Origin of the sequence: Kribbella sp. CCNWLW201 (genome assembly GCF_037203805.1) — a bacterium.
Classification (GTDB): Bacteria; Actinomycetota; Actinomycetes; order Propionibacteriales; family Kribbellaceae; genus Kribbella.
Genome location: NZ_JBBCBQ010000002.1, coordinates 1 through 398,413 on the forward strand (window position 1 = coordinate 1; position 398,413 = coordinate 398,413).

Consider the following 398,413-nt stretch of genomic DNA (forward strand, 5'->3'; position numbering starts at 1 on the left):
ATTGGCCGGTTAGGCGGGCGTTTTCGGCCATGCGGTCGAGGCGTTCGCGGCGGCCTGGGGGGAAGGTGATGATGGTGATGATCAGGGCGAAGGCGGCGGCGCCGATGAGGATCCAGCGGAGGTTGTGGCTCTTCGCCGGCTCGGTGCTCGACTCGGCGCCGGTGGCCGGCTTCGGCGTCGCGGAGGCGGCGGGCGGGGTGGCCGCGGCCCGCTTGGCCGGGACCGGGACCTGGTAGACGGCGGCGTCCGAGCTGCCGACCAGCACCGTGTCGTTTGCCTGACCGACGGCGATCGATTCGCCCTGCGCCGAAGACACGTTGGCGCTCGCGGCCAGGGTCGGGGTCTCGCCCCAGGCGATGGTGGAGACGCCGGTGTGCGTCCGCAGCACCACTCGCTGACCGTCCGGGAGGAACGTGCCGTCGGTGAAGTTGCCGGGTGGGGCGGCGGCGAGCTTGGTGAGCTTGTTCGTGCCCTCGCGGGACGGGGACGGCGGTGCCGCGTAGATCGCGCCGCCCTTCGTGGACTTCGTCACGATGAACAGCTGGTTGGTCTCGGGCTCCACCAGCAGCGTCTCGGCGTCGTGGGCGCCGTCCGGATAGGTGAAGTCGTACCGGTGGTAGGGCACGTTGTCCGCGTCGCCGAGCTGGTCGGGCTCCGGGATCGTGTAGATCTCGATCATGTCCCGGGTGGCCTTGTTGTCACCGATGTCGGCGATGTAGATCGTTCCATCGCGGTCCACGGCGATCGCCTCGATATCGCGGACCTCCGCCTTGAAGCTGAGCGCCATCCTGACCTTGCCGGTCGTGTCGACGCCGAAGACGCGAGGGTTCGCACCGGAGTCGTTCACCGTCCAGTAGATGCCCTCGTACTTGTAGGCCTTGGCCATCCCGAAGGACTGGTCAACCCGGTCGTCGCGGATCGTGAACAGCTTCTTCACCGCCGGCGTCGGATCCGCCATCGGCACCTGCACAGCGGCCTGCGATGCCGCAGGGACGGACTGCGCCGCGGGGGCCGACGCACCGGCCGGGAGCGCCGTACCGGCCAAGCTGAAGAATCCGGCCGCTGCCAGGGCGAGACCAGCCTGAAGCCGCATCACGAGACCGCCTCGTGGCTGTCCGTCAGGAGGAGCTGGGCGAGGCGGGGAGTGACGTGCCAGTCGTTGATCAGCGTCCGGTACTCGGTCTGGAGATCGGGGCTGGGCGGGGCGCCGGTCCGGGCGGCGCGGAGCAGGAGGTTGCGCGGAGTGTGCTGACTGTCCACGAACTGCACGACCTCCACCCGGTATCCGACCTGTCGCAGTACCGCCGCCCGGAGAGTATCGGTCAGGACGTCGGCGAACCGCTCACGAACGATGCCATATCTGGTCATCAGCGCATAAGGCGCCGGTGGTGTGACGCTCTTGAGCTGCTTTTGGATGTCGTGATGACAGCACGGCGCTGCGAGCACGAGCGGAGCCGCCCAGCCGACCGCCCGGGCGAGCGCGTCGTCGGTCGCGGTGTCGCAGGCGTGCAATGCGAGTACGACGTCCGGCTGGACGTCGAGCTCCGCCGCCTGGATGGTCGCGTCGACGAACCGCAGGTGGTCCTGCCAGCCGAGCGCCGCCACCACCCGGGTGTTGCGCTTGCGGGCCGCGGGGTTGTGGTCGATGCCGGTCATGCGCACGTCGTGCCCGGCCGCGGTCAGGAGGTGGTAGGCGGCGAGGGTCAGGTAAGCGTTCCCGCAACCTAGGTCGACCACCTGGAGCGGCCTGCCGGTCGCGATCCGGCCCGCCGCGATCGCCTCGTCCAGGGCCGGGGCGAGCAGTTTGCAGAACTCCTCGATCTGCTTGTACTTCGCCTGCCGGGACGGCTTCACCCGGCCGTGGTGGTCACTGATCCCGAGCTCGCTCAGGAACGGCGCGGCCGGGTCGAGCACGCGCTGCTTCACCCGGTCGTGGCTGGTCTCCTGCTCCCGGCTGTCCGCCTGCCGGTGGAGCAGCTCCTTGCCCTTCTTCGTGTAGCGCAGCCGCAGCGTCTCGGTCGTCGTCTCGACGTGCCACGTCCCGTACGGCAGGTCGAGCAGTTCGTCGACCGCTTTCTCCACCTCCGGGACGGCGACATTGCGGGTGTGGGCCTGGCGTTCGTCGTACTCGGTGATCTGCAGGTGACGGACGTCCTTGAGGTCGATGTACCGGAGGTCGACGCGCTGGTAGTGCGGTGGTTCGAAACCGCGGCGGCGGCCGGAAGCGACCGCGCGGACGAGGCTGGTCGGGTCCAGCAGAGCTGCCCGGATCACGTCGCTCGCTCCGGACTCCGCGCCGGAACCTGCGCCCGGCTCGCCGGAACTCCGCTCCGGACCCACGTCTGCCTGCATCGCGCCATTGTCTCCCTCCCCTCATCCCGATCACAAAACGGTCTCGCCCAACCCCGCACAGCACTCACCCAACCCCACCCATCACCCGCCAACACAACCCGTCCGAAACCGGCTGTTCCAAACCACAGGTTGGCCGGGGGTGTGCGGTGGGTCATTCGAGTTTTTCGTCTTCTTTGAGGAGGCCCAGGGAGCGGAGGCGGGTGGCGATACCGCCTGGTTGGCGGCCCAAGGCCTCGACGAGCTCGTCCTTGGTGGCGCCGTTGCGATAGAGGTCGGTGAGGGTCTGCTGCTCCTCCGGGGACCAGATCCGGAAGGCGTTGGGGTGGTTCTTGCGGGCGGCCTTGATCTTGCGGGTCATCGAGCGGGTGTCCAGCAGCTCCAGCGACCGGATCCGCGCCTGGCGGTGCCGGCCGACCTCTTCGCCCTCGCGCCAGAACACCACCGCCTCCTCCTCGAACGTCATCAGGTCGGCTGGGACGTCGCAGTAGTCGGCGTCCTCGAGCATCACTCGCAACATGGGTCGTTCTCTCCGTTTCGTCGTACGGTCCGCGGCCACGGCGGCCCTGTCCGGTCCCGTTCTCGACAGAGAAGATGCCGCGATCCCGCCCCTCGCCGAGCACCGATTCGCAGGCTGTGGACAGCCGACTGCAGAATCTGTTTGCAAACTCTCTTTGCAAACAGCCTTTGCAGTTCTAGGCTCAGAGGCATGAGCGATGACACGCCCGATGCGCCGACCACGCCCGACGCACCCGTCGAGAGTGAATCGATCGGCGGGAAGACGGTTCAGCTGGATCGGCATCTGCTGCGGGCACTGGCGCATCCGATGCGGAACCGGATGCTCGGGTTGCTGCGGATGTACGGGCCGCAGACGGCTACCACCCTGGCCGGCCGGCTGGGGGTGAACACCGGCGCCACCAGCTACCACCTGAGGCAGTTGGCCGACGCAGGACTGGTCCTGGAGGACGACACGCGTGGGAACGCGCGGGACCGGTGGTGGAAGTCGGCCCACCAGGGGACGGAGTTCAACACCGCCGAGATGCTCGACCAGGAGCCGGAGCTGGCCATGGGCTTCCTGCACGGGATCGGGCAGACGTACGCGGAGAACATGTTCGGCTTCATCGACTCGATGGAGACGCTGCCGCCGGAGTGGCGGGACGCGAGCATGCTGTCGGACTTCATCTTCCACCTCAGGCCGGAGGAGCTGGCGACGATGTTGGCGGAGGTCATGGCGGTGCTGGAGAAGTACATGGCGCCGGACCTCACTGCTCCCCTTCCCGAGGGTGCCGAGCAGGTGTCGGTCCAGATCCAGGCATATCCGCGCGAGACGCGCTAAGCCGAGGTACGGCGCTTGGGGCAGGAGCCCTCGGTGCGCGGGGAGGCATGAGCTCCCAGTGGGCGGGGCGAAGGGCAAGCGGTCGAGGAGGCAGGACGGGCGGCAAGCGGACGGGCGGCGGGGCAGGCGGGCGGGCAGGTGTGGGTCGGTGGGGTGTGAGAGGTGAGGCGGGTGGGTGAGGTGGGTACGGCGGTGAGGGGTGAGCGGGGGCCGTTGGTGGCGTTTTTGGTGGCCAATGTGGTTTCGATTTGTGGGACTCGGGTTAGTGCCATCGCGATCCCGTGGTTTGTGCTGATGACGACTGGGTCGCCGTTCAAGACAGGTGTGGTGGCGCTCGCGGAGATGGCGCCACTTGTGGTCGTCAAGGCAGTCGGGGGGCCGCTGATCGACCGTGTTGGGCCACGTCGGATCAGTGTGCTTGCCGACACCGCCAGCACTGGTGTGGTCGCGCTGATCCCCTTGCTGCACACCCTCAACGCTCTGTCTTTCCCGATGCTGCTGGCGCTGGTCGCAATCGCCGGAGCACTCCGCGGACCGGGCGACGCGGCCAAGGGCACGCTCATCCCCGACATCGCGAAGGCCGCCAACGTCCCGCTGGAACGCGTGACTGGCCTGGAGAGCACTACCGAGCGACTGGCCGGGTTCATCGCGTTCGCCATCGCCGGCGCGCTCATCACCCTCGTCGGCGAGGTCAACGCGCTGTGGGTCGACGCGGCATCGTTCGGTGTCTGCGCGGTCCTCATCGCACGCTGGATCCCCAAGCAGCACCAGAAGACGCAGGAGCCTGACGAAGGGAGCTACAAGGAGCGCTTGCTCGACGGGTGGCGATTCCTCCGCAAGGACAAGCTGATGATGCCGCTCGTCATGATGATCGCGGTGACGAACCTGCTCGACGCGGCCATCGGCGCCGTACTGCTGCCTGTCTGGATCAAGGACCACGGCTTCGGCCCTGGACACACCAGCCTGATCCTCACGTCGTTCGGGGTGACCGCCACGCTGTTCGCGCTGGTCGCGTCGGCCGTCGGTGACCGCATCCCGCGGAAGCTGGTCTTCACTCTCGCGTTCCTGATCTGTGGTGCGCCGCGCTTCGTGGTGATGGCGTTCGACGCACCCGTCTGGGCTGTGATGGCTGTGTACGCCGCCGGAGGCATCGGAGCCGGGTTCATCAACCCCGTCCTGGGTGCCCTGTTCATCGAACGGATCCCCCGCCACCTGCTCGGCCGGGTCAACTCGTTGGCCGACGCGGTCTGCTGGACCGGCGTACCGCTCGGTGGAGTCGTGGCCGGTGCCGCGATCGCAGGGATCGGCTTGGCACCCGCACTGCTCGCAGCCGGCGCGGTCTACTTCGTCGCGACCATGTCACCGCTGCTGATCGGGCGCCACGAGAACTGGAAGGTCACACCGGATCCGACGGGTCCTCGGGGAACGGCGGCCGGTTCGGATCCGGTGGCAGCCCCCACGTCTTAGCCTTCGTCGCCTCGGTCTCCTTGCGGATCATCCGATCCCGCTCCGCACTCAGGAGTCCCAGCAGCACCAGGTCGAGCAGCATCCCGAACACCGCCGCGAACTGCGTACCGGCGAACTGGAAGACCTGCGTGACCAGCAACGACACGAGCACCGCCAGCTCGAACAACCGGACCGCACGAGCCCTGTTCTTCTTCCGCAACTGCAACCCGCCGCGCAGCGTGAACGATGCCGACAGCAAGCTCCCGGCAGCCACCCCGAGCACCGGGAAGTCCGCGACCAACCCGTCGTCGAACCGGATCCCGGCCGCGATGGCGGGCGCACCGATCGCTTGGATGACCAGTACGGCGACCGCGACCCGAGGCGCGAGTGGATGCGTGGCCAGCCGGTCGAACCCTCGCCGCATGGCCCGCCACGCGGCGTCCACCGGAGCGGCTAGCTCCACCTCATCAGCCGGGCAGGCGGCCAGCAGTTCGCGGGTCTCGTGCCGGGCGGGCACCTCGATGCTCACCTGGCGAAGCTGTTCCGACGCCTGCGCGAGCCGCCGGCGTGACAGCCCGCCCGCGACTCCTTCGACGGCATGGTCGACCACGTTGGCTAGTTGCTCGCGCGGATCGATCGGCCGACGGGTGGTGAGGAACCGGGTGGCGAGCACGATCAGCACGAAGACGACGTACACGATCGCCGCGGTCGGTTGGTAGAAGTAGTTGTTGTCCGAGGTGACGAACTTGCCGACCTCGTCGATGAACAGCCCGAACCCGACGCCGCCGATCAGTGCGGCCGCGGGTCGGACGACCGGGCCGACGTACGCGAGGAGCAGGGAGATCGCGACCAGCATCAGCAGGCCGCCGGGGAGGACGTGGGCGATGTGCAGGCCCTTGCCGCCGATCTGCGGATAGCCGCTCAGCCCGAGGAACAGGCGGGTGATCAGGACCGTCGCCACACCGGACACCACGAATGTGGTCAGGTGTTCGGCGGAGCGGACGTTGCGGACCAGACCCGCTCGCATTAGGTAGGGCGACCGTGCTCCTGCGGTTGTGGTCATGGCGCAGAACGTTAGTCGCCGGAGTGTCAGCGGACGAGGGCGGCGATGACGACCATGGCAACGAGTGCGGCCAATACGAGCGAGGTCACGAGTCGCCGGGTGCGGGGGTCCACTGGATCAGGCTAGTGGACCCCAACTCCCCCGAATCACCCCAGTGGGTAGTTGCCCACCAGGACGCCCAGCGGGTCGATCCGCTGCTTGATCTCCCGCAGTCGCGCGAGGTCCGGCTCCGTGAAGCTCTCCTGCAGCGTGCTCCAGGACGACAGGCCCGACGGCGGCAGCTCCCCCGCGTGCCACGGCGCCACAGCCTCCTTCAACGCGGTCAGAGCCTGTTCGGCCGACTGCTGCAGCTCTGGCACCGGCACGATCGACGCTGCCAGCAGCATGTACTGCGCAGACGGGTCAGCAGCCGCAACACCAGGGTGTCTGACCTCATCACTCGCCCGGAGATGCCGTAACTGCACCTGGGAGATCAGCGACGGCTGACCGGCGTACTTGAGCAGTGTGTCGATCAACTCCGGCGTTACCTCGTCGAACGTGCTGGTGACCAGCGCGAGTGCCTGTGGGGCGACAATCTCTCCAGGTACGTCGCTAGGCACCAGCGGACGGATGTTGTCGGCAATCGCCGTACCTGCCGCCCGGATCGGTTCCAGCGCGACGTCCAGAGCTTCCGGTGCGTACGGCGTCATCGCATCGACCATGCAGAAGGACTGGCCACGGATCGCGTCCGGCAGGGACGGCGCGTGCGGGTAGTGGACCAGATACGCCCACAGCGTCACCTGGTCCGCCGCCCTACAGGTGGCCCTCCCGTACGCCGTGAGGACGGCCTCGGCCTGGTCGATCGGGAACATCAGCCGTCCGCCGGTCAGTGCGGGAGCCTGATGCAGATCCACCTCGACCGACGTGATCACCGCGAAGTTGCCGCCACCACCACGCAGTGCCCACATCAACTCCGGGTCCGTGGAGTCGTCGATCCACCGACGGGCACCGGCGGCGTCGACGATCTCCGCCGCACGCAGACTGCCCGCACCAGACCCGTACGGCCGCGCGAACCACGACATGCCGCCAGCGACGCAGTACCCAACCACGGACAGGTCGCTGCCCGAGCCCGGGAGTCCAGTCAAGCCAGTGCCGTCCAGTGCGGACTGCAGAGTCCCCCAGCGGACCCCAGCACCCACCCGCGCGATGCGGGCGTGTGAGTCGACCCACACGTCGTCCAGCGCGTTCGTACGCAGGACGATCGTGTCGTCGAGTGCGCGGGTGGCGCCGTGCCCGCCGGCCTGAGCAGCCACCTTAAGGCCGTGTGCGGCGGCGTACCTGACAGTGTGCTCGACATCGGTCGGCCCTACGGCCTCAACGACTGCAAGCGGTCGCTGCTCGACGGACAGGTTCCAGGCAGGTCGGACCTGCTCCCAGTCCGGGTCGGCCGGCGTCAATAGCCGGCCGCGGAGTGTGTCGCCTAGTTGCGAGAGGTCAGAGTGCACGGTAAGCGCCGGCAGCCGTGGCTGGATCAGGTGAGATCGTCATGCCGTCCACGATGGCCCGATCAGGCACGGTCCGGTATCCCACCAGGCAGGGGTCTTCCGTTCCCAGATTTCTGGGATGCCGCCTGCACCTCCCCGAGGTCACACTGAGTTCGTGAAGACTTACCACGCGGAGTCCGCGCGCGCGGGGCTCGAGGCCGCGGCGGATGCCGGGCTGGCGTGGGACGACTTCTGCCGGGTTACGGCCGAGCTGCTCGAGCGAGCCATCCCGCACGACTCCATCTGCATCGGTACGGCGGATCCCGCAACCAATCTGCTCACCGGGGCAGTGCTGCTCGACATGGAGCACGCGGATGAGAACGAGTTCGTCCAGTACGAGTACGGCGTACCGGACTTCAACCACTACATCGACCTGGCTCGCCGGCCCGTGTCCGTGAGCATCCTGGCCGAGGCGACCGAGGGCAGACCGGACCGGAGCCGGCGGTACCGGGAGTACCTGTCGAAGGTGGACCTCCCGCACGAGATGCGCGGGGTGATCCGGAGCGGGGACCGGATGTGGGGCGTCTGCACCCTCTACCGGACCTCCGGGCGGACCGGCTTCTCACCAGCCGAGGCCGACTTCGTGAACCGGCTCGAACCGATCCTGGCCCGTGGTCTGCGACGCGGACTGATCGCCGGTGAGGTCAGGCAGAAACAGCAGCGGGCGGCGACCGCCGTACTCATCCTCGACGGCGCGGACCGGGTGATCTCGGCGACCGAGGCGGCCGAGGAGCGGATCAAGGAGCTGGGCGGTGAGCTGTGGTCCCGGCTCCCGTTGCCGGTGGCAACGGTCGTGGCGGCCGCGCGGAGAGTGCCGGCGCTGGCCGACCGGCTACCGGAGATGCGGATCCGCACCCGGAACGGCGAATGGCTCACCGTGAACGCGGCACCGGTGCGCGGCCGGGACGGGCTCACGACCGACATCGCGGTGACCATCGAGACCGCCGGAGCGGCCGACATCATTCCGCTGGTGGTGGCGGCGTACGGGCTGACCGATCGCGAACGGACCGTTGTCCAACAGGTGCTGGGCGGTGCCAGTACGACGGAAATCGCCCAGCGACTGCACTTGTCGCCGTACACGATCCAAGACCATCTGAAGGCGATCTTCGAGAAGGTCGGGGTGTCCAGCCGACGGGAACTGTCCTCGCGGATCTTCTTCGGCCACTATGCCGGTCGCCTCGGTCAGGACCTCGACGCCAACGGCTGGTTCAGCGAAGACTGACCAGCGGCTCGGGCCGGTGCACGCCGCGCGGCCGGTACCCGACCGCGTCGGACAGACCCAGGTAGTCGGAGAGCAGCCAGATGATGCTCAGCCACATCTCGGTCCCTTGCAGGCCGGGGATGGACCGATCGTCGGCACCGTCCGGCGCGAAGGCGAAGCCCTCTCCGTCGACCCAGCGGTCCAGGATCCGGCTGAGCTGATCCTCGGCCCACTGAGTGCCGTCGGCCCGGCCCACGTCGGTCTGTTTGCCGGCCAGCCAGAGCGGATGGATCACGTCCAGCACGTTGCACGCGTTGTAGCCGTCGCCACTGAACATCCGCTTGTCGTTGCTGTGAGCAAGCACCGTCTTGACGGCCTGTTCCGGATACGGCAGTGGCAAACCGAATTGCGCGTAAGTGCCACGAGTCAGCCGGTAGAAACCGTTGACGACCTGCAACCACCCGTCATCCGGATGCGGCTGGCCCCACATGCCCGACGCGGAGTCGGCGCGAGTCACGAGCCAGCCCATCAGCGTCTCCAGCGGGCCGGATTCCCTGTGATCTTTGAGGTTCCGGGCCAGAGCGGTGCCGAGGGCATCGATTCCGGAACCGGCCGACCACGCGTGCCTTGCCCAAGGCAAGTTGTCGAGCTGACGCTCGAGCTCACCCGGAGCGAAGTCGGTCCGGATCGGATGCTCGAAGCAACTGTCCAGGACCTGGAGGGCATAGCCGACACAGAGGATGTGATAGCTGGCCGGTCCTTCCAGCACGGACAGCTTGTCAGTCGCCGGCACATCCAGACCGACGTCGGCGAGGTCTCCCGGTGAGACCAGTCCGGTCTCGGGATCCTGGCGATAACGAAGCCGACGGACGAGGTCGTCACGGGTGTGACCCTCAGGGGTACGACGAAGCAGTACGTCCGCGATCTCGACGGCGTCGCACCACGGGCGGATGGCCGGTTCGTGATCGAGTCCGGGGCGGTCGACGAATCGCTCGCCGTCCCAGCATCGACGCAGTACGTCGTCCGCCTGCTCCCGGGCCTTGGCGGTGAATGCAGCGAGGCGCTGGGACAGATCGCCAACCGGGCGGGCTGAGGAGCGCGACCTCAGGACCCGCGCCGGATTGCCGGCGGCAATGCTGTCGGCCGGAACATCCTTGGTGACCACGGCGCCGGCGCCGATGATCGAGTGCGGACCGATGGTCACGCCGTCCAGGACGGTCACGTTCGAGCCGATCCAGACGTCGTCGCCGATGGTGATACCCAGCGACGTGTGCCGCTGGCGGAAGATCGGCTCACCGGGCGCGGTCCCGTGGTTGAACGCGAGCAACGACGTGTGCGCGCCGATCCGGACCCCGTCGCCGATGGCGACCCGCCCGCGGACCGCCGAGAACGGGTTGATCGTCGTGTCCGACCCGAGCGTGATGTGCCCGGTCACGTACGCGTGCGCCGCGATGTAGGACCGCTCCCCCATCCGCAGCTCGTCGCAGTACACGGCCGCCGACTCAGCGACGTACACATCATCCGCCAGGGACAGCGACCCGCCGAGCCGCTGCTGCCGTTGGATCTGGCGCTCACGCTCCTCGTCGGACGCGACGCGCGCGTACTCCCACGGCAGGAAATCCAGTCTCAACGGTTCACCAGGCGTCATGGGAAAACGCTATCCAAACCATCGGGCAGGCGCTACCCCCGAAAACTCGCTGCTACTCTCTCGGCTGTGCGGGGTACCAGGCAGACATGACGACACCCGGATCCTTGGCCGGCGGGGACAGCCCCGACGACGGTCCGGCGAGCGGTGGCGGCCGCCGGCGAGTCACGATCAGCGATCTCGCACGCCATCTGCACATCTCCAAGGCCTCGGTGTCGTATGCACTGAACGGCCGGGCCGGGGTCAGCGAGGAGACCCGGCAGCGGGTCCTCGACCTGGCCGAGGAACTCGGCTTCCACCCGAACTCGGCCGCCGTCGCACTCTCGGCCAGCCGGACCCGCACGATCGGCATCGTGATCGCCCGCGACCCCGCGCTGATCTCGACCGAAGCGTTCTACATGCGCACCCTGGTCGGCATCGAGCAGTACCTGAACGAGGTCGACTCGTCACTGCTGCTGCGGCTGACCGGCGAGCACGGCGAGGATCTCGACGTACTGCGGCGATGGTCCCGGCAGGGGCGGGTCGACGGGTTCATCCTGTTCGACGAGCACGACGACGACCCGCGGATCACGCTGCTCAACGAGCTCGGGATGCCGTGCGTGGTGGTCAGCTCCAACGACCCCGACGACCACGTCGGCCGGCTGATCAGCTCGCCGGTCGAGACGGTGACGCTGCTGCTCGACCACCTGGCCGAGCTCGGGCACCGCGACATCGCCCACATCAGCGGGCCGTTCACCTTCGTCCACGAGCAGCTGCGGGTGCGGATGCTGGCCGAGGGAGCCGCCCAGCGCGGGATGACCGTCCGGCACAGCGAGGGCAGCTACCGGTACGACGACGGCGCCGAACTGACCCGCCGACTCCTGACCGACCCGAACCCGCCGACCGCGATCGTGCTCGGCAACGACCTGATGGCGGTGGCCGCGCTCCGGGTCGCGATGGACCACGGCACCGCCGTACCCGACGAGGTGTCGATCCTCGCCTGGGACGACTCGCCGCTGTGCGAGCTGGCCCGCCCGGGGATCACCGCCATCGACCAGAAGACGATGGAACGCGGCCGGGCCGCGGCCGACCTGCTGCTGCGCGTCGCGGGCGGCGAGACCGACCTGCACGAGGAAGCCCCGGCCGGCGAGCTGCACGCCCGGGAGTCGTCGGGACCCGCACCCAAACGCTGAAAACCCCGATCCGCTCGAGACGGACGCTGGAGAGGCGCTCCGTCAGAACTCTGTGAAATCGACTGATTCCGGAGTGTGTCGGATTGCGCTTGCCTGACCGCCGGTGAAGGTTGGGGACATCACGAGGCAATAACGAACCAGTGCCTACTGAACCGGTTAGGGTTTCGAAACTTAACCGGTTAGGTCAGTATGGGGCCGATCCGCCTCCGCAGGTCCGCGGAGGCTCGACGGGACGAGGGAGTCCGACGTGAGACTGCGTTCGCTTGTAGCCGCAGCAGCGGTGTCCGCCCTGGGAATCAGCCTGGCCGCCTGCGGTGGCAGCGACTCGGGCGATTCCTCCGGCGGTAGCTCGGGTGGAGACCAGACGCTGACCTACTGGGCCAGCAACCAGGGCACCAGCCTGGACAACGACAAGGAGGTGCTGACGCCGGTCCTGCAGAAGTTCACCCAGGAAACCGGCATCAAGGTCAACCTCGAGGTGATCGGCTGGAACGACCTGCAGACCAGGATCCAGACCGCGATCACCTCCGGCCAGGCGCCGGACGTGGTCAACATCGGCAACACCTGGGCCGCGTCGCTGCAGGCGACCGACGCGTTCCTGCCGTTCGACGGTGACGCGATGACCGCGATCGGCGGCAAGGACAAGTTCGTGCCGACGGCTCTGGCGACCGGCGGCAAGGAAGGCACCGACCCGACCTCGGTCCCGCTCTACGGCCTGGCGTACGGGATGTACTACAACAAGGCGATGTTCGCCGCGGCCGGGCTGCAGCCGCCGAAGACCTGGGAAGAGATGGTCGCCGCGGCCAAGAAGCTGACCAACCCGGCGAAGAACCAGTACGGGATGGCACTCGCGGCCGGCAGCTACACCGAGAACGTGCACTTCGCGTTCATCAACGCCGCGCAGAACGGCGCCGACTGGTTCGACAAGGACGGCAAGCCGACCTTCACCGGTGACGGCAACGTGCAGGGAGTCCTGCGGTACCTCGACCTGATGCAGAAGGACAAGGTCGCCAACCCGTCGAACGCGCAGTACGACAACGGCACCAAGTCGGTGAACGACTTCGCCACCAAGAAGGTCGCGATGATCATCAACCAGAACAACGCCGACTCCTCCATCGCCGCCAACGGGATGAAGAGCAGCGAGTACGGCGTGGTGCCGTTCCCCGCACCGCAGGGCGCGGCCAACCAGACCGCGAGCCACGTGGCCGGGATCAACCTGTCGGTCTTCAAGAACACCAAGAACAAGGACGCGGCGCTGAAGTTCGTGAAGTACATGACGGACGCGACCACGCAGACGACGCTGGGCAAGCCGTTCGCCTCGCTGCCGGTGCTGAAAGACGCCAAGCCGGTCTTCACCGACAACGCCGAAGAGGCCGCGACGTTCTCCGACATCTACAACACCAAGTCCAAGCCGCTGCCCCTGGTGCCGGCCGAGGACCAGTTCGAGAGCACCGTGGGCAAGGCGATGAACACGATGTTCGCCAAGATCGCCACCGGCGGGACGGTCACCGCCGAGGACGTGAAGACGGCCCTCAAGACGGCCGAGGATCAAGTGGCCGCGAGTAGCTGACGCAAGCAGCTCTTGCGTCCGAAGATGTGTGGGCTATAGGCCACACATCTTCGGACGCAACGCTCGTGTCAGCCGACCACTGCGATCCGAAGACAGGAGGCGACCCACAGGATGTCCGTCGCCACGAACGAGGCCTCGACGGAAGCCATGGCGAAGCCGGCCAAGGCCAAGCGCGGCCCGGAGCATCGGCCCGGTCTGAGCCGGTGGCTCCCGTACCTGCTGCTGGCTCCGGCAGTGCTGCTGGAACTGCTCATCCACATCATCCCGATGCTGGTCGGGATCTGGATGAGCTTCGTGAAACTGACCAAGTTCTACATCGCGAACTGGTCCGCCGCACCCTGGGCCGGGTTCGGCAACTACAAGGTGGCGGTCGACTTCGACAACGCCGTCGGCGAGGGGCTGCTGAAGTCCTTCGGCGTCACCATCGCCTTCTCACTGATCACGGTCGCGCTCTCCTGGGCGCTCGGGATGGCCGCCGCGGTCGCGTTGCAGCCGCCGTTCCGCGGCCGCAGCTGGGTCCGGACGCTGTTCCTGGTGCCTTACGCGCTACCGGCGTACGCGGGGATCCTGACCTGGAACTTCATGCTGCAGCGCGACACCGGCGTCGTGAACCACATCCTGGTCGACAACCTCGGGCTCGCCTCGGACCGGCCGTTCTGGCTGATCGGCGGGAACGCGCTGGTGTCGCTGATCACGGTCGCGGTGTGGAAGCTGTGGACGTTCGCGTTCCTCACCCTGATGGCCGGGCTGCAGAGCATCCCGCGCGACGTCTACGAGGCCGCCTCGGTGGACGGCGCCGGCAACCTGCGCCAGTGGCGCAACATCACGCTGCCGTCGCTGCGGCCGGTCAACCTGGTGCTCGTACTGGTGCTGTTCCTGTGGACGTTCAGCGACTTCAACACGCCGTACGTCCTGTTCGGTACGGCGCAGCCGCCGGCGGGTGACCTGATCACCTTCCACATCTACAACGCGTCGTTCCTGACCTGGAACTTCGGCTCCGGTGCGGCGATGTCCGTGCTGTTGCTGATCTTCCTGATGATCGTCACCGGCATCTACCTGTTCGTCACCGGAAGGAGGTCGCGTCGTGCGTGAGACCAGGGGCTTCAAGATCTACCGGGGCGTCGTACTGGCCGTGCTCGGCCTGTTCGTGCTGGTCCCGCTGTACGTGATGATCACGTCGTCGCTGAAACCGCTGAAGGACGTGCAGGGCGCGTTCACCTGGTGGCCGTCGAACCTGACGCTGGCGCCGTTCTTCGACATGTGGAAGACGGTGCCGCTGGCCCGGTACTTCGTGAACAGCACGATCGTCTCGGTGGTCGCGACGGTGTTCTCGGTCGCGATCGCGATCCTGGCCGCGTTCGCGGTGTCGCGGTTCCGGTTCCGCGGCCGGACGGTGTTCACCACCACGGTGCTGTCGACGCAGATGTTCCCCGGGGTGCTGTTCCTGCTGCCGTTGTTCCTGATCTTCGTGAACATCAACAACTCGATCGGGGTGCAGCTGGTCGGGACGCGGCTGGGGTTGATCATCACCTATCTGACGTTCAGCCTGCCGTTCTCGATCTGGATGCTGGCCGGGTACTTCGACAGCATCCCGCGGGAGCTGGACGAGGCCGCGCTGGTGGACGGGTGCGGACCGATGGGCGCGCTGGCCCGGGTGGTGCTGCCCGCCGCCAGGCCGGGTGTCATCGCGGTCGCGATCTACTCGTTCATGACCGCGTGGGGTGAGGTGCTGTTCGCATCGGTGATGACAACGGAGGCGAACCGGACGCTATCGGTCGGCCTGCGCCAGTACTCGACCCAGACCAACGTGTACTGGAACCAGATCATGGCCGCCGCGCTGGTGGTCAGCATCCCGGTGGTCATCGGCTTCCTGCTGGCCCAACGCCACTTCGTCGCCGGCGTCACCGCAGGCGCCGTCAAGTAAGACCGCACGACCAAAAGGGCCCTCCAATCGGAGGGCCCTTTTGTGTTGCCATCCTCACGTTGCGCCTCCAGTGCCCACTTACATACATTCATGTACGTAGGTTTCCGAAGGAGGATGGATGCGTACGACGCAAGCCGAGCGACGAGCGCGGACCCGGGCAGCCATCCTCGAGTCCGCCGCCCGGGGACTGTCCCGCTACGGCTACGGCAACCTCGCCCTGGAGCAGGTCGCCACGGACGCCGGCTACACCCGCGGCGCGCTCTATCACCTGTTCAAGAACAAGGAGGACCTCACGCTGGCGGTCCGCGAGTGGGTCATCGAGACCTGGGACCAAGAGGTCGGCGAAGCGATCCGCCAGGAGTCCGACCCTGTGCAGGCCCTGTTGACGCTGGCCCGTCGGCACGCCGTGTTCTGCCGGCGCGACATCGCCCGGGTGGCGGTCGCTCTGCGGCTGGAGTTCTCCGGTCAGGACCACCCGGTCGGCAATCAGATCGAAGAGAACTACGAGCAGTTGGTCACCTTGGTCGCCGGGTTGGTCAAGGCCGGCCGCCGTACCGGAGCAATCAGTTCCGGAGCGCCGGCCAAGGTCGTTGCGAGTGCCTTTGTCGGGGCGCTCGAAGGCACTGTGATCGCCCTGGCTGGGCAGACGCCGCATGACGAGCGCTATGCCGTTCGGGCGGTTGCCGGTGTGCTTGGGCTTACGGAAGGAAAGCAATGAAGCTACCGAATTCCGCTTACACGGACCCACCCTGGCGGATCCACGAGATCGCTCAGGACTTCACTGTGGAGGATGTCTGGGCCTTGCCGACTCCCGGCGGTCCGGATGACTTCCCGAAACTCGTGCGGATGGTGTCGGGCGGTGATACCAGCGAGAACCCGTCGTGGATCGCTAGGACCCTGTTCGCGATCCGCTGGAAACTCGGCGAACTGCTCGGCTGGGACAGCCCCGACTCGAAGGTCGGCAAGCGGGTCGCCACGTTGCGCGACCGCTTGCCCGACGACCTCCGTGAAGGCCCGGCCGGCCCGACGTTCGACCGCCTTCCGTTCAGCTCGGTCTTCCTGACCAAGGACGAGTTCGCGGCCGAGATGTCGAACAAGACCTGTCACGCCGTCATGCACCTGACCTGGGTCCAGGACGGCACCGGCGGCTACCGCGGTCAGATGGCCGTCCTGGTCAAACCCAATGGCCTGCTCGGCCGGCTCTACATGGCCGCGATCCTGCCGTTCCGCTATGTCTTCGTCTATCCCCCACTACTCAAAGGCATAGGCAAGGAGTGGGAGGCTCAGTACGCCGACGGCCCGTAGATGTTGACCGACGTGGAGTAACTGGAGGCGCTCTTGCCGCCCTTGCCGACGGTGGCTCCGGACACCCCGTGACAGGAGAGCCGGTAGTTTCCGGCCTTGCCATCTCTCACTGTGCTGGGCCCGTTGTCCGCGTGACCGGCGTTCCTGGCGGTGAACGTGACGATCTGCTGCCGGATCGACGCGTCGGCGATGAAGATCGGCAGCACACCCGGTAGGCCGGCGTTCAGCGTCGCGAACGCCTCTCGCGGGCCCTGGGGGTAGTCCCCCTTGCCGCCCGCCCGTCCGCCCACGTCGATGTTCTCGATGTAGTTCTTCAGGGTGTAGTCACGGTCGATGCCGACTTCCAGCTTGCCCTTGACGCACTCGATCCCGAGAACCCGGTCCTCCTTGCAGGCGAAGCCCTTAGCCTTGAGCTGCCGGAGGGCGCCGTTCACCGTGATGCCGGGGAAGCAGCCGTTGCACGGCGCGGGCGGCGGCGCTGACGGGTTGGCCGGCCGGCTCGGCGGTGCGCTGGGACTGCCACCGGTGCTCGGCGGTTGCGTCGGAGCCTGGGTCGCCGGCTCGACTGCCACCGGCGTGCTCGCACCGCCTGCAGTGTCGTCCGAGCCGCCGCTGAACCGGCTGACCACGAAGATCCCGCTGCCGATGACGACCAGCGCGACCACCAAGCAGAAGACGATCAGTCCGGCCTTGCTCTTCCGCGGCGGCGGAGGAGGCGGGTAACCCCCGAACTGCGGACCGTACTGCGGCTGACCGTAGGGCTGTTGGTTGCTCACCGCCACAATGTAGTCAACCGGCGGTTCAGGCGAACAACTTCTCGCCCCAGTAGGAGCCGGCGGTGACGCCGGCGGGGCAGGCGAAGATGCCGGAACCGACGTGGACGATGTACTCGTTCAGTACGTCGGACTTCGCCAGCTGGTTCTGGATCGGGATGAACTGCTTGCGCGGATCCCGCTGGTAGGCAAGGAAGAACAGGCCCGCGTCGAGGCGGCCGAGGCCGTCCGAGCCGTCGACGAAGTTGTAGCCGCGGCGGAGCAGTTCGGCGCCGTTGTTGAACGACGGATGCGCCAGCCGGATGTGGGCTTCGGTCGGGATCTTCAACTCACCGTCGGAGCTCTTCGCCTCGAAGTCGATCGCGTCGAACTCGTCCGCCTTGCCCAGCGGCGCCCCGGTGCCCTTGCCCCGGCCGATGATGGTTTCCTGTTCGCCGAGCGACGTACGGTCCCAGATCTCGATGTTCATCCGGATCCGCCGGGACACCAGATAGGAGCCGCCGACCATCCAGTCCGGGCCGTCTTCGGGCTGCACCCAGAGCTGCTGCTCGAGTTTGGCCGTGTCCTCGAGCTTCAGGTTGTTCGTGCCGTCCTTGAAGCCGAACAGGTTCCGCGGTGTCGTCTGCGCCTTCGACGTGGACGACGTACGCCCGAAGCCGAGCTGGGAGTAGCGGACCGCGACCCGGCCGAAGCCGATCCGGGCCAGGTTGCGGATCGCGTGCACGGCGACCTGCGGGTCGTCCGAGCAGGCCTGTACGGCGATGTCGCCGCCGGACCGGTTCGGGTCCAGGTCGTCGGCGATGAAGTGCGGCAGATCCACCAGGGCCTTGGGCCGGCGCCCAGCCAGGCCGAAGCGCTTGTCGAACAGCGATGGACCGAACCCGATGGTCAGCGTCAGCCGGGCCGGCGGCAGGCCGACCGCTTCACCGGTGTCCTCCGGCGGCGCTTCGCCCGGTCCGTTGACCGCGCCGTACTGGCCGATGTCGCGGCCCGCGGTGAGAAGGGCCGCGGCCGCGGTCCACTCCTTCAGCAGCGCGACGAGGTCGGCACGTTTCGTCGTGGTGACGTCGAACGCGGCGAAGTGCAGCCGGTCCTGGACCGGGGTGATGATCCCGGCCTGGTGCTCACCGTGGAACTCGACCGGACCGGTCGTGTCGGCCGCCTGCGACTCCTCGCCGGCCAACACCGAATGAGCGGCGTACCCCGCGACGCCCGTGGCCACAGCCGCGCCGGCGGCCCCGAACAGGCCGCGGCGGGAGATTCCCCTACGCTCGCTCATTTCTTCGCGATCACTCCGGCAACCTTGCTGACCGGCTCGGCCAGACCGTCCACGACCCGGCCGAGTTCCTTCTTCTCGGCCTCGGTCACCACGTAGGGCTTGAAGCCGTCGCCGACGCGGTACTTGTCCAGCGCGGCGAAGACTGCCTTGAAGTTCGTGTCCAGCGTGGTGACGAGGGCGGCGTCACGCTTCTGCAGGGCCGGGCGAAGGGCCTGGATCGCGGCCTGCGAGCCTTCGACGTTGGCGTCGAAGTCGTACAGGTCGGTGTGCGAGTAGCGGTCCTCCTCACCGGTGATCTTGCCGGTGGCAACCTCGTCGAGGAGTTCCTTGGCGCCGTTGGCGAGCTGGAGCGGGTTGAGCTTCACCACCTTGGCCTTGGCCACGACCGTCTTCACGTCGACCAGCAGCTGGTCGGCGTACTTGTCCATGCCCACGGTGCTGTTCGAGACCCAGAGGGCCTTCTCGATCCGGTGGTAGCCGGTCCACTCGGTGCCCGGCTCGACGTCGTTCTCGCGGGCGTCGATCTTCGGGTCCAGGTCGCCGAACGACTCCGCGACCGGCTCGATCCGCTCCCAGTACGTCCGCGACACCGGGAACAGCGCCTTGGCCTTGGCCACGTCACCGGCCTTGACCGCGGCGACGAACTCGGTGGTCTTCTGCTCCAGCGCGACCGCCTGCGAGTTCACGTATCGCTGGTAGCTCTCGGTGGCCTGCTTGAGCAGAGTGTCCTCGTCGACCTGCGCGGGCGCGTCGCCGGTGACGGTCAGGTCGCCGCGGATGCCGTCACCGACCATGCCGGGCTTGCAGACCGCCTGGTACTTGCCGGTCGGCAGCTCCACGATCAGGTCGCGCTTCAGGCCGGGGCCGATGTTCTCGACCTCACCCATCACCCGGTCGCCCTCGGCGTACACGTAGAACTCGGTGACCTTGCTGCCGCCGTTGGAGACGGAGAACGTACTGGTGCCGGACTTCACGTCCCGGCGGCTGAGGTCGCACTCCGAGTCGGTCGCCTTGACGGACACCGGGCCGGTGCCGTCGTCGGTGGCGGCCGGTGTGTCGTCGGCACAAGCGGTGAGCGTGGCGAGCCCGAGTACTGCGCCGATGACGGTGACCCGTCGGGCCGTGGACGTGAACATGGTTCTCCTGGACGGGTGAGAGTGGTGGATCAGGCCGCTTCTTCAGCGGTCTTGGCTGGTACGGCGGGTGGCGGTGTGCTGCTCTTCAGCGGGCGGAAGTAGAGCACCAGCACGGGGACGAGATACGCCACCCAGGCGATCGCCTCGATGACGGTCGGGGCCGGGTTGAAGTTGAAGATTCCCTTCAGCAACACGCCGTACCAGCTGTCCGGCGCGATGACGTGGGAGATGTCGAAGGCGAGGGTCTGCAGTCCGGGCAGGATGTTCGCCTCCTGCAGGTCGTGGAAGCCGTAGGCGAAGATGCCGGCCGCGACCAGGATCAGCAGCGCGCCGGTCCACTTGAAGAAGACGGCGAGGTTGATCTTCACCGCGCCCTGGTAGATCGCGAACCCGAGCAGCACCGAGGTCGCCAGGCCGAGCAGTACGCCGATGAACGGGGTCGCCGTGGTCGCGGTGGCGGCCGACGCGTAGACGATGAACGCGGTCTCGATGCCCTCCCGGAAGACCGCCAGGAAGGCCAGTACGACGACCGCCCGCGGACCGACCTCGAGCGCCTGGCCCATCCGCTCGCGCAATTCCTTGGCGATACTGCGCGACGCCTTGCGCATCCAGAAGATCATCCAGGTGACGAAGCCGACCGCGAGGATCGACATCACCCCGCCGATGGTCTCCTGGGTGGTGAAGGACTTGGCCGTCAGCGCGGTGATGAACTGCAGCAGCGCCCAACCCGCCACCGCGGTCGCGACCGCGGCGCCGACTCCGATCCAGACCAGTTTGAGCCGATCCCGGTGCCCTGATTTGACCAGGAAGGTGGCGAGGATGCTGACGACCAGCGATGCCTCGAGGCCTTCCCGGAGTCCGATCAAGTAGTTCGCGAGCATAGCGGGACTCCAGCGGGAATGTTAGGTACGGCTAACCTTCCTGAGGTTAACCTAAGAACTCCCATTCGCCCACTGTGGCGTAGGCCGCACTGTGGCCAGGCCCCTCGCCGAGCCGGGACTCGATCAGTTGCAGGCTGCCGGCGGTCCAGGACGGACCGTCGTACACGTCGAAGATCCGCACCCACCTGGTCGCATCGATCGGCCGGCGCAGCCGGGCCAGGGTCAGATGCGGGGTGAACTTCCTGCCTTCCACGGTCACGCCGGCGCGATTCGCTGCCGCCTTCGTGGTCATCGAAAGGTGCTTGAGGGACTCGGTGTCGTCGCGCACCCCGGCGTACAGCACCCGCGCGTCGGGGACGCCGGGGAAGGCTCCCGCTCCCCTGAGTTGCAACTCGAACGGCTTCTGCCGCTTGGCGGCCCGCTCCAGCCGCTCCCCCAACTCCTCGGTCTTCCAGTCCGGCACCTCGCCCAGGAACGCCAGCGTGATGTGCCAATGCTCGTCCGCGGCCCACCGGATGTCCTCATCCGGATGCTCCCGCCGCGGTTCCACGAACTCGCTCAGATCCTCCACTACGTCAATCGGTGGCACTACCGCCACGAACAATCGCATCCCAAAATCCTATCGGTGGGCGAAACTGCTTTTGTGGATGAGCTGAAACTGCCGTCGCCGTGTGTGGTGATCCTGGTGGGGCCGGGAGCCTCGGGGAAGTCGACGTGGGCGGCGGAGCGGTTCGCTGCGGACCTGATCGTGTCGAGTGACCGGCTGCGGGCGCTGGTGGGGACCGGAGAGGACGATCTGGCCGCCAGCACGGATGCGTTCGCGTTGCTGGAAGAGGTGGTGCGGCAACGAATCGGTCGGCGGCTGACCACGGTGATCGACACACTCGGGCTCGATCGGGACCGGCGGTTGCGCTGGCTGGGGCTGGCCCGAGACGCCGGAATGCCTTGTGTCGCGGTCGGTTTCGACACGCCGGCCGCGGAATGCCGGCAGCGGAATCGTTCGCGGGTCAAGCGGATCCCGGCCGACGCGCTGACGTCGCAACTGCGGTCGTGGACCGCAGTGAAGAAGGAGCTGCCACTCGACGGGTACGACGACGTACTCGAGCCGGCCGTGGTTCGCGTCGTACCCTCGGCGTTCGTGGATGCCGGTGCGGCGGCGGCCCGGCAGTCGCAGATGCCGACGGGTTTGCGGTTCGGGTTGCAGTTGAGCAGCTATACCCACAAGGCCGGGCGGGCGGAGACGGCGAGCTGGATCCGGGAGGTCGCCGGACGCGCGGAGGCAGCCGGGTTCGACGCGATCTACGTGATGGACCACTTCCGGCAGATCCCGCAGGTCGGCCGCGCGTGGGACGACTTCCTGGAGAGCTGGACGACGCTGGGATATCTGGCCGCTTGTACGTCGCGGGTCCGGCTGGGGACTCTGGTCTCCGGGATCACCTATCGCAACGTCGCGCATCTGGGGAAGATCGCCGCGACTCTCGACGTACTCAGTGGTGGGCGTGCCGTCTGCGGCGTCGGGCTCGCGTGGTTCGAGGCGGAGCACAAGGCGTACGGGTGGACGTTTCCGCCGGTCGCGGAGCGGTACGCGTTGCTGGCGGACGCGTTGCAACTGCTCCCGGTTTTATGGGGACCAGGCAACAAACCGTTCCACGGCGCGGTGCTCGACGTACCGGACACGACGTGCTACCCGCGGCCGCTGCAGGAGCGTTTGCCCTTGCTGGTCGGGGGAAGCGGTCGGCGGACACTGCGATTGGCATCGCGGTACGCCGACGCCGTGAACGTCTTCGGGGACGTCGCGACCGTGCGCAAGCATGCCGACTATGTCCGCGAACTGGGTCGCCCGGTCGAGCTCACGCATCTGTCCACCACCCTGGTGGGCAAGGATCACCGGGACGTGGACGAGCTGGTCTCCCGCTTGCGCCCACGCAACCAGGACCCGGCCCGTTACGCCGCGTCCGTCAACGCCGGCACGATCGCCGACCAGATCGGCCGCTTCCGCGAACTGTCCGAGGCCGGTGTCGCCGAGGTGATGATCAGCCTGCCTTCGCTCGACACCTTGGAGAGTGCCGGCGAGGTGATCTCAGCCTTTCGGGTCTAGTTCTAGCTTGAGCAGGGCGTTCTCGATCAGCTCGGACATGGCCGGGTGGATCCAGTACTGGTCGCGGGCCATCGAGTAGGCGTCGAGTCCGAAGCTCATCGCCTGGATGACCGGCTGGATCACCGACGACGCCTGCGGGCCGATGATGTGGCAGCCGATGATCTGGCCGGTCTCCGGGTCGGCCAGGATCTTCGCGAAGCCGGTGGTGTCCTCCATCGCCCAGCCGTACGCGATGTCGGCGTACTGCTGACGCCCAACGACATAAGGGATCCCGCGTTCCTTGGCCTGCTCCTCGGTGAGGCCGACGGCGGCGATCTGCGGTGAGCTGAAGACGGCGTGCGGGACGAAGCGGTGGTCGGACTTGATCCGGTCGGTGGGGTTGAGCAGGTTGTGCTTCACCACCCGCGCCTCGTGGTTCGCGACGTGCTTCAGCTGGTGGGGTGAGGTGACGTCGCCCAGCGCGTAGATGCCTTCGACGGTGGTCTGCTGGTATTCGTCGACGACCACGCGGCCCTCGTCGTCGACCTCGACCCCGGTGGCCTCCAGGTTCATCGTGTCCGAGTTCGGCGTCCGGCCAACGGCGACCAGGACCTCGTCGACCACGAGCTCGTCCACACCCTCCGGGCTGAGCATCTCGAGCGCGATCGAGCCGTCCTCGCGCCGGACCGCTCTGACGGTGTCGTGATCCAGGCGTACGTCGTACTTCGCCTGAGCGATCTCGGTGAAGCGCTGGGCGATGTCAGTGTCCTCGTGCCGCATCAGCAGCCCGGACCGCGCGATCAGCGTGACCTCGACGCCGAACGACGAGAAGACGTGCGCGAACTCGGCCGCCACGAACCCGCTGCCGATGATGCCGAGCCTTCGCGGCAGCTCCTCGAGTCGCATGATCGTGTTCGAGGTGTGGTACCCGACCTCGTCGAGACCGGGGATGAACGGCTCGATCGGCCGGCTGCCGGTCGCGAGGACGAACTGATCGCCGGTGAGCACGCTGGTCGTGCCGTCCTTGCCGTCGACGGTCAGCTCCTTGGTCGCGGTGAACCGGCCAGTGCCGTCATACACGGTCACGTTGGCGTTGTCCGCGTGATGATGCCGGTACTCCGAGCCACTCGCGGCGATCGGGTCGATCCGGCCGAAGATCCGGTCCCGGACGGCCTGCCAGCGGACCCCGGTCAGCTCCTCGTCGACGCCGTACCGGGAACTGATCGACGGGGTCGCGGCCAGGTCGGCGGTGTGCACGAACATCTTGGTCGGGATGCAGCCCACGTTCAGGCAGGTGCCGCCGAAGGTGCCGCGCTCGACGATCGCCACCTTCTGGTCGGCGAACCGCCGGTTCACGATCGTGTTCCCAGAGCCGGTCCCGATGATCACCACGTCGTAATGAGTCACACCCCATTGTGCGCGTGACCCACAAGGACGGTCAGGCGACCCGTGGCCCGCGGTCCTGCGCCGGGCCCGGGGCCGGCTCCACGGCGACGACCTCAGCGCGCGCGACGTCGGTGCGTGGAGCGGCATCGACCGCGGCCTTCTCACCCAGGAGCTCCGTTTGAGGGAGGACCTCCAGGCGCGGGCGGGGCAGCAGTCGCGGGCGGATCGACAGGCCGCGGCGGCGGGAGAAGTACAGCACCGAGCCGACCGTGCCGAGGATCGTCAGCGCACCGCCGGCGATCAGCGACCAGCGGGCACCGAAGGACTGCCCGACCCAGCCGATCAGCGGCGACCCGATCGGCGTACCGCCCATCAGGACCGTCATGTACAGCGCCATCACGCGGCCGCGCATGGTCGGCTCGATGCTCAGCTGCATGGTCGCGTTCGCCGCGGTCAGCATGGTCAGCGAGGACAGGCCGACCAGCGGCAGCACCATCGCGTAGGTCAGGTACGTCGGCATCAGTCCGCTGACCAACGCCATCACACCGAACGCCAGGGCCGCGCCGATCACCAGGCGAGCGCGGATCCGGACCCGCCGGGCGGCCAGCAGTGCACCGGACAGCGAGCCGATCGCCAGGATCGAGCCGAGGATGCCGTACTCCCCCGCGCCCTTCTGGAACACCTCGGTCGCCATCAGCGCGGACGTCATCTGGAAGTTCAGCCCGAACGTCCCGGCGAAGAACACCGTGACCAGCACCATCATCAGATCGGGCCGGCGCCACAGGTAGCGCATCCCGTCGCGAATCATCCCCTTGTCCCGGGCCGCGACCTTCGGCGTGTGCAGCTCACCGACGCGCATCAGCCGCAGCGACAGGATGACCGCGGCGTAGGTGAGACCGTTGATCATGATCACCGGCCCGGTGCCGATCCAGTGGATCAGCAGACCGGCCAGCGCCGGACCGAGCAGCCGGGCGGCGTTGAAGGACGCCGAGTTCAGCCCGACCGCGTTGGCCAGCTCGTCCCGGCCGACCATCTCGACCACGAAGGCCTGCCGGGCCGGGGCGTCGAAGGCGGTGCCGACACCGAACAGCAGAGCCAGCAGGTACACATGCCAGGGCTCGACCATTCCGCTGACAGTGAGGCCGCCGAGCACCAGGGCGACGGTCGCCATCGCGATCTGGGTGCACGTCAGCACCCGGCGCTTCGGGAAGCGGTCGGCGACGAGTCCGGCGTACGGACCGAGTACAAGGGCCGGCAGGAATTGGAGTCCGGTGACGATACCGAGCGCCGTACCGGAGTGGGTCAGCTCCAGGACCAGCCAGTCCTGGGCGACGCGCTGCATCCAGGTACCGACGTTCGAGACGATCGCACCGGATGCGTAGAGACGGAAGTTGCGAACCTTGAACGCGGCGAAGGTCGGACTCATGTGGCCGCCAGGCGTTCGAGAACAGGTGCTGCCTTGCGCAGAATGTCGCGCTCCTCGGGGGTCAGTTGCTTCAGTTTGGTCTGCAGCCACTCGTCGCGGCGCCGGCGGTTGGCCAGGATCAGCTCGTCGGCGGCGCCGGTCAGCTCGACCATGATCTGGCGCTTGTCGGTCGGGTGGGGCCGGCGGGCGACCAGGCCCGCCTCCTCCATGTTCGACACGATCCGCGTCATCGACGGCGGCTTGACCTGCTCGTGTGCGGCCAGCTCGCCGATCGTCATCGCGTCGTGCTTGGCCAGCGCGCCGAGCACGCTGAGCTGGTTGGCGGTGAGGTCGTGACCGGGCTCACGCTGTCGCCGGATCTGCCGGGACAGCCGGAGCGTGGACGACCTCAGGGCACTCGCCAGCCCGACGTCACTCTTCACCTGCTGGGCTACGACTTCGGGCATATCGTTAGCTTAACTCATTACCTTTGCTAAAGAAAACGGCTGACCACCCGGTGGTATTCCCGGTCAGGCAGGTACGACGTACTAGGGTTCGCCCTCATGGGGACACCTGCTGAGCTGGAGCGGTACGAGCAGCGGTTCCGGCGGGCCGGGCTGCCGCTGCTGATCGAGGACTTCTCGCCGACGCACGACATCTTCACCAGGGCGACCCCGCTGCTGGTGCTGGTGTTCCTGGCCGAAATGCTCGGCGCCACCCAGCTGAACTGGCCGATCTGGAAGAACGTCCTCGCCGCGCTCATCGCGCTGGCGGTCCTGGTCGGCGGCTTCGGGCTGCTGAACGGACTCCGCGGCCGCCCATTCTGGTCCTTGCCGACCCGCTTCGGCATCCCGGAACTGGCCGTCTTCGTCCTACTCCCGGCCCTCCTGCCGGTCGCCCAGGGCCAGTTCACGCAGTTCTTCGGGGTTGCCTTCAGCAACCTGGTGCTCGTCGGTGTGGTGTACGTCGTCGTCGGTTACGGCTTGATCGCCACGACGTACTGGAGCCTGCGCCGACTGGCCGGGGATCTGGCCGCATCGATCACCAGCATGGTTCGAGCACTACCACTCCTGCTGGTGTTCTCACTGGTCCTGTTCATCAACACCGAGATGTGGCAGGTCTTCACCGGGATGCCGGTCGAGTTCATCCTGTTCTCGGTGGCCGTCTTCACCCTGCTCAGCACGCTGTTCCTGATGGTGCGACTGCCGAAGGAGCTCGACGCGATCGAGCGGGACGCCGACTCGGGCCCGCCCCTGCGCCGGCTCCAGCGGCTGAACCTCAGCGTCAGCCTGGTGATCCGGCAGTGGGTGCAGACCTTGGTGGTGAGTAGCGGCGTCGGCCTGTTCTTCATTGCCTTCGGCATGCTCTCGGTCACCCGTCACATCTACGAGAGCTGGGGCGTCGACCCCGGCGGCTGGTCGTACGACGTGCACCTGCTCGGTCACCCGATGGTGATCAGCGCCGGCCTGGTGAAGGTCGCCGTCGGCATCGCGAACTTCACCGGCCTCTACTACTCGATTGCGCTGCTCACCGACTCGTCGTACCGCGAAGAGTTCCTCGACACCATCACCGCCGAACTCCGCGACCTCTTCACCGCCCGGGCGGAGTACCTGGAACTCCGCCGTACATCGACGTCCTCCTAGACCTCGGCGCCGAAGAGCTCGTTGATCCGGACGGCCCAGTCCGGGTACTGCTCCGTCTTGCGGACATGCAGGTCGTAGACGGCCTTGCCGACCTCCGGATCGCCGTCGTCGCTGAACCGGACCGCACTCAGCTTCGCGAGCTTGTCCAGGATCAGGTCGTCACCGGCGAGGTGCACCGGGTCGTGCATGTACCGCTCGAGCGCCGGCAGATCCGGGATCGCCGCCAGGTACGCATGCGTGAACCCGTCCGCCGGATCACCGAAGTCGGCGCCGACGGCACCGAACGCGACCGACTCCAGCGAGGCCGTCCGGCGCATCACCGCCAGCACCCCCTCCTGCTCCTCGACACTCACACCGTCCGCGAACCGGATCCGCAACAGGTTGACGATCATCCGCACTCCTCGGTTGATTTGCACTGGCGAGTGCAGTTTAGCGTACGGCGACGTGCGGCAAGCTACCCTGATCCGGTGACGACGACCAGAGGGCGGATCGACAAGCGGCAGGCGATCCTGGACGCGGCGTTCACGGTCTTCGCCCGAGAGGGCTACCGGCAGGCGAGCCTGGACACAGTCGCGGCGACGGCGGGAGTCGCCAAACACACCATCTACAACCACTTCGGCGACAAGGAGTCCCTGTTCCGGGCCGCCGTCGCCGCACTGGCGGACCAAGCGCTGGCCCGCAACCTCGCCGCGATCGACCTCCTCCGCCTCCCGGCCGAGGGCAGGACGTTGCGTCAGGTTCTGGAGGAGGTCGGGCTGCGGTTGGCCGAGTGCTACTGCGATGAGCGGTCCTGGGCGCTCCGGCGGCTGCTGCCGGCGGAGATCCAGAACCTGCCCGACCTGCAGGAGATCGTGCGGGATCGGGCCAGCGACCGGGTGAACGAAGCGCTCGCGGACCGGTTCGCCCGGCTGGCGCTGGCCGGACAGCTGACCATCACCGATCCTGCCGTCGCCGCCGAGCAGTTCGGGGCGTTGCTGACGGCACCGTTGGAGACACGTTCACACCTCGGCACCCGGAAGCTGAGCACCGCGGAACTGGCCGAGGTCACGCAGAACGCCGTACAGACGTTTCTGCGTGCCTTCGGCAACGAGTGATCAGGTGAGCCAGTCGCCGAGCGGGCCGATGGCGAAGTAGATGACGAAGAGGATCGAGACGACCCACATCAGCGGGTGGACCTGGCGGGCCTTGCCGCGGACCAGCTTCAGGATGACGTAGGACACGAAACCGGCACCGATACCGGCCGTGATCGAGTACGTGAACGGCATCAGGATGATGGTCAGGAACGCCGGGAACGCGACCTCGAGGTCGTCGAAGTCGATCCCCTTCACCTGCGTCATCATCAGGAACCCGACCAGGATCAGCGCCGGCGTCGCCGCCTCGTACGGGACCAGCGTGACCAGCGGAGCGACCACCATCGAGATCAGGAAGCAGACCCCGGTCACCACACTCGCCAACCCGGTCCGGGCACCCTCGCCGACACCCGACGCGGATTCGATGTACGACGTGTTGCTCGACACCGACGCGGCACCACCGGCTGCGGCCGCGACCGAGTCGACGATCAGGATCCGCTGCGCGTGCGGCGGGTTGCCGTCCTTGTCGAGCAGCCCGGCCTCCGCGCCGATCGCGGTCATCGTGCCCATCGTGTCGAAGAAGTCGGCCAGCATCAGGGTGAAGATCAGCAGCAGCGCGGTCACCACGCCGACCTTCTCGAACGACCCGAACAGGCTGAACTCACCGATGGTGTCCAGGTTGGGCTTGCTGAACCAGTCGTCCGGCAGCTTCGGCACACTCAGACCCCAGCCGCCCGGGTTGTCGGCAGTCCGCGCGCCGACCGAGGCGATCGACTCGACCACGATCGCCAGCACGGTCGCGGCCAGGATGCCGATCAGGATGGCGCCCTTCACCCGGAGCGCGTACAGCGTCATGATCAGGATCAGGCCGATCACGAACACCAGCACCGGCCAGCCGCGAAGGTTGCCGGCGACACCGAGTTCGACCGGCGGTCCACCGGCCGCGGCCGGACGCCGTACGAAGCCCGCGTCCACGACGCCGATGAAGGCGATGAACAGGCCGATACCGACGCTGATCGCCACCTTCAACTGCACCGGGACCGCCTCGAACACGGCTTTTCGGAACCCGGTCAGCACCAGCAGGAAGATGATGACGCCTTCCAGCACCACCAGGCCCATCGCGTCGGCCCAGGTCATCTTGGTCGCGATCGAGAACGCGACGAACGCGTTCAGGCCCAGACCGGTCGCCAGCGCGAGCGGGAAGTTCGCGAACACGCCCATGAAGATGGTGACCACACCGGCCACCAGCGCGGTGGCGACGGCGATCTTGGCGATCGACGCAACCGGGTCCGTGCCGCCACCGACGTACTGGCCGGTGCCGTCCTTGACCGTGCCGATGATGAGCGGGTTCAGCACCACGATGTAGGCCATCGTGAAGAACGTGACCAGGCCGCCGCGGATCTCCCGGCTGACGGTGGACCCACGCTGGCTGATCTTGAAGAACGAGTCCAGGAAGCTGGACCGGTCCCGGGCGACGGTGGCTTGGGGCGAACTCATGGCGGAATGGTGCCAGTTCCTACCCACAAGTTGCGAGCACTGATCGAAAACAGCATGGACTCGACAGCTAAGGTGGAGCCGTGGCAGACGAGCAGCCCGCACCGAAGAAGCGGAACGACCCGACCAGCCAGCTGGCCCGGGGCGAACTGGTCCACGCCGAGGTCAAGCCGCTGGACCTGTCCGGCATCCCCAGCGTGATCGCCGGCATCATCGCCTGGGCGGTCGCGTTCGTCGTCGTCCTGATCTTCCGCGACGAACTCAAGAAGGACGGCCTCGAGTGGTGGCTCTGGGTCACCGTCGCCGGCTTCGGCCTAGGCCTGATCGGCCTCGTCTACTGCCACCGCCGCTGGACCGCCATCCAAGCCGGCCACCGCACCGCCCTAGAAGACTGAACAAACACCGCTGCCGGTGGTGCGCCTGGTCTGCTGACGACACGGATTCGGCTCTTGCCTGCTTCCTCGAGCGCATCCGCGTGATCAGTCGAGGATGTACCAGTTGACCACCATGATCAGGCCTCCGATCAGTGCGAGGACGGAGAACATCGCACCGAACACGGCCAGCAGTTGACCACTGCGACGTCCGCGCAGCCCGATGATCGCGAGCACGAACCCGGGGATCGCGAACGGGAACCAGAGACACGGCCTGAGCCCCTCCAGCGAGGCCAACGCCGCGCCGTAGGTCGGCAGCAGCGGCACGACGCAGGCGAGAGCGCCGAGGATCAGAGAGCCAATGGCCGGCAGCGGCCCCTTCCGCACTTCGGGCGTAGGTCCACCGCCTGGCGATCCGTAATACCCGGGCTGCTGGTGTGGGTACGGCCCCTGCGCCTGCTGGTGTGGGTACGGCCCCTGCGCCTGCTGCTGCGGATAGGGCCCGTGCTGCGGTGGTCCCTGCGGATCGGACGGCTGACCGTAGGACATACGACTCCCTTGCTATCAAGTCTGGTACGCCCGTACATACCAGGTGACACGGTCCACCCGCGGTCCGAGCCGAGCACAACGCCAAGGCCTCCGCCGGCTCCAAACTCCTCACGTTTGCAGAGTCGCACCCGGAGACCTCCGCAAGACGTCAAACTGTCCAGGTGGCGTCAGAGGAGGCGAGGATGGGTGGATCGGCTGGTTCGCCGATGGGGAAGACGTATCTGTCGACCGGGGTGACGGAGGATGGCCGTCCCAAGGAGTTGGTCGCGAAGACGCGGGTGCGGCTGGAGTTCGCGGTGGTGCCCAACGAGAACGACGAGGGTCCGCGGGTGTACGACGTACTCAGGGTGTTCGCCGGTTGTAACAGGCTCGGTGCAGCAGTCGCGACCGGTGAGTTGCTGGCCGACGGCAAGTTGTGGATCGACGGATTCGGCGGCACCGCGAGAGGCTGCGACCCGCCACTGCAGGCCCAGGACGAATGGCTGACCGGGTTCCTGATCAGCCGACCCAGCTGGCAAGTGAACGGCGACGAGCTCACCCTCACATCAGCCGGTACGACGATCACGCTGCTGGACCGGAAGATCGCCGAACCCGACTTCCCGCTCGACGGGATCCGATGGAAGCTCGTCACCACCATCACGAACGGCGACCTGTTCCACTACCACCATCGCGCCGAGGAGGCGTGGGTCACCTTTGACGGCGACCGTCTGACCGGCTGGACCGGTTGCAACGAACTCTCCGGCACCGTCACCCGCTCCACATCAGAGCTGACCTTCACCGACGTAGTCACCACTGACCGCGCGCCCATCGGGCAAACTGCCGAGGTGGAGACCGCGATCCTGACCACCCTCAGTGCCAACGTCACCTACGCCATCGACCACAACCGTCTGACCCTGATCGCCCCCACCGGGATCGGCCTCGACCTCACCGCCGTCCGCTGAGCCACCCCCCCAAGTTCCCCGGCGCGGGATTGAGGGGGTTATCCCTCACGCGCGGGGGGTGGGCCTGCCGCGAGGGTTGTCTTATCGCCGCCGGAGGGGCGGATGAGGGGACAACTGGGGAGTCGGGATGAAGAAGTGGATCGTGGTTGGCGCGGCGGTGGCGGCGTTCACGCTCGCGGGGACGGGGATGGCGGCAGCCAACCTTGGGACGCCGACGGTGGAGGTGGATACGGCCAAGGTCGCGCAGAGCCTGGAGGCTGCGCTGGGCGGTGAGAACTCGGTCGGCTTCGCATATGCCATCACCAAGAACGGCCAGCTGGCCGCGGCGGATGCGGACGGCAAGGCGCGAGTGGGTGAGGACATCGACTTCACGCCGTACACGCGTCTCGACATCATGAGCGCGACGAAGAACGTGGTCGCCGCGGCGCTGCTCAAGGCCGCCGAGTCCGCTGGGGTGACGCCCGAGCACCAGATCTGGCCGTACCTGCCGCCGGACCTGCGTGCGGATGCGGACCCGTCGTGGCAGCGGATCAGGATCAGGGACATCCTCGGCCACACCTCCGGCCTCGGCCAGGTCCCGACCGACCCCAACATGACCCCGTTCTACCCGGGCATCAAGTACACGCTGACCAAGGCAGTCGGGGCCGGTTCGGCCTACAAGTACGCGAACATGAACTACGCCATCGCGCGGGTGGTCCTGCCCAGGCTGTGGCACCTGGCCGAGCCCGAGCGCGGTCTGCCGGAGTGGATCGGGCCGAACTCCATCCCGTGGACGCTGCACTACGTCAACGAGAAGCTGTTCGCCCCGGCGGGCATCTCCTGGGTCACCTGCCTCGCGTCGAACCAGAACACCGCCGCGCTCGCCTACAAGCTCACGGACCCCGGCGCGGGCGGCTCGCTGTTCCAGCTGTCGGGAGACAAGTTCGAGGCCTGCCCGAGCTACCGCGGCCTGCACATGTCCGCGATCGACATGGTCCGCTGGCAGGCGCATCTGCGGTACGGCGCCATCGTGTCGCCGACCGTGCGTCAGTGGATGGACTCGCTGGACCTGGGGTGGCGTCCGCACACGGTCTACACCTTCCTGCCCGCGGGTGCGGAGGCCCACGGTGGCGGCTACACCTCGGGCGGCCGCTCGATCAACACCTGCCACGGGAAGTTCCCCGGCAACGTGGAGGTGTCCGTGGTCGTCAACAGCCAGATCAAGAGCGGCATCCACCCGTGCTCCATCGTCGCCAGCGCGGTGAAGAGCGGCAGCTGACCTCCTGAAGGCGCCCCGCGCGGAACACCGCGCGGGGCGCTCTCACGCGCCGGGTCAGGTCAGACGTGGGCGGTCCGCTGCGCGACGAGCACCAGCGAGGGGACACCGGCCACGCTCTCGGTCAGCCGCAGTTCGGCCACCGGGTCGAGGCCGGCCGCAGCCAGATGGGCCCAGAGGTCGTCGGGCTGCCATAGGTGAGTGGTCCACGTGACCGGCACAGCGCCGTACGCCTCGCTTCGTTCGATCTCGCCGTCACCCATGTGGGTTCCGATGATGAGGTGGCCGCCCGGAACCAACGCTCGGGCGAAGGATTGGAGGACCTGGGGAAGGATGTGCCGGGGCAAGTTGAACAGGGACCACCAGCCGAGAATGCCGCCGAGCGACGAGTCCGCCAGATTCAGGTCGGTTGCCGAGGCAACGGCAAACCGGAGGTGGGGGTATAGCCGCTGCGCGTGCTCGATCATCCGTGCCGACAGGTCAACCCCGGAGACATCGAGGCCGCGCTCCGCCAGGTACGCGGTCACGGATCCAGGGCCGCATCCGACGTCCAGAACCGGGCCGAGACCGTGCACCGCGGCCGCGAAGCCATCGATTGCCGTCCGCAACCAGGGGTACGACGTGATGTCGCCGAGGTTCATCTCGACATAGTTGTCGGCGACGCGGTCGTAAGAGGTCCGTACGACGTCAAGATCGGCAGGCTGCTCGACACGGGAAGCATTCATAGCGGCGGATGCTAGAACAACCGAAGCCCCTCACAGGACCGACCCACTCGCCGTCGGAGGCGGTGTCCCTTCCGCGGCGTGGGCCATGGCGCTGGGCGAGAGGCGGCCGACGATCGCGGGCGCCTCTTGGATGAGGGTGTCGTCGGTGAGTGCCGCCACCATGAACAGCGCGAAGTCCACGCGCCGCGTCAGGTTGCTCGCAAGTACTGCGTCGCCGACATGACGGCTCCACACGGGCAGGCCCTGGCTCTCGCCCTCTTCGAGGTCGCTCCCACGGACGACGGTCCAGCGCCGATCGCTCGCGAAGATCCGCCGGCACGCCTCCACCTGATCATCGATCTCGACGGCGCGCACGAGGCCGGCCAGCGGGGTCATGATCCGGATGGCCGCTCTGAATCGCCAGGAGTACCGGTCCTTGCCGTCCCGGGAGATGTGCCAGCCGCACGAGAACACCAGTCGCGCGTCCGGGTCGGCGTGGTCGAGCACCGCCTGCGCCGTACCTGATGAGTACTGCTGCACACCCCAGGGAACCAGCACGGTCAGTACGCCGTCGCAGCCGGCGACCGCCTGCCGGATCACCTCGCGATCGTTCGTGGGCCCGGGAACGATCGTGATCCGGTCCGCGAACTCGGCGAGTTTCGGGACGCTGCGTTCGCGACACACTCCGACGACCTCGTAGCCGCGGTCGAGCGCCTGCCGAACCATGTACTGCCCGAGCTTTCCGGACGCGCCGACGATGCAGACCTTCCGCACCTGATCCGTCGTCATATCTCCCACCCCTTGTCTTTCGAACTTACGGTGTAAGTCACGGTAGGCTTACACCGTAAGCCAGTCAAGGAGGAAGTCCATGGGCGAGCGCAGCACCGGCCGGCGGGCGAGAACGGAGCGGGTGCCTCTCAGTCGGGAGCGGATCGTCAAGGCCGCGATAGCGCTGGCCGACGAGAAGGGTGCCGCCGGGGTGACCATGCGGGCGATCGCCGCCGAGCTGAGTGTCGAGGCGATGTCGCTGTACAACCACGTGGCGGGCCGGGAGGACATCCTCGGCGGCATGGTCGACGCGGTGTACGGCGAGATCGACCTTCCGACGTCGACCACCGACTGGAAGGGTGCGATGCGAGACCGCGCCGACTCCGCGCGCACGGCACTGAAGCGCCACCCCTGGGCCGTCGGCCTGCTGGACTCCCGTCGCCGACCCGGTCCAGCGACCCTGCGCCACCACGACGCCGTCCTGGGCGCCCTGCGAGCAGGGGGCTTCTCGATCGGCATGGCCGCGCACGCCGTCTCAGTGATCGACAGCTACCTGTACGGCTTCGTCCTACAGGAACTGACCCTGCCGTTCGCCACCCCCACCGAACTCGACGAGGTCGCGGCCGACATCCTGCACGACCTACCACCCGACACCTACCCACACCTCACGGAGCTCATCACCAAGCAAGCTGCGGGGTCGGCCTACGACTACACCGCCGAGTTCGACTCCGGCCTCTTTCTGATCCTCAACGCACTACACCCCGACGAGCTGTAGAGCAGCCTGCTCGCTGCCGCCGGAGGCGGTGTCCGTTCGGCGGGGTCAGGTCGACTGGTCTTCGACCTCGTCGTCGGATTCGGGTTCGGCGGCGGCTTCGACCTCGGACTGTACGGCGTCTGCTTCGGCGACCTGGTCGGCCAGCTCGAGGTTGTCGTAGCCGGTGGTGTCGAATGCGTGCCCGGCGATGGGTTGGTCCTGCAGGTCGATGACCGCGTCGGAGTGCGCACCACAGCCGTAGTCGTAGGACACGACCCGGCCCTCGCCCGGGGCCATCTCGTTCGAGCAGACGCCGAACGCCTGTCCGAGGCTGTCGGCCAGGCGGATCCAATAGCCGCACGCGTTGCACTTGTACGGAACGGCCTGCGCGATCGCGGCGGACGGACCGAACTCACCGCCGTACCAGCGATCCGATGCCTCTTCTCGCCCGTACTGCGACAGCACGCGCTCACGACCGAGTCCGAGCTCCTCGACGACCGTCAGCACGTCCTCGGGCGCACCGGTGTCGGTGAAGCCCGGCTCGAGCCGGGGGTCGTCCGGGTGGGTCGGGAACAGGTCGCCGGGCCGCAGGTCGCCGGGCTGGACCCGGTCCGACCACGGCACCCACTCCGGCGCGACGATCGCCTCGTCGCCGGGGAGCATGACGACCTCGTTGACGGTGACCGTCTTCGCGCGCGAGGCGCGGGTCAGCGTGACCGCCCACCGCCAGCCGCGGTACCCGGCGTGGGTGGAGGCGAAGTAGTGCGTGACGAGGCGCTCACCCTCGACCAGATGACCGAGGTGTTCCCCGACCTGCGCGGCGCCGGCCTCGGCGATCGCGGCCTCGCGGGCGGGTTCGACTGCCGCGACACAGATGGTGTCGGGCTTGGCGCGCACCGGTTCCGGAGTTTTGACGGGAGTCACAATCGCCCATTCTCGCACGGCCTCGACTGTGTTCCGAACGCGCCGTGACTACGGTCTGTCCCCCGCAGGAGGCAGGATGGTTCCATGCACAGCCCAGACCCCGCGGACCAGAAGGCGACACCTGGTTCATCCGGCGCGAACGCGGCCGGCGGGACACCTGGTGACAAGCCCGGTGAGACGCCCACCGGCAAGCCCGGAGCGAAGAGCACCGGCGAGCGACTCAGCGGTGCCCGGGAGAAGCTCGGGACCGCGAGCAAGAAGGTCGGTCAGGCATCCAAGGTCGGGGCCAGCGGGGTCGCGTCGGCGTCGAAGAAGACGGCCGTGGTCAGCGGGAAGGTCGGCCGCGCTACCGGTCGGCGGATCCGCGGGCTGACCAGCGCCCAGGGCGCCGGTGAATCCGGTCTGTCGCGGCTGATCGAGCTGGGCGCCGTGAACGCGGCCGGTGACACCGCGTTCGCCGTGTCGCTGGCCGGGACGGTGTTCTTCGCCGTACCGAGTGAGCAGGCGCGCGACCGGGTCGCCCTGTTTCTGCTGCTGACGATGGCGCCGTTCGCGTTGATGGCGCCGCTGATCGGACCGATCCTGGACCGGTTCCGACACGGCCGCCGATGGGCGATCGGTGCGACGCTCGGTCTGCGCGGGTTCCTGGTCTGGAGCCTCGCCGCCTCGATGACGGGCAGCAGTTCACAGTGGCTCTACCCGGCCGCGCTGGGTTGCCTGGTGGCTTCCAAGGCGTACGGCGTGACGCGGGCATCCGCCGTACCTCGGCTGCTCCCGAAGGAGATCACCCTCGTCACGGCGAACTCGCGGATCTCGCTGGCCGGTGTCGCGGGTGCGACCATCGGCGCCGGTATCGCGGGCGCGTTCGCGGCGATCGGGCCGGAGTGGTCGCTGCGCTGGGCCGCACTCGTCTACACGATCGGTCTGGTGCTGGCGATCCGGCTGCCCAACAAGGTCGACTCGCCGGCCGGCGAAGAGATGACCGGTACGGCGGGACGCGACGCACGCCGGCGCGCGATCACGGCGGCGGTGGCGCGCGGGATCCGGTGCAACCTCGGGCTGCGGTTCGTGTCCGGGTTCCTGACCATGTACCTGGCGTTTCTGCTGCGGGACAAGCCGCTCAGCGGGATCGACGGCGCGCTCGCGGCGGGTGCCGTGATCGCGGCCGCGGGTCTCGGCAACAGTCTCGGCACCCTGACCGGATCGTTGCTCAAGGCCCGAAAACCCGAGGCCGTCGTACTCGTCGTACTGCTCGCGGACGCGACGGTCGCGATCCTGGTGGCGGTGTTCTACGGCTTCCCGATCCTGATCGCACTCGGCCTGGTCGCCGGGTTGTGCAGCTCACTCGGCAAGCTGTCCCTGGACGCGATGATCCAGCGCGACGTGCCGGAGACCGTGCGTACGTCGGTCTTCGCCCGCTCGGAGACCGTGCTGCAACTGTCCTGGGTGATCGGCGGCGGCTGCGGCATCGTCCTGCCCTTGATCCCCCGCCTCGGCTTCGGCTTCCTCGCCGCCGTACTCCTGGTCGTCGTCTTCCTCGTCGTACGCATGAAGCCGTCCAGCAAACCCACCGCCGGCCCCCTCAAGCCAGGGGGACTCGGCGGCCCTCGCGGCGGTGGGCACCACACCGACCGCGAGGCCGAGCGGCCCACGAGCACGAGCCGGACGATCCTGACGACCAGCGTCGCCGAGCAACGCGCCAACCGGCCCCGACGGCCCGATCAGCGGTACGACGAACCAACCGTGGAACTCAAGCTCGACGGCCAGCAGCCACCCACCGCACAACCATCGCGCCCGGACCAGCCAATCGGCCGCTGGTGGAGCGGCCAACCGGACGAAGACGACGAGGACACCGTCGAAGACCAACCCCCCTGGTCCGAAGAACCCACAGTCGAACGCAACCGCACCCCCTCCAACCGCCGCCACCCCGGCCCCCACCCACCCCGCTAACCCCAGCCAACCTGAACTCGCCGTGGAGCTGGGTTGCGGGCGCGGCATGTGTACCGAAGAACGGGTAGTGGTGGGCTTCGGCCCTGGATTGGCGGGTTGCCAAAGCGGGATCGAACAGGGCGGAACCGACTACCACCCGTTCTTCGGTACGGGCTACCCCATCGGACGGGGGGCGCGGCTAGGCGGTGAGGGCGGGCTGCTCGTCGAGGGCCTCGTCGGCTGGCGCCGGAGTCGTGCCGCGGAGGGTGAGGGTGGCGGCCACGGCTGTGGTTAGGAGTAGGAGGGTGCCTACTAGGGCCACGGTGTTGAAGCTGTGGGTGAAGGCGTGGCGGGCTGTGGTGAGGACGGTTTCGGCTAGTTCGGGTGGTAGGTGGGCGGCTGCGGCGGAGGCGGCGGGGAGGCCTTCGCGGACCGGGGCAGCCACGTCGTCGGGGAGGTCTGCGCGGTAGGCCGCCGTACCGATGGAGCCGAGGATGGCGATGCCCAGGGCGCCGCCGAATTCGCTGCAGGTCTCCATCACCGCCGAGGCCGAGCCGGCCCGCTCCGGGGCGACCGATCCGACGATGGCCTCGGTGACCAGGGACATCACCATGACGAGTCCCGCTGCGAGGAGTCCGGAGCCGACCAGGACCACCGCGAGCGGGCCGGCTTGCGTCAGGACGCCGTACCCGGAGGCCGCCAGTACGAAGGCGCCGCCGATCACATAGGCGCGGTCCACCCGACGGGCGAGGGAGGTCGCGAGCGGCGCGGCGCCGCCGACGATGACGGACGGGGCGAGTGACCACAGCGCGGCCTTGAACGGGCTCATCCCGAGCACGAGTTGCAGGTACTGCGTCATGAAGACCGCGTTCCCGACGAGCGCCAGCATGCCGATCGTGTTGGCCGCGAGCGAACCGCTGAACGCCCGGTTGCGGAACATCGAGAGGTCGATCATCGGGTACGACGCCGTCCGCTGCCGCTGCACGAACACGACTCCGAACACCAGGCCGGCCACGATCGCCACCACCGGCAGCATCGACAGCCCGTGCGCGGCCAACTCCTTGATCCCCCAGATCGCCGGCAGTACGGCGGCCAGCGACAGCAGCGACCCGATCAGGTCGAACCGGCCCGCGTCCGGCGCCTTGAACTCGGGCAGCAGCATCGGCGCGAGCACCAGCAGCAACAGCATCGCCGGCGTGTTGATCAGGAACACCGAACCCCACCAGAAGTGCTCCAGCAGGAACCCGCCGAGCACCGGCCCGAGCGAGATCCCGCCCATCATCACCGCGCTCCAGAACGCGATCGCCTTCGACCGCTGGGCCGGGTCGTGGAACATGTTCCGGATCAGCGCCAGCGTCGACGGCATCAGCGTCGCACCGCCGATGCCGAGGACCGCGCGGGCGGCGATCAGCTGCTCCGGGTTCTGCGCGTAGGCCGCCGCGATCGACGCCAGCCCGAACGCGACCGCACCGAACAGCAGCAGCCGGCGGCGCCCGATCCGGTCGCCGAGCGAGCCCATCGTGATCAGCAGGCCGGCCAGCACGAACCCGTAGATGTCGAAGATCCACAGCTGCTCGGTCGCCGACACCCCGAGGTCCGCGCTGATGAACGGGACCGCGAAGTACAGCACCGAGACGTCCATCGAGACCAGCAGCAGCGGCAGCGCGAGCACGCCGAGCGCGATCCATTCCTTCCGCCCTGCACGTTCAGTCGTACTCATGACTACCCCTCAGATTATCTGTGTACGACGCACACTGTGTGCGCCATACACAGACCATAGCCGCATCTGTCTATGATGTAAACAGATAGACTTCGGGGCAGCCGAGAGGAGAGGTCGACGATGAGCGACGAGACGCCGGTGGAGCTGCCGCGGGTGCTGGAGCAGCTGTGGGGGATCGAGGGACGCCAGCGGCCGGGACCGCGGCCGGCGTTCCACATCAGCGATATCGGCCGGGCCGCGATCAAGCTGGCCGACGCGGGCGGGCTGGCGGCGGTCTCGATGAGCAAGGTGGCGGCCGAGCTCGGCTTCACAACGATGTCGCTCTACCGGTACGTCGACTCCAAGGACGACCTGTACGTCGTGATGCTGGATGAGGCGTTCGGCGAAGCCCCGGAGCCGGATCCCGGTCAGGACTGGCGCAGCCGCATCACCGCGTGGGCAGAGGCGTTCCGCGACGGCCTGCGGAAGCACCCGTGGATCCTGCAGGTCCCGTTGACCGAGCCGCCGCTGTCACCCAACCAGCTGACCTGGATGGAGGCGGCGCTGCACGCGTTCGACGGCACGCCGCTGACACCGCGCGACAAGCTGTCGGCGATGCTGCTGGTGAACATCTACGTCCGCGGCACGGTCCAGCTGACCCTGAACATGCTGACCCGTTCCGCCGAGGAGGCCGCGGCCGCGGACCTGCTGTACAACCAGCGGTTGCGACTGCTCGCGACCGAGGACCGCTTCCCCGCCATTGCGGCCGGCGTACAACAGCCGAACTCGGCCGAGGAGCTCGACCTGGACTTCGAGGCGGAGGGTTTCCGCGACGGCCTGGACACCGTCCTCGACGGCATCCAGGCCCGGATCGTGCGCAAATCCACCTGACCCACCCCGCGGGGATATCCCCGGGCGGCGTGGGTTCTCCCCTCGGGTACGAGCAGAGAACCCCCGGTTCGAGGGGATATCCCCTCGAACCGGGGGCGGCGGCTGCGGGTGGTCAGATGTCGAGTTTGTCGGCTACTCCGCGCAGGACGGTGGCCACCTGGCGGGCGGCCTTGCCGTCGGGCTGGCGGCCGCGGCGGTAACCCTCGCCGAGGTTGTCGAGGAGCTTGATCAGGTCCTCGATGACGAGCTGCATCTCCTCCGGCTTCGGCCGCATCGCCTTCGCCACCGACGGCGGCGGGTCGATCAGCCGGACCTGGAGGGCCTGTTCACCCCTGCGTCCCTCGACGACACCGAACTCGACCTTCTGGCCCGGCTTGAGGTTCGTCACTCCGGCGGGCAGGGCGTCGGAGCGGACGTAGACGTCCCCGCCCTCCTCTTTGCTGAGGAAACCGAACCCCTTCTCGGAGTCATACCACTTGACCTTGCCAACGGGCACGAGAACCTCTTGTTGTCAATCGTCGGAACAGGACGGGCGGGCTGCCCGATCGGCTACCCAGCGTACGTGAACCAGCGCTGCCGCGCCTCAGGAAAAATTATCGGCCAGGTGCCTCGTCACCGGTACTTCTCCGGGTCCTTCAACCGTTCGTTCATCGACCCGGAACGGAACCCGCGCGGATCGACCTGGGCGGCCGGGAATCCTTCCGCCACGACCGCGTCGACGAGCGCCTGCCGGTCCACCTGATCCAGCAGCCGCGCGTCGATCTCGATACTCGCGGTGTCCCCGACGTCGCGGACCCGGACGTTCTCGACGCCGTACGGCGTGAGCAGTGCACGGACCGTTTGTTCGGCCCGGTCGACCCGGGCCAGCAGGTTCGGCGTGATCCGGATGCCGTACGCGATCCGGCTCGACAGACACGCGGCCGCCGGCTTGTCCGACGTGTCCAGACCCCAGCTCCGGGAGGCCTCGCGGATCTGCGCCTTGGTCAGCCGCGCGTCCTTCAGCGGCGTGATCGCACCCCGCTCGAACGCGGCCCGGATGCCCGGCCGGAATCCGGCGATCGCGTCGTCGGCGTTGGTCCCGGTCGCGATCGCGGTGATCCCGAACTCGTCCGCGATCGGCTGCAGCGTCTCCACCAGCTCGGCCTTGCAGAAGTAGCACCGGTCCCCCGCGTTGGCCTGGTACCCCTCGCGCTCCATCTCGTGCGTGTGCGGGGTGACATGCCGTACGCCGATACCGTCCGCGAACCGTGCGGCCGGCTCCAGCTCCGCCACCGGCAGACTCGGCGACACCGCGGTCGCCGCGATCACGTTCGCCGGGCCGATCGCCCGGGCCGCGGCCGCCAGCAGGAACGCCGAGTCGGCACCGCCGCTGAACGCGACGACCATGTTCTTGTAGCCCGACAGCCGCCGCATCAACGCTTCCAGCCGCTGCTCGAGCACATACGCGTCCAGCCAGGCCGGGAACTCGGTCAAATCGTTCAGCACGACGTCAGCGCCGTACGCCCGGAGTTCGTCAGCGGTGAACGGCCCAGTGGCCACGCTCACCGCGACCGCGCCGGCAGCACGCGCACCGTCGATGTCGGCCGTGTGGTCGCCGACGTAGATCGTCGCCTGGTGCTCCCGCAGCGCGATGCCCTTCTCGGCACCGTGCAGATCGCCGACCGGCTCGTCGACGTCCAGCCCGAGGTGCTCCAGGTGCAGCACCACGGACGGCGTGTACTTCGCCGACACCACCATGGTCTTACCGCGCAACGCCCGTACGGCGGCCAATGACTCGACCACACCGGGCAGCGGGAGGCTCCCGGTGATCGCGTGCGACGGGTAGTGCTCGCGGTAGCGGGAGACCATCGCGTCGACCTGCTCCGGCGGGAACCAGTTCGCCATCTCCCAGGTCAGCGGCGGCCCGAGCCGACTCACCACCAGGTCGGTGTCGATCGGTACGCCGGTCTCCGCGGCGAGCAGATCCCACACTGCCTGGATCCCCGGCCGGGAGTCGATCAGCGTCATGTCCAGGTCGAACCCGACCACGAGTTCCGGCACGTCGAACGTCGCGGCGGTGGGCTGGATCTCGGCGGTTGACACGTCCCCAACCCTACGTGCTCCCCGCCCGCGCCCGGTCTCGCATCCCGAAACAGCGTCTATGTCTACTAAATCAGTAGGAAAATACATATTAACCAACCCCCGAGGGAGCCACCCATGACCACCCAGCTGGAAGCACCCGAGATCACCGTCACCAAGGCCGGCGGCGCGATCGGTGCCGTGATCGGCAACGTCCGCCTCGGCGGCGACCTGAACCCCGAGACCGTGGCCGCGATCCGGCAGGCGCTGCTGGACCACAAAGTCATCTTCTTCCGCGAGCAGCACGACCTCGACGACGCCGGCCAGCTCGCCTTCGCCAAGCTGCTCGGTACGCCGACGCTCGCGCACCCGACCTCGAAGAGCCTCGAGGGCTCCGAGCACGTGCTGCCGATCGACTCCGACTACGGCAAGGCGAACAGCTGGCACACCGACGTCACGTTCGTCGACCGGATCCCCGCGATCAGCCTGCTTCGCGCCGTCACGTTGCCCGCGTACGGCGGCGCGACCACGTGGGCCAATACCGTTACGGCGTACGCGAATCTGCCCGTCGCACTGCAGGCCCTGGTGGACCGGCTGTGGGCCGTGCACAGCAACGTCTACGACTACGCCGGCCGGGTCGACGAGACCCGGATCGGCGGGGTGGACGTGAAGGTCGAGGAGCACCGCAAACAGTTCGTCTCGAAGCTGTTCGAGACCGAGCACCCGGTCGTCCGCATCCACCCCGAGACCGGCGAGCGCTCGCTGGTGCTGGGTCATTTCGTACGGCGCTTCGTCGGCTTCACGTCAGCCGAGACGACCGCGTTGTTCCAGCTGCTGCAGAACCGGATCACGAACCTCGACAACACCGTCCGCTGGCAGTGGCAGCCCGGAGACCTGGCGATCTGGGACAACCGGGCGACCCAGCACTACGGCGTCGCGGACTACGACGACCAGCCGCGGCGGCTGCACCGGATCACCCTGGCGGGCGACATCCCGATCAGCATCGACGGAGTCCGCAGTACTCCTCGGACCGGTGATGCGGAGCACTTCTCTTCACTTGACAATTGATCGCGATCTGTTCGCTAACTTGACATTCGCGGTGATTTTGTAAACCCTTGTCGGCATGGACTCCTTCGCCGACCGCACCAGACGTCGCCTGCGCGACGAGTTGCTGGACGCCGCGCAGGATGCGATCGAGACGGGCGGGTACGACGGGCTCCGGATGGCCGATGTGGCTCGTCGTACCGGGGTTTCGCGGCAGACCGTCTACAACGAGTTCGGCGACAAGTGGAGCCTGCTGGCGGCGGTCGCGGCGCGCGAAACGGAGCGGTTCCTGCTGGAGGTGAACGCTGCGCTCGCCGAGCAGTCCGATCCGATCGACGGTTTGCGGGTCGCGGTCGAGCGGGCGCTCACCCTGGCCGGGGACAACCCGCTGGTGAAGGCCGCGCTCAGCCAGCCGGGGTCCGACCAGGCCAGTCAACTGCTGACCACACGGGGGCAGCAGGTGCTGGAGCTGGCCCACCTCCGGCTGGATGCCCATGTCAGGGAGCACTGGCCGGAGGTCCCAGCCGAGGACGCGACCAGCTGCGTCGACGTCGCCTTGCGCGTCGTCCTCAGCCACATCGTCACGCCGGGCCCTCCCCCGGCGGCTGTGGCGGCGCAGCTGGCCCGCGTCCTCAGTCCATTTCTGAGCGCTAGCAGGAGGTCGCGATGACTAATCCCCTTCACAGGCAGGGTTTCAGCTCACTGCGGTCTGGCGGCCTGAACTGGGAGGCGCTGCCGCTGCGGCTGTTCGACAAGGGCAATCGCAAGTTCTGGAATCCGCGTGACATCGACTTCAGCCAGGACGCGAAGGACTGGCAGGAGCTCAGCGACAACGACAAGGACAACGCGTTGCTGCTGTGCTCCCAGTTCATCGCCGGTGAGGAGGCGGTGACCGAAGACCTCCAGCCGTTCCTCCAGGCGATGGCGGCCGAGGGGCGGTTCGGCGACGAGATGTACCTGACCCAGTTCTGTTTCGAGGAGGCCAAGCACACCGCGGTCTTCCGGCTCTGGCTGGACGCGGTCGGCGTCACCGAGGATCTGCACCACTACGTCGAGAACAACCCCGGCTACCGCGCGATCTTCTACGAGGCCCTGCCGGTCGCCCTCAAGTCACTGGCCGACGACCCGTCCCCCGCCAACCAGGTCCGAGCGAGTGTCACCTACAACCACGTGGTGGAAGGGACTCTGGCACTGACCGGGTACCACGCGTGGAACCTGCTCTGTACGTCGCGCGGCGTCCTGCCCGGCATGCAGGAACTGATCCGCCGGATCGGCGACGACGAACGCCGGCACATGGCCTGGGGCACCTTCACCTGTCGCCGCCACGTCGCCGCCGACGCATCCAACTGGCAGGTCGTCACCGACACGATGGAGGAACTTCTCCCGCACGCGCTGACCCAGATCCAGTGGGCGATGGACAACTCCCCCGAGCTCCCGCCGGAGATCAACCCGACCGCGCTGATGACGTACGCCGGCGATCGCGCCACCCGCCGACTCGGCGCGATCGAGTCGGCGGTCGGCGCGGACGTCGCCGGGATCGATCTCGACTACTCCCCCGAGAAACTCGAGGACGACTTCGGCGACGAGGACTCAGCCGCGCTGGCGGCGGTTCGTTAGTACGACGATCAGGGCCGCAGTCGCCAACAAAGCGGGCAGCCACGTGACTGTCGTCGTACCGACGTGGTCGGCGACCTGGCCGCCGGTGAAGGCACCGAGTGCGATCGAACCGTTGTACACCCCCACGAGTACGGCGGACGAGGCTTCGGGGGCGCTGGGTGCCGCGGCGTGACCCCAGGCCTGGGTGCTCACACTCGTTCCGCCGTACGCGAGACCCCAGACCAGTAACAGGATCAGGGCTCCGGTGAGCGTCGTACCCAGGAACGGCATCACCAGGCTTGCGGCTGCGACACCGGCGGCGATGAACGTCATGGCGCGGACCGGACGCATCGAGCCGGTGAGGAAGTTGCCGAGTACGCCGGCCACGCCGTACGCGAGGAGCAGGCTGCCGATCAGCGCGGGGCTGATACCGGCGAGCTTCTCCAGCAACGGACGGACGTAGGTGTACGCCGAGAAGTGGCCGGTGACGATCAACGCGACCAGGAGCAGACCGACGCGGACCTGCTTGATCTTGAGGACCGCCAGCACGTCTCCGATCCGGACTGCGGCAGCCGCGGGAAGTGGCGGCAGCAGGAAGGCGAGGGCGACGGCGAGTACGACGGAGAGCAGGCCGACGGCTGCGAAGGCCCAGCGCCAACCGATCAGCTCACCGACGTACGCACCGGCCGGAATGCCAAGCACAGAAGCGATTCCGATCCCGCTGAAGATGAGCGAGGTCGCCGGTCCGACGGCGTGCGGCGGGACGATCCGCGGCGCGAGGCCGACTGTGAGCAGCCAGACTCCGCCGAGCGAGATCCCCATCAGCACCCTGGCGACGGCCAGCACGCCGAACCCGGGGGCGACTGCCGCGAGCAGCCCGGCCGCACCCAGGAGTGCCATCAGAGCAACCAGGACTGTCCGGCGGTCGACCTTGCCGAGCAAGAGCGGCAGCACGGGGGACGCGAGCGCCGAGACCGCACCCGTCACCGTCAGGGTCAGGCCGGCCGTTCCTTCGCTGACGTGCAGCGCGGAACCGATCGGCGTGAGCAGGCCGACCGGCATCAGTTCGGCCGTCACGACGGTGAACACGGTGGCCGCCATCGCCACGGGAGCACCCCAGCCCTGTGTCCTGGGTGCTACCTGGTCGGCGCAGATCGTTGTCATACTTCAAGACTTCGGGAGTCCGGAGGTGCGGAACAACGGCGATGTGGTCATGCTTGTATTAGCTGAGCTAATCGATCGGGAGGTCGCCCGGTGGCTGTGGAGATCCGCGAACTGGAGTGCTTCCTCGTGCTGGCCGACGAGCTGCACTTCGGCCGTACGGCGGAACGCCTCTACCTGTCCCAGAGTCGCGTCAGCCAATTGCTGCAATCGCTGGAACGCCGGATCGGCGGACCGCTGTTCGAGCGGACCAGCCGCCGGGTCGCGCTGACTCCGCTCGGCAAGGAGTTCCTCACCTCACTGCGACCGGCGTACGTCGCGCTGGAACGGGTGGTCGAGAACGCCCGGGACTTCGCCAATTGCGTGAAGGGCAAGCTCCGGATCGGCTTCCAGGGAACGGCGAACGACATCATCCTGGCCGCCGTGTCGGTGTTCCAGTCGCAGAATCCGAACTGCCTGATCGAGACCTGCGAGCTGCCGCTGAACGACCCGTTCGGCGCGCTGCGACGCGGTGAGGTCGACGCGGCGGTCGTCATGATGCCCGTCGCCGAGGATGACCTCGTGCTGGGCCCGGTCTTCTCGCGGCAGCAGCAGACCCTGACGGTCTCGACCCGGCACCCCCTGGCCGATCGTGAACACCTCGACGTCGAGGACCTCGCAGGCTCCGAGCTCATCGCTGTCTCCGGCCCCGCACCCGCCTATTGGCGGCAAGCCCAAGCGCCGACCCAAACCCCGGCAGGCGCCTTGATCCATCGCGGCCCGGAGTACCGCACTTTGCAGGAAGGCCTGTCGCTGATCGCCGCCGACCGGGGCGGCATGCTGCTGTGCCGGCGCAGCGCCGAACAGAACCGTCGTGCCGACATCGTCAACATCCCGATCACCGGCGTCCCCGAGTCGGCGCTGGGCCTGGTCTGGCGCCGCGACGAAGACACTCCGTCGCTCCAGGCCTTCGCCGCTCACCTGAAGGGCGACTGACGCGCACCGAAGCGGTTGCCCCTCTCACAGCCCGAGTAGCTCCACCGACTTCGCGCGCATCTCGACCTTGCGGATCTTGCCGGTCACCGTCATCGGGAAGTCGTCCACGAGCAGGACGTACTTCGGGATCTTGAAGTGGGCCAGTTTGCCGGTGGCGAACTCCTTGATCGCGGCCGCGTCGAGCGGGTCGGCGCCGGGTTTGAGCTTGATCCAGGCGCAGAGTTCCTCGCCGTACCTGGCATCCGGTACGCCGACGACCTGCACGTCGGCGATGTTCGGGTGGGTGTAGAGGAACTCCTCGATCTCACGCGGGTACACGTTCTCGCCGCCGCGGATCACCATGTCCTTGATCCGGCCGACGATGTTCACGTACCCGTCCTCGCGCATCACCGCGAGATCCCCGGTGTGCATCCAGCGGGCCTGGTCGATCGCCTCCGCGGTCTTGTCCGGCTCCTCCCAGTAGCCGAGCATCACCGAGTACCCACGGGTGCACAGCTCCCCGGGCTCGCCTCGCGGTACGACCAGGTTCGTGGCCGGATCGACCAGCTTCACCTCGACGTGCGGCATCACTTTTCCGACGGTCGACGTACGACGGTCGAGGTCGTCGTCGCGACGGGTCTGGGTCGACACCGGCGACGTCTCGGTCATGCCGTAACAGATGGCCACCTCGGCCATGTGCATGTCCGCGACGCATCGCTTCATCACCTCGATCGGGCACGGCGATCCGGCCATGATCCCGGTCCGCAGACTGGTCAGGTCGTAGTCGGCGAAGTCCGGCAGCCCGAGCTCGGCGATGAACATGGTCGGCACGCCGTACAGGCCGGTGCAGCGCTCGTCCTGGACCGCCTTCAGCGTCGCCGCGGGATCGAACGCCGGCCCGGGAATCACCATGCAGGCGCCGTGCGTCGTACAGCCGAGGTTGCCCATCACCATGCCGAAGCAATGATAAAAGGGGACTGGCAGACACAGCCGGTCCTCTTCGGTGAACGCGATCGTCTCGGTGACGAAGAAGCCGTTGTTGAGGATGTTGTGGTGGCTGAGCGTGGCGCCCTTCGGGAAGCCGGTGGTGCCGCTGGTGTACTGGATGTTGATCGGGTCGTCGAAGGCCAACTCGGCTTCCCTGGCGTGCAGTTCGTCCACGGTGACGCGGCCGGACGCCGCCCGGAGCTCGTCCCAGTCGCCGGTGCCGATGTAGACGGTCTCCTCCAGCGCCGGGCAGTCCTTGCGGACCTCGTCGATCATCGCGCGATAGTCGCTGGTCTTGAACTCGGTCGCCGACACCAGCAGCCTGACGCCGGACTGGTTCAGTGCGTAGGCCAGTTCGTGCGTCCGGTACGCCGGGTTGATGTTGACCAGAATCGCGCCGATCATCGCGGTCGCGTACTGCGTGATCGTCCACTCGGCGCAGTTCGGGGCCCAGATGCCGACCCGGTCGCTCTTCGCGATCCCGTGTGCCAGCAGGCCGCGCGCGACCACCTCCACCTCGGCGCCGAACTCGTCGTACGTCCATCGCCTTCCGGTCTGGACCTCCACCAGCGCGTCGCGATCGCCGTACCTGCTGACCGTGCGTCTGAGATTGGCTCCGATCGTTTCACCCAGCAACGGAACCTCGGACACCCCGGACGCGTACGAAGGCAGGCTCATGCCGGTCATCGTCACGCGCGGTGCGTGCGCGAGCAAGTGCACGTGCGGCAGGAAACAGGGGGTGGACGGCAAGCAATGTCCTTACCAACTCTCCGTCATATCGGTCGCGCAGCGTGGTTAACCGGTTACATTGATGGGGAGAGGTGTGAGGCATGGGCCGTTCCTTGGAGGGTCAGGCCCGCAGCGACCGGCCGCCGGGACGCACCGCGGAGGCGGCACAGCGAACCGCTGCGGTGGTCGAGCGTGTCCGGGCCCTGGGCAACGTGCTCGCCGACGCCCTCGCGATCGATGTCGACGGCACCGATCTGCAGACGCTGAAACGGGCCCCGCGGCGGGCACCGCCGACGGTGTTCCCGGCTGATCTCGAGCCACATCCGGGCCCGGTCTGGGCGGCGTTCGTGCCGCACCCGCCGGGTCGCTTCCGCTGGTGGGGCGCGGAACGGCGGTACGCGCGCCGGCTGGCCGCCGCCGAGGACCGGTTCGCCGAGGCGATCGAGCGGCACCGGGCCGGTGAGGAGAACCGGCGTGAGCGAGTGGCTCGCGCTGTGCGGGACCAGGTCGAGCAACAGCGCCGGCTCGACGAGGCGACCGCGGAGCAGCATGCCCGGATCGACGCCTATCAACGGGCGGTCGAGAACCGGGACCGCGCGGCGGTCAGCAAGTACTTCCAGAAGGCGCTGGACCGGGTGGCCGAGCCGCTCGACTTCCCCCGTCGGCGACGGGTCGGGTACGTCCCCGAGTCCACCTTGCTCGCGGTCGAATGGGAGTTGCCGGGGGTGGACGTCGTACCTGCGCAGGCGTCGTTCGTGTATGACCGCGCGCTGGATGCGGTCGTGGAGGTGCCGCGGCCGTCGCAGGAGGTGCGGCTGCTTTATCAGCAACTCGTTGCCCAGTTGGCGTTGCGGGCCTTGCACCTGGTGTTCGGCAGTGACCGGTACGGCGTGGTGGACACGGTGGTGTTCAACGGGATGGTCGAGTCGGTGGACCTGCCGACCGGGCAGACCGTCCGGCCGTGCCTGATCACGTTGCGCGCGACGCGGGAGCAGTTCAAGGCGTTGGTGCTGGACCAGTTGGACCCGGTCGCGTGTGTGCGGCACTACTTCTCCGCCGAGGTGTCACGGCATCCGGAGGAGTTGCAGCCGGTGGAGCCGGTGCTGGAGTTCGACCTGGCGGATCCACGGACGATCGAGCCGGTCGACGTACTCAGCGAGATCGACAGCCGGCCGAACCTGCTCGAGTTGAGTCCCGAGTCCTTCGAGCACCTGGTGCAGAACCTGCTCACCCGGATGGGCCTGGAGACACGGCTGTTCCGCCGGGGTCACGACGGCGGGATCGACTGTGTCGCCTACGACCCACGGCCGATCACCGGCGGCAAGTTCGTCGTACAGGCCAAACTCTGGACCCGCACCGTCCCACCGTCCGCCGTCCGCGACCTGTTCGGCACCGTCGTCGACGCCGGCGCCACCAAAGGCATCCTCATCACCACCAGCGGCTTCGGCCCCTCCAGCTACCAGTTCGCCACCGGCAAACCCCTCCAACTCATCGACGGCACCGCCCTCCTCTCCCTCTGCCACCACCACAACATCCCCGCCCGAATAATCCCCCGCGCTAGTTGACTATGTCCTGAAAAGTGGCATATGCCCGAAATAGTGGGCATCCCGCGCTAGTGCTGCGTCAAGGAACGTTGGGGTCGTTATCCGCGGCTGGCCTGCAGTTCGACAGGATGTATGCGGCCACTGCCGCCGACGCACGCCTGACCAGACCGGTAACACGGCTCGATCGCCCGACACCTCCTGTCGAACTGCACAAGCCAGCCCGTCTCACCCGTGAACGCCGGAACCGTGGACAGCAGTCGGGGTGGTGTCCGAAGGGCCGCGCAGGCATCCACCACGTCTCCGCTCACTCACGTGTCAGACTGCCTGCATGGACACTGGGGTGAGCGTTGTCGGGTCGGGGCAGGTCAGTGCGGCGCCGGATGTACTGCGGGTGTCGTTCAGCGTCGAGCATGTCGCGCCGGATGTGGCCGCGGCCGTCGCGCGGGTGGGGGAACAGACCGACGCGGTCATCGCAGCGTTGCGCGGGCAGGGCATCGAGGCGGCCGACATCGCGACCACCACGGTGAACGTCTACCAGGAATACCGCGAGCACGGCAGCGCACCGGGATACCGCGGCTCGCACATGCTGACCGTGACCACGAAGGACCTGACCGGATTCGGCCGGCTGCTCAACGCGGCAGTGGATGCCGGTGGCAACAGTCTCGGCCTGCAGGGGCTCCAGTTCGACATCGAGGACAAGGCCGAACTGCTGACCCGCGCCCGCGAACTCGCGTTCCGGCAGGCCCGGGCCAAGGCCGAGGAACTCGCCGCCCTGGCCGGCTACTCGCTCGGCTCGGTCACATCCATCTCCGAGACCCACGGCCATGTCCCCTGGGTGGAGCAGAGCAAGAGCGCCGCCGCCTTCGACGCCGCCATCAACATCACCCCGGGAGACACCTCCATCGACGTCTCCCTCAACGTCCATTTCTCCTGGGCCTGATACCGGTCTGGTGCTGTATCCTGCCCCGGTGCGCCGCGTGTCTGGACGGCGAATCGTTCCCTGGGGAGGGTCCACACATGTCGTTGCAGCGCCCCCTTGTCGCGACCGTACTCGCGGTGGGCCTCACATTGACCGCCGTCGCCTGCGGAGGCGACTCCAAGCCGGAAAGCGCCTCAACACCTTCGGCCACGCCCACGCCGACGCCGACCGCGACCAGCAGTACGCCGTCCGTCGTACCGACGACTCCGGCCGCGCCGGCGCCGCGGACCAAGGCGGCGCTGACCAAGGCCCTGCTGGCGTTGGAGGATCTGCCGGCCGGGTTCGCGGTCGAACCGGACACCGGCGGCGATGACGGCGGCGAACTGTCGTCCACGAACTCCAACTGCAAGAAGCTGCTCCAACTGTTCAACGCCGACGTGTCGCCCGGGGCGAAGGTCACCGTGGAGCGGGGCTTCTCCGGCGGTCAGAACGGACCGTTCGTCGGCGAGCGGCTCGAGGCGATGCCGTCGGCCAAGGCGACCACGGCTCTGCTCGCCGCGACCAGGGCGGCGGTGAAGTCCTGCACCAAGGCCAAGCTCACCATCGACGGCGTCGGGACCTCGGCAGTGTCGATCACCGAGGTGGCCGCTCCCAAGGCGGGCACGTCCCCGATCGCGGTCCGGGTCGCCGCGCAGAGTGGGGCGTTGGAGGGTCTCGAGGTGACCTTCGTGTTCGCCGGGCTCGACGACGTACTGCTGAGCATGAACTTCGACGACAGCTCGGACATCGAGGAGCCGACGCTCGCGGCGGCGGAGAAGGCGACCAAGATCCTCGGCACCGCCAAGACCGGCACCTGACCCCTCTGCGGTTGCGCGGTCGGGGAGACTTCTCTCATGTATGCGCCGGCGCCGCTGAGGCGGCAGTTGAACCGGTCCGGGCTGTTGCTGCTCGGACCGGCCTTCGTGGCGGCGGTCGCGTATGTGGATCCGGGCAACTTCGCGACCAACATCGCGGCCGGGGCGACGTACGGCTATCTGCTCTGCTGGGTGGTGGTCGGGGCGAATCTGATGGCCGTCCTGGTGCAGTATCTGGCCGCCAAAGCGAGTATCGCGACCGGCCGGACACTCCCCCAGCTGTGCCGTGACCACTTCACGCGGTCCACGTCGACCGGGCTCTGGGCGCAGGCCGAGCTGGTGGCGATCGCGACCGACCTGGCCGAGGTGGTCGGCGGTGCGATCGCGCTGAACCTGTTGTTCGGAATCCCGCTGCTGCTCGGTGGGGTGATCACCGGCGCCGTGTCGTTCGGGTTGCTGATCTATCAGTCGAAGCGCGGGCAGCGGCCGTTCGAGGCGGCGATCATCGGACTGCTGGCCGTCGTACTGCTCGGATTCGTGGTGTCGACGGTCCAATCGGAGCCGTCCGCGGCCGGTGTGATCGGCGGCCTCGTACCGCGGCTGGACGGGACCGCGTCACTGGTCCTGGCGGCCGGGATGCTCGGCGCGACCGTGATGCCGCACGCGATCTGGTTGCACGGTGCCCTCGTCACCGACCGGCACTGGAAGACGCTGGGCTCGGCTGAGGGCAAGGCCCGGGTACTACGAGCCACTCGGCTGGATGTGGCTGTCGCGATGGCGCTGGCCGGTGCGGTGAACCTGGCGATGGTGGTCGTCGCCGCGGCGGCGCTGGACGGGACCGGCGCTGATTCGCTCGATGCCGCGCACAGTGCGATCGGGGTCAGGCTCGGCGAAGTGCCGGCTCTGCTGTTCGCGCTTGCCCTGCTGGCCAGTGGGTTCGCGTCGTCGTCGGTCGGCACGTACGCGGGTTCGGTGATCCTGGAGGGTTTCTGGCGGCGCCACGTTCCGCTCGCGGTCCGGCGGCTGGTCACGCTGCTGCCCGCGCTGCTGATCCTTGCGATCGGCATCGATCCCAGCCGGGCGCTGGTGATCTCGCAGGTGGTGCTGAGCTTCGGCATCCCGTGTGCGCTCTGGCCGTTGGTCAGATTGACCGCGTCCCGGCGCGTCATGGGTGACTTCGTCAACCGGTGGGCGACTACTCTCGCCGCATGCCTGGTCGCGACCGCCGTTTCGGTGCTCAACGTCGTACTGATCGTGCTCACCTTCCGGGGATGACATGACCGCTGTGTACGCCGTGAGCGACATCCACGGTCACCCCGAGAAACTCCAGGCGTCGCTGCAGGCCGCCGGGCTGACCGATGCCGATGGCAACTGGTCCGGGAAGGACGCCCGGCTGTGGTTCCTCGGCGACTTCTTCGACCGGGGTCCGGACGGGATCGGCGTACTGCGTCTCGTCCGCAAGCTGATCGACCAGGCGCCGGCCGGGGACATCCGGGTGCTGCTCGGCAACCACGAGATCCTCGCGCTCGGGATGCACAAGTTCGGCGGCATGTTCGTCCCGCACGAGGGGATCACCTCCCGCAGCTTCGAACGGTCCTGGGCACTGAACGGCGGCCAGGACCGCGACCAGGAGCTGCTCACCGACGACGATGTCGCCTGGCTGCTCGACCAACCGATGCTCGGGCTGGACGCGGGTCACCTGCTGATGCACTCCGACACCGCGGAGTACGTCGAGTGGGGTGACACGATCGACCAGATCAATGCTGCGGCGAGCGCCGAGCTGCACAGTGACGACATCGTGGTCTGGTGGGAGATCTGGCGGCGGATGACCCAGCGGTACGCCTTCCGCGGCCCGAGCGGAGCCCGGGTCGCGTCGATCATGCTCGAACACCTCGGCGGTCACCGGATCGTGCACGGCCACAGCATCGTCGCCGACCAGCTCGGCATCGACCCGGCGTACCTGACCGAACCGCTCCTGTACGCCGACGGCCTCGTCCTCGGCATCGACGGCGGCGCCTTCGACGGCGGCCCCTGCCTAGTGGTCGAACTCGAACCGCTGTAGCGGGAATGCCTCAGCAACGTCTCCGGTTGTTGAAATGTTGACGGCGAACCACGCCCCCTTGGGAGACGTTGATGGCGGAGAAGAAGATTCCTGGTCCGGACCACCCGATCACGGTCGCGAAGAACCCGGATCGGGTGGTGGTGAAGGCCGGCGACCAGGTCATCGCGGACACCCGGGACGCGTTGTCGCTGCAGGAGGCGAGCTACCCCGCGGTCCAGTACATCCCGCGCGACGACGTCGACCTGACGCTGCTCGAGCGCACCGATCACCACACCTACTGCCCGTACAAGGGCGACGCGTCGTACTACAGCGTCATCCCCGCCGGCCCGGACGGTGTGAACGCGGTATGGACCTACGAGCAGCCGTACGACGCGGTCGCCGACATCCGCGACCACGTCGCCTTCTACCCGGACAAGGTGTCGATCGAGATCATCGCCGACTGAGGAACTCACGCAGCACCGGAGCGAGAACCTCCGGCGGTACGACGTGATCCTGGTCGGCCAGCTCGGACAGTGACGCGGCCGGCAGTTCCTTCACGATCCGGTGCGCCGCGTCGACCATGAACGGCGGCGACGCGGTCCCGGCCACGACGAGGGTTGGCTGCGCGATGCTGCCGAGCAGGTCGACCGGCACCCGCCCACCGGGTGCGGCGTGGTCCATCACGGCGAAGTCGTACGCGAGGGTGTGCGCGAGGTCCGCAACACCGGATGCGGCCGCGGTCTCCAGAGCCGCCTCCTTCGGCATCCCCGCGAGCATCAGGAACACCTCGACGGCTTCGCGACGCCGGTCGGCGGCCAGCAACTCGAGCACCTGCGCGCCCTCGTCTTCCGTGTCGACGTCGTCCGGCCCGTACGGCGGCTCGTGCAACACCACTTGCGTGAACGGCAGCCCGGTCCCGGCCGCCACCGCGACGAGTCCCGCGCCAGACGAGTGGCCGTACACCGCCGCCGTGCCGCCGACAGCGGTGAGCAGCGCGCCGATGTCATCCACCTCGCGCAGTACGGCGTACGTCGTACTGTCGCCGCTGTCACCGCGGCCGCGCCGGTCGTAGGTCACCACGTCGAAGTCGCCGGCCAGCTCGTCCGCCAACGGTCGCAGCGCACCGCGATCGCACAACGCGCCCGCGACCAAAATCAGCCGTGGGCCGCTGCCCTGGCGTTCGTACGCGATCGTCGTACCGTCCGCGGAAGTCACCGTCTGCATGTCGTCCTCCTGTGTCGTCGTCGCTGACGACCGGAACGTCGGAGCCGGGCTGCGAACTTCGACATAATCCCTGGCGCCGGTCGCGCCGGGGTGATTCACTGCGTCCCGATGATCAGCAGAGTCGACGATTACCTGCACGCGGTCCCGCTCTCCGGCTCGGTGGCCGAGCAGATCGGTCCGTTCACGCTCTTCCGCAGTACGACGGTCTGGCCGTACTACGCCCGTCCGGTGCCAGGCGCCGGTCACACCATCACGCCTGACGATGTCGACGCTGTGCGGTCGCGCTGCCAGGAGCTCGGCATCCCGCTGAGTTTCGAGTGGATCATCGAGACCTGCCCGTCGCTGGGTCCCGCGGCCGCGGCGGCCGGGCTCACGTTGGTCGAGCATCCGTTGCTCATCCTCGAGCGCGACGACTTCCGACCGGCGTCCGCGGATGCGCGCTGCGAGATCCTTCCCGCGGATGACGCCGTACTGCGGCAGGCCCGGGCGGTCGCGTCACTCGCGTTCGGCGACCCTGGTACGGCGGTCGGCGAGGCCGGGCCGAAGGAGCGCGACGACAAGGCGGCCGACGTACCCGCCGACCTGATCGAAGCGGTCCTGGATCGCGTCCGGCGGGGCGTGACGGTTGGTGCGGGCGCGTTCACCGACGAGGGCATGGTCGCCAGCGGGCAACACCAGCCGGTCGACACCACCACCGAGATCGTCGGCGTCGGCACGCTCCCCGCGATGCGCCGCCGCGGCCTGGCCGCCGCCGTCACCAGCGTCCTGGCCGAGCACGCCTTCGCCAACGGCGTCGACCTCATCCTGTTGTCCGCCGAAACCAAGGCCGTCGCCGCCGTCTACGAACGCGTCGGCTTCCACCGCATCGGCACCGCGGGGGCCGCCGAGTAGTGGTGGGTAGGCAGAGGGCCGTACCGTTGTAGGGATGAGCGAAACCGAGCGGAGCCGCCCACGTACCCTCGCTGAGGCACTACGTACCTGGGACGACGCTGCCCTCGGTGAGCTCTTGCAACGGCGTCCGGACCTGGCGATGCCGATCCCGGCCGACACCGGTCAGCTGGCGGCACGGGCGACGACCAATGCGTCGGCCGCGCGGGCGATCAACCGTTTGGACGAGTTCGGCGTCGACCTGCTGGAGTCGTTGTCGGCCTTGCCGGAGCCGGTGGATCTGGCCGCTTTGGCAGCCGGTGTCGCACAACCTGTCGAGGTGGTCCGGCCGCGGGTCGCCGCGTTGCTCGACCTGGCGCTGGTGTGGGGTACCGAGGACGACCTCCGGCCCATCCGCGCGGTCCACGAGCTGCTCGGGCCGACACCGGCCGGGCTCGGTCCGGTCACCACCAGGCATTTCGGTGATCTGGACAAGCTGATCGAAGAGGCCGGTCCGGATGCCCGTGAGGTGCTGGACAAGCTGACCTGGGGTCCGCCGACCGGTTCGGTCGAGAAGGCCGAGCGCCCGGTCACGATCGCGTCGGCCCGTACGCCGGTCGAGCGGTTGCTCGCGCGTGGTCTCGTCGTACCGAAGGATGCCAACACTGTCGTGCTGCCGCGGCAGATCGGGCTGCACTTGCGTGGTGGCCGAGTGCTTGCGTCGACACGGCCTGTGCCGCCTCCGTTGGACGGCAAGAAGGTGTCGGCAGCGATAGCAGACCGGGCGGCAGCAGGTGCGGCGCTCGACCTCGTGCGGCAGGTTGACCGCGCTCTGGAGCAGCTGGGCACAGAGCCGCCTCCAGTACTGCGCACTGGCGGCATCGGTGTGCGTGAACTGCGCAACCTGGCCGGCAAGATCGGTGCGGAGGAGCCGACAGCTGCTGCAGTGCTGGAGATCGCGTACGCCGCTGGACTCGTTGCAGCCGTGGAGGTCGGCACCAGCGAGTTCTGGCTGCCGACTAGCTCGTACGACGACTGGCTGGAGCTGGACCTCGCACACCGATGGGCGCAGCTCGTCATGGCGTGGTTCACCGGGCTCAGAGCGATCGGACTGATCGGCCGGCGCGACAGCGGCGGTGCGACAGCTGCAGCTCGCGAGCGACTCATCAACGCGCTGGCACCCGACCTCGAGCGGCTGCTGGCCCCAGAGGTCCGAGTACTCGCGCTACAAGCCTTGGCAGAAGCAGGAGCCGGTACGGCGCCTGCCACCGAGTCAGTGGTCACCTGGGTCGCCTGGCACCGGCCGCGACGTGGTGGGCAGTTCCGAGACGAGCTGGTCGAGTGGACCATCACTGAGGCCGCACTACTCGGTCTGACTGGTCTGGGCGCTATGGCGAAGCACGCACTACCGCTGCTGGAGTCAGAGCCCACGTCTGAAGACCTGGCCGACGCAATCCGCCCACTGGTCCCTGAGCCGGTGTCAGAAGTGCTGCTGCAAGCAGACCTCACCGCAGTCGCCCCTGGTCCACTGGTCCGGGTAGTGCAGGACGAGCTGTCCGCCATGGCTGACGTGGAATCGCACGGCGGTGCAGCGGTCTACAGGTTCAGTGAGAGCTCGGTACGACGTGCCTTCGACCTTGGACGGACTGCGGACCAGCTGCACAAGTGGCTGGCCGAGCACTCGCGTACACCGGTCCCCCAGCCGCTGACCTACCTCATCGACGACGTTGCCCGGCGTCACGGCGTACTCCGGCTTGGTACGGCGTCGACGTACCTGCGCTGTGATGACGAGGACGTGCTCACCCACCTGCTCAGCTCGAACCTGCCGGGCATCCGGTTCCGTCGACTGGCTCCGACCGTGGTGGTGTCGCCGTCGCCACCGGACATGGTGCTGAGCCGGTTGCGGGAGGCTGGTCTCGCACCGCTCGCGGAGACGTTCGACGGGGTCGTGCACGTGACGGGTGCGGCTACGCGTCGTGGTGACGCGCCACGTCGTCGTACCAGCCGGGACTTCGTCGACAGCCCACTCGACCTCACCGACGACCAGGTGAAGGCCGTGATCGAGAAGGTCCGGGCCGGCGACCGCATCGCCGCCGAACGCCCGGCCGACAACGGTCTGGTCGAGCCAACCGCCCCGGCCGAGACGATCGGCGTACTGGCCAACGCAGCCGAGGCCCACACCCGCACCTGGATCTCGTACGTCGACCACAACGGCACCGCCTCCGAACGCATCGTGGAGCCAGTCCGCGTGGCCGACGGCTGGCTCACCGCGTACGACGAAGGCGCCGACCAACCCCGCACCTACGCCCTCCACCGCATCTCCACCGCCAGGCCTGTCGTTTGACCTCCTGAGGCACAATGGAAGGTCGGACATCGGTGAATGGGAGATGCAGTGACAGACGGTCCTCTGATCGTGCAGTCGGACAAGACGCTTCTGCTCGAGACTGCACATCCGGACGCAACCGACTGCCGGAAGGCGATCGCGCCATTCGCTGAGCTGGAGCGCGCCCCGGAGCACGTGCACACCTACCGGCTGACACCACTCGGCCTGTGGAACGCACGGGCTGCCGGGCATGACGCGGAGCAAGTGATTGATGTTCTGCTGCGCTACAGCCGCTACCCGGTCCCGCACTCGCTGCTGGTCGATATCGCCGAGACGCTGGACCGCTACGGACGTCTACGGCTCGAGAAGCATCCACAGCACGGTCTGGTGCTCGTCACCACCGACCGGCCCGTGCTGGAGGAAGTACTGCGCAGCGCCAAGGTCAAGCCGATGCTCGGTGCGCGGATCGACGACGACACCGTGCTGGTGCACCCGTCGGAGCGCGGTCACCTCAAGCAGACCCTGCTCAAGCTCGGCTGGCCCGCTGAGGACCTGGCCGGGTACGTCGACGGTGAGACGCACAAGATCGAGCTCGCCCTGGACGGCTGGCACATGCGCCCGTACCAGCAGCAGGCGGTGGACTCGTTCTGGCACGGCGGCTCGGGTGTCGTCGTACTGCCGTGTGGTGCCGGTAAGACGATCGTTGGCGCGGCCGCGATGGCACAGGCGTCCGCGACCACGCTGATCCTGGTGACGAACACGGTGTCCGCGCGGCAGTGGAAGGACGAGCTGCTGAAGCGCACCAGCCTGACCGAGGAGGAGATCGGCGAGTACTCCGGTGCCCGCAAGGAGATCCGCCCGGTGACGATAGCGACGTACCAGGTGATGACCACGCGCCGGAAGGGTGTGTACACGCACCTGGAGCTGTTCGACGCGCGCGACTGGGGCCTGATCGTGTACGACGAGGTGCACCTGCTGCCGGCGCCGATCTTCCGGATGACCGCCGACCTGCAGACCCGGCGGCGGATCGGCCTGACCGCGACCCTGGTCCGCGAGGACGGCCGCGAGGGCGACGTGTTCTCGCTGATCGGCCCGAAGCGGTACGACGCACCCTGGAAGGACATCGAGGCGCAGGGCTGGATCGCGCCGGCCGACTGCATCGAGGTGCGGGTCGACCTAGAGCAGACCGAGCGGTTCGTGTACGCGACCGCGGAGCCCGAGGACCGCTACCGGCTGGCCGCGTCGACCCCGGCGAAGTCGAGGCTGGTACGGCGGATCGCCGAGCATCACGAGGGCGAGCCGCTACTCGTGATCGGGCAGTACATCGACCAGCTGGACGAGCTCGGTGAACGGCTGGAATGCCCGGTGATCAAGGGCGAGACGACGGTCCGCGAACGCCAGCGGCTGTTCGAGGCGTTCCGCCAGGGCGAGATCAACCGGTTGGTGGTCAGCAAGGTCGCCAACTTCTCCATCGACCTGCCCGAGGCGTCCGTCGCCATCCAGGTCTCCGGCACCTTCGGCTCCCGCCAGGAGGAGGCCCAACGCCTGGGCCGCGTCCTCCGCCCCAAGGGCGACGGCCGCACCGCTCGCTTCTACTCCATCGTCGCCCGCGACACCGTAGACGCCGAATTCGCCGCCCACCGCCAACGCTTCCTAGCCGAACAGGGCTATGCGTACACGATCGTCGACGCGGAAAACCTCTTCGCCTAGACCGACCTGCAGGTCGACAGGAGGTGTCGGGGGTCTGCGCGTCATCGCCACGCTCAGCCTTGGAAGCACCGTTGTTCCTGATGAGGACACCTCCTGTCGATTTGCACTCCGTCAACCCGCGAGTCGCTGAACCAGGGCCGCTCGAACCATGGCGACGACCCAGGCCGGATCGCCGATCACCTGCTCGTACGTGAGCCGGAGCACGAGCCATCCCGCTGCAACCAGTTCGTCATAGCGGTGACAGTCTGCGGCGAAGTCCCGCCGGGACCCATGGAACTCGAATCCGTCCGCCTCCAGCGCCAGCCTGGCGCGCCGATGACCCAGATCAACCCGGGCACGGAACCAGCCGTTGGTCACCAGGACCTGCGGTTCGAAGCCATCGATGCCCTCGCTGATGAGGAGAGCCCGGAGCATGGACTCGAGGAAGCTGCCGGAATGGCGGGTCGCGGCTGCGGCCACTGTGCGAGCGTTCGGGCAGCCGGGACCGCGCATCGCGGCAGTGGCGGCAAGGAGCTCGTCGTGGCTGAAGTGTCCGGTGGCGAGGGCTGCGTCCGCGACGGCCAGTGCCTCGGCGAACGGGAGGACACGGGAACAGTCGACGACGGTCCGCAGCGGGGACGTGATCCGGTTCCGTCGTTCGTCGGAATCGGTGGCGGCCCAGTGCAGGACGGCGGGTGGCCCCGGACGTGGGCGGCGCTTGGGCGGGACCGTGACATGCGGCTTCTCCGCTGCCACCAGAAGTGGAAGATCCAACGCCGCCGCCGCACTCAGATGCGAGAGGACACCGTCGTAGGCCAGCGCCGCCACTGTGTCGGCCGGGAGTCCTGGAACCGCGTAGAGGCCATGCCCGATCCGCTGCACCTCCCCCCGTGCGAGCGCAGCCGCGACGGGGGGAAGTCGTCGCGATCAGCTCGGCATAGGAGGCCCACCCACCCATGCGCGCGAGGACCTCGCTGACCGATTCCATCCAAGGATGGTGCCCGACGTCGATCGATTCGCGGCCTGGCTTATCCACAGGGTGCAGATCGACAGGAGGTGTCCCAGTCTGACCAGGCGACCCACGCTCAGGTGCTGTCCGTCACCGTCTCAGTGGGGTATACGTCCTGTCGGTCTGCAGTCATTCGCCTAGGCGTGTGTGGATGCCGTGGAAGTGCTTCTTCATTGAGTGGGCGAAGGCGTCGGCATCGCCCGTCTGCAAGGTGTTGAGTAGGTCCCGATGCCATGCGGCGGCGTCGGCCGGTGAGTAGCGGGCCCCCGGCAGACGGGCGTCCACCTGGGAGAAGGTGCGCCAGAAGACGGACAGCAGGTCGATGACGAGGGCGTTGCCGAGTGGCTCGTACAGGGCCTGGTGGAAGGCCCAGTCCTCGTCGGGGAAATACTCGCCGGCGTCGGCCTTGGCTTCCATTCGCTGGACGATCACCTCGAGGTCGTCGTACCCGTGCTCCTTGAAGTGGCCGACCACGTCCTCCGCCAGGCCGACCTCGATGGCCTGGCGGACCTCGAGGACGTTCTGGACGTCGCGGAGGTCGCCGGCCATCGACTGGGACATCCGGAAGGCGAGCCCGTCCTCCAGCGACTGCAGGGAGACCTCGCCGACGTACGTCCCGTAGCCGTGCCGGATCTCGATGATGCCGACCGCCTGCAGCGCCTTCATCGCCTCGCGCAGCGGATGCCGCCCGACGCCGAGCTGGGCCATCAGCTCCTGCTCGTTGGGCAGCGGATCACCCGCCTTCAGCCCGCGCTCCAGGATGTACGACTTCATCTGGTCGCGGATGAAGGACTGATTCCCGGCCGCACCCCGTGCCCGGCTGAGCCCACCCGTTGTCACTGCCGGCCTCCTCGTTCTAGGAACCGTTCAGTGTAATCCGGCTCGGTCCAGCAGCGGACGGATCGCCGCGATCTCGGCCTCGTCGAGTGGGATCGACGGGTACGCCGTCACCGGGCAGGCGATCACACCGAGCAGATACAGCCCGGCCTTGAACGCACCCAGGGCCGCCGAACTCGCGCCCATTCGCGAACGGTCCGCGACATCGATGATCTCGAACAGCCGGATCAACCGGTCCTGCTCGGCCCGCGCCGTACGAAGGTCCCCGGCTGCCACCGCGTCGTACAACCGCACGTACCCGGCCGGATCCACGTTCCCCAGCCCTGGTACGACGCCATCGACGCCGAAGGCCAGCGACGAGTCGACGGTCACCTCCGACCCGGTCATGATCGCGAACCCGGACAGCCCGGCATCCCGCCGATCCAGCACCAGCCGACGCAGACTCGCCTCCTGCCCGCTGGAGTCCTTCACCCCGGCGATGACACCGCGCCGACCCAGCTCGATCATCAGCGACGCCGGCAGCTTCACCCCGGCCCGCGGTGGGATGTCGTACGCGTACAGCGGTGTGTCCCCGGCCAGTGACGCCAGCCGCACGAAGTGCCGCTCCATCTCGGCCGGATGCGTGGCGGCGTAGAACGGCGCGGTCGCGACCAGACCGTCCACACCGGCCTTCAACGCGGCCGACAGATGCGCACCGGCCCGGGCGGTCGCCGTGTCGATGACACCGGCCAGCACCGGCACCTGACCTGACACCTCCGCCACGGTGGTCTCCAGCACGACCTGCCGCTGTTCGTCGGTCAGAAACGTGCCTTCACCGGAGGTGCCGAGTACGAAGACCCCGTCCACACCGCCGGTCAGCTGATGATCGATCAACCGGGCCAGCGATGCGGTGTCGACGTCGTACTCGGGTGTGAGCGGGGTGACGAGCGGCGGTACGACGCCGGTCAGGCGGGCGGCGGAGTCGGTCAAGGGGTCTCCCAACGTCAAAGGGCGAATGTGGCGAAGCGGAGGTTTGCGAACGAGGACGTCTCACCGGCCTCGTAGAAGATCCCGACTCGACCGTCGGGAAGCAGAACCAGATCGGAATACCCGGCCATCCCTGGGTGCACGACCAACCCGGGCCGCCAGCTCTGCCCGGAGTCCTCGCTGACGAACACGGTCAGCTCCCGGCGGCTCGACGGATTCACCGGCGTCGACAACAGCAGCCGACCGTCGGGCAGCGCGAGCACACTCCCCTGGATCCCCGGCGCCGTGATCTCCGGAATCCCGGTGTACGGCGCGTCAAGCGTCGTACCGCCGTCCGAAGACCATGCGTGCACCCGTGCCGGCCCGGTTCCCTGGTGGTTGCGGGCGTTGAAGTACAGCCGACCGTCGGGCAGCTCGGCCACGGCGGTCTCGTTGGCGTTGATCTCCGGCCCGTCGTTGCGATCGACGAACCCGACCGACCAAGTGACACCACCGTCGTCGCTCACGATGCAGTGCCCGCCGTTCAACCGGATCAGGTCGTCAACGGGTTCAGCGGGCACGAACGAGTGGTTCGCCGGTACGACGAGACGCCCGGTCGTCAGCGCGATCCCGTGACACGGCCCGGTCGCATACCAACCCCAGTCGGCCGGCTTGACCTGCGCAGTGATCTCCATCGTCGGACTCCACGTCGCGCCGTCGTCGGCCGAGCGCTGGACGAAGACCCGGCGACCCTCCGAGGGGTCGGCACCGCGGGCCAACGACAGCTCCACCGCGTCAGCGCCGTTCTGCACAGTCACCAGCACGATGTCGCCACTCACAGGGTCGATCACCGGCACCGGGTTGCCGCAGGTCTTGCCCGGAACCGCGGACACCACCTGCAGCGGCAGCCAGGTCCGCCCGCCGTCGAGTGAGCGGCGCAGTACGACCTCGATCTCGCCCGCGTCGCCCGCCCCGTGCAGCCGCCCCTCGCAGAAGGCGAGCACCAACTCGCCCCGCGCCAGGACGGACGGAATCCGGAACGTGTGGTAACCGCTCTGGACCGGATCGAAGACGACCGAAGAGGCGATTTCCACGGCGCCGACTCTTGAAGACATAGGACGTACTATGTCATGGTGTGGCCCTCCGATGGAAGTGAGGCCTCATGCCAGTCAGCAGAAGAACATTCCTCGGCGGCGGCCTGGCCGCCGCCGCTGTCGCGGTCACCGGTACGCCGCTGCTGGCGGGGTGTGCTTCGGACAAGAAGAACTCGACCGCCGCCAACCTGGCGGTGAAGCTGCCGACGTACACCAAGTACGGCGAGATCAAGCCCGACCTGCCCGGGACCGACGTCGTCCTGGACGGCTTCCTGAAGTACCCGGCGAACCCGGTCCGGGCGATCACCGAAGCGCCGGGTGACGGCAAGCCGATCACCTTCATGACCAACATCCCCGGCGCGATCCCGCCGGCGGTGGACAAGAACCAGTTCTGGCAGGCGCTGAACGACCGGATCGGCTCCGAGCTGCAGATCAGCATGGCGTCGAACGACGAGTACAAGGACAAGTTCGCCACCCGGATCGCCGGCGGCGACCTGCCCGACATCCTCAACATCCCGGTCGACACCGTGCAGATCCCCGGCCTGGTGAAGGCCAAGTGCATGGACCTGACCGAGCAGCTGTCCGGTGACGCGGCCAAGAAGTACCCCTTCCTGGCGAACATCCCGACCGAGTACTGGAAGGGCTGTGTCTTCAACGGCGCCATCTACGGCGTCCCGGTGCCGCGCGGGATGTCCCGGACCTCGCTGCCGCTGTACCGCGCGGACCTGCTGGCCGCGAAGGGCATCAAGGACCCGGCGCCGAAGAACTTCCAGGAGTTCTTCGACCTGGCCAAGGAGATGACCGCGGCCAAGCAGAACAAGTGGGCCTGGACCCGGGTCCCGCTGTCGACCATCCGGCAGATGCTCGCGATCCCGAACGTCTGGAAGGAGGAAGGCGGCAAGTTCACCTCGATGTACGAGCACGAGTCGCAGCTCGAGGCCCTCGAGGCCGGCCGCAAGATGGTCGCCGCCGGGGTGATCAACCCGGACGCGTTCAACGACAAGGCAAGCGCCCGCAAGCAGTGGTTCAACGGCGGCATCGCGGCCTTCGACTACGACAGCTTCGTCGCCTGGAACCAGTACTACTCCGACAACACCGCTGGTGAGGCGTTCTCGGTGAACATGCTCGACGTCCCCGGTTTCGACAGCGGCGAGGGCGCCCCCTGGATGGGCTCGGCACTGAACAACATCACCTCGTTCAGCAAGGACAGCAAGCACTCGGTCGACACACTGCTGAAGATCGCCAACTGGATGGCCGCGCCGTTCGGCACCGAGGAGTACCTGTTCCGCAAGTACGGCGTCGCCGGCCGCCACTACACGTTGAAGGGCACGGACCCGGTGCCGACCAAGACCGGCGTGGTGGAGACCGGCATCGGCCTGCAGTACATCAGCGACTCCGCGCTGGCGCTCTACTGGGCGGGCAAGCCCGACGTACCGCAGAAGCAGCACGCCATCCAGGAGAAGGTCGCATCGCGGCTCACGTACGACGCGTCGTACGGGCTCTACTCCGACACCCAGTCGAAGAAGCAGACCCAGCTGGCCAAGACGATGACCGACCTGGAGAACCAGATCGTGCAGGGCAAGAAGCCGGTGTCCGACTGGACGGCGGCGGTCCAGACCTGGAAGTCCTCGGGCGGCGACAAGATGCGCACCGAGCTCGAGCAGGCCTTCTCCGAGGCGGCAGGGAAGTAGATGCTCCAGCGATCCAAAACGCGACCGCAGCAGCAGCTGAGCCTGGGGCAGCGACTGCTCCGGGACAAGGTGCTGCTGCTGTTCGCACTACCCGGGACCGCGCTGATCATCGCGTTCCACTACGTGCCGTTGCTGGGGAACGTGATCGCGTTCAAGGACTACCAGCCGTTCCTCGGCATCGGCGGCAGCGACTGGTCCGGCTGGGCGAATTTCTCGGTGATCTTCAACGGCGACCCGGCTTTCCTGCGGGCGCTGAAGAACACCCTGATCCTGACCAGCCTGCAGTCGGTGTTCGTGTTCCCGGCGCCGATCCTGCTCGCCCTGCTGCTGAACTCACTGTTCTCCGAGCGGATCAAACGGATCGCGCAGAGCATCCTCTACCTGCCGCACTTCATGTCCTGGGTGATCGTGGTCGCGCTGTTCCAGCAGATGCTGGGCGGCAGCGGGTTGCTGAACAACTACCTGCGGTCGCATGACCTGTCCACGATCAACATCATCGGGAACTCCGAGTTGTTCCACGTGCTGCTGACGTCGCAGATCATCTGGAAGGACACCGGCTGGGCGACGATCCTGTTCCTGGCCGCGCTGAGCCAGATCGACTCCCAGCTGTACGAGGCCGCCAGTGTGGACGGCGCGAGCCGGATGCGGCAGCTGTGGCACGTCACCCTGCCGGGGCTGCGCGGGATCATCATCCTGCTGTTCATCCTGCGGCTCGGCGACTCGCTGACCGTCGGCTTCGAGCAGATCATCCTGCAGCAACAAGCGGTCGGCCGCGACATCAGCGAAGTGCTGGACACCTACGTCTACAACAACGGCGTGATCGGTGGCGCCTGGGGCGTGGCCGCCGCGGTCGGACTGGTGAAGGGTCTCGTCGGCGTCGCATTGGTGCTCGCGGCGAACAAGGTCGCGCACATCTTCGGCGAGCAGGGGGTGTACCAGCGATGAGTCGCAAGATCGTGAACGGCGTACCGATGCCGTCCTGGCCGATGCGCGCCTTCAAGGGGCTCGTCCTGCTGGTCTTCTGCGCGGTCGTGATCATCCCGTTCGTCGGAGTGATCTCGACCAGCGTGGCGCCGAACAAGCAGATCAACGAGTCCGGCGGGCTGGTCTTGTTCCCGGAGTCGGTCAGCTTCGCCGCCTACCAGTCGCTGTTCGCCGGCGGCGTGGTGACCCAGGCACTGTTCGTCAGCGTGTTCGTCACAGTGGTCGGTACGGCGCTGAGCCTCGCCGTCTCCTGCTTGCTCGCATACGCGCTGTCCCGGCCGTCGTTCACGGCCGGGCGGCCGATCCTGCTGGTGATCCTGTTCAGCATGCTGTTCTCCCCCGGGATCATCCCGACCTACCTGGTGGTCAAGGGGGTCGGGCTGCTGGACAGCATCTGGGCGCTGATCGTGCCGACGATGGTCAGCGCGTTCAACGTGATCGTGCTGCGCGCGTTCTTCATGAACCTGCCGAACGAGATCACCGAGAGCGCCCGGATCGACGGCGCGGGTGAGCTGAAGACGTTCGGCTACATCGTGCTGCCGCTGTCGAAGGCGGTCCTGTCGGTGATCGGGTTGTTCTACGCGGTGGCGTACTGGAACGCGTTCTTCAGTGCCCTGCTGTACTTGAACGACAGCAAGCTGTGGCCATTGCAGCTGGTACTGCGGACATACGTCATCAACGACACCCAGTTGGGCAGCGCCGAGCTCGGCACCGAACTGCTCCCGCCGCAGGCGTCGATCCAGATGGCGATCCTGGTCGTCTCGATCGTGCCGATCCTGATCATCTATCCGTTCCTGCAGCGGCACTTCGCCAAGGGCGTGCTGACCGGTGCCGTGAAGGGCTGACCACCCCGTCAAGAGCTGATCGCAACGGCGTGACGGACGTGTCACGAACGGTGCCCCTGAGCGTGCCCAGGGGTTGCCCAGGGCAACGCCAGGGTTGCGCCTGGGCGAATCCTGAGGGAACGCCAGGTACCGTCGAAAAGCATGGGGCTACAGGCGCTGGAGCGGGTGGGGATCGGCGGGGACGGCGAAGGGCGGGACGCGAAGTCCGGCCCGATCGTCTGGCGGGTGGTACGGGAAGCGGTCCTGTTGGCCACCCTGTTTCTTGTCTACACCGCGGGCCGGCAGATCGCCGCGAAGCACACCGGCTCCGCGTTCGACCACGCCCGCGAGATCCTCGCCCTGCAGAACTGGCTGCACCTGCCGAACGAGGCCTCGATCCAGCACGCGGCACTGAAGATTCCTCAGCTGGTCGAAGGAGCAAACCTCTACTACGCCAGTGTCCACGCACCGCTGACCGCCGCGGTCCTGCTCTGGCTGAGCATCTGGCGGCCGAGGGCCTACACCCACGTCCGCTGGACGATCGTGTCGGTCACCGGGCTGGCGCTGATCGGGCACATCGCGTTCCCGCTCGCCCCGCCGCGGATGATGCCGGGCTTCGTCGACACCGGCCTGCAGTTCGGCCAGTCGGTGTACGGCGTAGAGCGCTCCGGCGGGGTGGCGAACCAATTCGCCGCGATGCCCAGCCTGCATGTCGGCTGGGCCGCCCTGATCGCGCTCTCGATGATCCTGATCACCCGGTCGAAGTGGCGCTGGCTGTGGCTGGCCCACCCGATCATCACGTTCGCGGTGGTCGTCGTGACGGCGAACCACTACTGGCTGGACGGGATCGTGGCCCTGCTCCTGCTCGCGATCAGCCTGCCCCTGCTGCTCCGCCCCGGCCTGCACGAGGACCGGCTGCGCACGCGTAATTCGGTTTCGCTCCGCCAAGTGCTCAAGTAACGTGGCTGGGCTTCCCCCACCCTTTGCCGGAGGTTCGCTGTGCCCGCTGATACGTCCGACATCCTCCAGGCCGAGAAGGACTACCTGAAGACGTCGCGCGCCGCGCTCGCGGTGATGCGGGAGAAGACCGGCGCGCTGGAGATCCACAGCGCGGACCGGGTCAACCAGGAGTTCCTGAAGGCCGCGATCTGGCGGCGGATGAAGGAACTCGAGGACGACCCCGACGTGCCGCTGTTCTTCGGCCGGCTGGACTACCTCGAGCCGACGGACGAGACGTTCCACATCGGCCGCCGGCACGTGAACGACGCGCTCGGCGAGCCGCTGGTGGTGGACTGGCGGGCAGATATCTCGGTGCCGTTCTACCGGGCCAGCCGGACCGAGCCGATGGGTGTGGGGGTACGGCGAAGGTTCGGCTTCACGCACGGCGAGATGACCGCCTTCGAGGACGAGGACCTGACCTCAGCGGCCGCGCCCGACGAGCACAGCGACATCCTGGACGCGGAGATCGAGCGTCCACGTTCTGGCCCGATGCGTGACATCGTCGCGACCATCCAGCCCGAGCAGGACGTGATCGTCCGGGCCGGTGTCGACGACACCATCTGCGTCCAGGGAGCACCCGGGACCGGGAAGACCGCGGTCGGTCTGCACAGGGCGGCGTACCTGCTCTATGCCTATCGGGACCAGCTCAGCCGGGCCGGGGTGCTCGTGGTCGGGCCGAACGCCAGCTTCCTCCGGTACATCGGTGACGTGCTCCCCGCGCTGGGTGAGATCGAGGCGAAGCAGACGACCGTCGAGGAGCTGGTCGCCCGGGTGCGCGTCGCCGGGCCGGGGGCTGCGGCGGTCGACGTACTGAAGGGTGATGCCCGGATGGCGGAGGTGCTGCACCGGGCCGTGTGGTCGCAGGTGCAGTTGCCGAAGGAGGCGCTGGTGGTGCCGCGCGGATCGCATCGCTGGCGGGTTCCGGCGTACCAGGCAGAGGAGCTGGTCAACGAGCTGCGGACCCGTGGCGTCCGGTACGGCGCGGGTCGGTCGATGTTGCCGCAGCGGCTGGCGCACGCCGTACTGCTGCGGATGGAGGCGGCCGGTGACTCCCCGGATGACCGGGTGCAGGACGCAGTGGCGCGGAGTCGTCCGGTGAAGCAGTACGCCGAGGCGCTCTGGCCGGCGGTGGAGCCGGCGAAGCTGGTGTTCCGGCTGTTCACCGATCCGGAGCTGCTGGCCGAGCACGCCGACGGGATCCTGACTGACGAGGAGCAGGCCCTGCTGCTCTGGGACAAGGCACCCCGGTCGGCCGGTGCCGCGAAGTGGTCCGTGGCTGATGCCACTCTGATCGATGAGGTCGCCGATCTGGTCGACCGTACGCCGTCACTCGGGCACGTGGTCCTGGACGAGGCCCAGGACCTGTCAGCGATGCAGTTGCGCGCAGTGGGGCGTCGGTGCTCGACCGGCTCGATGACAGTCCTCGGTGACATCGCACAGGGCACCACACCGTGGGCGACACCGTCCTGGGACGAGGCACTCAAGCACTTGGGTAAGACCGGCGCCCACACCGAGGAGCTGACCGCAGGCTTCCGAGTGCCCGGCCAGGTGATCGAGTACGCCGCCCGCCTCCTACCGTCGATCGCACCGCACCTCACGCCTCCCACTGCGGTACGACGAGCGCGCGGTGAGCTCACCATCACCCGCGTACCGGACAGCCTCGCCGCGGCCGTGACCACGGTCGAGGAGGTGTCATCGCGCCTCGGCTCCATCGGACTGATCGTCCCTGACGCACTCGTGACGGCGACCCGGAAGGCCTTGCAGGACAAGGGGATCGTGTTCTCGGTCCTCGGCGACGAGGACGACGTCGACGCGCATCTGGACGTCGTACCGGCCTCACTGGCCAAGGGTCTCGAGTTCGACCACGTGGTCCTGGTCGAGCCGGCCGACATCGTCGCGGGTGAGGCCGACGAGCGCACCGGCCTCCGCCGCCTCTACGTCTGCCTCACCCGTGCGGTCACCTCACTGGCAGTCCTGCACAGTCAGGACCTGCCGCTGGTGCTAGAAACCGCGGGAGCCGCCTGAACGCCGTGACGAGCGGCGGGACGAGCCTCCACCGCTGGAGCGGGTGCGCGACGACCAGGAGCGTCTGCTGGAGCTGCTGCCACTCGACCAGCCGTCGTCGTCCGAGCTGTCGTAGCCACTCGAGGACGACGACCAGCTACTGACCGAGGTGCCCACGTCGGAGCTCCAGCGCCTGAACCGGGCACCCGGCCGACGCGACTGCCAGCGAGTCCGCATGTTGTCCGCGGCACGGCGGGCGTCGTCGTCCGGGAACCACCAGCGGCGGCCGTCACCCTGCGACCAGTAGCCGTCGATGTACGCGGCCATGTCCTCGCCGAGCGTCCAGTACGGCCGCGGGCTGTCCCACCGCTTCACCATCCTGATCTCCGGCTGCTGCCCGGCCAGGTCCCGCTCCTTACACGCCGCACAGACGTCGACCTCGCGGGTGCTTCCCCGCTCCGGTTGCCACTCGACTCTCGCCGTACTAGGCCCGTGGCGGGGGTCGAAGAAGCACGGCGCGGTCGGCTCCGGCATCGGCTGCCCGGCCCGTACCGCGTCCAGGCACAGCAGGCCGTACCGCGCTGAGCCGAGCAGCGTGGTCACTGCCTCGATGTCCTCGTCGCCCCTGGCCTCGTCCAGCCGGCGCCGAGCCTTCTCGACCGCGTCGAGGATGTCCTTGGACAGCTTGGACTGCTGCGGGTCGGACGTCGTCGGCAATGCGGAGACCTGCTGCGACAACGCGATGACCTCCTCGTTCAGCAGCGGCCGGGTGAGGTCGAGGTGCTCCTGCTCGTCCTTCCGACGCGTCCGCCGGGCGCCCAGCGCGGTGACGCCGTACCAGAGCCCGACCAGACCGGCCACACCACCGGCGTACGGCGCTGCGTCAACGTAGAACGGCTTGTTCACCTCCTGCGCGCGCTGGATGAACCTGGCCAGCATGTCCTCGTAGTCCGGCGCACAGCAGTCCACCGCCTGGTCCACCGCGTCTTCCACGTGGTACGTCGGCCCGTGGTCAGCCCGCTGGACGGCATGGAACCCACGGCCCTTGGACTCCGACGTCGCGTCGACCAGTACGGCGTACACGCCCTCGACACCGACCCGGTCGTACAGCTGGTCGGCGATCTCCTCGCCCTCCCAGGCGGGGGACGAGTAGTACTTGGACTCGGCGTTGCTGATCTTCGCGACCGGGATCACCGCGATCCGCATCGGCGCCCCGGCCGACTTGGCAGCGCGATCCAGCTTTGCGGCCTCCGACGCGGTCAGCTCGTCCACCTCCGGGTCCACCCAGACACCGGGGTCACCGAGGTGTGCGGCCACGGTGTTCATGTAGGCGTCCGGGTCGTCGGCCGCATGGGCGGGCGCGGCCGGCAGGACGCTGGCCGCGACCAGTGCGAGCGCTCCGAGCAGTCGTTTCATCGTGTCCCTCCCGAGAGCCGGTCCTGACAGGCTGCGCAGACCGGGACCTCACGGGACCGTCCGCCGGGTGGCCGGTACATCCAGTCCGTCACAGAGGTCCCGTGCGCGGGGTTGAAGAAGCAGAGCGCCCGCCACTGTGGTGCGGGCTTGCCCGCGATCCGCGCCTGTGCGCTGGCCAGCCGCCAGCGGCCGTACCCGACCGTCGCCCGCACGCCACGCAACTGCTCGTCGTCGGGCTCACCGTCGACTACCCGACCCGCGTCGGCGTACGCATCCATCGCCGCTTGCACGTCCGCCTTCGTATCCACGCCGTCCAGACGCACGTCCGCGGTATCCAGTTCCTCACCGAACCGCGTGACATCCTCCCGGGCCAGCGCCCGCCGCTCCTCCAGCGTGTCCGCCTCGTCCGGCAGTACGTCGTACGACGGCCGGTAGAGCGCCGGCCCGCCGTCAGGCCGGGACCTCCACCAGCGCAGCCCCAGGCCGCCGCCTATCAGCAGGACCAGGACGATGAGCATCAGCCAGAGCCAGACGGGCAGACCACTCGACGCCTCTGGTACGTCGAGCTGGTCCAGCACCCCGTTGAGCGTGCCGACCGCGTCGGACCGGCTGTGCTTGGCCAGCTCGTCAGTCAGGATGTCCTTGATCGGAGCGTCGACCCCTACCGCGCTCCCCCACGTGACCGCACCGCCGAACACGACCAGGTAGATCCCGTCCGCCGCCTGCTTGTCGACGGCGGAGTCCACGTACGCCCGGGCGGAGTCCTGCCGGTCCCGCCGCCCGTCGTTGAGTGCTTCGGCCGGAACCACCGCGATCCGGATCGCCGGCTCGTGGTCCTCCACTCGATCGGCCAGCTCCTTGGCGGCCTCGTCCGGGACGAGTGAGCGCTGCGTCGGATCGACGTACACCGGTGACGTCTTCCAGCCCTCGATGACCGGCGTGGGGTCGTTGGGACCGGTCACCGTGGACGTGACGAGCAGCAGCGCGGCCAGAAGACGCATGGCCGCTAGGGTACGTTTCTCAATTCCCTGCAGTAGCGAGCAGGTGCTCGGCGGAGTGCAGCGCAAGGCGGAGGGCGAGGCTCGGAGTGGGTTTCTCCGTGCCTCGTCCTCCAACGCCGCGATGTGCCTGCCGAGTGCCGCGCAGCACGCAGGGAATTGAGAGACGTGCCCTAGGCCTGCCCTAAGCACGGTCCTAGTCAGAAAACAGACACTGTTGCCAGTCTCACCTTCGACCTGGACTGGGTGATCCGTACGCGGAGCTCGGCGGTGGTCGCCGGGCTCTCCAGGGTCAGGATGCGTCGCTGCCCGATCGCTCCGAAGGTGGCCACCTGCTGCCAGCCGTCGTCCGTCCGCACCTCGACCACACCGCTCTCGATCTGCTGGCCGTACCGGATGTCCTCACCGAGTGACACCCTGCTCACCGTTGCCGCCTTCGGCAGGGTGAGGGTCAGCGTGCCGGTGCCTGGGTTCCGCCAGGACGTGTCCGGGTTTCCGTCGATCGCGGCCCGCGGGCTCACGCCGTCACCGGTCGCCTCGGCCTCCAGGGCCAGGTCGCGAGGCATGTCCGCGGCCAGTCGGGCCCGCCACTCGGCCAGTCGGGTCACGTCACGATCGTCGAACCGGCCCTGGCGGTCGGGTGGGATGTTGAGCAGCAGTACCGAGTTCCGGCCGACTGACTTGTAGTAGATGTCGGTCAGCTGATCCACCGACCGCGGTTCCTGCTCCGGGTGGTGGAACCAGCCTTCACGGATCGACACATCCGACTCAGCCGGCCACCAGGCCAGCTCGGTCGCACCCGCGTCCCGCCCGGCCAGCAACGCCTTCCGGCTGCCCTGGTCGGCGGCGGCGTACCCGAGTGCGTAGTCCGGTGAGCCGTTCGGCTTCGTGATGGTCGGTACGACGCTGAACTCGTCCGGCCGGGCCAGACCGGATTCGTTGCCGACCCAGCGCACATCCGGACCGCTGACCGCGATCGTGGCCTGCGGCGCGAGTGCACGGATCAGCGTGTACCAGCTGGGGAAGTCGTACGTCTCCACCTTGTCCGGTGGGATCCGGCCCTGCGCACCGTCGAACCACACCTCGTCCACCGGCCCGTACTCGGTCAGCAGCTCGTACAGCTGGTTGAGCATGTAGGCGCCGTAGTCCGACGCGGTGAGCGTGTACTGCGGAAGGTCACGTCCCTCGCGGTCGTCGCCCGGCACCAGGGTCGGGATGGTCCGTGGTGTGTGCGCACTGCCGTTGGCGTAGACGCCGTCGAGGTACTGGTTCTCGTCCGCGGGTGACAGGTAGAGCCCGACCTTCAGGCCGTACTTGCGCATCGAGGTGACGAACGCCCGCACCACGTCACCCTTGCCCTCCTCCCACGAGCTGGAGGCCACGCTGTGCTTGCTGTAGCGGGACGGGTAAAGCAGGAAGCCGTCATGGTGCTTCACCGTCAGGATGGCCAGCTTGAAGCCGGAGTCTCGCAGGGTCCGGGCCCACTGGTCGGTGTCCAGACCAGTCGGCTGGAAAAGGTTCGGGTCCTCGTCGCCATGACCCCACTCCAGCCCGGTGAAGGTGTTCACGCCGAAGTGCAGAAACGCTGTCTGCTCCATCCGCTGCCATGCGACCTGCCGAGCGTCCGGCCGGATCGCCGACGCCTTGGCCACTAGGGAGGTGACACACTCCCCCTCGGCCACCGGCTGCGTGCGCCCGGGCTCCAGCTTGCCGACAACACACGGCAACGCGGTGAGGCCCTTGGCCTCCGCGGGCGGCTTGCCAAGGAACGTACTGACACCGATGCCGTACGCCGTCCCACGCGCCCCGCCCAGCCACCGCACCTGTCCGTTGGACCTTGCGTCGGGGACAGTACGTCGTACGGCGGTCGCACTGGTGAGCGCGGTGACGGTGTCGCCGTTCTCGATCGCCAGACCGAGGTAGTAGTACCGCACGCCCTCCTTGACCGCGGGAGCCGGCAGCTCAACCGGAATGGTCTGGCCGCCTGCCTTGAGCTCGACGTCGTGAGTGCCGACGACGAGCTGGGCAACACCGAGCAGGTCGATCAACTGGACGCCTGGGCGAAGCACATCCGGGGACACGATGGTCTCCGCCAAGACTCCGCTATCGGCCGGCAGCCCGGAGGCATCCCAGCTGACCCCCGCGGCGCCGGAGAGCCGTAGCCGACCGGGCTCCGGGACAGTGCCGCCGCTGATCGATGGCACCGGATCGGCCCGCTCGCCGAGCGCGGGCTGGTAGTTGCCGTCAGCACCGATCGCGCCTTCGAACCCGACACTGACCTTCGCGGTCGAGACCACCGGCCGGGCCAACTTCAGATCAGCCGGATTGAAGGCGCCGCTGAAGGTCGCCAACCGCACCTGCCGGATCGAGCCCGTCAGCCCACGCTGCAACGCCGACGGATGCACCTCGTTGCCGAACCCGAGGTCCGCACCGGCGTCCGGATGCCAGGTCGCCGCGCCCTCCGTGCTGACCGCGGCCGGCAACTGCTGCCCGTCCAGGAAGGCGTGCAGCGTCGCGCCGCCACCGCCGACCTCATAGGCAAGCGCAAGCACGTGCTGCTCACCCGCCGACGGCACTGGGACGCTCTGAACGACGTCCCGCCACTCACCGCCGCTCTCGACGCTGAAGCCGTACTGCAAGTTGCTGCCGTTGTAGCGACCGAAGATCGCGCCGCCGACCGCAGTGATCGTGGCGAGGTTTCCTTGGGTCGCGTCCGGTGTGTACGCCGTCTCGATCAGGAACGACCGCTGGACGTCGCCACCGCTCAGCGCCGTACTCGGTTGGAACCGGACGCCATCGACGCCACCGCCGAGGACGACACCACGGGCCGGGTCGAGCGACTCGGCACCCGACCGGCGCGTGACCGTGCCACCCATCACCTCACCGGTCGCGGCCGTGTAGGTGTTGCCACTCGAGAACGAACCACCGAACGAGACGTTGAGTACGTCGGGATCGGCTGCGTGGGCGGCCTGGACACTGGTCAACGCACTCGCCGCCAGAGCAGCGGCGAGCAGGACGGCTGTGGCTCGCATGACGTCGTCCTCACTTGGCGTCGACAGTGATCTCGGCGGCGGTGCCGAACGGGTTCCCGCTCGCTTCGGACAGTTGGACCAGCCGCAGGTAGCGCGCGGTCGTCGCGGCGATCGGCACCCACTTCGCGTCCGGGCTGTTCCCGAACGTGCCCTTGGCCACCGGCTCACCCCAGTTCGTGCCGTCGGTGCTCAGGTAGATCTCGTAGTCCGCGATCCGCCCGTTCGTCGCGTTCAGCCGGGTCTGGTACGTCACCGCGCAGACCGACTTCGTCGCACCCAGATCGAGCTGGATCTCGTGCGGCGGCGGGGGCTGACTGGCGGACCACTCGGTGTGCCAGAACGTCGCCGGGTTCCCGTCGATCGCGTTCACCGCCCGACCGTCCTCCCCGGCCGTCTCTTCGCTGTCGACGTACGTGACCGCCACCGGACTACTTGCCGCCGGCACACAACTCAGTCGTACGCCGGCCGTCGACGCAAACTCGTGCGTCGTAGTTTCTTGCGTGTACGACGTGACCGCGCCGAGAGCGACCGTGGACGCGGCGGCATCCGCGGGTGGGGTCGCGGTGAAGGAGAACTCCTTCGTGGCAGCCGGGGCAAGGGTGGCGACGGATTGATTGCTGGGGGCAATGGTCCAGCCGGCCGGGGCGGATGGCGTGACGGTGATACCAGTCGCGGTCGTCTTGGTCGTGTTGGTGATGGTGACCGTCAGGGTGGCCGCAGTACCTGGGGTGACCGTCTGACGGTCGACGGCGGCTGTGGACCGGACCACGGGCGTGAGGGTGAGCGGGGCCGGGCTGTGGCCGTCCGGGATCTGCTGGACCAGGCCATTGCCGTCGAAGGTGGCCACCATTCGAGTGATCGCGTTGACCAACGTGATGCGGTCGCCGGACTTCGCCAGTTGCCAGCGTTGCAGGCGGTTGGTCGTGTCGCAGGTTTGCGCGGTGATCGCCGTACCCGGCTCGAGCGGTGTGTTGAGATAGCGGGTTCCGAGGCGGGACTCGGCGCAGCTGCCGGAGGCCAGGTTGGTCAGGGTGTAGTAGCCGTCGGTGGTCGGCGTGACGTCCCAGGCGGACTCGGTCGCACTCAAAGTGAGCTGCGCGCCTTCGGTGTTGTCTTTGGGGCCGAGGAACTTACCGCCGGTAGCTAGCGAGTAGGTGCCTGCGGCAACCGGCGTACGGTTGACGTTGTCGAAGCCGGGCGCACGGCCGACCGCGTCCGCGCGAGCGGTGAAGGTGGCGTAGTCCGGGTCGGGCTGCGGCGAGCCCCAGGTCGCCTGCGCGATGAAGCGCAACGGCATCCGGACCTCGACCTCGATCTCGTTCTCGGTGTTGCCGGAGCCGTTGTCCGGCCACAGCGTGATCTTGGCGCCGGCGATGCCGTTGCGATCGGCAACCGTCTCGCCGTCGAACTTCAGCGGCGTCCACCCCGACGTGTAGAGCTGCTGGGCGTTCATCTTGAACCCGCCGCGCACGTTGTAGAGCGCGTACGCCGCGTTCATCACCTTCCGGCCCTCGGCGAGCAGCGCACTCGGCTTCACCCCGCTGCCGAGCCAGTGCTCGACGATGATGTCGCGATCCAGCGGAACCGTGGCAGCGGTGGTGATGCCGTCGTTCCAGATCCGCAGCGTCTTGCCCTTCGACTTCACGTGCGCATTGATCCGGTTGATGAAGTCGACGAACGCATCCTGCGGTACGGCGTTCGGCCCGAACTTCTCCCGGGCGTACGCGAGCAGTTGCGGATAGCGGGCGTAGTCGGAGCCGAGCATGTACTCGTCGGCTCCCATGTGCCAGTACGGCGTACGGAACACACTCAGGTTCTCGTCGATGATGTCGGTCAGGAACTCGAACGCCTCGGGCTTGGTGATGTCGAGCCGGCTGACCTGCTTCTGGCCGGCGCTGTCGGTCAGCTGCAGGTCCGGCCGGTTGCGGATCCACGGCTCGATGTGACCGGGCGAGTTCACCTCCGGCACGATCGTCACGTGGTAGCGGTCCGCTAGTCGTTGCAGAGCGACGATCTGGGGCTTGGTGTAGTAACCCCACTCGACCGACTCGGGATGCGTGTCGCTCTTGACCTTGAGCTCGACCCACAACTGATTGAGCTTCAGGTACGCCGCGTCCTTCACCAACCGCTCGAACCACGCCGTCGATACGTTGATCAAGCACGCGCACACCCCGACACCACGCTCGGCATACGCCGGTACGTCGACCACTCGGCCGGCGGGGATCGTCGTACCTTTGAGCAACTGGAGCACCGTGCGCGTGCCGTAGAACGCGCCCGCGTCGGTCTTTGCCGTGATCGCCATGGTCTTGCCGACGGTCAGTTCATAACCCTCAGCCCCGAGATCCGCACGGGCCGGGTCGAGCCGCATCACCACATCCCCTGCACGTCCAGACGCCGTACTGCGGATAACGGGCAGCTGGCGTCCGGTCGACTCCCTCGCGTCAGTCGCGAAGGTGGCCGCGTCATCGTGCACTGCCGGCTGGTTGGGATCGACCAGGATGCGGCTCTCGCGGGTGAGCTGGAAGGTGCCGGCGGCGGACTGCCAACCGGTCAGAGCCGGGATCGTCTTGGGCGTGGCGGCTTGGGCTGCGGCCGGTGTGCTCACCAGTCCCGCTGCTATCAATGCGGTGAGCAACACAGGAATGAGGCGGGGCTTCATCGTCGGTCTCCTCGGTGGCGGCGAGTGCGGACGGAGTGTTTGGTTCGGATGTCTTCGGTGAGGTCGATCGCGGCACCGGCACGGTCCGAGGTCAGCTGGGCGACCCGGATGTAGAGGCAGTCGGTGACGACCAGTTGGGAGTGCCGCGCGGCCAGACCGCCGCTGCGGAACGAGGTCTCGAGGACCGCGGTGGTCAGCACTTCGTCGACCACACCGGCCAGTGGCGACCGCGGATCGCTGGTGATGCCGATCGTGGTCGCGCCGCGATCGCCGGCGAGCTCGACGGGTTCGAGGACTTCGGCCGTCGTACCGGAGTGGGAGATCGCGACCACGGCGTCCGCGTCGGTGAGCAACGCGGCGGAGGTGGCCGCGCCGTGGATCTCGGGCCAGGCCCGGACCTGCGCGCCGATCCGGAACAACCGCATCTCGAGTTCGGCGGCGATGGTCGAGCTGCCGCCCACGCCGTACACGTCGATCCGGCCGGCGGAGGCGAGTGCGTGCGCGGCTCGGTCGAGGGCCTTGAGGTCGAGCTGGTCGACGGTCTGGGTGATGGCTCGGATGTCGGCGTTGGCCACCACGGTCGCGACGCGGCTGAGCGTGTCGTCGTCGGTGATGACCGGGCCGAGGTCGGTGCTCCAGCCGGGGACAGTCGCGCGGCCGAGCTGGGTCGCCACCGCGATCCGGAGCTGCTGGTAGCTCGCCAGCCCGATCGCCTGCGCGAACCGGGTGACACTCGCCTGCGACACCCCGGCCCGCTCCGCCAGCGCCGCGGTGGACAGCTCGGCCACGATCTCCGGCTCCGCGAGCACGGTGTCGGCGACCAGCCGCAGCGCACCGGTCAGCCGCGGCAGCGTCGCGCGGACCCGGTCCGCGATATCCGTCGGCGGCTGCGGCGGGGCGGGCTTCGGCACGTGAATCATCCATTCACCGATCGGGAGGATCGGTGAAACACTGCGTCAGAGCCGCGACAGTGTCAAGGGCTAACTGCGAGGACTTCCGCTTCCTCGTCCAGGTGTTCGACCCGCTGCAGGGCCGGGTCGCGGCGCAGGGTGACGAGCAGGCCGAGCACGGCTACGTCGAGTACTGCGGCAACCAGAGGCAGATAGGTGATTCCAGCGAGCTGAATGACCAGACCGCCGACCACTGCGGACAGTCCGGCGCCCAGGTAGATCGCGGACGCGTTCAGCGAGATCAGCAGGCCACCACCGAGCTCCAGCAGCAGGTTCTGGATCGGCGGATTGAAGGCCCACGTGAACATGCCCCAGAGGAACAGTGCGACACCAGCACCGACCACCGTCGTCGCGGACACGTCGAGAGTCGACACCATCACGATGCTGCCGAGCAGGACGCCGTACAGGGTCCGCAGACTGCCGAAGCGGTCAGTCGCCCGGCCGCCGAGCAGGTTGCCGACAACGGCACCCAGTCCGTAGACGAGCAGCAGGATCCCCACAGCGCTGCCGCCGAGGTGCACGGTCTCCTTGAGCAGCGGCACGATGTAGATGTAGACGCTGAAGGCGGCGAGGACTCCGAGTACGGACATCGCCAGCACGGTCTGCACCCGGCGGTCGGTCACACCCGCGAACCGCTCCCGCAGACTGACCGCAGGTGGCGCATCCACCTTCGGCAACGCGGCGCGCTCGGCAATGGCAACCAGTACGGCGACAACGGTGATGAGGGCGAAGACGCCCTTGTAGCCGAGTGTGGGGCCTAGCAGGGTGCCGGCCGGTACGCCGAGCACCAGGGCAAAGGTGAGACCGCCGAACACGATCGCGACGGCTCTACCGCGCTCTTCCGCTGGCAGCAGAGCTGTGGCGAACAGAGTGGCCGCAGGTGTGTACATCGCGGCTCCCAAAGCCGCCACGACCCGACCGGCGATCAGCACGGGGTAGTTGGTTGCGACGGCGGCGATGAGGTTGCCCAGCGCGGCCAGGACGAGTGCCGCGATCAGGAGGGTACGGCGCTCCCACCGGCCGGTCAGCGTGGACAGGATCGGCGCACCGATGGCGTACGAGAGGGAGAACGCGGTGGCGAGCTGGCCGGCGGCCGTCAGCGAGACGTGGAGCTCGGAGCTGACGTCGGGCAGTACGCCGGACACGACGTACGCGCTGGTGCCGACCGCGAACGCGCCGGCGCCGAGCAGGTAGATCCGTGCGGACATCGGGGACCTTCCGGGTGAGATTGGTAAGTTCGATGAAGATCGTACTACGAAGTTCATCGAACTTCGACCGGCATCGTATGATGGACCCATGAACGAGCGAAGCGAGTTCATCGTCAAGCACAGCCCAGCTCGTGCCTCATCGGCGCCCGGAGCGAAGCGAGGACGACGATGAGTAAGAAGGCTTTGCCGCAGCCGGCGCGGGACGAGATCCGTGTCGAGGCGGTTCTGCAGGCCCTCGGTGAGCCGGTCCGGCTGCAGATCATCCGGGCCCTGGCGGACGCGCCCCAGGGCATCGCGTGCGGCGAGATCGAACTCCCCGTCACCGCCTCCACCCGGGCCCATCACCTCCGCATCCTGCGCGAGGCCGGCGTCCTCACCACCCACACCGAAGGCACCCGCCGGATCAGCTCACTCCGCCGCGAAGACCTCGAAACCCTCTACCCCGGCCTCCTCACCGGCATCCTCACGGCCCGCCAGTAGGCCGGCCGCTGAGGTGGGCTTGGGCGGCAACCGCAAGGTCTCGGTGGGGAGATCGAGCGTTTGCTGTGGGGGTGCGGCTGGCAAACTGTTGCGGTGGTGGAGCTGCGGGTGAGGTGGGACGGGCTGGTGCCCGGCTCGGCGCGGCTTGCGGACGAACTGGTCGCCCGGTACGTCGACCGCAACCGGCGCGCATACCGCGACTACTACCTCGACATCGTCCTCACCGCGCTCGACTCTCTCATCCAGCTCTCCACCGACCCCACCTCCGTGCGCCTGGCCGCGTGGTTCCACCGGGCCGTGCACGAGCCCGGCGGCACTCCGGCCGAAGACGCCGAGGCCTCCGCCCGGCTGGCCGAGGAGCTCCTCCCGCAGTACGGCGTACCGCCCATCCGCATCGCCGAGGTCGCCCGTCTGATCCGCCTCACCGGCGACCTGGCCGCACCACCACCCGATGCCTACGCACCACCCCGGCGCGACGCGAACGGCGACGTACTCCTCGACGCCGTCAACGCCATCCTCGCCGCCGACCCCAGCCGGTACGCCATCCACACATCCGAGGTACGCCGTGACGCCACCGACCGGAAGTCAGCACTAGAGCACCGGTATGACGAGGTCCGCGAACTGCTCGACGGCCACCTCTACCGGACCCAGCTGGCCCGGCAACGCCTCAGCCCAGTCGCACGCGTCAACCTCGAGACAGAGCTCGCCGGACTGGACAGTGAGCTGCCAGCACCCTGGCGTGGTTGGCAACAGGCCGCACTCACCGCCACAGCCACCTTCAGCGCGATCGCGGCCGCAGTCGTCGCCATCGCCGCGTCCGGCGCCTCCTGGGAGGTCCCGGCTGCCGAAGACGAGGTCGGCTGGCCTCCCGTCATCTTGGCCGTGGTTGCGTTCCTCAGCGCCGTCGTACTGTTCCGCTGCGCCCGCAGCGCCAGCCAGCGCTCACGACTCATCGCAGGCACCGTAGTAGCGGTTGCAGTGACCGGACTGCTCGTGGCGTGGGCTCGAGTGCCCAGAATCAACCCAGCCTTGGGCGTAGGCCTCAGAGTGCCTCTGCTCATCTCAGCCCTGCTCCTACTCCTCCTGGCCGGCACAGCAGCGCTGGTCGCCTCACTCCTCCGCATCAGGGCTGCCCGCTTCCTCCCGTCCAGGAACCTCGGCCAGCAACTCGCCTGGCTGGCAGTGCCGGCAGTGGTGGCACTCGTCCTCCTGCTGATCGTCCAGCCGCTGGCACGCAACTACGTACTCAGTTCCAATGAGCGGGTCGAAGACGCCCGTCGCCCAGCCGGGAAGGCCTCAGCCTCCACCCTGGACGGCAACGTCGCGTGGGTCAGCAAGTCAGTGCGGGGGTCGGGCGCCGAGGAGGCGATCGGCACCCGATACGGCATCGCCATCCCACGACAGTCCGGCGCGATCGAGGTGCTCGACGCGGCGACCGGCGTACTGCGGTGGCGCTACAGCCGGTCCGACTCGGACGAGAAACCAGACATCGTGGCAACCGGCGATGGCGACTACGTGCTCGCAGAGTTCGCCGACATCGGCTTTCTGCTGCTCGACGCCAACACCGGCGAGCGCAAGGCGGCCTGGCCGGGCCGTACTCGCGACCACCTCATCCAGCAGGCCGAACCGCTGCTGACCGGCGAACGCGTCGCCCGCGGCTCCGACAAGCTCCGCGGTGTCGACCCGGACGGCCACGACCGGTGGACGTTCGAGCCGGGCCGCTGCACGAGTATCGGTGCTGTCGGGACCACCGACACCGTGGTCACCTTCCTCAGCCGGAGCTGCGGTGACGAGCGCGACGAGATGGTCGGCCTCGACCTGAAGTCCGGCAAGAAGCTGTGGACCAAGGAGTCGAGCGACAACTACCGCCGGCCGGTCGTCGTGGCCGGTCTGGTCGTCGTGGCCGAGCCCGGCGGGGACAGCGACGTACCTGCTGCTCTCACCGCGATCGACCCGCGGACCGGCGAGACGAAGTGGCGGTGGCCGGTGCCGGGCGGTTGGGCGTGCCGGACCCTGCTCAACGCGGCCGGCAGATACCTGATCGTGGTGGACTGCCCGGCCGCGAGGAAACTCGAGAACGGCACGACCCTGGTCACCGCGATCGACGCCACCACCGGTCAGACGGCCTGGCAGACGAGCGCACCGGTCAGCCCGCGGATGAAGGTCACCATCACCGCCGACGGCCGGGTGGTCTCACTCAGCCGCAGCTCGGACGCCTGCTGGGCCAACGTGATCAGTCAGACCGGCTTCCGCCAGGTCCGTCTCCCCACCGGCATCTCCTGCAGCCGCGACGCCCGAGCCATCGGCAACCTGGTCCTGGTCTCAGGCCCCGACACCATCATCGCCCTGCGTTGAGCTGCTCCTCGGCGGAAGCGAGTAGTTCGACTACGCGGGTGCCGAAGGCTACGTCGACCGGGTGTGACTCGCCGGACTCGGCTGCGGCGACCAGCTCCTCGACGGCCAGCTGGAACGAGTCCACATAGGGGGTTTCGCTCTCCGGCAGGATCGCCGTACCGGACTCGCCCCAGACGCCGGTCTCGAAGTTGCTGCCCTCGGGTGGGGCGAACAGCGAGAGGCTCGCCGTACTGGTCGCGCCCGACTCGTGCCGTACGACGAGGTGCACCAGGTCACCTTCGCCGCCGACGGCCGTCAGCTCGGTGATCGGGCCGAGCATCGCGGTCAGGTTGGACAGCGCGTGCGGTCCGACGTCCCAGAGCGCGCCGCGCTGCTCCCGCCGCCAGGGCGAGTTCGTGAACGGGTTGCCCGGGGCATCGAGTGCGGCGAGCATCCGGGACCAGCCGCCCTTCCACCCACCCCTCGACTGCACCTCGGCGAAGAACTTCCGCATCGGCGGCTCGAACCGGTGGGTGAAGAAGACCACCGACGCGATCCCCTCGTTCGCGACCTCGTCGGCCAGCGCCCGGGCGTCGTCGAGCGAGTCGGCGACCGGCTTGTCGAGCAGGAGATGCTTGCCGATGGCGGCGGCCTCGAGCGCCATCGACGCCTGCACCTTCGGCGGTACCGCGAACGCGACCGCGTCGACCGATTCCAGTAACTCCGCGTAGTCGCCGTACGGCGAGACCTCCAGGGCGGCCGCGATCGCGGCGGTTTTCCCGGCGTCCCGGCCCCAGACACCGACCAGTTCCGCGTCCGCGGCGGCGCGCAGACCGGGGCCGTGCGTCAGGTTCGCCCACGGTCCCGTGCCGACCAAGCCGAATCGCATCGAACCTCCAGATCCTTGTCACCTCGTCCCACAAGGCCAGATCAGTGTGATCTGGACCGCAATTGCATCGGTGGGATTCGATGCCGGACGCACCCATCGCGCCGGTCAGGTGACGAGCCGATATCGCTTTGGCCACGAGACTATCCGGGAGCCCCGGATCGGTCGGTCCAGGCTCCCACCGGGTGCGAGACTCCCAGCCATGGACCTGCGCGACCAGTGGAATCGCCTGCTGCCGCACGCGCAGCCGTTGGGCGATGATCTGCTGGCTCGTTACGCAGAGCAACATCGCCACTATCACGATCAGCGGCACCTGACCGAGGTGCTGGAGACCATCGACGCGTTGGCCGACTCCGCCGGCGACGCCGACACGGTCCGGCTGGCCGCCTGGTTCCACGACGCGATCTACGACCCGCAGGCCGACCCCGGCGAGAACGAGGAGGTCTCGGCCCAGCTGGCCGAGCTCGAACTGGCCGCGTACGGCGTCGACGCCGAGCGGGTCGAGGAGATCGGCCGGCTGGTCCGGCTGACCGCGAAACACGACTGCGACCCCGACGACGCGAACGGCGCGGTCCTGTGCGACGCCGACCTGCGCATCCTCAGCCTGTCCCCCGAGCGGTACGACGAGTACGCCGAGGGGATCCGGCAGGAATACGCGCACATCAGCGACCGCGACTTCGCCCGCGGCCGGATCTCGTTCCTGCGGGGCCTGGCCGACACCAGGTTGTACGCCACCGCGAGCGGCCACGACGACTGGGAACAGGCGGCCCGGGACAACATCTCCCGGGAGATCGAGTCGCTGGGCCCTAAGGCGGCCCGGCCGATCGGCGGGCTGGTCCCGGTCGTGTACTTCGGTGCCGCCCTCGGTGCGGTCGTGGCTGCCTCGGTCCTGCTCGGACGTGGTCTCGGTGCGGCCCCGAAGTGGCCCGCCGACCCGGACCAGATCAGCGGCTTCCCGGTCTGGGCACCCATCGCGGGTACGGCGTTGTCCGCCGGACTGGCGTGTGCGTGGTTTCGCCGTGCGCAGCCGCGACTGGTGACCGTACCCGCTCTGGGCTTCGCTGTGGTCGGACTGATCGCGGTCGGCCTGTGCTGGTGGCGCTGGCCGGCGGCACAACCCGGTGCGGCGATGTCCGAGCGGTGGCCGTACCTCCTGCTCGCGTCTGTGGCCCTGGTGCTCGCCGGCGCGCTGCTGGCCCTGGCACGACGGCTGCGACTCGCACCGGCGTACGCGCAAGCTCCACCCCGTCTGCTGAGTCTCGGGCTGACCGTGGTGTGCGGATCACTGCTTGCCTGGATCGTGGTGTCCGCCGGCGAGCCGTTCGTCCAGGCCCGTCTGGAGACTGCCAACACGGTCAGCACCACCACAACCACCAAGCCCGAACAACAGCCGGTCCAACTCGACGGAGCCCTCGCCTGGAGTCGCGAGGTGCCCGCCTCCGGCGCCATCGCCGGTACGGCGGGTGGAGTCGCCGAACTGCGGCCGGACGGCGTCGTCATGTCCGACGCGAACACCGGTCAGATCCGGTGGCGGTACTCCCGGGCCGACGTCGAGGACGCGGCCGACAGCGGTTCCAGGGGCCTCTTGGTCTCCAGTGACGGCCGCACTCTTGCAGCCCACCTGCCATACGCCGGAACCCGTGCACCGAGTGGCATCGACCTTCCGACGTACGCCGTACTGGACGCAATGAGCGGGAAGGTTCTCACCGAGGTCCACACGGACGGCACGGCTCTCGCGGTCGACGCGAACCAACTGCTGGTGGCAGAGGACAACTACGTCGTCGCGCACGGCGTGAGCAGTCCGACGCATTGGCGGACCCAACTGCGCTGCAACGTGACGCAGGGCGAGCTCATGGGTGACCAGGCTGTCGTCGTCGACGCGTGTGGTGGCAACGGCGCCTTCGTACGCGGCCTGGACATGAAGAACGGCGACCAGCGGTGGGAGGTCGACCTGAGCAACCGGTTCGACCTCAGTGCCGAACTGGACCCGGCCACGTGGGTCGGTGACCTGGTCGCCGTACCTGACACTCGTGAGGTCGCCGGCCTCATCTGGACCGGTGCAGCCGGTGGCACGCTCTACCAGTGGGCTGTCGACGTCGGCGAGGGCCGCGTCAGCTGGACGACGCCGGTGCCGGGCACACCACGCCCACGACTCGGGTCGTCGTCGTGTGACGCGCAACTCGCCGCCACGCACGCCTCACTGGTGATGGTCACGTGCCGGAACGCCACTGATCCCGGTCAGCCGCAGACGTACGACGTCTCAGCGGTCAGCCCGGCGGACGGGACACCGCAGTGGCACCACCTGTTGCAGGTGCCGCCGAAGCTGCAGCAGCCTGAGTACCCGCGGGACGGGTTCGGCCTACTGCCCGACGGTCGTGTGGTCACCCTGATGCCCCAGACCAACGGCAGTTGCTCGCCGGTGATGATCGGCACCACCGGCATCCAGCCCCGGCCCATCCTGGCCGGCCCGACCGCCGAATCGGTCGCCCAGTCCGAAGAGGTCACCTGCAACAAGCCGGCCGTCACCGTCGCCGGCGCCCGCCCCGTCTTCTCCGACGGCACGCGCCTCTTCGCCCTCAACTGACCCCGGTCCCTCCGAGGCACAGCGTCGTATCCCATCGGGAATTCCGTTGCCCCGGGCAGCGTTACTGCCTACCGTGATGCACATGTTCCGCGTGGTTTTCGAGCACGACCTGTCAGGCACCGGCCTGACGGGCGCTCCCACGTGGGCGACGTCAGCTGATTCAGCAACCTTCACCGGCGCGCGACGCTGACCCTCCTCCTGCTGAGCAGGACCCGCGGAGGAGGGTGGACCGCTCACCGGCCCCCTCCCGTGCGGTGACAGCGCTGCGGAAGAGAGCCGGGGGTCCTGGCTCGATCGAATCTTCTGACACGCAAAGGAAATAGACAGTCATGGCCAAGAGCCAGTTCGTGCGGACCAAGCCGCACCTCAACATCGGCACGATGGGTCACGTCGACCACGGCAAGACCACCCTCACCGCCGCGATCACCAAGGTGCTCGCCGAGCGCGACCCGGGCGTCAACCGGTTCGTCGCGTTCGACGGGATCGACCGGGCGCCGGAGGAGGTCGCACGCGGGATCACCATCAACATCTCGCACGTCGAGTACGAGACCGCCACCCGGCACTACGCGCACGTCGACATGCCCGGACACGCCGACTACGTCAAGAACATGATCACCGGCGCCGCCCAGGTGGACGCCGCGATCCTGGTCGTCTCCGCACAGGACGGCGCGATGCCGCAGACGCGTGAGCACGTACTGCTCGCGCGCCGGGTGGGCGTGCCGTACCTGGTGGTCGCGCTGAACAAGGCGGACACCGTCGACGACCCCGAACTGCTCGACCTGGTCGAGCTGGAGGTCCGTGAACTCCTGACGGAGTACGGCTTCCCGGGCGACGACGTCCCCGTCGTCCGCGTCTCCGGCCTGCGGGCGCTCGAGGGCGACCCGGACTGGAGCGCCGCGATCGGGGAACTGCTGGACGCGGTCGACAGCTACGTGCCGACCCCGGACCGCGAGCTGGGCGAGCCGTTCCTGATGCCGATCGAGAACGTCCTCACCATCAGCGGCCGCGGCACCGTGGTCACCGGTGCGGTCGAGCGTGGTTCGCTGAAGCTCGGCGACACGGTCGAGGTGGTCGGGCTCGGTCCGACGGTCACCAGTACGGCGATCGGCATGGAGACGTTCGGGAAGTCGCTGGAGTCCGCGGAGGCGGGCGACAACGCGGCCGTGCTACTGCGTGGCGTCAAGCGCGACGAGGTCCGTCGCGGCCAGGTGGTGGCGTTGCCGGGCAGCGTGCAACCGCACCGGAAGTTCCGGGCGCAACTGCACGCCCTGTCCACCGCCGAAGGCGGCCGTCACAGCCCCTTCGGCCCGGACTACCGCCCGCAGTTCTACTTCCGTACGACGGACGTGTCCGGCGGCATCGACCTCGGTGACATCACCCTGGTCATGCCCGGCGACACGATCGACCTCACAGTAGAACTCGAGAAGCCCATCGCCATGAACCAAGGCCTAGGCTTCGCCGTCCGCGAAGGCGGCCACACGGTCGCCGCCGGCACAGTGACAGAACTGCTCGACTAACCCAAGCGCCCGGATCCCCAAGGATCCGGGCGCTTTTCAATGTCCGCCGTTCCGCACGGCGTGCACACATCTACACTCCAGATTCATCCGACGGGCTGGCTGGATCGAATCTGGCGAAGATGTCAACGGCTTGGCTCAGGATCTCCCCGATATCGGCAAGCTGGGTCTCTGGCAGCCGTGTGAACCGGATACGTTCTATGTCGTTGACGAGAGCCGCCAGCGCCCGCTCATCTGACGCCACACCGCGCGGCAGACTGAGCGTCAGTCGCTCGAACGCCGACCCAATGTCGTCTACGCCCACGTCACCAGACAAGAACGCCCGCCGAAGCGCCTCAAGCTCCGCTGCAACCTCAGCATTGCTCAATTCGTCATCACTGTCACGACACGCCCCTCCGGGCTCAAGATGACCTGGAGGCCACCTGCATTATGGATGATATTCCCATTCTCTTGCACAACTCCGGGCGTTCGCCGAATCGCGTCTTCCACGAAATTGGGGGACACACTGCGGCCGTAGTCACCGCCGGCCTGCACGATCTGTGGCACGCCGCCGGTCCGTCCACCTTCCCCCGGACCAGGTTTGGCTGAGTATCGCAGCCCACTCGGTTGCATACGATCGACGGCGTGCCTCGAGTAGAGGCGACTTCCAATCCTGGCGTACTCCTGGCCGTCTGCGACGACCTTCGGATAGTTCTGCGAACTGGTCCAGAGAACCCTCTCTCCACCGGTCGCGGCTACTTCGGCCGGGACTCGAGACTTGCTGAATACGAAGCCGAAGCGTTCGACGGTGGCTAGTCTGCAGGCGACGCCAGCGCCGCCGCCTACGGGGATGAGGGCGGGGACTACGGCGGAGGCGATTTGGGAGGTGGTGGAGGTGCCGTCGATGCCGTAGTGCTTGTCGGTGAAGTGGTAGTACCACTCGGCTTGGCTTTTGCCGGTGCCTAGGCGGTAGAGCATGTCGACTGGCTGGCCGAGGGGCATCATCGCGCCGGTCTCGATGATGCCGCCGTAGGCGCCGACCAGGCCTTCTTGGAGCCAGCCGGGGAGGTCGGGGATGAGACCGCTCGGGTCCGTAAGCAGGGTGGGTTGCTGGTTGGCGTAGGCGTAGGGCGTGATGTAGGGGTCGGTGATGGCTGGAGTGAGGGGGTCTGGGGAGAGGAAGGTGCCCCAGGGGTGGAGGTCTCGGGCGCGGAGGTGGTAGTTGCCGGTGGATTCGCGGTAGGCGCCGGTGAAGCCGAGGGCTGGGTCTTCGGCGATGGTGTTGAGTTTCTCGTTGGTTCGTTTGGCGCCGAAGGGTTCGTAGCCGTAGCGCCAGCGGGCGCCGCCGGCTTGGTCGAGTACGTCGGTGACGCTGCCGATCGCGTCTGGGAACAGCAGTGAGCGTGGGTAGGACTTGCCAGGGTGCTCGACGTCGACCGCTGATCCGTCAGGTGCGTAGCGGTGACGCCAAAGACTGCCGTCGGTGCGGGTTTCCACGCCGAGCATCGGCAGTGGGTTGTTGATGTCCCACGAAAGCTTCTTCGTCCCCGCGGTACGACGGAGGTCCATTGCGTCGTAGGTGAACGTCGTGGTCTGGGAACCGGTCGTTTCCTCGGTGATCCGGCCAAGGACATCCCACTTCCGGTTGCCCTCGAGTTGACCGTCTGCGTTGTAGGTCAAGGGGACGACCGAACCGTCAACATTGGTTCGGTTGATCATCTGGTTCGCGGCGTCGTAGGTGTAGCTGATGGTTCCCGGTGTGGTCGTGCCGACGCGTTGCTCGGTGAGGCGGTTGCCGTTGTTGTCGTAGCTGTAGTTGACGTACTGCGTCGCCGACGTGCACACCGTCACGGCAACGCAGTTGCGAGTGATGCGGTTGGCGGCGTCGTACTCGAAGGCCTCGTTGTAGATCGTCGTCCCGCGGGTGCGCTTGATCGACGTCGGGTTGTCGGCGGCGTCGCGAACGTAGTCGTAGCGGCTCAGCGGCGTGGTGACACCGGACTTCTGGTTCACGATGGCTGACACAGCGCCGGACCGGTCGTAGGTCCGGGTTTGGGTGTAGCCGCTGGTAGCCGGATACACCACCGAGGTCAGGTGACTGTCGGCGTCGTATCCGAACTTGGTCGTCTGCGCGTCGGCGACCATCGTGATCGGACGACCATCGGTGTCGTGGGTGTATGTCGCGGTGACCGACCCCGGCTGGACCCGCGTCGCTACAGCCCCATAAGGCGTGTAGGTGTAGGAGTAATTGCCCTGCGGATGCGCGACACCCTTGAGTTGTCCGACCGCATCCACCGTCAGCGTCGTCGTACCCGTGACGTCGCTGAACGAGGTCATGTGACCATCCGCGTTGTAGCCATACGTCGCATTCGCCGCCGCGGACGCAGTGGTCCGCGAGATGCGAAGACCGCGCTGGTCGTAGGCCTGTTTGATCGTGTACGTCGGCAGATCGCCGGACGCGTACCCCCGGGCCTTGATGATCTCGGTGACGTTGCCCTCGAGGTCGTACCCGTACGTCTGCTTGCGGTCCAGCGGATCCGTGACCGAGATCAGCTCGGCGCGAGCGTTGTAGCCGTACTTCGTCACCCCGCCCCGAGCGTCCCTGCGCTCGACGAGGTTGCCGACCAGGTCATAGCTGTACGACGTGGTCGCTGGACCGGCCGGCGACGTCACCGAGGTCAGCCGATGCAAAGCGTCGTACGTCGACGTGGTCGTGGATCCGCGTGCGTCACGCTCGCTCACCATGTTGTTCGACGGGTCGTAGGTGCGCGTCGTGATGCGTCCGAGCTTGTCGGTCTGGGTGGTCAGATTCCCGGCGGCGTCGTACCCGAACTTCGTCGTGTGATCCGCCGGTACGCCCCCGGTGACGTTGCCACGCGGGTCGGTCTGGGTGAGCTGGCGACCGTCGGCGTCGTACGTCCAGGTCGTCAACGAACCGCCACTCGGCGACTTCATCGACAGCCGGTGACCGTCCAGGTCGTAGGTGAATGTCGTCGGCTGCAACGACGGCAGCGCGGAGCTCTGTAGACGACCGACCGCGTCATAGGTGTTCGTGGTGATCTGGCCGAGGGCGTCCTTTGACGTCAAGACATTGCCTGCGCCATCGTACGTGGTCGTCGTGACCGCACCGGCCGGCGAAGTGGTCGTGCTGACCCGATTGAGCGCGTCAAAGGTTTGACTCGTCTTGCGGCCGGCGCCATCCGTCTTCGTGAGCGGGTTGCCGTTGGCATCGTAGGTGTACGACCAGGTGTACGCGGCGGGATCGGCTCCGGTCTCGTGACCGCGCGGCGTCGTCGTCGTGGCCACACGGTTCATCGAGTCATAGGTGTACGTCGTCTTCGCGCCGATCGCGTCCGTGGACTCGATGCGATTGCCGCGCGAGTCGTACTTCGACGTCGCGGTCACGCCAGCGGCGTCGGAGACCTCGACCACGCGACCGGCCGCGTCGTACTTGTACCCGGCCTTCGACAGGACCTTCCCGGCAGAGTCCTGCGTCGTTGTGCCGGCCAGCTTTCCGACCTCGTCGTAGACGTTGCTGGACACGCTGTCGTCCGGGTTCGTGACCGTCAGGACGTTGCCGGCGGCATCGTAGGTGTAGTGGGTGGTGTAGTCCTCGGGTGCGTTACCGGCCACGCTGCCGCGCGGATCACGGCTCGAGATCACCCGGCCCGCGGCGTCGTACTCGAACCCAGTCAGCGTCGGCCCCGTGAACCTCACGTCCCCAGCCACGAGCGGCGCCGTACGAGAATCAACGCCTACGCATCGTCATGTCAAGAGCACTAACGGTCATCGCAGCTTGCTGCAAACGATTGCCCTGCTTCGTTGGGGCCGGGGATTAGGTTCCCTTGCGGCGGCGGAGGCCGGCGGTGGTTAGGCGGTGGACTAGTTCTCGGCTGGAGACGGGGATGGCGCCGGCGGCTATGAGGTCGTCGTAGCGGTCGGAGGGGACGTCGTAGTGGTCGCGGTCAAAGCCGCGGGCGGGGATGCCGGCGGCTTGGGCGAAGGCGTGGAGTTCGTCGTACGACTCGTCGCTGACCAGGTGGGACCAGACTCTGTTCCACGCGGGCCAGGCCGGTGGGTCGATCAGGATCACGCGTCAGAGTCCCGGCTGTCCTGGGCGTCGAGCAGGTTGCGCCAGGCCCGGACGAAGCGCGAGTTCACGTACGCCTTCGTCCACGAGCCGTCCTGGCGGACCGACGAGCCGACGTGGAAGCGCCGTACGCCGCTCTGGTACAGCCAAGGCACGTGCTCCGGTTGCAGCGAACCGCCCACCATCATCACCTTCGCCACCGCCGGATCGTCCTTGGCCAGCTTGCACAGATCATCCAACCCGGTCCCGACCCCGAGCGACGACCCGGCCGTCAATACACAGTCCAGCCCGGGCAGCGTCCGCAGTGCACGCCAAGCAGGACGCTGCTCCAGTACGGCGTCTATCGCACGGTGGAACGTCCACGGCGTACTGGCGAACGTGCTGGCCAGTGCGGCCGTCGACTCGACGTCCACCTCGTTGTCCGGTGTCAGGAAGCCGAACACGAACCCATCCGCACCGGCAGACAAATAGGACTGCGCCATCGCGGTCAGCCGGTTGAGCTCGGCGCCGTTGGTGGTGAAGGAGTCGGACAAGCGCAGCATCACCCGGAGCGGCAGGTCGGTCGAGCGCCGGATCGCACTCACCGTCGACACCGACGGCGACAGCCCGTCCGCCTCCATCGACGCGCACAACTCCAGCCGGTCCGCCCCACCCTCTTGTGCCGCCTCCGCATCCGCCGGATGCAGCGCGATGACCTCCAGCAACGACCCCATGCCGCCCATCATCCCGCACAGACCCCGGAGCCGTACCGACCGACGGGTAGTAGTCGCCCTCAGCCCCGACGTCCCAACCAGCCCCCGCGTGAGCCCTCCCGGTCGAGCCGATCACTACCCGTTCGTCGGTACGCCCCCTCCATCCCGCCCGGCCGAAAATAGGTGTTGCACCCCCGGAGAGTCTTCTGTATCGTTTTTCTAGAACGATCTAGAAGATCGATACAGAAGACCAGTTCAGGGAGAGGATGACGAGAGATGGCGGGAGTCACGCTCAAGACCGTGGCGCAGGCCGTCGGGGTGTCCCCGTCGACCGTCTCCAACGCCTACAACAAGCCCGACCAGCTCTCCGCCGCGCTGCGCGAGCGGATTCTGGCCACCGCCCACGAGCTCGGGTACGCCGGACCGGACGCGTCGGCGCGAGCCCTGCGCAGCGGAAAGGCCGGTGCGATCGGGGTGCTGTTCACCGACAAGCTGGCCTACGCGTTCTCCGATCCGTACGCGGTCGGCTTCCTGGCCGGACTGGCTGAGGTCGCCGAGGAGTTCCGCACCAGCCTGCTGCTGATGCCGCTCAGCTCGGCCGACATCGTCGGCGGCAGCAACGCGGTCCAGCAGGCGGCCATCGACGCGGCAGCGATCTTCTGCGTCCCGGGCGGCCACCCCGCGGTGGACATTCTCACCGCACGCGGCATCCCGGCCGTGTCGACCGACCGCGGTGACCACGCGGACCTGTCCTGGGTCGCGATCGACGAGGTCGAGGCGGCCGCGAAACTGGGCGAGCACCTGGCCCGGCTCGGTCACCGCGACATCGTCGTACTGGTCGACGACAAGGGCGAGCAGGCCGTCGACTCCGCGGTGGACGTGGACTTCGACGAGATCGGCTGCACCGACTGCGAGGCGCGGATCCAGGGCCTGCAGAAGAAGCTGCCGGACGCGCGACTGCGGCTGGTCTCCGGCGGTCACAACGCCTTCAACTCCGGTCTCAAGGGAGCCGAGTACGTGCTCGACTCGCAGGACCGGCCGACCGCGATCGTCGGACTGAGCGACGTCCAGGCACTCGGTGCGATGGAGGCGATGAAGGTCCGCGGACTGATCCCCGGACGGGATCTGACCGTGGCCGGATTCGACGACATCCCGGCGGCCGAGCCGGCCGGGCTGACCACGATCCGCCAGCCGATCAAGGACAAGGGCCGCCTCGTCGGCCGGATCCTGCTCGACCCGGCGACCACGGACCGCCAGGTCCTGCTGCCGACCCAGCTCGTCGTCCGCTCCAGCAGCGGACCCGCACCTCGCAGGTAACAACCACACAGAACACCTAGGACCCAGCTCCGGGTTCCTGGGCTGCTCAACCACGACCTCCGACGGCCGCCCGGTCGCCGGCCGACCGAACACGCTCTCAGGAAGGGAGCAGAACCATGACGTACTTCATCGCAGGCAACACCGCAGTCGAGAACGCTCGCAACCTGGCGCAGTCGGCTCTTCCGAACGCTCCGCAGCAGCCGTACGACGAGCCGGCCCCGCGCCGCACCCTCGCGATCCGCGCCCGGATCAGCGCCGTACTGCGCACTGCCGCCGAACGCGAGCTCCGCCTCGCCGACCGCATCGACTCGACGTCCACCTGCACCGCCAACTGACGGTTGCCCCCTCGGCACGGGGTTGCCCCCTCGGCACGGGGGTTGCCCTCTCAGGACGGGGGTTGCCCCCTCGGATTCCGAGCGGGCAACCCTCAACCTCAGGAGGCAACCTCTGCCCACGGGCGCCGGCCACGGCCTGCCCCACGCCACGCGACTCCGCGGGGCGTGGGGTTTTGTCGGTACGGCGTGGCACTCTGAAGGGCGATGAACGAGCCCGGGGTGTTACTGACCGCCCGAGCCATGGTGCTGCACGACCTGGCTGCGCGGGGATTCGACGATGCGGTGATGGTGTCGGTACTCGAGGACGCGGTGGCCGGCCGGCAGTGGTGGCTGGACCAGTGGCCGGACGGCGCGGAGCACATCGCCGGGCTGGTCGCGCAGGACGTGCAGGACCGGCTGGTCGACTCCGGCGTCCGCTGGCCGCGCTGTACGGCGTGCGACGACCTCAACGACCACGAACTCCGGATCGAGCCCGAGCTCGGCCCCGACCCGCACTGGGTCTGCGAGCGCGCCGGCATCAGCGTCGCGCCGCTCGGCCACCTCACCTGAAGCCTGAGCACCCCCCGAAGCCTCACCACAAACCGGCTACACCCAAGGGCAGCCTGATCACCCCCGAGGGCGGGCCTGAGCGCGCCCAGGGCGATACCTGATTGCTCTACATGTAGCCTGGCTACTATTGTCTGTCTACATGAAGTCTCTTGCCGCCCTCCGGCTGGTCGCCGCGACTCATGCGATCGCGATCTGCCTGCAACCCGTCCTCGCCGGTGTCTACCTGAACGGCTCCGGCGGTGCGCTCCGGATCCACGAGCCGATCGGGATGGCGGTCGCCACGATCGCGCTCGTCCAGTTGCTGGCAGCAACGATCTGGTGGCGGTCCGGCGGCCGGTTCGCGGCGCCGCTGGTGTCGCTGCTGGTGCTGATCGGCGAGAGCGTCCAGATCGGTATGGGTTACAGCCGCGACCTGGCCCTGCACATCCCACTCGGCATCGCCTTGGTCGGCGCCGTGGTCACGTTCGCCTTCTGGACCCGCCGCCAAGGACAGGTGATGGCATGACAGTACGACGACCACGCGCGTCATTGTGGATGCTGCGCATCATCCTGCTGCTGCACGCCGGCCTGGTGGTGGCACAACCGATCCTGGCCGGGTACTTCCTGTCCGGCGAAGCCGACGCGATGGACGTGCACAGCCCGATCGGCTCGACGCTGTGGATGCTGTCGATGATCCAGTTCGTCGTCGCGGCCGTCTATTGGCTGGCCGGCGGCGGCCGCGTGTGGCCGGCACTGCTCACGGTCGTCCTGTTCTTCGCCGAGTTCGTCCAGCTCGTCTTCGGCTCCCTGCAGAACTTCGCCGTCCATGTCCCTCTCGGTACGGCGATCGTCGTCACCGTCGTCTGGATGACCGTCTGGTCGTTCCGCCCCGCCGCCCGCCAAAGTCGCAAGGAGCCGAAGCAATGAAGATGTCCCGCCGAGGTTTCCTGGCCGTTGCCGGCGGCACCGGTGCCGCCCTGACCCTGACCAACTGCGGCCTCGACCCGTCGCCGTCGCAGGCCGGAGAGCTCCTGCGCAGCCAGGCCCCGCTCCCCGAGCCGTTCAAGGTCCCACTCCCCATCCCACCAGTGAAGAAGCCGGTCCGCACCGAAGGCGGATCCGACTACTACCGCGTCGTACAACGGAAGGTGCGCCTCGAGATCCTCCCCGGCCTCAAGACCGAGGTCCTCGGGTACGACGGCCTTTTGCCCGGCCCCACCTTCGACGTACGGAGTGGGCGAACCACCGTGATCGAGCAGGTCAACCAGCTCGACGTACCGACCGCCGTACACCTGCATGGCGGCCACACCCCGGCCGCAAGTGACGGCTGGCCACTGGACCTGCTCATGCCACCTGGCGATCACCAGGGGCACGGCGGCCACCACAACATGACCGGAGGCGACGTGAAGACGGGCAACCGCGTGTACACGTACCCGAACACACAGCGGGCCGCCACACTCTGGTACCACGACCACCGGATGGACTACACCGCTCCACAGGTCTACCGCGGCCTCTTCGGATTCCACATCATCCGCGACGACGAAGAGGACCGTTTGCCCTTGCCAGCAGGCGATCGTGAGATCCCGCTCGTCATCGCGGACCGCGCGTTCGCCGAGGACGGCTCGTTCTTGTATCCGGCCGCGAAGGACCGGCCTGGTGTCGAGTCGGCGTACATGGAAGGTGTCGTCGCCGACGTGACGCTCGTCAACGGCGCGCCGTGGCCGGTGCATGAGGTGGACGCGGTCCGCTATCGGCTCCGGATCCTCAACGCCGCCAACGCCCGCCGGTACGAGCTCGCGTTCGACAAGGGTCCGGCGAAGTTCGTCCAGATCGGCAGCGACGGGGGACTGCTCGACGCACCGACCGAGCACGACACGTTAGTGATCGCGCCGGCTGAACGCTTCGACGTGATCGTGGACTTCTCGCAGTACCAGCCCGGCGACGAGGTCACGCTGGTCAACAAGCTGGACGGAAACGCCAACGTCATGCGTTTCAAGGTCGCCCGGAAGGCCACCGACGACAGCCACATCCCGGCCAAGCTCTCGTCGTACGCCGTGCTGCCGAAGCCGGCCAACGCCGTACGGCGGAAGTGGAAATTCAGCCGTGGTGACGCCGGCGGCCACAAAGGCTGGACCATCAACGGGAAGGCATTCGATCCGGTGGTGATGCAGGCCCAGGTGAAGCTGGATCAGGAGGAGATCTGGACCTTCGTCACCGACGTCCACCACCCGGTCCACGTCCACCTCGCGCCGTTCCAGGTGCTGAGCCGCCGCGGCAAGGGCGCCGGCGCGTACGACGCGGGCTGGAAGGACACCGTGGACATCCGGCCCGCGGAGGTGGTCGAGGTGCTGGTCAAGTTCACCGCCCACAAGGGCAAATACCTGATCCACTGCCACAACCTCGAGCACGAGGACATGGCGATGATGGCGGGGTTCGAGACGATCTAGGTACGGCAGATGCGGAGGGCCAGCGTGAACATCCAGGCCCAGCCGATCGTCACGGCCAGTCGCTGGAAGAGGCCGGCGACGTCGACCAGCGATGCCGCCTGATCGAATCCGGAACTGGCGAGCAGGAAGCACGCTACGAAAGCTGTTGCACTGAGCAATGAATAGGTGAGCCACTTCCAGCCTTGGCCGCGGGACAGGACGACCTGTGCCGCGGCCAGGGCGAGGAAGGCGGGTAGTGAGAATCCGTCATGCAGTGCGCCGATCGTGGTGTAGTCGATGGCGGCCGGCGTACCGACCGGGAACCCGCTCACCGGATCCGTCACGAACAGCCCGGCGCCAACCAGGCCGACGCCCCACACGCCGATCAGCACCGCGCCGGCACGCACCCCCGAACGCCAGAGACCGACAGCGAACGCGACCGTCAGCACACCGCAGAGCAGGAAGTTGACCGTCTGCACCCAGCCGTGATTACCGAGCGCCAGTGAGCTGACCGGGTGGCGCAGAGCGTCGTAGCCCGATCCCTTGAGAGCACCCTGGATCAGGAAGGCGGTGACGAAAACCGGGCCGGCGAGCAAGCCGCACGAGACGAGGCGGCTGGTGGTCCAACGCGAGCCGGCAGCCGGGCCGGCGGAGGCCCGCGGAGGCGACGAGCCGGATCCCCGTGGACGCTCCGGGCCGGGCATCAGCGGGTGCCTTGCATTAGGACCTCGGTGGCGCGGGTGCGGAGGGCGGCTCGGTCTACGCCGGCGGTTTGTAGGGCTCGGGCGACTCGGCCGCGGTCGGTGTCGAGGATGCCGACCAGGATGCGGACCGAGCCGATCCGGGTCCCGCTGACTTTGGGAGGGGCGTCGATTGCCCGCTTGAGCAGCAGCCGGACGGATTCGCCGATGTGCGGATCGTGGCTGTGGTCAGGTGTTGCCTGGGGCAACAGTCCGATCCGGACCGCGATCCCGGCGATCGCCAGGCTCTGCTCCCATTCGCGATCCAGCGCCGCCCGGATCGTGTCCTCGGTCAACCCGGCATCGGCCAGCAACCGCGCGGCCGGATTGCCTTCCATCCCGGCCAGAGCGAGCAGCACGTGCTCGGCCTCGACCGTCCGGGACCCGTCGCGGCGGGCAACCTCTCGCGCATCGCGCACCAGAATCGTGCGAACGTCCTTCGCATCGGACGACATCAGCGCCTCCTCAGGGCGACACCCGCGGCGATCAGCCGCTTGGCGTGTTTCTTGTGAACGGCCTGCCGGGTGACCCCCAGCACCTCGGCGACGTCGGACCAGCTCCAGCCGGCCCGCATCGCCTGCTCCACCTGGCTGTCCTCCAGCCGGTCGGCCAGCCGGCGCAGCGCCACGACCGCGGCCAGCCCGGCCGCCGGGTCCTCGGGATCCACCAACTCACTCATATAAGCAACTTAGGTTGACAAACGAGCCATGTCAACCAGAGTTGCTTAAACCGTCCTCTTGACACCCCGCCGGCCGTCTTCCTATAGTCAACGCATCGGTTGATCAACAGGATGGTTGATAAAGATGGCAGTTGACGACGAGCAGCTCGATCGGGCCTTCACCGCACTCGGTGACCCGGTCCGGCGAGCGATGATCGCGCGGCTGTCGCGCGGTCCGGCCACCGTCAACGAACTGGCCGAGTTGTTCCCGATCACCAAGCAGGCGGTGTCGCGGCACATCCAGGTGCTCGAGGCCGCCGGGCTGATCTCCCGGACCCGGGACGGCCAGCGCCGCCCGTGCCACCTGGAACCGGCCGTGCTCGAAGCGCTGACCAGCTGGATCGACGAGTACCGGCTGGAGACCGAACGCCGCTTCCGCCGGATGGACGCAGTACTCAAGACCGTGCAAGGGCAAGAGAAGTGAGCAGGACAAGTGAAGGAGCAGGAGAAATGAACGCCACCGTCATCAACACCCCCGCCGGCACCCCGTTCGTCGAGGTGACCCGCGAGTTCGACGCGACCCCGGCCCAGCTGTTCAGGGTCATGACCGACCCGGAGTTGGTCTCCCAGTGGCTCGGTCCGCGCGACCTCGACGCGACGATCGAGAAGTACGACGTACGCCCCGGCGGCAGCTATCGCTACGTCCACCGCGACGACTCCGGTGAGTACGCGTTCCGCGGTGTCTTCCACACCGTCGAGCAGGACAAGATGGTCATCCAGACCTTCGAGTGGGAGGGCGCTCCGGGTGAGGTCTGCATCGAGAAGATGACCCTCGACCCCACCGAGACCGGCGTCCGGCTGAATCAGCGCTCGGTGTTTCCGTCGGTCGAGGCCCGCGACCAGTCGATCGAGTACGGCATGAACGACGGCATCAACGACTCGATGGACCGGCTGGCCGAACTGCTCGCGAAGGAGAGCTGACCGATGACCCAGGTCATCGTCGACATCTCGGTATCCCTGGACGGCTACGTCACCGGGCCCAATGTCGGTCTCGACAACGGGCTCGGCGACGGCGGCGAGGCCCTGCACGAGTGGGTCTTCAACGGCACCGCCGAGGACCGCGAAGTACTGGACGAGGCCTTCGAGGCCACCGGCGCGGTCATCCAGGGCCGGAACCTGTTCGACATCATCGACGCTCCGGACGGCTGGAACGACGAGATGGGGTACGGCGCCAAGCCGACCGGCGAGGTGAATCCGCCGATCTTCGTCGTCACCCACTCGGCGCCGGCGCAGACCCGCCTCGGCGACCGCTTCCGGTTCGTCACCGATGGCGTGGAGAGCGCGGTCGCGCAGGCTCGCGAAGCGGCCGGGGACAAGGACGTCTTCGTGATGGGTGGCGGGCAGATCTGCCACCAGGTGCTCGCGGCCGGACTGGCCGACATCGTCCAGTTGCATGTCGCACCCGTCGTACTCGGTGACGGGACCCGGCTGTTCCCGGCCGATGCGGCACCGACGTACTCGCTGGATCTGGTCAGGTCGATCTCGACCCCGGCCGCCCAGCACCTCACCTATCGAGTCAGGAAGGAGAAGTGACGATGGGGAATGTCATTGCCTCTGCTGTGGTCTCGCTGGACGGCTTCGTTGCGGACACCGAGGACGGGGTCGGGCCGTTGTTCGACTGGTACTACAACGGCCCGGTCGAGGTGTACGGCAGCGACCCGGGACGTCCGTTCCAGGTCAGCCAGGCGAGTGCCGACTACATGAACGCGACCTGGCCGAACATCCGCTCCTGCGTGATCGGGCGGCGCCTGTTCGACATCACCAACGGCTGGAACGGCGTCCCCGCGGTCGGCGACCACGTCTTCGTGGTCACCCACGAGGCCCCGACCGACTGGCCCTTCCCGGACGCGCCGTTCACCTTCGTCAACGGGATCGAGGACGCGATCGCGCAGGCCAAGGCGCACGCCGGCGACGGCGACGTCGCGGTCACCGGCGGCAACCTGACCGGCCAGGCGCTCGCGGCCGGCCTGGTCGACGAGATCGCGTACAACCTCGCACCGGTCGTGTTCGGCACCGGCATCCGCTTCTTCGGCGACTACGCCGGCGAGCACGTCCTGCTGGACAACCCGAAGGTCGTCGAGGGCGACCGGGTCACCCACATGCACTACCGCGTCAGCAAGGGATGAGCCGCGATGACGGTACGCGAGCCCGGTGCCACCTCGGTGAAGCCGGCGTCCTGGACCACCGGCAGACCACTTGTCAGCAGCTCGTTCCAGTGCCGAGGGGTGGCGGTGCGCACCGCCAAGGCGAAGTCCGCCGCGACCCACTCCTTCCGGCCCGCCGCTGACAGCGCGAGCCAGGCGAGATGCGCCGCATGGCCGCACTGCGCCATCGCCTTCCCACTGGACATCGTCAGTCCCGGATTGATCCACAAGACCGGCTCGTCCGCGGCAACGCTGGGCAACTCTGCTGGATCCTCGAAGTCCGTGCCCGTCACCTGCAACTTGGCGAGATCCTTCGGTACGGCGTCCAGCGGCACGGGCGGGAACACCCGGACCTCGGCCGCCGACCCCGTCACCGTGATCCCCGGCAACGCCTCGGCTCGTCGCCACTCGGCACCGCGCGCCCGTCGTACCACCTTCCGGATCCTCGCGTCCTGCCAGGCCCGCATCGCCTCGGCCCACTCCCCCTCGCCGGCCGACCGCTCGTCCGCCAGGATCGCGAGCACCGCCCGCGCCGCCGTCTCCAACGCATCCGTCTGACCCGGCCGCGCACTCTTCTCGACCCGCACCACCAAGGTCAGCACGAACTCGTCCACGGATGTGAGTCTTTCAGGCCGGACCGCCAGGCCATCACAATGGCCGACCTCGCGCCGCCGCGAGCGTGGGCGCGCCGAGCGTCGGCCGCTTGTGATGGCCTGGCGGTCCGCAGGATTGTCGCCGGTCGGTGTTAGCTTGGCCGCATGCAGCAGTACCTGGATCTCCTTCGGCATGTGCTGGACCACGGGGTGCAGAAGGGGGACCGAACCGGGACTGGCACGCTGAGTGTGTTCGGCCACCAGTCGCGGTACGACCTCCGCGCGGGCTTCCCCGCAGTGACCACCAAGAAGCTCCAGTTGCGCTCCGTGGTGGGTGAGCTGATCTGGTTCCTCAGCGGCTCCACCAACGTGAAGTGGCTGCACGAGAACAACATCGGCATCTGGGACGAGTGGGCCGACGCCGACGGTGAGCTCGGACCGGTGTACGGCTACCAGTGGCGGTCCTGGCCGACTCCGGACGGCCGGCACGTGGACCAGATCGCGAACGTGATCGAGTCGATCAAGAACAACCCCGACTCCCGCCGGCACATCGTCAACGCGTGGAACGTCGCGGATGTGGACAACATGGCGTTGCCGCCCTGCCACACGATGTTCCAGTTCTACGTCGCCGAGGGACGGCTGTCGTGCCAGCTCTACCAGCGGTCCGCCGACATCTTCCTCGGGGTGCCCTTCAACATCGCGTCGTACGCGCTGCTGACGCACATGGTGGCGCAGCAGACCGGGCTGGAGGTCGGCGACTTCGTCCACACGCTCGGCGACGCGCACCTGTACGTGAACCACCTGGAGCAGGCCCAGTTGCAGCTCACCCGGGAGCCCCGGCCGCTGCCGACACTGGAACTGACCCCGCGCGACGCGATCGACGGCTACGAGATCGCGGACGTCAAGCTGGTCGGCTACGACCCGCATCCCTGGATCAAGGCGCCCATCGCCGTATGACCGTGATCCTGATCGCCGCGGTCGGCGCGAACGGTGTGATCGGGCGGGACAACGACCTGCCGTGGCGGATCCGCGAGGACCTGCAGCACTTCAAGCAGCTCACGCTCGGCCACACGTTGGTGATGGGCCGCAAGACGTACGACTCGATCGGCCGCCCGCTGCCCGGCCGCCGTACCGTCGTCGTCACCCGCCAGGCCGACTGGTCCGCCGAGGGCGTCGAGGTCGTCCACACTCTTGAGGAAGCCCTCAAGTACGACGGTGACCTCTACGTAGCCGGCGGCGGCGAGATCTACCGCCAGGCCCTCCCGTACGCCGACCGCCTCGAGCTCACCGAGGTTGCCCAGTCCCCCGCGGGCGACGTCACCTTCCCGGACCTGGACCCGGCCGCCTGGACCGAAACTGCCCGCGAGCCGCACGAGGGCTTCTGCTTCGTCAGCTTCCGGCGCAGCTAACAACGAGTAGGCAACGGGGCAGCCAGGAAGACCTGGAACCGCGTAGATTGTGTGCGCGTCACGGAGGTGACAGCGCGCGGGCGAGGGGACGCCTCGCGGAGGCCACCGGAGGGGAACGACGATGACCGAAGCAGACAACACAGCAGGCGCGGCGGGTGCTGCCGCGCAGCCGGCGATGGCGCCGTTGCAGCCGCCGACGGCGACCGCTCCAGGCCTGATACTGACCGCGCCGCCGCCGTCACAGCCTGTTGCCGCGACGGCGGCTCCGAGTCTGGCACCGGCGGTCGACCCGGCCGCGCTGCACGGGCTGGACTCCAAGGTGGACACCTTCCTGGCGGCGCTGATGACGGCCGAGCCGCGGTCGCCGGAGTTCGCCGCCAAGGCCAGTGACGTCCGGAGCATGGGCGACGTCGACATCCGGGCCGCCGCGGACAGCTCGAACCGGCTGCTCAAGTCGCCGGTCCGCGCGCTGCAGGAAGGCGGCCTGTCCGAGGGTTCGACGGTCGGCAAGACGCTGCTGGAGCTTCGCCGTACGGTCGAGGACCTGGACCCGAAGGAAGCGACCGGCCCGAAGAAGCTGCTCGGGATGATCCCGTTCGGGGACAAGATCGAGGACTACTTCCGCAAGTACCAGAGCGCGCAGAGCCACCTCGAGGGCATCCTGCACGCGCTCCGCAACGGGCAGGACGAGCTCGGCAAGGACAACGCCGCGCTGAACCTGGAGAAGCAGCAGCTCTGGGACGCGATGGGCCGGCTGAACCAGTACGTGTACGTCGCCGAGCGGCTCGACGCCCGCCTGTCCGCGGCCATCGCCGAACTGGAAGCGACCAACCCGGACAAGGCGAAGGCGTTCCGCGAGGATGTGCTGTTCTACGTCCGGCAGAAGCACCAGGACCTGCTCACCCAACTGGCCGTGTCGATCCAGAACTACCTGGCCATCGACATCGTGATCAAGAACAACATCGAGCTGATCAAGGGCGTCGACCGCGCGTCGACGACGACTGTCTCGGCCCTGCGTACGGCGGTCATCGTGGCGCAGGCCCTGGGCAACCAGAAGCTGGTGCTGGACCAGATCACCGCGCTGAACACGACCACCAGCGGGATGATCGAGCGGACCTCGCAGATGCTGCGGGACAACTCGGTGGCGATCCAGCAGCAGGCCGCGTCGGCGACGATCGGGCTGCCGCAACTGCAGGCCGCGTTCGCGAACATCTACGCGACCATGGACGCGATCGACACGTTCAAGGTGGAGGCGCTGGACAACATGGCGGCCACCATCGGGACGCTGGAGGGCGAGGTGTCCAAGTCCCGCGCGTACCTGGACCGGGTCGCGCAGCAGGACCAGCGGGTCGTCCACGGCAGCCTCGACCTCGACCTCGGTCGCTGAATCAGAAAGCTAGCTGGGGGACGGGGGTTGCATGGCGCTCGGTGACTTCTTCGCGCGGCTGACCGGCCGCAAGGCGGAGCCCGAGCCTGCGCCGGTCCCCCGTCCACCGACGACCGACGATCTGCTCGCGTCCCTGACTCGCGTCGAGCAGTTGGTTGCCGACGGCGCCGTACCGGCTGTGGTCGCGTCACGGGTCGGGCGGGTGGTCCGGATCGTGCGGGAGACGATCCCGCGGCTGGGCAACCTCGGTGGCAACGCGCAGGCGTACTCGGTAATGGCGACGGCGACCGACTATCTGCCGGAGGCGATCGGCGGGTATCTGCGGCTCCCGCGGCAGTGGGCGGACACGCGGCCGGTCGACAAGGGCAAGACGTCGCTGATGATCCTGATCGATCAGTTGGACCTCTTGGGCGCCACGATGGACAAGGTGTTCGACGCGGTGAACCGGGCCGACGCGGCGGCGCTGATCGCCCACGGCCGGTTCCTGCAGGAGAAGTTCGGCACCGGATCGACCGGCGGCGGCCTCGCCCTGGGCCCGACCTCGTCGACACCACCACCGGACACAGGACCACTGCAACCACCAGCCGGACGAGGAGGAGCATGAGCGGCGAGGGGGGTAAGTCACTCCAGCAAGCGGTCACCGCGCTGCTGGCTGTAGCTGCTCGTGCCGGAGTCCCGGAGGACAAGGCTCGTACGGAGGCGCTGACGTTGGCAGCTGCCTTGGCGGAGTCTGCTCCGGGCGCGTCTGCCGACTGGGCGAAGGTCAGTCCCGGCGCAACGACCCAGGACTTCTTCGACGCCGCCGTCCGCGGACGGCGGTGGCGTGGGGCGCCGACCGCTGTGCTTACCGAGCTGGTGACCACGGGTTCGTCCGAGAAGGTTGCCTACGCCGAGGCCCTGGCCGAGGTTGCTTCGGCGGCCTGCACCCTGGGTGAGCCCACGATGCGGGTTGTCGGCAACGCCTCGGTGGCCGCGGCCGCGCAACTGCAGGCCGCAGGCGCTCGCCCATTGCAGGTCGGTACGACGCCAACCGTGCAGGCCAAGCCTGATGCCGCGGTTGCCGAACAGCCCGAGAAGCCTGAAGAGCCCGCGAAGACAGTCGAAGAGCTGCTGGCCGAGCTGGACGAGTTGACCGGGCTGGCCAAGGTGAAGCGGGAGGTTCACCGGCAGGTCGCCGTACTGCGGGTGGAGAAGCTGCGGACCGAGGCGGGGCTGAAGAGTCCGACGATCACCAGGCACCTGGTGTTCGTGGGCAATCCAGGGACTGGCAAGACGACCGTGGCCCGGTTGGTGAGCGGGATCTACAAGGCGCTCGGGCTGTTGTCCAAGGGGCAGCTCGTCGAGGTGGACCGCTCCGAGCTGGTCGCCGGGTACCTCGGCCAGACCGCGACGAAGACCGCCGATGTGGTCGCGTCCGCGGTGGGCGGGGTGCTGTTCATCGACGAGGCCTACAGCCTGACCGCGGGGACGTTCGGCGCCGACCAGTACGGCCGGGAGGCGGTCGACACGCTGGTCAAGGAGATGGAGGACCGGCGCGACGACCTGGTCGTGATCGTGGCCGGTTATCCGGAGCCGATGGCGGCATTCATCGCGGCGAACCCGGGGCTGGCCAGCCGGTTCCGGACCACGATCGGGTTCGAGGACTACAGCGACGACGAGCTGACCGACATCCTCACCGGGCTGGCCGAGGGCGCCGACTACGAGCTGACCGCGGAGGCGCTGACGAAGTTCCGGGAGATCCTCGCGGGGACTCCGCGGGACCGGTCGTTCGGCAACGGCCGGTTCGCCCGGAACGTGCTGGAGGCCGCGATCGGCCGGCACGCCTGGCGACTCCGCGACGTCACGGCACCCACCAAGGACCAACTGCGTCAGATCCTCGCCGAAGACCTCACCGACGAGCCCGAGCACGCAGTCGAACCTTTTGCGTCCGAAGATCCGAGGTCTACAGACCACGTTTCTTCGGACGCAACGGAACAGCAGCAGCAGGATGGAGAACAGGCGTGACCCAGACCCAGAGTGCGCCGCCGCCCGCGGCCTGGTCGCCGCCGGCCCAGCAGGCGGTCCCGCCCGCGGCGCAGCAACCAGGCGCCCCGGCGCCCAGCCGGCGGAGCCCGATCGCCGCGTGGTTCGACGGGACGCCGGGCCGGATGCGCGCGTTCCTGATCGTGGCCGCGGCAATGAGCGTCGTCTTCGGCCTGGCCGCCGCACAAGGCTTCCGGCAGTCCGACGGCGCGCTCACCCGCGCCGAGGCCAACGCCGCCCAGCTGGTCCGGATCCAGGCGATCCACACCAACCTGGTCAGCGCGAACGCCGACGCCACCAACGCCTTCCTGGTCGGCGGTCTCGAGCCGCCCGGACAGCGTCAGCACTTCGTCGACTCGATGGCTGAGGCTGCGCGCCTCATCGCCGAGGCCGCGACCGCGCAGCCGGCCGACAAGGACGCGCTCGGCGCGCTCAACCAGACGCTGATCACGTACGACGGCCTGATCGAGCAGGCTCGGGCCAACAACCGCCAGGGGTTGCCGATCGGATCGCAGTACCTGAGGGACGCGAACGCCGTACTGCAGAGCGACTCGCTGCCGTTGGTGAAGGCGCTGGTGCAGGCCAATGAGCAGCGGGTCGACACCGAGTTCGACGGCATCGGGCAGGGCAACATCTGGGTCCTGGTCGGCGGCCTGCTGACGCTGGTCGTCCTCGCTGTCACGCTGCGCTGGCTGGCCCGTCGTACCCACCGCTATGTCAACCTGCCGATCGCCGCCGGTGCGCTACTCGTCCTGCTCACCACGCTGATCGGTGGCGTCTCCCTGTCCAGCGCATCCAGTGCCGCCTCGGACACCCGGTCGGACGCGTACTCCAACGCGCTCGCCGTGTCACGCGCCCGGATCGCCGCGTACGACGCCCGCTCGAACGAAAGCCTCACCCTGATCGCCCGTGGTTCCGGCGACGCGTTCGACAAGGCGTACAACGACTCGGCCGCCGTCGTGGTGGACCAGTTGGACAACGTCGACAACGGCGGCACCTTGCGATCGCAGTGGAACAACTACAACGAGGTGCACAAGTCGGTCCGCGCCCTCGACACGAAGGGCCAGTGGGACAACGCCGTCGCGCTGGCCGTCGGCAAGCAGCAGGGCTTGAACTCCGTGAGCGCGTTCACCACGTTCGACAAGAGCTCGGCCGACCGGCTGAAGACGACGAGCGAGGCGGTCCGGACCGAGCTGACCGACGCCCGGGACGGCCTGCCGCCGATCGGCTGGCTGGGCTTGCCGATCGGGATCGCGGCCGCTCTGCTGGTCGCCTGGGGTATGTCGCAGCGACTGGAGGAGTACCGATGAAGAAGCTGCTCGCCCCGGTCGCGGCCTCGCTCGCGATCCTGCTCGCCGCCACCGCCTGCGGATCCGGTGAGTACACCGCAACGCAGATCCCGCCGAAGGAGCAGCCCGCCGAGGCGACGCCCGCACCACCGGCCGCCCAGCCGAACTGCGGCAACCCGGTGGCGTCGTACACACCCGAGGGGACCCTCCCGCCGCCCGGCGCGATGCCGCCCGCCACGTACATGGACACGATCAAGAAACGCGGCCGGCTGATCGCCGGGGTGTCCGCGGACAGCCTCAACCTCGGCTCGCGTAACCCGATCAGCGGGCAGATCGAGGGTTTCGACATCGACATGATCAAGGCCGTCGCGCGGGCGATCTTCGGCACCGACCAGGGCACGGTCGAGCTGCGGGTGATCTCCAGCCCGCAGCGGATCCCGGTGTTGCAGAAGGAACAGGTCGACATCGTCGCGCGGAACATGACGATCAACTGCTCGCGCTGGCAGCAGATCGCGTTCTCCGCCGAGTACTACCGCTCGGGGCAGAAGACGCTGGTGCCGATCGACTCGACGGCGAAAACCATCGGAGACCTGAACGGCAAGACCATCTGCGCCCCGGCCGGTTCGACCAGCCTGGACAACCTGAAGCGGAAGAACCCCAAGGCAGTGCCGATCACCGCCGACACCGACACCGGCTGCCTGGCCCTGTTCCAGTCGGGCAAGGCGTACGGCATCACCGGTGACGACACAGTGCTGGCCGGCGACGTCGTCCAGGACCCGTACGCGAAGGTGCTCCCGGAGAGGTTCAGCGACGAGCCGTACGGTCTCGGCATGTCGCTGAAGCATCCGGAGTTCGTGCGGTTCGTGAACCAGGTGCTCGACCAGATGAAGGCCGGCCCCGAATGGATGACGTCGTACAACAGGTGGCTCAAGCCCGCGCTCGGTGAGCTGACGTCCCCACCGCCGTCCGTCTATGGCCGGATCCCGGGGCAATGACCGTTCGTACGCCGACAGCCACGGCGCCGGCGCCGCCGGGGAGGATGGGGAGCAGCATTCCGGCGACGGAGCTGCTGTCGTTCCTCGACGCACTGGGGACGTGGCGGGACCGGCGGAAGGCCGAGCTGGACGAGTTGGACCAGGCCGCGCTGCACTCCCCCGAGGCGGATGCGCTGAGTGCTGACGTCGTACTCAGCATGGCGGTGTGGAAGGCGGTGTCGGACCGGTACGAGCTGATCCTGGTCACCTGGGACTCCGGGCGGGTCGGGCAGACCGAGACCGAGCGGATCTCCACCCTGATCTGGGGCGGCCTGGACACCGGCGGCGCCGGTGGGTCACTCGCCGTTTCGTTGCCTGAGGCATGCAAGTTGTCGGACGCGCTCGCGTCCAGCCTGCGGGCCAAGCTCGCACTGGAGCCGGGAGACGCCGACCTGGCAGCGCGATTGCGCCAACTGCGTGCGGGGGTCGAGCGGATCAACGACCTGGTCGCGCTCGAGCCGGCCAACACCCGCAACGCGGCGATCGCCCAGCACCACGATCTCGATCGCCGGGTCACCGACCTTGCCGAGCGCAACAAGCGCGGCGCGGACATCGGCGGGTTGATCGGTCCACTGGAGATCGACGCGGCCCGGACCGAACGCGACCTGATCGTCGGTGCCGCGACCCGCAAAGAGCGTGCGGCCGATGTCGCCCGGGCCCGGTCGCTGCGCAGTGAGCTGGAGGCGCAGGGCATCGCAGTACGGGCGCTCGCCGACCGAGCCGTTGCCGCGATCACGCCGGCCCCGCGTCTCGCCGTACCAGATGTGACTGCGATCGGGCCGGTGCCGAACACCCCGGCCGAGCTGGAGAAGTACCTGACCCGGCTGGACGCCGTACGACGTGCGCTCAGTCAGGCCCAGTCGGCGTACGGCTCCGCGATGGACCGGCGTGACGAACTGGCTGCCCGGCTGGACGCGTATCAGGTGAAGGCATCCAGCGTTGCACCAGGCAACGAGGATCTTGCTGAGTTGTACCGGCGTGGACGTGCAGTGATCGAGTCGGTGCCAGTGGACCTGGCCAGGCTCGGCGCGCTCGTCACGGCGTACCAGGCTTACCTGGAGAGCACCGGAGGGACCAGATGACCACGACCATCGCCTGCACGCAGCCTGGCTGCACGGGCACGATCCAGGACGGGTACTGCGACGTCTGCGGGTCACCCGCAGCATCCGGTACGGCGAGCGCGAGCCCGGCCCCGGCAACCGGTGCCTGCACGCAGCCCGGCTGCACCGGGACCTACGTCGACGGGTACTGCGACGTCTGCGGCTCACCCGCGCCCGACGGCTCCACGGCTCCGGACCCGATCAGCAGCCCGTCGACGGTCTCCCGCGCGTCCAACCGGCTCGCCTCGACACCACTCGGCTCTGCCCGCGCGCAAGCGGCCGGCTCGAAGCTGACCCGCCGGCTCGGTACGTCGTCCACGCGGCTGCGCGGTGCACGCCTCGGTGCAGGCCTGACGCACGTACCGACGATCCCCGCGATCGACGCGAGCAAGGCGATCCTGGCCAAGCCGATGGTCCCGGAGGACCGCCGGAACTGCCCCAACTGCGGCAACCCGGTCGGCCGCTCCCGTGGCGACCAGCCGGGCCGCACCGACGGGTTCTGCCCCAAGTGCCGCAGCCCGTTCTCGTTCTCGCCCAAGCTGCACCCGGGTGACCTGGTCGGCGGCCAGTACGAGGTGGCCGGCTGCCTGGCCCACGGTGGTTTCGGCTGGATCTACATGGCCCGGGACAAGAACGTGTCCGACCGCTGGGTGGTGCTGAAGGGCCTGCTCAACTCGGAGGACCCGGACGCCGTCGCGGCCGCGATCGCCGAGCAGCAGTTCCTGGCCCGGGTCGAGCACCCGCTGATCGTGGAGATCTACAACTTCGTCACCCACGAGGGCGCCGGCTACATCGTGATGGAGTACGTCGGCGGCACCTCGCTGAAGACGTTGCTCAAGCAGCGGATGGCGGCGAAAAAGGGCGAGTACGACGCGCTGCCGATCGACCAGGCGATCGCGTACATCCTGGAGATCCTGCCGGCCTTCTCGTACCTGCACGACCTCGGCCTGGTGTACTGCGACTTCAAGCCGGACAACATCATCCAGGTCGGTGACGCGGTCAAGCTGATCGACCTCGGCGGTGTCCGGCGGATCGACGACATGGACTCCGCGATCTACGGAACGGTCGGTTTCCAGGCGCCCGAGGTGGCCGAGGTCGGGCCGTCCGTTGCCTCCGACATCTACACGCTCGGCCGGACGTTGTGCGTGCTGGCGATGGAGTTCCGCGGCTACCAGTCCCGGTTCGTCACGTCGTTGCCGCCGGTGGCCGACGTACCGCTGTTCCAAAAGTACGACTCGGTCTACCGGCTGCTCCTGAAGGCCTGTGCGAAGGACCCGGCGGACCGGTTCCAGACCGCTGACGAGTTCCGGGTGCAGCTGCTCGGCGTACTGCGCGAGGTCGTTGCCGACAAGCAGGGCAACAAGGCGGCCCAGCACTCGGCGTCGTCGCTGCTTTTCGAGACCTCGGGCGACCGGGGAGTCGGGTCGGACAACGAAGCGACCTCGTGGCGTCAACTGCCGGCGCTGGCGCCGGACGACGGCGACAAGATGGCCGGTTGGCTGAAGACAGTGAGCGTGCCCGACCCCGCCAAGCGGCTGGAAGTGCTCGTCGATGCGCCCGAGTCGTCGCCGCAGGTCCTGTTGGAGATCGCCGAGACCGCACTCGAAGTGGGCGAGTATCGCTACGACATGGTCGACACAGCGGTCTCCGACCTGCTCGCCGCGGACCCATGGGAGTGGCGGGCTGTCTGGATGGCCGGACTGGTCGCGCTAGCCCGTGGCGACGCGCCCGGGGCACAGTCCGCGTTCAACGCCGTCTACGGCCAGGTGCCGGGTGAGCTCGCACCGAAGCTCGCCCTGGCGATCGCCTGTGAGCTCAGCGGCGAACACCACGTCGCGGAGGGGTTGTACCTCACCTGCGCGCGCACCGACGCGAACTACATCGCACCGTCGGCCTTCGGACTGGCGCAGATCCGTTCCAACCGGGGTGACCTCGACGGAGCCATCGCCGCACTCGACCTGGTCCCGCGGACCAGCGGCGCGTACATCCGGGCTCGTCGCCAGCGAGCCGGTCTACTGGCAGGATCAGGGCGTGGCCTGCCCGCGCTGGCCGAGGCGATGAACAGCATCAACGCGCTGACCATCGACCCGGTCGACCGGGCCAACCTGGCCGCGGACGTGTTCCGGACCGCGCTGGCAGAGGTTCAGCAGTCCGGTCCGCAGGAAGGGCTGCGGATCGACGGACAGGAGGCGACCGAGCCGGCCCTGCGGGACGGGCTCGAGGCCACCTACCGTCAGCTGGCGAACCATGCGAAGAGCCGGCCGGAACGGATCGCCCTGGTCGACCTGGCCAACGAGGTTCGAGGATGGACGTTGCGATGACGAGTACGACCCAGACGGTCTGCCCCAGCTGTGGTGGCCCGGTGTCCGAGGCGGATCGCTTCTGCGAGGCCTGTGGCGCCGAGCTCCAGCCGACCGCGCCGACCACACCGGCGCTGGACACGGACACCGAGCCGACGGTCGAGATCAACACGACCCCGGTCAGTCCGTGCCAGTCCTGTGGCGGTGTGGTCGGTACGGACGGCTACTGCGAGACCTGCGGTACCAAGGCCGCCAAGCCACGCGACCACTTCGACGAGCAGCCCGCACCGTGGGTCGGCGGGGTGTGCGACCGAGGCATCCGGCACAGCCGGAACGAGGACGCCATGGCTATCGCGGCCGACCCCGAGCCGGGCAGCAGGGCTCTGCTGGTCGTCTGCGACGGGGTCAGCTCGTCACTCGACTCGGATGTCGCCAGTCTGGCCGCGGCCCGGGCCGCTCGCGAGGTACTCGAGGCCGGCCACGCGCAGGGCATCGGCACCGTGTCGTCCCGCAGCGGTGCGATCGCGGCCCGGCTCAAGGCGGCTGCCGATGCGGCCAATGACGCCGTACTGGAGAACACGAGTCCGGACAGTCCGAACCCGGCGTCGTGCACGTTCGTGGCGACCGTTCTGGAGGACGGGCTGCTGGTGGCCGGTGTGGTCGGGGACAGCCGCGCGTACTGGTTCCCGGACGACGCCGAGGCCGTCGCACTGACCGTGGACGACTCCTGGGCCGCCGAGCTCATCGCGACCGGTATCCCGCGCGCGGAGGCCGAGTCCGGTCCGCACGCACACGCGATCACCCGGTGGCTGGGCAAGGACGCCCCGGACCACACACCCCGTACGACGACCGTCCAGGTGACCGGGCCGGGATGGATCGTGGTCTGCTCGGACGGGCTGTGGAACTACTGCTCCGAGGCGGCACCGCTGGCCGACCTCGTACGTCAGACCGCAGCGGCGCACGGTGGCGAGCCCTTGGCCACCGCGTCCGCCCTGGTCGACTGGGCCAACGCCCAGGGCGGTCAGGACAACATCACCGTCGCCCTGGCGCGGCTCTAGTCTTCGAAAGGACGCCCCAGATGGCCGAGTTCTCCGCTTCCGTCTACCAGAACGAGTTTCTGCCCGATGGTGGAACCGACGTGCACGCCATCGTCACGGTGGACTGCAACGGCGCCGGTGCCGCCGGGCAGTCCGGCAGCGGTGACGCGGGCGAGATCATCATCGTCGACACGTCCGGCTCGATGGGCGCCGACGGTGTCCGGGCCGCCGCGTACGCCGCGCAGACCGCGCTCGACCAGATCCTGGACGGCGTCTGGTTCGCGGTGATCTCCGGTAACGACCGCGCCCAGCTGGCGTTCCCGCCGTCACCGGAGCCGGTGATGGTGAAGATGGACCAGTTCACCCGGCAGGCGGCCAAGGAAGCGGTGTCCCGGTTCTACGCCGACGGCGGGACCGCGATGGGCACCTGGCTGCGGCTGGCCTCCCGGGTGTTCGCGACCGTGCCGTCGCTGTCCCAGAAGCACGCCATCCTGCTCACCGACGGCGAGAACCAGCACGAGACGCCCGAGGTGCTGACCCAGACGATCGAGGCGGTCACCGGCCAGTTCCAGTGCGACTGCCGCGGTGTCGGGGTCGCCTGGCAGGTCGACGAGGTACGGCGGATCGCGACCGCACTGCTCGGCACCGTCGATATCATCCCGGCGCCGGACCAGCTGGCGGCCGAGTTCTCCAGGCTGATCCAGAACGCGATGAGCCGCGGTGTCGCGAAGGCCGATCTGCGCGTCTGGGCTCCGCAGGGCGCGCAGGTGCTGTTCGTCCGCCAGGTCGCTCCCACGGTCGAGGACCTGACCTCACGCCGTACGGCGATCAATCCGCTGACCGGCTCGTATCCGACCGGCTCGTGGGGTGACGAGTCGCGTGACTACCACGTGGCGATCCGCCTGGCCGCCAAGGCGATCGGGCAGGAGCAGCTCGCCGCCCGGGTGCAACTCGTGCTCGGCGACGACGTGGTCGCGCAGGGCCTGGTCAAGGCGCTGTGGTCCGCGGACGAGGCGCTGACCACGCGGATCAGCCCCGAGGTCGCGCACTACACCGGGCAGACCGAGCTGGCCGAGGCGATCCAGGAAGGCCTGGCTGCGAAGGCGGCTGGCGACACCGCGACCGCGACCACCAAGCTCGGCCGTGCGGTCCAGCTGGCCGCCCAGACCGGCAACGAGGAGGCGACCACCCGGCTCCGTAAGGTGGTCGACATCGAGGACCAGGACACCGGCACCGTGCGACTCAAGCGCACCGTCGAGAAGGCCGACGAGATGGCGCTCGACACCGCGTCCACCAAGACGACCCGGGTGAAGAAATGACGACAGTCAGCTGTCCGAGCGGGCACCCGTCCGTCTCGACCGACTACTGCGACGTCTGTGGCCTGCCGATCGACGCCGCGGCCACCCCGGCCGCGGCGTCGGTCCCGGCACCGGCCGTCGCCGCACCGGCCCCGGCTGCGGCGCCCGCGACCCAGACGTGCCCGAACTGCTCGGAGTCGGCCGCCGCGGACGCCTTGTTCTGCGAGAGCTGCGGCTACGACTTCACCACCGGCACGATGCCGCGTCCGGCGTCGTCGCTCGACCTCGGGGCGCCGCCCACGGTGCCGCCGGCACCCGTCGCGACCGCTGACTGGGTCGTCGAGCGCTGGGTCGATCCCGACTGGTACGAGGTACAGCAGAGCGACGACCCGTGTCCGTCGCCCGGCCTGCCGGTGGTGATCCCGCTGACCGAGAAGAGCGTGCTGATCGGCCGCCCGTCCAAGAGCCGCGGTATCAACCCCGAGATCGACTGCGGTGACGACACCGGCGTCAGCCGCCGCCAGGCCCAACTCACCACCGACGGCACCCGCTGGTGGGTCGAGGATCTCCGGTCCTCCAACGGCACCTACGTGGCCCCGGCCTCCGGTCCGCTCCCCGAGGACCCGATCGTCCCGGGCCAGCGCCGCGAACTGAACTCCGACGACCGCGTCTACGTCGGCGCCTGGACCCGCCTCGTCGTCCGCAAATCCACCCCAGAAGAAAAAGCCGGCCAAGCCTGAGTTATTGCGGAAGGAAGCTCGCCGCAATGGTTCATAGCTTGGGGGCATGACGACGAACACAGACATCAGGCCCTTCCGGATCGAGATTCCGCAGGCTGAGGTGGACGACCTCAAGGCGCGGCTGGCCGGCGCACGCTGGCCGGCCACGCCATCGGTGGACGACTGGAGCCGTGGCGTTCCGGTCGGTTACCTGAAGGAGCTGGCGGCGTACTGGGCCGACGGCTACGACTGGCGTGCCGCCGAGGCGGCGTTGAACGAGATCCCGCAGTTCGTCACCGAGATCAACGGGCAGCGGATCCACTTCTTCCACCAGCGGTCGGCGTCGCCGGATGCGTTGCCGCTGATCCTGACCCACGGGTGGCCGGGGTCGCCGGTGGAGTTCCAGCAGATGATCGGCCGGCTGACCGATCCGGTGGCGTACGGCGGTGACGCGGCCGACGCGTTCCATGTCGTCGTACCGTCGCTACCCGGGTACGGGTTCTCGACGCCTCTCGGGCCGGGTGGGTTCAACCTGTTCGGGGTGGCGCAGATGTGGGCGGAGCTGATGAGCCGGCTCGGGTACGAGCGGTACGCCGCCCATGGGACGGACGCGGGCTCCGGGGTCGCGGGGATGCTGCCGATGGTGGATCCGGCTCGCGTGGTCGGCGTACATCTGGCCGGGGTGAGTGCGGGAGCGCCGTTCGGGGATCCGCTGCCGCTCGAGGGGTTGTCGGAGTCGGACCGGGCGCGGGCCGAGCGGTTCAACGAGATGATGGATGAGGGGTTCGGGTACCTCGTGTTGCAGTCGACGCGGCCGCAGACCTTGGCCTACTCGCTGAACGACTCGCCGATCGGGCAGCTCGCGTGGATCGTGGAGAAGTTCGCCGAGTGGACCGACCCGATCCACAAGCTGCCCGAGGAGGCCGTCGACCGGGACCAGCTGCTCACGAACGTCAGCCTGTACTGGTTCACCGGGTCAGGGGCATCGTCGGCGCATGCGGTGTACGAAGGGATGCAGGCCTGGAAGGCGTACGCCGCTCAGCAGGCGGCAGGTGGATCCGAGGGCTGGGGCGACGTGGCCGGACCGCCGACCGGGGTTGCAGTGTTCGGGGCCGAGACGGCGATCAAGAGCCTGGCGGATCCGGCCGGGAAGATGAGCCACTGGAAGGAGTACGACCGCGGCGGTCACTTCGCCGCGATGGAGGTGCCGGACCTGCTCGCCGCCGACCTCCGGTTGTTCTTCGGTCCGCTGCGCTGAGGACTACTTGCCGGGCTGGACCTCGCGGGTCCAGCCCGGCATCGGCTTGAAGCACATCCACTCGATGATCGCCGAGCCGACGATGAGCGGGATCACCCAGCTCCACGGCTGCCGGGGTGCGCTGACCACCAGAATCGCTGTCCACAAGGCGATCCAGCCACCGCCGTACCCGCGCAGCACCCCGCGGTACCAGAGCCCGCCGGGAGCTTCGGCGGCGCGTTGACCGAGATAGACGAACAGGTACGACGCGAGCGAGATCGGCCAGAAGAACCAGAGCCGGCCCCAGTCGTACGGGACCATCACGAGCGCGGTCAGGCAGACGATCGCGATCGTCCAGTGGTAGATCTCGCCGGCCCAGTTCAGCCCTCGGCGGCGCAAGGTGAGCACGATCGCCAGCGGGCCGAACAGCACCGCCAGCACTCCCGCGGCGACATGCAGGATGAGCGCGATGTCACGCATCGCCGGTCCTCCCCGTACCCCAGCACAGGCCGGAGCTCTCTGACATGTCAGGGAGCATAGGGCTCACAGCCGCCGGCGTCTCCCCCTCGGCGCGCCCAGTGCGGCGCGCCGAGGGAGCCGGGATCAGCTCGCCGGGAAGGACAACACCAAACGGACCGCGAAGTTCCGGTAGTTGAGGCGTTCGAAGCTCCGGGCCATCGGCACGTTGCCGAAGTCGGTGTCCGCCCTGATGTGCTCGGCACCAAGCTCCGCGAGTAGGTGCGTGATCTCGGCCAGCAGGTCGTCGCTGTACCGGTGACCGCGATGCTCGGACAGTACGCCGAGGTAGCCGACCGTCGGCCCGGCCTGGTTCGCCGACGGGATCGCGAACCCGATCAGCTTGCCGTCGGCGTCGTACGCAAGCCTCCACCAGGCCCGTTCGCCCGGCATCGACTTGTACAGCTCCAGTTCCTCGCGGGCCGCGCCGTCGACGCCGAGCCGGGCGATCTCTCGCGCGGTGGCGGCGTCGAGGCTACCCTCGGTCACCTTGCGGAACACGTCCACGAAGGCTTCGTCATCGGCCGGCTCGAACCGCAGCCGGGTGGACCGCGGCGGCAGACCGTACTCCGGCTTCCACTCGTACCGCAGCCGCTCGGTGACCCCGGTCAGCCCGGCCGCTTCGGCCGCCTGCCGGCGCGGCGCGAGCTCCGCGACCACATCCGGCTGGTCTTTCCAGTCAGCGGACAGGAAGAAGTGGTACTCCGGCGGCTCGGAGTCGGCCGGGCGGCTCTTCATGGCGTGCTCGATCAGCGCCGTCCAGACCGGCACCGGATCGCCGTCGCCGGCGTAGTACAGGCCGTCGATGCTGTACGGGTGCTCGTGCTCGGGCAGGCCCCACCAGATGGCCAGCGCCTGGATCTTGCCGTCCTCCTCGACGACCCAGGTCCAGTCGTCCCGGTAGGTGCGGTCGGCAACGAAATCGCGGTAGCGCTCGAGCGTGACGGTGTTGACCGACTGCTGCTCGATCAGGGCAAGGATGGTGTCGAGGTCGGCCTCGACAGTGGTACGGATGTTCACGAATCCTCCAACAGGAGGCGCGACTGCTCCGCTCAGTGCGAGCTGTGCGAGCGGACCGGGCGCGCCGGGAAACAAGTCAGTGTCTTCATCGGTCGCTCCTTCCACTCAGGATCGTTCTCGCCGGGCCAGACATTAGACCCTGGCCGGGGTCATAGTCCAACGGTTATTCACAGCTGGGATGTACCGGCGCTGTGTGTGCCGGGAAGCCTCCCGGACATGAGAACCCTCATCGCCGCCCTCACCCTCGTCACCGCCACCACACTGGGCTCCACGGCGTACGCCGTACCTGCTGCCGAGCCCGCGTACGACGTCCAGTCCGCCGGCCGGACGTACGTCGTACCGACAACGACCGCTCTGCCGACCTGCGCACTCAGCTCGTTGCCCTCGCAGGCCTCCGACACGCTCGACCTCATCCACTCCGGTGGGCCGTTCCCGTATCCGCAGGACGGGACCGTCTTCCAGAACCGGGAGGGCATCCTGCCGGACGAGTCGAGCGGCTATTACCACGAGTACACCGTGAAGACGCCCGGCTCGGACGACCGCGGCGCCCGCCGGCTGGTCGGCGGTGGCGCGAAGACGACGCCGGAGTTCGTCTACTACACCGACGACCACTACTCGTCGTTCTGCGCGATGGACGAAAACAGTTAACAGTCTCGACTCAATCGCGGTTAGATCTTTTCAAACGATCGCCTAACCGGTTAACGTCCCGGGGTAACGTCGTCGACACGTTGAGTAGCCACCACCGCCCCTCACGGAAGGACCTACCCCGATGTCCACCCTGCGCAAGGCCACCCTCGGCCTGCTCACTGTCGGGCTGTTCACCCTCGGCGGCCAGCCTATGCCCGGGCTGGCGGCCGAACCCCGATCTGCCGGCGGCGCGCCCACCGCGGTCGCCGGCAACCCGGTCCAGCTCACGAACGGCTTCTACGTCGACCCGAACTCCAACCCGGCCGCCTACGTGAAGCAGCACCCGGGCGAGACCGAGATCAAGACCAAGATCGCCGACAAGGCCGGCGGTCGCTGGTTCGGCAACTGGAGCGGTGACATCAAGGCGGCGGTCACGTCGTACACCACCGCCGCGGACCGGGCCGACAAGCTGCCGATCCTGGTCGCCTACAACATCCCCGGCCGCGACTGCGGTGGTCACTCCGGTGGCGGTGCCGGTTCGCCGGCGGCGTACCGGGACTGGATCGCCAAGTTTGCCGACGGAATCGGCAACCGGCCGGCCGTGGTCGTGATCGAGCCGGACGCGCTGGCCCAGCTCGACTGCATGCCGGAGAACCAGCGGCAGGTCCGGATCGACCTGCTGAAGTACGCCGCCAACCAGTTCGCGACCAAGAACCCGAACACCTGGGCCTACATGGACGGCGGCAACACCAACTGGATCGAGGCCGGTGAGATGGCCCGGCGGCTGCGACTGGTGGACGTCGGCAAGATCCGCGGCTTCGCGCTGAACGTGTCGAACTACTACACCACCGCCCAATCGGTGACCAAGGGCAACGCGATCAAGAGCGCGCTCGGCGGCGGCAGCCAGTTCGTCGTCGACACCAGCCGGAACGGCAACGGCTCGAACGGAGAGTGGTGCAACCCGGCCGGCCGCAAGCTCGGCGTCCCGTCCCAGGTCGGCGGCGGCGCGGATCTGCTGCTCTGGCTCAAGGTCCCCGGCGACTCCGACGGCGACTGCGGGATCGGCAAGGGCATCCCGGCCGGCACCTTCTCGGCCACCCTGGCCAAGCGCCTCATCTCCGGAACGTGATGCTGTTACGTCCGAAGAACTGTGGCCCATAGCCCTCATTTCTTCGGACGTAAGCGCGAGGGACAGCAAGAAAGCGGCCCCGGGCGAGTGCCCGGGGCCGCTTTGTACCGCTGTGTGCTGTCGGACCTCAGATCAGAAGTCCATGCCGCCCATGTCGGGCGCGCCACCCGGAGCGGCCGCGGCCTTCTCCGGCTTGTCGGCGATGACGGCCTCGGTGGTGAGGAACAGAGCCGCGATCGAGGCTGCGTTCTGCAGCGCCGAGCGGGTCACCTTCGCCGGGTCGATGATGCCGGTGGCGATCAGGTCGACGTACTCGCCGGTGGCGGCGTTGAGGCCCCAGCCCGGCTCGAGGTTGCGAACCTTCTCCACCACGACGCCACCCTCGAGGCCGGCGTTCACGGCGATCTGCTTCAACGGCGCCTCGACCGCGGACCGCACGATGGCGGCACCGGTGGCCTCGTCACCCTCGAGGTCCAGCTTCTCGAACGCGATCACACTGGCCTGGAGCAGGGCCACGCCGCCGCCGGCGACGATGCCCTCCTCGACGGCCGCCTTCGCGTTGCGAACGGCGTCCTCGATCCGGTGCTTGCGCTCCTTCAGCTCGACCTCGGTGGCCGCGCCGACCTTGATCACCGCAACGCCACCGGCCAGCTTGGCCAGCCGCTCCTGCAGCTTCTCGCGGTCGTAGTCGGAGTCCGACTTCTCGATCTCGGCGCGGATCTGGTTCACCCGGCCGGAGATCTGGTCCGCGTCGCCCTCGCCCTCGACGATGGTCGTCTCGTCCTTGGTGACGACGATCTTGCGGGCCTGGCCGAGCAGCTCCAGGTCGACGGTGTCGAGCTTGAGGCCGACCTCCTCGGAGATCACCTCGCCGCCGGTGAGGACGGCGATGTCGACCAGCATGGCCTTGCGGCGGTCACCGAAGCCCGGCGCCTTGACGGCGACGGCCTTGAAGGTGCCCTTGATCTTGTTGACGACCAGGGTGGCCAGCGCCTCGCCCTCGATGTCCTCGGCGATGATGGCCAGCGGCTTGCCGGTCTGCATCACCTTCTCCAGCACCGGGACCAGGTCCTTGATGCTGGAGATCTTGCTGTTCACGATCAGGATGTACGGGTCGTCGAGGACCGCTTCCATCCGCTCCGTGTCAGTGACGAAGTACGGCGAGATGTAGCCCTTGTCGAAGCGCATACCCTCGGTGAGCTCGAGCTCGAGGCCGAAGGTGTTGCTCTCCTCGACGGTGATGACGCCTTCCTTGCCGACCTTGTCCATCGCCTCGGCGATGATCTGGCCGACCTGGTTGTCGGCGGCCGAGATCGAGGCCGTGGAAGCGATCTGCTCCCGGGTCTCGACGTCCTTGGCCAGCGCGAGCAGCTGCTCGCTGACCGCCTCGGTCGCCTTCTCGATGCCCTTCTTCAGGCTCATCGGGTTGGCGCCGGCCGCGACGTTGCGCAGACCCTCGCGGACGAGAGCCTGAGCCAGCACGGTGGCGGTGGTGGTGCCGTCACCCGCGACGTCGTCGGTCTTCTTCGCAACTTCCTTGACGAGCTCGGCCCCGATCTTCTCGTACGGGTCCTCGAGCTCGATCTCCTTGGCGATGGAGACACCGTCGTTGGTGATGGTGGGGGCGCCCCACTTCTTCTCCAGGACGACGTTGCGGCCCTTCGGGCCAAGCGTCACCTTGACGGCGTCGGCGAGGGTGTTCATACCCCGCTCGAGGCCGCGGCGCGCCTCTTCGTTGAAAGCAATCAGCTTGGGCATTCTCCGCGAGTCCTCCCGCGTCGAGTCATTGTGGTTCAGCCGGCCCGGATGCCCGCGACGGACGGCGCCGGCACCGTCGCGGTCACGTCCCGCCACGTTTCCAGCACCTCATCGAGGCCGTCTTCTTGCACACTCCGCAGGCGCGAGACTTATCACTCTCACCCATGGAGTGCTAACCAAGTATTAGCACTCGCCCCAAGTGAGTGCAAGCCAGCCTCTCGCTACCGTAGGCCCATGGTGGAGGTGCGAGCAGCCGGTCCGGAGGCCTGGCAGGACGTGGCAACCGTGATGGGCACGCGCGGCGACCCGGCGCGGTGCTTCTGTCAGTACTTCCGCCTGCGCGGAAAGCAATGGGCCGCCGGGACCCGCGAGAGCAACCGGCGCGACCTGCGCAACCAGGTCTGCAAGGGCGACGTCCCACCTGGGGTACTCGCGTACGACGGTGACACGCCGATCGGCTGGTGCGCAGTCGCCCCGCGGACGTCGTACCCCCGGGTCGTCGCCTCACCCAACTGGCGCACCGACCACCCGGACGCGTGGGTGATCACCTGCTTCGTCGTACCGGTCGGCCACCGCCGCCAGGGCATCGCCGGCGAGCTCGCCCTCGGCGCGGTCGACTTCGCCCAGTCGTACGGCGCTCACACCGTCGAGGCCTGCGCGGTCGACACCACGCAGGCCGACAACGTCTCCTCGGCGGACCTCTACCGCGGCCCGCTGTCTGTCTTCCTCGACGCCGGCTTCACCGAGGTCAGCCGCACCAACCCCCGCTGGGTCCTCGTCCGCCGGACTCTCTAGTCCTGCAGCTGGGCGATCAGGTACTTCGGGGCGGTCAGGTGCCAGGCTTCGGTTACGAGTTCGCGGAGTTCAACCTCGTCTGCGGCGGCGATGTCGACGTTGAGCCACGCGAAGCGGCCGGATGCCCACGACGGTGAGTACACGTCTGGGTCCTCGGCGACCAGGGCCTCCTGCTCCTCGCGCAGCGCCTTGAGCTGCAGCCTGGTGCCGTCCTCGGACATGTAGGCGAAGCTCTTGTTCCGCACCTTGAAGACCGGCTGCCCCGCCCAGCCCTCGTCTTCCTCCACCCCCGGCAACCCGAGCACGACCTTCGTCAGCACGTCGACGTCCATCCCTCGACGGTAGAGCGTGGCACCGACACTTCTATGTGACCACGGTGACGGTGACCGTCGCTCCGGGCGTCAGCAGAGTCCCCGGCCGCGGCGAAACCCCGAAGATCTCGCCCACTCGGTAGCTCTGCGACGTCCTGGTCAGGAACTTGGCCTTCAAGCCCAGCTGTTCGAGCGCCTTCGCATACGCCGCGCCAGTCGGCCGCGTGGCCTGCGACTGATAGCTGGGCACTCCGACCTGGTCCTTCACGATCTCGATCCGGGTCAGGGTCCGGTCCACCTCTTCCGCACTCGTGGACGACTCGGCGCGGAACCATACCTGGAGGGATGGGATGCCCACCGCACCCCAACACGTCCCGCCCTCCTGGCAGTCCGTCCGCTGGCGCTCCGCCCGTACTCCGTCGATGGTGAGCGCCTCGTCGGCGTGGAAGCCGATCGTCGGGGAGCTGCTGAGCTCCACACTGTCGACCTTCGTGGGGCGTTGCCTCCGGCAGTCCGACGCCCCGCTCGGGTCGTCGATCAGGACAGTGTCCTTGCGCGGAGTACCGCAGCGGCTGAGGTTCGTACCCCAGACCTTCGGCACGGAGATCGCGGCATGGCCGAAGCCGACCAGTCGCATCGCAACCGGCTCCGGCTCCGGACCGGGGATCGTCACAGACCCCGACGTACCGCTGGAGGTCAGGACGTTGGTAGTGCCGATGACAGTCAGCACGGTGGTCACGGCTGCCACCGACGCCAGCACCGCGCGGAGTCGACGACGGCGGGTCGCACCTTCGCGGACGGCGTTCGGCCGCAGTTCTGCCGGGTGGTGGTCCTGCGTCCCCATGCGCATACAGACAGAGTGATGGGTGGATCGGGTCGACGAAAGTCGTCAGGGGGTGGGTCTCAGGGTCCCAGGGGTGCGATCAGGGGTGGGTCGGTACCGATCCGGATGTGGTGGGAGGCCCTCAGGCAGGAGAGTGGAGCCATGACGAACTCCAACGCACCGTTCTCCAACCTGTCCGGCAAGGTCCTCCGTCGTTCCCGCGACCAGCGGATGCTCACGGGTGTCTCCGGCGGCATCGCGGAGTACCTGAACATCGACGTGACGCTGGTCCGCCTCGGCATCGTCGGCCTGACCCTGATCACCGGCGGCACCGCCCTGATCGGCTACGTGGTCGCCTGGGTCGTGATCCCGGAAGCCGACGGCAAGGCCGTCTGGCAAAACGTCCAGCAGTCGGTCAACCAGCCCCCGAGCCCGGAAGCCGACATCGCCTCCCGCATCTACGACGACACCACCACCAACAACAAGCCCCCGGCGGCGTGACCGACAAAGCAGCAGGGTGACTCGCTCCCACAAGCCGTCACCCTGCTGCCCGGTGCTGGCACACTTCTCGCGTGCAGGGCACCGACGAAGTGACCAACTGCCCCGACTGTGGGCACCAGATCCGAGTCGACCGGCGCTACGTCACCTGGTGCGACAAGTGCGACTGGAACCTCGACCCGGCTCCGCTGAACGACCCGACACCCGCGTGGCGGCTCAAACTCGAGCATCGCCTCGCTGAGTCGCTGTACCGCGAACTGGAAAGCGGCGCCGTCCACCGGCCCGGCTGGGACGGGGCCCGGGTGGCAGCCCACCTGCTGTCTGCCCTGATCCTGCTGATCCCCCTGGTCGGCTTCCTGACCGGGATCGCCCTGCTCGCCTTCTACCGACCGCTCTGGTTCAGCATCCTGCTGTCCCTGCTCGCCTTCGCCATGGCCTTCGCGTTCCGTCCCCGCGCGGCCGACCTGCCCGAGAACGTTCACCTGGTCCACCGCGACGAGGCACCCACGCTGTACGCCGTACTGGACGAATTGGCGACCGCAGTCGGCACGAGGAAGGTGGCAGCCGTCGCTGTCAGCGCGGAAGCCAACGTCTGGTACCAGCAGATCGGCTGGCGTTTCCGCCCGGTCATCGGCATCGGCCTCCCGCTGTGGGCCGGCCTGCGACCGCAGGAACGGATCGCCCTCCTCGCCCACGAGCTGGGGCACGGCCGTCACGGCGACGCCAGGAGTGGCTGGCTGGTGGGCAGCGCGTGGTCCGTGCTGGAGGGGTTGCGGGAGACGTTCTCCGAGCAAGACTTCGACCGGGTCAAACGGGAGGACGGGTACGACGACTTCACCGGAGCCACCCTGTTCAGCCGGATGCTCAACTCCACCGTCGGCGTCCTGGTGCGTGGAGTCGCCTGGCTGCTTGAGCGGCTGCGACTGCGGAGCGACCAACGGGCCGAGTACCTGGCCGATCGAAAGGCAGGGGAGATCGCCGGGTCGGAGGCGGCTGTGCACGCGTTGGAACGGTCGCTGCTGGCTGATGCGTCGTTCCGCGCCATGGAGCGTTCGCTGCGCTTCCCGACCGAGGTCGAACCGCTGGAGGCGGTCAGGCGGGCGGTGACCGAAGTGCCGGCACGGGAGATCGAACGCCACGTGCGCGCCAGCCGGATCCGCGAGACGCGGACAGACTCCACTCACCCGCCGACGTACCTACGCGCCCGGCTGCTACGCACCAGACCCGCCACGACCGCACAGGTCGTACTGAGCACCGACAAGAGTCGCGCGATCGACCGCGAGCTCGCACCAGCTGCGCAGAAGGTGCTGGACGAGTTGCGCGCCGAGCTCTAGACGTTCAGAGCCGTCTTTCGGACTGCTGCTACTGCTTGGTCGGGGTGGTCGGTGAAGAGGGCTTGGATGCCTAAGCGGGTGTAACTGGTTAGTTCGGTGGGGAAGTCGGTGTCGGTGGGGAGGAAGCGGCGTTCGGCGCGGAAGGTCCAGACTTGGACGGCGAGGCCGGCGCGGTGGGCCTGGTCGACGAGGCGGGTCGGCTCGCCCAGGGAGCCGTCGGACCGGCGTGGGATGACCAGGTCCTTGTGTGGTGCCAGTACTTGCGCGTACGTCGATACCTCGCGCAGACCGGCCGGGTCGATCAGGTCCGCGAAGGTGCGGCCGTCTCCGGTACGCAGGAAGTCGTTCGGGGCGCTCTCGGAGTCCACCAGCTGCACCAGCGGCACCCGGGTCATGACCGACAGCCGACGCAGACTGGTCGGCTCGAACGACTGCACCATGATCTCGTCGTTCCGCAGCCCCAGAGTCAGGATCCGCTCGGTCAGCAGCTCCTCCAGCGGCAGTCCGACCCGCCGGAAGTACGCCGGGTGCTTGATCTCCGGCAGTACGCCGATCGGTCGCCCGAGCCGCTGTGATTCCTGCCGGGCCAGTGCCACCACCTCGTCGAAGGTGGGGATCGTCTCCAGCCCGTCGTACGCGGTGTTGCCGGCCCGTAGCGCGGGCATCCGTTCCCGCGCCCGCAGGGTCCGGAGTTCGGCGTAGGTGAAGTCCTCGACGAACCAGCCGGTCATGGCGGTCCCGTCGACGATCTTGGTGATCTTCCGGTCCGCGAACACCGGGTGGTCCGCGACGTCCGTCGTACCGGAGATCTCGTTCTCGTGCCGGCAGACCAGGACGCCGTCGAGGGTGGCGACCAGATCCGGTTCCAGGTAGTCGGCTCCTTGTGCCGCAGCCAGGCGGTACGCCGCCGGCGTGTGTTCCGGGCGGTAGCCACTCGCTCCCCGATGCGCGATCACCAGCATGGTTCCAGGACAGGCGGCCGACATGGCGCGGCGGGAACTCGTTGCCCAACGCAAGATGAAGCTCTTTTGATGCGCGGGGAGACACCGCGGCGCCACCCACCGTCACAGTCGACCCATCGGCAGCGGCCGGCCAGACGCGATTAATTCGCATGCGGCTGTCGGTGGCGGCACCTAGCCTGAGAAGGCCATGAAACAGCTTCCACTCGCCGATCCCGGCGTCCCCGATCACCGCTCGCCGACCCGCTATCTGCTCTGGGTCGCGCGCGGTCAGTCGCGCACGCTCGCCGGCGGGATGGCGTTCGGCATCCTGTGGATGGGCTCCCAGGCGTTCATCCCGGCGATCCTCGGCAAGGCGATCGACGAGGGCATCGCCGCACGCGACGGCGACCGGCTGCTGCAGTGGACCGCGGCGCTGTTCGCGGTCGGGGTGGTGCAGGCGTTGGCCGGCATCATGCGGCACCGGTTAGCGGTGACGAACTGGCTGACCGCCGCCTACCGCACCGTCCAGGTGGTGACCCGGAAGTCGGCCGACCTCGGCGCGACCCTGCCGAAGAACCTGGCCACCGGTGAGGTGGTCAGCATCGGCGCCGGCGACCTGGCCTACATCGGCAATCTGATGGAGATCTCGGCCCGGTTCACCGGCTCGATCGTGGCGTTCGTTGTGGTCGCGTCGATCCTGCTCTCCACCTCGACTCCGCTCGGTCTGGTCGTGCTGATCGGCGTACCGGTGATGCTGTTCTGTCTCGGTCCGATGCTGCGGCCGCTGCACAAGCGACAGTCGGCTCAGCGAGAGGCGGTTGGCGAGCTGAACTCGCTCGGCTCCGACATCGTGGCCGGTCTGCGGGTGCTGCGCGGCATCGGTGGCGAGGAGTCGTTCTCCCGCCGGTACCGCGGTGAGTCACAGCAGGTCCGGCAGGCCGGTGTCCGGGTCGCGCGGATCCAGTCCGTGCTGGACGCCGCCCAGGTGCTGCTGCCTGGCGTCTTCGTGGTGCTGGTCGTCGGTCTCGGTGCGCACTTCGCGCTACGCGGTGACCTGAGCGCGGGTTCGCTCGTCGCCTTCTACGGCTACGCGACTTTCCTGGTGCTGCCACTGCGGACGGCCACCGAGTTCGCCAACCAGTTGATGCGCGGTCTGGTCGCCGCACGCCGGGTGATCCACGTGCTGGCGCTGAAGCCCGACATCACTGACCCGGTGACGCCAGTGCGGCTGCCGGACGGCGGCGACCTGGTCGACCCGGTCTCCGGCATCCGCGCCCGCGACGGACAGCTCACTGCGATCGTCTCGGCCGAGCCGGACACCTACAGCGAGCTGGCGGACCGCCTGGGTCGGTACGACGACAGCAGCGAGGTCCGGTACGGCGGAGTGACGCTGGCCAGCGCGACCCGGGAGGACGTGCGTGCGCGGATCCTGGTGAGCGACACGGGTTCCCAGCTGTTCACCGGCACCCTGCGCCAGGAGCTCGACCCGGACAACCGCCGTACCGATGAAGAACTGATGGCAGCGATGCGTACGGCGTCCGCGGAGGACGTGCTCGTCGCACTGTCGGACGGGCTCGACTCCGAGGTGGAGGAGAAGGGCCGGTCGTTCTCCGGCGGGCAGCGACAGCGGCTGGTGCTGGTCCGTGCATTGCTGGCGGACCCGTCCGTGCTCGTGCTGGTCGAGCCGACCTCCGCGGTCGACGCCCACACCGAGGCGCGGATCGCGGACCGGTTGCGCGACCACCGGGCCGGGCGCACCACCGTCGTACTGAGTGCGAGCCCGCTGCTGCTGGACCGGGTCGACGAGGTGATCTTCGTCGCCGCCGGCCGGGTGGTTGCCACCGGCAAGCACCGCACACTGCTCGAGAACGACCCTTACTACCGCAAGACCGTGACCCGTGCGACGGAAGAGGAGGAGGTGCTCACATGAGGCAGATCCTGCCTGTTGCGGGCCCTGCCGAGATCCGTCGGCACGCGCGCCGGCTGGCCCGGCGGCATCCGCGCACGTTGCTCGTCGCGCTGCTGCTGCACGGGCTGGCCGCGATCACCGGTCTGGCCGCGCCGCGGCTGATCGGCGGTCTGGTCGAGGACGTCCAGCGGGGCACGACCGTGGCCAAGGTCAACCAGGTGATCCTGGTGATCGCGGTGTTCATCGTGGTGCAGTCGCTGCTGACCCGGTGGGCCCGATTCAAGTCGTTCGCACTCGGCGAGCAGGTGCTGGCCGAGCTGCGGGAGGACTTCGTCGACAACGCTCTCGCGCTGCCGATCGGTACCGTCGAGCGGGCCGGCACCGGCGACCTGTTGTCGCGGACCTCGCGGGATGTCGACACCCTGTCGCGGACGGTGCGGTTCGCCGTACCGGAGACGATCATCGCGTTCGTCACCGTGCTGTTCACGGTTGCCGCGACGATGCTCGTCGGTGTCTGGGTGCTGGTGCCGCTGCTAGCGATGACCCCGCTGCTCTGGATCAGCACGAAGTGGTACCTGCGTCGCGCGAAGGACGGGTACCTCCGCGAGAACGCGGCGTACGCGCAGATGACGAGCTCGCTCGCCGAGACGGTCGAGGGTGCCCGGACGGTCGAGGCGCTGCGCCGGTACGACGACCGCGTCCGCCGGGGCGACGCCGACATCCGCGGCTCCTACCTGGCCGAGCGGTACACGCTGTTCCTCCGGACCATGTACTTCCCCGTCGCGGAGGTCAGTTACCTCGTGCCGGTGGTGGGGACGCTGCTGTTCGGCGGCTGGCTGCACATCAACGGGCATGTGTCACTCGGTGCGGTCACGGCTGCCGTGCTGTACGTCAACCAGCTGATCGACCCGGTCGACCGGTTGCTCTCCTGGCTGGACGAGCTGCAGTCCGGTGGTGCCGCGTTCGCACGGTTGCTGGGCATCAGCGACGTACAGGACGATCGGACACCATCCGGGCGTGCGCCTTCGGGTGAGCTCGTCGAGGCCAAGGACGTGCGGTTCTCGTACGTCGACGGTCGCGACGTACTGCACGGCGTCGATCTGACCATCCAGCCGGGTGAGCGGGTCGCGATGGTCGGCCCGTCCGGCGCGGGCAAGTCGACACTCGGCCGGCTGGTCGCGGGGATCCATCCACCACGGACTGGTTCGGTGACGGTCGGCGGGGTCGGGATGACCGAGTTGCCGCTGGACGAGCTGCGCGAGCAGGTCGCGCTGGTGACGCAGGAGCATCACGTGTTCGTCGGCACCTTGCGGGACAACCTGTCGATGGCTCGACCTTCAGCGTCCGACGAGGAACTGCTCGAGGCGCTCGCCGCGGTTGATGCACGCGAGTGGACCGAGGCGTTGCCGGACGGTCTGGAGACGCGTGTCGGGTCGGGGCAGTTGGCGTTGTCGCCGGGGCAGGCGCAGCAGTTGGCGCTGGCGCGACTGGTGCTGGCTGACCCGCACACGCTGGTGCTGGACGAGGCGACGTCGCTGATCGACCCGCGAGCAGCGCGTCACATGGAGCGCTCGCTGGCCGCCGTACTGGAGGGCCGGACGGTGATCGCGATCGCCCACCGCCTCTACACCGCTCACGACGCCGATCGGGTCGCGGTGGTGGAGGACGGCCGCATCACCGAGCTGGGCAGCCACGACGAGCTGGTCGCCCGTCAAGGCTCGTACGCCGCGCTCTGGACGTCCTGGCACGGCTGAGACAGTCAGAACCCCCGACCACCTGGCCGGGGGTTCTGCTCTTTCTACCGTTTGCGCAGTACGAGTACTGCTGAATCGACATGGGGCGGTGGGGTGAAAGCCTTACGGGGAAGGCGAAGACCGATCGACAGGTCGTAGTGGTGGAACCACCGGTTCGCCCCTGGTGCGTCACCGCGAGACCACCGGTTCGCCACCGCCCGCTGCAGCACGAGATCCGCTGACACCAGGCGAGAACCCGGTGCCAGCAAGCGCTTCAGCAAAGCGGTGGAGACGTTGTACGGCGGACTCGACACCACCCGGAACGGTCGTGACGGCAACCGCAGATCGGCGGCATCGGCACGGACCACCGTCACCGGCGCATCCGCGAACCGCCGACGCAATCGGTCGGCACGACCAGGGTGGAGCTCGACGGCGACCACCTGGGCTCCGGCCCGGACCAGTGGCGCGGTCAGCGCACCGAGTCCGGCTCCGACATCGAGGACGAGCTCACCGGGTCTGACCCCGGCTGCGTCCACGACACGTTGGGCCCAACGACTATCGAGCGGATGCCATCCCCAGGCACCCCTCGCCTGCCCGGAGGCGGGCACGACGGACCATCACAAAGTACGTACTCATGCGGCCGACCCTAGACCGCCGTACCCGCTGGCCTCAAAGGGTTTTCGGTCTCACAGGACCTTCGGGGCAGCACCGAGTGATCGAACGGTGGCCGTCGTACGGCGTTCTGCCCGTTCCAGCCGGGTACGGCGAGCCGCTGCCAGGCCGGTCTTGGCGAGTTCACGCCGTACGTCGAGAACGCGGACGGGCAGCGCGTCCGTCATCAGCAGGGGTGCGTACTCGGCCTCCGATGTGGTCCACCGGTCGCCGGATCGCTTGAAGGTGAAGCGGACCAGGAGGCCTTCGGCCTTGGGGCTGCTGGGTTCGCGATGCGCGGCGATCAGATTGCCGAGACCGTACGCGACCCACTTGCCGTTGTGCTGCTCCATCGGCTGGACCACGTGGGCGTGGTGCCCGAGCAGCAGGTCGATGTTGCTGTCGGCAAGCAGTTGCGGAGCCACCTCGCGCTGCTGGTCGTTGAGCTTGCTCGAGTACTCGGTCCCCCAGTGACAACTGACCACCACGATCTCGGCGCCAAGGTCGCGCGCCTTCTTCGCCATCGCCTTGATCGCGGGTACGTCGATCTTGCCCGCGCGCCAGGTGTCTCCGTCGGGATACGGCAGGCCGTTGAAACCGTAGGTGTAGCTGAGCAGCGCGATCTTCACACCGCGAACGTCAACGATCGTTGGCGTTTCGGCCTCGGCCGGCGTGCGGGCCGTACCCGCGTGACGGAGTCCGGCTCGCTCGAGCGTCTTGAGAGTCCGGTCGACGCCGGCCGCACCACCGTCGAAGCTGTGATTGCTCGCCGTGGTGCACACGTCGTACCCGGTCTGCTTGAGCGCGGCTGCGATCTGCGGCGGGCCCTGGAACATCGGGTAGCCACGGTACGGGCCACCAATCGGAGCCAGCGGGGTCTCAAGGTGACACACCGCGAGGTCTGCCCCTTGGACGAGCGGCTTCACGCTGCTCATCACCGGCGCGAAATCCCAGTCGCCGTTACGCCCGTCGCGCTTCGCGGTGGTCCAGAGGCGTTCATGCAGAAGTACGTCGCCTGTTGCGACCAGGCTGATCCGGTCGACCTTGCCAGGCGTGGGCTTCCGGGTCGGGCCGGTCGTGGTGTCGCCCGGACCGGTGCCCACCCCGGAACCAGGCCCGTCGGCCAGATCCGCGCAACCCGCCGTCGCCGTCACCCCGGCTCCCGCGAGGAGCGCACCCAGCACAGTCCGCCGTCGTACCACCATCCCAAGCCCCCGAGCGTCGTCCAACCCACTTGCTCAGGAGACGCCCCAGTACCCGAGTTGGTTGGGGCGGTAACCCGATCGTGTCCGTTACCGCTAAGCGATCAGGTTGGAGTCGTCCTGAGTGGTCGGGTTGTCCTGGCAGGCTTCGACCAAGGTGTCGAGGGAGATGTCGAGGGTCGCGGCGACGGCGGCGACGGTGAACAGGGCCGGGGTCGGGATGCGGCCGGTCTCGATCTTGCGGAGGGTGTCGACGGAGACCCCGCAGGCCGCCGCCACGTCGACCATGCTGCGCTCACCACGAGCCTCCCGGAGCAGCCGGCCGAGTTGCCGGCCCCGCTCGCGGTCCCAACTGGACAGAGGTGGTCGCACCATGACCGTGATTATAGTACCGGTATAGTTATCCGGGAACGTGTCGACGTCGAGGAGTGGGCATGGTCGAGTTGAAGACTCCGGCGGAGATCGAGCAGATGCGGGCGGCCGGCCGGGCCGTCGGCGGCGCGCTGGCCGCGGTGAAGAAGGAGGCCGCGGTCGGGATGACCCTGCGCGAGCTCGACGGCGTGGCCCGCGAGGTACTGCGGTCGGCCGGTGCGGTGTCGCTGTTCGAGGGATACCAGCCGGGATTCGCGACCAGCCCGTTCAGCGGCGTCATCTGTACGTCGGTGAACGACGCCGTACTGCACGGCCTGCCCGGAGACCTGAAACTGCAGGACGGCGACCTGCTGAACGTCGACTGCGGCGCCTCGATCGACGGCTGGTGCGCGGACTCCGCGATCAGCTTCTGCGTCGGTACGCCGCGAGCCGAGGATCTCGGGTTGATCGCCACCACCGAGCAGGCGCTGGCCGCCGGCATCGCCCAGGCAGTCGCGGGCAACCGGCTCGGCGACATCGGCGCCGCGATCGGCCGGATCGGCAAGGACGCCGGCGTCGGCACCAACCTCGACTTCGGCGGCCACGGCATCGGCCGGCGCATGCACGAGGACCCGCACATCCCCAACGGCGGCCGCCCCGGCCGCGGCCTCAAGCTCCGCGCGGGTCACGTGTTCGCCATCGAACCCTGGTTCTGGAGCGGCCCCGGCACCACCTACGTCATCGACGACGACGGCTGGACCCTCCGCTCCGCCGACGGCACCCGAGGCGCCCACGCCGAACACACAGTCGCCATCACCGACCAGGGCCCAGAAATCCTCACCCTCCCGTAAACCACCCACGCGCCGCTACGCGCGCTCCTTCGTCACAAGCTCGCCGCCGCTCCCGCCCACCCTCCTGCGCGCGGCTACCGCCGCTCATCCAACCGCAACCTGATCCCACCAACCGTGACCACTCCACTCCGCCGCTACGCACACTCCTACGTCGCACACTCCGCGGCTTGCTGCACCCAGCGTGAGTGAGATGCCGTGGACTGAGGGTCGACGCGACCATCGCGGACAGCCCGCGGTCGGCGACGACGTTCGCAGTTGTCGCGGGGGAAGACGTTTGGGCCTGACGACGAACTGTTTCCCCAGAGCCCGGCTTCGAGGCTCCACGGTCGCCGCGACCACGCAGCGGTCGACTGAAGCGGTGGCAGCCGCGCAAATGGGAGCGGTCGGCGAGCACGCGACGTAAGGAGCACGCGTAGCGGGGCGCGTGGGGTCGACCACAGCAAGTCAGAAGAGGGTTTGTTGGTTGATGTCGGGGGTGGCGTGTGGGACTGGGGCGGTGCGGCGGCGAGGTGTGAGGATGCGGGCGACGGGCGTGGGGGACTCCGAGCCGCTGATGGGGTCTGAGCGGTGGCGGGAGCCTCGGCCGAAGCCGTGTTTGTCCAGGAGTGGGCGGACTTTCTCCTCGAAGGCGTTGTGGTAGCTGGGGGCGGCGTTGATGCCTCGGGAGTAGAGGGATTCGTAGCGGGTGACGAGGTCTGGGCGCTCGTGGGCCAGCCAGGTCATGAACCATTCCTTGACCCCTGGGCGTAGGTGGAGCACGAGGGTCGTGACACCGGTGGCGCCGGCTTTGGCCAGCTCTCCGAAGAGGAAGTCGAGTTGCTCGGCCGAGTCGGTGAGCCATGGGAGGACCGGCGCGACCATGACGCCGCAGGGCAGGCCGGCTTCGCGGATGGAGCGGATCAGGTCAAGGCGCCCGCGGACCGACGGCACACCAGGCTCGACCAGCTTGCGGAGCTCCTCGTCCGCCAGCGCGAGTGAGACAGCGATCCCGACCGAGACCTCAGAGGCAGCCGATGACAGCAGCTCCAGATCGCGCCGGAGCAGCGTCCCCTTGGTCAGCACGGACAGCGGCGTACCCGAACCCGCCAGCGCCTCGATGATCCCCGGCATCAGCCGGTACCGTCCCTCGGCCCGCTGGTAAGGATCGGTATTGGTGCCCAAGGCAACCTGTTCGCCGGACCAGGACGGCCGGGCCAGCTCGCGGCGCAGCACCTCGACCACGTTCGTCTTCACCACGATCTGCTGATCGAAGTCCGCTCCCTGATCCAATTCGAGGTAGCGGTGTGACGGCCGGGCGAAGCAGTAGCGGCAGGCGTGCGTGCAGCCGCGATACGGATTGATCGTCCAGTTGAACGGCAGCGACGTCCCCGGCACTGAGTTCAACGCGGAGCGCGCCAGCACCTCGTGGAAGGTGATGCCGCGAAACTCCGGCGTGGTCACCGACCGGATCAGGCCCGCGATCGACCCGAGCCCCGGCAACGTCCCCGGGGTCTCCGCGTCGACCTGCTGACCAGCCCATCTCATGCACCACAGTCGAACATATGTTCCCCCGATCTTCAAGTCGGCCAGGTGCACACAGCTCAATTCCCGTATACCATACGAGAATCAATCAGAACAGGGAGGGGACCCCATGACGATCCTCGTGACGGGCGCGACCGCGAGCGTGGGACGACTGCTCGTCGACGAACTCGTAGCGGCGAACGCACCGGTCCGGGCACTCACGAACAACCCGAAGAAGGCCGCGCTCCCCGACCACGTCGAGGTCGCGAAGGGCTACCTCGGCAAACCCGAGACGCTCCCCGCGGCACTCCACGGAGTCGACACGGTCTACCTCGCGCCACTTCCGGCGTACGTCGACGACTTCGTGCGGTGTGCGCAAGAGGCCGGCGTGCGGCGGGTCGTCGTACTGTCCGGTGAACCCGCGGAGTACGAAGCGCAAGGGGATCCGGCGGAGTGGCACTACTACAAGATCGAGCGCGCGATCGAGGCGGCCGGGTTCGAGTGGACGCATCTGCGGCCGGGTCAGTTCATGAACAACACGCTGGACTGGGCCACGTCGATCAAGGCGGAGAACGTCGTACGCGCGCCGTACCCCGCAGCCGTCCAGACACCGATCGACCTGGCCGACATCGCCGCAGTGGCCCGAGTGGTGATCCTCAGAGAGCAATACACCGGGCAGAAGCTCACGATGAGCGGCCCAGAGGGGCTGACCGCTCCACAGCAGGTCGAGATGATCGCTCAGGCGATCGGTCGCGAGCTCAAGTTCGAGGAGCTGTCACCCGAGCAGTACATGGCGATCTGGACGCCGATCGTCGGTACTGAGACCGCGCAGTGGCTGCTCGACGGCTTCCGGATGATGGCCGAGCACCCGATGACCCCAGAGCCGACAGTTGAAGCGCTCACCGGCCGTCCGGCAACGACGTACCGCGAGTGGGCGACTGCCAACGCCGACGCCTTCCGCTGATGCATGGGACGCTGTGCACTGTGACAGTGCGGCACAGCGGTGAAGGTCAGCCCGAGCGCACCCTCGCGCTGCTCTGGCGCAACAGGAAGCCAGCGGCTGAGCAGGTACGACGCACTGCGGGCAGACGACCGTCCTTGGACGTCGACGGACTGGTGCGAGCCGGCATCCAACTGGCTGACGAGCGTGGACTCGACGCAGCCTCCATGGGTGGAGTGGCCAAGGCGCTGGGCGTAGGCACCATGACGCTCTACACCTATGTCCCCTCCAAAGAGGAGCTACTCGACCTCATGGTCGACGAGATCCTGGCCGAGCGGCAGCTACCCGGCCCCGGCGAACCCAGACCGGCTGACTGGCGCGAGCAGGTCGAGCTGTACTCCGAACAGACCCGTGCGATGTTCCAGCGCCACCCCTGGCTCGCCCGCGTCTCCACCGTGCGCCCGCCGGTCGGCCCCGGCATGCTGGCCGGCCGCGAGTACCTGCTCTCCACCCTCCTCCCCCTCGACCTGAGCCCTCGCGACACGAACACGGCCGCCCTCGCGATCACGACGTACGTCGACTCTGCCGCCGGACTGGAGGCGGAGAGCCAACTGGTCGAGCGCACGACCGGGCAGAGCCATGAGGCCTGGTGGCACGAACGCAACGACCTCTGGGAGACATACTTCGACGTCGAAAGACATCCTGCGATGACGGCGATCTGGAACGCCAATGGCTACCAGGACACCGTCCACGAGGCCGCCACCGACTCCTACCGCTACGGCCTCGACCGCCTCCTCGACGGGATCCAAGCGCAGGCTGCTCGCCACCATGCGTCACCATCAGGAAGCGAACAGTCGCCGACACCGTGATGCCGTAGGTTGCCGGGGTGAGCGAGAACTTCCAGGTCGATCTGCAAGGGATCGTCGACCTGCTCAGCAACCACCTGTACAGCAGCCCACGCGTGTATCTGCGGGAGTTGCTGCAGAACGCCGTCGACGCGATCACCGCGCGGCAGGGCCAGGACCCGGAGGCGCCGCGGCGGATCGACGTACGCACGGCCGACGACGTCCTGAGCATCGCGGACACCGGGATCGGGCTGCGGCCGGACGAGGTCCGGGAGTTGCTGGCGACGATCGGGCGGAGCTCGAAGCGGGACGAGATCGGGTTCGCCCGGACCGACTTCCTCGGCCAGTTCGGCATCGGCCTGTTGTCCGCGTTCATGGTCGCCGACGAGATCGAGGTCGTCACCCAGCCGGCCGGCGGCCCCGCGACCCGCTGGATCGGTACGGCGGACGGCCGCTACACGATCGCGGAGACGGCGGACCGCTCCGAGGTCGGTACGACGGTCACGCTCAAGGCTCGGCGTGGAGCGGAGCAGTGGTACAAGCAGGCCACGGTCGTCGAACTGATCCGGCTGTTCGGTGCGCTGCTGCCGATCGAGATCCGCGTCGACGGCGAGCGGGTCACCGACGGCAAGGCGCCCTGGGAAGGCACCGGCGGCATCCAGCGTGCGGACCTGGTCGGCTATGCCCAGGACAAGCTCGGGTTCACGCCGTTCGACGTGATCCACCTGAACAATCCGGCCGCCGGGCTCACCGGTGTCGCGTTCGTCCTGCCGTTCGCGGCCAACCCGGCCGAGCGCGCGACCCATCGCGTCTACCTGAAGCGGATGCTGCTCGCGGAGAACGTCGAAGGGCTGCTGCCCGACTGGGCGTTCTTCGTCCGCGCAGTCATCGACACCTCCGAACTGCGGCCGACCGCGAGCCGTGAGGCACTCTTCGACGACGGCAATCTCGAGGCCACCCGGGACGCGCTCGGTGCGCAGTTGCGCGGCTGGCTGGTCCGGCTCGGCAGCACGGACCCGGCCAAACTCGACAAGTTCCTCGGCATTCACCAGCTCGGTGTGAAGGCCCTTGCGCTGCACGACGACGAGATGCTGCGGCTGGTGCACCGCTGGCTCCGGTTCGAGACGAACCACGGCCGGATGACGGCCGCTGAGCTGCAGGAGCGCGCCGGTGAGATCCGGTACGTCGCCACGATCGAAGAGTTCCGTCAGCTCGCCGCAGTCGCCGCCGCACAGCAGATCACCGTGGTGAACGGCGGCTACACCTACGACAGCGAGCTGCTCGAGCGACTGCCCGACGTGGTCCCCGGCCTAGTGACGACCAGGTTCGACCCGACCGAGCTGAGCACCAGCTTCGACAGTCTGGACCCGGACACCGAGCTGCAGCTTCGCCCGTTCGTCCAGCTGGCACAGGACGCACTGGACTCGGTCGGCTGCGAGGTAGTGGTCCGTGCCTTCGAGCCGGCCAGTCTGCCCGCGCTCTACCTCGTCGACCGTTCCGCACAGTTCGGCAGTGAGCTCAGAGCCACCAAGGACCGTGCAGACGCGCTCTGGTCGGAGGTGCTCGGTGCACTCGACACTCACGACGACAGTCGCCCACAGCTGGTTCTGAACCACCGCAGTCCCCTTGTACGGCGGATGGCGTCGCTAGGCGACCGTGAGCTCGTACAGCTCGCAGTAGAAGGCTTGTACGGGCATGCGTTGATGCTCGGCTACCACCCGATCAGCCCGGCCGACTCCGCGCTGGTGAACCGCTCCTTCCTCGGTCTGCTCGATCAGGCTGTCCCCACCCAGGAGGACCCGACCCGATGAACCAGGAACTGGTCGACCGGCTGCAGCGCGCCGAGAGTGCGCCGTACGGGAAAGCACGGTCCGCTTTGCTGGAGGACGTCGTACGGCGGGCTGATGCGGCCGGTGAGGACGATCTGGCGTTCTACAGTCGGCTGGCGCTCGTCACGGCGTACGTGATGGGTGGCGAGCCGCGGAAGTCGCTGGTGCCGTTCGCACGATGTGTGGCGGACTGGGACGCGGAGCCGGGCAAGTACCAGGAGTACTCGCACCTGTTCCACTGGTGCTTCAAGTACGCGCCCAGCACGCTGACCAAGTTCCCTGAGGTCCCGCTGGACCGGGCGTACGCCGTACTGGACGACATGGAGCGGCGTTGGCGGCTCAGCGGCCACAGCATGCATGCCGTCCATCAGCATCGCTGGCTAGTCGCGCACCACATCGGTGACGCGGAGGCCGCCGCGGAACAGTTCCGGCTGTGGTCGACCGCACCGCGCGACGACCTGTCCGACTGTGTCGGCTGCGACCCCACGTCGAAGGTGCACCACCTGACCACAGTCGGACGTACGGCGGACGCAGTCGCGCTGGCCGTGAGCGTGCTGGACGGGCAACTGACCTGCAACGAGCAACCACAGCAGATGCTGACCGCGTTGCTGCCGGCGTACGTTGCCGAGGGCATGTATTCCGAGGCGGTCGACGCGCATCGGAAGGGCTACCGGCTGCTACGTAGCCGGGTTGGCGAGCTGAGCGAGCACGCGGATCACGTGGTGTTCCTGGCCCGCACGGGCAACGAGCTGAAGGCCGTGGAGTTGATCGAGCGGCACTTGACCGAGTTCGACGACCCGCCGTCGCCGTACGCGGAGATGACGTTCGCCGCGGCGGCTGCGCATGCGCTTGGTCGGGTGGACGGTCTGACGATTCGGCTGCCGAAGGCCGAGGCAGTGCCGGCGGCGGAGCTGAGTGAGTTGTTGGCTGGGCGTGCGCTGGAGCTGGCTGCGCAGTTCGACGCCCGCAACGGGACAAAGCACCGCAGCGAAGAGATCCAGGCGATGCTGACCGCAGAGCCGTGGGTGGAGTACCTGCCGCTGTCGGAGACTGCGCGGCGTGCGCAGGTTCGGAAGCAGACACCACTCCCGGTGGAGCCGGTAGCTGATGAGCAGCCTGTGCCGTCTGGGCGTGGCTGGCTCGACCGGGCCGAGGAAGCGTGGCAGGGTGCGCGGCCCGAAGAGGCGGCGGCAGCGTGGCAGGCCTTCGAGCAGGAGGTGCCGGAGAGCGAGTGGACGGCGGTCGACCGGGCCCGTGTGCTGGACGGCCGCGGTCTGGTGGCGCACGACCAGCCAGAGGTCGCACTGGAGGCTTGGCGCGAGGCGCTCGCGTTGTACGCCGAGGCGGGCGAGGAGGTCCGGGTACTGCGCGACCGCGGACGCATCGGCCGGTTGCTGTGTGAGAGCGGTCAGATCGACGAAGGACTCGCTACAGCTGAAGAGCCGGTGCGCTGGCTCATCGCCAACGACGAACCACGGCGCCGTGGCCACTGGCAGTACTCGCTGGCGGCCATGTACACGCAGGCCGACCGGCCCGATGACGCCGTACGGGAGCTTGCTGAGCTTCGCGAACGCTCTGACATCGACGACGACCTCCGCGCCGGTGCAGCGCTGATGCAGGGCGATCTGCTCGCTCGAATGGGACGTTTCGAGGAGGCGGAGGAGGCTTCGACGGTTGCAGTGGGTGTCGCGACCGACCTCATTCGATCCTTTGCGTACAAGCAACGTGGGCGCATCCGCCTCGAGCTGGAGCGTCCCGCTGAGGCAGCCGAGGACCTGGCCGAGGCGGTTGCCGACATCGCCGGTGCGCCCGGTCTGCAGGTCCCGCTCGCGCTCTGCCAACTGGAGTTGTCGCGCGCGTACCTGCTCAGCGGACGCCCGCTGGAGGCGGCCGAGACTGGCGAGGAAGCGCTGCCGGTGCTGGGGAGTAGCGCTGACTTCGCCGATCCGCTGGCCGACCTGCGCGGCGTACTCATCGATGCGTACAAGGCTCTGGGGGAGCTGGAGTCCGCGCTGACGAAGGTGCACGAGCTACTGGGCTCCGCGCCGGCCGACGCACACCCCGCCTGGCTGGGCATGGTCCGGCAGGACGAGGGTCTGCTGCTGGAACAGCTCAACCGCGACGAGGACGCGATCGAGGCGTTCCTTGCGGCTGCGTCGTACCTCGAGACCGCCGAGCAGCCTGTTGAACAGGTGCAGGCCATCCGGCTGGCAGCACAGTCAGCCCGGTACGCCGGCGACTTCGGGCAAGCGGTGGAGCTGGTCGAGCGCACCCGCCCGATCCTCGACGCACTCCCCTCGGCCGACCCGCGCGTCCTCTTCCAGACCGCCGGCACCCACTGGGACCTGGCCCTGATCGCCCTCCAGCAAGGCCAAACGGACACCGCCGTACAGCAGGCAGAGCAGGCCGCGGATCACTACGCACGAGGCGGCTACGACGACCAGCACACCAACGCCCGCCTCCTCGTCGCCGAGCACGGCACCACCGACTCGACCCTGCTCGAGGAGATCTTCCCCACCCTCCCCACCGGCCACGACCTCTGGTACCGCGCCGGCTGGCTCCTGGTAGACCGCCTCCGCACCCAGGGCAGAACCCAAGAAGCCACAACCTTGGAGGCCCGCCTCAGCGAGTGACTACTCCCACTCGATGGTTCCTGGGGGTTTGCTGGTGATGTCGAGGGTGACTCGGTTGATTTCGTCGACCTCGTTGGTGATTCGGGTGGAGATGCGCTCCAGGACGTCGTACGGGAGGCGGGCCCAGTCGGCGGTCATGGCGTCCTCGCTGGTGACCGGACGCAGTACGACGGGGTGACCGTAGGTCCGGCCGTCGCCCTGGACGCCGACCGAGCGGACGTCGGCGAGCAGGACCACCGGGAACTGCCAGATGTCGCGGTCCAGGCCGGCCGCGGTCAGCTCGGTCCGGGCGATCAGGTCGGCCTGGCGGAGGATGTCCAGCCGCTCCTTGGTGACCTCACCGATGATCCGGATGCTCAGGCCGGGGCCGGGGAACGGGTGCCGGTAGACCATGGTCTCCGGTAGGCCGACGGCCAGCCCCAGCTCGCGGACCTCGTCCTTGAACAGGGTCCGCAGCGGCTCGATCAGGCTGAACTGCAGGTCGTCGGGCAGACCGCCGACGTTGTGGTGGGACTTGATGTTCGCGGCCCCGGCGCCCCCGCCGGACTCGACCACGTCCGGGTACAGCGTGCCCTGGACCAGGAACTCGATGTGCCGCTCGGAGTCCACCTTGCGGGCGGTCGCCTCGAAGGTCCGGATGAACTCGCGGCCGACGATCTTCCGCTTCTGCTCCGGATCCGTGACGCCGGCCAGCGCACCGAGGAACTGCTCCTCCGCGTCGACCACCTCGAGCCGGATCCCGGTCGCGGCCACGAAGTCCTTCTCGATCTGGTCCGACTCGCCGGCCCGCTGCAGGCCGTGGTCGACATACACACAAGTCAGCTGGTCGCCGATCGCCTTGTGCACCAGGGCTGCCGCGACCGCGGAGTCGACACCGCCGGACAGCGCACACAGCACCTGCTTGTCGCCAACCTGCTGGCGGATGAGCTCGACCTGCTCCTCCACGACGTTCGTGGTGGTCCAGTCGCCCTTGCAGCCGGCGATGTCGTAGAGGAAGTGCTCGAGCACGGCCTGTCCGGCCTGCGAGTGCAGCACCTCCGGGTGCCACTGCACACCGGCCAGCCGCCGGTCCAGGTCCTCGAACGCCGCGACCGGCGCACCCTCAGAAGCAGCCAGTACGGCGAAGCCGGCGGGCGGCGCCTGGACCGCGTCACCGTGTGACATCCACACGTTGAGGTCCTCGGGGATCCCAGCCAGCAGCGTGCCCGCCGAGCTCACCGTCACCGGCGTCCGGCCGAACTCGCGCAGCCCGGTCCGACGGACCTCGCCGCCGAGCGTCAGCGCCATCGCCTGGAACCCGTAGCAGATCCCGAACGCGGGCACCCCGGCCTCGAACAGCCCGGACTCGACCCGCGGAGCGCCCTCGGCGTACACCGACTGCGGCCCGCCGGACAGGATGATCGCCTTCGGGTTCCGGGCCAGCATCTCCTCGACCGGCATCGAGTGCGGCACGATCTCGGAGTACACCTTGGCCTCGCGGACCCGGCGCGCGATCAGCTGCGCATACTGCGCCCCGAAGTCGACGACCAGAACCAACTCATGCTCAGTCACCCGCAAAGCCTATCGGTGCAGGTCATGAGGGCTGTAATCCGCAGTCCGCAGCGGACCCGAGGAGATGCTGAGGGCCCGCCGGCGTGCACCGACGGGCCCTCAGGGCGATCTTGTAACGGAGAGACCTGCCTCCGCCTTCGCACCGGAGTCTAAACGCTTGCTTGACTCCGGTCCGGCATGGTTCACCCAACCGTAGGGTCTGGCGGCTCAGGCGTGGTGTAGGTCTGCCTGGGGGTTATCGGCTGTGCGGAGGGGGTGGTTGGTGATGTCCAGGCCGGGGAAGCGGCGGCGCATGGCGGCCTCGTGGCGGGCGGCGGAGGCGGGGTCGCCGATGTAGTCCGCGATCAGGTGCCGGCCGAACCACAGCCGCACTCGGCGGCGGGGTGGGAAGCTCACCCGGCGGACGTTATCCGTCGGAGTTGTCGGAGATGTTACTCCGCGTTACGACTCGGAGTCGTTGCGGTGCGCGGAAGGACAGCAGGTCGATCATCGGGGGTTCTTCGACCAGGCGTACGGCGCTCAGCAGGTCGGCAGCACATTCGAGGGCTACCCGGGCTTCCAGTCGGGCCAGTGCGGCGCCCAGGCAGCGGTGGATCCCGATGCCGAACGCCAGGTCCGCCGGGCCGCCGTGGCCCGTCAGGCCGAGCAGGACGGGAGCGCCGGCAGGCAGCTCGACCTGGCCAACGACGGCCGGTCCGGCGGTGACCCGGCGCCAGGTAGGAACCGAGGACGCCTCCCGCAACACCTCCTCCACGATCGCCGCGGATGCGCAGGCCCCGCGCCCACCCTCCGCGGAAGCGGGGAGTCCACCGACCGAAGACGTGCCCTCTTCTCCACCGCCCGGAGGGCGGAGTGTGCGGTGGAAAGCGGTGGAGATTAGTTGGGTGGTGGTTTCCTGGCCGGCGATCAGGAGGAAGTAGCCGACGGCGCAGACTTCCTCGTCGGTGAGGCCGAGGGCGATCAGGACGCTGAAGAGGTCGTCGCCCGGGTCGCGGCGCGCGGTCGTCGTACGGGATCGGAGCCAGTCGTAGAACTCGGCCGCGCTGTACGCGAGCTCCAGCTGCCGATCCTCGTCCGGCCAGCCCCAGAACAGCTCCAACGACTCCCGGCTCCACGCCTTCAACGCCGGTACGTCGACCTCGTGCAGACCGAGCATGTCGAGTACGACGAGCGCCGGCGGCTCCGCTGCGATCGCCTCCACCATGTCGACCTGCCCACCGGCAGCGAGGACAGCCGAAGCCTCAGCCACCCGCGACTCCGTCAACGACCGGGTCAGCGGCTCGACCGCAGCGACCCGGGCCGGACTGAAAAACCGTGCGACCGCCGCCCGGATCGGCCGGTGCGACTCCCCCGCGTTGTTCGCCAGCGTCGGCGGCAATGCGAACCCGACCGACGACAACACCCGCAACGCCTTCACCGACAACGGCGTGTGCGCCAGTACGGCGTTGTCCGGCCGAAACGTCTCCGGATCCAGCAACACCTCACGAGCCAGCGCGGGATCGTCGACAACCCAGTACCCGAGCTCCTCGTCGTACCGGGCAGGGCAACCGGTCATGCAAACCAGCCAGGCGCGGCGCCGGTGAAGGCGGCCTGATCGAGCTGGCCCGCGTCGGCCGGGATCCGGGCTATCACCGGGACTCCGGTGGTCGCGGGGAGGTCCTCGAGGTTGCACCGCTCGGCCAGATCGGGCTCTGCCGGCCACGAGCCGATGACCAGGCCGTCGACGGGTAGCCCCCGGGCGCGCAGGGCCTCGATCGTCAGGCCGGTGTGGTTGAGGGTGCCGAGGCCGGATCGGGTCACCACGACGAACGCGAACGGTGTGTTCAACGCGGCGGCCAGCTCGGCAAGCCCTCGGCCGTCCTCGTCCAGGCCGACCAGGAGGCCGCCGGCGCCCTCGACCAGGACGGTGTCCCGGGTGGCGGCGAGGTCGTCGATGAACTTGGCATGCGACTCGATCGACGGGAGCGCGACACCTTCCCGGCGGCCGGCTGTGGTCGCGGCGAGCGGGTCGCGGAGGCGGACGCCTTCGTGCAGGTCGGTCAGACCGGTCAGCCGCCGAACCTCGGCAAGATCCCCCGCCTCATCCGGCGTCACCCCGGTCTGAGCCGGCTTCACCACCGCGACCGAGCCGATGGCTGCCGCTCGTACGGCGAGGGCGGCGGTGGCGATGGTTTTGCCCACACCGGTGTCGGTGCCGGTAACGACGAGGACCCTGGTCACGAGACTTCCTGGATGGCGTGGGTGATGACGTCGCAGGCGTGGACGAGGTCAGCCGAGGTCAGCCCGGCATTCGCGGTCAACCGCAACCGGCTGATCCCGTCCGGGACCGAGGGCGGACGGAAGCTGCCGACCCGGACGCCGGCGGCGAGACAGATCTCGGCGGCTCGCACGGTCTCGCGCGGGCCAGGCATGGGCACCGAGACAACGGGCCCCGAGGACGGCGGAACGCCGCACGCCGACGCAAGCCGGGCCGCGGCCGAGTGAATGGCTTCCGGCCGGCGTGGCTCGTCCTTCAACACCTGAAGGGCCGCGAGAGCCGCAGCGCAGGCGGCCGGGTTCAGGCCGGTGTCGTAGATGAACGAGCGGGCCCGATTGACCAGGTGCTCACGCAACACCGACGGACCCAGTACGACGCCACCCTGCGAAGCCATTGCCTTGGACAACGTCATGGTGACGATCACGTGATCGAGCCCGGCAAGACCGGCGGCGTGGACGGAGCCGTGGCCGCCGCCGGTGACGCCCAGGCCGTGGGCCTCATCGACCACGAGTACGGCGTCCTGCGCACGAGCGACGGCTGACAGGTCGACCAGTGGCGCCTCGTCACTGAGGACGCTGAAGACGGACTCGGTCAGCACCAGCGCGTGCGGTTCGTTGCGCTCGGCAAGGACTTTCTCGACGGCGTCGACGTCGTTGTGGGGGACGACCTCGACCCGTGACCGGGACAGGCGGCAGGCGTCGACCAGCGAGGCGTGCACATGCTCGTCGGACACCAGGAGGGTGCCAGGACCGCCGAGGGCGGTGACGATGCCGAGGTTGGCGAGGTAGCCGGACGAGAACACCAGGCCCGACTCCTGACCGACGTAGGCGGCCAAGGCGCACTCGAGTTCGTCATGGAGAGCTGTGGTGCCGACGACGAGGCGGGAGGCGGTCGAGCCGGTTCCCCAGGTCCGCAGGGCCTCGGCGGCGGCGGAGATGACTCGCGGGTCGCGGGAGAGACCGAGATAGTCGTTGCCGGCCAGGTCGATCAGCCGCTCATCGGCCGCGCGGGCCCGGAGCCGTCGGGTCAGTCCACGCGACTCCAACGCCGCGGCCTTCGGGGCGAGCCAGTCCTCGAGCATCAGCCGACCTCCTCGACAGCACCGGTGATAGCGGCGCCGATGGTCGCGATCTCGGCGTCGGTGCAGATGTACGGCGGCATCGTGTAGACCAAATCGCGGAACGGCCGGACCCACACGCCCCGCCGCAGTACCGCCTCCGTCATCCGCTTCATCTCGACCGGACCACCCAGTTGTACGACGCCGACCGCACCGATCACGCGGACGTCCTTGACCCCGGGCATCGACGCCGCCGGCGCCAGACCGGCCGACAGCCCCGCCGAGAGCTGCGCGATCCGGCCGGCCCAGTCCTGGGACAGCAGCAGGTCGATCGACGCGAGCGCGACCGCGCAGGCCAGCGGGTTCGCCATGAAGGTCGGGCCGTGCATGAGTGCGCCACCCGGACCGTTCGAGACTGTGTGCGCGACGTCCGTCGTACACAAGGTGGCGGCCATCGACAGGTAGCCGCCGGTCAGTGCCTTGCCGATGCAGAGGATGTCGGGGTCGATGCCCGCGTGCTCGGAGGCGAACATCGTCCCGGTCCGGCCGAAGCCGGTCGCGATCTCGTCGAGGATCAGCAGGAAGCCGTGACGGTCGGCGAGTTCGCGCAGTACCCGCAGGCAGGCCGGGCTGTACGGATACATCCCGCCCGCGCCTTGCAGGATCGGCTCGACGATGATCCCAGCGATCGCCCCAGCCTGCCGCTCGGCGATCTCAGCCATCGCCGCCGCCCAGGAGAGGAACTCCGGATCGTCGTCCGGCCGATCGAAGCCGGCCGGCGGCTGCGGGCCGAACACCTGCTCCTTCAGCGCACCGGTGAACAGCGAGTGCATCCCGTTCACCGGGTCGCACACACTCATCGGCGCGAACGTGTCACCGTGGTACCCGCCACGGACGGTGAGCATCCGGGTCCGGCCACTGTTGCCCCGGGCAACTTGGTACTGCAGGGCGAGTTTGATCGCGACCTCGACCGAGACCGAGCCCGAGTCACAGAAGAACACGTGCTCCAGCGGCGCCGGGGTGATCTCGACCAGCCGCTCGGCGAGCCGGATCGCGGGCTCGTGCGTCAGCCCGCCGAACATCACGTGGCTGACGTCGTCCACCTGGCTCTTCACGGCCGCGTCCAGCACCGGGTGGCGATAGCCGTGGATCATGCACCACCAGGACGCCATCGCATCGATCGCCTCAACCGAGCCGCTTTCCCCGTCGTCCAACTGCAGCCGGACGCCGGAGGCACCACGCACCAGCCGGGCCGGCGACGGCTCGCTCAGCGAGGAGTACGGATGCCAGAGACGCTCCGAATCTCGCTGTAGCCACCCACTGACCGACTCTGCCACCGCTGCCGCCTCCATCCTGAGGACCCACACGGTAATCGCTGATCGGAGGGTGCGGAGGTGCGGGTGGCCGCGATGTGGGCCACCTCTCGTAACCCCTTCTCATTCCGTGTTCGCCGCCTTACATTGGGCGAAGCATTTGTTACCGGCCCGTAACCCCGCGTCCGCCTGACGCCTGCGGCCGGGGCCCGCCGCCCAGTGAGGAGAACAACATGCGCAGATCCAGACCCCTGATCGCCGCCGCCGCAGCCTGTCTGCTGGCCGCGACCATCACCGCGCCGGCCCAAGCGGCCTCGGCCCCGATCCAGCCGTTCCTGAGCCGCCAGCTCGACCAACTCGGATCACTGCCGCTGCTGCAGCAACGCACCACGGTCCTGGTCCACGGCACGGATCTCCCGGCCGCGCGCAACGCGGTCAAAGCCAGTGGCCTGCGGCAATTGACGTCGTACGACAGGATCGGCGTGGTGGTTGCGGAGGGCACCAAGTCGCAGATTCTTGCCGCGCGCACCCGGCCCGGCGTCACCTACCTCGAGGGCAACCAGCCGATCGCCCTGCGGACGCAGACCTCGCATCTCGCCACCCGCGGCGCGGAGGCCGCGGCCACCCGGACCGGCGCGGACGGCAAGCCGCTGGACGGCCGTGGTGTCAGTGTCGCGGTGATCGACAGCGGCGTGGACCCGACGCACCCGTTCTTCAAGAACGCCAACGGATCCTCAGCGGTGGTGAAGAACCTCAAGATCGTCTGCGACCCACTGCTCGAGACGCTCTGCCTGCCGGTCGACGCGGGTTCGCTCGACACCGATCTGCTGTCGGGCGGCGGCCACGGCACGCACGTGAACGGGATCGTTGCCGGACGCAAGGTCACCCTCGCGGACGGCACCAAGCTGCAGGGCGCGGCTCCCGGCGCATCCCTGGTCTCCATCTCGACCGGCGCCGTACTGCTCATCGTCGGCGCGGACGCGGCGCTCAACTGGGTGCTGGAGAACCACGAGGCACCGTGCGGCGCCGGCGTACCGGCGAGCACGTGCCCGCCGATCAAGGTCACCAACAACTCCTACGGACCGACCGGCGGTGGCGCGTTCGACCCGAACTCGGCCACGGTCAAACTGCAGCGCGCCCTCGCGGCCGAAGGCGTCGTCACGGTCTGGGCCGCGGGCAACGACGGCGGCGACGGCAGTACGTCGCTGACCAACCCGCCCGGCCAGGACCCGACCGGCGGCATCCTGTCCGTTGCCTCGTACAACGACCTCGGTACCGGTACCCGGGACGGCCAGGTCTCCGAGTTCTCCTCCCGCGGGAAGAACGGCACGGTCTCGACCTACCCGGACATCTCCGCACCGGGCGAGAACATCACCTCGTCCTGCCGGATCTACCTGCCGATCTGCACGACCGGACTGGCCCCGCTGGACGGCGGCAACTACAACACCATCAGCGGTACGTCGATGGCCGCGCCACACATCGCCGGGATCGTCGCCCAGCTGTTCCAGGCGAACCCGTCCGCCACCCCGGCGCAGATCGAGAACGCACTCATCTCGACCGCACACCAGTACGCCAACGGTGCCGCATACCAGCCGGATCCGCGCGGCGGGAGTACGTCGTACGACAAGGGACACGGCCTGGTCGACGTAGTGGCGGCCTCGGACGCCGTCGGCTAGTCAGACAGCGAACCGTGGACCGAACAGCGCGCTGACCAGCCCATCGGATGGACCTGGACGACCATCCGGCGCCGGCACTCGGCGCAGTAGCGGGGCGGCTCCAGCGCCAGGGCCCGACGGCAGTCCTCGTGACTGCCGTCGGCCAGCTCCCTGCCGCAGTGGCCGCAGTACAGCTCGCTCATAGCGTTTTCTGGAGTTCCTTCACCGGCATCTTGAGCTCGGCCAGCAGGTCGAGGTCGGCGGTCGCCGGGCGGCCGAGCGTGGTCAGGTAGTTGCCGACGATGACGGCGTTGATACCGCCGAGCAGGCCCTCGCGGGTGCCCAGGTCACCCAGGGTCAGCTCGCGGCCGCCGGCGTACCGGAGCACCGTCCGCGGCATCGCGAGCCGGAACGCGGCGATGGTCCGCAGCGCGTCCTTGCCGGCCATGATCTCCATGTCGCCGAACGGCGTACCGGGGCGCGGGTTGAGGAAGTTGAGCGGCACCTCGTGCGGGTCCAGCTCGGCCAGCTGCGCGGCCAGCTCGGCGCGCTGCTCGAGGGTCTCCCCCATGCCGACCAGGCCGCCGCAGCACAGCTCCATGCCGGACTCCTTGACCATCAGACAGGTGTCCCAGCGCTCTTCGAAGGAGTGCGTGGTGACCACGTCACCGAAGTACGAACGGGCCGACTCGAGGTTGTGGTTGTAGCGATGCACCCCCATCGCCTTGAGCTCGTCCACCTGCTCCTGGGTGAGCATGCCGAGCGAGCAGGCGATGTTGATGTCAACCTCGGCGTTGATCGCCTCGATGCCGGCCTTCACCTGGGACATCAGCCGCTGGTCCGGGCCACGGACGGCGGCGACGATGCAGAACTCGGTCGCGCCGGTCTTCGCGGTCTCCTTCGCCGCCTCGACCAGCTCGGGGATGTTCAGCCAGACCGAGCGGACCGGCGAGGTGAACTGACCGGACTGGGAGCAGAAGTGGCAGTCCTCCGGACAGCCGCCGGTCTTCAGCGAGATGATCCCCTCGACCTCGACCTCCTCACCGCACCACTTGACCCGGACGTCGTGCGCAAGCGCCAGCAGGTCGGCCAACTGGTCGTCGGGCGATTGCAGCACCTCGACAAGCTGCTCCTGGGAAAGGCCGATGCCCTGCTCCAGAACCTGTTGCCGGGCCACCTCGAGGATGTCGCTCATCGTTCTCCTGCCTCATCTGACGGTCGGCCCACAGTAAGACAGCCAGGCCCGTTCTCTCTGCGAGGGGCGTCACGTGGAACACCCGGGCCCCACCTGCTTCAGCCACTCTCCGCGCTGCCCGCAAAACTTTCTGGATTTTTCTGGAGAACCTCGTAACCCCCTGTGTAGGGGCTCGTTGATGTGTGCAGAGGCGGTCACCGCAAGGAAGACCGCCACTCGGTTACAAGGAGCTACGAAAAGCCGATCATTACGATCAGCACGCAGAGTGGTCACAACCACTTGCAAAGGCTCGAAACTCCTTGGATCGGATGTAAAGTGGGGTACCAAGAGCTCGGGTCGCCAGCTGTGGTTGGTGACCCGATCCCAAAGCGCCGGGCGCCTCACCCCGGCTTGAGTGGGTCCCTCGGGAAACGATTTGGGCGGAAACGTTCCCGAGGGACCTGCTCCCTTTTACGGCACTAATCGCTAAACCCCACAAACCTCAGCAGCCACACCAGCGCTGAGGTTTTTTCATTTCCCTGCTGACGGCGCGAAAGTATTGTCGTTGTGTTACGGCTTCGTCACAGGCTGTTTGTGAGTGATTTCGACCACCGGCAACCGCAGCGCCCCGGGCGCATCGGCCGGTACGACGGGATGCGCCGGCTTCACCGGTTGCACCCGCTGGTAACCGGCTCCGACCGCCGGCCGGACGTCGTCCTGACCCTTGTTCGGCCAGAACGCCAGCGCCCGTTCCGCCTGGGCGGTGATCGTCAGCGACGGGTTGACGCCGAGGTTGGCCGAGATGGTCGACCCGTCCAGGATGTGCAGGCCGTCGTACCCGTAGACCCGGTGGTACGGGTCCACCACGCCGGTCTCGGGTGAGTCGCCGATCGCGCAGCCGCCGATGAAGTGGGCCGTCATCGGCACGTTGAACGGCTCGCCGATGGTGCCGCCCGGGGTCCCGTTCATCAGCTTCGCCATCCGCCGGACCACCTGGTTCGCGACCGGGATCCAGGACGGGTTCGGCGCACCGTGGCCCTGCTTGGACGTCAGCCGCCAGCGGCCGAACCGGTCCCGCTTGCCGAACGTGGTGATCGAGTTGTCCGCGGTCTGCATCACCAGCGCGATCACGGTCCGCTCGGACCAGTGCTTCAGGTCGTACAGCCGGCGGATGTTCTTCCGCTGGACGCCGAGCTCGCGCAACCAGATCCGCCACCGCGGCCGGTCGCCGTCGCCGTCGGTCAGCACGGTCTGCAGCAGCGACATCGCGTTGCTGCCCTTGCCGTACCGGACCGGCTCGATGTGGGTGATGTCGTCGGGATGGAACGACGAGGTGATCGCGACGCCGCGGCTGTAGTCGACGTCCCGGTCCCTGGCGATTGCCCCGAGCAACGATTCCGAGTTGGTCCGGGTCAGCACGCCGAGGCGGTCGGACAGCTTCGGCAGTTTGCCCTCGTCCCGGAGCCGGTGCAGCAGTTTCGCCGTACCCAGGGCCGAGGCGGCGAACACCACTTGCTGGGCGGTGAACCGGCGCGTGCTCTTGCGATTGGAGGTACGCCGGGTGTCCACGGCGTACCCGCCGTCCGGCAGCGGCTCGACCGAGGTCACGGTGGTCATCGAGTAGACCTCAGCGCCGGCCTTCTCGGCCAGGTAGAGGTAGTTCTTGGTCAGCGTGTTCTTCGCGTTGTGCCGGCAGCCCGTCATGCACTCGCCGCAGTCGATACAGCCGGTACGACGCGGTCCGGCGCCCCCGAAGTACGGGTCGTCGACCTCGACACCCGGCTCACCGAAGAAGACGCCCACCGGGGTCGGGTGGAACGTGTCTCCCACCCCCATGTCGTCGGCGACCTGCTTCATCACCTCGTCGGCCGGGGTGAAGCCCGGGTACTCCGTCACGCCGAGCATCCGCTTGGCCTGGTCGTAGTACGGAGCGAGCTCGGCCTTCCAGTCGGTGATGTGGGCCCACTGGCGGTCGGTGTAGAACGCGGGCAGCGGCTCGTAGAGGGTGTTCGCGTAGACCAGGCTGCCGCCGCCGACGCCGGCTCCGGACAGGATGATCACGTCCCGCAGCGCGCTGATCCGCTGGATGCCGTACCAGCCGAGCTTCGGCGCGAACAGAAACTTGCTCTTGTCCCACGAGTTCTTCGCGAACCCGGCGTCGTCGAACCGCGCCCCGGCCTCGAGGACGCCGACCTTGTATCCCTTCTCGGTCAACCGCAACGCACTGACACTCCCCCCGAACCCGGACCCAATGATCAGTACGTCGTAGTCGAACGTCGTCATGGGCGGCCCAGCTTCTTGAGCACCCGGAGGGCTCCGGTCATCAGTTCGGCGTACGTTTCGTCGGAGAGCCCGTGCGAGGCGGCGATCGGGAGGACCCGCTGGGTGGCGATCGCCTGCGGGTCGACGTAGCGGCGGATGCCCTCGACACCCTGCCGGCGGCCGAGCCCGGAAGACCGCATTCCGCCCATCGGGGTGTCGATCGAGCCGAAGGTCGCGCCGTACGCCTCGTTCACGTTGACCGTGCCGGCTACCAGTTGCGCCGCGACCGCCCGGCCGCGCCGGCCGTCCCGGGTCCAGACACTGGCGTTCAGCCCGTATTCGCCCTCGTTCGCGCGCTGGATCGCCTCGGACTCGTCGGAGAACCGGTAGATCGACACCACCGGCCCGAACGTCTCGTTGTCGAAGCACTCCATCTCCGGCGTCACGCCGGACAGCACGGTCGGCTCGTAGAACAGCGGGCCGATATCCGGCCGCGCCTTGCCACCCACCAGTACGACGGCGCCCTTCGACCGGGCATCCTCGACGTGACGGCTCACAATCTCCAGCTGCGCCTTCGAGATCAGCGAGCCCATGTCGACATCCCAGCCGGTGCCCGCGGACAGCCGGAGCTTCTTCACCCGGTCGATGAACGCGGTGACGAATGCGTCGTACACCTGGTCGGCGACGTAGAGGCGCTCCATCGAGACGCACAACTGACCGGCACTCGAGAAGCACGCACGGACGGCGCCTTCCGCGGCACGGTTCAGGTCGGCGTCGCGCAGTACCAGCATCGGGTTCTTGCCGCCGAGCTCGAGGCTGCAGCCGATCAACCGCTCGCCGGCCTGCTTGGCGACCAGCCGGCCGGTCCGGGTCGAGCCGGTGAAGCAGATGTAGTCGGTGTTCTGGATGATCGCGCCGCCGACGGTCGGACCCTCGCCGTTCACCGGCTGCCAGGCCTCGCGCGGCAGGCCGGCGTCGTACAGCAGCTCGATCGCCCGGAGCGCGGTCAGCGGCGTCTGGCTGTCCGGCTTGTGTACGACGGTGTTCCCGGCGAGCACGGCCGGGAGACCGTCGGCCATCGCCATGCTGAGCGGGTAGTTCCACGGCGAGATGACACCGACGACCCCCTTCGGCACGAACCGCTGCTCGGCCCGGGTGAGGATCGGGAACATGCCCAGCTTGCGCTGCGGCTCGAGCAGCTCGGCGGCCTTGCGCCCGTAGTACCTGGCGGTGAGGGCGACGTGTGCGACCTCCTCGAACGCCTGCTTGCGCGCCTTGCCCGACTCGAGGATCACCAGGTCCACGAGCTCGTGCCGGTGGTCCAGGACCAGGTCGTGGTACCGCAGCAGGATCGCGGCGCGCTCAGCCAGCGGCACCCGCTTCCAGGTCTGCTGGGTCCGCCGCGCCGACCGGACGGCCGCGACCACGTCGTCCGGGCTGGACACGGGTAGCGTCGCGATCGGCTGCCCGGTCGCCGGCGCGTAGGAGGTCTTGGCGCCGGCCGAGGCGCGGAGCAGCCCCGACAGGCGGCGAACGACCGACTGATCGGTCGCGTACGACGCAGTCGGGTCGAGCTCGGGGTCCGCAGGAATCGACGTCTGCTCGCTCATGCCTCCACCTCGCTGGCGCTCGGCTCCGGCATGAGCGAGAACGCTGCTCTGCTCATGGTTCGCTCGCTTCGCTCGCTCATCTGCCCAGGCTACCTGCCGGTAATAGCCATGTCAGTACCGGAAATCGCACGTGTCAGCCCTAAGGGTTCCGCCCCATAGACCACTAAGCTGATCGGCTGAACCTGCGAAGGGGTGGAACGTCGAGATGGTGGACAGCGGGGGGCTTTGGACGCCTCCTGAGGACGAGCTCGCTGAGGCTCTGCAGACAGCTCAGGTACTGATCGAAGAAGGTCGTGCCGACGAGGCCGGGCCGTATCAGCAACGTGTCATCGAGCTGGCCCGGGAACGCGCCGAGGGGCACCCGGATCACTACGAGGCCAAGCATCTGATGGCCGCGACGCAGTACGAGCTGGCCGGCTCCCTGAACGCGTCGGGCCGGCACGAGGAAGCGCTTGCCGCGTTGCACGAGGCCCAACTCGGCTACACCGAGCTCAGCGACGCCGGCGTTCTCGACGCGACCTCGTTCCTGGCCGACGTCCGGGCCCGGCGGGCGATGACCCAGGCTCATCGCGGTCACGGCGCGACCGCCGTACTGGAGATGGACGGGGCGGTCATTGCGTACGGGCAGCTCGTCGGCGGCGAGGAAGGGCTGAAGCACCAGCCGGACTTCGCCCGGGTGCTGGCGATGAACGCGCTCATCCTGCGGCGGTACGGCGACCCAGCCCTGGCCGTGGCATCAGCCGACGCGGCGACCCAGCTCTTCCTGCAACTGGCCGACCAGATCAACGAGAGCCCGCAATCGCTGTCGTACGCGCGCTACCTCTGTACGGCGACCGCCGTATCGGCCGACGTACATGCTGCCGAAGGTCGTCTCGACCTCGCGCTGGAGGCGGACGAGATCGGGCTGACCACCGCTGACACCCTGGCGGACTCGGAGTCGGCCACCGACCTCCGCACGCTGGTCGCCGCACTCACCCGGAAGGGCAAGCACCTCGGCATCGTCGGCCGGATCATGGAAGGCGAGGCCTGCCTGCGTACGGCGTTCGACACCGACGCGGAGACGGCCGCACGGGTCACCGAGGAGCTGGACCGTGGACTGCCGCTGACTCTGGTCGCGGCGCTGGAGAACGCAGAGATCAAGCTCGGGCCGTACGAGCAGTTCCACCGGCTGCTGGCGCTGAGCGAGCCCGCGCCGGGGATGACGCTGGCGACGGTCTCGGGCCGGACCGACCCCGAGTCGGCCGCGGTCCGGGCGACCGAGCTGGCCGAGTTGGTCAAGCCGCTGTTGCTGCAGGACGTGGACACCGCGCTCACGCTGGGGCTGGAGGCGCACTACCTGTTCGCGATCTCGTCCGAGCGGGAGTCGCAGCGGATGCGGTACGAGACGAGCACCTACGCGCCGATCTGGGCGCAACTGCTGCTCGACATCTCCGAGGCGTACTACCAGGCCGGACGGACCGAGATCGCGCTCGACCTGGGCGGTTGGTGCGCCGAGGTCGCGACCGCGCTGATCCCGTTCACCGACGACGACTCGGTGATGAAGGATCTGGCCGGCTCCTGCTACCGGCACCACGGCGACCTGCTCGCCGCCACCGGCGACATGATGGCGTCCCAGCACGCCCACGAGGCCGCCCAACAGCTCCAGCTGGGCCGGTAACCCCCAGGTAATTGACGCCTCCTCTCGCCGGGCGGACGCTGACCCTGAGAGGGACTCTGCGGCTAGAGGGGGAAAGTCATGGACGTGGTGGAGCTGCACAACCGGACGGTCGGCAATTTCGCGCAGTTGGTCAACGAGGTCGGGCCCGACCAGTGGACGGCTCCGACGCCCTGCACGGACTGGAATGTTCGTGAACTGGTGAATCACGTCGTCGGTGAGGAGCGCTGGGTCGTACCGCTGATGGAGGGCAAGACCATCGCGGACGTCGGCGACTCCCTGGACGGCGACCTGCTCGGTGACGACCCCGTGACCGCCGCGTTCGCCGCGGCCCGCGCTGCCCAGGAGGCGGCCGGCGCGTCGATCGACAAGGTGCACCTTTCGTACGGCGACGAGGACCCGCCGGAGTACCTCCGGCAACTGGCCGCCGACCACCTGGTCCACGGCTGGGACCTGGCCGCAGCGATCGGCGCCGAGGCTCGGCTCGACCCCGAGGTGGTGGACGAAGTCGCGACCTGGTTCGCCGAGCGGGAGGACATGTACCGCGCCGGCGGCGTCATCGCCGACCGGGTCGAGGGTTTCAGCGACCCGGCGGATGTGCTGCTCGGAGCGTTCGGCCGCGACCCGCACTGGTCCACCGCGACTGCCGTTGTCGCCCGCTTCGGCACGGCCTTCGACCGGCAGGACATCGAGGCGGTGATGGCGCTCGTCACCGACGACTGTGTCTTCGAGTCCACCTCACCCGCGCCGGACGGAGTTCGGTTCGAGGGGGCGGCCGACGTACGGGCGGAGTGGGAGAAGCTCTTCGCGAACACCGACGAGCCGCGGTTCGAGACCGAGGAGACAGTGGTCCTCGGTGATCGGGCCGTGGTGCGCTGGCAGTACTCGTGGCGTGAGCCGTCCGGCGACCGCGGTCACGTCCGCGGGGTCGACGTACTGCGGCTGCGCGACGGCAAGATCGCGGAGAAACTCTCCTACGTGAAGGGTTAGCTACGAGTCCTGCAGGTCCGGCCTGAGTGCGCCGACGAACAGGCCGGCCTCGACCTCGGTCATGCCCGTCTCGGACACGACCAGTGCAGTGGCCTGGTGCAGTTCGCCCTGGGCCTTGAGGGCACGGGTGCGCTCGGCCAGGTTCGTCCCGGGCCGGCGGACGATCGGGGTGTCGGTGACCGGCGCGACGTACCGGCCGAGCCGGATGTCGTCGACGAGTCCCTTCGCGTGCTTCAGGTCCAGGCCGGTCCGGTCGCGGATCAGCTTGACCGCGTGCACCGTCTTCTTGGTGGTGATCAGGAACCGCACCTGATCGACGTCATCGGCGGAGAGTCTCGCCCGCGCGGCGGCGAGGGCAACGTTGTCGGCGTCCTGGCTGCTTCGTCGGCTGAACAATCCCATGCCGCCATCCTTCCAGAACGACTCAACCCGTGAGGACTCGACGCACGTCGCCCCAGGCCAGTGCGCCGAGCTCCCGATCCGCGTCCTCGGTGCCGCCGCGCGCCATCCGCTGACCACCGGTCTTCGGCGTCTCACCGGGGAAGATCACCCGGTGACCGGCGCGCGCCGCGACCACTGTGCGGGTGAGCAAACCCATCCGCGCAAAGGTGATCCGGTCCGCGAACTCGACCGACGGCCAGACCTGGTCATCACCGCCGGCGATCATCAGCAGCTCGCCTTGGAACCGCTCGGCCGGGATCCGCGCATCATCGGACCCGTGCTTCTTCAGGCTCTGCCGGTACCACCCGGTGAAGCTCGGTGGGTCGGTGTCCGGCTGCCAGTCGAGGTCGAGCGGCACGAACGGGAGTGGTTCGCCACGCCAGGTCCAGGCGGACGTCTGCTGCCCGCCTTCGTTCCAACCCCAGACGTACGCAGTCGGCGCCAGCGCGATCACGGCGTCGATCCGCTCGTCGAGTGTGCCGAGCAGCAGGGCCGCCTCCGCGCCACGGGACAGGCCCATCACCACGAGCCGGTCGTTGCGGGCGGCCAGCTCGTCCAGCGGGAACGACTCGAGCGGGATCTCGCTGATCCGTCGGTCGAACCACTGTGGCGCGAGTACGTCGTACCCCTCGGCCTCGAGGATCCGCGCCCGCTCCAGGTCCGGCGTACCGCTGGAACCATGCAGGAGCAGGACGCCCGTCGTCACCCGACGACGACCTCGACCCGCTGGAACTCCTTGAGCTCCGTGTAGCCGGTGGTGGCCATCGCGCGCTTCAGGGCGCCGACCAGGTTCATGGTGCCGTCCGGCACCCAGGACGGGCCGAACAGGATCTGCTCCAGCGTCCCGGTGACGCCGACCTCGACCCGCTCACCGCGGGGCAGATCGGCGTGCCACGCCTCGGCACCCCAGTGGTACCCGCCGCCCGGGGCGTCGCTCGCCCGGGCCAGCGGCGAACCGACCATCACCGCGTCCGCGCCGCAGGCGATCGCCTTCGCCACGTCCCCGGACCGCCCGACCGAGCCGTCCGCGATCACGTGCACGTACCGGCCGCCGGACTCGTCCATGTAGTCCCGGCGAGCCGCGGCCACGTCGGCCACGGCGGACGCCATCGGCACCGCGACACCGAGCACCTTGCGGGTGGTGTGCGCCGCACCGCCGCCGAATCCGACCAGTACGCCGGCCGCCCCGGTCCGCATCAGGTGCAGCGCGGCCTGGTGCGTCGCGCACCCGCCGACGATCACCGGTACGTCGAGGTCGTAGATGAACTGCTTGAGGTTGAGCGGCTCGGCCTGACCCGAGACGTGCTCCGCGGAGACCGTCGTACCGCGGATGACGAACAGGTCGACGCCCGAGTCCACGACGTGCTTGGCGAACTGCTTGGTCCGCTGCGGCGAGAGCGCCCCGGCCACGGTGACACCGGAGTCGCGGATCTCCTGGACCCGCTGCGAGATCAGCTCGGGCTTGATCGGCGCGGAGTAGATCTCCTGCAGCCGGTGCGTCGCCTGCTCCCGGCTGATGGAGGTGATCTCCTCCAGCAGGTTCGTCGGGTCCTCGTACCGGGTCCAGAGACCCTCGAGGTTGAGTACGCCGAGACCGCCGGCCTTGCCGATCGCGATCGCGGTGGCCGGCGACATCACCGAGTCCATCGGCGCGGCCAGGATCGGCAACTCGAACCGGTACGCGTCGATCTGCCAGGCGACCGAGACCTCCTCAGGGTCCCGCGTCCGCCGCGACGGGACGATCGCGATGTCGTCGAACGCGAACGCCTGCCGCCCCCGCTTCGCGCGGCCGATCTCAATCTCGTTCATGCCGACAGGCTACCGATCTCCCCCGCTTGTCCCGACATCGAGTCCAACCGGCGGCACACGACCGAATTCGATGTCAGCCCTCCGGCGGCGGTTCAGACCAATTGCACTGCCTATCAAGCTCCGCTCTGAGCTTGGGACCCAGCAACTGCTCGATCTCACTGCCCTCCTCGCCCGGCTCCGGCAGCATCTCGATGAACGACACATCGATCACGTTGTCGACGTCATCGTCCACGCCGTACTCCAACTCCAGGAAATCAACCAGCGGCCGCACCACCTGCCCCCGCAACGCCGGAACCGCCACACCAAGCCGCCGAAGAAAGTCAACAGTCGACGCAGGCACCGCTGCCTCATCCTCAGCCTCCTGCCGCTCCCTGGCCGCCCGCAGCTTAGGCCCCAGCAACCCGACCATCGCTTCGGAAGCGTCACCCGGCTCCGGGAGATATGCGGCGACCCCGGTCTCGATCAACTCGTCGATCTCGGGATCAGCACCAAGTTCGGACTCGAAGAACCCCAGCAGCGCGTCAAGCCGTGCGGCAAGCGCTGGATCCCGAGAGTGGAACCACAGCGCGCTCTGCTCGGCAAGCAGCAGGAACACACCCAGGTTGGGCGGTTCCAGCCCCGCCGCCGCGTTCCCCTGATGCGACTCGAGATACTTCTCCCACTCCCGCCGCAGCGCAGGCACCGCCCTGAACAACCTGTCCGCAAATGCATCGGCCATATCAACGTCCAACTGTGGTGCCATCGCAGGTACGTGCCTTGTGCAGGCTGGGAACGAAACAACCCCCGCGGGTGGCGGGGGTTGTTTTCGCTTGGGTCAGCGGCCGGAGTAGTTGGGGGCTTCTACGGTCATTTGGATGTCGTGGGGGTGGGATTCTTGGAGGCCGGCTGAGGTGATGCGGACGAAGCGGCCGTTGTCCTGGAGTTCGGGGACGGTGCGGGCGCCGCAGTACCACATGGACTGGCGGAGGCCGCCGATCAACTGGTGGGCGACGGCCGACAGCGGGCCGCGGTACGGGACCTGGCCTTCGACGCCCTCGGCGATCAGCTTCTCGTCGGTGCCGACGTCGCTCTGGAAGTAGCGGTCCTTGGAGTACGACTTGCGCAGGCCGCCGGCTGACGACATCGCACCGAGCGAGCCCATCCCGCGGTAGGCCTTGAACTGCTTGCCGTTGATGAACACCAGGTCGCCCGGCGACTCCTCGCAACCGGCCAGCAGCGAGCCCAGCATGACCGTGTCCGCACCGGCCACGAGCGCCTTCGCGATGTCACCGGAGTACTGCAGGCCACCGTCGCCGATGACCGGGACACCGGCCGGCTTGCACGCCAGCGACGCCTCGTAGATCGCGGTGACCTGCGGTACGCCGACGCCGGACACGACCCGCGTCGTACAGATGGAGCCCGGTCCGACGCCGACCTTGACGCCGTCCGCGCCGGCGTCGACCAGCGCCTGGGCGCCCTCGCGGGTCCCGACGTTGCCGCCGACGATGTCCACGCCACGCGCCGCAGGGTCGGCCTTGAGCTTGCTGATGATCTCGATCTGGGCCTTCGAGTGACCGTGCGCGGTGTCCACCACGAGGACGTCGACACCCGCCTCGACCAGCGTCATCGCCCGCTTGTACGCCTCGCCGAAGAAGCCGATCGCGGCACCGACCATCAGCCGGCCGCCGGCGTCCTTGGTGGACAGCGGGAACTTGTCGCGCTTGACGAAGTCCTTCAGCGTGATCAGGCCGGTCAGCTTGCCGGCCTCGTCGACCAGCGGCAGCTTCTCCACCTTGTGCCGGCTGAGCAGCGCCATCGCGTCGTCGGCGGAGATGCCCTGCTTGCCGGTGATCAGCGGCTGCTTGGTCATCACCTCGCGGACCGGGCGGGACAGGTCGGTTTCGAACCGCATGTCCCGGTTCGTCACGATGCCGACCAGGACGCCGGCGTTGTCGACCACCGGTACGCCGGAGATCCGGTACTGCCCGCAGAGCGCGTCGGCCTCGCCGATGGTGGCGTCCGGGCCGATGGTGATCGGCTGCGCGATCATGCCGGACTCGGACCGCTTGACCAGGTCGACCTGCTGGGCCTGGTCCTCGATCGAGAGGTTGCGGTGCAGGACGCCGAGGCCGCCCTGGCGGGCCATGGCGATCGCCATCCGGGCCTCGGTGACGGTGTCCATCGCGCTGGACAGCAGCGGGATGTTCACCTCGATGTTGCGGCTCACCCGGGTCCGGGTGCTGACCTCGGACGGGATGACGTCGGACTCGTTGGGCTGCAGCAGTACGTCGTCGAAGGTGAGGCCGAGGACGGCGAACTTGTCGGGAACTCCAGCGGGTGTGATGTCCATGGGGAAAGCGAGCACCTTTACACGGCGAGAACGGGACACCATCCTATGCCGCCCGCGCCGGACTCCCCGCATCGCCCGTCCACAAGGGGCTGTTCCGGCGCACCACGACGTACCCGCTCGGTGGCAACCGGGCGGGTACGCAGGGTGATCAGCTCAACGGCTTGTTGACCACGCCGAGGATCGTCAGGACGTTCGTCGAGTCCGTCGAGCCGTGCGTGCGGGCGATGGCCGCGTGCTTGCCCTCGACGTACTGGCCGGTGGAGTGCTTGCCCTTGGCGTAGGTCTCCTTGACCGAACCGGTCACCACCTGGCCGCTGGAGTGCCTGCCCTCCGGCTTCACACCGCTGCCGGAGAGGTGCTCCGCGCTGGACGCCTCGACCGAGGCGGTCGGCGTCGGCAGCACCGGCTCGAGGACCTTCTCCACCAGGTCGACCAGACCGTCCAGCGGCGACGCGGCCGGCGGCTGCGGCTTGTCTTCGGCCGGCGGCGTCTTCTGGTCGGTGCCGGCGGGCGGCTGCGCCGTGTCGTCGACGACCGGCGGCTTCGGCGCCTCGGGCAACTCGGCGGACTGGTCGTCCCCCGACTCACTCGGTTTCGACCCGTTGTCGTTGCTCGGCAACGTCGTCGGGGTCGGGTCGGTACCCGTCTCGCCGGTCTCACCGTTGTTCGTCGGCGTGGTCGGCGTCGTGGTGGTCGGGTCCGGCGTCGGCTCCGACGTGGCCGGCGGCTCCGTCGGCTCGGTGGTCGGCGGCGGTGTCGTAGCCGGCGGCTCCGTCGGAGTGGTCGTCGGCTCGTCCGTCGGGGCCGTGGTCGGCTCGTCGGCCGGCGTCTGTTCCGGTGCCGTGGTCTGCTCGGGAGCGACCGGGGCGAGCGGCTTCTCGATCGCCATCGGCTTCTCTTCCACCGGCGGACGCAGCAGCGGCGGCGGTGGCGCGACCATGACCTGCGGCGGGAAGGCCTCGGTCTGAGCCTTCTTCTCCTGCTCGACCTTGCGCTCTTCCTGCTTCTTCTGGAAGTCCTTGGCGACCTTGACGATCTTCGTCTTGTCGACCACCGGCATTCCGTCGAGCTGTTCCTTCGGGAAGCTGGTCTGCGGGCGGACCGCATCGACCATCTTCTCGATGACCTTCTCGTACGGCGAGAGCGGATCACCCGTCACGGCCGCGGCCACCCCGGAGACCGACAGCGCGGCCACCGCGGCGACACCGAGTGCCAGACCACGCGTCGCCACCTTGCGGGCGAACGGGTCCGTCACCGGGTTGAGCGCCGCGCAGCGCGCCAGGAAGCTCTCCGGGTCGTCGATCGTCTCGACCGGTAGTTCATCCTCGACTTCCACGGCGAGCCGCAGATCGGCCAGCAGCTTCACGGCCGGGTCATGCTCGCCCGCGGTTCGCGCGGACTCCCCACCAGCGGCCAGCAGGTCGAGTAAAGCGTCATCAGCGTCGATCGCGTCGAGGTCGAAACGGTCAGCCATGATGCCCCTCCCCTGCTCCTCGTTCCAGCTGTGCCTCATGCCCCACAAACCCCCTGAGCGTGTTCAACGCCCGATGCTGTGCGACCCTCACCGCCCCCGGTGTCATCCCCAGTGCCCGGCCGGTCTCCTCGGCTGACATCCCCGCTACCACCCGGAGCCGCAGGATCTCCCGCAACTTCTCCGGCAACTTGTCCAGCAGGCCCATGATGTGCTGGACCTCCGAATGCCGGACCGCGTGCTCCTCCGGCGTCGGTGACTCGTCCGCGCCGTCCGGCAGGTCCGGCGTCGAAACGTCGGCCACCGCGAACGCACGCTGGGCATCGGCGACCTTGCGGGCCGCGATGCCATAGACGAAGGCCTCGAAAGGTCTCCCCTCATCACGGTACCGGCTCAGCGCGCCGAACACCGCGACACATACTTCCTGTGCGACGTCGTCGACCATGTCGGCGCCGCCGGGATACGTCCAGAGCCTCGACCGCACGTAGCGGTGGGCAACGGCACGCACCCTGGTGAGCAGGTCATTGAGAGCTGTCCGGTCGCCTTCGCTCGCAAGCGCGGCAAGATCCCTGAGCTCGACCCGGTCGTGGGTGTGCGGTACTTGGACCTCGGTCACCCCTCGCCCCCTCGTGTTGGACCGGTCAGCCTGCAAGATAGTACGGCGCTCACCTTCTCTTGCCTAGTGGCAATTCGTGATCACCAGAACTTTTTGGTCACGATCTGTCACTACCCGCCCGTACGGTTGCCGCCCGCCTGGCTCACCCCTGATTCGCTGGCTGGCGGGAGACCGGTCGCACTCCGATCGACTGGGGTGCGACGTGGCCCGCCACCCGGCCGTCGTCGGTCGTGATCACCCAGGCGCCGAGTATCCCCGGCGGCGTGAGCCAGGCTTGCGGATCCGCGGGCCAGTTCACCGGATACCCGGCGAGCTCGTGCACGTCCCGAAGGAAGCCGGCACAGCTGTCCAGGTCGCTCTCGCCCCGTTCCCGAATCACGCCCCAACCCAATCACGGTCCGGCAAAGGAACACCGCCCGGCTGGTCCGAGGACCGGCCGGGCGGTGTGGGTGTTGCTCGTGACCTGAGGATCAGTGGCCGTGACCGTGGCCGTGACCGGCCGCGGCGGGCTCCTCTTCCTCGGGCTTGTCGACCACCAGGGTCTCGGTGGTCAGCAGCAGCGCGGCGATCGAGCCGGCGTTGGCGAGCGCGGACCGGGTCACCTTGACCGGGTCCAGCACGCCCTGGGCCAGCAGGTCGCCGTACTCGCCGGTGGCGGCGTTGAAACCGCTGCCCAGCTCCAGCTCGGCGACCTTGGCGGTCACCACGTAGCCCTCGTAACCGCCGTTCTCGGCGATCCAGCGCAGCGGCTCGACGATCGCCTTGCGAACGATCCGGACCCCGGCGAGCTCGTCACCCTCCAGGTCCAGGCCGCCCTCGAGCACAGTGGCCGCGTGCACCAGGGCGGAGCCGCCGCCGGCGACGATGCCCTCCTCGATCGCGGCCCGGGTCGCGGACACAGCGTCCTCGATCCGGTGCTTCTTCTCCTTCAGCTCGACCTCGGTGGCCGCGCCGACCTTGATCACGCAGACGCCGCCGGCCAGCTTGGCCAGCCGCTCCTGCAGCTTCTCCCGGTCCCAGTCGGAATCGGTGCGCTCGATCTCGGCCTTGATCTGGTTCACCCGGGCCTCGATGTCGTCGGCCTTGCCGGCGCCCTCGACCACGGTGGTGTTGTCCTTGCTGACCACGATGCGGCGAGCGGTGCCCAGCACCTCCAGCCCGACCTGGTCCAGCTTCAGGCCGACCTCGGGGGCGATGACCTGCGCGCCGGTGAGGGCGGCCAGGTCCTCCAGCATCGCCTTGCGGCGGTCACCGAAGCCCGGCGCCTTGACGGCGACGGAGGTGAAGTTGCCGCGGATCTTGTTCACCACCAGGGTGGACAGCGCCTCGGCCTCGACGTCCTCGGCGATGATCAGCAGCGTCTTGCCGGACTGCACGACCTTCTCCAGCAGCGGCAGCAGGTCCGCGATGGCGGAGATCTTGCCCTGGTGGATCAGGATGTACGGGTCCTCCAGCACCGCTTCGCCGGCCTCGGCGTCGGTGATGAAGTACGGCGAGATGAAGCCCTTGTCGAACTGCATGCCCTCGGTGAACTCGAGCTCGGTCCCGAAGGTGTTCGACTCCTCGACGGTGATCACACCGTCCTTGCCGACCTTGTCGAACGCGTCCGCGATCAGGGTGCCGATCTCGGCGTCCCGGGCGGAGATGGTGGCGACGTGGGCCATGTCGCCCTTGTCGTCCACCGGTCGCGCGGTCTCGACCAGCCGCGCCGACACGGCCTCGACGGCCGCCTCGATGCCCTTCTTCAGGCCCATCGGGTTGACCCCGGCGGCGACGGCCCGCAGGCCCTCGTGCACCAGCGCCTGCGCCAGCACCGTCGCGGTGGTGGTGCCGTCACCGGCGATGTCGTTGGTCTTGGTGGCGACCTCCTTGGTCAGCTGCGCACCAAGGTTCTCGAACGGGTCGTCCAGCTCGACCTCACGGGCGACGGTGACACCGTCGTTGGTGATGGTCGGGGCGCCCCACTTCTTGTCCAGGACGACGTAGCGGCCCTTCGGCCCCAGCGTCACCTTCACCGTGTTCGCGAGCTTGTCGACGCCGCGCTCCAGCGCGCGCCGGGCGTTCTCGTCGAACTCGAGGATCTTCGGCATGGAAAAACCAGTCCCTCTCTGAATTCTCTTCTCGTTGCGCTCAGCCGGTTCCGGACCACACACGGCTCCGGACCGACTCCGCCCCGGCGCCGGTGATCGGCACCAGGGCGGTGTCAGTCAGGAACAGCGGGCGATCGTCACTTGCTGACGACTGCGAGGATGTCGCGGGCGCCCAGGATCAGGTAGTCCTGGCCGTCGTACTTGACCTCGGTGCCGCCGTACTTGGAGTAAATGACCTTGTCGCCGACTGCGACGTCCAGCGGGACGCGGTTGCCGTTGTCGTCGATCCGGCCCGGACCGACGGCGAGGATCTCGCCCTCCTGCGGCTTCTCCTTGGCGGTGTCCGGGATCACCAGGCCGGACTTCGTGGTCTGCTCGGCTTCGAGCGGCGCGACGAGGACACGGTCCTCGAGCGGCTTGATCGTGACCGACACTTGCTGACCTCCACGGTCGATTCGCTTGTCTGTGGTTCAGGGTGGTCGCGCTCCCCTGCCGTCGCGGGGGTCAGAGGCCGGACCGCTGGCACCCTCCACCGGAGAGTGCCAACACCGAATCTAGGCCGCGATTAGCACTCGGTCAACTCGAGTGCCAGGATTTCGCCGCCAAGGAGATCTGGACCAGCTGCTGCCACGAACTCCCCAGACCCGCGCAGGGTGATCGGGCAGGTGCGGATTGTGGTCGAACGCTGGGCCTGGGCGGGGTCGGCATGGGACCGTTCTGTCTGTACGGCGTCCCGGCCGCTCCGGGACCGGGTGCCCGAGGAGAGACCATGGCCCTCAGCTTTCCCTCTCTGCCCAAACTGTCCGGCCGCACTGTCGCGGTTGTCGCCGCGGCCGGTGCGCTCGCCGTAGGAGCAATTGCCGCTGGCGCCTCGAAGGACCAGCCCGCCACCGCTCCCAGCACGGACGCACCGGCCGCAGCACCTCCGCAGGCGGCGCCTGCCGCGGACACCGAAAGCCTCCGCGCAGCTGCCGCAACCGCGCTCCCGCAGTGCCGGTCCGCCAGGCTCGTCCCGGTCAACCGCAGCTGGGGTATCCCGATGCCGTCCGTCTACGGCAGCGAGAGCACGTACTGCAACCTGATGTTCGGCGACGACCCACACCGAGGCTCCACTGTGTTCGGTGACCCGGACACCGCCATCCGCGTCCTACAGCGCAACCTGAACTTCTGCTACGGCACCAAGCTCGCTGTCGACGGCATCTACGGCAGCAACACCCGCGCCGTGGTCAAGGCCGTCCAGCGCAGGCACAAGCTCGTCGCGGACGGCATCTACGGACCGAAGACCCGCTCAGCCATGAATTGGCGCCTCTACTCGATGGCCACCCGAAGCTGGAGCAGAGGCTGCTCGAGCCCCCTCTAAAGTGGCGGGGTGACAGTCACCGGCTTGCTGGACGGCCCCGGCGCCGAACTCCTCGCCGATGCCTGTGCGAGCTACCAGCCCGGCCACGAGCTCCAACTGGTCGAGAAGCTGCGCCGCCAGTACGACGCCACACTCGTGACAGCTGCGGTCACACAGGCCTCACTGCGCCACCGGGCCGTCGCCAAGTTCGGCCCGGACGCGGCCCGCATGTACTTCACCCCAGACGGCCTGGAACAGGCGACACGAACCACTGTCGGCACTCACAGAGCACAGCGCATCGCGGCAACACTGCCGGGCAGCAGCGTGGTCGACCTGGGCTGCGGCATCGGCGGCGACCTCATCAGCGCTGCACGAGCCGGACTGCGAGTCACCGGCGTCGAACGCGACCCAGCCGCTGCTGACGCGGCCCGCGCCAACCTGGCCGCGCTAGACCTGCCCGGTGAGGTCGTAGTCGGCGACGCCGAGTCCTTCGACCTCACGCCGTACGACGTGGTGTTCGCAGACCCGGCTCGGCGGGCGGACGGCCGGCGCGTGTTCGATCACAACGCCTACTCACCGCCGTGGTCCTTCGTGACCGATCTCCTGAGCCGCACTGCCTGTGTGAAGGTCGCACCGGGCATACCGCACGACGCCGTACCGGACGGGGTGGAGGCTGAGTGGATCAGCGACGCAGGTGAAGTGAAGGAGGCCGCACTGTGGTCTGGCCGGTTGTATGCCGGTACTGCGCGACGGGCGACTCTTCTGCCCAGTGGCGCTTCGGTGACCGACGCGCCGGAGGCTGAGAGTGGTCCGGTGGGTCCGTACATCTACGAGCCCGACGGTGCCGTGGTGCGGGCCGGTCTGGTGACCGCGGTCGCCGCTGCGGTCGACGGGTGGTTGCTGGATCACCGGATCGCGTATGTCACCGCAGCGAAGCTGGTGCCGACTGCACTCGCCTCGACGTACGAGGTGGTGGAGGAGCTGCCGTACAAGGAGAAGGCGCTGCGCTCCTGGGTACGCACGCACGGCATCGGCACACTCGAGATCAAGAAGCGCGGGGTCGACCTGGACCCGGCGCAACTGCGGAAGAAGCTCGCCCCCAAGGGCTCCGCGAGCGCCACGCTGATCATCACCCGCATCGGCCGGGACGCGGTCGCGTACTCGTGCCGCCGAGTCTCCGGATGAACTTGCATTCTGAGAACAGTCGAACATATGATCGATATCGCGTGCGGGTCTCCGGGAGACTTGCCGGTGGGCGAGGTGCTGCGTCTGCTGCCGCACTCTCCCGGGGATCCGCCACTAAGTCGACGTACGGGCTGAGGAGCCGTACGTCGACTGACGGTCACGCGGCCGAAGTCAGGCGTTCATCTGGCTGCGGCAGTGTGCGGGACAGAACCGGTCTGCCGCTGGCCGTTCACCTGGGGATCTAGCGGCGGTACCAGCCCCCAGGTCTCTGCCCGCTGCCGCGCCCTTCCCCGCGCTGCAGTGCAGTCCCGCGCTGCAGTGCAGTCCCGCGCTGCAGTGCGTCCCGCGCTGCAGTGCAGTTCCCGCGGTGCGGTGCAGTCCCGCGGTGCGGTGCAGTCCCGGTTGCAGTGCAGTCCCACGCTGCGACTAACTGGCGCCGTACAACTCGGCCGGGTCCTTGCGGATGATCATCGTCCGGCTCGGGTCCTCGACTTCGGTGAAGCCGTAGCTGCGGTAGAGCTCGTGCGCATCCGAGGTCCCCAGCATGAACCGGCGGATCCCCTTCAGCTCCGGGTGCTCCATCAACGTGGACACGACGAACCGGCCCAGCCCGAGCCCGCGATGCGTCTCCAGCACGAAGACGTCGGACAGCCAGCCGAAGGTCGCCCGGTCCGTCACCATCCGGGCGAACGCGACCATCGACCCGTCCGCCGCGTACACCCCCAGGTTCAGGCTGCCCGCAATCGACCGCGCCACGATCTCCCGCGGAATCCCGGTCGCCCAGTACGACGTACTGAGAAAGCCGTGCACCACATCGACATCGATGCGTTCGACCGAGTCATCCGCCTCGAACCCGTCCGGTCCCGTCCACCTCACTTGTTCAGCACCTCCGTGATCGGCATCGACGAATCCGCCGGCAACCCCAACGGCGACGGCGCCTTCCCGGCCCGGACCAGTTCCGACCCGAGCGCCGCCACCATCGCGCCGTTGTCCGTGCACAACCCGGGCCGCGGCACGCGTACGGCGATGCCGGCCTCAGTGCACCGTTCTTCCGCCATCGCGCGCAGCCGTGAGTTCGCCGCGACCCCGCCACCGATCAGCAGGTGCTCGAACCCGCGGTCCTTGCACGCGTCGATCGCCTTCCGGGTGAGGACGTCGCACACCGCCTCCTGGAAGGCCGCGGCCACGTGGTTCACCGGCACGTCCTCCCCGTCGCGGCGGCGGGCCTCGACCCACCGAGCCACGGCGGTCTTCAGACCCGAGAAGGAGAAGTCGAACCGGTGCCGCTCGAGATCCCGCTGCGAGGTCAGCCCGCGCGGGAACGTCACGTAGAGCCGGTCGCCACCGTCCCGCGCCGCTTTGTCGACATATGGACCGCCGGGGAACGGCAGCCCCAGCACGCGCGCGACCTTGTCGAATGCCTCCCCCGCGGCGTCGTCGATGGTGCTCCCCATCGGCTGCACGCCTTCGGTGATGTCCTCGACCGCGAGCAGCGACGAGTGCCCGCCCGAGACCAGCATCGCAACACAGCCCTTCGGCAGATCGCCGTGCTCCAACGTGTCGACGGCGACGTGGGCCGCCAGGTGGTTCACGCCGTACAAGGGCTTGTCGAGCGACAGCGCGAGCCCTTTGGCCGCGGCGACACCCACCAGTAGCGCGCCGGCCAGACCGGGCCCGCTGGTGACGGCGACCGCGTCGACGTCGGTCGGCTTGATCCCCGCGGTCTCGCACGCGCGCCGGATCGTCGGGACCATCGCCTCCAGGTGGGCGCGACTGGCGACCTCCGGTACGACGCCGCCGAACCGGGCGTGCTCCTCGACACTGGACGCGATCGCGTCGGCGAGCAGTGTCTGCCCGCGGACGATCCCGACCCCGGTCTCGTCACACGACGTCTCGATCCCCAGGATCAGGGGCTCCACCACTGTCACTCTTCCTCCCGCCACCGCATGATCACCGCATCCTCGCCGCCGGCGTAGTACCCGCGCCGCCGGCTGATCTCCGCAAACCCGAAGGCCCGGTACAGACCGATGGCCGACTCGTTGCCCGCAGCAACCTCCAGCAGCACCGTCCGGCCGGCGCACTTCGACAGCGCCGCCGTCATCAACTGTCCGCCGATCCCGGTACGGCGCTCGGCCGGCGTCACCGCGATCCGCAACAACTCGACCACGTCCAACGAGACCGGCGGCACCAGGAGTACGACGTACCCGACGACCGCACCTTCGTCCGCGACCAGGATCACCCGGTCCTCGGACAGCCGCTCGAACTCAGCCGACCACGAGACCGTACTCCACGCGTCCGACCCGAAGCAGACCTCGTCCAACGCGACCAACGCGGGCAGGTCGTCCGCGGTCCCCGGTCGAATGGCAGGTCTCACTTCGGGAGCACGCTCTTCGGTCCGCCGGACAGGGTCACGTCGGGCCGGCGCAGGTACAGCGGGTCGGGCGCGACGATCTCGAGCGTCCCGGTCGCCACCCCCGTCGCCAGCACCTCGGCCGACGGGTACTCGATGACATCAGCGTCCGCCACCCCGAGCGCATCCGCGTACAGCACAGCACCGCGCCCGATCACCGGCAGACCGGAAAGGACGTGGGCCACCTCAGCCGGCTTGTCCACCGCCGGACCCTCGAGCCGACGACGGCTGCCGTCCGCGGCCGGACCGTCGTACAAGGCCCAGTAGATCTCCTTGCGCCGCGCGTCCGTCGCGACGGCAACGGGCAGCGACAACGAGGATTGCCGGGCCAGCACATCCAGGCTGCACACGCCGGCGACCTCGATCCCGAGTACGTCGGCCATCGTCCGCGCGGTCACCAGTCCGACCCGCAGCCCGGTGAACGGACCCGGTCCGACTCCGACCGCGATCCGGGTGAGATCGCGCGGCGTGACCCCCGCGGTCTCAAGCGCCGCGGCGATCGCGGGCGCGAGCAACTCACCGTGTCGCAGTGCGTCGACGGTCGTGGACGACGCCAGGATCTCGCCGCTGACCGGATCAGCCAGTGCAACGGTGACCGCGGCACTCGAGGTGTCGAAAGCAAGCAGCATCAGTTCGTCTCCAGTACGGACACACGTACGCCGGATGCCGCCCAGCGCGGACCCACCGGCGTGATCCGGATCTCGCGGGTCTCGTCCGTGTCGTCGTCGCCGCGGGTCACCACGATGTCGAGCCGGTCCGGTGCCAGCGACTCGGCCAGCCCGTGACCCCATTCGACCACCGTGACCGCGTCGTCCAGACTCGCGTCCAGATCGAGATCGTCCAGCTCCGCGATCCCGCCGATCCGGTACGCGTCCACGTGGACCAGCGCCGGACCGCCCGCGAGCGACGGGTGCACCCGCGAGATCACGAACGTCGGCGACGTGATGTCACCCCGCACCTTCAGCCCGGCACCGAGTCCTTGGGTGAACGTCGTCTTGCCGGCGCCGAGATCACCCGACAGCACGAGTACGTCGCCCGCCCGCAACTGACCCGCGAGCTCCTCACCGATCGCCCGCATATCGTCGGCCGTCGGCACGGTGAGCTCGATCGGCATCGCCTTGGCGTAGATCAGGTTGTGGTCCTGCTGCTCGACGACGGAGTACCCACGTCGCCGCCAGAACTCCACGGTGTCCGGCAACTCCACCCGCGCGACCAGTCGCACCCGGCTCAGTCCCCGCCGTACGGCGACCTCCTCGGCGCAACCGACCATCGCCGACGCGACGCCGCGCGCCTGGTGCCGCGGATCCACCGAGACCCGGCGCAGGTTGAGGACGTCACCCGACTCCTCGAACAGCACCGCACCGGCCGGAGCTCCGTTCACCCGGACCAGCAGACCGCCGTGCTTGGTGATCGCGTCGGTCACCGTCGTCGCGTTCTCGGACAAGGCCGTGGACGGCGGATCGAGCACCCGCCGCGCAGAGAACGCGTGGTGGATCACCCCGACGATCTCGTTGGCGTGTTCGGCGGTGGCATCCACTACATGAAGGTCGGTCACGTGTGTCCTAGTGATTGTTCGGCTCGCTCGATCATGCCAAGGAGCGCTGCCGTGAACTCACGGTGGTGCTCGATCAGGCCCAGATGGCCGCAGTTCTTCACCTCGACCAGCTCGGCCCCGGGCACGTGCCGGACGATCTCCTCGGCGTGCTCGAACGGGGTCAGGTGGTCCTTGTCACCGCCGATCACCACGCACTCCACCTTCTGCAGCGGCTCCAGAGCCTCGTACCTGTCGTGCAGCGCGAAGATCGGGTAGAACTCCGCGATCACCGAGATCGGCGTCGCCGCGATCATCTCGTTGACGAACTCGGTGAAGGCCGGCGGCACCTCGGAGCCGAACGAGTACTTCCGGGTCAGCAGGTAGCTGATGTCCGTACCGGCCTTGCGACTGCGCTCCACCACGTCGGGAATCCGCGACAGTGCCGCGACGGTCGGGGTCGCGAGCGCCCGGGCCAGCATGCCCACCTTGCCCGGGAACACGATCGGAACGTTGTCCAGCCCACCGGCACTGGTCGAGCACAGGCCGACACCGATGATCCGGTCACCGAAGAGCTCAGGGTGCTGCTCGGCCAGCGCCATGATCGACATGCCGCCCATCGAGTGCCCGATCAGGATCACCGGACCGGTCGGCGCGAACTCATCCAGGATCCCGTAGAGGTCGCGGCCGAGCTGGTCGATGCTGACGTTCTCCTTCGGCGACCGGCCGGACCGTCCGTGCGAGCGCTGGTCGTAGAACACCATCGTGCCGATCCCGGCCAGGTCGCGGCGCTCGAAGTGCCAGCAGTCCATGTTCAGGCCGTAGCCGTGCGCGAAGATCAGGGTCAGGTCTTCCGGCGGGAGCGGCAGCTTCTTGCCGAATCTCCGCTTCGGCGGGGGCGCGGGCCGGCGGGACCGCTTCAGCTCGTCCACCTCGACGTACAACTCGACGCCGTCGTCGGCGGTGAACACGTACGGCGTACCGCGCAGCGAACCGAACGGCTCCGCCTCGAGCTGCGCGCGCTGACCCGATCGACGGCCGATGACCTGCCGCTCGACCGCGACGCCGGCCGCCGCTCCGGCAGCCAGCACCCCGACCGCGGCCCCGATCAGACCGGCGGTCCGCCCTGCTTTGGACATGCCGGTCTACCTCTCGACTGGGGCGGTGGGGCGGGCAAGGTGTTCAGCACTGTCGACGTACCGACGCGGGATTCTTGGCCCCAGCCGGGTGACGATCTCGTAGTTGATGGTCCGTGCCGCATCAGCCCAGTCGTCCGCCGTCGGCTCGCCGTCGGTGCCCGGGCCGAACAACACCACCTCGTCTCCCGCGGCAGCATCGCTGTCCTCGAGGTTGACCACGCACTGGTCCATACAGATCCGGCCGACGATGGTACGACGTTCACCACCGGCCTGGACCGGGGCACCGTTCGACGCGTGCCGCGGCAGGCCGTCGCCGTACCCGAGCGGGATCAGCCCGAGGGTCGACGGCCGCGGCGCGGTCCAGGTCAGCCCGTAGGAGACACCAGCGCCGGCCGGGACCCGTTTCACCATCGCGAGCCGGGCCTTCAACGTCATCGCCGGGATCAACCCCAGCTCGGCCGACGGCAGCGCGTGCCCAAACGGCGAGAGCCCGTACGTCGCCACACCGGGCCGGACCAGGTTGAAGTGGGTCTCCGGCAACGCGAGCGTGGCGCCGGAGTTCGCCAGGTGCTTGAACTCGGCGTCGATACCGAACGAGGCGGCCACATCAATGGCCTCGGTGAAGGTCGCCAACTGCGCGTCGTTCGCATCGCTCTTCGGCTCGTCCGAGGAGGACAGGTGCGACCAGATGCCCTTGATCTCGATCCGGCCGGTCTGCTGCTCGCGCAGCGCGGCCCGGATCAGCGCCGGCCACTCCTCCGGTACGGCGCCGCCGCGGCTCATGCCGGTGTCGATCTTCAGGTGGACCCGGGCCGGCCGGTCGGTCACCCCGGCGGCGAGCTCGTCGATCTCCCACGGCGCTCCCGCGGACAGATCGATGCCAGCGGCAATCGCGTCCTCCAGCGGCTCGCCGGGAGTGGTCAGCCAGCAGAAGATCGGCCCGGTGTCACCGGCCTCGCGCAGCGCCAGCGCCTCCTCGAGCACGGCGGCGCCGATCCAGTCGGCACCGGCCTCGCGGGCCGCCCGGGCGACCGGGATCATGCCGTGGCCGTAGCCGTCGGCCTTGACCACGGTCATCAGCTGCGCACCCTCGGCACGGGCACGCAGCGTCGCGACATTGTGACGAATCGCGGCCAGATCGACGACCGCTTCGGCGCGGTGCGGTCGATCACCGCGAGGTGACTGGTGGGTAGACATAGCCCCTCCAGTGTCTCAGGCTCCGCGGATCAGTTCCGTCAGGGCGGCCATGTCGTGGAAAACCACGTCCGCCGAGGACAGCTTCGCGGGGTCCGTCATCCCGGCGTACCCGAACACCTTCATGCCGGCCGCGTTGGCCGCGGCGACGCCGAGCGGGCTGTCCTCGACGACCAGGCAGTCGACCGGTTTGACGCCCATCGAGCTCGCCGCGTGCAGGAACAGATCGGGTGCGGGCTTGCCGTGGGCAACGTCCTCCGCACTGAAGATCCTGCCCTCGAACCGATCCAGGAAACCCACCGCGGTCAGCGCGGCGTGGATCCGGCGATGGGTGCCGGACGACGCCAGGCAGTAGGTGGTCCCGTCGGCGTCCAGGTGATCGAGCACCGCCTCGACACCTTCGATCGCCCGCAGGTTGGCGAACCCGTCGAACAGGCGCTGGTGGTAGCGGTCCTCCAGGTCGGTGGGCAACGGCCGGCCGAGCTGTGCCTCGGCCTTCTGCCGCATGGACGCCATACTCCCGCCCATGAAGTCGCGCACCGCTTCCTCGAAGGAGTAAGGCAACCCGGCCTCGGTCAGCAGCTCGGCCAGGATCGTGTTGGCCAACCGCTCCGAGTCCACCAGTACGCCGTCGTTGTCGAAGATCACCAGTCCGCTCACGGCAGAACCCTATGCGGCCGCCGCAACACGTGGTTGCGGCGGCCGCCGGGGTTCGCGAGAGAGCGCGGGGGTCAGTTCTCCTGGATGGAGAAGTCGTTGAAGACGAAGCGCTGCTTGGTGTTACCGGTGGACACGACCTCGACGCCGTAGTCGACCTGCCACGTCGTGGCCTGCGGGGCCCAGCCACGCTTGACCATGTCGTTGAAGAAGCTGGCCAGCGGCATGGTGCCGGACTTCTGCGTCACCTGGGACACGTATGCGGTGTAGCCGGAGCGGTGCCAGACGTCGTACGTGAACCCGCCGAACGTCACGGTGCCCACCTTGCTGCCGCCCGGGACCTGGCCCTTGTTGTCGGTCCAGATCATCAGCTCGTTGTTCAGCCCGTCACCGATCCACGCGTCGAACGCGACGTTGTAGATGCAGGCGCTGCAGTTGGCCGGCGTCGTCGCGGCGAACTTGGCCGACTGGATCTTGGACAGCGGGACGTCGTTGTAGTCCTTGTGCACGTTCGGGTACGCCTGGACGCCCTTGTCGCCCGGGAGCGGCTGGGTGACATCGACGTACCAGTTGTCGTAGTTGCAGGCAGCCAGCGAGTACGTGCCGTTGTGGTTGTTCCACATGTTGTTGTGGACGTAGTACGCGCCGAACGTCCGGCCCTCACCCTGGTTGCCGGTCGCCGTGGTGGTGAACGACGGGTTGGTGCAGGACTTCACCGGGCTGCTGGTCGACGTGGGGGTCGAGGTCGCGGTCGGTGTGGACGTGGCAGTGGGAGTCGACGTCGCCGTCGGTGTCGCGGTCGGCGACTGGGTCGGGGTGGAGGTCGCCGTCGGTGTCGGTGTCGGGGACGGCGACGGGGTCGGGGTCGACGTGGCCGTCGGGGTCGGTGTGGTGGGCTGTGGCGGGGCGGCCGCGAAGTCGTAGTGCACCGTGTAGCGGATCCGCGTGCCGGCGCGGTACTTCTCGCCGTCCTTGCGCAGCGCCCGGAGGCGGTAGGTCTTGTCGGTGGTGAGGCTTGGGTCGATCGACACGATCGACGACCCGGCGGAGGTCGCCACGATGGCGGTCGGCTTCACGCCGAAGCCGTGGATCACGGTGCAACCGGAGTAGGCGTCCAGCACGCATCGTTCGACGCGTCCGACGCTCGGGAGGGTCGAAGCCGTGCTGTCCGTCGCGGTCGCGGTCACAGCGGTGGGGGTGTCCTTGGCCGCCTGGACGGCGATCGGTGCGGCGATGAGCGCACCGACAGCAAGGAATCCCGCTGTGATGATCACGCGGCTTCGGGCAGTTCGGATGGGGGGCATGCGAAACATTCCTCTGCTCGACGGGCCGCAACTGCATTGCCCCAGCACTCCAGCGCGGCCCACAACTGTTCTGTTTGGTCCCCAGAGAGGCCAGGACAGTCGACGCCCCCGAAGCGCCGAACCGATCCGGGCAGACCGGGCGATACGGGCTCGCCGGCCATGTCCTTCTCGTTCGCTCTCGCGCGTACGGCGCCGTACGTTATCCAACCGTGATCTGAAAAGCCAACTCGGGGTGCCGGTTTCACTGTCGGTGATCGCGGTTCGGGGTGCAACAGACTGGGCTGCCGGCGCGTCCGTAGGGTGTGAGAACGCGGATGATCGCCGTCGTCGGCGCCGGCCTGCTGCTGGCGCTGACCGGGTGCGGGACCGAGCTGGGTGCGGGCGGGTCGCTGAAGGGCAAGGTGTACCTGTCCACGGCGGTGACAGAGGACGGGAAACCGAAGCAACTCGTGCCCAACAGCCGGGTCCGGTTGACGTTCAGCGACGACGGCCGGCTGATCGCCGACGCGGGCTGCAACTCGATGCAGTCACCGGTGGACACCGGCGGCGGCAAGCTGTCGCTGGACGACAACCTGGCGACGACCGCGATGGGTTGTGACGCCCCACGGCACGCGCAGGACGACTGGCTGTCGAAGATCCTGCTGTCCGAGCCGACTTGGAAACTGGAGGGTGACAAGCTCACCGTCACCTCAGGCGGTACGACGATCTCGCTGACCGACCGTCAGACCGCCGAACCCGACCTCGCCCTCGACGGCACCAAGTGGTCGCTCGAGACCGTGATCAGCGGCGAGGTCGCCTCTCACCAGGCCGGTTCCGAGAAGGTCTGGATCACCCTCAACGGCGACCGCGTCACCGGCTCGACCGGCTGCAACGACCTCCAGGGCAAGGTCGCGCGCGACACCGGCAAACTCAGCTTCGGCGAGATCGCCACCACCCGCCGAGCCTGCCCCGGCGACGCCGGCAAACTCGAACAAACCCTCCTCACCACCCTCAAGGGCGACCTCACCTACGAAATCGACTCCAACCGCCTCAAACTACGAGCCAGCAGCAACGGCCTCGACTTCACCGGCCCCCGCTGAGCCGCACGTCGAAGGCTTGGACCTTGTTCTGCGGGGTTTCGTAGGACAGGAGTAGGCGGCCGTCGGCGGCCAGCGTGGCGCGTTGGGCTGGGGTGAGGGGGATGGACCAGCGGGTGGTGCCGCGGGTGATTTGTTGGGTGGATTGTTTGACTACGTGGCCGCTCATGTCGGGGGACCAGGGTGGGGTGGCGCCGTCGGTGACTGCGCACGGGGTCAGGCCGTAGTCGGGTGGTGGGTTGGCGGCTGGTGAGCAGCTGGTTGTCCAGACCGGGATGGCGTCGATCTCGCCGGTGGTGAGGAAGGCCCGGGCGGTGCCGGTACCGGCGGAGCTTGTGTAGATGTCCACGGTCGATCGGCCGAGAGCGGCGGACAGGATCTGGAGGTCGGTGGTCGGGACGCGGCCGGAGATCGGTACGCCGTTGCGTGCGGACTGGGCGATCGTCTGCGGGGAGAGCGCGCCGTTGAGGTTCGGGTTGGACACGTTCGGCGGTGCCGGCGTGGTCGGGCGGTCCGCGGGTGGCGTGTAACCGGGCAACGTCGCGAGTCCCCATCGATAGGGATCCGACTGCACCGAGCCGAGCGCCGACCAGCCCAGTCGCGTGCTCTGGTCGATGTGCCGCAGCGTCGTCGTACCGGCTGCCGAGGTGTCGTCGTTGTCGTACGGCGTGATGTTGAGACCCAGCCTGGTCGGGTCAACGGCCGCGGGCAGCGTGGCGAGCGGGATCTTCACCTCGAGGTCGTAACCGCCACCGGCGTATGCGTGCGGCACCGTCGTCTCGTTGCTCCCGACCCACTGTGCCGTCGACGCGATCTGCACGCCGGGCGCGTTGCCAGTGTCGGGCTCGCCACTCGAGTACCCCTGGTGGTTGTCCGCATCCCTCGACCAGCAAGGCCCTCCGCTCTGGCTGAACGGGAAGATGCCGAGCTTGAACGTGTTGGCGGTGTCCATCAGCGCCTGCGACGCGGTCCCGCGCGGGTCGAGCAGGATCTCCACCGAGTCGGCCTGCCAGTGACCGACACATTCGGCCGGCGTCACGGCGTACGACTGGTAGTCGTCGCGCACATGGATGAAGAAGTACAGCGCATCGTCCGACCAGCTCACCTTGGCCGTATTGCCTTCACCCGTTGACGAAACGCCGCAGTCGTCAACGCCGGCGCAGTTCGCCGCACCCTGCCAGATCCGGCCGAGATCGAGCGTCGGCCCCGGGTACTCACCCGGCTCCGCCTCCCCGTCCACAACCGGCTGCGCCTGCGGAATGGTTGTCGTCGGCACCAAAGTTAGCGTCAGCGTCTCGCTCCCTGTGGCGGTCCGGATCGGGATGGAGACGTTCTGGGTCGCTGGCAGAGCGGTGTCGGTGTTGGTCAGCTTGAAGGTGACCGTGGCGTCAGCGCCGGGTTGCAGCACGTAGGGCTTGGACGGTGCGTCCACGGTGAAGTTCGAGGGCAGTTCCAGCGACACCGCACCACTCTGTGGCTGCGCCGACCAGTTGTGCACGACGACAGGTACGTCGATCGTGCTGCCGACCCCCATCGACTGGATCGCCTGGGAGCGGCCGAGACGGTTGGCCTGTGGGGCGGTCGTCGCGAGCCATTGGTCGTACTCCTGCCAATTGCCCCACCGCTGGAACCTGCCTTCGACAGCCGACACAATCCGTACGACGTTGTCGGTGTAGCCGGATGCTGTTGCGGTGGTGTAGGTCGCGGCGATCTTCGCGTTCTGGTCAACCGTCGCGGTCGCGGCCGGGGTGACGGTGAAGGTCACATCGGCTTTGGCCTGCGCCGGGACCGACTTCGGCCCGTCGACGGACCAGCCGGGCGGGACGGTCAGCTGCACGTTGCCTGGGGCAAGCTTTCCGCGGGGCGCCTGGAGGTGCACGGTCGCCTGGAACGGCTCGCCGGCGACGTTGTAGAACCGGCTGAACGTCAGGTACTGCAGCGTTCCCAGCGGCAGTCCACCGGGATCGGGCTTGGTGGCGCCGAACAGGATCGCCTCGTCCAGCCCGGCCTGCGGACTGCTGTTCGGCTGGAACGGGACGAACGACTGCGTCATCGCGAACCGCGGGCAGGCCGGCGTCGACGTTCCCTTGAACATGACCCGGCTCTGGGTCGGGTACGCCGCCCGGCCCTCGTCCGCGACCTGCTGCCAGATCTTCGCCGAACCGGCCGGCTGACCCTGCAGGTTCCCGGCCGGCCACCTGTACGGCGAGTCATACCCGGTCCACACGCCCGCGACGGTGTCGAGACCGCTGGGCGTGAAGCCGGTGGTGCAGTTCGCGGCGGTCGTCGTACCGCCGGTGCCTGCCGTACTGCCGCCGGAGAAGACCTTCTTCACCTGCCAGGGGCTGAGCGCGTGCGGACCTTTGAGCTGCTCGGGGAACCTGGTCGGGTCGGCGGCCGCGAGTACGCCCTCCCAGATCAGCCGGCCCGCCTGCTGGTGGTTGCCGTGACCGGCCGCGAGCGTCGGCGTGAACCCGATGTAGATCTCCGGCTGCGTCTCCCGGATCACCCGCGTGACCCGGCGCAGCGTCTCCTCCTCATCCCAGAAGTACTGCGTCAGCGGCGCGCTCTGGTTGTAGAAGAAGTCGATCCGGTCCAGGTTGAAGATGTCGACGGTCCCGGACCGGTAGTGCGCCACCCGGTCCTCGTTCTCGCGCCGCAGCCCCAAGTCCGGGCCGAGCTCGTTCCCGACCGCGTTGCCGCCGCCCTCACCCCGCGTCACCATGATCACGCCGCACTTCACGCCGTACCGCTGATGCCACACGCCGCACGGCCCGATGATGCTCGTGTCGTCATCCGGATGGGCCCACTCCCCCATCACGTGAATCTTCGTCTCCGGATCAGCCACATAGGCCTTGTCCGCGGCCTGAGCGGTAGGCAACGGCAACGCGGCAACCAGAGCAAGGGCAACGAGTACGGCGAGACGCTTCATGTGCACACTCCAAGGGCGGCGGAGGCACCAGCACCCTCAGTCCTATCCGCCGCATCCGGACCGCGCAACCGCTTACCGCGCGCCTCAGCCCAGGATTTGGCGGGTGGCTTCTGGGAGGGCTCCGGCCACGGAGAGGGCGGTGATGGGGCCGGAGGCTGAGGCCAGATTGGCTGCGGCGGCGTGGAGGTAGGCGCCGACGCTGGCCGCGTCCAGGGCGGCGAGTCCTGCTGCCAAGAGTGCGCCGCAGAGGCCGGCCAGCACGTCGCCTGCACCGGCAGTGGCCAGCCAAGGGGTCGCGTTGGTGTTGACGCGGACGTGTCCGTCGGGGGCCGCGATGACCGTGGTTGCGCCCTTCAGCAGGACTGTGGCGTCGAAGCGTTCGGCAGCCAGGCGGGCGTGCTCGAGTCGTTGGGCCTCGACGGTGGAGCGATCGACTCCGAGCAGGCGGGCCAGCTCGCCCGCGTGCGGTGTCGCCAGTACGCCGGTGTGGTCGCCCGAGTCCTCGAGCGCCCGGAGACCATCCGCATCCAGGACGATCGGCTCCTCGGCGTCGAGCAGGTCGCGAACCCGGCTGGTATCGAGGTCATCACCGAGGCCGGACCCCACCGCCCACGCCTGCACGCGTCCCTCGCCGGCAACGATCTCCGGGTGGGCCGCGCGGACTTCGGCCGCCACCGCGTCCGGACCGACGTACCGGACCATGCCCAGCGGACCGCCGAGCGCACCGGCCGTGGCGATGACGGCGGCACCCGGGTACTGCGCTGAGCCGGCCATCAGCCCGAGTACGCCACGGGAGTACTTGTCGGACTCGCCATGCGGGACGGGGTACAGCTCGCGTACGTCGGATGCCTGCAGCGACTCGACCGCGGCGGGCGGCAGATCAAGACCGATGTCGACCAGGTGGACCGAGCCGCACGCGGTGGCGGCGGGGTCAATGAGGTGGCAGATCTTGTGCGTACCGAAGGTGACGGTCAGGGCGGCGCGGACGTGCGGCTCCGGGGTCTCGCCCGTGTCGACGTCCACGCCCGACGGGGTGTCGACAGCGACGATCGGTACGCCGTACTGGGTCGCCAACTCGACAGCGGCAAGAGCGTCAGGACGGAGACCGGGGCGGCCGCCGATGCCGACGATCCCGTCCACCACGACGTCGGCGCCGGCGATGTCGCCGGTGGATCCGACGCGTCCGCCGACGGCCAGCAACGCCTCCAGCCCGGCGGCGTGCGCTTTGTCGGACAACAGTACGGCGGTCACGAGCGCACCGCGCCGGGCCAGGCGGACCCCGGCGTACAGGGCGTCGCCGCCGTTGTCGCCGGAACCGATCAGCAGGACGACGCGGGCGCCGTACGTGTGACCGAGAAAGTTGCTGATGGCAACCGCGAGGCCGGTGGCGGCGCGTTGCATCAAGGTCCCCTCGGGGAGCCGCGCCATCAGGTCGGCCTCGGCTGCGCGGACCTGCTCGACGGTGTGCGCGCGGCGCATCTCAGCCCTCCAGGATGACGACGGCGGACGCGATGCCGGCGTCGTGACTCAGCGACAGGTGCATGCTCTGGACGCCCAGCCGGCCCGCCTGGTCGGCGACCGTTCCGGTGATCTCCAGCCAGGGGCGGCCGGTCTCGTCGGTCTGCACCTCGGCGTCGTGCCAGTGCATCCCGGCCGGCGCACCGAGGGCCTTGGCCAGCGCCTCCTTCGCCGCGAACCGGGCCGCCAGGGACGCCGGTGGTTTGACCGCTTCGGACGGCGTGAAGACGCGATCCCGCAGACCAGGCGTGCGCTCGAGGGTCTTCATGAATCGCTCCACGTCGACCACATCGATACCCACGCCGACGATCATGGGTTTCACCCTAGCTTGCAGGTTCCGCGGTGGATTGGCGGATGCGCATGTCCACGGCGAGGTCCATCCGCAGGGCAGCCGGAGTGGTACCGCGGGCCAGGTCGAGGACCATCCGGGTCGCCAGCTCGGCCATCTGCCGCAGCGGCTGGTGGACAGTGGTGAGCGTCGGCGAAACCCATTGCGCCACCGGCAGATCGTCGTACCCGACCACTGACAGATCGCGCGGGATCTCCAACCCGAGCTCGCGCGCCGCCTGGTAGACGCCCAGCGCCTGCAGATCGCTGCCGGCGAAGATCGCGGTCGGCCGGTCGGGCCTGCTCAGCAGCGCCAGCGCCTCCCGATGCCCGCTGCTCACCTCGAACTCGGCCGCCCGGATCAACGAGGGATCGATCGCGACCCCGGTCGAGCGCAGCGCGTCCGTGTACCCGTCGACCCGCATCCGCGAGCACAGCGTCTCCACCGGCCCGCCGATCATCCCGATCCTGGTGTGCCCGAGTTTGCGCAGGTGCAGCGTCGCCATCCGGCCGCCGTTCCAGTTGGCCGAGCCGATGGAGGGTACGTCGTCGCCCTCGTCACCGACGGGGTCGACCACCACGAACGGGATCCGCCGCGCCTCCAGCTGCGCCCGCTGGTCGGCGTCGAGATCGGAGAACACCATGATCACGCCGAGCGGACGGCGAAGCAGGACGGACTCGATCCACTCCTGCCGCGGCCGCCGGGCACCGCCGCACTCGGACAGCACCAGCTCGACGCCCTCGGCGCGGACCACTTCCTCGACGCCACGGATCAGCTCGACCGCCCACGCGCCGCCGATCTCGTGGAACACCAGGTCGATCATCGGGCTGCTCGCCGTACTGGTGGTACGGCGACGGTAGCCGTGCTCCTGGATGATGCTCTCGACCTTCGCCCGGGTCTCCTCGGCGACGTCGGCGCGACCGTTCAGCACCTTGGACACGGTCGGCACGGAGACACCCGCCTGCTCCGCAATTTTCGAAATGGTCATCCGCTGACTCACGACGTACCTCACCCTCCTCGAGGCTGTGCAACCAGCACAATACAAGCTAACCTCCTCGCAGGTATCGTTACTTGTCCCGAAACTTTCGAGGAGTTCGATGGCCGACTGGCGCGACACCACCGCAAGCCCGGACGAGCGGGTCGAGGCCCTGGTGGCCGAGCTGACCCTGCGGGAGAAGGTCTCCCAGCTGGCCGGACTCTGGGTCGGTGCCGGTGACAGCGGCGAGGACGTCGCGCCGTACCAGCACGACATGAGCAGCGACCCGCCCGTCTGGGACGACGTGATCAAGGACGGCCTCGGCCAGCTCACCCGCCCGTTCGGGACCCGGCCGGTCGATCCGACCACCGGCGCACGGTCACTGGCCGCGGCCCAGCGGCAGATCATGGCCGCCAACCGCTTCGGCATCCCGGCCGTCGCGCACGACGAATGCCTGACCGGTTTCGCCGCGTACGGCGCCACCATCTACCCGACCCCGCTGGCCTGGGGTGCCACGTTCGACCCTGATCTGGTCGAGGCGATGGCCCGCCGGATCGGCGCGGACATGCGGTCCGCCGGTACGCATCTCGGCCTCGCCCCGGTCGTCGACGTCACCCGCGACTACCGCTGGGGCCGGACCGAGGAGACCATCGGCGAGGACCCCTACCTGGTCGGCACGATCGGTACGGCGTACGTCCGCGGACTGCAGGACGGCGGCGTCCACGCCACGCTGAAGCACTTCGCCGGCTACTCCGCCTCCCGCGCCGGCCGCAACCTCGCGCCGGTGTCGATGGGCCGCCATGAGCTCGCGGACGTCATCCTCCCGCCGTTCGAGATGGCTGTGGTCGAGGGCGGCGTACGCACGGTGATGAACTCGTACGCCGAGATCGACGGCGTACCGGTCGCGGCCGACCCCGAGCTGCTGACCACCGTGCTGCGGGACGAGTGGGGCTTCGACGGGACGGTCGTCGCGGACTACTTCGCGATCGCGTTCCTGCGCACACTGCACAAGGTCGCGGGCACCGATGGCGAGGCGGCCGCGCTGGCGCTGAAGGCCGGCATCGACGTCGAACTGCCGACCGTGCACACGTACGCCGACGCCTTGATCGCCGAGGTCGAGGAGGGCCGGCTCGACGTCTCGTACGTCGATCGCGCCGTACGACGGGTGTTGCGGCAGAAGTGTGATCTCGGGCTGCTCGATCCTGACGTCAAGGTGGAGCCGGACGGGCCGATCGACCTGGACAGCCCGGCCAACCGGGAGATCGCGGCACGCCTGGCCGAGGAGTCGATCGTGCTGGTGGCGAACGACGGCGTACTACCCGTTGCCCCTGGCAAGAAGGTCGCGCTGGTCGGCCCGCGTGGCATGAATCCGCACGCGATGCTCGGTTGCTACACGTTCCCGATGCACATCGCGCCCCGCTACCCCGGCACCGACGACGGCGTGCCGATCCTGACGCTCGCCGAGGCGCTGGTTGCTCAGGGCATCGACCTGAAGACCGCCGAGGGGTGTGGTGTCGACGACGACTCCGACGACGGTTTCGAGGAGGCTCTCACCGCGGCTTCCGAGGCAGAGGTGGCGATCGTCGCGCTTGGTGACCGGGCTGGCCTGTTCGGCCGCGGTACGTCCGGCGAAGGGTGTGACGTCGAGACGCTCGACTTGCCGGGACGCCAGGCCGATCTGCTCGACGCGGTCCTCGACACCGGTACGCCGGTCGTCGTCGTACTGCTGTCCGGACGCCCGTACGCACTCGGCCGATTCGCCGAACGCACGGCAGCGATCGTGCAGGCGTTCTTCCCGGGTCAGGAAGGCGGACCGGCGCTCGCCCGCGTCCTCACCGGCGCCGTCAACCCGTCCGGCCGGCTGCCCGTCAGCCTTCCCCGGAGCGAGGGCGCGCAGCCTGGGACCTATCTCCATCAACCACTCGGCGGCCTCAACAGGGTCTCGTCGGTCGATCCGACCCCACTCTTCCCGTTCGGCCACGGAACGTCGTACACGACCTTCGAATGGACCGACGCCACCGCGGACCGCGACACCATCCCCACCGACGGGACCGTCACCCTCCAGGTCACCGTCCAGAACACAGGCCCAACCGACGGCACCGAGATCGTCCAGCTCTACCTAGGCGACCCGGTCGCCCGCGTCACCCGCCCGGTCACCCGCCTGATCGGCTACCACCGCGTCGACATCCCCACCGGCGAATCCCGCACCATCGAATTCACCGTCCACGCCGACCTGACGTCCTTCCCCGACCGCACCGGCACCCGCATCATCGAGCCCGGCGCCATAGAACTCCGCCTAGCCAAGTCCAGCGCCAACATCCACACAACCCTCCCCATAACCCTCACCGGCGACCTCCGCACGGTAGACCACACCCGCACCCTCCGCCCCACCTCGCGCGACTACCGGTAGATGGTGCGGCCTTCGGCGTCGGGGACGGCGCTGAGGCGGTAGAAGTAGGTGTTTATCTGGTCTCGCCATTCGCGGGCGTTGTGGAGTTGGGCTTCCAGGCGGGTGGTGATGTTTTCGCGGACTGTTGGGTCGAAGCGGTCCGCGATCGACTTCCAGCGGGTGAGCATCGACTCGACTTCCTCGTAGCCCTGGAAGTGGGTGTCATAGATGTGTTGGAGGACCGTGCGGCCGTTCTGGAGGACGTGGTCGTAGGGGACGTGGTGGAAGAACAGCAGGAGTTCGTCCGGGCAGGTGTAGACGTTCTCGTAGCGGCTCGCCAACGGCTCGGGGTACTGGCCGGTGAAGCCTGAGCCGGTCGCGACGGTTCGATCGACACCGACGCCGTGGCGGTCGGCGAAGTGGTACGTCCCCCACGCGGAGTACTCGTACCCGTTGACGCTCGGCCCGTAGTGCGTCCCCGGGGTGACCATGAAGCCGACCCCGAGTGGTGCGGTGTAGCGCTCGTACGTCCGCCATGAATCGGCCATCAATGACACCAGCTCGGCCCTGGTCCGGTCGTCCATCGCGAACGTCGCCGCGGCCCACTCGTGCAGCAGACTGACCGGATCCGCGGCCGGATCCCAGGCCAGCCGGCCGTACGCATAGAGGTTGCTCTGGGCAAGCTTGTGACCGGTCCAGTTCGGATCGTCGCCGACGTTGGAGACGGCAACGATCGCCTTGGTGCGGTCGGCAACGGTCGGCCCGCCGGCACCGCTGGTGTCGAACTGCAGGATCTCCCGCCACCACGGCCCGAGGTAGCACAGATCCTTCTGCTGACCGGTGTACTCCTGCGTCACCTGCAACTCGAGCGCGGACCGCGTCTCCTGCAACTCCCCCAGCAACGGCGACACCGCCTCGCGGACCTGGAAGTCCAGCGGCCCGTGCTTGATCTGCAGTACGACGTTGTCGTCGAACAGCCCGTCCAGCGGGATGAAGTGGTCATACGCCGCCCGCGCCCGATCCGCCGAACGGTCACGCCAGTCCTGAGCGCAGTCGTAGACGAAACACCGCCAGTAGACAGTCCCCTTGTACGGCGCCAGCGCCCGCGCGAGCATGTTCGCCCCGTCCGCGTGGTGCCGCCCGTACGTCGCCGGACCCGGCCGGTTCTCCGAGTCCGCCTTCACCACGAACCCGCCGAGATCCGGTACGGCGTCGTACACCCGACCGACCGCGGCCGACCACCACCGGGCCACCCGTTCGTCCAGCGGGTCCGCCGTGTCGAGGTCGCTGAGCTCGATCGGTGCGGCGAAGTTCACCGACAAATAGATCGCGATCCCGTACTCGCGAAACACTCCGGCCAGCCGGGCCACGTCCGGCAGGTGATCAGTGATCAATCGCGTCTCGGCCGCATGCACGTTGCCGTTGTTGATCACCACCGCGTTGATACCGATCGACGCCAGCAACCGGGCGTACGCACGGACCCGGGTCAGGTCCTGGACCACTCGGCCGTCGCGGAAGAATATCGATCCACCCGAGTACCCGCGCTCGACCGCGCCCATCACCGGATGCGGGACCAGGTTGTCCCAGTGCGCCAGCATCCGGATCGGGACGGCCGGCCGCTCGACCACGGTGAAATCGCCGGTCATCCACTCGAAGTACCGGAGCAGGTAGAAGTACCCGTACAGCAGTCCGCGCCCGGCCTCGGCGGCGACGACCAACTGGTTGCCTCGTCGCACCACCACGAAGCCCTCGTCGCCCAGTCCGTCCGCGGGCAGTGCCTGCTCGACCCACGCGGCCAGCGACGTCTCCTCGAGCCGGCCAAGGGTGCATAGGGCAACCTCTACGTCGTGCTGGACCCGGCGCGTCTGCCGGAGCTCGGCCCGGATCGTCTGCGCCAGCGCGCCCGAGGCGTAAATGGTGACCTCGGGCAACCGTTGGCCACCTAGCCAGCAGGGGTCAAGCGTCATCCGACCGCAACACCACCACACCCGTTGCCGGCAGCACCAATTTCTCGCCGGCCTCGACCGTCACACCGGTGAGCAGATCAGTTCCAAAAACGTCGGCCGCCACCCGCACCTCCCGGTCCCCGTGGTTCAGCAGGAAGAGATACCGCTGACCGTCCTTGTACCGCCGCGTCGCTTCGACGCCGTCGATCCTCGCATACGACCCGGTCAACCCGGCCTCTTCGACCACCGACCCCAGTACGGCGTCCAGGCCGGCCGCATCGAGCATTGTCCCGACGTACCACGCGTGCCCCGCGCCGAACCGATGCCGCGTGACCGCCGCCGTACCGGCATAGAAGTCCGCCGTGTACGTACCGACCACCTCGGCACCCTCGGGAATGACGAGATCGAAAACCAGCGACCCCTCGGCCGTCACACCATCCAGCTGCACAGGATTCACTACCGACGGCTCCTGCGCATCGGTCTCGTCCACCCGCACCCCGAGTATCCGGGCCAGCGGCCCCGGAACGTCCGTCAGGAAGGCGTTGTCATCCACATCGACCCGCCCGGACAGCACCCCGGTCACCAACGTTCCACCCTGCGAGACGAAGTCTGATAGCCGCTCCCCCAGCCCATCCGGCACCATATGCAACAACGGCGCCAGCACCACGTCGTACGACGAGACGTCGGCATCCACCGGTACGACGTCGACGTCCACATCCAGCCGTTGGACGGCGGTGTACCAGGCGATCGCCGTACGCACATAGGAGACGTGACGCGACGGGCCGTCGGAGATCTCGACCGCCCACCAACTGTTCCAGTCGAGCATCAGCGCGACCTTGCTGCGCGTCTCTGCGCCGACGACATCGGCCAACCCCGGCAACTCGGCACCCAGCGCGGCGACCTCTTGGAACACTCGGGTGTCAGACCGGGATGCGTGGTTGATCACCGCGCCGTGGTACTTCTCCGAGGCACCGCGCGACGCTCGCAACTGGAAGAACAGCACCGTGTCGGAGCCGTGCGCCAGCGCCTGGTAGCTCCACAACCGCATGACACCCGGCCGCTTGACCGGGTTGACGTCCCGGCAAGCAGTAGTCGACGGCGTCTGTTCCATCAGCCAGAACGACTGACCGCCCTTCAGCCCGCGCATCAGGTCATGCGTCAGCGCCATCCGCGACGCCGACCGATCGTCCGGCGGGTAGTTGTCCCACGAGATGACGTCCAGGTGCTCGGCCCAGCGGAAGTAGTCCAGCGGCCGGTAGAAACCCATGAAGTTGGTGGTGACCGGAACGTCGCTGAAGCGCCGGATGGCGGCCTTCTCGGCCTTGAAGTTCTCCAGCATCGCGTCCGACATGAACCGCAGGTAGTCGAGCGTGATCCCCTGGAACGCGGTGTGGTTCGGACCGCGCCAGTGCTCACTCAACGCGGACGGCGCGACGATCTCGTCCCAGTCGTAGAAGGTGTGGCTCCAGAACGTCGTACACCAGGCGTGGTTCAGCGCCTCCAACGTGCCGTAGCGGGCTTGAAGCCAGACGCGGAAGGCCGCTGTGCAGTTGGAGCAGTAGCAGGCGCCGCCGTACTCGTTGCCGACGTGCCAGGCGACCAGGTTGGGCAGGTCGGCGTACCGCTCGGCGATGCGGCCGACGAGCTCGACCGACAGGCGCCGGAAGACCGGCGATGACGGGCAGTGGTTGTGGCGAGCGCCGTACACATGTTTGCGACCCTCGAAGTCGACCCGCGTGACTTCCGGATACTTGCGTGCCAACCACGCCGGGTGAGCCCCGGTCGCCGTTGCCAGGATCACGTTGCGGTCGGCCAGTGAGGCGGTGATCCGGTCGAGGACGCTGAAGTCGTAGACATCCTCGGACGGCTGCAACAATCCCCACGAGAAGACCCCGACGGTCGCGGTGTTGATCCCGGCCAGGTCGAAGAGACGCGCGTCCTCCGCCCAGACGTCGGTCGGCCACTGCTCGGGGTTGTAGTCGCCACCGAACCAGATCGTCACACGAATCGCCTTTCGACATCAGCGACCAGCGGCCGCGTCATCCGGGCGAGCAGATAGAGCGCCGGCGACAACAGAAGCACCGCAAACCAGTCAGACGTGAGCGCCACCAGCAAGACAAACCCAGCGCCGAGCAGGATCACGTTGAGCGTGCATCGCCACTGGGCGCCCAGGTAGTACGCCGACAGCCGCGCGGTGTCACGGATCCGGAACGAGAACCGGGCCGTGATCACCAGCACGTTGACCAGCCACAACGCCACCAACCCCGCGACCACCAGCCAGTCAGCGCTCAGCACGCTGATCACCACGGCCGCGGGTGCCCACAACTTCAACACGTCCAGCCAGCTCAACCGGTAGCCGCGGACGAAGTCCCGCACTGGCGACTGCTCCATCCGTCGTACGGCGTAGAGACCCGCGACCAGGGCCGGCCCGGCCGGAATCACCGCAACCGCGAACAGCAACGCATTGCGGGGATCCGGCTCGAGCAGGACGACCCCGGCGCCCGTCGGCAGCAGGGCGACCACCAGGCACGCCTCGATCACCAGCAACTGGTAGACGAACATGCACGTCCGGTAGAGCCTGCCGTCGACGAACCCTGTCGAAAGCGTCGACATCACTTACCGCCGTGGTCCTTCTCGTAGGTGGCGTGCGCGTCGTTCACCATCTTGAGGTACTTGTCCGCGCCCTTGCCGTTGAGCTCCTGGACGAACGCGTCCCACTGGTTCATCGGCCGCTGCCCGAGCACGAACTTCAGCGTCTGCTGGTTGACGAAGTCGGTCAGCGGCGTGTTCAGCAGCGTCGACTGCTCTCGGTCGGCGTCACTCAGCGGGTACGGCGGCCGCACCGCGACCGGCTTGTGGGTCGCGGCCATCTCCTCCTGCCACTTGAGCTCGGCCGGCACCATCATCGAGTGCAGCAGCTCGGTCGTCCCGCCGTACGCGAAGACGCCGCCGGAGAAGCCGAAGTCCTTGCGCAGATCCTTCTTCCCGGCACCCGGGTTCAGCCCGTTGTAGTCAATCCCGGGGAGCAGCGTCGGCTTGCCGTCCTTCAGCTGGTACGTCGTCCCCTCGACACCCCACTTGGTGAACATCTGGCCGGCGTCGGAGTACCAGAGCCAGTCGACGAACTGCATCATCGCGACGAAGTTCGGCTGGTCCTTGGCCTTGGCGTTGATCATGATGCCGTTCTCCAGCCGGGACCCGCCCATCACCTGACCGGCCGGTCCGCCGGGGACGAGGATCCGTGCGACCTCGTACTTGCCCTTGCCCAGCGTGCTGTCCATGGTCTTGCGGTAGGTGGTGATCTCCTGCGAGTTGCCGCTGATCACGAACGACTGCCCGGTGACGAACTTCTGGATCGCCTGGTCGTCCTGCTGGGTGAACGTCTCCGGGTCGAGCAGCTTGTCCGACACCAGCTTGTTGAGGTAGGCAACCATGTCCTTGTACTGCGGCATCGCGGCCGCGGCCTTGAACTGGCCGGCGCCCTCGTCCCACTTGGCGCCGTCGCCGTAGCCCCAGCCGGCGGCAGTGCCGTACGCCGTACCCAGCTGGTTGAGCAGGTTCTTGCCCTGGTAGCGATCCGAGAACGGCGTCTTGTCCGGGTAGGCCTGCTTCAGCTTCGCCAGCGCGGCGGCCAGCTCCTCCCACGTCGTCGGCACCGGGATGCCCTGCTGCTTGAAGATGTCGGCCCGGATGTTCAGCGTGTAATCCGGCCAGATCTCCTCGTGCAGACCGGGCAGCAGGTAGAACTTGCCGTCCTGCTGGCGCAGCGTGTCAATCTCCGGCTCGAGCTTCCACTGCTTCACCTTGGCCTGGAAGTTCGGCATCAGGTCGAGGTAGTCGCTGACCGGCAGGATCGCGCCGGACGACACGTACGCCGACTCCTGACCCGGGTACGTCTTCGGGATGATCAGCGGCGCGTCCCCCGCGGACACCAGCAGCGACCGCTTCTGCTCGTAGTCGCTCAGCGGTACGACGGTCGGCTGCAGGGTGACGTTGTTCTGCTCGGCCATCGCCTTCCAGAGCAGCCAGTCCTTCTTGTAGGGGTACGTCGGCGGGTCGTTGTACAGCACCGAGATCGTGATCGGCTCGGTCGCCTTGAACTGGGTGCCGACGGCATAGTTGTCCATCGCGCCGGTGCGGTTCTTGGACGTATCCGCCTTCTCGTCACCGGAGGAGCCGCCACTGCAGGCGGACAGGCCGAGCGCGGCCACCAGGGCGAAGGCGACCCCCGCCCTTCTCAAGCTGATCATCTGGAACTTCCTTTCGGAGGGCGGTCCGGCGTTATCAGCCCTTGACGGAGCCGAGCATCACGCCGGTGACGAAGTACCGCTGGACGAACGGGTAGACGCAGAGGATGGGCAGGACGGTGAGCACCATCGTCACCGCCTTGATACTGGCCGCGATCTGGGTGAGGTCGTCGCCGGTCGCGCCGGCCGAGGTGCCGGAGGTCGCCCCGGCGATCATGTTCCGCAGGTAGATGGTGACCGGGAACTGTGACTTGTCGTCGAGATAGAGGAAGGCGCCGAACCAGGCGTTCCAGTTCGCCACCGCGTAGAACAGCATCATCGTGGCCAGGATCGCCTTGCTCAGCGGCAGCACGATCCGCAGCAGGATGCCGAACGTGGTCAGCCCGTCGATCATCGCCGCCTCTTCCAGCTCCGGCGGCATGTTCTCGAAGAAGGCCTTCATCACCAGCAGGTTGAAGACACTGATCGCGTTCGGCAGTACCACCGCCCACAACGTGTTCTTCATCCCGAGCTGGGAGACCAGCACGTAGTTGGGGATCAGGCCGCCGTTGAAGAACATCGTGAACACGACGAACCCGACGATGAACGTCCGGCCGCGCAGGTGCTTCTTCGACAGCACGTACGCCATACACGTGGTGAGCACCAGCGAGATCAAGGTCGCGACCACGGTGTAGAGGACGGTGTTGCCGTAGTTCCGCCAGAACATCGAGTCGTTCATCACGACCTGATACGTCGACGTGTCGAACCCGACCGGGAACAGGTTGACCTTGCCGGCGCTGATCGCGGACTCACTGCTGAACGACTGCGCGACGATGTTCACGAACGGATACAGCGTCAGTACGACGACCAGCAGCAGAGTCGCGACGTTGAAGACCTGGAAGACCCGGTAGCCGGTGCTGTCCTTGATTCCGATCGTCTGCTTCACCACAGCCCCGCTCCCAGCACGCGGCGCGAGATCGCGTTCGCACCGAAGACCAACGTCAGGCCGACGACCGCCTCGAACAGGCCGATCGCGGTCGCGTACGAGAAGTTGTTCGACACCAGGCCGACCCGGTACAGGTACGTCGAGATCACGTCAGCGGTCTCGTACGTCAGCGGGTTGTAGAGCAGCAGGATCTTCTCGAACCCGACCGACAGGAACGAGCCGATGTTCAGGATCAGCAGTGTCACGACGGCCGGCGCGATCCCGGGCAACGTGATGTGCCAGGTCTGTTTCCACCGGTTCGCGCCGTCGATCCGGGCCACCTCGTACAAGGTGTCGTCGATCTGGGTCAGCGCGGCCAAGTAGAGGATGGTGCCCCAGCCGGCCGTCTGCCAGACGTCGGAGGAGACGTAGATGGCCCGGAACCAGTCCGCGTCCTGGATGAAGTTGACCGTACTGCCGGTCGTTGCCTTCAGCACCTGGTTGACCGTGCCGTGCAGTGAGACCAACTGCAGGATCATCCCGGCCACGATCACCACCGAGATGAAGTGCGGCAGGTAGGACACGGTCTGGACGAACTTCTTGAACCGCTGCCCGCGCAACTCGTTCAGCAGCAGCGCCAGCACGATCGGGATCGGGAACGTGAACAGCAGGCTCAGGCCGCCGAGGACGACGGTGTTGCGGAACACCTGCCAGAACGTCGGGTCCTCGATGAACATCCGGATGTAGCGCAGTCCGACCCACTGCTCGCCGAACATCGACCCGCCGGGCACGAACCGCCGGAAGGCGATGATGTTGCCGGCCATCGGCAGGTACTTGAAGATCACGAAGTACGCGATCGGCAGCGCCAGCAGCGCGTACAGCCGCCAGTCCCGCTTCACATCGGACCAGAAACCCCGGCGGTGGTGCACCTCTACGACACGGCGGTTGTGCACGCCTACTGCCTCCTCACCGGCCAGTCTCGAAAGTTTCGCTCAAATCTTCGACACTTAAGTTGGGACACACCGTACGCACGGCCCAACACACCGTCAATAGGTCGAGCAAGCGGTTTCCAGAGCGCATCGATGAGAGGGTTGAGACGTAAGCCACGCCCACCCGGGGTGGGTCGGCGTGCGCTCGCGTGGGAAGAATGGGCTCATGCTGCAGCCGACACGGGAGGTGACTCCCTACACCGAGCTGGACCGGGCCGCCTGGGCGCAACTCGCCGAGACGACCGTTTCCCCGCTGACCGCCGAGGAGATCGAACGGCTGCGCGGCCTCGGCGACGAGATCGACATGAACGAGGTGCGCGAGGTCTACCTGCCGCTGTCGCGGATCCTCTCGCTGTACGTCCGGCACGCCCGGGCCCTGCACGCCGACACCGAGAGCTTCCTCGGCAAGCCGGCCGCGACCCGGACGCCGTTCGTGATCGGCATCGGCGGGTCCGTTGCCGTCGGCAAGTCCACCACCGCCCGGTTGCTGCGCGAGCTGCTGGCTCGCTGGCCCGAGCACCCACGGGTCGCACTGGTCACCACCGACGGGTTCCTCTGGCCGAACGCCGAGCTGGAGCGCCGGAACCTGATGATGCGCAAGGGTTTCCCGGAGTCGTACGACCGCAAGGCATTGCTGCGCTTCGTGGTCGAGGTGAAGTCCGGCATGGACACGGTCGAGGCGCCGGTCTACTCACACCTGCACTACGACCGGATGCAAGGCGTCCGGACCACCGTCGAGCAGCCGGACATCCTGCTGCTCGAGGGCCTGAACGTGCTCCAGCCCGCGCCCCGGCACGCGGACGGCAAGAGCGGCCTGGCGGTCAGCGACTTCTTCGACTTCTCCGTGTACGTCGACGCCGGCGCCGACGACATCCGGTCCTGGTACGTGCACCGCTTCCTCAAACTGTGGGAGACCGCGTTCCGCAACCCGGAGTCGTACTTCGTCCGTTACGGCGAGCTGAGCCGGGAAGAGGCAATCAAAAAGGCGGAATCGCTCTGGGACGGCATCAACGGCCCGAACCTGCGGGAGAACATCCTCCCCACCCGCTCCCGCGCCACCCTCGTCCTCCGCAAAGGCGCCGACCACACCGTCCGCTACGTCCGGCTCCGCAAACTCTGACTACCCGATCGCCTGCCCCGGCTCCTCGCGCCCGGATCCCTTCGACGCCGGCCGAGGATCCGTGCCAGCACGCCCGGCCTGCGGGGCCGTCCGGTACGGCGGCGCGAAGCGCGCCACGAACTCCCGATCCTCCGGCTCGGCCACCTTCGCCGCGGCATCGCCCTTCTGGGTGTCCTTGTCGTCGATCAGCCGTACGACGCCGTCCGCGGCCTGAATCGTGTAGCGCTGCGCCCCCGGCTTCGCCGCGGCCATCGCAGTCGACAGCGCGGTCGCGGCGTCCTTCCAGTTGAACTGCTGCAGGACCGACCGAATCCGGACAGCCCCCTCTCTCCGGGCCGGATAGTCGGACGCTACCGCGACGATCGCCGCCTTCCAGGTGTCGATCCTGTCCTGACCGGTACTGTGGCCGTCCCGCACCACCGACTGCTCACCGGCCTGATCAGGGACCCGCTCCCCGTCGCTCAACAGTTGCCCGAAGCCACTACGTTCCGGCACCAGAACGGGGATCGCGTGCTCGGCCGCCTCGCTGGCGACCATGCCGTAGCCCTCGACCACCGACGGCATCACCAGCAGGTGCGTCCCCTCGAGGTCGTGGCGCAGCTCGGCCGTATCCGTGGTGAGCGGCCGGAGCTCCACCGCGTCCGCCGACCCGGTGATCGCGCGGGCGCGCTCGGCCTCGGCCGCGAGTTGCTCCGGCTGGACGCCACGGACGGTCAGCCGCACCGGCATCCCGTCGTCCCGCAACTGCCGCACCGTCCGCAGCAGGTCGTCGTACCCCTTCACCGGATCGTCCAGCCGGTGCGCGGTGAAGAGCAGGTTGAAGTGACCGGTCGGCTCCGGCGCCGGGATCACCTCGCGCTCCGCGGAGCCGGGGATGAGTTCGTGATAGCTCGGCTCGCGGCCACCGCTGACCTCCACCTCGCGGGCGATGCCGGTGAGCAGCGGGCCGACGCCGACGACGAGGTCGGCGTTGTGGACGATGTCCTGTTCTTCCGTGGTGTGCTTGGCCGCCCGCTCCGGATCGCCTTGGATGACGGCGTACTCCTCGGCCGGGGTGTGCATCACGTAGACCAGCTTGGCGAACCGGTACCAGCGGTTGCGGATGTTCTTCGCGGCCGGTCCGGAGAACCGCGAGTGGCCGATCACGACGTCGTACGGGTCGGAACCGGCCGGCGGCAGGCCCAGCGGTTCCGGCCAGTCTCGCCACGTGACCCGATGCAGGTGCCCCTGTGGGGAGAGCTCGCTGCGCTCGAGCTTCACCATCTTCGCGCCGGCGTGTGGCTCGGTGCCCTCGAACGTGAGCAGCGTGACGTCGGTATCGTCGAGCCCTGCGAGCGCGGTGGTCAGTTCACCGCTCACCACCGGCAGTCCGCCGAGACCCGCACTGCGGCCACTCGCGTGGGCGACGACGAGCACCCGCTGCCGACCCGGCTCCGCGTACGCCGCGGCCTGTTCGGGATCCTGGCCGACCCAGACCTGCTGGTCGGGGTCCCAGTGTCCGGACGGCACTTCCGGCCGGAGCAGCGGAGTGATGAACTTGTCGGCGATCGGCAAGGCCTCGGCCAGCGTCTTCGGCTCCAGGCCCGGGGTGACGGCCGCGTACTTGGCGAAGCCCGGAACCCAGGCCGGGTTCGGCACCCGGAACCGGCTGGGCAGATCGAGCGGCATTCCCAGCGCTCTTCGCTGCCGGAAGTCCGCTTGCACCATCGCGTGCGTCTCGGCCGCGTCGAGGGACAGCTTCGAGGCCAGGAAGGTCACGTCGACCATGTCCTGAACCCGGTGCGGCAACTCGCCGCTGCCACAGGCCCAGGCACCCGCGGTCTTCGGTACGCAGTTCTCGCACTTGGTCTCCAGGTCACGCAGACCATGCATGTACATTCCGGAGATCTTCTGCGCCAGTTGGTCCTTGACCGAGACCGTGTAGAGCTCGGGTGTCTCCCCCTCCACGCCGGTCCGCAGGAGCTGCTGCGGGAACGGGATCCGCTCCGGCAGGTTCGACAGCAGGTGGCCTTCCGGCGGCAACAGGTCGGTGGTCAGCTCGAACAACTCGCGATCGCCGCAGCGCACCCGGTGGCCGATGCGCACGCCCTCGCCGTGCATGAGTGACAGCTCCGATGACTGCTCGAAGGACAGGTAGTCGCCGAAGTCCTGGCGGAGCGCGTCGTTGAAGGCTGCGGTCATCGCGGCCCGCCCGTTGCGGGCCAGCCAGATCAGGTCGACGTCACCGGTCGCCCGTGCGTCCGGAAACCGGGCCAGCAAGCTCTGTGCGCCCTTGAGCAGCCAGCTGTGCGGGCCGTGATGGAACGTCCGCGCCATGATCCGTTGCAGGACGAACTGCTGGAGTTCCTGCTGGCTGCTGGTGCCGCGTTCCTGGGCAGCCGCCTGGGCCCGCTCGGTGAGTTCCTGCCAGAAGGTGTCGTAGCCGCTCATCCGCGGCTGGCGACGAGCGCGTCGAAGGCACGCTGGTTCCGCTCCGACAACGCGGAGATCTCCAGCTCACCGAGCAGCCGGCCGGCGAACTCGGCACCGTCCACCGGCAACTGGAACTGTCCGGCCAGGTCGTCGTACACCGCCTGCAGATCAACGAGATCCAGCCGTACGGCGTCCGTCAGCGCCCGTCGTACGTCGTGCTGATCGGTGCCGTCTCGCAGCAGGTCCACGAGCACCCGCTGCGCAGTCGTCACCGGTACGCCGTGATGCCGGGTCACCTGGTCAGGTGTCAGTACGTCGAGTCGTACGTCTACGGCGCGCACGTCGGCCAGTCGAACGGGCGCGACGAACCGCACGGCCGGGGCCGCGAACGACCCGAGACCCCAGACCTGGCAGGCCGATTCGTGCGACAGGACCGCGTCCTCGTGGACGGCCGGTGGCCGTTCCCAGGCGAAGAGGTTCGGGGCAAGCGCCAGCCAGGCGGCGTATGGATACGAATACCTCGGAGCCACTTCGGAGGACGTGAGCTGGAACACCGACCAGTCCGGTTCCCACACCAGGCCTTCGGCCGCGAACCTGGCCAACTGGTTCGGCTTGATCCCGATCCGTTCCGCCTGCCCTGTGGTGACGAGCCCCAACTGCCGCTCGGCCACTCCGGCAAGTCCTTCGAACGTACTCAACTGCGCGCTGCCCCCTGTTCATTAGCCCGGCCGGTCGACCGGTCCGCGATAACCGACGCAGGACCTGCTGTTCAGGTTCCGGCCGCCATCTGGTCATCCGGCGGCAACGGTAGCTCGCAGACCGGCCCTGACCGCCGGTACGACCGCGACTGTGACGAGGACCGCAGTCAGACCGAAGCCGACCGAGTAGCCAGTGCCGGCGACGATCGCGCCGAAGACGATGGCGCCGATGCCCCAGCCGCCGTCGTACGCGAGATTCCACAGTGCGCTGACCTGGCCGTAGCGGGACTTCGGGACGCGGTTGTACATCAGCGTCAGGGTGAGGTTCTGCGCGGCGCCGAAGCCGATGCCGAAGAGTGTCGATCCGACCAGGATGGCGGCGGCACTGCCGATCAGGACCAGCGCCCCGGCTCCGACTGCCGCGAGGATCAGCGCTGGCGCGAGCAGCTTGGCTGGGCCGACGCGATCGCCGTACCGGCCGGCCAGCCAGCGAGCGCCGGGAGCGGTGATCGCCTGCATCAGCAGAGCGGTGGCCACCAGCGAATGCTTGTCCTCGGCAACGGCCAGCGGAAGGAAGGTGACACTGATGCCGGCGGCAACGGTGACCGCTGCGAACACGAACGACGGCATCAGCAGGCCGCTGCCTCGCAGGCCGCCGAGCACCTTGACGTGCTGCTCTTCGACGCTGGGCCGGCTGGGCATCCCGCCGAGGGCGATGAGACCCACCAACGAGGCCACGGCCGCGAAGACGAACAGTGCGTCGAAGCCGATCACGGATGTCAGGTAGACGCCGAGCGGGAGCCCAAGCGCGGCCGGCAGGCCGACGACCACGCCGTAGATGCCGAACGCCTCACCGCGTCGGTGCGCCGGGGTCACCTCGGCGATCAGGGCGACCGCACCGACGACCAGGATCGCCAGGCCGGCGCCACGGACGACACAAACCGCGAGCACGAGCGGCAGCGACGCGGTCAGCAACAGGACCAGTGACGGCGCACCCAGCAGGATCAGACCGAGTCCGAGGACAACCTGGTAGCCCCAGCGGGCCACCATCCTGGGCACGAGCAGCTCGACACCCACCGCGGACAGCATCATCGCGCCGGTGGACAGCCCGGCGCCGATCCCGCCGGAACCGCTGGCGGCCAGGTAGAGCGGGACCACCGAGGTGAGCAGGTACATGCTCAGCGAGGAGCCGAAAACCGTGAACAGCAGCCGGCCGAACTGACTGCTCAGCAGCCGGGGAGCAACCGGGGCCAGGGGAACTTCGCAGGTGGTCATGTCTTAACGCTAAGAACAGACCGGTCCGCCCTACAGATCCAGTTTCGGCCTCGCCGAGAGGACCAGTTACGGCAGCTGGTCGCGGATGAAGGCGGCCAGGCGGTTGAGGGCGGCGTCGATCTGGGCGGGGGTGACCGAGCTGCACGACAGACGGAGGGCGTGGATCGGCGGGCCGGCGTCGTAGAAATGGCTCATCGGGGTCCAGAGCACGCCGTACTCGTGGGCGGACTTCTCCAGCAGTACGTCGTCCACCGGGAACGGCACGGTGACGACCACGAAGAACCCACCCGACGGCACGGTCCAGCTGACTTCACCGTCTGGGAAGCGAGCGGCCAGGCCGTCGGTGATTGCCTTGAGGTTGGCGGCGTACATCGAGCGTTCGCGCCGGTTCGCGGCGACCAGGCTGAAGTCGTTCGCGAGCAGTTTGCCGCCGATCACCGCCTGCGCGACCGGCGCGGTGTTCACGGTGACCATGCTCTTGATCTTCGACAGTTCGTCGGCGAGGAGTCCGATACTTCCGTCCGGAGCCTCGACAGTTTGGTCCGCGACGACGTAACCGACCCGTGCTCCGGGCAGCCCGGTCTTGGCGAACGACCCGAGGTAGACGACCCGCCGATCGGTGTCGAGCGCCTTCAGGGTCGGCACGCGATCGACGCCGTCGGCCGGGAACAGGCCGTACGGGTTGTCCTCGAGCAGCAGCAGCTCCTGCTCGGCCGCGATCTCGAGCAGCCGTCGCCTGGCGTCCAGGTCCAGGCTGAGTCCGGAGGGATTGGCGAAGTCCGGCATCACGTAGCACGCCCGCGGCCGCAGCCCGTCAGCTCGGGCCGCCTTCACCACTGTGGCCAGATCGTCGTCCTCGGCAACCGGCAGGACCGGGAAGTCGAGCAACCGGGCTGCTCCGGTGATTCCGACGTACGTCGGGGAGATCGCGAGCAGTACGTCGGACGGTTCGGAGCGCAAGGCCCGGAGCGTGAGGACCATCGCCTCCTGGCAGCCGACCGTGACGACGATCGCCTCGGGGTCGACGTGGATGTCCTCGTCGACGGCGAGGTTACGGGCGACCAGGTCGTGCACGATGCCCTTGGTCCGGCCGTACTGGAAGATGGACCGTCGTACCGCCGCCTCGTCGTACCCCTGTGAACGCAGGTGATCGGCGAACAGGTCCAGGTAGGTGTGCAGGTCCTCGAGCGCGAAGAACTCCTCGGTCGGGCGGCCGGCGGCGAGGGAGATCGCGTCCGGGTAGTGGTGCGAGACCTCATTGAGGAAGTTCATCGAGTTCAGTGCCCGGTCCGTCAGCGAACCGTGCAACTCGGTCAGTCTCAGGTCGGCCATCACGCTCTCCCCGTCGTCAGCTCGGCCACCGCGGCCAGATCGGCGCAACCAGCCAGCAGCATCGCGTCCCGCACCTCCCGCCGGAGCAGCCCGAGTGCCTCATCCACAGCTTCCACAGCCAATGCCCACAGCAACGGTCGCCCTACCAGTACGGCGGATGCCCCTAACGCGACGGCTTTGACAACATCCGTGCCGCCACGGATCCCGCTGTCCAGCAGTACGGCGCAGTCATTGCCGACCGCATCCACAACCGGGCCGAGGGCATCGATCGACGCGAGGGCACCGTCCAACTGCCGACCGCCGTGGTTGGACACCACGACACCGGCGGCCCCTGCATCGACGGCCCGGCGAGCATCCCGCGGATCGAGGATCCCTTTCACCACCAGAGGAAGCTCAGTCGTGGCGCGGAGCCACTCCAGGTCCCGCCAGGACACGGCCGGCTCGAAGGCCGAGGCCGTGTGTGCGGCAACCGCGGACACGCCGGGCACAGCGTCGTGGGCCTCTGTGGATATGTCGACAAGATTGGCAGCGACCACGTCTTCGGGGAGCGTGAAGGAGTTCCGGACGTCGCGCAGCCGCCGACCCATCACGGGAACGTCGACGGTCACCATCAACGCGGTGCATCCGGCCTCGGCGGCTCGGTCGACCAAGGAGCTGACGATCGCGCGATCTCGCAACCAGTACAGCTGGAACCAGGAGGGTGCGGTGGCCGCGATCTTCTCCAGTGGGTAGCTGCTCAGAGTGCTGATCACGTAGGGGATCCCGGCGTCGGCGGCTGCGCGCGCGAGGTGGAGCTCTCCCTCGGGGTGAAGCAAACGTTGGTAGGCCATCGGAGCCACAAGCGCAGGCAACGCGCCGGCGGTGCCCAACACGTTGCAGGTGGTGTCCGGCTCGTCCACGCCTGCTAGCACGCGTGGGACGAGAGTCACCGAGTCGAGGGCCGTGCGGTTGAGCCGCAGCGTCGTCTCAGAACCGCTGCCGCCGGCCACAAAGTCGTAGACCGCCGACGACAGGACAGCCGCAGCCTGCGACTCGTAGTCAGCGAGTGTGGCCGCAGCCGCGGCGCCGTGGTCGGCCGGGGCGTCAGCCACCGGGCACCTCAGCCATCCTTGAAGATTCCGCTCAGCCAGGTGGCCGCCTCCGCCATCGCCTTCTTGCCGCCGTCGAGGATGCCCGACATCGCGAAGAAGCCGTGCACCATCCCGTCGTACCGGCTGAGAGTGGTCGGTACGTCGGCGGCGTGCAGCTTCTCGGCGTAGTACTCGCCCTCGTCGCGCAGCGGGTCGTACTCTGCCGTGATCACCAGCGCCGGTGGGAGATTCGTGTACGACTCGGCGAGGAGCGGTGAGGCCAACGGGTTCAGGCCGTCGGCGGAGTCGGTCAGGTAGTGGTCCCAGTACCAGCCGACCGACGTCTTGTTGAACAGGTACGGGTCGTCGCCGGCCCGCATCGAGATGGTGTCCGAGCCGTACAGCGTGTTCGGGTAAACAAGCAGTTGACCGGCCAGCCCCGGACCATTGTCCCGGGCAAGCAAAGTGGTCGCGGCGGCGAGGTTGCCGCCGGCACTGTCGCCGCCGACGACAAGTCGGGTCGGGTCCACCTGCAACTCGTCGGCGTGCGCCGCGATCCATTGGGTCGCGTTGTGGCAGTCGTGGACCGCGGTCGGGAACGGGTGCTCCGGCGCGAGCCGATAGCCGACCGTGATCACCTGACAGGGAACGGCGTTGGCCAGCTTGCGGCTGATCCCGTCGGCCGTCTCGATGCTGCCGAGCGTCCAGCCGCCGCCGAAGAAGTAGATCAACGTCGGCAGCGGGCCGCTCAGGTCCGGCCGGTAGACCCGCAGCGGGAGACCGTCATCGGTGGCGATGTCCTCGACGTGGTGAACCGGCTCGACCTCGCCGCCCGCGGCCTGGTTGGACGCGAGATCGGCGGCCCGGGCTTCGGCCAGTGTTTGGGTGTAGAGCTGCGGCACCTGGTTGGCCTCGCGTTCGGCACGCATGGCCTCGACCTGCGGGTCCAGCGGCATCGGATCACCCCAATCGGATCGGCATGGACTCGTGCCCACGCAGCAGCAAGCTACGGCTCCGCACCGGCTCACTCGCGAGTCGCAGTCCGGGGAACCGGCGGAACAGCTGCCCGAACGCGGCCCGCCCTTCCATCCGGGCCAGCGCGGCCCCGACACAGTAGAACGGTCCGGCGCCGAAGGACAGATGCTGGAGGTCGTCACGGCCCGGATCGAAAGTGTCGGCGTCGGGATGCTTGGCCGGATCCCGGTTCGCCGCGCCGGGCAGGATCAGCACCAGGCTGCCCTCGGCGATCGGTTCGCCGGCCAGTTCGAGATCGGTCGACGCCTTCCGGCTGATCAGCTGCACCGAGCTCTGATGCCGCAGGATCTCCTCGACGTAGTCCGACGCCAGACCTGGATCGTCGCGGAGCGCTTCGATCAGTCGCGGCTCGGCGAGCAGCAGTTCGAGACCGTTGGTGAGCAGGTTCATCGTGGTCACGAAGCTCGCGTTGACCAGCACCAGCAGGTTGTCGATCAACTCCTGCTCGTCGATCCCCGACGTACCTGAATCAAGCGCATGGACGAGCGATCCGACCAGATCGTCCCGCGGCCGGATCCGGCGCTCGGCGATCATCCGGGCGTAGTAGGCGTTGAGCTCGTCGGCGGCCTGGTTCGCCGCCGCCAGCTTCTCCGGCGCCTTGCCACCCAGGTCGAGGTACTCGTCGATCCGCTGGGTCCGGTCGCGGAACCAGCCGAGATCGGAGCGCGGGATGCCGAGGAACGTGCCGATCACCGTGATCGGCAGCCGGTAGGCGAAGTCGACGAAGTCCACCAACTGCCGATCGGCCTTGCCGAGATCGTCGAGCAGCTCGGTGACCAGGTCGTCGACGACCGGTTCGAACCCGGCCAGCCGGCGCGGTGTCAGGACAGCTTGGAACACCTTGCGCATCCGCAGATGGTCCGGCTCGTTCCGGAACATCATCGACCCACCGAGCCGGCGCAGTACCGAGTCCTTCGGGTCCGGATCCGCGGTCAGCAACCGGTGGAACCTGGTGTCCTTCAGGGCTTCCTGGGCGGCGTCGTACCCGTTCACCACCACGGCGTACGGCGAGGTGCCGGGCTCGAGGCGGCAGACCGGGCCGATCCGATGCAGCTCCGCGAAGAGCGGCATCGGATCACGGCGACCTTGCTCGGAACCGAGGGCGGCGAGAACTTCGTTCGCGGTCCGGGCAGGCATGACGATCAGCGCACCAGTTTGAGCGGCACCGACGCCGCCATCGCCTGGTAGCCGGCGTCGTTCGGGTGGATGTGGTCACCCGAGTCGTAGGCCGGGTTCAGCTTGCTCGGCGCGGCCGGGTCACGCAGCACCTTGTCGAAGTCGAGCACACCGTCGAACTCCTTGCTCGACCGCAGGTAGCTGTTCACCGCCTGCCGGGTGGCCTCCTTCGCCGGCGTCCAACTGTCGGTGCCGCCGATCCCCTCGAACGGCGTGATCGTGCTGACCAGGCTGCGCAGTCCGCGTTCCTTCACCTGCGTGTTCACCTGCCGCAGCGCGCCGATGATCTCAGCCGCGGAGTCGTCCGACATCCAGATGTCGTTGACGCCCAGTTCGGTGATGACGGTCCGTACGCCGGTCTGCGCGAACACGTCCTCGTTCAGCCGGGCCAGCGAGTTCACACCGACCTCGTTGAAGCCGGGGAACGCGCCGTTGTCGGACGGCTCGCTGCCCTCGTGGTTGAGCCGGCTACCGGCCAGGCCCGCGTTCAGCACGCTCGGCACCTTGTCCCACGGGTCCGCCGACGCGATCAGGCGCTCGGCAAGCTGGTCGGGCCAACGGTTGTTGGCGTTGAAGGTGCTGGCGGTGCCGTCGGTGATCGAGTCGCCGAGGACGACGATCGATCCCTTGGACTTGTCGGTCTCCACATCGACGCCGGACAGGAAGAACCAGCAGCAGCGCCGGGTCAGCGTGTACGCCGTACCGCCGGGCTGGGTGACCAGGTTCGACGGGCCGACGAAGTTCTCCTGGATCGACGAGCCGTGGAACGTCGTCGGGCCGGTGTTCTCCGGGAAGTACAGGCTGACGACGAGGTCGTCGAGATTGCCCAGCTTCAGGTCGACCGGGTCGCTGAGCAGCTCGCTGCCCTTGATCATCGACGCGGTGCCGGCGCCGTTGAACGTCAACGTCCGCAGGGTCGCCGGGTCGATATCGGACAACTCGGGCGTCGACTTGTTGGGCTTGGCAACGGTCGCGGCGCCGACGGTCACGGTCTTCTCGCCGTAGATGTTGGACAACCGGATCCGGATCCGGTCACCGCCGACGGTCGGCCGCACCACCAGCCGGACACTCTGGTCGGTCAGGCCGAGGTTCGTCGACCCGGCCGCGTTGCCGTGGGTGACCGCGGTCGCCCAGGTGCCGACCCAGTCGGGGTCGTGGTACTCACCGCCGTAGTCGGCGCCGGCGAGGCTGGAACCGGCAAGGGTCAAGGCTGCGGTCACCGCGACCGTACGCCAACTGGTGGAAATTCGCATGGGACGTCAACCTCCTGGGACACCGGGTGGCGGAATCAGGTGCGGACGGACCGTAATACGCGCCGAGGAATCCGGTCAATGAAACCGAAATGCCCTGGGTAAATGCACCGCTGGAAATGCCTTGGCAGCGGTTAGCCGAGAGGTTGTCCGGCCGAATCGCAGGGGTATTCCTTCACCTACGGTAGGGAGTGATCGGCCGACTCCGCAGAGCGACGATCACGCCTACGCTAGAACGGATTCCAGCCTCTTTCCAGGGGTCCGCGCATCCAGTAGAGTCGCGCCGACGGCTGGGGGTGGCCGGAGTCGAGGGGACTATTGACGAAATGCCGCCTGAATTCGTCGTGCCCGAGCACAGCAGCAATTATGTGCTGCGGGCGCTAACTCTGTTTCAGCGCTTTGCGGAGCGTCCCGCGCTGGTCCGCGGTGACCGCCGGGCGACGTACGGCGAACTGATCACCGACGTACTGCGGATCGCCGCCGCGGTCCGGGACGCCGGGATCAGGCCGGGCGGCAAGGTGCTGGTGATGGCGGCGAACTGCTTCGACGCCCCGGCCCTCCAACTCGCCCTGCACCTGCACGGCTGCCGGGTCCTGTGGTGTGCGCCGATCACGTCCCGCCGCGAGATCGACCGGTTCGCCGTACTGGCCGACGCGGACGCGCTCGTGTACGACGGTGGACTGGGTCGCGAGCTGGCCGAGTCGCTTGCACCGATGCCTTCCTTTGAACTGAGCGACTTGGTCTCGGTCCCGGCATCCACGCCGTACGAGATCTCGGAGACGCCCGCGCCTGACTCGGTGTTGCAGACCAGCGGGACGACCGGGGACCCCAAGCTCGTCCACCACACGCAGTCGTTCTACGAGCAGATCCTCGAGCTGGCGACGGCCTTCGTCGCTCAGGACTTCCCGGTGCTGCGGCACTACTCGGGATCGCCGTTGTGGCTGGCGAGTGGTCAGATCACCAGCTTCTTCAACCTGTTCACCGGTGGGGTCCTGTTCCTGACCGACACCTGGTCGCCGGACGAGTTCTACCGGATCGTCTCGACGGAGAGGATCACGTCGACCTATGTCACGCCGCCGATGCTCTACGAACTGCTCGACCACCCCGGCGGGGAAGACTTCGACTGCAGCAGCCTGTTCATGCTCAACGTCGGCGCCGGCCCGGCCACACCTGCGCGGCTGCGGCAGGGCATCGCGCGCTTCGGCCCGGTGCTGCGGATCGTCTACGGGCTGAGCGAGGCCGTCGTCGTCACCGCGCTGCCGGGTCTGACCGAGGACCCCGCTGAGCGGTTGGCCTCAGCCGGCACGCCGTACGGCGATGTGCTCGTGGAGATCCGGGACGACGACGGGAAGGTCCTGCCGGCTGGGCAGACCGGGGAGGTGTGGGTGCAGAGCAAGCTCACGTTCGCGGGGTACCTCGGGAAGCCGGAGCTGACCGCGGAGACGCTGGTCGACGGGTGGTTGCGGACGCGCGATCTCGGGTACGTCGACGAGGACGGGTACCTCTTCCTGGTCGACCGTGTGCACGACATGATCGTCACCACCCGGCGCAACTGGGCGATCTTCTGCCGCCCGATCGAAGACGTGCTGGCCGCCCATCCCGCCGTACGCGCCGCCGCCGTGATCGGCGTACCCGACCCTGTCGTCGGCGAAGCGGTCCACGCCTTCGTCGTCACCCGCTCGCCTGTTCCGGCCGCCGAGCTCCAGCAGTTGGTCACCGACACCCTGAACGAGATGTGGAGTCCGGCCGCGATCGACTTCGTGGATCAGTTGCCGCTCACCCGGATCGCCAAAGTGGACAAGGTTGCCCTCCGCAAGCTCTACGCAGAACTGCACCCACAGGCATGACGCCGCGGCGTGGGTTGGTGGTTCTGTTCGCCGCGGATGTCCTATCAGCGGTGGGCAGTCGGGTCTCGATGGTGGCGATCCCGTGGCTGGTGCTGGTCACCACCGGGAGCGCGGCCCGGATGGGGTTGGTCGCGGCCGTCGAGATGGTGCCGTACATCGTGGCCAGCATCATGGGCGGTCCGGTCATCGACCGTCTCGGTGCACGCTCGGCCTCGATCATCGCGAACCTGGCGAGTGCGGTGGCGGTGGCCGCGATCGCCGCGACCACCAGCCTCGGATTCGCGGCGCTGCTGTTGCTAGTGGCCGTGGCGGGTGCGTTGCGAGGGGTCGCGGATCGGTCGAAGGAGTTGCTGGTACGGCCGATGGCGGAGGCGGCCGAGGTGGCGCTCATCCGGGTGACCTCGTTGCACGAGGCGTTCTCTCGTGGAGCGACGTTGTTGGGTGCCCCGCTGGCCGGTTTGCTCATCTACTGGACGGACGCGGCCTCGGTCCTGTGGATCGACGCGGGAACCTTCGTGGTGTGCGGTCTGCTGGTCGCCGCCTTCGTGCATCCGCCGGGCACCACAGTAGACGCTCGACGCGACAAGTACTTCCGTTCCCTCGCGGTGGGCTTCTCCTACGTACGACGAGACGCGCTGCTCGCCACGATGCTGATCACCACCTTCGCCATCAACATCTTCGCCAGCGCGAGTACGGCGGTGTTCATCCCGCTCTGGGTCGCAGAAGAACTCGGCTCACCGGCCGGTCTCGGTCTCACCCTCGGAGCGTTCTCGGCCGGTGCATTGCTCGGCAGCATCGGGTTCGCCGTACTCGCCACCAAGGTGCCGCGCTACCTGACCTTCGCCCTCGGCGCCTTGATCGGCGGCAGTCCGCGCCTGCTCGTCCTCGGACTGAGCGACCACCTGGTCCTGGTGATGGCGGTGACGTTCCTGTCCGGGATCGGGATCGCGGCCATCAACCCGGTCTTCGGCGCGGTGCTCTACGAACACGTCCCGAAAGACCTGCAGGCGCGCGTGATCGGCCTCGTCGCGGCCACCTCCTTCGCCGGACTCCCCCTCGGCGCCCTGCTGGCCGGCGAACTGGTGAGCGGCTTCGGCCTGATCCCGGCCCTCATCGGCTGCGGTATCGCCTGCTTGATCGTCAGCGTCTACCCCCTCATCCGCCGCGGCCCCGGCCGGATCCTGGACGAACCCGCCCCAACACGGTTGGAGGCCGCGTGACCGACGCAATCGATCCGGACCACCTGACCGAGGCGACCGAGGCCACCGATCCAGACCATCTGACCGAGGCGACCGATCCTTACTGCCTCCGGCCGGGCGAGAGTGCCGAACTCCTCGCCGGCCACCCTTGGCGCCGCTTCGTCGTACTGGGAGACAGCGTCGCGGAAGGCCTGTGCGAGCCGGTCGCCGGCTACAGCGAACTGCAGTGGGCCGACCGCATCGCCGCCGAACTCCGCGCGATCCGCCCCGACCTCGCCTACCTCAACCTCGGCGTCAGCGGCCTGCGGACCCGCGAGATCCTCGCCACCCAGCTCGATCCGGCCGTTGCCTTCGGCCCTGATCTCGCCCTGGTCGTCGGCGGCGGCAACGACGCCTTCCCGGCCACCTACGACCCGGACCGCGTCGACCGCGAACTGACCACGATGATCACCACCCTGCAGGACGCCGGCGCCGACGTGATGACGCTCGGCATGTTCGACGTCTCCTACAGCCCGGCGATCGTCGACTGGCTCCGCCCCGGCCTCCGCCAACGCATGCGCACCCTCTCAACCCGAACCGCAGCCCTGGCCGACAAACTAGGCACCATCCACATCAACCTCACCGACCACCCCCTCTCCACCAACCCCGGCCTCTACAGCTCCGACGGCCGCCACGGCAACGCCCGCAGCGACGCCGTCGCCACCACCGAAACCGTCCGAACCCTCGCCAACCACCTCCGCCCCTGAGCCCATCACCAAACACCCCAACAGCAACCAACTCCCCCGCAGACACAGGCCACGCAAGAGTCCGACCACCAAGCCAGCTCCGCGCAGCCGACTCTGTGCATGAGATGAGCACGTCGTCGGCTTCGGCGTACTCATCCCATGCACAAAGTGCCGCCCGCGTGGATACGGCCAGAGCCGGCTGTAAGCGCCGCCCCGCCGGGAGGGTACGGCCATCCAGAAGGGCACGCCCGACGCGTGGCTCCAGCCGTGCGCCACCTCAACGAACCGCATCGTCAGGTCTGGCTGGTGGTTGTGCGGTGGTGGTCGTTGGCTGCCTCGTTCGGTGGGTTGACAGGTGGGGGGCTGGGCGGGGGTGGTTATGAGTGCGTGGTGGTGGGGTGGATGGGGGGCGTTCTTGTTGGGGTGTTGGTGGGTGGGTGGAGGTTGATGGGGGTTAGCCAGTCTGGTCCTGGGGAGGGGATGTCTGTTGGGGCGTGGGGACGTGGTGGTGGGGCCTTCTGGCTTGGGTGAGTTGGCCGGGGTGGTTGTGGTGGGTTGGGGTCGGCCCAGGTGGGGCGGGTGACTGTGGGGCGGCCGTTGAGGATTTGGACGGTGTAGTGGCCGTGGTGGACTTCGATGTGGTCGCGCTTGCAGAGGAGGGCGAGGTTGTCGAGCGCGGTTGCTCCGCCGTCGGCCCAGTGGATGATGTGGTGGGCTTCGCACATCGCCGGTGGCGCACCGCAGATGATGCAGCCCTTGTCGCGGGCGTTCAGTGCTTGGCGCATCGCTCGGGTGACGAATCGCTGCTCGGTGCCGACGTCGAGGGGTTCGGAGTTCGAGCCGAGCACCATCGGGATTACGCCGGCGTCGCAGGCAAGGCGCCGTACTGCGGCCGCGGAGAGCGAATCGCCGTGCACGAGGTCTCCGGTGCCGCCGGCGGTTCTCAGGTCTTCGAGGTCGATGGTGACGGTGATATGCGGCTTGATGTCGCCGTGGCCGGGGACGGCCGTGCCGGTGCCGGCGGCGGCGTTGAGGATCGCGGTCAAGGCGTCGGCCTGGCGTTTGCCGCGGCCGCGCGGGTCCCGTTCGCCGTCGAGGGCTTTGTGGGGTTTGGCGCCGGCGAAGATCAACGTCCGCAGGAGTTCGGCGTTCTCACCGGCGAGGTAGCCGCCGAACTTGACGCCGTCATCGGCGTTCTTCAGCCACAACTCCTCCCGCGCCAGAGCGTCGTCGGGGCCGGGCTCGGGGCCGTCGGGGTCGAGACGGTCGCGGAACTGTTTGCCGAGGGTGCGCAGGTCTTTGGGTGTCAGCACTCCGGCTGCCTTCACCAGCTCTTCCTCAGCGACTTGGAGATTCTCGACCGGGACCATCGCCGACGGCGGCACTTTCTCCAGCGCGGACACGATGGCTTCGGCCTGGGCTTGGTTCAGCGGCGTCTCGGTGTCGAGGGCGGCGCGCACGGCTGGGTACTTGGGCAAGGCGGTGGCGAGGCGGAGGTCGCGTCGTACCTCAGTGGTGTCGAGCCGGTGCCGGATCGAGAGCAGGTGGACGGTGTCGCGGGCGCCGATCTCCTTGGCGTGGCCGATCGCTTCAAGGGCGGCCAGCAGCTCAAGGCGGCGTACCTGGATCCTGGTGTGCTCGGCCTGCAGCGCGTCGAGAGCAGCCAGCATCTCGGCGCCGCTCATCGACCAAACCGGCCGCTCGTCCAGATATTCCATGCCACCGACTCTAGGCACGCACACCGACAGTTTTCGAGCCGAAAACCCCTTATCTGCAAGGGATTCCGAGATTGACACCTTCCTGCCAGCTTATCCACAATCCCAAAGAAGTCGCCGCCCGCCAGTCAGAACCTGGTAGCACTCACTCGACCAGTAACAGGCCGCTGGTGAGGGCGCCTTGGCCTACGTTGACTACTGGTCCGGCGCCGGGGACGGCGAAGCGGAGGTAGGCGCCGGCGGCCGCCCCTCCGAAGATGTACGGCGCTATACAGAACGGGACGGCGGCTTCGTGCACCGCACCAGTCGCCACCTCGACGAACTGCATCGTCAGGCGGTCGACGGTGACGTGGGCCTGCAGGATGTAGCCGCCTTCGGTGATCGCGGCGTCGACGGCTGTCTGCCAAGCGTGCGCCGACACCTCGGGGCCGACGACGACACCAACACCGCCGTACGAGCCGGACGGCTTGAGGACGAGACGCTCCTGTTCGGCGAGAGCCCGCGGGCGGAGGTCTGCTGACAACACGGACGTTTGTGGGACGTGGCGTCGTACCACCTCGGCGTCTTCAACAGAAAGCACAGCCAGGTCTTCCCAAAGCCAGGCGAGGATGGACTTGCTGGCGAGGAGCCAGCTGGCGGTGGGGGTGAACATGCGGACTGTGCCGGTCCGGACGGCTGTCGCCAGGGCGTCGAGGCCGGCGCTCGGTTTGGTGCCTTGGGGGACGAACATCCGGAGTACGGCGTCGATCGGGCCGTCGTCGACGCAGAGTCGGCCGGCGTCGTCGAGGGTCAGCCACTCGACCGGGAACACGCGCATGTCGAGGCCGAGCTGGCGACCGCGTTCGCTGAACGGCTCGAGCAGCTTGATCGTCGCCTGCCCGTCCTGCGAGCCCGGGTACGAACCACCGGTGGTGAAGAGCATCGCGAGCCGATCCGGCCCACTCATCCCCAAGGCCGAGCGCACCGCCTCGTAGCGAGCGTCGACGGCCGAGGCCGGCGCGGTCAGCCCGATCCCGCTCAGCACTGGATCACCGCCGTACGCCGAGAGGAACCGCCGCGCCACCCCGTCGGAATCGTGCGCACCGCCGAGGGCGCTGTCGATGTTGGCCTCGACAACGTACGGCGTACCGTCCGCCAGCAGGATGTCCGCACGCACACCGCCGAGCAGCTCCTCACTCAACGGCAAGTCCTCGGCCAACAAGTCGATCGCGCCGGACGGCATCCCGAGCAGCTGCCGCAACTCCCCCGCGGTCGTTGCCCGTCGCAAACATGCGTCCAGGATCAGCCGGGCGACGGTTGCCGAGATGTCGGTCACCGAGCGATAGGACTCGACCGACATGATCGGCGGCCGAAGCGGTCGCCACTCCTTGTTGTGCGTCGCGACGCCGTCGTACACCTGCTGCCACGACTCGACTCCACGCGCGACGATCGCCGTACGAACGTCCTCGGACAAGCGGGGCCAAAGGTCAGTCATGAGTCCTCCAGTACGGCGTGAATCGCGGTCACCAAACCGTCTCGGCCAGGTTGGACTGCCCGGTCGAGCGCAAGGGCGAACGGCAGGACGGCGCCGTCGGGCCTGGTCACCCGGCGAGGAGGTGCATCCAAAGCACAGTGCTCGGCGGCGACCGCGAGGATCTCGGCGGCGAACCCGCTTGTCCGGTTGGAGTCGTCGATCACCACCAACCGGCGGGTCTTGGCCAAAGACGCGGTCAGGCCGTCCACGTCGAGTGGATAGACGGTCCGCGGATCGAAGACCTCGACCGAGATCCCGAGCCCGGACAGTTCGTCGGCGACCGCCAGCGCGTCCTGGACTAGGTGGCCGAGGGCAACCACCGTGACATCGGTGCCGGGCCGGGCGATCCGGCCGGCGCCGAGCGGTACCGCCGCCAACGTGCTGAAGTCGAGGTCGTCCCGGACTCCGAGTGCGGCGGACGGTGCGAACACCACGACCGGATCGTCGTCCCGGATCGCCGAGACCAGCAGACCGTAGGCGTCCGCGGGCGTCGCCGGCACCACGGTCTTCACTCCGACATGCGCGAACAGACTGTACGGGTGATCGGAGTGCTGCCCGGCCCACCCGGTCCGCGAGCCCGAGCCTGGTACGACGTACGTCACCGGAACCTTGCACTGACCGCCGGTCATCAGCGAGAACTTGTGCGCCTGGTTGGCGATCTGCTCGAACACCAGGAACAGCAACGACGGGATCTGAAACTCGATCACCGGCCGCATGCCGGCCAGCGCAGCACCGGTGGCGAAGTTGGTGAACGCCTGCTCCGACAACGGAGTGTCCAGCACCCGCTCCGGACCGAACCGGCTGAAGAGACCGGCCGTCAGGTTGGAGGCCGCGACCCGGATGTCCTCCCCCAGCAGGAACACCGACGGGTCGGCATCCATCGCATCACCGAGTGCCCGGTTGAGCGCCTTCAGGTACGAAAGCTTCATCGAAGCACCTCCGGCGATGCGTACAGGTACTCGAGTGCGGCAGCCGGGTCGGGATGGGCGCTGCCCAGCGCGATCCCGGCTGCCGCGTCGAGCAGGGCCTCGACCTCGGCATCGACCTGATCCCGCTCGGATGCGGTCAGTCGTGCGCCCTGGATCTCCACTGGGTCCCGCGACCACCCAGCGGAGACTTCCTCGGTCGAGCGATAGGTGAGCCGCGTCCGGTGCTCGAAGGTGTGATGAGCATCGAAGCGGTACGTCGTACATTCCAGGAACGTCGGCCCCTTCCCGGACCGGGCCCTGGCCACGGCCGAAGAGGTTGCCGCCAGCACCTTCTCCGGATCCTGCCCGTCGATGGTGAAGGCGGGGATGCCGAACGCACGAGCCCGGCCGGTGATGCTGCCGGCGACTGCCGACGCGACCGGCATCGTGGTGGCGTAGCCGTTGTTTTCGCAGACGAACACGACCGGCACCTGCCAGAGCGCGGCCAGGTTGAAGGCCTCGAGCAGCATGCCCTCGTTCATCGCACCGTCACCGAAGAAGGTGACCGCGACCGTGTCCCGTCCTTGCCGGCGATGGGCCCAGGCGGCGCCGGTCGCGATCGAGCCGGCCGCGCCGACGATCGCGTTGGCGCCGAGGATGCCGAGGCTGAAGTCGGCCGCGTGCATCGAGCCGCCGCGGCCCTTGTTCAGCCCGGACTCCCGGCCCATCAGCTCGGCGAACAGCCGGGCCGGGTTCACGCCCCGGGCCAGCACGTGGCCGTGACCGCGATGCGTGCTGGTGATCACGTCGGAGGCTTTCAGCGCCGCACAGACGCCGGCCGCGATCGCCTCCTGACCGACGTACGGATGAATGCCGCCGACGATCTCACCGGACCGGACGAACTCGATCGCGCGCTCCTCGAAGCGGCGAATCAGCCGCACGGTCCGGTAGAGATCGACCCTCGTCATGGTTCAGCCCTTCACCGCGGCGAGGATGGCGTCCCAGAGGCGGGCGCGGGCGGCCAACGCGGTGTTGATGGTGTCCGCGCAGGCCTCCCACTTGGCAGGGTCGTCACCGCACAGGTCGGTGACCATCTGCATCGCCATCGGGGTGTGCTGTTCGCCGTCCACCTCGATGTGCCGCTCGAGGTAGTCGACGAAGGTGTTGAGCTTGTTGGACCGCTCGTTCACCGCGACCACCTGGGTGAACATGTCCGGGATCAGGTCCTCCCGGCCGAACGCGAACGCGGCCGCCTGGCAGTGGATCGGCGCGTTCTCGATGATGTCCCAGGTGGTGCCGGCGAAGTCGATCGACGCCTGCGGTACGCCGGCCGCGTGCAGCGACTCGACCACCGAACCACCGTCGCGGAGCCGATCGATCAGCCCCGAGATCGCGGTGGTGTCCGCGCCGGCCTCCACCATGCCGTTGACGTAGAGCTCGAAGTGGCTGATGAAGCCCTCGCCGAGCTCGTCGCTCTCCTCGACCATCACGATGTCGTTGATCAGCCGGCGGCTGCCGGTGTGCGCGGTCGGGATCCACGGCACCGTGACACAGGTCAGTTCGCGTTGCAGGGACTTCAGCAGGGACATGAAGTCCCAGACCGCGAAGACGTGGTGCTCCATGAAGGTGACCAGCGCCTCGTGGGTGTCCAGGTTCGCGTAGAGCGGGTGCTGGACGACCGTGTCGCGGGCCTCCGTGACCGCCTTCTCCAACTGTTCGATACCTGGGTGGGTTTGACCCCAGTCGTAACGGGACATGTGCTGCACTCCTCTAGCGATCGGCCCAGAGCGTCGGGCAGTAGTCGGGATCGGCGTAGTCGGGCCGCCCGTCGGACGTCCGCCGTACCAGGACGTCGTGGTTGTACGACGCCAGGCTTCCGTCGGACAGCGGGAACTCGCGATAACGGTTGTTCCCGTCCTGCAGGTGCAGCGAGATCGCCCGGCGGGGGCGGTCGCTGACGTTCGCACCGCTGCCGTGGTACGTCCGGCAGTGGTGGAAGTTCATGTGGCCGCGCGGGATCGTGATCGGGACCCTGACCACCTCGGCGTCGTTGTACGCCGCGTTCTCGGCCAGCATCTCGTCCAGCTGCGACCGGTCGCGTTCGGCGAAGTGGCGTACGACGGTGTCGTCGGAACCGATCTCCTGCCAGCGATGGCTGCCGTCGACCATGGTGATCGTGCCCATCTCCGGCGGGCAGTCGTGGAACGGGATGAATGCGGTCAGCATCCGGTCCGACGACGAGGACGACCAGTAGTGCTTGTCGAAGTGCCAGGGCACGATGTTCGACGGCTCGCCCTCGATCGGCGGCTTGTAGATCAGGGTGGACTGGAAGATCCGGATCTCGTCCGCCTGAGCCAGCCGGGCCGCGACCGCGCCGATCAACGGCTTGCGCAGGATCTTGGCCAGGCCGTCGTGCTCGTAGTGCACGTAGTCGTTGTGCCGCTGGACATCGCCCTTCGCCGGGTCCCAGTACGCGAGCTTCGGCGGCGCCGTCGGCAAGGTCCGGTCGCGTTCGCCGGCGTAGTAGCGCTCGCTGGCGTTGACCAGCTCGTCGGTCTCGTCGTCGGTGAGCAGCTTCTTGGACAGGTACCAGCCGTGCTCGTGGTAGAAGGCAACGTCCTCGTCGGTCGGCAATAGCTCGACCTCTTCCTCAGACAACTTGAATTCGAGGGTCATGCGTCAGCTCCCGCCAGCTCGCGTTCCTTCGCCTCGTAGAGGGCCTTGATGTTGCCGCTGCCGAACGTCATCGCGCCGCGCCGCTCGATGATCTCGAGGAACAACGTGCGCCGGACGTGCATCGACTCGGTGAAGATCTGCAGCAGCTGACCCCAGTGGTCGCGGTCGACCAGGATGCCGAGCTCCTGTAGGTCCTCGATCGGTGTGTCCACCTCACCGACCCGGTCGGGCAGGGCTTCGTAGTACGTCGACGGCGTACCGAGGAAGTTGACCCCGCGACCGGCCAAGGTGCTGACCGCCTCGACGATGTCGCTGGTGCGCAAGGCGATGTGCTGTACGCCGGCGCCCGCGTGCCAGGCGAGGAAGTCGTTGATCTGGCCGGGTCGGCGGCTCGGGTCCGGCTCGATCAGGGTGAAGGTGACGTGCTTCGACGGGCTCTGGACGACCTTCGAGTCCATCCCCTGGCCGGCCACCTCGATGTACTCCTCGAAGATCCGCGGGAAGCCGAACACGTCCTCGTAGAACTTCGCCGTCGGCTCGAGCTCGCCGGCCGGTACGCAGATGGCCAGGTGGTCGATCTCGCTGAACAGCTTCTCGTCCGGTCCACGACTCGGCTCGGTGATGTGGATCCGGCCGGGCAGGAAGTCGTGCCGCGGTCCGTGCCGCTCGACCAGTCGGTGGATCACATCACCGAATCCAGCCACCTCCGCGATCACCACGGTCGTCTCGCCACCGTCGTACCGGACCGGCTCCTGCAGTCCTTGGGCGCCTCGGGCAACCAATTCGCCGTACGCCGCCGTCGCGTCGTCGACCTCCAGTCCGACGATCGCGACCCCGTCGCCGTGGCGTTGCACATACGCCGCCGCGGGGTGGTCCGCGGCCAGACCGGACGTCAGCACGATCTGTACGGCGTCCTCCCGCAACAGCAGCGACCGCTGATCCGGCAGACCGGTCTCGGGACCACCTTGTCCGTGAATCTGCAGTCCGAATGCGTGTCCCAGGTAGAACGCGGCCTGCCGAGCGTCGCCCACATACAGCTCCACGTGGTCGATCCCGTAGATCTCCATCAAACCCTCACCTCACTGTTGATCTGTCGCCGCTCCGGCGTACTGGCGGTGCCGAAGAGCAGGCTCACGTTCTGGCCGCCGAACCCGAACGAGTTCGACAGCGCGTACTCCGGCCGGACGTCCCGCGGTTCCTTGCGGACGTGGTCCAGCGGGCACGCAGGGTCCGGGTCGTCCAGGTGGTACGTCGGTGGCACCAGGCCGGTGTTGACGGCCAGGGCGGTCGCGGCGGCCTCCACCACGCCTGAGGTGCCGAGCATGTGACCGGTGAGCGCCTTCGTGGAACTCACGGCCGGCATGTGATCGCCGAAGGCCAGTCCGATGGCCACTGATTCGGCGACGTCACCAAGCTTGGTGCTGGTCCCGTGCGCGTTGACGTAGCCGATGCGTGCCGGATCGACTGTTTTGAAGGCCTTTCGCATGCACGTCGCCGCGCCAACACCATCAGGCCGGGGAGCGGTCGGGTGATGGGCATCGGAGTTCACCCCGTAACCCACGACGTCCGCATAGCCGGGCGCATTGCGTGCGGCGGCGTGCTCTGCGCTCTCCAGGACCAGCAGCGCCGCGCCCTCGCTCAGTACGAATCCGTTGCGACGAAGGTCGAACGGGCGACTGGCTTCGGCCGGATCGTCCCAACCGCGTGCCAGCGCCCGGGCGTTGGCGAACGTCTCCGCGAACGTCGGGAACAGCGGCGCCTCGCTGGCTCCGCACAGTACGACGTCCACCTCGCCGGACCGGATCAGCCGGACCGCGTCGGCGATCGCCTGTGCTCCGGAGGCACACGCCGTACCGACGGATGAGGTGTAGCCGCGGAGGCCGAAGCGGATCGCGACGCGGGCGGCCGGCATGTTCGGGAGGATGCCGGTCAGCAGGTAGGGACTGACGGCGGCGCGACCGCGTTCGGCTCGGGCGAGGACTTGTTGCTCCAGCGTCGCCATCCCGCCGACGCCACCGATGATCACGCCGATACGCTCGGGGTCGACGTTGTCGCCGACCGTCAGACCGGCGTCGGCGAGGGCGTCCTCGGTGGCGAGTTGGGCGAGGATGACCGTGCGGTCCATGACCTTGCCGTCCGGCCCGCTCGCGATCTTCCCCGGATCGAACGGTTGCAGGATCCCGGCGAGCTCGATCGAGTTCGCGATCGGATGGTCGGCCGGGGGCTTCACGATCCCGGATCGGCCGTGCAGCAAAGCGTCGTACACGGTCTCGACACCGCGACCTACGGGTGTCAGCAGGCCCATCCCAGTGATCGTGACGGCGGGGATCCGGCCCCCGGCGCCGGCCGTCGGCCGTCCGTCCGCGCTCATGCTTCCGCTCCCGTCAACCGCTCCTCGCGGAGGACGACCTTGCGGACTTTGCCGGTGACGGTGACCGGCACCTCGTCGCCACCGACCACACTGACCTTGCGGATGATCGCTGCCACCTCATCGCCGACCGCCGCCTTCACCTGGGCGGTCCGGTCGACGTCCGGTGCGTCGGGGCTCAGTTCGAGCAGCACGTCGGCGACGTACCGGCCGCCCTCCTCGACGATGATCACCGTGCAGTCGAGGACTTCGGGGAGCGCCGCGAGGATGCGTTCCTCGGACATCGAGGTGAACAACTGCGGACCCTCGAACCCGGCGACCGCGTCCGGGATCCGGTCCAGGTGGAAGTAGTGGCCGGTGTCGTCGCGGTAGGCCAGGTCGCCGGTGAGGAACCAGCCGTTCAACCGGAAGCGGTACGTGTTGACCGAGTCGTTCCAGTAGCCGGGTGAGACGGACGGCGAGCGGAACCCGAGCAGTCCGACCTTGCCCGCCGGCAGCTCCTCGCCGGTCGAACTCAGTACGGCGGCCTGCGCGAACTGGTACGGCTTCCCGATGCAGCGGCCGTAGTGGTCGCTGTCGATCGTGTGCGTGATGTGGAAACCGTTGTGACCCATCTCGCTGGAGCCGAGACCGTCGACGAAGTGCGAGCCCTTGACCGTCGTACGCCCGGCCCTGGTGACGGTCTCACGGGTGCCGACGGCAACGAGTTTGCGGATGTGCGGCTCATGCGCGCAGTCGCCGGTGTTGAACCACATCCGCACCGAGTCCAGCTCGTGCTGGCTCAGGTCCTCGCGAGCCAGGCCGGCCCAGGTGACCGCGAATCCGTAGACGGCACGCGGCTTCCAGCGTTCGATCTGCCGCAGTACGTCGGGCGCGTCCTGGCTGGACAGGAGCAGCATCTCGGCCCGGTTGCCGAGGACCTGGTTGACCATCAGGACCGTCGCCGTGTGTGGGATCGGCAGCGCGTTGAGGATCCTGTCGGTGCCCTGCGCCTGCGGCATCGTGAGCAGGTGTTTCAGGGCGGCGTACAAGGTCGTGTGCGTGTGCAGAACAGCCTTGGGTACGCCGGTCGTGCCGCTGGTGTGGGTGATGACGACAGGGTCGTCACCGTGGTGGCGGTAGTGCTCGGGCGCCTTGGCCGGATCGCCGGAGCCGAGCTCCTTCGGCTCGGCAAGGACTTCCGTCTGCAGGAGCGGCCGATGAGCAGCGTCCGCGAGTACGGCGGTGACGCGCAGGCGGCGGATGTACTCGTCGGCGATCGGCGGGCTCATCTTGCCGTTCATCAGCGCGGGGATCGCGCCGAGACGGGTCAGCGCCAGGAAGCTGAGCACGATGTCGGCGGCCTCGGTGGCCCAGATCGCGACCACGTCCCGACGGCCGATGCCGTGCTCGTGCAGCCAGGCGGTCCGGGCCTGTACTCGCTCGTCGAGTTCACCTAAGGTCAGCGGGTGCTCGGCCGGGTAGTGGTCGACCGATGTGTCGAAGGTAAGCCCCGGACCGTTGAGATCGGCGCCGTGGGCGATCACCCGTTGCAGGACATTGCCCGTGCCGATCTCGGGATCGGCGGCCAGCCGGGCTCTCAGACTCTTCATGTTCGAACTCCCCAACTCACGATCCGGGCGGTCGCCTGCTCGGCTTCGCCGTCCACAAGCACTTCCACGATCAGCACCTGGTCGGCGTCCCCGTCACCGATCAGCAAGGCGGCCTCGTCGAGTCCGCCGTCCGTCACACACACGACCGGTCCGCGCAGCTGCCACTTCGCGGCGATCAGCCCCGCGACGCTGTTCGGCACCGACTGGAAGAAGAACAGCGGACCGATTCGCTTGCCCTCAGCAACTGCTTGCTTCACATGCTCAGCGCTGACCCGATCCCCGTCACTCACGAGCACGATCCCGGTTCGTTCTGAGGGCCGCACGGACAGCGAGCTCAGGCAACGATCCGCGGCCACCGCGGCCAACGGGTTGAACGTCGACAACACGAACCCGGGCAACGCCGGCGGCCCTGCCGCGACGTCATCACCAGCCTCCGGCCAACGCCCTTCACCAAGCACCTCGAGGTCCGGCGTCATCCCGCACACACCACCAACGCGGTATTCGCGCCCCCGAACGCCGAGTTCAACGTCATCCCGTACGGCGACCGCGCCTGCCGCGGCGCATCAAGAATCAGATCGAGGTCACAGGCCGGGTCGGCTGCGAGGAAACCCGCATTCACAGGCAACTTGCCTTCCCGCAAAGCCTGCACAGTCACCACGAGCTCAACCAGCCCCGAAGCCTCCAACGCATGCCCATGCACCCCCTTCGTCGAACTCACCGCCACTCCCCTTTGGTTGGCTGACCCACCAGCGTGTGGGTTGGCCACCCGCAATCCGGGGTGCGAACCCACACTTTGGTGGGCTGACCCACCAGCGGGGGCGGCCCGGGGCGTGAAGACTTGGGTGATTGCGGCGGCCTCGGCGGCGTCGCTGAAGGTGGTGCCGGTGGCGTTGGCGTTGATGTAGCCGATGTCGTCCGGTGACAGGTTGGCCTTCTGGAGTGCGGCCTGGATTGCGGCTGCCAGGCCTCGGCCGTCCGGGGACGGTTGGCAGGGGTGGTAGGCGTCTCCGGTGCGGGCCCAACCCGCGATCTCAGCCAGCCCCTCGCCCGCTTCCAGGACTACTGCGGCTACACCGTCTCCCAGCAACAGGCCTCGACGGTTGAGGCTGAAGGGGCGGACGGTGTGGTCGTCGGAGAGCGCGCGACCGGCGTCGAACAGGGCGTACTGGTCTGGCTCGACCAGATAGGCAGCTGCTACGACGATCCGGTCAGCCCGGCCAGCGCGGATCAACGTTGCCGCGTCGGCGACCGCCGTACTGGCTGAGACACATGCACTGGTGTAGACGCGTTGCTGGCCGAAGTCGCAGGACGGTGCGGTGTGCAGTGCGAGCAAGAGAGGTGTCGTACTGCGGTCGACACCGGCCTGACCACATGCGGTGGCTATTGCCAGGTCCAGCTCTTCTTCCAGCGTGCCGACGTCAGCAGCCGTGGCGGCGTGGTGCACACGACGGTTGCTGGTGTCGAAGCGCTGGACCTCACTGAAGGCCGCCGTACCGACCAACTGGGCCTCAGGGCCGCGGCCGAGTGCGGTCAGGATCGAGAGGCCGGTGACGGAGACCGGTCTGGGTTCAGACATGGCTGGTCAGCACCTCGGCCAGCACCGTGACCGCGTCGTCGACAGTGGCGATGCGTTCGAGCTGGTCGTCGGAGAGCTCCACGCCGTACCGCTGCTCGACCTGATGGACCAGCCAGGCCAGCTCCATCGAGTCGATCCGTTCGGCGCCGGGTGGTCGCTCACCGAGGCCTGTCAGCCAGCTGATGATGTCGGCCCGCCCGGGCGGGGGTGGGGAGGGCGGGGGCGGAAAACCTGTGGTCATCAGACTTGCTGGGCTACCCGGCCGGCCACCTCGGTGGTGAATTCGCCGACCGTCATCAACGCAAGCTGCTCGGACTCGTCGTCAGAGAACCGTACGCCGAACCGGTCCTCGACCCGGACCGACAGATCCGCCAGCGCGAGCGACTCCAGGTCGACCCCGGCCGGGCCGAGCGTGGTGTCGTCGTCGATGCCCTCGGTGTCGTAGTTCATGTCCTGCAGTTGCGCGATCACGAATGCGCGTACTTCGTCCTTCATCGCGTTACCTTCTTTCGGTGGGAGACGGTCGAGTGCATGTGTGGGTGGCGCCGGCCGGTGATGACCAGCGCTCGACTGCGAGGGATCTGCTGCTGGAACTCGCCGGTGCGCTCCTCGACCGCACCGCAGTACTCGAGTACGAGCCGACCGGGCGTCCGTCCGTCGATGGCCTCGCGGTGAGCATCAGCCACAGCCGCACCCTCGTGGCGGTCGCGGCGTCCGCGGTCGGCCCGGTCGGTGTGGATGTCGAGGACGTGTACCCGCGAGAGGTCGCCGGGCTGGCTCGACGCTGGTTCGATCCGGCCGAGTTGGAGTGGATGGCTCGCCAGCCTGATGAGCTGACCGCGTTCCTGACGTTGTGGACAGCGAAGGAAGCTGTCGGCAAGGCGCTCGGGTTGGGCCTCCGCAAGACCGGACTCCGCCGCCGAATGCCTTTGCCTGCAGGTCTGGTGCTGTCCGAGCCGAGCCTCGCGGTCCAGCACCTGCCAGTCGATCAGCAGACCGTGTTGGCGGTGGCGTTGCCCGCGATAGCGACCGAGGTGCTTCTGACTGAGCATCACGGGGCTGCCTTGCGGAGGACGGTGAGGTCGCGGACGAGCTTTCCGGTCGTGGTTCGGGGCAGTTGATCGAGGAGTCGCAGGGTACGGGGGCGCTTGTACGGCGCCAGGCGCTGCGCGAGCTCGGACTCCAGGACGGCGACGTCGCGGCGCTCCCGCAGCTGCAGGTAGGCGGTGATGGAGCCGTCGAACACGACCACCGCGGCCTCGACGCCGCGGAGCGTGCCCAGGGTGTACTCGACCTCGGTCAGGTCGACCTTCATGCCCCCGACGGAGACCTGCGAGTCGAGCCGGCCCTTGATGCTGACCAGGCCGGTCTCCGCGTCGATGACCCCGGCGTCGCGGGTTCGCAACCAGCCGTCCGCCCAACGAGCCGGGTCGGACAGCCCGAGGTACGGCGATTCCGGCCGGCGGATGTGGATTTCGCCGTCGATCGCGCGGACCTCGATCCCCGGAGCCGGACGGATCGCCGGACGATGTTCGCCGTACAGATCGGTGCCGATGACCCCGACCTCGGTCATCCCGTACATGTTCCCGAGCGGTACGCCGTACTTGGCCTCGAACGACTGTGACACCGCGGCCGGCACCAGCTCACCGCCGGTCGTCATCCGCTTGAACTGCGGAAGCCTCGGCGGCTCCTGCACCGACGCGAGCAGACCGATGTGGAACGGCACTCCGAGCACGGTCGCCGGCGACGTGCCCGCCGCGATGGCCTGAACGATCGCGTCACCGGTGAGCCGCGCCGGCGGGACCAACTCGATGCCGGCGTGCAGGCCGTACAGCAGACCGCCGACCAGGCCGAGCACATGCACCATCGACGGCAGCAGGATCAGCCGCTCACCCCGCACCGGCACACCATCGATCTGGGTGTACCGCAGTACCTCTTCGACGAGGTCCTCCGCAGTCCGTCCGATCACCTTCGACGGGCCAGTCGACCCAGAGCTGAGTTGTACGACGGCATGCGTCGTACCGGCCGGATGACCGGAGTAACTGGCCACGTCGGTCTCGACCTCGACGAACGTGCGCAGCCCCGACGGGACCGGACGGCCGGGTGACACCACCACCTGCGGCACCAGCCGCTCGATCGCGCGCCGGACCTCGTAGTCGGTCAGCCGGTGATCGAGCAGGATCGCCTGCCCACCGCTGCGCCAGACCGCCAGCAAATGCGTGATGAACGCCATTGACGGCGGTAACCGCAATGCGGCCGCACCACCGGCGCGAAAACCGGCCTCCGCCAACTCGGATTGCCGATCCCGAACCAACCGCCGCAGTGTCGCCCGGTCAATCGGATCGGGCAACCGAAAGCAAATGTCATCCGCCGGACCGGCCAGCAGCACATCATCGACCCATTGGGCACCCTGGGTGGTTCCGGGCACCACGACAGCACCGTCCATGGTCATCCGAGCTCCGAAGTTCGTTGCACACAAAGGATTCGAAGACCAGAACCCCCACCAAGGCCTGGCGATGACTGGACGATACGACACGATCACTCAACCGCGCTATGGACCAAAAGTAATAACCCAATCACCCCCGGCAACCACCTCGCAACCACATTCCCCCATGATCAAAACAAACCAGCCGTGCGAGAATCAGCGGTTAGATATATCGTGAGCTGTCTACCCTTCCGAAGGGATACCTGCGGATCGCAACAAACCACGCGAAGGAATTCCACAGTGAAATTCCGCGGGCCTGGAAATCAGCTGGATGCCCGCGTCACCCTTCGGACACCTCCTGGGGACTGGGGCCCTCTGGTCAGATGTCCGCAGTCCCCATTTGCTGTCACGGTTCACGGGTGATCCGGGATGACGTGCAGTTCGACAGGAGGTGTCCGGCGATCGAGCCGCACTACCGGTCAGCGCAGGCGTGCGTCGCCGGCAGTGGCCGCATACCTCCTGTCGAACTGCAGCCAGCTGCGGGTTACCAGTCACCTACCTCGGCGCCGGGAGCACAACCAAAGGCGGCACCACTCCTCCGCGCATCACAGCAGCCGTGACGCGGATACGCGCTCGCGCCGGAGGCGCCAAGAAAACTGTCGCCGCCGAAGGCAGTGTCCTTTGCTGCGGAGGTGGTGTGGTTTAGGCGGGAGCGCCCAGTGTTGTCAGGGCGGTGGCTACTCGGCCGTGGGCGGCTTCCAGGGCGGCTCGGGCTTCGGAGATGGGGGAGCCGGTGAGGAGGTGGACCAGGGCCGGTTTGAGTTCGCCGTCGGCGTCGGCCAAGGCGGATTCGCACGCGTCGGGGTCGGCTCCGGTGGCTTCGGCGAGGATGCGGAGCATCCGGCCGCGGAGCTTCTGGTTGGTGGCGACCAGGTCGACCATCAGGTTCGACCAGGTGCGGCCGAGCTTGATCATCAGCGTGGTGGAGAAGGAGTTGAGGATCATCTTCTGCGCCGTGCCGGCCTTCAGCCGGGTGGAGCCGGCGATGACCTCGGGCCCGGTGTCCGCGGCGATCACGATGTCGGCCAGCGGCGCCAGCGGGGCGGACGGGTTGGAGGTCACCAGCACGGTGGTCGCCCCGGCCGCTCGGGCGGCCTTCAACGCCCCGGCGACGTACGGCGTACTCCCGGAAGCCGCAAGGCCGATGACGAGGTCCTGAGCGGTGACAGGAGCCGCGTCGGCGGCGCCGCCCTCCTCGGAGTCCTCGACGTTCTCGACCGCGCGGAGCAGCGCGTCCATGCCGCCGGCGTGGTGGGCGACCACCAGGCCTTCCGGCGCGTGAAAGGTGGGCAGCAGCTCGGCGGCGTCCAGGACGGCCAGGCGTCCCGACGTACCCGCGCCGAAGTAGTGGACCCGGCCGCCGCCGCGGACCGCCTCGACGGCGGCATCCACGGCGCGGGCCAGCTCGGGGATGACAACGCCGACGGCACCGGCCACCCGGGCGTCCTCGGCGTTGACCATCCGGAGGATCTCGGTCGTGCCCACCGCATCGATGGCGAGCGTCCTGGGGTTGCGCAGCTCAGTCGGCGTGGTCACAGCTCCGATGTTAGTTTCCTACTGAAGGTTTTTCAATTCTGTGGATCGTTGACGAAACGGTTGAGGCGATCACTCCGATCCCTTCAGCCGGTGGCCGCGGACCGCGCTCGCGGTCTCCTCGAGCGCCTTGCGCGCGTCCGGCAGGACCTGCTGGGCCACGCCGATGAAGAGGCAATCGATCACGGTCAGCTGGGCGATCCGGCTCGACATGGCGCCGGAGCGGTACGTCGTCTCGCGGGCAGCCGTGGTCAGCACCAGATCCGCTGTCCGGGCCAGTGGCGAACGGGGGAAGTTCGTCACCGCGACCGTGGTGGCGCCGTGCTTGGCCGCCTCCTCGAGCGCCTCGACGACCTCGACCGTCGTACCGGTGTGGGAGATGCCGATCGCCACGTCGCCGTCGCCGAGCAGCGCCGCACTGGGCAGCGCGACGTGTACGTCGGACCACGCGAAAGCGACCCGGCGGATCCGGTGCAGCTTCTGCTGCAGGTCGAGCGCCACGAAAGCACTCGCGCCGAAGCCGTACAGGTCCACCCGCGGAGCGTTGACGACCGCCTCGACCACCCTGGCCAGGGTGTCGACGTCGAGCTGCTGAGCGGTCTCGCGGACGGCCCGCTCGTCGGCGAACGCGACCTTGCCGACCACGTCCGCCAGCGAGTCACCGGGCTCGATGTCGCCGCCGACCTCGGGCCGGATGCTCTCCTGCGCCGACTGGGCCGCCAGCTGCAGGCGGAGCTGCGGGTAGCCGGGGACGCCGATCTGTTTGCAGAACCGGATGACCGTGGTCTCCGAGGTGGATGCCACCTCGGCCAGTTCGGAGATCGTCATCGCCGCCACTCCGCCCGGGTCCGCAAGGACCGCGTTCGCCACCCGCTGCTCGGCCGGCGCCAGCGCGGGCATCACCGCGCGGACCCGGACCAGCAGCGGCCCCGTGGGTTCTGGAGAGGAAACTGAGTTCATGACAGCACGGTACGGCGCCTATGCACGAAGTGGGGTCACCGACGCGAAAGTCTCCAACCTGTGGCGACAAATGATTCGGGTGTGTGCTCCCCGTCGAGAAGAACACCATCCCCACTCGTGATCTTCACACCGTCGACATACACACCCCGGCCCTGGTACAGCGCGTCGGAGGTGTAACGCCACCTGATCGTCTGATCACCGGCCGCCAACTCGGCGAACACCTGGTGCCAGTGCCGGTCGCCGGAACCGCTGATCGTCCCGTCGGTCTCGATCACGGATCCCCGGTCCTGCACGGTGAACGGCACCTTCGTCCAGGTCGTCCCGTCGGCCGAGGTCTCCAGGTACAGCAGGTCGGTGTTCTCGGTGTCCACGAACATGTCGAACGTGAGCTTCGCCCCTTCGGCCGGTACGGCGACCTGCGTGGCCAGGGTTGTCGTCGCGCCGTCCGTCGTACCGGAGAACCAGGCGTCCTTGCCGTGTCGCGGTCCGACGCCGAGAGCGAGCGCCAGCCCTTGGACGACAGCACGCCTGGCCGGGTTGTTGCTGCCCCAGTTACGGCTCGGGTGGACCCGGTTGGTCAACAGGATCGCGAACGACCGCGAGTCGAAGTCGATCACGATCGACGTTCCGGTATAGCCCGTGTGGCCGGCCGTGCGCGGCCCGGACAGGCCGTTCATGTACCAGCGCTGGTTCAACTCGAAGCCGAGCCCGTGGTCGTTGCCCGGGAAGGCCTGGTTGAAGTTGGTGATCATCGCCGTGACCGAGGATTCCTTGAGGATCCGGGCACCGCGGTAGCTACCGCCGTTCAAGAAGGTCTGGGCCAGAATCGCCATGTCGTCGGCAGTACTGAAGACACCGGCATGACCGGCGACACCGTCCAGCGACCAGGCGTTCTCGTCGTGCACCGAACCCCAGACCATCCCGCGCGGCGGCGACGCCTGGAACTCGGTGGCCGCGATCCGCGGCTTCTTGCGCGGATCCGGGTTGTAGCCGGTGTCCCGCATCTGCAGCGGTTTGGTGATGCCGTCGGCAACCAGTTTGTCCAGCGTCTTGCCGGTCACCCGGTGGGCCAGCTCGCCCAGGGCGATCAGGTTGAGGTCGCTGTAGAGGTACTTCGTCCCGGCCGGGCTGGTCGGGGTCGCGGTGAGGGCCATCTGCATCCGTGACGCCGGGTCCGGCCGGGCGCTCCACAACGGCAACCAGGCCGGCAGCCCGGTCGTGTGCGTCAGCGCCTGCCGGACCGTGATCGCCTGCTTGCCGTTCTCGGCGAACTCCGGCACATACGCGGCGATCGGGGTGTCCAGCCCGACCTTGCCCTTCTCCACCAGCTGCATCACCACGATCGAGGTGAACAGCTTCGACACCGACGCCATGTCGAAGATCGTGTCGGTGCGCATCGGGATCTGCTGGTCCGCGGGCAGCTCGGTCCCGGCGCCGTCGGCGTACTTCAACGCCATCCCGGTGGCCGTCTTGGTGACGACCTTCCCGTCGTGGCCGAGCAGCGTGACCGCGCCGGCGTACAGGGGTTTCGCCGTACCGTTGGGCCTGGTCCAGGCGTCCACCTGGGCCAGCGCCGCGTCGATCGGCGCCGGGTCGAGACCGGCCTTCGCCGGGGTGGAGTCGCGCAAGAGAGTCGTCTTCGGTGCGTAGCCGTCGTACGGACGGTCGAACTGGCCGGATCTGTTGCCATTGGCAACCGCAGTGCTGGTCATCGCGAGCATCAGGGTGGAGACTACCGCGATTCCGAGGATACGTCTCACCGGTGAGCTCCCTTGTACAGCAGGTACTTCGCCCGGCGCGCGGTCCACGCGTCGGTCTCGGGCTTCCAGGCCGCCACGATCTCCTCGGCGGACGCACCGGCGGTCAGCATGGTGCGGAACCGATCGGATCCGGTCAGCAGGTCGATCCACCGGCCGGGCGGATTCTCGGCCCGCCAGGCGAAGCCCGGGTAGAGCCGGCGCGCCTCCACGATCATGTGGGTCGCGGCGGTGATCGCCTCCACCTTGTGCGGGTCGGTGATCTGCACCTGGACGCCGCCGCACAGCACGTTGGCGTTCTTGCTGATGAACGGCGTGAAGTACGCCTCCCGGAACTCCACGCCCGGGATGTCCTTCTCCTGTAGCGCCTGGGCCCACTTGTAGTCGATGTACGGCGCCCCGATCAGCTCGAACGGCCGCGTCGTACCGCGGCCCTCGGAGAAGTTGGTCGCCTCGAACAGGCACATGCCCGGGTAGAGCAGTGCGGTGTCCGGGGTCGGCATGTTCGGGCTCGGCAGCACCCAGGTCAGGCCGGTGTCGGCGTACAACTGGTCCCGCTTCCAGTTCTTCACCGGGATGACCTGGAGTTCCGTCAGCCGGGCGCCGTTCGCGTCGATCGGCAGGTACTCCGCGTTGAACAGCCGGGCCAGCTCGCCCACGGTCATGCCGTGCTGCTGGATGATCTCCTCCTTGCCCACACCCGAGGTGTAACCGGGCTTGAGCATCGGACCGCGCGCGTACCCGCCGACCGGATTCGGACGATCCAGTACGACGAACCGCGCGCCGGTGCGGACAGCCGCGAGCATCGCCTCGTACATGGTCCAGATGTAGGTGTAGAACCGGGCACCGACGTCCTGGATGTCGAACACGACCGTCTCCACACCGGACTTGGTGTAGAGGCTCACGAGCTTGTCCGCGTTCGCGCCGTACGCGTCGTACACCATGATCCCGGTGCGCGGGTCGATGTGGTCCTGCTCGGATCCGCCGGCCTGCGCCGTACCGCGGAAGCCGTGCTCAGGACCGAAGACGGCGACCACGTTGACCTGTCCGGACGCGTGCATCGTGTCGACGATGTGACTGAGGTCGGGCAGGATGCCGGTCGGGTTGCTGATCACGCCGACCTTCTGGCCGGCCAGCGCGCGCCAGCCGTCAGCGGCCAGCACCTCAGCGCCGGTCATCGTCTTCCGGTGCGTCACTGCTTGAGCAGCTTGTGCGTCGATCAGAGGGGCTGCGGCGAGCGCGCCTGCGCCCGCGATGAGACTGCGTCGCTTCATGGTTACCAGCTCAGTCCGTGGCCGAAGGGGTAGAGGGGCGTCTGTGGGTCACCGGCGACCGGGATGTCGACGGGCAGCTTGCCGGTCGGCTTGATCTCACCGTAGAGAACCTTGGCGAGCGACTCCATCGACACCGCGGCGAAGCCATAAGTGGCCAGGTACGTCGGTGCCGCGTCGAAGTACGCGATGTCGTAAGGGTCGCGCACGGCCACCACGATGACGGGCTTGCCGGTCGCGAGCAGGTCCTTCACCAGCTTCTGCTGCTTGGCCAGCTTGTCGGTGACGGTCGTGTCCCAGGCCTTCATCGTGGTGACGACCGTGACGTCGTTCTGCTGGGCCTTCGCGACAGCGTCCGCGATGGCCGCGTCGGTGGGTGCCGCTCCGGTCTGCGCGACCGTTGTGGTGGCACCTCGCTTGGCCAGGCTGTTGGCGAGGGTCTGCGTCGTGGTCACGCCCCATCCGGTGACGAGGATCTTCCGCGGGTCAGCGCTCAGCGGCAGGGTGTTCGCGTTGTTCTTGACCAGCGTGACGCTCTTGTCGACGATCGTCTGCGCGGTCGCCAGGCTGGCCGGCGTACCGACCGTGGTGGGGATCTTCGCGGGGTCGACGTACGGGTTGAACAGGACGCCGTTCTTCAGCTTCATCAGCAGGATGCGCAGCAGGCTCTCGTCGATCCGCTTCTCACTGATCCGGCCCGACCGGACCGCGTCGAGGACGGCGTTGAACTGCAGATCGGGCGCCGGCGGCAGCAGCAACTGGTCCGCACCGGCCTCGATCGCCCGGATCGCCACCTCGGCGTCGCCGTACTGCTGGCGGACCGCGGCCATCTCGAGCGCGTCGGTGATGATCAGGCCCTTGAAGCCGAGCTGCTGGCGCAGGACGCCGGTCAGGATCGGCTTGCTCAGCGTCGCCGGGTCACCGGACGGGTCGAGCGACGGGACCACGATGTGCGCGGTCATGATCGAGTCGATGCCGGCCTTGATCGCGGACTTGAACGGCGGTGCGTCGATCGTGTTCCACTGCTCGAGCGTGTGGTTGATCGTCGGCAGTGCGGTGTGGCTGTCGTCGCGGGTGTCACCGTGGCCCGGGAAGTGCTTCGCGGTCGCCATGATGCCGGCGTCGCGCTGGTAGCCCTGCACCTGCGCGACCGTCATGTCCGAGACCAGCTGCGGGTCGCTGGAGTACGAGCGAACACCGATGACGGGGTTGAGCGCGTTCACGTTCACGTCGGCGACCGGGGCGTAGTCCTGCCGGATGCCCATCGCCTTCAACTCGCGGCCGGTGATGCCGGCGGCGGTCCGGGCGTCCGCGGTGTTCCGGGTCGCGCCGTGTGCCATGTTGCCACCGAACTGCGTGGCCGGCGGGCCGATCCGGACCACGACGCCCTGCTCCTGGTCGGTCGCGATCGTCAGCGGGACTTTCAGACCCACGCTGGTGGCGGTCGACTGGAGCTGGTTCGAGTACGTCGCCAGCTGGGTCGGGCTCACGACGTTGCCGCGGGCGTTGAAGTAGATCCAGCCGCCCGGCTTGTACTTCGCGACCACCTCGGCCGGCGTGGCGACGCCGTACAGGGTGGTGTTGCGGGCGTCGGGCTGGTTGGCGTCCGGCCCGTAGGCGAACAGCACGAACATCTGCCCGACCTTCTCCTCCAGGGACATTCCCTGGATGGCCCGGGCGGCCTGCTGTACATCGCTGATGTTCTGCGGCTCCGGCGGCGGCGCACTTTCCGCCGTGGACACCCCCACCCCCGCGATGGCTGTGGCGGTGGCGAGTCCAGCGAGACTCAGTCGACGTAAGGCGGACATGACAGACCCCCTATTAGTTATTGAATTACAGGCGCTCCCCCGCGACGCGAAAGTTACCCACGCCAGGTATGGGGGTCAAGGGGAAACTACTAACTGACGTTGCGTAGTCGGAGCCGTGGCGCGAGGGGGTGTGGTTTTCCGCAGCTGAACTGGGTGGAAAACCGCATCCCGGTCGGCCCACTCCAGCGCCTAACGTCGGGGCATGAACCAATGGGATCCGAACACAGCTGGTGTCCTGCGACTGCCGTCAGGACGGCTGGTCCGCGGCCGTGGCCTGCGCAACGGCCTGCCACCGGGACCGGCGCCGACCTTCGGCGTCTACCTCCTGGGCAAGAAACCGGCCCCGGTCAGCTGGGACGCACGCTGGATCCACTGGCCGGACTTCCGGCTTCCGACCGACCGGGACGCGACGCGGACGATCCTGGCCGAGGCGCTGGATCGACTGTCCACCGACCGGGTCGAGTTCGCCTGCGGCGGCGGCAAGGGCCGGACCGGTACGGCGCTGGCGTGCCTGGCGATCTTGGACGGCGTACCGGCGACAGAGGCGGTGGCGTTCGTCCGGGCCAACTACGACCGGCATGCCGTTGAGACCCCTTGGCAGAAACGCTATGTCCGGAGCTATTGAGAGCGAGGTGGTGCGACGGTTGCGCCGGGGTGGAGCTTGGCAGGGACGAGCTGAGGCGGGAGGGGATCGGCGCCTTCGAGTTGGCGGATGAGGGCCTCGGTGCCCAGGTGGCCCAGCTCGGGGCCTGGGGTTCGCATGATGGTGAGTTCGGGGTTGGTGAGCGCGGCCATCTCCGTAGCCATCAACAAGGGCAGGACCGAGATGTCATCGGGGACCCGCAGGCCGAGGCGGTGCAGGCCTGCGACCGCGCCCAGAGCGGCGAACTCGTTCACGATCAGTACGGCGGTCGTGTCCGGGTACTCACGGACGAGGCGGGCCATCGCTTCCTGGCCGGCCTGGGTGGAGCCGCCGGACTCGAGGACCGCGATCTCGAGACCGTACTCCGCGGCGACCCGGCGGTAGGCCGCTTCGGAGCGGACATAGGGGCCGTAGGTGCTGAACAGCGGGTCGTTGAGGTTGCCCGAGATCAGCGTCAGCCGCCGATGTCCCAGGCCATACACGTATTCGACCGCGTCCTCGACGGTCCGGTCGAAGTCGATGTCGACATGGGACAGCCCTTCCAGTGCGCTCGTCCGCCCGATCAGGGCGAACGGCATGCCGATCCCCTGCAGGACCTTGACGCGCGGGTCGTCCAGCTGAACCTCCATCAGGACGACGCCGTCGACCAGCCCCTGTCCGACCAACTCGGTCAGTTCGCTGCCGTCATTGCCGACCGGCCAGAGCACCAGGTGGTAGTCCTGGTTGCGAGCCGCATCCGCGGCACTGGTGAAGAACTCCGCGGCCGAGAAGCCGAACTTGTGATCCAGCGCCGGATAGGCCATCGCGATGATGTGCGTCCGCCGGCTGGCCAGCGCGCGGGCCACCACGTTGCGGCGGTAGCCCAAGTCCGCCATCGACTGCTCGACCTTCGCCCGGGTCGCGGCGGTGACCGGCTTGGTGCCGTTCAGCACGAAGGACACGGTCGCGATCGACACGCCCGCGCGGTGTGCGACGTCCCGCATGTTCACCATCGCAGTGAACCCCCTTCGAACTCTTGACAGCAGTGTGACCTGAGGAACATAGTCCTTGGACACCTCAGTTAAGCGGTTTACCGACCAGCAGACAAGTGAACGGCACTCTTCGGCGGCCCGTGGTTAAACGCTTTGATCAGCGGACCCGTGTGGCCCCGACCATCCCCTCCGAAGGAGCGCAAAGTCATGATCAGCAAGCGGATCACCGCTGCGCTGGCGGGTGCGACATCACTGTCGCTCGTGCTGGCAGCCTGCGGTGGCAACGGCGGCGACTCGTCGTCGGCCTCGTCCGGCGACACCGTCAAGAGCCTCACGATTCTGGACTACTACAACAACGACCCGGACAAGTCGCTCGTCCAGAAGGGCCTCGACTCCTGCGCGAGTCAGCTGGGCATCACCATTCAACGGGAGACTGTGCCTGGTGACACCTTGATCCAGAAGGTGCTGCAGCAAGCCTCGTCGAAGACGCTGCCGGACGTGCTGATGCTGGACAACCCGGATGTGCAGCAGATCGCCGCGACCGGTGCGCTGGCGCCCTTGAACGACATGGGCCTGAATGCGGACGGAGTCATTCAGGGCATGGTCGACGCGACGTCGTACGAGGGCAAGCTCTACGGACTGGCGCCGGTGACGAACACGATCGCGCTGTTCTACAACACGCAGATGCTGCAGGAGGCCGGCATCCAGCCGCCGAAGACCTGGGACGAACTGAAGACCGCGGCGAAGAAGCTGACCAAGCCCGGCCGTTACGGCATCGCCTTCAACGCCAACGCGACGTACGAAGGGTCCTGGCAGTTCCTGCCGGCGATGTGGACCAACGGTGGCGACGAGACGGACCTGACCAGCCCGCAGGTCGCGGAAGCGCTGCAGTTGTGGGTGGATCTGGTGCAGTCGGGCTCGGCGTCGAAGAGCGTGATCAACTGGACCCAGGGTGACGCGAAGGACCAGTTCGTGGCCGGCAAGGCCGCGATGATGGTGAACGGTCCGTGGCAGATCCCGTCGCTGGAGAAGTCCCCGAACGTCAAGTGGGACGTGGTCACGTTCCCGCTGAACAAGCCGGACCAGACGCCGGTCGCACCGCTCGGTGGTGAGGCCTGGACGGTCCCGCTGAACAAGGACCAGGCCAAGCAGCAGAAGGCCGCCGACTTCGTGAAGTGCCTGAACTCGGACGAGAACGAGCTGGCCTGGGCGAAGGCCCGGTTCACCATTCCGACCCGGACCGCGCTGCACGACCAGTACGTCAAGGACGTGCCGTCGATGAAGGCCTTCACCGAGCAGGTCAAGACCGCCCGCGCGCGGACCGGCAAGCTCGGTGAGAAGTGGCCGGAGGCCGCCAAGGTGATCTACCAGGCGATCGCGCTCGCGTTGACCGGTAAGGCCTCGGCCCAGGACGCCTTCAAGCAGGCTTCCGGCGGCTGATCGCGATGGCCCATGCGACGTTGACTCGCAATGACGCCGCGGCGTCCGGCCCGGAGCCTGCTCGCAGGCTCCGCGGCCGGCGCCACCGGGGTGAGGATCTGACCAAGATCCTGTTCGTCCTGCCGGCCGCGCTGGCGATGATCGCGCTGTTCGGCTACCCAGTGGTGAAGAACCTGATGATGAGTCTGCAGGACTACGGCCTGCGGACGTTCTTCACCGGCCAGGCTCCCTGGGTCGGGTTGAAGAACTACTCGGCGGTGGTGACGGACCAGCTCTTCTCGCAGGCGATGGTGAACACGGCGCTGTTCACGCTCGGTTCGATCAGTTTCCAGTTCGTCATCGGGCTCGGGCTGGCCCTGTTCTTCCGCCGGCGTTTCCCGCTCAACGGCGTACTGCGGTCCCTGCTGTTGCTGCCGTGGCTGCTGCCGCTGATCGTGTCCAGTGCGACCTGGCGGTCCATCCTCGAGCAGGACAGCGGCATCCTGAACCGGACGCTGACCGGACTCGGCATCATCAACGATCCGGTGCCGTGGCTGAACTCCCCGTCGGTCGCGCTGATCGCGGTGATCGGGGTCAACATCTGGATCGGCATCCCGTTCAACGTCACCCTGCTGTACTCCGGCCTGACCGAGATCCCGGACGAGCTGTACGAGGCCGGCCAGCTGGACGGCGCGATCGGCTGGCGCGCGTTCTGGTACATCACCTGGCCGAACCTGCGGGCGGTGGCGAGTGTGGTGCTGATGCTCGGCGTGGTCTACACGATCAAGGTGCTGGACATCATCCTCGGTCTCACCGGCGGCGGCCCGGCCAACGCCACCCAGACGCTGGCGACCCAGTCGTACGAGCGGTCGTTCATCGACTTCAAGTTCGGCGAGGGTGCGGCGCTGAGCAACATCCTGATCGCGATCTCACTGCTGTTCGCGGTCCTCTACCTGCGCGGCACCCGTCGTGCCGTCGACGAGTAGGAGGAGTACGACGATGACCGACTCGACCATCCGTCGCGGGGTCTACACCGTGATCGGCGTACTGATCCTGGGCGTGATGCTGTTCCCCGTCTACTGGATGCTGAACGCGTCGCTGCAGCCGTCCGGCAACACGCTGACGGCCGGCTTCCTGCCTCTCGACCCGACGTTCGCCGGCTACCGGCGGGCACTCAGCGAGCAGGGCGGCAACCTGGTCACCAGCCTGATCATCGCGGTCGGCACGGTGGTGCTCAGCCTGGCTGTCGCGACCCCGTGTGCGTACGCGCTCTCGCAGTTCCGGTCCCGCTGGGTGTCGGTCGGGCTGCTGGCGATCCTGATCTCGCAGATGATCCCGGGCATCGTGATCGCCAACGCGCTCTACACGGCGTACGAGCGGCTCGGGCTGCTGAACTCGATCCCGGGCCTGATCGTGGCCAACTGCAGCAGCGGTGTCCCGTTCGCGATCCTGATCCTGCGCTCGTTCATGCTCTCGCTGCCGCCGTCGCTGGTGGAGGCCGCGCGGGTGGACGGTGCCGGGCTGTTCCGGGCGTTCGTCGCGATCGTGCTGCCGATCAGCAAGAACTCGCTGATCACCGCGGGACTGTTCAGTTTCCTCTTCTCCTGGAGCGACTTCCTGTTCGCGCTCACGCTGACCACCAAGGGCGGCGTGCGGCCGGTGACGCTCGGGATCTACCAGTACCTCGGCACCCAGGTGCAGAACTGGAACGCGGTGATGGCGACCGCGGTCCTCTCGGCGATCCCGGCCATCGTGCTGCTGGTCGCCGCACAGAAGTACATCGCCGCCGGCGCCATCGGCGGAGCCGTCAAATAACTCACTCGAAGGACTGACAACTTATGACGATTCGCGTACTCGTCTGGGGCGAGAACCGGCACGAGCAGGTCGAGCCGCATGTCGCCGAGATCTACCCCGACGGCATGCACTCGACCATCGCCGCCGGGATCAGCGACAACCTCGGCGCCGAGGCATCGGTCAGTACGACGACCCTCGACGAGCCCGAGCACGGCCTGACCGAGGAGGTGCTGGCGCGGACCGACGTGCTGGTGTGGTGGGGCCACGCGGCACACGGCGAGGTCGACGACGCCGTGGTCGAGCGGGTCTACCAGCACGTGCTGTCCGGGATGGGCCTCGTCGTCCTGCACTCCGGCCACTGGTCGAAGATCTTCGGCAAGCTGATGGGGACGTCGTGCACGCTGCGCTGGCGCAGTGAGCGGGACCGCGAGCTGGTCTGGACGGTGAACCCGACGCACCCGATCGCCCAGGGCGTACCGCACCCGATCATCATCGAGCAGCAGGAGATGTACGGCGAGTTCTTCGACATCCCGGTGCCGGACGAGCTGATCTTCGTCTCGTCGTTCAGCGGCGGCGAGGTGTTCCGGTCCGGCTGCACGTTCCGCCGCGGCCACGGCAAGATCTTCTACTTCTCCCCGGGCGACCAGGACTACCCCGTCTACCACCACAAGGACGTCCGCAAGGTGATCGCGAACGGCGTCGCCTGGGTCAACAGCGACCGGCCTTCGCGTGAGGCGCCGGTGTTGCTGCGGTACGAGACCGAGGACTTCTTCAACGGTCACGGCTACACCGGCCCAATCGAAGAGCCTGCCGATGCCTGAGCCTCTCAGACTCGTCCAGGTCGGCGCGGGCGGTATGGGCCGCGCCTGGCTGCGGACGATTGCCGACAATCCTGATGTCGACCTGGCCGGCCTGATCGATCTCGACGTACCGCTGGCTCGGGCTGCTGCCGACGAGCACGGGTACGGCGGGGTGCCAGTGGCGGCATCGATCGAGGAGTTGGGGGTCGAGGCCGACGCGGTCATCGACGTGACCGTGCCGGTCGCGCATCCGACGGTGAGCGTGGATGCCTTGCTGCGTGGGCTTCCGGTGCTGTGTGAGAAGCCGCTGGCCGAGACGGTGCGCGAGTGCCTGACGATGATCGCGGCGTCCGAGGTGAGCGGGAAGCTGCTGATGGTCTCGCAGTCCCGGCGCTACTTCCGGGCCGGGAACGCCTTCGCCCGGCAGCTCGCCGAGCTCGGCACGATCGGGTCGCTGTCGTGCGAGTTCTTCAAGGCTCCGCACTTCAGCGGTTTTCGGGAGCGGATGGCCGAGCCGTTGCTCGTCGACATGGCGATCCACCAGTTCGACCTGTCCCGCAAGCTGATCGGCTCCGAACCGGTGTCGGTCTACTGCGACTCGTACAACCCGGACTGGAGCTGGTTCGACGGCAACGCGGCCGCCAACGCGATCTTCACCTTCGCCGACGGCACCCGCTTCTCCTTCACCGGCAGCTGGTGCGCACCCGGTCTGGAGACGTCGTGGAACGGCCGCTGGCGGGCCAGTGCATCCGCCGGTACGGCGACCTGGGACGGGGACAACGCGCCCGTTGCCCAACTCGCCTCGGGTGATGCGTTGCCGGCCACGGTGCTGGAGGAGCCGGAGGAGATCGCGGGGTCGCTGGTCGAGTTCGTCGACGCGGTCCGCCAGTCGACGATCCCGCAGTCGGAGGTGCACTCCAACGTCATCAGCATCGCGATGGTGGAGGCCGCCGTACGGTCAGCCTCGACCGGCTTGCCGGTCAAGATCGCCGACGTACTGGAGACCGCCTACGAAGAAGCCCTCGCCACCGTCCAGGATCCAGTCCTGCAAGCGGCCGTCAAGGCCTGGCCCAACGTGCTCAAGGTCGTCGGCCTGGAGTCCTGAAGCAGTACGCGCGGAGAGGATCCAGCTTCTCCGCGCGTGCTCAGGCCAATCCCCACAGAGCGGCGATCAACGGTCGGCGGAGGTCTGCCCGACGGGCGCAGAGGCCGATCGTGAGCGGTTCGAGGTCGGCGGGTAACTCGATCAGGCGGTTGGCCGTGGTCGAGGACTCGAGGACCAGCCGCGGCACTATGCCGGTGCCGCAGCCGAGCGCCACCAGAGCGAGAAGTGCCTCGTGCCCGTCCGGCTCGGCCGCGATAACCGGCTTGATCCGTTTGCGCCGGAACCATCGGAACGCCGCATCCCGAACCAGACCACGGGCCGGTACGACGAACGGCCCGTCTGCCCCGGATTCGCCGGCCGCAACCAGCACGAGGTCGGTGACGGCGACTGTGCGAGTCACCAGCGTCTGCGGCAACCGCTTCGGGATCCCCGCGACGGCCGCATCCACCTCACCCTCGTCGAGCCGGGCAAGTGCCGCCGCGGCGTCGCCGGTCCGGACGTCGAGCCGGATCTGCGGATGCGCAGCCCGCAGTGGCGCCAGCAGGTCGGGCAGCAACGCCTGGCAGGCGGTGACCGTGGCGAAGATGCGCAGCTCACCGACCAGATCGGCCGCGTCGCCGGTGCCCGCGTGATAGTCCTCCCAGAGCGCCAAAGCCCGTTCTGCGTACGACGTGAAGCGCTGACCGTCCGCGGTGAGTACGACGCCGCGCGGACCGCGGTCGAGCAGCCGCGCACCCGCGCGCACCTCCAGCCGCTGGATCGTCCGGGTCAGCGTCGCCGCGCTGACGTGACACTCCAGGCTGGTGCGTCCGTAGTTCAGCGTGCGCGCCAGGTGCAGGAACAACTCCAGCTCTCGATGCTCCATATTCCATTCTCCGCAACGGCCCGATGCAGATGTTGCGCTTGCTGCAACACTCGCCTCCGACCTTAACTGAACGGCATGAGCACCTTCACCTCGTCGGTTTTCCGCACCGAGACCATGACCGTTCCGGGTGGAACGGAGACCATCCTGCGCGGCGGCCGAGACCTGTTCCCGTTGCTGCCCGAGGCACTGCACGGCGTCCGGCGGATCGGCGTCCTCGGCTGGGGACCGCAGGGCCGCGCCCAGGCCCAGAACCTGCGCGACTCGCTGGCCGGGACCGACGTGGCCGTATCCGTCGGGCTGCGTCCGGGCTCGGCTTCGGCGGACGACGCGCGCAAGCACGGATTCACCGAGGAGGACGGCACTCTCGGCGACCTGCTGACGGTGGCCGCGGATTCCGATCTGGTGATCCTGTTGATCGCCGACGCCGCGCTGGCCGCCAATCACACGCAGATCTTCGAGGTGTTGCGGCCCGGCGCCACGATCGGTCTCTCCCACGGGTTCCTGCTGGGTCATCTGAAGGCCATCGGCGGTGAGTTCCCGGCCGGGCACCCGGTGATCGCGGTCTGCCCCAAGGGCATGGGCGATTCGGTACGGCGGCTGTACGAGCAGGGCGCGACGGTCAACGGAGCCGGGATCAACGCGAGTATCGCCGTACATGCTGATCCGGACGGGCATGCGACGGACCGCGCGCTGGCCTGGTCGGTCGGGCTGGGGTCGCCGTACACCTTCGCCACCACGCTGGAGAACGAGTACAAGTCCGACATCGTCGGTGAACGCGCCATCCTGCTCGGCGCGGTCCACGGCTTGGTCGAGGCCCTCTATCGTCACTTCCGGCTCGAGGGCGCTGATCCGGTGACGGCGTACGAGCGCTCCACCGAATCGATCACCGGGCCGATCGCGCGGACCATCTCCGACGCCGGTCTGCCCGCCGTGCGTGCCGCGCTGACCGACGACGGCCGGGAGCTGTTCGATCGCGCCTACACCTCCGCTTACGGGCCGGCCCGCGAGCTCGTCGCCGAGATCTACGACGAAGTTGCCGACGGCACCGAACTGCGCAGCGTGATCCTGGCCGAGAACCGCCTCGCCGCCCGGCCGATGTCCCGGATCGGCGGCAGCCCGATGTGGTCGTACGGCGACGAGGTCCACGCCCGCCGCGGTACGACGCCGGCCGCCATCGACCCGCTCACCGCCGGCCTGTTCGTGGCCACCATGGTCGCCCAGGTCGACGAGTTCGCCGACCGCGGCCACCCGTGGTCGGAGATCGTCAACGAGTCGATCATCGAGGCGGTCGACTCGCTGCTGCCGTACATGCACGCCCGCGACGTGGCCTACATGGTCGACAACTGCTCCCGCACCGCCCGCCTCGGCGCCCGCCGCTGGGGCCCCCGCTTCCAGGCCGCCTACGAGCAGATCGCCCTCCCCACCCTGCACACCCCCGCCAACCCCGGCCTCATCAAGAGCTTCCTCGACAACCCCACCCACGAGGCCCTCACCGAAGCCGCCAAACTCCGCCCCTCAGTCGACATCTCGGTGACTTAGAAGTCGCGCTTTCGGGATGCGGCCCGGGTGTCAGGCTCCCGGCCGCGGCCTGAACCTCCGGCAAGAGACGGGACCTGAGACAGGAAACGGCGACCTGGGACCTGATATTTCAGGTCCCAGGTCGCCAGAGGGTGTCTCAGGTCCCCAGACGGTGGACGACCCTCAGAGCTTCAGCGAGGCGGCGACCACGTCGGCGAGGGAGTGGGCGATCTCGTCGGCGGTGTCCGAGGACTCGGCTTCGACCATGACCCGGACCAGCGGTTCGGTGCCGGATGGACGGAGCAGGACTCGGCCGGTGTCACCCAGCCGCTTGGTCGCGTCGGCAACGGCGGCCCGGACGGCCGGGTCGGTGCCGGCACGGGACTTGTCCACGTCCTTGACGTTGACCAGCACCTGCGGGAGCCGGGTCATCGCGCCGGCCAGATCACTCAGCGTCTTGCCGGTCTGAGCGACCCGGGCGAGCAGCATGACCGCGGTCAGCGTGCCGTCGCCGGTGGTGGCGTGGTCGGACAGGATCACGTGCCCGGACTGCTCACCGCCCAGCTTGTGGCCGCCGGCCTTCATTGCCTCCAGCACGTACCGGTCGCCGACCTTGGTCTGCTCGACCGCGATCCGCTCCCGGACCATCGCCTGGACGAAGCCAAGGTTGCTCATCACGGTGGCGACCACGGTGTCGTTGGACAACCGGCCGCTGTCGCGCATCGCCAGCGCCAGGATCGCGAGGATCTGGTCGCCGTCCACCAGTTCACCGTTGGCGTCGACGGCCAGGCAGCGGTCCGCGTCGCCGTCCAGGGCGATACCGAGGTCGGCGCGGTGACCGAGCACCTCGCGCTGCAGACCCTCCAGGTGGGTGGATCCGCAGTTCAGGTTGATGTTCAGTCCGTCGGGTGCGGCGGCGTACGTGATCACCTCGGCACCCAGCCGGCGCAGTGCCTCCGGCGCGGTCTGCGAGGCGGCACCGTTGGCGCAGTCGATGACGACCTTGATGCCGTCGAACCGGTTCGGAGCGGACCGGACCAGGTGCGAGACATATGTCTCGAAGCCCTGCCCGTCGTCGAAGACGCGGCCGACGGCGGCGCCGGTCGGGCGCTGCCACTCCTCGCCCATCCTGGCCTCGATCGCGTCCTCGATCGCGTCGTCCAGCTTGATCCCGCCGCGGGCCAGGAACTTGATGCCGTTGTCCGGCATCGGGTTGTGGCTGGCGGACAGCATCACGCCGAGGTCGGCGCCGGTCGAACCGGTCAGGTAGGCCACGGCCGGGGTCGGCAGAACGCCGAGCTTGACCACGTCGACGCCTGCGCTGGCCAGACCGGCCACCACGGCGGCTTCCAAGAACTCACCACTGGCCCGTGGATCCCGCCCCACAACGGCGCGTGGCCGGTGCCCTTCGAAGGCACCGGCCTCGCCGAGTACGTGAGCTGCCGCGACCGAGAGGTCGAGCGCCAGCTCCGCGGTCAGGTCCACGTTCGCCAGGCCACGGACTCCGTCCGTGCCGAACAAACGACCCATCAGATGATCAGCGCTTGCTGTACTGCGGCGCCTTGCGGGCCTTCTTGAGACCAGCCTTCTTCCGCTCCTTGATCCGCGCGTCGCGGGTGAGCAGACCGGCCTTCTTCAGCCCCGGGCGGTTCGCTTCCTGGTCGGCCGCGTTCAGGCAGCGGGCCACACCCAGCTGCAGCGCACCGGCCTGGCCGGTGATGCCACCGCCGTTGATCCGGGCGATGACGTCGTACGAGCCCTCCAGGCCCGCGACGACGAACGGCTCGTTCACGTGCTGCTGGTGGACCTTGTTCGGGAAGTACACGTCCAGCGGCTTGCCGTTGACGGTCCACTGACCGGTGCCGGGCACCAGGCGGACGCGGGCGACGGCCTCCTTGCGGCGGCCGGTGGCGCCGGCCGGGTTGATCACCGCGACACGACCCGTCTCGGCGCGCTGCTCCGGAGTCGGGTTCGTCTCGGAGGTGTAGGCGACCGGGCCCTCGTTGTCGATGGGGACCTCGGGGTCGAACTCTTCGGTCTCGGTGGTGATGTCGCTCACGCTGGGAATCCTCGTTTACCTGGCTCGTCGATCGCTTACTGGGCGATCTGGGTGATCTCGAACGGCTTCGGCTGCTGGGCGGAGTGCGGGTGCTCCGGACCGGCGTACACCTTCAGCTTGGTGAGCAGCTTCCGGCTCAGGCGGTTCTTCGGCAGCATGCCCCAGACAGCCTTCTCGACGGCCTTGCGAGGGTCCTTGTCGAGGATCTCGCCGATCGGCGTGGCCGTCAGACCACCCGGGTGACCCGAGTGGCGGTACGCCAGCTTGTCCGTCCGCTTGGTGCCGGACAGGGCGACCTTGGAAGCGTTGATGACGACGACGAAGTCACCGCCGTCCACGTGCGGCGCGAACGTCGGCTTGTGCTTGCCACGCAGCAGGGTGGCGATCTGGACGGCGAGCCGACCGAGCGTGACGTCGGTGGCGTCGATCACGTGCCACTCGCGGGTGACGTCAGCAGGCTTCGGGCTGTACGTGCGCACGGTCGTTGACCTTCGTTTCTCAGAGGTTGACAAAACTGGTACGTCGGCGAATGGTCCGCCGACGGGGCTGGGACCTGGAACGCACAACAGCAGCCCAGAATACCGGCGGTGTCCGCCCCGGGTCAAAGCGAGCAAATCCCCGCCGGAGGCCCCGGCTTGGAAGCAGACCCCGACAGCACTAGTTTAGCGGTGAAGATTGCAGTCCGATCCGCGTCCCGCCGGCTGACGATAACCCTCACTCACCAGGCGATGACGCCAGCTTCCGAAGAGGGCATTGTGACCGATCAGTCGCTCACCGTCCGGGACAACCGGACCGGCAAGGACTTCGACCTTGCCATCACCGATGGCACCATCCGTGCCGCCGATCTCAAGCAGATCAGCGCATCCGACGGCGACGGTGGCCTGGCCACCTACGACCCCGGGTTCGTGAACACCGCCTCCTGCCGTTCGTCCGTCACCTTCATCGACGGCGACAAGGGCATCCTGGAGTACCGCGGGTACCCGATCGAGCAGCTCGCCGAGCAGTCGAACTACCTCGAGGTGGCTTACCTGCTGGTGAACGGCAAGCTGCCGAACAAGGCGGAGTACGAGGCCTGGGCCCACGACGTGACGTATCACACGTTCGTGCACGAGAACCTGAAGACCTTCATGCAGGGCTTCCGGTACGACGCTCACCCGATGGGCATGCTGGCGGCCTCGGTCGGCGCGCTGTCCACCTTCTACCCCGAGTCGCGCAACATCTTCGACGAGGAGTCCCGGGCCCTGCAGATCCGGCGGCTGATCGCGAAGATGCCGACGCTGGGCGCGTTCGCCTTCCGGCACGCCCAGGGCAAGCCGTACGTGTACCCGGACAACGAGCTCAGCTACACGGCGAACTTCCTGTCCATGCTGTTCAAGATGAGCGAGCCCAAGTACGCCGCCGACGACCGGCTGGTGCGGGCACTGGAGATCCTGTTCATCCTGCACGCCGACCACGAGCAGAACGCCTCCACCAACGCGGTGCGGGCGATCGGCTCCACCCAGGTGGATCCATACACGGCGGTGGCCGGCGGTATCGGCGCGCTCTACGGCCCGCTGCACGGCGGCGCCAACGAGGCGGTGCTGAAGATGCTCCGCCGGGTCGGCTCGGTGGACAACGTTCCGTCGTTCATCGAAGGCGTCAAGAACGGCGACGAGCGGCTGATGGGCTTCGGTCACCGGGTCTACAAGAACTACGACCCGCGAGCCAAGATCATCAAGAAGGCCGCCGACGACGTGTTCGAGGTGACGGGGATCAACCCGCTGCTGAAGATCGCCGTCGAGCTGGAGAAGATCGCGCTCGAGGACGAGTACTTCGTCTCCCGCAAGCTCTACCCGAACGTCGACTTCTACTCCGGCCTGATCTACGAGGCACTGCAGTTCCCGCCGGAGATGTTCACCGTGCTGTTCGCCATCCCGCGCACCTCGGGCTGGCTGGCGCAGTGGCTGGAGATGCTCGGCGACACCGACCAGAAGATCGCCCGCCCCAAGCAGATCTACACCGGCGAGCGCGGCGTCCAGTACGTCCCCATGGGCGACCGCTGACCCACAGTTGACAAGGCCCCGCGATCACCCGGTCGCGGGGCCTTCGCGTATCTGCTTCAAGGGGCGGCGTTAAGTCCTGAGACCGGATAGCTTCAGTGGATGGACACGCTGGAGGGGAAGATCGCGCTGGTCACCGGGGCCAGTCGCGGTGTGGGGCAAGGGATCGCTCTCGGGCTGGGTGAGCAGGGAGCGACCGTCTACGTCACCGGCCGGACCGAGGTCGGTGGTTCGCCGACGACGCCGTTCGCCGGCACTGTGCAGGAGACGGCCGAGGAAGTGACGGCCCTTGGCGGGCACGGGATACCGATCGCCTGCGACCACCGCGACGACGAACAGACCCGGCGGGCCGTCGGGCAGGTGCTGGCGGAGGCCGGCCGCCTCGATGTGCTGGTGAACAACGTCTGGGGCGGCTACGAGCATTTCTGGGACGGGACGCCGTTCTGGCTCGAGGCCGGTTTCTGGACCGCGCCGATCGACCGCTGGGACTCGATGTTCCAGGCCGGGGTGCGGGCCCATTACGTGACCAGCGTGGCGGCGGCGCCGGCGATGGTCGCCCAGGGGTCCGGGCTGATCGTCAACGTCTCGTCGGACGCCGCGGACAAGGACGATCAAGGCGTCAGCTACGGCGTCGCGAAGGCGGCGACCGACCGGATGGTTGCCTGCATGGCACACGACCTGCGCGACCACGGCGTGGCCGCGGTGTCGTTGCACCCGGGCCTGGTGCGAACCGACTCGGTCCTGGCCGCCGCCGAGCACTTCGACCTCTCCGACTCGGAGTCCCCCCAGTTCATCGGCCGCGCCGTCGCCGCCCTGGCCGCCGACCCCGACATCATGCGCTTCACCGGCCAGGTGGTGCGCTCAGCCGAACTCGGCCAGGAATACGCCTTCACCGACATCGACGGCCGCCACCCAGGCACCGGCGGCCTGCCCTACCAGCCCCCAACCACCTGAGGCGCTCCCGCCGGAGGTGGTGTTCTGGCGAATGGTTAATGTGTAGTGAATTAACCAACTTATGGGTATTGACCGGGTCTTGGGGTCAGGTTAATGCTTTCACCATGAGTCGGGAAGGGCGGACGACGCTTCGGGATGTGGCGGAGGTTGCCGGGGTTTCGGTGGCGACCTGCTCGTATGTGTTGAGCGGGCGGGCGGATCGGACGACCCCGCTGCCCGAGCCGACCCGGCGAAGGGTCGAGGAGGCTGCGCGGCAGCTCGGGTACAAGGGCAACACGGCCGCCCGGAGCCTGCGCCGGCAGCGGTCCGAGCTGATCGCACTCGTGTACGCCCCTCCGGTCGGGCCCTGGCTGGATCGGCTGACCATGGAGTGCGAGGACATCGCCGCCGCTCACGGCTACTCCGTGATCGGAGTCCCGGTACGACGCCTCGATCGCGCCGCCCAGTCGTTACGCGTCATCACCCGCGGCCACGTGGACGCCGCGATCTTCACGCCCGGCCTGAGTGATGACCTGGATCTGACCGCAGCCCGGCGATCCACCCGGGCGTTGATGGCGTTCAGCGACAACCTCGAGCTCGAGGGTGTGGACGTCGTACGCAACAACGTCCGTCAGGCGGTGGCGGAGGCGACCACCTACCTCCTCAGCACGGGCCGGGAGCGGATCGCGTTCCTGTCGCACACCACACCCCACGATGACCGGTACGGCGGGTACGTCGACGCTCTCCAGGCGCACGGCCGAGAGGTCGATCCGGAGCTGGTCCGCATCGGGGCAGCCTCGCGCGAGGAGGCGGTCCTGGTGGTCCGCGAGCTCCTCGATTCCCCGAAAACCCCGGACGCGCTCGTCTCCGAGTCGGACCGGGGTGCGTTCGCCGCACTGCAGGCGGCGGTCGACCGTGGTTTCAAGGTGCCGGACGACCTCGCCGTGATCGGCACCGGCAACACCCTCGAAGCGACCTACTCGTCGCCGCCGCTGACCAGCGTCGGCATGTACCAGCTGGACTTCTCCGAGATGGTCGAGGCGCTGTTCGCGCGTATCGACGACCCCACGCTGCCGGCCCGGGAGCTGTCCATGCCCTGGGTCCTGAACCGCCGCGCATCCGCCTAGAAACTCCGCCGCCCAACCCACACCCGCGCCATTGGAAAGGTTCGTCATGCCCTCTTTCGACCGCCGCTCGTTCCTCCAGCTCGGGCTTGGTGTCACCGTCCTCGGCGCGGTCGGCACCGGCTGCTCGCCGGCCACTCCGGCGGCGAAGAAGCAGGACCCCCGGACGTTCACCATCTACTGGAACGCCGGGCACGGCTATCAGGCCTACAAGGACGTGATCGACCAGTTCGGCAAGGATCACGACCTGCAGATGAACTGGCAGAAGTTCCAATGGCCGGACCTGACCACCAAGCTGACCGCGGACTTCCGGTCCGGGAACGTGCCGGATCTGGTCGAGGAGGTCAGCGCCGGAACGGGAACGCAGTACGGGCTGGCCGGCAACGTGCTGGCCCTGGACGAGTTCGCCGCCGCGGACCAGGCGTTCGGCTTCCCCGGCGACTTCATCGACCAGGCCGTGGTCGCCCGGCAGTACGAGGGCAAGACGTACTCGATCCCGTTGCACCTGACCGCCAACGGCCTGGTCTTCTACAACAAGGCGATGGTCGACAAGCCGCCGACCACCTGGGACGAGTTCCTCGAGATCGCGAAGTCGACGACCAAGGACAAGGTTTCCGGTACGGCGCTCAACGCCGACGCGAGCTACAGCGGCCCGTTCTACAGCCAGCAGAAAGTCGACTTCAGCCAGGTCGCGGCCAAGCAGTTCATGATGCCGGCCGACGGCGCCCGGACCGCGTTGCAGTACATGCAGGACCTCATCTTCACCCACAAGGTCTCCCCCGCGCCGGTGGCGACCACGGACTACTCCGGTCCGCAGAAGCTGTTCTCGGCCAAGCGGGCGGCGATGTTCGTGTCCGGGCCGTGGGACATCGGCCCGATCCGGCAGGGCAGCCCCGATATCGACCTCGGTCTCGCCGTACCGCTGACCGGTGCGATCCAGGCCTCGTCGATGGCCGGCGCCGGGCTGATGATCCCGGCCAAGGCCAAGGACCCCAAGCTGTCATGGGAGTTGCTGACCAAGCTGACCGCGGTGAAGACCGAGCTGGCCGCCACCAAGGAGGCCGGGATGTCGATGCCGCGGAAGAGCTGGGCCGCCGACCCGTCGGTCGCCTCCGATCCCAACCTGGGCACGATCGCCAAGGCGCTCGCAGTCGTGGCCAAGCAGGACGTCGCGCTGTCCGCGAGCGGTAAGGCGGCCCAGATCGCCGAGCTGTGGAAGAAGGCGTACCAGCAGATGATCATCCAGCACGCGCCGGTCGAGCAGACGCTGGCCGACTTCCGCAAACAGGCCGGGGCAGCGCTGTGACCCGTCGCCGTCAGGCCGCGACCGCGTGGCTGTTCCTGACTCCGGCAGTGCTGTTCTTCGTCCTGTTGTTCTTCCTCCCGATCGGCAACCAACTGCTGACCGGCCTGTACGACGCCGACGGCGTCTCGTTCGTCGGCCCGGGCAACTTCAGTCGCGCGTTGACCGATCCCGAAGTCCTGCATTCGTTCCTGATCACGCTGTTGTACGCCGCGGGCACTTTGATCGTCGGTACGGCGGTGGGCCTCGGACTGGCCGTGATCCTCAACCAGGCGATCCCTGGGCGCACGCTGTTCCGCTCGGTGCTGCTGATCCCTTATCTGACCTCGGTTTCGATCGTCGGCCTGCTGTGGCGGAACATCCTCGATCCGCAGGTCGGCATCCTCAACCGGCTGCTCGAGTCCCTCGGGCTGCCCGGCCAGACCTGGCTGAGTACGCATCCGCTGGCCACGATCGTCGGCATCACGGTCTGGTCCGGCGCGGGGTACACGATGGTGCTGTTCCTGGCCGGCCTGCAGGGGATCCCGGCTCTGTACTACGAGGCCGCGCGGATCGACGGGGCCGGGCCCTGGCGGCGGTTCTTCGCGATCACGCTGCCGTTGCTCGCGCCGACCACGCTCTTCGTTTCGATCATCGGGTTGATCAGCACGTTGCAGCAGTTCGCGCTGCCGTACATCGTGACCGGCGGCGGCCCCGGGAACGCGACTTCGCTCTATGCCCATCGGCTGTTCATCGTCGCGTTCAACGACAACGACTTCGGCTACGCGTCGGCGCTGTCGGTGCTGCTGCTTCTCGTCGTACTGGTGCTTTCACTGCTGCAGTTGCGGATCGGAGACCGGGCCAATGCGTGAACGGCTCTTCCCCGGCGACCGGGTCGCGGCGTACGTCGTACTGGTGGCGCTCGGGCTCGTCACCGTACTGCCGTTGCTGTACATGATCGTGCTGGCGTTGCAGAGTGATGCCGAGGTGCAGTCGGGTGATCCGGTGTTGTGGCCCGCCGAGTTGCAGTGGGGGAACTTCACCCGGTTGTTCGAGGCGGCGCCGTTCGCGCGGTTCTTCGTGAACAGCCTCGTGATGGCCGGGGCGATCACCGTCGCGCACCTGATCTTCGACCCGCTGGTCGGGTACGTGTTCGCGAAGATGGAGTTCCCGGGGAAGCGGATGGCGTTCGTCGCGGTGCTGTCCACGCTGATGGTGCCGTTCTTCGTCCGGATGCTGCCGATCTACGCGATCTTCGCCAACCTGGGCTGGATCGACACCTACCAAGGGCTGATCGTCCCGTTCCTGATGGATGCCTACGGCATCTTTCTGATGCGGCAGTTCATCCGGCCGCTGCCGGACGAGCTGGTCGAGGCGGCCCGGGTGGACGGTGCCGGCGAGTTCCGCATCTACTTGCGGGTGATCCTGCCGCAGTGCAAGCCGGCGCTCGCCGTCCTCGGGCTGTTCACCTTCGTCTTCCAGTGGAACGAGTTCCTCTGGCCGCTGATCGCCACCAGCCGGACCGAGATGCGCACGCTGCCGATCGGGCTGACGCTGTTCAACCAGGAGTACTTCACCCAGTGGAACCTGACCGCGGCCGGCGCGTTGCTGCTGTTCGTCCCGACCGCACTCTTCTTCGTGATCACCCAGAAATTCCTGGTCGAGGGCATCGCGCTCTCCGGCCTCAAGTGAGGATTGTTGATGCGCCCCAATGTGATCGTCTTCTTCACCGACCAGCAGCGCTGGGACACCGTCGGGAGCCCGCTGGGCATCACCCCGAACCTCGACCTGATGGCCCGCCACGGCACCTCCTTCGAGACGGCGTGCACGACCAATCCCGTGTGCGCACCGGCCCGCGCGGCGATGCAGACCGGCATGTACCCGACGAACACCGGTGTCTTCCGCAACAACGTGCCACTGCCCACGGACGCGCCCACTCTCGGCCGCCTGTTCGGTACGGCGGGCTACCAGACCGGCTACATCGGCAAGTGGCACCTCGGCACCCAGGACCCCGTTCCCGTCGAGGAACAGGGCGGCTACGACTTCTGGCTGGCCTCGAACCTGCTCGAGTTCACGTCAGACGCGTACCGGACTGTCGTGTACGACCGGGACGGCGAGCCAGTGCGTCTGCCCGGCTACCGGCCGGACGCGCTGACGGATGCCGCGATCCGGTTCGTCACCAAGGCCTCGACGGATGACCGCCCGTTCATGCTCTTCCTGTCGTTGATCGAGCCACACCACCAGAACGAGCACGACGACTACCCAGCCCCTGAGGTCTACCGCGACACGTACAACGGCGCGTGGTTGCCACCGGACCTCGCCACACTTCCAGGTACGGCGTACCAGCACGCCGCCGGGTACTACGGCCAGATCAAGCGGGTCGACGAGTGCCTCGGGCGGCTCCGCGACGCACTGGTCAGTCTGGACCTGCTGCACGACACCCTGGTCGTCTACACATCGGACCACGGCTCCCACTTCAAGACGCGCAACAACGAGTACAAGCGCTCACCGCATGACGGGTCAGTCAGGGTCCCGCTGGTTGTGGAGGGTCCTGGCTACCGCGGTGGTACTCGCGTCGGCGTACCGGTCAGCACAGTGGACGTCGTACCGACGGTGCTTGATGCGGCCGGGATCGAGTTGCCTGATCATCTGGACGGCGTACCCCTGCGTCAACGGACAGCCAGCGACGGTGTGCTGATCCAGGTGAGCGAGTCGGAGGTAGGCCGTGCACTGCGGACAGACCGGTGGAAGTACTACGTCCACGCGCCGGACGTGGGTGACGAGCCGGCCGCCGACCACTACGTCGAGCGGGCGTTGTACGACCTCACCGCTGACCCGTATGAGCTGGACAACCTCATCGACAGTGCTGGGCATCAAGAGATCGCTGCGGAGCTGCGGGACGCGCTCATCGCCGAGGTGGCGCGGATCGAGCGACAGGAGGTGACCGTCGCGGCGTTTCCGGACGTGCGGGACCGCGGGCGGTTCGCCGTAACCACCGTGCAACGGCTGAAGCTGGACGGTCGACGGCTCGAGTGACCTACTCCCCCAGGCCTCAGGGTCTCCCTGAGTCGTACCTCGGCTGGGGTAGCCGAAGTGCCGTCGTGCACCCGACGCGGTAGAGGGGTGCTGACGGCGACGCTGTTGTGGTCATCGACTGCGACAGGGAGAAACGACCATGAATGCCTTGCTTTACAAGGGAAATCGTATTGCCGACGCGCTCGGGCGGCACAGCGTCGACATCCTCCGGGTCAGCCTCGGGCTGGTCTTTCTGGGATTCGGCGTACTGAAGTTCTTCCCCGGAGCCAGCCCGGCGGAGGCACTGGTGATGCGGACCATCGACACACTCACTCTCGGCGTCATCGACGGGCGGAACGCCGTCCTGCTGACCGCGCTGATGGAGTGCTTCATCGGCCTGACCCTGGTCACCGGGAAGTTCCTGCGGACCGGGCTGTTGGTGCTCGGGTTCTCGCTGGTCGGGATCATGTCGCCGCTGGCGCTGTTCTTCGGCGACCTGTTCCCGGGGACGCCGACGCTGGAGGCGCAGTACGTGCTGAAGGACATCGTGCTAGCGGCCGCCGGTCTGGTGATCGCCGCGAAGGCCCTGGCCGCGTCACCACTGCGGCTGCAGGCTTGAGCACTTGGAGATGGCCCCGGGCGGGCTCAGTTGCCTCGGTCCGGGGCCATCCGGCGCCTCTGCCGACTACGACGCGGCCGGGGCGCTCGCCGGTTCCTTGAGATGTACGACGAGATCGTCGACCTGACCGCGGGCCCGGATCATCGCGACGTGGTCGATGTAGTCGCGGGACTCGACGATCAGGCCATCCCGGACGCGCAGCACGAACACGCAGGGCGCGGTGAACGGCTCCCCGGTCGCGATCACGGTGCCGGCGTAGTCGAACTCGGCGACGATCACCTCCGGGTCGGCAGTGTGATGGACCCGGATGTTCTCCGGCTGGAAGCGGACCTTCCCGACCACCCGTGGTGCGTTGACGCCGAAGTGCTCGCTCAACGCTTCCCGGCTGAGCAACGGGTGATCGCCGTACGGGTTCATCGGGTGGCGTACGTCGGTCTGCTCGGCGTACAGCGCGGGGAGCGCGTCGAAGTCGCGGTCCGCGACCCCGTGGACGAGCTTCAGGAAGACCTCTTCGGGAGTCATCGGGTTCCTCTCGGATAAACGGAGTAGCGACTCCGAATATACGGAGCGCCGACTTCGTTTACAACCCAGCACTCGGTCGCGGCGTCTCCTAGGCTGGGAGACAACGAAGGGGAGCAGGGTGCGAGCAGACGCGCGGGACAACCGAGCACGGATCATGACCGCGGCGGACGAGGTTTTCGGCCGGTCGCCGAGCGCGTCCACCGACGATGTGGCGAAACTGGCCGGTGTCGGTATCGCGACCGTGTTCCGGCACTTCCCGACCAAGACCGAGCTGCTCGAGGCGGTGCTCACCCTGCGGCTGGAGCGGCTGCGCGACCGAGCCATCGAGCTTGCCGACAGCAACCATCCGGGCGAGGCGTTCTTCGGGTTCTTCACCCAGGTGGTCTCGGAGTCCGCATCGAAGCTGGCAATCGCCGAAGCCCTCACCGCCGCCGGTTCGGCCGCCGGCGCGGACGCGAAGAAGGCGGGCAGCGGTTTGCGGGAGGCCTTCAACACCCTTCTCACCCGGGCCCAGGAGGATGGCGTCGTACGGCGGGATGCCGGACTGACCGAGGTCTACGCGCTCCTGATCGGCGCATCCCGGGGAGCGACCGCGGTCGGGCTCGAGCCGGAGACCCGGGAGCGGATGCTCGGGATGATCTTCGACGGCTTGCAGCCGCGTCCGTGAGGCGGCGCTGGAGAGCCTGGTCCCGCAAACGCCGAGTGCTGATGGTCCTGGCACTCGCGTTCGTCCTGCTGATCCCGGTCCCGCTGGGCGCCTACGCGGTGTCCCTGCGGTTCCAGTACGCCGGTGATCCGGCAGCCGAAGCGCGGACGCGGAACAACGACGCACTGTGGCTCGGTCATGCCTGGGTGGACGGACGGAAGACCCAGGCGGACGTGACCGCACTGGCCCGGCAGCTCGAGGGCACGGGGATCAGAGATCTCTACGTCCACGCCGGCCCGTTGGCGCATGACGGCTCTCTGTCGCTGTCGAAGCGGTCTCCGCAGGCGCGGTGGTTCACGTCAGCCATGCGGGCCGCGGCGCCCGACGTACGCGTGCAAGCGTGGCTCGGTGACATCGTGCAGCCGGGGAAGAACCCGGGGATGAACCTGGACGACCCGGCCGTGCGGACACGGGTCGTGGCGTCGTCGGCCGCCGTACTCGATCAGGGCTTTCAGGGCATCCACTTCGACTTCGAGCCAGTGCACTCCGGGTCGGCTGGGTTCCTCGCCGTACTGGACGAAACACATGTGCTGACGGCGAAGCGCGACGTACCCCTGTCGGTCGCGGCAGCGCAGCTGGAGCCGCTCTGGCACATCAACGCCCTCCCGCTGGCCCTGACCGGCGAGGGCAAGTGGTGGTCGCAGGACTACTTCGCCGACGTGGCTCGCCGGGTCGAACAGATCGCCGTCATGTCCTACGACACCGCGATGCCACTGGAGTCCTTGTACGGCGGCTATGTCGCCCAGCAAACCAAGCTCGCGCTGGAGGCGACACCGGCAACGACGGACCTGCTGATGGGCCTACCTGCCTACTGGGAGAGCAACCCCTCCCACTGGGGCCACGCCGAAACCGTCGCAGCAGCGGTCCGAGGCGCCCGACTCGCCCTCGGCACGTCAACCCGCCAGAACTTCGGCCTAGCCATGTACGTCGACTTCACCGCCACCCCAGACCACTGGACCGCCTACCACGACGGCTGGTGCGTAGCGCCTTAGACGAGCCGGACCAGGACGACAACTGCTGCACAAGCCAGGTAGAAGCCGCCTTCGACCAGGGCCTGCGGATTGAGCTGGCGACGGCCCGGCGTGGCCGGCAGACCGCTCCGCGCCCTGATCCGCAAAGCCTCGAAGACCGCGGCGACTCCGGCGGCCTGGTCCTTCCCGAGGCTGCCGATCAGATGCCAGTCCGCCCCGGTCCTCAAGGTCAGCCGGCCGGCGCCGAACTCGACCGCGTCGATCGTCTGCCAGTCGATCACCGCGTCGAACCAGCCGCGCCGGATCCGGAGCTCGGTGGCGGACGCGACGACCCGATAGAAGACGTCGTCGCCGAGGACACGCAGCAGGGTGGCGCCACCGGCCACCGCACCGATCGCAGGGATCCAGTCGCCCCAGCTCGCGAACAAGCCGCCGGCAGCCGGCGCGACCAGCAGCACACCGACCAGCGCCACGCGCAGCCACCACTCCGGCGCCTCGACCGGCACCGTCCACGGCAGTGTCGGCAGCTCACGCGCCGGATCGACGCGCCCGGGCTCGACCCACGCGTTCCTGGCCTCGATCTCGGCCTGCGAATCGAGCGGGACGAACGACTCGACGCTCCACGGTGTACGACGCGGCGCGCGCAGCGGACCCGCCGGACGCAGTGCGGTGTCGCCGACCATCAGGGTCAGCCAACTACCTTCGGCCAGTTCGCCGACCAGCAATGCCTCCCCGTCGTAGCGGCTGACCGTGCGCGACCACTCGTCCCGGACGGACGGCGGAACGTCCTCCTCCTCGTCGTCGAGGCCGTCGATGGCGGCGGACAGCCGGTCGTCCGCCGACGGGTCGTCCAGGTCGATCGATACGAGGCCGAGAACGACATCGCCGTCGGCTGAGCGGATGACGAAGTCCAGCGAGGCATCCGGGCTGACCCGGACCGGCAGGCCGGGCGCGGTCCAGGACCGGCGTGGGCGGGCCCTGCGCCGGCGGATGTCCCGCAGGACAAGGATGATCGCCAGTAACCAGGCACCACCGGCCACCGCGTACCAGCCGGTGTGGTCGGCGGGCTCGATCCGAAGCCGTACCCAATCGTCGTCGGCAGGATCGATCAGGACCGCGATCGACGTACCTGGCTCGTAGTTGTCGAGCACACTGACCACTCGCCGGTTCCCGTCCGGCAGCTTGAGCTCCAGGTCACCGTCGTACGTCTGGCCTGCCACAGCTGTCTGCTCGATGGCACGGCGTACATGGGTCTGCTCCTGCTGGTCCTGCCATCTCATCACGCCGAGGGCCGCGGCCCCTACGACCACGAGGACCACCGCGACCACGATCCGTCCGGTCGGACCCAAGGGCCTGGCGGCTGGGACCATCACCGGCCGTCTGGGCGGCTCGGCCGTCAGTGCGGCCTGCTTGTGACGGCTGACTGCCATCCACACACCCAGTGCGAGACAACCGGTCGCGAACAGCGCCCACTCCGGCACCACCGAACCGCCGTCGTAGCAGACCTGGGCTGCGAAGAACCCCACCCCAGCGACCGCGGCCAAGCCAGGTCGCCACCACCACAGGACGAGTGAGGCGACGAACGGGACCAGCGTCAGCGCGAACGCCGGGTCCGGCGCGCAGATCGTCGGATCCTCAGTGCAGGGCACGTCCTCCGTGGTCGCGAACGTCACCACGGTCGCAGCGAGCCACACTGCCGGCATCAGCCAGCGGTAGAGCCAACTGGGTACGACGGTGTTGGCCCAGCGCGTAGCCAGGTCGGATGTCATCGAGCTCCCCCTCGACGCGGTGGGAGAACTGTAAGGGTCAGCGGGCGCGTTCGACGCGGCCTTCGTCCCAGACTGGGTCGTTGGACTCGTAGACGGAGCCGTCTGCGCCGAAGACGAGGTAGCGGTCGAAGCCGCGGGCGAACCAGCGGTCGTGGGTGACGGCGAGGACTGTCCCGTCGAACGAGTCGAGGCCTTCTTCCAGAGCCTCGGCCGACTCGACGTCGAGGTTGTCGGTGGGCTCGTCGAGCAGGAGGAGCGTGGCACCGGACAACTCGAGCAGGAGGATCTGGAACCGGGCCTGCTGACCGCCGGAGAGGCTGTCGAAGGTCTGCTCCGCCGCATGGGCCAGCTCGTACCGGTCCAGTTTGCGCGAGGCCAGCTCGCGGCCCATGCCCTCTCGGTGCTCGTCACCCCGGTGCAGGATCTCCAGCAGCGTGCGGCCGACCAGCTCAGGGTGCTCATGCGTCTGCGCGAACCAGCCCGGTCGCACCCGCGCACCCAGCTTGGCGTTGCCGGTGTGCGCCACCGGTGTGATCTCCACGTCGCCAACCGGCCGGTGCTCGACGTCGGGGTCCGAGCCACCGTTGGCGAGTAGCCGCAGGAAGTGCGACTTGCCGGACCCGTTCGACCCCAGGACGGCGACGCGTTCGCCGTACCAGACCTCGAGGTCGAAGGGCTTCATCAGGCCGGTCAGCTCCAGACCGGTGCACACCACCGCGCGCTTGCCGGTGCGGCCGCCGGTGAGCCGCATGCTGACCTTCTGCTCACGCGGGATCGCCTGCGGCGGCCCGGCCTCCTCGAACTTGCGCAACCGGGTCTGCGCGGCCCGGTAACGCGACGCCATGTCGGAGTTGTACGCCGCCTTCTGCTTGTACATCAGCATCTGCGCACGCAGCTTGGCGTGCTCCTCGTCCCAGCGCTTGCGCAGCTCCTCGAACCGCTCGAACCGGTGCTGCCTGGCCTCGTGGTACGTCCTGAAGCCACCGCCGTGCGTCCACACCGTGTTGCCGGCGGCACCGAGTTCCACCGTGACGATCCGGGTGGCGGTGTTGGCCAGCAGCTCACGGTCGTGACTGATGTAGAGCACCGTCTTGTCGGTGCTGCGGAGCTGCTCCTCCAGCCAGCGCTTCCCCGGTACGTCGAGATAGTTGTCCGGCTCGTCCAGCATCAGGACCTCGTCGGGACCGCGGAGCAGAGCCTCCAGGACCAGGCGCTTCTGCTCACCGCCGGACAGGGTCTTCACCTCGCGCCAGCGACAGCGGTCGAAGGGGATGCCAAGTGCGGCCGTCGTACACACGTCCCAGAGGACCTCTGCGTCGTACCCGCCGACCTCGCCCCAGTCCGCCACCGCTTGGGCGTACTTGAGCTGGGTCTTCTCGTCGTCGGCGTCCATCATCGTCAGCTCGGCCTTGTCCAGCTTGGCCGCGGCGGCCTGGATCGCCTCGGGTGCGACCGAGAGCAGCAGGTCGCGGACGGTCGACGAGTCCCGGACCGAGCCGACGAACTGCCGCATCACCCCGAGGCCGCCGGACCGCGCGATGCTGCCGCTGTGCGGTTTCAGGTCACCCGCGATGATCCTGGTCAGCGTGGTCTTGCCAGAACCGTTGGCCCCGACCAGCGCGACCTTGGCCCCGTCCCCGACCCGGAACGTGATGTCGTCCAGCAACACCCGCCCGTCCGGCAGCTCGAACCCGACCCCGCCCACATCCACGTGACCCATCGCACCAGTCTGACCGACCGGCCCGAAGCAGGCGACCAGTTATCGACCCCTGAGCTGGAATGATCGGCGCTGGTCTGAGGTGAGGAAGGTGCGAATGGACGCCTATCTGGAGGCGCAACGGGTGTACGCCGCCGCAGTGATGTCGACCGCGACGGGACAGGATCGGGTGGCTGAACTGCATCGCACCCTGGAGCGGATGGGCGACCTGGCGGCCGCGACCGCACCGGCCGAGCGGGCCGCCGTACTGCTGATGAACAGCGCGATCGCCGAACTGATCATCACCCTGCCGGAGGAGACCCGATGAGTGAGCTTCCGCGCGGCCCGGAGATCCTGCCCGGCACCTGGGAGTACGAGTGGGTATCGGCAGTCGTCGATCGGGCCGCGGAGCGCGCCGGCCGGCCCTCCAACTGGAACCGGCGGCTGTACGAGGAGCCGAGCCAGGTGAGCGGGATCTACCACACCGACGGCAGCATGACCGTCAGCCGGACCCACGTGCTCGACCCGGCGCGCCCCGCCTACACGCCAGGGCACACGCCCACCAACGACGAGCGAGCGGCCGCCGGAGCCGCGACCATGATGGCGGTGTACCAGGCGCGGCTCTCGCTGTCCTCGTTCGGCGACGACAGCGTGCCCGGCGCCACGCCGCTCGGGTCGCTGGAAGACCTGGCCCTCGAGCGGGCGCTGGCCGACCGGTTCACCCAGAGGTACGGCGACAGGATCGCCGAGGACGTGGGCAGCAAGCATGATCTGCACGTCGGCATGGGTCGTCCGGCGTTCCCCGCCTACACGACGGCCACGGATCGGCTCATGTACCCCCTGGCCGGTGCCACCGGGATGGGCGTGGACGAGCTCCGCGACCTGATCGAGCGGACCGAGCGCCCGCAGCGATTCAACGCGATCGCCGACCGGGTGATCGACCACGAGCTGGGCGACCTGGTCCCCGAGTCGCACCGGGCACAGCTGCGCGAGGACCTGAGCGGACCACTCAAGCGCGGGCTCGGCGGGCTGGCGATGACCGAGCTCAGCCAGCACGCGCACCCCGGGTCGAAGTTGACCTGGGGTGACCGTTCGGCGGAGTGGACCACCGCCGAGTTCGACACGAACCTCGAGGACATCAAGGCGCACTACGAGTCCTGGCGCGATGAGCACCCGGGCACCGAGCCGCCCATGCTGCCGGACTCCCTGCGTGAGACCTTCGCCGACCGCCAGGAGGAGATCCGGCAGATCTGGGCGGACGCGGGCTGGCCGGCGCAGCGCCCGGTGCCGGGCTACGAGGAGAACGCCCGGCTGCCGGAGCAGCCCTATCCGTCCCCGCGCGAGCAGGAGAACGCCGTGCTGCAGAAGTGGCTGTGGTCTCACACAGCGCCGAGCCAGCAGGCCGCGACCGCGAGCGAACAGGCCGACAATGTGCGGCCCATCGGTACGGCGCCCCGCACCCGAGGTCACGGGATCGAGTGAGCTACCAGCCCTCGAGCGCGTCCAGGTAGGTGCTGCCGGCCGGACGGACCGTGCCGGTCATGAAGAGCTTGAGTGGTGCGGCGTACAGACCGTACGTGCGGGAGCCGGTGAAGAAGCCGGCCGAGTCGCAGCCGTCGTACTCGACCCAGATCTCCCGGACGCCGAGTGACGTGTCGAACCGCAGCACGATCGCCTCCGACGGCCGCGCGGTCTGTGGGGTGCACTTGAACACCGGTAGGTCCGGGTTCCGCTCCGGCAGCACCTTGATCGCGTCGACCACCTGCTGCGCGATACCGGCGTTGAAGACCTGCTGGCCGAGCAGCATCGTGGCACCGGGTGTGAGCCGGTAGCGACACGCCTGCATCCCCAGCACCGGCGTCTCGACGTCCAGCCCGGTCCCACGCGGTACGGCGTTGCGCCCGCCCGCCTGCAGGATCGGATGGTCGCCCGGGCAGGCCGCGTCCTCCGACTGCGGAGGCAGGATCCCCGGCGAGCGAGACCCGGTCCCGGCCCCCGACGCCGAGCTCTCGCCCTTGCTGTCCTGGGCGCTCGAGGCGATCGGCGACGGATCTCCGATCGCGTTCCAGACACCTCCGATGGACGCAGCCACCACCACGGCCGCCGCGGCCATCACCATCCCCTGCCGGCGCTTGCGGACCCGCCGTCGTGCCTCTGCCGCCAGCAGGCTGCCGCGTGGACCAGTGGCCGCGCCGGAGTGCTGCTGGAACGACTCGGCGATCTTGGGGCCGAGCTCCTGCTCAGACTCGTGCTCAGGCATCCTCGGCTCCTTCCTTGCTCAGCGTGGTCTTCAGTGCTGCCAGTGCCCGGTGTACATGCGACCGGGCGGTCGCCTCCGCGCAGTGCAGCAGCGCACCGATCTCGGCGTAGGAGAGCTCCTCGTAGAAGCGCAGTACGACGGCTGCCCGCTGTTTGTCCGGAAGCGTCGAGCACAGCGCCCAGACCGCATCGGACTCGGCTCTGTCGGCGGCACCGTCCGGAGCCGGCGGCCCGGTCCGGACCGGGTCGGCGGCCGGTGCCTCCCGGCGGCGGAAGCGACGCCACCAGGAGATGTGTGCGTTCACCACCATGCGCTTCACGTACGCCTCGGGGTCGTCGGCGCGGCTCACTCGGCTCCAGCGGGCACAGGCGGTCGTCAGGGCGTCCTGCACCGCGTCCTCGGCCAGGGTGGTGTCCCCGGTGAGGACGTAGGCGAAGCGCAGCAGCGCGTCCGCCTTCTCGGTCACCCAAAGCTCGAAGTCGATCGGCTCCGTCCGTGCCTCTGCTGCCGCCAAGGCTGCCTCCATACCCTCAGGACGGCGCCGCCGCCCGATCCGTTGCAGCCAGTCCACCGTCCCCTGGTTGGCACGGTCGACAAATACCATCACACGCATGGACCGCGGAGACCCCCTGAACAGGCAGGTGGCAGCCTGGCGCCTCATCGACAACCTTCACCAGGCCGTCCGCAGGGCGCTGCCACGCCGTGGCCGGCGGTGGACCGGGACGGTCTACGTCGATCGGAATCCCAGGCTCGATGAGACCTTCGACGGGGAGGTGAACGAGGACGGCTCGATGACGCTGAGCGGAGGTGCGTATTACACCTTGGAGCATGCCAACGCCGCGATGTACGACCGTCCTTTCACGGACCCGCGTGCCGCCACCGGCGCCAGCAGGCGGCTTCGGAGCACCGTGGGTGCCTTCGTTCGCAACTACCTGGAGCTCAGCCACGAGCCGGTCCGGGACGACGTCGCTTCCCGGGCCCTGGACACCGGACTGTGCGCGAACATCACCGCGGCGCACCTGCCGAAGGTGATGGAGGACGTCCGTCTGGAGACGGCCTATCCGGACATCCTGGACCTCCCGAACGAAGATCCCCACCCGAGGCTGCAGGCCGCCGCCGCGGCCCTGTGCGAACGGGTCGGCGAAGCGGCCGGGATCGCACCTGATGACCTGCGCGACCAACTCCAAGCGACGCCGCCGGCCGAGCGCTGGGGCCTGCTGTCCGATGCGCTGATCGAGCAACGACTCGGTGCGCGGCTCGATCGCGGATGGGGGTTCGCCAGCGGGGTTCGCCCCGAGCAGGCCGCAGCCGTCAAGGCTCTGCTGGTCGACGATCTGAGGGACGGGTTCGAAGCCGTTGCCGCGAGCACCGAGGACTCCCGGAGCAACGGCCAGGTCCTCGCCGCGGCGGCGGTTCGGCGGGCGACCGTGCGCCTCGAGGCCTTCGCCAACTCCGGACCGGCGCCGGTCGAGCCGCAGCCGCACGGCCCGGAACCCGCGTACGACCAGGTCTCGGCGATCGTGGACAGCGTGCAACGCGACCTCGCCATGGGGCGCACCGGTGACAACCTTGCCTGGGTGCTCACCCCCGGGCACCAGGTCAACGGCTGGAACGGCGACCTGGAGGCGACGAACGAAGTCCGGGATCTCGGCGAGGCTCGCCCGGACGGCACCCTGGCTTTCGACGCGCGGCGAGTACTCGCGCCGCTCGCGGAGGCGCGCACCTCCCCGCGACCACTCGACCCCAAGCTCCAGGCCGACGTACGCCAAGCCGTCGCCGTCGTCACGCGCGAGGCTGCCCGGCTCTGCTCGCCCAGTGATCCCGGGTCGCAGAACGATCCCGCCGCGCAGGCGATGGAGGACGCGCTGGTCAGGCAGTACGCCAAGTGGCAGACCGACCGGCTCATGACGGACTTCGGGTACGGCGAACCGGACGCCGAAAGCAACCTCATGGCGCCGTCAGACCGCGCGGTGTCCGTGCTCACGCAGTCCATCGGGCAGATCGCTCAAATGAGGCAGCAAGAGGTCGTCTCTCAGCTACTGACCACCAGACGGAGCGACCGGTTCGCCAAGGCCGTCGCGCTCGGCCTCGGCAACGACGCACCGCACCGTGACACGGCGGCGCAGCGGGAGGTCGATACGGTCCTGGTGCCCAGCGTCCAGGCTGCCTTCGCACAGGTCGCCAGGTCCGAGGGCAGACTCGCCTTCCTCACCGGCAACCGCGGTGAGCGAGGCGAGACCCTCGGAAAGCAGGCGGCCGCTCAGATCGCCCAGGCCAAGCAGCACTACGCCTCGCTGCCCAAGGGCGGACCCGGTGCGGATCTTCAGGACAAGTCCCAGGCGGCGGCGATGACCGGGCAGGTGGCGCCAGGATCACCCGCTGCGTCCAGTGCGACCTCCAGCCGTCCGGTGTCGAGCAAGGTCGGTGGGCGGCCGGTCAACGAGATCGGCTAGCGAGCGGCACGGAGTACCCGGAAGCCCTTGGCGCTCGCCTTCCGTTCGCAGGGGTAGCCCTGCTCGGTCAGCCAGCGTTGCAGCGAGTCGCCGCCCAGGTTCTTGCCGACGACGAACCACGCCACCCCGTCGGGCGCGAGACGGGCCAGCCAGTGCAGCAGCATCTTGTGCAGCTCGGCCTTGCCGATGTGGATCGCCGGGTTGGACCAGATCTGGTCGAACCGCACCTCCTCGGGTACGTCGTCCGGCAACGCCGGGTGCACCCGGTCGGCCACTCCGGCCTTGCCCGCGTTCTCCGCGGTCAGCTCCAGTGCCCGTGTGTTCACGTCGACCGCCCACACCTCGGCCTTCGGAGCCTCGACCGCCAGTGCACACGCGAGCGGCCCGTAGCCGGTCCCGAGGTCGAGGAACGTACCGGGACCGATCGGCGGATCCACCTCGCGCAGCAGGACCGCCGTACCGATGTCCAAGCGGTCGCGGGAGAACACACCGGTCGCTGTGGTGAAGGTGTAGTCCCGTCCCCAGATCCGGGCTTCGACAGTACGGCGGATGTCCGCCGAACCGGGCTCTGCCGAGAAGTAGTGGTCAGCCACGCTGGTGCACCTCTCCCCTGACCTGCCGGGCCTGCAGTGCCCGTGCGGCCAGCTCATCGTCGGCCGGGTAGCGCACTTCCTCCAGTGTGAGCCCGTGCGCTGGCACCACCGACACAGCCGAGTCCCGAACCTTCCCAGCCAATACGGCGGCTGGCCAGCTCACGTCACGTCGTCCGTCGCCCACCGGGATCAGCGCACCCACCAGAGCCCGGACCATCGAGTGGCAGAAGGCATCAGCGATCACAGTGCCCTCCAGCTGTCCCACGCCTGTCCGCTGCCAGGAGTACTCCAGCAGCGCCCGCACTGTGCTGGCACCCTCCCGCTTCTTGCAGAAGGCCGCGAAGTCGTGCTCCCCGAGCAGTCCGGCCGCGGCGTCGTTCATCCGGTCCACGTCCAGTGGGCGGCCCACTCGCAGTACATGCCCTCGGGTGAGCGGGTCCCAGCCTGCGGGGTCGTCACACAGGCGGTAGACGTAGCGTCGGGCCAGAGCGGAGAAACGGGCGTCAAAGCCCTCTGGAGCCTCGCTGACGGCGGTGACAGCCACATCCTGGGGTAGGACGCCGTTCAGGCTCCTGAGCAGCCTCAGCGGCTCTACAGCGCCTTCGATGTCCACATGGGTCACCTGGCCACGGGCATGTACGCCGGTGTCGGTCCGGCCGGCGCAGGTGACCACCGGAGGCTCGCGCAACCGCAGTACGACGCGGAGCGTCTCCTCCAGCGTGCCCTGCACGGTCCGGAGACCCTCCTGACGGGCCCAGCCGTGGAAGGCCGTTCCGTCGTACCTCAGGTCTATCCGAAAACGCACACGGCAATCTAACGCAAACAGCGCCCCTCACCGTGCGGTGAGGGGCGCTGTCGGACAGCTGGTGTTACTTGTCCTCGGTCTTCGCGCCCTCGACGACGTCCTGGACGTCCTCGGTCGCGACGACGTCCTGGACCTTCTCGTCCTGAACGTCCTCGACCTTGGCCTCGTCCTCGACCTTGTCGTCGGCGTCGGCCTTCGCCGCCGCCGCCTTCTTGGCCGGGGCCTTCTTCGCGGTCTTCTTCGCCTTCGGTGCGTCGGCCAGTGCCTCGACCAGCTCGATCTTCACCATCGGCGCGTTGTCACCCTTGCGCGGGCCGAGCTTGGTGATCCGGGTGTAGCCGCCCGGACGGTCGGCGTACCGCTCGCCGATCTCGGTGAAGAGCACGTGCACGACGCTCTTGTCCTTGATCCGCTTCATCACCTGGCGGCGCGAGTTCAGGTCACCACGCTTCGCCTTGGTGATCATCGACTCGGCCAGCGGCTGCAGGCGCTTGGCCTTGGCCGCGGTGGTGGTGATGGCGCCGTGCTCGAACAGCGACGTCGCGAGGTTGCTGAGGATCAGCTTCTCGTGCGCCGGGCTGCCGCCCAGCCGGGCACCCTTGGTGGGGGTAGGCATCTCTTGACTCCAGGAATCTCAGGCCGCTCGGGACCCGGGGGTGGTTGACTCAGTACTGCTCGGTCTCGGCGAAGCTCTCGTCCTCGTCCTCGGCCTCGGTGCCGTAGGCCTCGGCGGCCGCACGCAGGTCGAAGCCAGGAGGCGAGTCCTTCAGCGACAGGCCCATCTCGGCCAGCTTCAGCTTGACCTCGTCGATCGACTTGGAGCCGAAGTTGCGGATGTCCAGCAGGTCCTGCTCGCTGCGCGAGATCAGCTCACCCACGGTGTGGATGCCCTCACGCTTGAGGCAGTTGTACGACCGGACGGTCAGCTGCAGGTCCTCGACCGGCAGGGCCAGGTCGGCCGCCATCTGCTCGTCGACCGGCGACGGGCCGATGTCGATGCCCTCGGCCTCGACGTTCAGCTCGCGAGCCAGGCCGAACAGCTCGACCAGCGTCTTACCGGCCGACGCGACGGCGTCGCGGGGCAGCATCGACGGCTTGGTCTCGACGTCGACCACCAGGCGGTCGAAGTCGGTGCGCTGCTCGACACGGGTCGCCTCGACCTTGTAGGTGACCTTGAGCACCGGCGAGTAGATCGAGTCGACCGGCATCCGGCCGATCTCGGCGTCGGCGGACTTGTTCTGGATCGCCGAGACATAGCCCCGGCCCCGCTCGACGACCAGCTCCATCTCGAGCCGGCCCTTCTCGTTCAGGGTGGCGATCTTCAGGTCCGGGTTGTGCACCTCGACACCGGCCGGCGGCGCGATGTCCGCGGCGGTGACGTCACCGGGGCCCTGCTTGCGCAGGTACATGGTGACCGGCTCGTCGTGCTCGGAGGAGACGACCAGGTCCTTCAGGTTCAGGATCAGCTGGGTGGCGTCTTCCTTGACCCCGGCCACGGTGGAGAACTCGTGCAGGACGCCGTCGACCTTGATGCTGGTCACGGCGGCACCCGGGATGGAGGACAGCAGGGTCCGGCGGATCGAGTTGCCGAGGGTGTAGCCGAAGCCGGGCTCCAGCGGCTCGATCACGAACCGCGAGCGGTGCTCGTCGACGACCTCTTCGGTCAGGGTGGGGCGCTGGGCAATAAGCACTTCGTAACTTCCTTAGTTCCGCGACGACCACTATTTGAGGCCGCGAAGGGTGAAGAAACGCACCGGCCCGCCGGCGACCGGAGCCGCCGGCGGGAACCGGATCAGTTCTTCGAGTAGAGCTCGACGATCAGGTGCTCGGCGACCTGGGTGTCGATCTGCTGCCGGGTCGGCAGCTGGTGGACGAGGATGCGGAGGCGCTCCGGCATGACCTCGAGCCAGGCCGGGACGACGCGCTCGGAGTGCGTCTCCCGGGCGATGATGAACGGGGTCGTCTCGACCGACTTCGCCTTGACATCGATGATGTCGTGGGCGGCCACCCGGTACGACGGGATGTTCACCTTGATGCCGTTCACGGTGAAGTGACCGTGGACGACGAGCTGACGGGCCTGCCGACGGGTCCGGGCCAGGCCGGCGCGGTAAACCACGTTGTCCAGCCGGGACTCCAGGATGATCAGCAGGTTGTCACCGGTCTTGCCGGAGCGCCGCGAGGCCTCCTCGTAGTACCGGCGGAACTGCTTCTCCAGGACGCCGTACGAGAAACGGGCCTTCTGCTTCTCGCGCAGCTGGAGCAGGTACTCGCTCTCCTTCGGACGGCCGCGGCCGTGCATACCCGGCGGGTACGGACGACGCTCGAACGCCTTGTCGCCACCGACGAGGTCAACCCCGAGACGGCGCGACTTCTTGGTCATGGGTCCGGTGTAACGGGCCATTGCTAGTGCTCCTCTCGGAAGATCAGACCCGGCGCCGCTTGGGCGGGCGGCAGCCGTTGTGGGCGGTCGGGGTGACGTCCTGGATGGTGCCGACCTCGAGGCCGACCGCACCCAGGGAACGGATCGCGGTCTCACGGCCGGAGCCGGGACCCTTCACGAACACGTCGATCTTGCGCATGCCGTGCTCCATCGCCCGGCGCCCGGCGGCCTCGGCGGCCATCTGCGCGGCGAACGGGGTGGACTTGCGCGAACCCTTGAAGCCGACGGTTCCCGCGGAAGCCCACGAGATGACCGCGCCGGTCGGGTCGGTGATCGTCACGATCGTGTTGTTGAACGTGCTCTTGATGTGCGCGTGGCCGGCGGCCACGTTCTTCTTCTCCTTGCGGCGCACCTTCTTCGCGCCGGCCGCGGTGCGGCTCTTGGGAGGCATAGGTCAGTTGCTCCTGGGGTGGTCGAAAGTCATCCGGGTCATCACTTCTTCTTCTTGCCGGCGATCGCCTTGCGACGACCCTTGCGGCTGCGGGCGTTGGTCCGCGTGCGCTGACCACGCACCGGCAGGCCGCTGCGGTGCCGGCGACCCTGGTACGACCCGATCTCGATCTTGCGGCGGATGTCCGCGGTCACCTCGCGACGGAGGTCACCTTCGATCTTGTAGTTGCCTTCGATCCAGTCCCGGAGCTTCACCAGCTCCTCGTCGCCCAGCTCGTGGACGCGCTTGTCACCGGAGATCCCGGTGGCTTCCAGCGTCTTCAGGGCGCGAGTACGACCTACACCGAAGATGTAGGTGAGAGCGACCTCGATGCGCTTGTCGCGCGGCAGGTCGACCCCTACGAGGCGTGCCATGTGGCGGTGTTCCTTTCGTCGGCAGAGGTGTGGTGGCGCGCCGCGTCCTTGCCCGCCTCGGTGAGTTTGTCGTTCACCGGCAAGGCCCCGGCCTCTGTTCCGGGGGCAGCATCCAGCGAGTACAGCCTGTGCTGGATGAGCGTGCGCGCTGTGGTGCGAAAGTGCGTTGTGTGCTGCTCGAGGTGGGGCTGAATCAGCCTTGCCGCTGCTTGTGCCGCGGGTTCTCGCAGATCACCATGACCCGGCCGTGACGGCGGATCACCTTGCACTTGTCGCAGATCTTCTTGACGCTCGGATTGACCTTCATCGAGCTTCTTTCTTCGACAGGTGTTGGTGGTGGTCTTACTTGTACCGGTAGACGATGCGACCCCGGGTGAGGTCGTACGGCGACAGCTCCACGACGACCCGGTCCTCGGGGAGGATCCGGATGTAGTGCTGCCTCATCTTGCCGCTGATGTGCGCGAGCACCTTGTGCCCGTTGGACAGCTCAACACGGAACATCGCGTTCGGCAGGGCCTCGACGATGGTGCCCTCGAGTTCGATGACTCCCTCTTTTTTGGGCATGTCCTCGCACTTCTGTAGACGACGTACTGAATGATGGTTTACCGCTGGCTCCAGCCCGGCTCACACGCCCTCCCGACCTAGGTCAGGCAGCCGCGGGCAGCACGAGACAGAGGCTACAAAGAGCCAAGGAAAGAGTGTACGCCACCGACCCAGGCGAAACCCAATCGAGACCGCTCAGCCGGCCCGGGAGGCCTCCAGCACCCCGATATGCTCCGCTCCCCAGGCGTCCAGCGGCGCCAGGGCGACGTTGAGTGACTGCCCGAGCTCGGTCAGCGAGTACTCCACCCGCGGCGGGACCTGGTGGAAAACCTCGCGGTGCACGATGTCGCGGGCCTCCAGTTCGCGCAACTGCTGGATCAGCATCTTCTCCGTCACCCCGGCGATCTCGCGGCGCAGCTCCCCGAACCGCATCGGTCCGTGGTGCAGCGCCCAGAGGATCCGCGGCTTCCACTTCCCACCGATCACGTCGGCGGCGGCGTCCAGCCCACAGGTGTACGGAACCATTACTTACCTTTCCGTCAGTACCTGACTATTTAGTGGGTACTTGTCCATCCTAAAGCGCCCGGGCCAGGGTTGACGACATGAAGACTCCTGTCACCGTCCTCGGCCTCGGTGCGATGGGTACCGCCCTCGCCCGGGCCTTCCTGAATGCCGGCCACCCGACCACCGTCTGGAACCGCACCCCCGGCCGCTCCCCCGAACTCGACGCCCTCGGCGCCACCCGCGCCGCGACCGCCGCCGAAGCGGTCGCAGCCAGTCCGCTCGTCGTGGTCTGCCTGCTCGTCGACGCGACCGTCCGCAGCACGCTGGACGGCCTCGACCTGACCGGCAAGACCGTCGCCAACCTGACCAACGGAACCCCGGCTCAGGCCCGTGACACCGCGACCTGGGCCGCTGAGTCCGGAGCGGCGTACCTGGATGGCGGAATCATGGCTGTGCCCGCGATGATCGGCGGACCCGCCGCCTTCATCTTCTACAGCGGCTCTCCGGTCGCCTTCGAGCGGCATCAGGCCGACCTCGCCGTGATGGCCCGTCCCGCGTACGTCGGCAGCGACCCGGGCCTGGCCGCGTTGCACGACATCGCCCTGCTCAGCGCGATGTACGGCATGTTCGGCGGCGCCCAGCACGCGCTGGCTCTGGCCGGCAGCGAGAAGGTCTCCGCCGTGCGGTTCACCGAGGACTTCCTGCTGCCCTGGCTGACGGCGATGCTCGGCAATCTGCCGCAGATCGCCAAGGAGGTCGACGAAGGCCCGGGGCCGGGTGGAGCGGGTTCCAACCTCGCGATGCAGGCGGCCGCCTACGACAACCTGATCGAGACCTCGGTCGGCCAGGGCGTCGATCCCGCACTGCTCGTCCCGATGGGTGAGCTCCTGCGGAAGGCGGTCGCCGAAAGCCGTGGCGACGAGGATCTGGCTGCTCTCGTCCCGCTGCTCAGGGCTGGTGCGTAGCCGCCCATTGCTCGCCCTCGCGCCACATCTGCTCGGGCATCAGGTCGAGCAGATCGCACGCGGCGTCCAGTTGCGCGAGGGCGGTGTCGGAGTCGCGGTACGCCGGCAGGATCGCGACGAAGCGCCGTCCCTCGCAACTGAACCCGAACGCCGGCACCGCGGCCAGCGCCTCGACCGCGCGCGGATGCAGCACCGCCTCGGCGTGATCCTCCCGGCCGTTGAACAGGCAGTACCGCCCCGGCAGGCCGTCGAAGGTCATCTTGATCGGCAGCAGACTCGCGGCCGCCACCGGAGCCAGCGCGGCGGGCAGCACCTGCAGCGGCGGCAGCGGCCGATCGACCTGCAGCTCGAGGAAGTCGAAGCCGAGGTCACGCCGTCCCACCTTGTGCCGGAACCGCCCGGTCGAGAACTCCCGGCCCCGGTGCCGGCCCGTGGTCACGTCGAAAACCTCGGCCTTCGGGTCCAGCGAGAACGGCGGGAACGGCCAGCGCTGCAGCAACTCCGGCCGGTCCACGCTGATCCGCCAGCCCATCTGCCCGACGACATCGCCCCAGGCCTTCCGCCGGCGGCTCTCCGCGACCCGCAGGGCGAGCGTGAACCCGATCAGCACAAGGAACCAGACCAGCACCATCCAACCGACCCAGCGCGGCTCCAGCAGCAGTCCGGCGATCGCCAGCGGTATGGCGACCGCGAACCAGATCACGTAGACGAGGGCAGACCCCTGGCGCAGCTGCCAGCCCCAGTCCGGCCGCAGACGCGGGCCGGTGACGCGACGGGTGACCGGGGCCGCTGTCAACGGCGCTTCCCGAGGTTACTCAGGGCGAACAGGGTCCAGGGGATCATCAGCCAGACCGGCCAGAAGTGCGGCCAGTTCCCGCCGTTCGCGACGCCGATGACGAACCAGATCACCACATTGATGAGGACCACGCCGGTGAAGCCGCCACCGAGAGCAGCCAGCCCGTGCCGGTCGTTCTGCTTCTTGCGCTCCGGGAACTGACCCGGCGCAGGAGTCGGTTTTCTGTCCTGGACCACGGCCGGCGTCTGGTACGTCCGCACCGGTGGCAGGTCCCGCACCAGCGGCTCCAGTTCGCCGTACGTCTGCACGGAGTAGAGCTGGTCGAGGCGGGAGGAAAACTCGGGCTGGTCCAGCCGGCCGTCCGCGAACGCGTCCCGCAACCGGCCGGCGATCTTGTCCCGGTCGGCTTCGGTGAAACGTTGGTGCGGCTGGTACTGGGGCATGGCTCAAGTGTGCCTCAGCAGTGGGCCCTTGGCGTCCCCCAACGGGTGGACCCCAACCGTCCACCGATCGGCCAGTTCAGCGGACTCCGCCGTACCGTAATCGCTTAGTCGGCGAGGGCGCCGTACTTGATGCCGAGCTCGGCAAGCTTGGCCTCGCCGCCGTCCAGAGCGGTCAGCACCCACGGGCCCTGCGGGGTCAACGTGAACGTGTGCTCGGTGTGTGCGGCGGCCTTGCCGTCGTTGGTGACGACGGTCCAGTCGTCCTCGAGCGTGTGGTTGTCCTGCTTGCCGAGAGTGAGCATCGGCTCGACCGCCAGGGCCAGCCCCTCGACCAGCTTCGGGCCGCGGCCAGGGCGGCCGAAGTTCGGCACGTTCGGCGGCTGGTGCATCGCCGAACCGATCCCGTGCCCGACGAAGTCCTCGACGATCCCGTACGACGAGTTGGCCCGGACGTGAGCTTCGACGGCGGCCGAGATGTCGGTCAGCCGGCCGCCGAGCTTGGCCGCGGCGAACCCGTGCCACATCGACTCCTCGCAGATCCGGGCCAGCTCCAGCAGCTCCGGATCCACCTGGCCGACCGCGACCGTGATCGCGGCGTCGCCGTGCCAGCCGTCCACGATCGCACCGCAGTCGATCGAGATCAGGTCGCCCTCGGCCAGCACCCGGTCACCGGGGATGCCGTGCACGATCTCGTCGTTCACCGACGCACAGATCGAGCCGGTGAAGCCGTGGTACCCCTTGAACGACGGAGTGGCGCCGGAGGAGCGGATGTTGTCCTCGGCGATCGCGTCCAGCTCACCGGTGCTGATACCGGGCCGGACCTCGCCGCGGAGCAGTTCCAGCGTGCGGCCGACCACCAGGCCGGCCGCGCGCATGGACAGGATCTGCTCGCGGGTCTTGATCTCGATCCCGCGGTCCTTGAAGATCATCGGGTTATTCGGTCACCGTTTTCAGGGCGGCGAGCACGCGCTCGCTCACCTCGTCGATCTCACCGACACCGTCCACCTCGACCAGCAGGCCGCGCTGGGCGTACACCCGCAGCAGCGGCTTGGTCTCGGCGGTGTAGACGTCCTGCCGGTGCCGGACGACCTCTTCGGAGTCGTCCGACCGGCCCTCGACATGGGCCCGGCGGAGCATCCGGTCGACCAGCACGTCGGTGTCGGCGACCAGCGCCACCACCGCGTCCAGCCGGTGACCGTGCTCGGCCAGGATGTCGTCCAGCGTGCCGACCTGGGCCAGCGTGCGCGGGTAGCCGTCGAGCAGGAAGCCGTCGCCGGCGTCCGCCTCGGACAGCCGGTCCCGCACCATCGCGTTGGTGACCTCGTCCGGGACGTAGTCACCGGCGTCCATGTAACGCTTCGCCTCGAGCCCGAGCGGCGTCTCGTCCTTGACGTTCGCACGGAAGATGTCGCCGGTGGACACGGCCGGGATATTCAGGCGTTCCGCAAGCACCTTTGCCTGCGTGCCTTTGCCCGCCCCGGGCGGACCCATCAGCAACATTCTCATCAGCGCAAGAACCCTTCGTAGTTACGCTGCTGCAACTGAGACTCGATCTGCTTCACCGTGTCCAGACCCACGCCGACCATGATCAGGATCGACGTACCGCCGAACGGGAAGTTCTGGTTCGCGTTCAGGAGCACCAGCGCGATCAGCGGGATCATCGAGATCACCGCCAGATAGATCGCGCCGGGCAGCGTGATGCGGGACAGCACGTAGCCCAGGTACTCCTCGGTCGGACGGCCGGCCCGGATTCCGGGGATGAAGCCGCCGTACTTCTTCATGTTGTCCGCGACTTCCTTCGGGTTGAAGGTGATCGAGACGTAGAAGTACGTGAAGAAGATGATCAGGGCGACGTACGAGATCATGTAGATCGGATGGTCGCCTTTGACCAGATTGCCCTGGATCCACTGGGCCCAGGACTTCTCCTGCTGGAACTGGCTGACCAGCACCGGCAGGTAGATCAGGCTGGAGGCGAAGATGACCGGGATGACACCGGCCTGGTTCACCTTCAGCGGGATGTAGGTCGACGTACCGCCGAACATCTTGCGGCCGACCATGCGCTTGGCGTACTGCACCGGGATCCGGCGCTGCGCCTGCTCGATGAAGATGACCGCGGCCATGATCACGAGCCCGATCGCCAGCACCACCACGAAGGTGGGCAGGCCCTTCTCCTTGCGGATGCTCCACAGCTGCGAGGGGAAGGTGGCGACGATCTGGGTGAAGATCAGGATCGACATGCCGTTACCGACACCACGGTCCGTGATCAGCTCACCGAGCCACATCACCACACCGGTGCCGGCCGTCATGGTCAGCACCATCACGACCACCGGGAACCAGCTGTCGTTGTGCAGCAGCGGCTCCTGGCAGCCCTGGAACAGCCGGCCCGGGGTCCGCGCCAGCGCGACGAACGCGGTGGCCTGCAGGATCGCCAGCCCGACGGTCAGGAACCGGGTGTACTGGGTGATCTTGGCCTGTCCCGCCTGCCCCTCCTTCTTCAGCGACTCCAACCGCGGGATCACCACGGTGAGCAGCTGCAGGATGATGCTGGCGGTGATGTAGGGCATGATGCCGAGCGCGAAGATCGCGAGCTGCAGCAGCGCACCGCCGGAGAACAGGTTGATCAGGTTGTAGAGGTTCGCGTTGGCGCCGCCCTGTGCGAGCTTGAGACAGGTGTCCAGCGACTTCACGTTGACACCTGGCGCCGGAACGACCGAACCGATCCGGAAGATCACGACGATGAAGAGCACGAACAAGATCTTCCGGCGCAGGTCCGGAGTCTTGAACGCGTTGGCAAAGGCGCCTAACACCCTGTCCTCCCACATGTTTCCTCTGCCCGGTCCGGGCAGGGGCCTAGCAAAGCAGCTTGGCAAGAGACGAACCAGGGCTCGTCCGAACTCCAGCGCACGATATCAAGCGCCGGCTCGCACGAGCCCTGGACGTCACACCTCGGTGGTGGTCCCCCCGGCCGCCTGGATCTTCTCCTGGGCGGACTTGGAGAACTTGTGCACCGAAACCTGCAGTGCCACGGTCAGCTCGCCGTCACCCAGCACCTTCACCGGCTGACCGCTGCGAACCGCGCCCTTGGCGACCAGGTCGGCCACGCCGACCTCACCGCCTTCGGGGAACAGTTGTCCGAGCTTGTCCAGGTTAACGACCTGGAACTCCACCCGGTTCCTGCTCTTGAAGCCCTTCAGCTTCGGCAGCCGCATGTGCAGCGGCATCTGGCCACCCTCGAACCACTCGGGGATGTTGTTGCGCGCCTTGCTGCCCTTGGTACCGCGGCCGGCCGTCTTGCCCTTGCTGCCCTCACCACGACCCACACGGGTCTTGGCGGTCTTGGCACCGGGCGCCGGACGCAGGTGGTGAACCTTCAGCGCCATGTCAGTCGACCTCCTCGACGGTGATGAGGTGGCGAACCGCACGGACCATGCCGCGGACCTCGGGACGGTCGTCGTGGACGGCGACGTCGCCGATCCGCTTGACGCCCAGGGTGCGCAGCGTGTCGCGCTGGTTCTGCTTGCCACCGATGGCGGAACGGGTCTGGGTCACCTTCAGGCGTGCCATCAGGAGGCCACCTCCGCCCGCGCCTTCAGCAGCGCCGCCGGGGCGACGTGCTCGACCGGCAGGCCACGGCGCGCGGCCACGGCCTCCGGGGTCTCCAGGCTGCGCAGCGCCTCAACGGTGGCGTGCACCACGTTGATCGCGTTCGCCGATCCCAGCGACTTGCTCAGCACGTCGTGGATCCCGGCGCACTCCAGCACGGCGCGCGCCGAGCCACCCGCGATGACCCCGGTACCGGGAGCGGCCGGGCGCAGCAGCACCACGCCGGCGGCCTTCTCACCCTGGACCGGGTGCGGGATGGTGCCCTGGATCCGCGGCACCTTGAAGAATGCCTTCTTGGCCTCCTCGACACCCTTGGCGATCGCCGCGGGCACCTCCTTGGCCTTGCCGTAACCCACACCGACGGTGCCTTCACCGTCGCCGACGACCACGAGGGCGGTGAAGCTGAAGCGACGACCACCCTTCACGACCTTGGCAACACGGTTGATGGCTACCACGCGCTCGATGTAGGCGGTCTTGTCAGCTGCCGCACCACGACCACCGTCGCGGTTACGGCGCTCACCACCGGCGCCGCCTCCGCGACGCTGCTGGCCTCCGCTCATTTCGAACTACCTTCTTCCTTTTGTGTCGCCATGTCAGAAGCCGAGGCCGCCCTCACGGGCGGCGTCGGCCAGCGCCGCGATGCGGCCGTGGTACTTGTTCCCGGCCCGGTCGAACACGACCGAGTCGATGCCGGCAGCCTTGGCCCGGTCGGCGATCAGGCCGCCGACGGTCTTGGCCTTGTCGGTCTTGTTCGCCTCCGCGCCACGCAGGTCGGCCTCCATGGTGGAGGCGGACGCCAGCGTCTTGCCGGCCACGTCGTCGATGACCTGAACGAACAGGTGCTTCGACGACTTGGTGACCACCAGCCGCGGCCGCTCGGCCGTGCCGTTGATCTTCTTCCGGACCCGGATCTGGCGACGCAGACGCGACGCCGTCTTCTTGGCGGAGTGCTTGTGCGGACGCAGTCCGATCGCCATGGTTACTTACCAGCCTTTCCGACCTTGCGGCGCACCTGCTCGCCGGCGTACCGCACACCCTTGCCCTTGTACGGCTCGGGCTTGCGCAGCTTGCGGATGTTGGCGGCAACCTCGCCGACGGACTGCTTGTCGATTCCCTGCACCGAGAAGCGGGTCGGGGCCTCGACGTTGAACGTGATGCCTTCCGGCGCGTCCACCGTGATGGTGTGGCTGTACCCGAGCGAGAACTCCAGCTGGGTCGGTCCCTTGGCCAGGACGCGGTACCCGACGCCGACGATCTCGAGCTTCTTCTCGTAGCCCTCCGTCACTCCGGTCACCAGGTTGGCGATCAGGGTGCGGGACAGGCCGTGCAGTTCCTTGCTCTTGCGCTGGTCGTCCGGGCGGGTGACGGCGATCGTGCCGTCCTCGTCCCGGTTGACCGCGATGGGCTCAGCGACGACATGCGAGAGCTGACCCTTGGGACCCTTCACGGTGACCGTCTGGCCGTCGATCGTGACGTCGACGCCGGACGGGACCGAGATCGGGAGCTTACCGATGCGAGACATGAGAGTGGTCCTCCTTCCGGTTCTTCGTCACCAGACGTAGGCGAGGACTTCCCCGCCGACGCCCTTGTTCTTGGCCTGGCGGTCCGTCAGCAGCCCCTGGGACGTCGAGATGATCGCGACGCCCAGGCCACCGAGAACCTTGGGCAGGTTGGTCGACTTCGCGTAGACCCGCAGGCCCGGCTTGCTGATCCGCCGGACGCCCGCGATGGAGCGCTCCCGGCTGGGGCCGAACTTGAGGTCGACGATCAGGGTCTTGCCGACGGCGCCCTCTTTGGGCTCCTCCACCTTGTAGGAGGAGATGTAGCCCTCCTGCTGGAGGATGTCGGCGATGCCCTGCTTGATCTTGCTGTACGGCATCGAGGTCGACTCGTGGTACGCCTGGTTGGCGTTGCGCAGACGCGTCAGCATGTCTGCGATCGGGTCGGTCATCGTCATGGCCTGGGGCCTCTTTCCCGCCGTGGTTTCGCCGGCCGGCGACCTACGGTGACTAGATGGTGAGTGGAGAAAAGATCGGAGGTGGAGACGGTCACCAGCTGGACTTGGTCACACCGGGCAGCTCGCCCCGGTGCGCCATCTCCCGCAGGCAGATCCGGCACAGGCCGAACTTGCGGAAGACCGCCTTCGGCCGGCCGCAGCGCTGGCAGCGGGTGTAACCGCGTACCGCGAACTTCGGCTTCCGGGCCTGCTTGACCTTGAGTGCTGTCTTCGCCACGTCAGTTCTCCTTGAACGGGAAACCGAGCTGCCGCAGCAGGGCCCGGCCCTCGTCGTCGTTCTTCGCGGTGGTCACCACGGTGATGTCCATACCCCGGACCCGGTCGATCCGGTCCTGGTTGATCTCGTGGAACATCACCTGCTCGGTCAGGCCGAAGGTGTAGTTCCCGGTGCCGTCGAACTGCTTCGGGGACAGACCGCGGAAGTCGCGGATCCGCGGCAGCGCGAGCGCCAGCAGCCGGTCCAGGAACTCCCACATCCGGTCGCCGCGCAGCGTCACGTGGGCGCCGATCGGCATCCCCTCGCGCAGCTTGAACTGCGCGATCGACTTACGGGCCTTGGTGACCTGCGGCTTCTGGCCGGTGATCGCGGCCAGGTCCTTGACCGCGCCGTCGATCAGCTTCGAGTCACGCGCCGCCTCGCCGACGCCCATGTTCACCACGATCTTGGTGAGGCCGGGCACCTGCATGACGTTCTCGAACTGGAACTGCTCCTGCAGCTTGCCGACGATCTCCTCGCGGTACTTCGTCTTCAGCCGCGGCTGGACCTTGGTCTCGCTCACTGCGGTGGTCATCAGATCTCCTCGCCGGTACGCCGCGCGATCCGGACGCTCCGGTAACCGGTGTACGTCGAGCCGTCGGGGCGCCGCTTCTGCACCTCGACGCGGTTGTAGCCGACGCGGGTGGTCACCTTCTGCTTCTTGCCGTCCTTCTCGACCTCGACCAGAAGCGCCACGTTCGAGACGTGGATCGGGGCTTCCTGGGTGACGATGCCGCCGGTGGTGCCGCCGCGCTGGGCCTGCTGCACCTTGGTGTGCTTCTTCACCCGGTTGACGCCCTCGACGATGATCTTCTCGTCGTCGGGGAAGACCTGGATGATCTTGCCCTCGAGGCCCTTGGACTTGCCGGCGATCACGCGGACGAGATCACCCTTCTTCACGTGCAACTTCCTCTGCGCCATCTCAGAGCACCTCCGGAGCGAGCGAGATGATCTTCATGAAGCGCTTCTCGCGCAGCTCCCGGCCGACCGGCCCGAAGATACGGGTACCACGCGGTTCGCCGTCGGCCTTCAGGATCACCGCGGCGTTCTCGTCGAAGCGGATGTAGGAGCCGTCCGGACGCCGGCGCTCCTTCACGGTCCGCACGATGACCGCCTTGACGACGTCACCCTTCTTCACACCACCGCCGGGGATCGCGTCCTTGACGGTGGCGACGATCGTGTCACCGACACCGGCGTAGCGCCGACCGGAGCCGCCGAGCACACGGATGCAAAGGATCTCCTTGGCACCCGTGTTGTCGGCGACCTTCAGTCGCGACTCCTGCTGGATCATCTGTTGATCTCCTGGTTGTCTCGCTGGTTCTCACTGGCGTGAGCCTTGCGGAACGAATGATTTCGATTGGTTGCCGGCTGGGAGCCGATAACTACTTGGCCTTCTCGAGGATCTCGACAACGCGCCAGCGCTTGGTCGCCGACAGCGGCCGGGTCTCCATCAGGAGGACACGGTCGCCGATACCGGCGGCGTTCTGCTCGTCGTGCGCCTTGAGCTTGCTGGTGCGCCGGATGACCTTGCCGTACAGCGCGTGCTTGACCCGGTCCTCGACCTCGACGGTGACGGTCTTGTCCATCTTGTCGCTCAGCACCAGGCCCTCACGGGTCTTCCGGCGGCCTCGCGCCTCGGGGGTCGTGCTCACGGTCTCGTCCTTCGCGTTCTCGGTCATGCCTTGCTCCCGGCCTTGTCGCTGTCGTCCGCAGTCTCGGCCTCGGCCTCAGCCTCGACGACGTCCTCGGTCGCGGCCGTGGCCTCGACCTCGTCGGTGATGCCGAGCGCACGCTCGGTCAGCACCGTGTAGATGCGGGCGATGTCCTTGCGGACGGCACGCAGCCGGCCGTGGGACTCCAGCTGACCCGTGGCAGCCTGGAACCGGAGGTTGAACAGCTCCTCCTTGGCCTCGCCGAGCTTGGCCAGCAGCTCGTCCCGACCCAGGTTCCGCAGCTCGGCGGCGGTCGTGGTAGCCATCAGTTCTCACCTGCCTCTCGGGTGATGAAGCGGCACTTCATCGGCAACTTGTGAATCGCGCGGCGCATGGCCTCGCGAGCGATGTCCTCCGGTACGCCGGACAGCTCGAACATCACGCGACCGGCCTTGACGTTGGCGATCCACCACTCCGGCGAACCCTTACCGGAACCCATCCGGGTCTCGGCCGGCTTCTTGGTCAGCGGGCGGTCCGGGTAGATGTTGATCCAGACCTTTCCGCCACGCTTGATGTGCCGGGTCATCGCGATACGCGCGGACTCGATCTGCCGGTTGGTGACGTAGTGGCTCTCCAGCGCCTGGATGCCGAAGTCACCGAAGGCCAGCGTGGTACCGCCCTTGGCAGCGCCGGAGCGCTTCGGGTGGTGCTGCTTGCGGTGCTTGACCTTGCGGGGGATGAGCATTGGTCAGCTCTCCGTTCCGGTCGTCTCGGCGGGCTTGCCGGCAGCCTTGTCAGCCGGCGCAGCGGCGTCGGCCTTCGGGGCCTCGGCGCGGGCGCCGCCGTCCCGACGGTCGTCCCGACGGCCACCACGGTCGCCGCCACGGCCACCACGGTCGTTCCGGTCGCCGCGGGCCGGACGGCCACGCCCCTGAGTGGCGGCGCGGGCAGCTGCCTGCGCCTCCCGCTCGGCGCGAGTGCCGGCCACGTCGCCCTTGTAGATCCAGACCTTCACGCCGATCCGGCCGAAGGTCGTGCGGGCCTCGTAGAAGCCGTAGTCGATGTCCGCGCGGAGCGTGTGCAGCGGCACCCGGCCCTCACGGTAGAACTCCGACCGCGACATCTCGGCGCCACCGAGCCGGCCGGAGCACTGGATCCGGATGCCCAGGGCGCCGCCACGCATGGTGGTCTGCATCGCCTTGCGCATCGCGCGGCGGAACGCCACGCGGCCGGACAGCTGCTCGGCCACGCCCTGCGCGACCAGCTGAGCGTCGACCTCGGCGTTCTTCACCTCGAGGATGTTCAGCTGCACCTGCTTGCCGGTGAGCTCCTCCAGGCTGCCCCGGATCCGGTCCGCCTCGGCGCCGCGGCGGCCGATGACGATGCCCGGACGGGCAGTGTGGATGTCCACGCGGACGCGGTCACGGGTGCGCTCGATCTCCACGCGGGAGATGCCGGCGCGCTCCATGCCCTTGCTCAGCAGGCGACGGATCTTGACGTCCTCGCCCACGTAGTCCTTGTACAGCTTGTCGGCGTACCAGCGGCTCTTGTGATCAGTGCTGATGCCGAGACGGAACCCGTGCGGGTTTACCTTCTGTCCCACAGTCAGGACTCCTTCTTCTCAGCGGTGGCCTTCTTGGCAGCCGACTTCTTGGCGGTCGCCTTCTTGGCCGGCGCCTTGTCGGCGGGGGCCTTGTCGGCCGCGGCCTTCTTGGCCGGTGCCTTCTTGGCAGCCTTCTTGGTGTCCGCCTTCTTGGCCTCGGCCGGCGGCTCCTCCTCGACCCGCGGCGCGACCACGACGGTGATGTGGCTGGTCCGCTTGTCGATCCGGGTGGCCCGGCCCTGCGCACGCGGGCGGTGACGCTTCAGCGTCGGCCCCTCGTCCACGAAGGCCTTCGCCACGACCAGGTCGGCCCGGCTCAGGTGCTCGGTGCCCTCGGCGTTCGCCGCAGCGCTGTCGACGACCTTGTACACGGTCGCGGCAGCGGCCTGCGGGGCGAACTTCAGAGTGGCGAGTGCGTCGTCGACGCCCAGACCGCGCACCAGGTCGACCACGCGGCGCGCCTTCATCGGCGTCACGCGGACGAAGCGCGCGACCGCGAAGGCCCCGGGCTCGTCGCCCAGCAGGCTCTCGCGACGGGCGCTGATCGCCCTACGCTCTTGAACGCTCATGATGTTCGAATCTCTCCGTAGGTTGCTTTCGCTTCGTCACTGACCATGGGTCAGCGACGCCGTGACTTCCGGTCGTCCTTCTCGTGACCCTTGAACGTCCGGGTCGGGGCGAACTCGCCGAGCTTGTGCCCGACCATCGCGTCCGTCACGAACACGGGCACGTGCTTGCGGCCGTCGTGCACCGCCAGCGTGTGACCGATCATGTCCGGCACGATCATCGATCGGCGGGACCAGGTCTTGATGACGTTCTTGGTGCCCTTCTCGTTCTGCACCTCCACCTTCTTCATCAGGTGGTGGTCGACGAACGGGCCCTTCTTCAGACTGCGTGGCATTCTGGCCGGCTCCTATCAGCGCTTCTTGCCGGCCTTGCGGCGCCGGACGATCATGCGGTCGCTTTCCTTGCGGGTGCGGGTACGCCCCTCAGGCTTGCCCCACGGGGACACCGGGTGACGACCACCCGAGGTCTTGCCCTCGCCACCACCGTGCGGGTGGTCGACCGGGTTCATCGCGACACCGCGGACGGTCGGGCGCTTGCCCTTCCAGCGCATCCGGCCGGCCTTGCCCCAGTTGATGTTCGACTGCTCGCCGTTGCCCACCTCACCGAGGGTGGCGCGGCAGCGCACGTCGACCATCCGGACCTCGCCGGACGGCATCCGCAGGGTGGCCATCCGGCCTTCCTTCGCGACCAGCTGGATGCTGGCACCCGCCGAGCGGCCCATCTTGGCGCCGCCGCCCGGGCGCAGCTCGACGGCGTGCACCGTGGAGCCGACCGGGATGTTGCGCAGCGGCAGGTTGTTGCCGACCTTGATGTCGGCGGCCGGGCCGTTCTCGACGATCGTGCCCTGCTTCAGGTTCGCCGGGGCGAGGATGTAGCGCTTCTCGCCGTCGACGTAGTGCAGCAGCGCGATCCGCGCGGTGCGGTTCGGGTCGTACTCGATCTCGGCCACCTTCGCCGGGACGCCGTCCTTGTCGTACCGCTTGAAGTCGATCAGCCGGTACGCCCGCTTGTGACCGCCGCCCTGGTGCCGGGTGGTGATCTTGCCGGAGTTGTTCCGGCCGCCCTTCTTCGGGAGCGGACGCAGCAGCGACTTCTCCGGGGTCGAACGGGTGAGCTCGACGAAGTCGGCCACGCTCGAGCCACGGCGGCCCGGCGTCGTCGGCTTGTATTTGCGGATACCCATTACGACTGGCCTCCGAAGATGTCGATGCGGTCGTCACCCTTGAGGGTCACGATCGCCCGCTTGGTGTCCGGGCGCTTGCCCCAGCCGGACCGGGTCCGGCGGCGCTTGCCCTTGCGGTTGATGGTGTTGACGTCGCTGACCTTGACCTTGAAGACCTTCTCGACCGCGAGCTTGATCTCGGTCTTGTTGGCGTCCGGGTCGACCTCGAACGTGTACTTCTGCTCGTCCAGCAGGCCGTAGCTCTTCTCGCTCACGACCGGCCGCAGCAGCACGTCCCGCGGGTCCTTGTTGACTCCGTGGCTCATGCTTCAACCTCCTCGGCTTCGGTCGACGTCGCGACAGCCTTGACGGACTTGCCCTTGGGGGCGCCGGCGACGAACGCGTCGAGCGCACCCTTGGTGAACACGACCGCGTCACTGACCAGCACGTCGTACGCGTTCAGCTGGTCGGCGGCGATCAGGTGCACGTGCTGCACGTTGCGCAGGCTCAGCCAGGTGAGCTCGTCGGCACGCTCGACCACGACCAGCGCCTTGCCCGGGTCGGTGACCTCGGTCAGCACCTTGAGAGCGGTCTTGGTGGACGGGGTGTCGCCGTCGATGAACTTCTCGACCACGTGCACCCGGCCGTCGCGGGCCCGGTCCGAGAGCGCACCGCGGAGCGCGGCGGCGATCATCTTCTTCGGGGTCCGCTGGCTGTAGTCGCGCGGCGTCGGGCCGTGCACCACGCCACCGCCGGTGAACTGCGGCGCGCGGGTCGAGCCCTGCCGGGCGCGACCGGTGCCCTTCTGGCGGTACGGCTTGGCGCCACCACCGGACACCTCGCCCCGGGTCTTGGTCTTGTGCGTGCCCTGACGGGCCGCGGCCAGCTGGGCCACCACGACCTGGTGGATCAGCGGGATGTTGACCTGGACGTCGAACAGCTCGGCCGGAAGCTCGGCGGAACCCTTCTTGCTGACCTTGTCGCCCTTCACGACGACGACGTCGACGGTGCTCACTTGGCAGCTCCCTTCGCGGCGTTGCGGATCAGCACGAGGCCACCCTTGGGACCGGGGACGGCGCCCTTGAGCAGGATCAGGCCGCGCTCGGCGTCGATCGCGTGGACCGACACGTTCTGCGTGGTGACCTTCTCGTTGCCCATCCGGCCGGCCATCCGCAGGCCCTTGAAGACCCGGCCGGGGGTGGCGCAGCCGCCGATGGAACCCGGCGAGCGGTGCTTCTTGTGCACACCGTGCGTGGCGCGGAGGCCGTGGAAGCCGTGCCGCTTCATCACACCGGCGAAGCCCTTGCCCTTGCTGGTGGCGGAGACGTCGACCAGCTCACCGGCGGCGAACGCCTCGGCCTTGATCTCCTGGCCGAGCGTGTACTCGCTGGCGTCGGCGGTGCGCAGCTCCAGCAGGTGGCGCCGCGGCGTCACGCCGGCCTTGTCGAAGTGGCCGCGCATCGGCTTCGCCACCTTGCGGGGGTCGATGTCGCCGAAGGCGATCTGGACGCCGTCGTACCCGTGGCTGGACGAGGTACGCACCTCGGTCACGACGCACGGGCCGGCCTGGATCACGGTGACGGGGACGACTCGGTTGTTCTCGTCCCAGGTCTGGGTCATGCCGAGCTTGGTGCCCAGCAGACCGCGCGTGTTCTTCTGCTTGCTCATTGGTTGTTCGCGTCCCTCAGAGCTTGATCTCGATGTCGACGCCGGCCGGGAGGTCGAGCCGCATCAGCGAGTCGACGGTCTTCGGCGTGGGGTCGATGATGTCGATGAGCCGCTTGTGGGTGCGCATCTCGAAGTGCTCGCGGCTGTCCTTGTACTTGTGCGGCGAGCGGATGACGCAGAACACGTTCTTTTCCGTCGGCAACGGCACCGGGCCAGCAACCTTCGCACCAGTACGCGTCACCGTGTCGACAATCTTGCGTGCCGAGCTGTCGATGACCTCGTGGTCGTAGGCCTTCAGCCGGATGCGGATCTTTTGTCCCGCCATCGCTTCGCTTCGTCCTTCTCTATCGTCAACGTCTGTGTTGCTCCGACCCCCGCGGTCGGGTGTGTCGCGGACGCGGAACGCGCGCGACTCACCGCTTCATCGACCTGGAATGGTGATCGGGGCCCGGTCTCGGACCGGAACCTCGGCATGGTCTCCGGTCCGGCGCACCAGCCAGACCAGATGGTCTGGGGCGCACCCCGGCGGCCTCGCCTGAGCAACCTGAATATTGTGCCAGAGATCGGCGCCGGAACGCCAATCGGGTGGCTTCACGCCGGATCCGGCCCACCTGTAGCGCCGGATCAGGCGCAAAGCAGAGGTCCGCGGGGCTCAGTGAGCGAGCCCTCGCGGACCTCGTGAGATCACTTGATGATCTTGGTGACCCGGCCGGCGCCGACGGTGCGGCCACCTTCGCGGATCGCGAACTTCAGACCCTCTTCCATGGCGATCGGCTGGATCAGCTCGACCGACATGTCGGTGTTGTCGCCCGGCATGACCATCTCGGTGCCCTCGGGCAGCGTGACGACGCCGGTGACGTCCGTGGTGCGGAAGTAGAACTGCGGCCGGTAGTTCTGGAAGAACGGCGTGTGGCGGCCGCCCTCCTCCTTCGACAGGATGTAGACCGAAGCGTCGAAGTTGGTGTGCGGGGTCGTGGTGCCCGGCTTGATGACGACCATGCCGCGCTCGACGTCCTCGCGCTTCGTGCCACGAAGCAGCAGACCGACGTTCTCACCGGCCTGGCCCTCGTCCAGCAGCTTGCGGAACATCTCGATACCGGTGACCGTGGTGGTCTGCTTCTCCGGACGGATGCCGACGATGTCGACGGTCTCGTTGACCTTGATGACACCGCGCTCGATCCGGCCGGTGATGACGGTGCCGCGACCCGTGATGGTGAAGACGTCCTCCACCGGCATCAGGAACGGCTTGTCGATCTCGCGCTCCGGCTGCGGGATGTACTCGTCGACGGCGTTCATCAGCTCGACGATCGACTCGCCCCACTTGGCGTCGCCCTGCAGCGCCGGGTGAGCGGCGACCCGGACGATCGGCGCGTTGTCGCCGTCGAACTCCTGGTCCGAGAGCAGCTCGCGAACCTCGAGCTCGACGAGCTCCAGGATCTCCTCGTCGTCGACCATGTCGCACTTGTTCAGCGCGACGACCATCGCCGGCACGCCGACCTGACGGGCGAGCAGCACGTGCTCACGCGTCTGCGGCATCGGGCCGTCGGTGGCAGCGACAACCAGGATCGCACCGTCCATCTGGGCCGCACCGGTGATCATGTTCTTGATGTAGTCCGCGTGACCCGGGCAGTCGACGTGGGCGTAGTGCCGGGCCTCGGTCTGGTACTCGACGTGCGCGATGGAGATGGTGATACCGCGCTGACGCTCTTCGGGCGCCTTGTCGATCTGATCGAAGGCCGACGCCTCGTTGAGGGTCGGGTACTTGTCGTGCAGCACCTTGGTGATCGCCGCGGTAAGAGTGGTCTTACCGTGGTCGATGTGACCGATGGTGCCGATGTTGACGTGCGGCTTAGTCCGCTCGAACTTCGCCTTAGCCACTGGGGCCCTCCTGGGAAAATGTTGACTTACGCCGTACGCCGACGCGCTGTGGGTTGGTTGGTCCGGGGCGAGATTACTCGCCGCGGGCCTTCTTGATGATCTCTTCCGCCACGTTCTTCGGAACCTCGGCGTAGGAATCGAACTGCATCGAGTAGGACGCGCGACCCTGGGTCTTCGACCGCAGGTCACCGACGTACCCGAACATCTCGGACAACGGCACCAGGGCCTTCACGACCCGGCTGCCACCGGGGCCTTCGTCCATCGACTGGATCTGGCCACGGCGAGAGTTGAGGTCACCGATCACCTCACCCATGTAGTCCTCGGGAGTGGTGACCTCGACCGCGAACATCGGCTCCAGGATGACCGGGGTCGCCCGGCGGGCGGCATCCTTGAAAGCCATCGAACCGGCGATCTTGAACGCGAGCTCGGAGGAGTCGACGTCGTGGTAGGCGCCGTCCTGCAGCGTCACCTTGACGTCCACCATCGGGTAGCCGGCCAGTACGCCGAACTCCATCGCCTCCTGGGCGCCCTCGTCCACCGACGGGATGTACTCCCGGGGGATGCGGCCACCGGTGACGGCGTTGACGAACTCGTACCCGCCCTCACCACCGGCCTCGACGCTGGTCGGCTCGATGTCGATGATCACGCGCGCGAACTGACCCGAACCACCGGTCTGCTTCTTGTGCGTGTAGTCGACCTTCTCGACCTTCTTCTTGATGGTCTCGCGGTAGGCGACCTGCGGCTTGCCGACGTTCGCCTCGACCCGGAACTCGCGCTTCATCCGGTCGACCAGCACCTCGAGGTGCAGCTCGCCCATGCCGGCGATGATGGTCTGGCCGGTGTCCTCGTCGGTCCGGACCTGGAAGGTCGGGTCCTCCTCGGCCAGCCGCTGGATCGCGACGCCCAGCTTCTCCTGGTCCGCCTTCGACTTGGGCTCGATGGCGACCGAGATGACCGGAGCCGGGAACTGCATCGACTCCAGCACGACCGGCTTCGCCGGGTCGGCCAGGGTCTCACCGGTGGTGGTGTCCTTCAGGCCCATCACGGCGACGATGTGGCCGGCGCCGATCGACGCGATCTCCTCACGCTTGTTCGCGTGCATCCGGTAGATCTTGCCGATCCGCTCCTTGCGGCCCTTGGTCGGGTTCAGCACCTGCGTACCGGTCTCGAGCTTGCCCGAGTAGACCCGGATGAAGGTCAGCTTGCCCAGGTGCGGGTCAGCGGCGATCTTGAACGCCAGCGCCGAGAACGGCTCGCTGTCGTCCGGCTTGCGCAGCACGACCTGCTCGGCGTCCTTGACGTCATGGCCCTCGATGGCCGGGACGTCGATCGGGCTCGGCAGGTAGGCGTTGACCGCGTCGAGCAGCGGCTGGACGCCCTTGTTCTTGAACGCCGTACCGGTCAGCACCGGGGTCAGCTTGCTGGCCAGGGTGGCCCGGCGGATGGCGGCGACCAGCTGCTCCTGGGTCGGGTCCTCGCCCTCCAGGTACAGCTCCATGATCTCGTCGTCGGCCTCGGCCACGGTCTCGATCAGCTTGTCGCGCCATTCGGCGGCCAGCTCGGTGTGGCTGGCCGGGATCTCCTCGATCGTGTAGTCCTCACCGATCTTGGTCTCGCCGCGCCAGGTCAGCGCGCGCATCCCGACCAGGTCCACGACGCCGATGAAGTCGGCCTCGGCCCCGATCGGCAGCTGCAGCACCAGCGGCACCGCGGCGAGGCGGTCCTTGATCATGTCGATGCAGCGCATGAACTCGGCGCCGGTGCGGTCCAGCTTGTTGACGAAGCAGATCCGCGGCACGCCGTACCGGTCCGCCTGACGCCAGACGGTCTCGGACTGCGGCTCGACCCCGGCGACACCGTCGAACACGGCGACGGCACCGTCGAGCACGCGCAGCGAGCGCTCCACCTCGACGGTGAAGTCGACGTGGCCCGGGGTGTCGATGATGTTGATGGTGTGGTCTTTCCAGGTGCAGGTCGTCGCGGCGGACGTGATGGTGATGCCGCGCTCCTGCTCCTGCTCCATCCAGTCCATCGTGGCGGCGCCCTCGTGGACCTCACCGATCTTGTAGGTGATACCGGTGTAGAAGAGGATCCGCTCGGTCGTCGTCGTCTTGCCGGCGTCGATGTGAGCCATGATCCCGATGTTGCGGACCTTGGCCAGGTCGGTGGTGATTTGTACGGCCACCTCGGTGGTCTACCTCTCGATTCTGTACTGCGTCAAAGGGGTGAGCGCTGGGGTCCGGATCGGACCCCGGATCACCAGCGGTAGTGGGCGAAAGCCTTGTTGGCTTCGGCCATCTTGTGCGTGTCCTCGCGGCGCTTGACCGAGGCACCCAGACCGTTCGACGCGTCCAGGATCTCGTTCATCAGGCGCTCGGACATGGTCTTCTCGCGACGGGCGCGGGAGTACGTCGTCAGCCAGCGCAGCGCCAGCGTGGTCGACCGGCCCGGCTTGACCTCGATCGGCACCTGGTAGGTGGCGCCACCGACCCGGCGGCTCTTCACCTCGATGCTCGGCTTCACGTTGTCCAGCGCACGCTTCAGCGTGATCACCGGGTCCGTGCCGGTCTTGGTGCGGGTGCCCTCGAGCGCCGTGTAGACGATGCTCTGCGCGATCTGCTTCTTGCCGTCGACCAGGATCTTGGAGATCAACTGGGTGACGAGCGGCGAACTGTAGACCGGGTCGATGATGACCGGGCGCTTCGGGGCCGGGCCCTTGCGCGGCATTAGCTCTTCTCCTTCTTCGCGCCGTAACGGCTGCGGGCCTGCTTCCGGTTCTTCACACCCTGGGTGTCGAGCGAACCGCGGATGATCTTGTACCGGACACCCGGAAGGTCCTTCACCCGGCCGCCACGCACGAGCACGATCGAGTGCTCCTGCAGGTTGTGGCCGACGCCGGGAATGTACGCGGTGACCTCGATGCCGCTGGTCAGGCGAACACGCGCAACCTTGCGAAGCGCCGAGTTCGGCTTCTTCGGCGTAGTGGTGTAAACGCGCGTGCACACACCGCGACGCTGAGGGGAACCCTTCAGGGCGGGCGTCTTGTTCTTGGACACCTTGTCCTGGCGGCCCTTGCGGACCAGCTGCTGAATGGTGGGCACCGCGTAGGTCTCTTTCTGTCGTCCGGCTTTCTTCTGCTGCTGCTGTTGCCTGACCCCCGCGGTCGGGTGTGTCGCGTGCGCACGGGCGTACCGAAGCCGTAATCTTCCAGACTGTCGGCAGGAGTCCCGTGCCACGCGCGCAGACCCGTTCGAACGAGGGGCACGCATGACGGCCCAGGATGACCCGGGCACGATCGTTAAGACTAGCGGCTGCCTCAACCACGGTCAAAATGAGTAACCGACCGGCACTGAGGTCCCTCCGCAGGTCCAGTCTACAGGGTCTACGGCGTCGCCGTTCCGGCCAGGAAAGCGGCTGCCACCGCCGGATCTCCCTCGACCGTCAGAACGCTGGCCGGCAAGCGTTTCCACAGACACAGATCGAGCTCGGCCGCCGTCCCCGAGACGACCGCCTCACCGGCCGCCTTGCCGCGCTCCACCTGCGGCCGATCCCCTTCTGGCAAAGGCGTCAGCGTCCACTCGTCGCCGGTGTCGGTGGCCCGTACGCCGATCTGCCGGGTGACCGCCGGCGCGACCCCACGAGCCAGCATCCGGGGCAGGAACACCCCGAACACCTCGTCCACCCCGTCGGCCGCAATCTTCGCAGGTACGACGGTAAGACCACTGGCCGCCCGTTGGTCCGGATCTGCGCCGGCCTGGACAGCGTCCACGAGGTGGATCACCGTCTCATGCATACGACGGCGAGACCAGAATCCGGCGCGCTGTTCGACCGGGGCGAAGTTCCAGCATGGCTCGTCCGGATCGACGGCCCGGATCGCGGCGGCGAGTGCGGCGGTCGTGCCGGCATACCAGTCGGCCCACGAGGTCGTCGTACGCAGAACCTCCGGGACCTTCTGGCTGGTGCCGCTGAGCAGGATGGACGCGGCCCAGCGCTGGCCCGAACCGAGGTGCAGGGCCAGGTCGGCCAGCGTCCAGCCGGGGCAGGCGGGCACCGCCACGGCCGGATCGACGCGAGCGAGGACGGCCGCGAACTCCGCGGCCGTCCGCTCGAACTCGGCCAAGTAGTCGATGGCTTCAGACACGAAACTGGACTTCGGCGATCAACCCGTCGGTGACGCGGTAGAGGGCGATCATCGGGGTCGGCTCCCCGGTGTCGTGGGCCAGGATGTGCTCGACCACCCACTCGCCGAGCATCAGCTTCTGCACCACCTCGGTCTTGCACCTGCCGGCGTCGAAGCGTGGCCGGTAGTACTCGCGCAGGAACCGGCGGCCCTTCAGCTCGGTGCCGTCGGCCAGCTCGATCCGGGCGGTCGGCGAGTACATCGCCAGGAACGCCTCCAGATCGTGCGCTGCGTAGGCGGAGTGCTCCCGGGCGACCACCCGCGCGGCCGGGGTCTCACTGGTGGCAGCCGCGACCGTAGCGGCCGCCACAGTTGCCAGCGGTGTCGCAGCAGGGGTAGCTACCGGAGTCGGAGCAGGGGTGGGTGCAGGAGCGGCGGGCACCTGCTGACTGGCGGGTTCAGCAGCTGCCTTGCCTTCATTCACCGACGCAGCTTTGACCGGCGCGGTCTTCACTGCGGCGGCCGGCTTGGTGGCGGCCGTCGTACGCCGGGTGGACGGCTTGGCCGGGGGTGGGGGGACGAGGAGTTTTTCCTGGCCGGCCGGCTCCTCGCCCAGGTGGGCGATCGCCCAGTCCAGGGCCTTGGTGACGGCGGCGCGTGATTCTTCGGTGTGGTCGAGCATGTCGAACCCGTGGTGCCCTTTCGGTACGTCGATGATGTCCAGCGCGGTGCCACCGGCGGAGACGAACTCCGCGACCGGACCGGCGAGCTCCTCGTGCTCGAGTCCGACTGAGGTCAGCAGCACCGGCAGGTCCTTGTGTTTGCCGATCACTTCGGCGGCATTGACCAGTTCTTCGACACCGGGCGGGGTGGCGAGCAGGGGGTAGGTCAGGGCGACACAACGCAGCCAGTCGGGGCGGCTGTCCAGCCACTCCCCCGCCAGCAGGCCGGCGCCGGAGAAGAACCACAGGGCGACCCGATCGGGGTCGACACGTGGATCGGATCGCAGCGCGCCGACCGCAGCCTCCACCTCGTCCGCGGCGGTGACCAGTTGGTCGAAACCGTGGATCAGGCTGTGGTCGACGACAGCGGCCACTACGCCACGCCGGGCGGCAGCGGTCGCATAGCCCCGGTACACCGGCCACTCCCGAGGCATCACCTCGAGGCCGGCCGGCCCAGGACCCCCGTGCACAAAGAGAATCGCGCCGGTCCGGGCTGTCCCGGCCGGCCGGTAGAAGTCCATTTCGCCGAGCCGGTCGACCCGAACGTCGGGACCGTCCAGAACTCCCAGCACGAAGGGCCGCAGGTAGGCCGGGAGATCCGTCATGGACCAATCTTGGCGCATCAGGGGGACACTTTCAGCCGCCACCCCGCGCGCCGTGCAGACTCCGCTGCGCAACCTCTGTCAGTACGGCGGAATCGACGTCTGCCAAGCGTTTGACGTACAGGCAGCCGACGCCGGTCGTGTGCGGCCCGAGTCGCTCGAGTAGCTCGTCGTACCCCTCGAATCCCTCGGTGAGATACAGCGTCAGAGCCTGCTTGCGGGCGGCGAACCCGATCTCGAACCAGTCCAGCTCGCGACCGCTTTCGTAGACCAGGTGGCGGTCGCCGTACCCGACGATGGACGAGCCCCACATGGCCGGCTCGAGGCCGGTCGCGTCGGTCAGCAGGTCGTTCAGTGCGCGGGCGTCGTCACCGCGCGGACCGGCGATACCGGCCAGGTACTCGTCGACGGACGCATCGGTCTTGACGGTCTTGTTTCCGGCCATGAGTCATCCTGCACCCGAATGCCGCGAGGGCGGCACCCCCAAAGTGGGAGTGCCGCCCTCGGCGGAGTGACTCGAATCAGTTCTGGTACGAACCGAGGTCGAAGTCGTCGAGCGGGACCGACTGCCCGGTGGACGGGCCGAAGTCGTAGTCGTACGACTCGTAGCCGACCATCGAGTACATCGCGGCCTTCGCCTCCTCGGTGGGCTCCACCCGGATGTTGCGGTACCGGTCCATACCCGTACCGGCCGGGATCAGCTTGCCGATGATGACGTTCTCCTTCAGACCGACCAGCGAGTCGGACTTGCCGTGGATCGCGGCCTCGGTGAGGACGCGGGTCGTCTCCTGGAAGGAGGCGGCCGACAGCCACGACTCGGTCGCCAGCGAGGCCTTGGTGATACCCATCAGCACCGGACGACCCGAGGCCGGCGTACCGCCCTCGGCGACCACGCGACGGTTCTCCGCCTCGAACATGATCCGGTCCGCGAGCTCACCCGGCAGCAGCTGGGCGTCGCCCGACTCGATCACCGTGACCCGGCGCAGCATCTGCCGGACGATGATCTCGATGTGCTTGTCGTGGATGGCCACACCCTGCGACCGGTACACCTCCTGGACCTCGTCCACCAGGTGCTCCTGCGCCTTGCGCACACCGAGGATCCGCAGTACCTCCTGCGGGTCCGGCGTACCCTGCGTCAGCTGCTGGCCGACCTCGACGTGCTGACCTTCCTCGATCAGCAGGCGGCCACGCTTCGACACCGGGTAGGCGACCTCCTCGGAACCGTCGTCCGGGGTGAGCACCAGCTTCCGGGTCTTGTCGGTGTCCTCGATCGAGATCCGGCCGGCCGCCTCGGAGATCGGCGCCTTGCCCTTGGGCTGCCGGGCTTCGAACAGCTCGACCACACGCGGCAGACCGTGGGTGATGTCATCACCCGCGACACCACCGGTGTGGAAGGTACGCATGGTCAGCTGCGTACCCGGCTCACCGATGGACTGGGCCGCGATGATGCCGACCGCCTCGCCGATGTCGACCGGCTTGCCGGTCGCCAGCGACCGCCCGTAGCACTTCGCGCAGGTACCGGTCTTGGCGTCACAGGTCAGCACGGAGCGGACCTTGACCTCCTCGAGCCCGGCCTCGACCAGCTTCGCGATCGAGACGTCGCCCAGGTCCGCACCCGCGGCCAGTACGACGTTGCCGTCCGGACCGATCGCGTCGGTGGCCAGCGTCCGTGCGTAGGCGCTGGTCTCGACGTTCTCCGCGTGCACGACCTTGCCGTCCGGACCGGGCTCGCCGATCTTCTTCGGCAGGCCCCGCTCGGTACCGCAGTCCTCCTCGCGGATGATCACGTCCTGCGAGACGTCCACCAGACGACGGGTCAGGTACCCCGAGTCGGCGGTCCGCAGCGCGGTGTCGGCCAGACCCTTCCGGGCACCGTGGGTGGCGATGAAGTACTCGACCACCGACAGACCCTCGCGGAAGTTGGACTTGATCGGCCGGGCGATGATCTCGCCCTTCGGGTTGGCCACCAGACCACGCATACCGGCGATCTGCCGGATCTGCATCATGTTGCCTCGGGCACCCGAGTGGACCATCATCCAGATCGGGTTGGCCTTCTCGAAGTTCTCCTCCATCGCCTTGCCGACCTCGGCGTTGGCGCCGGTCCAGATCTCGATCAGCTCCTGCCGCCGCTCGGACGAGGTGATCAGGCCTCGCTCGAACTGCTTCTGGACCTTCTCGGCCTGCGACTCGTACCGGGCCATGATCTCCGGCTTGGACGGCGGCGTGCTGAAGTCGTCGATCGACACGGTGACGCCGGACCGGGTGGCCCAACGGAAACCGAGATCCTTCAGCGCGTCCAGGCAGTTGGCCACCTGGACCTTGGAGTACCGCTCGGCCAGGTCGTTGACGATCCCGCCCAGCTGCTTCTTGCCCACCTCGACGTCGACGAACGGGTAGTCCGCCGGCAGCGCCTCGTTGAACAGGGCCCGGCCCAGCGTGGTCTCCAGCGCGAACCCGCCGTCGGCCCGCTCGGTCGCACCAGCCGGTACGCCGGCCTCGTCCAGACGCAGCGTGATCTTCGCCTGCAGCGACAGCTCGTTGCGGTCGAAGGCCATCAGCGCCTCGGCCACCGAGCTGAACGCACGGCCCTCGCCGAGCGCGCCCTCCTTCAGCATGGTCAGGAAGTAGATGCCGATGATCATGTCCTGCGTCGGCATCGTGACCGGACGGCCGTCGGCCGGCTTCAGGATGTTGTTCGTCGACAGCATCAGGATCCGGGCCTCGGCCTGCGCCTCGGCCGACAGCGGCAGGTGCACCGCCATCTGGTCACCGTCGAAGTCCGCGTTGAACGCGGAGCAGACGAGCGGGTGGATCTGGATCGCCTTGCCCTCGATCAGCTGCGGCTCGAACGCCTGGATACCCAGCCGGTGCAGGGTAGGCGCCCGGTTCAGCAGCACCGGGTGCTCGGTGATGACCTCTTCCAGCACGTCCCAGACCTGGGCCCGCTGGCGCTCGACCATCCGCTTGGCGGACTTGATGTTCTGCGCGTGGTTGAGGTCGACCAGCCGCTTCATCACGAACGGCTTGAACAGCTCCAGCGCCATCGCCTTCGGCAGACCGCACTGGTGCAGCTTCAGCTGCGGGCCGACCACGATCACCGAACGACCCGAGTAGTCGACGCGCTTACCGAGCAGGTTCTGCCGGAAGCGGCCCTGCTTGCCCTTGAGCATGTCGGACAGCGACTTCAGCGGCCGGTTGCCCGGGCCGGTGACCGGACGACCGCGGCGGCCGTTGTCGAACAGCGCGTCGACGGCCTCCTGCAGCATCCGCTTCTCGTTGTTGACGATGATCTCGGGCGCGCCCAGGTCGAGCAGCCGCTTGAGCCGGTTGTTCCGGTTGATCACCCGGCGGTACAGGTCGTTCAGGTCCGAGGTGGCGAACCGGCCACCGTCGAGCTGAACCATCGGCCGCAGGTCCGGCGGGATGACCGGAACGCAGTCCAGCACCATGCCCATCGGGCTGTTGTTGGTGGCCAGGAACGCGGTGACGACCTTGAGCCGCTTCAGGGCGCGGGTCTTGCGCTGGCCCTTGCCGGTCTTGATCGTCTCGCGCAGGTTGTCCGCCTCGGCCTTCAGGTCGAAGGTCTCCAGCCGGCGCTGGATCGCGGCGGCACCCATGGCGCCCTCGAAGTACTTGCCGAACCGCTCCTTCATGGCGCGGTAGAGGATCTCGTCGCCCTCCAGGTCCTGGACCTTGAGGTTCTTGAACCGGGTCCAGACCTCGTCGAGGCGGTCGATCTCGCGCTGCGCACGGTCGCGCAGCTGCTTGACCTCACGCTCGGCGCCTTCCTTGACCTTGCGCCGTACGTCGGCCTTGGCGCCCTCGGCCTCGAGCTGCGCCAGGTCCTCCTCGAGCTTCTTCAGCCGCTGCTCGATGTCGTTGTCGCGCCGGTTCTCGAGCTGCTTGCGCTCGACATCGGTGCGACCCTCCAGCGACGCGAGGTCGCGGTGCCGCGACTCCTCGTCGACGTCGGTGATCATGTACGCCGCGAAGTAGATGACCTTCTCCAGGTCCTTCGGGGCGAGGTCGAGCAGGTAGCCGAGCCGCGACGGGACACCCTTGAAGTACCAGATGTGGGTGACCGGAGCGGCCAGCTCGATGTGGCCCATCCGCTCCCGGCGCACCTTGGAGCGGGTGACCTCGACGCCACACCGCTCACAGATGATGCCCTTGAAGCGAACGCGCTTGTACTTACCGCAGTAGCACTCCCAGTCCCGGGTGGGACCGAAGATCTTCTCGCAGAACAGACCGTCACGCTCGGGCTTGAGCGTCCGGTAGTTGATCGTCTCGGGCTTCTTGACCTCGCCGTGCGACCACTGGCGGATCTCATCCGCGGTCGCCAGGCCGATCCGAAGCTCGTCGAAGAAGTTCACGTCGAGCACGATGTGTTATCTCCCGATTGTAAAAGTGGTCTGAGTGAGTTGGTTGTTGATCTCAAGCGGCAACCCGCTCAGACCTCCTCGACGCTGTTCGGCTCACGCCGGGACAGGTCGATGCCCAGTTCCTCCGCGGCACGGAAGACGTCCTCCTCGCTGTCGCGCATCTCGACCCGGCTTCCGTCGGACGAGAGCACCTCCACGTTCAGACACAGGGACTGCATTTCCTTGACCAGAACCTTGAAGGACTCCGGGATACCCGGCTCCGGGATGTTCTCGCCCTTGACGATCGCTTCGTACACCTTGACCCGGCCGACCACGTCGTCGGACTTGATCGTCAGCAGTTCCTGCAGCGCGAAGGCGGCACCGTAGGCCTCCAGGGCCCACACCTCCATCTCGCCGAACCGCTGACCGCCGAACTGGGCCTTACCACCCAGCGGCTGCTGGGTGATCATCGAGTACGGACCGGTCGACCGTGCGTGGATCTTGTCGTCGACCAGGTGGTGCAGCTTCAGCATGTACATGTAGCCGACACCGACCGGCTCCGGGAACGGCTCACCCGAACGACCGTCGAAGAGCCGGGCCTTACCGGTCCCGTCGACCATCCGGACACCGTCGCGGTTCGGCAGCGTGGAGCCGAGCAGGCCGGTGACCTCCTCCTCCTTGGCGCCGTCGAAGACCGGGGTGGCGACGTTCGTGAACGGCTCGGCCTCGCCGGCGCCGATCTTGATCAGTCGCTGGGCCCACTCTTCCTTGTTGCCCGGGTCGACCTTCCAGCCGCGGCTGGCGACCCAGCCGAGGTGGGTCTCGAGCACCTGACCGACGTTCATCCGGCCGGGCACGCCCAGCGGGTTCAGGATGATGTCGACCTGGGTGCCGTCCTCGAGGAACGGCATGTCCTCGACCGGCAGGATCTTCGAGATGACGCCCTTGTTGCCGTGCCGACCGGCCAGCTTGTCGCCGACCGAGATCTTCCGCTTCTGGGCGACGTACACGCGGACCAGCTGGTTCACGCCCGGCGGCAGTTCGTCGCCGTTGTCGCGGTCGAAGACGCGGACACCGATGACGGTGCCGTTCTCGCCGTGCGGCACCTTCAGCGAGGTGTCGCGGACCTCGCGGGCCTTCTCACCGAAGATCGCGCGCAGCAGCCGCTCCTCCGGCGTCAGCTCGGTCTCACCCTTCGGGGTGACCTTGCCGACCAGGATGTCGCCGGTGGTGACCTCGGCGCCAATCCGGATGATGCCCCGCTCGTCCAGGTCGGCCAGCATCTCGTCGGAGACGTTCGGGATGTCCCGGGTGATCTCCTCCGGACCCAGCTTGGTGTCGCGGGCGTCGACCTCGTGCTCCTCGATGTGGATCGAGGTCAGCAGGTCCTGCTGGACCACCCGCTGGCTGAGGATGATGGCGTCCTCGTAGTTGTGGCCCTCCCACGGCATGAACGCGACCAGCAGGTTGCGGCCGAGTGCCATCTCGCCCTCGTCGGTGCACGGACCGTCGGCGAGCGGGCTGTTCACCTCGACCCGCTGCCCCGCGTCGACCAGCGGGCGCTGGTTGATGCAGGTGCCCTGGTTCGACCGGCGGAACTTCGCCAGCCGGTAGGTCTGGTACGTGCCGTCGTCGGCGGCGACCTCGATCAGGTCGGCCGAGACCTCCTTGACCACACCGGCCTTGTCGGCCACCAGCACGTCACCGGCGTCGACCGCACCGCGGTACTCCATCCCGGTGCCGACCAGCGGCGCGTCGGCGGTGATCAGCGGAACCGCCTGCCGCTGCATGTTCGAGCCCATCAGCGCGCGGTTGGCGTCGTCGTGCTCGAGGAACGGGATCATCGCGGTCGCAACCGACACCATCTGGCGCGGCGAGACGTCCATGTAGTCGACGTCGTCGACCAGCACGAGCTCGACCTCACCGTGCCGCCGGCGGACCAGCACCCGGTCCTCGGCGAACCGGTTGTCGTCGGTCAGCGCGGCGTTGGCCTGGGCGATGACGAACCGGTCCTCCTCGTCCGCGGTCAGGTAGTCCACCTGGTCGGTGACCTGGCCGTCGACGACCTTGCGGTACGGCGTCTCGACGAAGCCGAACGGGTTCACCCGGCCGTACGTCGCGAGCGAGCCGATCAGACCGATGTTCGGGCCTTCCGGGGTCTCGATCGGGCACATCCGGCCGTAGTGGGACGGGTGCACGTCGCGGACCTCGAAGCCGGCCCGCTCCCGGCTCAGACCACCCGGGCCAAGGGCCGACAGGCGGCGCTTGTGGGTCAGGCCCGCGATCGGGTTGGTCTGGTCCATGAACTGCGACAGCTGGGAGGTGCCGAAGAACTCCTTCAGCGCCGCCACCACCGGACGGATGTTGATCAGGGTCTGCGGCGTGATCGCCTCGACGTCCTGGGTCGTCATCCGCTCCCGGACCACCCGCTCCATCCGGGCCAGGCCGGTGCGCAGCTGGTTCTGGATCAGCTCACCGACGGTCCGCAGCCGGCGGTTGCCGAAGTGGTCGATGTCGTCCTCTTCGACCACGATCTCGCCCTGCGGCGCGTCCAGCTCGGTCTTGCCCTCGTGCAGCGCGACCAGGTACTTGATCGTCGCGACGATGTCGTTGATCGTCAGGACGGCCGTGTCGTGGGCCTCGTCGCGGCCCAGCTTCTTGTTGATCTTGTACCGGCCGACCTTGGCCAGGTCGTAGCGCTTGCCGTTGAAGTAGTAGTTGTCCAGCAGCGCCTGGGCGGCCTCCCGCGTCGGCGGTTCACCCGGCCGCAGCTTGCGGTAGATGTCCAGCAGCGCGTCGTCCTGCCCGGAGGTGTGGTCCTTCTCCAGGGTGAGCCGGATCGACTCGTAGTCGCCGAACTCCTCCAGGATCTGGGCGTCGGTCCAGCCGAGCGCCTTCAGCAGCACGGTGACGTTCTGCTTGCGCTTGCGGTCCAGCCGGACACCGACCATGTCCCGCTTGTCGACCTCGAACTCCAGCCACGCACCGCGCGACGGGATGATCTTGGCGGTGAAGATGTCCTTGTCCGATGTCTTGTCCGGCGTGCGCTCGAAGTACACACCGGGCGAACGGACCAGCTGGGACACGACGACCCGCTCGGTGCCGTTGATGACGAAGGTGCCCTTGCGCGTCATCAACGGGAAGTCACCCATGAAGACGGTCTGGCTCTTGATCTCGCCGGTCTCGTTGTTCATGAACTCGGCCGTGACGAACAGCGGCGCGGAGTAGGTGACGTCCCGCTCCTTGCACTCGTCGACGGTGTTCTTCGGCGGCTCGAAGCGGTGGTCGCGGAACGACAGCGACATGGTGCCGCTGAAGTCCTCGATCGGGGAGATCTCCTCGAAAATCTCTTCCAGACCGCTGGGGCCGGACAGGTCCGACCGTCCCTCGGCCTCGGCGGCGGCCACACGGGCCTGCCACGTTTCGTTGCCGACCAGCCAGTCGAAACTGTCCACCTGCAGCGCAAGCAGATCCGGAACCTCGAGAGGCTCGGAGATCTTTGCGAAGGAGATGCGGCGGGAGCCGGAAACGTCGGAAATGCTGTCGGACTGGGGGTTGCGCGAGGCGACCAAGGGGCGTCCTTCCACGGGCTCGCAGAAATCACTTCGGTGCTGGGAGCGCATGCCGAACCGCCCTAGTCAAGTCGAGACCCGAGCCAGGGGGAGGTTAAAGGCAGCGCAAAGCAATAGGCTACCCGATCAGGGCAAGCCTGTCCAATGGGGTCCGATACTATGCCTTCGGACCACCCACTCAGTCAAGGATCAACCCGGGTTCTCGAGCGGGAAGACTACCCGCGAGTCGCCCAGGACATCCTGTCCGGAGTCACAAAGAGACTACAGCCCGGCGATCTCCTGGACCAGCCATTGATCGCCGTTTCGGACCATCGTGAACCGGGTCCGGTTCAGATCGATCCGGGGAACACCCTTCGTGAGCGTGCTGGTGGTGGTCTGGTTCACGAAGATGATCAGGGTGACCCGGTCGGCGTCGCCGTCCTTCACCCCGACCTCGCGGACGTCGGCCCGCACCGTCGTCTTGTTCTTGGTGGCCAGCGTGCGGACCACCTTCGCGGTCTCGGCGAACTTCCCCGAGTAGTCCGGGGTCATCAATGCCTGACTCGCCGCGAAGCTCTTGTCGAGGTCCCGATAGTCGTAGCTGAGCACGGTTTCGGCCGCTTTCCGCCCGGCCGCGGCCGCCTGGTCGCGGGCGTCGTCGGCTTGTTTGCCCTGCCACGCCTTGACCCCGAGCAGCCCCGAGACGACCAGCACCAGGACCACCAGAACACCCAGCGCGGCGGACAGCATGACGCCCAGCCGGCCGGGCTTCTCGACCTCCTGGTCGGGTCCCTGGACAGCCTCTTCGCGCTCCGGATCCGGGGCTTCCGAGACCCCGTTTTCGTCACTGTCCGTGTCCAAATCGCCGGGCTCGGCCGCCTGGACCGCCCCCTCAGACGCCTCCGATGTGGCCGGGGTCACGTCCTGCGGGAGTGTCTCCGGGGTCTCGGACGCGGCCTCGGTGTCGGTCGTTGTCACCTCGGTCGGCGTGTCTGCGACCTCGGGCTCGACGGCGGCATCCGTCGTACCCGGGCCGGACGAGGTACGGCGCTGGCCGGCGATGCGGGGGCGGTTGCGTGGGCGATCCATCATCAACCCACGAACTGGAGGTCGGCGGTCAGCCAGCGGTCGTTCTCCCGGACCAGGTCCAGCTTGATCCGGTAGTGCCGCAGCTGTCCGTTGGGTTCGGCGGTGTTCTGTACGACGGCGTCCACGATCACCAGCACCTGGGCGGAGTCCTTGTCGCTCGAAACCACGGCCGCCTCCTTCACATCCCCCTTGGATGTCCCCTGGTTGGACTGCGCGGCGGCCTTCGACGCGTTGAAGGCCGACTGGAACTCGTCCTTGAACTGCCCGGTGGAGTCGGCCAGCACCCGCTTCGAGTAGTCCTCCCAGGACTTGTAGTCGTACGTGGTGAAGTCCAGCGCCGACTGCCGGCCGGCCTTCATCGCGCCGTCGCGCTGCGCCTTGCTCTCGTCCTGCCGGTGCAGCGCGATCGCCGAGAGGGTCCCACCGGCCAGCGCGACCACGAGCAGAACGCTGAGCGCCCAGGCCAGAATCAGCGGGCCTCGCTTGGAGTTGCCGAGAGTCACTTTCCAGTCACCGGTCCGAGGATCAGGGCCTTCCAGGAGTCGCTGCCGAGGACAGCCTCCTGACCGCCGGTCGAGCCGAGGATGAACTCCGGCACGCCGCCGGACCCACCCGCCGCACCGGTGGCCGGGTCGTACCCGACGCCGTACCCGATCCGGTTCAGGTCCTCGCGAGACGACGGGCTCGGCTTGTTCTGGGCGCCGCGGACGTTGACGCCGGACGACGGGTTCGCCGTACAGCCCGCCTTCGTGTTGGCCGCCGTGTCGCCGGTCTCCTGCGGGACCCGCTTGTCGGTCCCGCCGTACCCGGCCCGGCAGGCGGGCGGATCGATCCCGAGCACCAGGCCGAAGTGCGCGTCGTAGTGACCGGTGGCCTTGTCCTTCGCCGGTACGACGTAGCCGCCCATCGACACCGCCGGGTACACGACCAGCAGCTGCTCGACGGCGTCCAGCCGGACCGCGGTCAACTCGCTCACCGTCAGCAGGTTACCGAGCAGCACCGCGATGTCCGCACGGTTCTCAGTGATCAGGGCGGTCACCTGCTCGGAGGCGGCCGAGCCCTGGTCGATCACCTGGCGGATGTTCGCGTCCGAGCTGGCCAGGGTGTCGGACAGCAGGGCGAGGTTCTTCGCCCAGGTCTTGATCGCGTCGCCGCTGGCGACCTGGGTGGCCAGGACGGTGTCGCCGTCGTTGATCAGCTTGATCGTCTGCAGGATGTTGGCGTCCGCGTCGTCGATCAGCAGGCCGGAGTTGTCGATGATCCGCTGCAGGTCGGTGCCCCGGCCCTTCAGCGCCGCTCCGAGCTCGCGGACCGTGGTGCGCAGGCTCTCCTTGTCGACCGAGTTCACCAGCTGGTCGAGGTTCAGCAGCAGCTCGGTGGTGTCGATCGGGATCGCGGTGTCCTGGCGGGCGATCCGCGAGTGGTCCTGCAGGTACGGGCCGGTGTCGCGGCGCGGCTGCAGGTCGACGTACTGCTCGCCGATCGCGGACCGGTTCGCGACCACCGCGAGCAGGTCGTTCGGGATCTTCACGCCCTTGTCGATGTCGAGGTTCACCTCGACGCCGTCGGTCAGCAGCTTCAGCTCGCCGACCCGGCCGACCGGCTGGCCGCGGTACGTCACCTCGGCGCCGGAGAAGATGCCGCCGGACTCGGCGAAGCTGGCGCTGACCGTGTAGTCCTCGTCGAAGAACAGCTTGTCCACCTGGGCGTACCTGGCACCGACGAAGGCAACGCCGACGATGGTGATCAGCAGGAACACCATCAGCTGGATCCGGACCGATCTGGTGATCACTTCACCACCCCCGGCATCAGCACCTTGGCCAGTTCGGGGTCGAAGCCCGAGCGGTTCAGCGTCTGCGTACAGACCGGCAGCCCGAGGATCGTGGTGCAGGTGGTCGCCGCACCGGTCGGCACCGGCAACGACGGCAGAGAGTTGCCGGTCGGGTTGTGCAGCGGGACGCTCAACCGCGGCAATGGGATGGACGTCGGGCCGACGGTCGGCAGGTTGAGTCCGAGGATGCCCTGCAGCGCCTTCTGGGTGTTCACGTCCAGGGTGATGCCCAGGTTGGTGAAGTCACCCTGGACGGCCTTGGCGGCCGCGTCCGGGAACGGGTAGGTGAACAGCAGTTCGAGCGACTTCGGCAGGTCCTCCCCTGCCTCGGCCAGCTTGGTCAGGATCGGGTACAGCGACTGCAGGTTGGCCACCAGGTCCTTCTGCGACGCGGTGATCACCCGGGTGGCCGTGTTGCCCAGGGTCGCCAGCGCCTGCAGCGTCTTGACCAGGGCCGCCCGCTGCTTGTCCAGGGTCGCGATCGACTTCGGCAGCGAGTCGATCGCGGTCGCCAGGGTCGCCTTCTGCGCGTTCAGCTTCTTGGCCAGCGCGTCGACGGCGGTGATCGCCGTGACGATCTGCTGCTTGTTCTTGTCCAGGGTGCCGACGAAGATGTTCAGCTGGTCGAGCACGCTGCGGATGGCCGGCTCGTTGCCGGTCAGCGCCTTGTTCAGCTCCTGGGTGATGATCTGCAGCTGGGCCACGCCGCCGCCGTTCAGCAGCAGCGACAGCGCGGACAGGACTTCCTCGACCTCGACGTTGCTGGTGGTCCGGGCCAGCGGGATGACCTCGCCGTTGTCCAGTTTGCCGCGCGGCTGCTCCGACCCGGTCGGCGCCGACAGCGACACGAACTTCTCTCCGAGCAGGCTGGTCTGCCGGATCGTCGCCCGCTCGTTGTCCGGCAGCTCCAGGCTCTTCGGCAGCTTGATCCGGACCTTGGCGACGTACCCGTCCAGCCAGACCTTCTCGACCGTGCCGACGGTGACGTCGTCCACCTTCACCGATGACTTCGGCACCAGGTCCAAGACGTCGGCGAACTCGACGGTGACCGTGTACGACGGCCCCTTGATCTTGGCGCCACCCGGCAACGGCAGCGAATACACGCTGAAGTCGCACCCGGTCAGCACCATGGCGAGCGCGAGCACTCCGGCGACGATCGTCGTACGGCGCCTCATGGGACCAGCCCTCCGAGCGTCGGGTCGACCGGATCTGGGCTGTTCAACGGTGCCTTGGGCTCCGGGGCGTACGGCGTACCGGCTGGGCCACCGCTTGCCGGAGCACTACCGGTGAGCTGGCTCAGTAGGGGCAGCTTCGCCAGGCCGTCGAGGACGGGCTTCAGCGCCGTACAGGTCGACATCGGCTGGTTCGCCTGCCGCAGGAGTGAGCAGATGAACGTCGCCGGATCGTCCAGCTGGGCCAGGTTCATCCGCTGGTCCAGGGTCCCGTACTGCGGGTTGTACACGCGGGCCAGGTTGCCCAGGCCGAGCGGCGCGGTGTCGAGGACCTCGGCCAGCGCGGCCTTCTCCTTCACCAGGATCTGGGACAGATCGGTGGCACCGGAGATCGTCGTCTTCAGCAGGGCCCGGTTGTCCTTCACGAACGTGGCGACCTCGCCGAGTGCCGTCGCCAGCAGGGACAGCGCTTTGGCCAGATCCTGGCGCTCACCGGCCAGCGTGGTCGAGGTGGCGGCGAAGTTCGTGTTGAACTGCCGGACCAGCTGGTCGTTCGCCGCCAGCGCGGACACGAACGTCTGCAGCTGCCGGATGGTCGCGAACAGGCTCTGCGAGTTGCCCGCCAGCGTTCCGGTCAGCTTGGACACGTCGGTGATGGTCTGGTTCAGCTTGGCGCCCTGGCCGTTCAGGTTCTTCGCCGAGACGTCGAGCAGCCGCGACAGCGCGCCCTGGTCGTTCGCACCCTTCGGACCGAGCGCGACGGACAGGTCGTTCAGGCTCTGGTAGATCTGGTCCAGCTCCAGCGGTACGGCGGTCCGGTCGATCGGGATCTCGGCCCCGTCGGCCATCACGTCACCCTTGGAGTACGCCGGGGTGAGCTGCACGTACCGGTCGGCCACGATCGACGGAGCCGCGATCACCGCCTTCGCGGTGGCCGGCACCTTGTGCTTGGCCTCCCACCAGAACTTCACCCGCACGGTCCGGCCGGCCGGGGTGACACTTTCCACCTCGCCGACCTTGATGCCGAGGATCCGTACGTCGGAGCCGGGGTACACCGACACCGCACGCGGGAAGTACGCCGTGGCAGTCACCCGGTCGGGCTTCGGCCAGAGCGAGATCACGCTGACCGCGAGGACCACAAGGACCACCGCGATCGCGACCAGCCGGGACAGCGACGCGATCTTCATCAGCCGCCACCTCCCAGGATCGGCGGGAACCCGGGAATCGGGACCGTCGGCGCGGGGATCTCCGGGACCGGCACCAGGTTCTGCAGGTAGACGTCGAACCACGGCCCAGTGCCCAGCGTGTTGGTGAAGACGCGGACGAACGGCGCCAGCCCCTTGATGCTGGCGTCCAGGTCGTTCTGGTTCTTCAGCAGCACCGCCAGTACGGCGTTGACCTTCTGCAACGTCGGCGCCAGGTCCTTACGGTTCTCCCGGACCAGCGCGGTGATCTGCGCGGAAAGCTTCTGCGTCGACACCAGCAACTGGTGGATCAGCGCCCGCCGGGCCTGCACGGCCTGGAAGACGGTGTTGCCGTCCTTCATCAGCTTGATCAGCTGCTGGTTGCGGTCGGCAAGGACCTTGCTGACCACGTTCGAGTGCTGCAGCAACAACTTGAGCTGCTCGTCGCGCTTGGCCACGTTGCGGGACAGCCGGGACAGCCCGGTGAGCGAGGCCTGCACCTCTTCGGGGGTGTTCTTGAACGTCGTCGACAAGGTGTCCAGGGCCTTGGCCAGCTGGACGGTGTCGATCCGCTCGGTGGTGTTCGCGAGATCGCTGAAGGCGTCCACGACGTCGTACGCCGAGATCGTCCGGGCCAGCGGGATCTCGGAGCCGGGCTTGAGCTGACCGGGACCGGCCGGGTTCAGCTTCAGGTACTTCTGCCCGAGCAGGGTCTTGATCTTCATCTCGGCGCCGGTCTGGTCGCCGAGCTTCACGCCCTTGTCCACCACGAAGTCGACCCGGACGTGGGTGCCCTCGAGCTCGACCTTGCGGACCTGCCCGACCCGGACACCGGCGACCCGGATCTCGTCGTTCGGCTTCAGCCCGCCGGCCTCGGAGAACTGCGCGGAGTACTTCGTCCCGCCGCCGATCAGCGGCAGGTCCTGTGCCTTGAACGCGGCCAGCATGATCAGCCCGATCACCGTCAGGCCGATCACGCCGACGGTCACCTGATTCTGCTCACGGAAGGGCCTCATTTTGCGCACCTCGCCGAGTTGTTGTCGTAGGCAACCGGGATGCGGGTCCCGATCGGCAGCGTGACGTTGCCGTCGAAGTTGCACAGGTAGAAGTTGAACCAGGAGCCGTACGACGCGGTCCGGGTCATCGTGTTCAGCTTCTCCGGCATGTTCTGCAGCGTCTTGACCCAGATCGCCTGGGTGTCGTCCAGGGTGGTCGCGACGGTGCGGAGCCGGGCCAGGTCGGCCTTGACCGGCACCCGGGTCTGCTGCAGCAGACCGGCTGTCTTGTTGTTCAGCGAGTTGATCGAGCCGAGCGAGTTCAGCAGCGGGTTGATGTCCTGACTCAGCCCGGTGATGAACTGCTGCAGGTTCACCAGCAGCTGGGAGAAGTTCTGCTGCCGCTGGGAGACGATCTGCAGCGTCGAGGTCAGGTTGGTGATCAGGTCGCCGATCACCTGGTCCGCATCGGCCAGCGTGGTGGTCAGCGAGGCGGTCTTGGCGAGCAGCGACTCGATCGTGCCGCCTTCGCCCTGCAGCACCTTGATCACCTCGAAGGCGAACTGGTTCACGTCCGCCGGGGTCAGCGCGGTGAACAGCGGCTTGAACCCGTTGAACAGCACCGACAGGTCCAGCGCCGGCGCGGTCCGCTCCTTCGGGATGACGCCGTTCTTCTTCAGCCGCTCGCCGCCGCCGACGCCGTCGGTGAGCGCGATATAGCGGTTGCCGACCAGGTTCCGGTACCGCAGCGTGGCGTGCGTCGAGGCGTCCAGGACCTGACCGGAGTCGACGCTGAACGTCACCATCGCCAACGTGTCCTGGTAGAGGGCGATCTTGTCGACCTGGCCGACCTTCACCCCGGCGATCCGGATGTCGTCACCCTTGTTCAGCCCGACCGCGTCGGTGAAGACGGCCTTGTACTTCGTCGTCGAGTTGAAGCTGATGTTCCCGATCGTCACCGCCAGCAGGGCGGTCGCGACCGTGGTCACCACCACGAAGATCGCCAGCCGCACGGTGTCGAGCGACGTCTTCTTGTCCAGGATCTTCACTTCACATTCACCTGGCTTCCGCGCAGCATCGGGCCGACCATCAGGGTGGTCAGGTCCGGTACGTCGGACGGCGCGACACCCATCTCGAGGCCGACGACCGAGTCGACCACCTGCTGCTCGGCCGGCGAACCGACGCCCTGGGTGTCCAGGTCGAAGCCGGGCATCGCCCGGTTCAGCTGCAGGTTCACCGGGAACCGCTCGTTCTTGTTGTGGTCGCCGATCACGCCGTCCTCACCGGTGATGTACGGCGCCGGGTTCTCCTGGGTGTACGGACCCGGCTTGGCCCCGGGGTGACTGTAGTTCTTCCCCACGCAGGTCGGCCCACGACGGTCCTTGTAGGCGGGCCGTTCGTTCGGCTGGTACGGCGTCGGCTGGTTGGTGATCAGCTCGAGGTTGATGTTCAGCCGGCCGTCGCGGAACGTGTCGTTCAGGATCGGCGCGGTCTCCGTCATCACCTTGAGGAAGCACGGGAACTCCGGTGAGTACCGCTCCAGCAGGTCCAGCACCGGCCGGCTGACCTCGCCGAGCCGGATCACCCGGTCCTCGTTCTCCTTGAGGAACGTGTTCGTCGTACCGGACAGCGTCTGGACGTCGAGGAAGAACTTCTGCAGCTGTACTTGCTTCTCCACGACGGTGTTGCCGGTGAGGGTCAGGTTCCGCAGCGCGCGGACCAGGTCGGGGGTCGCGTCGCCGTACAGCTCGGCGGTCTGGGTGAGCTTGGTCAGCGCGACCATCAGCGTCGGGACATGCGGGTTCAGCTTCTTCAGGTACGCGTCCAGCTGGGTCAGCGTGCCGGCGATCTCGGCGCCGCGGCCCTCGAGGGCGGTGGCCAGCGTGTTCAGGGTGGCGTTCAGGTCGGCCGGGTCGACCGCCTGCAGCAGCGGGAGTGCGTCGTTCAGCACCTTCTCGATCTCGATGCCGACCGCGGTCTTGTCCCGCGAGATGACGTCCCCGGCCTTGATGTGCCGGCCCTGCGCACCGGTCGGCGGGACCAGCGCGACGTACTTCTCGCCGAACAGCGTCTTCGGCAGGATCCGGGCGCTGACCGCGCTGGAGATCTCGTCCACCTGGTCCGGCTTCAGCGACAGCTCGACGGTCGCCTCGTCGCCGTCGGTGGAGACGTCGCGGACCTCGCCGACGATGATGCCGCGCAGCTTCACGTCCGCGTGCTTGTTCAGCTGCAGGCCGATGTGGCTGGTCTTCAGCTCCACGTCGATCGTCTTGGTGAAGACCTTGGCGTAGAAGGCATAGGTCAGCCAGAGCAGGAAGCACAGCACGCCGATGAAGGCGACCCCGAGTACCTTGTGCGGCACTGATCTCGTCATGGCGCTACCCCGCCAGCCTGACTGTGGTCGTCGTACCCCAGATCGCCATCGACAGCAGCAGGTCGACGACGTTGATCACCACGATGGAGGTCCGGACCGCACGGCCCACCGCGACGCCCACACCGGCCGGACCACCGGTCGCGTGGTAGCCGTGGTAGCAGTGCACCAGGATCACCAGGACGGAGAAGACGAGCACCTTCCCGAACGACCACAGCACGTCCCCGGGTGGCAGGAAGAGATGGAAGTAATGGTCGTACGTCCCCGTGCTCTGCCCGTAGAACATGGTCACGGTGAGCCGGGTGGCGAAGTACGACGCGAGCAGACCGACGACGTACAGCGGGACGACCGCGATCAGGCCGGCGATGATCCGGGTGGTGACCAGGAACGGCAGCGACGGGATCGCCATCACCTCGAGGGCGTCGATCTCCTCGCTGATCCGCATCGCGCCGAGCTGGGCGGTGAACCCGCAGCCGACGGTCGCGGCCAGGGCGATCCCGGCGATCAGCGGGCCGATCTCGCGGGTGTTGATGTACGCCGACACGAAGCCCGCGAAGGCCGACGTACCGATCTGGTTCAGCGCCGAGTAACCCTGCAGGCCGACCTCGGTACCGGTGAAGAAGGCCAGGAAGGTGATCACGCCGACGGTGCCGCCGATCACGGCGAGCGCGCCGGTGCCCAGGGTCACCTCGGCCAGCAGCCGGAGGATCTCCTTGCGGTACCGGGTGATCGACTTGCCGGACCAGGCCAGTGCCTTGATGTAGAAGGCGAGCTGCTCACCCAGTCGATCGAGTGAGTTGAGCGGCTTCTTGACCAGGGTGTCCACCAGGGCCGACACGTCAGGCCCCCTTCGGCGGGACGAGCTGGAAGTAGATGGCCGTCATCGCGAAGTTCGCGACGAACAGCAGCATGAAGGTGATGACGACGGACTGGTTCACCGCGTCACCGACCCCCTTCGGCCCGCCGCCCGCGTTCACTCCCTTGTACGACGCCACCACCGCCGCGATGAACCCGAACACGAGGGCCTTGGCCTGCCCCTGCCACAGGTCCGGCAGATGGGCGAGCGCGGTGAACGAAGCGATATAACTGCCTGGCGTCCCGTCCTGCAGTACGACGTTGAAGACGTAGCCACCCATCACGCCGACCACGCTGACGAACCCGTTCAGGAAGAACGCGACCAGCATCGTCGCCAGCACCCGCGGCACCACCAGCCGCTGGATCGGGTCGATACCAAGCACCATCATCGCGTCGAGTTCCTCGCGGATCTTGCGCGCGCCCAGATCGGCACAGATCGCCGAGCCGCCCGCGCCCGCGATCAGCAGCGCGGTCGCGATCGGCGACGCCTCCCGGACCACGGCCAGTACGGCGGCCGAGCCGGTGAAGGCCTGGGCGCCGAACTGCTTGATCAGGCCGCCGACCTGCAGCGCGATCACCGCGCCGAACGGGATCGCGACGAGCGCGGTCGGGATGATCGTCACGCTGGCAACGAACCAGGCCTGCTGCAGGAACTCCCGCAGCTGGAACGGCCGGCGGACCGAGGCCCGAGCCGTGTCGAGTGCGAAGGAGAACAGCGAGCCGGCGTGCTTCAGCGGGGCGGTCGCGGAAACGGTCACGTAGCCCCCACCACATCAGCGGCGAAGGAACCCGGCGGCGGGGTGACACCGTTCTCCCGGCACCACTCGCCGGGCGGCCGCTGAGTCGGCCGGATCACTCCGCTGCTCGGCAACTGCTGCACCGGGATCGGTGGCAGCGGTGGCAGCTCCTGGTCGGCCTCACGGGCCAGCTCGTCGGCGTCCTTCTCCTCCGACATGCCGATCGGGCCGACCCGCTGCGCGTTCAGGAACTGGCGGACCACCGGCTCCTCGCTGGACAGCAGCATCTCCCGCGGGCCGAACATGGCCAGGTGCCGGTGATAGAGCAGCCCGATGTTGTCCGGCACGGTCCGGGCGGTGTTGATGTCGTGGGTGACGATCAGGCAGGTGGCCTGGGTCATCTCGTTCAGGTCGATGATCAGCTGGTTCAGGAACGCCGTACGCACCGGGTCAAGACCCGAGTCGGGCTCGTCGAACAGCAGGATCTCGGGCTCCAGCACCAGCGCGCGGGCCAGGCCGGCCCGCTTGCGCATCCCGCCGGAGATCTCGCCCGGCAGCTTCTTCTCCGCGCCGACCAGGCCGACCATCTCCATCTTCTCCATCACGATGGAGCGGATCTCGGCCTCGGACTTCTTGGTGTGCTCGCGCAGCGGGAAGGCGACGTTGTCGTAGAGGTTCATCGAGCCGAACATCGCGCCGTCCTGGAACAGCACGCCGAACAGCTTGCGGATCTCGTACAGCGACCGCTCGGAGCAGGTGGCGATGTCGGTGCCCTCGATGTGGACGTGACCCTTGTCCGGCTTGAGCAGACCGATCAGCGTCTTCAGGAATACGGACTTCCCGGTTCCGGAAGGGCCGAGCATCACGCAGATCTCACCGGCGGGCAGCGTCAGGGACACGTCGCCCCAGATCAGCTGGCTTCCGAAGGATTTCGTGAGACCTTCGACGCGGACTTCTACGCCCACCGGTCCTCCTCACGGGATGTCTGTCTCTGGCCCCGAACCGACGACGATCTGCCGTGTCCAACGAGGCGCGGTTGCCTAGGTTACGCACGAGTACGGTTTTGTGTAACCCCCGCATGTCAAGTGACGGTGACCAACGGGTCACGCTCCGGTCACGCCGGTCACTGTCTGCTGACGCCGATCACGGTGTGCTGATCGGCACGCGGCTCCGGGTGATCCTAGCGGCTGCTCAGGTCCGGGTACGGCGGCCCCACCGCAGACCACCGCCGAACTGGTATCGCAGCGCAAACGACTCGACACACACCGCGACCCGAGATCCGAGATCTGTCCGGAAACCGGGCCGAAAGCTAGCGTCGAGCCAGGGTTTCGCCTGGCCGAGGAGGGGCTGACGGATGAGCATCGAACGACGAACATTCCTCAAGGGAAGCGCTGCGGTCGCGGGCGGCATGCTCGCGGGCGGTCCGTTCCAGGGATTCGTGGCCCGCGAGGCGATGGCGGCTCCGCAGGCCGAGGCACCGTTCCGGGCCCTGCGGGCGATCCCGGATCTGCGCGACGGCAAGGTCCGGCTGCATCTACCGGAAGGATTCGCCTACCGGTCCTTCCATGACACGGAGTTTCCCGTCGTACTGAACGACGGCACCAACCTGCCCGGCCGGCACGACGGCATGGGTGCCTTTCAGCGGAGCAACGGAAATATCGTGCTGGTCCGCAACCACGAGGTGAACAACCCAGGCGCTCCCTTCGGGCCAGGTACGCCGTACGACGCGATGGCACAGAGCGGGACGACGACGATCGAGGTGACGCGGTTCGGCGAGGTGGTCAGCGCCTTCACCAGCCTGAACGGCACGATGATGAACTGCAGCGGCGGAATCATGCCGTGGGGCAGCTGGATCACCTGCGAGGAAACGGTGAACGGGCCCGACGTCGGGGCCGACTTCACCGGGGTGTCGAACGTGCCGCTGACCAAGCCGCACGGGTTCGTGTTCGAGGTTCCGGCCCGCGGCCAGTCCGACCGTCAGCCGATCACTCACGCCGGACGGTTCGCGCACGAGGCCGTCTCGTTCGATCCGGTCGACGGCTTCCTCTACCTGACCGAGGACAACTTCGCGTTCCCGTCGGGGTTCTACCGCTATCGCCCGCCCCGGAACCCCATGCAAAGCGGGCGGATCGAGGACGGCGGCCGGCTGCAGATGCTCGCCGTCAAAGGCCGTCCGAACCTGAACCTGGCGGCCGAGCAACCACTCCGGGCGACGTACGACGTGACGTGGGTCGACATCGACGACCCGGCCCCGAGCTTCCCCTACACACCAGGGCAGCCCGCGCCGACGACGAACGACCAGGCCCTCGTGTACGTCGGCGACCAGGGTCGTTCGCAAGGAGCGGCGTACTTCTCCCGGCTGGAAGGGCAGGTGTACGACGACCACGTCGTGTACTTCACCTCGACACAGGGCGGTGGCGCGGAGGAGACCGGGCCGGATTCGGTCAATGGCTACGGCAACGGCTTCGGCCAGGTCTGGGCGTATCACACCAGGGCTCGGAAGCTGCAGCTGATCTATCAGTCGCCGGACCGCGCGACGCTGGACTTCCCGGACAACGTGACGACCAGCAACCGCGGAACCCTGGTGCTCTGCGAGGACAACACGCAGGACAACTACCTGCGTGGCCTGTCCCGGGGCGGTCAACTGTGGGACATCGCGCTGAACCGGCTGACCAGCCGCACCGGGGTGGACCGCTCCGGCGACGAGTTCGCCGGGTCGACCTTCAGTCCTGACGGTCACACGCTGTTCGTCAATATCCAGGCCAGTCGCGGGATGTCGTTCGCCATCTGGGGACCGTGGCACCTCATCGGCGTCTGACGGTCTTCGAGGAAGACCTGCTGATCTGGCTGCACGACGACACAACGGCTGCCAGGGTCGTCAGCGACCTGACCGAACTGGGGCCGCTGGCAGCCGTTGCGGTCGTCGTGCTGGTGGTGCTGCTTGTACTGCGCCGATGGGTCGATGCGGCGTTCTTCGTGGCCGGGATCGGCGTGGTGTGGGCGGTGAATCCGCTGCTGAAGGAACTGGTCGGGCGGTCGAGGCCGGACCTGTGGCCGTTGCCCGCGGATGTGTCGGCGTACAGCTTTCCGAGTGGTCACGCGGCGAACACGGCAGCTCTCGTCGGTGCGCTCGTGTTGATCGTGCGCCGTGGGCTGCCGGCTGTGCTGCTGGGCGCGGCCTTACTGCTGTTTGTCGGCTGGGCGCAGCTCGCACTCGGGCGGCACTACCCGTCCGACGTACTCGCCGGGTGGGTCTGGGCGCTGGCTTGGGTGGGAGCGCTCCGGAAGTTGCTCCAGAACCTGACGAAGGGCGGCCCTGGGTAGGACCGCCCTTCGGCGTACTGCTTGGTGTGCGGCTAAGCCGCACGGGTCACTTCAGGGTGACGGTGGCGCCGGCGCCCTCGAGGGCCTCCTTGGCCTTCTCCGCGGCAGCCTTGTCGACCTTCTCCAGGATGGCCTTCGGGGCCGACTCGACCAGGTCCTTGGCCTCCTTCAGACCAAGGCTGGTGAGACCGCGCACCTCCTTGATGACCTGGATCTTCTTCTCGCCGGCCGACTCGAGGACGACGTCGAACTCGTCCTGCTCGACGGCCTCTTCGGCAGCGCCGGCCGCCGGGGCACCCGGGGCAGCGGCGACGGCGACCGGGGCGGCGGCAGTGACGCCGAACTCCTCCTCGAACGCCTTAACGAACTCCGACAGCTCCAGCAGGGTCAGTTCCTTGAACTGGCCGAGGAGCTCTTCGGTGCTGAGCTTCGCCATGGTGGCGGTCCTTCCGTAAATGTGTTGCTGGGTGATCACTGAATGGGTGTTGCGTGAGTGAGTGCGTCAGCTCTCGGCCGGCGCGGTCTCCTCGGTGCTCGCCTCGGCAGGTGCCTCGACCGTGTCCTGCACGGCCGGCGCCTCGTCCGCCACGGGGGCGGCCTCGGCCGGCAGCTTGTCCTGCAGCGCCGCGAACAGGCGCGCGGCCTGCGACAGCGGAGCAGCGAACAGCGACACCGCTTGCTGCGGAGCCGCCTTCATCGCACCTGCGAGCTTCGCGAGGAGAACCTCACGCGACTCCAGGTCAGCGAGTTTGGTGATCTCGTCAGAGCCGAGTGCCTTACCTTCCAGCACTCCACCCTTGATGACGAGAAGGGGATGCGCCTTGGCGAAGTCACGCAGGCCCTTGGCCGCGACCACCGGGTCGCCCTTGATGAAGGCGATGGCCGACGGACCCTGCAGCAGCGAGTCGAACGACTCGACGCCGGCATCCTTGGCCGCGATCTTGGTCAGCGTGTTCTTCACCACGGCGTAGTTCACGTCGTCACCGAGCGTAGTGCGCAATTCCCGCAGCTGCGCCACGGTGAGTCCGCGGTACTCGGTCAGCACGGCGCCGTTCGAGCTACGGAAGTTCTCCGTCAGCTCCGCGACGTCGGCAGCCTTGTCCGGCCTCGCCATGGGGTCTCCTTTTCTTGGCTTCCACGCCTGAGACCCCTGGAAAAGGAAAACGCCCCTGCGCAGGCGCAAGGGCGTGAACATACTGATTCACTATCCAAGTCACCTGCGCGGGCCGCCCACTCGAAAGTGGGACCTTCAGCTACTCAGGGAGCAGCGACCAGCGGTCTTCGGCAGGATTCAGTGTGCCTGATCTTGACTCGGGAACCAAATCGGTTCCACTCAGCCTGGCTGCTCATCGGTTCCACTCAGCCTGGCTGCTCCGGGATCGGGTGCGGTGGAATCCACCGCTGCATCGCGGTCGCCGCGGCCCAGCCGGTCGCGGCCATGATCACGATCGCAGGCGCCAGCCCGAGTACGGCGGTCGCGCCCGCCAGCAGCAACGGACCGGCACCATTCCCGGTGTCGGCGAACAGTCTGAACGCACCCAGGAACTGCGCCCGGCCGACCGGTGGAGACGCATCCGCCCCCAACGTCATGATCACCCCGGCCCCCAACCCGTTCCCGACGCCCATCAGCAGGGCGACCGCGGTCAGCGCGGCGGTCGTGTGGGTCAACGGCAGCAGCAGGTGGGCCAGCCCGAGCACGAACATCGACGGTACGGCGACCCACTTGCGACCAAGCCGATCCATCACCGAACCAGCCGGATAGAAGAGCAGCATGTCGACCGCACCGGACAACCCGAAGATGATGCTGGTGGTCTGCGGATCGAGCCCGATGTGCAATGCCCACAGCGGAATCACCACCTGCCGGGACGCCCGGACCGCTCCGACCAACAGCGCCCCGACACCGAGGGTCCGCAGGACCGGCAGATGGTCCCGGATCACGGCCCACGTCGACTGCGCCGCGACCGGGCGACTTCCACGCGTACGTCGTACCGACTCGACGTCGGGCAGACTCAGCAGGACGCCGCAGGCCAGGACCGCGGCGACCAGATGGACCCAGTAGGCGCCGTCGGTGCCGAGGAACCTCATCGCGAACGCACCCAGGAACGGGCCGATGAAGGAGCCGATCCGTTGCACGCCGCCGAGCGTGGACAGCGCGCGAGCCCGCATCTCGACCGGCACGGCCTCGCTCAGGTACGCCTGCCGGGCCAGGCCCCACACCGCGCCGGCCACTCCGGTGGCGGCGATCGCGATCGCGAGGCCCCAGGCCGTCGGGACGAGCAGGCAGGCAACCAACGCGAACGCGACCAGGACGGTCGCGAGAAGCATGGCGCGACGCTCACCGATCTTGTTGGTGAGCGAACCGGCCGGGATGTCCCCGATGACCTGGCCCAGGCCGGCGGCCGCGACGACCAGACCGGCGGTCGCGACCGAGGCGCCGAGATGGGTGGCGGACACGGCCACGACCGGCGCGATCGCACCTTGGCCGATGCCGTAGAGGAGGGCCGGGAGGTAAACGGACGGGGCGATCCGCCAGAGATTCATCGGACGGACCCGGCCGGCGCCGAGGCCCGCGCCGTACAGGTGTCACGCGCCGCCGGGGTCGCACCCAGCAACTCGGACACCGACCACGCCGCTGGGACGACCAGCTCCCCGAGTTCGTCCAGCCGCTCCGCGGGCATCCGCATCTCCGGTCCGGAGATCGACAGACAACCGACGGCCTGACCTGAGTGATCGAAGACCGGTGCGGCGACCGACCTGATGCCGGGCGTGCGTTCCGACATCGACTTGGCGAAGCCCTTCGTCCGGATCTCGGCCAACTGAGCGGCCAGTACGACGGGATCCGTGATGGTCTGCGGAAGCACCTGCGCGAGCGGAGCCGCCAGCACCTCGACCTGCCGCTCCCACGGCGAGAACGCGAGCAACACCTTGCCCGGAGCCCCGAGCGGCAACGGCACTGGAATGCCGAACTCTGTATAAGTACGACGCAATTGGTGACGACTCTCGACCTGATCCACGACGACGCGTTGCCCGGTCGGCAGCAACTCGTGCACGGCCGCGGTCTCCTCGGTCTCGTCACGCAGCGCGCGCAGCACCGGCATCGCGGCGTCACGCAGGCCGGCCGGGATTCCACCGCTGTGAGCCAACTGAGCGACCAGCGGGCCGATCGCGTAGCGGCGGTGCGCCGTCTGGCGGACCAACCCGTTCTCCTGCATCGCCAGCAGGAGCCGGTGCACGGTGCTGGTGGACAGCCCGGTGGCGCGCGCCAGGTCACTGATGCCGAGGTCGGGAGTGCGGGCGTCGAAACACCGCAGGATCGCCACCGCCCGGTCGATCGACTGCACCGCTCCCCGCGGAGCAGCCTCGGCCTGGTTTTCCTGCATATCGAAAGACTATCCCACGATACGGGAAATAGGCCCGGACTCTCACTGAGTGGACACCCCGGCCCCTAGGCTGACCGGACGTCGTGCCGATCACGTTGGGAGCACCATGTCCGGTCCGGTCCAGGTGGGATCCGCGAAGGTTGCTGGCAGCAACGAGGTGCCGGTGGTGCTGGTTCCCGATCGCGGGGTGGTGCGGATCGCCGACCTAGTTCCCGGGTTCGACGGCGATCTGCCGGCGTTGTTCGGCCGGATGACGCTGCGCGAACTGGCCCCCGCGGCGGAGGGCGCGCCGGCTGAGGTGTTCCACGGTTCGGCCGAGGTCGGAGCGCCGTACCGGCATCCCCGGAAGCTGTGGGGGATCGGGCTGAACTATCTCGAGCACGCCGGCGACCTGTCCGAGAACGTGCCGACCGAGCCGGCCTCGTTCATGAAGGGCGACCACACGATCATCGGGCCGGGCGATCCGATCCCGGTGCCGTCGCAGAGCACCCGGACCACGGCCGAGGCCGAGCTCGGGCTGGTGATCGGGCGCGAGTGCTACCAGGTCGAGGAGGACGAGGCGCTCGACTACGTGTACGGCGTGGTGCCGGTGCTGGACCAGACGGCCGAGGACATCCTGGAGCGCAATCCGCGGTTCCTGACCAGGTCGAAGAACTTCCCCGGTTTCTTCTCGTTCGGACCGTGGATCACCGGGCTGGACGCCGTACTCGCGCACTGGGGTTCGCTCGACGCGGTGGAGGTGTCGACGGTCATCAACGGATCGGTGCACCGGAGCAACACGGTGTCGAACATGGCGTTCAGCCCGGCATTCCTGGTCAGCTTCCACAGCAAGGTGATGCCGCTCTTCCCCGGCGACATCATCTCCACCGGTACGCCGGGCGCGGTGCACATCAATCCCGGTGACGTGGCCGAGTGCCGCATCCCCGGCGTCGGCGTGCTGAGCAACCCGGTGATCGCCGGCCGATGACGATCACCGAGTCCTGGGCGTCCATCGACCAGTGGCTGGCCCGGCACGCGCCCGCGACTCACGCCGTACTCGCGCCACCCGCCACCGATGCGGACCTGTCCGTGATGGCGTTGCCACCTGAACTCGTCGAGTCCCTCCGCTGCCACAACGGCCTGACCGCGTGGGCCAGCATCCTCCCCGAGGCGCCACCGTCCAGCGCAGCCGAGATCGCCGCCAACTGGCAACTCCGGATGGAGCTGTCCGACGACTACGACGGCTTCACCGTCCACCCACCCAACACCGAGCCCTACTGGCACCCGTCCTGGATCCCCTGGGCCGACTCCGACGGCGACCTCCAGATCATCGACTTACGCCCCGGCCCAACCCACGGCCGCCTAGCCATGGCCTACCACGACAGCACCGCCGACTTCACCGACAGCTGGCCCAACCTCACTGCATACCTGGAAGCCATCGTCCAGTCCCTCCACACCGGAACGGCTGTCAACGGCTGGTACCCCTACCTCACCACCCACCAAGAACTCTGGTGGGACCGAGGCCCCGACAAGACCTCCGTCAACGATGAGCCCTTGGTCCCGGCCTTCCGTTCGGATGGGTGACCGGGATCAGGGCCACGAACTCCTCAAGACCCTTGAAGTCATCGGGATTGACTGTGAACAGGGGCAGGCCCTCGGCGACGGCGATGCTGGCGATCATCAGGTCGGCGACGCGACCTCGCGGCGACCGACCGACAGCGACGACAGCTGCGCACATCCGCCCATAGATCCGGGCAGCGTCGGCACCGAACGGGATCGGGTCGAATTCGTTCTCCGCACGCTGAAGGACGTCCATCCGCAACGCCCGCTCCAGGTGCTCGTCGTACTCGTTCTGCTCGCCGTTGCCACGCACCTGATGCGGTCCTGCAGACAGTTCAGCCAAGGTCACGGCGGTGATTGCCATCTCGTCCGGCAGCTCGGCAGGGTCGATCCCCTCCCGGAGGATCACCACGTTCGTGTCGAGCAGTCCCTGCCGGCGGTCACCGGGCATACGGGTCGTCCAGCTGGTGATCAGCGAAGGCGTCCTGATCGGCCCGGAAGCTCTCCAATGAGATCTTGGGGGCAGTGCGGGACATGGCGGCGAACTCGTCACGCGGGACGAACCGACGCCGGCGGCGCAGCGGGATCAGCTCGCCGATGCGGTGGCCATCCCTTGTGACGGTGAAGGACTGGCCGTTCTGGACGGCGTCCATGATCTCCTTCGACCGAGTGCGCAGGTCGCGTTGGGTGATCTCAGGTTGCCCGCTCATGTGAACAGGATAGCCGTCTGTGCCACATGGTGCTACCGCATAGCACCATGTGGCGGACGTTCTAGCTGAGGACGGCGAGGGCGTCTATTTCTACCAGCATGTCTTCGCGGGGGAGGCCGGTGAAGACGGTGGTGCGGGAGGGGAGGACGCCGCTGGGGGTGCGGGTGGAGAGGTACTCGGCGTACGCCTCGTTCATGGCGGCGAAGTGGTCGCGGGTGGTGAGGTAGACGCGCATCATCACCACGTCGTCGAAGCTTCCGCCGCCGGCCGTCAGGATCGCCTCGACGTTCTGCAGGACTCGGGTGGTCTGGCCCTTCACGTCATCGGTGAAGACGAACTCGCCGGTGGCCGGGTCGACAGATCCCTGGCCGGACACCTGCAGGATGTTGCCCTTGCGCACGCCCTGCGAGTACACCGGCATCGGGGCGGGCGCGTCGGTGGTGGAGACGGCGGTCTTGTCGGACATCAGGGTCATACCTCTCAGTTGTAGTCAGTACTGATCGCCTTGGCAGTGGCGAGCAGGTCGGGCAGGAGCTCGAGCACCTGCTCGTAGTTCAGCAGTACGTCGGGCACCGAGACGGACACCGCCCCGACGACCCGGCCGTCGTGGTCGGTGACCGGTGCGCCGATGCAGTTGATGAAGGACTCGTGTTCAGCCCGGTCCTGCGCCCACCCCTGCGCCCGAACGTCATCCAGCTCATCCCGCAGCGCGTCGGAGTCGGTGATCGTCTGCGGCGTGAACGCGTGGTAGTCGATCGACGCCAGCAACGCCTCCCGCTGCCGCTTCGGCTGAGCCGCCAGCAACACCTTGCCGACAGCGGTGCAATGCAGTGCAGCCGGTACGCCGACCTGCGAGTACATCCGCACCGACCGCACACTGTCGAGCTTGTCAATGTAGATGACCTCACCGTTCTCCCACGCCGCGAGGTGCACGGTCTGTCCGGTCTTCTGGTTCAGCTGTCGCAGGTGGGGCGCTGCAACAGCCCGTACGACGTGCTGCTCCCGAGCCGCATCCGCGAGAGCGAACAGTCGCGACCCCAACCGATAGCGGTGCGACTCGTCACGTCGTACGAACCTGTCCGCCTCCATGGTCCGCAGCAGCCGCAGCACAGTCGTCTTGTGTACGTCGAGCTCCGTCGCAAGCTGATCCAGCGACCTGTCGCCCTCCCCCAGACTGGCCAGGATCTGCAGCGCCCTGGCAAGGCTCTGACTCATGGCAACTTCACTCCCGCTGGACCGACCTGTGTGACGGCCCACTCCTCGTCAGAGCAGTTCAACAGGGTCTGACGGACAGCTGGGTCCAACGGCGCAGCATGGTCCTCCGGCACTGCCAGCACCGCTGCAGCACCCAGGTGCCCCAACCGCAGCCTCTGCTCCATCGGCAACCCCTGCAACGTCCCAGCCAGGAAGCCAGCCGCGAAGGCGTCACCAGCGCCTACAGGCTCGACTACCTCAACAGTGAGCGCCGGAACCTCGGTACGACGACCGTCCGGCTCCAGCACCAGAGCAGTATGCGCGTCGTTCTTCATCACCAGCGTGCACCGCGGACCGAGAAGCTCACGCAGCTCAGCAGAGTCACTGGCCCCCGCAAAGACCTGAGCCTCGTCAGCACCGATCAGTACGACGTCAGCCGCCCGCAGCAACCGCCAGAGCGGCTCCGGGTCCTTGTCGCGCCACAACGCCGGACGCCAGTTCAGGTCGACACTCAACTTGAAGCCGTAGGTGTCTCGCAGGTCCGCCAGGCGCTCGAGCATCGCGGCGGCCGTGGTGGAGATGGCAGCGGTGATGCCAGTGGTGTGCACCAACTCCGCACTCCTCAGCCGGGCCTGGATCGCGGGCCGCTCCAGGAAGGCCGGATCCATAGCCGAGGCGGCCGAGCCGGAGCGGTAGTAGTGCATCCGCGACCGACCATCCATGGAGTGCTTCACGTACAGCCCGGTGGGCCGCTCCAGGTCCTCCTCCACACCGCCGACCTCGACGCCACGGTCCTGCAGATCACGCAGTACGTGCCGGCCGAACCCGTCGTCACCGAGGCGCGAGATCCAACTGGTCGCGATCCCCAGCGCCGCCAGCCCGCCGGCCACATTGCACTCGGCCCCACCCACGGACCGCCGGAACGTCTCGACGTCCTCCAACGGACCGCCCGCGGCACCGGCGAACATGATCATCGCCTCGCCGACACAAACCACTCGCGGCCGGGGTGGTGTCTCAGGAACCGGCTCCGGCATCGGCACTCCTCCGGGCGTGAGTGATGGGATGGGGGTGGAACACGTTTCGTTGACGCGGGTTCCGGCGCGATGCTACAACCGTGGAGTCAGAATGCGCAATCATCGTTGCGTATTCTGCAATCTCAGCCAACAGCAGAGGATCAGATGCCAGCCTCCTACGATGCAGACGCCCTCGCCGCTCTTGCCGACCAGCAGGTGAGCTGGCAGGACAAGGCGCTACCGCCCGCGTTCTGGGGCCGGACTGTCGCCGACGTGCTGGCCGACAAGCCCCGGCTCTCGCAGCTGCCCACTCCCCTGCTGACCCTGTCCGCGCCCGGCATGCGGCACAACGTGGACACCCTGGCTCGCTGGTGCACCAACCACGGCGTCGAGCTGGCACCACACGGCAAGACGACGATGGCCCCCGCCCTTTGGGCCATGCAGCTCGAGGCCGGCTCCTGGGCGATCACCCTCGCGAACGGCTTCCAGCTCGGCGTCGCCCGTGCGTACGGCGTCAGCCGGGTGCTGATCGCCAACGCGATCGTGTCCCCGCTGCAACTGCGCTGGATCGCTGATCAACTCGCGTCCGACCCCACGTTCGAGGTCCTGGTCTGGGCCGACTCGGTCCGCACCGTCGAGATCATGGAGGCCGCCCGGTCGGCGTACGTCGGACCGGACGCACGGCCACTCGACGTACTGGTCGAGGTCGGCGGACTCGACGGCCGGACCGGCGCCCGCGACGCCGAGACCGCGCTGGCCGTCGGCGAAGCGATCGCGGACGCGTCGACGCTGCGCCTCGCCGGGGTCGCCGGGTACGAGGGTGCGATCGGCCACGGTGTCGACGAGGCCGACCTCGAGACGGTGCGGTCGTACCTGCGCGAGCTGGCCGGGATCCACACCAGCCTGCGGAAGAAGGGTTTGTACGACGCAGGCGTCGTACCGGTTGTGAGCGCTGGAGGCAGTCAGTACTTCGATGACGTCGCGCGGGTCCTGGCGCCACTCGGCGAGGACGGGGCGCGCGTCGTACTGCGATCGGGCGCGTACATCACGCATGACGACGGTATGTATCGCCGGCTCTCGCCGCTCGGTGAGACGCCGCGGACGGATGGGGACCGACTGGTTTCCGCGATGCACGGATGGGTCCGGATCACCTCGCAACCCGAGCCCGGGCTGGCGATCTTCGACGCCGGCCGACGTGACCTGCCGTTCGACCAGGATCTGCCCGAACCACAGCTGATCCGGCCGCGGTCCAACGGCGAGCCGGTACTGAAGGCCGACGGGATGAGAGTCACCAAGCTGAACGACCAGCACGGCTATCTGCACTTCGACGGCGACCCGGTCGTCATCGGCGACGAGCTCAGAGTCGGCCTTTCACACCCGTGTACGGCGTTCGACAAGTGGGGACTGATCCCGGTCGTCGACGACCCGGATGCGGCCGACCCCGTCGTCGTCGACCTGATCAGGACCTTCTTCTGACATGGCCGACCTGCTGATCAAGAGCGCCACCGTACTGGATGGCTCCGGCGCTCCCGGGTTCGTCGCCGACGTTGCGGTCGACGCCGGCCGGATCGTGGCCATCGGCAACGAGCTGCCGTCCGGCCGCCGTACGATCGACGCGGACGGGCTGGTGCTGTCGCCCGGGTTCATCGACATGCACGCGCACTCCGACCTGCAGATCCTGGCGAATCCGGACCACACGGCGAAGGTCAGCCAGGGCGTCACGCTGGAGGTCCTCGGCCAGGACGGCCTGTCGTTCGCGCCGATCGACGACCCGACCCGATCCACGCTCCGGCGCCAGATCGCCGGCTGGAACGGCGAACCCGACGACTTCGACTTCACCTGGTCCACCGTCGGCGGGTACCTCGACCGACTCGACCAGGGGATCGCCTGCAACGCGGCGTACCTGATCCCTCAGGGCACCCTGCGGATGATGGTCGTCGGCACCGAGAACCGCCCGGCCACCCGCGCCGAGCTGGACGAGATGAGTCGCCTCCTCGCCGAGGGCCTGCAACAGGGCGCGGTCGGGATGAGCAGCGGCCTCACCTACACCCCCGGCATGTTCGCGACCACCGACGAACTGGTCGAGCTGTGCACCGTCCTTGCGTCCTACGGCGGTTACTACAGTCCGCACCAGCGGTCGTACGGCGAGGGCGCTTTGGACGCGTACGCCGAGATGGTCGAGATCGCCCGTCGATCCGGCTGCGCCCTGCACCTCACCCACGCGGTGATGAACTTCGAGCCGAACCGCGGTCGCGGCGCCGACCTGGTGGCGATGATCGACAAGGCCGTCGCGAACGGGGTCGACGTCACCACCGACACCTACCCGTACTTGCCCGGGGCAACGACACTGGCGGCGATCCTGCCGAGCTGGACGGCCGAAGGCGGGCCGGACGCGCAACTGGCGAGGCTCCAGGATCCGGCCTCGCGCGATCGCATCGCGCACGAACTGGAGCACATCGGCTCGGACGGTTGCCACGGGTGTGTGACGGACTGGCACACCATCGAGATCGGTGGCGTGAAGAACCCGGCACTGAACAGTGCTGTGGGCAAGACGATCGCCGCGATCGCCCTTGAGACCGGCGCGGCGCCGGCCGACGTGTTCTTCGACCTGCTGATCCGCGACAACCTGGCGACCTCGATCCTGCAGCACGTCGGGCACGAGGAGAACGTCCGGACGATCATGCGGCACTCGAGTCACACCGGCGGCTCGGACGCGATCCTGGTCGGGGCGAAACCACATCCGCGCTCGTGGGGCACGTTCCCGCGTTATCTCGGCCGGTACGTCCGCGACCTCGGCGTACTCGATCTCGCCGACTGCATCCATCACCTCACCGGCCGCCCGGCCCAGCGCCTGCGGCTGACGGATCGCGGGCTGGTTCGGGAGGGGTACTACGCCGACCTCGTCCTGTTCGATCCCGCCACCGTCCGCGACACCGCCACCTTCGACGATCCCCGCCAACAGGCCGAAGGCATCCCGTACGTCCTCGTCAATGGCGTCCCCGTGATCGACGAAGGCCACCGCACCGACGCCCTCCCCGGCCACGCCGTCCGCCGCGTTTCCCTGTGAAAGGACTCTGCATGAGCACGACCTTGGATCTGCTTCGCACGGACCGCGTCCTGACCGTGGTCCGGGCGCCGGAGATCTCCGATGCTCGCGACCTGTGCGCGGCGCTGGTTGCCGGCGGCATCCATGTCGTGGAGCTGACCTACACCACGCCGGACCTCCCCAGGCATCTCGAGCGCGCGGCATCCACCGCGGCCGAGACCGGCGCGGTGGTCGGGGCAGGCACGGTACAGACCGGCGCACACGCGAAGCAGGCGATCGATGCCGGTGCCCAGTTCCTCGTCACACCGGGCCAAGGTCCCGAGGCGCCCGCGATCGCCGACGCCGCCCGCGCCGCCGGGATCCCCTTCGTGCTGGGTGCGTTTACCCCGTCCGAAGTCATGACTGCTCTCGCCCTGGGTTCCGACGCGGTGAAGATCTTCCCGGCTCACCAACTCGGTCCGAAGTACTTCAAGGACCTGAACGGCCCGTTCCCTGGCGTGCCGCTGATCCCCTCCGGCGGCGTCAATGCCGGCAACGCCCGTGACTTCCTCGCCGCCGGCGCTCTCGCGGTCAGCGCGGGCACGGACGTCGTCTCGCCTACCGATGTCGCGGCGGGGAAGTGGGAGGAGATCACCGCGAAGGCAGCCACCTTCTGCAAGGCCTTGCAGTGAAGGTGACAGCGGTCGAGACCATCCGCCCCCGGATCCAGTCGAACCTGTGTTTCGTCCGACTGCACACCGACACCGGGCTGACAGGTCTCGGGGAGTCCTTCTTCGGCGCACCGGCCGTGGAAACACACCTCCACGAGACTGTCGCACCTCTGCTGCTCGGCCTGGATGATCCCGCACCACAACAGGTCGCTGCACTGCTCACGCCGTACGTCGGCTATCAGGGCGCCGGCGCCGAACTCCGCGGCAACGGGGCCGTCGACATCGCCTTGTGGGACTTGATCGGCAAGACCACCGGCCTGCCGTTGGCGCGGCTGCTCGGCGGACCGGTGCGGGACCGCATCCGGACGTACAACACGTGTGCTGGTGGGCGCTACGTCAGCACCACGACTCGGCAGAGCTCCTCGAACTGGGGCCTGCCCGCGGATAGCGGCGAGTACGAGGACCTGTACGCGTTCCTGCACCATCCCGCCCGGCTCGCCCGCGAACTGTGGGACGAGGGCACGCGCGGGATGAAGATCTGGCCGTTCGACCAGGCCGCCGAGGAGAGCAACGGGACCGACATCTCGCCACGGGCGCTCGCCGCCGGCCTGGACATCGTCGCGGCGATCCGCGCGGAGGTCGGGCTCGAGATGGACCTCATGATCGAGTTGCACGGCCTGTGGACCCGGACCGCCGCCGCCAAGATCGCGCGGGCGCTGACGGAGTTCCGCCCGTACTGGATCGAGGACCCGCTCCGCCCCGACGCCGCTGACGCACTCGGTGCCCTCCGCGCGGAGATCGACGTACCGATCGCCACCGGCGAGACCTGCATCGGGCGCCGCGGCTTCCTGCCGCTCTTCCAGCGCGGCGCCGTCGATGTCGCAACCCTCGACATCGGCTGGACCGGCGGCATCACGGAGGCGGTGAAAATCGCCTCCCTCGCCGACGCCTACTCGGTCCCGATCGCCCCGCACGACTGCACCGGCCCTGTCTCCCTGTCCGTCGCCACCCACGTGGTCTGCAGCCAACCCAACGGCCTGATCCAGGAAACCGCCCGGTCTTTCATCCGCACCTGGTACGCCGACCTGGTCGAAGGCCTCCCGGAACTCGTCTCCGGTGAGGTCATCCTCCCCACCACCGCCGGCCACGGCATCCAGCTCAACCCGACCCTCCCGGATGCCATCACCCGGATCACTCGCCGGTAAAGACAGGGGTCAGCCCCAGCACTGGTTGGTGGGATTCCCGGATGCGCCGGCCCCACGTTGCCGGGAATCCTCGGGGACATGGCGACACTCGACGGCAAGCTCGGCGATGCGATCGACGACCGGGTTGCGGAGGCTTTGGACGACTACATTGCCGAGGGACGGCTGGACGGCCGGATCCGCCCACGCCACTCGCCCGGTGGTCTCGCCGCCGCCGTCGCCGCCGGTGTCGCGGCAGTGCTGCTCCCCTGGTGCCTGATCCTCGCGGCGACACTGCCGAGTACCTACCAGGCCCACCACTGGCAGCTTGCCTGGATCGGACTCGACTGCGCTACCGCGGTTGCTGCCGGGCTGACGGCGTACCTGCTCCACACACGCGACAGGCGGGCCGCACTGACCGCGACGGCCGCCGGGACGCTGCTGACTGCTGACGCCTGGTTCGACGTCAGTACAGCAGCGCCCGGCTTCGACCACACGCTGTCTCTGGCCGAGGCAGTCGTTCTGGAACTGCCTCTGGCGCTGTGTGCCTTCCTGCTTGCCGCTCGCGTGCTGCGGAAGGGCTAACCGATCAGCTCGAGCACAGGCCCTTCGTGAAGCGCCCGGTAGACCTTGTCGCGTAGTGCGTTGGCCTCTGCGTCCGTGAGGGTTCGGTCCACCGGTCTGAGGACCAGTCTGACCAGTACATTTCGCTGACCGGGCGTCAGCTGAAGGCGATCACGTGCAGCCGGCGGCAGGTCGTCGTACGGCGTCTCACCAAGGACCTCGAGGGACTCCGCGGCGTCAGCGTCGTCGCCGAGTGCACTGCGGACCTTGTCACCGAGTACCTCGGGTGACACGTCGGCAGAAGCGTCAACGACGACGGAGAGGTCGCGTCGGACCGGTGGCATCGAGGACACCGGCTTGTACGGCGCCAGGTCGAGCATCTGGTCCGCTACCCGGGGATCTGTTGACCTGAGCAACCGGATGTCGCGAATGCCCTTGCGCAGCATGAGAAGGCGGTCCAGCCCCGGTCCCATGGCCAGACCGGTCCAGCTGGCATCCAGACCGGCTTGTCGAAGTACGTGTGGCGCGGCGACACCGCACTCACCGATCTCGATCCACTGGTCGTCGAGCAGTACGTCGATCTGGCGGCCATGGATCGTGTAGGGGTGGACTGCGGGCACAGTCCGGTATGTCTGACCCGGCAGCACAGTGTCTACGAGCCGGGCGATCATGTCCTCCAGCTCGGGTACTCCGAGGGTGACGTTGCGGCTGATCCGCCACAGGTCGAGCTGGTGCGGCGTACCGGTGTGCTGCCAGTCGACAGAGTCACGGCGGTAGCAGATGCCCGCACAGATCATCAGTACGTCGGACGATGTCGAGTCGGCCAGCTCCCGTAGTGCGGGTGGAATCATCGCGGACGTGTGACTTCGCAGTACCTCGCCCTCTGACGCGTAGCGGGTGTAGCGGGCCTCACGGGTCACCGCGTCACCGGCGTATCCGAGGTTGTCATAGTTGTCGGCCAGCGTGACCACGGGATGGTCGCGCCTGGTCCAGATCTCGGTGTACGGCCAGGCGTGGCCCAGCGCCGTACGGATCGAGTCGACGATCAGCTGGATGGCATGCGGTCCCTGGGACGGATCGGTGAGGTCGCGCAGGGCCAGGGCGTCGTGCAGTTCAACACGGGTAAGGACAGACATGGGTTTCGCTCCAAGGTGACGGTCTCGACGGGGGTCCACCCCGGTCGGCCGCGGTCACCTCAGGAGAGAGCGCAGCAGCGACTCGCCCCGTCGGCACCGTCGTGCCGGCCGGGGCGCGGAAATCGCCGCGCGTGCTGCGTCATGCGACCCACTGTACCCGTCTCCACCGCTGTACCTGGAGGGAATTCAGTGTGCACTCGGTCGGCATTCTTCCGGCACTCTTCCGGACTTCCCTGCCCAGCAGGCTGAATCGGATGCAACGATGGGGCGCATGCGATGGATCGACACACTCGAAGCCGCGGCCGCCGAGAAGCTGCCCGAGGCCGTGCACCGGTACTACCGGCAGGGCTCGGCCGGCGGGATCAGTGTGGGCGAGGCCGTCGCGGCCTGGTCGGCGTACCGGTTCCGGCCCCGCGTCCTGACCGACGTGTCCACAGTCGAGTTGGGGACGACGGTGCTCGGGACTCCGGTTGACCTGCCGGTGCTGGTCGCGCCGTCGACGATGCAGCGGATGGCGGATCCGGACGGCGATGTCGCGATGGCGACCGGTGCAGGCGCGGCGGGCTCGCTGATCGGCGTGTCCAGCAACGCCGGGACGACGTTCGCCGACCTCAGGGCGACCGGTGTGCCGTGGTGGCTGCAGATCTACATCGTCCGGAACCGTGAGATCACCAAACAGATGCTGGACACTGCGGTCGAAGGCGGGGCGCGAGCCGTCGTCCTGACCGTCGACACCCCAGTGGTCGGACGCAAGGAGGACACCGGGCAGACCGTGTGGGAGCTTGCGCAACCCGGCCAGTGGCTGGCGAATCTGCCCGAAGGCGATTGGGTCGACGAGGATCTGGCGAAGGCGGACGACCTGAGTCCGGACGTGATCGGCTGGCTGGCCGAGCGCACCGGGCTGCCGGTGGTGGTGAAGGGCGTGCTGCGCGGCGACGACGCCAAACGCTGCGCGGACGCGGGCGCCGCCGGCGTGATCGTCTCGAACCACGGCGGCCGCCAACTCGACGGCGCCATCCCAACCGCGCATGCGTTGCCGGAGGTCGCGGAGGCGCTCGCGGGCACGAATACCGAGATCTACGTCGACGGCGGCATCCGCCGCGGTGAACACATCCTGGCCGCCCTCGCGCTCGGCGCCCGCGCCGTCTTCGTCGGGCGACCAGCGCTCTGGGCCCTGACCATCGGCGGCTCCGCCGGAGTCACCCGCCTGCTCACCGACCTGGGCGACGAACTCGACCACACCCTCCGCCTGATCGGCTGTCCACGCCCCACCGACCTGACCCCTGACCTGGTCACCCGGCGCCTCGCGGACTGATCCTGGTGGACAAACTGCGGATCGTCACCCTGAACGCGTTCTTGCCGGGCTACCAACTCCTGCACAATTTCGCCGAGCGGAACGGACACGAAATCGTCCTCGTCGTGACGCTGCCGCGGACCAACCGGTACGGCGATTCCGCCCCGCTCGCGGTCGACCTGCCGGACGGGAGCAACGCGCTGATCACCAGCAAGCTGCGGACCGTCGCGGCGCCGGTGATCGAGGCGATGCGGCCGGACGTGATCATCTCGGCGGCCTTCCCGCGGCTGATCCCGGCAGAGATCCTCGAGATCCCCAAGTACGGCGCGATCAACTGCCACCCGTCCCCGTTGCCGGCCGGACGCGGACCGACGCCGCAACGGCTGATCTACGAGGGCGACGAGCGAGTCGGCGCGACCGTGCACAGGACCGCATCCGAGTTCGACACCGGAGCAATCCTCGCGCAACGGATCGCGCCGCTACCGGACGATCTCAACGGCACCGGCATCATGCAAACCTGGCGCACCCTCCTCAGCGAATGCCTAGACGAGGCCGTCCCTCGCCTCATCACCGGCGACCCCGGCAAGCCCCAAGACCCAGCCAAGGCAACCGAGGCACCTTTCTTCACCGAAGCGGAGCACCTACTAGACCTAACCGAACCGAGCGCACTAATCCGCCGCAAAGCCGCAGCCCTCAACGTCACAACCCCCGCAGCCAAAATCCACCTAAACGGCCAAACCCACGTAATCACCCGAACCGCCCCCGCCCCACCCGACCCAACCGCCACACCAGGCAGCGTCCTAGAGCTCCACGACGACGGTTGGACCATCCAGACCGCCGACCTCCCCCTCCGCCTAACCCGCCACTCCCCCTAAGCACAGCCCTTCCCGCCCCAAGTTCCCGCCCACCCAAGTCCCCCCGAACCAGCCAACACCCGCCAACCGACCGGCCTCCCCCGGGCAGCCCCGAACTACCTAGTCTCCCGGCTCATCACTCCCTGACAGCCGCGGACGGCCAGCCGAGCAACTGCCCCAGGCGGCCTCAGGCTGCCCCCGGTCACCCGGCCCATCGCTCCCCAGCAATCCAGTGCGGCCGCTCAACCAACTGCCCCGCCCGGCCACGGGCTGCCCAGTCTCCGGCCTACCGCCCCCAACAATTGGGAGCCCGCCAGGCGAACGCCCCGGACATGGTCGATCGACCGAGCAGCTTTCCCGGTCGCCCACGGTGCCCGGTGCCTAACTCATCCCTGCTAAAAGTGTGGAGCTGCCGACCAAGCGGCTTCCCCGGCCTCGGGTTGTCCGGTCTGCTCGGTTTCTCGCTGCCTGCCACCTCCGCGCCGGGCGGAGGTGCAGCCGGGGGGTGGGGGGCTGAGGTCGAGCTCGGCGGGGTGGGGGAGGTGGGGCATGCGAAGGGGCCCCGGTCGGGAAGACCGGGGCCCCTTCGGTGCTGTTGACGGTTAGGCGTCGGCGTTTTCTTCGAGGAGGTTGCGGGTGAGGTTGGGGTCAACCTGGACACCCGGGCCCATCGTGGTCGAGAAGACGGCCTTCTTGATGTAGCGGCCCTTCGAGCTGGCGGGCTTGAGGCGGAGGATCTCCTCGAGTGCGGCGCTGTAGTTCTCCACCAGCTGGGCCTCGTCGAAGGAAGCCTTGCCGATGATGAAGTGCAGGTTCGCGTGCCGGTCGACCCGGAATTCGATCTTGCCGCCCTTGATCTCGGTCACGGCCTTGGCCACGTCCGGGGTGACCGTGCCGGTCTTCGGGTTCGGCATCAGACCGCGCGGGCCGAGGACGCGGCCGAGCCGGCCGACCTTGCCCATCAGGTCGGGGGTGGCGACGACGGCGTCGAAGTCGAGCCAGCCGTCGGTCACCTTCTTGATCATGTCGTCGTCGCCGACGAAGTCGGCGCCGGCTGCCTTGGCGGCCTCGGCCTTGTCACCGGTGGCGAAGACGAGGACCCGTGCCGTCTTGCCAGTACCGTGCGGAAGGTTGACGGTGCCGCGCACCATCTGGTCGGCCTTGCGGGGGTCGACCCCGAGGCGCATCGCGACGTCCACGGTGGAGTTGAACTTCTTGCTGCCGGCGGCCTCCTTGGCCAGCCGAATCGCCTCGAGCGGCGTGTACAGGTGGTCGAAGTCGATCTTCTCCGCGATCGTGCGGTAAGCCTTGCTGCGCTGTGCCATTTCTTTTTCTCCTGTTGCGAACGGTCGCTCGATCGTTCGCGGGTTGTGGTCTCTGGCGGGCGAGCACATCGCCCTTCCACTACTGCTGGTCCACCGGGGTGAACCGGGTGGATGTCCTACTTGTCGACGGTGACGCCCATCGAGCGGGCGGTGCCCTCGATGATCTTCATCGCGGCGTCGATGTCACGGGCGTTCAGGTCCGGCATCTTGGTGGTGGCGATCTCGCGGACCTGGTCCTTGGTGATCTTGCCGACCTTGTCCTTGTGCGGGACGGCCGAGCCCTTCTGCAGACCGGCGGCCTTCTTGATCATCTCCGGCGCCGGCGGCGTCTTGGTGATGAAGGTGAAGGAACGGTCTTCGTAGATGGTGATCTCGACCGGAACCACGTTGCCGCGCATGGACTCCGTCTGGGCGTTGTACGCCTTGCAGAACTCCATGATGTTGACGCCGTGCGGACCGAGCGCGGTACCGACCGGCGGGGCCGGCGTCGCGGCACCGGCCTGGAGCTGCACCTTGACCAGGGCAGCGATCTTCTTCTTGGGAGGCATTTCGGGTCCTTAGACTTTCTGGATCTGGCTGAAGCTGAGTTCCACCGGGGTCTCCCGGCCGAAGATCTCCACCAGCGCCTTGATCCGCTGGGCGTCGGCATTGATCTCCGTGATCGTGGCGTGCAGGGTCGCGAACGGCCCGTCGACCACCATGACCGAGTCGCCGACACCGAAGTCCGCGACCTCGACCTTCTTCTTGGCCGCGGTCTTGGTCGGTGCGGCGCCGGCTTCGGCAGCCGCCGCCTCGGCCGCCGCCACGACGGCCGGAGCGAGCATCTTCTCGACCTCTTCGAGGCTGAGCGGAACCGGCTTCTGGCTGTTCCCGACGAAGCCGGTCACCGACGGCGTGTGCCGCACGGTCGACCAGGACTCGTCGGTGAGGTCCATCCGGACCAGCACGTAGCCGGGGAGCACGGTGCGCTTGACCATCCGGCGCTGCCCGTTCTTGATCTCGGCGACCTCTTCGGTCGGCACGATGATCTCGAAGATGTAGTCCTCCATGTTCAGGGAGTTGATCCGGTTCTCCAGGTTGCCCTTGACCCGGTTCTCCATCCCCGAATAGGTGTGGACGACGTACCAGTCGCCGATCTGCGAACGCAGCCGGCTCCGCAGCTCCTCGAGCGGGTCGCCCGGCTCCTCGGGCTCCGCTTCGGCTTCGTCGTCGGCAGTCTCGTCGGCCTGCGCGGCGGCGAAGGTGTCCATGTCGGCGTCGTCGGCCTCGTCCTCGTCCGACTCGTCGTCCGCGGTCACGCTCCCGGCGGCCGTCGTACCGGCGTCGGAGGAGAAGACCAGCTCGTCGTCGGCCGGCTCTTCCTCGGTGTCCTCGACTGCCGTCTCGGCGGTCTCGGCGGCCAGTTCGTCGGCGGCGTCGTCGACGTCGGACGCGGTCACGACCTCGTCGGCCTCCGCGGCGTCGGCGGCGGCGACCACTACGACGGGCTCGTCGTCGGAGTCGTCGGCGTCGGCCGGGCCCTCCTCGGCCTCGTCGTCGGCGGTGTACTCCTCGGTGTCGTCTTCGATCTCGATGTCGTCGTCCTCATCGTCGTCCTCGTCGAGATCCGCGAACAGATCATCGTCGTCGTCGGAGTCGTCCAGGTCGAGATCGAGGTCCAGGTCGAGCTCGTCGTCGGAGTCAGCGGATACGTCGAACTCGTCCTCGTAGTCGAGGACCTCGTCGTCGCGCTCGGACACGTTGTACTCCGTCATCTGTGCATCGGGTCTTGTCTGGTTCCCTGCTTCGGGTCGGGCCGCGGCCCGGGACCCCCGGCGAGTGCGTTCGTGGGCAGCTGCGAACTATCAGCCGAAGATCTTGAACATCGCCCAGCCGAAGGCGAGGTCGAGGACCGAGACGATCGCGATGACGAACACCACGAAGGTCAGGACGACCACGAAGTAGGTGGAGAGCTGCTTGCGAGTCGGCCAGACGACCTTGCGGAGCTCGGCAACCACCTGGCGGTAGAAGCGCAGCAGGCGGTTGCCCGACTTGCTCTCCGCAGGCTTGCCGGCGCCGGACGGTGCCGGGGTGCGCGTCTCCGTCACGACCTACCTCTTTCGCTAGCGGCGGCCTGACCGGCCCTGCGCCGGTCAGGATTTGCAGGGCACGAGGGACTTGAACCCCCAACCTTCGGTTTTGGAGACCGATGCTCTGCCAGTTGAGCTAGTGCCCTCTGCAATCCTCCGGACGCCGCGGGACCTGATCTCGGGCATGCCGAGTCAGGGCCTCCAACGCCCGGACTAGAAGAGTGTACGGGTTCGGGGCCACCTGGTCGAACTGAGGCCCTACCCGCACGACCCCCTCCCGGGCGTCGCACCGCGACCAGAACCATACAGCCTCCACCCGGTCCCAACGGACCACACCCCCACCGTGTTCCCGCGGACCGCCAGGCCATCGCAATGGGCGGCGTCGGCGACGGTCCCCGCCTGGGTGCGGACGGATCTCCCGAATGTGATGGCCTGGCGGTCCGGCCCCGACTACGCGCGGCGCCCGGGCAGTGCCAGGATGGGGGCCATGGGTTCCAGGGTTTCGGCGCGGATCGGCGCCATCAGTGAGTCGGCGACGCTCGCGGTCGACAGCAAGGCGAAGGCGCTCAAGGCGGCCGGGCGCCCGGTGATCGGGTTCGGGGCCGGTGAGCCGGACTTCCCGACGCCGGACTACATCGTCGACGCGGCCGTCGAGGCCGCGCGCGATCCGAAGAACCACCGCTACAGCCCCGCGGGCGGCCTGCCGGAGCTGAAGCAGGCGATCGTCGACAAGACCAAGCGCGACTCCGGCTACGCGGTCGAGGCGGCCCAGGTGCTCGTCACCAACGGCGGCAAGCATGCGGTCTACAACACGTTCGCGACGCTGCTCGACCCGGGCGACGAGGTGCTGCTGCCGGCGCCGTACTGGACGACGTACCCGGAGGCCATCCAGCTGGCCGGCGGCGTACCGGTCGAGGTGCTCGCCGACGAGACCCAGAACTACCTGGTCACCGTCGAGCAGCTGGAGGCGGCCCGGACCGAGAAGACCAAGGCGCTGCTCTTCTGCTCCCCGTCGAACCCGACCGGCGCGGTCGACAGCCCGGAGGCGGTCGAGGCGATCGGCCGCTGGGCGCTCGAGCACGACATCTGGGTGGTCACCGACGAGATCTACGAGCACCTGACGTACGGCGACACGACGTCGACGTCGATCCCGGTCGCCGTACCGGAGCTGGCGGACCGGACCGTCGTACTGAACGGTGTCGCCAAGACCTACGCGATGACGGGCTGGCGGGTCGGCTGGATGATCGGCCCCAAGGACGTGATCAAGGCCGCGACGAACCTGCAGTCGCACCAGACCTCGAACGTCTGCAACATCGCCCAGCGGGCCGCGATCGCCGCACTGACCGGCGACCTGAGCGCGGTCGACGAGATGAAGAAGGCGTTCGACCGCCGCCGCCAGACGATGGTGAAGCTGCTGAACGAGATCCCCGGCGTCGAGTGCCCGGAGCCGACCGGCGCGTTCTACGCGTACCCGTCGGTCAAGGGTGTGCTCGGCAAGGAGATCAACGGGCGGACGCCGAACTCGTCGGCCGAGCTGGCCGAGATCATCCTGGACGAGGCCGAGGTGGCCGTCGTACCGGGTGAGGCGTTCGGTGCGCCCGGGTACCTGCGGCTGTCGTACGCGCTCGGCGACGCGGACCTGGCCGAGGGCGTCGGCCGGATCGCCAAGCTGCTGAGCTGACCCGAGCTTGATGAACGGGCCGTCCATCCACAGGGTGGACGGCCCGATTTCTGTCCGGGCGCGGTGCGTCGGTAACCTTCTGTAATGACGCATCGGGATCTGCGGGTGCTGCCGAAGGCGCACCTGCATCTTCACTTCTCGGGCTCGATGCGGCACCTGACGCTGGTCGAGCTGGCGGACAAGCACGGCGTCCGGTTGCCCGACGCGCTGCGCACCGACTGGCCGCCGGACCTTTCCGCGGCCGACGAGCGCGGCTGGTTCCGGTTCCAGCGGCTGTACGACATCGCCCGGTCGGTGCTGCGCACGGAGGACGACGTACGGCGCCTCGTCCGGGAAGCGGCCGAGGACGACCGGGCCGACGGCTCCCGCTGGCTCGAGATCCAGGTGGACCCGTCCGGGTACGCGAACCGCTTCCACGGCATCACCGAGTTCACCGATCTGGTCCTGGACGCGGCCCGGGACGCGGCGGCGTCGACCGGGATCGCGGTCCAGGTGGTGATCGCGGCCAACCGCACCCGCCATCCGCTCGACGCACGCACGCTGGCTCGGCTCGCTTCGCAGTACGTGGGACGTGGTGTGGTCGGGTTCGGACTGTCGAACGACGAGCGCCGCGGTACGACGTCTGAGTTCGCGCCGGCCTTCCGGATCGCCCGCAACGCCGGACTGCTTGCAGCACCGCATGGTGGCGAGCTGTGTGGGCCGGCAACCGTCCGGACCTGTCTGGACGAGCTCGGAGCCGGCCGCATCGGCCATGGTGTCCGTGCCGTCGAGGATCCCGAGCTCCTGAAGCGTGTGGTCGACGCACAGGTCGCACTGGAGGTCTGCCCGGCCTCCAACGTCTCCCTCGGCGTCTACCACCGTGCCGAGGACGTCCCCCTGCGGCAGCTGTACGAGGCCGGTGCACGGATCGCGCTGGGTGCCGACGACCCCCTGTTGTTCGGCTCGCGTCTGGCCGAGCAGTACGAGACAGCCCGCACAGTCCACGCCTTCACCGACGAGGAGCTCGCCGACCTGGCTCGCGGCTCCGTCCTGGCGTCCACCGCGCCGGCCGACGTACAGAAGAGCCTCCTGACCGAAATCGACGACTGGCTCGGCGTCAACGCCCCCGCCTTGGCTTAGCCGTCGGAGGTTCTCTACCGCGTCACAATCGGTGAGCAGGGCATTGTCGTGGGGAGGATCTGAGCCTTACGTTGCGTGCATGAGCGCGACGAAGATCTTGCTGCCTGAGGACGAGTTGCCGACGCGTTGGTACAACGTGCTGCTTGATCTGCCGACGCCACCGCCGCCGGTGCTGCACCCGGGGACGGGACAGCCGGTGGGGCCGGACGATCTGGCGCCGCTGTTCCCGATGGATCTGATCCTGCAGGAGGTGTCGCAGGACCAGTACGTCGACATCCCGGGCGAGGTACTCGACGTGTACCGGCTGTGGCGGCCCAGTCCGCTCTACCGGGCGCACCGGCTGGAGAAGGCGCTCGACACTCCAGCACGGATCTACTACAAGTACGAGGGCGTGTCCCCGGCTGGGTCGCACAAGCCGAACACCGCCGTACCGCAGGCCTACTACAACGCGAAGTCCGGCGTCCGGAAGCTCACCACCGAGACAGGTGCCGGCCAGTGGGGTACGGCGCTCGCCTTCGCGTGTGCGCAATTCGGACTGGAGTGCGAGGTGTGGCAGGTCCGGGCGTCGTACGACCAGAAGCCGTACCGCCGGACCATGATGGAGGTGTTCGGCGCGACCGTGCACCCGAGCCCCTCGGACCTCACCGAGGCGGGTCGCAAGATCCTCGCCGGCGATCCCGACTCCACCGGATCACTCGGTATCGCGATCAGCGAGGCGGTCGAGGCCGCCGTACAGGACGAGACGGTGCACTACGCGCTCGGCTCGGTGCTCAACCATGTGCTGCTGCACCAGACGATCATCGGCGAGGAGGCGCTGATCCAGCTCGCCATGGTCGGTGAGACTCCGGATCTACTCGTCGGCTGCACCGGCGGCGGCTCGAACTTCGGCGGCCTCGCCTTCCCGTTCCTCCGCGAGAAGTGGGCCGGCCGGATGGCGCCCGTCATCCGCGCGGTCGAGCCGGCCGCGTGCCCGTCGCTGACCCAGGGTACGTACGCGTACGACTTCGGCGACACGATCGGGATGACGCCGCTGATGAAGATGCACACCCTCGGCCACGACTTCGTCCCGGACCCGATCCACGCCGGCGGGCTGCGGTACCACGGCATGAGCCCGATCATCAGCCACCTCTACGAGACCGGTGAGATCGAGGCCGTCGCCAAACAGCAGTCGGAGTGCTTCGCGGCCGGCGTGCAATTCGCCCGCACCGAGGGCATCGTGCCGGCGCCTGAGCCCACGCACGCGCTAGCCGCCGCTATCGAGGAAGCCCTGCGCTGTAAGGAGTCCGGCGAGGAGAAGGTCATCCTCACCGCCCTCTGCGGCCACGGCCACCTCGACCTGGCCGCGTACGACGCCTACCTCAGCGGCACCATGACCGACCGAGCCTGGGACGACGCCGACATCCAGGCATCCGTCGCACAGGCCCTGAGCCGGCTACCAGTGGTCAGCTAACCCCCACCGCGCTTCCACCAGGGTTTGGGCCGCTTGGCGACAGCTGCCAGCCAGTCCGCCGGGATGGCCCACCCCCTGGTGCTCAGTGCCTCGAAGTACTGCGCTTTGAGGCTGTCCGGCAACCAGTACGTCGCAGTGACGTGGCCGGCGGCCTCGAAGTACGTCGTACGCCGCCGAGCACTCCACACGGTCGCCTGACTGGAGCAGTAGGCCAACCGTACGTAGTCCCACCGTGCCTGGTCGTCCTCCATGTCGAACGATCGCTCACGACCCCTCGACTCTGCTGCCAGCTTCTCGATCAGCTCCTGCACCAGCGGCCGGTCGTCAATCATCTCGTCCGGCAACCGCAGGCCGGCCGGCTCCAGGACAACAGGTCCGAGTCGGGGTCGGGCCACGTCCAGGAAGACCTCCAGCAAGGCAAACCCTTCCTCGGCCCGCCCGAAATGCGCGAGCTCCGCCCGCAACGTCGTCACTGCTTCTTCGGCCACTGGAAGACCTTAATCTGCCCCGGTCTGCCCCACGATGCCCCACTAGCTCACGCTCAGCTAACCCCTCCGCAGCACCGATCTGCCCCGGTACGACGGTCTGCACCGGTCACCGTGGTCCTGGAAAGCCCTTCCGCAGCGGGGATTTCGGGGCATGTCGGGGCATTCCGGGGCAGCTTGGGGCAGATCATCCACAGACCCCGTTTTCGTGGTCGCGGACGGTGTTCGGGCACCTACAGTTACCGCCATGCCAGAGCCCAACGAACTGCTGCGAGCCGCTCGGGAGCGGACGCCGTCGCGGCGCGCACCCGGTGAGCAGATGTCCCGGGCCGAGCTCGCGGAGGCGGTCTGCGCCTGGCTGTGGGAGACGACCGAGACCAAGTACGAACTGGACGGGCACTACGTCGCCAAGCTCGAACGCGGTGCCGTCCGCTGGCCCGGTGCGGCGTACCGCGCCGGCCTGCGCTTCGTCCTGAACGTCGCCGACGACAGCGAGCTGGGCTTCCTCCCACCGGGCGGACCCGGCACCATCGACCCCGAGCCCGGCACCAGTTCGATGATCGGTCTGGAGGACGACCTGGTGCAGGCCGGCGACGAGTCGGTCGCCCTGCTCGCTCTCGCCGAGGAGTCGAACGTCGGTGAGCTGACCGTCGAGCAGTTGCACGCGGACATCCTGCGGATCACCCAGAACTACCTGCGCACGCCGACCAAGGCCCTGTTCATCCGCAGTCGCGCCGTACGGGACCGTGCCTTCCGCCTGCTCTCCGGACGCCAGCCACCGAACCAGACCCGCGACTTGTACGCCACAGCCGGCTGGGCGCTCACGATGCTCGGCTGGATGGCGGTGGACCTCGGCCGGCCGGACGTCGCCGAGAGCCACACCCGGACCGCCTGGGCCTGCGCCGATGCCGCCGATCGCGACGACCTCCGCGCCTGGGTCCGCGCCACGCAGCACACGGCCGCGTTCTGGCAGGACGACTTCGCCCGGGCGGCGTCGTACGCACAGGACGGCCTGCAGTACGCCCGCGGCAGCTCAACCCTGTTCCTGGCCAGCGCCTCCGCAGTGGATCTGGCCCGCTCGGGCCAGCACGCCGAAGCCCGAGAGGCCCTGACCATCGCCAAGCGCACCACGGTCCGCACCGACGTCCCCGAGCTCGGCGGCCCTTTCCTGTGTACGCCGGAACGCGCAGCGGGCATCTGGTCCGACGCACATCTGGCACTCGGCGAAGCGGCGGAGACGTTGAAGCACGCCGACCACGGCGTCGCGATGTTCGAGGCGGCACCGCACGCGGTCCGCAACTTCGGCTCCGAACGCATGGTCCGGCTGCAACTCGCCAAAGCCCACCTGCAACTCGGTGAACTCGACGGCGCGACCGAAGCAGTCTCCGCAGTCCTCAGCACACCGGTCGAGTACCGAGTCCGCCCCCTCATCCACCGAATCAGCGAGGTCGCCGCCCTCACCCGGATGAGCCGGTACGCGACCGATCCCAGCGCCCGCGCGCTGCACGACGCGATCCGCGTCCTCACTCGTCATCCCGCCAGCCGGGCGACTCCCACCAAGTAGGTGATCACGTTGTTCGACGAAGTCCGCGACTACTGGGCCTCGCGGCCGGGATGGCGCGACGGCCGTTCCTTCTACACCTGGCAGGTCACGTTCGCCGATCGGCCGGAGATCGCCGCGCTGCATGCGTCGTACGCACATCTGTTCGATGACCTCCCCGGATTCACGCCCGTCCCACTGGAGTGGCTGCACTTGTCCTTGCAGGGTGTCGGCTTCACCGACCGCGTGCCGGACGCCGATCTGGCCGACATCGTCGATGCCACCCGCCCTCGCCTCGCGGTCGTCGAGCCGTTCCCGGTCACCATCGGCCCGGCCACCCTCGGCCCCGAATCCATCCAGCTCCCGGTCCGCCCGGCCGAACCTCTGCAGCATCTGCGTGACTTGATTCGGGCCGCCTTCACCGACATCTGGGGCGACGACGCGGTTCCGGAGCTTCCCGGCCTCGATCCCCACCTAGCCCTTGCCTATAGCAACCATGCCGCTCCGGCCGCGCCACTGGCGGCCCGGCTACTGGATCATGCACCGGTCTCCACGGCGCTCAGCATCACCACCGTCTCCCTGGTGACCCTTGTCCGGACCCATCACCACTACGCCTGGACCCCGCACACCACCGTGCCCCTGGAGCAGGTCGCTAGCGCTCATGAGGCCAGTCGCCGGGATTCCTCCACATATCGCGGATGACACCGTCGAGCACTCCGTCGTCGAGCCAGACGTCGCCTCTCGCCGTACGGTGTTTGCCTTTGTGGAACTCGCCCAGGAGGCAGCGCAGTTCCGTCGCCTGATGGACGGCGTCGCAGCGCAGACCGACCGCCCGTTTCAGCGCCTCGGCGAACTCATGCCGTTCATCAGGCGTCGCACCGAGCGCCTCGACCAGTACGTCGAGACGGGTCGCATCGATTCTGCGTTGGCCCGACATCCAGCCTTGCAGGCTGGATTTCGAGCACCCGGTGCGTTCCGCCATCTTCCGCAGTGAGTCGCAGCCCGACCGGCTGGCCAACGCACTCAGAGCGGCGCCGAAGTCCTTCTGCGAGTTGACCGACCGAAGTGTCTGCACGAACGAGTCACGCCGATCGAGCGCCAGCAGACCCTCCCGCCATTGCTGGTCGATGCGTTGCCAGAACATCACCTCCGGCACGCCCCTGGGCTCCGGCCGCAGCCGGCGTTCTCGCTCGGCCTTGCCGGTCGCGTCCCACAGAACCCACCAGCCGTTGAGCGCGTCGCCACTGACGCCGCAACCCTTGAGGTACGCACGCGTCAACGGCCAGTTGGGCATTTCTTTGCCACCGGCAGCACGGACCACGCGGCTGTGGTCGTAGCCACACCGATCGCCCAGGTCGCGCACGCTCACGCGGGCATCGACGCGCACAGCCTTGAGCAGCTGCGCGAAGGCCCGCAGATAGTAGTCAGGCGGTTGCGGGGCAACCCACGACTCCGCGGCTGCCACTTGACTCACCGACGGCCGGCGACACCGACGGTCAGGGCAGTGCTGACCGCCGCGGCCACCGTGACGAGCGCTGCAAGGGAACTACTCACCGTCGGGAGGTCCTCTCCAGCGCGCATCAGCTCGACTGCAAGACCGATCACCGAGGCGAAGACCGCCAGCCTCAGCACGAGGATGACGATGACCAGTACCGGTGTCCGCGCGCGCTTCGGGCGGGCGGCCTGGGGGCTTCTTGACATGGATCCACTCCAATCTGCACGTGCATTTGCACATGCACAACACCCTTCGACACAGGAAGCTACAGAGGGTTAGCAGGAGTGGTAAAGCCGGAGAAGGCCCGATCTGGTGCGCTTTTTCCCTGCCCGGTGCGCCTGTTGGTGCGGCTGTAGGCGCCTGACCTGCGAAAACAGGGCAAATGCCGTCCCATGGCTGTCCCAGAGGGCTCCCTGAGCTAGCTGGCGTACGCGCGGATTGAGACGACGTGGGCCCGGGGGGTGCCGTTGGTTGCGACGGCTCTCAAGCGGAGGGCGGTTGCTGAGATGGAGACGTGGTGGCGGTTGGTTCGGTGGTGGTTGTCCTCGACCGTGGCGATGGGTTGCCAGGGGGTGTCGTCGGTTCGGGCTTCGAGGACGTAGGTGTGGAGGAGGGTGGGGAGGACGTCGAAGGGGGTGCGGTGGTGGTGGAGGTTGATGAGGTCTTCTTCGACGTCGGCGTCGAGGATGACGACGATCTCGGTGAGGTCGACGGGGGTCGGCCAGGTGAGCTGGATCCAGGGTTCGGGGTCCCAGGCGAGGTCTTCGGAGGACCACAGTTGGGGGCCGCCGTACGGGCGGGAGTAGCCGCCGACGACGTTCGAGGCGGCGTACGCCGAGGTGTCGCCGAGCCGGAGGCAGAGGCCGGCGCGCGGGAGGATGTGTTTCCAGGAGCGGAACTGCTCGGTCCATTGCTCGTCCGGCGCCGGGTCGCGATGAGCGAAGAAGATCGTGCCGGGCAGAGCAGTGTTGGCCGTGTGGACGGAGATGGCCGAGTTCTGCCGCAGTACGACGATCGCGTTGCCGTCGCGCCATTCGAGGGGTACGTCGATCCATCGCTTCTCACCAGCCGCGACGGGCACCGTGCACGTGTCGAGAAGAGCCAGCGGCAGGTAGTTCTGCGGCTTCAACGGATCGTGGAGCTCGACCGTCAGCGACGTATCCACCGAGGCGTCCACCAGCAGCGACAAACCATTCGGCGACGGAAGCACCATCGCGATGTCGGTGGTCAGCGGCAACATCCCGGAGGAGACTTCGACCGCCGGGTGGGTAAGCGTAGAGGAGGCCGAAACAGTGGCGGCCAGGGCGAGGTTGGCTGGATCGTCGTCGATGACGCCCAGGACCGACGCATCCGCCCGCTGCAAGGCCCGCCGCATCAGCTCGAACCGTTCGGTCGCCAGCTCCCGCGGTGACAACCCGTTGCCCAACGCAACGGCCGACGCGATCCCAACGGCCTCCCCCAGTACGGCGCACGTCGCCATCACCCGCGTCGTACCGAAGGCCACGTGACTGGCGCTGATGTTCCGCCCAGCCATCCACAGATTCGACACGTTCCGCGAATACAGGGAGCGCAACGGGATGTGATAGTTCCCGTCCGGATGCCAATGCTTCGAGCCGCGCTCGGAGGAATACACCCCGCCAGGCGGATGCAGATCGATCGACCACCCACCGAAGGCGACCCGATCCTCGAACAAAGTCTGTCCGAGTACGTCGTGCTGCGTCAGCACGTGATCCCCCAGGAATCGCCGGTACTCGCGCTTCCCCGGTACCGACCCGATCCACTCCAGGGTCAGATTCTCAGCGTCAAACAAGCCGGAGTTCTTGATGTAGTCCCAGATCCCGTAGACAACGGCCTGCAACTCGTCCCGGATCCGCTCGTTGTCGTCGACGACATCCAGCTCGCCACCCCACTCGATCCACCAGTAGGAACACCCGTTCAGATCGGACCGGATGATCCGCCGGGTGGGGATCGCGGTCTCGGTGATGTCGCGCGCGAACGACGGCGGCACGAACCGCACCGGCCCCCCGGTGTCCTTGGTGTAGAAGAGGATCGTGCTGCCCAACGTGTTCCCGTCCGGGACGTCGGGAGCCCACGATTCGCCGTACAAGGATCGTGGCTCGCGCCCGGTGCGGAAGTCTGCCCCGGCAAGGAAACCGATCAGTCCGTCGCCCGAGCAGTCGGCGTACGCCGGGCTCACGAACCGAATCACCTTCTCCGACCCCATCTGCCACCCGGTGACCGACCGGATCATCCCGTCCGAGGCGTCCACCGTCCGCACGTCCGTGTTCAGGAACAGCGAGATCCGCGGCTCCGCCCGGACCGCCTCCAGCAGGACGAGGTCCCAGTAGTACGGGTTCCCCTCCGGGTTCCGGTACTGGTTCTCCACGAACAGCTCGCCCATGATCCCGGTCTCGCGGGCGAAGTGCTGGACGCCGTGCGCGGTCGCCCCGCACACCCACACCCGCACCTCGCTGGAGGAGTTGCCGCCGAGCACCGGCCGGTTCTGGACCAGGGCCACCGTGCTCCCCTGCCGGGCCGCGGCGATCGCCGCGCAGATTCCGGCGAGGCCGCCGCCGACGACGGTCAGATCGGAATGGACGTCGAGCTGCTGCATAGAGGGACCTTTCAGGTGTCTGGATGGACGACGGGTTGCCCCGGACCGTTCGGGTGGTTGGCGGTGAGGTGATCGGGGACGCGCTGCGCGACCAGGACGAACAGCAGCCCGGCCGTCAGTACGTCGCTGGCCCGGCCGGCGAAGAACTCGGTCCAGTTGGTGCCGTCCGGCGTACCGGTGTCGAGGGTGACGTCGGCGAGCCGGGCGATCGGGGAGTCGACCTCACCGGTGATCGCGACCGTCAGCGCACCCTCGGCGCCGGCCCGGCGGACGTACTCGAGGGTCGTCGGGTCAACGCCGGACCGGGTGACGACCAAGGCGACATCGCCGTCCCCGAGCAGTCCCGCGCCGATCTGGGACGACTGCGGTCCGTCGAAGAACCACACCGGGATGCCGATCCGCAGCAACCGGATGTAGAGCTCCCTGGCCGGGATCGCGTCCCCCCACTCCCCATAGATATGCGTACGGCGAGCGCCCGCAATCGCATCGGCGACACGGGTGGCCTCGGTCAGGTCGATCGCCGCCAACGCGTTCCGCAAAGCGTTCGCCTGGGTCGACGCGAGCACGTTCAGGACTTGCTCGGGCGGATCCGCCGGGCCGATGGCCATCCCGATGTCACTCGCCCAGCCCGCCTCCATCCCGCGGCCGATCTCCATCGCGAGCGCGGCCCGGAGCGCCGGATACCCGGCGAATCCGAGCTGTGTGGACAGCCGGGTGACTGTCGCGGCCGAGGTCTGCGCGGCCTCGGCCAGCTTCGTGATCGACCCGCGCGCGACCTCGTCCGGGTTCGCCAGGATGTGTTCGGCGACCCGCTGCATCGCGCCGTGCAACTCCGGCATCGCGCGCTTGACCAGCTGCAACGGGCTCGGGCTACCAGCTCTGTCCATAGCTTCCACCCCGCGATCATCACGTATAGACGAACTGGGCGCTCGCCACACCGTCGGCGTCGCTCACCACCCGCACCCAGTGCGCGCTGAACCCAGGCGGGAACACATGCGTCCGAACCTGTCCCGGCTCCACGGTCAACGATTCGACTGCGCCGAACCGCCCATGCCCGTGGAAGTCGATCTCCACAGTCACAACCATGGGCCGCGAGGAGAAGTTCTCCAGATGCAGGCACTTCGCGTCGAACCCGGTCATCAAGTACGGATCCGACGGCTCACCTGCGACCACCGGCGTCTCCCACCACGGGCCACCCCACCCGGCCGGCTTGCCGAAGTTCCACAGGTCGTCGGTCTTTCCGAACCACAGTCCGGACTGTGGTTCCGCCGTGGTCGGGTTGAGCCCATGACTCGGTGACGCGTTGTCCGCACCGGCGACGAGCATCCCGCGCCAGGAGCAGAAGTCCCCGAGCACCCAGAGGTGGGTCGAGATCGGCCGGACGCCCCAGATCCTGCCGCCGTACGCCCACGGCGACAGCTCGTAGAACATCCCGTGGTGGTCGAGCAGCAGCCGCTCGTGCTCGACCTCCCGGATCCGCGGCCACTCGGTCTGCCACTTGTGGTCGAAACAGTGCGATGCCTTGGGCAGCCGGTAGCGGGTCCATTTCTGATCTGCCTCGGTGAACACCTCGAGGATCGCCGACGCGCGATCCCAGCCCGCGGCGAAGATCGTCCCGCCGAACTCGTGCCGGCCGCCAATCGCGGTGAACGGGTCCTCCCGGAGCACCTGCCACGAGGTTCCGTCGTACTCCGCCAACCGGCCACGCGACCGTTCACCGGCCCACTCGGGCTCGGAGTACTCGTTGGAGCAGACGACGAGCTGGCCAAACGACGTGTAGCAGTCCTTGTAGTGGACCCGCATCTCGCCGTCGGTGCCGAGTTCGTCGTTGAGGTCGAAGAGCTGCGTGCATTCGTACGTCGTCAGGTCGAGCTCGAGCAGCTCACCTTCCATGGCGAGCACGTAGACATGCGTGTCCGGCTTGGTCAGGTGGCGCGACGTACCGCAGACCCGCAGTGGCTGCAACTCCGGGATCGTGACGATCTTGTGGTCGGCACCGATCACGTGCGGCCCGAGGACCAACTGAGAGGTCGGGAAGTGCACGAACCGGTTGGTGTAGGTGCCGTCCACGCCGAGCGTCTCGGGCACGATCTCCATCGACAGGTCCGGCTCGATCCGGCGCAGGCTCACGCCCGCACCGGAGGGCGCCTTGTGCGAGTTGTAGTTCTGGACGTAGAGCTTCCCGTTCCACGGCATCAGCGAACCGACGCCGAGCTCACTGCGCGGCGGACCGAAATCGCCGATCTGAGCCAGATGCGGGAAGACACCGGAAACATTCATTTGATCCCCGTATGAGTCATCGCGGCGATGAACCGGCGTTGGAGAAGGATGAAGACGATCAATACCGGCACGATCGAGATCACCGACGCGGCCATGGTCAGGCCGGGTGCGATCTGGCCCTGCTCGTCGACGAAGTCGGTCAGGCTGAGCGGCAGCGTGTAGCGATCCGGGTTGCTGATCAGCACCAGCGGCGTCTCGTAATCGTTCCAGGACCAGACGAACGCCAGGATGCCGAGCGCACTCATCACCGGTGTTGCCAATGGCAAGTAGATCCGGGTGAACACCTGCCACTCGTTCGCGCCGTCCATCCGGGCCGCCTCGGCGAACTCGGCCGGCTGGCTGACGAAGAACTGGCGCATCAGGAAGGTGCCGAGCACGGTGAACATCCCGGGCAGGATCAGCGCCCACAGGGTGTCGTAGAGCCCGAGCTTCTGGAAGTAGATGAACCGCGGCACCAGCAGCAACTGCGCCGGGATGATCGCAGTCGCGAGATAGAGCAGAAACAACTTGTCCCGGCCCTTGAACGACAACCGCGCGAACGCGTAGCCGGCCATCGTCGCGGTGACGAGTTCCCCGGCCACCCGCAGTACGGCGACGAAGACGGACCGGCCGAACGCGGGCAGCACCGAGGTCGCACCACTCAACACCGTGCTGAAGTTGTCCCACTGGAACGGATCCGGGATCCACTGCATCGGGATCCGGTAGGCGTCCACGTCCGCCTTCAGCGCGGTCGACAGCATCCACGCGAACGGCGCCAGGAAGGCGATCGCGAGGATCCACAACGGGATACCCCAGAGCCACTTCGATTTAGTCATGGAGAGCTCTCCCTCGCTGGGCCCGCCAGGTCACCAGGGTCAGCGCGAGTACGCCGATGAACGTCACCAGGCCGATCGCCGACGCGTAGCCGAACCGGTAGAACTGGAAGCCCGTCTGGTACATGTAGTACGAGATCGTCGTGGTCGAGTCACCCGGACCGCCCGCGGTGATCAGCGCGATCAGCCCGAAACCCTGGGACGCACCGATGATCAGCGTGACCAGCAAGAAGATCGTTGTCGGCAGCAACGACGGCCAGGTGATCACGCGGAACTTCGCCCACACCCCGGCCCCGTCGATATCGGCCGCCTCGTACAACTGCCGCGGCGCGTCCTGCAGCGCCGACAGATAGATCAGTGAGCAGTACCCGACACCACCCCAGACCGCCATCACGATCAACGCCGGCAGCGCCCAATGCGATGACGCGAACCACCCCGGCTGCAGACCGAACACGTCGAGCACCTGGTTGACCAGACCGGCCTTCGGGTTCATCAGCATCAACCAGGTCATCCCGATCGCGACCACGTTGACGATGTACGGCAGGAAGAAGATCGCCCGCAGTACGGCGCGACCCGGTAGCGGCCGGTTCAGCGCGATCCCGAGCGCCAGCCCGAGTACGACGGTCAGCGGGACACTCACCCCGACGTACACCAGGGTCAGGCCGACCGCCCGCCAGAAGCCGGGGTCCTGGGCGATCGCGACGAAGTTGTCGAGACCGTTGAAGGTGATGCCGCCCAGACCGGACACCAGGTTCCAGTCGGTGAAGGCGAGCACGATGACGCTGATCAGCGGGATCAGGGTGAAGGCGACGACCCCGAGCAGGTTCGGCGCGATGAAGAGGAACCCGATCCAGCCTCCCGGCCTGATCCCGGACGCCTTCCCGGTCCGGCCGGACGGCTCAGGGCTCTTGGCGACGGTTTCCTCAGCCGTCGCGACCGTGGCGGTGGCCATCAGGACCTCCTCTCATTACGGGCGATCGCCGCGTCGGCGAGCCGCCGTACCTCACGAATGGCGACGCCCGGATCCTTCTCGCCCAGCCAGCACAGGTCGGTCTGCTGTCTCACCGCGAGGCTGATCTCGGGGAACCCGGTCAGCCGGGTGTCGGTGGCGAGTTTGGGTTCCGCGTCCAGGACGACGCGACGGAACGACTCGACGTCGAAGAAGGTGTCCGGCTCCTTGCCGAGCATGCCGGTGATCACCTGGTCGTCGGTGACGTTGCCGAGGGTGGGCAGCTTGCCGGCCTTGAGCATCGGCGTGGACCCCTCGGTGACCCAGAACTTCACGAACTCCCAGGCCGCCTCGAGTTTCGGCGACTTCGGGTTGATCATCACGAAGTTGCTGTAGCTGCCGCCGTTCCAGTCCTTGCCGTCGACCGTCGGCGGCGGTGCGAACGAGACCTTGAAGTCGTGCGGGTACTTCTTCGGGTCGTACAGGTACCGCAGGTTGAACGGTGCGGTCGACCAGAGGTGGAACTCCTCACGGAGGAAGGAGTTCTGCTGGTAGGCGTTCAGGTTCCGCGACAGCACCTCGCTCCACGGGAACGCGGACCCCTCCGCGATCATGTCTTGGCCGAGCCGCAGGCCCTGCTCGAAATGCGGATCACCGAAGTTCGAGTGATCGCCGTCGTACCAGTAGTTCGGGCCGAGGGCGATCCGGGCGACGTCGGGGATGCTGTAGGCACCGATCGTTTTCCCGGTCGTCAGACGCTGGGCGGCACGGCGGTAGTCCTCGATCGTCCACTGCCGCGGCAACTCGACGCCGGCTTGCTGTCTGAGCTTCTCGTTGAAGAGGACGAAGTTCGGCTCGCGCGCGGTGGCAAGGGCCTTGACCTTGCCGTTCTCGATGTACGCCCGCGGCTGGACGGTGTCCAGGAAGGGTTTCAGGTCCGGGTCAGCGGTGACCCGGTCGGTCAGGTCCGCCGCCAGTCCGGACCCGGCCCGCAGCGCCATCGACGCCTGCGAATAGGTGAAGTACACGTCGATGTCGAGTCCGCCCTGCAACGCGGTGTCCAGCTTCAGATTGCCGCGAGCGTCGTTCACGAACCGCGTGTAGGTCACCTTGTACTGCGGGAACTTCTGCTGGAACGCCTCGACCACAACCGCCGGGCCGGACGCGGCCGGTACGCCGCCCCACACCTGCAGCGCACTCGACCGCGCACCGCCGGACGAACACCCCGGCACGACCGCCGCGGCCGCCGCCGCGCCCAGCCCGGCGAGCACCTCCCGCCGTGAAAATCCTTTGCGCCTCACACTCCACCTCCCGCCAGATTGCGCAAAAGATTAGCGAGAGTGGCGGGTGTTGCCTAGTCCTGGTGCAAATCTTTTTCAGGACGGCGGGGGATGCGTGCCGACGAACGGGTAGTAGTCCCGTCCGTGGCCTCCTCTGTGCCGCAACCGCGGTGGACTGAATGATCAGCCGGGCACGACTACCCGTTCGTCGGTACGCCATTCCGTTGCGCAACCGCACTCCGGACGGTCGCGACCACCCAGTCCGGATCACCCAGCACCTGCTGATAGGTGAACCTCAGGACGAGCCAACCGTCCGCGACGAGGTCGTCGTACCGGCGGCAGTCGGCGGCGAAGTCCCCGGCCGAGCCGTGGAACTCGTAGCCCTCAGCCTCCAAGGCCACCCGCGCCAGCCGGTGCCCCAGGTCGACCCGCACCCTCAAGCCGCCTAGGTCGACCAGGACCTGCGGCTCGAATCCGTCGATACCGGCCGACACCAGCAGGCTGCGTAGCATCGACTCGAGAAAGCTCTCGGAGTGGCCATTGGCAGCCGCTGCGACCTGGACCGCGTTCGGCCTACCTGGCCCCCGCATCGCGATCGCCGCGGCCTGTAGTTCTTCATGAGCCAGCCGCCCCCGGGAGAGCGCTGCGTCGGCCACCGCGAGCGCCTCACCGAACGGCAGGATCCGCGCGCAGTCCAGGACGGTTCGCAGCAACGAGGTCCTGCGCCGGCTCCGGTCAGCCGGTGCGGTGGTGCCCCAGTGCAAGACCGCAGGCGGTCCGGATCGGGCGTTGCGGTTCATCGGCAAGGTGATGTGCGGCTTCGGCGGCGCGACGAGCAGCGGCAACTGCCAGCCAGCGGCCGCAGATGTGTGCGAGATGACTCCGTCGTAGGCGATCGCCGCGGCCAGCTCCACCGCGAGGCCGGGCATCCCGTAGATCCCCCGCGTGAGCCGCTCGACGTCGCCGTTCCGGAGTGCGGCCGCCAGCGCGCGCCGGGAGGTCGCCCGAACCAGCTCGGCGGACGTCGCCCAGCCGCCATGCCGGACCAACACTTCCACAACGGACGCCACCCCAAGATGCTGCCTGAGTCCGGGAGTTTCCTGCGGGAGTTATCCACAGGGATTGAAGGACGGGTAGTAGTTCCCGCTCGGCACCTCGGACAACGCCTGGCGTTGCGCCGCGAACCGATCGAGCGAGGACTACTACCCGTCCTTCGGTACGGGTCAGAGGGTGCAGTTCACCAGGACGGGTTCGTTGACCAGGGTGATGCCGAAGGCCTGCTGGACCTGGGCGCGGATGTGGGCGGCCAGACCGAGGATCTCCTTGGCGGTCGCGTTGCCCCGGTTGGTGAGCGCCAGCGTGTGCTTGGTGGACACCGACGCGGCGCCGATCGCGAAGCCCTTCGGCACACCTGCGTGCTCGATCAGCCAGGCCGCGCTGGTCTTCACCCGACCGTCGGGTTGCGGCCACTGCGGCGCACCGGCCGGTACGTCGGACGCCGTGTCGAGGATCGGGTTGGTGAAGAACGACCCGGCGCTCCACGTGTCGTGGTCGGCCTCGTCCAGGACCATCCCCTTGCCGCGCCGCAGCCCAAGGACGGCTTCGCGTACGTCGGTCATCGGCGCGCGCGATCCTGGGTCGACATCCAGTACACGAGCCAGCTCGGCGTACCCGACCGGCGCGGACAAGTCGCCGAGCTTCAACTGGAAGGCCACCTCGAGTACGACGTACCGCGACGGATCGGCCTTGAAGCGCGAGTTCCGGTAGCTGAAGCCGCAGTCGGCCGCGAAGATCGTCCGGACCTGGTTGTCGACCCGATCCCAGACCCGGACCGACGCGATCGTCTCGGCCACCTCGTGACCGTAGGCGCCGACGTTCTGGACCGGTGTGGAGCCCGTGAGGCCCGGGATGCCGGACATCGACTCCAGGCCGCTCCACTCCTCGGCGATCGCCCGTTGGACCACCGCGTCCCAGTCCTCGCCGGCCTGGATGTGGACCATCGCCCCGGAACACATGTCCGCGTCGACCCGGATCCCGCGGGTGGCGATCTTGATCACGGTCCCGCGGAACCCGTCGTCGCCGATCACCACGTTGCTCCCGCCGGACAGCAGCAGCACCGGCTCCCCGGCGGCGTCGGCGTCACGGACGGCGGTCACCAGGTCGTCCTCGGTGGTGACCTCGACCAGCTTGTCGGCCAGCCCCCCGATCCGCAGGGTGGTGAAGTCGGCCAGGCGTACGTGGGTCTTCACTGGACGCGCACGACCGCCCTGGCCCGGCCGAGGACCTTCTCCTCGCCGGCGATCGCGGTGATGTCGATCTCGGCCAGCCCGTCCGCGACCTTGTCCACCTTGGCCGAGAACGTCACGCTCGCGCCCTTGTCGTCATCAGGTACGACGACCGGCTTGGTGAACCGTACGCCGTACTCGACCAGGTCGGCCGGGTCGTCGAGCCAGTCCGTCACGACGCGGACCGCGGACGCCATGGTGAGCATGCCGTGCGCGATCACCCCGGGCAGGCCGAGCGCGGCCGCCATCCGGTCGCTCCAGTGGATCGGGTTGAAGTCCCCGCTGGCGCCCGCGTACCGGACCAGATCCTCACGCCGGAACGTGACAGTCAGCGGCGCCAGCTCGAGGCCGGCCTCAGCGGTCTTCATGCGTCCGCCCGGTTGTGGGAGATCGTGGAGGTCGAGGTGGCGATCGGCTCGCCATCGACAGTGGTCAGGGCGGTCTCGTACATGATCACCTCGACGTCACCGGCCTTGCGCACGGTGGTGATGGTCGCAGTCGCGGCGATGTCGTCGCCGGCCTTGATCGGGCGGGTGTAGGTGAACTTCTGCGCACCGTGCACGATCCGGTCCAGCCGCAGCCCGAGCTCCTCGTCGTTCAGCAGCTGCTCCAGCGCCCGGCTGCCGAGCATGAAGGCGAAGGTGGGCGGTGCGATCGCGTCAGCACCCCGGTACGCCGGGTTGGCATCGCCGATCGCGTCGGCGAACTCGCGGATCTTCTCCCGGCCGACCTGGTAGGACTCGGCGGCCGTGTAGCTCCGGCCGACCATCGTGGCGTCGATCGTCATATCCGGTAACCCTACTGGCAGACTTGGGCGCGGAGTGCCGCTACCCACTCACTGTGAGACCGAACTGGGGAAGGTTGAACGTGACGGCAGTGACGGCGCTGGCCAGGTACGCGCCTCGGTACGAACTCGAAATCGGGGAGCCGACGGGCTCCGACTGGCTCCGAGTCGACCGGGTCCTGGAGCCGGACAGCCCTGAGCTCACCGAGCTCCTCAAGCGCGACCACGACGCCAGCGGGCACACCTCGGCCCACGCGAACGCGCTCAGCTTCATGTCCTTCTACGCCGGCCGAGCCCCCGCGACCGCCCTGCTGCTGTGGGCCCTCGAGGGACATGTCCTCGACATCCGCCCGCACAACCTCTGGGTCCGCCCCCACGACGGCCACGGGCTCGCCGCTGTCGCCGTACGCTCCGCCCGCTACCTCCCGGGCGGCCTGGAGACCCTGTACGACGTGGTGCTCCGGCAGCACCTGCTACCACTGTCCGCCGAGCTCCACCGCCGGACCCGAGCCGGCCTCCGCCAACTCCACGGTGGTGTGGCGGCCGGCTGCGCGATGGGCTTCTGCGCCGCCACCCGCGAGCAGGAGACAGTGTCCCCCGCCTACCTCCTGGACCGCTGGCAGACCTTCGTCACCAGAGCCCCCGGCGGCCTGTCCCGGCTGGGCGACGTAGAGCAGGCAGCCGGCAAGCTCGTCTACCTCCGCAACACCTGCTGCCTCTACTACACCAGCGAAGCCGCCCCCAAGACCCTCTGCGGCTCCTGCTGCCTGACCCCTCGCGACGAGCGCCTGGCCGCCTACGAGGGCGGGCGCCCGATCCTGACGGTCTGATCCCGGGCACGGCAAAGGGCCGCTTCGGGTGTCCGAAGCGGCCCTCGCGAAGTGGCTGGGGTCAGCGGGTTTCGCGGTGGTCGGTGTGGTCGTTGCAGCGGAAGCAGTACTTCTTCAGCTCAAGACGATCCGGGTCGTTACGCCGGTTCTTCTTGGTGATGTAGTTGCGCTCCTTGCAGACGGTGCACGCCAGCGTGATCTTCGGGCGGATGTCGGTTGCCTTGGCCACTGCTGCCTCTTCTTGTTCATGAGTGCGCAACTTGGGTGATCGCACTCTCGAGTTACCGCGTTGGTGGGTAGCGGGGGCGGGAGTCGAACCCGCGACACCACGATTATGAGCCGTGTGCTCTAACCACCTGAGCTACCCCGCCGAGAGAGTCCGTCATCTCACCCGGCGGACCGGGTGAGATGTCGTGCTCAGAGCCCCTTTACGGAATCGAACCGTAGACCTTCTCCTTACCATGGAGACGCTCTGCCGACTGAGCTAAAGGGGCGGGCCGAGGAGAGAGATTACACGGTCCGCTGCCTCGATGTGAAATCGAGCCAGACACACCCTGCAGGCCCCTCAGTCCGTCCCGGAAAGCATACCGGTTCCCCGGAGTGCTCCCGACCAGTTTTCAGCCCAGTACGGCGTCATCCGCGGAAAAGTCGTCCGAGGCGTCCGCAGGCGGGTTCTCCAGGTGCCACTGGACCGACTGCCGCAGGGTCTCGACTGGGTCGGCAGGCGCCCATCCGAGCACCGTCCGCGCCTTCCACGAGTCCATCAGCAGATGCTGGTCCACTGCACCGGTGAGTGATAGATCGTCCGGCAGCAGGTCGTCCCGGACCCGCACCAGCTCGACGTCCGATCCACCCGCCGCGGCCAGGATCTGCTCGGCGAACAGCCGGTACGGCGCTGTGACCGGCTCCACGATGTTGAACGCCTCACCCCGATGGTCACCGGCCAGCGCGAGTGACACGGCCGCCGCGACATCACCGACGTACACCCGGCTGAACAGGAACTGCCCGGACCCGATCGGAATCCGTTTCCGGCCGGCCCGCACCCGCCGCAGGACGAACTCGAACCGCCGCTGGTAGTCGTGCTCGCCGTACACCGCCCCCAACCGCAGCACGGTCGCTCCCCGCGGCAGGTACCGCTCCTCCATCTCCAGGTTCTCGTACTGCGGCCCGTCCACGAACCGCCTCTCCCGTAGCGGAGAGTCCTCCGTCAACGGCAGCCCGTCAGTGGTCCGGTCCGAGTGCAGACCGTCGTACGCGCGATAGACGTCACCACTGGAGATCGCCACCAGCTTCACCGACGGCCCTACCGCCCCCAGCGCCGCCTCGGCCGCCGCAGCGTTCATCCCGGAGACGTCGACCAGCCCCTCAACCCCGAACGGCTCCAGCGCCGCAGCCAACGCCGGACCGTCGTGCCGATCGACATGCGCATGCGCGACAGCAGCCAGGTCGGAAGGCTCATGCTCACCCCGGTGCACCACCAGCACCTCATGCCTCTCCCCCGCCAGCCGCTCCACCACAGCCCGACCGATAAACCGAGTCCCACCGAGAATCGCAATCCGCATGACCCAGTCCTACCGGCTCCCCCGATCCCGGTGAAGCACTGTCTGCGTCAAGCAGACGCCCACACCCGGCTCGGGTACGACGTTCGCAGTACCGGCATCACCTCTGTGACGAAGGTCTCGACAGAGGCCCGGTTCTCTTCCTCCGGGAGGCCTGCGACCTCGAGCGATATGCCGGACAGCTCGTGGCCGAAGGCCTCCTGGTAGCGGCCGAACTTGTCGATCACCTGCTCCGGCGACCCCACCAGCACCGACCCACCCGCCAGGAACTCCTCCAGCTTCTGGAACGGCAGCTGGTTGTGCCGAGCCCCCGGTGAGTCCATGAACGCGTCGAAGATGGGTCGGTACCCCTCCACTGCCTCCTGCGAGGTCTTCTTCACGTACAGCCCGTTGAAGCCGGCCCCGACCACAGCATCGGCCGGGTCACGCCCGTACGCCTGCCACCGCTCGCGGTAGTGGCGGATCAGGCCGGCGTACTTCGTCAGCGGGTGGAACCCGTTCGCCGAGAACAAGGGGTCGCCCCAGCGAGCAGCCAGCTCAGTGGACTCGGTCGACGACGCAGAGCCGTGCCACAACGGGATACCGCTCGGGCGATACGGCCGAGGCTGGGTAGTCGCCTCCACCAGCGCCGGCCGGTAGGCCCCGGACCACGTCACGTCCGTCTCCCGCAGCAGCCGCCGCAGCAGCTCGTACTTCTCCCGGTTCCGATCCCACTGCCCTTCCAGGGAGTAGCCGAACAGTGCGTTCTGGTCCGGATCGTTGCCCTTCCCGATGATGATGTCGAGCCGCCCGCCCGACAGCTGGTCCAGCGTCGCGTAGTCCTCCGCCACCCGCACCGGGTCCAGCAGCGACAGCACGGTGACCGTCGTCAGCAGCCGGATCCGCGACGTCACCGCCGCGATGTACGACAGCACCACCGGCGGAGACGACGAGATGAACCGCTGTGCGTGCCGCTCCCCGACGCCGTACGCGTCGAACCCGAGCTCCTCCGCCCACTGCGCCTGCTGCACGACGTGCTGGAACCGCTGGTACGGCGTCAGCTGCACCCCGCTGATCGGGTCCGGGGAGTTGTCGATCAGCGTGTAGGTACAGAACTTCACCGGACCTTCTTCTCGCCGGCTGTGATGGGGAGGGCGAGGCGGTTGCCGGGGACCGGGGCCGGGCAGGTGCCGTACTGCGTGAAGGCGAACGGCAGGTTGATCGTGCGGTTGAAGTCGATCAGGACCGAGTGGTCCTTCTCCACTACCCCAGTGGTCACCGTGCGCCAGGGAGCTGTCTCCTCGCCGTTCGTCTTGTCGTGGAACGACAGTGTGAGCCGTCCACTGCCGGCAGCCGTCGCCACCAGCTCGTACGCCGACCCGCCCAGCGCCACGTGGACAGTGCCGACCGCAGTGACGTGCTGACGCAGGTCATCGCGTGCTGTGGCGACCTCCACCCGCTCCGGCTCCGGGTACGGCGTGTAGTACGCCCTCACCACCCAGTCCGGGTTCAGTGGGTACGTCGGTACGCCGCTGAACCCACGCCGGGTCGACGCACGTGGATCTCGCTGCCGAACGGCGTACCGTCCTCCTCGCAGCACGAGCTCCGCGAGACGGTCGCCGTACAGCAGCCAACTCAGTGAGCCCGCCTCGGGCATACTCGCCGACGTCTCGCCTTGCACTGGTTCACCGCCGAGAGTCAGCTCGCCGCCCGACTTCACGTACGCCCGCTCACTGTCGGCCCACCACTTGCCCGGCAGACCGCGGATCAGACCAGGTGCCGAGGGCAACCAATCGAACGCGACGATGCTGAGCCAGCCGTAGTCGGTGTCAAGGTCCCGCTCGCGGGCGGCATGCCAGGTCTGCCAGTCCTGTTCCAGGTCGGAGACGACAGTCATGAGGCCAGGTCCTTTCGGGTGGTCTGCTCGCGGTGTGCCACGATCAGCGGGATCGAGCGGAACGCCCAGATGTAGCCCCAGGCAACTACTTGCAGGAACGGGCTGGTCGACAACCGCATCGTCGCGATCACCGCACCGAGCGCGAACCCGAGCACCGTCCCGGTGGGTCGGCGGCATGCGGGGCGGAGGTGAGCGAGGTTGTCGACACGGGTTCTCCCTGGCGGTGGGCAGGCTTCGCGGGCGCTCGGACGCCCTGGATGCGGGCACGGCGCGGCAGACGTCCGGTGGCCGGACGCCGTCGTACGGAAAGTGCTGTCGGGTCAGCGCAGACAGAGGGCGCTGGAGACGCGCAGGAGGTCGATGTGGAGGCGGTAGTACGGCAACTCGCGTGTCATCCGCTTCCTCCTCGGTCGCTCCTGAATCGATCGGTGAATCCAGTATGGGTCGACTTTGAAAGTTCAGTAACTTGATCGACAAACCTCTCAATATATGGACGGCTTATACCGGTATCGAAGGGCTGCTCAGCGCCATCCGCGGCGTGATCCGCATCACGTCCGCGTTCAACTATCCGGTCGTCCGGTTCACGCCTGAGCTTCTACGCGGGGGCAGGAAGCACTCACCGTCTGTGTGCGATTTTGTTCATCTGCCCGCAATCCGCGTTTGAGGGCTCCGTGACCTGTTCGTTATGGTCGAGGACGCGTCGCACCCCCTCCCTGGCGGCGCGCCCCTCCTGGAAGGCCCCTCCCCCGTGCCCCCTCACCATGACGTGCCGGAAGCAGAACGGCCGGCACCGCGTCGTCTGGCTGCCCCGCGCCGGGTGGCCAAGCACCGCTCCTCCCGTCGAAGTACCAACCGCCGTACCCAGCTGATCGGTCTGACCGCAGCGCTCGCGGCAGCAGCCGGCACCACCGGCATCGCCATCACCTCGTCGGCCATGGGTTCCGCACCGTCGAGCACCGGCCTGAGCCCCTCACAGGCCGACGCTCTGACCGCGGCCCGGGTCGAACGGCGTGACCTCGGCTCCCGGGACGCGTCCCGGGTCGACGTGGCCACCCTCGAGGCGAACCGCAAGGCGCGAGCGGAGGCGGCCGCCAAACAGCGGGCCGCGCGACTGGCCGCGAACGCGACGCTGACCCAGCGCCGCGCCCTCGCGCTCGCCGCGGCCAAGGCAGCCGCCGCCAAGAAGGCCGCCGCCCAGACCCGTGCACTGGCTGAGGCGAAGGCCGCCGCGATCGCCAAGGCCAAGGCTGAGGAGAAGGCGCAGGGCAAGGTCGTCCTCCCAACCACCGGCTACCACCTGACCGCTCACTTCGGTCAGGCCGGCGGCCGCTGGGCCCGCAACCACACCGGCCTCGACTTCGCCGCACCTCTCGGTACGCCGGTTCGTTCGGTGATGGCCGGTGAGGTCATCCAGGCCGCGTACGCAGGTGCGTACGGCCGCCAGGTGAAGGTCCGTCACGCCGACGGTACGGTCACGTCGTACAGCCACATGTCGGAGTTCGACGTCTCGGTCGGCGACATGGTGAGCGCCGGCGAGCAGGTCGGCGCGATCGGCATGACCGGCAACACCACCGGCCCGCACCTGCACTTCGAGGTGCTGCCGGGTGGCGGCGACCCGATCGACCCGGAGCCGTGGCTCCGCGATCACGGCGTCAACCCGTAGTACCGAGGAACCTCGCCACGGTCGTCACGAAGGCGTCCGCGTCGTCCAGCCACGGGTGATGCGCGACGCCCGGCAGGACCACGAACTGAGCGTTGGGGAACACCCCGGCGAACTCTTCGGCGGCGATGGTGTCAGTACCCCAGTCGAGAGCCCCGGCCAGCACCAAGGCCGGGGCTCCGACCTTTGCCAGGGCGGCCCGGGTCGCGGGCGGGTCGAATGCGGCGGGTGAGTTGAAGACGCCGAGGGCCTCGTAGTTGGCGAGGCTGTCCTCGAAGGCTTGCTGGGCTTGCGCCTCGGCGTCCCAGCGCGCGTACGACATCGGGTTGAGCGCGGCCCAGTCCGCCCCCTCCCCGGTCTGGATCGCCTCGAAGGCGGCCGACACCTGCGGGTACCACGGCTCGTTCTTACGCCGCTCGAGCACCTGCCGCCGCCGCTCGGCGGTCATGTCGATTCCCACCGACCTGGTCCCCGGGGTGGCGAGCACCAGTTTGGTGATCCGGTCCGGGTGCGCAGCGGCGTACCTGGTGACGAGGCTGGCGCCGGCGGAGTGCCCGAGCAGAGCAATCCGCTCCAGCCCCAGGTGCTCCCGCAGCGCCTCCAGATCGCGAACCTGCCGATCACACCGCCAGTCCTCCACCTCCCCCGGCCCACCGGACTCCCCAGTCCCCCGCAGATCCACCATCACCAACTGCCGATGCCGCGCGAGCCCACCCAACTCCCCCAAATACGCACTAGCCAACATCCCCCCAGGCACACAAACCAACGGCTCCCCTTCCCCCACCAAGTGGTAAGCCAACTCAACTCCGTCCGGCGCAGCAAACGTCGTCATCACAGCATCTTTGCCATGTCGATGGAGTCGATGTAGGTGCCTTCGATGAGGAATTCGTTGTGGTGGGTGCCTTCGATGACGTAGCCGTGGCGTTCGTAGAGGCGGCGGGCGACAGTGTTGGTGCCGTGGACGCGCAGGCTGATCTTGCGGGCGCCGCGGCGTTTGCCCTCGGCGGTGGCGGCTTCCAGCAGGGCGGTGGCGACGCCTTGGCCGCGGGACTTCTGGGCGACCGCGAGGCCGTTGATGGCCAGGACGCCCTTGCCCTCGGGGTACGAGTACTTGTCCGTCAGCCGGAGGTAGCCGACCACCTGCCCGTCGTACTCGGCGACCAGGTGGTCCTCCGGACCGCCGCGGGCCCAGAAGCTGTCCCGGCTGTTCTCCCCGTACGACGGGAAGCCGGAGGTGGCGTCCCAGGACGTCTGGTCGATCCGGAGGAGTACGGCGTCATCGGACTCGATGGCACGGCGAACGGTCAGGCGGTTGGCGGTCACCCGGCAATCTTCACCCGCCGACGAGGTCAGCCTCCGGCCGGGCGAGCCGGCGGCTAACGGGTCTCCTCGGGAGGATCCGGGAGTACGGCGAGGGGACGCTGCCGCCAGTGGACGTCGTGCCAGCCGTCGAGTTTCCAGCCGATGTTGCGATAGGTACCGATCTCCTCGAAGCCGAGGGACTTGTGCAGGCCGACGCTGGCGTCGTTCGGGAGCGTCATACCGGCGACCGCCGTACGGAAGCCGCGCCCGATCAGGCGCTCGAAGAGGGCTTCGTACAGTGCACGTCCGCCACCGGTCCGCCGACGGCCCTGCTCCAGGTAGACGCTGACCTCGCAGGCCCAGCGGTACGCCGCTCGCGGCTTCATCGGACCGGCATACGCGTACCCGACCACCCGGCCCTCGTCCTCCAGCACCATCCAGGCGTGGGTCGCCTGGGCGTCAGCGATCCGCTGAGCCATCTCGGCCGCGGACGGCGGCTCGATCTCGAAGGTGATCGCCGTACCGGTGACATAGGGCGCGTAGATCGCGGCGCAGGCCTCACCATCGAGCGGGGAGGCGTCTCTCACTTTTGCCATGTCACGATAGTAGCCATAGATGCCGCTATAGTGGCAAGCATGTTGGATCAACTGTCCGCCTCGCTCGCGGCGACCGTGCAGGCTGCCCGGATCGCGCAGGACCTGTCGGTGAACGCGCTGGCCGAGCGGTCGGGGGTGTCCCGGGCGATGATCGGCAAGATCGAGCGCGGTGAGGCGCAACCGACCGCCGTACTGCTCGGCCGGCTCTCCGGCGCCCTCGGCATGACGCTGTCCGAGCTGGTCGCCCGCGCCGAGAACACGGGCGACCTCCTCCGCCGCCGCGCCGACCAGCCGGAGTGGACCGACCCGGTCACCGGCTACCTGCGCCGCGCGGTCTCACCGGCGACCGACGGCCCGCTGGAGCTGGTCGAGGTCGAGCTCCCACCCGGCGCGTCGGTCTCGTACCCGGCTGACGCCTACATCTTCAAGTACCAGCAAATCTGGATCCTCGACGGCCACCTCCGCTTCCACGAGGGCCCGGTCATCCACGACCTGCACACCGGCGACTGCCTCCAACTCGGCCCGCCATCGGCCACCACGTTCCACAATCCGTCGACGGCTCCGTGCCGCTACCTGGTCGCACTGGTCAAAGGCCGCTCATAGTTCTTCAAGGACACAGAGGGGTCCGGCGTGATTGGCTGAGCCCAATTGCCCCGCGCCGCACGGAGGGAACATGACGGTATCCCCACTGGCTTGGATCCTCAGCCTTGCCCTCATCCTCGGGCTGCTCGCGTTCGACTACTTCTTCCATGTCCGGTCGGCGCACGTGCCGGCGTTGCGCGAAGCGGCGATCTGGTCGGCCGTGTACGTCGGGATCGCGCTGCTGTTCGGCGTCGGCACCCTGATCGTCGGCGGTACGGCGATGGGCTCGGAGTACTTCGCCGGGTACATCACCGAGAAGGCGTTGTCGGTCGACAACCTGTTCGTGTTTCTGATCATCATGACCAGCTTCCGGGTGCCGCGGGAGAACCAGCAGAAGGTGCTGCTGTTCGGCATCGTCTTCTCGCTGATCGCCCGGGCCGGGTTCATCTTCCTCGGGTCGGCGCTGCTGAACACGTTCTCCTGGGTGTTCTACCTGTTCGGCGTGGCCCTACTGCTCACCGCCGGCAACATGCTCCAGCCGGAGACCGAGGAGTCGCACTCGGCGCAGAACCTCGTGGTCCGGATCAGCCGACGCCTGTTCCGTACGTCGGAAGACTTCGACGGCGACCGCCTCGTCACCACCATCGACGGCCGCCGCGTGATGACACCGATGGTCCTGGTGATGGCGGCCATCGGCGGCACCGACCTGATGTTCGCCCTCGACTCGATCCCGGCGATCTTCGGGCTGACCCAGAACGTGTTCATCGTGTTCACCGCGACCGCGTTCAGCCTGCTCGGCCTGCGGCAGCTCTACTTCCTGCTCGACGGCCTGCTGGACCGCCTCATCTACCTGTCCTTCGGGCTCGCCGCGATCCTCGCCTTCATCGGCGCCAAGCTGATCCTGCACGCACTGCACGAAAACAACCTGCCGTTCGTCAACGGCGGCGAACACGTCGACGTAGTCGAGATCAGCACCGGCCTGTCCCTCGTGGTCATCATGGCCGTCCTGGTGATCACTATCCTCGCGTCCCTCTTCAGCACCCGCGGCCGAACCCAAACCGCCATGGCCCACATCCGCCGCGACGCAGCCGCCTACCTCGACTCGGAGTACACCGCAGACGCGGGCGAGCGCGAGCGAATCTTCCTGCGACTCCTGGCCGCCCGCGACCACATCATCGCCCTCGGCCCGCAAGCCCGCCAGCAGGTCAAGAACGAACCCGAACTCATGGACCTCTGCCGCCGAGTCGCCGAAAGCCACGCCTCAGCCCACGCCGAGCACGAAATCCGCCCCAGCCTCTAGTTCTACCCACGCGCTGAACCACGCCCGCTCCTAATGAGTCGCGACCTACGCGCCGCTCCCACCCGCCCAACTTTCCCTGCGCGCTGCCGCACGCATAGCGGGCTGCCGCCCGCGATCGACCACACCGTGGTCATAGCCGCCCGTGATCATCTGAACGATTGTGCCTGTTCCCATGCACCACAGGGCGAGTCACGGACGGGCCACCGCGGTGGCCCCTGGGTGAGCGGCTGCGCCGGATCGCCAGAACAACCCAACGACATTCCTGTCGACCGATCTTCTCGGCGAAATATGACTTACTCGACTCGCTACCCCGACCTCCACCAACCGCATCACGCATTCCAAGTGCGACCCCCTACACGAGACGTAGGGCGGGACGAGGAACGTCAACCCCCAGAAGCACCCGCACCCGTTCCGGCGTCCAGCACAGCTCGCGCGCAAGGTCCGAGAGCGTCAGACCGTGATCCTCCGCCAACTGGAATGCCCGCCGGAGAATGCTAGGCGTCTCTCCGGGGAATGAGGTGATCGGCTCCTCTGCCACAAATCCTGAGGCGATCAACTCGTTGAGGCGCTGGTAAGCACGGCGCGCGGCCGGCTCCCCGACAACACCAACCTCGCGACTCCTTGTGATGACAGACTTGGCTGGAATACCCCATCGTTTACTGATTGCCGCCACTTCATGCATTTGGAGCCGCCGTGGAAGATCTTCAAGGATCTCAGCAGCAGGCGCAAGAAATTCAGCCGCGAAAGCGTTGGCCTCACGCTCCTTCTCTTGGTCAGATGGCGCTACATCATGATGCAAGAGAATGTGGCCCAATTCATGCGCAGCGGTAAATCGATGGCGGTAGACATCGTCCGCGCGGTCTGGAGTCAATACTGCGATTGGTCGCGGCAGTCGAGATGTCGAGAATGCATCGATCCGAGCGGTCTCGTTCGCAGTGAACGGCAATAGCGTGACTACAACGCCATGTATCTCCATCGTCCGCACCAAATGCGGAAACGGACCTGATCTGACACCCCAATGTTCGCGAACCAGTTGCGCTGCGGTTGCGGGGCTGGCTAGATCGGCCGCCTCCAATCGCGGGAGGTTTACGTCCGGAAACTCAATATGGCGCTCTAAGGCGCTCGTCAACTCCCAAACCTGCTCAACATACGCGAGTGCTTTGGCCCGTTCGCCTACACGGGTACTGCGTAAGCTCCTGAAATGCGCGACTCCAGCATCGACGCGAGCAAACGGACGGCCAGCCGCAAAGAACTCGATAGGCACTCCCAGCGCCTTCGCGATTCGAGGCAAATGCTCCGGCCTGGGATAGGTGATACCAGACTCATACTGGCCAATGGCCGCAGCTGACACGCCGACCTCGGTGGCCAGAGCCGCCTTCGTCAATCCGGCCAGTAGTCGCGCCTGGGAGAGCCTGGCCGGGTCAAGCGATTTGGAGACCGTCGCAGCAAGTTGACCTGCCACAAGGTATGGAAACTCTGGCTGCTGTGGTTCGTCAGGCACTAGTTCCCTCGCCGGCCTTACCTTGCTCGTCAGAACGACGTGGCCTCATCGGCATCTCCTGCGGCACGCCGGTCGTGAAGTCCGGTCGTCCATCATTCGCAGCGAGATCCCGTAGCCTCCGCCCGCCCGGCTTCGGCCTATCCAGTTCAAGCCGCTCTCGGTAGCCCCACGAGAGGCTGCCATCGACAAGCAGACTCTTAGCGTCGCCCCAGTATGCGTTGTGCAGGTTTGTCGGATTGCTCGCGTACGCAACTACAACAACTGGATGCTCGCTGGCGATGTCCCGAAACTCCTGACGGTACTGCTCGATCTGTTCCGCGGCGGCAGTATCCGACTCAACGATTTCTTCATCCGCAAACGGCAACAGGGGATCAGGAAGACTCTCTCCGGCGAAAATCGACTGCCTAGTTGGAGAGACATGACGACCGAGGCTCGCATCGTCCGGCTTGGTGACAGCGTCATGCGCGTAGCGCAACGGAAAGATGGCCGTACCGTTGACTATCAGAATCTTGTAGGACGCTCCGCGCGGCCGGTGAGGCTGGGCAGAGGACAGACCCTTGAACTCTCGTACGATGCCATCGTGAACCGCCCGCCACATATTGTCGTAGACGCCGTGGCTCTCGACAGGCGCAATCTTCTGGGCCGCTGCCATGCCTGAGTGACACTCCCACAGGATCTTGGGCAGCCCCTCACGCAAGTGGACACCGTCAGCACCAAATCGTTCCAGAGACCAGGCTGTGCCTTGCAGATCTGCCATCGATACTCCCCGTTACTTGAGCGGACAGCTGAGACGCTAGCAGATCACTTTAGAAAACTGCGCATCTTGCGCAGTCGGCGTGTCTTCCACTGGGGTCGATCCGGTGACCTTCCGACGCGATGCCCACACTTGCTGGCAGGCTGGGGCAAGGGCTCGGGCCCGTGACCTCACCGGATCTGGATAGCGGTCTCCACGGATCGAAACGCCCACCGTAGACCGTTTGGTCGCCCTCTTGTCCTTCGCCGGTGTAGAGGAGGCCCCATCCTCGGACCCACCCGTCGTCGGACCCGCGGAGCCGACCGGACTCGGAGGTAAAGATCATGATGTTGGGCGTGCGTGCCTGCGCCGTTCAGACGCTCGTAAAGATATGGCCCAGCGACCCTCAGTCCGCGTCAGCCCGGTAGAGCCGGTAGCGACCTCCACCGCGATCAACGCACCAGAAGTCTCGGTAGACGACGGCATGATTATCCGGCGCGTTCGCACACATCCGCGACGCCACGTGAGTTCGGATCGTCGACTCGGCATAGCGGCTGCCGCGAGCCCGCATCTCAGCCACAACTTCGGACAGTTCGAACTCGCCGTCTGGGGCTCTGGACGCCAACGCGTGCGCCACGTCGCGGATCTCCTCATGTGCTGCCACAGTGTCATCCTTGTGCGCTCGGGGCGGTCGGGGAAGACCTTGCGTCTGTGCAGTCTGGGCCCGCCTACCCGTCTAGGTCTGTCCGGGACCGCGGACCTCGGGTCGAGCCCACATCTGTGATCTACGTGCGGCCCTCAACCGCACTGGCCGAAGGGCACGAACTGCGCGCAGCGAGGAGCCACGGGCGGCGCTCCTCAAAGTTCCGCACGAATAGCCGAAGATCGCCGTTGACCCGCGGACACGGACGTCCGGGAGGCGGTGTCGGATCTGGGTGTAGGTGTTCGTGGTAGGAGTGAGCGCCGCCCACGAGGGCGCCCCACCGGACTCGAGGAGCACATCATGACCGCTATCTACACCTTCGACATCTTCTCCAGCCTCGATGGCTTCGGCTCTTATGACGGCGGCGACTGGGGTGGCTACTGGGGCAAGCAAGGGCCCGAGTTTCTCGACCGTCGTGTCGCCTTGTACGAGGAGGAGCAGCGGATGGTCCTCGGGGCTAACACCTATCGGCAGTTCGTGGCGGCGCTCGGCCCGAGCCCCGAGGAGGCCAAGGTGGACGACCCTGTGAACACGCGGATGATGAGCCTGCCGACAACCGTGGTCTCGACGACTCTCGAAGGACCCCTCGACTGGGCGAACGCGACCCTCGCGAGTGGAGACGCCGTCGAGACCGTTGCCCGGCTCAAGGAAGAGTCCGATGTGCCGTTGCGCTCGCACGGCAGCCTGTCGCTGAACCGGGCGCTGATGGCCGCCGGTCTGGTCGACCGCGTCCAGGTGACGATCTTTCCTGTGATCACCGGTCAGACCGGAGTGGACCCGATCTTCCAGGGTGCGGCCGACTTCGACCTCGAGCTGATCGAGAGCCGGACCCTCGACGGCCACACCCAGGAACTCATCTACCGACCCACCCTGCATACCTGAGTCCCCCGTCGAGCACCCAGCACCCGGCGCGAAGCCAACTAAGGCCCGAATTCGCCGCAGCGGTACGGAGACCCGGCCGCGTTCGCCTGGTCGATGCATCTGCACGCATCCAGCAGGCCTTGCTCGAACTGCGACTTCCGGCGCATCGGGGCACACCGAGGTCACGCAGCGTTGGATGTCCTCGCAACATCTCGCAACACCCCTTGACGGCAACTGGCCGCGACCCGAAGGTGAAGTCTCGCAACTTTCCGTGACTGACTGGAAGGATGACGTTGTGAAGATCAAGCTTGTCGCGCAAGACCCGAACTCTGCGCCCCAGAGTTCGCCGACGCTCTACAAGACCGACCGTGGGAGCTGGGTGATCCAGGGCTACGTTGTGACCGACCCCGAGGCGCTGAGCCAGATCAAGCTCCCCGAGGGCGAGACAGTGGTCGAGATTCCCGACTACATGATCCCGCTGTTCAACAACCCGCACTAGGAGCGGCGTGCAGGAGATCACCGAAGACGACCTGACCGAGCTGACCGGCTCATTCAAGACCAGCATGATTCATCTTGAGACCCGCGACGCATACGGCACCGAGACTGAACTGCCGCACATGGCCAAATGGCTGGCCGGTGAGCCGGACGACTATGCCTGGCTCGACGACTGGTGCGCCAAGATGCGCAGCCACGTTGACGCCGGCCGGTCGGCCCGGCGGGTCAAGATCGTCTCCGAACCGCTGAGCGACTACCAACGATGGGTTTACAACGTCTACACGCCTATCGTCGCCGCTGGCGAGGACGTTCGCTGGTTGCCCCGACCGAAGGTGTCGACGATCTGCCTACCCGGCAACGACTACTACCTGCTCGACAATGAGCGAGTCGTCTTCCTGCACTACGCCGGCACCGGCCTCAACACCAGTTTCACCACCACGACCGACCCCGAGGTAGTCGAGATGTGCGCCACTGCCTTCGAGAAGCTCTGGCCACTCGCAACCCCACACAGTGAGTACAAACCCACCTGACGCCACGAAGAAGGCGCGACAAGCCCTCGGCCTACGCCTTCGGGAACTCAGAAGAGATGCCGAGCTGACCGGCCGCGCCTTGGCTGACGCGGCCGGTTGGCACTTCACGCGCGTCTCCAAGCTCGAAAATGGCGTGCAAAGTCCCACCGATCAAGACATCCGCGTGTGGTGTGCGGTTTGCTCGGCCGAGGACCAGGTAGCAGACCTCCTCGCGCAGGCCCGCGCGGTCGAGTCGATGTACCTGGAGTTCAAGCGCCAGGCACGAGCGGGCCTGAAACAGATGATGCTCTCGCCGCAGCCGCTCTACCAACGCACCGAGCGATTCCGGATCTACGAACACCACACTCTGCCCGGTCTCTTCCAGACAGCCGCCTACACGCGGGCGATGTTGCAGTTCTGGTTCGGCTTCCTCGAAGTCCGCAACGACATTGAGGAAACGGTCGCTGCAAAGATGGCTCGGCAAACGGTCCTCTACGAACGCGGCAAGACCTTCTCCGTAGTGCTCGAAGAGGCAACGCTCTACACCCGCTACGGTGACGCCGACATCTTGGCGGCGCAACTCGACCGCCTCCTCTCCCTGATGGGCTTGGCAAACATCTCGATCGGCATCGTGCCGATGATGGTCGAGCGTGAGGTCGTTGCGCAGGTCAGCTTCTGGATCTTCGACGACCAGTTGGTCTCCCTCGAGACGCCGACGGCGAGCATCGACGTGACGACACCGCAGGAGTTGGCGCTCTACGGCAAGATGTTCGACCATTTGCGTCGGCCGGCTCTCTACGGGAAAGCGGCGCGTGAACTCGTGCTCGAGGCACTCGCCAAACTCGGCTAGCAACTATTCGCAATTCCGTCGAGACCGCGACTCAGTCGCTCCTAGCCTCTCAATATGAATGCTGCGATGTTGTTGCTTGTGATCGCCACTGTGATCCTCACCGGTGTGATGGTGTGGGACACGTGGCAGGACCTGAAGGGGCGATAGTGCGTGGACGCCTCCGACGATTGCTTTCGCGCTGGTTCGGTCGACTCAACGATCGATTCAGGCGTTGGCGAGACGAAGGACCATGAGCTGCCGTTGGCTCTCGCCTATGCGCGCACGCATCTCCTCATGGTCGAGTCTGAGGTGCATCGCACGAAAGAACGACTCGTGTACTTCGCACGGCTTGCGGGCTTCCGGCTCGGCGGTGTGTACGTCGAGGAAGTCCAGACCTGGCCGGCTGCATTCGAGGCGCTGATACACGCCTCGCTGATCGAGAAGCCGGGAGCGATCATCGTTCCGAGTCTGTTCCACCTTGCAGTGCTCGGCGCGCCCACGAGCATCAAGCAGCACATCGAACATCTCACCGGAGCCCAGGTCCTTGCCGCGACCGATCTTGTGTCCTACATGCCCGGCGCGGCGGCGTCTTGATCCTTGCATCGGCGCCGCCACGCCGTTCCAACCCGAGACGGGGTCCCACCGTCTGGTCCGGTGGGGCCTCGTCGTTCAGAGCACGGCATAACAGTCGTTCACAAGGACACCACCGACCCCGAGCACGCCGCGGTCAATTGAGGGCGATAGCCCGCAAACGTGTGCGGCAGCACGCACGGAAAGATGGGTGGGTGGGAGCGGCCGCGTAGCTCGCGACTCATTAGGAGCGGGCGTATTCGGTTGCGTGGGAAGAAATCAGCCTTTGACGGCTCCTGAGGCTAGGCCGGTTACGTAGAAGCGTTGTAGGCCGACGTAGAGGACTACGCACGGGATCATGGCTATCACTGAGCCGGCTACCAGGGAGCCGAAGTTGACTTCGCCGTAGGCGCCGGCTTGGACGTTTACGAGGGCTACGGGGAGGGTGTAGAGCTCGTCTTTGGTGAGGAAGGTCAGGGCGCCCAGGAATTCGGTCCAGGCGGCGAGGAATGCGTACAGGGCGACTGTCGCGGCGCCGGGAGTGACCAGCGGACGTAGTACGGAGCCGATCATTCGTAGGGTGCCGCAGCCGTCGACGTGGGCGGAGTCTTCTAGTTCGGCCGGGACCGAGGAGAAGGAGTTTCGCATCACGAAGACGCCGAACGGCAGGTTGACCGTGGTGTAGAAGAGGACCAGGCCGAGCAGGCTGTCGGTCAGCCGGAGGACGTTCATCTCCAGGTACAGCGGGGTCAGGATCGCCTGGAACGGGATCATCATCGACACCACTACCAGCGCGAACAGCAGCGGTCCGCTGCGGAACCTGAACCGCGCGAAGCCGTAGCCCGCGAACGTTGCCAGTACGGCGGTCAGCACCGCGGTGCTCAGGGCAACGATGAGACTGTTGCCGACAGCCCGGATCAGGTTGCCCGGGCCCTCGATCAGGGTGCGGAAGTTGTCCAAGGTCAGGTGGAAGAAGGTCGCCCGGTCCGGGGCCGCGACGATCACGTCGTTCGGCTGCACCGAGCGGAAGAGTGCCCACAGCAACGGTACGGCGAAGACTAGGAAGGCACCGCCACCGCCGACGACGTACAGGATGTTCTTGAGCCTCATGGTCAGTCCCTCTCCCGGAGCAGCCAGAACTGGGCCGCGGTGACGAGTCCGACCACGACCACCAGCACGATCGACAGCGCGGTCGCGGCACCGAGCTGCAGCTGGACGAAGGCGCGGTTGTAGATGTACTGGACGACCGTGGTGGTGTCCGTTCCCGGACCACCGCGGGTCAGGATGTAGAACTGGGTGAACGCGAGCAATGAGCCGACCACCGAGATGATCACCGACATCGCGATCGTCGGACGCAGCACCGGGATCGTGATCTCCCACTCCTGCCGCCACCAGCCGGCGCCGTCCAGCTCGGACGACTCGTAGAACTCCCTCGGGATCGCCTGCATCCCAGCCATCAGCAGCATCATGGTCAGTCCGGAGACGCCCCAGATCACCAGCACGCAGATCAGTCCGGTTGCGAGCGGCCCGTCCACCAGCCAGGCCGTCGTACCGTCGGTGATACCGAGTCTGCGGAGCACGATGTTGATCGCGCCGCTGTCCGGCTGCGCCTCGAGTACGGTGACGAAGCTCAGCGTGGAGAGGCCGACGACGAACGGTAGGAAGAAGACCGTACGCAACAAGGTCGAGCCACGGCGCTTGCGTCGTACCAGGACTGCCAAGGCGTAGCCGAGCACCAGGATCGGCACGGTCACGATGACTGTGTAGAGCAGGGTGTAGAGCACCGACTTCGCGAACGCGGCATCGGAGACGATCGCGGTGTAGTTCTTGACGCCGGTGAACTTCACCGTGCCGATCAGCGGCCAGTTGGTCAGCGAGATCACCAGGGCGAACCCCAGGGGGACGAGGACGAAGACCGCGACGAACAGTACGGCGGGCGTCACCAGGAGCAGCCCGGTCCTGGACGGATGGGTGAGCGACCCTCGACGGCCAACAGCCCTAGGGCTCACAGAAGGCTCCACCCGAGGCCTCGCCTCGGTCCGGGTGCTCATGCTTGCCCCTGGGCGAGGATTCGGTCGAAGTTGGTCTGGGCTTCCTTCATGGCGGCCTCCAGCTCGCCGTCGAACACTGCGCGGCGGAACATCTGCAGCCACGGGCCGTCCGGCTGGTTGTAAAGCAGGTTGTAGGAGAGCGTGGTCGGTGCGTACCCCTCCGAGATGCGCTCCAGCGGCAGCGTCGCGAGCGGGAACTTCTTCGCGAACTCCGGCGTCGCCGCGTCCGACCGGACCGGGGTGTAGCCGCCGGCCGGCAGGTCGATCTGCTGTGGCAGGTCGAGTGCGAACCGAACGAATTCCCAAGCACCGGAGGCGTTCCGGGCGCCGCGCGGGATGCACATGTTGTCGCCGCCGTCGAAGAAGGCCGCGCCGCCGTTCGGGCCGGACAACAGCCTTGGCGCCACCTTCTTGTGGAAGGCCTCGTCCGAGGAGGACACCGCCACGGCGTAGTTGGACGGGAAGATGCCGATCTTGCCGGCCCGGAAGTCACTCCCCCAGCGGGACGCGTCGTCGGAGAAGTTTGCCCGCGGCACCAGTCCGTCGACCCACAGCTGCCGGTGCAACTCGAGCATCTGCTGGACCGCGTCGTTCCCGACGATGTCGCCGAACTGCTCACCGACCTTGCCTTTGATCAGATCGGTGTCCGCGGCCCAGACCATCGGCTGTACGACGAAGCCGAGAGCGCCCGGGCTGTTCGCCGGGAAACTCCACGCATAGATGTCGTCGCCCAACTTCCGCAACTTGCGAGCGGCGTCAAGAAGGTTGTCGAAAGACTTGATCGCCTCGTCCGGGTCGACGTCCGCCCGGTCGCACAGCTCGGTGTTGAACCAGAACATCGAGTTGTCGGCCAGGTACGGTACGCCGAACGCCCGGTCATCCTTCGTGGCCAGCCGCAGGTGACCGGGGCTGAGCTTGTCCCGGAAGTTCAGCGCCTGCAGGGGTTCCGTGAGATCGGTGAACGCGTCCCGGTAGATGAACAGCATCGAGTTGATGTCGTCGATGTCGACCAGGTCCGGCACCGCCCGGCCGCGGATCGCAGTCGCCAACTTGGTCACGTACTGCGCGTCCAGGACCGGCGTCAGCTCAACAGTGAGCCGATCCTGGGACGCGTTGAACTTCTTCACCAGGTCAGTCAGACCGGTCTGGGTCGCCGCCCGGCACCAGACCTGCACGGTGCCGGTGGCGTCCTGCCCGAACCCGGCCGCCTGGACGTCAGGTTCGGGCAACACCGAACTACAGCCCGGTACGGCGGCGGCCGCTGATGCGGCCGCCGTCAGACCGAGAAACTTCCGTCGCGACAGCATGAGTACCTCCGCCTCACAAGGGAGCCCCCGCTGAGACGTGCCAGATCAGGCACGCGGCAGCCATACGCGCATCGCACCGATTTCGCGATTCGCCCAGGCGTAGTACGGCACCGCGACCACGTCGACTTCGTCGCCGACCTGATCAGCGGCCTCGGGGGTGAACGGCCAGCCTCCTTGATGACCGGTCCCGGCCCGTCCACGAGTCTTCAGCACGGTGACACCGTCCAGCAGCCCGTCATCGTGGCTCGCGGCAACTGGTGCCTCCGGCAACAAGTGGAGATCGTCGACGTTCGCCTGCTGATCCGCCTGCTCGACCGCGTACACCAGCGGACCGCGCTCCAGCGCGACACACCCGCGTACGGCGTCCACGCGCGGATCGGCCCCGATCACCCGAGTTGCCAGCGGCAACTGCAGGTCGATCGCGTCGGCCTCGACCCGGGCATAAGAACCGGCCTCGACGGGCTCGCCATTGACGGTCGCACCTGACGCCCAGGCTGGGATCCGGAGCTCCACCGCAACGGAACCGTCGACGGTGATCCGCACCGCGCCGTCCCACGGGTAGGCCGTCTCCACGGTCAGCGTGGCGTCGCCCACGGTCAGCGTGCCGGCGGCGTACTGATGGATCTGTACGACGCCGTCGCTGCTGCTCGCGAGGTAGCCGTCGAGGCTGGCCAGCGTGCGCATGATGTTCGGCGGGCAGCAGGCGCAGTCGAACCAGCCGCGCCGGCCGTGTGCCGGGCTGCGGCCGCTGTCGGGGTGCGCGCCGCCGCGCAACTGCAGCGGGTTGACGTAGAAGTACTCGGTCCCCTTCAGCGAGACGCCGGCGAGGAAGCCGTTGTAGAGCATCCGCTCGATCGCATCCCCGTAGAACGCGTCACCGGTGGCGAGCAGCATCCGCCAGGCCCACTGGATGCCACCGATCGCCGCACAGGTCTCGGCGTACGCGCGGTCCGTCGGCAGCTCGTACTCGTCGCCGAACGCCTCACCCTCCCAGCGCGCGCCGAGGCCGCCGGTGATGTAGGTCTTCGTCGACCACATGTGTGCGAACTGCGTCTTCAGCGCGTCGAGCAACTCGGTGTCACCGGTCTCGAGCGCGACGTCGGTGGCACCGGCCGCGAGGTACACGGCCCGGACCGAATGGCCTTCCACCGTGGTCGCCTCACGGACCGGGACACGGTCGGAGAAGTACGTCGGCTCGTGCCCGTGTTCCTTGATGATCCCGTGGCCGCGGGCCTCGACGAACCACTTGGCCAGGTCGAGGTAGGCCGCCGTACCGGTTTCTCGATACAGCTCGACGAGCGCCATCTCGATCACGGGGTGACCGTCGACGTCAACCGTCTGCCCCGCCGAGTCGCCGAAGGTCGCGACGAGGTGGTCGGCGAGCTTGATCGCGACGTCGAGGAGCTCTCGGTCGCCGGTGCAGCGGACCTGCGCGACAGCAGCCTGGATCAGGTGGCCGGCGCAGTAGTGCTCGTGGCTCCAGACGAGGTGCTTGTAGCGGCCCTCGTCGCCGTCCCGGAGTTGTACGACGGAGTCGAGGTAGCCGTCCTCGCGCTGTGCGGCCGCGACGATCGCGGTGAGCTCGCGCTGGCGCTTGAGCAGGTCCTCGTTCGGGTTGCGGCCGTACTCCCAGGCGGCGGCCTCGAGCCATTTGTAGACGTCGGAGTCGGCGAACACCGGGCCGATCGCCTCGCCTTCGCCGATACCGGCCGCGAGCCGGAGGTTCTGCAGGTTGCCGGCCGTCTCCAGCTGGTCCTGGCCGCTCGGGATCGCGCTCTCGCCATTGCGGGTCTGACGCGGCGCCCAGAAGCCGCCGGTGATCTTCGCCTGGCCGAGGCCGACGGGTTGCCAGCGGCCCTTGCTGCTGGCGGCTGGGCTGCGGGACGTGGTGACTGAGTCCGGGGAAGGGCTCATCGGGGGAAGCTCCTAGGGTTCGCGGAAAATCCAGAACACGTTTTCCTTGACGAAGTTAGAGACGCCCGGCGCTCTGGTCAACCCCTAGAACCAGGCCAATTCCGGTCCGACCGCGATCTGTGTTGTACTGTGTCCCGGAAAGTTCGGAAAGGAGTTGCCGGATGGCGTCACGTGGCCCTGCCCTGCCCCGGATCACCGATGTGGCCGCACTGGCCGGCGTCTCCACGAGTACGGCGTCCAAAGCGCTGAACGACACCGGTCAGCTCCGGGAGGAGACCAGAGAGCGGGTACGGCGGGCCGCCGAGCAGCTCGGGTTCACCCCGGACAGCCGCGGCCGGGCGCTCTCGTCCGGGCGCAGCTTCACCGTCGGGCTGATCACGACCGACAGCTCGGGACGGTTCAGCATCCCGATCATGCTCGGCGCGGAGGACGCGCTGAGCGCCGGCGAGATGGGCGTGCTGCTGTGCGACACCCGGGACGACCCGTTGCGCGAGCAGCACTACCTGCGATCGCTGGTGTCCCGGCGGGTTGACGGGATCATCGTCACCGGGCGACGGACCGAGCCGCGCGCGCCGATCGACGTACCGATTCCCGTCGTCTATGCGTTCAGCCCGTCGACGGATCCGTCCGACACGTCGGTGGTCGTCGACGACCACGGTGGTGCAGCATCCACGACCCAGCATCTACTGAGCCTCGGTCGCCGGCGCATCGCGCACGTCACCGGACCTGCGTCCCATCAGAGCGCCCAGACCCGCGCGGCGGCGACGGTCGAGACCGCCGGCGACGCGCTGGCCGGCGAGCCGATGCACGGCGAGTGGACCGAGCGCTGGGGGCGTCACGCGGTCGACGTCCTCCTGCGTACGTCGCCGGACGTCGACGCGATCTCCTGCGGCAGCGACCAAATCGCCCGCGGTGTCTGCGACCGCCTCCGCGAGCTCGGGCGGTCCGTGCCCGACGACATCGCCGTCACCGGCTACGACAACTGGTCCGTCATGGCCTTGGCCAGCCGACCGCCACTCACCACTGTCGACCTCGAGTTGGAAGAGCTCGGCCGCCGTACCGCGAATCTCCTGCTGGACGCGATCGCCGGCTCGGCCCACCCCGGCGTGATGGAACTCCCGACCCGGTTGGTCACGCGCGAATCCACCCTTGGTACCTAGATAGTTGCCTGACGGACCGCCGTTGTCCGTCTGGGATCGGTAGATTTCGCTGGGTGCTGCGCAAGCTCCTGATCGGCGTCGCGGTGATCGCCACGCTGGTGGCCGGCGTGGGCACCGCGCGCCTGGTCCTGCCCCGGACGGATCCCACTCCAGGTGTGGTCAAGCAACTGACGTACTTGCGGGCGCAGATCGAGGGCGGCGCCGACCACGCCGCGCAACAGCAGTTCCCGGAGGGCTACTTCTTCCTCAACGCCCTCTACGGGCTGACCTGGGTACAGGTCGGGCTCGCCGATCCGAAGCGGTCCGTCGACGCCGCGAACGAGGCACGGTGGGCCCTCGACCGGCTCGAGTCCCCGGACGGCACCGCTGTGTTCGACGCCTCGCTGCGACCGAGGTACGGCGTCTTCCACGCCGGCTGGACCAACTGGCTGCGCGGTGGACTGATCGCGCTCAAGCACTCCGACGCGGCCGAGATCGACGAGTTCACCAGCGCCTCGGTCGAGATCGCGACCGCGTTCCGCACCGCGAAGACCCCGTTCCTGCCGGCGTACCCGGGTCAGGCCTGGCCGGTCGACTCGACCGTCGCGATCGCCTCACTACGCCTGTACGACGAGCTGGTGGCACCCCGGTTCGGCGGGATCACGACTCGCTGGGTGTCAGCGGTGAAGACCCAACTGGACCCGGCGACCGGGCTGATGCCGCATCAGGTGACGCCGGTGACGACCGGTGCGCGGGCGTCATCGCAGAGCATGATCCAGCGGTTCCTGGTGGAGATCGATCCGGCTTTCGCGCGAGCGCAGTACGAGATCTTCCGGGATCAATTCGTGGCCGGGGTCGGGGTCCATGAGTATCCGAAAGGTGTTGGCGGGCAGGGCGATGTGGACTCCGGGCCACTGATTTTCGGGATCAGCCTGTCCGCGACCGTGGTCACGATGGGCGCGGCCAGGGTCGAGCACGATCCACTCGCCGACCGGCTGGCCCGGGAAGGCGATCTGCTCGGCCTGCCGGTCAGCGGGCTGAAAACGAAGCGGTACGCACTCGGGCTGGTCCCGATTGGGGACGCCTTCCTGGCCTGGTCCGCGTCCGCCCGCCCGATCGTGGCCAGCGAGCAACCCGAACTCTCGGGCGGTTCCGGCTGGTGGCGTGTGCCCTGGCTGCTGCTGATCTGGTCACCGGCACTGATCCTGTGGGGTCTCCTCCGATTCAGGCGCTCGCGCCGGCGGCACTGACCCGTGTTCAGGCGACCAGGTCGGCGAACACCACGACGTTGGCCTTGTACTTCTCTGACACCGCATCCAGCCCGCCACAGGTGATCAGACGCAATCCGGCATGGTCGAGATCGCCGTACACCGCAGCCGTCGGGAAGCCCGACTTCGGAAACTGTTCGACCCTGGTCACCCGGAACACCGCGACCGAACGGTCCTGGCGGGTCACCACGATCCTGTCCCCACGCGTCAACCGGGCCAGCTTCGCGAAGACGCCCGCTCGCCCGCCCCAGCGGACGTGACCTGCGAGGACAGCCGGTCCTTTCTCACCTGGCGTGGGGCCGCCGGTGAACCAGCCGGCCGGGAAACCGTTCGGCGGAACCTGCAGACCGCCGTCGCGCTTGATACCCAAGCGCATCAGGCCTGACTCCACCCCGATCGCCGGGATGGTGACCCGGATCGGCGTGGACCTCCGCATCGGCACCGTCGCCCCGCGTTCCCGGCCGAGGGACGGCGGCCGGGGCGGTTCGGTGGACGGCAGCGAGCGGGGTACTGGGGTGGACCCGCGGGGCGGGGCAACAGGTTCAGGCGTGAGCACCTTCGGCGTGAGCACGGTGGTGGTTGGCGCAGCGGTTCGCTCGGAGCCGACGTCAGCCGCCGTGGGGCCGGGCTGAGTCGGCCCCGTGCCCGACTCGATGGTGCACCCGGTGACGGCCAACGCGGTCACGCCGAGCAGAACCGCTGCGCCGGTCCTCATGACGTGCCGGCCACTGACCAGCCGAACCACCGGACGGTCGGGAACTCGATCAGGCACATCGACGCACCGGCGGCATCCCCTGTACCCACCGGACCTGCCGGGGTCTCAGTGACCTGCGGCGGCCTGGGCGACGGCGGCGCAGGCGTGGTCGGAGGCGTCGTCGGCGGCGTCGTGGGCGGCGTCGTGGGCGGCGTGGTCGGGGGCGTCGTCGGAGGCGTCGTCGGGGGCGTCGTCGGGGGCGTCGTGGGCGGCGTCGTCGGAGGCGTCGTGGGCGGCGGCGTCGGGGGCGTCGTGGGCGGCGTGGTCGGGGGCGTCGTGGGCGGCGTGGTCGGAGGCGTCGTGGGCGGCGTGGTCGGAGGCGTCGTCGGGGGCGTCGTGGGGGGCGTGGTCGGAGGCGTCGTGGGCGGCATCGTGGGCGGCGTCGTCGGGGGCGTCGTCGGAGGCGTCGTGGGCGGCGTCGTGGGCGGCGTCGTCGGGGGCGTCGTCGGGGGCGTCGTCGGAGGCGTGGTCGGAGGCGTCGTTGGCGGCGTGGTCGGGGGTGTAGTCGGGGGTGTAGTCGGGGGTGTAGTCGGTGGGGTGGTGCTGCAGGTGGGTTTGGTGAGGGTGTTGGTGTCGAGCGTCACGGACCCGTTGCGAGCCAGCATCCGGCCGACCGCCGTGGCTCCCGTGTCCATGGTGATGGACGTCAACGCCAGGATCGTGCCGCGGAACTGGGACGCGGTACCGATCGTCGCCGAGCTGCCCACCTGCCAGAACACGTTGCACGACTGTGCCCCGTTGGTCAGCACCACGCTGCTGCTCGTCGCAGTGGTGAGCGCGGAGCCCACCTGGAACACGAAGACCGCCCCCGCGTCGCCCTCGGCGTCCAGGGTCAGCGCTCCGGTCAACCCCATCGTGGAGGCGGAGTTGTAGACCCCCTGCTTCAGCGTCTTCCCGCCCAGATCGTCGGTGATCGGCGTCGGCGGCGACTCCCCCGCGGCGACGTTGTAGGCGGTGACCAGATCGTCCTTCGCCCCCTGTGTCACGCTGTCGCCGGCGTGATTGGTTCCGGTGATCGTCATCGTTCCGGTGCCGCTGATCGCCGGGTTCGGGAAACTGCCGATGTCCCCGGTCAGCACCGTCGGTCCGGTGTTGGTGATTCCCGCACCAGCGAGGACAACGAAGCTCTCGGCGGTCCCCAGCGGCACCGGCACGGCCGCCGCCGAGGCGGTGCCGTCGGTTCCCAGCAGACCGGCCGCGGAGACGGCAAACGCTGCTGCCACCGCCAGCACGCTGAGGCGTATTCGAGCACCTACCGGTAAAGACTTGGACGGCTTCATGCGTGACTCATCTCATCCTTCGATCAAGTCGCCTGGCCCACGGGTCAGCACGACTGGTTGCGCTGTTCACAGCGCTCTCGTCAAAGGAGGCTCAGCGGTCACACGTACGACGGACCCGTCGGCAGGTACTCGTGAAGAGTCCGGCAAGGATCAGATCATCATCGGCAGCGGGACGGGTCCGGGCCCACCGCCGGCAGAAAACGTGTTCGCACCCCGTTCGATCGACGGCGGCCCGAAAGCCTCTGTTCCGCCGATCACAATTCGTAATCGATTCTGACACTAAGTCAGGGATCACGCACTGTCAATGGCCCGATAGGTGCCGTAGTCAACAATCCGAACAGTTGCTGTCATCAACTACCGTGCGGCTGACCGGCAGCACGGAATCGCGCTCTGGTCGACCACAGATCCGGGGTGCTGCGGCCGGCGTCGTACTGTTGGGGTTCTTCGGCCCAGCTCACGGAGGCTTCATGGCAGCGCGGATCAGCAGCCGCAACGCCCGATTTCAGGTGTGGCATTCCTATCTGACCAACCGGACCAAGCGGCACCGGGCGGGTGAGTTCCTGGTTCAGGGGGTCCGGCCGATTTCGCTTGCCGTGGACAACGGGTGGCCGGTGCGCACGCTGATCCACGATGCGTCCCGGCCCTTCTCGCATTGGGCCCAGGAGCTGTACCAGCGGCTTCCCGGGGTGGAGCGGGTGGCGATGGAGCCGGAGTTGCTGGCCGAGCTCGGCGAGAAGGACGCCGAGGTCGTCGCGGTGGTGGAGATGCCGCCGGACGACCTGGACCGGATCCCCGTCGGGCCGGACTTCCTCGGCGTGGTGTTCGACCGGCCGACCGGGCCGGGCAACATCGGGTCGATCATCCGGTCCGCGGATGCGTTCGGTGCGCACGGTGTGATCGTCACCGGGCACGCTGCCGACATCTACGATCCGAAGGCGGTCCGGGCGACGACCGGGTCCCTCTTCGGCGTTCCCGCCGTACGCGTGCCGTCGCATCGCGAAGTGATCGAGTGGGTACGGCGGTCAACCGACGTACCGATCGTGGTCGTCGGAACGGACGAGCACGGGTCCGCGAACGTGTTCGACTTCGACCTGACCCAGCCGACCCTGCTCCTGATCGGCAACGAAACCCACGGCCTCAGCACCGCTTGGAAAGAAGCCGCCGACGCCCTGGTCCGCATCCCGATCGCCGGCTCCGCCAGCTCCCTCAACGCAGCCAACGCCGCCACCGCCGTTCTCTACGAGGTCTCCCGCCAACGCTCCCATTCGTCCAAGACTCAGTAGGTTGCCGAGGCCTAGCGTCGTACCCATGAGGCCACAACCCCTGATCGCGGTGAGCGATGTCGAGAAGAGCAGTGCCTGGTACTGCGAGGTGCTAGGAGCCGTCAGCGGTCACGGCGGACCGGAGTACGAGCGGCTCGTGGTCGACGACGTCCTGGTCATGCAACTGCACAACCTGGACATCGACCACCATCACGGACCGTTCGGCGATCCCTCGCACCCTCTGGGAAACGGCGTCGCGATCTGGTTCGAGGTCGACGACCTGGAGGCGGCCGCCGAGCGCGCTCGCACGCTCGGCGCCACCATCCAGACCGACATCCACCTGAACCCGAACGCCAACCACCACGAACTCTGGCTCCGGGACCCCGACAACTACCTCGTGGTCCTCGCCTCTCACCCGTTGAGTCGATAGAAGCGCCAGAACGGGTGGTCGATCGGGAGGATCTCGACGGTGGTGAAGCCGGCGGTTTCGGCCAGCCGGCGCATCACGGCGGGGCGGATCTCCAGCGGTCCGACTACCTCTGAGCCGGCCTCGGTACGACCCTGCGGGACGCACCAGAGGGTGCCCGCCGCGGCCATGAAGCGCTCGACTTCGTCCCCCGGAGCGGTGAAGTTGTCGGCGACGTGCTCCTCCATCACGATCACCGAGCCGCCAGGCGCCAATGAGCGACGCGCAGCCTCGAGTGCGGCCACCGGCTGCGGGAGGTCGTGCAGGCACTCGAAGAAGAACGCCACGTCGTACCCGTCGCGGGGCAGCGGCTTGGTGATGTCGGCGACCTCGAGGTCGACCTGTCCGGCCACACCCCGCTCGGCGACGTACCGGCGGCCGCGGGCGATCGACTCCTCGTCCAGGTCGTAAGCGTCGACGCGAATGTGCGGGAACGCCTCCGCCAACCGGATCGACGCCCAGCCGACGCCGGCGCCCAGGTCCGCGACCCGCGCCGGACGAGTGGTGTCCGCGAGGCGGGCCTGGATGTCGGGCACCTGCGGCAACCACTCGTCGATGAGCGAGTTCTCGTACGCGGGCCGGTTCAGTGCCTCCTGCGCGGTCACCGCTTCGGCGCCGTACGACGCAAGCGGCACACCCTCCCCGGTCCGGAGCGCGGCGACCAGAGCTGGAAGCGCACGGCCGATCGCGGGCGCGATGTACGACATCCCGCCCGCGTAGAACGGGCTGATCTCGTCGACCAGCGTCTCGCGCACACCGTCGGCCAGGCTGAACTGCGCTGTCGACGGCTCGTCGCCACTGGCGATCAGTAGCCCGGTGACAGCCTGCTGGGCGAGCCATTCCTGGGTGTAGCGCACGTCGTTGCCGGTCCGTTCGGCCAGCTCGGCAGCGGTTGCGGGCCCGTCGTTCGAGAGCGAGCGGTACAAGCCCAGCTCGACGCCGAAGTAGATGTTGAGCAGCTCGACGGTGGCAAGGGTCTGCAGGAAGATGCGACCGGTCAGCTCCTCGGCCGTGGCCTCTACATCCAGCGATGTGGTCATGATGTCCTCCACAGGTTCCGCGGCGCCCGGTGCGCCGCTTCTACCAGGGAGGCGCCAGGTCTGCTGTGGCGATGCCACACGACCGGCTAGCTGTGCCAGGTCACGGCTTCCTCGGGGCGATAGACGCAGAATCGCCCGGTGGAAACGGCAAGTTCGAGGTGGCGGGCCAGCGCTGGATGGACCTCACGGATCGCCTTGATCGCGGTCGCAATACGCATCGCGACCGCCTTGCGAGCACGCTCGGCCTGGTCCCCCGTCGTACGGGCCCGGCCACCGAGGCCGTAGGCCGCGGCGAGCTCGCGGACCAGGAAGTCCCGCTCGTCGGTGAGGGTGCCGACCAACACCGCGGCGCCGTCCCGTTCGGCCTCGGCGATGTCGGTCTCGAGCTCGGTGACTCGGCGCTTGTACGCCGCCCTAGCCGTGCCGTCGAGGACCGGACCGGTATCTCCACCGGCCGCTGCCCGCGGCGGACCGCCGACAGCTGCGACCAGGTCGAGCACGTGGACCGGGACGCCGGGCCGGGCCAGCACAACGGACAGGTCATGCATTCCCTTGGAGTCCGGGACAGTCGCCTCACCATCCCGCCAACGCAGACGCCAGATCCGGCCATCCTTGCGGAACAAGCCCTCAACGCTCGTGGCTGGTCTCACCGATACGCCGATCGCCGCCAGATCCTGCTCAGCCTTGGTGAGCCAGGGCTTCGCTCCGGCACCGCGGTACACGTCGACGGCCTTGCTCAGCAGGCGTCGCGCGTCTTCGGTGTGTCCCAGGAACGATTCCAGCCGTCCGAGGAGATGGGCGGTCACACCCATCACACCACCGCCGATTCCGTCGATCACCCACAGCTCTTCGTACGGCGCGAGCCGCCGAGCGACCTCCTCGGCGACCTCGGCACGGCCAAGCGCGATGGCTGCGTCACCCACATGCCACATCCCCTCAAGCCACTCGCAGTCATCGGGTAGCGCATCCAGGCCGCGGCCCATCAGCCGGTCGAAGAAGAGCCCGGCCTTATCGGGCTCACCGGCCGCGGCGAAGTAGCTGGCACCCATGCCCAGGGCAACGGGTGCGTCGTACACGAGCTTGATGATCGCGTCCGCCTCGGCCGCGCAACTCGCGGGAAGTACACCGGCGGTCCGGTGGCTCCACAGGCGCAGGGTGAACACCATCAGGGTCGCGTTCGCGCTGCCGGCGCGTCGACCGATCGCCTCGGCCTCGTCGGCGTACCGGGCGGCGGTTTCGAAGTCCCCGGACATCAGCGCTCGCGCTCCGCGCCACAGCGGGATGTACCAGGAGTAGAGCGGCAGCATCAGGCGATCCGCCGTACGGGCGAAGGCGTCGATCTCCGCATCGACCGCAGGCCAGTCGCCTCGCTCCATCAGTGCGACCAGACGCAACCGACGGGCGAGCAGCTGACACGGTGAATCGTGGCCGCGTTCGGCGACCATGAGCATCTGACTGGCCGCGGCGAACCGCTCGTCGACCTGGCCCGGCCCGGCGATCGTGTCGCAGTACGCCGCCAACGCGCCTGACTCGACACACGGGTGGCCGACGCGTTCCGCCATCTCCACAGCGGACTTGGCCAGCGCGACCCGTTCGCCTTCTCGATCCGTTCCTGCGTAGGCGAGTGAGAGTCGCCCCATCACCGCCGCGCGCATGCCGCCGTCTCGATCCGGCAGATTCGCCAACGCCTCCTCGAGGAGCTCTGTCTGCAGTTCGTCGTACTGCGGAACCTCGAAGCCACCCAGGCCGGTGCCCATGCCGAGTGCGGCCATCGCCAGGTGGCTGGCTCTGCCGTTCCGGCGGGCCAGGTCTGCGGTCTCCGCGAACGTCTGCCGGGCGCCATCTAGGTCGCCGGCGTACATCTGCGCCTCGCCGAGCTCGAGCATCACCTTCGTCCGCTCGATGTCCTTGCCGCGCAAGGCGATCCGGTAGGCGTCCACCGCCTGCTCGTAGCCCATCCGAGCACGTGCCGCTCGCGCCGCTCGTAGTGCCCATTCCGCAGCGCGTTCGGCGGCGTCGGGACCGAAGGCCGCGGACCAATGCCTGACCAGCTCGCCCGCCTCGGCGTCCTCATCCGTCTCCAGTTGCTCGGCCAGTGACCGGTGCAGAGCGGCTCGCCGGGCCGTACCGAGCGATGCATCCAGCACCTCCCGGACTAAAGCGTGGGCGAACCAGATCCGGCCGTCGACCGGCGGGCCGGCGAGCAATCGGGCGGCGGCCGCCTCCTCGAGCAAGTCGAGAACGGCTGGGTTGTCGGCGACAGCCATGACGAGGGAAACCTCGACGTCGTCCCCGGCCACCGCGGCGACCTCCAGGATCCGCTGGCAGTCCTGGCTGACACGCGCGATCCGCCGAGCCAGCACCTCCCGCACGCCATCGGGTACACCAGTCGTCGCCGGACGTACCGCGAGCAGTCGCGAAACCTCCCGTACGAAGAACGGATTGCCGCCGGTGCGGCGGTGCACCATGGTCGCCAGCTCGTTCGTGGCGGTGTCGCCGAGCACCCGCGTCACCACCTCCGCGACCTCGTCGACGTCGAGACCGTCGAGGCGGATCCGCTGTACGGCGGTCGGCAGATCCCGTACGGCGGCCAGCACCTCGTCACCACTCTCGAGCGGTTCGTCACGACACGTGGCGACGAGGAGAACTTGAAGGCCCGGCAACGCGTCGATGACCGTGCGGAGCAGCAACAGCGACGCGCTGTCGGCCCACTGCAGATCCTCGAGGATGAGGACGATCGGACCCTCGTCGGAGACCTTCTGCAAGGTGTCGAGCACTGAAACGAACAGTCTGGCCCGCGCGCCGGCGTCCCCGCGCAGCACACCCAGACCGTCCGGGCTCGAATCGGCAGCCTGGTCAGCCGCGAGGCGGTGCTGCGGCGCCAAGTCTCGGAGAATCGTTCGCCACGGCCAGAACGGTGGCATCTCGGCGGCCGAACACCAGCCCCAGGCGACGGTCACACCTGCTTCCTGGGCACGGTCCGCGAGCGCCTCGGCCAAGGTGGTCTTGCCCATCCCCGGCTCGCCGAGGACGACCGCGGACCGGCCACGACCTTCGACGGCTGCCACCAGCAGACTGTCGAGCTCGGCCAGTGGCCTGGCCCGGCCCACCATCACCCGTCGCTCCATCCGACGCCTCCCCGATTCCAATGCTAAGCAGCATGTCGAGCCGGGTCAGTGCGTCGGACAAAGCGTCCGCGGCCCGTAACCGGACCGTCCGTCCGCGCCCCGTCACACCGTGCGTCCGCAGATCGTCCGACGGTGCGCCCGCGGACCGTCGGCAGGCGGTGTGTCCGTGGATCGTCGTCAGGCGGTGCAGAGGAGTTCGCCGTGGAGGATGGAGATCCAGCCGTCGGGGCGGGCCGCCCAGGTGCGCCAAGCGGCTGAGATCCGTTCGAGGGTCTCCTCCGGTACGCCGGACCGACGAGCCTGATCCGCCATTGCCGACTGCAGGACGCGGTCGGCCCACATGCCGCCCCAGAAGGCGCGTGAGTCCTCGTCGGCGAACGCCCAGTTGCTCGCAGTCGCGTCGACCTTCTCGAACCCAGCCTCCACCGCCCACGCCAGCAGCCGACGCCCGGCGTCCGGCTCACCCTGATTGGCACGCGCCATCCGCTGGTAGAGCTCCATCCACTCGTCCAACTCGGGCAGCGCCGGATACCAGACGAACCCGTGGTAGTCGGAGTCGCGGACCGCCACGATCCCGCCGGGCTTGCAGACGCGGCGCATCTCACGCAACGCCTGCACCGGATCCGCCACATGCTGCAGGACCTGATGCGCGTGGACGACGTCGTACGAGTCGTCCGGAAGATCCAAGGCATGTACGTCGCCGACCACGAACTGCACCCGGAGGTCCAGCTCGGCGAACGTGGCCTTCGTGATGTCGAGGGCCGCCTCGGTCGCTTCGAGAGCGGTGACGTTGCCTGGTTCAACCAGCCGGGCCAGGTCGGCGGTGATGGTGCCCGGGCCGGCGCCGACGTCGAGTAACGACATCCCGGGCCGCAGGTACGGAAGGAGGTAGCCGGCCGAGTTCTCCGCGGTCCGCCAGGTGTGCGAACGCAGTACCGATTCATGGTGGCCGTGCGTGTACACGTTACTCATCACAGGCTCCTTTGCCCTGGGCGACAGGGTTTCACGCTACTCCAAGATCTTGATTGATGAGACATATTGTCTTGAATATTGATACAACGAAGATGGCCGAATATGGCCAGACGTGGGCTGGTCGCGGGCGCGACTCTTGAGAGGTTGTCGATCTCAGGAGGTAGTCGGTGAAGACGGAGTTGGCGCGGCGGTTGCGGGAGTTGCATGAGCGCCCGCCGTTGGTTCTGCCGAACGCGTGGGACGCCGGGTCCGCGCGGGCGATCGAGGCCGCGGGTGCACAGGCGATCGCGACGACAAGCGCGGGCGTCTCGTGGGCTGCGGGTGTTGTGGATGCGGGCGGATTGAACCGCACGACGGCCATCGCGGCACTCCGCGCGATCGTCGCGGCGGTGTCGGTTCCGGTGACGGCGGACATCGAGTCCGGGTACGGCGATGTCGAGGCCACAGTTGCCGACGTCATCGAAGCAGGTGCCGTCGGCATCAACCTCGAGGACAGCTCGGACGGCACGCTGATCGATCCCGCCGTGCCTGCCGAAAGGATCGCGGCGGCGCGAGCCGTGGCAGTTGCTGCTGGCATCGATCTGGTGATCAACGCACGGACCGACACCTATCTGTTCGGCGACGGGACCGGGACGATCGAGCGGGCGAAGCTGTACGCCGAGGCCGGTGCGGACGTGTTGTTCGTGCCCGGTGTCGTCGACGCGGAGACGATCCGTCAACTGGTCGACGGATCACCGCTGCCCTTGAACGTGATGGTCGGCCCGGGAGCACCCACGGTCGCCGAACTCGCCGACCTCGGCGTGACCCGGATCAGCGTCGGCCCCGCCATCACAGCCGGCGCCTACGGCCTGGCCGCGGCCGCCGCGCAGGAACTACTCAGCACCGGCACCTACCAAACCCTCACCACTGCGGCAGAACTCGGCAAGCACAACGCTCTGCTCCGCTGACACCCGCATCGCCACTCGACGCGCGGCCCGAGCGCTGACGCCGGGAACCGCCTCCAACGAACGGATCAATGCATCCGCGCTCTCGCCGCCGTCGAGCGGTATGTTGCCAGCAGCAACTTCTTGCGCGAGTGGGCCGACCAGCTCGGCGTCGGCCAGTGCTTCGGCGGCGGGGAACGCGTGGGTGAGTCCATGACCGAGCCCCGGCACCGGCATCCCGTGGACCTCGACCAGTCCGCGGAGTATGTCGTACGCCTCCTGCTCTGTAAGGTGATCGCGGACGACTATGCCGACAGCGACCTCGAAGGGACCCCAAGCTCCTGGATGTTGGGTGTGGAGGCCGACCAGCCGCGCGGCGCGTTCGGCGAGGTGGATGACGCCTTCCCAGTAAGGGAGATGGGCCTTCAGGAGCAGGTGGCCGGCATCACCCGGGCCGATCTCGAGCAGACCGGGATCGCCGTCGATCACGATGGTCCGTCGGTAGATGTTGCCCTCGACCGATTCGATTCCCGGGATCGCGTGCTCAGCGAGGAAGGCGGTCATCGCTTCCCAGTTGTACGGCGGGTTGTACGGCAAGCGCAGTACCAGGCCTCCATCCGCCACCAGGCGATCACTGCGACGGCGGCGGTCCCGGAGCTCTCGCGGTGAGGCGTGGAAGATCTCGCGCATGGCCCGGTTGAACTGCCGCAGGCTGCCGAACCCGGACGCGAAGGCGACGTCCGCGATGCCGAGGTCGGAGTCGTCCAGCAACCGGCGGGCGAAATGAGCTCGCCGCGAACGGGCGAACTGGTCGGGCGTGACACCGAGGTGCTCGTGAAACAGCCGCCGCAGGTGCCGCGCCGACAGCCCCAACCGCGCACCGAGAGCGGCCTCGCCCGACTCGTCGAGCACGCCCGCGATGATCAGCTGCACCGCCCGGCAGACCAGCTCGGGCGCATTGTCAGGCAGGGTCCCCGCGACCCGGTACGGCCGACAGCGCAGGCAGGCGCGATACCCGGCGGCCTCCGCGGCCGCGGCCAGTTCGAACGTCCGCACGTTCTCCGCCAGCGGTTTGGCCCCGCAACCCGGCCTGCAGTAGATGCCCGTCGTACGCACCGCCGAGTAGGTCGTCACGCGACCACGCTAATCATGGCCACCGACAGTTCTTCTGAACGTCGGTCTTACGTTGGGTGGCGACCGGGTCCGACGGCTGGCTAGGGTGCGTCGGTGCAGTCGAAGCCGATGGTGATTGTGGTGAGCGGCCCGCCGGGGACCGGGAAGACGACGCTGGCGCACCGAGTGGCGGCGGCGATCGGGTGCCCGGCGATCTGCCGGGACGAGATCAAGGAGGGGATGGCGCACGCGACGCCCGGGTTCATCCCCGGGCCGGGTGACCCGCTGACCATGCGGACGTTGTCGACGTTCTTCGACGTGATCGGGTTGCTGGTCGGCCGCGGCACGACGGTCGTCGCCGAGGCCGCGTTCCAGGACCGGCTGTGGAGCCCGGGCCTGACCCCGTTGCTCAGCCGGGCCGACGTACGCGTCATCCACTGCGTGGTCCCGGCCGACCTCGCGCTGGCCCGGATCAACGCCCGCTCGGCGGCCAACCCGAACCGGGGCGCGCACGAAGACGCTCAGATCGGCGACGACGCGAGGCTCCGCACCCACAACGCGTTCCAGCCAGTCGACCTCCCTGTGCCGATGATCACCGTCGACACGTCCACCGCCGTCTACGACCCACCACTGCCAGAAATCCTCAACTTTCTGTCGCGTTGACCTACTGGGCCGGTTGCCTGATTAGGGTCGTGGAATGGAACGATTCGAGGGGCTGACCACAGCGCATGTCGCGGACGCTTGTATCCGGGCCGGGGTGCCGGTGCGGACGGTGTCGCTGACGGCAGTGGCGGGCGGCCGGGTCGCGGGACGGGTGTTGCCGGCGCGTCACGTGGGCAGCGTTGACATCTTCCTGGAGGCATTCGAGTCGGCCGAGGCGGGCGACGTACTGGTCGTCGACAACGGCGGGCGACGGGACGAGGCCTGTGTGGGCGACATGGTCGCCTTGGAGGCCGCGGCCGCCGGAATCGCGGGGCTGGTCATATGGGGGTTGCATCGCGACACGGTGGACATCACCGCGATCGGTCTGCCCGTGTTCAGTCTCGGCGCGTTGCCGACCGGGCCGTTGCGACTCGATCCGCAACCGGCCGATGCGTTGTCCTCGGCAACCATCGGCGAGTGGATCGTGACCCGCGAGGACGTCGTCCTGGGCGACGAGGACGGGATCCTGTTCGTACCGGCCGACCGCGTCGACGAACTCTTCGACCTGGCCGAATCCATCCGCGACACCGAACACACCCAAGCGGACGCGATCCGAGCCGGACGCTCGTTGCGCGAACAGGTCCGATTCGCCGACTACCTCACCGCCCGGGCGTCGAATCCAGACCTCACCTTCCGCCAACACCTCCGCGCAATCCGCGGCGCCATCGAGGAGTGACCTGGACCTCCCGGTGAAACCACCAGTGCCGCGTCAAGGAAGGTTGAGGTCGCTGCCCGCTCCACACTGCCCTGGCCAGAGCACTGGGTCAGCCGGCAGAACGGTCCGCCTGGGTGCAAACCGACAGGACGTATGCGCCGACTGCCGGCCACTCCCCGCCTGAGCCCAACCGGGTGCCCGACTCGATCGTCGGACACCTCCTGTCGAACTGCACCAATCAGACCGGACCGCCTCCGGTGGGTATTCGACTCGATGACACCCCCAACGTTCTGGATGCGGCGCTAACTGACGGCGGCGCGGACGGCGGGGGCTATTTCCTGGGACCATTTGGCTAGTTGTACGTCGTAGGCGTCGGGGTCGGTGGGGAAGAGGGTGAAGCCGGCGGCGGCGTGGTTGAGGACGGCGTCGGTGAGCTCTTCGATCCACTGGTCGGGGGATCCGCCGATCCATCGGCCGGTCTCGTCGCGGGTACGTCGTACCGGCGACGAAGTGATCGCGCCCGGGAAGTTGTAGATGGTGGCGACGTCGGATGGTTTGCGGCCGACCGCGAGAGCGGCCTCGTCGATGATCGGGCGGGACCAGCGGTAGCGCTCGCTCAGCCAGTCGGCAGCGTGGCCGGGGATCCAGCCGTCGGCCTGCCGGCCGGTCGCGGCGAGCGACTTCGGGCCGTTCGACCCGGTCCAGATGAGTGGTGCGGCGACGTTCGCGGGCTTCAGCTCGCCGATCGGGTAGTGCTTGGTCGGGGCCGGGCGGCCGCCGTCGGACATGGACCGGACCAGCTGCATCGCCTGTTCGAAGGCTTCGACCGCCTGCGCCGGCCGCAGCTCCGGTACGCCCATCGTGGTGATGTGGTTCCACGCTCCCCCGGCGCCGAGGCCGAGGACGAATCGGCCACCGGACAGTGCGTTCAGGGCGGACGCCGTACGGGCCAGCACCGGGGCCGGGCGCAACGGCAGGTTGGTCACGTTGACGAACGCCGCGAGGCGCTCGGTCCGACCGAGGATGAAGCCGATCGTCGCGTACCCGTCCAGCAGGTCGGCGACGTACGGGTGATCCGACAGGCTGACGTGATCCAGCCCGTCCCGGTCGGCCTGCGCGGCCAGTCGCAGGATCCGGTCCACGTCGCGGACCTTGTCGGGTGAGCCGTAGCCGAACCGCACGGTCATGTCTGTCTCCTCCGGGTAGATACTTCGTAGGCCTAAATAGTAGCCCTGCGAAGTATCAGCCCCGCAAACAGTCCGGGCTGCGGACTACAGTGGAGGCATGGCGACGACGACTGCGCAGGACACCGAGCTGGCGAGTGCCCTCGTCCAGACGATGCACGTCCTGCAGGATCTGTACGCCGAGACGAGCCGGCCGCTCGGCCTGACCCCGCAGCAGGCTCACCTGCTCTGCGTGCTCCTCGGCGGACCGCTCGGGATGACGGAACTGAGCCGCATCCTCAGCATCGAGCGCTCCAGCCTGACCAGCATGGTCGACCGCCTCGAACGCCGCGACCTGGTCGCCCGCATCCCCAACCCCACCGACCGCCGCGCCTGCCAGATCGAGCTCACCACCCCCGGCCTGACCTTGGCGCACGACGCCCACGATGCCTTCACCACCCGCATCGACGCGCTCACCGCCGACCTCACCCCGACGGCCCGCCGCACCCTCACCACCACCCTGACCAGCATCGTCGCCCAAGCCTGATAGGAGTCTCAGCCAGCTGCGGCGCGGAGCTTGGCGCGTGCGGTCCGGCCTCGGGTGGCGAGGGTCAGGCCGGCTGCGGCTATCAAGGCTGCGGCGAGGAAGCCACCGCTGCGGTCTGTGGTGGCGGCTACCAGGCCGAAGGTGGCTGGGCCTAGGCCGGCGGCTAAGTCGATGCTCATGCTGACGGTGCCCATGACGGCGCCGCGTTCGGCGGCGGGGGCGCGGTCGAGGGCGAGCATCATGATCGCGGGTGTGCCGAGGGCGATGCCGACAGCGAGTACGACGGTGCCGAGGACGAGGCCCGGAGCGGATCGCCAGCCGCCGATGAGGGCCAGGCCGATCGTGCTGCAGAGCAAGGAGAGCCGGACGCTGCGGATGGCGCCCAACCGGTCGGGGATGCGTGCGCCGACGCTCCGGATGACCACGACGATTGCGGCGAATCCGAAGAGCAGGAACCCGGACCCCGGCAGCCCGAGATCCAGCGCGTAGAGCGGCACGAACGCCAGGAACCCAGCCATCCCCCACACCAGCGCGAGCAACAGCAGCGCGGGTACGACGGCCGACGGCGGGATGAGCCGCGCAGACCCGTCGGAGCTCGGCTGGTCGGTCGTCGGCTCGCGAGTGTCACCGACGCGCGTTGCGAGGAGTACGGCGAGGAGCGCGGAACCGGCCGCGACCAGCCAGACCGTGGTGAAGCCGGCCACGTTGACGAGCAGTTCACCGATCGGCGGGCCGATGGCGAGACCGGCGTACAGGGAGAGGGAGAACAGGCTGATCGCCTCGCCGCGGCGTTCGGCCGGGGCCAGGTCGCTCATCGCGGTGACGGCACCGACGAAGAAGAACGCATCGCCGACGCCGGTCAGGAGCCGGAGCGCCGAGAGTGCGCCGACGGAGTCCACCAGGCCGTAGGCGGCGACCGACGTGGCGAAGATGATGCCGCCGCCGACCATCGCGAGGGATCGGCCGTGCCGGTCGGCCAGTCGTCCGGCCCATGGGCGCAGCACCAGGGCAGACAGACTGAACGCGGCGACCACTAGGCCGACGGCGATGTTACCGCCGGTAAGTTCGCCGGCGACGTACCGCGGCACGGCGGGCACCAGCAGTCCGTCGGCGAGGAAATAGGCCAGTCCGGCCGCGCCGAGCAGCATGAACTGAGGCGTGACTAGACGCGGGGTCGCTGTGGTCATTGCCGGTGCGCTCATGGTTCCTCCCCTGCTCCAGAGGTCCAAAGAGGGCCTCTGAGGCTCACAATGGCCGTACGGGGAATGCCTGGGCATCGGTAGTTCTGCCCATCCCCCAAGGAGGGCGCGATGGCACAGAACGATCCGCGACTCGCAGAGCTGCTCTGCGCGCTGTCCGTGAGCCTGGACCTCGCCATGGCACAGCCGCCGGAGAAGTCGATCCGTAGCTGCCTGGTGGCGATGCGCCTCGCCGCCCGCCTGGGCGTCACTGACAAGCGCACGGTCTACTACGCAACCCTGCTGCGTCACCTCGGCTGTACTGCGACCACGCACGAGGAGGTCCACCTGATGGGCCCGCGTGCGGCCGAGCTGCGCCCGCTGGCGGAGCGCACTGACACCAGCAGCGGCAGGGAGTCACTCAACTACTTGAGTCACGTCGGCAAAGGCGCCGGCATCAAACGCCTCCAGTACGTCGCTCGCACCATGACGACCAGCGAGGACGACCTCCTCCGCGCCGTCTGCGAAGTGGGCAGCATGCTCGCCGAGCACCTCGGACTAGGCCACGACACCGCCGAAGCGCTCTACCAGAACCTCGAACGCTGGGACGGCAAAGGCAAGCCGAAGGGCCTGGCCGGCAAGGAGATCCACATCGCCACTCGCATCGCCGAGGTCGCGACCCAAGCCGTCATCGCCGGCGGCCGAATCCTGCAGAAGCGGCGAGGCGGCTGGCTGGACCCCTTCGTGGTCGCCGAGTACGACGACAGCCTCGTGGCCGACCTGGACGATATCGACGTCTGGCAAGCGACTCTGGAGGCCGAGCCTCATCCCTGGGGCACCACACACGATCTGGACAAGCTCGCACGCACCTTTGCCTACTTCGTCGACCTCAAGTCGCCGTACCTCTTCGGCCACTCCACTGGTGTCGCCGCACTCGCAGACGAGGCTGCACGGCTGCTGCACCTCGACGACGAGGAGAGGACGACACTGCGACGTGCTGCCCTGCTGCACGACCTCGGCCGGGTCGCAGTGCCTACTGCGGTGTGGGAGCGCCCCGGTCTGCTGCGGCGAGCAGATTGGGAGCAGGTGCGGCTTCACCCGTATCAGTCGGAGCGGATCCTCTCGCGATCCCCAGTACTCGAGCCCATCGCCGTACTGGCGGCTCTGCATCACGAGAGGCTCGATGGGAGTGGGTATCCGCGACAGGCCAAGGGTGGTGAGCTCTCCACCGCCGCACGGATCCTGGCTGCGGCGGACTGCTACGAGGCACTCACCCACGACCGGCCACACCGGTCCGCCCACTCACCTGCTGGTGCTGCCGAGCTCATCCTGGGTCAGGTGGCGGCCGGACGGCTGGACGGCCGCTGTGTGAAGGCTGTGCTCGCGGCGGCCGGGCAACAGGTGCCCGGCCGCCGGATGAGCCGTCCCGCCGGTCTCACCGAGCGGGAGATCGACGTACTACGGTTACTCGCTCGCGGGTCGTCGAACGCCGACATAGCCCACGAGCTGGTGGTGTCACGCCGTACTGCCGAGCATCACGTCCAGCACATCTACGGCAAGATCGGTGTGTCCACCAGAGCCGCTGCAGCGCTGTTCGCGATGCAGCACGGCCTGTTCACACAGTGACGAGCTTCTCGAAGAAGAACTCGTGCTTGAGGAACGAGACGTCGTACTCGTGCCCCGGGAACGGCGGGAGCAGTTGCGCGGCCTGGAACAGCCGCCAGCCGTCCTTCAGCGCGTCGAGCCCGGTCTCGTACGGCGGGACGTCGCTGTCCCCCGTCGTCGGTGACGTCGCGCCGGTGCCGTCGTACGTCGACCAGCCGACCACTCGCGCGTCGAGCGCGGAGGAGGACAGGTAGAGCACCAGCACCTGCTGGCGAACCGTCTGCTGGGCGGACTCTGTCAGGGCCGTGCTGGTCATGCCATCTCCTTCTTCGCAGACGCGGCGTGCGGGTTGAGGCTGCGCTGGGCGACCACACGGGTCGGCCGGTTGGAGACCCGGGTGACCCAGTACTCCGGGTCGTAGGTGTCGTCACCGGTGAGGGCCTGCCACAGCTTGATCCGGTTGTACTTCTCCAGCCGGCCGGTGGCGTTCTCGTACCAGGGGAACGTCTGGTCGAGCTCGCGCGCCACCTCGTCGTCGTACAGGTCCTCGGTGTTCCAGAGCCGGACCTGGCGGACGGTCGGGTTGAACCGGATCTTGAACATGTAGCGGTCGATGTCGCTGTCGTTCTTCCGGCCGCCGTGCCAGATGCCGTGGTGCAGGAAAACCACCGTGCCGGCCGGGCAGACCAGGCGGGTCTGGCCGAGCAGGTTCTGGTAGCGGCCGGTGTCGGTCTCGTTGATCCGGCGCAGGTGGCTGCCGGGCACGCTGAGGGTGCCGCCCATCTCGAGCGTCACGTCCTGCGGGTAGTACATGAGCTGGACGTCGAACGCGTCCGGGCGGACGTCGATGATCGCGTCACCGTGCAGGTTCTGCGCCTCACCCTCGTTCGCCTTGCGGATGTGCACTGCGTGGTGGTCGACAGTCGGCTCCGGCCCGACCAGGCTGTGGATGGCGCCGGCCACCTCGGGCAGCTGCACCAGCCGCTCGACGAACTCGCTGCCGGCGAACGCCTCCGACAACGGGGTGCCGTACGGGACGCCGGGAACACCGGCCTTCAGTACGTCGATCGCCTGCCGGTTCATCTCGTCCGGTACGACGGCGTCCATCCGGAACGACCCGGTGGCCACGAAGTTCGCCATCTGAACCGAGGTGAGCAGGTTCTTGCGATGCGGATGGGGCATGAGTCTCCCTCTCGGGGGGAAGTGGTAACTACTCCACCAGGCTAAGTTGAGACAGCGTTGTCGCGCGTGGGCTGTGTTCACCACTGGTGGTAATTTCTCACCATGATCGAGCTGCACCTGGCGGCACCGCCGGACGTCGTCAGCGTCGGCGCGGGGGTCCACGGCGTCCAGAGCCTGCGGGATGTGTTCCGGCTGCCGGACCTGTGGCAGTTGCACCTGTACAGCTACTCGGCCGAGTTGACGGTCGACGGTACGACGCACGCCGTGGCACCCGGATACGTCAGCCTGACCCCGGCCGGCGCGCAGGTGCGGTTCGACTACCGCGGTCGGTCGGAGCACCTCTACGTGCACTTCCGGCCGACCGTCGTCGGCGAGCCGTCGCACTTGCCCGTCGTACAGGATGCGGGGGCGGTCGCGCCGGTGTTGACCGAGTTGCTGCGCTCGGCCCTGGAGGCGTCGCCGTCGGGATCCGCGCGGGTCACTGCCGAGGTGTGGACGGCGCTGTGGCGGATCGCGGAACTCAGGTCGTCGTCGAAAGCGGAGGACGCGACCCACCCGGCCGTTTCGGCGGCGATCGCCTACATCGAGGCGAACCTGGCCCAGCCGCTGACGATCCCGGCGCTGGCGCGGATGGCCGGCGTCTCGCACAACCACCTGACCCGCCTCTTCCACGCCGAAACCGGCCTGACCGTCATCGCCTACATCCGCCAGCGCCGGATGACCCGGGCCCGCCACCTCCTGGTCTCGTCGACCCTCTCCATCCCCGCGGTCGCCGCCTCGGTCGGCATCCCCGACCTCCAGGCCTTCAACAAGACCTGCCGCCGCGAGCTCGGCGGCTCGCCGCGAGCGGTGCGAAACGCAGTGGCCGGGGTGGCTTGAGGGACCTAGCCTTCTGCGCATGTACGAGCTGATACCGGCGGCCGCGGCGCCTGAGCTGGATGAAGAAGCAGACAAGCGGTTCGCCGAGGATTGGCCGGAGTTCATCTTCCACGACCTGGAGGTGAAGAAATACTCCGATCGGCGGGTGGAGTACTTCCGGGACTGGGAGTTCTACCTGGTCTCCGGCGGCCGGTTGATCGCGGGCTGCTGGGGTGTGCCGATCGCGTGGGACGGGACGGTCGAGGATCTCCCGGGTGGGTTCACGGATTCGCTGGCGCGGGCGGTCACGTCGTACGAGGAAGGCGTCGTACCGAATACGTTCGTTTTGATGGCGGCCGCCGTACGAAACGACGAACAGGGCCAGGGGCACGCGGGACGGGTGATCACCGCGGTGCGCGAACGCGCGGCAGCCGGTGGCCTGCCGCAGATGATCGCGCCGGTCCGGCCGACGCTGAAGAGCCGGTATCCGCTCACCGACATCTCGTCGTTCATGACATGGACGCGGGATGACGGGCTGCCGCTGGATCCGTGGCTGCGCACCCACGTCCGCCTCGGTGCCACGATCCTCGCGCCGGCGCCGGTGTCGCAGGTGATGACCGGGACCGTGGCCGAGTGGGAGAAGTGGACCGGCATGGTCTTCCCTGACTCGGGTTCCTACGTGATCCCCGAGGGGCTGACTTTGCTGGAGATCGATCGCGCGGCTGACACGGGGTGTTATCGCGAGCCGAACATCTGGATGCGTCACCGCTGAAATACGCTCCGGATTCATAGCTGAGCGTGATCACACGTGATCTTGAACCTGTTGCGATCTCCTGCCACGCTGCTCGAATTCGCGGGTATTCCGGCTCGCGTGGGGGATGGGGGAAACACCATGAACAAACTGCTTCGCCGTGTGCTCATGACGGGAGCAGGTGCGGTCGCGGCCGTGGCACTGGCCACGGGTCCAGCGAACGCACACTTCTGTTTCAAGACCAACCTGAACGCCAAAGCGGCGGCGGGACAGGCCGGTTCGGCCAACTGGGTCTCGTTCGGTAGCCTCGCGGCCGAGTTCCTGCCAGGCCTGTGCGACGAAGGTATCGAGCTCCTCGCCGAGGCCGGTGGGGTGACCACGTCAACGCTGATCAACACCCACGGCACCATGGCCGGCGGCACCCTGAAGAAGGGTGCGGACGCCGGAACGCCGTCGATCTCGCACCTCGACTTCGAGGGGATCGACGCCGCAGTGCCCGACGCGTTCGAGCTCTGCGCCGGCTGACGCGTGGCTGATGCGGCGCCGGCACGTCGGCGCCGCATCAGGTCCGGGCCGGCCTTCTCCCGCTCATGCCGAGAGTGGGAACGCGGTCGCGACGGCGGCGGTGCGGCTGGTGACGCCGAGGCGTTCGTAGATGTTCTCCAGGTGCTTGCGAACGGTGCCTTCGGCAACAAACAGGCGGCGGGCGATCTGAGTGTTGCTGTGCCCCTCGGCCACGAGGCGCAGGAGTTCCAGCTGTCGGCTGGTCAGGTCCGGGACGCCGGCCCGGCGGCGCTCGAGGTCGCGGTGCACCTCGATGAAGTGCGGCCGGAGCATCCGCAGCAGCAGCCGCTCGCGTTCGGTGAAGTCGGGGCCGGGGCCGCGGAACAGCATCAGCCGACGGTCCTCGGCTCCGGTCGCTGGGAACGGTACGGCGATCTCATGGCGTACGCCGTTCATTCGGAACCACTCACCGACGGGCGACCTCGCCAGCTCACGGGTGGACAGATAGTCGGAGACCTTCCAGACACTCTCGTAGTCGCCGGTCCGTTGCGGCCGGCTGCACACGTCGTCGGCCCAGTACGACCGCCAGAACAGGTCCTCCCAGCCCGCACCGAGGTCGACCTCGTCGTCGGTGACCTCCTCGGACGCGACGAACTCGCGATCCAGCGGACGGCTCACCTGGAACGTGACGTCGTCGGCCGGAATCAGCTCGGCGAGCGCCCGCATCAGCTCGCGCGGAAACACCTCGTCCGGCCCGGCCTGCCGCCCCCGGTCGATCACGTCGAACATCCTGCGCAGGTCGCGTTCGGTGACGGTCAACTGCTCCACCATGACGTTCCCCTCCCTCAGCCCAGGCTAAGCCCGCGTCGGCGGTCCGCGAATACGTCAAACCTCGTATGGCAGTGAGCGGCGCGGCGCGGCGACCGTTGGTGGTGAAAGTTCCATCAATGGGAGGGAATCATCATGAAAACGCTGTCTCGTCTGGCCGGTCTGTCGGCCGCACTGCTGGTCACCGTCGTCGCACTGTCCGGTACGGCGTACGCCAAGATCCCACCGCATGACCCGGACACCGGGACTCCACCGGTGTACGACGGTCAGCCGCCGACTGTGGTCGTCGAGACCGGGCTGTCCGTACTGCAGGTGGTCGGGCTGATGCTGCTCGCCGCCATCGCCGCAGCCGTCGTCACAGCGCTCGCGGGGCGCCGTCTGCCCCGGATCTCGGCCGGCGCGGCGCATGCAGGGGCTCGGTGATGTTGGGACGTGTGCTGAGGTGGCCGGCGTTGCTGGCCACCTCAGTCGTGGCACTGACCTCCTGGTCACCAGCAGCAACCGCGTCCGTCGCGTCTGCTGAGCCGGTGCTGCACTGGAGCGGGGTCTCGACGCAAACGATCGTCGCGGCCGGGCGGCCGCCGGCCAGTGCCGAGGTGGTGATGGGGATCGTGCACATCGCGATCGCCGACACCGTGGCCGGGCTGGGGCACAGCCGGCCTTATGTGGCCGCCGTACGCCCCGATCGTCACGCGTCTGCCGCGTCCGCGGTCGCCACTGCGGCGTACGACGTACTGAAGGCTCGGGCTCCGGGTACGGCGCTTGACGGCAAGTACGCCGACTACTTGGCCGGTGTGCCGGACGGGACGGCCAAGACTCGCGGGATCGCGCTGGGACGTGCGGTGGCAGCCGCCGTACTTGCGTGGCGGGCCGGAGACGGCTTCGAGAAGCCGGTGACGTACGTGCAGCGGCAGCCGGGCCCAGGAGTGTGGGAGCCGACCGCGGCGACCCCACCTGTGGACCTTGTCCTCACACAGGTCAGACCGCTGACACTGCGCTCTCGCTCGCAGTTCCGGCCTGACGGTCCTGACGCGCTGACGAGCAAGCGGTACGCGCGTGACGTGGCGGAGGTGGCCTCGCTGGGGCGCAAGGACAGTACGATGCGGACCGCCCTACAGACCGAGACCGCTCTGTTCTGGTCCGAGCACACTGCGCAGCAGTGGAGCCGTGCTCTGGTGCGGCTGGCCGGTGAGCAGCACCTCTCGCTGCCCGAGGCCGCCAGGATGCTGGCCCTGGTTCACGTGACCACTGGGGACGCTCTGATCGCGTGCTGGGAAGCCAAATACCACTACCGCTTCTGGCGGCCAGTCCACGCCATCCAGCGCGCCGACACCGACGGCAACCCGCGTACGGCGGCCGACCCCACGTGGCAGCCGCTCATCGGGGCCAACCACCCGGACTACCCGTCCGGCCACGCCTGCTTCACTGGTGCGGCCACCCGAGCACTACAGGCCTTCTTCCACACGAGCAGGGTTGAGCTCTCGTTCGACAGCCAGGTGACAGGCACGACCCGCCACTACGACAGGCTGTCCGCCGTACGGCACGACGTCCGCGACGCTCGAATCTTCTCCGGGCTGCATTTCCGTCACGCCATGCAGGACGGCGATCAGCTAGGCGCAGACGTCGCCAACTGGGTCACCCACCGCTTCCGTTAGGACAGCGCCAGTTGGGCGAGACCGCCGGGCCCGAGTACACCGCGGAGGATGTCTACGCATTCCTCCCGGTCGGGCCCGGCGAGGGCCTGTTCGGCCCACATTGCGACGTCTTCCAGGGCCCTGACGTGGCGGTAGTAGGTGACGGCGTCGAGGTCCAGGTCGATGTCGCCGTACCCGGTGAAGAAGGCTGCGAGCTGTTCGGGGGCGGTGGGGCCGAGGGAGCCCATGCCGCCGAGCAAGAACATCAGATCCTGCTCGCGTGGCGCCAGTACGACGTCGTCCCAGTCGATCAGATGGACCTGGTCGTCGACGAGGACGTTGCCGAGGTGCGGGTCCGCGTGACAGACGACCCTGCGGCCGCTCGGCTCCGGCCGCTTCGCGGTCATCAGGGCGGTGATGGTGTCCTGGTGTTCCTTCCAGACCGCGGCCAGCTCGGCCTCGAGGTCGTCCTCGGGCGCCTGTGTGGTGAGCCGGGTCTGGAGCTGCTCCGCGAGCGCGGGGATGCGGGCGTCGACCGGGCTGTGCCGGGGTAGCGCGTTCCGGAGTCGTTCGGGTGGCTCTGACGAGTGCACTCGGTTCAGGAGTACGCCGTACTGAGTCCACTGCTCGGTGGTGAGGCCTGTCTCGGCTGCACGGACGCCGTCGATCCACGGGGTGATGGTGAGGCGCTTCCTCCCGTGGAAGCTCCAGAGACCGCCCTCCATGGTCCGGACGGGTTCTGGGATGCCCGGCAGAGCGCTGAGGTACGCCGCCACCTGGTGACCGGTGTTGGTGCCGGCTCCACTCCACTTCACGGCGTACGTGTTGGTGGCTGTGTCTGCTCTCCAGACCTGTGCGGCGACATCGGCCCCGTGGCCGACCGGTGAGAGTTCCACCACATCCAGCCCGAAGTCCTCGAGCACCCATCGCTGCAGCTTCTTCACGCCCGACAGCATGCCTGCTCAGGCCCGGCCGGGCGACGGGTTTGGCCCCCTGGACTGCCACGATCCAGCGGATGGAGCACGACCACAGTGCCTGGGAGCGCGTCGTACAGGACGCCACGACCCGGGCCGCAGGGCGTCCAGCTGGCTCTGGTCCTGGGCGAACGACTCACTGCCACCGGCCGCGATCGGTGACATGCCCAAGGTCCGCCAGTACGGCGAGGCGCACGGCTACCCAGTGCTGCCGTGGCCCGGGTTCGACAACCACTCGGGTCTGGTGAAGGAGGCCCGGGTGGTGTCAGCCGCCGTACTGGACGCCGCCGCCCTCTGGACCGACCAGTCAGGCGACGTCGAGGTGCACTTCCTGCTCCACGACCTCAGCGGTAGTTGACGAACTGCACCGCGAAGTCGAGGTCCTGGCCCTTGATCAGGGCCTGGACGGCCTGGAGGTCGTCGCGGCTCTTGCTGGAGACGCGCAGTTCCTCGCCCTGGATCTGCGCCTTGACGCCCTTCGGGCCCTCGTCGCGGATCAGCTTGGACAGCTTCTTCGCGTTCTCCTGGGTGATGCCGGCGCTGATCGAGGCGTTGATCTTGTAGACCTTCCCGGACAGCTTCGGCTCGTCCGCTTCCAGTCCCTTGAGCGAGATCTGGCGCTTCACCAGCTTGTCCTTGAACACGTCCAGAACGGCGTTCACCCGCTCCTCGGTGTTCGCCTGCATGTCGATCGCCTCACCGGACCACTTGATGCCCGCGTCCACGTTCTTGAAGTCGAACCGCTGGCTGATCTCCTTCGCCGCCTGGTTGACGGCGTTGTCCACCTCCTGACGGTCGACCTTGTTCACGATGTCGAAGGAGGACTCCGATGCCATGGGCAGTTCCTTTCCGATTTGCTGTCAGGGGCACTGTCTGTTGTATCGTCTCCCACGCCGGTTCACGAACCGGCAGCACCCTGGCGGGTTGCCCGAGCGGCCAAAGGGAGCAGACTGTAAATCTGTCGGCGTATGCCTACGCAGGTTCGAACCCTGCACCCGCCACGAAGCCGATAGGCGACTCGTGTCCGCGGAACGCGCGGACCGGGTCGCCTTCGTCATTTGTGCGGCTGCGCTTCGCTCGCCGCGCGGCGGGGGCTCCGCCACCCGCACCCCCTTGCGCCTTCGCTTCGCTCGGCGGCTGGGGTTGCTCGCCGCTGTCGGGTGTTGCCTTCGCTTCGCTCGGCGGCTGCGGTCACCCGCCGCTGTCGGCTGTTACGCCTTCGCCTCGCTCGGCGGCTTCGGTGCTCGCCGCTGTCGAGTGTTGCCTTCGCTTCGCTCGGCGGCTGCGGTCACCCGCCGCTGTCGGCTGTTACGCCTTCGCCTCGCTCGGCGGCTTCGGTGCTCGCCGCTGTCGAGTGTTGCCTTCGCTTCGCTCGGCGGCTGCGGTCACCCGCCGCTGTCGGCTGTTACGCCTTCGCCTCGCTCGGCGGCTTCGGTGCTCGCCGCTGTCGAGTGTTGCCTTCGCTTCGCTCGGCGGCTGCGGTCACCCGCCGCTGTCGGCTGTTACGCCTTCGCCTCGCTCGGCGGCTTCGGTGCTCGCCGCTGTCGGGTGGTGCCTTCGCTTCGCTCGGCGGCTGCGGTCACCCGCCGCTGTCGGCTGTTACGCCTTCGCCTCGCTCGGCGGCTTCGGTGCTCGCCGCTGTCGGGTGGTGCCTTCGCTTCGCTCGGCG

Annotated in this window: 391 protein-coding genes, 4 tRNA genes and 1 pseudogene; 150 read left to right on the forward strand and 246 right to left on the reverse strand. The window is 67.9% G+C overall.

Going from position 1 to position 398,413, the window contains the following annotated elements; all coding sequences use genetic code 11:
* From V9K99_RS09685 to V9K99_RS09695, 3 genes are all read right to left on the reverse strand, one after another.
* Positions 1 to 1,093, reverse strand: a 1,093-nt coding sequence (locus V9K99_RS09685; protein WP_337336386.1) for a hypothetical protein, incomplete at its 3' end; no start/stop codon positions are given.
* On the reverse strand, positions 1,093 to 2,352 hold the full coding sequence (locus tag V9K99_RS09690; protein WP_337003278.1) for a class I SAM-dependent methyltransferase: 1,260 nt from the start codon (positions 2,350 to 2,352) through the stop codon (positions 1,093 to 1,095). The genes V9K99_RS09685 and V9K99_RS09690, both read right to left, overlap by 1 nt.
* A 151-nt stretch (positions 2,353 to 2,503) precedes the next feature.
* Positions 2,504 to 2,869 carry a hypothetical protein gene (locus V9K99_RS09695; RefSeq protein WP_337003280.1) on the reverse strand — a complete coding sequence of 122 codons (366 nt, stop codon included), beginning with the start codon at positions 2,867 to 2,869 and terminating at the stop codon, positions 2,504 to 2,506.
* A 189-nt stretch (positions 2,870 to 3,058) separates the two neighbouring features.
* Between V9K99_RS09695 and V9K99_RS09700 the strand changes: the two genes are divergently transcribed.
* Complete coding sequence (locus tag V9K99_RS09700; protein ID WP_337003282.1) at positions 3,059 to 3,685, forward strand: ArsR/SmtB family transcription factor; 627 nt, start codon at positions 3,059 to 3,061, stop codon at positions 3,683 to 3,685.
* A gap of 216 nt (positions 3,686 to 3,901) precedes the next feature.
* A complete protein-coding gene (locus V9K99_RS09705; protein WP_337003284.1) occupies positions 3,902 to 5,152 on the forward strand; it encodes an MFS transporter in 1,251 nt (416 codons plus the stop codon).
* On the opposite strand, the gene V9K99_RS09710 is transcribed toward V9K99_RS09705, so the two are convergent.
* Both V9K99_RS09710 and V9K99_RS09715 read right to left on the reverse strand, forming a co-directional pair.
* Complete coding sequence (locus V9K99_RS09710) at positions 5,082 to 6,194, reverse strand: hypothetical protein (protein WP_337003286.1); 1,113 nt, start codon at positions 6,192 to 6,194, stop codon at positions 5,082 to 5,084. The two genes, V9K99_RS09705 and V9K99_RS09710, sit on opposite strands and share 71 nt — an antisense overlap.
* Before the next feature lie 146 nt (positions 6,195 to 6,340).
* Entirely contained in the window at positions 6,341 to 7,678 is a 1,338-nt protein-coding gene (locus V9K99_RS09715; RefSeq protein WP_337003288.1) for an FAD-binding oxidoreductase, read from the reverse strand.
* A 154-nt stretch (positions 7,679 to 7,832) separates the two neighbouring features.
* Here V9K99_RS09715 and V9K99_RS09720 point away from each other — a divergent pair, with 154 nt between their 5' ends.
* A complete protein-coding gene (locus V9K99_RS09720; protein ID WP_337003290.1) occupies positions 7,833 to 8,939 on the forward strand; it encodes a helix-turn-helix transcriptional regulator in 1,107 nt (368 codons plus the stop codon).
* Here the strand turns inward: V9K99_RS09720 and V9K99_RS09725 are convergent.
* A complete protein-coding gene (locus V9K99_RS09725) occupies positions 8,926 to 10,566 on the reverse strand; it encodes an acyltransferase (protein WP_337003292.1) in 1,641 nt (546 codons plus the stop codon). The genes V9K99_RS09720 and V9K99_RS09725 overlap by 14 nt on opposite strands.
* 86 nt (positions 10,567 to 10,652) lie before the next feature.
* Between V9K99_RS09725 and V9K99_RS09730 the strand changes: the two genes are divergently transcribed.
* The 6 genes from V9K99_RS09730 (at position 10,653) to V9K99_RS09755 (ending at position 16,534) form a co-directional block, all read left to right on the forward strand.
* Complete coding sequence (locus V9K99_RS09730; RefSeq protein WP_337003294.1) at positions 10,653 to 11,735, forward strand: LacI family DNA-binding transcriptional regulator; 1,083 nt, start codon at positions 10,653 to 10,655, stop codon at positions 11,733 to 11,735.
* Between the two features lie 247 nt (positions 11,736 to 11,982).
* Complete coding sequence (locus tag V9K99_RS09735) at positions 11,983 to 13,305, forward strand: ABC transporter substrate-binding protein (RefSeq protein WP_337003296.1); 1,323 nt, start codon at positions 11,983 to 11,985, stop codon at positions 13,303 to 13,305.
* A gap of 111 nt (positions 13,306 to 13,416) precedes the next feature.
* Complete coding sequence (locus V9K99_RS09740; RefSeq protein WP_337003298.1) at positions 13,417 to 14,397, forward strand: carbohydrate ABC transporter permease; 981 nt, start codon at positions 13,417 to 13,419, stop codon at positions 14,395 to 14,397.
* On the forward strand, positions 14,390 to 15,229 hold the full coding sequence (locus tag V9K99_RS09745; protein ID WP_337003300.1) for a carbohydrate ABC transporter permease: 840 nt from the start codon (positions 14,390 to 14,392) through the stop codon (positions 15,227 to 15,229). Before V9K99_RS09740 ends, V9K99_RS09745 begins: the two co-directional genes overlap by 8 nt.
* Before the next feature lie 118 nt (positions 15,230 to 15,347).
* Entirely contained in the window at positions 15,348 to 15,947 is a 600-nt protein-coding gene (locus V9K99_RS09750) for a TetR/AcrR family transcriptional regulator (RefSeq protein ID WP_337003302.1), read from the forward strand.
* The gene (locus tag V9K99_RS09755) at positions 15,944 to 16,534 is read left to right on the forward strand and encodes a DUF2867 domain-containing protein (RefSeq protein WP_337003305.1); all 591 of its coding nucleotides are present in this window, start codon (positions 15,944 to 15,946) and stop codon (positions 16,532 to 16,534) included. Before V9K99_RS09750 ends, V9K99_RS09755 begins: the two co-directional genes overlap by 4 nt.
* On the opposite strand, the gene V9K99_RS09760 is transcribed toward V9K99_RS09755, so the two are convergent.
* The 5 genes from V9K99_RS09760 to thpR are packed head-to-tail and all read right to left on the reverse strand — an operon-like array spanning position 16,513 to position 21,213.
* Positions 16,513 to 17,310 (reverse strand): hypothetical protein, encoded by a 798-nt coding sequence (locus tag V9K99_RS09760; RefSeq protein WP_337003307.1) that lies wholly within the window; start codon positions 17,308 to 17,310, stop codon positions 16,513 to 16,515. The two genes, V9K99_RS09755 and V9K99_RS09760, sit on opposite strands and share 22 nt — an antisense overlap.
* A 25-nt stretch (positions 17,311 to 17,335) precedes the next feature.
* Complete coding sequence (gene efeB / locus V9K99_RS09765) at positions 17,336 to 18,586, reverse strand: iron uptake transporter deferrochelatase/peroxidase subunit (RefSeq protein ID WP_337003309.1); 1,251 nt, start codon at positions 18,584 to 18,586, stop codon at positions 17,336 to 17,338.
* The gene (efeO, locus tag V9K99_RS09770) at positions 18,583 to 19,722 is read right to left on the reverse strand and encodes an iron uptake system protein EfeO (protein ID WP_337003311.1); all 1,140 of its coding nucleotides are present in this window, start codon (positions 19,720 to 19,722) and stop codon (positions 18,583 to 18,585) included. Before efeO ends, efeB begins: the two co-directional genes overlap by 4 nt.
* Before the next feature lie 29 nt (positions 19,723 to 19,751).
* Positions 19,752 to 20,603: an iron uptake transporter permease EfeU gene (gene efeU / locus V9K99_RS09775; RefSeq protein WP_337003313.1), complete on the reverse strand. Its 852-nt coding sequence runs from the start codon at positions 20,601 to 20,603 to the stop codon at positions 19,752 to 19,754.
* A gap of 46 nt (positions 20,604 to 20,649) precedes the next feature.
* Positions 20,650 to 21,213, reverse strand: a complete 564-nt coding sequence (gene thpR, locus V9K99_RS09780) for an RNA 2',3'-cyclic phosphodiesterase (RefSeq protein ID WP_337003315.1) — start codon at positions 21,211 to 21,213, stop codon at positions 20,650 to 20,652.
* 33 nt (positions 21,214 to 21,246) lie between these two features.
* Between thpR and V9K99_RS09785 the strand changes: the two genes are divergently transcribed.
* Entirely contained in the window at positions 21,247 to 22,701 is a 1,455-nt protein-coding gene (locus V9K99_RS09785; RefSeq protein WP_337003317.1) for an LLM class flavin-dependent oxidoreductase, read from the forward strand.
* Here the strand turns inward: V9K99_RS09785 and V9K99_RS09790 are convergent.
* Genes V9K99_RS09790 through V9K99_RS09800 form a run of 3 tightly spaced genes read right to left on the reverse strand, consistent with a single transcriptional unit; the run spans position 22,684 to position 25,938 of the window.
* A complete protein-coding gene (locus tag V9K99_RS09790; protein WP_337003319.1) occupies positions 22,684 to 24,087 on the reverse strand; it encodes a mycothione reductase in 1,404 nt (467 codons plus the stop codon). The two genes, V9K99_RS09785 and V9K99_RS09790, sit on opposite strands and share 18 nt — an antisense overlap.
* A 31-nt stretch (positions 24,088 to 24,118) precedes the next feature.
* Positions 24,119 to 25,492, reverse strand: coding sequence for an MFS transporter (locus tag V9K99_RS09795; RefSeq protein WP_337003321.1), 1,374 nt, complete (start codon positions 25,490 to 25,492; stop codon positions 24,119 to 24,121).
* Positions 25,489 to 25,938, reverse strand: a complete 450-nt coding sequence (locus V9K99_RS09800) for a MarR family winged helix-turn-helix transcriptional regulator (protein WP_337003323.1) — start codon at positions 25,936 to 25,938, stop codon at positions 25,489 to 25,491. Before V9K99_RS09800 ends, V9K99_RS09795 begins: the two co-directional genes overlap by 4 nt.
* Before the next feature lie 96 nt (positions 25,939 to 26,034).
* Between V9K99_RS09800 and V9K99_RS09805 the strand changes: the two genes are divergently transcribed.
* Positions 26,035 to 27,114 (forward strand): hypothetical protein, encoded by a 1,080-nt coding sequence (locus V9K99_RS09805; protein ID WP_337003325.1) that lies wholly within the window; start codon positions 26,035 to 26,037, stop codon positions 27,112 to 27,114.
* On the opposite strand, the gene V9K99_RS09810 is transcribed toward V9K99_RS09805, so the two are convergent.
* Positions 27,111 to 27,506, reverse strand: coding sequence for a Dabb family protein (locus tag V9K99_RS09810; protein WP_337003327.1), 396 nt, complete (start codon positions 27,504 to 27,506; stop codon positions 27,111 to 27,113). The two genes, V9K99_RS09805 and V9K99_RS09810, sit on opposite strands and share 4 nt — an antisense overlap.
* A 75-nt stretch (positions 27,507 to 27,581) precedes the next feature.
* Here V9K99_RS09810 and V9K99_RS09815 point away from each other — a divergent pair, with 75 nt between their 5' ends.
* The gene (locus tag V9K99_RS09815) at positions 27,582 to 28,208 is read left to right on the forward strand and encodes a TetR/AcrR family transcriptional regulator (RefSeq protein ID WP_337003329.1); all 627 of its coding nucleotides are present in this window, start codon (positions 27,582 to 27,584) and stop codon (positions 28,206 to 28,208) included.
* Here V9K99_RS09815 and V9K99_RS09820 read toward each other — a convergent pair whose 3' ends face one another.
* Complete coding sequence (locus V9K99_RS09820; RefSeq protein WP_337003331.1) at positions 28,209 to 29,681, reverse strand: NCS2 family permease; 1,473 nt, start codon at positions 29,679 to 29,681, stop codon at positions 28,209 to 28,211.
* A gap of 80 nt (positions 29,682 to 29,761) precedes the next feature.
* On the opposite strand from V9K99_RS09820, the gene V9K99_RS09825 reads away from it, so the two are divergent.
* Positions 29,762 to 30,073 (forward strand): DUF2530 domain-containing protein, encoded by a 312-nt coding sequence (locus V9K99_RS09825; RefSeq protein ID WP_337003334.1) that lies wholly within the window; start codon positions 29,762 to 29,764, stop codon positions 30,071 to 30,073.
* Positions 30,074 to 30,157: 84 nt separating this feature from the next.
* On the opposite strand, the gene V9K99_RS09830 is transcribed toward V9K99_RS09825, so the two are convergent.
* Positions 30,158 to 30,598, reverse strand: coding sequence for a hypothetical protein (locus V9K99_RS09830; protein ID WP_337003336.1), 441 nt, complete (start codon positions 30,596 to 30,598; stop codon positions 30,158 to 30,160).
* A gap of 182 nt (positions 30,599 to 30,780) precedes the next feature.
* On the opposite strand from V9K99_RS09830, the gene V9K99_RS09835 reads away from it, so the two are divergent.
* Positions 30,781 to 31,539 (forward strand): META domain-containing protein, encoded by a 759-nt coding sequence (locus V9K99_RS09835; protein WP_337003337.1) that lies wholly within the window; start codon positions 30,781 to 30,783, stop codon positions 31,537 to 31,539.
* Between the two features lie 127 nt (positions 31,540 to 31,666).
* Positions 31,667 to 32,797, forward strand: a complete 1,131-nt coding sequence (locus V9K99_RS09840) for a serine hydrolase (protein ID WP_337003339.1) — start codon at positions 31,667 to 31,669, stop codon at positions 32,795 to 32,797.
* A gap of 59 nt (positions 32,798 to 32,856) precedes the next feature.
* Here the strand turns inward: V9K99_RS09840 and V9K99_RS09845 are convergent, their stop codons facing one another.
* Positions 32,857 to 33,519: a class I SAM-dependent methyltransferase gene (locus tag V9K99_RS09845; protein WP_337003341.1), complete on the reverse strand. Its 663-nt coding sequence runs from the start codon at positions 33,517 to 33,519 to the stop codon at positions 32,857 to 32,859.
* Between the two features lie 30 nt (positions 33,520 to 33,549).
* The gene (locus V9K99_RS09850) at positions 33,550 to 34,287 is read right to left on the reverse strand and encodes an NAD(P)-dependent oxidoreductase (protein ID WP_337003343.1); all 738 of its coding nucleotides are present in this window, start codon (positions 34,285 to 34,287) and stop codon (positions 33,550 to 33,552) included.
* Positions 34,288 to 34,366: 79 nt separating this feature from the next.
* Here V9K99_RS09850 and V9K99_RS09855 point away from each other — a divergent pair, with 79 nt between their 5' ends.
* The gene (locus V9K99_RS09855) at positions 34,367 to 35,041 is read left to right on the forward strand and encodes a TetR/AcrR family transcriptional regulator (RefSeq protein WP_337003345.1); all 675 of its coding nucleotides are present in this window, start codon (positions 34,367 to 34,369) and stop codon (positions 35,039 to 35,041) included.
* A 45-nt stretch (positions 35,042 to 35,086) separates the two neighbouring features.
* Here V9K99_RS09855 and V9K99_RS09860 read toward each other — a convergent pair whose 3' ends face one another.
* Positions 35,087 to 35,944 (reverse strand): DUF3027 domain-containing protein, encoded by an 858-nt coding sequence (locus V9K99_RS09860; protein ID WP_337003347.1) that lies wholly within the window; start codon positions 35,942 to 35,944, stop codon positions 35,087 to 35,089.
* Between the two features lie 84 nt (positions 35,945 to 36,028).
* On the opposite strand from V9K99_RS09860, the gene V9K99_RS09865 reads away from it, so the two are divergent.
* Entirely contained in the window at positions 36,029 to 37,894 is a 1,866-nt protein-coding gene (locus V9K99_RS09865; RefSeq protein WP_337003348.1) for an MFS transporter, read from the forward strand.
* Between the two features lie 178 nt (positions 37,895 to 38,072).
* On the opposite strand, the gene V9K99_RS09870 is transcribed toward V9K99_RS09865, so the two are convergent.
* On the reverse strand, positions 38,073 to 39,593 hold the full coding sequence (locus V9K99_RS09870; protein WP_337003350.1) for an MFS transporter: 1,521 nt from the start codon (positions 39,591 to 39,593) through the stop codon (positions 38,073 to 38,075).
* 120 nt (positions 39,594 to 39,713) lie between these two features.
* Between V9K99_RS09870 and V9K99_RS09875 the strand changes: the two genes are divergently transcribed.
* Positions 39,714 to 40,463: a TetR/AcrR family transcriptional regulator gene (locus tag V9K99_RS09875; protein ID WP_337003352.1), complete on the forward strand. Its 750-nt coding sequence runs from the start codon at positions 39,714 to 39,716 to the stop codon at positions 40,461 to 40,463.
* Between the two features lie 112 nt (positions 40,464 to 40,575).
* Here V9K99_RS09875 and V9K99_RS09880 read toward each other — a convergent pair whose 3' ends face one another.
* Both V9K99_RS09880 and larE read right to left on the reverse strand, forming a co-directional pair.
* Positions 40,576 to 40,959 carry a cold-shock protein gene (locus V9K99_RS09880; RefSeq protein ID WP_337003354.1) on the reverse strand — a complete coding sequence of 128 codons (384 nt, stop codon included), beginning with the start codon at positions 40,957 to 40,959 and terminating at the stop codon, positions 40,576 to 40,578.
* Positions 40,960 to 41,075: 116 nt separating this feature from the next.
* On the reverse strand, positions 41,076 to 42,545 hold the full coding sequence (gene larE / locus V9K99_RS09885) for an ATP-dependent sacrificial sulfur transferase LarE (RefSeq protein WP_337003356.1): 1,470 nt from the start codon (positions 42,543 to 42,545) through the stop codon (positions 41,076 to 41,078).
* A gap of 114 nt (positions 42,546 to 42,659) precedes the next feature.
* On the opposite strand from larE, the gene V9K99_RS09890 reads away from it, so the two are divergent.
* The 3 genes from V9K99_RS09890 to V9K99_RS09900 are packed head-to-tail and all read left to right on the forward strand — an operon-like array spanning position 42,660 to position 45,182.
* Positions 42,660 to 43,589 carry a TauD/TfdA dioxygenase family protein gene (locus V9K99_RS09890; RefSeq protein WP_337003358.1) on the forward strand — a complete coding sequence of 310 codons (930 nt, stop codon included), beginning with the start codon at positions 42,660 to 42,662 and terminating at the stop codon, positions 43,587 to 43,589.
* Positions 43,590 to 43,644: 55 nt separating this feature from the next.
* The gene (locus tag V9K99_RS09895; RefSeq protein ID WP_337003360.1) at positions 43,645 to 44,235 is read left to right on the forward strand and encodes a TetR family transcriptional regulator; all 591 of its coding nucleotides are present in this window, start codon (positions 43,645 to 43,647) and stop codon (positions 44,233 to 44,235) included.
* Positions 44,232 to 45,182, forward strand: coding sequence for a R2-like ligand-binding oxidase (locus tag V9K99_RS09900; protein ID WP_337003362.1), 951 nt, complete (start codon positions 44,232 to 44,234; stop codon positions 45,180 to 45,182). Before V9K99_RS09895 ends, V9K99_RS09900 begins: the two co-directional genes overlap by 4 nt.
* Here the strand turns inward: V9K99_RS09900 and V9K99_RS09905 are convergent.
* Positions 45,156 to 46,325: an MFS transporter gene (locus tag V9K99_RS09905; protein ID WP_337003364.1), complete on the reverse strand. Its 1,170-nt coding sequence runs from the start codon at positions 46,323 to 46,325 to the stop codon at positions 45,156 to 45,158. The two genes, V9K99_RS09900 and V9K99_RS09905, sit on opposite strands and share 27 nt — an antisense overlap.
* Before the next feature lie 90 nt (positions 46,326 to 46,415).
* On the opposite strand from V9K99_RS09905, the gene V9K99_RS09910 reads away from it, so the two are divergent.
* Positions 46,416 to 47,297, forward strand: coding sequence for a LysR family transcriptional regulator (locus V9K99_RS09910; protein ID WP_337003366.1), 882 nt, complete (start codon positions 46,416 to 46,418; stop codon positions 47,295 to 47,297).
* Between the two features lie 24 nt (positions 47,298 to 47,321).
* Here V9K99_RS09910 and V9K99_RS09915 read toward each other — a convergent pair whose 3' ends face one another.
* Positions 47,322 to 48,941 carry an AMP-binding protein gene (locus V9K99_RS09915; protein ID WP_337003368.1) on the reverse strand — a complete coding sequence of 540 codons (1,620 nt, stop codon included), beginning with the start codon at positions 48,939 to 48,941 and terminating at the stop codon, positions 47,322 to 47,324.
* A gap of 152 nt (positions 48,942 to 49,093) precedes the next feature.
* Between V9K99_RS09915 and V9K99_RS09920 the strand changes: the two genes are divergently transcribed.
* The 6 genes from V9K99_RS09920 to V9K99_RS09945 all read left to right on the forward strand — a co-directional run bounded on the left by V9K99_RS09920 (position 49,094) and on the right by V9K99_RS09945 (position 54,814).
* On the forward strand, positions 49,094 to 50,557 hold the full coding sequence (locus V9K99_RS09920; RefSeq protein ID WP_337003370.1) for a restriction endonuclease: 1,464 nt from the start codon (positions 49,094 to 49,096) through the stop codon (positions 50,555 to 50,557).
* A gap of 307 nt (positions 50,558 to 50,864) precedes the next feature.
* Positions 50,865 to 51,476 carry an SIMPL domain-containing protein gene (locus V9K99_RS09925; RefSeq protein ID WP_337003372.1) on the forward strand — a complete coding sequence of 204 codons (612 nt, stop codon included), beginning with the start codon at positions 50,865 to 50,867 and terminating at the stop codon, positions 51,474 to 51,476.
* Positions 51,477 to 51,553: 77 nt separating this feature from the next.
* Positions 51,554 to 52,312, forward strand: a complete 759-nt coding sequence (locus V9K99_RS09930; protein WP_337003374.1) for a hypothetical protein — start codon at positions 51,554 to 51,556, stop codon at positions 52,310 to 52,312.
* A 36-nt stretch (positions 52,313 to 52,348) separates the two neighbouring features.
* Positions 52,349 to 53,584, forward strand: coding sequence for an Nramp family divalent metal transporter (locus V9K99_RS09935; protein WP_337003376.1), 1,236 nt, complete (start codon positions 52,349 to 52,351; stop codon positions 53,582 to 53,584).
* Position 53,585: 1 nt separating this feature from the next.
* Positions 53,586 to 54,371 (forward strand): metallophosphoesterase, encoded by a 786-nt coding sequence (locus V9K99_RS09940; protein WP_337003377.1) that lies wholly within the window; start codon positions 53,586 to 53,588, stop codon positions 54,369 to 54,371.
* A gap of 71 nt (positions 54,372 to 54,442) precedes the next feature.
* Positions 54,443 to 54,814: a DUF427 domain-containing protein gene (locus V9K99_RS09945; RefSeq protein ID WP_337003379.1), complete on the forward strand. Its 372-nt coding sequence runs from the start codon at positions 54,443 to 54,445 to the stop codon at positions 54,812 to 54,814.
* On the opposite strand, the gene V9K99_RS09950 is transcribed toward V9K99_RS09945, so the two are convergent.
* Positions 54,801 to 55,574 (reverse strand): alpha/beta fold hydrolase, encoded by a 774-nt coding sequence (locus V9K99_RS09950; protein ID WP_337003381.1) that lies wholly within the window; start codon positions 55,572 to 55,574, stop codon positions 54,801 to 54,803. The two genes, V9K99_RS09945 and V9K99_RS09950, sit on opposite strands and share 14 nt — an antisense overlap.
* A 108-nt stretch (positions 55,575 to 55,682) precedes the next feature.
* On the opposite strand from V9K99_RS09950, the gene V9K99_RS09955 reads away from it, so the two are divergent.
* The 3 genes from V9K99_RS09955 to V9K99_RS09965 are packed head-to-tail and all read left to right on the forward strand — an operon-like array spanning position 55,683 to position 60,474.
* The gene (locus V9K99_RS09955) at positions 55,683 to 56,465 is read left to right on the forward strand and encodes a GNAT family N-acetyltransferase (RefSeq protein WP_337003383.1); all 783 of its coding nucleotides are present in this window, start codon (positions 55,683 to 55,685) and stop codon (positions 56,463 to 56,465) included.
* 34 nt (positions 56,466 to 56,499) lie between these two features.
* A complete protein-coding gene (locus V9K99_RS09960; protein ID WP_337003385.1) occupies positions 56,500 to 58,785 on the forward strand; it encodes a helicase C-terminal domain-containing protein in 2,286 nt (761 codons plus the stop codon).
* Positions 58,786 to 58,821: 36 nt separating this feature from the next.
* Entirely contained in the window at positions 58,822 to 60,474 is a 1,653-nt protein-coding gene (locus V9K99_RS09965; RefSeq protein ID WP_442914724.1) for a DNA repair helicase XPB, read from the forward strand.
* A gap of 111 nt (positions 60,475 to 60,585) precedes the next feature.
* On the opposite strand, the gene V9K99_RS09970 is transcribed toward V9K99_RS09965, so the two are convergent.
* From V9K99_RS09970 to V9K99_RS09985, 4 genes are all read right to left on the reverse strand, one after another.
* The gene (locus tag V9K99_RS09970; protein ID WP_337003389.1) at positions 60,586 to 61,335 is read right to left on the reverse strand and encodes an endonuclease domain-containing protein; all 750 of its coding nucleotides are present in this window, start codon (positions 61,333 to 61,335) and stop codon (positions 60,586 to 60,588) included.
* Positions 61,336 to 61,591: 256 nt separating this feature from the next.
* Positions 61,592 to 62,302 carry a FadR/GntR family transcriptional regulator gene (locus tag V9K99_RS09975; protein WP_337003391.1) on the reverse strand — a complete coding sequence of 237 codons (711 nt, stop codon included), beginning with the start codon at positions 62,300 to 62,302 and terminating at the stop codon, positions 61,592 to 61,594.
* Positions 62,303 to 62,329: 27 nt separating this feature from the next.
* Positions 62,330 to 63,268 carry a dihydrodipicolinate synthase family protein gene (locus V9K99_RS09980; RefSeq protein WP_337003393.1) on the reverse strand — a complete coding sequence of 313 codons (939 nt, stop codon included), beginning with the start codon at positions 63,266 to 63,268 and terminating at the stop codon, positions 62,330 to 62,332.
* Positions 63,269 to 63,282: 14 nt separating this feature from the next.
* Positions 63,283 to 64,359 (reverse strand): sialidase family protein, encoded by a 1,077-nt coding sequence (locus V9K99_RS09985; RefSeq protein ID WP_337003395.1) that lies wholly within the window; start codon positions 64,357 to 64,359, stop codon positions 63,283 to 63,285.
* A gap of 47 nt (positions 64,360 to 64,406) precedes the next feature.
* On the opposite strand from V9K99_RS09985, the gene V9K99_RS09990 reads away from it, so the two are divergent.
* From V9K99_RS09990 to V9K99_RS10010, 5 genes are all read left to right on the forward strand, one after another.
* A complete protein-coding gene (locus V9K99_RS09990) occupies positions 64,407 to 66,029 on the forward strand; it encodes an extracellular solute-binding protein (RefSeq protein ID WP_337003397.1) in 1,623 nt (540 codons plus the stop codon).
* Positions 66,030 to 66,974, forward strand: coding sequence for an ABC transporter permease (locus tag V9K99_RS09995; RefSeq protein ID WP_337003399.1), 945 nt, complete (start codon positions 66,030 to 66,032; stop codon positions 66,972 to 66,974).
* Complete coding sequence (locus V9K99_RS10000; protein ID WP_337003401.1) at positions 66,971 to 67,858, forward strand: carbohydrate ABC transporter permease; 888 nt, start codon at positions 66,971 to 66,973, stop codon at positions 67,856 to 67,858. Before V9K99_RS09995 ends, V9K99_RS10000 begins: the two co-directional genes overlap by 4 nt.
* 141 nt (positions 67,859 to 67,999) lie before the next feature.
* Positions 68,000 to 68,797: a phosphatase PAP2 family protein gene (locus tag V9K99_RS10005; protein WP_337003403.1), complete on the forward strand. Its 798-nt coding sequence runs from the start codon at positions 68,000 to 68,002 to the stop codon at positions 68,795 to 68,797.
* A gap of 39 nt (positions 68,798 to 68,836) precedes the next feature.
* Positions 68,837 to 70,861: a HelD family protein gene (locus V9K99_RS10010; RefSeq protein WP_337003405.1), complete on the forward strand. Its 2,025-nt coding sequence runs from the start codon at positions 68,837 to 68,839 to the stop codon at positions 70,859 to 70,861.
* Here V9K99_RS10010 and V9K99_RS10015 read toward each other — a convergent pair.
* From V9K99_RS10015 to V9K99_RS10040, 6 genes are all read right to left on the reverse strand, one after another.
* A complete protein-coding gene (locus V9K99_RS10015) occupies positions 70,838 to 72,256 on the reverse strand; it encodes a hypothetical protein (protein ID WP_337003406.1) in 1,419 nt (472 codons plus the stop codon). The two genes, V9K99_RS10010 and V9K99_RS10015, sit on opposite strands and share 24 nt — an antisense overlap.
* On the reverse strand, positions 72,253 to 73,257 hold the full coding sequence (locus V9K99_RS10020) for a hypothetical protein (protein WP_337003408.1): 1,005 nt from the start codon (positions 73,255 to 73,257) through the stop codon (positions 72,253 to 72,255). The genes V9K99_RS10015 and V9K99_RS10020 overlap by 4 nt, the downstream gene beginning before the upstream one ends.
* Before the next feature lie 197 nt (positions 73,258 to 73,454).
* Entirely contained in the window at positions 73,455 to 76,286 is a 2,832-nt protein-coding gene (locus V9K99_RS10025; protein ID WP_337003410.1) for an alpha-L-fucosidase, read from the reverse strand.
* 10 nt (positions 76,287 to 76,296) lie between these two features.
* The gene (locus V9K99_RS10030; RefSeq protein WP_337003412.1) at positions 76,297 to 78,945 is read right to left on the reverse strand and encodes a family 20 glycosylhydrolase; all 2,649 of its coding nucleotides are present in this window, start codon (positions 78,943 to 78,945) and stop codon (positions 76,297 to 76,299) included.
* Entirely contained in the window at positions 78,942 to 79,856 is a 915-nt protein-coding gene (locus V9K99_RS10035) for a MurR/RpiR family transcriptional regulator (protein ID WP_337003414.1), read from the reverse strand. The genes V9K99_RS10030 and V9K99_RS10035 overlap by 4 nt, the downstream gene beginning before the upstream one ends.
* Positions 79,857 to 79,918: 62 nt before the next feature.
* On the reverse strand, positions 79,919 to 81,103 hold the full coding sequence (locus V9K99_RS10040; RefSeq protein ID WP_337003416.1) for an MFS transporter: 1,185 nt from the start codon (positions 81,101 to 81,103) through the stop codon (positions 79,919 to 79,921).
* A gap of 168 nt (positions 81,104 to 81,271) precedes the next feature.
* On the opposite strand from V9K99_RS10040, the gene V9K99_RS10045 reads away from it, so the two are divergent.
* Both V9K99_RS10045 and V9K99_RS10050 read left to right on the forward strand, forming a co-directional pair.
* Positions 81,272 to 81,583, forward strand: a complete 312-nt coding sequence (locus V9K99_RS10045; protein WP_337003417.1) for an ArsR/SmtB family transcription factor — start codon at positions 81,272 to 81,274, stop codon at positions 81,581 to 81,583.
* 93 nt (positions 81,584 to 81,676) lie between these two features.
* The gene (locus V9K99_RS10050) at positions 81,677 to 83,938 is read left to right on the forward strand and encodes an outer membrane protein assembly factor BamB family protein (RefSeq protein WP_337003418.1); all 2,262 of its coding nucleotides are present in this window, start codon (positions 81,677 to 81,679) and stop codon (positions 83,936 to 83,938) included.
* Here the strand turns inward: V9K99_RS10050 and V9K99_RS10055 are convergent.
* Positions 83,922 to 84,806 (reverse strand): Gfo/Idh/MocA family protein, encoded by an 885-nt coding sequence (locus V9K99_RS10055; RefSeq protein ID WP_337003419.1) that lies wholly within the window; start codon positions 84,804 to 84,806, stop codon positions 83,922 to 83,924. The two genes, V9K99_RS10050 and V9K99_RS10055, sit on opposite strands and share 17 nt — an antisense overlap.
* 199 nt (positions 84,807 to 85,005) lie before the next feature.
* Between V9K99_RS10055 and V9K99_RS10060 the strand changes: the two genes are divergently transcribed.
* Together V9K99_RS10060 and tuf (V9K99_RS10065) are read left to right on the forward strand one after the other, a co-directional pair.
* Positions 85,006 to 87,387 carry a hypothetical protein gene (locus V9K99_RS10060; protein ID WP_337003421.1) on the forward strand — a complete coding sequence of 794 codons (2,382 nt, stop codon included), beginning with the start codon at positions 85,006 to 85,008 and terminating at the stop codon, positions 87,385 to 87,387.
* Positions 87,388 to 87,716: 329 nt separating this feature from the next.
* Positions 87,717 to 88,904, forward strand: coding sequence for an elongation factor Tu (gene tuf, locus V9K99_RS10065; protein ID WP_337003423.1), 1,188 nt, complete (start codon positions 87,717 to 87,719; stop codon positions 88,902 to 88,904).
* A 70-nt stretch (positions 88,905 to 88,974) separates the two neighbouring features.
* Here tuf (V9K99_RS10065) and V9K99_RS10070 read toward each other — a convergent pair whose 3' ends face one another.
* The 4 genes from V9K99_RS10070 to V9K99_RS10085 all read right to left on the reverse strand — a co-directional run bounded on the left by V9K99_RS10070 (position 88,975) and on the right by V9K99_RS10085 (position 93,683).
* Positions 88,975 to 89,268, reverse strand: coding sequence for a hypothetical protein (locus V9K99_RS10070; RefSeq protein ID WP_337003425.1), 294 nt, complete (start codon positions 89,266 to 89,268; stop codon positions 88,975 to 88,977).
* Positions 89,265 to 92,597: an RHS repeat-associated core domain-containing protein gene (locus tag V9K99_RS10075; protein WP_337003427.1), complete on the reverse strand. Its 3,333-nt coding sequence runs from the start codon at positions 92,595 to 92,597 to the stop codon at positions 89,265 to 89,267. The genes V9K99_RS10070 and V9K99_RS10075 overlap by 4 nt, the downstream gene beginning before the upstream one ends.
* 118 nt (positions 92,598 to 92,715) lie before the next feature.
* A complete protein-coding gene (locus tag V9K99_RS10080; RefSeq protein ID WP_337003429.1) occupies positions 92,716 to 92,973 on the reverse strand; it encodes a DUF4031 domain-containing protein in 258 nt (85 codons plus the stop codon).
* Entirely contained in the window at positions 92,970 to 93,683 is a 714-nt protein-coding gene (locus V9K99_RS10085; protein WP_337003431.1) for a copper homeostasis protein CutC, read from the reverse strand. Before V9K99_RS10085 ends, V9K99_RS10080 begins: the two co-directional genes overlap by 4 nt.
* Before the next feature lie 255 nt (positions 93,684 to 93,938).
* Here V9K99_RS10085 and V9K99_RS10090 point away from each other — a divergent pair, with 255 nt between their 5' ends.
* From V9K99_RS10090 to V9K99_RS10115, 6 genes are all read left to right on the forward strand, one after another.
* On the forward strand, positions 93,939 to 94,979 hold the full coding sequence (locus V9K99_RS10090) for a LacI family DNA-binding transcriptional regulator (RefSeq protein ID WP_337003433.1): 1,041 nt from the start codon (positions 93,939 to 93,941) through the stop codon (positions 94,977 to 94,979).
* Positions 94,980 to 95,095: 116 nt separating this feature from the next.
* Entirely contained in the window at positions 95,096 to 95,314 is a 219-nt protein-coding gene (locus tag V9K99_RS10095; protein WP_337003435.1) for a hypothetical protein, read from the forward strand.
* 204 nt (positions 95,315 to 95,518) lie between these two features.
* The gene (locus V9K99_RS10100; RefSeq protein ID WP_337003437.1) at positions 95,519 to 95,863 is read left to right on the forward strand and encodes a hypothetical protein; all 345 of its coding nucleotides are present in this window, start codon (positions 95,519 to 95,521) and stop codon (positions 95,861 to 95,863) included.
* A 139-nt stretch (positions 95,864 to 96,002) separates the two neighbouring features.
* Positions 96,003 to 96,368: a hypothetical protein gene (locus V9K99_RS10105; protein WP_337003439.1), complete on the forward strand. Its 366-nt coding sequence runs from the start codon at positions 96,003 to 96,005 to the stop codon at positions 96,366 to 96,368.
* The gene (locus tag V9K99_RS10110) at positions 96,365 to 96,769 is read left to right on the forward strand and encodes a hypothetical protein (RefSeq protein ID WP_337003441.1); all 405 of its coding nucleotides are present in this window, start codon (positions 96,365 to 96,367) and stop codon (positions 96,767 to 96,769) included. The genes V9K99_RS10105 and V9K99_RS10110 overlap by 4 nt, the downstream gene beginning before the upstream one ends.
* A complete protein-coding gene (locus V9K99_RS10115) occupies positions 96,766 to 98,289 on the forward strand; it encodes a multicopper oxidase domain-containing protein (RefSeq protein ID WP_337003443.1) in 1,524 nt (507 codons plus the stop codon). The genes V9K99_RS10110 and V9K99_RS10115 overlap by 4 nt, the downstream gene beginning before the upstream one ends.
* Here the strand turns inward: V9K99_RS10115 and V9K99_RS10120 are convergent.
* Genes V9K99_RS10120 through V9K99_RS10130 form a run of 3 tightly spaced genes read right to left on the reverse strand, consistent with a single transcriptional unit; the run spans position 98,286 to position 99,687 of the window.
* A complete protein-coding gene (locus V9K99_RS10120) occupies positions 98,286 to 98,972 on the reverse strand; it encodes a DUF998 domain-containing protein (RefSeq protein WP_337003445.1) in 687 nt (228 codons plus the stop codon). The genes V9K99_RS10115 and V9K99_RS10120 overlap by 4 nt on opposite strands.
* Complete coding sequence (locus V9K99_RS10125) at positions 98,972 to 99,463, reverse strand: Clp protease N-terminal domain-containing protein (protein ID WP_337003447.1); 492 nt, start codon at positions 99,461 to 99,463, stop codon at positions 98,972 to 98,974. The genes V9K99_RS10120 and V9K99_RS10125 overlap by 1 nt, the downstream gene beginning before the upstream one ends.
* A complete protein-coding gene (locus V9K99_RS10130; protein ID WP_337003449.1) occupies positions 99,463 to 99,687 on the reverse strand; it encodes a hypothetical protein in 225 nt (74 codons plus the stop codon). Before V9K99_RS10130 ends, V9K99_RS10125 begins: the two co-directional genes overlap by 1 nt.
* A 124-nt stretch (positions 99,688 to 99,811) precedes the next feature.
* On the opposite strand from V9K99_RS10130, the gene V9K99_RS10135 reads away from it, so the two are divergent.
* Genes V9K99_RS10135 through V9K99_RS10150 form a run of 4 tightly spaced genes read left to right on the forward strand, consistent with a single transcriptional unit; the run spans position 99,812 to position 101,852 of the window.
* Positions 99,812 to 100,150 (forward strand): ArsR/SmtB family transcription factor, encoded by a 339-nt coding sequence (locus tag V9K99_RS10135; RefSeq protein WP_337003451.1) that lies wholly within the window; start codon positions 99,812 to 99,814, stop codon positions 100,148 to 100,150.
* A gap of 26 nt (positions 100,151 to 100,176) precedes the next feature.
* Positions 100,177 to 100,647: an SRPBCC family protein gene (locus V9K99_RS10140; protein ID WP_337003453.1), complete on the forward strand. Its 471-nt coding sequence runs from the start codon at positions 100,177 to 100,179 to the stop codon at positions 100,645 to 100,647.
* 3 nt (positions 100,648 to 100,650) lie between these two features.
* On the forward strand, positions 100,651 to 101,259 hold the full coding sequence (locus V9K99_RS10145) for a dihydrofolate reductase family protein (protein WP_337003455.1): 609 nt from the start codon (positions 100,651 to 100,653) through the stop codon (positions 101,257 to 101,259).
* 2 nt (positions 101,260 to 101,261) lie between these two features.
* On the forward strand, positions 101,262 to 101,852 hold the full coding sequence (locus V9K99_RS10150) for a dihydrofolate reductase family protein (RefSeq protein ID WP_337003457.1): 591 nt from the start codon (positions 101,262 to 101,264) through the stop codon (positions 101,850 to 101,852).
* Here the strand turns inward: V9K99_RS10150 and V9K99_RS10155 are convergent.
* Positions 101,831 to 102,484 carry a peptidyl-tRNA hydrolase gene (locus V9K99_RS10155; protein WP_337322864.1) on the reverse strand — a complete coding sequence of 218 codons (654 nt, stop codon included), beginning with the start codon at positions 102,482 to 102,484 and terminating at the stop codon, positions 101,831 to 101,833. The two genes, V9K99_RS10150 and V9K99_RS10155, sit on opposite strands and share 22 nt — an antisense overlap.
* A 144-nt stretch (positions 102,485 to 102,628) precedes the next feature.
* On the opposite strand from V9K99_RS10155, the gene V9K99_RS10160 reads away from it, so the two are divergent.
* From V9K99_RS10160 to V9K99_RS10220, 13 genes are all read left to right on the forward strand, one after another.
* The gene (locus tag V9K99_RS10160) at positions 102,629 to 103,420 is read left to right on the forward strand and encodes a thymidylate synthase (protein WP_337003461.1); all 792 of its coding nucleotides are present in this window, start codon (positions 102,629 to 102,631) and stop codon (positions 103,418 to 103,420) included.
* Positions 103,417 to 103,872, forward strand: coding sequence for a dihydrofolate reductase (locus V9K99_RS10165; protein WP_337003463.1), 456 nt, complete (start codon positions 103,417 to 103,419; stop codon positions 103,870 to 103,872). Before V9K99_RS10160 ends, V9K99_RS10165 begins: the two co-directional genes overlap by 4 nt.
* A gap of 121 nt (positions 103,873 to 103,993) precedes the next feature.
* Positions 103,994 to 105,259 (forward strand): toxic anion resistance protein, encoded by a 1,266-nt coding sequence (locus tag V9K99_RS10170; RefSeq protein ID WP_337003465.1) that lies wholly within the window; start codon positions 103,994 to 103,996, stop codon positions 105,257 to 105,259.
* A 31-nt stretch (positions 105,260 to 105,290) separates the two neighbouring features.
* Complete coding sequence (locus V9K99_RS10175; protein WP_337003467.1) at positions 105,291 to 105,863, forward strand: hypothetical protein; 573 nt, start codon at positions 105,291 to 105,293, stop codon at positions 105,861 to 105,863.
* Positions 105,860 to 107,263 (forward strand): AAA family ATPase, encoded by a 1,404-nt coding sequence (locus tag V9K99_RS10180; RefSeq protein WP_337003469.1) that lies wholly within the window; start codon positions 105,860 to 105,862, stop codon positions 107,261 to 107,263. The genes V9K99_RS10175 and V9K99_RS10180 overlap by 4 nt, the downstream gene beginning before the upstream one ends.
* Complete coding sequence (locus V9K99_RS10185) at positions 107,260 to 108,591, forward strand: hypothetical protein (RefSeq protein ID WP_337003471.1); 1,332 nt, start codon at positions 107,260 to 107,262, stop codon at positions 108,589 to 108,591. Before V9K99_RS10180 ends, V9K99_RS10185 begins: the two co-directional genes overlap by 4 nt.
* Positions 108,588 to 109,565 carry a glutamate ABC transporter substrate-binding protein gene (locus V9K99_RS10190; RefSeq protein WP_337003473.1) on the forward strand — a complete coding sequence of 326 codons (978 nt, stop codon included), beginning with the start codon at positions 108,588 to 108,590 and terminating at the stop codon, positions 109,563 to 109,565. The genes V9K99_RS10185 and V9K99_RS10190 overlap by 4 nt, the downstream gene beginning before the upstream one ends.
* Complete coding sequence (locus tag V9K99_RS10195) at positions 109,562 to 110,686, forward strand: hypothetical protein (protein ID WP_337003475.1); 1,125 nt, start codon at positions 109,562 to 109,564, stop codon at positions 110,684 to 110,686. Before V9K99_RS10190 ends, V9K99_RS10195 begins: the two co-directional genes overlap by 4 nt.
* On the forward strand, positions 110,683 to 113,025 hold the full coding sequence (locus V9K99_RS10200; protein ID WP_337003477.1) for a serine/threonine-protein kinase: 2,343 nt from the start codon (positions 110,683 to 110,685) through the stop codon (positions 113,023 to 113,025). Before V9K99_RS10195 ends, V9K99_RS10200 begins: the two co-directional genes overlap by 4 nt.
* Positions 113,010 to 114,062 carry a PP2C family serine/threonine-protein phosphatase gene (locus tag V9K99_RS10205; RefSeq protein WP_337003478.1) on the forward strand — a complete coding sequence of 351 codons (1,053 nt, stop codon included), beginning with the start codon at positions 113,010 to 113,012 and terminating at the stop codon, positions 114,060 to 114,062. The genes V9K99_RS10200 and V9K99_RS10205 overlap by 16 nt, the downstream gene beginning before the upstream one ends.
* A gap of 20 nt (positions 114,063 to 114,082) precedes the next feature.
* Entirely contained in the window at positions 114,083 to 115,360 is a 1,278-nt protein-coding gene (locus V9K99_RS10210) for a vWA domain-containing protein (RefSeq protein WP_337003480.1), read from the forward strand.
* The gene (locus tag V9K99_RS10215; protein WP_337003482.1) at positions 115,357 to 116,079 is read left to right on the forward strand and encodes an FHA domain-containing protein; all 723 of its coding nucleotides are present in this window, start codon (positions 115,357 to 115,359) and stop codon (positions 116,077 to 116,079) included. The genes V9K99_RS10210 and V9K99_RS10215 overlap by 4 nt, the downstream gene beginning before the upstream one ends.
* A gap of 46 nt (positions 116,080 to 116,125) precedes the next feature.
* On the forward strand, positions 116,126 to 117,316 hold the full coding sequence (locus V9K99_RS10220) for an epoxide hydrolase family protein (RefSeq protein WP_337003484.1): 1,191 nt from the start codon (positions 116,126 to 116,128) through the stop codon (positions 117,314 to 117,316).
* A 3-nt stretch (positions 117,317 to 117,319) separates the two neighbouring features.
* On the opposite strand, the gene V9K99_RS10225 is transcribed toward V9K99_RS10220, so the two are convergent.
* Positions 117,320 to 117,775, reverse strand: coding sequence for a hypothetical protein (locus V9K99_RS10225; protein ID WP_337003486.1), 456 nt, complete (start codon positions 117,773 to 117,775; stop codon positions 117,320 to 117,322).
* 123 nt (positions 117,776 to 117,898) lie between these two features.
* Complete coding sequence (locus V9K99_RS10230; RefSeq protein ID WP_337003489.1) at positions 117,899 to 118,831, reverse strand: GNAT family N-acetyltransferase; 933 nt, start codon at positions 118,829 to 118,831, stop codon at positions 117,899 to 117,901.
* 216 nt (positions 118,832 to 119,047) lie between these two features.
* Here V9K99_RS10230 and V9K99_RS10235 point away from each other — a divergent pair, with 216 nt between their 5' ends.
* Positions 119,048 to 119,479, forward strand: coding sequence for a ribonuclease (locus V9K99_RS10235; protein ID WP_337003491.1), 432 nt, complete (start codon positions 119,048 to 119,050; stop codon positions 119,477 to 119,479).
* A 121-nt stretch (positions 119,480 to 119,600) separates the two neighbouring features.
* Positions 119,601 to 120,587, forward strand: a complete 987-nt coding sequence (locus tag V9K99_RS10240; RefSeq protein ID WP_337003493.1) for a glycoside hydrolase family 6 protein — start codon at positions 119,601 to 119,603, stop codon at positions 120,585 to 120,587.
* Between the two features lie 132 nt (positions 120,588 to 120,719).
* Here the strand turns inward: V9K99_RS10240 and groL (V9K99_RS10245) are convergent, their stop codons facing one another.
* Positions 120,720 to 122,345: a chaperonin GroEL gene (groL, locus tag V9K99_RS10245; protein WP_337004120.1), complete on the reverse strand. Its 1,626-nt coding sequence runs from the start codon at positions 122,343 to 122,345 to the stop codon at positions 120,720 to 120,722.
* A gap of 234 nt (positions 122,346 to 122,579) precedes the next feature.
* Here groL (V9K99_RS10245) and V9K99_RS10250 point away from each other — a divergent pair, with 234 nt between their 5' ends.
* Positions 122,580 to 123,140, forward strand: a complete 561-nt coding sequence (locus tag V9K99_RS10250; RefSeq protein WP_337003495.1) for a GNAT family N-acetyltransferase — start codon at positions 122,580 to 122,582, stop codon at positions 123,138 to 123,140.
* Here V9K99_RS10250 and V9K99_RS10255 read toward each other — a convergent pair.
* Complete coding sequence (locus tag V9K99_RS10255; protein ID WP_337003496.1) at positions 123,137 to 123,472, reverse strand: MmcQ/YjbR family DNA-binding protein; 336 nt, start codon at positions 123,470 to 123,472, stop codon at positions 123,137 to 123,139. The two genes, V9K99_RS10250 and V9K99_RS10255, sit on opposite strands and share 4 nt — an antisense overlap.
* Positions 123,473 to 123,503: 31 nt before the next feature.
* Complete coding sequence (locus V9K99_RS10260) at positions 123,504 to 124,301, reverse strand: PASTA domain-containing protein (RefSeq protein WP_337003497.1); 798 nt, start codon at positions 124,299 to 124,301, stop codon at positions 123,504 to 123,506.
* A gap of 135 nt (positions 124,302 to 124,436) precedes the next feature.
* Between V9K99_RS10260 and V9K99_RS10265 the strand changes: the two genes are divergently transcribed.
* Positions 124,437 to 124,775 carry a PspC domain-containing protein gene (locus V9K99_RS10265; RefSeq protein ID WP_337003499.1) on the forward strand — a complete coding sequence of 113 codons (339 nt, stop codon included), beginning with the start codon at positions 124,437 to 124,439 and terminating at the stop codon, positions 124,773 to 124,775.
* A gap of 71 nt (positions 124,776 to 124,846) precedes the next feature.
* Positions 124,847 to 126,106, forward strand: coding sequence for a M48 family metallopeptidase (locus tag V9K99_RS10270; protein ID WP_337003501.1), 1,260 nt, complete (start codon positions 124,847 to 124,849; stop codon positions 126,104 to 126,106).
* Here the strand turns inward: V9K99_RS10270 and V9K99_RS10275 are convergent.
* Positions 126,103 to 127,068 carry a glycerophosphodiester phosphodiesterase gene (locus tag V9K99_RS10275; protein WP_337003502.1) on the reverse strand — a complete coding sequence of 322 codons (966 nt, stop codon included), beginning with the start codon at positions 127,066 to 127,068 and terminating at the stop codon, positions 126,103 to 126,105. The genes V9K99_RS10270 and V9K99_RS10275 overlap by 4 nt on opposite strands.
* A 187-nt stretch (positions 127,069 to 127,255) precedes the next feature.
* Here V9K99_RS10275 and V9K99_RS10280 point away from each other — a divergent pair, with 187 nt between their 5' ends.
* Both V9K99_RS10280 and V9K99_RS10285 read left to right on the forward strand, forming a co-directional pair.
* Complete coding sequence (locus V9K99_RS10280; protein WP_337003503.1) at positions 127,256 to 128,977, forward strand: ABC transporter ATP-binding protein; 1,722 nt, start codon at positions 127,256 to 127,258, stop codon at positions 128,975 to 128,977.
* Positions 128,974 to 130,710, forward strand: coding sequence for an ABC transporter ATP-binding protein (locus V9K99_RS10285; protein ID WP_337003505.1), 1,737 nt, complete (start codon positions 128,974 to 128,976; stop codon positions 130,708 to 130,710). The genes V9K99_RS10280 and V9K99_RS10285 overlap by 4 nt, the downstream gene beginning before the upstream one ends.
* 44 nt (positions 130,711 to 130,754) lie before the next feature.
* On the opposite strand, the gene V9K99_RS10290 is transcribed toward V9K99_RS10285, so the two are convergent.
* From V9K99_RS10290 to V9K99_RS10300, 3 genes are all read right to left on the reverse strand, one after another.
* On the reverse strand, positions 130,755 to 131,297 hold the full coding sequence (locus V9K99_RS10290; protein ID WP_337003507.1) for an rRNA adenine N-6-methyltransferase family protein: 543 nt from the start codon (positions 131,295 to 131,297) through the stop codon (positions 130,755 to 130,757).
* A 78-nt stretch (positions 131,298 to 131,375) separates the two neighbouring features.
* On the reverse strand, positions 131,376 to 132,569 hold the full coding sequence (locus V9K99_RS10295) for a CapA family protein (protein WP_337003509.1): 1,194 nt from the start codon (positions 132,567 to 132,569) through the stop codon (positions 131,376 to 131,378).
* 69 nt (positions 132,570 to 132,638) lie between these two features.
* The gene (locus V9K99_RS10300) at positions 132,639 to 132,917 is read right to left on the reverse strand and encodes a helix-turn-helix domain-containing protein (RefSeq protein WP_337003511.1); all 279 of its coding nucleotides are present in this window, start codon (positions 132,915 to 132,917) and stop codon (positions 132,639 to 132,641) included.
* A gap of 59 nt (positions 132,918 to 132,976) precedes the next feature.
* Between V9K99_RS10300 and map (V9K99_RS10305) the strand changes: the two genes are divergently transcribed.
* Positions 132,977 to 133,744: a type I methionyl aminopeptidase gene (gene map, locus V9K99_RS10305; protein ID WP_337003513.1), complete on the forward strand. Its 768-nt coding sequence runs from the start codon at positions 132,977 to 132,979 to the stop codon at positions 133,742 to 133,744.
* Between the two features lie 444 nt (positions 133,745 to 134,188).
* Here the strand turns inward: map (V9K99_RS10305) and V9K99_RS10310 are convergent, their stop codons facing one another.
* Positions 134,189 to 135,268 carry an Rv2578c family radical SAM protein gene (locus V9K99_RS10310; protein WP_337003516.1) on the reverse strand — a complete coding sequence of 360 codons (1,080 nt, stop codon included), beginning with the start codon at positions 135,266 to 135,268 and terminating at the stop codon, positions 134,189 to 134,191.
* A 106-nt stretch (positions 135,269 to 135,374) separates the two neighbouring features.
* Between V9K99_RS10310 and V9K99_RS10315 the strand changes: the two genes are divergently transcribed.
* Genes V9K99_RS10315 through V9K99_RS10330 form a run of 4 tightly spaced genes read left to right on the forward strand, consistent with a single transcriptional unit; the run spans position 135,375 to position 141,491 of the window.
* A complete protein-coding gene (locus tag V9K99_RS10315) occupies positions 135,375 to 136,208 on the forward strand; it encodes an NmrA family NAD(P)-binding protein (RefSeq protein WP_337003518.1) in 834 nt (277 codons plus the stop codon).
* Positions 136,209 to 136,228: 20 nt separating this feature from the next.
* On the forward strand, positions 136,229 to 137,053 hold the full coding sequence (locus tag V9K99_RS10320; RefSeq protein ID WP_337003520.1) for a TetR/AcrR family transcriptional regulator: 825 nt from the start codon (positions 136,229 to 136,231) through the stop codon (positions 137,051 to 137,053).
* A gap of 17 nt (positions 137,054 to 137,070) precedes the next feature.
* Entirely contained in the window at positions 137,071 to 138,840 is a 1,770-nt protein-coding gene (locus V9K99_RS10325; RefSeq protein WP_337003522.1) for an HSP90 family protein, read from the forward strand.
* Positions 138,837 to 141,491, forward strand: coding sequence for a tetratricopeptide repeat protein (locus V9K99_RS10330; protein ID WP_337003524.1), 2,655 nt, complete (start codon positions 138,837 to 138,839; stop codon positions 141,489 to 141,491). Before V9K99_RS10325 ends, V9K99_RS10330 begins: the two co-directional genes overlap by 4 nt.
* Here V9K99_RS10330 and guaA read toward each other — a convergent pair whose 3' ends face one another.
* From guaA to V9K99_RS10360, 6 genes are all read right to left on the reverse strand, one after another.
* On the reverse strand, positions 141,492 to 143,042 hold the full coding sequence (gene guaA, locus V9K99_RS10335; protein WP_337003526.1) for a glutamine-hydrolyzing GMP synthase: 1,551 nt from the start codon (positions 143,040 to 143,042) through the stop codon (positions 141,492 to 141,494).
* 207 nt (positions 143,043 to 143,249) lie between these two features.
* Positions 143,250 to 143,438 (reverse strand): hypothetical protein, encoded by a 189-nt coding sequence (locus V9K99_RS10340; RefSeq protein WP_337003528.1) that lies wholly within the window; start codon positions 143,436 to 143,438, stop codon positions 143,250 to 143,252.
* A gap of 10 nt (positions 143,439 to 143,448) precedes the next feature.
* Entirely contained in the window at positions 143,449 to 144,597 is a 1,149-nt protein-coding gene (locus V9K99_RS10345; protein ID WP_337003530.1) for a hypothetical protein, read from the reverse strand.
* Entirely contained in the window at positions 144,594 to 145,262 is a 669-nt protein-coding gene (bioD, locus tag V9K99_RS10350) for a dethiobiotin synthase (protein ID WP_337003532.1), read from the reverse strand. Before bioD ends, V9K99_RS10345 begins: the two co-directional genes overlap by 4 nt.
* Positions 145,259 to 146,380 carry an 8-amino-7-oxononanoate synthase gene (locus V9K99_RS10355; RefSeq protein ID WP_337003534.1) on the reverse strand — a complete coding sequence of 374 codons (1,122 nt, stop codon included), beginning with the start codon at positions 146,378 to 146,380 and terminating at the stop codon, positions 145,259 to 145,261. Before V9K99_RS10355 ends, bioD begins: the two co-directional genes overlap by 4 nt.
* Positions 146,380 to 147,708, reverse strand: coding sequence for an adenosylmethionine--8-amino-7-oxononanoate transaminase (locus V9K99_RS10360; RefSeq protein ID WP_442914725.1), 1,329 nt, complete (start codon positions 147,706 to 147,708; stop codon positions 146,380 to 146,382). Before V9K99_RS10360 ends, V9K99_RS10355 begins: the two co-directional genes overlap by 1 nt.
* A gap of 194 nt (positions 147,709 to 147,902) precedes the next feature.
* Here V9K99_RS10360 and V9K99_RS10365 point away from each other — a divergent pair, with 194 nt between their 5' ends.
* Positions 147,903 to 149,345, forward strand: a complete 1,443-nt coding sequence (locus tag V9K99_RS10365) for a S8 family peptidase (protein ID WP_337003538.1) — start codon at positions 147,903 to 147,905, stop codon at positions 149,343 to 149,345.
* On the opposite strand, the gene bsaP is transcribed toward V9K99_RS10365, so the two are convergent.
* The 4 genes from bsaP to V9K99_RS10385 all read right to left on the reverse strand — a co-directional run bounded on the left by bsaP (position 149,342) and on the right by V9K99_RS10385 (position 154,370).
* Positions 149,342 to 149,527, reverse strand: a complete 186-nt coding sequence (gene bsaP, locus V9K99_RS10370; protein ID WP_337003540.1) for a biotin synthase auxiliary protein BsaP — start codon at positions 149,525 to 149,527, stop codon at positions 149,342 to 149,344. The two genes, V9K99_RS10365 and bsaP, sit on opposite strands and share 4 nt — an antisense overlap.
* Positions 149,524 to 150,519 carry a biotin synthase BioB gene (gene bioB, locus V9K99_RS10375; RefSeq protein ID WP_337003542.1) on the reverse strand — a complete coding sequence of 332 codons (996 nt, stop codon included), beginning with the start codon at positions 150,517 to 150,519 and terminating at the stop codon, positions 149,524 to 149,526. Before bioB ends, bsaP begins: the two co-directional genes overlap by 4 nt.
* A gap of 549 nt (positions 150,520 to 151,068) precedes the next feature.
* Complete coding sequence (locus V9K99_RS10380; RefSeq protein ID WP_337003544.1) at positions 151,069 to 152,781, reverse strand: GMC family oxidoreductase; 1,713 nt, start codon at positions 152,779 to 152,781, stop codon at positions 151,069 to 151,071.
* Positions 152,778 to 154,370, reverse strand: coding sequence for a succinic semialdehyde dehydrogenase (locus V9K99_RS10385; protein WP_337003546.1), 1,593 nt, complete (start codon positions 154,368 to 154,370; stop codon positions 152,778 to 152,780). The genes V9K99_RS10380 and V9K99_RS10385 overlap by 4 nt, the downstream gene beginning before the upstream one ends.
* 205 nt (positions 154,371 to 154,575) lie before the next feature.
* Between V9K99_RS10385 and V9K99_RS10390 the strand changes: the two genes are divergently transcribed.
* On the forward strand, positions 154,576 to 156,027 hold the full coding sequence (locus V9K99_RS10390) for a hypothetical protein (protein WP_337003548.1): 1,452 nt from the start codon (positions 154,576 to 154,578) through the stop codon (positions 156,025 to 156,027).
* Positions 156,028 to 156,105: 78 nt separating this feature from the next.
* The gene (locus tag V9K99_RS10395) at positions 156,106 to 157,014 is read left to right on the forward strand and encodes a TIGR03086 family metal-binding protein (protein ID WP_337003550.1); all 909 of its coding nucleotides are present in this window, start codon (positions 156,106 to 156,108) and stop codon (positions 157,012 to 157,014) included.
* Here V9K99_RS10395 and V9K99_RS10400 read toward each other — a convergent pair whose 3' ends face one another.
* The 10 genes from V9K99_RS10400 to groES form a co-directional block, all read right to left on the reverse strand.
* Positions 157,015 to 157,416, reverse strand: a complete 402-nt coding sequence (locus V9K99_RS10400; protein ID WP_337003552.1) for a hypothetical protein — start codon at positions 157,414 to 157,416, stop codon at positions 157,015 to 157,017.
* A gap of 22 nt (positions 157,417 to 157,438) precedes the next feature.
* Positions 157,439 to 158,161: an acyl-CoA thioester hydrolase/BAAT C-terminal domain-containing protein gene (locus tag V9K99_RS10405; RefSeq protein WP_337003554.1), complete on the reverse strand. Its 723-nt coding sequence runs from the start codon at positions 158,159 to 158,161 to the stop codon at positions 157,439 to 157,441.
* Positions 158,158 to 159,264, reverse strand: coding sequence for a GuaB3 family IMP dehydrogenase-related protein (locus tag V9K99_RS10410; RefSeq protein WP_337003556.1), 1,107 nt, complete (start codon positions 159,262 to 159,264; stop codon positions 158,158 to 158,160). The genes V9K99_RS10405 and V9K99_RS10410 overlap by 4 nt, the downstream gene beginning before the upstream one ends.
* A gap of 73 nt (positions 159,265 to 159,337) precedes the next feature.
* A complete protein-coding gene (locus tag V9K99_RS10415; protein ID WP_337003558.1) occupies positions 159,338 to 160,006 on the reverse strand; it encodes a DUF7674 family protein in 669 nt (222 codons plus the stop codon).
* Between the two features lie 72 nt (positions 160,007 to 160,078).
* Entirely contained in the window at positions 160,079 to 161,593 is a 1,515-nt protein-coding gene (gene guaB, locus V9K99_RS10420; RefSeq protein ID WP_337003560.1) for an IMP dehydrogenase, read from the reverse strand.
* A gap of 148 nt (positions 161,594 to 161,741) precedes the next feature.
* Entirely contained in the window at positions 161,742 to 163,067 is a 1,326-nt protein-coding gene (locus V9K99_RS10425) for a hypothetical protein (RefSeq protein WP_337003562.1), read from the reverse strand.
* Positions 163,060 to 163,680 (reverse strand): RNA polymerase sigma factor ShbA, encoded by a 621-nt coding sequence (shbA, locus tag V9K99_RS10430; protein ID WP_337003564.1) that lies wholly within the window; start codon positions 163,678 to 163,680, stop codon positions 163,060 to 163,062. The genes V9K99_RS10425 and shbA overlap by 8 nt, the downstream gene beginning before the upstream one ends.
* 142 nt (positions 163,681 to 163,822) lie before the next feature.
* Positions 163,823 to 164,059, reverse strand: coding sequence for a hypothetical protein (locus V9K99_RS10435; protein ID WP_337003566.1), 237 nt, complete (start codon positions 164,057 to 164,059; stop codon positions 163,823 to 163,825).
* 91 nt (positions 164,060 to 164,150) lie between these two features.
* Complete coding sequence (gene groL / locus V9K99_RS10440) at positions 164,151 to 165,770, reverse strand: chaperonin GroEL (protein ID WP_337003568.1); 1,620 nt, start codon at positions 165,768 to 165,770, stop codon at positions 164,151 to 164,153.
* A 137-nt stretch (positions 165,771 to 165,907) separates the two neighbouring features.
* Complete coding sequence (gene groES, locus V9K99_RS10445; protein ID WP_130384566.1) at positions 165,908 to 166,204, reverse strand: co-chaperone GroES; 297 nt, start codon at positions 166,202 to 166,204, stop codon at positions 165,908 to 165,910.
* A gap of 335 nt (positions 166,205 to 166,539) precedes the next feature.
* Between groES and V9K99_RS10450 the strand changes: the two genes are divergently transcribed.
* Complete coding sequence (locus V9K99_RS10450; RefSeq protein WP_337003580.1) at positions 166,540 to 167,130, forward strand: peptidoglycan-binding domain-containing protein; 591 nt, start codon at positions 166,540 to 166,542, stop codon at positions 167,128 to 167,130.
* Between the two features lie 9 nt (positions 167,131 to 167,139).
* Positions 167,140 to 168,294, forward strand: a complete 1,155-nt coding sequence (locus V9K99_RS10455; RefSeq protein WP_337003582.1) for a class I SAM-dependent methyltransferase — start codon at positions 167,140 to 167,142, stop codon at positions 168,292 to 168,294.
* Between the two features lie 426 nt (positions 168,295 to 168,720).
* Here the strand turns inward: V9K99_RS10455 and V9K99_RS10460 are convergent, their stop codons facing one another.
* The 9 genes from V9K99_RS10460 to V9K99_RS10500 all read right to left on the reverse strand — a co-directional run bounded on the left by V9K99_RS10460 (position 168,721) and on the right by V9K99_RS10500 (position 176,499).
* Entirely contained in the window at positions 168,721 to 169,170 is a 450-nt protein-coding gene (locus V9K99_RS10460; RefSeq protein WP_337003584.1) for a GNAT family N-acetyltransferase, read from the reverse strand.
* The gene (gene tsaD, locus V9K99_RS10465) at positions 169,167 to 170,222 is read right to left on the reverse strand and encodes a tRNA (adenosine(37)-N6)-threonylcarbamoyltransferase complex transferase subunit TsaD (RefSeq protein ID WP_442914726.1); all 1,056 of its coding nucleotides are present in this window, start codon (positions 170,220 to 170,222) and stop codon (positions 169,167 to 169,169) included. Before tsaD ends, V9K99_RS10460 begins: the two co-directional genes overlap by 4 nt.
* Positions 170,219 to 170,668 carry a GNAT family N-acetyltransferase gene (locus V9K99_RS10470; protein ID WP_337003588.1) on the reverse strand — a complete coding sequence of 150 codons (450 nt, stop codon included), beginning with the start codon at positions 170,666 to 170,668 and terminating at the stop codon, positions 170,219 to 170,221. The genes tsaD and V9K99_RS10470 overlap by 4 nt, the downstream gene beginning before the upstream one ends.
* On the reverse strand, positions 170,665 to 171,333 hold the full coding sequence (gene tsaB, locus V9K99_RS10475; protein ID WP_337003590.1) for a tRNA (adenosine(37)-N6)-threonylcarbamoyltransferase complex dimerization subunit type 1 TsaB: 669 nt from the start codon (positions 171,331 to 171,333) through the stop codon (positions 170,665 to 170,667). The genes V9K99_RS10470 and tsaB overlap by 4 nt, the downstream gene beginning before the upstream one ends.
* Complete coding sequence (gene tsaE, locus V9K99_RS10480; protein ID WP_337003592.1) at positions 171,333 to 172,259, reverse strand: tRNA (adenosine(37)-N6)-threonylcarbamoyltransferase complex ATPase subunit type 1 TsaE; 927 nt, start codon at positions 172,257 to 172,259, stop codon at positions 171,333 to 171,335. Before tsaE ends, tsaB begins: the two co-directional genes overlap by 1 nt.
* Positions 172,256 to 173,374 (reverse strand): alpha/beta fold hydrolase, encoded by a 1,119-nt coding sequence (locus V9K99_RS10485; RefSeq protein ID WP_337003594.1) that lies wholly within the window; start codon positions 173,372 to 173,374, stop codon positions 172,256 to 172,258. Before V9K99_RS10485 ends, tsaE begins: the two co-directional genes overlap by 4 nt.
* A gap of 6 nt (positions 173,375 to 173,380) precedes the next feature.
* Entirely contained in the window at positions 173,381 to 174,571 is a 1,191-nt protein-coding gene (gene alr / locus V9K99_RS10490) for an alanine racemase (RefSeq protein ID WP_337003596.1), read from the reverse strand.
* Between the two features lie 15 nt (positions 174,572 to 174,586).
* Positions 174,587 to 175,228: an HAD family hydrolase gene (locus V9K99_RS10495; RefSeq protein ID WP_337003598.1), complete on the reverse strand. Its 642-nt coding sequence runs from the start codon at positions 175,226 to 175,228 to the stop codon at positions 174,587 to 174,589.
* Between the two features lie 71 nt (positions 175,229 to 175,299).
* Positions 175,300 to 176,499 (reverse strand): GH12 family glycosyl hydrolase domain-containing protein, encoded by a 1,200-nt coding sequence (locus V9K99_RS10500; protein ID WP_337003600.1) that lies wholly within the window; start codon positions 176,497 to 176,499, stop codon positions 175,300 to 175,302.
* Between the two features lie 344 nt (positions 176,500 to 176,843).
* Between V9K99_RS10500 and V9K99_RS10505 the strand changes: the two genes are divergently transcribed.
* Positions 176,844 to 177,608 (forward strand): META domain-containing protein, encoded by a 765-nt coding sequence (locus V9K99_RS10505; RefSeq protein ID WP_337003602.1) that lies wholly within the window; start codon positions 176,844 to 176,846, stop codon positions 177,606 to 177,608.
* Here the strand turns inward: V9K99_RS10505 and V9K99_RS10510 are convergent.
* From V9K99_RS10510 to V9K99_RS10525, 4 genes are all read right to left on the reverse strand, one after another.
* Positions 177,592 to 180,537 (reverse strand): PIG-L family deacetylase, encoded by a 2,946-nt coding sequence (locus tag V9K99_RS10510; protein ID WP_337003604.1) that lies wholly within the window; start codon positions 180,535 to 180,537, stop codon positions 177,592 to 177,594. The two genes, V9K99_RS10505 and V9K99_RS10510, sit on opposite strands and share 17 nt — an antisense overlap.
* Before the next feature lie 84 nt (positions 180,538 to 180,621).
* Positions 180,622 to 182,016, reverse strand: a complete 1,395-nt coding sequence (locus V9K99_RS10515) for an NAD(P)H-hydrate dehydratase (RefSeq protein ID WP_337003607.1) — start codon at positions 182,014 to 182,016, stop codon at positions 180,622 to 180,624.
* A gap of 1 nt (position 182,017) precedes the next feature.
* Complete coding sequence (locus tag V9K99_RS10520; protein ID WP_337003609.1) at positions 182,018 to 182,368, reverse strand: holo-ACP synthase; 351 nt, start codon at positions 182,366 to 182,368, stop codon at positions 182,018 to 182,020.
* 10 nt (positions 182,369 to 182,378) lie between these two features.
* A complete protein-coding gene (locus tag V9K99_RS10525) occupies positions 182,379 to 183,371 on the reverse strand; it encodes a LacI family DNA-binding transcriptional regulator (RefSeq protein WP_337003611.1) in 993 nt (330 codons plus the stop codon).
* 109 nt (positions 183,372 to 183,480) lie between these two features.
* Between V9K99_RS10525 and V9K99_RS10530 the strand changes: the two genes are divergently transcribed.
* Positions 183,481 to 185,769 carry a glycoside hydrolase family 3 N-terminal domain-containing protein gene (locus tag V9K99_RS10530; RefSeq protein ID WP_337003613.1) on the forward strand — a complete coding sequence of 763 codons (2,289 nt, stop codon included), beginning with the start codon at positions 183,481 to 183,483 and terminating at the stop codon, positions 185,767 to 185,769.
* On the opposite strand, the gene V9K99_RS10535 is transcribed toward V9K99_RS10530, so the two are convergent.
* From V9K99_RS10535 to V9K99_RS10560, 6 genes are read right to left on the reverse strand one after another with little or no spacing between them, the layout of a single operon-like run.
* Positions 185,760 to 187,715 carry an alpha-glucuronidase gene (locus V9K99_RS10535; protein WP_337003615.1) on the reverse strand — a complete coding sequence of 652 codons (1,956 nt, stop codon included), beginning with the start codon at positions 187,713 to 187,715 and terminating at the stop codon, positions 185,760 to 185,762. The two genes, V9K99_RS10530 and V9K99_RS10535, sit on opposite strands and share 10 nt — an antisense overlap.
* Positions 187,705 to 189,696, reverse strand: coding sequence for a beta-galactosidase (locus V9K99_RS10540; protein ID WP_337003617.1), 1,992 nt, complete (start codon positions 189,694 to 189,696; stop codon positions 187,705 to 187,707). The genes V9K99_RS10535 and V9K99_RS10540 overlap by 11 nt, the downstream gene beginning before the upstream one ends.
* Positions 189,693 to 190,307, reverse strand: coding sequence for a hypothetical protein (locus V9K99_RS10545; RefSeq protein ID WP_337003619.1), 615 nt, complete (start codon positions 190,305 to 190,307; stop codon positions 189,693 to 189,695). The genes V9K99_RS10540 and V9K99_RS10545 overlap by 4 nt, the downstream gene beginning before the upstream one ends.
* Positions 190,307 to 191,944, reverse strand: a complete 1,638-nt coding sequence (locus tag V9K99_RS10550; RefSeq protein ID WP_337003621.1) for an ABC transporter substrate-binding protein — start codon at positions 191,942 to 191,944, stop codon at positions 190,307 to 190,309. The genes V9K99_RS10545 and V9K99_RS10550 overlap by 1 nt, the downstream gene beginning before the upstream one ends.
* 34 nt (positions 191,945 to 191,978) lie before the next feature.
* Positions 191,979 to 192,866 (reverse strand): carbohydrate ABC transporter permease, encoded by an 888-nt coding sequence (locus tag V9K99_RS10555; RefSeq protein ID WP_337003623.1) that lies wholly within the window; start codon positions 192,864 to 192,866, stop codon positions 191,979 to 191,981.
* On the reverse strand, positions 192,863 to 193,798 hold the full coding sequence (locus tag V9K99_RS10560) for an ABC transporter permease (protein WP_337003625.1): 936 nt from the start codon (positions 193,796 to 193,798) through the stop codon (positions 192,863 to 192,865). Before V9K99_RS10560 ends, V9K99_RS10555 begins: the two co-directional genes overlap by 4 nt.
* A 202-nt stretch (positions 193,799 to 194,000) precedes the next feature.
* On the opposite strand from V9K99_RS10560, the gene coaA reads away from it, so the two are divergent.
* Positions 194,001 to 194,954 carry a type I pantothenate kinase gene (coaA, locus tag V9K99_RS10565; protein ID WP_337003626.1) on the forward strand — a complete coding sequence of 318 codons (954 nt, stop codon included), beginning with the start codon at positions 194,001 to 194,003 and terminating at the stop codon, positions 194,952 to 194,954.
* Here coaA and V9K99_RS10570 read toward each other — a convergent pair whose 3' ends face one another.
* The 8 genes from V9K99_RS10570 to V9K99_RS10605 form a co-directional block, all read right to left on the reverse strand.
* A complete protein-coding gene (locus tag V9K99_RS10570; RefSeq protein WP_337003628.1) occupies positions 194,955 to 197,384 on the reverse strand; it encodes a nucleotidyl transferase AbiEii/AbiGii toxin family protein in 2,430 nt (809 codons plus the stop codon).
* Positions 197,381 to 198,064 carry a type IV toxin-antitoxin system AbiEi family antitoxin domain-containing protein gene (locus V9K99_RS10575; protein WP_337003630.1) on the reverse strand — a complete coding sequence of 228 codons (684 nt, stop codon included), beginning with the start codon at positions 198,062 to 198,064 and terminating at the stop codon, positions 197,381 to 197,383. Before V9K99_RS10575 ends, V9K99_RS10570 begins: the two co-directional genes overlap by 4 nt.
* A gap of 93 nt (positions 198,065 to 198,157) precedes the next feature.
* Complete coding sequence (locus V9K99_RS10580) at positions 198,158 to 199,339, reverse strand: MFS transporter (protein ID WP_337003632.1); 1,182 nt, start codon at positions 199,337 to 199,339, stop codon at positions 198,158 to 198,160.
* Positions 199,340 to 199,405: 66 nt separating this feature from the next.
* Positions 199,406 to 200,671, reverse strand: a complete 1,266-nt coding sequence (locus V9K99_RS10585; RefSeq protein ID WP_337003634.1) for an aminotransferase-like domain-containing protein — start codon at positions 200,669 to 200,671, stop codon at positions 199,406 to 199,408.
* Entirely contained in the window at positions 200,671 to 201,762 is a 1,092-nt protein-coding gene (locus V9K99_RS10590) for an alpha-hydroxy acid oxidase (RefSeq protein ID WP_337003636.1), read from the reverse strand. Before V9K99_RS10590 ends, V9K99_RS10585 begins: the two co-directional genes overlap by 1 nt.
* 8 nt (positions 201,763 to 201,770) lie before the next feature.
* Complete coding sequence (locus V9K99_RS10595) at positions 201,771 to 202,697, reverse strand: alpha/beta hydrolase (protein WP_337003638.1); 927 nt, start codon at positions 202,695 to 202,697, stop codon at positions 201,771 to 201,773.
* A gap of 4 nt (positions 202,698 to 202,701) precedes the next feature.
* Positions 202,702 to 203,913, reverse strand: coding sequence for a cytochrome P450 (locus V9K99_RS10600; RefSeq protein WP_337003640.1), 1,212 nt, complete (start codon positions 203,911 to 203,913; stop codon positions 202,702 to 202,704).
* 5 nt (positions 203,914 to 203,918) lie between these two features.
* Positions 203,919 to 205,205 (reverse strand): SGNH/GDSL hydrolase family protein, encoded by a 1,287-nt coding sequence (locus V9K99_RS10605; RefSeq protein WP_337003642.1) that lies wholly within the window; start codon positions 205,203 to 205,205, stop codon positions 203,919 to 203,921.
* Between the two features lie 323 nt (positions 205,206 to 205,528).
* On the opposite strand from V9K99_RS10605, the gene V9K99_RS10610 reads away from it, so the two are divergent.
* From V9K99_RS10610 to V9K99_RS10620, 3 genes are read left to right on the forward strand one after another with little or no spacing between them, the layout of a single operon-like run.
* Complete coding sequence (locus tag V9K99_RS10610; protein ID WP_337003644.1) at positions 205,529 to 207,049, forward strand: class I adenylate-forming enzyme family protein; 1,521 nt, start codon at positions 205,529 to 205,531, stop codon at positions 207,047 to 207,049.
* On the forward strand, positions 207,046 to 208,269 hold the full coding sequence (locus V9K99_RS10615) for an MFS transporter (RefSeq protein ID WP_337003646.1): 1,224 nt from the start codon (positions 207,046 to 207,048) through the stop codon (positions 208,267 to 208,269). Before V9K99_RS10610 ends, V9K99_RS10615 begins: the two co-directional genes overlap by 4 nt.
* Positions 208,266 to 208,994 (forward strand): SGNH/GDSL hydrolase family protein, encoded by a 729-nt coding sequence (locus V9K99_RS10620; protein ID WP_337003648.1) that lies wholly within the window; start codon positions 208,266 to 208,268, stop codon positions 208,992 to 208,994. Before V9K99_RS10615 ends, V9K99_RS10620 begins: the two co-directional genes overlap by 4 nt.
* 356 nt (positions 208,995 to 209,350) lie before the next feature.
* On the opposite strand, the gene V9K99_RS10625 is transcribed toward V9K99_RS10620, so the two are convergent.
* From V9K99_RS10625 to V9K99_RS10685, 13 genes are all read right to left on the reverse strand, one after another.
* Positions 209,351 to 210,691 carry an HNH endonuclease signature motif containing protein gene (locus V9K99_RS10625; protein ID WP_337003650.1) on the reverse strand — a complete coding sequence of 447 codons (1,341 nt, stop codon included), beginning with the start codon at positions 210,689 to 210,691 and terminating at the stop codon, positions 209,351 to 209,353.
* Positions 210,692 to 210,833: 142 nt separating this feature from the next.
* Positions 210,834 to 212,162: a hypothetical protein gene (locus V9K99_RS10630; protein WP_337003652.1), complete on the reverse strand. Its 1,329-nt coding sequence runs from the start codon at positions 212,160 to 212,162 to the stop codon at positions 210,834 to 210,836.
* Positions 212,159 to 213,130 (reverse strand): alpha-ketoacid dehydrogenase subunit beta, encoded by a 972-nt coding sequence (locus tag V9K99_RS10635; RefSeq protein WP_337003654.1) that lies wholly within the window; start codon positions 213,128 to 213,130, stop codon positions 212,159 to 212,161. The genes V9K99_RS10630 and V9K99_RS10635 overlap by 4 nt, the downstream gene beginning before the upstream one ends.
* On the reverse strand, positions 213,127 to 214,077 hold the full coding sequence (locus tag V9K99_RS10640) for a thiamine pyrophosphate-dependent dehydrogenase E1 component subunit alpha (protein WP_337003656.1): 951 nt from the start codon (positions 214,075 to 214,077) through the stop codon (positions 213,127 to 213,129). Before V9K99_RS10640 ends, V9K99_RS10635 begins: the two co-directional genes overlap by 4 nt.
* Positions 214,078 to 214,080: 3 nt before the next feature.
* On the reverse strand, positions 214,081 to 214,866 hold the full coding sequence (locus V9K99_RS10645) for a DUF3050 domain-containing protein (protein WP_337003658.1): 786 nt from the start codon (positions 214,864 to 214,866) through the stop codon (positions 214,081 to 214,083).
* A gap of 13 nt (positions 214,867 to 214,879) precedes the next feature.
* A complete protein-coding gene (locus tag V9K99_RS10650) occupies positions 214,880 to 215,785 on the reverse strand; it encodes a phytanoyl-CoA dioxygenase family protein (protein ID WP_337003660.1) in 906 nt (301 codons plus the stop codon).
* Entirely contained in the window at positions 215,782 to 216,852 is a 1,071-nt protein-coding gene (hppD, locus tag V9K99_RS10655) for a 4-hydroxyphenylpyruvate dioxygenase (RefSeq protein ID WP_337003661.1), read from the reverse strand. Before hppD ends, V9K99_RS10650 begins: the two co-directional genes overlap by 4 nt.
* Positions 216,852 to 218,156, reverse strand: coding sequence for a beta-ketoacyl-[acyl-carrier-protein] synthase family protein (locus tag V9K99_RS10660; RefSeq protein WP_337003662.1), 1,305 nt, complete (start codon positions 218,154 to 218,156; stop codon positions 216,852 to 216,854). The genes hppD and V9K99_RS10660 overlap by 1 nt, the downstream gene beginning before the upstream one ends.
* On the reverse strand, positions 218,153 to 219,745 hold the full coding sequence (locus tag V9K99_RS10665; RefSeq protein WP_337003663.1) for a class I adenylate-forming enzyme family protein: 1,593 nt from the start codon (positions 219,743 to 219,745) through the stop codon (positions 218,153 to 218,155). The genes V9K99_RS10660 and V9K99_RS10665 overlap by 4 nt, the downstream gene beginning before the upstream one ends.
* A complete protein-coding gene (locus tag V9K99_RS10670; RefSeq protein WP_337003665.1) occupies positions 219,742 to 220,221 on the reverse strand; it encodes a hypothetical protein in 480 nt (159 codons plus the stop codon). The genes V9K99_RS10665 and V9K99_RS10670 overlap by 4 nt, the downstream gene beginning before the upstream one ends.
* Positions 220,218 to 221,321 carry a beta-ketoacyl synthase N-terminal-like domain-containing protein gene (locus V9K99_RS10675; protein ID WP_337003667.1) on the reverse strand — a complete coding sequence of 368 codons (1,104 nt, stop codon included), beginning with the start codon at positions 221,319 to 221,321 and terminating at the stop codon, positions 220,218 to 220,220. Before V9K99_RS10675 ends, V9K99_RS10670 begins: the two co-directional genes overlap by 4 nt.
* On the reverse strand, positions 221,314 to 221,562 hold the full coding sequence (locus tag V9K99_RS10680; protein ID WP_337003669.1) for an acyl carrier protein: 249 nt from the start codon (positions 221,560 to 221,562) through the stop codon (positions 221,314 to 221,316). Before V9K99_RS10680 ends, V9K99_RS10675 begins: the two co-directional genes overlap by 8 nt.
* Positions 221,562 to 221,816 carry an acyl carrier protein gene (locus V9K99_RS10685; RefSeq protein ID WP_137259095.1) on the reverse strand — a complete coding sequence of 85 codons (255 nt, stop codon included), beginning with the start codon at positions 221,814 to 221,816 and terminating at the stop codon, positions 221,562 to 221,564. The genes V9K99_RS10680 and V9K99_RS10685 overlap by 1 nt, the downstream gene beginning before the upstream one ends.
* A 17-nt stretch (positions 221,817 to 221,833) precedes the next feature.
* Here V9K99_RS10685 and V9K99_RS10690 point away from each other — a divergent pair, with 17 nt between their 5' ends.
* Positions 221,834 to 222,442: a 4'-phosphopantetheinyl transferase family protein gene (locus V9K99_RS10690; RefSeq protein ID WP_337003673.1), complete on the forward strand. Its 609-nt coding sequence runs from the start codon at positions 221,834 to 221,836 to the stop codon at positions 222,440 to 222,442.
* On the opposite strand, the gene V9K99_RS10695 is transcribed toward V9K99_RS10690, so the two are convergent.
* The 6 genes from V9K99_RS10695 to V9K99_RS10720 all read right to left on the reverse strand — a co-directional run bounded on the left by V9K99_RS10695 (position 222,373) and on the right by V9K99_RS10720 (position 231,135).
* Positions 222,373 to 223,773 (reverse strand): class I adenylate-forming enzyme family protein, encoded by a 1,401-nt coding sequence (locus V9K99_RS10695; RefSeq protein ID WP_337003675.1) that lies wholly within the window; start codon positions 223,771 to 223,773, stop codon positions 222,373 to 222,375. The two genes, V9K99_RS10690 and V9K99_RS10695, sit on opposite strands and share 70 nt — an antisense overlap.
* A gap of 675 nt (positions 223,774 to 224,448) precedes the next feature.
* Positions 224,449 to 225,342 (reverse strand): N-acetylmuramic acid 6-phosphate etherase, encoded by an 894-nt coding sequence (murQ, locus tag V9K99_RS10700; RefSeq protein ID WP_337003677.1) that lies wholly within the window; start codon positions 225,340 to 225,342, stop codon positions 224,449 to 224,451.
* 69 nt (positions 225,343 to 225,411) lie between these two features.
* Entirely contained in the window at positions 225,412 to 226,299 is an 888-nt protein-coding gene (locus V9K99_RS10705) for a MurR/RpiR family transcriptional regulator (RefSeq protein ID WP_337003679.1), read from the reverse strand.
* Between the two features lie 35 nt (positions 226,300 to 226,334).
* Complete coding sequence (locus V9K99_RS10710) at positions 226,335 to 228,059, reverse strand: serine hydrolase domain-containing protein (protein ID WP_337003681.1); 1,725 nt, start codon at positions 228,057 to 228,059, stop codon at positions 226,335 to 226,337.
* Entirely contained in the window at positions 228,056 to 229,330 is a 1,275-nt protein-coding gene (locus tag V9K99_RS10715; protein ID WP_337003683.1) for an exo-beta-N-acetylmuramidase NamZ family protein, read from the reverse strand. Before V9K99_RS10715 ends, V9K99_RS10710 begins: the two co-directional genes overlap by 4 nt.
* Positions 229,331 to 229,332: 2 nt before the next feature.
* Complete coding sequence (locus V9K99_RS10720; RefSeq protein WP_337003685.1) at positions 229,333 to 231,135, reverse strand: glycoside hydrolase family 3 protein; 1,803 nt, start codon at positions 231,133 to 231,135, stop codon at positions 229,333 to 229,335.
* A 202-nt stretch (positions 231,136 to 231,337) separates the two neighbouring features.
* On the opposite strand from V9K99_RS10720, the gene V9K99_RS10725 reads away from it, so the two are divergent.
* The gene (locus tag V9K99_RS10725; RefSeq protein WP_337003687.1) at positions 231,338 to 231,760 is read left to right on the forward strand and encodes a protein-tyrosine phosphatase family protein; all 423 of its coding nucleotides are present in this window, start codon (positions 231,338 to 231,340) and stop codon (positions 231,758 to 231,760) included.
* Here the strand turns inward: V9K99_RS10725 and V9K99_RS10730 are convergent.
* A complete protein-coding gene (locus tag V9K99_RS10730; RefSeq protein WP_337003689.1) occupies positions 231,754 to 232,770 on the reverse strand; it encodes a LacI family DNA-binding transcriptional regulator in 1,017 nt (338 codons plus the stop codon). The two genes, V9K99_RS10725 and V9K99_RS10730, sit on opposite strands and share 7 nt — an antisense overlap.
* Before the next feature lie 186 nt (positions 232,771 to 232,956).
* Here V9K99_RS10730 and V9K99_RS10735 point away from each other — a divergent pair, with 186 nt between their 5' ends.
* Genes V9K99_RS10735 through V9K99_RS10755 form a run of 5 tightly spaced genes read left to right on the forward strand, consistent with a single transcriptional unit; the run spans position 232,957 to position 237,867 of the window.
* Positions 232,957 to 234,189: a sugar ABC transporter substrate-binding protein gene (locus tag V9K99_RS10735; RefSeq protein WP_337003691.1), complete on the forward strand. Its 1,233-nt coding sequence runs from the start codon at positions 232,957 to 232,959 to the stop codon at positions 234,187 to 234,189.
* A 20-nt stretch (positions 234,190 to 234,209) separates the two neighbouring features.
* A complete protein-coding gene (locus V9K99_RS10740; protein WP_337003693.1) occupies positions 234,210 to 235,154 on the forward strand; it encodes a carbohydrate ABC transporter permease in 945 nt (314 codons plus the stop codon).
* A gap of 13 nt (positions 235,155 to 235,167) precedes the next feature.
* On the forward strand, positions 235,168 to 235,983 hold the full coding sequence (locus V9K99_RS10745; protein ID WP_337003695.1) for a carbohydrate ABC transporter permease: 816 nt from the start codon (positions 235,168 to 235,170) through the stop codon (positions 235,981 to 235,983).
* Between the two features lie 23 nt (positions 235,984 to 236,006).
* A complete protein-coding gene (locus tag V9K99_RS10750; RefSeq protein WP_337003696.1) occupies positions 236,007 to 236,783 on the forward strand; it encodes a ThuA domain-containing protein in 777 nt (258 codons plus the stop codon).
* Positions 236,776 to 237,867, forward strand: coding sequence for a Gfo/Idh/MocA family protein (locus V9K99_RS10755; protein WP_337003698.1), 1,092 nt, complete (start codon positions 236,776 to 236,778; stop codon positions 237,865 to 237,867). Before V9K99_RS10750 ends, V9K99_RS10755 begins: the two co-directional genes overlap by 8 nt.
* 40 nt (positions 237,868 to 237,907) lie before the next feature.
* Here the strand turns inward: V9K99_RS10755 and ilvY are convergent, their stop codons facing one another.
* The gene (gene ilvY / locus V9K99_RS10760; protein ID WP_337003700.1) at positions 237,908 to 238,732 is read right to left on the reverse strand and encodes an HTH-type transcriptional activator IlvY; all 825 of its coding nucleotides are present in this window, start codon (positions 238,730 to 238,732) and stop codon (positions 237,908 to 237,910) included.
* Positions 238,733 to 238,807: 75 nt separating this feature from the next.
* Here ilvY and V9K99_RS10765 point away from each other — a divergent pair, with 75 nt between their 5' ends.
* Entirely contained in the window at positions 238,808 to 240,271 is a 1,464-nt protein-coding gene (locus V9K99_RS10765; RefSeq protein WP_337003702.1) for a ketol-acid reductoisomerase, read from the forward strand.
* Between the two features lie 162 nt (positions 240,272 to 240,433).
* Here V9K99_RS10765 and glmM read toward each other — a convergent pair whose 3' ends face one another.
* From glmM to rplM, 3 genes are read right to left on the reverse strand one after another with little or no spacing between them, the layout of a single operon-like run.
* Positions 240,434 to 241,780 (reverse strand): phosphoglucosamine mutase, encoded by a 1,347-nt coding sequence (glmM, locus tag V9K99_RS10770; protein WP_337003703.1) that lies wholly within the window; start codon positions 241,778 to 241,780, stop codon positions 240,434 to 240,436.
* A 7-nt stretch (positions 241,781 to 241,787) separates the two neighbouring features.
* Positions 241,788 to 242,309, reverse strand: a complete 522-nt coding sequence (gene rpsI / locus V9K99_RS10775) for a 30S ribosomal protein S9 (RefSeq protein WP_442914727.1) — start codon at positions 242,307 to 242,309, stop codon at positions 241,788 to 241,790.
* 35 nt (positions 242,310 to 242,344) lie between these two features.
* A complete protein-coding gene (gene rplM / locus V9K99_RS10780) occupies positions 242,345 to 242,788 on the reverse strand; it encodes a 50S ribosomal protein L13 (RefSeq protein ID WP_337003705.1) in 444 nt (147 codons plus the stop codon).
* Positions 242,789 to 243,064: 276 nt separating this feature from the next.
* Between rplM and V9K99_RS10785 the strand changes: the two genes are divergently transcribed.
* The 8 genes from V9K99_RS10785 to V9K99_RS10820 all read left to right on the forward strand — a co-directional run bounded on the left by V9K99_RS10785 (position 243,065) and on the right by V9K99_RS10820 (position 251,321).
* Positions 243,065 to 244,351: a citrate synthase gene (locus V9K99_RS10785; RefSeq protein ID WP_337003707.1), complete on the forward strand. Its 1,287-nt coding sequence runs from the start codon at positions 243,065 to 243,067 to the stop codon at positions 244,349 to 244,351.
* A 99-nt stretch (positions 244,352 to 244,450) separates the two neighbouring features.
* Complete coding sequence (locus tag V9K99_RS10790) at positions 244,451 to 245,302, forward strand: SDR family NAD(P)-dependent oxidoreductase (RefSeq protein ID WP_337003709.1); 852 nt, start codon at positions 244,451 to 244,453, stop codon at positions 245,300 to 245,302.
* A gap of 104 nt (positions 245,303 to 245,406) precedes the next feature.
* Positions 245,407 to 246,408, forward strand: a complete 1,002-nt coding sequence (locus V9K99_RS10795; RefSeq protein WP_337003711.1) for a LacI family DNA-binding transcriptional regulator — start codon at positions 245,407 to 245,409, stop codon at positions 246,406 to 246,408.
* Between the two features lie 46 nt (positions 246,409 to 246,454).
* Entirely contained in the window at positions 246,455 to 247,711 is a 1,257-nt protein-coding gene (locus V9K99_RS10800) for a sugar ABC transporter substrate-binding protein (RefSeq protein WP_337003713.1), read from the forward strand.
* Positions 247,708 to 248,559, forward strand: a complete 852-nt coding sequence (locus V9K99_RS10805; RefSeq protein ID WP_337003715.1) for a carbohydrate ABC transporter permease — start codon at positions 247,708 to 247,710, stop codon at positions 248,557 to 248,559. Before V9K99_RS10800 ends, V9K99_RS10805 begins: the two co-directional genes overlap by 4 nt.
* Entirely contained in the window at positions 248,552 to 249,379 is an 828-nt protein-coding gene (locus V9K99_RS10810; protein WP_337003717.1) for a carbohydrate ABC transporter permease, read from the forward strand. Before V9K99_RS10805 ends, V9K99_RS10810 begins: the two co-directional genes overlap by 8 nt.
* A 9-nt stretch (positions 249,380 to 249,388) precedes the next feature.
* Positions 249,389 to 250,723 carry a sulfatase-like hydrolase/transferase gene (locus V9K99_RS10815; protein WP_337003719.1) on the forward strand — a complete coding sequence of 445 codons (1,335 nt, stop codon included), beginning with the start codon at positions 249,389 to 249,391 and terminating at the stop codon, positions 250,721 to 250,723.
* Between the two features lie 139 nt (positions 250,724 to 250,862).
* Positions 250,863 to 251,321, forward strand: a complete 459-nt coding sequence (locus V9K99_RS10820; RefSeq protein ID WP_337003721.1) for a DoxX family protein — start codon at positions 250,863 to 250,865, stop codon at positions 251,319 to 251,321.
* A 66-nt stretch (positions 251,322 to 251,387) separates the two neighbouring features.
* Here V9K99_RS10820 and V9K99_RS10825 read toward each other — a convergent pair whose 3' ends face one another.
* On the reverse strand, positions 251,388 to 251,843 hold the full coding sequence (locus tag V9K99_RS10825) for a nuclear transport factor 2 family protein (RefSeq protein WP_337003723.1): 456 nt from the start codon (positions 251,841 to 251,843) through the stop codon (positions 251,388 to 251,390).
* A 118-nt stretch (positions 251,844 to 251,961) separates the two neighbouring features.
* Here V9K99_RS10825 and V9K99_RS10830 point away from each other — a divergent pair, with 118 nt between their 5' ends.
* Both V9K99_RS10830 and V9K99_RS10835 read left to right on the forward strand, forming a co-directional pair.
* Positions 251,962 to 252,510 (forward strand): TetR/AcrR family transcriptional regulator, encoded by a 549-nt coding sequence (locus V9K99_RS10830; protein WP_337003725.1) that lies wholly within the window; start codon positions 251,962 to 251,964, stop codon positions 252,508 to 252,510.
* 41 nt (positions 252,511 to 252,551) lie between these two features.
* A complete protein-coding gene (locus tag V9K99_RS10835; protein ID WP_337003727.1) occupies positions 252,552 to 253,541 on the forward strand; it encodes a hypothetical protein in 990 nt (329 codons plus the stop codon).
* On the opposite strand, the gene V9K99_RS10840 is transcribed toward V9K99_RS10835, so the two are convergent.
* Entirely contained in the window at positions 253,538 to 255,289 is a 1,752-nt protein-coding gene (locus V9K99_RS10840; protein WP_337003729.1) for a hypothetical protein, read from the reverse strand. The genes V9K99_RS10835 and V9K99_RS10840 overlap by 4 nt on opposite strands.
* Positions 255,290 to 255,326: 37 nt before the next feature.
* Positions 255,327 to 257,009 carry an ABC-F family ATP-binding cassette domain-containing protein gene (locus V9K99_RS10845; protein ID WP_337003731.1) on the reverse strand — a complete coding sequence of 561 codons (1,683 nt, stop codon included), beginning with the start codon at positions 257,007 to 257,009 and terminating at the stop codon, positions 255,327 to 255,329.
* Between the two features lie 88 nt (positions 257,010 to 257,097).
* On the opposite strand from V9K99_RS10845, the gene V9K99_RS10850 reads away from it, so the two are divergent.
* Together V9K99_RS10850 and V9K99_RS10855 are read left to right on the forward strand one after the other, a co-directional pair.
* Positions 257,098 to 257,313 carry a hypothetical protein gene (locus V9K99_RS10850; RefSeq protein ID WP_337336387.1) on the forward strand — a complete coding sequence of 72 codons (216 nt, stop codon included), beginning with the start codon at positions 257,098 to 257,100 and terminating at the stop codon, positions 257,311 to 257,313.
* Entirely contained in the window at positions 257,310 to 258,467 is a 1,158-nt protein-coding gene (locus tag V9K99_RS10855; RefSeq protein ID WP_337003734.1) for a hypothetical protein, read from the forward strand. Before V9K99_RS10850 ends, V9K99_RS10855 begins: the two co-directional genes overlap by 4 nt.
* A gap of 1 nt (position 258,468) precedes the next feature.
* Here the strand turns inward: V9K99_RS10855 and V9K99_RS10860 are convergent, their stop codons facing one another.
* Together V9K99_RS10860 and V9K99_RS10865 are read right to left on the reverse strand one after the other, a co-directional pair.
* On the reverse strand, positions 258,469 to 259,245 hold the full coding sequence (locus V9K99_RS10860; RefSeq protein WP_337003736.1) for a hypothetical protein: 777 nt from the start codon (positions 259,243 to 259,245) through the stop codon (positions 258,469 to 258,471).
* Positions 259,238 to 259,759, reverse strand: coding sequence for a SigE family RNA polymerase sigma factor (locus V9K99_RS10865; RefSeq protein WP_337322865.1), 522 nt, complete (start codon positions 259,757 to 259,759; stop codon positions 259,238 to 259,240). The genes V9K99_RS10860 and V9K99_RS10865 overlap by 8 nt, the downstream gene beginning before the upstream one ends.
* Positions 259,760 to 259,856: 97 nt before the next feature.
* Between V9K99_RS10865 and V9K99_RS10870 the strand changes: the two genes are divergently transcribed.
* Entirely contained in the window at positions 259,857 to 261,698 is a 1,842-nt protein-coding gene (locus V9K99_RS10870; protein WP_337003740.1) for a hypothetical protein, read from the forward strand.
* On the opposite strand, the gene V9K99_RS10875 is transcribed toward V9K99_RS10870, so the two are convergent.
* From V9K99_RS10875 to V9K99_RS10920, 10 genes are all read right to left on the reverse strand, one after another.
* Positions 261,695 to 262,291 carry a class I SAM-dependent methyltransferase gene (locus V9K99_RS10875; RefSeq protein WP_337003742.1) on the reverse strand — a complete coding sequence of 199 codons (597 nt, stop codon included), beginning with the start codon at positions 262,289 to 262,291 and terminating at the stop codon, positions 261,695 to 261,697. The genes V9K99_RS10870 and V9K99_RS10875 overlap by 4 nt on opposite strands.
* On the reverse strand, positions 262,284 to 263,096 hold the full coding sequence (truA, locus tag V9K99_RS10880; RefSeq protein ID WP_337003744.1) for a tRNA pseudouridine(38-40) synthase TruA: 813 nt from the start codon (positions 263,094 to 263,096) through the stop codon (positions 262,284 to 262,286). Before truA ends, V9K99_RS10875 begins: the two co-directional genes overlap by 8 nt.
* Positions 263,097 to 263,160: 64 nt before the next feature.
* The gene (gene rplQ, locus V9K99_RS10885) at positions 263,161 to 263,712 is read right to left on the reverse strand and encodes a 50S ribosomal protein L17 (protein ID WP_337003746.1); all 552 of its coding nucleotides are present in this window, start codon (positions 263,710 to 263,712) and stop codon (positions 263,161 to 263,163) included.
* Between the two features lie 49 nt (positions 263,713 to 263,761).
* Complete coding sequence (locus tag V9K99_RS10890) at positions 263,762 to 264,787, reverse strand: DNA-directed RNA polymerase subunit alpha (protein ID WP_337003748.1); 1,026 nt, start codon at positions 264,785 to 264,787, stop codon at positions 263,762 to 263,764.
* A gap of 101 nt (positions 264,788 to 264,888) precedes the next feature.
* Complete coding sequence (gene rpsD / locus V9K99_RS10895) at positions 264,889 to 265,497, reverse strand: 30S ribosomal protein S4 (RefSeq protein ID WP_337003750.1); 609 nt, start codon at positions 265,495 to 265,497, stop codon at positions 264,889 to 264,891.
* A 22-nt stretch (positions 265,498 to 265,519) separates the two neighbouring features.
* On the reverse strand, positions 265,520 to 265,927 hold the full coding sequence (rpsK, locus tag V9K99_RS10900) for a 30S ribosomal protein S11 (protein WP_012923659.1): 408 nt from the start codon (positions 265,925 to 265,927) through the stop codon (positions 265,520 to 265,522).
* A gap of 41 nt (positions 265,928 to 265,968) precedes the next feature.
* Entirely contained in the window at positions 265,969 to 266,340 is a 372-nt protein-coding gene (gene rpsM, locus V9K99_RS10905) for a 30S ribosomal protein S13 (RefSeq protein ID WP_012923660.1), read from the reverse strand.
* 193 nt (positions 266,341 to 266,533) lie between these two features.
* Complete coding sequence (gene rpmJ, locus V9K99_RS10910; protein ID WP_008361054.1) at positions 266,534 to 266,647, reverse strand: 50S ribosomal protein L36; 114 nt, start codon at positions 266,645 to 266,647, stop codon at positions 266,534 to 266,536.
* A gap of 35 nt (positions 266,648 to 266,682) precedes the next feature.
* Complete coding sequence (infA, locus tag V9K99_RS10915; protein WP_012923661.1) at positions 266,683 to 266,904, reverse strand: translation initiation factor IF-1; 222 nt, start codon at positions 266,902 to 266,904, stop codon at positions 266,683 to 266,685.
* Positions 266,905 to 267,078: 174 nt separating this feature from the next.
* On the reverse strand, positions 267,079 to 267,408 hold the full coding sequence (locus V9K99_RS10920) for a winged helix-turn-helix transcriptional regulator (RefSeq protein ID WP_337003756.1): 330 nt from the start codon (positions 267,406 to 267,408) through the stop codon (positions 267,079 to 267,081).
* 77 nt (positions 267,409 to 267,485) lie between these two features.
* Here V9K99_RS10920 and V9K99_RS10925 point away from each other — a divergent pair, with 77 nt between their 5' ends.
* Positions 267,486 to 268,352: an NAD(P)-dependent oxidoreductase gene (locus V9K99_RS10925; protein WP_337003757.1), complete on the forward strand. Its 867-nt coding sequence runs from the start codon at positions 267,486 to 267,488 to the stop codon at positions 268,350 to 268,352.
* Here V9K99_RS10925 and V9K99_RS10930 read toward each other — a convergent pair.
* From V9K99_RS10930 to V9K99_RS11155, 46 genes and pseudogenes are all read right to left on the reverse strand, one after another.
* Positions 268,336 to 269,148 (reverse strand): hypothetical protein, encoded by an 813-nt coding sequence (locus tag V9K99_RS10930; RefSeq protein ID WP_337003759.1) that lies wholly within the window; start codon positions 269,146 to 269,148, stop codon positions 268,336 to 268,338. The two genes, V9K99_RS10925 and V9K99_RS10930, sit on opposite strands and share 17 nt — an antisense overlap.
* Complete coding sequence (locus V9K99_RS10935) at positions 269,145 to 269,591, reverse strand: DUF1707 SHOCT-like domain-containing protein (RefSeq protein ID WP_337003761.1); 447 nt, start codon at positions 269,589 to 269,591, stop codon at positions 269,145 to 269,147. Before V9K99_RS10935 ends, V9K99_RS10930 begins: the two co-directional genes overlap by 4 nt.
* A gap of 104 nt (positions 269,592 to 269,695) precedes the next feature.
* The gene (gene map / locus V9K99_RS10940) at positions 269,696 to 270,520 is read right to left on the reverse strand and encodes a type I methionyl aminopeptidase (RefSeq protein WP_337003762.1); all 825 of its coding nucleotides are present in this window, start codon (positions 270,518 to 270,520) and stop codon (positions 269,696 to 269,698) included.
* 4 nt (positions 270,521 to 270,524) lie between these two features.
* Positions 270,525 to 271,097 carry an adenylate kinase gene (locus tag V9K99_RS10945; RefSeq protein WP_337003764.1) on the reverse strand — a complete coding sequence of 191 codons (573 nt, stop codon included), beginning with the start codon at positions 271,095 to 271,097 and terminating at the stop codon, positions 270,525 to 270,527.
* Complete coding sequence (gene secY / locus V9K99_RS10950) at positions 271,097 to 272,398, reverse strand: preprotein translocase subunit SecY (RefSeq protein ID WP_337003766.1); 1,302 nt, start codon at positions 272,396 to 272,398, stop codon at positions 271,097 to 271,099. Before secY ends, V9K99_RS10945 begins: the two co-directional genes overlap by 1 nt.
* 132 nt (positions 272,399 to 272,530) lie before the next feature.
* On the reverse strand, positions 272,531 to 272,971 hold the full coding sequence (rplO, locus tag V9K99_RS10955) for a 50S ribosomal protein L15 (RefSeq protein ID WP_132147638.1): 441 nt from the start codon (positions 272,969 to 272,971) through the stop codon (positions 272,531 to 272,533).
* A gap of 1 nt (position 272,972) precedes the next feature.
* A complete protein-coding gene (rpmD, locus tag V9K99_RS10960; protein ID WP_337003770.1) occupies positions 272,973 to 273,155 on the reverse strand; it encodes a 50S ribosomal protein L30 in 183 nt (60 codons plus the stop codon).
* A complete protein-coding gene (rpsE, locus tag V9K99_RS10965) occupies positions 273,155 to 273,754 on the reverse strand; it encodes a 30S ribosomal protein S5 (RefSeq protein WP_337003772.1) in 600 nt (199 codons plus the stop codon). The genes rpmD and rpsE overlap by 1 nt, the downstream gene beginning before the upstream one ends.
* 33 nt (positions 273,755 to 273,787) lie before the next feature.
* Positions 273,788 to 274,171 carry a 50S ribosomal protein L18 gene (gene rplR, locus V9K99_RS10970; protein ID WP_337003774.1) on the reverse strand — a complete coding sequence of 128 codons (384 nt, stop codon included), beginning with the start codon at positions 274,169 to 274,171 and terminating at the stop codon, positions 273,788 to 273,790.
* 2 nt (positions 274,172 to 274,173) lie between these two features.
* Positions 274,174 to 274,716 carry a 50S ribosomal protein L6 gene (gene rplF, locus V9K99_RS10975; RefSeq protein ID WP_337003776.1) on the reverse strand — a complete coding sequence of 181 codons (543 nt, stop codon included), beginning with the start codon at positions 274,714 to 274,716 and terminating at the stop codon, positions 274,174 to 274,176.
* A gap of 27 nt (positions 274,717 to 274,743) precedes the next feature.
* The gene (gene rpsH, locus V9K99_RS10980; protein WP_131360997.1) at positions 274,744 to 275,151 is read right to left on the reverse strand and encodes a 30S ribosomal protein S8; all 408 of its coding nucleotides are present in this window, start codon (positions 275,149 to 275,151) and stop codon (positions 274,744 to 274,746) included.
* Positions 275,152 to 275,242: 91 nt separating this feature from the next.
* A complete protein-coding gene (locus tag V9K99_RS10985; protein ID WP_012923674.1) occupies positions 275,243 to 275,428 on the reverse strand; it encodes a type Z 30S ribosomal protein S14 in 186 nt (61 codons plus the stop codon).
* A 1-nt stretch (position 275,429) separates the two neighbouring features.
* On the reverse strand, positions 275,430 to 276,002 hold the full coding sequence (gene rplE, locus V9K99_RS10990; protein WP_132147620.1) for a 50S ribosomal protein L5: 573 nt from the start codon (positions 276,000 to 276,002) through the stop codon (positions 275,430 to 275,432).
* A complete protein-coding gene (gene rplX / locus V9K99_RS10995) occupies positions 276,002 to 276,388 on the reverse strand; it encodes a 50S ribosomal protein L24 (RefSeq protein WP_337003781.1) in 387 nt (128 codons plus the stop codon). Before rplX ends, rplE begins: the two co-directional genes overlap by 1 nt.
* A 1-nt stretch (position 276,389) precedes the next feature.
* Positions 276,390 to 276,758, reverse strand: a complete 369-nt coding sequence (gene rplN / locus V9K99_RS11000) for a 50S ribosomal protein L14 (protein WP_077019238.1) — start codon at positions 276,756 to 276,758, stop codon at positions 276,390 to 276,392.
* Between the two features lie 91 nt (positions 276,759 to 276,849).
* On the reverse strand, positions 276,850 to 277,146 hold the full coding sequence (gene rpsQ, locus V9K99_RS11005) for a 30S ribosomal protein S17 (RefSeq protein ID WP_337003785.1): 297 nt from the start codon (positions 277,144 to 277,146) through the stop codon (positions 276,850 to 276,852).
* On the reverse strand, positions 277,143 to 277,445 hold the full coding sequence (gene rpmC, locus V9K99_RS11010) for a 50S ribosomal protein L29 (RefSeq protein WP_442914728.1): 303 nt from the start codon (positions 277,443 to 277,445) through the stop codon (positions 277,143 to 277,145). Before rpmC ends, rpsQ begins: the two co-directional genes overlap by 4 nt.
* Positions 277,445 to 277,864, reverse strand: coding sequence for a 50S ribosomal protein L16 (gene rplP, locus V9K99_RS11015; protein WP_132216203.1), 420 nt, complete (start codon positions 277,862 to 277,864; stop codon positions 277,445 to 277,447). Before rplP ends, rpmC begins: the two co-directional genes overlap by 1 nt.
* Before the next feature lie 3 nt (positions 277,865 to 277,867).
* Positions 277,868 to 278,722 (reverse strand): 30S ribosomal protein S3, encoded by an 855-nt coding sequence (gene rpsC / locus V9K99_RS11020; protein ID WP_337003788.1) that lies wholly within the window; start codon positions 278,720 to 278,722, stop codon positions 277,868 to 277,870.
* 101 nt (positions 278,723 to 278,823) lie between these two features.
* Positions 278,824 to 279,291: pseudogene (gene rplV, locus V9K99_RS11025) on the reverse strand (50S ribosomal protein L22); the annotation flags it as partial.
* Between the two features lie 50 nt (positions 279,292 to 279,341).
* A complete protein-coding gene (rpsS, locus tag V9K99_RS11030; protein ID WP_131361012.1) occupies positions 279,342 to 279,623 on the reverse strand; it encodes a 30S ribosomal protein S19 in 282 nt (93 codons plus the stop codon).
* A gap of 15 nt (positions 279,624 to 279,638) precedes the next feature.
* On the reverse strand, positions 279,639 to 280,472 hold the full coding sequence (gene rplB / locus V9K99_RS11035) for a 50S ribosomal protein L2 (RefSeq protein ID WP_132216194.1): 834 nt from the start codon (positions 280,470 to 280,472) through the stop codon (positions 279,639 to 279,641).
* Complete coding sequence (gene rplW, locus V9K99_RS11040; protein WP_337003792.1) at positions 280,472 to 280,777, reverse strand: 50S ribosomal protein L23; 306 nt, start codon at positions 280,775 to 280,777, stop codon at positions 280,472 to 280,474. Before rplW ends, rplB begins: the two co-directional genes overlap by 1 nt.
* Positions 280,774 to 281,466 (reverse strand): 50S ribosomal protein L4, encoded by a 693-nt coding sequence (gene rplD, locus V9K99_RS11045; protein ID WP_337003794.1) that lies wholly within the window; start codon positions 281,464 to 281,466, stop codon positions 280,774 to 280,776. The genes rplW and rplD overlap by 4 nt, the downstream gene beginning before the upstream one ends.
* Positions 281,463 to 282,119, reverse strand: coding sequence for a 50S ribosomal protein L3 (rplC, locus tag V9K99_RS11050; RefSeq protein ID WP_337003796.1), 657 nt, complete (start codon positions 282,117 to 282,119; stop codon positions 281,463 to 281,465). The genes rplD and rplC overlap by 4 nt, the downstream gene beginning before the upstream one ends.
* A 16-nt stretch (positions 282,120 to 282,135) precedes the next feature.
* On the reverse strand, positions 282,136 to 282,444 hold the full coding sequence (gene rpsJ / locus V9K99_RS11055; protein WP_012923688.1) for a 30S ribosomal protein S10: 309 nt from the start codon (positions 282,442 to 282,444) through the stop codon (positions 282,136 to 282,138).
* Positions 282,445 to 282,803: 359 nt separating this feature from the next.
* Positions 282,804 to 283,997 carry an elongation factor Tu gene (tuf, locus tag V9K99_RS11060; protein WP_337003815.1) on the reverse strand — a complete coding sequence of 398 codons (1,194 nt, stop codon included), beginning with the start codon at positions 283,995 to 283,997 and terminating at the stop codon, positions 282,804 to 282,806.
* Positions 283,998 to 284,070: 73 nt separating this feature from the next.
* Complete coding sequence (gene fusA, locus V9K99_RS11065) at positions 284,071 to 286,131, reverse strand: elongation factor G (RefSeq protein WP_442914729.1); 2,061 nt, start codon at positions 286,129 to 286,131, stop codon at positions 284,071 to 284,073.
* Between the two features lie 122 nt (positions 286,132 to 286,253).
* A complete protein-coding gene (gene rpsG, locus V9K99_RS11070; RefSeq protein WP_131361025.1) occupies positions 286,254 to 286,724 on the reverse strand; it encodes a 30S ribosomal protein S7 in 471 nt (156 codons plus the stop codon).
* Positions 286,724 to 287,098, reverse strand: coding sequence for a 30S ribosomal protein S12 (gene rpsL, locus V9K99_RS11075; protein ID WP_012923692.1), 375 nt, complete (start codon positions 287,096 to 287,098; stop codon positions 286,724 to 286,726). Before rpsL ends, rpsG begins: the two co-directional genes overlap by 1 nt.
* Positions 287,099 to 287,379: 281 nt before the next feature.
* Positions 287,380 to 288,138 (reverse strand): maleylpyruvate isomerase N-terminal domain-containing protein, encoded by a 759-nt coding sequence (locus V9K99_RS11080; RefSeq protein ID WP_337003821.1) that lies wholly within the window; start codon positions 288,136 to 288,138, stop codon positions 287,380 to 287,382.
* Positions 288,131 to 289,444, reverse strand: a complete 1,314-nt coding sequence (locus V9K99_RS11085) for a nuclear transport factor 2 family protein (RefSeq protein ID WP_337003823.1) — start codon at positions 289,442 to 289,444, stop codon at positions 288,131 to 288,133. Before V9K99_RS11085 ends, V9K99_RS11080 begins: the two co-directional genes overlap by 8 nt.
* A 31-nt stretch (positions 289,445 to 289,475) precedes the next feature.
* Complete coding sequence (locus V9K99_RS11090; RefSeq protein ID WP_337003825.1) at positions 289,476 to 289,886, reverse strand: DUF1801 domain-containing protein; 411 nt, start codon at positions 289,884 to 289,886, stop codon at positions 289,476 to 289,478.
* A 76-nt stretch (positions 289,887 to 289,962) separates the two neighbouring features.
* Positions 289,963 to 293,823, reverse strand: a complete 3,861-nt coding sequence (locus V9K99_RS11095) for a DNA-directed RNA polymerase subunit beta' (protein ID WP_337003827.1) — start codon at positions 293,821 to 293,823, stop codon at positions 289,963 to 289,965.
* Positions 293,824 to 293,891: 68 nt separating this feature from the next.
* A complete protein-coding gene (gene rpoB / locus V9K99_RS11100) occupies positions 293,892 to 297,374 on the reverse strand; it encodes a DNA-directed RNA polymerase subunit beta (protein WP_337003830.1) in 3,483 nt (1,160 codons plus the stop codon).
* A gap of 261 nt (positions 297,375 to 297,635) precedes the next feature.
* Complete coding sequence (locus V9K99_RS11105) at positions 297,636 to 298,445, reverse strand: hypothetical protein (RefSeq protein WP_337003832.1); 810 nt, start codon at positions 298,443 to 298,445, stop codon at positions 297,636 to 297,638.
* Complete coding sequence (locus V9K99_RS11110) at positions 298,445 to 298,945, reverse strand: hypothetical protein (RefSeq protein ID WP_337003834.1); 501 nt, start codon at positions 298,943 to 298,945, stop codon at positions 298,445 to 298,447. Before V9K99_RS11110 ends, V9K99_RS11105 begins: the two co-directional genes overlap by 1 nt.
* Positions 298,942 to 300,234: an MlaD family protein gene (locus tag V9K99_RS11115; RefSeq protein WP_337003836.1), complete on the reverse strand. Its 1,293-nt coding sequence runs from the start codon at positions 300,232 to 300,234 to the stop codon at positions 298,942 to 298,944. The genes V9K99_RS11110 and V9K99_RS11115 overlap by 4 nt, the downstream gene beginning before the upstream one ends.
* Complete coding sequence (locus V9K99_RS11120; RefSeq protein ID WP_337003838.1) at positions 300,231 to 301,448, reverse strand: MCE family protein; 1,218 nt, start codon at positions 301,446 to 301,448, stop codon at positions 300,231 to 300,233. Before V9K99_RS11120 ends, V9K99_RS11115 begins: the two co-directional genes overlap by 4 nt.
* Positions 301,445 to 302,632, reverse strand: coding sequence for an MCE family protein (locus tag V9K99_RS11125; RefSeq protein WP_337003840.1), 1,188 nt, complete (start codon positions 302,630 to 302,632; stop codon positions 301,445 to 301,447). Before V9K99_RS11125 ends, V9K99_RS11120 begins: the two co-directional genes overlap by 4 nt.
* A complete protein-coding gene (locus V9K99_RS11130; protein WP_337003842.1) occupies positions 302,632 to 303,645 on the reverse strand; it encodes an MCE family protein in 1,014 nt (337 codons plus the stop codon). Before V9K99_RS11130 ends, V9K99_RS11125 begins: the two co-directional genes overlap by 1 nt.
* On the reverse strand, positions 303,642 to 304,673 hold the full coding sequence (locus V9K99_RS11135; RefSeq protein ID WP_337003844.1) for an MCE family protein: 1,032 nt from the start codon (positions 304,671 to 304,673) through the stop codon (positions 303,642 to 303,644). Before V9K99_RS11135 ends, V9K99_RS11130 begins: the two co-directional genes overlap by 4 nt.
* The gene (locus V9K99_RS11140) at positions 304,670 to 305,998 is read right to left on the reverse strand and encodes an MCE family protein (protein WP_337003846.1); all 1,329 of its coding nucleotides are present in this window, start codon (positions 305,996 to 305,998) and stop codon (positions 304,670 to 304,672) included. Before V9K99_RS11140 ends, V9K99_RS11135 begins: the two co-directional genes overlap by 4 nt.
* 4 nt (positions 305,999 to 306,002) lie before the next feature.
* The gene (locus tag V9K99_RS11145) at positions 306,003 to 306,833 is read right to left on the reverse strand and encodes an MlaE family ABC transporter permease (RefSeq protein ID WP_337003848.1); all 831 of its coding nucleotides are present in this window, start codon (positions 306,831 to 306,833) and stop codon (positions 306,003 to 306,005) included.
* A 1-nt stretch (position 306,834) separates the two neighbouring features.
* Complete coding sequence (locus tag V9K99_RS11150; RefSeq protein WP_337003850.1) at positions 306,835 to 307,608, reverse strand: MlaE family ABC transporter permease; 774 nt, start codon at positions 307,606 to 307,608, stop codon at positions 306,835 to 306,837.
* Positions 307,605 to 308,552, reverse strand: a complete 948-nt coding sequence (locus V9K99_RS11155; protein ID WP_337003852.1) for an ABC transporter ATP-binding protein — start codon at positions 308,550 to 308,552, stop codon at positions 307,605 to 307,607. Before V9K99_RS11155 ends, V9K99_RS11150 begins: the two co-directional genes overlap by 4 nt.
* A gap of 389 nt (positions 308,553 to 308,941) precedes the next feature.
* On the opposite strand from V9K99_RS11155, the gene V9K99_RS11160 reads away from it, so the two are divergent.
* Both V9K99_RS11160 and V9K99_RS11165 read left to right on the forward strand, forming a co-directional pair.
* A complete protein-coding gene (locus V9K99_RS11160) occupies positions 308,942 to 310,405 on the forward strand; it encodes a PhoX family protein (protein WP_337003854.1) in 1,464 nt (487 codons plus the stop codon).
* On the forward strand, positions 310,384 to 310,911 hold the full coding sequence (locus V9K99_RS11165; protein WP_337003856.1) for a phosphatase PAP2 family protein: 528 nt from the start codon (positions 310,384 to 310,386) through the stop codon (positions 310,909 to 310,911). The genes V9K99_RS11160 and V9K99_RS11165 overlap by 22 nt, the downstream gene beginning before the upstream one ends.
* A 46-nt stretch (positions 310,912 to 310,957) precedes the next feature.
* On the opposite strand, the gene rplL is transcribed toward V9K99_RS11165, so the two are convergent.
* The 4 genes from rplL to V9K99_RS11185 all read right to left on the reverse strand — a co-directional run bounded on the left by rplL (position 310,958) and on the right by V9K99_RS11185 (position 314,291).
* Positions 310,958 to 311,347, reverse strand: coding sequence for a 50S ribosomal protein L7/L12 (gene rplL / locus V9K99_RS11170; RefSeq protein WP_337003858.1), 390 nt, complete (start codon positions 311,345 to 311,347; stop codon positions 310,958 to 310,960).
* Between the two features lie 66 nt (positions 311,348 to 311,413).
* Complete coding sequence (gene rplJ / locus V9K99_RS11175; protein WP_337003860.1) at positions 311,414 to 312,025, reverse strand: 50S ribosomal protein L10; 612 nt, start codon at positions 312,023 to 312,025, stop codon at positions 311,414 to 311,416.
* Positions 312,026 to 312,270: 245 nt separating this feature from the next.
* A complete protein-coding gene (locus tag V9K99_RS11180; RefSeq protein ID WP_337003862.1) occupies positions 312,271 to 313,452 on the reverse strand; it encodes an MFS transporter in 1,182 nt (393 codons plus the stop codon).
* Positions 313,449 to 314,291 (reverse strand): IclR family transcriptional regulator, encoded by an 843-nt coding sequence (locus V9K99_RS11185; RefSeq protein ID WP_337003863.1) that lies wholly within the window; start codon positions 314,289 to 314,291, stop codon positions 313,449 to 313,451. The genes V9K99_RS11180 and V9K99_RS11185 overlap by 4 nt, the downstream gene beginning before the upstream one ends.
* Before the next feature lie 106 nt (positions 314,292 to 314,397).
* Here V9K99_RS11185 and V9K99_RS11190 point away from each other — a divergent pair, with 106 nt between their 5' ends.
* Together V9K99_RS11190 and V9K99_RS11195 are read left to right on the forward strand one after the other, a co-directional pair.
* On the forward strand, positions 314,398 to 315,258 hold the full coding sequence (locus V9K99_RS11190; RefSeq protein ID WP_337003865.1) for a fumarylacetoacetate hydrolase family protein: 861 nt from the start codon (positions 314,398 to 314,400) through the stop codon (positions 315,256 to 315,258).
* Complete coding sequence (locus tag V9K99_RS11195; protein WP_337003867.1) at positions 315,255 to 315,854, forward strand: SMI1/KNR4 family protein; 600 nt, start codon at positions 315,255 to 315,257, stop codon at positions 315,852 to 315,854. Before V9K99_RS11190 ends, V9K99_RS11195 begins: the two co-directional genes overlap by 4 nt.
* Here V9K99_RS11195 and V9K99_RS11200 read toward each other — a convergent pair.
* The 5 genes from V9K99_RS11200 to V9K99_RS11220 all read right to left on the reverse strand — a co-directional run bounded on the left by V9K99_RS11200 (position 315,811) and on the right by V9K99_RS11220 (position 318,768).
* The gene (locus tag V9K99_RS11200; protein WP_337003869.1) at positions 315,811 to 316,281 is read right to left on the reverse strand and encodes a type II toxin-antitoxin system VapC family toxin; all 471 of its coding nucleotides are present in this window, start codon (positions 316,279 to 316,281) and stop codon (positions 315,811 to 315,813) included. The two genes, V9K99_RS11195 and V9K99_RS11200, sit on opposite strands and share 44 nt — an antisense overlap.
* Positions 316,271 to 316,540 carry a type II toxin-antitoxin system Phd/YefM family antitoxin gene (locus tag V9K99_RS11205; protein ID WP_337003871.1) on the reverse strand — a complete coding sequence of 90 codons (270 nt, stop codon included), beginning with the start codon at positions 316,538 to 316,540 and terminating at the stop codon, positions 316,271 to 316,273. The genes V9K99_RS11200 and V9K99_RS11205 overlap by 11 nt, the downstream gene beginning before the upstream one ends.
* A gap of 61 nt (positions 316,541 to 316,601) precedes the next feature.
* Complete coding sequence (locus V9K99_RS11210; protein WP_337003873.1) at positions 316,602 to 317,006, reverse strand: RidA family protein; 405 nt, start codon at positions 317,004 to 317,006, stop codon at positions 316,602 to 316,604.
* A gap of 14 nt (positions 317,007 to 317,020) precedes the next feature.
* Positions 317,021 to 317,755 (reverse strand): IclR family transcriptional regulator, encoded by a 735-nt coding sequence (locus V9K99_RS11215; protein ID WP_337003875.1) that lies wholly within the window; start codon positions 317,753 to 317,755, stop codon positions 317,021 to 317,023.
* Positions 317,752 to 318,768, reverse strand: a complete 1,017-nt coding sequence (locus V9K99_RS11220) for a sugar kinase (protein WP_337003877.1) — start codon at positions 318,766 to 318,768, stop codon at positions 317,752 to 317,754. The genes V9K99_RS11215 and V9K99_RS11220 overlap by 4 nt, the downstream gene beginning before the upstream one ends.
* A 144-nt stretch (positions 318,769 to 318,912) precedes the next feature.
* Between V9K99_RS11220 and V9K99_RS11225 the strand changes: the two genes are divergently transcribed.
* The 5 genes from V9K99_RS11225 to V9K99_RS11245 all read left to right on the forward strand — a co-directional run bounded on the left by V9K99_RS11225 (position 318,913) and on the right by V9K99_RS11245 (position 324,209).
* On the forward strand, positions 318,913 to 320,223 hold the full coding sequence (locus tag V9K99_RS11225; protein ID WP_337003879.1) for an amino acid deaminase: 1,311 nt from the start codon (positions 318,913 to 318,915) through the stop codon (positions 320,221 to 320,223).
* Between the two features lies 1 nt (position 320,224).
* Positions 320,225 to 321,814 carry an N-acyl-D-amino-acid deacylase family protein gene (locus tag V9K99_RS11230; RefSeq protein ID WP_337003881.1) on the forward strand — a complete coding sequence of 530 codons (1,590 nt, stop codon included), beginning with the start codon at positions 320,225 to 320,227 and terminating at the stop codon, positions 321,812 to 321,814.
* 11 nt (positions 321,815 to 321,825) lie between these two features.
* Positions 321,826 to 322,464 (forward strand): bifunctional 4-hydroxy-2-oxoglutarate aldolase/2-dehydro-3-deoxy-phosphogluconate aldolase, encoded by a 639-nt coding sequence (locus tag V9K99_RS11235; RefSeq protein WP_337003883.1) that lies wholly within the window; start codon positions 321,826 to 321,828, stop codon positions 322,462 to 322,464.
* The gene (locus tag V9K99_RS11240) at positions 322,461 to 323,648 is read left to right on the forward strand and encodes a mandelate racemase/muconate lactonizing enzyme family protein (protein WP_337003886.1); all 1,188 of its coding nucleotides are present in this window, start codon (positions 322,461 to 322,463) and stop codon (positions 323,646 to 323,648) included. The genes V9K99_RS11235 and V9K99_RS11240 overlap by 4 nt, the downstream gene beginning before the upstream one ends.
* A 78-nt stretch (positions 323,649 to 323,726) precedes the next feature.
* On the forward strand, positions 323,727 to 324,209 hold the full coding sequence (locus V9K99_RS11245; RefSeq protein ID WP_337003888.1) for a hypothetical protein: 483 nt from the start codon (positions 323,727 to 323,729) through the stop codon (positions 324,207 to 324,209).
* On the opposite strand, the gene srmL is transcribed toward V9K99_RS11245, so the two are convergent.
* Positions 324,206 to 325,324, reverse strand: coding sequence for a PheS-related mystery ligase SrmL (srmL, locus tag V9K99_RS11250; protein WP_337003890.1), 1,119 nt, complete (start codon positions 325,322 to 325,324; stop codon positions 324,206 to 324,208). The two genes, V9K99_RS11245 and srmL, sit on opposite strands and share 4 nt — an antisense overlap.
* Positions 325,325 to 325,595: 271 nt before the next feature.
* On the opposite strand from srmL, the gene V9K99_RS11255 reads away from it, so the two are divergent.
* Both V9K99_RS11255 and V9K99_RS11260 read left to right on the forward strand, forming a co-directional pair.
* Positions 325,596 to 326,639 (forward strand): alpha-hydroxy acid oxidase, encoded by a 1,044-nt coding sequence (locus tag V9K99_RS11255; protein WP_337003892.1) that lies wholly within the window; start codon positions 325,596 to 325,598, stop codon positions 326,637 to 326,639.
* 5 nt (positions 326,640 to 326,644) lie between these two features.
* Positions 326,645 to 327,493 (forward strand): methionyl-tRNA formyltransferase, encoded by an 849-nt coding sequence (locus V9K99_RS11260; protein WP_337003894.1) that lies wholly within the window; start codon positions 326,645 to 326,647, stop codon positions 327,491 to 327,493.
* 581 nt (positions 327,494 to 328,074) lie between these two features.
* On the opposite strand, the gene rplA is transcribed toward V9K99_RS11260, so the two are convergent.
* From rplA to V9K99_RS11285, 5 genes are all read right to left on the reverse strand, one after another.
* Positions 328,075 to 328,797 (reverse strand): 50S ribosomal protein L1, encoded by a 723-nt coding sequence (gene rplA / locus V9K99_RS11265; protein ID WP_337003896.1) that lies wholly within the window; start codon positions 328,795 to 328,797, stop codon positions 328,075 to 328,077.
* A gap of 116 nt (positions 328,798 to 328,913) precedes the next feature.
* The gene (gene rplK, locus V9K99_RS11270; protein WP_337003897.1) at positions 328,914 to 329,345 is read right to left on the reverse strand and encodes a 50S ribosomal protein L11; all 432 of its coding nucleotides are present in this window, start codon (positions 329,343 to 329,345) and stop codon (positions 328,914 to 328,916) included.
* A gap of 9 nt (positions 329,346 to 329,354) precedes the next feature.
* Complete coding sequence (nusG, locus tag V9K99_RS11275; RefSeq protein ID WP_442914730.1) at positions 329,355 to 330,275, reverse strand: transcription termination/antitermination protein NusG; 921 nt, start codon at positions 330,273 to 330,275, stop codon at positions 329,355 to 329,357.
* 366 nt (positions 330,276 to 330,641) lie between these two features.
* The gene (secE, locus tag V9K99_RS11280; protein ID WP_020388149.1) at positions 330,642 to 330,884 is read right to left on the reverse strand and encodes a preprotein translocase subunit SecE; all 243 of its coding nucleotides are present in this window, start codon (positions 330,882 to 330,884) and stop codon (positions 330,642 to 330,644) included.
* A 55-nt stretch (positions 330,885 to 330,939) separates the two neighbouring features.
* Positions 330,940 to 331,012 (reverse strand) — tRNA-Trp (locus tag V9K99_RS11285).
* Between the two features lie 341 nt (positions 331,013 to 331,353).
* Between V9K99_RS11285 and V9K99_RS11290 the strand changes: the two genes are divergently transcribed.
* The 3 genes from V9K99_RS11290 (at position 331,354) to V9K99_RS11300 (ending at position 335,116) form a co-directional block, all read left to right on the forward strand.
* A complete protein-coding gene (locus V9K99_RS11290; RefSeq protein WP_337003901.1) occupies positions 331,354 to 332,547 on the forward strand; it encodes a pyridoxal phosphate-dependent aminotransferase in 1,194 nt (397 codons plus the stop codon).
* An 84-nt stretch (positions 332,548 to 332,631) separates the two neighbouring features.
* Positions 332,632 to 333,666 carry an adenosine deaminase gene (locus tag V9K99_RS11295; RefSeq protein WP_337003903.1) on the forward strand — a complete coding sequence of 345 codons (1,035 nt, stop codon included), beginning with the start codon at positions 332,632 to 332,634 and terminating at the stop codon, positions 333,664 to 333,666.
* Positions 333,667 to 333,745: 79 nt separating this feature from the next.
* The gene (locus tag V9K99_RS11300; RefSeq protein ID WP_337003905.1) at positions 333,746 to 335,116 is read left to right on the forward strand and encodes a TrpB-like pyridoxal phosphate-dependent enzyme; all 1,371 of its coding nucleotides are present in this window, start codon (positions 333,746 to 333,748) and stop codon (positions 335,114 to 335,116) included.
* Here V9K99_RS11300 and V9K99_RS11305 read toward each other — a convergent pair.
* Positions 335,113 to 335,604: a hypothetical protein gene (locus tag V9K99_RS11305; RefSeq protein ID WP_337003907.1), complete on the reverse strand. Its 492-nt coding sequence runs from the start codon at positions 335,602 to 335,604 to the stop codon at positions 335,113 to 335,115. The two genes, V9K99_RS11300 and V9K99_RS11305, sit on opposite strands and share 4 nt — an antisense overlap.
* Positions 335,605 to 335,848: 244 nt before the next feature.
* Between V9K99_RS11305 and V9K99_RS11310 the strand changes: the two genes are divergently transcribed.
* Both V9K99_RS11310 and V9K99_RS11315 read left to right on the forward strand, forming a co-directional pair.
* The gene (locus tag V9K99_RS11310) at positions 335,849 to 337,165 is read left to right on the forward strand and encodes a hypothetical protein (protein ID WP_337003909.1); all 1,317 of its coding nucleotides are present in this window, start codon (positions 335,849 to 335,851) and stop codon (positions 337,163 to 337,165) included.
* Between the two features lie 9 nt (positions 337,166 to 337,174).
* On the forward strand, positions 337,175 to 337,843 hold the full coding sequence (locus tag V9K99_RS11315; RefSeq protein WP_337003911.1) for a 2'-5' RNA ligase family protein: 669 nt from the start codon (positions 337,175 to 337,177) through the stop codon (positions 337,841 to 337,843).
* Here the strand turns inward: V9K99_RS11315 and V9K99_RS11320 are convergent.
* The 12 genes from V9K99_RS11320 to V9K99_RS11375 form a co-directional block, all read right to left on the reverse strand.
* Entirely contained in the window at positions 337,794 to 338,606 is an 813-nt protein-coding gene (locus tag V9K99_RS11320) for a helix-turn-helix domain-containing protein (RefSeq protein WP_337003913.1), read from the reverse strand. The two genes, V9K99_RS11315 and V9K99_RS11320, sit on opposite strands and share 50 nt — an antisense overlap.
* Positions 338,607 to 338,611: 5 nt before the next feature.
* The gene (locus V9K99_RS11325) at positions 338,612 to 338,842 is read right to left on the reverse strand and encodes a hypothetical protein (protein ID WP_337003915.1); all 231 of its coding nucleotides are present in this window, start codon (positions 338,840 to 338,842) and stop codon (positions 338,612 to 338,614) included.
* Positions 338,843 to 339,054: 212 nt separating this feature from the next.
* Positions 339,055 to 341,250 (reverse strand): FAD-dependent oxidoreductase, encoded by a 2,196-nt coding sequence (locus tag V9K99_RS11330; RefSeq protein WP_337003917.1) that lies wholly within the window; start codon positions 341,248 to 341,250, stop codon positions 339,055 to 339,057.
* Positions 341,251 to 341,261: 11 nt separating this feature from the next.
* Entirely contained in the window at positions 341,262 to 342,137 is an 876-nt protein-coding gene (locus tag V9K99_RS11335) for a MurR/RpiR family transcriptional regulator (protein WP_337003919.1), read from the reverse strand.
* 19 nt (positions 342,138 to 342,156) lie between these two features.
* Positions 342,157 to 343,530: a hypothetical protein gene (locus V9K99_RS11340; RefSeq protein ID WP_337003921.1), complete on the reverse strand. Its 1,374-nt coding sequence runs from the start codon at positions 343,528 to 343,530 to the stop codon at positions 342,157 to 342,159.
* Positions 343,527 to 344,345 (reverse strand): carbohydrate ABC transporter permease, encoded by an 819-nt coding sequence (locus tag V9K99_RS11345; protein ID WP_337003923.1) that lies wholly within the window; start codon positions 344,343 to 344,345, stop codon positions 343,527 to 343,529. The genes V9K99_RS11340 and V9K99_RS11345 overlap by 4 nt, the downstream gene beginning before the upstream one ends.
* The gene (locus V9K99_RS11350) at positions 344,338 to 345,294 is read right to left on the reverse strand and encodes a carbohydrate ABC transporter permease (RefSeq protein WP_337003925.1); all 957 of its coding nucleotides are present in this window, start codon (positions 345,292 to 345,294) and stop codon (positions 344,338 to 344,340) included. The genes V9K99_RS11345 and V9K99_RS11350 overlap by 8 nt, the downstream gene beginning before the upstream one ends.
* Positions 345,294 to 346,592 (reverse strand): ABC transporter substrate-binding protein, encoded by a 1,299-nt coding sequence (locus V9K99_RS11355; protein ID WP_337322866.1) that lies wholly within the window; start codon positions 346,590 to 346,592, stop codon positions 345,294 to 345,296. Before V9K99_RS11355 ends, V9K99_RS11350 begins: the two co-directional genes overlap by 1 nt.
* Positions 346,593 to 346,768: 176 nt before the next feature.
* Positions 346,769 to 347,641, reverse strand: coding sequence for a DUF559 domain-containing protein (locus tag V9K99_RS11360; protein WP_337003928.1), 873 nt, complete (start codon positions 347,639 to 347,641; stop codon positions 346,769 to 346,771).
* 153 nt (positions 347,642 to 347,794) lie between these two features.
* Positions 347,795 to 348,820 (reverse strand): UDP-N-acetylmuramate dehydrogenase, encoded by a 1,026-nt coding sequence (locus V9K99_RS11365; protein ID WP_337003930.1) that lies wholly within the window; start codon positions 348,818 to 348,820, stop codon positions 347,795 to 347,797.
* Entirely contained in the window at positions 348,817 to 349,224 is a 408-nt protein-coding gene (locus tag V9K99_RS11370; protein ID WP_337003932.1) for a MaoC/PaaZ C-terminal domain-containing protein, read from the reverse strand. The genes V9K99_RS11365 and V9K99_RS11370 overlap by 4 nt, the downstream gene beginning before the upstream one ends.
* Positions 349,221 to 349,643 (reverse strand): FAS1-like dehydratase domain-containing protein, encoded by a 423-nt coding sequence (locus tag V9K99_RS11375; protein WP_337003934.1) that lies wholly within the window; start codon positions 349,641 to 349,643, stop codon positions 349,221 to 349,223. Before V9K99_RS11375 ends, V9K99_RS11370 begins: the two co-directional genes overlap by 4 nt.
* An 80-nt stretch (positions 349,644 to 349,723) precedes the next feature.
* On the opposite strand from V9K99_RS11375, the gene V9K99_RS11380 reads away from it, so the two are divergent.
* Positions 349,724 to 350,470, forward strand: a complete 747-nt coding sequence (locus V9K99_RS11380) for a hypothetical protein (protein WP_337003936.1) — start codon at positions 349,724 to 349,726, stop codon at positions 350,468 to 350,470.
* A gap of 61 nt (positions 350,471 to 350,531) precedes the next feature.
* Here V9K99_RS11380 and rpmG read toward each other — a convergent pair whose 3' ends face one another.
* The 8 genes from rpmG to V9K99_RS42730 all read right to left on the reverse strand — a co-directional run bounded on the left by rpmG (position 350,532) and on the right by V9K99_RS42730 (position 354,300).
* Positions 350,532 to 350,699, reverse strand: coding sequence for a 50S ribosomal protein L33 (rpmG, locus tag V9K99_RS11385; RefSeq protein WP_337003938.1), 168 nt, complete (start codon positions 350,697 to 350,699; stop codon positions 350,532 to 350,534).
* 68 nt (positions 350,700 to 350,767) lie between these two features.
* Positions 350,768 to 350,841 (reverse strand) — tRNA-Met (locus V9K99_RS11390).
* Positions 350,842 to 350,891: 50 nt separating this feature from the next.
* Positions 350,892 to 350,964, reverse strand: a tRNA-Thr gene (locus V9K99_RS11395).
* Positions 350,965 to 351,087: 123 nt separating this feature from the next.
* Positions 351,088 to 352,032 (reverse strand): NAD-dependent epimerase/dehydratase family protein, encoded by a 945-nt coding sequence (locus V9K99_RS11400; RefSeq protein WP_337003940.1) that lies wholly within the window; start codon positions 352,030 to 352,032, stop codon positions 351,088 to 351,090.
* 47 nt (positions 352,033 to 352,079) lie between these two features.
* Complete coding sequence (locus tag V9K99_RS11405; RefSeq protein ID WP_337003942.1) at positions 352,080 to 353,129, reverse strand: LLM class flavin-dependent oxidoreductase; 1,050 nt, start codon at positions 353,127 to 353,129, stop codon at positions 352,080 to 352,082.
* Positions 353,126 to 353,905: a DUF1684 domain-containing protein gene (locus V9K99_RS11410; RefSeq protein ID WP_337003944.1), complete on the reverse strand. Its 780-nt coding sequence runs from the start codon at positions 353,903 to 353,905 to the stop codon at positions 353,126 to 353,128. The genes V9K99_RS11405 and V9K99_RS11410 overlap by 4 nt, the downstream gene beginning before the upstream one ends.
* A complete protein-coding gene (locus tag V9K99_RS11415; protein WP_337003945.1) occupies positions 353,902 to 354,060 on the reverse strand; it encodes a hypothetical protein in 159 nt (52 codons plus the stop codon). The genes V9K99_RS11410 and V9K99_RS11415 overlap by 4 nt, the downstream gene beginning before the upstream one ends.
* Positions 354,061 to 354,225: 165 nt before the next feature.
* On the reverse strand, positions 354,226 to 354,300 hold the full coding sequence (locus V9K99_RS42730) for a putative leader peptide (RefSeq protein ID WP_370452436.1): 75 nt from the start codon (positions 354,298 to 354,300) through the stop codon (positions 354,226 to 354,228).
* A gap of 371 nt (positions 354,301 to 354,671) precedes the next feature.
* Between V9K99_RS42730 and V9K99_RS11420 the strand changes: the two genes are divergently transcribed.
* Positions 354,672 to 355,568 carry a M23 family metallopeptidase gene (locus tag V9K99_RS11420; RefSeq protein ID WP_337003947.1) on the forward strand — a complete coding sequence of 299 codons (897 nt, stop codon included), beginning with the start codon at positions 354,672 to 354,674 and terminating at the stop codon, positions 355,566 to 355,568.
* Here V9K99_RS11420 and V9K99_RS11425 read toward each other — a convergent pair.
* Genes V9K99_RS11425 through V9K99_RS11435 form a run of 3 tightly spaced genes read right to left on the reverse strand, consistent with a single transcriptional unit; the run spans position 355,558 to position 357,463 of the window.
* Positions 355,558 to 356,397 carry an alpha/beta fold hydrolase gene (locus V9K99_RS11425; RefSeq protein ID WP_337003949.1) on the reverse strand — a complete coding sequence of 280 codons (840 nt, stop codon included), beginning with the start codon at positions 356,395 to 356,397 and terminating at the stop codon, positions 355,558 to 355,560. The genes V9K99_RS11420 and V9K99_RS11425 overlap by 11 nt on opposite strands.
* Positions 356,397 to 356,888, reverse strand: coding sequence for a GNAT family N-acetyltransferase (locus V9K99_RS11430; protein ID WP_337003951.1), 492 nt, complete (start codon positions 356,886 to 356,888; stop codon positions 356,397 to 356,399). Before V9K99_RS11430 ends, V9K99_RS11425 begins: the two co-directional genes overlap by 1 nt.
* Before the next feature lie 53 nt (positions 356,889 to 356,941).
* Positions 356,942 to 357,463 carry a GNAT family N-acetyltransferase gene (locus V9K99_RS11435; RefSeq protein ID WP_337003953.1) on the reverse strand — a complete coding sequence of 174 codons (522 nt, stop codon included), beginning with the start codon at positions 357,461 to 357,463 and terminating at the stop codon, positions 356,942 to 356,944.
* A 39-nt stretch (positions 357,464 to 357,502) separates the two neighbouring features.
* Between V9K99_RS11435 and V9K99_RS11440 the strand changes: the two genes are divergently transcribed.
* Together V9K99_RS11440 and V9K99_RS11445 are read left to right on the forward strand one after the other, a co-directional pair.
* Positions 357,503 to 358,066, forward strand: a complete 564-nt coding sequence (locus tag V9K99_RS11440; RefSeq protein ID WP_337003955.1) for a helix-turn-helix domain-containing protein — start codon at positions 357,503 to 357,505, stop codon at positions 358,064 to 358,066.
* Positions 358,067 to 358,136: 70 nt separating this feature from the next.
* Positions 358,137 to 359,345 carry a TerC family protein gene (locus V9K99_RS11445; RefSeq protein WP_337003957.1) on the forward strand — a complete coding sequence of 403 codons (1,209 nt, stop codon included), beginning with the start codon at positions 358,137 to 358,139 and terminating at the stop codon, positions 359,343 to 359,345.
* 352 nt (positions 359,346 to 359,697) lie between these two features.
* Here the strand turns inward: V9K99_RS11445 and V9K99_RS11450 are convergent, their stop codons facing one another.
* The 3 genes from V9K99_RS11450 to V9K99_RS11460 all read right to left on the reverse strand — a co-directional run bounded on the left by V9K99_RS11450 (position 359,698) and on the right by V9K99_RS11460 (position 362,243).
* A complete protein-coding gene (locus tag V9K99_RS11450; RefSeq protein WP_337004127.1) occupies positions 359,698 to 360,807 on the reverse strand; it encodes a helix-turn-helix domain-containing protein in 1,110 nt (369 codons plus the stop codon).
* A 31-nt stretch (positions 360,808 to 360,838) separates the two neighbouring features.
* Positions 360,839 to 361,603: a hypothetical protein gene (locus V9K99_RS11455; RefSeq protein ID WP_337003959.1), complete on the reverse strand. Its 765-nt coding sequence runs from the start codon at positions 361,601 to 361,603 to the stop codon at positions 360,839 to 360,841.
* Positions 361,604 to 361,985: 382 nt separating this feature from the next.
* Positions 361,986 to 362,243 carry a DUF7669 domain-containing protein gene (locus tag V9K99_RS11460; RefSeq protein ID WP_337322867.1) on the reverse strand — a complete coding sequence of 86 codons (258 nt, stop codon included), beginning with the start codon at positions 362,241 to 362,243 and terminating at the stop codon, positions 361,986 to 361,988.
* Between the two features lie 339 nt (positions 362,244 to 362,582).
* Between V9K99_RS11460 and V9K99_RS11465 the strand changes: the two genes are divergently transcribed.
* The 5 genes from V9K99_RS11465 (at position 362,583) to V9K99_RS11485 (ending at position 365,570) form a co-directional block, all read left to right on the forward strand.
* Positions 362,583 to 363,164 (forward strand): dihydrofolate reductase family protein, encoded by a 582-nt coding sequence (locus V9K99_RS11465; protein ID WP_337003961.1) that lies wholly within the window; start codon positions 362,583 to 362,585, stop codon positions 363,162 to 363,164.
* A gap of 274 nt (positions 363,165 to 363,438) precedes the next feature.
* A complete protein-coding gene (locus V9K99_RS11470; RefSeq protein ID WP_337003963.1) occupies positions 363,439 to 363,642 on the forward strand; it encodes a hypothetical protein in 204 nt (67 codons plus the stop codon).
* A gap of 7 nt (positions 363,643 to 363,649) precedes the next feature.
* Complete coding sequence (locus V9K99_RS11475; protein WP_337003965.1) at positions 363,650 to 364,168, forward strand: DUF6879 family protein; 519 nt, start codon at positions 363,650 to 363,652, stop codon at positions 364,166 to 364,168.
* Positions 364,149 to 364,997 carry a DUF5753 domain-containing protein gene (locus V9K99_RS11480; RefSeq protein WP_337003967.1) on the forward strand — a complete coding sequence of 283 codons (849 nt, stop codon included), beginning with the start codon at positions 364,149 to 364,151 and terminating at the stop codon, positions 364,995 to 364,997. Before V9K99_RS11475 ends, V9K99_RS11480 begins: the two co-directional genes overlap by 20 nt.
* Before the next feature lie 150 nt (positions 364,998 to 365,147).
* A complete protein-coding gene (locus V9K99_RS11485) occupies positions 365,148 to 365,570 on the forward strand; it encodes a hypothetical protein (protein WP_337003969.1) in 423 nt (140 codons plus the stop codon).
* Between the two features lie 255 nt (positions 365,571 to 365,825).
* Here the strand turns inward: V9K99_RS11485 and V9K99_RS11490 are convergent, their stop codons facing one another.
* From V9K99_RS11490 to V9K99_RS11505, 4 genes are read right to left on the reverse strand one after another with little or no spacing between them, the layout of a single operon-like run.
* The gene (locus V9K99_RS11490; protein WP_337003971.1) at positions 365,826 to 366,656 is read right to left on the reverse strand and encodes a carbohydrate ABC transporter permease; all 831 of its coding nucleotides are present in this window, start codon (positions 366,654 to 366,656) and stop codon (positions 365,826 to 365,828) included.
* A gap of 2 nt (positions 366,657 to 366,658) precedes the next feature.
* The gene (locus V9K99_RS11495) at positions 366,659 to 367,555 is read right to left on the reverse strand and encodes a carbohydrate ABC transporter permease (protein WP_337003973.1); all 897 of its coding nucleotides are present in this window, start codon (positions 367,553 to 367,555) and stop codon (positions 366,659 to 366,661) included.
* Between the two features lie 38 nt (positions 367,556 to 367,593).
* Positions 367,594 to 368,904, reverse strand: coding sequence for an extracellular solute-binding protein (locus tag V9K99_RS11500; protein WP_337003975.1), 1,311 nt, complete (start codon positions 368,902 to 368,904; stop codon positions 367,594 to 367,596).
* Between the two features lie 45 nt (positions 368,905 to 368,949).
* Complete coding sequence (locus V9K99_RS11505; RefSeq protein WP_337003977.1) at positions 368,950 to 370,818, reverse strand: glycoside hydrolase family 127 protein; 1,869 nt, start codon at positions 370,816 to 370,818, stop codon at positions 368,950 to 368,952.
* A gap of 161 nt (positions 370,819 to 370,979) precedes the next feature.
* Between V9K99_RS11505 and V9K99_RS11510 the strand changes: the two genes are divergently transcribed.
* Both V9K99_RS11510 and V9K99_RS11515 read left to right on the forward strand, forming a co-directional pair.
* On the forward strand, positions 370,980 to 371,978 hold the full coding sequence (locus V9K99_RS11510; RefSeq protein ID WP_337003979.1) for a LacI family DNA-binding transcriptional regulator: 999 nt from the start codon (positions 370,980 to 370,982) through the stop codon (positions 371,976 to 371,978).
* 53 nt (positions 371,979 to 372,031) lie between these two features.
* Positions 372,032 to 373,207: a hypothetical protein gene (locus V9K99_RS11515; RefSeq protein ID WP_337003981.1), complete on the forward strand. Its 1,176-nt coding sequence runs from the start codon at positions 372,032 to 372,034 to the stop codon at positions 373,205 to 373,207.
* A 7-nt stretch (positions 373,208 to 373,214) separates the two neighbouring features.
* Here V9K99_RS11515 and V9K99_RS11520 read toward each other — a convergent pair whose 3' ends face one another.
* Both V9K99_RS11520 and V9K99_RS42735 read right to left on the reverse strand, forming a co-directional pair.
* Positions 373,215 to 373,940, reverse strand: coding sequence for a class F sortase (locus V9K99_RS11520; protein ID WP_337003983.1), 726 nt, complete (start codon positions 373,938 to 373,940; stop codon positions 373,215 to 373,217).
* Positions 373,937 to 375,058, reverse strand: a complete 1,122-nt coding sequence (locus tag V9K99_RS42735; RefSeq protein WP_442914731.1) for an ice-binding family protein — start codon at positions 375,056 to 375,058, stop codon at positions 373,937 to 373,939. Before V9K99_RS42735 ends, V9K99_RS11520 begins: the two co-directional genes overlap by 4 nt.
* Here V9K99_RS42735 and V9K99_RS11535 point away from each other — a divergent pair.
* From V9K99_RS11535 to V9K99_RS11545, 3 genes are all read left to right on the forward strand, one after another.
* On the forward strand, positions 374,991 to 375,536 hold the full coding sequence (locus V9K99_RS11535; protein WP_337003987.1) for a hypothetical protein: 546 nt from the start codon (positions 374,991 to 374,993) through the stop codon (positions 375,534 to 375,536). The two genes, V9K99_RS42735 and V9K99_RS11535, sit on opposite strands and share 68 nt — an antisense overlap.
* Before the next feature lie 190 nt (positions 375,537 to 375,726).
* Positions 375,727 to 376,542 (forward strand): TrmH family RNA methyltransferase, encoded by an 816-nt coding sequence (locus V9K99_RS11540; protein WP_337003989.1) that lies wholly within the window; start codon positions 375,727 to 375,729, stop codon positions 376,540 to 376,542.
* A gap of 25 nt (positions 376,543 to 376,567) precedes the next feature.
* The gene (locus V9K99_RS11545) at positions 376,568 to 376,951 is read left to right on the forward strand and encodes a VOC family protein (protein ID WP_337003991.1); all 384 of its coding nucleotides are present in this window, start codon (positions 376,568 to 376,570) and stop codon (positions 376,949 to 376,951) included.
* Here the strand turns inward: V9K99_RS11545 and V9K99_RS11550 are convergent.
* The 3 genes from V9K99_RS11550 to V9K99_RS11560 all read right to left on the reverse strand — a co-directional run bounded on the left by V9K99_RS11550 (position 376,933) and on the right by V9K99_RS11560 (position 382,127).
* Positions 376,933 to 378,027: a class I SAM-dependent methyltransferase gene (locus V9K99_RS11550; protein ID WP_337003993.1), complete on the reverse strand. Its 1,095-nt coding sequence runs from the start codon at positions 378,025 to 378,027 to the stop codon at positions 376,933 to 376,935. The genes V9K99_RS11545 and V9K99_RS11550 overlap by 19 nt on opposite strands.
* Positions 378,028 to 378,113: 86 nt before the next feature.
* Entirely contained in the window at positions 378,114 to 381,155 is a 3,042-nt protein-coding gene (locus V9K99_RS11555; RefSeq protein ID WP_337003995.1) for an ATP-binding protein, read from the reverse strand.
* Positions 381,156 to 381,332: 177 nt separating this feature from the next.
* Entirely contained in the window at positions 381,333 to 382,127 is a 795-nt protein-coding gene (locus V9K99_RS11560) for a methyltransferase domain-containing protein (protein WP_337003997.1), read from the reverse strand.
* A 167-nt stretch (positions 382,128 to 382,294) separates the two neighbouring features.
* Here V9K99_RS11560 and V9K99_RS11565 point away from each other — a divergent pair, with 167 nt between their 5' ends.
* Complete coding sequence (locus tag V9K99_RS11565) at positions 382,295 to 383,074, forward strand: isocitrate lyase/PEP mutase family protein (RefSeq protein WP_337003999.1); 780 nt, start codon at positions 382,295 to 382,297, stop codon at positions 383,072 to 383,074.
* Here the strand turns inward: V9K99_RS11565 and V9K99_RS11570 are convergent.
* Positions 383,000 to 384,184 carry a helix-turn-helix domain-containing protein gene (locus tag V9K99_RS11570; RefSeq protein WP_337004000.1) on the reverse strand — a complete coding sequence of 395 codons (1,185 nt, stop codon included), beginning with the start codon at positions 384,182 to 384,184 and terminating at the stop codon, positions 383,000 to 383,002. The two genes, V9K99_RS11565 and V9K99_RS11570, sit on opposite strands and share 75 nt — an antisense overlap.
* A 93-nt stretch (positions 384,185 to 384,277) precedes the next feature.
* Between V9K99_RS11570 and V9K99_RS11575 the strand changes: the two genes are divergently transcribed.
* On the forward strand, positions 384,278 to 384,826 hold the full coding sequence (locus V9K99_RS11575) for an AAA family ATPase (protein ID WP_337004002.1): 549 nt from the start codon (positions 384,278 to 384,280) through the stop codon (positions 384,824 to 384,826).
* Positions 384,827 to 384,860: 34 nt separating this feature from the next.
* Entirely contained in the window at positions 384,861 to 385,541 is a 681-nt protein-coding gene (locus V9K99_RS11580) for an RraA family protein (protein ID WP_337004004.1), read from the forward strand.
* A gap of 281 nt (positions 385,542 to 385,822) precedes the next feature.
* Here the strand turns inward: V9K99_RS11580 and V9K99_RS11585 are convergent, their stop codons facing one another.
* The gene (locus V9K99_RS11585) at positions 385,823 to 386,707 is read right to left on the reverse strand and encodes an LLM class flavin-dependent oxidoreductase (protein ID WP_337004006.1); all 885 of its coding nucleotides are present in this window, start codon (positions 386,705 to 386,707) and stop codon (positions 385,823 to 385,825) included.
* A 97-nt stretch (positions 386,708 to 386,804) separates the two neighbouring features.
* Here V9K99_RS11585 and V9K99_RS11590 point away from each other — a divergent pair, with 97 nt between their 5' ends.
* On the forward strand, positions 386,805 to 387,230 hold the full coding sequence (locus V9K99_RS11590; protein WP_337004008.1) for a MarR family winged helix-turn-helix transcriptional regulator: 426 nt from the start codon (positions 386,805 to 386,807) through the stop codon (positions 387,228 to 387,230).
* Positions 387,231 to 387,238: 8 nt separating this feature from the next.
* Here V9K99_RS11590 and V9K99_RS11595 read toward each other — a convergent pair whose 3' ends face one another.
* Positions 387,239 to 388,432: an MFS transporter gene (locus V9K99_RS11595; protein WP_337004010.1), complete on the reverse strand. Its 1,194-nt coding sequence runs from the start codon at positions 388,430 to 388,432 to the stop codon at positions 387,239 to 387,241.
* Positions 388,433 to 388,540: 108 nt separating this feature from the next.
* Here V9K99_RS11595 and V9K99_RS11600 point away from each other — a divergent pair, with 108 nt between their 5' ends.
* A complete protein-coding gene (locus V9K99_RS11600) occupies positions 388,541 to 390,034 on the forward strand; it encodes an HD domain-containing phosphohydrolase (RefSeq protein ID WP_337004012.1) in 1,494 nt (497 codons plus the stop codon).
* Here V9K99_RS11600 and V9K99_RS11605 read toward each other — a convergent pair.
* Both V9K99_RS11605 and V9K99_RS11610 read right to left on the reverse strand, forming a co-directional pair.
* Entirely contained in the window at positions 390,024 to 390,329 is a 306-nt protein-coding gene (locus V9K99_RS11605) for a hypothetical protein (RefSeq protein WP_337004014.1), read from the reverse strand. The genes V9K99_RS11600 and V9K99_RS11605 overlap by 11 nt on opposite strands.
* Positions 390,326 to 391,195, reverse strand: a complete 870-nt coding sequence (locus V9K99_RS11610; protein ID WP_337004016.1) for a phytanoyl-CoA dioxygenase family protein — start codon at positions 391,193 to 391,195, stop codon at positions 390,326 to 390,328. The genes V9K99_RS11605 and V9K99_RS11610 overlap by 4 nt, the downstream gene beginning before the upstream one ends.
* Positions 391,196 to 391,297: 102 nt before the next feature.
* Here V9K99_RS11610 and V9K99_RS11615 point away from each other — a divergent pair, with 102 nt between their 5' ends.
* The 3 genes from V9K99_RS11615 to V9K99_RS11625 all read left to right on the forward strand — a co-directional run bounded on the left by V9K99_RS11615 (position 391,298) and on the right by V9K99_RS11625 (position 393,329).
* A complete protein-coding gene (locus tag V9K99_RS11615; RefSeq protein WP_337004017.1) occupies positions 391,298 to 392,074 on the forward strand; it encodes an AraC family transcriptional regulator in 777 nt (258 codons plus the stop codon).
* A 19-nt stretch (positions 392,075 to 392,093) separates the two neighbouring features.
* Entirely contained in the window at positions 392,094 to 392,825 is a 732-nt protein-coding gene (locus tag V9K99_RS11620) for a hypothetical protein (RefSeq protein ID WP_337004019.1), read from the forward strand.
* Between the two features lie 120 nt (positions 392,826 to 392,945).
* Positions 392,946 to 393,329 carry a hypothetical protein gene (locus V9K99_RS11625; protein WP_337004021.1) on the forward strand — a complete coding sequence of 128 codons (384 nt, stop codon included), beginning with the start codon at positions 392,946 to 392,948 and terminating at the stop codon, positions 393,327 to 393,329.
* 63 nt (positions 393,330 to 393,392) lie between these two features.
* On the opposite strand, the gene V9K99_RS11630 is transcribed toward V9K99_RS11625, so the two are convergent.
* Complete coding sequence (locus V9K99_RS11630) at positions 393,393 to 394,139, reverse strand: helix-turn-helix transcriptional regulator (RefSeq protein ID WP_337004023.1); 747 nt, start codon at positions 394,137 to 394,139, stop codon at positions 393,393 to 393,395.
* 132 nt (positions 394,140 to 394,271) lie between these two features.
* On the opposite strand from V9K99_RS11630, the gene V9K99_RS11635 reads away from it, so the two are divergent.
* Together V9K99_RS11635 and V9K99_RS11640 are read left to right on the forward strand one after the other, a co-directional pair.
* Positions 394,272 to 394,559, forward strand: coding sequence for a hypothetical protein (locus V9K99_RS11635; RefSeq protein ID WP_337004025.1), 288 nt, complete (start codon positions 394,272 to 394,274; stop codon positions 394,557 to 394,559).
* The gene (locus V9K99_RS11640; RefSeq protein ID WP_337004027.1) at positions 394,559 to 395,791 is read left to right on the forward strand and encodes a vanadium-dependent haloperoxidase; all 1,233 of its coding nucleotides are present in this window, start codon (positions 394,559 to 394,561) and stop codon (positions 395,789 to 395,791) included. Before V9K99_RS11635 ends, V9K99_RS11640 begins: the two co-directional genes overlap by 1 nt.
* Here V9K99_RS11640 and V9K99_RS11645 read toward each other — a convergent pair.
* Entirely contained in the window at positions 395,788 to 396,714 is a 927-nt protein-coding gene (locus V9K99_RS11645; RefSeq protein WP_337004029.1) for a phosphotransferase enzyme family protein, read from the reverse strand. The genes V9K99_RS11640 and V9K99_RS11645 overlap by 4 nt on opposite strands.
* A gap of 10 nt (positions 396,715 to 396,724) precedes the next feature.
* Here V9K99_RS11645 and V9K99_RS11650 point away from each other — a divergent pair, with 10 nt between their 5' ends.
* The gene (locus tag V9K99_RS11650; protein WP_337004031.1) at positions 396,725 to 397,102 is read left to right on the forward strand and encodes a DUF6882 domain-containing protein; all 378 of its coding nucleotides are present in this window, start codon (positions 396,725 to 396,727) and stop codon (positions 397,100 to 397,102) included.
* On the opposite strand, the gene V9K99_RS11655 is transcribed toward V9K99_RS11650, so the two are convergent.
* The gene (locus tag V9K99_RS11655) at positions 397,089 to 397,580 is read right to left on the reverse strand and encodes a YajQ family cyclic di-GMP-binding protein (protein ID WP_337004033.1); all 492 of its coding nucleotides are present in this window, start codon (positions 397,578 to 397,580) and stop codon (positions 397,089 to 397,091) included. The two genes, V9K99_RS11650 and V9K99_RS11655, sit on opposite strands and share 14 nt — an antisense overlap.
* An 82-nt stretch (positions 397,581 to 397,662) precedes the next feature.
* Here V9K99_RS11655 and V9K99_RS11660 point away from each other — a divergent pair.
* Positions 397,663 to 397,745: transfer RNA gene (locus V9K99_RS11660), tRNA-Tyr, on the forward strand.
* Positions 397,746 to 398,413 lie beyond the last annotated feature (668 nt).

What these genes read in the sequence shown, in the direction of transcription:
- V9K99_RS09690 (WP_337003278.1), bottom strand. Translation starts at nt 2,352, where the DNA reads ATGCAGGCAGACGTGGGTCCGGAGCGGAGTTCCGGCGAGCCGGGCGCA.
- V9K99_RS09695 (WP_337003280.1), bottom strand. Translation starts at nt 2,869, where the DNA reads ATGTTGCGAGTGATGCTCGAGGACGCCGACTACTGCGACGTCCCAGCC.
- V9K99_RS09700 (WP_337003282.1), top strand. Translation starts at nt 3,059, where the DNA reads ATGAGCGATGACACGCCCGATGCGCCGACCACGCCCGACGCACCCGTC.
- V9K99_RS09710 (WP_337003286.1), bottom strand. Translation starts at nt 6,194, where the DNA reads ATGACCACAACCGCAGGAGCACGGTCGCCCTACCTAATGCGAGCGGGT.
- V9K99_RS09725 (WP_337003292.1), bottom strand. Translation starts at nt 10,566, where the DNA reads ATGACGCCTGGTGAACCGTTGAGACTGGATTTCCTGCCGTGGGAGTAC.
- V9K99_RS09730 (WP_337003294.1), top strand. Translation starts at nt 10,653, where the DNA reads ATGACGACACCCGGATCCTTGGCCGGCGGGGACAGCCCCGACGACGGT.
- V9K99_RS09740 (WP_337003298.1), top strand. Translation starts at nt 13,417, where the DNA reads ATGTCCGTCGCCACGAACGAGGCCTCGACGGAAGCCATGGCGAAGCCG.
- V9K99_RS09750 (WP_337003302.1), top strand. Translation starts at nt 15,348, where the DNA reads ATGCGTACGACGCAAGCCGAGCGACGAGCGCGGACCCGGGCAGCCATC.
- V9K99_RS09755 (WP_337003305.1), top strand. Translation starts at nt 15,944, where the DNA reads ATGAAGCTACCGAATTCCGCTTACACGGACCCACCCTGGCGGATCCAC.
- efeB (WP_337003309.1), bottom strand. Translation starts at nt 18,586, where the DNA reads ATGAGCGAGCGTAGGGGAATCTCCCGCCGCGGCCTGTTCGGGGCCGCC.
- efeO (WP_337003311.1), bottom strand. Translation starts at nt 19,722, where the DNA reads ATGTTCACGTCCACGGCCCGACGGGTCACCGTCATCGGCGCAGTACTC.
- efeU (WP_337003313.1), bottom strand. Translation starts at nt 20,603, where the DNA reads ATGCTCGCGAACTACTTGATCGGACTCCGGGAAGGCCTCGAGGCATCG.
- thpR (WP_337003315.1), bottom strand. Translation starts at nt 21,213, where the DNA reads ATGCGATTGTTCGTGGCGGTAGTGCCACCGATTGACGTAGTGGAGGAT.
- V9K99_RS09795 (WP_337003321.1), bottom strand. Translation starts at nt 25,492, where the DNA reads ATGAGTCCGACCTTCGCCGCGTTCAAGGTTCGCAACTTCCGTCTCTAC.
- V9K99_RS09800 (WP_337003323.1), bottom strand. Translation starts at nt 25,938, where the DNA reads ATGCCCGAAGTCGTAGCCCAGCAGGTGAAGAGTGACGTCGGGCTGGCG.
- V9K99_RS09805 (WP_337003325.1), top strand. Translation starts at nt 26,035, where the DNA reads ATGGGGACACCTGCTGAGCTGGAGCGGTACGAGCAGCGGTTCCGGCGG.
- V9K99_RS09810 (WP_337003327.1), bottom strand. Translation starts at nt 27,506, where the DNA reads ATGATCGTCAACCTGTTGCGGATCCGGTTCGCGGACGGTGTGAGTGTC.
- V9K99_RS09820 (WP_337003331.1), bottom strand. Translation starts at nt 29,681, where the DNA reads ATGAGTTCGCCCCAAGCCACCGTCGCCCGGGACCGGTCCAGCTTCCTG.
- V9K99_RS09830 (WP_337003336.1), bottom strand. Translation starts at nt 30,598, where the DNA reads ATGTCCTACGGTCAGCCGTCCGATCCGCAGGGACCACCGCAGCACGGG.
- V9K99_RS09835 (WP_337003337.1), top strand. Translation starts at nt 30,781, where the DNA reads ATGGGTGGATCGGCTGGTTCGCCGATGGGGAAGACGTATCTGTCGACC.
- V9K99_RS09840 (WP_337003339.1), top strand. Translation starts at nt 31,667, where the DNA reads ATGAAGAAGTGGATCGTGGTTGGCGCGGCGGTGGCGGCGTTCACGCTC.
- V9K99_RS09845 (WP_337003341.1), bottom strand. Translation starts at nt 33,519, where the DNA reads ATGAATGCTTCCCGTGTCGAGCAGCCTGCCGATCTTGACGTCGTACGG.
- V9K99_RS09850 (WP_337003343.1), bottom strand. Translation starts at nt 34,287, where the DNA reads ATGACGACGGATCAGGTGCGGAAGGTCTGCATCGTCGGCGCGTCCGGA.
- V9K99_RS09855 (WP_337003345.1), top strand. Translation starts at nt 34,367, where the DNA reads ATGGGCGAGCGCAGCACCGGCCGGCGGGCGAGAACGGAGCGGGTGCCT.
- V9K99_RS09865 (WP_337003348.1), top strand. Translation starts at nt 36,029, where the DNA reads ATGCACAGCCCAGACCCCGCGGACCAGAAGGCGACACCTGGTTCATCC.
- V9K99_RS09870 (WP_337003350.1), bottom strand. Translation starts at nt 39,593, where the DNA reads ATGAGTACGACTGAACGTGCAGGGCGGAAGGAATGGATCGCGCTCGGC.
- V9K99_RS09875 (WP_337003352.1), top strand. Translation starts at nt 39,714, where the DNA reads ATGAGCGACGAGACGCCGGTGGAGCTGCCGCGGGTGCTGGAGCAGCTG.
- V9K99_RS09890 (WP_337003358.1), top strand. Translation starts at nt 42,660, where the DNA reads ATGACCACCCAGCTGGAAGCACCCGAGATCACCGTCACCAAGGCCGGC.
- V9K99_RS09895 (WP_337003360.1), top strand. Translation starts at nt 43,645, where the DNA reads ATGGACTCCTTCGCCGACCGCACCAGACGTCGCCTGCGCGACGAGTTG.
- V9K99_RS09900 (WP_337003362.1), top strand. Translation starts at nt 44,232, where the DNA reads ATGACTAATCCCCTTCACAGGCAGGGTTTCAGCTCACTGCGGTCTGGC.
- V9K99_RS09905 (WP_337003364.1), bottom strand. Translation starts at nt 46,325, where the DNA reads ATGACAACGATCTGCGCCGACCAGGTAGCACCCAGGACACAGGGCTGG.
- V9K99_RS09915 (WP_337003368.1), bottom strand. Translation starts at nt 48,941, where the DNA reads ATGAGCCTGCCTTCGTACGCGTCCGGGGTGTCCGAGGTTCCGTTGCTG.
- V9K99_RS09920 (WP_337003370.1), top strand. Translation starts at nt 49,094, where the DNA reads ATGGGCCGTTCCTTGGAGGGTCAGGCCCGCAGCGACCGGCCGCCGGGA.
- V9K99_RS09925 (WP_337003372.1), top strand. Translation starts at nt 50,865, where the DNA reads ATGGACACTGGGGTGAGCGTTGTCGGGTCGGGGCAGGTCAGTGCGGCG.
- V9K99_RS09930 (WP_337003374.1), top strand. Translation starts at nt 51,554, where the DNA reads ATGTCGTTGCAGCGCCCCCTTGTCGCGACCGTACTCGCGGTGGGCCTC.
- V9K99_RS09935 (WP_337003376.1), top strand. Translation starts at nt 52,349, where the DNA reads ATGTATGCGCCGGCGCCGCTGAGGCGGCAGTTGAACCGGTCCGGGCTG.
- V9K99_RS09940 (WP_337003377.1), top strand. Translation starts at nt 53,586, where the DNA reads ATGACCGCTGTGTACGCCGTGAGCGACATCCACGGTCACCCCGAGAAA.
- V9K99_RS09945 (WP_337003379.1), top strand. Translation starts at nt 54,443, where the DNA reads ATGGCGGAGAAGAAGATTCCTGGTCCGGACCACCCGATCACGGTCGCG.
- V9K99_RS09950 (WP_337003381.1), bottom strand. Translation starts at nt 55,574, where the DNA reads ATGCAGACGGTGACTTCCGCGGACGGTACGACGATCGCGTACGAACGC.
- V9K99_RS09955 (WP_337003383.1), top strand. Translation starts at nt 55,683, where the DNA reads ATGATCAGCAGAGTCGACGATTACCTGCACGCGGTCCCGCTCTCCGGC.
- V9K99_RS09960 (WP_337003385.1), top strand. Translation starts at nt 56,500, where the DNA reads ATGAGCGAAACCGAGCGGAGCCGCCCACGTACCCTCGCTGAGGCACTA.
- V9K99_RS09965 (WP_442914724.1), top strand. Translation starts at nt 58,822, where the DNA reads ATGGGAGATGCAGTGACAGACGGTCCTCTGATCGTGCAGTCGGACAAG.
- V9K99_RS09985 (WP_337003395.1), bottom strand. Translation starts at nt 64,359, where the DNA reads ATGTCTTCAAGAGTCGGCGCCGTGGAAATCGCCTCTTCGGTCGTCTTC.
- V9K99_RS09990 (WP_337003397.1), top strand. Translation starts at nt 64,407, where the DNA reads ATGCCAGTCAGCAGAAGAACATTCCTCGGCGGCGGCCTGGCCGCCGCC.
- V9K99_RS09995 (WP_337003399.1), top strand. Translation starts at nt 66,030, where the DNA reads ATGCTCCAGCGATCCAAAACGCGACCGCAGCAGCAGCTGAGCCTGGGG.
- V9K99_RS10000 (WP_337003401.1), top strand. Translation starts at nt 66,971, where the DNA reads ATGAGTCGCAAGATCGTGAACGGCGTACCGATGCCGTCCTGGCCGATG.
- V9K99_RS10005 (WP_337003403.1), top strand. Translation starts at nt 68,000, where the DNA reads ATGGGGCTACAGGCGCTGGAGCGGGTGGGGATCGGCGGGGACGGCGAA.
- V9K99_RS10015 (WP_337003406.1), bottom strand. Translation starts at nt 72,256, where the DNA reads ATGAAACGACTGCTCGGAGCGCTCGCACTGGTCGCGGCCAGCGTCCTG.
- V9K99_RS10020 (WP_337003408.1), bottom strand. Translation starts at nt 73,257, where the DNA reads ATGCGTCTTCTGGCCGCGCTGCTGCTCGTCACGTCCACGGTGACCGGT.
- V9K99_RS10025 (WP_337003410.1), bottom strand. Translation starts at nt 76,286, where the DNA reads ATGCGAGCCACAGCCGTCCTGCTCGCCGCTGCTCTGGCGGCGAGTGCG.
- V9K99_RS10030 (WP_337003412.1), bottom strand. Translation starts at nt 78,945, where the DNA reads ATGAAGCCCCGCCTCATTCCTGTGTTGCTCACCGCATTGATAGCAGCG.
- V9K99_RS10040 (WP_337003416.1), bottom strand. Translation starts at nt 81,103, where the DNA reads ATGTCCGCACGGATCTACCTGCTCGGCGCCGGCGCGTTCGCGGTCGGC.
- V9K99_RS10045 (WP_337003417.1), top strand. Translation starts at nt 81,272, where the DNA reads ATGAGTAAGAAGGCTTTGCCGCAGCCGGCGCGGGACGAGATCCGTGTC.
- V9K99_RS10055 (WP_337003419.1), bottom strand. Translation starts at nt 84,806, where the DNA reads ATGCGATTCGGCTTGGTCGGCACGGGACCGTGGGCGAACCTGACGCAC.
- V9K99_RS10060 (WP_337003421.1), top strand. Translation starts at nt 85,006, where the DNA reads ATGGACCTGCGCGACCAGTGGAATCGCCTGCTGCCGCACGCGCAGCCG.
- tuf (WP_337003423.1), top strand. Translation starts at nt 87,717, where the DNA reads ATGGCCAAGAGCCAGTTCGTGCGGACCAAGCCGCACCTCAACATCGGC.
- V9K99_RS10085 (WP_337003431.1), bottom strand. Translation starts at nt 93,683, where the DNA reads ATGGGGTCGTTGCTGGAGGTCATCGCGCTGCATCCGGCGGATGCGGAG.
- V9K99_RS10090 (WP_337003433.1), top strand. Translation starts at nt 93,939, where the DNA reads ATGGCGGGAGTCACGCTCAAGACCGTGGCGCAGGCCGTCGGGGTGTCC.
- V9K99_RS10095 (WP_337003435.1), top strand. Translation starts at nt 95,096, where the DNA reads ATGACGTACTTCATCGCAGGCAACACCGCAGTCGAGAACGCTCGCAAC.
- V9K99_RS10100 (WP_337003437.1), top strand. Translation starts at nt 95,519, where the DNA reads ATGAACGAGCCCGGGGTGTTACTGACCGCCCGAGCCATGGTGCTGCAC.
- V9K99_RS10105 (WP_337003439.1), top strand. Translation starts at nt 96,003, where the DNA reads ATGAAGTCTCTTGCCGCCCTCCGGCTGGTCGCCGCGACTCATGCGATC.
- V9K99_RS10110 (WP_337003441.1), top strand. Translation starts at nt 96,365, where the DNA reads ATGACAGTACGACGACCACGCGCGTCATTGTGGATGCTGCGCATCATC.
- V9K99_RS10115 (WP_337003443.1), top strand. Translation starts at nt 96,766, where the DNA reads ATGAAGATGTCCCGCCGAGGTTTCCTGGCCGTTGCCGGCGGCACCGGT.
- V9K99_RS10120 (WP_337003445.1), bottom strand. Translation starts at nt 98,972, where the DNA reads ATGCCCGGCCCGGAGCGTCCACGGGGATCCGGCTCGTCGCCTCCGCGG.
- V9K99_RS10125 (WP_337003447.1), bottom strand. Translation starts at nt 99,463, where the DNA reads ATGTCGTCCGATGCGAAGGACGTTCGCACGATTCTGGTGCGCGATGCG.
- V9K99_RS10130 (WP_337003449.1), bottom strand. Translation starts at nt 99,687, where the DNA reads ATGAGTGAGTTGGTGGATCCCGAGGACCCGGCGGCCGGGCTGGCCGCG.
- V9K99_RS10135 (WP_337003451.1), top strand. Translation starts at nt 99,812, where the DNA reads ATGGCAGTTGACGACGAGCAGCTCGATCGGGCCTTCACCGCACTCGGT.
- V9K99_RS10140 (WP_337003453.1), top strand. Translation starts at nt 100,177, where the DNA reads ATGAACGCCACCGTCATCAACACCCCCGCCGGCACCCCGTTCGTCGAG.
- V9K99_RS10145 (WP_337003455.1), top strand. Translation starts at nt 100,651, where the DNA reads ATGACCCAGGTCATCGTCGACATCTCGGTATCCCTGGACGGCTACGTC.
- V9K99_RS10150 (WP_337003457.1), top strand. Translation starts at nt 101,262, where the DNA reads ATGGGGAATGTCATTGCCTCTGCTGTGGTCTCGCTGGACGGCTTCGTT.
- V9K99_RS10160 (WP_337003461.1), top strand. Translation starts at nt 102,629, where the DNA reads ATGCAGCAGTACCTGGATCTCCTTCGGCATGTGCTGGACCACGGGGTG.
- V9K99_RS10165 (WP_337003463.1), top strand. Translation starts at nt 103,417, where the DNA reads ATGACCGTGATCCTGATCGCCGCGGTCGGCGCGAACGGTGTGATCGGG.
- V9K99_RS10170 (WP_337003465.1), top strand. Translation starts at nt 103,994, where the DNA reads ATGACCGAAGCAGACAACACAGCAGGCGCGGCGGGTGCTGCCGCGCAG.
- V9K99_RS10175 (WP_337003467.1), top strand. Translation starts at nt 105,291, where the DNA reads ATGGCGCTCGGTGACTTCTTCGCGCGGCTGACCGGCCGCAAGGCGGAG.
- V9K99_RS10180 (WP_337003469.1), top strand. Translation starts at nt 105,860, where the DNA reads ATGAGCGGCGAGGGGGGTAAGTCACTCCAGCAAGCGGTCACCGCGCTG.
- V9K99_RS10190 (WP_337003473.1), top strand. Translation starts at nt 108,588, where the DNA reads ATGAAGAAGCTGCTCGCCCCGGTCGCGGCCTCGCTCGCGATCCTGCTC.
- V9K99_RS10195 (WP_337003475.1), top strand. Translation starts at nt 109,562, where the DNA reads ATGACCGTTCGTACGCCGACAGCCACGGCGCCGGCGCCGCCGGGGAGG.
- V9K99_RS10200 (WP_337003477.1), top strand. Translation starts at nt 110,683, where the DNA reads ATGACCACGACCATCGCCTGCACGCAGCCTGGCTGCACGGGCACGATC.
- V9K99_RS10205 (WP_337003478.1), top strand. Translation starts at nt 113,010, where the DNA reads ATGGACGTTGCGATGACGAGTACGACCCAGACGGTCTGCCCCAGCTGT.
- V9K99_RS10210 (WP_337003480.1), top strand. Translation starts at nt 114,083, where the DNA reads ATGGCCGAGTTCTCCGCTTCCGTCTACCAGAACGAGTTTCTGCCCGAT.
- V9K99_RS10215 (WP_337003482.1), top strand. Translation starts at nt 115,357, where the DNA reads ATGACGACAGTCAGCTGTCCGAGCGGGCACCCGTCCGTCTCGACCGAC.
- V9K99_RS10220 (WP_337003484.1), top strand. Translation starts at nt 116,126, where the DNA reads ATGACGACGAACACAGACATCAGGCCCTTCCGGATCGAGATTCCGCAG.
- V9K99_RS10225 (WP_337003486.1), bottom strand. Translation starts at nt 117,775, where the DNA reads ATGCGTGACATCGCGCTCATCCTGCATGTCGCCGCGGGAGTGCTGGCG.
- V9K99_RS10235 (WP_337003491.1), top strand. Translation starts at nt 119,048, where the DNA reads ATGAGAACCCTCATCGCCGCCCTCACCCTCGTCACCGCCACCACACTG.
- V9K99_RS10240 (WP_337003493.1), top strand. Translation starts at nt 119,601, where the DNA reads ATGTCCACCCTGCGCAAGGCCACCCTCGGCCTGCTCACTGTCGGGCTG.
- groL (WP_337004120.1), bottom strand. Translation starts at nt 122,345, where the DNA reads ATGCCCAAGCTGATTGCTTTCAACGAAGAGGCGCGCCGCGGCCTCGAG.
- V9K99_RS10250 (WP_337003495.1), top strand. Translation starts at nt 122,580, where the DNA reads ATGGTGGAGGTGCGAGCAGCCGGTCCGGAGGCCTGGCAGGACGTGGCA.
- V9K99_RS10255 (WP_337003496.1), bottom strand. Translation starts at nt 123,472, where the DNA reads ATGGACGTCGACGTGCTGACGAAGGTCGTGCTCGGGTTGCCGGGGGTG.
- V9K99_RS10260 (WP_337003497.1), bottom strand. Translation starts at nt 124,301, where the DNA reads ATGCGCATGGGGACGCAGGACCACCACCCGGCAGAACTGCGGCCGAAC.
- V9K99_RS10265 (WP_337003499.1), top strand. Translation starts at nt 124,437, where the DNA reads ATGACGAACTCCAACGCACCGTTCTCCAACCTGTCCGGCAAGGTCCTC.
- V9K99_RS10275 (WP_337003502.1), bottom strand. Translation starts at nt 127,068, where the DNA reads ATGCTGGTGATCGCGCATCGGGGAGCGAGTGGCTACCGCCCGGAACAC.
- V9K99_RS10280 (WP_337003503.1), top strand. Translation starts at nt 127,256, where the DNA reads ATGAAACAGCTTCCACTCGCCGATCCCGGCGTCCCCGATCACCGCTCG.
- V9K99_RS10285 (WP_337003505.1), top strand. Translation starts at nt 128,974, where the DNA reads ATGAGGCAGATCCTGCCTGTTGCGGGCCCTGCCGAGATCCGTCGGCAC.
- V9K99_RS10300 (WP_337003511.1), bottom strand. Translation starts at nt 132,917, where the DNA reads ATGGTGCGACCACCTCTGTCCAGTTGGGACCGCGAGCGGGGCCGGCAA.
- map (WP_337003513.1), top strand. Translation starts at nt 132,977, where the DNA reads ATGGTCGAGTTGAAGACTCCGGCGGAGATCGAGCAGATGCGGGCGGCC.
- V9K99_RS10310 (WP_337003516.1), bottom strand. Translation starts at nt 135,268, where the DNA reads ATGAGATGGGCTGGTCAGCAGGTCGACGCGGAGACCCCGGGGACGTTG.
- V9K99_RS10315 (WP_337003518.1), top strand. Translation starts at nt 135,375, where the DNA reads ATGACGATCCTCGTGACGGGCGCGACCGCGAGCGTGGGACGACTGCTC.
- V9K99_RS10330 (WP_337003524.1), top strand. Translation starts at nt 138,837, where the DNA reads ATGAACCAGGAACTGGTCGACCGGCTGCAGCGCGCCGAGAGTGCGCCG.
- V9K99_RS10345 (WP_337003530.1), bottom strand. Translation starts at nt 144,597, where the DNA reads ATGACCGGTTGCCCTGCCCGGTACGACGAGGAGCTCGGGTACTGGGTT.
- V9K99_RS10355 (WP_337003534.1), bottom strand. Translation starts at nt 146,380, where the DNA reads ATGCTCGAGGACTGGCTCGCCCCGAAGGCCGCGGCGTTGGAGTCGCGT.
- V9K99_RS10360 (WP_442914725.1), bottom strand. Translation starts at nt 147,708, where the DNA reads ATGGAGGCGGCAGCGGTGGCAGAGTCGGTCAGTGGGTGGCTACAGCGA.
- V9K99_RS10365 (WP_337003538.1), top strand. Translation starts at nt 147,903, where the DNA reads ATGCGCAGATCCAGACCCCTGATCGCCGCCGCCGCAGCCTGTCTGCTG.
- bsaP (WP_337003540.1), bottom strand. Translation starts at nt 149,527, where the DNA reads ATGAGCGAGCTGTACTGCGGCCACTGCGGCAGGGAGCTGGCCGACGGC.
- bioB (WP_337003542.1), bottom strand. Translation starts at nt 150,519, where the DNA reads ATGAGCGACATCCTCGAGGTGGCCCGGCAACAGGTTCTGGAGCAGGGC.
- V9K99_RS10380 (WP_337003544.1), bottom strand. Translation starts at nt 152,781, where the DNA reads ATGACGACGTTCGACTACGACGTACTGATCATTGGGTCCGGGTTCGGG.
- V9K99_RS10385 (WP_337003546.1), bottom strand. Translation starts at nt 154,370, where the DNA reads ATGAGCGAGCAGACGTCGATTCCTGCGGACCCCGAGCTCGACCCGACT.
- V9K99_RS10390 (WP_337003548.1), top strand. Translation starts at nt 154,576, where the DNA reads ATGGTGGACAGCGGGGGGCTTTGGACGCCTCCTGAGGACGAGCTCGCT.
- V9K99_RS10395 (WP_337003550.1), top strand. Translation starts at nt 156,106, where the DNA reads ATGGACGTGGTGGAGCTGCACAACCGGACGGTCGGCAATTTCGCGCAG.
- V9K99_RS10400 (WP_337003552.1), bottom strand. Translation starts at nt 157,416, where the DNA reads ATGGGATTGTTCAGCCGACGAAGCAGCCAGGACGCCGACAACGTTGCC.
- V9K99_RS10410 (WP_337003556.1), bottom strand. Translation starts at nt 159,264, where the DNA reads ATGAACGAGATTGAGATCGGCCGCGCGAAGCGGGGGCGGCAGGCGTTC.
- V9K99_RS10415 (WP_337003558.1), bottom strand. Translation starts at nt 160,006, where the DNA reads ATGGCACCACAGTTGGACGTTGATATGGCCGATGCATTTGCGGACAGG.
- guaB (WP_337003560.1), bottom strand. Translation starts at nt 161,593, where the DNA reads ATGGACATCACACCCGCTGGAGTTCCCGACAAGTTCGCCGTCCTCGGC.
- V9K99_RS10425 (WP_337003562.1), bottom strand. Translation starts at nt 163,067, where the DNA reads ATGGCTGACCGTTTCGACCTCGACGCGATCGACGCTGATGACGCTTTA.
- groL (WP_337003568.1), bottom strand. Translation starts at nt 165,770, where the DNA reads ATGCCGAAGATCCTCGAGTTCGACGAGAACGCCCGGCGCGCGCTGGAG.
- V9K99_RS10450 (WP_337003580.1), top strand. Translation starts at nt 166,540, where the DNA reads ATGGCCCTCAGCTTTCCCTCTCTGCCCAAACTGTCCGGCCGCACTGTC.
- tsaB (WP_337003590.1), bottom strand. Translation starts at nt 171,333, where the DNA reads ATGCTGCTTGCTTTCGACACCTCGAGTGCCGCGGTCACCGTTGCACTG.
- V9K99_RS10485 (WP_337003594.1), bottom strand. Translation starts at nt 173,374, where the DNA reads ATGTCCAAAGCAGGGCGGACCGCCGGTCTGATCGGGGCCGCGGTCGGG.
- alr (WP_337003596.1), bottom strand. Translation starts at nt 174,571, where the DNA reads ATGTCTACCCACCAGTCACCTCGCGGTGATCGACCGCACCGCGCCGAA.
- V9K99_RS10505 (WP_337003602.1), top strand. Translation starts at nt 176,844, where the DNA reads ATGATCGCCGTCGTCGGCGCCGGCCTGCTGCTGGCGCTGACCGGGTGC.
- V9K99_RS10510 (WP_337003604.1), bottom strand. Translation starts at nt 180,537, where the DNA reads ATGAAGCGTCTCGCCGTACTCGTTGCCCTTGCTCTGGTTGCCGCGTTG.
- V9K99_RS10515 (WP_337003607.1), bottom strand. Translation starts at nt 182,016, where the DNA reads ATGCGCCGCGCGCACACCGTCGAGCAGGTCCGCGCAGCCGAGGCCGAC.
- V9K99_RS10520 (WP_337003609.1), bottom strand. Translation starts at nt 182,368, where the DNA reads ATGATCGTCGGCGTGGGTATCGATGTGGTCGACGTGGAGCGATTCATG.
- V9K99_RS10525 (WP_337003611.1), bottom strand. Translation starts at nt 183,371, where the DNA reads ATGACCATTTCGAAAATTGCGGAGCAGGCGGGTGTCTCCGTGCCGACC.
- V9K99_RS10530 (WP_337003613.1), top strand. Translation starts at nt 183,481, where the DNA reads ATGGCCGACTGGCGCGACACCACCGCAAGCCCGGACGAGCGGGTCGAG.
- V9K99_RS10535 (WP_337003615.1), bottom strand. Translation starts at nt 187,715, where the DNA reads ATGACGCTTGACCCCTGCTGGCTAGGTGGCCAACGGTTGCCCGAGGTC.
- V9K99_RS10545 (WP_337003619.1), bottom strand. Translation starts at nt 190,307, where the DNA reads ATGTCGACGCTTTCGACAGGGTTCGTCGACGGCAGGCTCTACCGGACG.
- V9K99_RS10550 (WP_337003621.1), bottom strand. Translation starts at nt 191,944, where the DNA reads ATGATCAGCTTGAGAAGGGCGGGGGTCGCCTTCGCCCTGGTGGCCGCG.
- coaA (WP_337003626.1), top strand. Translation starts at nt 194,001, where the DNA reads ATGCTGCAGCCGACACGGGAGGTGACTCCCTACACCGAGCTGGACCGG.
- V9K99_RS10570 (WP_337003628.1), bottom strand. Translation starts at nt 197,384, where the DNA reads ATGAGCGGCTACGACACCTTCTGGCAGGAACTCACCGAGCGGGCCCAG.
- V9K99_RS10580 (WP_337003632.1), bottom strand. Translation starts at nt 199,339, where the DNA reads ATGACCACCTGCGAAGTTCCCCTGGCCCCGGTTGCTCCCCGGCTGCTG.
- V9K99_RS10585 (WP_337003634.1), bottom strand. Translation starts at nt 200,671, where the DNA reads ATGGCCGACCTGAGACTGACCGAGTTGCACGGTTCGCTGACGGACCGG.
- V9K99_RS10595 (WP_337003638.1), bottom strand. Translation starts at nt 202,697, where the DNA reads ATGCCGCTGGACCCGCAGGTCGAGGCCATGCGTGCCGAACGCGAGGCC.
- V9K99_RS10600 (WP_337003640.1), bottom strand. Translation starts at nt 203,913, where the DNA reads ATGCCTGCCCGGACCGCGAACGAAGTTCTCGCCGCCCTCGGTTCCGAG.
- V9K99_RS10605 (WP_337003642.1), bottom strand. Translation starts at nt 205,205, where the DNA reads ATGCGAATTTCCACCAGTTGGCGTACGGTCGCGGTGACCGCAGCCTTG.
- V9K99_RS10610 (WP_337003644.1), top strand. Translation starts at nt 205,529, where the DNA reads ATGCCGCCTGAATTCGTCGTGCCCGAGCACAGCAGCAATTATGTGCTG.
- V9K99_RS10615 (WP_337003646.1), top strand. Translation starts at nt 207,046, where the DNA reads ATGACGCCGCGGCGTGGGTTGGTGGTTCTGTTCGCCGCGGATGTCCTA.
- V9K99_RS10625 (WP_337003650.1), bottom strand. Translation starts at nt 210,691, where the DNA reads ATGGAATATCTGGACGAGCGGCCGGTTTGGTCGATGAGCGGCGCCGAG.
- V9K99_RS10630 (WP_337003652.1), bottom strand. Translation starts at nt 212,162, where the DNA reads ATGACTGACCTTTGGCCCCGCTTGTCCGAGGACGTTCGTACGGCGATC.
- V9K99_RS10635 (WP_337003654.1), bottom strand. Translation starts at nt 213,130, where the DNA reads ATGAAGCTTTCGTACCTGAAGGCGCTCAACCGGGCACTCGGTGATGCG.
- V9K99_RS10640 (WP_337003656.1), bottom strand. Translation starts at nt 214,077, where the DNA reads ATGACGAGGGTCGATCTCTACCGGACCGTGCGGCTGATTCGCCGCTTC.
- V9K99_RS10645 (WP_337003658.1), bottom strand. Translation starts at nt 214,866, where the DNA reads ATGTCCCGTTACGACTGGGGTCAAACCCACCCAGGTATCGAACAGTTG.
- V9K99_RS10650 (WP_337003660.1), bottom strand. Translation starts at nt 215,785, where the DNA reads ATGACCCTCGAATTCAAGTTGTCTGAGGAAGAGGTCGAGCTATTGCCG.
- hppD (WP_337003661.1), bottom strand. Translation starts at nt 216,852, where the DNA reads ATGGAGATCTACGGGATCGACCACGTGGAGCTGTATGTGGGCGACGCT.
- V9K99_RS10660 (WP_337003662.1), bottom strand. Translation starts at nt 218,156, where the DNA reads ATGAGCGCGGACGGACGGCCGACGGCCGGCGCCGGGGGCCGGATCCCC.
- V9K99_RS10665 (WP_337003663.1), bottom strand. Translation starts at nt 219,745, where the DNA reads ATGAAGAGTCTGAGAGCCCGGCTGGCCGCCGATCCCGAGATCGGCACG.
- V9K99_RS10670 (WP_337003665.1), bottom strand. Translation starts at nt 220,221, where the DNA reads ATGACGCCGGACCTCGAGGTGCTTGGTGAAGGGCGTTGGCCGGAGGCT.
- V9K99_RS10675 (WP_337003667.1), bottom strand. Translation starts at nt 221,321, where the DNA reads ATGTCTGAACCCAGACCGGTCTCCGTCACCGGCCTCTCGATCCTGACC.
- V9K99_RS10680 (WP_337003669.1), bottom strand. Translation starts at nt 221,562, where the DNA reads ATGACCACAGGTTTTCCGCCCCCGCCCTCCCCACCCCCGCCCGGGCGG.
- V9K99_RS10685 (WP_137259095.1), bottom strand. Translation starts at nt 221,816, where the DNA reads ATGAAGGACGAAGTACGCGCATTCGTGATCGCGCAACTGCAGGACATG.
- V9K99_RS10695 (WP_337003675.1), bottom strand. Translation starts at nt 223,773, where the DNA reads ATGACCATGGACGGTGCTGTCGTGGTGCCCGGAACCACCCAGGGTGCC.
- V9K99_RS10705 (WP_337003679.1), bottom strand. Translation starts at nt 226,299, where the DNA reads ATGAACTCAGTTTCCTCTCCAGAACCCACGGGGCCGCTGCTGGTCCGG.
- V9K99_RS10715 (WP_337003683.1), bottom strand. Translation starts at nt 229,330, where the DNA reads ATGAAGCGACGCAGTCTCATCGCGGGCGCAGGCGCGCTCGCCGCAGCC.
- V9K99_RS10720 (WP_337003685.1), bottom strand. Translation starts at nt 231,135, where the DNA reads ATGTCCGCCTTACGTCGACTGAGTCTCGCTGGACTCGCCACCGCCACA.
- V9K99_RS10725 (WP_337003687.1), top strand. Translation starts at nt 231,338, where the DNA reads ATGAACCAATGGGATCCGAACACAGCTGGTGTCCTGCGACTGCCGTCA.
- V9K99_RS10730 (WP_337003689.1), bottom strand. Translation starts at nt 232,770, where the DNA reads ATGGTGAACATGCGGGACGTCGCACACCGCGCGGGCGTGTCGATCGCG.
- V9K99_RS10735 (WP_337003691.1), top strand. Translation starts at nt 232,957, where the DNA reads ATGATCAGCAAGCGGATCACCGCTGCGCTGGCGGGTGCGACATCACTG.
- V9K99_RS10745 (WP_337003695.1), top strand. Translation starts at nt 235,168, where the DNA reads ATGACCGACTCGACCATCCGTCGCGGGGTCTACACCGTGATCGGCGTA.
- V9K99_RS10750 (WP_337003696.1), top strand. Translation starts at nt 236,007, where the DNA reads ATGACGATTCGCGTACTCGTCTGGGGCGAGAACCGGCACGAGCAGGTC.
- V9K99_RS10755 (WP_337003698.1), top strand. Translation starts at nt 236,776, where the DNA reads ATGCCTGAGCCTCTCAGACTCGTCCAGGTCGGCGCGGGCGGTATGGGC.
- ilvY (WP_337003700.1), bottom strand. Translation starts at nt 238,732, where the DNA reads ATGGAGCATCGAGAGCTGGAGTTGTTCCTGCACCTGGCGCGCACGCTG.
- V9K99_RS10765 (WP_337003702.1), top strand. Translation starts at nt 238,808, where the DNA reads ATGAGCACCTTCACCTCGTCGGTTTTCCGCACCGAGACCATGACCGTT.
- glmM (WP_337003703.1), bottom strand. Translation starts at nt 241,780, where the DNA reads ATGGGTCGTTTGTTCGGCACGGACGGAGTCCGTGGCCTGGCGAACGTG.
- V9K99_RS10790 (WP_337003709.1), top strand. Translation starts at nt 244,451, where the DNA reads ATGGACACGCTGGAGGGGAAGATCGCGCTGGTCACCGGGGCCAGTCGC.
- V9K99_RS10795 (WP_337003711.1), top strand. Translation starts at nt 245,407, where the DNA reads ATGAGTCGGGAAGGGCGGACGACGCTTCGGGATGTGGCGGAGGTTGCC.
- V9K99_RS10800 (WP_337003713.1), top strand. Translation starts at nt 246,455, where the DNA reads ATGCCCTCTTTCGACCGCCGCTCGTTCCTCCAGCTCGGGCTTGGTGTC.
- V9K99_RS10810 (WP_337003717.1), top strand. Translation starts at nt 248,552, where the DNA reads ATGCGTGAACGGCTCTTCCCCGGCGACCGGGTCGCGGCGTACGTCGTA.
- V9K99_RS10815 (WP_337003719.1), top strand. Translation starts at nt 249,389, where the DNA reads ATGCGCCCCAATGTGATCGTCTTCTTCACCGACCAGCAGCGCTGGGAC.
- V9K99_RS10820 (WP_337003721.1), top strand. Translation starts at nt 250,863, where the DNA reads ATGAATGCCTTGCTTTACAAGGGAAATCGTATTGCCGACGCGCTCGGG.
- V9K99_RS10825 (WP_337003723.1), bottom strand. Translation starts at nt 251,843, where the DNA reads ATGACTCCCGAAGAGGTCTTCCTGAAGCTCGTCCACGGGGTCGCGGAC.
- V9K99_RS10835 (WP_337003727.1), top strand. Translation starts at nt 252,552, where the DNA reads ATGGTCCTGGCACTCGCGTTCGTCCTGCTGATCCCGGTCCCGCTGGGC.
- V9K99_RS10840 (WP_337003729.1), bottom strand. Translation starts at nt 255,289, where the DNA reads ATGACATCCGACCTGGCTACGCGCTGGGCCAACACCGTCGTACCCAGT.
- V9K99_RS10845 (WP_337003731.1), bottom strand. Translation starts at nt 257,009, where the DNA reads ATGGGTCACGTGGATGTGGGCGGGGTCGGGTTCGAGCTGCCGGACGGG.
- V9K99_RS10855 (WP_337003734.1), top strand. Translation starts at nt 257,310, where the DNA reads ATGAGTGAGCTTCCGCGCGGCCCGGAGATCCTGCCCGGCACCTGGGAG.
- V9K99_RS10860 (WP_337003736.1), bottom strand. Translation starts at nt 259,245, where the DNA reads ATGCCTGAGCACGAGTCTGAGCAGGAGCTCGGCCCCAAGATCGCCGAG.
- V9K99_RS10870 (WP_337003740.1), top strand. Translation starts at nt 259,857, where the DNA reads ATGGACCGCGGAGACCCCCTGAACAGGCAGGTGGCAGCCTGGCGCCTC.
- rplQ (WP_337003746.1), bottom strand. Translation starts at nt 263,712, where the DNA reads ATGCCTACCCCCACCAAGGGTGCCCGGCTGGGCGGCAGCCCGGCGCAC.
- rpsD (WP_337003750.1), bottom strand. Translation starts at nt 265,497, where the DNA reads ATGGCCCGTTACACCGGACCCATGACCAAGAAGTCGCGCCGTCTCGGG.
- rpsK (WP_012923659.1), bottom strand. Translation starts at nt 265,927, where the DNA reads ATGCCTCCCAAGAGCCGCACCGCGGCCGGCGCGAAGAAGGTGCGCCGC.
- rpsM (WP_012923660.1), bottom strand. Translation starts at nt 266,340, where the DNA reads ATGGCACGCCTCGTAGGGGTCGACCTGCCGCGCGACAAGCGCATCGAG.
- rpmJ (WP_008361054.1), bottom strand. Translation starts at nt 266,647, where the DNA reads ATGAAGGTCAATCCGAGCGTCAAGAAGATCTGCGACAAGTGCAAGGTG.
- infA (WP_012923661.1), bottom strand. Translation starts at nt 266,904, where the DNA reads ATGCCCAAAAAAGAGGGAGTCATCGAACTCGAGGGCACCATCGTCGAG.
- V9K99_RS10920 (WP_337003756.1), bottom strand. Translation starts at nt 267,408, where the DNA reads ATGGTTCCGTACACCTGTGGGCTGGACGCCGCCGCCGACGTGATCGGT.
- V9K99_RS10925 (WP_337003757.1), top strand. Translation starts at nt 267,486, where the DNA reads ATGAAGACTCCTGTCACCGTCCTCGGCCTCGGTGCGATGGGTACCGCC.
- V9K99_RS10935 (WP_337003761.1), bottom strand. Translation starts at nt 269,591, where the DNA reads ATGCCCCAGTACCAGCCGCACCAACGTTTCACCGAAGCCGACCGGGAC.
- map (WP_337003762.1), bottom strand. Translation starts at nt 270,520, where the DNA reads ATGATCTTCAAGGACCGCGGGATCGAGATCAAGACCCGCGAGCAGATC.
- V9K99_RS10945 (WP_337003764.1), bottom strand. Translation starts at nt 271,097, where the DNA reads ATGAGAATGTTGCTGATGGGTCCGCCCGGGGCGGGCAAAGGCACGCAG.
- rplO (WP_132147638.1), bottom strand. Translation starts at nt 272,971, where the DNA reads ATGGCGCTGAAGGTTCACCACCTGCGTCCGGCGCCCGGTGCCAAGACC.
- rpmD (WP_337003770.1), bottom strand. Translation starts at nt 273,155, where the DNA reads ATGGCACGCCTGAAGGTGACCCAGACCCGTTCCGCCATCGGTGGCAAG.
- rpsE (WP_337003772.1), bottom strand. Translation starts at nt 273,754, where the DNA reads ATGAGCGGAGGCCAGCAGCGTCGCGGAGGCGGCGCCGGTGGTGAGCGC.
- rplR (WP_337003774.1), bottom strand. Translation starts at nt 274,171, where the DNA reads ATGGCGATCGGACTGCGTCCGCACAAGCACTCCGCCAAGAAGACGGCG.
- rplF (WP_337003776.1), bottom strand. Translation starts at nt 274,716, where the DNA reads ATGTCTCGCATCGGTAAGCTCCCGATCTCGGTCCCGTCCGGCGTCGAC.
- rpsH (WP_131360997.1), bottom strand. Translation starts at nt 275,151, where the DNA reads ATGACGATGACCGACCCGATCGCAGACATGCTGACGCGTCTGCGCAAC.
- rplE (WP_132147620.1), bottom strand. Translation starts at nt 276,002, where the DNA reads ATGACCACCGCAGTGAGCGAGACCAAGGTCCAGCCGCGGCTGAAGACG.
- rplX (WP_337003781.1), bottom strand. Translation starts at nt 276,388, where the DNA reads ATGGCGCAGAGGAAGTTGCACGTGAAGAAGGGTGATCTCGTCCGCGTG.
- rplN (WP_077019238.1), bottom strand. Translation starts at nt 276,758, where the DNA reads ATGATCCAGCAGGAGTCGCGACTGAAGGTCGCCGACAACACGGGTGCC.
- rpsQ (WP_337003785.1), bottom strand. Translation starts at nt 277,146, where the DNA reads ATGACCGAGAACGCGAAGGACGAGACCGTGAGCACGACCCCCGAGGCG.
- rpmC (WP_442914728.1), bottom strand. Translation starts at nt 277,445, where the DNA reads ATGGCTACCACGACCGCCGCCGAGCTGCGGAACCTGGGTCGGGACGAG.
- rplP (WP_132216203.1), bottom strand. Translation starts at nt 277,864, where the DNA reads ATGCTCATCCCCCGCAAGGTCAAGCACCGCAAGCAGCACCACCCGAAG.
- rpsS (WP_131361012.1), bottom strand. Translation starts at nt 279,623, where the DNA reads ATGCCACGCAGTCTGAAGAAGGGCCCGTTCGTCGACCACCACCTGATG.
- rplB (WP_132216194.1), bottom strand. Translation starts at nt 280,472, where the DNA reads ATGGGTATCCGCAAATACAAGCCGACGACGCCGGGCCGCCGTGGCTCG.
- rplW (WP_337003792.1), bottom strand. Translation starts at nt 280,777, where the DNA reads ATGAGCCACGGAGTCAACAAGGACCCGCGGGACGTGCTGCTGCGGCCG.
- rplC (WP_337003796.1), bottom strand. Translation starts at nt 282,119, where the DNA reads ATGAGCAAGCAGAAGAACACGCGCGGTCTGCTGGGCACCAAGCTCGGC.
- rpsJ (WP_012923688.1), bottom strand. Translation starts at nt 282,444, where the DNA reads ATGGCGGGACAAAAGATCCGCATCCGGCTGAAGGCCTACGACCACGAG.
- fusA (WP_442914729.1), bottom strand. Translation starts at nt 286,131, where the DNA reads ATGGCTCACATCGACGCCGGCAAGACGACGACGACCGAGCGGATCCTC.
- rpsG (WP_131361025.1), bottom strand. Translation starts at nt 286,724, where the DNA reads ATGCCGCGCAAGGGCCCGGCCCCGAAGCGCCCGGTCATCATCGACCCG.
- V9K99_RS11085 (WP_337003823.1), bottom strand. Translation starts at nt 289,444, where the DNA reads ATGACGGATCTCCCGGCCTACCTGCGGCCCTTCGTGCTGGGAGTTCTG.
- V9K99_RS11090 (WP_337003825.1), bottom strand. Translation starts at nt 289,886, where the DNA reads ATGGCCGGAAACAAGACCGTCAAGACCGATGCGTCCGTCGACGAGTAC.
- V9K99_RS11105 (WP_337003832.1), bottom strand. Translation starts at nt 298,445, where the DNA reads ATGATGGATCGCCCACGCAACCGCCCCCGCATCGCCGGCCAGCGCCGT.
- V9K99_RS11120 (WP_337003838.1), bottom strand. Translation starts at nt 301,448, where the DNA reads ATGAGGCGCCGTACGACGATCGTCGCCGGAGTGCTCGCGCTCGCCATG.
- V9K99_RS11125 (WP_337003840.1), bottom strand. Translation starts at nt 302,632, where the DNA reads ATGAAGATCGCGTCGCTGTCCCGGCTGGTCGCGATCGCGGTGGTCCTT.
- V9K99_RS11130 (WP_337003842.1), bottom strand. Translation starts at nt 303,645, where the DNA reads ATGAGGCCCTTCCGTGAGCAGAATCAGGTGACCGTCGGCGTGATCGGC.
- V9K99_RS11140 (WP_337003846.1), bottom strand. Translation starts at nt 305,998, where the DNA reads ATGACGAGATCAGTGCCGCACAAGGTACTCGGGGTCGCCTTCATCGGC.
- V9K99_RS11160 (WP_337003854.1), top strand. Translation starts at nt 308,942, where the DNA reads ATGAGCATCGAACGACGAACATTCCTCAAGGGAAGCGCTGCGGTCGCG.
- rplL (WP_337003858.1), bottom strand. Translation starts at nt 311,347, where the DNA reads ATGGCGAAGCTCAGCACCGAAGAGCTCCTCGGCCAGTTCAAGGAACTG.
- rplJ (WP_337003860.1), bottom strand. Translation starts at nt 312,025, where the DNA reads ATGGCGAGGCCGGACAAGGCTGCCGACGTCGCGGAGCTGACGGAGAAC.
- V9K99_RS11180 (WP_337003862.1), bottom strand. Translation starts at nt 313,452, where the DNA reads ATGAATCTCTGGCGGATCGCCCCGTCCGTTTACCTCCCGGCCCTCCTC.
- V9K99_RS11185 (WP_337003863.1), bottom strand. Translation starts at nt 314,291, where the DNA reads ATGCAGGAAAACCAGGCCGAGGCTGCTCCGCGGGGAGCGGTGCAGTCG.
- V9K99_RS11190 (WP_337003865.1), top strand. Translation starts at nt 314,398, where the DNA reads ATGTCCGGTCCGGTCCAGGTGGGATCCGCGAAGGTTGCTGGCAGCAAC.
- V9K99_RS11195 (WP_337003867.1), top strand. Translation starts at nt 315,255, where the DNA reads ATGACGATCACCGAGTCCTGGGCGTCCATCGACCAGTGGCTGGCCCGG.
- V9K99_RS11200 (WP_337003869.1), bottom strand. Translation starts at nt 316,281, where the DNA reads ATGCCCGGTGACCGCCGGCAGGGACTGCTCGACACGAACGTGGTGATC.
- V9K99_RS11205 (WP_337003871.1), bottom strand. Translation starts at nt 316,540, where the DNA reads ATGAGCGGGCAACCTGAGATCACCCAACGCGACCTGCGCACTCGGTCG.
- V9K99_RS11210 (WP_337003873.1), bottom strand. Translation starts at nt 317,006, where the DNA reads ATGTCCGACAAGACCGCCGTCTCCACCACCGACGCGCCCGCCCCGATG.
- V9K99_RS11215 (WP_337003875.1), bottom strand. Translation starts at nt 317,755, where the DNA reads ATGAGTCAGAGCCTTGCCAGGGCGCTGCAGATCCTGGCCAGTCTGGGG.
- V9K99_RS11220 (WP_337003877.1), bottom strand. Translation starts at nt 318,768, where the DNA reads ATGCCGGAGCCGGTTCCTGAGACACCACCCCGGCCGCGAGTGGTTTGT.
- V9K99_RS11225 (WP_337003879.1), top strand. Translation starts at nt 318,913, where the DNA reads ATGCCAGCCTCCTACGATGCAGACGCCCTCGCCGCTCTTGCCGACCAG.
- V9K99_RS11230 (WP_337003881.1), top strand. Translation starts at nt 320,225, where the DNA reads ATGGCCGACCTGCTGATCAAGAGCGCCACCGTACTGGATGGCTCCGGC.
- V9K99_RS11235 (WP_337003883.1), top strand. Translation starts at nt 321,826, where the DNA reads ATGAGCACGACCTTGGATCTGCTTCGCACGGACCGCGTCCTGACCGTG.
- V9K99_RS11245 (WP_337003888.1), top strand. Translation starts at nt 323,727, where the DNA reads ATGGCGACACTCGACGGCAAGCTCGGCGATGCGATCGACGACCGGGTT.
- srmL (WP_337003890.1), bottom strand. Translation starts at nt 325,324, where the DNA reads ATGTCTGTCCTTACCCGTGTTGAACTGCACGACGCCCTGGCCCTGCGC.
- V9K99_RS11255 (WP_337003892.1), top strand. Translation starts at nt 325,596, where the DNA reads ATGCGATGGATCGACACACTCGAAGCCGCGGCCGCCGAGAAGCTGCCC.
- rplA (WP_337003896.1), bottom strand. Translation starts at nt 328,797, where the DNA reads ATGGCACAGCGCAGCAAGGCTTACCGCACGATCGCGGAGAAGATCGAC.
- rplK (WP_337003897.1), bottom strand. Translation starts at nt 329,345, where the DNA reads ATGCCTCCCAAGAAGAAGATCGCTGCCCTGGTCAAGGTGCAGCTCCAG.
- V9K99_RS11290 (WP_337003901.1), top strand. Translation starts at nt 331,354, where the DNA reads ATGGGTTCCAGGGTTTCGGCGCGGATCGGCGCCATCAGTGAGTCGGCG.
- V9K99_RS11295 (WP_337003903.1), top strand. Translation starts at nt 332,632, where the DNA reads ATGACGCATCGGGATCTGCGGGTGCTGCCGAAGGCGCACCTGCATCTT.
- V9K99_RS11300 (WP_337003905.1), top strand. Translation starts at nt 333,746, where the DNA reads ATGAGCGCGACGAAGATCTTGCTGCCTGAGGACGAGTTGCCGACGCGT.
- V9K99_RS11310 (WP_337003909.1), top strand. Translation starts at nt 335,849, where the DNA reads ATGCCAGAGCCCAACGAACTGCTGCGAGCCGCTCGGGAGCGGACGCCG.
- V9K99_RS11325 (WP_337003915.1), bottom strand. Translation starts at nt 338,842, where the DNA reads ATGTCAAGAAGCCCCCAGGCCGCCCGCCCGAAGCGCGCGCGGACACCG.
- V9K99_RS11330 (WP_337003917.1), bottom strand. Translation starts at nt 341,250, where the DNA reads ATGCAGCAGCTCGACGTCCATTCCGATCTGACCGTCGTCGGCGGCGGC.
- V9K99_RS11335 (WP_337003919.1), bottom strand. Translation starts at nt 342,137, where the DNA reads ATGGACAGAGCTGGTAGCCCGAGCCCGTTGCAGCTGGTCAAGCGCGCG.
- V9K99_RS11340 (WP_337003921.1), bottom strand. Translation starts at nt 343,530, where the DNA reads ATGAATGTTTCCGGTGTCTTCCCGCATCTGGCTCAGATCGGCGATTTC.
- V9K99_RS11345 (WP_337003923.1), bottom strand. Translation starts at nt 344,345, where the DNA reads ATGACTAAATCGAAGTGGCTCTGGGGTATCCCGTTGTGGATCCTCGCG.
- V9K99_RS11350 (WP_337003925.1), bottom strand. Translation starts at nt 345,294, where the DNA reads ATGGCCACCGCCACGGTCGCGACGGCTGAGGAAACCGTCGCCAAGAGC.
- V9K99_RS11370 (WP_337003932.1), bottom strand. Translation starts at nt 349,224, where the DNA reads ATGAAGACCGCTGAGGCCGGCCTCGAGCTGGCGCCGCTGACTGTCACG.
- V9K99_RS11375 (WP_337003934.1), bottom strand. Translation starts at nt 349,643, where the DNA reads ATGACGATCGACGCCACGATGGTCGGCCGGAGCTACACGGCCGCCGAG.
- V9K99_RS11400 (WP_337003940.1), bottom strand. Translation starts at nt 352,032, where the DNA reads ATGCGGATTGCGATTCTCGGTGGGACTCGGTTTATCGGTCGGGCTGTG.
- V9K99_RS11410 (WP_337003944.1), bottom strand. Translation starts at nt 353,905, where the DNA reads ATGACTGTCGTCTCCGACCTGGAACAGGACTGGCAGACCTGGCATGCC.
- V9K99_RS11425 (WP_337003949.1), bottom strand. Translation starts at nt 356,397, where the DNA reads ATGACGACGTTTGCTGCGCCGGACGGAGTTGAGTTGGCTTACCACTTG.
- V9K99_RS11435 (WP_337003953.1), bottom strand. Translation starts at nt 357,463, where the DNA reads ATGGCAAAAGTGAGAGACGCCTCCCCGCTCGATGGTGAGGCCTGCGCC.
- V9K99_RS11440 (WP_337003955.1), top strand. Translation starts at nt 357,503, where the DNA reads ATGTTGGATCAACTGTCCGCCTCGCTCGCGGCGACCGTGCAGGCTGCC.
- V9K99_RS11445 (WP_337003957.1), top strand. Translation starts at nt 358,137, where the DNA reads ATGACGGTATCCCCACTGGCTTGGATCCTCAGCCTTGCCCTCATCCTC.
- V9K99_RS11455 (WP_337003959.1), bottom strand. Translation starts at nt 361,603, where the DNA reads ATGGCAGATCTGCAAGGCACAGCCTGGTCTCTGGAACGATTTGGTGCT.
- V9K99_RS11465 (WP_337003961.1), top strand. Translation starts at nt 362,583, where the DNA reads ATGACCGCTATCTACACCTTCGACATCTTCTCCAGCCTCGATGGCTTC.
- V9K99_RS11490 (WP_337003971.1), bottom strand. Translation starts at nt 366,656, where the DNA reads ATGAGGCTCAAGAACATCCTGTACGTCGTCGGCGGTGGCGGTGCCTTC.
- V9K99_RS11500 (WP_337003975.1), bottom strand. Translation starts at nt 368,904, where the DNA reads ATGCTGTCGCGACGGAAGTTTCTCGGTCTGACGGCGGCCGCATCAGCG.
- V9K99_RS11505 (WP_337003977.1), bottom strand. Translation starts at nt 370,818, where the DNA reads ATGAGCCCTTCCCCGGACTCAGTCACCACGTCCCGCAGCCCAGCCGCC.
- V9K99_RS11510 (WP_337003979.1), top strand. Translation starts at nt 370,980, where the DNA reads ATGGCGTCACGTGGCCCTGCCCTGCCCCGGATCACCGATGTGGCCGCA.
- V9K99_RS11520 (WP_337003983.1), bottom strand. Translation starts at nt 373,940, where the DNA reads ATGAGGACCGGCGCAGCGGTTCTGCTCGGCGTGACCGCGTTGGCCGTC.
- V9K99_RS11540 (WP_337003989.1), top strand. Translation starts at nt 375,727, where the DNA reads ATGGCAGCGCGGATCAGCAGCCGCAACGCCCGATTTCAGGTGTGGCAT.
- V9K99_RS11545 (WP_337003991.1), top strand. Translation starts at nt 376,568, where the DNA reads ATGAGGCCACAACCCCTGATCGCGGTGAGCGATGTCGAGAAGAGCAGT.
- V9K99_RS11550 (WP_337003993.1), bottom strand. Translation starts at nt 378,027, where the DNA reads ATGACCACATCGCTGGATGTAGAGGCCACGGCCGAGGAGCTGACCGGT.
- V9K99_RS11555 (WP_337003995.1), bottom strand. Translation starts at nt 381,155, where the DNA reads ATGGAGCGACGGGTGATGGTGGGCCGGGCCAGGCCACTGGCCGAGCTC.
- V9K99_RS11560 (WP_337003997.1), bottom strand. Translation starts at nt 382,127, where the DNA reads ATGAGTAACGTGTACACGCACGGCCACCATGAATCGGTACTGCGTTCG.
- V9K99_RS11580 (WP_337004004.1), top strand. Translation starts at nt 384,861, where the DNA reads ATGGAACGATTCGAGGGGCTGACCACAGCGCATGTCGCGGACGCTTGT.
- V9K99_RS11585 (WP_337004006.1), bottom strand. Translation starts at nt 386,707, where the DNA reads ATGACCGTGCGGTTCGGCTACGGCTCACCCGACAAGGTCCGCGACGTG.
- V9K99_RS11590 (WP_337004008.1), top strand. Translation starts at nt 386,805, where the DNA reads ATGGCGACGACGACTGCGCAGGACACCGAGCTGGCGAGTGCCCTCGTC.
- V9K99_RS11595 (WP_337004010.1), bottom strand. Translation starts at nt 388,432, where the DNA reads ATGAGCGCACCGGCAATGACCACAGCGACCCCGCGTCTAGTCACGCCT.
- V9K99_RS11600 (WP_337004012.1), top strand. Translation starts at nt 388,541, where the DNA reads ATGGCACAGAACGATCCGCGACTCGCAGAGCTGCTCTGCGCGCTGTCC.
- V9K99_RS11605 (WP_337004014.1), bottom strand. Translation starts at nt 390,329, where the DNA reads ATGACCAGCACGGCCCTGACAGAGTCCGCCCAGCAGACGGTTCGCCAG.
- V9K99_RS11610 (WP_337004016.1), bottom strand. Translation starts at nt 391,195, where the DNA reads ATGCCCCATCCGCATCGCAAGAACCTGCTCACCTCGGTTCAGATGGCG.
- V9K99_RS11615 (WP_337004017.1), top strand. Translation starts at nt 391,298, where the DNA reads ATGATCGAGCTGCACCTGGCGGCACCGCCGGACGTCGTCAGCGTCGGC.
- V9K99_RS11620 (WP_337004019.1), top strand. Translation starts at nt 392,094, where the DNA reads ATGTACGAGCTGATACCGGCGGCCGCGGCGCCTGAGCTGGATGAAGAA.
- V9K99_RS11625 (WP_337004021.1), top strand. Translation starts at nt 392,946, where the DNA reads ATGAACAAACTGCTTCGCCGTGTGCTCATGACGGGAGCAGGTGCGGTC.
- V9K99_RS11630 (WP_337004023.1), bottom strand. Translation starts at nt 394,139, where the DNA reads ATGGTGGAGCAGTTGACCGTCACCGAACGCGACCTGCGCAGGATGTTC.
- V9K99_RS11635 (WP_337004025.1), top strand. Translation starts at nt 394,272, where the DNA reads ATGAAAACGCTGTCTCGTCTGGCCGGTCTGTCGGCCGCACTGCTGGTC.
- V9K99_RS11640 (WP_337004027.1), top strand. Translation starts at nt 394,559, where the DNA reads ATGTTGGGACGTGTGCTGAGGTGGCCGGCGTTGCTGGCCACCTCAGTC.
- V9K99_RS11650 (WP_337004031.1), top strand. Translation starts at nt 396,725, where the DNA reads ATGCCTGCTCAGGCCCGGCCGGGCGACGGGTTTGGCCCCCTGGACTGC.
- V9K99_RS11655 (WP_337004033.1), bottom strand. Translation starts at nt 397,580, where the DNA reads ATGGCATCGGAGTCCTCCTTCGACATCGTGAACAAGGTCGACCGTCAG.